We start from the raw sequence: 387,030 nt of genomic DNA on the forward strand, positions 1-387,030 counted from the left end.
GCGCGCCCGCGCGTGATTGCCCCCGGGCGCCGCCGCGCGCCCGGGGGGGGCGTGGGGGCCCCCCCCCCCGCGGCGGGGGGGGGGGGCGCGGTCTCCGGCCCCACCCCACCCCGTCAGGGGGCCCGGGGCACAGCCCCGGTTTCGGGAAGGGGCGGGACTGGGGACTGGCTCCGTGCAGCGGCCGTCCGTACCCGCACCCCGCCCACCCCCAAGAACCACCCCCGGAGCCCCACCCTGAGCACCGTCCCCGCCGAGATCCTCTCCGTGGCCCTCCTCCTGGCCACGCTCGCCTTCGCCGTCGTACGGCCCAAGGCGTGGCCCGAGGCCGCCGCAGCCGTCCCCGCCGCCGCGCTCGTCGTCGCGCTCGGCGCGGTGAGCCCCGCCGACGCCTGGGACCAGACCCGCACCCTGCTGCCCGTCATCGGCTTCCTCGCCGCCATCCTCGCGCTCTCCCAACTCTGCGCGGACGACGGCCTGTTCAAGGCGGCTGGAGACCTCGTCGCGCGGGCCTGCGGAGGCCGGCCCACCGCGCTCCTCGGCGGGGTCTTCGCCGTGGCCGCGGTCATCACCGCCGTACTGAGCCTGGATGCCACCGTCGTCCTGCTCACCCCCGTCGTCTTCGCGACAGCGGCTCGCGTAGGCGCCCGCCCCCGCCCGCACGTCTACGCCTGCGCGCATCTCGCCAACTCGGCCTCCCTCCTCCTCCCGGTCTCCAACCTGACCAACCTCCTGGCGCTGGCCGCCAGCGGGCTGTCCTTCACCCGGTTCGCCGCGCTCATGGCGCTGCCCTGGCTCGCCGCGATCGCCGTCGAGTACGCCGTCTTCCGCCGCTACTTCGCCCGCGATCTGGCCGCGGGCGCGTACCCGACGAAGGAGCGGGAGCGGACCGAGGTGCCGGTCTTCACCCTCGTGGTCCTCGCCCTGACCCTGGCCGGTTTCGTCGTCACCTCGTTCGCGGGCGCCGAGCCGCTCTGGGCCGCCCTCGCCGGGACGGCAGTCCTCGCCGTACGCGAACTGCGGCGCAAGCGCACCACCGTCCGCGCCGTCGTCCGCTCCGCTAACCCGCTCTTCTGTCTCTTCGTCCTGGCGCTCGGCGTGGTGGTGAAGGCAGTTGTCGACAATGGACTCGGCGACGGCATCGGCGCGCTTCTCCCCGACGGCGACTCGCTTCTCGCGCTGCTCGCGGTGACGGCCGTCGCCGCCGTACTGGCCAACGCCATCAACAACCTCCCGGCGATCCTCGCCCTCCTCCCGGTCGTCGCCCCCGCAGGTCCAGGACCCGTCCTCGCCGCGCTGATCGGCGTGAACATCGGCCCGAACCTGACCTACGTCGGCTCGCTCGCCACCCTCCTGTGGCGCCGCATCCTGCACCAGCACGGCACGGATGCCGAGCTCGGCGACTTCACCCGGCTCGGGCTGCTGACGGTCCCGGCGGCCCTCGCAGTGTCGACAGTTGCGCTGTGGGGCGCACTCAACTTCGTCTGATCCGTGTTCAGTTGGTGAACGCGAGGGATTGACGTAGCGCTGGTCTAGTCCTACTTTCTTCAATCACTCACAGGTTCATGTGAGGGGCCTCGATTCATCCATGTGAACTCGCAGGTCCGCCCCCACATTGCGCTTTGACGCGCGCACGACAGGAGAACCCCTGTGTTCCGATCCTGTACGAGAGCCCTGGCCGCGGTGTCGGCCGTACTCGCCCTGGCTGCCGGCGCCGTGGTCACCACCGCCACCACGGCGAGCGCCGCGGCCAACCCCGGCCCGGGATTCCCCGCCCAGTACGCCGCCCCCTACGCGGAGGTCTGGAACTCGCCCTCCGCGCTGGCCAATGCCCGCACGGCCACGGGGCTGAAGTACTTCACGCTCGCCTTCGTCATCGACGGCGGCGGCTGCAACGCCACCTTCAACGGTGACACCTCGGTCACCGACGCCGCCTGGACCTCCGCCATCAACTCCCTGCGGGGTGCGGGCGGCGATGTCATCGCCTCCTTCGGCGGCGCGTCCGGCACCGAACTCGGCCTCGCCTGCACCTCCGTATCGACGCTCAAGGCCCAGTACAAGCGGGTGATCGACGGGCTCAACCTCACCAGGATCGACCTCGACATCGAGGGCTCCACGCTCGACAACACCACGGCCAACACCCGCCGCAACCAGGCCCTCGCCCAGCTACAGCAGGAGTACGCGGCCGCCGGCCGCAAGCTGGACGTGCAGTACACCCTCCCGGTCAACCCCACCGGCCTGGAGCAGAATTCGATCAATCTGCTCAACAACGCCAAGAGCAACAACCTCACCGTCAACCTCGTCAACATCATGACGATGGACTATGGGCCCGCCATGGACATGGGCAAGGCGGCCACCGACGCGGCGACCGCGCTCCACACCCAGCTCGGCTCCATCTGGACCACCAAGACCTCCGCCCAGCTCTGGGCGATGGAGGGCAACACCCCGATGATCGGGGTCAACGACACCCAGGCGGAGGTCTTCTCCACCGCCAATGCCACCACCCTCGCCAACTTCGCCAAGTCCAAGGGCATCCAGGAGCTGGCCTTCTGGTCGCTCGGCCGGGACAAGGCCTGTGCCACCAACGGCCAGCTCTCCGACACCTGCAGCGGCACCCCGCAGAGCGCCTACCAGTTCTCCCGCACCTTCCACACGACGATGACCGGGGGCGGAACGTCACCCGGCGCCCCCACCGGCCAGATCACCGGCCTCGGCGGCAAGTGCGTCGACATAGCCTCCGCGAGCAGCGCCAACGGAGCGGCGGTTCAGCTCTACGACTGCAACGGCACCGGCGCCCAGCAGTGGACGGTGTCCGCCGACGGGTCCCTCCAGGCGCTCGGCAAGTGCCTGGACCTCGCCGCCGCCGGCACCGCCAACGGCACCAAGGCGCAGCTCTACGACTGCAACGGCACCGGCGCCCAGAAGTGGCAGAAGGGCACCGGGAACACCCTGGTCAACCCGGTCTCGGGCAAGTGCCTCGATGTCACGGACAAGTCCACGGCCAACGGCGCCCGGCTCCAGATCTGGACCTGCGCGGGCGGCACGAACCAGCAGTGGAACCTGCCCGCCTGACCGACAGGTTCCCCGCCCCCACAGCACGCGGCCCCGAGGCGAGTTCATCACCCTCGGGGCCGTGTCGTGGCGCCGGAACCATCCGCCCGGCCCGTCCGTCGTTCTGGTCATGGCCGATCTTGCTGAGATGTCCCCCGCCCGACTCATCGACCTCTGGTCCCGCATCACCGTGGACTCGGACACCGACCGTGCCGACCCCGTGGTCGAGGAGTGCGCGCGCCGGCTGGCCGCCGACCCCGGCGGCCGTCAGGCGTTCCTCTGGGTGTACGGGCTGATACGGATGGGGGCGTACGTCATCGGGCGCCAGGGAGCGCCCGTCGAGCGCGCGGTGCTCGACGCCCTGGTCGCCGCGGCCGGGGCGGCGGACGGGGACGGGGAGCGCTGCGGGCATGAATCGCACCCGTACGAAAAGGACTTGGCGGAGTGGGAAGGCGACGCGGAGTCCCTCTCGGCGCCCGACCCCGTCCCGCTGCTCACCCGCCCCGACGCACTGCTCTGCTGCCCGTGGACGGTCTCCGGCTACGCGCGGATCGCCGCGGACGTCATTGCTCCCGGCCGGGTGCGGGGCATTCCCGCGGTGGTGCCCGAGTACGACGCCGACCGGATCCACCAGTTGGACTGCACCCTCAACGACTACCCGAGCAACGACCCGCTGTGGGAGCTGGAGCTGTACACCAGCCCGGATACGCGCCGCACCCGGGCGAGCCGCGCCTCGTACGTGGTCCTCGCCAACGCCTGCTGCTGGTACATCGGTTCGGGCCGCATCAGGGTGCGCTCGCTCGCCGACCGGATGATCGAAGGCCTGGAGGAAGTACTCCCCGAGCTCGGTGACGGCACCTGTGCGCACGCCGATGGCGCCCATCCGGACTTCCGTTCCAGCGCGGACGTCCAGGGCGCGGCAGGTGTGCTGCTGAGGAGTCCGGGCGGCCGGGCGCAGCTGCGGGAGGACTACGAGGACGAGGACGGCGAGGATTCCTGGTACGAGGCCTACGGCTTCGAACTGAACGCCCTGATCTGCCCCGCTTATCTGCGGACGCTGGCCCACGAGACCATCGCCCATCTGCGGACGCAGCGCGACAGCCTCTTCGGTCACCGCGAGACGGGCTACCTCGACGCGGTGTACCTGGACGCGGAAGGGAACCTCGAACCTGCCGTGCTCGGCAAGGCGTTGGAGCCCTTCAAGGACGAGAACGCCTCCGCGGAGGCGGCCCTGTGGGCGGCCCGCCGGTACGCCGACCCGCGCAGCCAGGACCGCGACACGCTCCTGCGTCTCACCGCCGAGGCCGCAGGCAAGCTGGACCTGCCGTACTCCGTGGCCCGGGACGTCCTGGCGATCCTGCGCTCCGCCGCCGACACCTCACCGGCGACGGACCTCCTCGTCCTGCAGGGGATCGCCCAGCTGGAGGAGTGCTTCGAGGACCAGCTCCGGTACGAGGCCGAGGGCGGCGGCTCCTAGGTCACCGCCTGCGCAGCTGCTCCATCTCGCGCCGGTCGCGCTTGGTGGGGCGGCCCGCGCCCCGGTCCCGCACCGGGATCTCCACCGCGACCTCGCGCGGCGGGGGCGGCGGGCTGTTGTCCACGTAACACTCGGCGGCCACCGGAGGGCCGACCCGTTTCTTCACGACCTTCGAGACGACCACGATCCGCTCGCGGCCCGCATGGAACAGCCGCACCTCGTCGCCGGTCTTCACGGCTTGGGCAGGCTTCACCCGCTCCCCGTTGAGGCGCGCGTGGCCGGCCCGGCAGGCCGCTGCGGCCTGGGAGCGCGTCTTGGTCAGGCGCACGGACCAGATCCAGGTGTCGATCCGGGCGGTGCCGGTGCCAGTGCCCTCGTCGTCGGAAGCCATGGGACGACTCTACGGGCAGCCACGGACAGCCGGGCGGCCCCAGGGAGTTCCCGGTTTCAAGCACCCGGCTGTGCCCCGGCTGTGAACTCCCGCAGACCTCTGTGAGGAGAGACACGAAACGGTCAAAGGATCATCTTTCGGTGTCAGAGTGACCCGTCACAGGTCATGCGCTCTTTCCGGGCTATTCCCGATAAAGATCCACGAACCACCCAGGGAGTACGTCCGTGGCAGCAATCGCCCGGTGGTGCATCAACCACCGCCTCTTTGCCGTCCTCCTCTGGCTGCTCGCCCTCGGCGGCACGGCCGCGGCGGCCGGGATCGCCGGGTCCGCGTACTCCACCGACTACGAGGTCCCCGGCACCGAATCCGGTCAGGCGACCAAGCTCCTCGACGAGGCCTTCCACAGCGCGGGCGGCGACAGCGACACCATTGTCTGGCACACGGACAGCGGGACGGTCCGGGCCGCAGGCGTCGAGCAGCGCATCGACGCGGCGTTGGAGAAGGTCGCCGGCCTCGACGGGGTCGACGCCGTCTCCGGGCAGCAGATCAGTGCGGACGGGCACACCGGGTACGTCACCGTCACCTTCGACGAGCAGGCAGACTCCATACCGAAGGCGCAGGCCCGGGCCGTCGTCGACACGGCGAAGGCGGCCCGGACCGACGGGCTCCAGGTCGAGCTCGGCGGCAGCGCGATCGCCCTGACCGAGAAGTCCAGCGCCAACATCAGCGAGATCGTCGGCGTGAGCGTCGCCGCCGTCGTGCTCTTCCTGGCCTTCGGCTCCCTCGCCGCCAGCATGCTGCCGATCGCCACCGCCCTCGTCTCGGTCGGCACCGCCTACGCGGGCATCACCCTGCTCGGTCACGTCATGACCGTCGCCGATTTCGCACCCATGCTCGGCACCCTGATCGGGCTCGGCGTCGGCATCGACTACGCGCTGTTCATCGTGACCAGATACCGGAAGGGACTGCGGCGCGGGCTGCCGGTCGGCGAAGCGGTGGTCGCCGCCGTCACCACCACCGGGCGGGCCGTCGTCTTCGCGGGCGCCACCGTCTGCATCGCCCTCCTGGGCATGCTGATCCTGCGCCTCAGCTTCCTCAACGGGGTCGCGATCGCCGCCTCGCTCACCGTGGTGCTGACCGTCGCCGCCTCGGTGACCCTGCTGCCCGCCCTCCTCTCGTACATCGGGATGCGCGCGCTGAGCCGGCGCGAGCGGCGGGAACTGACCGAGAACGGCCCGCGGCCCGAGGTCCCCACCGGGCTCGCCGCCCGCTGGTCGGTCTTCGTCGAGCGGCACCCCAAGCTGCTCGGCGCACTCGCCGTCGTGGTGATGCTGGGGCTCGCTGTGCCCACCCTGGGGCTGCATCTGGGCACCTCGGACCAGGGCAACAACCCGGCGTCCTCGACCACCCGGCAGGCGTACGACCTGCTCGCCAAGGGGTTCGGGCCCGGGGTCAACGGGCCGCTCACCCTGGTCGCCGAGATGGACGGGGCCGCCGACCGGCTCGCGATGGACCAGCTGCCGGAGCAGCTGCGGGCCACGGAAGGCGTCGCCTCGGTCAGCTCCATCACGTACAACGGCAGCGGCGACACGGCCGTCCTCACCGTCGTACCCGACTCCTCGCCGCAGTCGCAGCAGACCAGCGACCTGGTGCAGCACCTGCGCACCGACGTGCTGCCGAAGGCCGGGAGTGGGACCTCGCTCGACGTCCACGTCGGGGGAGTGACCGCCTCCTACGACGACTTCGCCGATGTGATCGTCGGCAAGCTGCCGCTCTTCGTGGGATCCGTGATCGCCCTGGGCTGCGTGCTCCTCCTCCTCGCCTTCCGGTCGGTCGGGATCCCCCTCAAGGCCGCCGCGATGAACGTGGCCGCGGTCGCCTCCGCCTTCGGGATCGTCGTCGCGGTGTTCCAGTGGGGCTGGGGGAGCGAGCTGCTCGGCCTCGGGAGCGCGGGACCCATCGAGCCGTTCCTGCCCGTGATCATGGTGTCGGTGCTCTTCGGGCTCTCCATGGACTACCAGGTCTTCCTGGTCAGCCGGATGTACGAGGAGTGGCTGGAGACCGGCGACAACCGGCGGGCCGTGCGCGTGGGGCTCGCCGAGACCAGCCGGGTGATCAACTCGGCCGCGGTGATCATGATCTCGGTTTTCCTGGCCTTCGTGCTGAGCGGCGAGCGCGTGATCGCGATGTTCGGCATCGGTCTCGCGGCAGCCGTGGCACTGGACGCCTTCATCCTCCGTACGCTGCTGGTCCCCGCCCTGATGCACCTGCTGGGCGGCGCGAACTGGTGGCTGCCCGGCTGGCTGGACCGGCGGCTGCCGCGGATCAGCATCGAGCCGCCGGAGTGCCGCAACCGTGCGAAGATCCCCGCGCAGGGACACATCGCAGAGGTGGAGGAGCAGGATGTTCGCGATATCGCTGGGCGACGGCGCTGAGCTCAAGCCCTTGGAGCCCTGGCGGGCCGGGGAATTCGTGGAGCACATCGACCGGGGCCGGGACTTCATCGGTCAGTACATCGGCTTCGCCGACGTCAACAAGGACGAGGAATCGGCGCGCGCCTTCCTCCAGGCGTACGCGGAGAAGCAGGCCGCCGACGGCGGTCGGATCTACGGCATCTGGCTGGACGGCACCCTCGTCGGTGGCGTCCTCTTCCGGATCTTCGACGCCGCGATGGGCACCTGCGAGGTCGGCTGCTGGCTGGAGCCCTCGGCCACCGGGCGCGGACTGATCACCCGGGCGATCACCGTGCTCATCGACTGGGCCGTCGAGGAGCGCGGCATGCACCGGGTGGAGTGGATCGCGGCCGCAGGCAACACCGCCAGCATCAGCGTCGCCAAGCGGCTCGGCATGAAGCACGACGGGACGCTGCGCGAGGCATACCCGTACAGGGGCGTACGGCACGACGAGGAGATCTGGTCCGTCCTCGCGCCCGAGTGGAGAGCTCACAGGGAACGTTAAGGGAGCTCTCAGAAAAGCCCCCTAGCGTGCGGCACATGAACGCTTCCACCAAGACCGAAACGACCGCCGACGCTGCTGCCGAGGCGCAGGCCGCCAAGGCGCAGGCCGCCGCTGCCGAGGAGGCCGCGGCGGAGGCTGCAGCTGACGACGACGACGAGGACGACGACGCCGCCCTGGACGCGCTGATCGCTGCCGAGGAGGCGGCCTCCACCACCGGGGTCAAGTCCGGAGCCGCCGCCGTCGTGGCCGCCGCGCTCGGCTTCATCTCACTCAGCGGCAGCTGGCTCGGCACTGTCGCCGGCGCCTGGGAGACGCTCTCCGGCCAGGTCAAGATGAGCTCCTCGTCGCCTGTCGCCACGCAGATCAAGGAGGGGTACACCGACGGCTGGCACGCGACCGCGCTCATCGGTGGCCTCTTCGCCCTGCTGGCACTGATCGTCGGCGCCGCAGTGCTGGTCAAGCCCGCTTTCGGCACCCCCGGCAAGCCGCAGGCCGCGTGGATCAAGTCCGTGTCCTGGGCCGGAGTCGTCCTCGGTGTGATCGGGCTGCTGCTCGCCATCGCGAAGTACACCGACATCATCATGGGCACCCCCGGACTCCCGTCCGCCTAGGACCCCGGTCCCCCTCTAAGCACCCGTAAGGGGCCTTAGGCCGTACGCACCCCCTCCGCGTACGCCGCCTAAGGCCCCTTCGTCGTGGAGATGCGGCACTCTCCCGATGTGGGCGACCCCCCTGGGAAGCGAAAGTTGAGACATCGCAGAGAGCGACAACTCACCTCCAGCACAGGGGATCACACCATGTTCGAGTACGAGATCCAGAAGCTTCAGCAGGCCGACCTCATCGCGAAGGCCGACCACCAGCGCCTCGTCAACGAGTTCCGCAAGGCCCGTCGGGACGCCCGCCGCTCCGGGAAGCACGGAACGGAGGGGCGGGTGAGCACCCTGCGCTCGCGCTTCGCCCGGGCCGCGTGATGGAGCTTGTGCCGCCCGCGAAATCGGGTGCCACGGCGCCGGACGGCTGTGCGATGCTCGGCAGCGTGGAGAACACGTCCGTCAGCCCGGTGTTCGTCGGTCGTGCCGATGAACTGAACGTCCTGAACGATGCGCTCGCCCGCGCCAATGCGGGCGAGCCGCAGGCGTTGCTGCTCGGCGGCGAGGCCGGCGTCGGCAAGACGCGCCTCGTCGAGGAGTTCATCGCCGGAGCCTGCCGCCAGGAGGCGGTCGTCGCGCTCGGCGGCTGTGTCGAGATCGGCGCCGACGGGCTCCCTTACGCACCCTTCTCGACCGCGCTGCGCGCCCTGCACCGCCAGCTGCCCGACGAACTGGCCTCTGCCGCCGAAGGGCAGGAAGACGAACTGGCCCGGCTGCTGCCCGAAATGGGCGAGACCAGCAGCAACTCCCGTAACGAGGACGGCACGGCCCGCCTCTTCGAACTCACCGTCCGCCTCCTGGAGCGGATATCCGCCGACCGCACGGTGGTCCTCGTCCTGGAGGACATGCACTGGGCGGACGCCTCCACCCGGCACCTGCTCTCCTACATCTTCCGCACCCTGCGCCGGGGCCGGATCGTCGTCCTCGCCACCTACCGGGCCGACGACATCCACCGCCGCCACCCGCTGCGCCCGCTCCTGGCCGAACTCGACCGGCTGCGTACGGTACGGCGCATCGAGCTCTCCCGCTTCACCCGGTCCGAGGTCCAGCGCCAGCTGACCGGAATCCTCGCCGCCGAACCCGACGCGCGCTGGGTCGACGACATCTTCGCCCGCTCCGACGGCAACGCCTTCTTCGTCGAGGAGCTCGCCGTCTGCGGCGAGAACGACTGCGTCACCGGCATCAGCGACTCCCTGCGCGACCTGCTCATGGTCCGGGTCGAGACGCTGCCGGAGAACGCCCAGCGGGTCGTCCGCTTCGTCGCCGAAGGCGGCTCCACCGTCGAATACCCGCTGCTCGCGGCCGTCGCCCGGCTCTCCGAGGACGACCTCATCGAGGCGCTGCGGGCCGCTGTCGGCGCCAACATCCTCCTGGCCACCCCGGACGGCGACGGCTACCGCTTCCGGCACTCCCTGGTCCGCGAAGCCGTCAGCGACGACCTGCTGCCGGGCGAGCGCTCCCGGCTCAACCGGCGCTGCGCCGAGGCCCTGGAAGCCGACCCCTCGCTGGTACGGGCCGACGAGCGCACGACCAGGCTGGCCGCCTACTGGTATTACGCGCACGATGCTGCCAAGGCCCTGCCCGTCGTACTGAACGCCTCCGTCGAGGCGCGGCGCAGGCACGCCTACTCCGAGCAACTGCGCCTTTTGGAACGGGCGATGGAGGTCTGGGAGAGCGCCCCCGCCGAAGTGCGCCAGGCGCTGCGGCCCCTCGACTACGCGGACGCCTACCCGGCCTGCGACTGCGCGCCCGGCGCCACGGCGGTGCTGCGCTATCTGGACCTGATGGCCGAGGCCACCGTTGCCGCCCGGTTCTGCGGGGAGCGCGAACGCGCCCTGAAGATCTGCAAGAAGGCGCTGCGGATCCTCGACGACGGGGAGCCCGACCCCCTGCGCGCCGCCTGGTTCTGGACCCAGCGATCGCGGCTCATGCAGAACCTGGGCCGGGGCGACGGCTGGCAGGAACTCGCCACGGCCCAGGACCTGGTGCGCGGCCTCGCGCCGTCCGCCGTCCATGCCCAGGTGCTCGCCAGCGCGGCCGGCTGGGGCATGCTCCACGAGCCGGGCCCCGACAGTCTGGCCGCCGCCGAGCGCGCCGTGGAGTACGCCCGGCTGGTCGACGCGGAGGAGATCGAGCTGAACGCCCTGCTCACGCTCGGCGTGCTCCTGGCCGACTCCGGTGACATCGAGCGGGGCCTCACCGTCATGCGCGACACCCTGAAGCGCACCTCCGAGCTGGGGCTGATCGCCGAGACCGGTCGCGGGCATACGAACCTGGCGTCGAACCTGGAGTCCATCGGCCGCTCCCGTGAGGCCGTCGAGGTGGCAGCCGCCGGGGTCGAGCTGGCCCGCACCTACGGCCTGAGCGACAACGAGGCCTGGGCCCGTATGAACATGGCCGAATCGCTGTTCTCGTCCGGCCGCTGGGACGAGGTGGCGGGCTGCGCCCAGCGGGTACTGGACGCCTCGCACAGCATCGCGCCACGGGGCGGCGTCACGCTCCAGCTGGCCGGACTGGCCCTGGCCCGAGGCGAACTGGACGCGGCCGCAACGCACTTGGCCGCCGCCGTCCAGCACTTCGGCACCCACGACCCGATGCCCCAGCACTCCATCCCGGTGTCCTGCATCACCCTGGAGATCGCCGCCGGACAGGGCCGCCTCGACGACGCCAGGGCCGAACTGGTCCGCACGGTGGAGGCGGGCTTCGCCCCCGGCACCCAGCGCTTCGCCTGGCCGCTGCTGCTGGCCGCAGCCTCCGCCGAGGCGGACACCCGCGGCCTGCCCTCGGCAGAGGCGGGGCGCGCCGACACGCTGGTCCTCATCCGCACGGCCGCGCGCAAGCTCGCCACTCCGGCGCCGGTCTGGCTGGCGTACTCCCTCCTCGTCTCGGCCGAAGCTGACCGAGCCGATGGCACCGATCGCGCCGAGCGCTGGGCCGAGGCGGTCACCGCCCTGGAACAGGTGGAGCGCCCGTACGAACTCGCCCGGGCCCGCCACCACTGGGCCTCGGCCCTCCTCGCCGAGGGCGGCGACCGCGAGGCCGCCGCGGAACTGCTCAGGCTGGTCCACGCCATGGCCGACCGGCTCGGCGCCCGGCCCCTGCGCGAGGAGACCGAACTGCTCGCCCAGCGCGCCCGGATCCCGCTCACCGCGCCAGCCCAGGACGCCGCACCCGGACGCGCGACCGCCGCCGGGGACGACGGCTTCGGCCTGACCAGCCGTGAACAGGACGTCCTGCGTCTGGTCGCCGCCGGCCGTTCCAACCGTCAGATCGCCGAGGAGCTGTTCATCTCGCCCAAGACGGCGAGTGTGCACGTCTCCAACATCCTGGCGAAGCTGGCCGTCACCGGCCGCGGCGAGGCTGCCGCGCTCGCCCACCGCCTGCGGCTGTTCCCGCAGGAGCAGGCCGAGCCGGAGGTCACTCGGGCGGTCGGATGACCACCTTGCCCGAGGTGAGGTCTATCGGTCCCCGGCCCGGGTCGGTGTCACCCAGCTCGACCCGGGACAGCTCCAGGCGCTTCTGCTCGTCGTCGGTGTGCTTGCGCCCCGGCGCGAACAGCTGCTCGATCATGTTGAACATTCGGCCCCCTGTCGGGTGTCCCCTGTTTCAGCGTAACCCTCGCTACCGCACCTCCAGCTGAAGAATCCGGTCGTCCCCCGACGACGGCGTGCCCCGCGAGTCCGTGTTGCTGGTCACCAGCCAGAGCCGGTCCCCGCCCGCGGCGACCACGGTGCGCAGCCGTCCGTACTCACCCTCCAGGAAGGCCTGAGGGTCGGCCGCCGGCTTGCTGCCGTTCAACGGGATCCGCCAGAGCCGTTCCCCGCGCAGTCCCGCCATCCAGACCGACCCCTGGACGATGGCGATACCGCTCGGTGAGGCGTTGGAGGTGTGCCACTGCTCCACCGGGTCGACGTACCCCTCCTTGCCCTCCTGGCCCTCGACCACCGGCCAGCCGTAGTTCTTGCCCGGTTCGATCAGATTCAGCTCGTCCCAGGTGTCCTGGCCGAACTCCGCGGCCCAGAGCCGGTTCCCAGCGTCCCAGGCCAGCCCCTGCACATTGCGGTGTCCGTAGGTGTAGATCACGGAGTCGGACTCGGGGTTGCCGAGGGCGGGCTGCCCGTCCGGGGTCATCCGCAGGATCTTCCCCGACACCTTCTCCTTCTCCTGGGCCAGCCCGCGCTCTCCGGTCTCGCCCACTCCCGCGTAGAGCATCTTGTCCGGGCCGAAGGCGATCCGTCCGCCGTTGTGGATCATGCCTTTCGGGATGCCCTTGAAGATGGTGTCCGGGGCGCCCAGCCTGCGGCCGGCGGGCTGCTTCTCGTCGTACAGCATCCGTGCGATGCGGTTGTCGGACGCGGTGGTGAAGTACGCATAGACCAGATGGTCCGCGGCGTAAGAAGGGGAGAGCGCGATCCCGAGCAGCCCGCCCTCACCGCCGGGCGCGACCCCCGGCACCGTTCCGACGAGTGACTTCTTTCCGTTCTTCGCGTCGATCCGGGTGATCGTCCCCTCGTCCCTCGAGGAGACCAGCAGATCGCCGTCCGGCAGCGGAGCCAGCCCCCAGGGCGACTTGAGGCCGGTGGTGAGGGTGGACACCACCTTGACCGAGCCCTTCGCCGGTGCGGGCGAGTCCTCTGAGGACGGTCCGCCGGAGGAGGCGGCGGCACTGGAGGCAGGAGGGCTGCCGGAAGCCGTACCGTCCCCTCCGGTGCTCCCCGACGAGGAGCACCCTGCGGACAGCAGCACGGCAGCGGTCAACGCGGCTGCCACGGCTGGGCGTTGCACAGTTCGCACGGTTCCGTTCCCTTCGACGACGACGCAGCTACCTGTCATACACCGCCCGAACGTCCAAGGTTCCCGATCAGTCCCAGGAACCCTGCGCCGGCGGAAACCCCGCGATCTCCGCCAGGTCCGCCTCCGTCAGCACGACCCCCGCCGCCCCCGCGTTCTCCCGCACCCATTCCTCCCGCTTGGCCCCCGGCACCGGCACCACCTGCCGCCCCTGTGCCAGCACCCAGGCCAGCGCCACCTGCGCCGGAGTGATCTCCTCGCCGTGGAGCCGCGCGATCCGCCGCAGACCGGCCACCACCGGCTGGTTGGCCGCCATCATCTCGGCCGTGAAGCGCGGATGCCTGGCCCGTACGTCGTCCGGCTCGAAGCCCTGCCCCGGCGTCAGCGTCCCCGTCAGAAAGCCGTTGCCCAGCGGCATCGCGGCCAGGAACCCGACGCCCCGCGCCTCGCACCACGGCAGCAGCGCGTCGAGCGCCTCCGGGGACCACACCGACAGCTCGGCCTGGACGGTGCTCACCGGGAACACCTGCTGTACGCGCTCCAGTTGGCGCACGGTCTGGTCGTGCAGCCGCGCCCCGGAGCGCCGTGCCGCGCGCGCCCCGACCGCGCAGAAGCCCAGCGCCCGTACCTTCCCGGCGGCCACCAGCTCCGCCATCGCACCCCAGGTCTCCTCCACCGGCACCTCAGGGTCGGCCCTGTGCAGCTGATAGAGGTCGATGACATCGGTGCCGAGCCGGCGCAGCGAGGCGTCGCACGCCCGCCGTATGTACCCGGGCCGCCCGTTGGCCACCACATGCTGTTCGCCCACGAGCAGCCCGCACTTGGTGGAGACGAAGGCATCCGCCCGCCGCTCCTTGAGCACCCGCCCCAGGAGCAGTTCATTGGTGAAAGGCCCGTACATGTCGGCCGTGTCGAGGAGCGAACACCCGGCGTCGAGTGCGGCGTGCACGGCCCGCAGCGAACGGCTCCCGCGCTGCTCCGATCCGCTGTACGCCCAGCTCATCGGCATGCAGCCGAGCCCGATCGCGCCCACTTCGAGCGCCGCCGCCCCGATTGTCCTGCGCTCCACCTGGCCGCATCCTCCCTGTTCCCGGCCACCAAACTAACCTCCTGAGCATGACTGCTGATGTGTGGCTCCCTTTCCCGGCCGACGAGGTCCCCGGCCTCCCCGAGAACCTCACCTACCACTTCTGGGACGGTGCGCCCGAATACCCCACGGACCCGGCGGAGTGCGCCTTCTACGTCGTTCCGTACATGAAGGGCGCGAGCGTGGCCATGCGTCCGCTCCGTACGATGCAATCGGTGCGCGCCGTACAGACGCTCTCCGCCGGAACCGACCACGTCCAGCCGGGACTTCAGGGCCTGCACCCGGGCATCAGCCTCTGCAACGCACGCGGCGTCCACGAAGCCTCGACCGCCGAACTGGCGCTCGCCCTGACTCTCGCCTCGCTGCGCGGCATCCCCGGATTCGTCGAGGGGCAGCGGCAGGAACGGTGGAGGTCCGGTTTCTATCCGGCGCTCGCCGACAAGTCGGTGCTGATCATCGGTTACGGATCGATCGGCGCGGCCATCGAGGACCGGCTCGCGCCCTTCGAGTGCGCGCGGGTGGTGCGCGTCGCGCGCTCCGCGCGGGAGACCGCGCGCGGTCAGGTGCACCCGATCGACGCACTGCCCGAACTCCTGCCCGAGGCCGACGTCGTCATCCTCTCCACACCCCTCACCGAGGACACCAAGGGCCTGGCCGGCGCAGGGTTCCTGGCCCGGATGAAGGACGGTGCGCTCCTGGTGAACGTCTCGCGCGGCCCGGTCGTCGACACCAAGGCTCTCCTCGCCGAACTGGAGAGTGGTCGGATCACTGCCGCCCTGGACGTCACCGACCCCGAGCCGCTGCCCGCAGGTCACCCGCTCTGGCACGCCCCCGGTTGCCTCATCAGCCCCCACGTCGGAGGCTCCACATCGGCCTTCCTGCCGCGCGCCAAGCGGCTGTTGGCGGCTCAGCTCACCCGGTTCGCCGCCGCCGAGCCCCTCGAAAACGTCGTCCTGACGACCGAATAGACACGCTCCGCAGGCGCCCGGATGCACCGGGTGCCCGCAACGCCCCAGGTCGTCACGGAGAGTAGAGGAACTATGTCCCTGAGTGACGAGACTGGTGTATCGTCCCGAACGGGGGCTGCGCCGCGCAAGCCGCGGTGCGGGGGAGCGTACAGACACTGAGGGGGGCGACGGGCGATGTACGGCCAATGGACGAAACATCCGACGCGGCAGGTCCGCCGACGACGACCCTGGCACGCACCGACGCACAGACCTGGCTCATGCACCGAGACGACGCAGACGACCACACCGCCGGCCACACGGACCACCCCGGAAAAGGCGACGACCGGGACGGACCGGTGAGCGCCCAGGGGGCGCTGCTCTCCCGGACACCAGTCGCCGGAGGTTCCGGCGGTCCGGCCGGGCTGCTCTCCCAACTGCTCCTCGCCCTGGTGTGCGGAGGCTATGCCACCGGTGCGGCATTCGGCTGGGGCTCACCCGAAACGGCCCTGGTCATGGGCGACTTCGGGCTCGCCGTGGCCGCCGCACTCGCCTCCGTCTCCTGCTTCGTCTACGCACGTACGCACGAGACCCGTTTTCGGCCGGCCTGGCTGCTCTTCTCCTTCTCCTCCGCGATGGCCGCCTGCGGCAACACCGTCTGGGGCTGGTACGAGGTCGTCCTGCGCGAGCAGGTCCCCAGCCCGTCCCTCGCCGATCTCTTCTTCCTCTGCTTCGCCCCGCCGGCCATCGTCGGCCTGCTCGTCCTCGCCAAACGGCCCGTCACCCGGGCCGGCTGGGTCTGCCTGGCACTGGACTCCTGGCTGATCGGCGGCTCGCTGCTCACCCTGTCCTGGAGCCTGGCCCTCGCCCACACCGCGCATCTGGAGGGCAGGCACGAGAGCGTGGCGCACGCGGCGCTCTCGCTCGCCTACCCGCTCCTCGACATCGTGCTGGTCTCGATGGTGCTGGCCCTGCACTTCCGCCGGTCGAACGCGAACCGGTCGGCCATCAACACCGCCATCGCCGCCCTCGCCCTGACCGTCCTGTCCGACGCCCTGTTCACCTCGCCGCTGCTGCGCGACAACTACCGCTCGGGCCAGCTCCTGGACGCCGGGTGGTTCGCCGGTTCGCTGCTCCTCGCGTACGCACCGTGGGGTGCCCGCCGTGCATCGCGTCCGGTCCCGCGCGACACGGTCCGTGAGGAGCCGCCGCCCGCGGTGCCCGGACTGCGCAACGCCAGCCGTCCCATTGCCAGTTCACTGGCCGCCCTCACCCCGTACCTCGCGGCCGCCGTCTGCACGCTGGGGATCCTCTACAACGTGGTCGAGGGCCGCCGGGTGGACCGGTTCGTCGTCTTCACCGGCTGCACGGTGGTGCTCGCCCTCGTCGTACGGCAGGGCATCATGCTCGTCGACAACATCGCCCTCACCCATGAACTGGCGCAGAAGGAGAACCACTTCCGCTCCCTGGTGCAGGGCTCCAGCGACGTCATCATGATCGCCGCCCCCACCGGCATCCTGCGGTACGTCTCCCCGGCCGCATCCGGGGTCTACGGCCGGGAGGCCGAGGAGCTCATCGGTTCCGAACTCGCCTCGCTCATCCATCCAGAGGACCTGGGCCTGGTGGTGCACGAGGTACGCCGATTTCTGGCCACGTCCCCCGCGCAGGAGCCCACCACCCGTATCGAATGCCGCTTCCGCTCCGGTACGGGCGACTGGCTCAATGTCGAGTCCACGGTCAACCGCCACCAGGGCGGCCTGATCTTCAACAGCCGCGATGTCACCGAACGGGTCCGTCTGCAGGCCCAGTTGCAGCACAACGCCGAGCACGACCCGCTCACCGACCTGCCCAACCGCGCCCTGTTCACCCAGCGTGTGCGCAAGGCGCTCAGCGGCCGCCGGATCACCGACCACGGCACGGCGGTGCTCTTCATCGACCTCGACGGCTTCAAGGCGGTGAACGACACCATCGGCCACCAAGCCGGCGACGAGCTGCTGATCCAGGCCGCCCGCCGCCTCCAGGATTCGGTACGGGTGGCCGACACCGCCGCCCGCCTCGGCGGCGACGAGTTCGCCGCGCTCATCCTGGGCGACGGAGGCCGCGACCAGGCGGCCCGCGAGTACCAGGTCCATGAGATCGCCGACCGGCTGCGCCTGACCCTCTCCCAGCCGTACCGCATCGAGGGCAGCGAGGTGCGGGTCGCGGCCTCCATCGGCGTCGCCTTCGCCGAGCCTGGCATCACCCCGACCGACCTCATGCGCAACGCGGACCTCGCGATGTACCGGGCGAAGGCGGCGGGCAAGGACCGCGTCGAGCTGTACGCCCCGCAGATGCAGGCAGAGGTCGTACGCCGCACGGAGCTGGCGGCCAGGCTGCGGACGGCCCTGCACGACGGGGAGTTCGCCCTCCTGCACCAGCCGGTCGTCAACCTCACCACCGGGAAGATCACCGCTGTCGCCGCCCAGGCGCGCTGGCGCTCCGCCCAGGGGATCCTGTTCACCCCGGCCGAATTCCTGCGCGTCCAGGAGACGGGGGAGTCGGAGGCCGGCACCCGTACGGCCGAGCTCGGGCGGTGGCTGCTCGAAGAGGCCGTCGAGCAGGCTGCCGAGCGCACCAAGGCCGGGCACGAGGCGCCGGTCGCCGTGCGGATCTCCGCGCGCAGACTGCTCGACAAATCCATGCCGTTGGGCTCGATCGAAGCGCTCCTCACCCGCCACGGGCTGCCCTCGGGCGCCCTGGTCGTGGAGATCTCCGACAGTGACCCACGGGTCCCCTTCGAGGACCTGGAGCGCCGTCTGATGGCGCTGCGCAGGCTCGGTGTACGGATCGCGCTGGACGGATTCGGCAGCGGGTACGCCGCCATCAACGCACTGCGCCGCCTGCCCATCGACGTACTGAAACTGGACCGGGGTCTGGTCGAGGGCGTGGTGGAATCGGCCAGACTGCACAAGATCACCAGCGGTCTGCTGCGCATCGCCTGCGACCTGGGCATGCAGTCGGTGGCGGACGGAGTGGACGTCCCCGAACAGGTCCTCGCGCTGCGCGCGATGGGCTGTACGCACGGCCAGGGAATGGCCTTCTCGGGACCGCTGGACGAGTACCGCCTGCGACGCGCGCTCGCCCGCGGGGACTTCCCTGTTCCCGGTGTTCCGGGCGCCACCGCACTGCCCGTCCTGCTGGGCACCCACCCGTCCCTTCACCCGTTCGTGCGCTCACATGATGAGACGCCCGTCCCACCTACTTGACAGTCCATATGCGCCGGGGGGAGGGTCAATGCCATGCGCACCCGAATTCTCGTACTTGGAAAGCGCGTCGGCTGAAGCAGAGCTCCTCACCAGCTCTGCAGACCGCACCGGCGCGCTCCCCTCGCTTGCCTCACGGCACGGGGGGTTTTTTGTTGCACTGGCACTTCCCAAACCCTCGCAAATCCCTCAGCTTCGAGAAGAGAAACGCTGATGACCGAGCAGGCCACCGGGGCCCACCATCCGCAGCCGCGGGCCCGTAACGGCGGACAGCACGCCGCCTCCGCCGTCGAGCACGTCACGGGTGCGCAGTCCCTCATCCGCTCCCTCGAAGAGGTCGGCACCGACACGGTATTCGGCTACCCCGGCGGCACGATCCTCCCGGCGTACGACCCGATGATGGACTCCACGCGGGTCCGTCACATCCTGGTCCGTCACGAGCAGGGAGCGGGTCACGCGGCCACCGGTTACGCCCAGGCCACCGGCAAGGTCGGGGTCTGCATGGCGACTTCGGGGCCCGGCGCCACGAACCTGGTGACGCCGATCGCGGACGCGATGATGGACTCCGTGCCGATCGTCGCGATCACCGGCCAGGTCGTCACCAGCGCGATCGGCACCGACGCCTTCCAGGAGGCGGACATCGTCGGCATCACGATGCCGATCACCAAGCACAGCTTCCTGGTCACCAAGGCCGAGGACATCCCGAGGGCGATCGCCCAGGCGTTCCACATCGCTTCGACCGGCCGTCCGGGCCCCGTCCTCGTCGACATCCCCAAGGATGTGCTGCAGGCGAAGACGACGTTCTCCTGGCCGCCGCAGATGGATCTGCCGGGCTACCGCCCGGTGACCAAGCCGCACGCCAAGCAGATCCGCGAGGCCGCGAAGCTCATCACCCAGGCCAAGCGCCCGGTGCTGTACATCGGCGGCGGCGTGATGAAGGCCGGCGCGACCGCCGAACTGAAGGTCCTGGCCGAGCTCACCGGAGCGCCCGTCACCACCACACTGATGGCGCTCGGCTCCTTCCCCGACAGCCACCCGCTGCACGTGGGAATGCCCGGCATGCACGGTGCGGTCACCGCCGTCGCCGCGCTGCAGAAGGCCGACCTGCTGATCGCGCTCGGCACCCGCTTCGACGACCGCGTCACCGGCAATCTGGACAGCTTCGCGCCCTTCGCGAAGATCATCCACGCGGACATCGACCCGGCCGAGATCGGCAAGAACCGCGAGGTCGACGTGCCGATCGTGGGCGATGCCCGCGAGGTCATCGCCGACCTGGTCCAGGCGGTCCAGGCCGAGCACACCGAGGGCCACGTGGGCGACTACGCGGCCTGGTGGAAGGACCTCAACCGCTGGCGCGAGACCTACCCGGTGGGCTACGACCTGCCCGAGGACGGCTCGCTCTCCCCGCAGCAGGTCATCGAGCGCATCGGCCTGGCGGCCCCCGAGGGCACGATCTTCGCGGCGGGCGTCGGCCAGCACCAGATGTGGGCCTCGCACTTCATCAAGTACGAGCAGCCCTCGACCTGGCTCAACTCCGGCGGCGCCGGGACGATGGGGTACGCGGTCCCGGCCGCGATGGGCGCCAAGGCGGGCATGCCCGATCGCACCGTCTGGGCGGTCGACGGCGACGGCTGCTTCCAGATGACCAACCAGGAACTGACCACCTGCGCGCTCAACAACATCCCGATCAAGGTCGCCATCATCAACAACGGCGCGCTCGGGATGGTCCGCCAGTGGCAGACCCTCTTCTACAACAACCGCTACTCCAACACCGTGCTGCACAACGGCGAGGGCGAGGGCGGGGCCAACACCGGCACCCGTATCCCCGACTTCGTGAAGCTGTCGGAGGCCATGGGCTGCGTGGCGCTGCGCTGCGAGCGCCCCGAGGACCTGGACAAGGTCATCGCCGAGGCCAACGCCATCAACGACCGCCCCGTCGTGGTGGACTTCATCGTCCACGAGGACGCCATGGTCTGGCCGATGGTGGCCGCCGGAACGTCCAACGACGAGGTCATGGCCGCCCGTGGCGTCCGCCCCGACTTCGGCGACAACGAAGACGACTGAGCGAAGAGCCGAGAGAGAGACCAGCCACCATGTCCAGCAAGCACACGCTCTCCGTCCTCGTCGAGAACACGCCCGGCATCCTCGCCCGGATCGCCGCCCTGTTCTCCCGCCGAGGCTTCAATATCGACTCGCTCGCCGTGGGTGTCACCGAGCACCCCGACATCTCCAGGATCACCATCGTGGTCGGTGTCGAGGATCTGCCCCTCGAGCAGGTGACCAAGCAGCTCAACAAGCTGGTCAACGTCCTGAAGATCGTCGAACTCGAGCCCAGCGCTGCGATCCAGCGCGAGCTCGTCCTGGTGAAGGTCCGCGCCGACAACGAGACGCGCTCCCAGATCACCGAGATCGTCCAGCTGTTCCGCGCCAAGACGGTCGACGTCTCACCCGACGCCGTGACCATCGAGGCCACCGGCGGCGCCGACAAGCTGGAGGCGATGCTCAAGATGCTGGAGCAGTACGGCATCAAGGAGCTCGTCCAGTCCGGGACGATCGCCATAGGGCGCGGCGCCAGGTCCATCACGGACCGCTCCCTGCGGGCACTCGACCGCAGCGCCTGAGTCCGGATCCCGGACCCGTAAACCTTCCCTCCCCCCGCCCGCCGTACGGTGGGTGCACCACCTGCACACATAGGAGATATCCCAGTGGCCGAGCTGTTCTACGACGACGATGCCGACCTGTCCATCATCCAGGGCCGCAAGGTCGCGGTCATCGGCTACGGCAGCCAGGGCCACGCCCACGCGCTGTCGCTGCGTGACTCGGGTGTCGACGTCCGCGTCGGTCTGCACGAGGGCTCCAAGTCCAAGGCGAAGGCCGAGGAGCAGGGCCTGCGCGTGGTGACCGTGTCCGAGGCCGCCGCCGAGGCCGACGTCATCATGATCCTGGTGCCGGACCCGCTCCAGGCGCAGGTCTACGAGGAGTCCATCAAGGACAACCTCAAGGACGGCGACGCGCTGTTCTTCGGCCACGGTCTGAACATCCGCTTCGACTTCATCAAGCCGCCGGCCAACGTCGACGTCTGCATGGTCGCGCCCAAGGGCCCGGGCCACCTCGTCCGTCGTCAGTACGAAGAGGGCCGCGGCGTCCCGTGCATCGTGGCCGTCGAGCAGAACCCGACGGGCAAGGGCCTCGAGCTCGCCCTCTCCTACGCCAAGGGCATCGGCGGCACCCGCGCCGGCGTCATCAAGACGACCTTCACCGAGGAGACCGAGACCGACCTCTTCGGCGAGCAGGCCGTTCTCTGCGGTGGCACCGCGGCGCTCGTCAAGGCGGGCTTCGAGACGCTGACCGAGGCCGGTTACCAGCCGGAGATCGCGTACTTCGAGTGCCTCCACGAGCTGAAGCTCATCGTCGACCTCATGTACGAGGGCGGCCTGGAGAAGATGCGCTGGTCCATCTCCGAGACCGCCGAGTGGGGCGACTACGTCACCGGCCCGCGCATCATCACCGACGCCACCAAGGCCGAGATGAAGAAGGTCCTCGCCGAGATCCAGGACGGCACCTTCGCCAACCAGTGGATGGCCGAGTACCACGGCGGTCTGAAGAAGTACAACGAGTACAAGACCGCGGACTCCGAGCACCTCCTGGAGACCACCGGCAAGGAGCTCCGCAAGCTCATGAGCTGGGTCAACGAAGAGGCGTAAGCCTTTCGGCGCGGAAGCGGGAGCCGGGCAGAGCACCGGCCCCGTTTCCGCGCCACGGTGGCGGCCGTCCACAACGGGCTGCCGCCACCGGCGCCAGGGCGTGCGGCCCGGCGGATCGGAGCGCGTGCGCTCCGGCGGCGCACCCCGGCTCGCACGCCTGTACAGCACGTCCACCCTCGTGAGGGTGATCCTTCCGCAGGGGCGTATTTGCCGCCCCGGCACAGCACTAGACTGCACACCACATCTGCGTCAGGCCCACAGCGTCGTGCGTCTCCACGCCGGTAGCCCCTCCACCGCCTGCGGCCGTCGGGACGGCCGTCCGCACTGGACTTGTGAGGACTCACGTGAGCTCGAAACCTGTCGTACTCATCGCTGAAGAGCTGTCGCCCGCCACTGTCGACGCACTGGGCCCGGACTTCGAGATCCGGCACTGCAACGGCGCGGACCGCGCCGAACTGCTGCCCGCCATCGCCGACGTGGACGCGATTCTCGTACGTTCCGCCACCAAGGTCGACGCCGAGGCGATCGCAGCCGCCAAGAAGCTTCGCGTCGTCGCCCGTGCCGGTGTCGGCCTCGACAACGTCGACGTCTCCGCCGCCACCAAGGCCGGCGTCATGGTGGTCAACGCACCGACCTCCAACATCGTCACCGCCGCCGAGCTCGCCTGCGGTCTGCTCATCGCCACCGCCCGCAACATCCCCCAGGGCAGCCAGGCGCTGAAGGCCGGCGAGTGGAAGCGCTCGAAGTACACGGGCGTCGAGCTCGCCGAGAAGACCCTCGGTGTCGTCGGCCTCGGCCGCATCGGCGCGCTGGTCGCCCAGCGCATGTCGGCCTTCGGCATGAAGATCGTCGCGTACGACCCCTACGTACAGCCCGCGCGCGCCGCCCAGATGGGCGTCAAGGTCCTCACCCTCGACGAGCTGCTCGAGGTCTCGGACTTCATCACCGTGCACCTCCCCAAGACCCCCGAGACGCTCGGCCTGATCGGCGACGACGCGCTCCACAAGGTCAAGCCGACCGTGCGGATCGTCAACGCCGCGCGCGGCGGGATCGTCGACGAGGCCGCGCTGTTCACGGCTCTCAAGGAGGGCCGCGTCGCCGGCGCCGGTCTGGATGTGTACGCGAAGGAGCCCTGCACGGACTCCCCGCTCTTCCAGTTCGACCAGGTCGTCTGCACCCCGCACCTCGGTGCGTCGACCGACGAGGCCCAGGAGAAGGCCGGCATCGCCGTCGCCCGCTCCGTACGCCTCGCCCTCGCCGGTGAGCTCGTCCCGGACGCGGTCAACGTCCAGGGCGGCGTCATCGCCGAGGACGTGAAGCCGGGTCTGCCGCTCGCCGAGCGCCTCGGCCGTATCTTCACCGCGCTCGCGGGCGAGGTCGCGGCCCGCCTCGACGTCGAGGTGTACGGCGAGATCACCCAGCACGACGTCAAGGTGCTCGAACTCTCCGCGCTCAAGGGTGTGTTCGAGGATGTCGTCGACGAGACGGTCTCCTACGTCAACGCGCCGCTCTTCGCGCAGGAGCGCGGTGTCGAGGTCCGTCTGACGACCTCCTCCGAGTCGCCCGACCACCGCAACGTGGTCACCGTGCGCGGCACGCTCTCCAGCGGTGAGGAGGTCTCGGTCTCCGGTACGCTCGCCGGCCCCAAGCACCTCCAGAAGATCGTCGCGATCGGCGAGTACGACGTGGACCTGGCCCTCGCCGACCACATGGTCGTGCTGCGGTACGCGGACCGCCCCGGCGTGGTCGGCGCGGTCGGCAAGATCCTCGGCGAGGCCGGGCTGAACATCGCCGGCATGCAGGTCGCGCGCGCCGACGCGGGCGGCGAGGCCCTCGCCGTCCTGACCGTCGACGACACGGTGCCGCAGACGGTGCTCAACGAGCTGGCCGCCGAGATCGGCGCGGCTTCGGCCCGCTCGGTCAACCTGGCGGACTAGCAGGTACGTTGCCGGGCCCGGACCGCGTTCTCCACTGCGGTCCGGGCCCGGTTCTGTTTTCCCTCCGGCCGCCCGGCCTCCGTTTAAGACGGCGGTATAGGACGAGTGTATGGATCGGGGGTAGGGTGGACGCATGGGACACCGTGAAGATCTGCTCGAAGGCGCCAAGCGCTGCCTGCTGGAGAAGGGGTTCGTGCGCACCACCGCGCGCGACATCGTCAAGGAGTCGAAGACGAACCTCGCGTCCATCGGCTACCACTACGGATCGAAGGACGTGCTCCTCGCCCAGGCGTACGTAGCCCTGGTCGAGGGTGCGTCGGAGACCTTCGACGGGACCGAGCGCGCACAGTCGGGGACCGCGCCGGGCTCCCTCGACCGCTTCCACGAAGTTTTCTCGAACGTCATCGCCACCATGGGCGGACCGAAATCCATGTGGCGGCTCAGCATGGAGATCGTCGCGATGGGCGATCAAATGCCCGAGCTGCGCGACCACTTGAGGACAGCGCAGATCGAAGGCGCCCGCGGTTTCGTGCCGATGGTGCTCGGCGGCGAGGAGTCGGACGTCACCGACGAGGACCTGGAGACGATCGGCCGGTTCTATATGACGCTGATGACCGGCATCATCGCCCAGTGGGTCTTCGACCCCGAACACGCGCCCACCGCCGACCAGATGACCAAGGCGCTGCGGCGCATCATGGAGGCCGCGAAGGACGCAGGCTGACGAGCGGGGCCCCCTGGCCTACTGCGGCTCGGTCGCGATCTGGATCAGATTGCCGCAGGTGTCGTCGAAGACGGCGGTGGTGACGGGACCCATCTCGACGGGCTCCTGGGTGAAGTGGACGCCCAGGCCGCTCAGGCGCTCGTACTCCGCCTTCACGTCGTCGACGGCGAACTGCGCGAGCGGAATGCCGTCCGCGCGGAGCGCGTCGCGGTAGGGCTTGACGGCCGGGTGACCGGACGGCTCCAGGAGGAGCTCGGTCCCGCCGGACTCCTCGGGGGAGACGACGGTCAGCCAGCGGTCGACCTCGCCCACCGGGACGTCGTGCTTCGTCACGAAGCCGAGGATCTCGGTGTAGAAGCGGTGGGCCTCGGCCTGGTCGTCGACGCAGATGCTGGTCAGGTGGATCTTCACGCGATGCTCTCCTCCGGTGGCACGGATGCTCGTGTCTACCCCAGCCTGGCGGCTTTCAGCCCCATGTGCAGGAGCAGCCGGTCCTCTCCGTCGTCCAGGTCCAGGCCCGTGAGCTGCTCCACGCGCGAGAGCCGGTAGTAAAGGGTCTGGCGGTGGATGCCCAGTTCCGCCGCCGTCCGGCCCGCCTGCCCCGCGCAGTCCAGGAACGTCTCCGCCGTACGGGCGAGCTGCCGGTTCGTCTCCGTGAGCAGCGGCGTCACACCGCGGTCCTGCGCGGCTCCGGCCGGCAGCGCGGTGAGCAGCCGGTACGGACCGATGGCCGACCACTGCGCATCCGCCCCCAGCCGCGGCGCCGCCAGCGCCGCACGGGCCGCCGCCCCCGCCTCCCGCCAGGCCGCGGCCAGCTCCCCGAGCTCACGGCGCGGATCGGCGATGCCCGCCGAGGCCTGCCCCCGGCCCGCCGCCCGCAGTTTCGCCGCCGCCGCGAGGGCGGGGGCGAGCGCGTCTGCGGAACGCAGCCGTACGAGCGCGGCCAGCGCGTACTCCGCGGCCCCCCACGGCACGGTGCACAGCGCGTCCACCGCCGGGACCGTCGAGACGGAGGGGGCGTCGTCGGGATCGGCCGAGGGCCAGGGCGCGACGCAGACCACGACATGCAGCCCCTCCGCGCGCGGGCCGAGCGCCGTGCGCAGCGCCGCCACCGCCATGTCCTGCTGCCAGCCCCGCTCGGCGGTCAGCACCTCGCGGAACTCGCGCGTCAGGTCGGCGCCCGCCTGCGCCTCGTCGGCGAGCAGCGCCCCGATGCGCGCCGTCACCTCCATGGCGGCGTCGAGCTGCTCCGCCGTCGGGCCGTGCGCGTCCCCTTGATGTTCTTCATGGTCCAGGACCCACACATAGCCGAGGACGATGCCCCGATGGCGTACGGGCAGACAGGTGCGCCCCCGGAAGACACCGGCGTCGGGAGCCGCCGGGATCCGCACAGGCCCGGTGGCGCGCGTGATGCCGAACCCCTCGAACCAGGTGCGTACCGCCGCCGTGGAGCGCCGGGTGAGGATCGAGCGGGTGCGGACCGGGTCCATCGCCAGGTCGTCCTCGCTGTCGTGGGCGGCGAAGGCGATCAGCCGGAAATCCCGGTCCTCCAGCGTCGCGGGGGCGCCGAGCAGCGCCGAGATCTCGTCGGCCAGGTCCTGGTAATCGCCTTTCACTCCGGCATTCTCGCACCCCTTCAGACATATGTCTGAGAGGCGGGCCACGAATGCGTGACAGCTGTCGATGGCAGAGGATCGGAGAGATCCATAGGTTTCACGGTGGTTGTCCGTGCCGTACCCGAAGTGCCGGGTACGCGCCCCCTGCTACCCCTTTCCTTGGAGGTGCCCCGTGCTGGGACCCGTGATCCTTGCCGCGTCGCGAAGCGACAAGATGCGCCGTTTCATCTCGGCGGCCCCCGGCACCAAGCAGGTCGTGGCCCGCTTCATCCCCGGTGAGCTGGTCGACGAGGTCGTCAAGGTCGTCATCGACGCCACCGACAAGGGGCTCGAAGTCACCCTCGACGTGGTGGGCGAGGACATCACCACCCCCGAGCAGTCCCACGCGGCGCGCGACGCCTACCTGGAGCTCATCGACCGTCTGAAGGACCTCGGCCTGGGCACCAGGGCCGAGATGTCCATCAAGCTCTCGATGTTCGGCCAGGCACTGGAGGGCGGCCACGAGCTGGCACTCTCCAACGTCCGCCCGGTCGTCGAGGCCGCCGCCGCGATCGGCACCACCGTCACCCTGGACGCCGAGGACCACACCACCCTCGACTCGATGTTCGCCATCCACGAGGAGCTGCGGAAGCACTTCCCGCAGACCGGCTGTGTCATCCAGGCGTACCTCTTCCGTACGGAGGACGACGCGCGCCGCCTTGCCGCGGCCGGCAGCCGGGTCCGCATCGTGAAGGGCGCCTACAAGGAGCCCGCGTCGGTCGCGTACCAGGACAAGGCGGAGATCGACAAGGCGTACGTACGCATCGTCAAGATCCTCATGGCCGGCGACGGCTACCCGATGATCGGCTCCCACGACCCGCGGCTCATCGCCATCAGCCAGGAGCTCGCACGGCGCGCCGGGCGCAAGCTGGACGAGTACGAGTTCCAGATGCTGTACGGGATCCGCAGCGAAGAGCACATCCGGCTCGCGGCCGAGGGACACCGTATGCGCGTCTACACCGCCTACGGCACCGACTGGTACGGATACTTCATGCGGCGCCTCGCGGAGAAGCCGGCCAACCTGCTCTTCTTCGCACGCTCCATCCTCACCAAGGGCTGAGCCCTCCTCCCACCCCTTCCTCACAAAGGAGTTCAGGAACTCATGGACGCTGTAACCCAGGTCCCCGCCCCCGTCAACGAGCCGGTCCGCTCCTACGCCCCCGGCTCCGCGGAGCGTGCGCGTCTGGAGGCCAAGCTCAAGGAGCTGGCCGAGAACCCCATCGACCTGCCGATGACGATCAACGGTGAGAAGCGGATGGGCGGCGGCGAGCGCTTCACCGTCGTACAGCCGCACAACCACAAGGCCGTCCTCGGTACGTCCGCCCACGCCACGCAGGCCGACGCCCAGGACGCGATCGACGCGGCCCTCGCGGCCGCCCCCGCCTGGCGCGCGATGGCCTTCGACGACCGCGCCGCGATCATCCTGCGTGCGGCGGAGCTCCTGTCCGGCCCGTGGCGCGAGACCCTCGCGGCCTCCACGATGCTCGGCCAGTCCAAGACCGCCCAGCAGGCCGAGATCGACACCCCCTGCGAGCTCGTCGACTTCTGGCGCTTCAACGTGAAGTACGCCCGCGACCTGCTCGCCGAGCAGCCCCCGGCGAACTCCCCGGGCGTCTGGAACCGCCTGGACCACCGCCCGCTCGAAGGCTTCGTCTACGCGATCACCCCCTTCAACTTCACGGCCATCGCGGGCAACCTCCCCACCGCCCCCGCCCTCATGGGCAACGTGGTGGTCTGGAAGCCGTCCCCGACGCAGACGCACGCGGCCGTCCTGCTGATGCAGCTCCTGGAGGAGGCCGGCCTCCCCAAGGGCGTCATCAACCTGGTGACGGGCGACGGCATCGCGGTCTCCGAGATCGCGCTCAACCACCGCGACCTGGCCGGGATCCACTTCACCGGCTCGACCCCCACCTTCCAGTACCTGTGGAAGACGGTCGGCGAGAACATCACGAAGTACCGCACCTACCCGCGCCTGGTCGGCGAGACGGGCGGCAAGGACTTCGTGGTCGCGCACCCGAGCGCGGACCGCGCGATCCTCAAGACGGCGCTGACGCGCGGCTCGTTCGAGTACCAGGGCCAGAAGTGCTCGGCGTCCTCGCGCGCCTACGTCCCCGCCTCGATCTGGAACTCCGGTTTCAAGGAGGAGTTCGCGGCCGAGGTCGACGGCATCACGATGGGTGACGTCACCGACCTCTCCAACTTCATCGGCGCGGTCATCGACGAGCGCTCCTTCGCGAAGAACAAGGCGGCGATCGACCGCGCCGCAGCCGACCCGACGTGCACGATCGTCGCGGGCGGCACGTACGACGACTCGGTGGGCTACTTCGTGCGCCCGACGGTCATCGCCTGCACGGACCCCTCCAACGAGGTCTTCACGACGGAGTACTTCGGCCCGATCCTCGCGATCCACGTCTACGAGGACGCCGAGTACGACGCGATGCTGACCCAGATGGAGTCGGCCTCGGACTACGCCCTGACGGGTGCGGTCATCGCCTCGGACCGCGCGGCAGCGGCGTACACGATGGACAAGCTCCGCTACGCGGCGGGCAACTTCTACATCAACGACAAGTCGACGGGCGCGGTCGTCGGCCAGCAGCCCTTCGGCGGCGGCCGCGCGTCGGGCACGAACGACAAGGCGGGCGCCCCCCAGAACCTCCAGCGCTGGACCCTCACCCGGGCCATCAAGGAGACCCTGGTCCCGCCGACGAACTACACGTACCCCCACCAGGGCTGACCCTCCCGGGCCACCCTCCCCGAAACCCCGCCCCCGACCGGCACCCCAATGCCGGGAGGGGGCGGTTTCGTGTCCCGGGTCGGGCCGGGGGCGGCACTAGGGTTCGGGACACGCGCCGTGGCCCAAGGTCCAGAAGCCCGCTTTGGCGAGGGTCCACTCCTCGAACCGTGGACCGTCATGACTGTCGCGGTCCACGAAGGCGAAGCTCACCCGAACCTCCTCGGCAGGCGAGAGTTCGAGGTCGCGCTGCCCGAACTCGTAATCCCTGACTGTCCACTGGCAGCTCCTGCCGCCCATGGAGGTGGCCAGCGCCGGCTCGGTGACATGCGCGTCGAATCGACGCACTTGGCCGGGGCCAGGGCCGGGCAGCGTGACCGGGTCCTGCATCAAGGACAGGGTCAGCGACCGAAGCGTGCGGCACCGGCAGAAGAGCAACTCGACCGACCCGGCGCCGAAGCGACGTGGCCAGCGGTGCTTCCGGCTCACCTGCCCCAGGTCTGCGGGCTCGCCATATGCGGCGGCAACATCGGCCAGCCGGGCACCGGGCCGCAGCGCTCCCACAGCCCCTGTCGCGGCCAGCTGGGCCAGTTCCTCCACCAACGTCACTCGTTCAGTGCTCATCGGAGCCGCGCCTGTTCCTCCTCGACGATGCGCCGGGCCAGCGCGGTGTCCGACACGTCCACGGCGTCCGGTGCCGACTCGGCGACCGAGCTGCGGCGTGCGTAGGCGTCGAACAGACGGGACTTGTTCTTCAGTATCCGCACCATCCGCTCGTCCACCCCGCCCGTCGCGAGCAGCCGGTGGACGCTGACCGAGCGCACCTGTCCCATACGGTGGGCCCGCGCGACGGCCTGGTGCTCGATGGTCGGTTTGATCTGCGGCTCGCAGATGATCACGACGGACGCGGCCTGCATGTTGAGGCCCACCCCACCCGCCTCGATCTGCGCCAGGAGCACCGCGTGGCCGGGGGCGGCGGCGAACGAGTCGACGAGTTGCTGGCGTCGCGCGGGCGGCACGCTTCCCGAGAGGGGGCCGAAGAGCGGGCCGTCTTCGGCCAGTCCTTCCTCAACCGCTCCCAGTACGGCACGGAAGTTGGAGAACACCACCACCTTCAGCCCGTTCTCCGCGGCCTCCGTGACGATCTCCCGCAACCGGTTGAGTTTGGCGGACTTCTCCGGGTGCGCGTACGCAGCCCTGCGCATGGCCATGAAGTTGCCCGCCAGGACCGCTTCCCGGTAGGCGTCCTCATCCGAAGCGCTCAACTCCTCCCACTCGTCGGTGTGTTGGAGCGCGGGCAGTTCCGCCAGGACGTCCTGCTGATTGCGCCGCAGATAGACGGGCGCGACCGCCTGCCGGAAGGCCTTGGAGCCGGCCACTCCGGCGTGGTCGCCGATGTCCTCGGCGAGTGCGGGCCGCAGGACCCCGACCAGGCTCCGGAACTCCGAGACGCGGTTCTCCATCGGCGTACCGCTGAGGAAGAGCACGCGGTCGCAGTGCTCCGCCCATCCCGAAACGGCCTGGGAACGGCGGGCGTTGGGGTTCTTCACGAAGTGGGCCTCGTCGACGACGAGCATGCCCAGCTCCCCGCCCCCAGGAGCAGGAAATCCACGCAGCGCATCGAAGGTGGTGACCCCGACACCGCCCCTGCCCTTCCAGTCGGCGAACGCCTCCTGACGTTCGGGCCCGTGCAGCGGCATCGCGCGCAGAGTGCTCCGCTTCTCGATCTCGCGCGTCCAGTTGATCAGGACGCTGGCGGGGCACACGACCATGAAATGGCTCTGGCCGCCGGCTGCGAGATGCGCCAGAGCGGCGATCGCCTGGATGGTCTTGCCGAGCCCCATCTCGTCGCCGAGGAGCACGCGGCGCTGAGCCAGGGCGAACCGGGCGCCGAAGGCCTGATACCCGCGGAGCGACACCCGGCGGTGGCTGTCGTCGAGCGGCTGCGCCCGGACCCGCGCGGCCACCTCATCGGGCAGGAACCCCTCCGCCGCGGCGGGGTCGGGGCGGCGGCCGGAGATCTCGGCGATCAGGCTGTAGTACTCGGCGGAACGGAGCTCGAAATCGACCAGGGCCTCGACCTCGGTCGCAGGTCCCCGCAGCAGATCGACCGAAGCCTGAGCCATCAACTCGGGAACCCCGTCGCGCTCCGCCGCCTCGGTCAGCTCACGGATCTCCGCAACGGCAGCCAGCGCCCTCGCCTTCTTCTCCTTCCCGGCCACGAGAAGGCGCAGCCGCCCGGTCGCGGGCTTGGCGTCGGCGAGAAGCGGCAGGAGCCGCTCGGCCAGCGTGCGGGCCGCATCGACCGCGCGTTGCGCCTCGGAGCCCGCCTCCACGAGCAGATGCAGGGCGATGACCAGCTCGGTGGTCCGGGGGTCGGGCCGGTCCACGTCGATATGGACGGCGATGGTTTCCCGTACGGCATCGGAGATCTGGCCGGCGGCCGCAAAGGCCTGGTTCGCGGTGTGCTGGCCGACTCCGGGGATCTGCCGCAGACGGTACGGCCCGGCGTCGAGGACTTCCCGTACGGTCCGGAACCCGCCCCGCTCCACCTCGCCGAGCCGGAGCCTGCCCTCGGTCACGTCCTTCAGCCGGGCGATCGGGATCGCGTCCAGCTCACGCTCGGCGAGCCCGTCGCAGATCGGCTTCAGCGTGTTCCGTACGGCCTCGACAGCGCGCGCATGGTCATCGACCACCCCCTGCGCCGTCCGTCGCAGCTGCCCACCCAGGGCAACCGCCCCCCGCTCGCTCCGCCCCATGGTGCCCGGCCTCTTTCGCTCAGTGTCCCGGCATCCTGTCATCTGGCCGTTCCAAGGACACAGGCCTGATGCGATCAGGGCTGCGCGAACTCGGCCAAGGTCTTCTCGTAGTGGCCGCCGAAGTCGATTCGGGAGATGTCCTTGTAGCGGTACTTCACCGGCATCTCGATCCAGTGGGCTCGCGGATCGATTTCCCGTACGCGGAATGACTTGGGGCGGAACTCCACGGGGGTGCCCACCCAACACGCGTCGGGATTCTGACGCTCCAGATGGAGACAGAGGAGCGGATGGTGCGCCGCGGCGTCGCGCAGCAGCCCGGGGAGGTCGGTCAGGTCCAGGGGCGGGTGCGCCGGCGGCCAGTGTCCGCGCTGGCGCAGAACGCGGACGGTCAGGTCGTTGTCGCGGCGGCCGACGCGGGTGATGTCGGTCGTACGGATGGCGGAGAAGCCGTCGTTGCGCAGGTCGGATGCGGTCGACAGGAGCGTCCAGGCAGGCGAGGTGGCCAGTACGAAACCGTCGAGGGTGTCGGCGCCCTCGATCGAGCGGTGGACCCTCACGAAGCGCTGTTTGGCGGCGGCGCGCGCGAGTCGGCTGGTGATCTTCTTGGGCATGCCGGTGATTCTGCTCGGCCGGGTGTGGATCCGCACCCGGGATTGCGCCTGCCCGGCAAGGGAAAACGGGTGGAGATCGCAGGATGAGGGCGGCACCCTGTCCGTCATGAACGAACCGAACCGGGAGATCCGCGCGCTGCACACGGCGAGCACGATCACCGTCTACCAGGCGTACGGCCCGCACATCGGTCTTCCGGCGGCGCGCGACGGCCGGTTTCCCGAGGCCTGGAAGCGGGACCGGATGACATGGATCAAGCCCTCGTTCCTCTGGATGATGTATCGCTGCGGCTGGGGCGAGAAGGAGGGCCAGGAGACGGTGCTGGCCGTCGAGATCACCCGCGAGGGCTTCGACTGGGCGCTGCGGAACTCCTGCCTCTCGCATTACGAACGCGGGGTGCACGCCGACCGGACGTCCTGGCAAAGGGAGTTGAAGCGCGCCCCGGCCCGCGTCCAGTGGGATCCCGAACGCGACCTCCATCTCCAGCAGCTGCCCTACCGCTCGCTCCAGCTGGGTCTCGCGGGGGACGCGGCGCGACGGTACGCGGACGAGTGGACGGTGGCGATCACGGACGTGACCCCGCTCGCGCACCAGATCCGGGCGCTGGTCCGGTCCGGCGAGATCGCGAAGGCCGAACAACTGCTGCCGCAGGAGCTGGTCTATGCCGCTCAGGGGTGAGCCAGGCGCGGTTTCATGTCCCGCCGTGGGACCCGCACGTGAACCACACGGTTTTGCCGGTCCCGTCGGGGCTCGGGTTCACACCCCAGTCGTCCGCGACGGCTGCGATGATGAGCAACCCGCGCCCGCCTTCGGCGAGTTCGCCCCCGTCGGCAGGGGAGGGAAGTCTGGGGCACCGGTCCGCGACCTCGACGCGCACGCGGTCGCCCTCGCGCAGGATGAGAACGGAGCACCGCCGCCCTGGCACGTGCCGTACGACATTGGCGACGAGCTCGGTGAGCGCCAGCTCGGCGGCGTCGGCCAGCTCCGTGAGTTCCCACCCGGTGAGATACAGGCGCAGGATGCGGCGGAGATGACGTACGGAGTGCTCGCTCACGGCGAGTTCGGCGCGATAGGCGGGATCAACGTCTGTTTCCTGCACCCCAGTTGCATGATTCATGCCGCAACGGTGCAACGTACCGCTTACGCTCGGCTACGGAGCGAAGCGAACGCCGCAAGGTGTTGAAGCCCGGAGGTCCTCGGCATGGCGAACATCCACCACCTCGACCCGTGCGCGTCCCCGCTCGACTACTACGGTTCGGAACTGCGTCGCCGGCGTGAGGAAGCGGGTCTCAAGCAGGGTCAGCTGGGGGAGATCGTCTTCTGTACTGGCTCGCTGATCGGCCAGATCGAGACGACGAAGAGGGTCCCGACTCGCGAGTTCTCGGAGCGGGTCGATGCGGCGCTGGACGCGGACGGAACGTTCTCGCGTCTGATCGGGCTGGTGCTGCGGAGCCAACTCCCTTCGTGGTTCCAGCCGTATGCGGAGTTGGAGGCGAAGGCGGCGTACGTCTCCACGTACCAGGCGCAGTTGGTCAACGGTCTGCTCCAGACGGAGGCGTACGCACGGGCCGTGCTCGGTGTCGAGGCACCGGAGAAGCTGGACGCCCGACTGGCGGCGCGCATGGAACGCCAGCGCGTTCTCGCGCGCGAGGAGCCGCCGGTGTTGTGGGTGGTACTGGACGAGGCTGCGCTGTACCGGGAGATCGGCGGTCGGGAGGTGATGCGGAACCAACTCGCCCACCTGTTGGAGTTCCGCGACCGGCCGTGGGTGGACCTTCAGGTGCTTCCGTTCTCTGTGGGGCAACATGCCGCATTGATGGGCTCATTCACGCTGATGCGCTTCGAGAACGACCCGGACATCCACTACGCCGACAGCTACGACCAGGGCCATCTGACCGCCAACCCGCAAGTGATCAAAGAGCGTTCGGTCGGCTACTCTCGACTGCAGGCCGAGGCACTCTCACCAAAAAACTCGGCGGCGTTGATCGCTCGCGTGATGGAGGATCGCTATGGGGAACAGGACCACTCCTGACCTGACTGGCGCACAGTGGCGCAAGTCCACGTACAGCGGCTCCAACGGCGGCGAGTGCGTGGAGGTGGCCGACGGCTTCCCCGGCCTGGTCCCGGTCCGCGACAGCAAGCGGCCCGAAGCCCCCGCCCTGATCTTCGGGACGGACGCCTGGCACTCCTTCTTGGTATCGGTGGCGTAGACAGTCAGGCGCAATCACGTGGCATGCGTCAGCTTGTTCGGCTGAGTTCTGACGATCAGTTCAGAGATGGCGGCCGGGTCCTTAGATACCGCCGTACCGTGCCCCAAGCCCAGCGGGTGCGATGCGCATTTCAGTAGCGGAGGCGTGCGACATCCCCGTAGATGCGCACGATGCAGTCTTTGAAGCAGCGCATCGGAGTGCTTCCATCCATGGGGGCGAGTGTCAGATCCAGAGCCACCAGGGGGCGGACGGCCTCCGTGTGCCGGCTGCCATCGGGGTCGGCTCCCTGCACGGCTGCCCACGCCTCGAACAGGTCCCTGACGGTTTCCCAGCCCGGCCCAGGTGTGAAGTGGCAGAGAAACGTGGGCTGGTCGATCTCGTACTGGTGGAGATCACCGAGGTGTATGTCGCCTTGCATCAGGCGCCACGAACCGGACATCGCCGCACTCTCCCTTTGGCTTCAGGCCCAAGTGCGTTGGCTGAGGCCACTTCGCGGATCTAGTCGACCACGATGCCGTAGTCCTGCACGAGTTCCGCCAGGCCTCCGGTGTAGCCCTTGCCGCCGAGGACGAAGTCCCAGTCGCCGTTCGTCCTCCTGCGGAAGGAGCCGAGCACCAATGCGGTTTCGCCTGGGCGGCCGTCCGAGACCTCCAGCTGTCCCAGTTCGGCCATTCTGGGATCGAGTAGCCGGATGGAGGCCTCGGTGAAACCTGCGAGATCGGCGTCGGGGTTGACTTCCGGGTCGATGGCGGCGACGAGTACGAATCGGTCGGCCTCGTCCGGCAATCCGTCGAAGGCGACGCTGATTGCGGCCTTGTCGGGTGTGGTCGCGGTGAGGGCGCGAACTGAACCGTCCGGAGACTGCACGTTGTTGTAGAAGACGAAGTGGTCGTCACTGAGGACGCGGTTTCCCCGGCAGACTAGAGCGCAGACGTCCAAGGCAACGCTTCCGGACCACGACATGCCCAGGACGTTGTAGTCGTCGGGGAGATCTGGGCCGGGATCCGGCGAAACCGTCTGCGCTCCCGCCGGACGGCTGTCGCCGAGCCGTCCGCTCAACCCATGGCGGTGCAGCAGGTCGACGAGCTCGGCGCCCGAGATGAGTTCCAGCGGTTTGCCGTTGGCGAAGGTGTGTGAACCGGGGCCGAAGCCCGACGTCGTCACCAGTACGCCCTTGTTGGCACCAGCGTCCTGCGCGGTGCCGTACAGGTCACGCACGGCGGTGGGTGGCACCGTGTTGCGATAGCGCTTCACCTGCACCACGATCTTGCCGCCCCGGATCGGAGTCGGGTCGAGCGCGTCGACGTCCACTCCGCCGTCGTTCGAGCGCTGGGTCGTCACCGCCTGCATGCCCATGGCCCGGAAGAGTTCGGCCACCAGATGCTCGAACGCGATCGGATCCATCTCGTACAGGTCCGGTTCCTCGTCGCTGCCGTGAGCGACGACCCGGTGGCCGACGTCCTCCGGCCGCCGGCTCGGACGTACCGGGTTGAGCTGGTCCGGCCGGGCCGTCAGCTGCCCGTGCAATCCGTCGGCCAGGCAACTGACCGCGTCCACCTGTGCCAGATGCAGGCCGCGGAACGAGGAGCGGGGGGCCATGACCGTCGCGAGGACGATATGGCCCGGTCGGCCCGTCGTCGGGTCGTGCCCGTCCACGAAGCCGTTCAGGGCAACTGACTCGAGCGCACCCGGCTCATCCGCCGCGAACAGCTCGTGCAGGACGAGCAGCACGCACTGCGCCAGCACTTCCCGGTACAGCGACCGACGCTGACTCACCGGCCGGGGGGTCTCTTTGTCCTGATCCACTCCGAACATGTACCGGATGGTCTTGGCCTCCGGGACGATGCCGTACGCGGGCAACTCCCAGTCCAGCACCAGCTGTCGGGCTGCCGGGTCGTAGGCCGCCGCCACCTGACGGGGGAAATCGTCCGGCCAGGCCTTTGAGGCGTAGAGAGCGGCGGTGAAGTACTCCACCGCGGAATCCGGATCCCCGCGTCTGAGCCCCTCGGTCACCGCGGTGATTCCGGCATTGTGCCGACGTACCTCAGCGAGCTGCGTTTCGGCCCACCGTTGGTACTCCCGCTGATATGACGTCAACTGTTGCTGCCGCTGGACCTCTACGGCCTGCGCGGCCTGCAAGTCCCTCTCGAAACGACCCCGCGCTTCGGCCTGCGCCTGGGCGCGGCGGTTCGCGGTCCAACCGCTCTGCACCTGGTATTGGCTGAGATCCGGCATGACCACGGGCTGGGCCAGCGGTCCGGGAGCGAAAGGCTGAACCGCTTCGGACCGTACGAGCGAAGACGCCCGGAAAGCCGGACCCTGACATCCCACAGCGAGAAGGCCTTGAAGTGACGCCACTTGTGCGTCCAGTTCCTCCGTACGGCGCTGTGCTTCCGCCTGCCGGTACTCGCGGTGGCTCTGCTCGGCCCGTCGCTGATACGCCCGGGCCTGCTGTGCCTCCCGCCTTTGCTGTCGTGCCTCGGCCTCCAGTTGGCGCTGCTGCTGCCGCTGCGCCTCGGCCCAAGCGCCGACAAAACCAGTGGAGCGACTCATGTGCTGCAGGCCCCCCAGGACGTTGGCAGCGGTGTGGAACTGTGGTTGTCCCCACAACCAGGAGTAACAAGACGACTGTAGCCAGCAATTGCCTCTGCGCATATGCGCTTGCCAAAGGCAGTGGCGCCAGTTCGCGATCCGACCGGGCGCAGCGAGATCGTGGCCTCAACTCCCGTGTGAAAGGACTTAGTTGACTCATGCTTGGTTGGCGGTATCCGCCGAGGGGGGCGAGGAGGGGATGCCATGGTTATGATCTCGGACCATGCCTGATCTGCCCAACTTTCACAGCGCCACCATCAATGCGATAGTCGACCACGTCGGCCGTGCGACTCTGCCCTTTCACCGCGCTCACCAGGACGATCGCCACGCGACCGCCTTCTGGTTCAACGAGTTGGTGGAGACCGTTGGCGATGGCGAAGTCGTCCGCCAGTACCTTGTGACGGCCGGCGAGCCGGCGAGGGCCGAGATCGCCGAGTTCACGCTCCGGGCCGCGCTGTGCTCACCGCAGATGAGCGCGCAGAAGCTGATGATGGTCGACTTCGCCGAGGGGTGGACTCACCTCGACGGATTGGGCGTCGCGGTCATGTCCACCGTAGGGCTGCATGCGCACGGGGAGCGCAAGGGGTGGTCCTGGACGACCGACGAGGTCACCGACGGCATCACCGCGACAGAGGAGGATGTCGACGGCCTGGGCGAAGGGCCGGTTGCCGCCTACCTGCTCGGTCATGTCACTGATGAGGGAACGACCGACCGTGAGCAGGCCGTCGTCGTCGGCGAGGTCGTGCGCGACGGCAGCGGTGTCCGCTGGGCAGGCAAACTGCCGCAAGGGTGTGTCGGCGCACCGGTGTTCATCGGGGCCGGGCTGGGTGGGCAGAGTTTCAAACTGGTCTGCATCGGGGTTGCGTTGCCCGGAGGCGATCATCACCCGATCGCGACCTTCGACCGTATCCGCACTGCCCTGCGCGCCCTTGCCCCGGACGTCGCGGCAGCGCCACAGACGATCGGGCAGAAGCCTCCGTCGGGGGCACCGAAGCGTCGATGGTGGCGTCGGAGCCGCTGACGTTTCGACCCGCCGATGGTCGTGATCAGGCGGCCTTCGGTACGTGCCGGGCCAGGAAGTCCCGTATCAGCTCCGCGATTTCAGGAGCGTGCGTCTCCAGGGCGAAGTGGCCCGAGGGGAGCAGGTGGATCTCCGCCTGGGGGAGGTCCTTGCGGAAGGCCTCCGCTCCTGCGGGGATGAACACCTCGTCGTGCCTGCCCCAGGTGGCCAGCAGGGGGATCTGGCTCGTGCGGAAGTACTCCTGGAAGGCCGGGTAGAGCTCGAAGTTGCTGCCGTAGTCGGCTATAAGGTCCAGCTGGATTTCGCGCTGGCCCTCGCGGGACATCTGGGCCGCGTCGTGGTGCCAGGCGTCGGGGTCGAGGAGTGTGGCGTACTGGGGCGGGACTCCGTTCGTGTACTGCCACTTGATGCCTTCCAGCGTGCTGATCTGGCTCACCGCCTCCTCCGTCTCCGGTGTGCGGTTCGCGATCAGGGCGCGGACCGGGGCCCAGGCGTCCTGGCCGAGGCCCTCCGTGTAGGCGTTGCCGTTCTGGGTGATGATCGCCGTGATGCGCTCGGGGTGGGCGAGGGCCAGGCGCAGGCCTATGGGGGCGCCGTAGTCCTGGATGTAGAGGGCGAAGCGGGTCAGGTTCAGGTGGGTGGTGAAGTCCGCTGTCAGCTGGGCCAGTTCGGCGAAGGTGTACGGGAATTCCTTCGCCGACGGGGTCGCCGAGTGGCCGAAGCCGATGTGGTCGGGCGCGATGACGCGGTAGCGGTCGGCCAGGCGCGGGATGAGGTCGCGGAACATGTACGAGCTCGTCGGGAAGCCGTGCAGGAGGAGGAGCACCGGGGCGTCCGCCGGGCCGGCCTCGCGGTAGAAGATCTCGTGGCCGTCGACCGTCGCCGTGCGGTGGTGGATGCGCTGTTCCGTCGTCTTCATGGGGAGAGTTCACCATGGGGTGAACTAACCTGTCAATGTTGTTTTAGAGGTTAGGTGTTGGGTCTTGTAGGTTGGTCGTGATGGGGGACTCCTTGGCGCCTTGGGACGCGGCCGCTCCGCTGGTGCGCGCGGCGCAGCGCGGTGACGCCCTGGCCATGGACGATCTGCTGGAGCTCGTCACGCCCTACGTACGGCGGCTCTGCGCGCCCATTGCCCCGCGCGACACCGCCGATGCCGTACAGGAAGCGCTGATCGCCGTCTTCCGGGGGGTGCGGGGCGTGCGTGATCCGCAGGCTTTCTATGGGTGGGTCCGGGCCGTGAGCGTGCGGGAGGCCGTGCGGGTCGCCCGGCGGGGTGCGGGTGAGGTTGTGCTGGCGGATGGGGGCGACGTTGCTCGGCTGGTGGAGCTCGCGGGGAGCGGGTGGAGCGGGTGGGGTGATGAACTCGGCGTTGATGTGCGGGACTTGCTCGCGCGTTTGCCCGTGCGGCATCGCGCCGTGCTGGTGTTGAGGGAGGTCGAAGGGCTTGACGAGCGGGCCGTCGCCGCGATCCTCGGCGTACCCGAGGGGACCGTGAAGTCCCGTCTGCACCGGGCCCGTTCGGCCTTCAGGAAAGCGTGGGTGCGATGAGCGGTGGTGTGAGGGGTACGGATTCCGTCGGCCGGTTGCGGGTCGTGGCCGCCGGGTTGCGCGCGCCGTTGTATGCGGAGGCTCGCATCGAGCTTCCGTATGAGCAGGTGTGGGGCGTTGTGGCCGATCTGGAAGGGGAGCTGCCTCATCTCCTTTCGTTTGTACGGGAGTTCCGGGTGGCTCCCGGTGACAGCGAGCGCAAGGCCGCGGTCGCCGTCGATGCTGTCGGGCTGCGCGGGGACTTCGAGGTGCGGCTGGCTCCTGGGTGGTGCCTCATGCAGTCCCGGCTGGTGACCATGGGGATGGCGGCCGTGGAGGAGGACGGCGGGACGCGGTTCGCGGTGTGCGGGGCCTTGCGGCCCGCCGCCCTCGGGCCCCTGCAGCGCGCCTACCGGCGGGTGCTCGGGGCGCGCCGGGCCCGGCAGTTCTTCAGCGAAGTGGAGCGGCGGGCCGCCCTGCGGTGAGCCGGCGGAAGGCCTCCGCCACCCGGTCGGGGCACTCCTCGGGGAGGTGGCCGCCCGCGCCGGGGACTGTCTCCACGGCCAGGTCGTCCGCCAGGGGTGTGCCTTGGAGCAGGGCCGGCGGGATCACCGGGTCGAGCTCGCCGCCCAGGACCAGGGTCGGGACGGTGAGGCGGGTGCGGCGGTGCGTGCCCCGGAAGCCGGCGGGGATGTCGCGCAGTACGTACTGCCAGAACAGGGACTGGCCCGCGTGGGCCGAGCGTTGCGTGGACTCGGCGTACTCCGTCAGGTCGGACGGGCGCCAGACCGACGGTGCGTCCGGTGTCGCCCGGCGCAGCAAGTAGCGGGTGAGGGAGGGGACATGGCGCAGCACCAGGCGGCCCAGCACCGGGTACTCGATCAGCGCCGTGAACCACATCCGCCAGAGGTTGGGGAGTACGTGGCGGTGTTCCGTCCAGGGGTGGGTCATGTTCAGGGCCAGATATGCGGTGACGCGGGCGGGTGCCTGCTGGCACAGGCGGAAGCCCACCCCCGCACCCCAGCTATGGGCGATCAGCGCCGTGCGGTCCAGGGCCAGCGCGTCGAGCAGCGCCAGGATGTCGGAGGCCAGGCTGTCCGTGTCGTAACCCCTCTTCGGCTGTTCCGACCAGCCGAAACCGCGCAGGTCCACGCAGATCAGGCGGTGGTCGGGGGAGAGGAGCGGGGCCAGTCCGCGCCAGGCGTACCAGTGCTGGGGGAAGCCGTGGAGCAGGACTACCGGGGTGCCGCTGGGCGGGCCGAACTCAGCCGTGTGCAGACGGACTTCGCCCGCCTGGATCCAGTGGTGGCGTGCGCCTTCCACGTGCGGCATGGGGCGGTCGCTGACGGGTGGCATGGAGTGCATGGGGTTCCCTTCGTCTGACGGTGGCGTTCTCGGTCCGTCAGGAGTCGGGCCGGCCTGCGAAGGTTCCCTCGGGTTCTGGATTCCTCGGAATTAGGGTGGGCGCATGATCACCATTCATCTGAAGTACGAGATCGACCCCGACCGGATCGCGGATTTCGAGGAGTACGGCCGCCGATGGGTCGGTCTCGTCAACCGGTTCGGCGGCACGCACCTCGGTTACTTCCTGCCGAGCGAGGGCGACAGCGACATCGCCTACGCGCTGTTCACCTTCCCGAGCTTCGCGCTGTACGAGCAGTACCGCGCCGACAGCATGAACGACCCCGAGTGCCAGGAGGCCTTCGAGCTGGCGCAGCGGACCCGGTGCATCAAGCGGTACGAGCGGAGGTTCCTGCGGCCCCTCCAATGAGCGCCGCGCCTCAGTGCCGGCCTCGCGTGCGCGCCGTCACCGCGATCACTCCCAGGCCCGCCGCGACCGAACCCAGCGCGGCCAGCAGCAGCGCCCAGTAGCCGGTCCGCTGACCGGTGTCCGCCAGTGGGCCGTGTCCGTGTCCGTGCCCGTGCCCGGTCGCATCCGGGGACGGGGTGTGCGGGGGCTGGTCGGTGGGGGTGGGTGTGTGGGTGGGCGGCGCGGTCGGTGAAGGGGTCGGGGACGGTGAGGGGGTCGGCGGCGGCGTCGGGGTCGCGTCGATCTCCACCGTGACCAGTGCCGTCGCGCAGACGTCCGGGGCGTTCGTGCTGCAGCGGCGGTACGTGAACGAGTCCTCGCCGGTGAAGCCCGGCAGCGGCGTGTAAATCGCCTGCCCGGAACGGAATTCGACCGTTCCCCGGGTGGGCGGCTGGGCGAGCACCGCCTCATCCGCGTCGCCCACGTCGTTGGCGCCGACCGCGATCGTGACCGGCTTGCCCTCCGTGGTCCTGGCCCGGTCGACGGCGAGCTTCGGTACGACGGTGATCAGGACGGACGCACGGGCGGTGAGCGCCGCCTCGCGCGCTCCCAGCAGCCTGGGCTTTGCGGCCCGCAGCGAGGTGGTGGCGCCGCTGACCTCGTAGACCAGGCTGTCGGTGCCCGTCCAGGTGCCGGTCGGGGTGTACCGGATCCTGCCGTCCGCCAGGACGATCGCCGTGCCGTGCTCCGGCGCCGTGACGATCAGGGGGACCGAGTCCGGTGCGACGCCGATGTCGTTGGCGGTCGCGTCGACCGTCACCGGGTCGGTCGCCGTGGTCGTCACCGCGGCGCCGTTGGCGAGCGGGGCCACCCAGATCAGCACCTCCGCCTCGGCGCAGACCGCCGGGGCGGAGGTGCTGCACGCGCGGTACGTGAAGGAGTCGGTGCCCGCGAAACCGTCGGCGGGGACGTAGACGAAGTCCGACGACGTGAGCTGCACACTTCCGTGGGCGGGCTGAGCGATCGCGGTGACGGTGGGGTCCGTCCCGGTGATCACGTGGTCGAAGGAGAGATGCGCGCCCTGGCCGGCGGTGGTCGCGATGCGTCCCGGTGCGGCGAGCGGCCTTACGGCGACGGTGACTTGAGCCGTGTCGCAGATGGCGCCGTCACAGCTGGTGACGGCGAAGACGTCGCTGCCGATGAAGCCGGCGTTGGGTGTGTAGGTCACGGCGCCGGTGGTCGCGTCGATGCTTCCCGTACCGTTCGCGGCCTGTGCGGTGATGCTGTACGCGACCGGCCTGCCGCTGGTGCTCGCCGCGGTCACCATGCCGGTCAGGGGCTGGTCGACGGTGCCCTCCAGCGCGGTGCCGGAGGCCCGTACCCGAGTGGGCGCGCCGACGGCGATCGTCAGGGTGGCGGTGGTGCACAAATTAGTGCCGTCCGTGGTGCAGCGCCGGTAGACGAGGGAGTCCTCGCCGGTGCCGGTCGCGGTGTAGTGGACGGTGCCGTCGTCCGCGACGGTGGCGGTGCCCAGCGTCGGTGGATCGATGATCTCCGCAGGGCCCGCGTCGCCGATGTCGTTGGCGGCGATGTCGAAGACGGCCGCGGTTCCGGAGGTCGCCGTCCCTGCGTCGGCCACCGCGCTCGGGTGGATCAGCACGGTGACCTCCGCGACGGTGCACAGCACCGACGACGTGGCATCGCACACCGAGACGGCGAAGCGGTCCCGGCCCGTCGCTGCCGTATCTCTGGGGGTGTACGTGAAGCTCCCGTCGGCCCCCAGCACCACATCTCCCCGTGCCGGACCGCTCAGGACACTGAACGCGAGGCTCTGCCCGGAGTCCGCAGCGGTCGCGGGCACCTGTGCCGAAACCGGCTGTCCGGCAAGGGTGTCGACGGTCAGCGCGTCGGCCGCCGGGGGCGCCTTCGGCTTCGGCACCACCGTGACCGAGACCTGCGCGGAGACGCAGACGTCGGCGGCGTTCGCACTGCACACCTGGTAGCGGAAGGTGTCGGTGCCGAGGAAGCCCGCGGCGGGGGTGTAGCTGACGCCGCCCTTGCCGTCGAGTACCGCCGTGCCGTTGGCCGGGGGGTCGAGAAGTGTCGGTGCGGTGGCCTGGCCCACGTCGTTGACGGTCAGCGGAACGGTGATTGCCTCCCCCTGGTACGTGGTGGCGGAGACGTCCTGGGTGTACGGAGCGACCGTCAGGGCGGTGGTGGCGTCCGCGCACAGGACCGGGCTGCCGTTGTCGCAGACCCGCGCGGTGAAACGGTCGCGGCCGGTCCAGTCCTGGTCCGGCTGGTAGGTGAAGGTCCCGTCGGGGCGCACGTCCAGGGTTCCGTGCGCGGGCTGGGCGGTCACGGCCCAGCGCAGCTCCTGGCCGTCGTCCGGGTCGGCGGCCGAAAGCGCCCCGAACTGCGGGTTGTTGACGGCTCCCGTCCACTGCTGGTCGCCCGTGGTCGGGGTGCGGTTGACGGGCGGGGCGGGAACCACGGCGGTGGTGACATTGGCCGCTTCGCTGCTGCCGTCGCTGTCCACGGTGGCCGACTGGGTGGTGCTGGTGGTCGCGGAGACCGTATCGGTGAAGGTGCCCGAGGCGGGGGCCGCGGCGGTGACGGTACGGGTGAGCTTCGCGCCCGAGGCGAGCGAGCCGACGCGCCAGGTGGCGGTGGAGCCGCTGAGCGTGCCGCCGTCGGAGAGCTGCACTCCGGTCAGGGCCCCGGGCAGCCGGTCCGTCAGTACCGTGTCGGCCGCCGCGGCGGGCCCCAGATTGCTCAGGGTGAGGGTGTACGTCACGGTGCCGCCCGCGTCCACGGTGGCAGGCCCTGTCTTGGTGGCGACCAGGTCGGCGGTGGTCGGGGTGCGGTCGGTGCATCCGGCGGGCACCGCGTTCGGGTCGACGTCGACCGTGCCGCGCACGGTGTTGGCGACGGCCCCGTTGGCGAGGTCGAAGATCTTCCCCGCGGGCGCCGCCGAGTCCACCAGGACCGGCGAGGCGGGGTCGTCTCCGACGAAGCTGCCCTGGGTGGTGGCGTTGCCGGTGAAGCGGTAGTGGCCGAAACCGGTGACCGAGCGGTTGTTGACCAGGTCCTTGGACGCCAGGAGCCCGCCGACGTCCTGGCGGTAGAAGCCGTTGTTGGTGAAGCGTGACGAACTGAGAAGGATCATCCCGGAGTTGGTGGCTGTGCTGTTGTTGGACCAGTCGCCGCTCAGCTTGATCACGCACTGGTTGGTCAGCGGTGCACCGCTGTTGGTGGTCAGGCCCGCCGCGCTGACCGTGCCCATGTTGACGAAGGTGCCGTTGGATTCGAGAGATCCCGAGACGTCGAGGGTGCCGCCGTTGCGGACACGGCTGCCCTGGTTGAGTGTCAGGTTCTGGAGGGTCGCCGTGCCTTCGTTCTCCAGTACGGCGCCGGTGCCGAGGTTCATGTAGCCGGTACTGGTGAGCGTCCCGCCCGTCGCGTTGTGGAGGTAGCCCGCGCCGTTGACGTTGAAGGAGCCGGTGACGCTGGTGGTGCCTTCGTTGAGCAGCAGGAACGTGGTGCCGACCGAGAGGTACGAGAGGACCGCGCCGCCCCCGGCGGCGACGGCCAGCGTGCCGTTGGGGTTGCTCGCCCAGCTGGGCGCGAAGCGCCCGCCCGAGTCGACGCAGATCAGAGCCCCGGCGGGGTAGGAGCCGAGGCCCCCGGTGAAGTTCCCGGTGCCGGTGATCCGTACGACGCCGGTGGAGTTCAGGTTCAGCGTCGAGCTGTCCGGCCCGGAGATCACCCGGGCCGAGGAGCTCGCGCAGTCGCTCGGATAGTTCGTGATCGGCCGGGCGAGGCCCTCCTGAGGGGCCACGAACAGGCAGGCGGCGGAGGCGACCGTGGTGGCGGCGATCCAGGAGGCGGCCCTTCGGGCCCCGGGGGTGAGCATCACGCGACGGACATTACGGCTCAAAAGGCCGATAAAAGGCTCGCCCTATTTCGGGCGCAACCTGCTGTCACCCGGTTGGCCCGCCGGGGGTGGGGAAGCCGGGGATTGCGAGGAGTCGGGGGTCGCCGAACCGGTGGGACTCGTCGTCCATCGGTTCGGCGGCCCCCGTCCCATGAGCGCGGCTCAGCAGGCGCTGCGCCCCGCGTGCCAGCGGCACGCCACCGCCGCGAAGCCCCCGTCGGCCACCACGTCCACCGCCAGCGTCCCGCCGCCGCGCACCACGTGCGGCGTACGGACCAGGCCGGCCGGGGAGTCGGTCACCGTCTCCACCAGCCACTGGCCGCGGCCGATGGACAGGGGTACGGATGCGGTGCGGGCCGCCCCCGCGTACGTACCGCCGATGAACCAGCGGTCGCCCGCGCGGCGCGCCTCGACCGCGCTCTCGCCGGGGGCCCCGGCGAGCAGCCGGGACTCGTCCCAGACGTTCGGGAGCTGCTCCAGGAAGGTGCGGGCGACCGGGCGTGCGTCGTACGACTCGGGGGTGCCCGCGAGGTTCTGGATGCCCGACTCGAAGAGCACCGACAGGCCCAACTCGCCTGCGTCCGAGCCTGCGTTGGGGCGCTCCGCCCGCTGGAAGGCGCCCGGTGTGAAGTCCATCGAGCCCAGCACGTTGCGGGTGAAGGGGAGCGTCGCCAGGTGCTGCGGGGTGTTCGTCTTCTTCTCCTCGCCGTTGACCCCCTCGAAGCTCATCACCTGCGGCCAGGTGCGCTGCAGGCCCTTGGGGATCGTGGAGCCATGGAAGTTGACCATGAGGTGATGGGCGGCGGTGGCTGCGAGGATCTGGTCGTACCACTGGAACGTCGTCTGCGACTCCGAGTCCATGAAGTCGATCTTGACGCCCTTCACGCCCCACCGCTCCAGCGTCGGCAGCCACTGTTCGCGCTCCTCGGGGGTGTCGAGGTCGCGCTGGTGGATCCAGACGTGGATGCCGACGCCGCGCTCCCGGGCGTAGCGGACCAGCTCCGGGATCCAGCTGTTCTGCTGCCAGTCGGGGTCGGTGACGTCCCACTGTGCGGGGTCGAAGTACCAGCCCGCGTCGACGACCGTGTACGGCCAGTGGCGGGCTGCCGCGTAATCGACGTACGCCTTCTGCTTCTCCAGGCTCTGGCCTGCCGCCTTGCCGCCGGCCAGCCAGGTCCACAGCGCCTTGCCCGGCTTGATCCAGGAGGTGTCGCGGACGCGTGAGGCGGGGGCGAGGTCGTCGGTGAACGTGGACTGCGTGACCGTGGCGAGGTCGCCGGTGATCACCGCGCGCCAGGGGGTGGTGAGGGTGCCGGTGCCCGAGGTGCGGATCGGGGTGCCGTCCCAGAGCTGGATGCCGTACGTCGGGGAGCCGGTGGTGTGGGTGAGGTGGGCGGCGGCGTAGCGGCCGGAGAGGTCGGACTCGGCGATCAGGGCGTAGTCGTCGGCGGACGTCCTGAACAGGCCCTGCATCATGTACTCACCCGTGGGGGCGGTGGTCGCCGCGTACCCCTTGAAGAGGTTCTCGTTGTCCTTGCGGTACGCACCGAGCCAGCCGGCCGCGTCGCCGGGCAGAGTAAAGGCGGAGGTTTCGCGCAGGACGTCTCCGCTGGTCGCGGGGAGGGTGTAGCGGTAGGCGACGCCGTCGGCCGAGACCCGGACGGTGAGGTCGAGGCGGGCGCCGGAAGCGGCTGCGCGGAACCGGAAGCGGGCCTCGTGCATCCGGGTGGAGCGGGTGCGGTCCTTGCCCGCGGTGGTGGTGTACCGCTCGTCGACCTCGCGGTCGCTGCGGCCCAGCAGGGTCAGGCCGCTGGAGAGGTCGGCTCTCTCGGTGACGATGCCGAGCGGCGAGGGCTCCAGGACGGTGCGGCCCTGGCGGGTGACGGCGAGGGTGGGCGTGCCCGTAGCGGGGTCGAGGCCCACCTCGGCGCGGGGGGTGCCCGGGCCGCTGACCGTCCGGCCAGTCTCTCGCGGTGGTGATGCGGCCCGTGCGGTGAGGGAGGTGAGGAGGGTCGCGGCGAGTGCCGCGCAGACCATGAGGGTGAGCAGGCGGATCCGGTGCAGTGACGCCACAGGGGGCTCCCAGGCTCGTATGGATCGATACGTCCGATGACTGGGAGGATGGAGGGGAGTTGAGGGACCGTCAAGACCCTGTGCGGCAGATAGGTCGGATCAATGTGGGCTGAGGGGGCGGGTGTTGGGTTCAGCTCCAGCCGGTCACGATCAGGCCCAGGCCGGTGGCGAAACCGGCGCCGAGGAGGATGAGATAGCGGCCGTAGTAGCGGCGGAAGCGGCGCATCAGCAGGCCGAACGCGGCGAAGAGGAGGCCGACCGCGAGGGTCCTGGTGCCGCGCGCTTTTGCTGCCGCGGGCAGCCAGGCGGAGGGTGCGATGTCGGCGCGGCCGGCCTCGGCTGCGTACACCTTGAAGGGGATGCCGTTCCAGGGTTGGTGGCGGATCGCCGACGCGCCTTCGAGGGTGAGCTCGGCGCGGACCTCCGCGTGCATCCTGGGGGTCGTCAGCGGGGCGGGCAAGTGGACGCCCGATGCGGCCAGTTGGAGGGCCAGGAGGCTGCCCGCCAGGCTGCCTGCGACGGCCGTGAGGGAGAGTTTGAACGCTGCGCGGGGGACCGCCACGCACACTGCCGCGAGGAGGAGTTCGGGCATCAGGGGCCAGCTCAGGGCCTCCGCGAAGGCCCAGGCGAAGGCGAGCGGGAGCGCCCAGCGCGAGGTGACGACCGACGCGACGCGGCGGCGGGTGTGCGAGTCGGGGAGGGGTTCGGATTTCGTACGGGCCGTGAGCGCCGCCACCGCGTCGCGCGCCTCGTCCGGGGTGGCGGAGGAGGGCAGCGGGGCGCCGATCTCGACGCGTACGAACGAGTGGCGCAGCCTGCCGTGCTTGGGCAGCAGGCGGTCCGTGCCGCCGATGCCGACCGGGATCAGCGGGACCCCGGCCTGTTCGGCGAGGAGCAGCGCGCCCCGGTGGAAGGAGCCGACCTCGCCGTCTCGGCCGCGCGTGCCCTCCGGGAAGAGGACCACCGCACCGCCCGACCGCAGGTGCCCGGACATCGCCAGCAGGTCGTCCAGACCGCCGCCCGTACGGCGTACCGGGAACCCCGCCGCCAGGCGCGAGCAGACGCGGCTGCGCCACGGGGAGGCGAACCAGTAGTCGGCCGCCGCACCGATCCTGGGCGCGTGGCGGGCGTCGAGGGCGGCCAGGAGGGCGGCCGTGTCGGCGTGCGAGGAGTGGTTGGCCACCACCACGCAGCCGCCGCGCGGGAGATGGCCGCGCCGCTCGACCCCGCCCGTGAGGGTGAGCGCCAGCTTCCACAGGGCCCGGCGGAGAAAGGCCGGAAGCCGGGAGGAGCGGGTGGGCTTGGTCCGTACGAGAGCCGTTGTCACAGCGTCACCACCATCGCGAGGAGCAGGGCCACCAGGAGGGAGTCGATCCGGTCGAGCAGGCCGCCGAAGCCGGGCAGCCAGCTGCCCGCGTCCTTGACGCCCGCCTCGCGCTTGACCATCGATTCGATGAGATCCCCGCAGATGCAGCCGAGCAGCACCGCCGGCCAAAGCGCGAGGCTGAAGGCGCCAACTGCCCACAGGGCCAGGGCTGTTGCGGCTGCCGCGCCCAGGACGCCCGCCCAGGTCTTGTTGGGGGAGAGCGGGGAGAGGCGGCGGGCGAGCGGGCCGCTGCGGCCAAGTGCCGTACCCCCGCACCAGGCGCCCACGTCGCCCAGCGCCACCGCCAGGCCGACCGCGATCGCGGTGTGCTGCCCCAGTGCCACAAGTCCCGTCAGGGCGACGGGAATCCAGAGCAGTGCGAAGAGCGTACGGGCCGTACGCGTGAAGCCGCGCTCGCCGTCCCCGGAGAGGAGCGAGGGCAGGGCGGCCGCCAGGAGGAGCAGTGCTGCCGCCCGGAGGTCGAGGAGGTCAGGGGCCTGCCAGGCCAGTACGGGCAGCGCCACCGCCCCGGCCGCCAGGACCGCGAGGTCGGCGCGGGGCAGGTCCGTCATGCGTACGTACTCCGCCACCGCGATCACCCCGAGGCCCGCGGCGAGGGCCCAGCCCCCGCCCAGATACAGCGCCCCCAGATACACCGGCGCCGCCAGCGCCCAGGTCCGCCAGCGACGCCGCAGCTCGGCCCGCATCCGGACCTTCGCGGGCAGCGCCGCGACCGCGGCCCCGCTCACGCCGAGCGTGCCCGCGACCACCACGATGGCGCTCATCGCTCGTCCAACTCCCGCCACAGCCAGGCCAGTCGGAGCACGGCGGTGAGCGCGGAGCCGGCGGCGACGACGGCCAGCGCCGGCACCGCCCAGCCCGTGGCCGCCGCGATCACGACGAGGAGGCAGCGCTCCGTCTTGCCGACGGGGCCGCCGTTGCGGCGCGGGGCGCCCGCCGCCGCGCCCGCCAGGGAGACCCAGGAGGGGAGCGTCGCCGCGAGGGCGGCGACCGCGACCAGCCAGAGCGGTGCCAGCGCCAGGAAACCCGCGATGACCACCAAGTCGGCTGCCCGGTCGCCGAGTTCATTGAGCACGGAGCCGCGCCGGGTCGTGCGCCCGGTGTCGCGGGCGAGCGCTCCGTCGAGGTTGGCGAAGGCGAGCCGCGCCGCGAGGAGAACGGCGACCGGGAGGGCCGCGTACGGAACGGGCAGCCAGGCCAGCGAGGCTGCCGCGCCCGCCGCGCACACCACGCCGGCGGCGGTGAGCGTGTCCGGGGACACCTCGCGGCGGGCGAGTGCGCCGCGGATGCCGGAGAGGCGGGCGGCGTACCAGGGCTTGAGGGCGTATAGGCCGTTCATGGGTGTCACTCTGCTGCGGGCGGGCGCCGGGCGAATCGGCATGCGTACTCAGACCGGGTCTGAGTACCGTGGAACCCGTGATCGTCACCGTGCACACCGCTGATCTGGATTCCGCCGAACTCGCCGCGATCCGGGCGCTGTTGGACGCCGCATTCGGCGGGGACTTCAGCGATCACGACTGGGACCATGCGCTGGGCGGCAGCCACGCCCTCATCAGGGACGCGGACGGAATCGCCGCCCACGGCAGCGTGGTCCGGCGCAGGGTGCTGCACGCGGGCCACGCGTACCGCGTCGGGTACGTGGAGGCGGTGGCGGTACGTGCCGACCGCCGCCGGCAGGGCCTGGGCGGCCGGATCATGGCGGCGCTGGAACAGGTCGTCGACACCACGTACGACTTCGGCGCCCTCTCCGCGTCGGACGAGGGCGCCGCGCTGTACGCGGGCCGGGGCTGGCAGGTGTGGCCCGGGCGGCTCGGGGCGCTGGGGCCCGAGGGCGTCGTACCGCTCCCTGAGGAGGAGGGCTCGACGTACGTACGGCCGCTCACCTGCGACCCGGCCACCGCGCCGCTGCTCTTCGACTGGCGCGACGGCGACGTCCTCTGACGCGCACCGTCGTCCCGCGCCGGGGCTATCAGGGGACCGGCACTCCCTGGATAGACCTGGTGTTCCGGTCCATGCTGGAGGTGTGGACCGAGACGAACTCGCGCACTTCCTGCGCCGCTGCCGTGCCCGCCTGGAACCTTCCGACGTGGGCCTGGCCGCCGGTGCCCGCCGCCGTACGCAAGGGCTGCGGCGCGAGGAGGTCGCCCAGCTGACCGGCATGTCGGTGGACTACTACACCCGCCTGGAGCAGGCCCGCGGCTCCCGCCCCTCCCGCCAGATGCTCACCGCGCTGGCCCGCGCCCTGCGGCTGAGCGAGGACGAACGCGACCACCTCTTTCACCTCACGGGGGAGGAGCCGCCGCGCGAGACGGACTCCTCGCTCCATGTGCGCCCCGGCCTGATGATGATCCTCGACCGGCTGCACGACGCGCCCGCGCAGGTGATGAGCGACTGGGGCCAGGTGCTGGCCATGAACCGGATGGCGATGGCGCTCACCGGGGAGACCGAGCCCGGCCACAACATCATCCGGCGGTACTTCACCGATCCGGCGGGCCGTGTGCTCGCCCCGCCGGAGGACCGGGAGTGGCACGCCCGCAGCCATGTGGCCCAGCTCCGCGCGGTGCTCGCCGCCCGGCCGCAGGATCCGGGTCCTGTCGGCCTCGTCGCCGAACTGCGCGCCGCCAGCGCGGAGTTCGCGGCGCTCTGGGAGGAGCACGAGGTGGCGGTACGGCGCTCGGCGGTCAAGCGCTTCGTGCACCCGGTGGTGGGGGTCCTGGAGCTGGACTGCGAGGTGCTGGCCGTGGCCGAGCGCGGTCAGAATCTGATCGTGCACTCGGCGCGGCCGGGCACGGAGGCGTACGAGAGGCTGCAGCTGCTGCGGGTGGTGGGGCTGCAGGACTTCAGCCCGCAGCTGCCGTGATCCTCTGATCTCGTGATCTGCGGACTTGTGAATCCGCAGGTCAGGGCGGTCTCTTCATGATCTCCGTCTCAGATAGTAGGAAGTCCGAGTATTTGTAGAGACAGACCGGCCAGGCTCCCTTAGCTTTGTAGAAGCCGAACGTCTCGCTAGACCCAGCGAATGGCGGCCGCGAGCCGATGTCCTGATGCAGGCAACCCCTGCGGCATCCGCTCCCCGCCTCTTCCGGCGCCTCGAATCAATTCCGTGATCTTCGTGATCTCCCAGGATTCCAGGAGTCGATCAACATGGCCGAGACGACTGTCCGCCGCGTCCGTCACACCTCCCGCACGAGCGAGTCCGAGCGCAAGAACGCCGCTGCGGCACTCCAGCGGGCCCTCGACCGCCGTGACAACGGCGGCGCTACGGGGCACTAGCCCATAGCGGACATACGGTGCGCGTATGAGCACTGTGATGTCCGTTCCCGTCCCTGTCGACTTCGCCGGCAAGGCCGCCCTGGTCACCGGCGCCGCTTCGGGAATCGGCCTGGCCGTGGCCCGGCGGCTCGCCTCCGGGGGAGCCGCCGTCGTGCTGGCCGACCTCGATCTGGAGGGCGCCCGCAAGGCGGCCGCCGAGATGGAGGCCGGCGGGGCGCGTGCCGCTGCCGTACGGCTCGATGTCACCGACCCCGCCTCTGCCGAGGCCGCCGTGGCGTACGCCGTGGAGACCTACGGCGGGCTTCAGCTCGCCGTCAACAACGCCGGGATCGGCGGGCCCAGTGCGCATACCGCCGAGTACGGCGTCGAGGACTGGCGACGGGTGCTGGAGACCAACCTGTCCGGGGTCTTCTATGCGATGCGCGCCGAGCTGCCTGCGCTGGTTGCTGCGGGGGGCGGTGCGGTGGTCAACATGGCCTCCGTGCTCGGGGTCAGCGGTTTTGCCGGGTCGCCGGCTTATACCGCTGCCAAGCACGGTGTGATCGGGCTGACCAAGACCGCTGCGCTCGAGTACGCGGACCGGGGTGTGCGGCTCAATGCGGTCGGGCCCGGGTTCGTCGAGACGGCCCTGCTGGCGGATCTCGACGCCGGGGCCCGGGCGTTTCTTGCCGCGATGCATCCGGTGGGGCGGTTGGGCCGGCCTGAGGAGGTCGCGGAACTCACGGCGTTCCTGCTCTCCGAGCGGGCTTCGTTCGTGCAGGGGAGCTATCACCTGGTGGACGGGGGGTACGCCGCGAGGTGAGCCGGGGCGGGGGATCTCCCCCACCCCGCCCCTTCCCGCTGTGACATTTCGCGGCTCCGCCGCGGGCGGGGCGTGCAGCCCCGGCCCCCGCCTTCGCAGGGGCTTCGCCCCCGGCACCCCCGTACGCGACCTCCGGCCGCGTGTCCTCAATCGCCGGACAGGCTCAATTCTTCCCGCGTTTGATCTCGAAGTGGTCGATCCTCGCGCCGCTCTCCGCCAGTGCGCTCACCTTCAGGCGCGCGTCGTGGCCGGCCGTCACCTCGACCGCCAGGAACGAGTAGCCCGTGTACCGCACCCGCGACCACTCCACCGTCTCCACGGCCTTGCCGCCGCCCTTGACGGAGTGCCACGTGGGCACGGACTCCTGGTCCTTGACGTTGCCCTCGAAGCTGTCCGGTGCCGGGAAGTCGTAGAGCGACTTGCCCGCGCCGCCCGCCGTCACGTACACGATGCCGTCCCGCGTCGGGTCGGTCCGCTCGCCGATCGCGACCTTGCGGCCGACCGCGCCGCCCTTCACCGCGTCGGTGCGCTCGTAGACGTGGTTGTGGCCGTTGATGACCAGGTCCACCTCGTGCTTCTCGAAGACCGGGACCCACTGCTCGCGGACCCCGCCGTCCGAGGCGTGCGAGTTCGTCGTCGAGAAGGCGCAGTGGTGGAAGAAGATGACGATGAAGTCGACGTCGCGGTGGGCGCGCAGTTCGCCGAGGCGCTTGTCCAGCCACTGGGTCTGCTTGCCGCCGCTGATGCCGTAGTTGGCGGGGATCTCGTACGAGACGTCGTTCGCGTCCAGCGCCACCACGCCGACGTTTCCGTGCACGAAGGAGTACACGCCGGGCTGGTTCACCGGGTCGGGGCCGTTGTCCGGCAGGGTCCAGCGGGCGTTCTGGCCGCCGTAGCCGTTCGGGGAGTACCAGGCCTCCATGTCGTGGTTGCCGGTCGTCACCATCCACGGCACCGTCTTGGCGACCGACTCGGTCTGCGCCAGGAACTGGTCCCAGGTCCGCGCGTCGTACACGTCGCTCGACTGGCCCGAGCCCGACGGGTCGGCGTAGCAGATGTCGCCCGCGTGCAGGTGGAAGGCGGGGTTCTGGCCGAGTATCAAGGCGTCGTTGCCCAGTGCGTGGTAGCTCACGCCCTGGTCGCCGAAGGCGGTGAAGGTGAAGGAGGCGGCGCGGTCGGGGGCCGTGGTGAACGTGCCGAGCGTGCCCAGGTTCCTGCGGTCTGCCGGGTCGAAGCCCTCGTGGCCGACGCCGTAGTAGTACGTCGTGCCGGGCTTGAGGCGGTCGAGGCCCGCGTGCACGTAGAACTGCTCGGCGGCCGCGATTTTCCCGCCGTTCAGGCTCGGCGTCGTCAGGTGCCTGATCTCGGCGTCGATCTTCCGGCTGAGCTCCCAGGGGGTGCGGCCGATACGGATGTACGGGCGGCGGACCGCGAAGGGGACCTGCCAGGAGACCCGCATCTGGGTCTTGGGGTCGGCGCCGTACGCGAGGTGCCGGCCGAAGGGCGCGACCAGCGAACCGTCCACGTGGGACGTGGAGTCGGAGGGGTGGTACGCGGGGGCGGCGGACGCCGCCGGGGCGCCGAGCGTGACGCCCGCACCGGCAACCGCGGCCGTGGCGACGCCGGTTCGCAGCGCGCCGCGCCGCGAGATTCTGGTGCGCAGGAACTCGTGCTGCTCCGCCATGCTCATACGGTCGGCGAGCTTCTCGGGGATACCGAAGCGAGGGATGTCCATGGCCGGAAATCTCCTCGCTTCAACTGAAGTCCGCCCACCCGATAGATGAACGGGACACGTACAGCTCCCCATGTGTCCGTATGGCGGACGTGAGATGTCAGCCCATGGGACGGCCGAGTAGGGTGCCGACATGTCTCGCAGCATCAAACTCGCAGTGATCCCCGGTGACGGCATCGGCCAGGAAGTCGTGGCCCAGGGTCTCAAGGTCCTCTCCGCCGTCCTTCCGCAGGATGTGAAGCTGGAGACCACCGACTTCGACTTCGGCGCCAAGCGCTACCACGCGACCGGTGAGACCCTCACCGACGCCGACCTGGCAGCGCTCAAGCCGCACGACGCGATTCTCCTCGGTGCGATCGGCGACCCCTCGGTCCCCTCCGGCGTCCTGGAGCGCGGCTTCCTCCTGAAGCTCCGCTTCGCCTTCGACCACCACGTCAACCTCCGCCCCAGCAAGCTGCTCCCGGGTGTGGCGACGCCCCTCGCGGGCCAGCCGGAGATCGACTTCGTCGTCGTACGCGAAGGAACCGAAGGCCCGTACACGGGCAACGGCGGCACCATCCGCAAGGGCACCCCGCACGAGGTCGCCACCGAGGTCTCCGTCAACACGGCCTTCGGTGTCGAGCGCGTGGTCCGCGACGCCTTCGCCCGCGCCCAGGCGCGCCCCCGCAAGAAGCTCACGCTGGTCCACAAGAACAACGTGCTGACCTTCGCCGGTCACCTGTGGACGAACGTCTTCAACACGGTGGCCAAGGAGTTTCCCGAGGTCACCACGGACTACATCCACGTGGACGCCGCGACGATCTACCTCGTCACGGACCCCGCACGCTTCGACGTGATCGTCACCGACAACCTCTTCGGCGACATCATCACCGACCTCGCCGCGGCCGTCTCCGGCGGCATCGGCGTCGCGGCGTCCGGCAACATCAACCCCTCGGGCGACTTCCCGTCCATGTTCGAGCCGGTCCACGGCTCGGCCCCGGACATCGCAGGTCAGGGCAAGGCCGACCCGTCGGCCACGGTCCTGTCCGTCGCTCTGCTCCTGCGCCACCTCGGGTACGAGACCGAGGCGGTCCGTATCGAGACCGCCGTCTCCGCCGACCTCGCGGAGCGCGGCACCACCGCCCGTACGACGGACGAAATCGGCGACGCGCTCGTATCCCGAGTAGTAGCGAGCTGACCCGTACCGACTGATGGATTGATCACAGCCGCCGGGTCGCACAGACACCCGGCGGCTGTGTTTTGGGGTCCCCGGGTGCCACCATCGATCCTGGACCGCAATCACGCCGTTTCGTACACAGCCCTCTCCGAGCGATAATCGAACGTGGGCCGTGGTGCGTGCGGAAGCTCGGACGTCCTGGTAGCGACGTGAGCGCGGTCCGTCACAAACACACCGGTGAAGGACATACGACTCATGACGACGCCCACGATCGAGCTCAAGCCCACCTCCAGCCCGCTGTCCGATGCGGAGCGCGAGGCGATCCTGACCAGCCCCGGCTTCGGCCGCCACTTCACCGACCACATGGTGATCATCAAGTGGACGGACGGCCGCGGCTGGCACGACGGGCAGCTCGTCCCGTACGGACCGCTCTCCATGGACCCCGCGACGAACGTCCTGCACTACGCGCAGGAGATCTTCGAGGGTCTGAAGGCGTACCGCCAGCCCGACGGCACGGTCGCGACCTTCCGCCCGGAGATGAACGCCCAGCGCTTCCAGCGCTCGGCGCACCGCCTGGGCATGCCGGAGCTCCCCGTCGAGACGTTCATCGAGGCATGCGACCTGCTGGTCCAGCAGGACGCGGCATGGGTCCCGGCCCACGGCGGCGAGGAGTCCCTCTACCTGCGCCCCTTCATGATCGCCACGGAGGTCGGCCTCGGCGTCAAGCCGGCCAACGAGTACCTCTTCATCGTGATCGCGTCCCCCGCGGGCGCGTACTTCCCCGGCGGCGTGAAGCCGGTCTCGATCTGGCTCTCCGAGGACCGCGTGCGCGCCGTCCCCGGCGGCGTCGGCGACGCCAAGACCGGCGGCAACTACGCGGCCTCGCTCCTCGCCCAGGCGGAGGCGGCGGCCAAGGGCTGCGACCAGGTCGCCTACCTGGACGCGGTCGAGCATAAGTGGGTCGAAGAGCTCGGCGGCATGAACCTGTACTTCGTGTACGGAAACAAAATCGTCACCCCCACCCTGACGGGCTCCCTCCTCGCGGGCATCACCCGCGACTCCCTCCTCCAGGTCGCCCGCGACCTGGGCTACGAGTCGGAGGAGGCCCGCGTCTCGATCGACCAGTGGCAGACCGACACGGAGAACGGCACCCTCACCGAGGTCTTCGCCTGCGGTACGGCGGCCGTGATCACCCCCGTCGGCACGGTCAAGCGCACCGGCACGGAGTGGACCCAGAGCGAGGGCAAGCCCGGCGAGGTCACCCTCAAGCTCCGCGAGGCGCTGCTCGACATCCAGCGCGGCGTGAGCGAGGACAAGCACGGCTGGATGCACCGACTGGGCTGACCCGCCCGGCAGTTGTACGCACCTGGGGCCGCGCCCGGACAGTTTTCCGGGCGCGGCCTCCGCGTGCCGCGTACGCATTCCAGCTCCCGTCCTACGGCGTCATACGGTACGGTTTCGGTATGGCGAAGACACGTATCACCGTCACCTTTGAGCCTGCTGAGGAATCCGTGGTCCGGGACGCGGCAGCGGAGTACGGTCTGGACCTCTCCGGGTTCCTGCGCACTGCCGCACTGGCCGAGGCCGCCCGGCAGGCGCACATCAAGGCCAGGTTCGCCGAAGTCGATGCCATAAGCCGCTCTGCGGAGCAGGCGGAATCCGGCGTGGCCCCTGCTTCGACGCCCGAGGACGACGCAGCCATGGACACGTTTCTCGACGCCATCGATTCCGGCTCCGGTGCGCGAGGTGCTGTCGCGTGACCGTGTTCGTCTACGACACCGGCATGCTCATCGCGCTGGAGCGGCAGGCGACCGAGGCGCACCGGTTCCACAGTCGGGTGACGGCCCGAAGGGGATGGCACCCGCCAGTGATCCTCCTTCCGGTACTCGCCCAGGTGTGGCGCCCGCAACCTGGGCACTGGACACCGCTTTCGCGGGTCCTGCCGTCGTGTGCGGTGTTCGGAGTGGACCGTGGCAACCAGGCGTGCGGGGTGTGCCAGGCCGGACACCTCACGGAGGACGGCAAGCGCGGTGGAGTGGCGGCGGGACGCGCGGTGCTGCCGCCGAAGAAACGCCCCGACGCGGTGGACGCACTGGTGACCGTCGTGGCCGCACGCCATGACCGGGCGGTGATTCTGACGTCCGACCCGGACGATCTCTGCGCCTACCGAGATGCGCTGGGCGTCTCACCGAGCGAGGTGGCGATCCTCCCCGTGGACACCCTGACCGAGTTCCGGTCGGGCAAGCCCATGATGCGCTGACCGGTGGAGAGCGATGGAACCACTGACCAGGCCCGGCCCGGCAGTTACCGGGTGACGCCGACTCTGACAGAACGCCGATCGCCGTGGGTCGTGGTCACCTCGGCCGGTGATCCCCAGCTGGAAGCGGAGACCGCCGCGCTCCTGCGGAAGGGCGGGGTGGTCCTGCGGCTGGACGGTCGTGAACTGGGGGACGAGGCTTCGCTGTTCCGGGTTTTCGCGCGGGAGTTGTCCTTTCCCGGGTACTTCGGTCACAACTGGGACGCCCTGGTGGACTGCCTGCGCGACTGGCACGGCCCGGGACATGGGGCCGGGCGGGGCCAGGCGGTGCTGATCGAGCATGCGGACGGGCTGCGGGACGCGGATTTCCTGGGGCTCCTCGTCTCGGTGCTCGCCCAGGCGGCCTGGCACTCCAACCTGCGGCTCGACGCCGATGGCAATCCCGACGACGACTGGGCGCCGATGGTGCAGCACTTCGTCCTCGTCCTCGACGGCACCGCGCCCCTCGCCTTCGCCGAGCCCGCGGCTCGCGGTACCGATGTGGCCGTGGCATGGCTGGACGGGCGCCTGCTCGCCACCTTGACCGACATCGACTGGCCCGGCGGGGACGCCGCGGCTCCGCCGTGGGCAGCGGGCCCTCTCGACTTCGCCGACGATGACATCCTCAGGGGCGCGGTCATCCAGAGCCTTGTGCTGTTCCGGTCCCGCCTTGACTGTTCGATCCACGAGGCGATGGGTGTTTTCGTGGCCCGTTACGACTTTCTACGCCGTGAACGCGGGGCCGATTTCACGGTGAGCGCTGCCGAGTACGGCAGGGGCTTCTACTCCTGAGAGAGGATGCGGCCGGGATGCTGCGCGACATCTTTGACGAGGACGCCGAGCTGTACGACCGGGTTCGGCCCGGGTATCCGGAGGGGCTGGTCGCGGACCTGGTGGCGCGGGCGGGGCTCGGGGCGGGGAGGCGGGTGCTGGAAATCGCCCCCGGGACCGGGCAGTTGACCGTGCCGCTCGCGCGCACCGGGGCCGAGGTCACCGGGGTGGAGCTCGGGCCCGCGATGGCTGCGGTGGCGCGGCGGAAGCTGGCCGGGTATTCGCTGGCGCGCGTCGAGGTGGGGGAGTTCGAGAGCTGGGCGCTGCCCCCGGAACCGTACGACCTCGTCGTCATCGCGACCGCCTACCACTGGCTCGATCCTGCCGTACGGGTACGGAAGCCGATGGAGGCGCTGCGGCCGGGCGGGGTGTTCGCCGTCGTCACCACCGACCATGTGCGGGGCGGGACGCCCGAGTTCTTCGACGAGGTCCAGGCCGTCTACGAGCGCTGGGATCCTGCGACGCCGCCCGGGCTGCGCACACAGGACGAGCAACTGGTCCGCACCGAGGTGGATTTCGAGCCGGAGGAGGTGCGGCGGTATCTGCGCGACATCACGTACACGAGCGCCCAGTATCTCGATGTCCTGCGGAGCTACTCCGGGCATCGGGCCCTGTCCGCCGAGCGGCGCGACGGGCTGTTCGCGGGGATCGCGGAGTTGATCGACACGCGGTACGGGGGCCGGATCACCAAGCGCTATCTGCACGAGCTGATCATGGTGATCCGGCCCGGGTGACGGCCAGGGCGTGCATGGCGGACGGGGCTTTTAACCCACGCCCTGGACGAACGCCGCCTCGATCCATGCTGCCCAGTCGAGGAGCTGTTCGTCCTGGCCGGGCGGAGCCACGCACTGGAGGCCCAGAGGCAGGCCGTTCGCCGCCCGGCCTGCCGGGATCGTGAGCGAGGGCAGGCCGATGTGGCTCCACGGGAGACTCATGACGGAGCTGCCGGTGGTGGTCAGGCCCCTGGGCGCCGGGCCTGTCGCCGCCGGTGTGATCCAGAGGTCGATCGGCTCCATGGCGGCGGCCATCCCCGTACGGAACGATTCGCGGGCGCCCTGGGCCTCGACGTAGTCCGCGTGGGTGATCGCGTGACCCTCGCGGATGGCCTGGCGCGTCTCGCGACGGTAGAGCTTGCCGTACTCCGTGAACCAGGCGGCGTGCGTCCGGGCGAGTTCGTAGCGGTTCATCGTGAAGAGCTGGGACACCGTGCGGTCGAAGTCCGCCATGACGGGGATCCGGCGGACGGTGAAGCCCGCGCGTTCCAGCTCTTCCGCGCCGGCGGTGAAGGACTTGAGCGCCTCGGGCTCGGCCCGGTCGAGGTAGGGGCCCGTCGGGATGCCCAGGACCGGCAGGTCGCCGGCGCCCGATGGCGTCCAGTCGTCGCAGACCACCGAGGCCGCCGGCAGCAGGTCTGCCACGGACGGTGCGAACAGACCGAGGGTGTCGAAGCTCGGAGCGTTCGCGATCACCCCGTCGACCGGAATGCGGCCGTACGTCGGCTTGAAGGCGACGACCCCGCAGTACGCGCCCGGCCGGATCATCGAGCCGACCGTCTGGGTGCCGACGGAGAGCGGGAACAAACCTCCCGCCACTCCCGCCGCGGAGCCACTGCTCGAACCGCCGGGCGTGTGTGCCACGTTGCGCGGGTTACGGGTCGGGCCCGGGGCCAGTACCGCGAACTCCGCCGTGACCGTCTTGCCCGCGATCAGCGCCCCGGCTTCCCGGAGGCGCGTGACGATCGTCGCCTGGGGGCCCGCGAGGGCCTCGGGCGGGAGGGATGAACCGGCCCGCGTCGGGAGGCCGTCCACGTGGATGATGTCCTTGATGCCGACCGGGATTCCGTACAGGGGTGGCCTGTTGGCGGGGTCCGGCCAGCGTGCGGCGAGTGCCGCCGTCTCGGAGCGGAGGCGGGTTGCGCGGTCCGGCTCGGGGACGAATGCCTGTATGTCACTGTCCATGGAGCGGGACGTTACAGCTTGGCCAGTGCCTGGGTGGAGGTCTCGGCAGGGGCTTTTGCGGTACGGGGTGTGAGTGCCGCGTACGCTGCGCCGCCCACCAGCCCCGAGAAGATGAAGCTGCAGTCCACGCCGCTGGTGAGGGTGAGCAGCGGGCCCTCGTAGAAGGGCGTCGAGACCGCGAGCAGGCCCACCGCCGCGCCCAGCGCCCAGGCCGCCGTCGCCCGGAGGTTCCAGCCGGCGCGGAACCAGTAGATCCCGCCGTGCGCACGGCGGTTGAAGACCTGGAGGGCGTCCGCGTCGTAGACGCCCCGGCAGCGTACGTAACCGATGACCGTGATCACCGCCCACGGTGTGCCGATCGCCGTGAGCAGCAGGACGAAGGACGTCATGGCCGACTGGGCGTCCCAGGCGAAGTGGCCGAGGAAGACGAAGAGCGTGGAGACCGCCGCGACGACGAGCGTCGCCCTGGCGCGCGTCGCGCGCGGCAGGATCGCGTCCAGGTCCAGGCCCATGGAGTAGAGCATCAGGCCCGCGTTGCCGACCGATCCGGCGGAGGCCGCGAGGAGCAGCGGGATCAGGTACCAGGTGGGCGATGCGGCGACCAGCGGGCCCGCGTAGTCGAGGGAGGAGCGGGCGGCGAGCGCGGTGTACGTACCGAAGAGCTGCGGGACCAGCAGGCCCAGGCAGAGGCCGGCGCAGGTGGAGATCAGGACCGTGCGTGAGGTGTGGCGGCGCGGCGAGATGTAGCGGGTGTAGTCGCCGAGGAGGGTGATGAAGGCGATGGGGCCCGAGAGGCCCGCGGCCACGGCCGAGAGCAGCCAGGTCGGCCAGTAGGAGCCGAGGAGGTACGGGGTGTCGGGGGCCGCCGAGGTCGTGAAGTCGGGGGCGTACGCGATCAGGCCGAGGGCCAGCAGCGCGGTCATGCCGATGGCGAGGATCTTGCTCAGGCGGAGCAGGAGCCGGTAGCCGTACACCGCGCCGATGACCGTGAGGGCGGCGAGCAGGGCGTAGACGACGGCGTGGATCCAGCCGGTTGCGGGGAGGCCGATCAGGCGGGTGAGGGTCCCGATGATGGTGTCGCCGCCGATCCAGAGGGTCAGCGCGGTGTATCCGAGGGAGAGGAGCAGCCCAACGATCGAGCCGACCAGGCGGCCGCGGACGCCGAACTGGGCTCCGGAGGAGGTGGAGAGGTTGGTTCCCGTACGGAGGGAGACCAGGGCCAGCGGCGCGGTGAGCAGCGTGCCGACGAGGGTGCCGGTGACCACGGAGGAGACCGAGCCCCACAGGTCGAGGCCGAAGGAGACCGGCAGCCAGCCGAAGACGATGACGCCCAGGCAGAGGTTCGAGCCGAGCAGGATCGAGATGAGATCGCGCGGGCCGCTGGTGCGTTCCGCGTCCGGGATGGTGTCTACTCCGCGCTGTTCAATCGGCATGTGTGCTACCCCTGACCTTCGGAAGTTTGAGCAGCGTTCAATGTGGCGTAGCTCAAGGTGGCACGTCAATGTTTCCAGCTCATGAATCTCGTGGTTAGAGTGGTGCTCTAAGTGATTGACGGAGGTGTGACGGCGTGCGGCTGACCCCGACGGAACGCGACCGGCTGCTGCTCTTCGGAGCCGCCGAGTTGGCGCGGGCGCGCAGGGCGCGCGGGCTGAGGCTCAATGTCCCCGAGGCGACCGCCCTGATCGCGGACACGGTCTGCGAGGCGGCCCGTGACGGGCGGCGGCTCGCGGAGGCGATCGAGGCGGCGCGGAGTGTGCTGGGTCCTGACGATGTGCTGCCGGGGGTCGCGGACGTGGTCACCGAGGTGCATGTGGAGGCCGTCTTCGACGACGGGTCCCGGCTGGCCGTGGTGAGCGATCCGATCGGGGCCGGTGGCTCGCTCGGCGAAGGCGCTCCCGGGGCCGTGCTGGAGGGTCCCGGCTATCCCGAGCCGGCGGCGACCGTACGGCTGACCGTGCACAACACCGCGAGCGTCCCGGTCTCGGTGACCTCGCATTTCCACTTCTTCGAGACCAACCCCCGGCTGGACTTCGACCGTTCGGCCGCGTATGGCATGCGGCTGTGCGTGCCCGCAGGGTCGTCCGTGCGGTTCGGCCCCGGCGAGAGCGTCGAGGTCGGGCTGATGCCGATCGGCGGGGACCGGGTCGCGATCGGCTTCGCCGGTCTGGTGGACGGGCCGCTGGACGCGCCCGGCGCGAAGGAGAAGGCGCTGCGTGCTGCTGTGGCGTGCGGATATCTGGGAGCTGAGAGCGATGAGTGAGTACGCGGCCGTGCACGGCCCCCGCGCGGGCGACCGGGTCCGCCTCGGCGACTCCGGGCTCGTGGTCCGCGTCGAGTCGGATGCGCAGAAGCCGGGCGACGAGTTCCTCGCGGGCTTCGGCAAGACCGCCCGCGACGGGATCCACCTGAAGGCCGCGGCCGTCCGCGAGACCTGCGACGTCGTCATCAGCAATGTGCTGGTCATCGACGCGGCGCTCGGGATCCGCAAGGTCTCGATCGGCATCAGGGAGGGGCGGATCGCGTCCATCGGGCGGGCCGGGAACCCCGACACCCTGGACGGGGTGGACGTGGTGGTCGGCACCGGCACGACCATCGTGTCGGGGGAGGGGATGATCGCGACCGCGGGCGCCGTGGACGCGCATGTGCACCTGCTCTCGCCGCGGATCATGGAGGCCTCGCTCTCCTCCGGCGTGACGACGATCATCGGGCAGGAGTTCGGCCCGGTGTGGGGCGTCGGGGTCAACTCGCCCTGGGCGCTGCGCCACGCCTTCAACGCCTTCGACGCCTGGCCGGTCAACATCGGCTTCCTGGCGCGCGGTTCGTCGTCCGACGCGGCTCCACTGGTCGAGGCCCTCGCAGAGGGTGGCGCGTCCGGCTTCAAGGTCCACGAGGACATGGGCGCGCACACGCGGGCGCTGGACACGGCTCTGCGCGTGGCCGAGGAGCATGACGTCCAAGTCGCCCTGCACAGCGACGGGTTGAACGAATGCCTGTCGGTGGAGGACACCCTGGCGGTGCTTGAGGGGCGGACGATTCACGCCTTCCACATCGAGGGGTGCGGGGGCGGCCACGTCCCCAACGTCCTGAAGATGGCGGGCGTACGGAACGTCATCGGATCCTCGACCAATCCGACGCTCCCCTTCGGCCGGGACGCGGTCGCCGAGCACTACGGCATGATCGTCTCCGTCCACGACCTCAAGACCGACCTGCCGGGCGACGCCGCGATGGCCCGCGACCGTATCCGCGCCGGAACGATGGGCGCGGAGGACGTGCTCCACGACCTCGGCGCCATCGGGATCACGTCCTCGGACGCGCAGGGGATGGGGCGTGCGGGCGAGACCGTACGCCGCACCTTCGCGATGGCCGGGAAGATGAAGACCGAGCTCGGCCCCATGGAGGGCGACGGTCCCGGCGACGACAACGCGCGCGTCCTGCGCTACATGGCGAAGCTGACCATCAACCCCGCCATCGCGCACGGCCTTTCGCACGAGATCGGCTCCATCGAGGTCGGCAAGCTGGCCGACATCGTGCTGTGGAAGCCCGCCTACTTCGGGGCGAAGCCGCAGCTGGTGCTGAAGTCGGGCTTTCCCGCGTACGGGGTGACGGGCGACCCGAACGCGGCGACGGATACGTGTGAACCCCTCATCCTTGGACCCCAGTTCGGCTCGTACGGGGCCACGGCGGCGGACCTCTCCGTGGCCTTCGTGGCGCAGGCCGCCATCGATCAGGGCAACGACGGCATGCCGACGCGCCGCCGCAGGGTCGCGGTGCGCGGCACCCGCGGGATCGGCCCCGCCGACCTGCGCCTCAACTCCCGTATCGGCGAGGTCGGGGTGGACGCCCGCAACGGCCTGGTGACGCTCGACGGGGACCCGCTCAGCTCGGAGCCGGCCGACTCGGTCTCCCTCAACCGCCTCTATTTCCTGTAAAAACACAGCCTTTAGGACGAGCCATGTTCCGTATGCCTGCCGAGTGGTCCCCGCACGAGCGCACCTGGATGGCCTGGCCCAGCCCGAACCCCACCTTCGTCACGGAGGAGGAGCTGGCGGATGCCCGGTCGGCCTGGGCGGCGGTGGCGCGCGCGGTCCGTGCGTACGAGCCGGTCACGATGGTGGTCGGACCCGGCCAGTCGGAGGGCGCCCGCGCGCTGCTCGGCGAGGACATCGAGCTGGTCGAGCGCGAACTCGACGACGCGTGGATGCGGGACATCGGCCCGACGTTCGTGACGGACGGAGCCGAACTGGCCGCCGTGGACTGGACGTTCAACGGCTGGGGCGCGCAGTCCTGGGCCCGCTGGGAGCACGACGCGAAGATCGGCGCACAGGTGGCGGACCTCGCCGGGGTGACCGCCTACGCCTCACGCCTGGTCAACGAGGGCGGCGCGATCCACGTCGACGGCGAGGGCACGGTCCTGCTGACGGAGACGGTCCAGCTGGGCCCCGAGCGCAACCCCGGCTGGTCGCGCGAGGAGGCCGAGGCGGAGATCCACGCACGACTCGGCACGACGAAGGCGATCTGGTTGCCGCGCGGACTGACCGGCGACTACGGCGAGTTCGGTACGCGGGGCCATGTCGACATCGTGGCCGCCTTCGCCCGCCCGGGCGTGGTCGTGGCCCACGTACAGCCTGACCCGTCCCACCCGGACCACGAGCTGTGCAAGGGGATCGTGGCGCAGCTCAGGTCCGAGACGGACGCGCAGGGCCGCCCGCTGGAGGTGGTGGAGGTGCCGGCGCCGACGGTGCTTCAGGACGAGGAGGGGGAGTGGGTCGACTACTCCTACATCAACCACTACCTCTGCAACGGCGGAGTGGTGCTGTGCGCGTTCGGCGACCCGCGCGACGAGGAGGCGGCGGCGGTCTTCCGCGGCCTGTTCCCCGACCGTACGGTCACGCTGGTCGACGCCCGCACGATCTTCGCGGGCGGCGGCGGGATCCACTGCATCACGCAGCAGCAGCCGAGGGTGGGGCGGACGGCGGGAGACGGGGGAACGGTCACGATCGGCTGATCGTTGTGCCGGGCATGCCCTCCGCTCTCGTACTCGGCTTCGACCCCCACGCAGTGCCCGGCATGGACGGGGACGCCCTGCGCGCCGTCCTGGACAAGGAGCTGGCCCGGTTCGCCGACCACGGCATCGACGCGTCCATGACGCTGATCGCGCCGGACGCGTCGGCCGAACCCACCGTGGTCGCGGCGCTCGCCGGGACGGACTGGGACGTGGTCGTCATCGGAGGCGGGATCCGCAAGCCCGAGCCCGCGCTGGTGCTCTTCGAACGCGTCGTGAACCTGATCCGGCTGCACGCCCCCGGGGCCGCGATCGCGTTCAACACCAGCGGCGGCGACAGCGTCGAGGCGGTCCTGCGCCAGCTCTGACCTGGGCGCTTACGATCTACCCGTCGACGGTGTGAGCGAGGCTCGCGCCGCTTCCGTTTCCGTGGGGGGAACCAATGGCGCGTCGTGCGCTGACGTACGCAACTGTGGTGGCCGGACTGCTGCTGACCGGGGTGTCGGCGGGGCCGGCGAGTCCGGCGGGCTTTGCGTTGGAGTCGTCGTGCGGGTCTGTGGTCGACAAGTACGGGATGCGGGTCGGCGAGGAACTCTGGATCGGGCTGCCGGTGCTGGAGAACCATGCGGACGCCCCGATCACGGTGACCGGCGCGACCGCGGTCCATCCGCCCGCCGGATTGCGGGTCACCGGCTTCAGTGCGTACGACGGGAGCGAGGGGACAGCGCTCTCGGCGGATGCCGCGATGATGCGCCCGTACGAGAACCTGGCCCTGAAGCCGATCCGCATCCCGGCCAGGACCGCCACCACCGTCTACCTCATGGTGCATCTCCGGCTCACCCGCCCCGGCAGCTACACGGTCGACAGCTTCCAGGTCGCGTACGCCAAGGAAGGCCACCGCTACACCCAGACCGTGGGATGCGGCGCGGAGCTGAGCTCGCTGCCGTACGAGGACTGACCGGACCGGATGGCATCATGCCGACCATGGATTTCGTGCTCGATCCGCCGACCGGTGTCGGCCCCCTCCGTATCGGTTCCTCGCGCGAGGAGGCGACCGCCGCGCTCGAAGAGCTGCGGTTCCCGGGGCACGTGCACCGGAGCGACGAGCCGGGGCGGTGGCTGTTCCGGCCAAGTGGGCTGTCCTTCAACCTGGGGTGCGTCCGTGGGGTGCTGGAGTCCGTCGAGATGGGACGGCCTTCGGGCGGCGATCGCGTCCTGTACCGCGGCATCGATCTCTTCGGGCTGCCCGCCAAGGAGGTCGCCGCGCGGCTGGGCGAGGTCACGCGCCTCGTGGAAGACGAGGACGGCGAGGCCGGTTTCGTCGCTCCCGATCTCCTTCTCGCCCTCTGGCGCTCCTTCGAGAGCGACGACGACCCCGACGACCACCAGGGCTACTACTTCAGCAGCGTCCTGCTCGCCGCCCCCGGCTACTACGACACCCCCGCCGAGGCGGCCCTCCGCGCGCAGGGCGGTCAGGTATGAGCACCCCCCGCCGCAGCAACTCCGCCGCCCCGCCCCGCGAGACCGTTCTCGCCGCGGCCATGGCGGCCATCGCCGAGCACGGGCTCGCGAAGCTCACCATGGCCGGGCTCGGGCGGACCGTCGGGATGAGCAGCGGTCATCTCCTCTACTACTTCCGGTCCAAGGACGAGCTTCTGCTGCGGACCCTGGAGTGGAGCGAGGAGCAACTGGGCGTGGAGCGGCGGTCCGCGCTCGCCCGGCAGGTTCCCGTACGCGACCGCCTCGATGCCTTCGTCGAGCTGTACGTACCCTCAGGCCCCCGCGACCCCCACTGGTCCCTCTGGCTCGAACTCTGGAACCGGGCCCATGACCTCGGTGACGACGCCCGCGGTCGGCTCCTCGACATCGAGCTGTCCTGGCACCGCGATCTCGTCGCCCTGCTCGTCGAGGGCGCTTCCCGTGGGGAGCTGCGCGCCGTCGACGCCGACCGCTGTGCCGTGCGCGTCCGGGCGCTCCTCGACGGGTTCTCCACCCATGTCGCGATGGGGCTTCCGGGATCGGACCGGCCCCAAGTCCTCGCCCATATCGGGGAGTTCCTCGACGAGGCGCTGCTGCCGGGTACGCAACGCACGTAAGTACGCAAGATCGTTGCCGCACGCGCCCTTGTGGCCGCTCCCGTCCCTCCTTCACCGTGGGGCCCCATGGGACGAGAGCAGTGGAAGAAAATCTGGGTCGGTTCGGCCGGCAACATGGTCGAGTGGTTCGACTGGTTCGTGTACGCCACCTTCGCCGTCTACTTCGCGGATGCGTTCTTCCCCGGGGACAACGACACCGCCAAACTCATGAACACCATGGGCGTCTTCGCCGTGGGCTTCTTCATGCGGCCCGTCGGCGGCTGGCTGCTCGGCCGGATCGGCGACCGCAAGGGCCGTAAAGCCGCCCTGACCCTCACCGTCACCCTGATGTCGGCATCGGCGATCCTCATCGCCGTCGCGCCGACCTACGCGGTCGCGGGGTACGGAGGCGTCGCCGTCCTCCTCGTCGCCCGCCTCCTCCAGGGCCTGTCCGTCGGCGGGGAGTACGCCGCTTCGGCCACCTACCTCACCGAGGCGTCCGCCCCGGACAAACGCGGATTCGCCTCCAGCTTCCAGTACGTGTCGATGACCGCGGGCCAACTCGTGGGCCTGGGGCTGCTGATCATCCTGCAGCACACCCTGTCCGAGGACGCCCTGCACAGCTGGGGCTGGCGCATCCCCTTCGTCGTCGGCGCCCTCGGCGCGGCCATCGTCTTCTATCTGCGCCGCAGCATGCTGGAGACCGAGGTGTACGCCGAAACGGGCGCGGCCACCGACCCGGACCGCGGCACCCTCAAGCTGCTCTGGGCGCACAAGCGCGAGGCGTTCCTCGTGATGGCGCTCACCATGGGCGGCACGGTCGCGTACTACACGTACACGACCTACCTCACCAAGTTCCTCTCCAAGAGCGCCGGCATGGAGAAGCAGACGGCGACCCTCGTCTCCTTCTGCGCCCTCTTCGTCTTCATGTGCATCCAGCCGCTCGCCGGGATGCTCTCCGACCGGATCGGCCGGCGCCCGCTCCTCATCACCTTCGCGGTCGGCTCGACCTTCCTCACGGTCCCGATCATGACGATGCTCAAGCACGCGGGCACCTTCTGGCCGGCTTTCGGGCTCGCGCTGCTGGCCCTGGTCGTCGTCACCGGGTACACGTCGATCAACGCCTGCGTGAAAGCCGAGCTGTTCCCGACGGGGATCCGGGCGCTGGGTGTGGCACTTCCGTACGCCCTCGCCAACGCGCTCTTCGGAGGAACGGCGGAGTACGTCGCCCTGTGGTTCAAGAAGGGCGGCATCGAGTCCGGTTTCTACTGGTACGTGGCGGGATGTGCCGCCGTATCGCTCATCGTCTACCTCACGATGCGCGAGACCCGCGACATCGACCTCAACCGGGTCGTCGGGGCGGGCGAAAAGGAATCCGCACCGGTGCGATCCAGCTCACAGCTCGCATCCTGAGACGGGCCCGGCACGGAGGCAGTCCTGTGCCAGACTGCTTCCGTGTTCTCGTTCGCCATGATTATCGGCAGCAGGCGCGCCGGTCCGCAGTGACCGCCTCGTACCACCACGTACGGCGCGGACATCGTGCCCCAGACCCGCGCGCCAACCCTTCGCACCCGCGAGGGGTTTTTTCGTTTCCAGGCCCCACCACGGCCGAGGGGGCGAGGCGCACGCGAAGATGGGGGCAAGTGGAGCCAGCCATTTCGGAGCCACTCACCGACAGGAGTTCAGATCAGCATGAGCAGCAGCAACGACAGTTTCCATGTCTTCGACACGACGCTGCGCGACGGAGCGCAGCGCGAGGGCATCAACCTCACCGTCGCGGACAAGCTGACCATTGCCCGGCACCTGGACGACTTCGGCGTGGGCTTCATCGAGGGCGGCTGGCCGGGCGCCAATCCGCGCGACACCGAGTTCTTCGCCCGCGCGCAGCGGGAGATCGACTTCAAGCACGCGCAGCTGGTCGCCTTCGGCGCCACGCGCCGCGCGAACTCCAAGGCGGCCGATGACCCGCAGGTCAACGCGCTCCTCGACTCGGGCGCCCCGGTGATCACCCTCGTCGCCAAGTCCCACGACCGCCATGTCGAGCTGGCCCTGCGCACCACGCTGGACGAGAACCTGGAGATGGTCCGCGACACGGTCTCCTATCTCGTCTCCAAGAACCGCCGCGTCTTCGTCGACTGCGAGCACTTCTTCGACGGCTACAAGGCGAACCCGGAGTACGCGAAGTCGGTCGTACGGACCGCGTCGGAAGCCGGCGCCGACGTCGTCATCCTCTGCGACACCAACGGCGGGATGCTCCCCGCCCAGGTCACCGCGATCGTCTCCACGGTCCTCGCCGACACCGGCGCGCGGCTGGGCATGCACGCCCAGGACGACACGGGCTGCGCGGTCGCCAACACCCTTGCGGCGGTGGACGCGGGCGCCACGCACGTGCAGTGCACGGCGAACGGCTACGGCGAGCGCGTCGGCAACGCCAACCTCTTCCCGGTGGTGGCCGCCCTGGAGCTCAAGTACGGCAAGACGGTCATCCCGCCGGGCGCGCTCGCCGAGATGACCCGCATCTCCCACGCGATCGCCGAGGTCGTGAACCTCACGCCCTCCACGCACCAGCCGTACGTGGGCGTCTCCGCCTTCGCCCACAAGGCGGGCCTGCACGCCTCCGCGATCAAGGTCGACCCCGACCTCTACCAGCACACGGACCCCGCCCTGGTCGGCAACCACATGAGGATGCTGGTCTCCGACATGGCGGGCCGCGCCTCGATCGAACTCAAGGCCAAGGAGCTCGGCGTCGAGCTGGGCGGCGACCGCGAACTGGTCGGCCGGGTCGTGGCGGGCGTGAAGGAGCGAGAGCTGAAGGGCTACACCTACGAAGCCGCCGACGCCTCCTTCGAACTCCTCCTCCGCAAGGAGGTGGAGGGCCGCGCGCTGAGCTACTTCCGTATCGAGTCGTGGCGCGCGATCGTCGAGGACCGCCCCGACGGCACGCACGCCAACGAGGCGACGGTGAAGCTCTGGGCCAAGGGCGAGCGCATCGTCGCGACGGCGGAGGGCAACGGCCCGGTCAACGCCCTGGACCGGGCGCTGCGCGTGGGCCTGGAGCGGATCTACCCCGAACTCGCCCAGCTGGAGCTGACGGACTACAAGGTCCGCATCCTGGAGGGCAAGCACGGATCCGACTCCACCACCCGCGTCCTGATCACGACGAGCGACGGCCGCGGCGAGTGGTCGACGGTGGGCGTCGCGGAGAACGTGATCGCGGCGTCCTGGCAGTCGCTGGAGGACGCTTACACGTACGGGCTGCTTCGGGCGGGCGTGGAACCGGCCGAGTGACAGGAACAAGCGAGGAGGAGCCCGCCGAGCACCTGCGCTTCTGGGCCTACATGAGTTCACTGGAGCAGGTCGCCGAGGCTGATGAGGCGGCCCTGGTCGGCGATGTTCTCGCCGACCAGGACCAGGCGATGGCCCAGTCCGCAGTGCTGCTGCACCTGGACCGCCGAGCGGCTGAGCTCTGCGGCGGGTCCGGATACGAGCAGTGGGCCGCCGTGATGGGGCCGCTCGCGGCCGGCCGGCCGCTGCTGGCCCTGCGCCTGACGGAGTGGTCACTCCTGCGGGCCATCGCCATGCGGGAGCCCGTGCAGGCCGACGCCTTGATCGAGGCGTCCAACTGGCTCCAGCTCAGGGCGGCCGCCACACCGGACCCCGAAGTCCGCGCGATCCTGGCCGAGCACGGTCGCACTAGGCGGATCCGTCACACCGCCAGGGCCCACTCCAAGAAGCCGGGCTCGCGCTGACCTCAGGGAGTGCGGGTCACCGGCTCAGCCACACCGCCGTGTCCGCGGGGACGGCGTTCCCCGTCAGGGGGCCGCTCGCCAGGAGGACCGTGGCATCTGCCGGGAGCCCGACCGGGGTTGCGCCCAGGTTGATCAGGCAGCGGAAGCCGTCCGCACGGTCGAAGCAGAGCGTGTCCGGGCCCGCGTCCACCCAGGTCAGGGACTCCGGGAGGTCCTGGAGCCGTTCGCGGCGGAGGTTCAGCGCCGTGCGGTACAAGGTCAGGAACGAGTCCGGGTCCGTGAGTTGGGCCTGGGCCGTCAGCGTCCGCCAGTCCTGCGGCTGCGGGAGCCAGGGGGCCGCCGCATCCGCCGGGGAGAAGCCCAGCGAATCCGTGTCCGGGCTCCAGGGGAGCGGGATGCGGCAGCCGTCGCGGCCCGGGTCCTTGCCCTGGGAGCGTACGAAGGTCGGGTCCTGGCGCAGGGCGTCCGGGAGGTCCTGGACTTCGGGGAGGCCCAGTTCTTCGCCCTGGTAGATGTAGACCCCGCCGGGGAGGGACAGGGTGAGGAGCGCCGCCGCGCGGGCTCTTCGGCGGCCCAGGTCCAGGTCGGACGGGTCCGTAAGGCGCTTGTCGCCCATGTCGAAGGACGTGTCCTCGCGGCCGTAGCGCGTGACGTGGCGGATCGTGTCGTGGTTGGACAGGACCCAGGTCGGCGGGGCGCCCACGGGGGCGTGGGCCGCGAAAGTGGAGTCGACGACCTTGCGGAGTGCGCCCGCCTCCCACGGGCAGCACAGGAAGTCGAAGTTGAACGCCGAGTGCAGTTCGTCGGGGCGCAGATAGCGGGCGAACTGGGCCGCTTCCGGGAGCCAGACCTCGCCCACGAACGTGCGGTCGCCGTCGTAGGAGTCGAGGATCTTGCGCCACGAGCGGTAGATGTCGTGGACGTCGTCGCAGTCCTGGTACGGGAGGTCGGTGATGTCGGGGTCCGGGCCGACGTCCGGCAGACCCGGCTTCTTCGACAGGCCGTGCGCCACGTCGATACGGAATCCGTCCACGCCGCGCCGCAGCCAGAAGTGCAGGATGTCCTCGAACTCGGCCCGCACCTCCGGGTGTTCCCAGTTGAGGTCGGGCTGCTCGGGGGCGAAGAGGTGGAGGTACCAGTCGCCGTCGGGCAGGCGCGTCCAGGCGCTGCCGCCGAAGTACGACTGCCAGTCGTTGGGCGGTGTCTCCCCGCCCGAGACGAACCAGAAGCGCTCGCGCGCCGCCGAGCCGGGGCCGGCGGAAAGGGCCTCCTGGAACCAGATGTGCTGGTCGGAGCAGTGGTTGGGGACGAGGTCGGTGATGACGCGGAGGCCGTGTTCGTGCGCCTCCGCGATCAGCGACTCCGCCTCGGCGAGCGTGCCGAACCGCGGATCGATGTCGCGGTAGTCCGCGACGTCGTATCCGCCGTCGGCCAGCGGTGAGGTGTTCCAGGGGGTGAACCACAGGGCGTCCACGCCGAGTTCGCGCAGGTACGGCAGCCGGTCGCGGACTCCCGCGAGGTCGCCCGTGCCGTCGCCGTTGGCGTCGGCGAAGCTGCGTACGTAGATCTGGTAGATCGCGGCGTGCCGCCACCAGTGGGTCACGAGGACTCCTTGCTCAAGTGCGATGTGTGCGAGGTGTGCTGGGCGGGCGCGGCTACCAGCCGCTGTTGCCCGACCCGCGGGTGAGCGTGAAGCCGCCCGCGAGGCTGAGGCCGCCGGCGGAGGCGCCGGTGACCGTGGTGCCGGAGAAGGTGCCGGCCCCGGCGGAGTTGATCTCGATGCCGTACGAGCCGGCCGTCGCGATCCTGGTGTTCTTCACCGTCAGCGCGCTCACCGTCTTCTGCCACGTGACCAGGAGGCCGCTGTAGGTGGAGTCGAGGATGTCGTTGTCCTGGAGGAGGACCGGGGCGGTGATGTCGGAGGAGTCGGCGTAGACCCACAGGGCGCCGAGCTTGCTCGCCCAGTTGGGCTCGTAACCCCCGGTGCGCTGAAGGGTGTTGCGCTGGACGGACGTCGTGCCCGAGAAGGGGACGGGGGCGAAGCGGCTGCTGATCGCAATGCCGGCCGAGCCGGTGACGGTGTCCGCGACGACGTTGTCCTCGATGCGGTTGGAGTTGCCTCCGTAGATCGCGGCCGCGTTCGCGAGCAGCGGGGAGGTGACGGTGTTGAAGCGGAACGCGCTGTTGGTGACCGCCTGGCCTTCGGAGAACATCGCGAGACCGTCGTCACCGGTGTTGCGGACGCTGGTGTTCCACAGCTCGGTGTCGGTGGTGCCCTTGTGCAGGTTCACTCCGTCCGCGAAGGTGTCGCGGATCCGCAGGCCGGACACGTACAGGCCCTTGGTGGGAGCGTCGATCCACAGGCCGACCTTGGTGTGCTCGATCCAGACGTTCTGGACCGTGGAACCGCTGCCGAAGTCGCCCTCGATCGCGGTGTCGAAGTTCGCGTCGTCGCGGTACGAGACGTCACCCTCGATGGCCAGGTCCTGGACCGTGCTGGTGCCGCCCTGGCCGAAGAGGCCGCCCTTGCCGTTGCTGCCGCGCAGGATCGTGGACCACTCGCCGGCGCCTCGGAAGGCGATTCCGGTGAGGTTGACGTGTCCGGAGATGTTGTACGTACCGGCGGGCAGCCAGAGGCCCTTGCCCTGCGACTTCGCCGTGGAGACGGCGGAGTTGAGGGAGGACGTGTCGTCGCCGGAGTCGTTCGGGGTGACGCCGAGCGTCGTCGCGGAGACGAAGCCGGAAGCGGGCATCGTGCGGTCCGCCGCGACCGTCTCCGTCTCGACCAGGTCCAGGGTGTACGAGGCCGCGCTGTCGTCCGCGTCCTTCTGAAACTTCAGGACGGTCCCGGCGGGCAGCGTGGAGCCGAGCTTGATGTGCGTCTCGTCGAAGAAGTGGTGGGGCGAGCCCTGGGAGGGGGTGTTGGTGTAGGGGTAAGTGCCGTACACCCAGCTGTACTTGGAGCTCAGGTCGACATTGCGCAGCTGCGTGGAGCCGGAGTAGAGGCTGAGCGTCGCGGAGATGCCGGTGCCGGCCGCGTTGTCGGGGATCGAGTAGCGCAGGGTCAGGGCGTTGGCCGGCTTGGTGAGCGTGACCTGGACGTACTCACCGGTCGCGTCGAGGACGACCGCCTTGCGGCCGGATGCCTCGGAGGCGACGGAGAGGTAGGTGCGGTCGGGGCCGATGGCTGAGGCGTTGGTGGAGCCGGACTCCGCCTCGTAGGAGGTGTACGGGAGCGTCGCGCCGCGTGTGGCGTTCGCTGTCGATCCGGTGACGGTGATGCCGTCCAGCAGGAGGGCGCCGTTGTCGCCCGACTCGGTGCGCAGAGTCAGGGTGTTGAGGCCGGCGCGCAGCGGGGCGTCGGTGGAGACGGTCACCCAGGCGCCGGAGGAAGCGGGCAGGGTCAGCGTGCGGACCTTGTCGCCGTTGGCGGTCAGGGTGATCGTGGCGGCGGAGGAGCCGGTGGTGCGGTAGCGGACGATCACCGGGTACGTCGTGGCGGTGGCGCCGCTGACCGAGAAGACGGCGCGGGCCCCGGCGGCGGTGAAGCCGGTGAGGTAGCCGTTGCCCTCGTAGCCCGTCGTGGTGGTGGCCTTGGCCGCGCCGCCGGAGAAGTAGGCGTCCTCGGCCTGGTGGGTGAGGGTGGTCGGGCCGGGGGCCGAGGGGGTGGTGGGCGCGAGACTGTCGATGTTGACGTTGCCGCTGTCGGACGTGGTGAAGGTCAGCGCGATCGTGTTGGCGCCCTTCGCGAAGGTGGCCGCCTCGTCGTGCGTGGTCCAGGTGTCCCAGTTCGCGGTCGGCGGGAGGCTGATCTGGCGGACCTTCGAGCCGTTGACGTACAGGCTCAGCGTCATGGTCGCGGTGGTGCCGTTCGCGTACCTGATGCTGACCGAACCGTCGCCCGCGGCGGCTGAGGTGACGGCGAAGCTGGTCGAGGCGTTGCCCTTGTTGCCGTCGGTGTAGCCGCCGACGAAGCCCGTGCCGGTGTAGCCGGGGTGCTCGGTGGAGACGGCCGCGCCTCCCGAGAGCTGGGCCGATTCGGCTTCGAGCGCGGCTGCGGCGTGCGCCTGCTGCCCGTACACGAAGAAGGTGCAGAGGAGGGCGAGCAGCAGGGGGAGCGCGAGGAGTCTGCTGCCCTGGCGGGGTCTGCTGGATATCGGAGACACGACGGTGTGCCCTTTCGGGTGGTGGGGGGAGGTGCAGGGGTGGGAGGCGCGGATCAGCCCTTGAGGCTGCCCGCGGTGAGGCCCGCGATGATGTGCCGCTGGAAGACCAGGAAGAGGACGAGCAGCGGGATGCTCGCCATGACCATTCCTGCCAGGAGTTGGTTGGCCGGCATGTCCTCCGCCAGCGCGTTCAGGGCCACGGTGATGGGCCGCTTCGCGGGGTCGGGCAGGACGAGCATCGGCCAGAGGAAGTCCTTCCAGACCCCGACGACCGCGAAGATCGACACCACGGCGAGCACCGGGCGCGACAGCGGGAGCACCACCGAGACGAGGACCCTGAGGGTGCCCGCGCCGTCGATGCGGGCCGAGTCGAGGAGTTCGGCGGGGATCTGGTCGAAGAACCGCTTGAGAATGAAGATGTTGAATGCGTTGGCGGTGGCCGGAAGCCAGATCGCCCAGGGGGAGTTGATCAGGTTGGCGTGGATGATCGGCACGTCCACGACGGTCAGATACGTCGGCACGAGCAGCGCCGAGACCGGCAGCATCAGGGTCGCCAGCATCATCCCGAGCACCACGTTCCCCAGCACCGGGCGGAGCTTGGAGAGCGCGTACGCCGCCGAGACGTCCACGACCAGCTGGAAGAACAGGGCGCCGAAGGCCAGGATCAGGGTGTTCAGGAAGTAGTGACCGAGGCCGACGCTCGACCAGGCATCCGTGTAGGCCTCCGGGTGGAAGGACTTGGGGAGCGGGGTCGGGTTCGGGTCGGCGAGCTCGCCCGAGGACCTGAGTGCGCCGGTCGCCATCCAGTACAGCGGGAAGACGAAGGCGATCGTGAAGCCGACGAGGGTCGAGCCGAGGATGAAGCGGTAGAGGAGCCGGCCGGTGCGGCGGGTCATCTCGGTGGGTGCGATGAGCGTGCGCTCGGTGGAGGTGGGTGCGGCAGCCATGGTGGTCGGTTCCTCTCAGCCCTTGGTCCGGGTCAGGCGCAGATAGACGAGGGCGAAGAGGCCGAGCACCACGAAGAGCACGGTGCTCATGGCGCTGGCCAGGCCGAAGTCGTTGTAGACGAAGGCGTAGCGGTAGAGGAGGAGCATGACGGTGACGGTCGCCTCGTTCGGGCCGCCGCCGGTGAGCACGAACGGCTCGACGAAGACCTGCATGGTCCCGATGATCTGGAGCAGCAGCGTGATCATCAGGATGAAGCGCATCTGCGGCAGGGTGACGTGCCACAGCCGCTGCCGTACGGACGCGCCGTCGAGCTCCGCGGCCTCGTACAGCTCGCCGGGAATCCCGCCGAGGGCGGCCAGGTAGATCAGCGTGGTGGTGCCCATGTTGGCCCAGGTGGAGACCAGGACCAGCGAGACCATCGCCATGTTCTCCGACTCCAGCCACTGCTGGACGGGGAGGTGGAAGATCTCCAGCACGTTGTTGAAGAGGCCGGGGCCCGGATCGTAGAACCAGCGCCACAGCAGCATCGTCACGATCGGCGGGAGCATCACCGGGAGGTAGACGGTCATCCGCAGATACGCGCGCCCGTGGCGGAACTCGTTGAGGACCACGGCGGTCAGGAAGGGCGCAGCGAAGCCGAAGACCAGGGCGAGCAGGGTGAAGTAGCCGGTGTTGCGCCAGGCGGTGACGAAGAGCGGGTCGTCGAAGAGCCGCTGGTAGTTGTCCAGGCCCACCCACTGGGCCGGCTCGGCGAAGTTGACCTGCTGGAAGCCGAGCAGCGCACCGCGCACGATCGGGTACCAGGAGAACACCGCGAACAGGACGACGCCCGCGCCGAGGAAGAGATACGCGACGAGGTTCTCGCGGATGCGGCGTGCCAGACGCCCGGGTGCGGCGGGCGCGGAGGGCGTGCGGGCCTTCTTGGCCGTCCGCCGGGTGGCCGGCGCGGTCGCGGGCCGGAGGTCTTGAGCCGTCATGGGGGTGTGCTTCCTGCTGTGGGGTGGTGAACCGGGGGCGGCTGAGCGGGGCAGTGCTGTGCCGCCCCCGGCCGGTCTCTCTCAGGTCGGTGCGCCGCTCACTTGACCGTGGCGAGCACGCCGTTGACCTTCTTCTCGGCGTCCGCGAGGAGCTTGTCGATGTCCGCGTCCTTCTTGGTGAGCACGGACTGCATCACGCCGTCGAGGATCGTGTAGATCTGCTGGGCGTTGGGCGGCTCGACCTTCGTCTGCACCTGGGAGTTGCGGTCGATGAAGGGCTTGTAGTTGCCGACCGGGGTGTTGGCGTACTTGGCGCGGATCTCGTCGATCTTCGCCTGGGTCGCGCCGGCGAACAGGCGCGGCTGCGGCAGACCGATCGGGACGCCGTCGGTCTTGGCGCGCTTGCTGTCGACCTCGTCGCGCTCGGGGCTGCGCAGGTACTTCCACTGCACCCAGGTCAGACCGGCCTTGATCTTCTCGGGCGAGGCCTTGGGGTTGAACATGAAGCCGTCGCCGCCGCCGAGGGTCGCGGTGCCGGGCAGCGCGGTCAGGCCGTAGTCGTCGTACTTGCGCTCGAACTGCTTGACGATGGTCGGGATGTTGTCGGGCCCTGCCATGTACATCCCGAGCTTGCCCGCGCCCATCATCTTCTGGACGTCGGCTATCTCCAGGAGCTGTCGGGTGCCCATGGAGTTGTCGGTCCACCGCATGTCGTGGAGCATCTGGAGGGACTTGCGGCCGGCGTCGCTGTTGAACGCGGCCTTCCACGTGGAGCCGTCCTTGGTGGCGACGTCACCGCCCATGGAGTAGATCCATGAGGTGAGGTGCCAGCCGCCCTGGTTGTTCTTGCTGTAGTCGGCGTAGCCCACCGTGCCGTTGCCGAGGGCGCTGATCGCCTTGGCCGCCGTACGGGCCTCGTCCCATGTCGTCGGCGGCTTGTCGGGGTCGAGTCCCGCGCGCTTGAACAGGGCCCGGTTGTAGACGAGTCCGAGGGAGTAGTTGCCGGTCGGCAGGCCGTAGATCTTGCCGTCGGCGCCGGTGAAGACCTTCTGCAGCGAGGGATCGATGTCCTTGGCGTACGGGACGTCCGCGATGTACTTGCTGATGTCGGCGGCCTGGTGGCGCTGGATGAGACCCGCCGGGTCGGTGAAGTAGACGTAGTACACGTCCTCCAGCTGGCCGCCCGCCAGCTTGGCGGAGAACGTCTTGGGGTCCATCAGGCCCTCGCGGGCATCGATCTTGATCTTCGGGTGGCTCTTCTCGAAGGCGGCGACGTCCTCCTCGAAGTTCTTGCGGTCGACGGTCTGCGTCTTGGGCGGCAGCCCGTTCACGGAGATCGTCACCACGCCGTTCTTGTCCACGCCTGACGTGGTGGACGCACCGCCGCAGGCGGTGAGGCCGAGAGCCAGGGCTCCGGTGACGAGGGAGCCGAGAACCTGACGCCTGCTGAGGCCGTGCGTGCCATCCATGCGGATCGTGCCTTCCTGGGATCGACGGCGGGGCCGAGGACCCCGAGCGCTTGAACTGCGCTGAAGGTAGAAGCGCGTTACGCAAGAAGTCAATCAGTCTGCGCAAAAAATCAACGAGAGATATACCGGGAGGTCGAACTGCGGACGATGAGCTCGGTGTCGAACATCATCAGGTCGTTTGCAACCGCGTGGCCGTTGATCTGCTCGGCAAGTGAGGCGACGACCGCCGTCGCCATCGCCTGGATCGGCTGCCGCGCGGTCGTCAGCGGAGGGTCCGTGGCCACCATGAACGGGGAATCGTCGAAGCCGACGACGGAGAGATCCTCCGGTACCCGCAGCCCCTGCCGGCGCGCTCCGCGGACCACGCCGAGCGCCAGTGCGTCGCTGGCGCAAACGACGGCGGTGACCCCTTCGGCGAGCAGTCGGGGCAGTGCGGTCGCGCCGCCCTCCATCGTGAACAGCGCGTGCGCCACGAGCCGGCGCCAGTCGTCGGCGGCGATCCCGATGCGGCTGCAGAAGGCTGCGTAACCTGCGAGTTTACGAGCCGACGGCACATGTCCGAGGGGCCCGAGCACCATGCCGATCCGCTCGTGGCCCAGTGCGGAGAGGTGGTTGAGGGCCTGCTGGGCGGAGTGGGCGTCGTCCACCCGCACCTGGGACACCCCCGGGTTCTCGTCCGCGGCGTTCAGCAGGACCATCGGCACCTTGCGCTGCCGCAGGACGCGGCCGTGCTCGGGGCCCGCGTCCGCGTAGCTGGCGCCGATGAAGACGATGCCGCCGATGTTCTGCTCCAGGAGCATCTCGATGTAGTGCGCCTCGGAGACCCCGTCGGCGGTCCTGGTGCACAGGACGGGTATGAGCCCGCGCTTGTTGAGCAGTCCGCACAGGGCCTCCGCGAAGGCGGAGAAGATGGGATTCTGCAGGTCGGGGACCACCAGCCCGATGAGGGCCGCGCGCTCGCGGCGGAAGGAGCGGGGGCGCTCGATACCGCAGACGTCCAGGGCGCTCAGCACCGCGTCCCGGGTCGAACTCGCCACGTCGGGGCTCTCGTTGAGGACTCGGCTCACCGTCGCCTCGCTGACACCCGCGTACTCGGCCACTCGGAGCAATCGTCGATTCGTCACGGGCACACTCTACAAACGACTACGCAAAAATGAAGATCAGTTGCGCAAAAATCTGACGAACCCTGTTTCGGCACAGGCAAAAGCGGCCCGTGCGCCCCGTTGCAGGGAGGGGAGCGCACAGGCCGCGGACCGGGGGACCGGGGGACCGGGAGACCGGGGGGTTACGGAACTACTGGAGATGCCACTTCTGGTTGGCGGCGCCCGTGCAGCTCCAGATCTGGGCCCGGGCGCCGTTCGCGGACGAGTTGTCGGTGACGTCCAGGCACTTGTTCGCCGCCGTGTTCACCACGTCGCCGGTGCCCGGGTTGTACGTCCACTGCTGTGCGCCGCTGCCGTTGCAGTCGTACAGCTGGACCTTTGCTCCGTTCGCCGTCGAGGCCGAGGTGACGTCGAGGCACTTGCCCAGCGCGCGGACCGAGGAGTCCGTGCCCACCGTCCACTGCTGGGCGGTGGATCCGTTGCAGTCGTAGAGCTGGACCGCGGCCCCGTTGGCCGAGGAGCCGCCCGCCACGTCCAGGCACTTGCCGCCCAGGCCGGTGAGGGCGCCCGTCGTGCCCGAGCCGCCTCCCGTGCCCTGCGTGCCCGACCAGGTGAAGGTGGCCGATGTCTTGCCGGGGAGCGAGTAAGTGGCGTGCTGGCCGCCCCAGTTGATGGTCACCGTCTTGGCCGCGGAGGCGTCGTTGTACGCGATCAGGGCCTTCGAGCCGTCCGTGTTGCGCCAGGCCACATTGGGGACCGAGGTGCTGGCGCTGGAGGAGATGCGGCTCGCTCCCGGGCGTACGAACTTCGTGAGGTGGCCCATCGTGTAGTACTCGACGGTGTAGTCGACCGTGCCGCTCGCGCCGTCCCCGTTGTGGACCGTGACCAGGCCCGTGCAGGTGCCGCAGCCGCCGTTGTGCGGGCCCATGTTCTGGTCGACGGCCAGGGACCATTTCGTCACCGACTTCGCCCAGTTGCGGGTGTAATCGATGATGTTGTTCATGTCCTCGCGCTGCTGGTTGGCGATCCAGGTGCCGCCCGAGTGCTCGGTGCCGAAGGCGTCCATCGACGGGTACTGGTTGTGGACCGAGGTCTGCTTGGCGATGTCGCCGCCGTAGCCGTGCCAGGCGACCCCGCCGAAGTTCGGGTGGGAGCGTACCGCCGCGTCGTCGACCGTGGGGGCGGCGTAGGAGTCGTACTGGTCCCAGTTCCAGTCCAGGGCGAGGGCTTTGGTGGAGAGGCCGGCCGCCTGGAGCTTGGGGAGGAGCTCGGACTTGGTGAAGTACGCCAGGCCCGAGCCGTTCCAGCTCATCGAGGGGTAACCGCCGCAGCACGTCGGCTCGTTCTGGGCGGAGACGTAGTCGACGGGGATGCCCTGGTCGCGATAGGCCTGGAGGTATTTCACGAAGTAGTTTGCGTACGCCCCGTAGTTCTCCGCCTTCAGCCAGCCGCCGTTGAGCGTGCCGCTGTCCTTCATCCAGGCGGGCGCCGTCCACGGGGAGGCCATCGTGGTGAGCGCCGGGTTGATCTGCTTGGCCTGCTTGGTCAGCGGGAGAACGTCCGCCAGATCATGTGCGATCGAGAACTTGGCAAGCGTCGGGTCGCTCTGGCCGGCCGCCACGTCGTCGTACGTGTAGCCGGAGCGGGCCAGGTCGGACGCGCCCATCGGGTTGCGGATGAACGACAGGCCGATGCCGTTCGTGGGGGAGAAGAGCTTCTGCATGGTGGCGTCGCGGGTCGCCTGGGAGAGCGCCCCGCTGCTCTTCATCAGCCAGGCCGCCGTGTCCGTGAAGGACGCGCCGCCGCCGGTGAACGTCTGGTAGCGGGTGTTCTCGTCGACGGAGATGTTCTCGCCGCTGCCGCCGGTGCCCGACTGGAAGCTGACGGGGGTCTGCTGCTGCAGACCGCGGGTGACATGGCGGCCGCCGGAGTCGTCCGTGGTCGTCAGCCAGATGTTCACCGGTTCGTTCGCGGCCGACGCGCTGGATGTGGAGAGGGCCGTGAGGCCGGCGCCGGCCAGCGCTCCGGCCAGCAGGATCCGGGTCAGCCGCCCGGTTCGGCTTGGTCTGTTCATGACAGTCGCTCCTCTGGCAGAGGTGAGGGAGGTGCCAAGGACTGGGGCTGAGGCGTGAGTGAACTGGTCCTGCGGGCGGCCGTCAAGAGGCCTCGCACGTTCAAGAAGTGAACGAATAACCCCGCTGGCCTGCCCGGGAGTTGGGTCTGGACCAATTCCTGTGTGAAGTATTGACGGCACCTTGGGGGTGAGTTTTACTCCTGCCACTGCCGCCGGTACCGGTTCCGGAACCGGTACCGGGATGTCCCGTGCACCACCTGTGCACCACCCGTCCGACCTCAACGTGGAGGCCCGATGCGCGTCACCATCGCCGATGTCGCCCGAGCGGCGGGCGTCAGCAAGACGACCGTGTCCCGGGTCATCAACACCAAGGGCGAGGTGGACGGTTCGACCGCGGCGCGTGTTCGGGAGGTGATCGCTTCCCTGGGCTACGTACCGAGCTCGGGTGCCGTCGGTCTCGCCCGCGGCAACAGCCGCACCATCGGCATGCTGGTGCCCTCGCTCACCTGGCCCTGGATGGGCGAGGTGCTGCAGGGCGTCGTCGACACCGTCGAAGCCGCCGGATACGGGCTGCTGCTCTTCACCATCAACCGCGGTGAGGAGTCGGTCCTCCGCTTCACCAGCCAGGTCTCGGCCCGCGCCTTCGACGGACTGCTCGTCGTCGAACCCGAGAACACGCTCGACAAGATCACCGAACTGCACCGGAAGGGCCTCCCGGTCGTGCTGATCGACGACCGCGGCCACCACCCCGAATTTCCCTCCGTCGTGACCACCAACCGCGAAGGAGGCGCGTCCGCCGCCCGCCATCTGCAGGCAGCCGGACGCAGCAAGCCCCTGGTCATCACCGGTCCTTCCCACTTCGGCTGTACGCGGGAGCGGCTCGGCGGATTCCGTGACGTACTCCCGCAGGCGCTGGTCGCCCAAGGGGACTTCACCGAAGAGGCCGGCCGCCGCGCCATCGAGCAACTCGTGGCGGACGGCGTCGAGTTCGACGCGGTCTTCGCGCACAACGACGTCAGCGCGTCAGGTGCGCTGCGTGCGCTGCGCGCGGCCGGCCGCAGCGTCCCCGACGACGTCGCCGTGGTCGGCTTCGACGACATCCCGATGGCCCGGCACACCGAGCCCCCGCTCACCACCGTCCGCCAGCCCACCCGGGAGATGGGCGAGACGGCGGCGCGGATTCTGCTCGGACACCTCGGCGGTACGCCCGCGCCGGACGACCCGGTCGTACTGCCCACCGAGCTGGTCGTCCGCAGCTCGGCCCCGTAACCCGCGGCCGGACAGCGCGGCACCCGGCCGCGCGCCCGCCACCCCCGCCCCACGCACCGCACTTGACCGCACCCGCGCACCGCACCCGCGCACCGCACCTGTCACCGCAGGTCCGCTTCGCCCTGCCCGAGCACGTCACGCCCCAGCCCCTTCATGGAGTCGCCATGTCCGCATTCCCGCAGTCCCGGAGAGTCCGGGCGGTAGCCGCCGCCGCCATCATGGTGGCCCTCGCCGCCGGATGCTCCGACGCCAACAGCAAGAACAACTCCTCCAAGGGCGGGGCCGGCGCGAGCGGCGTACTGACCCTCGGCAAGCCCGACGGGCCGCAGACCAACAACAGCAACCCCTTCCTCGCCACCTCGGCCGCCGCCACCCTCGGCTACCGCGTCATGGTCTACGAGCCCCTCGCCATGACCAACCGCATCAAGCCGGCCGACAAGGCCAAGCCGTGGCTGGCGACCGACTGGAAGTGGGAGTCGAACTTCACCAAGGTCACCTTCACCCTCGACCCCAAGGCCAAGTGGGCCGACGGCAAGCCGCTGACCGCCGAGGACGTCGCCTTCACCTTCAACTTCCTCAAGGAGCACAAGGCGCTCAACGCCGACGGCGTGCCCTATGACGGAGTGGCCGTCCAGGGCAAGCAGGTCGTGCTGACCTTCAAGGACTCGCAGTTCGTCAACCAGAACAAGATCATTCAGCAGTACATCGTGCCCAAGCACATCTGGGCCTCCATCAAGAACCCGGAGACCTTCCCCAACCGCACACCGGTCGGCTCGGGCCCGTACCAGCTGAAGTCCTTCACCCCGCAGACCACGACCCTCACCGCCACCCCCAACTACTGGAAGGGTGCGACCAAGGTCAAGGAGCTGCGCTACACCGCGTACAACGACAACAGCGCGGCGACGACGGCGCTGGCCAGCGGCAAGGTCGAGTGGTCGTTCGTCTTCATGCCGAACTACAAGCAGCTCTACATCGCCAAGGACCCCAAGAACCACAAGCTCTGGTTCCCCTCCGGCCTCGGCATCCACGGCCTGTGGTTCAACACCGCCCGCAAGCCCTTCGACAATCCGGCGCTGCGCAAGGCCATGGCGATGGTCGTCGACCGCAACGCCATCTACGTCCAGGCCGAGTCGACCCTCTACCCGGAGATCACCAACCCGACCGGCATCCCGCTGCCCGCCGGTGACCCCTTCCTCGCGCCCGAATACAAGAGCGCCACCACCAAGCCCGATGTGGCCGGCGCCAAGAAGATCCTCGAAGAGGCAGGCTTCAAGCTCGACGGCGGAAAGCTGAAGGACCCGAGCGGCAAGGCGGTCAGCCTCACCTTCACCGACCCGGCCGGCTGGAACGACTACATCACCGGTCTGTCGATCATCAAGGACAACATCAAGCAGCTCGGCATCGACGCCAAGGTCAAGACGCAGACCGCTGACGCGTGGGGCGTGGACGTCGCCAACGGCAACTTCGACGCCACCCTGCACTGGACCAACAGCGGTGCGACGCCGTACGACATGTACCAGAACATCATGGACGGCGTGCTGCTCCAGCCCATCGGGAAGCCGTCCCAGACGGGCAACTTCGGCCGCTTCAACAGCCCCGAAGCCACCAAGGCGCTGAAGGACTACGCCAACGCGACGGAGGACGCGGCGCGCACCACCGCCATGAACACCCTCCAGAAGATCATGGTCGAGCAGGCGCCGATGATCCCGACGGCCGCGGCCCCCATCGGAGCCGAGTACTCCACCAAGAACTGGGTGGGCTGGCCGACCGAGGCCGACCCCTACGCCCCGCCGCAGCACACCCAGCCGACCGCGCTGGAGATCGTGCTGAACCTCAAGCCCGCCAAGTAAGCACAGAGCACGGAGTTACGGAGGGCGGGGCGACCGGCCATGACCGACCAACCACAGCAAGAGACGATCGTGCTCGAAGCACGCGGAGTCACCAAGCACTTCACCGTACGCAGGACGGGCCGCGACGTCGCGAAGCGCAGCCGCCGCAGCGTCCACGCCGTCGACGACGTCTCGCTGCAGCTGCGGCGCGGCACGGTGACGGCACTGGTGGGGGAGTCGGGCTCCGGAAAATCCACCGTCGCCCGGCTGCTCGCCCAGCTGTATCCGCTCACCAAGGGCGAGATACGGCTGGAGGGCACCGCGGTGAAGGCAGGCCGCGGCCGGTCCTTCCGTCGCTACGTACGCCAGGTCCAGCTCATCTTCCAGGACCCCTTCGCCTCCCTGAACCCGGTGCACACCGTGCGCTACCACCTCACCCGCGCCCTGAAGATCCACGGCAGGGCGGGCAGCGGCGAGGAGGAGCTGGAGCAGAACCTGGCAGCCCTGCTGGAACGGGTCCAACTCACGCCTCCCCAGCGGTTCCTGGACAAGTTCCCGCACGAGCTGTCCGGCGGTCAGCGCCAGCGCGTGGCCATCGCCCGCGCGCTCGGCGCCGACCCGAAGGTCCTCCTCGCCGACGAGCCCGTCTCGATGCTCGACGTCTCCATCCGTCTCGGGGTCCTCAACCTCCTCAAGGACCTCAAGGACCGCCTCCACCTCGCCATCCTCTACATCACCCACGACATCGCATCGGCCCGCTACTTCGCGGACACGACGCTGGTGATGTACGCGGGCCGGATCGTCGAGGGCGGCGACAGCGAGACGGTCACCCAGCACCCCGCCCACCCCTACACCCAGCTCCTCATCGCCTCGGCGCCCGACCCCGACCGGGTCGTCGCCGAGGAGGAACAGGAGGAGACCGGAAGCGGCGAGCCCCCGTCGCTGATCGCCCCGCCGGCGGGCTGCCGCTTCCACCCCCGCTGTCCCAAGGCCATGGAGCGCTGCACCACCGAACTCCCGCCGCGCTTCGACCTGGCGGACGGCCAGTGGGCGGCCTGCTGGCTGTACGAGAACTCCGGCTCGACCGCGACCGAGCAGGAGGAGGTGTCCGCGAAGTGAAGTACCTCCTGCAGCGCATCGCCTTCTACGCCGTCACCGCGTGGGCCGCGATCACCATCAACTTCTTCATCCCGCGCATCATGCCGGGCGACCCCATCCAGGCCCTCCTCGCCCGATTCCAGGGCCAGTTGGACACCAGCGCGATCGCCTCGCTCCAGGCACTCTTCGGCCTCGACAAGCACCAGTCGCTCTGGCAGCAGTACACCGACTACTGGTCGCATCTCCTCGACGGCGACCTCGGCCTGTCCTTCACCAACTTCCCCACCCCGGTCAGCGAGATCATCGCCCAGTCGCTGCCCTGGACCCTGGCGCTCGTCGGAGTCACGACGCTGATCAGCTTCCTGCTCGGCACCGGCATCGGCGTCTTCACCGGCTGGCGCCGCGGCTCGTGGATGGACAGCCTGCTGCCCGTCACCACGTTCATCTCCGCCATCCCCTACTTCTGGCTCGGCCTCATCGCCATCGCGCTCTTCGCGGTGAAGTGGCCGCTGTTCCCCGAGTCGGGCGGCTTCGACAACTCCCTCGTACCCGCCTTCGACTGGCCGTTCATCTCCAGCGCGCTCTACCACGGAGCGCTGCCTGGCCTGACGATCGTGCTCAGCGCGATGGCCGGCTGGATCCTCGGCATGCGCAACATGATGGTGACGGTGTCCTCCGAGGACTACGTCATGGTCGCCCAGGCCAAGGGCCTCTCCGAGCGCCGCGTGATGTTCAGCTACGCGGCCCGCAACGCGGTCCTGCCCAACATCTCCGGCTTCGCGCTCTCGCTGGGCTTCATCGTCGGCGGCACGCTGCTGGTCGAGATGGTCTTCTCGTACCCCGGCATCGGCTTCAAGCTCTTCGAGGCCGTCGGAGGCAAGGACTATCCGCTGATGCAGGGCATCTTCCTGATCATCACGCTCTCGGTCCTCGCCGCGAATCTCCTCGCCGACATCGTCTACATGCTCCTCGACCCCCGTACCCGAAGGGAGGCCTGAGGACATGGCCGTCACCGCTGCCGAGGTCGCCGTACTGGATGCGGTCGAGACCCCGCCGTCCGCCAAGCGCAGATTCCGTTTCCTGCGCGGCCGCAAGACCGTCGTCGGCTTCGCGATCCTCGGATTCTTCGTGCTCATCGCGATCGCCGGCCCGTGGCTGGCGCCGTACGACCCGGACAAGATGGGCCCCGAACTGCTCCAGGCGCCTTCCGCTTCCCACTGGTTCGGTACGACACAGACCGGCCAGGACGTCCTGTCGCAGATCCTCGTCGGGACGCGGGGTGTGCTGATCGTCGGCTTCGTCGCCGGGGCCTTCGCCACCGTGATGTCCGTGCTGGTCGGGGTGAGCGCGGGCTTCCTGGGCGGAGTCGCGGACGAAATCCTCTCCGCGCTCTCCAACATCTTCCTGGTCATCCCCGGACTGCCGCTGATCATCATCGTCGCGAGCTTCGTCGAGGACACGAGCAATCTGCTGATCGCGACGGTCATCGCGGTCACGTCCTGGGCGTGGGGGGCGCGGGTGCTGCGCGCCCAGACGCTGTCGCTGCGCAGACGGGACTACGTCGAGGCGGCGCGCGCCACCGGGGAGTCGACGTGGCGGATCATCCTCTTCGAGATCCTGCCGAACCTGACGGCGGTGATCGCGTCGGGATTCGTCGGCACGGTCATCTTCGCGATCCTCTCCGAGATCACCCTCGCCTTCATCGGGGTCGCCGACATCTCCGACTGGAACTGGGGGACGGTGCTCTTCTGGGCGCAGTCCAACCAGGCGCTGGCGCAGGGCGCCTGGTGGTGGTTCGTGCCGGCAGGGCTGTGCATCGCGCTGCTCGGGATGTCCCTCGCCCTCATCAACTTCGGGATCGACGAATTCGTCAATCCGCGGCTGCGTACGGAGACGGGCGCGTCGAAGAAGGTACGTATGCGAGTCGGCTTCACGCCGGTGAACCGCACCACGAAGGAGCCCAGGGCATGACCAGCGAGCCCATTCTCAGCATCCGTGGCCTCAACGTCGACTACGGCACCGGGCAGGACGCGGTGCACGCCCTGCGCGACATCGACCTCACACTGCACCGGGGCGAAGTCCTGGGCCTGGCAGGCGAGTCGGGCTCGGGGAAGTCGACCCTGGCGTACGCGGTCACCCGGCTGCTCTCCCCGCCGGGTGTCATCACGGGCGGCGAGGTCCGGTACCACCGTGTGACGGACCCCGACCCGGTGGACATCCTGGCGCTGTCGGCACGGGAGCTGCGGGCGTTCCGCTGGCAGGAGCTGTCGATCGTCTTCCAGGGCGCGATGAACTCCCTGAATCCGGTGCACACGGTGCACAGTCAGCTGACGGACGTCCTGAAGGCACACCGCCCGGAGACCAAGCGCGCCGAGCGCACGGCGCGGGCGACCGAGCTGCTCGCTCTGGTGGGGATCTCGGCGGACCGGCTGGGCGCGTATCCGCACCAGCTGTCCGGGGGGATGCGGCAGCGCGTGATGATCGCGATGGCGCTCGCGCTGGACCCGGAGATCGTCATCATGGACGAGCCGACGACGGCGCTGGACGTGGTGATGCAGCGGCAGATCCTGCGCCAACTGGTGAAGCTGAAGGCCGAGTTGTCCTTCTCGGTCATCTTCATCACGCATGACATCTCGCTGCTGATCGAGTTCTCGGACCGGATCGCGATCATGTACGGGGGCCGGATCGTGGAGGAGGCGGCGTCGGCGGAGATCTACCGCGATGCGCACCACCCGTACAGCGACGGCCTGTTGCACTCCTTCCCGGCGCTGCACGGGCCGCGGCGCGAGCTGTCGGGGATTCCGGGGTCGCCGCCGCATCTGGCCGCGATGCCGGCGGGCTGTGCGTTTCATCCGCGGTGCGGGAAGGCGTTCGAGCCGTGCGGGACACAGGTGCCGGTGCTGGCGGCTCCGCCGGGGGACGGGTCGCGGACGGTGGCGTGCTGGTTGCATCAGGATGCGGCGGTGGGGGCTGCGGCCGGCCCGTGACGCGGGGGCCGGCCGGCCCCCTGCACCTGTGAGCCCTGTTCAGCAAATCGAGCCCGTCCGGCGTTTGAGGACACGCGGCCGGAGGTCGCGTGCGGGGGCGCAGGGGGCGAAGCCCCGCACACCGGGGCGACCCCCGTCAACTGCCGCTTCCGTCAGGGGGTCTGGGGCGCAGCCCCCCCCACGCGGCGGAGCCGCAGAGTGTCACGTGGCAGGGCTGAGGGGCGGGGTGGGGGAAGGCCCGCGCAGCGGCGCCCCCGCCGGCCCCCGCCTCCACCGCCCTCACCCCCGCCTTCGCCCACCCCACCTCCCAGGAGAAACCAGAACCATGACCGACCAAGCCGTCACCCCCCGCCCCTACGCCCGCGCCATCACCCCCGCCCCCGTCCTCGGCCTCCCGGCCGACTTCCGCTGGGGCGTGGCCACCGCCGCGTACCAGATCGAGGGTGCGGCCGCCGAAGACGGCCGCACCCCCTCCATCTGGGACACCTACTGCCGCACCCCCGGCATGGTCGTCCGCGGCGAGAACGGCGACACGGCCTGCGACCACTACCACCGCATGCCCGACGACGTGCAGCTCATCTCCGACCTCTCCGTCGACACCTACCGCTTCTCGCTCGCCTGGCCCCGCATCCAGCCCGGCGGCCGCGGCCCCGCCAACCTCAAGGGCCTCGACTTCTACAAGCGCCTTCTCGACGAGCTCGAGTCCCGCTCGATCACCCCCTGGATCACCCTCTACCACTGGGACCTCCCCCAGGAACTGGAGGACGCGGGCGGCTGGCCGGCCCGCGACACGGCCTACCGTTTCGCCGAGTACGCCGCCCTCGCCTACGACGCCCTCGGCGACCGCGTAAAGCACTGGACCACCCTCAACGAGCCCTGGTGCTCGGCGATGCTGGGTTACGCGTACGGCGCCCAGGCCCCCGGCCGCAAGAACCTCGGCGACGCGATGGGCGCGGTCCACCACCTCCTCCTGGGCCACGGCCTCGCCGCCCAGCACCTCCGCGAGAGCGCCGCCACCAAGAACCAGGACCTCGAACTCGGCATCACCCTCAACCTCGGCACCGCCACCCCCGAGACCGACAGCCCCGAGGACGCCGAGGCCTGCCGCCGCGCCGACGGCATGGGCCGCCGCCTCTACCTGGACCCGGTCACGAAGGGCGCCTACCCCGCGGACGTCCTCGCCGACCTCGCTCTCCGCGATATCGAACTCCCCGTCCAGCAGGGCGACTTGGAGATCATCTCCACCCCCCTGGACGTCCTCGGCGTCAACTTCTACCGCGGCACGCTCTTCTCCGGCGTCACCGAAGACGGCTCACCCCTCGACGCCGAAGGCTTCCCCGTCACCCGAGGCATCGAGCGCGACCTCCCCCGTACCGCCATGGACTGGGAGATCACGCCCACCGCCCTCACCGACCTCCTCCTGCGCCTGCAGAAGGACTACGGCCTGCCCACCGTGATCACCGAGAACGGCGCCGCCTTCGACGACGAGGTCGCCCCCGACGGCTCGGTCCACGACGCGGACCGCACCACCTACCTCGCCGACCACATCGCCGCCGTCGCCGACGCCCGTACCCAAGGGGCCGACGTACGCGGCTACTTCGCCTGGTCGCTGCTCGACAACTTCGAGTGGTCCTACGGCTACGACAAGCGCTTCGGCATCGTCCGTGTCGACTACGAGACGCAGGAGCGCACTCTCAAGGACAGTGCCAAGTGGTACCGCGACACCATTCGTCTCACTCGTGACAACTGAGGAGCCGCACATGCCTCGCACACGTACGAGATCCAGATCCAGGACGGCGGCGCTCGCAACAGCCGCCCTCCTGGCGGCCTTTCTCCCCTTTACGGGAAGCAGTGCCGCCGCGGACGACCCGGCCCCCGTCCCGGTGGACCGTTTCGAGGGCGAGGTCCCCTTCGCGAGCCCGCCCGCCGAAGGCGTCTTCACCTGGGGAGGCAGCTCCACGGACAACCCCACCCTCGCCCTCAAGGACCGCGCGGACGCCCCCGAGGGCGCCAAGGCCCTCGAAGGCACGTACAACATCTCGGCCTACGGCGGCTTCTCGCACGACTTCGCCTTCGACCAGCCCGCCCACGACTGGACGGCCTCCAAGGGCATTCGCTTCTGGTGGTACGGCCAGAACACCGCACCTCTCCCGCCCGGATCCGGCAAGAAGATCAACTTCGAGATCAAGGACGGCGGCGCCAACGGCGAGGCCTCCGAGCTCTGGACCACGTCCTTCACGGACGACTGGGAGGGCTGGCACCAGGTCGAGATCCCGTTCGCGGACTTCGTCTACCGCACCGACTACCAGCCGGTCGGCGGCATCGACCACATCCTGAACCTCGACAAGATGTGGGGCTACGCGCTCACGCTGCCCACCGGCGCGCCCGGCCAATTCGCGCTGGACAACGTCGAGTTGTACGGAAAGGCCGACCCGTCCCTGAAGGTCGGCGTCGTCACGGACGCGGCGGTCTACCCGGTGAAGGAGGGTGCCTCCGCGCACATCAAGATCTCCCTGGCCACCACCGCATCGGCCCCCACCGAGGAGCCGGTCACGGTCGCGTACACGACCGAAGGCGGCACGGCGGACCCGGCCAAGGACTACACGCCGACCTCGGGCACGGTCACCTTCCCGGCCGGATCGCCCTCCGGCGCATCCCAGTCGATCACGGTGGCCACCACCAAGGACAGGACGGCCGAGGAAGCCGAGACGATCCCGCTGAAGCTCACGGTCACCGGCGCGAAGCCCCCGCTGGAGACCCCGCAGGCAGTGATCGACGCACACGACCTCCCGTACCTCAATCCGCGTCTCCCCATCAAGAAGCGCGTGGCGGACCTCCTCGCCCGCATGTCCCCGGCCGAAAAGGCCGGCCAGATGACGCAGGCCGAGCGCAACGCCCTCAAGTCCCAGGGGGACATAGCGAGTTACGACCTCGGCTCGCTGCTCTCCGGCGGCGGCTCGGTCCCGACCCCGAACACGCCCGAAGCCTGGGCGAAGATGGTCGACTCGTACCAGCTGCGCGCGCAGGCGACCCGCTTCCAGATCCCGCTGATCTACGGCGTGGACGCGGTGCACGGCCACAACAACGTCATCGGCTCGACGATCATGCCGCACAACATCGGTCTCGGAGCGACCCGCGACCCGGCGCTCGCCGAGAAGACCGGCGCGGTGACGGCGGGCGAGGTGCGCGCCACCGGCATCCCGTGGGACTTCGCCCCCTGCCTGTGCGTCGCGCGCGACGAGCGCTGGGGCCGCACGTACGAGTCGTACGGCGAGGACCCGGCGCTGGTCTCCTCCCTCGAAACGGTGATCCAGGGCATGCAGGGCCGCGCCGACGGCAAGGACCTCTCCCGCAACGACAAGGTCCTGGCGACGGCGAAGCACTTCGTGGGTGACGGCGGTACGGAGTACGGCTCGTCGACGACAGGCTCGTACCCGATCGACCAGGGCGTCACCAAGGTCACCCGCCAGGAACTGGAGGCGGTGCACCTCGCCCCCTTCGCCGACGCGGTCAAGCGCGGCATCGGTACGGTCATGCCGTCCTACTCCTCGCTCGACATCCTCGGCGACGACGAGGGCCCGGTGAAGATGCACGCCAACGCTGCAATGATCAATGGGGTGTTGAAGGACCGGATGGGCTTCAAGGGCTTCGTCATCAGCGACTGGCAGGCCATCGACCAGATCCCCGGCGACTACCCGAGCGACGTCCGAACGTCCATCAACGCGGGCCTCGACATGATCATGGTCCCGACGGACTACCCGACCTTCACCGCGACCCTCCAGAACGAGGTGAAGGAAGGCCGGATCGCCCAGTCCCGGATCGACGACGCGGTGACCCGCATCCTCACCCAGAAGTTCCAGCTGGGCCTCTTCGAGAAGCCGTACGCGGACACGACGAACCTCGCCGACGTGGGCTCGGCGGCCCACCGCGCGGTGGCCCGCACAGCAGCGGCCGAATCCCAGGTCCTCCTCAAGAACACCGGCAACATCCTCCCGCTGAAGCCTTCCCAGAAGGTCTACGTGGCCGGCAGCAATGCCGACGACCTGGGCAACCAGGCGGGCGGCTGGACGGTGACCTGGCAGGGCGGCTCGGGCAAGACGACAACCGGCACGACGATCCTGGACGGCATCAAGAAGGACACGACGACCGCGCCGACCTACTCCAAGGACGCATCGGCCCCCACCGAGGGTTACGACGTAGGTGTGGTGGTCGTGGGCGAGAAGCCCTACGCGGAAGGCATCGGCGACGTCGGCAACGGCCACACGCTCAGCCTCACCGCCGCCGACCAGGCGGCGATCGACAAGGTCTGCGCGGCGATGAAGTGCGCGGTCCTGATCGTCTCGGGCCGCCCGCAACTGATCGGCGACCAGCTCCCGAAGGCCGACGCACTGGTGGCCTCCTGGCTGCCGGGCACGGAGGGCGACGGAGTGGCGGACGTCCTCTACGGCAAGAAGGCCTTCACCGGCCAACTCCCGCTCACCTGGCCCAAGTCGGAGGCCCAGCTCCCGATCAACGTCGGCGACACCACGTACGACCCCCAGTTCCCGTACGGCTGGGGCCTGACCACCCTCAAGAAGACCCCGCCCGGCGGTGAGGTGACCCTGCGGGCCCTCGCACTCGCGGCGAACTTCGTGAAGGCGGACTCCCCGGCAGGCAAGGAGATCGCGACGGCGGCCCGCCAGATCGTCCAGCAAAAGATCGCGGACCACCTCACCCAGGCAACGTCCAAGCCCTTCGCGAACGCGGACCACCTGCTCCTGACGGGCGACCTGAAGGGAGCGATCACCCAACTCACGGCGGCCTACCGGGCGGCCTGACGCTCCACCGACGGGCGGCACTCCTCCTGGGGGTACCGCCCGTTCGTCATGCGCTCGGCCGCGGGCACAGGAAGAATCACCCAGCATGCGCCCGGACGACTGGCACCTCACCGAGGACCTCGACGACTTTCTCGCCCGCGCCGGAGACTTCCTCCGCTCGCGGCCCGCCCTGCACAACACACCGCTCACGGCGCTCGAGAAACTACGCACGAGCGGGACGGACGGACCAGGCGCCGGAGCCCCCCTCTTCGGACACCTGGAGTCTGAGGGCGAGGTCCGCGCCATTTTCTACCGCTGCCTTCCGGCGGCCTGAGCCTCACCCCCCTCACCCCGGAACACGCCGACACCCTCGCCGCCCGCCTGGCCGCACTCGGGTCCCAGCTCCCAGGCATCAGTGCGAGTCACAGCACAGCCGCTGCCTTCGCCGAGGCGTGGCAGCGTCACACCGGAGCAACCCCGACTCTCGGCACCCGGATTCGCCTCTACCGTCTCGGTACGCTCACCCCGCCAGAGCCGGTCCCGGAGGGCCGGGGCCGCGTCGTCGGTGAGCACGACCTCGGTCAACTCGTGGCCTGGTGCGGTGCGTTCTGTGAGACGGTCGGTGAACTCCCCACAGTGGACACGGCCTCCTGGCCCCGCTCACGCTTCGCCGACCGGCATTTCACCTTCTGGGAGACCCCGGACGGTGCCCCCGTTTCCATGGCGGCCGTGACGACAATGATCGCGGGCATGGTCCGGGTGGACCCCGTCTACACCCCGCCGCACCTCCGAGGTCACGGCTACGCGGGCGCGGTGACGGCCGAGGCGAGCCGGGCCGCACTGGCGGCGGGCGCCACGGACGTCGTGCTCTACGCCGACCCGGCCAATCCCACCAGCAACACTCTCTACCGCCGCATCGGGTACGTTCCGATCGCAGAGTGGGCCGTGTACGACTTCCCGGTCCCCGCAGTGGAAGGCAGCTGAGGTGGACATCGAACGGCCCCATGCCGCGATCGAGCTCCCCGAAGGGTCCTGGTGGGACTGGGATGTTCTCGCTTGGGACAGTGGTCGCTTCTTGCTTGCCGCCGGCAGTGATCTCACCTATCACCACGGGCTGGAGATGGCCTTTGCCGCACCGGTCTTCGTCAGCTGCCCGGCGGCCTTTCGCGATCCCGTCTTTCGCCCGCCCACGGCAGACGAGTTGTTGAAGGTCACGCGTCAGCTGGGTGAAAGACCGCCTGTGCTGGTCGCCTTCGAAGCGGACGCGGGCGGGTCGGAACCCGTCTCGTGCCTTGTCGCCGCCGAGCGGCTCGACATGGTGCAGGAGTCCGTCCTCAGGTATTCGCGAGAGGATGCTGCTCCTGGTCAACGGTTCGCTCCATGGGTTCAGCCGCCGGAGCGTTGACGATGCCGGGCGGGCGGCCGCCATCCGTGTGCGGAACCGGTCGTCTGCCTCGTATGCACAGAGCCACTGCCATGGGCAGCAGTTGCATTCCTGCGGCGGCCAGCAGTGCGCCCGGCAGCGACCAGGTGGCAAGGGGGCCCGCGACGCCCGCACCGATGGCGAACCCGGTGATCTTCAGGCTCGCACCCGTCGTGAAGATCTGCCCGCGCAGATGGTCCGGCGACTCCCGGTGGCGTACCGCGAACAGGGCCGTGAGCTGCGGGCCTTGGGCCGCGCCCGCGAGCGTCACCGCCGCGATGAGCAGCACCGGCTGGAGGGTGGCGGCCACGGTCAGGGCGGTGCCGAGCGCCAGTGCGCTCACTCGGATCACCTGGTCCGGGGATGCCATCACCCGGGGCGAGCGGGTGATGGCCGCATTCGCCGCCAGCGCGGCGACGGCGACGAGCGACAGGAGCAGCGCCCCGCGACCCGCACCACCCAGCACCTGCGCGCCCAGCAGTGGGCAGCACGCGACCAGCATGCCTTCGCTCAGGCAGGAGAGCACCGAGGTCACGGTCGCCCGCGCCAGCGGGCGCGAGTGCAGGACGGCGCGGAATCCGGCGGTGGGGGAGGCGCGCGGTGCGCGTGACTCGCGTGTACGGGTGCGGGGGAGGCCCCAAGCGGCGGGCAGTGCACAGCAGATGAGGGCGGCGGCGACGGCCACCCCGGCCGGTGCCCCGGCGAGGCTCGCTACGAGACCGGCGGCGGCCGGGCCCAGCAGCCCGGCCACGTTGAAGGTCATCGCGTCGACCGCGTTCGCGCGCGGCAGTCTCTCCGGGCTTACGGCGCCCGGGAGTTGGGCGGTCCAGCCTCCCGACAGTGCGGGCCCGAGCAGCCCCGCGCCCGCCGCGACGAGGACGGTGGCTGCGACGGGCGCACGGCCCAGCATGGCCAGGATGACGACGAGCGCCCCCGCGTACCCGCCCAGCGCTCCGGCCAGCAGCCGCCCGGGCCGCTCGGCGCGGTCGAGCAGCATCCCGAAGACCGGCCCGCCGACGGCCGCCGACACCATCAGCCCGGCCAGGAGCGTGGACGCCGCCGAGGCCGAGCCCGTGGCGGCGAGACCGGCGAGGAGCAGGGCGGGGCCCGACATCTCGTCGCCGGTGCGGGCGAGGGCGGCACCGGCGGCGTACGACCACATTCCGTAACGCTTACTCATTCCGCTGACGTTACGCAGGTAACTCAAACATCATCAAGATGCGTTACATTGACCGGGTGCTGACCTCGAACTCCACAGCCCGGCGTACTGCCGACCTGGTCAACGTCCTGAGTCAGGAGCCTGCCACCCCTGACACAGTCGCCGACGTCCTGCGCGAGCACGGCGAGAGCGGCCCCCTCGACCTCTCACCGGACGACATCACCGCGATGCGCAAGGCTGCCGAGGCCTTGCGTGAGGTCTTCGCGGCTCCCACCACGGACGCCGCAGCCGAGGCCCTCAACCGCCTCCTCCGCAAGAGCCCCGGCCGCCTCCGCCTCACCGCTCACCACGGCACGACCCCCTGGCATCCCCACCTGGACCGCGACGACGACGCCCCCTGGGGCGAGTGGCTCCTCGCCTCCTCCTGCCTGGCCCTCGCCGTCCTCATCTGGGACGGCCAGCGCCCACCCGGCGGCATCTGCGCCTCGCCGACCTGTGCGAACGTCTACCTCACCCTGGGCAGCGGCCCGCCCCGCCGCTTCTGCTCCCGCCGCTGCGCCACCCGCGAGCGGGTGGCCGCCCACCGCAGGAAGTCTCAGTAGGCCAGAAGATCAGAACGTCACGGCGGCCCACACCACGGCCCCCGCGACAGCCGCCGCGTAACACCCCACCGCAGCGCGCACGGCCCGCAGCCGCGCCGCCCCGCTCCACCGCGTACGGCTCAACACCCAGGCCAGCACCGGCAGTACGAGCACCGCATGCAGGCTCACCCCGTGCAATGGCTTGAAGGGGGCGGTCGAGTCGTACGCGGCGAGCTGATGCCCCGTCCGCGTCAGATACACCCCGTGCCCGATCATCACCGCACCCGAGGCGAGCGCCACCAGCAGGATGGCGAATCCGGCCCGTACGGCCACCGCCATCCCCACGGGCCCACCCGGCTCGCGGCGGAACGAGGCGACAGCGAAGGCGGTCAGCACCACCACGAGCACCCCGCCGCCCACCGCCAGCGCCATCGAGACCACCGAGTTGAACGAGGTCTCCATGTCCAGGTGCGAGGGCACATGCCGCCACGCCTGCAGGGTGATGCCCCCGACCTCCAGCACACAGTCGGCGGCGAAGACGACGAGCAGCACGGCCCGCACCCGCTCGCTCATCCTCACGTACGACGTGACCCAGGTGATCGCCGCCAGCGTCAGCCCGAAGGAGACCCCGAAGGTGAAGGGCTTGCGCCAGGAGACGGGCCCGTTCCACGGCCCGCCGTCGACGAAGAAGACGCCCAGATGAAAGAGGCCGGAGGCGACGAGGGCGGCGGCCACGGCGTAGCAGAGACGTTCGCTCGGACGATTCATACGGGCCAGCATGGCGAGGACCTGCCACCCCCGGCGTCGCCCCGCCGGAGGCGATTCCCGTACGCCCCCGGGAGTATCCGCGCGTATCCGCCTCAGCCCCCGGCGTTGCGCCCGCTCGGCCCGATCCGCTCGGTCGGCCCCCCGAAGGGCAGATACGTGGACCGCGACGCCAGCAGCCACACCCCGTCGACGCACCGGAACGTGTCCTCGTAGTGCCCGACGTTCGCGGGCAGCCGGGGCGGCAGCATGCCGCCGCTGTACCCGTCGACCCGGTACGTGGCGAAGTACGAGACCGCGCTCGCGACCGTCGCGGACTCCACCGTCACCAGCACATTGCTGCACATCCGCCGCGAGAGCCGGTCGTCGGGCCGGGACCCGAAGTAACTCCGCAGCTCCTCGCGCCCCTTGACGAACCGGTCGCCGTGCGGCCACTCCCAGACACCGTCGGAGGTGAAGAGCTCCGCCACGGTGCTCGGATTCCCCAGATCGAGCCGGTGCAGGAATTCGACGATCAGCCGCTCGCAGGCGCGCTCGGCGAGAAGACGCTCAACCGGATCCATCTCCGTTTTCTAGCAGCCCGGTTCAGCCACGAACAGCGCTTTTCAGCTGAGCCCGCAGATCCAGTGCGACCCGGTCGGCGGCCTCGTCCGTCAGAGCCTCCGCGCCGGACTTCCCCAGCAACTGGAAGATGCCTCCGCCCCGCAGCCCAGGTCCGAGATCGGCAGCGCGCGGCACGACATGAAAGTGCACGTGCGCGTACCCCTCCTGCTCGGCGAACTGCACCACATACGTCTTCGCGCACCCGGTCACCGCCCGCAGCGCCCGCGAGAGCCGCACCTGCCACAGCCCGAGCGAGCCGGCTTCCGCATCGGTCAGTTCGTGTACGGCCGTGACATGCCGTCGCGGTACGAGCACCAGCCACCCGGGCAGCGAGGTCCCCGTGGCGTGGGCGACCCGCCAGTGCGCATCGGACCCGATGAGCTCGCGGGGCGGCAACACCCCGAAAGCGGCCTCGTGTTCACAGCTGTAACACCCACCGTTCGGCACAGTCACACCGCCAACGTACGCCCTCTGGCCAACGCGCGTAGATCTCGGGCACCATCTCTCCTTGCACCACCTGCACAGCAGCCCCACAGGCAGCACGGTCAACAGCAGGAGGGTTCCCCCATGAAGCTCCGCTCGGTCCTCAGCACTCTCGCCCTCGTCCTCGGCGTGCTCTTCGCACCCGGTGTCGGCGTCCTCGGCGGCGCGTCCGACGCCTACGCCGCCACGAAGATCAGCCAGGCCACCGGCGAGTCCATGTTCCGCTCGGTCGGCATCACCTGGTCGTCGTCGGGCGGCTGCACCAACCGCAACAACTCCACCTGTACGTCGTTCGACCAGCTCAACCTCGCCACCGCCCAGGGCGCGCAGACCCTGAAGCGGGCGACCGGCTGCGCGATGAACATCACCGGCGGCACCGAGACGGGCCACGCCAGCGGCACGTACTCGCACTGGAACGGCTACAAGCTCGACATCGGCAAGAACACCTGCCTCAACAACTACATCCACAGCGCCTTCACCTACGCGGGCCTGCGCGGTGACGGTTACCCGATGTACAAGTCGGGCTCAGGGAACATCTACACCGACGAGGGCAACCACTGGGACGTCCTCTACTACAACTGCGGTGGCTGCTAGCGGACATGGACATGAGAAGGCCCCGGACTCCTCGCGGAGTCCGGGGCCTTCGTGCGTACGCCGGCGGGTCAGGCCTGCGGGGCCGCGGCCTTGATCGCCGAGATGTCGAAGGTCAGCTTGACCTTGTCGCTGACCATGACGCCACCGGTCTCCAGCGCCGCGTTCCAGGTCAGGCCCCAGTCGGAGCGCAGGATCGTCGCGCTGCCCTCGAAGCCGACGCGCTCGTTGCCGTACGGGTCGGTCGCGGTGCCGTTGAACTCGAGGTCGATCGCGAGCGGCTTGGTGACGTCCTTGATGGTGAGGTCGCCGGTGATCCGGTACGCGTCGCCGCCGAGCTGCTCGGCCTGCGTCGAGCGGAAGGTCATCTGCGGGAACTTCTCCGCGTCGAAGAAGTCCGCGCTGCGCAGGTGGCCGTCGCGGTCCGCGATGCCCGTATCGATGGTCTCGATCGAGACGTCGATGGAGGCGGTCGAGCGGGACGGGTCGGCGCCGTCGAGGTGCAGCGTGCCCTCGTGGCCGCCGAAGGAGCCACGGACGTTGGTGACCATCGCGTGGCGCACGGTGAAGCCGATGGAGCTGTGGGCCGGGTCGATCGTGTAGTCGCCGGTCAGGGCGGCCAGTGCGGGGTCCACGGGGAGGGCGGCGGTCGCGGCCTCGGCAGCGGGCTGGTTCTTGCGGTTGAACAGAGCCATGGCTCCTCCTCGGTGGGGACGGGGTTCAAGGTCGTTTAACCTTCAACGAGATCGACTATAGACCTCTTTGGTTCAAAGTTCAACAACGTCACCCGATCGGGTTGTGCGTGTTTCGCGAGTGGACGCGACGTGCAGCCTGGACTGTGCACCTGAAACTGGACAGTCCAGGCTGAAGGTTTTACGGTGGGAACCATGAACGAGAGCGTTGACAGTCGCAGCGCCGCCCCCGCCGTCACCCCTTCTGCGGCCCCCTCCGAACTGGCGGTCCGTGCGGCAGGCGATGTGTGGGTGGTGGTCGGCCGTCTGGTCCGCCGGCTCAGGGAGCTGTCGGGCGACGGGGCCCTCACCCCTTCACAGGCATCCGTCCTCATGCGACTGGGCAAGAAGGGCCCGGCCTCGGCCAGCGACCTGGCGGCGGCGGAGCGCATCCGCCCCCAGTCGGCGGCAAAGATCGTGGCGGCGCTGGAGGCCGCCGGTCTGGTGGAGCGCAGCCCGGACCCCGACGACGGTCGGCGCCAGCTCGTCGACCTCACCGACGCGGGCCGCGAACAGTTCCAGGGCGACCGCAAGGCCCGCCAGGAGTGGCTGGTGCGCGCGCTGGAGGAACACTGCAGCGAGGACCAGCTGCGTACGGTCGTCGAGGTGATGGCGCTGCTCGACGACGTCGCGCAGTCATGACGGCCATCACCGGCCGGATACGCGCCCTGCGCCGCACCGGCGCCCAGGAACCGGGCGGCTTCAACCGCAAGCTGCTCGCCCCGATGATGCTCGGCTCCGTGCTGAACCCCATCAACTCCTCCATGCTCGCAGTGGCGTTGATCCCCATCGGCCAGGCGTTCGGCGTCCCGCCGTCGCAGACGGCCTGGCTGGTCTCGGGGCTCTATCTCGCCACCGCCGTCGGCCAGCCGGTCATCGGCCGGCTCGTCGACACGTACGGGCCTCGCCTGCTCTACCTCGTGGGCACCTCACTGGTCGGCGTCGCGGGCCTGCTCGGGGTTCTCGCCCCCAGCCTCTGGGTGCTGGTGCTCTCCCGGGTGCTGCTCGGATTCGGCACCTCGGCCGCGTACCCGGCCTCGATGTTCCTGCTGCGCAGCGAATCCGACCGCACCGGAATGAAGAGCCCCGCCGGCATCCTGGCCGCCCTGTCGATCTCCAACCAGGTGGTCGCGGTGATCGGCCCGACGCTGGGCGGACTGCTCATCGGGGCGGGTGGCTGGCACCTGATCTTCGGCATCAACATCCCCTTGTCGGCGGCCTGTCTGGTCCTGGGCGTACGGCGACTGCCCCGGCGGACGGCCACGTCCGGTGCGCAGAAGGCCGAGAGCGTCGATGTGCCCGGCATGGCGCTGTTCGCGGGGATGCTCACCGCTTTCATGCTCTTCCTGATGGACCTGGAGCTCTCCCACTGGTATCTGGTGGCGCTCGGCGCCGTCCTGGGTGCGGGCTTCGCGATGCGTGAACTGCGCGTCCCGCGGCCCTTCATAGACCTGCGGGTGCTGAGCGGCAACGCCCCGCTGCTCGCCACCTACATCCGTCAGCTCCTGGCCTACGTCACCTCGTACGCCTTCCTCTACGGCTTCACCCAGTGGCTCGAGGAGGGCCGCTCGCTGAGCGCGTCGACCGCCGGGCTCCTCCTGCTGCCGATGTCGCTGGCCGCGATGGCCGTCACCGCGCTCACCGGCCGGCGCGCGGAGGTGCGCCACAAGCTCCTCATCGGCGGCATCGTGCAGATCGCCGCCTGTGCGGCCCTGCTGCTCGTCGGCTCCGGCAGCCCGCTGTGGCTGCTGATCGTGATCGGTGCGCTCGTCGGCGTCCCGCAGGGACTCAACGGGCTCGCCAACCAGAACGCCCTCTACGCCCAGGCCGACCCGGCCCGCATGGGCTCGTCCGCCGGCCTGCTGCGCACCTTCATGTACGTCGGCGCGCTGCTGGCCTCCGCCGCCAACGCCCTGTTCTTCAAGGGCGGCGCGGACACCGCAGGACTCCACGACCTCAGCGTGTTCCTGCTGGTCGTCGCCTGCCTCTTCCTCGCCGTGAGCGCGGCGGACCGCTCGCTGCGCCGCATCGGCCACGCCCAGTAGCACCCACCACGCCCCCGGAGAGAGCACAGCCATGTCACCCACCGCGCTCGACCCCACCACCGCGCTCGTCCTCATCGACCTGCAGAACGGTGTACTCGCCGCCACCGGAGCCCCGTACTCCACCACCGACGTCCTGGCCCGATCGGTCGAGCTGGCCGACGCCTTCCGCGCCCGTGACCTGCCGGTCGTTCTCGTACGGGCCTCCTTCGCGCCCGACCGGGCCGACCGCGTCCCCGGCCGCACCGCCACCCCCTCCCACCTGGCGGCCACCCTGCCCGAGGGCTGGGACGTCATCGTGGACGCCCTCGCCGGACACCCCGGCGACATCACCGTGACCAAGCGCAACTGGGGCGCGTTCTACGGCACCGACCTCGACCTGCAGCTGCGCCGCCGGGGCATCACCCAGATCGTCCTGGCCGGCATCGCCACCACCGCCGGCGTGGAGTCCACCGCCCGTGCCGCCCACGAACACGGCTACCACCTCACCCTGGTCACCGACGCCATGACCGACCGGGACGCCGACGCCCACCGCCACACCACCGAACGGATCTTCCCCCGGCTCGGCGAGACCGGCACCACCGCCGAGGTGCTCGACCTGCTGGCCAAGGCCACCGTATGAGCGCCCTGACGAAGGTCCTCACCCCGCTGGGCCGCCTCCTCAGGAACCACCGGGCCGACGAGGCGCACAGCATCCGCAACGCCCCCGCCCTCGCGAGCGGCACCCCGATCGACTTCTCCAGCCCCGCCTTCGCGCACGGACAGCCGATCCCCGTCCGGCACGCCGGCAAGGGACACGGCCCGAACCTCTCCCCGGCCCTGCGCTGGGGCCAGGTGCCCGCGTCGACCCGCCAACTCCTCATCGTGATGGAGGACGTCGACGTCCCGATGAGCCGGCCGATCATCCACTTCGCCGCACTGGTCCCGGTGGAGACGACGGAGATCGACGAGGGCGCGCTGACGCGCGACAGCACCCAGGTCAGATACGTCCCCGCGGCCTTCCGCCGCACCGGCTACCAAGGTCCGGGCGCCCTGCCGGGACACGGCGTGCACCGCTACGGCTTCCACCTGTACGCACTCGACAAGGCGATCCCCGCCGACGTCGAACTCCGCAGCGTGGAGGCACTGCTCCCGGCCATCGAGGGCCATGTCGTCGCCGCCGGATTCTTCGAAGGGACCCAGGAGAACTAGCCGGGACGGGCCGGAGGCCACTTGGACTTCCGTACGGCGGTTGTTGGACTGCCGCTGCCGGGAAGGCGGTTGGCCGTTGACCGGGGTGCGGCGGCGCGGCTAGATCAGTGCTCATGCCTCGAAGATTCCGTGCGGCGTGTGCCCTCGCCGCCGCCTCATCCGCCGTATTCGCCCTGGTCGGACCCGCCCTCCCGGCGGCGGCAGCGGCCCCCGTGTCCGCTGCCGCCGCCGGGGAGGCCGTCATCGGCTCGCCGCAGCTGTCGGTGGCCGTCGCCAAGGACTTCCCACGCGTCGTCTCGTACACCGACAGGGGAACAGGCGCGACCCTCCTCGGCAGTACGAAGCCGGTCACCGAGGTCACCCTCAACGGCAAGGCCTACCCGGTACAGCTCAAGGGCGACCCCGTCGTCACCGCCGCGAGCGCCCGCTACAGCCTCACTTTCACCGGCCTCGACGGAGTCGAGATCGACGCGACGCTCTCGGTCGCGGGGCGTGCCACCACCTTCAAGGTCACCGCCGTACGCGACACCGAGGCGTTCCGGGTCGGCACCATCGACATCCCCGGCCACGACCTGGTCTCCGTCTCCAGTACGGACACGGGCGCGGCCACCGCCTTCACCCGGCTCGACAACGACTCCACGCGGACCGCCGACGTGTTCGGCAAGGTCACGGGCGGGACGGCGCCCGACGCCGCTCCCGTCGGCGCGACGTACGCGATCGTCAACACGGGCGGGCTCGCCGCGGCCGTCGAGTCCAACTCCAGCTACGACAAGCCCAGCGGCGCGACCGGCGGCGACGAGGCCCGCTTCTGGCACCAGGCCCGCAAGGACGCGGACGGCTCCGTGCGCGTCGGCGTCTGGTCGGGGCAGTGGACGTACCGGGGGAGCGGCGCACCGGCCCCCGAGACCGGCAACAACCTCCCCTGGGCCAAGGTCGTCGTCACCCCTGACGCCAACGGCGACGGCGCGGTCGACTGGCAGGACGGCGCGGTGGCCTTCCGCACCATCGGCATCAAGCCCAAGGGCGGCGATCAGACGCCCGACCGGGTCATCACCCACATCCCGTTCAACTTCGCCAGCCAGGCCACGCACCCCTTCCTGCGCACTCTCGACGACGTCAAGCGGATCTCGCTCTCGACGGACGGGCTCGGGCAGATGGCGCTGCTCAAGGGGTACGCGTCCGAGGGCCACGACTCCGCCCACCCCGACTACTTCGACATCAACAAGCGGGCGGGCGGCCTCAAGGACCTCAACACCCTGCTCAAGGACGGCAAGAAGTGGGGCGCCACGTTCGGCGCGCACATCAACGCCACCGAGGCGTACCCGGTCGCGACGACCTTCGACGACGCTCTCGTCAACAAGAACTCGCCCGGCTGGAACTGGCTCGACCAGAGCTACTACATCGACCAGCGCCGCGACGTGAACAGCGGGAACCTCACCGCGCGCCTGAAGAAGCTGCGCGACGAGACGGACTCCAACCTCTCGATGCTGTACGTCGACGTGTACTACACGCACGGCTGGATCGCCGACAAGACGATGCAGTCCATCCAGGGCCAGGGCTGGAACGTCGCCTCCGAGTGGGCCGACAAGTTCGAGCGCGGCTCGCTCTGGTCGCACTGGGCCAATGACCTGGACTACGGCGGCCCCACCGACAAGGGCCTCAACTCCAAGATCATCCGGTTCATCCGCAACGACGAGAAGGACGTCTGGAACAACGACCCGGTCCTCGGCCAGACCGCCATCGACGAGTTCGAGGGCTGGACGGGCGAGACGGACTGGACGAAGTTCACGGACAACGTCTGGCAGCGCGACCTGCCCGCCAAGTACCTCCAGCACCAGAAGATCACCCGCTGGGACGGCAACGACATCACGTTCACGGGCGGTGTGACCGGCACGGTCGAGAACGGCAAGCGCACGTTCTACGACGACGGCCGCAAGGTCCTCGACGGTACGATCTACCTCCTCCCGTGGGACGGCGGCAAGAAGCTCTACCACTACAACAAGGCTGGTGGTACGAGCAGTTGGACCGTCCCGAACGGCTCGTACACCGTCTATAAGCTCACGGACAACGGCCGTCAGAAGGTTGCGACGGTCCGCCCCGTGGGCGGAAAGATCACGCTGACCGCGGCCGCGGGCCAGGCGTACGTCCTCTACCCGGACCACGCCCCGAAGGCCGCCGCCCCCCAGTGGGGCGAGGGCACCAAGGTCCAGGACCCGGGCTTCAACGACGCCCGGCTCGGTGACTGGGACGCGACAGGCACCGTCGTACGCGACACGGACAGCCAGGGCCGCAACAGCGCGAAGCTCTCCGGCGACGCCGCCGCCGCGGTCTCCCAGCGCATCGACGGCCTGACCCCCAGCAAGCGCTACACGGCCTCCGCGTGGGTGGAGGTCGAGCCGGGCAAGGCGCGCCGTACGACGCTCTCCGCCGGTGGGCAGCAGGTGACGGTCGAGCGCTCTACGGTCGAGAACAACCTGGCGGCATCGGACTGGCACGGGACGTACTTCCAGCGGGCCAAGGTGAACTTCACGGCGCCCAGGAACGGCCGCGCGACCCTCAAGATCGAGGCAACAAAGGGTAGTTCGGCCGCGTCGGTCCGCCTCGACGACATCCGCCTGATCGAGAACGCCCCGGCCACCAAGCCAGGAACCGTCTCCTACGAGGACTTCGAAGCCGTCGACCAGGGCTGGGGCCCGTTCATCAAGGGCGACTCGGGCGGCTCCAACGACCCGCGCACCCACATCGCCCAGCTCCACGCCCCCTACACGCAGGCCGGCTGGAACGGGAAGCTCATCGACGACGTCATCGGCGGCGGCGAGTCCCTCAAGTCCCATGAGGAGAACGCAGGCCTGGTCTACCGCACGGCGCCCTCGACGGTCCCGATGACGGACGGCCACACGTACAAGGTCGAATTCGACTACCAGTCGAGCCACGCCGCCGCCTATGAGTGGGTCACCGGCTACGACCGTACGAACGCGGCAGGCGGCTCCGTCGAGACCCGGCAGACCCCGCTCGGCCGGCAGCGCACCACGGCCCACTTCGCCGAGACCGTCACGGCGGGCTGCGGCGACACCTTCACCGGCCTGCGCAAGCGCGACGACGCCCCCGAGGGTGCGGACTTCGTCCTGGACGGCTTCACGGTGACGGACCTGGGTCCGGCCGCCGAGAAGGCGGCGTGCGGCACGCTCACCGTCGACCCGGCCGAGCAGACGCTGGAGCCCGGCGCGAAGAACAAGGTGACGGCGACGTTCAGCAACGACGAGGCGACGGCGGCGACGCACGTGTCCGTCTCCCTGACGCTCCCCGCAGGCTGGACGGCCGAGCCGTCGGGCCCGGTCGCCTTCGACTCGGTGGCACCGGGTGCACAGGTGACGGGGACGTGGCAGGTGACACCGCCGGTGGATGCCAAGTACCAGGCGTACGAGCTGAGTTCGGCGGCGGAGTACAAGGTCGAAGGTTCTCCGAGGGCCCTGTCGGCGACGACATCGGTACGCACCCTCCCGCCGCCGCCCACCGTCGACACCTGGGCCAGTGACATGGACTGGACGTCGATGGAGAACGGCTGGGGCCCGGCCGAGAAGGACATGGAGAACGGAGACCAGGCGGCGGGCGACGGGACACCGCTGAAGATCGGCGGCATCTCGTACGAGAAGGGCCTCGGCACGCACGCCCCCGCCAGGATCCGCTACTTCCTGGGCGGCAAGTGCACGAGCTTCACGGCGGAGGTGGGGGTCGACGACGCCCAGCCGACGCGGGGGAGCGTGCAGTACAGCGTCCTGTCGGACGGCACGCAGAAGGTGCAGTCACCGGTGCTGAAGGCGGTCGACCCGGCGTGGTCGCTGACGGCGGACGTCACGGGGGCCAAGTACGTGGACCTGGTGGTCGGCGACGGCGGCGACGGCAACGGAAACGACCACGCGGACTGGGGCAACGCGAAGTTCCACTGCGGGTCGTAGACGCGGTCGGCGGGGGTTCGGGGGCGCCGCTCCCGAACCCCCGCTCCATCGATTTCTCACGGCAACGCGTGCGAAACACACTGTCCCTACGGTCGCCCGTACACCGGTCATGGCTGCAACGGCCGGTGTGCGCACCGCGGCTCGGCGGCGGTGGCGCTAACCAGCCATCTTCCACCGAGTTTTCAGGGAGGAACGATGGCTGTGGTCACGCATGACCTCGCGCCCGTGCCGGTCCCGCACCCCGTCGACGTCCGGCCGCCCCTGCGCCGCCTGGTGCCGCTGAGTCTCCAGCATCTGCTCGTCGCGTACGCGGGCATGTCCACGATGCCGCTGCTCGTGGGCACCGCGCTCCACCTTCCCGAGGACCGCATACGGCTCCTCATCAGCGCCAATCTGCTGGTGAGCGGACTCGCCACGCTGCTGCAGTCGCTGGGGGTGAAGTGGTTCGGCGCGCGACTGCCGATCGTGATGGGGTCGACGTTCACCGCCATCACGCCCGCCGTCCTCATCGGCAAGGAGCACGGGCTCGCCGCCGTGTTCGGGGCCACGATCGTGTCCGGTCTGGTGACCGTGGCCGTCGCACCGTGGTTCGGGCGCTGGCTGCATCTCTTCCCGCCGCTGGTCACCGGCACCGTCATCGCCGTGATCGGCTTCTCGCTCGTGCCGTCCGCGGCAGGCCTCATCACCGGCGGGAACGGTGCGGGCGGCGGACGCGGGCTCGCCCTGGCGGCGGTGACCGTGCTGCTCGTCGTCCTCGTGGAGCGGCTCGCGCCGCCCGCGCTCGCCCGGTTCTCGGTGCTGGTCGCGATGTCCGTGGGGGCCCTGCTCGCCGTACCGCTCGGCCTGTTCGACGGCTCGGCCGTGAGGGACGCGGGCGTGGTGTCGGCGCCGGACCCGACCGCATTCGGAGCGCCCACCTTCATCGTTCCCGCGATCGCGGCGATGCTGGTCGTGCAGCTCGTGAACATGGTCGAGTCGGTCGGCGACACGCTCGCCGTCGGTCAGATCGTCGAACGCGGCGACGACGCGGCCACCGTGGTGAGGGCGTTGCGCGCGGACGGCGCCGCGACCGTGGTGTCCGGGGCGCTCGCATCCTTCCCCATCGTGACGTTCGGTCAGTCGGTGGGCCTGGTGAGCGTGACGCGCGTACGGAGCCGTCATGTCGTGGCGCTGTCAGGCCTGTTGATGGTGGTCCTGGCGTTCGTGCCCGTCCTGGGCGCGGCCGTCGCCGCCGTACCGGGACCCGTACTCGGCGGGGTCTCGCTCGTCATGTTCGGCATGGTCGGCGCGGTGGGTCTGCGCATCCTGGCACGGGCCGATCTCACCGACTCCCGGAATCTGCTGACCGCCGCGCTCGCCTTCGGGCTCGGCATGGTGCCGGTGGGCGCGCCGGACTTCTACGCCCCCCTCCCTTCGTACGCGCGCACGATCATGGAGAGCGGCATCGCCGTCACCGGGATCGTCGCCTTCGCGCTGAACCTGCTCTTCCATCACACCCCCCGCTCCCGTAAGGACCCCGTCGGATGACTCTCGACACGATCACCGACGTCACCGTCTACAGCGGGGGCAGCTGGCACACGGGCATGGACGTCCACTTGGCAGACGGAAGGATCCAGGCGCTCGTACCGGCAGGTGAACTCCCGTACGGACAGCGGGTCCTGGACGGATCCGGCGGCCACCTCGCACCCGGATTCGTCAATACGCACACGCATCTCTTCCAGGCGGGTCTGCGCGGCATCGGCGAGGGCCTGCCGCTGCTCGCCTGGCTCAGCGCCGTCGGAGAGGAAGCGGCGCTGCTGACTCCCGACCGGGCGTACGCGACCGCGACGGCCGCCGCCGCGGAGGCCCTGCGCAGCGGAACGACCACGCTCGTCGAGCACATGTGGCCGCACCCTTCCCCCGAGGTGCACGACGCCATCCTCCGGGCGCTGCGCGACAGCGGTATACGAGCCGTGCTGTGCCGGGGCGTCGCCGACCGCGCCGACCAGAGCCGGAAGTGGGGCTTCGACCCGCGCCTGATGCAGCCGGTCGACGAGGCGCTGGCGCACACGGACGAGCTGATCGCCGCAGCGCGCGGCAGCAGGGTCGACATCGGCATCGCGGTACCCAACCCGCGGTGCCTGACGCGGGAGGGGATGGCGGCCGTGCGCGCGTACGCCGATGAGCGCGCGCTCCCCGTCTCGCTGCACCTGCTGGAGACGGCGACGGACGACTCGATGTGCCGTGAGCACACCGGACTCGGCGCCGTCGCCTATCTGGAGCAGGCCGGTTTCCTGTGGGACCGGCTGCTCGCCGTGCACTGCGTGGAGCTGGACGCGGCCGGCCGCGCGACGCTCGCGCGGCACGGGGTCGGCGTCTCGTACAACCCGCTCAGCAACATGCGGCTCGGCAGCGGGATCGCCCCGGTGCCGGACATGCTGGCCGACGGCCTGCGGGTCGGGCTCGGGGTCGACGGCGCGGCCAGCAACGACACCCAGGACATGCTGGAGGCGCTGCGCATCGGGGCGTACCTTCAGCGCGCCGCGCAGCGCCGGGCCGATCTGCTCGGCTTCCCGGAGATGTTCGCGCTGGCCTCGAACGGCGCGAACCAGGTCCTCGGTCTGGAGGAGCGCCCGGACGGGGTGCGGGCCGGTATGCAGGCGGACCTCGTCCTGTACCGCTTCGACCGGGACTACGCCTGCCTTCCGGTACGTGACCCGGGGGCCACCCTGCTGACGTGCGCGAGCGGCAGGACCGTGGCGGCCGTCATGGTCGGGGGCGAGATTCTGGTACGTGACGGCGAGCATGTCCGCCTGCCTTCGGCGGAGTTGGGTGCCAGGCTCGCCTTTACGGCCGCGTAACACCGTGATCCCTGGCGGAAACACCCGCCGGGCAGGCTGAGCACATCGCGTACGGGTCCCGCCGCACCTGCGTTCCGGGGCCCGTGCCAGTCCACGGCGCCGGGCCCGCGAAGGGGCAACCGCCGCGACCGTGCCCGCGGACCTCTGAGTGCCGCGGTGGGGACAGCAGGGGCGGTGACTGCGTTCCGTACCCCACGATCGCTTCGAGGAGCGACAGACGCGATGAACGATACGACGTATCACCTTGCCGAACTGGCCAAGGAAACCCGCATGGGCGGGGCCGGAACCGAGACCTCCGCGCGGAAGATCCACCGGATCGACCTGAGTGACTTCGACGCCCGCAAGGCCGAGATCACCGAGGAGCTGTGGGCCGCCGCCACCGACATCGGCTTCTTCCAGCTGGTGAACCACGGCCTCGAACAGGACATGGTCGACGGGGCGTTCGCCGACGCCGAGCGCTTCTTCGCGCTCACGGAGGAGACCAAGGCGCGCCATGGCCTGAAGAAGGGGCTCAACTCGGGCTGGGAGTCCATGACTCAGGTCCGCCCGTCCACCGGGACGCCGGACCAGAAGGAGTCGTACCAGCTGACCCGCCCGCATATGGACGGGCTGTGGCCGGACGACGCGCTGCCCGGCTTCCGCGAGCGCGTGCTCGCCTTCGAGGCGAGCTGCCGAGAGCTGGCGATGCGGGTGCTGTCCTGCTTCGCCGACAAGCTCGGCCTGCCCGACGGATTCTTTGCCCGGGCCCACGACCCGGCGAGCCCCCAGTACCAGTCGACGCTGCGCATGCTGCACTACTTCGCCGTGCCCGAGGACACCGAGATCCCGGCCAATGTGTGGCGGGCGGGAGCGCACACGGACTTCGACTGCCTGACCCTGCTGTTCCAGCGGGCGGGGCAAGGCGGCCTGCAGGTGTGTCCGGGCAAGGAGGCCGAGGCACAGGAGTGGACGCCGGTCGAACCGGCCGACTCCGTGATCACCTGCAACATCGGCGACATGCTGATGCGCTGGAGCGACGACCGACTGCCGTCGAACTTCCACCGCGTGAAGTCCCCCGGCCCGGACGACGACCGGTCAGCGCGCTACAGCATCGCGTTCTTCGCACAGGCCGACCGGGATGTCGTGATCGAAAGCCCAGCCGGCCGCTATCCCCCGATCACGGCAGCGGACTACATCCAGCAGCGGATCAAGGCGAACTTCGCCGCCTGACGACACGGCCGGCACCACGCCGCTGGCCGCGAGCCCCCTGCCCGGCTGTCCGCTCGCGTACCCGATACCGGGGACGTAGCCCCGGCATCAGCAAAATCAAGCCCGTCCGGCGATTGAGGACACGCGGCCGAAGGTCGCGTACGGGGGTGCCGGGGGCGAAGCCCCTGCAAAGGCGGGGGCCGGGGCGCAGCCCGGCCACGCGGCGGAGCCGCAAAGTGTCACAGCGGGAAGGGGCGGGGTGGGGTGACCCCCTCCCCGCCCGACGCGGACCGCGCCTAGTGTTCGGGCCCACCCAGCACATCCAGAAGCATCGCCGCCCGATCCCGCCCCCACCCCACCGCATCGGGCCGCGTCTGCCAAGGCAGCGGCCCGCCCAGCGGCCGGTACTCCACCCCCAGCGCGTCCAACCGCTCCAGATGCCGCACCAACCGCCCCCCGAACTCCTTGAAGTCGCGCTCCCCGCCCGACCACACCGCCTCCGCGAAGGCGGACACCCGGGGAAACGCCAGGTAGTCGAGCCCCCGCGCCCCGTCCACCACCTCGGTCCACAACTGCGCCTGCCCGCCCAGCACATGCACCGCCTCCTCGGGCGTCAGCCCGGCCGGCACGGGCTCGAAGGCGTACGCGTCCTCGACCGTCGTCACGCACCCCACCCCGATCGGCTCGTCGGCCGACTCCGACTGCCGGAAGTCGAAGTACACATCGGTCAGCGGACACGCCACCACATCGTGCCCCGCCCGCGCCGCCGCGACCGCTCCCCGCGTCCCCCGCCACGACATCACCGTCGCGCCCTCCGCGAGCCCGCCCGCCAGGATCTCGTCCCAGCCCAGCAGCTTCCGGCCGCGCTCGGTCAGGAACGCGTCGAACTGCCGGATGTACCAGCTCTGCAGCGCGTCCTCGTCCGCGAGCCCCAGCTCCCGCATCCGCTCCTGGACCCGAGGGCTCTCCCGCCACTCCGCCTGTACGCATTCGTCCCCGCCCACGCACACATACGGCGAGGGGAAGAGATCGAGCACCTCCTCGTACACACCCTTGAAGAACTCCACGGTCGTGTCCTCGGCGTTCAGGACATGCCGCGCAGGCCCCCACGCCGTGCCGACCTCCACCCCACCCCCCGTGTTCCCCAGCTCGGGATAGGCCGCGATCGCCGCCTGCGTGTGCCCGGGAAGGTCGATTTCCGGTACGACGGTGATCGCCCGCTCCGCCGCGTACGCGACGATCTCGCGGATGTCCTCCTGGGTGTAGAACCCACCGTGCGGACGCCCGTCGAGCCGCCCGTGCTTCGACGAGCCGACCGTCGACTCGCGCCGCCACGACCCGGTCTCCGTCAGCCGCGGATAGCGCTTGATCTCGATGCGCCAGCCCTGGTCGTCCGTGAGATGCAGATGCAGCACGTTCAGCTTGTGCAGCGCCAACAGGTCGATGTACCTGAGCAGTTCGCGCTTGGGCAGGAACCGCCGCGCCACATCGATCAGCGTCCCCCGCCACCCGAACCGCGGTTCGTCGGCCACGCTCACGCACGGCACCTCCAGCGGCCCCGGCACGGCCAGGGCGGTCCGGAGCACCCGCGCGGGCAGCAGCTGGAGCAGCGTCTGCACGGCATAGAAGGCCCCGGCGTGCGCCGACGCCTCGATGAGCACACCGTCGCGTACGACCGCGAGACGGTATGCCTCCTCACCGAGTGTGGAGTCCGTACGGAACTGGACCGCGGCCCCCTCCCCGCCCTCCGGCGGCAGCGCCCCCAGCGACGGCGCGAGCGCGCCCCGCAGCTGCCGGGCGGCCCGTTCCAGCGGCGCGTCGGCGAGGACCGGAGTGGCGGAGGTGAGCGTGAACCCGCCCTCCCCAAGGGTGAATTGAGCAGGGCGGGGGATGATCATCGGGGGTACGTGACTCCAGTCAGGCCGAGTGGGCGAGCGCTTCGGCCCGTACCGGATCGGCGAAGGGAAGACCTGCGGCGTACTGCTCCAGCTCGTCCATCGCGTGGTGCGTCATACGGCCCAGCTCATTGCCGAGCGAGCCCGCGATGTGCGGCGTGAGCAGGCAGTTCTCCAGATCGAACAGCGGAGAGTCGGCGGGCAGGATCTCCGGGTCGGTCACGTCGAGAACGGCCTGCAACCGCCCCGAGACGAGCTCGTCGGTCAGCGCCTGCGTGTCCACGAGCGAGCCGCGCGCCGTGTTGACGAGCGTCGCTCCGTCCCGCAGCAAGGACAGCCGTGCCCGGTCGAACAGGTGGTGGGTCTCGGGGAGTTCGGGCGCGTGCACGGTGACTACATCGCTCGACAGGGCCAGCGTGTCGAGCGACACCGGCTCCGCGCCGAGCGCCCGCGCCTCCGCCGGGTCGAGGAACGGGTCGTGTACGAGGACCCGCAGATCGAAGGGGCGCAGCAGCTCGATCACGCGCCGCCCGATCCGGGAGGCGCCGACGACGCCGACCGTACGGCGGAAGTTGCCGCCCGTCCCGATGACGTCGATCGGGCTGATCCAGGTGCGCGCGGTGCGGTACGCGGCTGCGGCCGGCAGCACCCGCTTCCCGGCGAAGAGGATCGCGGCGACGGTGTACTCGGCAACGGGGAGCGCGTTGACCCCGGCGGCCGACGAGACCGTGATGCCGCGTTCCCAGCAGGCGTCGGTGATGTGGTGCTTGACCGAGCCCGCCGCGTGCACGACCGCGCGCAGCTTCGGCATCCGCTCCAGCACTTCGGCGGTCAGCGGCGGGCAGCCCCAGCCGCTGAACAGGACCTCGGCCTCGGCGAGGCGGGCGGTGTGCGCGGGGTCGGCGAAGTCGCGTACGACCACCGAGGGGTCGGTGTCCGCGACCTGGGCGAGCCGGGCGTACGCCTCCTCGTCGAAGAGCGCGTCCCGCACCGATTCCTCCATCGCCAGGACGGTGTGGGGGCGACGGGTCACTTGACGGCTCCGGCGGTGAGGCCGGAGCGCCAGTAGCGCTGCAGGCCGAGGAAGGCGATGGCGAGCGGGATCACCGAGATCAGCGAGCCCGTGATGACCAGTTGGTAGAACTCGGGGTACTGGGAGACCGTCTGGTTCCAGTTGTAGATGCCGAGGGTGACCGGGTATTTCGAGCTGTCGTTCAGCATCACCAGTGGCAGGAAGAAGTTGTTCCAGCTGCCGGTGAAGGAGAACAGGAAGATCGTCATGAAGGCCGGGGCCATCATCGGCAGCGAGACCGACCGGAAGAGCCGGATCTCGCTCGCGCCGTCCATGCGGGCGGCCTCCAGGGTCTCGCCGGGGACGTAGCCCTCGGAGAAGACCCGGGCGAGGTAGACGCCGAAGGGGTTGACGAGGCCGGGGATCAGGACGGCCCAGTAGGTGTTGACCAGGCCGACCTTGGACGCCATCAGGTACATCGGCAGCGAGACGACGGTCGAGGGCACGAGGATGCCGAGCAGGACGACCGCGTACATCTTGTTCTTGAGCGGGAAGCTGTATTTGTCGAAGGCATAGCCGGCGAGGAGGCTGATGAAGGCCGATGCCGCGGCGCCGACGACCGAGTACAGCATGCTGTTGCCGAGCCAGGTGGCGAAGATGCCGTCGTCGTAGGAGAAGAGACGGCTGAGGTTGGAGAAGAGGTTGAAGTCTCCGAGCTCGAAGCCGGGGTGGGCGAAGAGGTCGCTGTTGTCCTTGGTGGCGGCGAAGAGCAGCCAGGTCAGCGGCATCAGCGTGTAGAACGCCATGATGACGAGGACGGTGTTGACGGCGGCCTTCGACGAGAAGGACGACGCGGTCGCACCGCCGCGCGGGCGGGTGGTGCGGGAGCGGCTGGGCCGCACGGGACGGTCCGAAGTGGCGGCGGGGGACGCTGCGTTCGGGACCTTGGTGTCGACGCTCATGCTCTACGCCTCCTTCCAGCGGTTGCCGAACTTGGTGATCACAAAGGAGAGCAGCGCTCCGAGCACGGCGAGCATCAGGGAGGCCGCGGCGGCCGTTCCGTAGTCGTGCTTGGAGAAGGCGGCCTGGTAGATGTACATGGTCGGGGACCACTCGGGGGCCAGTGACGGCGCCTTGGCGCGCAGGATCTCGGGCTCGGTGAAGAGCTGGATGGCGCCGACGGCGGTGAAGAGCATGGTGAGGACGACCGAGGAGCGGATCATCGGGAGCTTCACGGCGACCGCTGTGCGGAAATGACCGGCGCCGTCCACCAGGGCGGCCTCCAGCGTCTCGCGCGGGACGGCCTGCAGGGCGGCGTAGAAGATCACCATGTTGTAGCCGATCCACTGCCAGGCGGCGGCGTTGGCCATGGAGAACAGGACGGCGTCGTTGCCGAGGAAGTCCCAGCTCGCGCCGAAGCTCTTCAGGAACTGGGTGATCGGGCTGAGGCTCGGGGTGTAGAGGTAGACCCAGATGATCGCGGCGATCATTCCCGGCACCGCGTGCGGCAGGAAGTACGCCAGCTGGAAGAACTTCTTCGCCCGGGCCATCGCGGAGTCCACGAGCAGGGCCAGCGCGAGGGCGCCGCCGACCATCAGCGGGATGTAGATCAGGCAGTAGAGGGCGACGTGCAGGAAGCTGTCGCGGAAGACCGAGTCGCCCAGGGCGCGCGTGTAGTTGCCGAGTCCGGCGAAGACCGTGTGGGAGCCGCCGAAGCCGAGACCGGAGGACTCCTCGCGGAAGAGGCTCATCCAGATCGCGTAACCGATCGGAACGATCATCACGGCGATGAAGAGCAGGAAGAAGGGGGCGATGAACAGAGCGGGGGTGCTGCGCTGACCGCGGCCGAGCCGTGATGACACCAAAGGCTCCTTTGGTCCGTACGTGAAGAGGGTGCGGGGGGTCGGGAGGATGCCGGACCACTCCGGCCGGGGCGGGATCAGGCCGCCCCGGCCGGAGAGCTGCAGCGGCGAAGGGCTACTTCGCGAGCTTCAGACCGCGGTCGGTGATGCCCTTCTCGGCGGCCTTCTGCCCGGCCTGGAAGGCGGACCAGAAGTCGCCGGAGGCCTTGACCTTGCCGAGGGCGGCGGTCAGCGACACCGAAGTGGAGTTGTGGGTCGGGCTCCAGACCCAGCCCGTCGGGATGGTCTTCACCTGGTCGCCCGCGAGGGCGTAGATGTCCTGGCCGCCGAAGAACTTGGCGTCGAAGGTGTCCTTCGCGGTGGAGCGCAGGTCCTCGTTGGCGGGCAGGCCGCTGGAGGTGCCGGCCGCGAGGCGGGCCTTGACGGCGGTCTTGTCGGTGGTCGCCCACTTGATGAACTCGGCGGCAGCGGCGGCCTTCTTGGAGTCCTTGGAGATGGCGAAGGACGAGCCGCCGACGGAGCCGGTGGCGGCGGTGCCCCAGTTGGGCAGCGGGGCCTCGGCCCAGTTGCCTGCCTGCTTGGGGTACGAGGTCTTCACGCCGCCCGCGCTCCAGGCCGCGCCCAGGTAGGCGATGGCCGAGCCGTCGGTGACCTTCTTGGTCGACTCCGGGCTCCAGGAGACGTCGTTGTAGACCAGGTCGCTCTTGACCAGGTCCTTCCAGTAGTCCGCGACCTTCTGGGTCTCGGGGCTGGCGATGTTCACCTTCCAGGAGTCGCCCTCGGAGGCGTACCACTTGCCGCCGGCCTGCTGGACGAGACCGGCCCAGGTGGCGGTGTCGTCGCCCCAGAAGGAGAGCATCCGGGACTTGCCCTTGGACGCCGTCTTGATCTTCTCGGCGGCGGTCTTGAACTCGGCCCAGGTCTTGGGGACCTCGACGCCGTACTTCTTGAAGAGGTCGGTGCGGTAGTAGAACGTCTGCGGGCCGACGTCGTAGGGGGCCGCCCAGGTCTTGCCGCCGAGCGTCACCAGGGACTGGACCGACTCGGGGGAGTAGCTCTTGACGGTGTCGCCGAGCTCTGCGGAGGAGTCCTTCAGGAGGCCCTGGGTGACGAGGTCGGGGAGCGCCTGGTACTCGGCGTTGACGACGTCGGGGGCGTTGCCCGCCTTGACGGCCTTGCCGAGCTTGTCGTAGCCGCCGGCCAGACCGGCCGGGATCTCGGAGTACGTGACCTGGATGTTCTTGTGGGTCTTGTTGAACTCCGCGGTCATGTCCTTCGTCCCGGGCATCCAGGACCAGTAGGAGATCTTGACCGGCTCGGCGGCGGTGCCGGTCCCGGCGCTCTTGCTGCTGGAGTCGTCGCCGCCACAGGCAGTGGCGAGAACGGCCAGAGAGGCCACAGCGGCCGCAAGGGCTATGGAGGACTTACGGGAGGTGGGCTTCATTGCTCTGACTCCTACGAGAAGACCTGCTGACGAGGCGAGTTGACGACATCTTTCGACCAAGAACGATCAGAGTCAATAGGAAAGAGACAATCGATCGTCTCGGAACGGTTTCGATCCGTCTGGTTGTGCGTTTCAAGCGAAACGCACAACCCCGCTCATCCGGTGGGCGGCCAACGCCCGCCGAATCAGCCCAAGTCGGGCAACTCGCGCACCTCGACGACCGTTTCCGCGTCGCATCCGTCGAGCTCCAGGACCACGATCTCGTTGCGTCCCGCGCGCAGCAGCGGCCACGGGACGTACAGCGTCCGCTGCGGGCCCTGCTCCCAGTAGCGGCCCAGGCAGAAGCCGTTGACCCAGACGTAGCCCTTGGTCCAGCCGGGCAGTGCGAGATACCCGTCAGCGGGCTCCGAGACGTCCAGGAAGCCCCGGTGGAAGACCGGTCCGGGACCCTCGGCGGCCGTTCCCCAGGGCAGGCCGTCGGGTGTCCCGTTGCCCAGCGGGACGGGCCGCGCCGTCCAGTTGTGCAGCAGCTGCTGGGTGTGCAGGACCCGGCTCACGCCCTTGTGCTCGCCGACCCCCGTGCCGTAGTTGACCCGGCCCATGGACTCGACCAGGAGCTCGACGCGGGTACTCGCACCCTCGACCGCGATCTCGGGCCAGGGGGCGTCGGAGTCGCGCTCCAGCACGCCCCTGGGCTCACCGTCCACGAAGACGTGCGCCCGGTCGGCCAGCCCCTGCACGGAGAGCGGGTAGGCCTTGCGCGGCCCGGGGATGTCCGTCCCGTAGAGGACCAGGCCGTGTTCGATCCCCAGCTCCTCGAAGGTGAGCGGGACGGCCGAGGCGACGGTGGGCGCCGCCAGCTCGTTCAGTACGTCGAAAAGCCGGACGGACTCGGACAGTTCGACCCTCCCCGCGGGCAGCAGGGCCGGCATCGGCGCCGGATCGGGCAGCGGTCCTTCGGCGAGCTTCCCCAGGACTTCGCGGAACGCCCAGAACTTCTCGGTCGTCCCGCCGCGTTCGTCGACGGGGGCGTCGTAGTCGTACGACGTCACATCGGGGAGATAGGTCTCGCCGGTGGCCGGGTCCTTGGTGTTGGCGCCTGCCCAGGTCCCGAAGTTGGTGCCGCCGTGCGCCATGTAGATGTTCACCGAGGCGCCGGCGTCCGTCATCTCGGCGAGGGTGGCGGCCGCGTCCTTCGGGTCGCGGACGGTGTGGCCGTCGCCCCAGTGGTCGAACCAGCCGCACCAGAACTCCATGCACATCGCCGGATCCTCCGGCCGGAAGCGCCTGAGTTCGGTGAAGGCCTCCGTGGCGCGGCTGCCGAAGTTGACGGTCGCCAGATGCCCGGGGACGGTGCCGCCGGTGAGGAAGAAGTCCTCGGGGCCGTCCGAGGTGAAGAGCGGGACGTCGATCCCGCGCGAGCGCATGGCCTCGGCGAGATGGCGCAGATAGCCGGTGTCGGTGCCGTACGACCCATATTCGTTCTCGATCTGGACCATCAGCACATTGCCGCCGCGGCTGACCTGATGCGGTGCGATCACCGGCATCAACCGGTCGTACCAGCGCTCCACATGGGCCAGATAGGCCGGGTCCTGGCAGCGCACCGCCCGCACGTCCCGGTCGGCGCCCAGCCACCAGGGCAGCCCGCCGTTCTCCCACTCGGCGCAGATGTACGGCGAGGGGCGGACGATCGCGTGCAGCCCGGCGTCCGCGGTGGCGTGCAGGAACGCGTCGAGGTCGGCGAGACCCTCGAAGTCGTAGCTCCCGGGCCGCGGCTCGTGGAGATTCCAGGGGACGTACGTCTCCACGGTGTTGAGCCCCATCGCCCGCAGCTGGTGCAGCCGGTGCGGCCACTGCTCGGGCAGGGTCCTGAAGTAGTGCATCGCCCCCGACAGCAGGTGCAGGGGGCGACCGTCGAGGGAGAAACCCTCGGGGGATATCTGGAACATGAGGGCTTCTCCGGAGCAGGAAGGTACGGGTCTGCGGTGTCAGCCGCTGGAGTCCCGAATGTGCAGTTCGGGCAGTATGGCGAGACGGTGCCTGGGGCGGCCCGGGTCGGTCACCCGCAGGTTCAGGAGGTCCACGGCCGCCGCGCCCACCGCGTGTTTGGGCGGGGCCACGGCTGTCAGCGGGATGTCCGCGAGTGCGGCCACCTCGTCGTCGTACGCGACGATCGCCAGATCCCCGGGGACCGTGAGACCGCGCGAGCGCAGCCGCTGCAGCAGCACGATCGCATCGTGATCGTTGTGGACGAGCGCGGCGTCGACCCGGCCCTCGGTGACCGCATCGATGAACTCGTCGATCGTCCGGTCGCGTTCGGCCATCGCCGAGGGGGAGGGGATGCGGAAGCTGATGGCGGTGGGCGCGGTGAGACCCGCCGCCCGGAGCCCGCCCGCGTACCCCTCGGCGACCAGCGGTCCGTGCGGGCTGTCGTCGCGCAGCAGCAGGGCGATCTTCGACCGCCCGGACTCCGCGAGATGGCGCACGGCGAGCCGGGCGCCGTAGACATGGTCGGTGACGGCCCGCTCCGCACCCGAGATGTCGTTCTCCGGGCGCCGCTCCACCAGGGCGAAGGGGATGGGGAGTTCGGCCAGCCAGTGCTGGTCGTCCGCGCTCCCGCACGGGGTGATCAGGAGTCCGTCGATGCCGTCGGCCAGCATCTGCCGGGCCTGCACCTGCTCCTCGGCGGGGGAGTACTGCGAGATGCCGAGCACCAGCCGGATACCGCGTGAACCGGCCGCCTCGCGGGCGCCCTTGATCACTTCCGGGTAGTAGTAGTCGGCGGCCGGCACGATCATGCCGAACACCCGCTCCGTGGCAGCGGTGCGCGGTGCGGGCACGAGACGGGCCGGCGCGGTGTCCGCACCCGGTCCCGCCGTCTCCGCACGGGTCTCGGGGCGCACGGCCCCACCGTGGACGCGGGCGACCAGACCGCGCTCGGCGAGGGTCTCGACGTCACGGCGGACCGTGACGGGCGAAACCCCCAACTCATCGGCGAAATCGGTCACTCGCAGCGAGCCCTGCTCGCGCAAGCGACGCAGTATCGCCTGGTGCCTCTCTTCGGCATGCACGTGATCCGGTCCCCTCTTCCGTCACCGGGCTGAGCTGGAGTGTAGTACTCCAGCGATCGTTAGTGAACGTTTCTGTCTGAACAATCATTTTCGGCAGGAAGTGTTCAGGCCATTGCTGGTGTCTGTTCGTACGTGTTAGAAACCGCTCACTCGCGCTGCGAGTGGCCCCGAGTGCGATGACGCACCCGTCTCCCCGGAGGTTTCGCCCCCCATGTCCTCCGCAGTTCCCCCCATGTTCCTCTCGCGCCGCGGCTTCCTGCGCGCGGTCGCCGCCACCGCCGTCGCCGTCCCCGTTCTCGGGGTCGCGGCAGGCCGCGCGACAGCCGCCGACGCGTACGACACCCTCCGCCTCAAGTGGCGCGACCTGATGCTCGGCACCGGATTCGACGCCACCGCGGAGCCGTACAAGAGCAAGCTCTCCGCCCTCGGCACCACGGCCGCCACCCTGCGCTCCACCATGGCGGTCGCGAGCGGCTCCCTCTGGCCGGACCTCGACTACGCGGATCCCGACCCGAACACCGACACCGCCTCCTACGGCTACTCCGCCGCACTCGGCACCAGCTTCTCCCGTCTGCGCACCCTCGCCGAGGCATACTCCCAGCCCGGCACCGGAGTCACCGGCAACGCCGCCCTGCTGACGGAGATCCTCGCAGGTCTCGACCACCTCCACACCGAGCGCTACAACAACACCCAGGCCACCTACGGCAATTGGTACAACTGGCAGATCGGCATACCCCAGGCGCTCCTGGACATCTGCGTCTTCCTGTACGACAGCCTGGGCGCCACCCGCATCGCCGACTACGCCGCCGCGATCGACCACTTCGTCCCCGACAGCGCGGTCGCCACCTACTCGGGCACCTCCACCGGCGCGAACCGCGTCGACCTCTGCCGCGTCATTGCCCTGCGCGGCGTGGTCGCCAAGACCCCCGCCAAGATCGCCACCGCCCGCAACGCGCTCTCGCCCGTCTTCCCGTACGTGACGGCCGGAGACGGCCTCTACGCCGACGGCTCCTTCGTCCAGCACACGGTCGTCCCCTACGCGGGTTCCTACGGTTCGGTGATGCTCGGCGGCCTCTCCCTCCTCTTCGCCCTGCTCAAGGGCTCCACCTGGGAGGTCACCGACTCCGGCCGCCAGGTGATCTTCGATTCGGTCGAGAAGGCGTACGCGCCCTTCCTCTTCAACGGCCTGGCCATGGACAGCGTTTCCGGCCGGGCGGTCAGCCGAGGCGTGCAGACGACGGACACCCGCAGGATCCTCCAGGACGACCACGGCCGCGGCCACGCGATCATCGCCTGCATCGCCCTGCTCGCCCAGAGCGCGTCCAGCGCCGAATCCGCCCGCTGGCAGTCGATGGTCAAGGGCTGGATCGCCCGCGCCTCCTACGCACCGATCCTCACCGACCCCACCCTCGGAGTCGCCGCGGCGGCCCGCCTCGCCGCGGTCCGGAACGGCACGGCGACCGCCGCCGCCGAACCGACCGGCCACCGCCTGTTCCCCGGCATGGACCGGGCCGTGCACCGCCGCACCGCCTGGGCCGCCAACGTCTCGATGGCCTCCGGCCGGATCACGTACTACGAGAACGGCAACGGCGAGAACGTCCGCGGCTGGCACAGCGGTTCGGGAATGCTCTATTGGTGGGGCAAGGACTTCGCCAACGGCCAGTACAGCGACAGCTTCTGGCCCACCGTGGACCCCTACCGCCTCCCCGGGACCACCGCGTCCAAGAAGGTCCTCGCGGACGGCGCAGGAGGCACCTGGGGTGCTTCACGCCCCGACGTGAAGTGGGTGGGCGGTGCGAGCGACGGTACGTACGCCACCGTCGGCCAGTACCTCAAGGGCCTGTCCTCCACCCTCGTCGCCAAGAAGTCCTGGTTCTTCCTCGACGACGCGATCGTCTGTCTGGGCGCCGGGATCCGAGGCCGGGACGCCACCGGCGTGGAGAGCGTGGTCGAGAACCGCAACCTCGGCGCGGCAGGCGTCCACGCCTTCACCGTCGACGGCACCGCCCAGTCCACGGCGCTCGGCTGGAACGCCACGCTCACCGGCGCCAAGTGGGCCCAGCTCGCGGGCCACGCCGGCTACGTCTTCCCCGGCGGAGCCACCGTAAAGGCCCTGCGCGCCACCCGCACCGGAGCCTGGTCGGACATCAACGCGGGCGGTACGACGGACCCGATCACCCGCCGCTACCTCACCCTCTGGTTCGACCACGGCACCGATCCGACGGACGCCACGTACTCCTACCTGCTGATGCCGGGCGCGACGACCACGGCCACCGCGGCCCGCGCGGCCGACACCACCTATCTGACGACCCTGGCCAACACCGACAACCAGCAGGGCGTCGCGGTCCCCTCGCTCGGCTTCACCGGCGTCAACTTCTGGTTCGCCGGTACGGTCGGCACCCTCACCACCACGGCCCCCGCAGCCGTCATGATCCGAGAATCCGCCGGTACGGCGACGATCTGCGTCTCGGACCCCATGCGCCAGTCGGCGACCATCGACGTCACCTGGAACCGCCCGGTCTCGGCGGTCACCTCCAAGGACTCCACGGTCCAGACGATCTCCACCGGAACCGCACTCACCCTGAGGATCACCCCGGGTACGCTCGGCGCCACACACAAGGCCGTGGTGACCCTCACCTGAGCCGGACACGCACTGTGACCGGTGTCTCACCGGCGGCCTTGTGGGGATCCCACAAGGCCGCACCTCCCTGAGCTGGTACTTCGGCTGCACTGCCGGGGGCTTCTGTTCAGGGCTACCAGGAAAACGGCCCGGAGACTGTACGAAGCCCACTGCGCGTTTTCTTGGCGGGCTTCGTAGGGTCGATACATGACCGTTGTCGACGAAACCCCTGGCGAGCCCACGGACGCCCGCGGGCGCGTGGCCGAGCTCCTTGCCCTCCGTGAGCAGGCCCGCCGCGGCCCGAGCGAGCGCGCCACCGAGGCCCAGCACGCCAAGGGCAAGCTGACCGCCCGCGAGCGCATCGAGCTGCTCCTGGACGCGGGTTCGTTCAAGGAGGTCGAGCAGCTGCGCCGCCACCGGGCGACCGGCTTCGGCCTGGAGGCGAAGAAGCCGTACACCGACGGTGTCATCACCGGCTGGGGCACGGTCGAGGGCCGCACGGTCTTCGTCTACGCACACGACTTCCGGATCTTCGGCGGCGCGCTGGGCGAGGCCCACGCCACGAAGATCCACAAGATCATGGACATGGCCATCTCGGCCGGTGCCCCGCTGGTCTCCCTGAACGACGGCGCCGGCGCCCGTATCCAGGAGGGCGTCTCCGCGCTCGCCGGCTACGGCGGCATCTTCCAGCGCAACACCCGCGCCTCCGGCGTCATCCCGCAGATCAGCGTGATGCTCGGCCCGTGCGCGGGCGGCGCGGCCTACAGCCCGGCCCTCACGGACTTCGTCTTCATGGTCCGCGAGACCTCGCAGATGTTCATCACCGGACCCGACGTGGTCCGCGCGGTGACCGGCGAGGAGATCACCCAGAACGGCCTCGGCGGCGCTGACGTGCACGCCGAGACCTCGGGCGTCGCGCACTTCGCGTACGACGACGAGGAGACCTGCATCGCCGAGGTCCGCTACCTCATCTCGATGCTGCCCTCCAACAACCGCGAGAACCCGCCCTCGCACCCCTCCGAGGACCCCGCCGACCGCCGCTCCGAGGTCCTCCTGGACCTGGTGCCGGCCGACGGCAACCGCCCCTACGACATGCACAAGGTCATCGAGGAGCTCGTCGACGACGGCGACTTCCTGGAGATCCACGAGCGCTGGGCGCGCAACATCATCTGCGCCCTGGCCCGCCTCGACGGACAGGTGGTCGGCATCGTCGCCAACCAGCCGCAGTCCCTCGCAGGTGTCCTGGACATCGAGGCCAGTGAAAAAGCTGCCCGCTTTGTCCAAATGTGCGATGCTTTCAATATCCCTATCGTGACGCTGCTCGACGTCCCGGGCTTCCTGCCCGGCGTCGACCAGGAGCACGGCGGGATCATCCGGCACGGCGCGAAGCTGCTCTACGCGTACTGCAACGCGACGGTGCCCCGGATCTCGCTGATTCTCCGCAAGGCCTACGGAGGCGCGTACATCGTCATGGACTCGCAGTCCATCGGTGCCGACCTGACCTACGCCTGGCCGACCAACGAGATCGCGGTGATGGGCGCCGAAGGTGCCGCCAACGTCATCTTCCGCAAGCAGATCGCCGAGGCCGCCGATCCCGAGGCCATGCGCGCCCGCATGGTCAAGGAGTACAAGGCCGAGCTGATGCACCCGTACTACGCGGCCGAGCGCGGCCTGGTCGACGACGTCATCGACCCCGCCGAGACCCGCGAAGTCCTGATCGCCTCGCTCGCCATGCTCCGCACCAAGCACGCCGACCTGCCGTCCCGCAAGCACGGCAACCCGCCTCAGTAAGAGGAGACTCCTGCCTTGAGTACCCCCGCCCCTTCCGATTCCTCCCTCCTCCGCGTGGAGAAGGGCAACGCCGGCCCCGAAGAGCTCGCGGCCATCACCGCGATCCTCCTGGCGCGCGCCGCGTCCCAGCCGGAGGCCCCGGCCCACAAGCCCACCACGACGGCCGGCTGGCGCCGCCTGGAGCGCACCCCCGGCTTCCGCGCCCCGCACTCCTGGCAGGGCTGACCACACCGCAGCGCACCACACCGCACAACGCAAAGGCCCCGTGCTCCGAAAGGAGCCGGGGCCTTTGGCGTGCGTACGAGCGCTACCGCAGCCGCGCCATGAGGGCGTGCTCGACGAGCGTGATGAGCGCGCTCTTGGCGTCCGCCCGGTGCCGGGCGTCCGTCGTCAGGATGGGGGTGTCGGGCCCGATCTGGAGCGCCTCGCGCACCTCGTCGGGGGTGTAGGCCTGGTGTCCGTCGAAGCCGTTGAGGGCGACGACGAACGGCAGACCCGAGTTCTCGAAGTAGTCCACCGCGGGGAAGCAGTCCGCGAGACGGCGGGTGTCGACCAGGACCACGGCCCCGATGGCGCCGCGTACCAGGTCGTCCCACATGAACCAGAAGCGGTCCTGTCCGGGCGTACCGAAGAGGTACAGGATCAGGTCCTGGTCCAGGGTGATGCGGCCGAAGTCCATGGCCACCGTCGTGGTGGTCTTGTCCCCGGTGTGGGTCAAGTCGTCGATGCCCGCGGACGCGGACGTCATGACGGCTTCCGTACGCAGCGGATTGATCTCCGAGACGGCGCCGACGAACGTGGTCTTGCCCACGCCGAAGCCCCCTGCCACCACGATCTTCGCGGAGGTAGTGGAGCGGGCTGCACCGCCGCTAGAGCTTGCGAAGTCCACTGAGCACCCTTTCGAGCAGTGTCACGTCCGGCGTGCCGCCTGCGTTCTCGTCGCCACCGGGCTGATGGATGGCGACAAGGCCGGCCTCCGCCAAGTCTGCTACGAGAATGCGGGCGACGCCGAGAGGAATGGAAAGAAGAGCCGAGATCTCGGCGACCGACTTGATCTCGACACAGAGCCGGCAAATCCGCTGGTGCTCGGGCAACTGCCCTTGCAGGCGCGCGGGTTCGGCCGTGGTGTGCACCAGCGCCTCGATGGCGAGCTGGTAGCGCGGCCGGGTACGGCCGCCGGTCATGGCATAGGGGCGTACGAGAGGGTTGTGCGCGACCGGAGCGGGCTCGGGGGCGCGACGCGGCTGCACAGGCTGGATGCGCGGCGGCTGCGGCGGCTGCGCGTACGGCGAGGGCTGCTGCGGCTGCTGCGGCTGATAGGGCTGCCCGTAAGGCGGCTGACCCTGTCTGCTGCTGGGCGTGGAGGGGAAGTTGAAGCGGTTACGGTCGTGATCACCCGGAGACTGTTGTCCACCGTTGTAAGGGTGACCGCCTGGGGGCGTTGCCACGTTTCCTCCTCCGACTGCCGGTCGCTGTTCCCTGTGGAGCCGCGCCACCGCACCCTATGGCGCGGTGGCGCGAAACGCACTGTGTGTCTGTTAGTTGAGAAGACTTCCCTGAAGTTCCGCACGCAGGTCCGGGGTGAGGACGCTGCCCGCGCGCTCTACCAGAAGTGCCATCTCGTAACCGACCAGACCGATGTCCGCCTCGGGGTGCGCGAGCACCGCGAGCGAGGATCCGTCCGATACGGACATGAGGAAGAGGAAGCCGCGCTCCATCTCCACGACGGTCTGGTTGACATGACCGCCCTCGAAGATGCGGGAGGCACCCGCGGTCAGCGACGTCAGGCCGGAGGCGACGGCCGCCAGCTGGTCGGCGCGGTCGCGCGGGAAACCTTCGGACATCGCCAGAAGGAGTCCGTCGGCGGAGACCACCACCGTGTGGGACACCCCAGGGGTGTTGTCCACGAAGTTGGTGATCAACCAGTTCAGGTTCTGCGCCGCCTGGCTCATCGGGCTCACACTAACGCTCCTGGTTGTAGGTGCTGTCAGGGCTGAAGCCCTGGCCGTTCGTGTCACTACCTGCACTGCGTCCCTGCTCGACACCGCGGCGCAGGTTGCTCAACCTGCCCCGGATGTCCTCGGGAGCGCGGGAGACCTGAGGGCCGCCCTGCGGGGTCTGCTCCGCCGTGCCCTCGACCAGGTTGGCCTTGGGCACCCGCCGGGGGAGACCGGACGGGGTGATCCCGCCGGCCTTCGGCTCACGGAGCTTCTCCGCACGCTGCCAGCGATCGTCGTTCGATGAACGCCAATCGTCATCACCCGCACCGTCACCGGTGCCGGTGCCGCTCTCATCCTGGGGACCAGGAGCCGCGGGCTGCTGCGACTGGCTGCCGCGGCGGGGGAGACCGGCTTCGGTCACTTCGTGGGAGGTGCTCGGAGACGGTCCCGGACGGTCGAAGCCTACGCGCTCGGAGGCGCTTGCGGGAGCGCTGGGAGCAGATTCCGTTTCCGTCTGGAAACCGGTGTCGTACGACCCTTCGAACGTGCCCTGAGCAGGCCACTCACCCTGGTGGGCATGGGGATCGAACGAGCCGTCGTACTGCGGCTGCTGCGCTGCGGGAGCCTCGTAGGCAGCCTCCGCATAGGCGTAGCCGTTCTGGTCGTACACGGGCGCCTGGCCCTGGTCGTACGGCTGCTCCTGGTACGCCTGCTGCTCGTACTGGGGCTGCTGGTACGGGTCCTGGGCGTAGCCCTGGTCGCCGTACTGCGGCTCCGCGTACTGCGCGGGCTCCTGCACCTCGTCGCGGTACAGCGGCCGGTCGCCGACCTGCGCCTGCGCCTCCAGCGCCGCCCGCCGCTCGCCGCGCATCAACGACCGGTTGACCGGGTCGAGTTCGCGCGGCTGCTCGCCGTTCGTCTCGTCGCCGTAACGCGAGTCGTCGAAGCCGAGTTCGGCGGCCGTACGCAGCGGAGCCGTCTGGATGGCGGGCTGCTGGGGCTGCTGCTGCTCGGGGATGATCGAGGAGACCGTGAAGTCGTCCACGGGCAGTGCCTCGCCGCCGCCACCGTGGGTGATGGCGTCGGGGAGCATGACCAGCGACGTGGTGCCCGCCTGCTCGCCCGAGGGGCGGAGCTGGACGCGTACGCCGTGCCGGTCGGCCAGGCGGCCGACCACGAACAGGCCCATGCGCTGGGAGATCGCGGCGTCCACGGTCGGCGGGTTGGCCAGCTTGTGGTTGATGTCCGCGAAGTCCTCGGCGGTGAGGCCGATTCCCTTGTCGTGGATCTCGACCATCACGCGGCCGTCCGGCAGCCGGGTCGCGGTGACGCGGACCTTGGTCTGCGGCGAGGAGAACGTGGTGGCGTTCTCCAGGAGCTCGGCGAGCAGGTGCACGAGGTCGGTCACGGCCTGGCCGTGGATCTCGGTCTCGGGTACGCCGGAGAGCTCGATGCGCTCGTAGGACTCCACCTCTGAGGAGGCGGCGCGGAGCACGTCGACGAGCGGGACCGGCTGGTTCCAGCGGCGGCCCGGCTCCTCGCCGGCGAGGACCAGGAGGTTCTCGCCGTTACGGCGCATACGGGTCGCCAGGTGGTCCAGCTTGAAGAGGCTCTCCAGCTGGTCCGGGTCGGCCTCGTTGTTCTCGAGGTCGGTGATCAGCGTCAACTGGCCCTCGATGAGCGACTGGTTGCGCCGCGAGAGGTTGGTGAAGATCGCGTTGACGTTGCCCCGCAGCATGGCCTGCTCGGCGGCGAGACGGACCGCTTCCTGGTGAACCTGGTCGAAGGCGCGGGCGACTTCGCCGATCTCGTCCTGCGTGTTGATCGGGATGGGCTCGACCCGGGTGTCGACCCGGCCCGGGTCCGTACGCGAGAGCTGGTCGACCAGCGAGGGCAGCCGCTGCTCGGCGATGCCGAAGGCGGCCGTACGCAGCTGGCGCATGGAGCGGCTCATCTGGCGCGCCATCATCCCGGCCAGGACGAACGCGGCGAGGAGTGCGACCACGACGATGGCGCCGTTGGTGATGGCGTCGGTCTTCGCGGAGTCGGAGATCGCGGCGGCCTCGTCGACGGCCTTGGTGACCAGGCCGTCCTCGATCTCGGAGTAGCCGTCGAACTTGGCGGTGGAAGCCGCCATCCAGGTCTCGGGCGTGATGCCCTTGGCCTTCAGCTGCTTCGGCGTCTGGCCCTTGCCGATCTCCGCTGCCATGCCGTCGAAGACCGAACCGGCCTTGGACGGCGGGGCGACGAAGGGGACACCGGCGGCGTCCGCCTGCTGCTTGGCCGCCGCGAGCTGCTTCGCCCCGTCGGCGGCCTTGCCCTTCATGATCTTGATGAGCTTGTCGGTGTCGGCCTGGGTGCCGCCCGAGGTGTACTCGCCGAGGGCGATCTGCTCCAGGTAGTTGTACGAGTTGAACGCGACGGCCTGGGCGCGGAACTTGTCCTGCTCCTGGCTGGGGCGGAGCAACAGGTGCAGACCGATGGAGCGCTGCAGCGACTCGGCGGCCTTGGCCAGCTGGATGGCGTACAGGGTGCGGCCGAAGCTGGTGACGTTGCTGGTGCCGAAGCCGAGTTCGTTGGAGAACTCCATCAGTGAGTGCTGGACCTTGAGGTAACCCTCTTCGGTCTTCACCGGATCGAGGGCCTCGGCGTACGCGGCCTTGCGCAGCGCGGCGAGCTTGGGCTCCTCGGCGCGGAAGAGGCTCAGACGGCGCTCCAGGCCCTGCTTGCCCGGCATGGACGCCACAGCGGTGTTGAAGTCCGACGCGGCGGCATCGGTGGCGGCGTACGCCTTGGTGACCACGGGGCTGGTGCGCTTCGAGGAGAGCAGCGGCCCCGCGGTCAGGTCACGCTCGTTGAGGAGCGCCTGGCCGTACTCCGCGGCGGCGCGCACGATGAGCGCCGTCTTCTCGGCTTCCTGCGCCTCGTTCCACGTGTCAACCGACGACTTGACCTGGAATCCGCCCATGACGAGGCCGACCAGCACCGGGATCAACAGGATGGCGTTCAGCTTGGTGGGCACCCGCCAGTTGCGCGGTGCCAGCCGGCTGGTGGAGCCGCCTGCCACGGGCGCGGGTATCTCCGCAGGCGACGCCGCTTCGCGCGGCGGCGGGGTGAAGTTCCCCCGCGCCTGCTGCGTAGCGGAGCCGTTCTTGCTTCGCCTCACTCGACCAACAACCTCTCGGCACCGTACTACTGCTCAGTTCGTGGCATTGCAGCACGTCAGAGGGTGTCGTTCCAAACAGCCGGAACCAGCCATTCCGAGTGGTGTACGCCTCAGATAAAACGGTCATAAAGAGCGAGGCACGGCAAAAAGCGGTTCAGTTGTGAGCACAGCGACACCGAGTGACCGCAACGGGTGTTCGGGAGGGGGGAATTCTCTCTCGAAACGTTATGAACACAGGGGCGGATCGTGTCAAAGGACACAGCCCGCCCCTGGTCGTCTACGACAACTGCCGTACTCGAAAAGCTACTTGAGTCGTGCCATCAGTGCGTGTTCCACCAGAGTGATGAGTCCGCTCTTTGCATCACCGCGGTGCCGCGCGTCGGTGGTGATGATCGGTGCGTCGGGCCCGATCTGGAGCGCCTCGCGCACCTCGTCGGGGGTGTAGGGCTGGTGCCCGTCGAAGCCGTTGAGGGCGATGACGAACGGGAGGCCCGAGTTCTCGAAGTAGTCCACCGCGGGGAAGCAGTCCGCGAGACGGCGGGTGTCGACCAGCACGATCGCACCGATGGCGCCGCGTACGAGGTCGTCCCACATGAACCAGAAGCGGTCCTGTCCGGGCGTACCGAAGAGGTACAGGATCAGGTCCTGGTCGAGGGTGATGCGGCCGAAGTCCATGGCCACCGTCGTGGTGGTCTTGTCCCCGGTGTGGGTCAAGTCGTCGATGCCCGCGGACGCGGACGTCATGACGGCTTCCGTACGCAGCGGATTGATCTCCGAGACGGCGCCGACGAAGGTCGTCTTGCCCACGCCGAAGCCGCCCGCCACCACGATCTTCGCGGAGGTGGTCGACCGGGCGGGAGCCGCGCTGCCGCTAGAGCTTGCGAAGTCCACTGAGCACCCTTTCGAGCAGTGTCACATCCGGCGTGCCGCCGGCCTCTCCGTTGCCCGGCTGGTGGATGGCCACCATGCCGGCCTCGGCCAGGTCGGCCACGAGGATCCGGGCCACACCGAGCGGCATCGACAGCAGCGCCGAGACCTCGGCCACCGACTTCACCTCACGGCACAGGTGACAGATCCGCTGGTGCTCGGGGAGCAGCCCCGCGAGGTGCACCGGGTCGGCCGTGGTGCTGACCAGCGCCTCGATGGCGAGCTGGTAGCGCGGCCGGGTCCGGCCGCCGGTCATCGCGTACGGACGTACCAGCGGCTGGTCGCCCTCACTTTCGTACGACGCGTGGTGCAACGCGCCGTACGGATCGTGTGAGGCGGGTGGCGGGGTCATTGATCCTCCGGGCGGGACAGCAGGGGGTCGGCTTGCCGTCTGACTTGGCCGGTGGGGGGAGCGGGTTGCGGCCGGACGGGTTGGTGCGAACGTACGGGCAAATCCTGTGGGTTCAGGGGAGCCTGGGCTCCTAGTGCAGGAGGCTGCCCTGGAGCTCGGCGCGCAGGTCCGGGGTGAGGACGCTGCCCGCACGGTCGACCAGCAGCGCCATCTCGTAACCGACCAGGCCGATGTCACAGTCCGGGTGGGAGAGCACGGCCAGCGAGGAGCCGTCCGACACGGACATGAGGAAGAGGAAGCCGCGCTCCATCTCCACGACGGTCTGGGCGACGGCGCCGCCCTCGAAGATGCGGGAGGCACCCGCGGTCAGCGACGTCAGACCGGAGGCGACGGCCGCCAGCTGGTCGGCGCGGTCGCGCGGGAAACCTTCGGACATGGCGAGGAGCAGTCCGTCGGCGGAGACCACCACCGTGTGGGACACCCCAGGGGTGTTGTCCACGAAGTTGGTGATCAACCAGTTCAGATTCTGCGCCGCCTGGCTCATCGGACTCAACTATCGCTCCTGCTGGTGAGAGGGGCCGTTCCCGGCGTTGCGACCCTGCTGGATGCCGCGCCGGAGATTGGTCAGCCGGCCGCGTACGTCATCAGGCGCACGCGAGACCTGCGGACCGGCCTGGTTGGCCTGCTGCTGTGCGGTGCCCGCGACCAGATTGGCCCGCGGGACGCGGCGGGGCAGACCGGAGGTGGTGACACCACCGGCCGCGGGCTTCTTCGCCCGCTCGGCCTGCCGTACGAGCTCGTCGTTGGGCGAGGGGCGCCACGTGGCGGCCCCATGGCCCTGGTTGACCGGAGCGCCGGCCGGGGCCGCATCGCGCCGGGGCATCGGGGGAGTGACCGGAGCGGTCTGCTGCGGTACGGACGGAGCCTGCGGCTCCGGTGCTGCCTGGCCGCTCTGGGGCTGGGAACGGAACCAGTTCGTCTCAAGGGTGTCGTACAGCGGCGTACGGCCGTCACCGGGCTGGGTGGCCGGCGGCAGCGCCTCGTGCTGGGGCTGGGCCGGCAGGGCGCCGGGGGCGGGCGGACGCGGTGCGCCGAAGTCGGCGTTGTCGCGGCCGCGCTGTACGGGGGCGCCGGGAGCCCTGGCTCCCCTGAATTCCTGGGGCTGGGGCTGGGGCTGGTGCTGGGGCTCCTGGGGAGCCTGGGGACGCGGCGCGTCGAAGTCCGGCCGCTGGAAGGCCGAGGTGGATGCCGGGTCCTGGTACTGCTGCTGCTGGTACTGGGGGGCCTGCGGCTGCTGGGGCAGCTGCGGCGCCTGGGGCTGCTGGCGCTGGGGCGGCTGCGGGCGCACAGGACCGCGTACGTCGGAGCGCTCGTACTGCCCGTTGGACCAGTTGCCGTCCTGCTGCGGCTGAGGCTGCGGCGGGGGCGCGTCGAAGTCGGGGCGGGCGAACTCGGCGGTGGAGCCGGGACCCTGACGGCCGTTGGCCGGACGGTTGTTGCCCATCGGCGGCCTGGCGAACTGACCGGAATCGGCTTCCTCGTGACCGCGCGGCATGTCCTGCGCCTGCGGCTGCTGCACCGGGCGGGGCGCCGGCGGCTGCTCGCTGCCCCAGCTGGTGGTCTGCGGACGCTGCGGAGCCTGCGGCCGCTGAGGTGCCTGGGACTGCGGGTTGCCACCGGGCAGCTCGGCACGCGGGCCGCCGGGAGGCGGCAACTGCGGGGAGCGCTGCGGCTGTTGGCCACGCTGCGGAGGCTGCTGGGGGTTCTGCTGGCCCTGACCGCCACGGCGGGGCATCGGGGCACCGGCGCCGAAGGCGTTGACCGCCGCGGCCGGCATGTCCTGCTGACCGCCCGGCTGCTGGCCTTCACCACGCGAGGGGAGCGCGGCACGCGGCCCCGCCCCGGTGACCTGTCCACGCGGCGCACCCGCACCGAGCCGCCCGCCGTTGCCGGCCGGGGGCTGCTGCTGACCGGCGACGCCGTTCGGGCCGGAGGGTATGGAAGGCGCGCCCGGCTTGCCGGGAACGGGCTTCTTGCCGCCCTGGGCGACATCGACGGGAAGCATGACCAGCGCGGTCGTACCACCGGAGTCGGAGGGCCGCAGCTGGATACGGATGCCGTGTCGCAGGGACAGGCGGCCGACCACGAACAGACCCATGCGGCGCGAGACCGAGACATCCACGGTGGGCGGTGCCGCGAGCCGCTCGTTGATCGCCGCGAGGTCCTCGGGCGACAGACCGATACCGGTGTCGTGGATCTCGACCAGCACACGCCCGTCGGGCAGCGCGTGACCGGTGACGCGGACCTTGGTCTGCGGGGAGGAGAACGAGGTGGCGTTCTCCAGCAGCTCCGCGAGCAGGTGCACGAGGTCGTTGACCACGCGTCCGGCGACCTCGGTCGCGGGCACGGCGGCCAGTTCGATGCGCTCGTACTGCTCCACCTCGGAGGCGGCGGCACGGAGCACGTCGACGAGCGGCACGGGCCGCGTCCACCGGCGTCCCGGCTCCTCACCTGCGAGGACGAGAAGGTTCTCACCGTTACGGCGCATACGCGTCGCGAGGTGGTCGAGCTTGAAGAGCGAGGAGAGCTGGTCCGGGTCCGCCTCGCGGGACTCCAGCTCGGAGATGAGCGAGAGCTGACGCTGGATGAGGCCCTGCGAGCGGCGCGAGAGGTTGGTGAACATCGCGTTGACGTTGCCTCGCAGCAGGGCCTGCTCGGCGGCGAGTCGTACCGCCTCGCGGTGCACGTCGTCGAAGGCCGCGGCCACCTTGCCGATCTCGTCGCGGGAGTGGACACCGACGGACTCGACCGAGGTGTCGACGTCCTGCGGGTCGGACTCGGAGAGCTGCTTGACGAGCTCGGGCAGACGGTCCTGGGCGACCTTGGTTGCGGTGTCCTGGAGCCGGCGCAGCGAGCGGATCATGGACCGGGCGACGACGAAGGCTCCGGCGAGCGAGACGCCGAGGACGAGCAGGATCAGCGCACCGCTGATGATCGCTTCGCGCTCGGATTCGGTACGCAGCTCACGGGCCTTCTGGTCCATCTCACCGAGCAGCGTCGCCTCGATGGTGTCCATGGCGCGGATCCTGTTGGTGTCCGCGTCGTACCAGTCGAGGTACGAGCTGTAGCGTCCGGCCTGCTCGGCGAGGCCGGTCTTGGTGCCCAGAACCCGGTCCGCGAAGGTCTCGGCGGCGGTGATCTCGGTGTTGCCGGAGTTGAGGGTCGTCAGCAGTTCCTCGGCATTGCCGATGGTGCCGTAGACCTTACTGAACGCCGTGGTCGCGTTTGTCTCGCTCAGACGCGCGGAGTTGGCGTACAGCCGGTCGCTGTCCTCGAGCTTGACAGGACCGCCCTTGGTTTTCGGCAGGGCGGTCGCGATGACGGCACGCTGGATCGAGGCGTACTCCTTGGCGGAGGAGAAGGCCGCCAGGGCGCGGGTGCGCTTGATCATGTCCGGGTTGGCGGTCGCCTGGGCCATGTCCTGCGAGAGGCTCAGCAGCGAGTTGATCAACTGGCTGTACTGGTTGACCGTCTGCAGGGTCGTCGTGCCGTTCTGGTACGCATCCTTCCGGATGTCCGCCAGGAGGTTGACCTGCTTGGCAATCGCGAGCGCACTGCTGCGGATCGACGCGATCGTGTCGTCGCGTTCCGTGTCCCCGAAGTCATTGGTGCCGTTCATGAACGACTTCACGGCAAGGTCGGTCACCTTGCGCGGCTGCTGGACCATCGTCAGGTTGCCGGCAGCCGAGTCACCGTGGCTGAGCGGACCCGCGGACTTGTCCCGCTCCTCCTGGAGCGCGGAGGCCAGCTTGGTCGCCTGCGCGGTCATCTCGGTCAGCAGCTGCATGTGATCGAGCTGCTGCATGTTGTTCAGCGACTCGTTGATCCGCATCCCGCCCAGGGTGGTCGCGGCGACCACAGGCAGGGTCAGCAGCGCGACCAGGCGGGTACTGATGCGCCAGTTGCGCAGGGCTACGCGTGAGCCGGTGTTGACCGGGCCTCTCGGCGTCACCGAAGCAACAGCCGGGGCCGGAGCCGAAGCTTTCGCCTCGCCGCCCTGGGGCATCTGGGCGTGCTGGGGCGAGGACCCGCGGTCGGTCCCGCCCTGCGGCTCCTGCTCCGCCGCAGCGCTGCCATCCCTCTTGAAACGTCCCTGCACTAGCGTCGCAACCTCTGGACCAGGCGTCCCCCCGCGTAGACGGCGGAACGGTGTCGAGTCGTGGGGCGCGGCGCGCCCCATGGTGGTCTTGAGTGACCTGCTGTCTTCCCCCTGCACCGCACCGGTGGCCTGAACTGTTCCGTGTCTCCGGAGAGGGCGCGGCGGTGCGTGGAATTCCAGCACAGTGGCGGATCTCCAACAAGGGCCGCGTACCGGCCTGTGACCTGCGTGACACGGTGTAATCGTCGTGTCACAAGTCGTAGAAAGTGTTCTCGGAGGAATCGGACTTTTGCTTACGAGTCGCTTACGGGCAGGGGGTGTCCCAGTCGCGGCGATCAGGAGCGGAATGACTCCTTCACGCACACAATGTCCGTTTCGCGTACGGGAGCTGACTGGTCGTTATGTCTGAAATGCCGGTCCTCCAGTGAGCAAACTCACATAGAGATCGTTACCTGAACCGGGCTTTGGCGGGGAATGCGATGTTTAGCCTGACGCTTTACAGGGATGGCGAATCCGACAACCGGCACCCCGGCGGGGTGCCCGTACCGACAAGGCCTGAGCAGCAGATGAAGACGACGATGATCCTCCGCTCCACCGCCAACCCCCGGCGCACGACCCTGATGCACCTGGAGGACGCGGACGGTCTCCACCGTCCCGACCAGCCGGAGCACGCGCTCGAGCTGCCCACCCAGACGGCCAATCCCCGCCGCACCATCCTGATGGTGGCCCCGGTCACGGCGGCCGCTTAACGCGCGGCCGCCCCTCCCCTCCGCGCGTTAGCCTGGAGCCATCAGACTCCGGCCGGTGACCAGCACCGGTAACAGGCAACAACAGTGAAGTGAGGGGCGACAGCACTCGTGCGCATCGCCAGGTTCTCCATCGACGGCAATGTCGCCTTCGGCGCGGTCGAGGGCGAGACCCCAGACGGTCTCGTCCTCGACATCATCAAGGGCATCCCGTACGCGGACTTCGAGCTCTCCGGTACGAAGGTGCCCCTGAACAAGGTCCGCCTCCTGCCGCCCGTGCTCCCCAACAAGGTCGTGGCCTTCGGCCGCAACTACGCGCAGCACGCGGCGGAGCTCGGCAACGAGGTCCCGGACGTGCCGTTCGCGTTCCTGAAGCCCACCACCTCGGTGATCGGCTCCGGCGACGAGATCGCCTACCCCTCCTTCTCCTCCGAACTGCACCACGAGGCCGAACTGGCCGTGGTCATCGGCCGTATGTGCCGCGAGGTCCCCCGAGAGCGCGTCAAGGACGTCATCTTCGGCTACACCTGCGCCAACGACGTCACCGCCCGCGACGTGCAGAAGCGCGAGAAGCAGTGGGCCCGGGCCAAGGGCTTCGACACCTCCTGCCCGCTCGGCCCCTGGGTGGAGACGGACCTCGACCCCTCGGACCTCACGATCCAGGCGACGGTCAACGGCGAACAGCGTCAGCTGGGCCGTACCAGCGAGATGATCCACTCCATCGAGGACCTGATCGTCAACATCTCCGAGGCCATGACACTGCTCCCGGGCGACGTCATCCTCACGGGCACCCCGGCCGGAGTCGGACCCCTGAACGTCGGCGACGAGGTCGCCGTCACCATCGAAGGCATCGGCACTCTCACCAACAAGGTGATCAAGCGTGGCTAACGCGACGAACGTCCGCGTACGTTTCTGTCCCTCGCCGACCGGCAACCCGCACGTGGGTCTGGTCCGCACCGCCCTGTTCAACTGGGCGTTCGCCCGGCACAACGAAGGCGCCCTGGTTTTCCGCATCGAGGACACCGATGCGGCCCGCGACTCCGAGGAGTCGTACGACCAGCTGCTCGACTCGCTGCGCTGGCTCGGCCTCAACTGGGACGAAGGGCCCGACGAGGTCGGCGGCCCGCACGCGCCCTACCGCCAGTCGCAGCGCATGGACATCTACAAGGATGTCGCCGAGAAGCTCCTCGCCGGCGGGTATGCGTACCACTGCTACTGCACCGCCCCCGAGCTGGACGAGCGCCGCGACGCCGCCCGCAAGGCCGGAAAGCCCTCGGGCTACGACGGCCACTGCCGCGACCTGAGCGCCGAGCAGATCGAGGCGTACAAGGCCGAGGGCCGCACCTCGATCGTCCGCTTCCGTATGCCCGACGAGACGATCACCTTCACGGACCTGGTCCGCGGCGAACTGACCTTCACCCCGGACAACGTCCCGGACTACGGCATCGTCCGCGCCAACGGCGCCCCGCTCTACACGCTCGTCAACCCGGTTGACGACGCCCTGATGGAGATCACCCACGTCCTGCGCGGCGAGGACCTGCTCTCCTCCACCCCTCGCCAGGTGGCGCTCTACAAGGCCCTGATCGAGCTCGGCATCGCCCAGCAGATCCCGGCCTTCGGGCACCTCCCGTACGTCATGGGCGAGGGCAACAAGAAGCTCTCCAAGCGCGACCCCGAGGCCTCCCTCAACCTCTACCGCGAGCGCGGCTTCCTCCCCGAGGGCCTGCTCAACTACCTCTCCCTGCTGGGCTGGTCCTTCTCCAAGGACCAGGACATCTTCACCGTCGAGCAGCTGGTGGAGAAGTTCGACATCGCGGACGTCAACGCCAACCCGGCCCGCTTCGACCTGAAGAAGGCCGAGGCGATCAACGCCGACCACATCCGCATGCTGGACGTGAAGGCCTTCACGGAGGCCTGCAGCCCCTGGCTCCAGGCGCCGCACGCGAACTGGGCGCCCGAGGCCTTCGACCAGGCGGCGTGGGAGGCGATCGCCCCGCACGCCCAGACCCGTCTGCAGGTCCTCTCGGACATCACGCAGAACGTCGACTTCCTCTTCCTGGACCAGCCGGTCGAGGACGAGGCGTCCTGGACCAAGGCGATGAAGGGCGACCCGGTCGCACTCCTCACCACGGCCCGCGCCCACCTGGAAGCCGCGGACTGGACCAGCCCGGACTCCCTCAAGGAGGCCGTACTGAAGGCCGGCGAGGAGCACGGCCTGAAGCTCGGCAAGGCCCAGGCCCCGGTCCGCGTGGCCGTCACCGGCCGCACGGTCGGCCTCCCGCTCTTCGAGTCCCTGGAGATCCTGGGCAAGGAGAAGACCCTGTCGCGCATCGACACCGCACTGCAGAAGCTCGCCGCCTAGCCTGACCCCATGGCGATCCGAGCGGTCCTCTGGGACGTAGACGACACGATCTTCGATTACACCAGCGCCGACCGCGCCGGAATGCGCGTCCACCTCGAGGCCGAGGGCCTGCTCCACCGTTACGGAACGGCGGAGCAGGCCCTCGGCCTCTGGCGTGAGATCACCGACCGGCAGTGGCTGCGCTTCGCCAACCGCGAGGCCACCTTCGAGGAGCAGCGCATCGAGCGCGTGCGCGAGTTCCTGGAGGAGCGGCTGAGCGATGCCGACGCCGAGGCCTGGTTCCTGCGGTACGTCGCCCACTACGAGGCCGCCTGGTCGCTCTTCCCGGACGTGGTCCCGGTCCTGGACGCGCTCTCGCCCGCGTACGACCACGCGGTGCTCTCCAACTCCTCGATCCACAACCAGGACCGGAAGCTGCGCATCCTCGGCGTCCACGACCGCTTCAGCAGCATCCTGTGCGCCGCCGAACTGGGCGTCTCCAAGCCCGAGCCCGGGGCTTTCCACGCCGCCTGTGAGGCCCTCTCCCTGGAGCCGCACGAGGTTCTGTACGTCGGCGACCACCCGGACATCGACGCCACGGGAGCGGCCGCGGCAGGGCTCGCAGCGGTCTGGCTCGACCGTCCGGACGTGGGCGGACGGCCCGAGCTGATCCGGATCACCGGACTCGACCAGCTTCCTGACCTGCTGCGGGGCAATACCCGTTTTGGAGCGCCGTCCACCTTCGGGTAATGTTCTTCCTGCGCCGCCCGAGCGGGCCGAAAGGCCGGAGCGGACAGCGCAAGCCAAACAGACCCCCATCAGGGGGTTGAGTTTTGGTGGGCTATGGTGTAATTGGCAACACGACGGTTTCTGGTTCCGTTATTCTAGGTTCGAGTCCTGGTAGCCCAGCGCGAAACAAGCAGTACAGAGCATGACAAGCCCCCGTTGTGTAGCGGCCTAGCACGCTGCCCTCTCACGGCAGTAGCGCCGGTTCGAATCCGGTCGGGGGTACAGATCCTTCCCGCGAGATCATCTGGGTCGCACCCGATGGACTCGAGACGCAGGATCGCTAGGGCCCCCGTTGTGTAGCGGCCTAGCACGCTGCCCTCTCACGGCAGTAGCGCCGGTTCGAATCCGGTCGGGGGTACTGGTCTGGTATAGACCATTTTGGGCTATGGTGTAATTGGCAACACGACGGTTTCTGGTTCCGTTGTTCTAGGTTCGAGTCCTGGTAGCCCAGCGCAGGACAAGCAGTACAAAGCAAGCCCCCGTTGTGTAGCGGCCTAGCACGCTGCCCTCTCACGGCAGTAGCGCCGGTTCGAATCCGGTCGGGGGTACGCACAGAACAAGCCCTTCCCCAGAGGTAGTCGGGGGAGGGCTTCTTCGTTGTGCCCGGCAGGTCCGGACACAACTACGGCCCAACCGCTGCGGCGTTGAAGCGGATGGGCCGTAACTGGACGTGGACAAAGGTGTGTTCAGCCGGTGCGGCGCAGCGCCTCGGAGAGGCGGCCCGCCGCGTCGATGACCGCCTGGGCGTGCATACGGCCCGGGTGGCGGGTCAGGCGCTCGATCGGTCCGGAGACCGAGACGGCGGCGACCACGCGGTTGGAGGGGCCGCGCACGGGCGCGGAGACGGAGGCGACGCCGGGCTCGCGCTCGCCGATCGACTGGGCCCAGCCCCGGCGGCGTACGCCCGAGAGCGCCGTCGCCGTGAAGCGGGCCCCCTGCAGGCCCCTGTGCAGCCGCTCGGGCTCTTCCCAGGCCATCAGGATCTGGGCCGACGAGCCGGCCTTCATCGTCAGCGTGGAGCCCACAGGGACGGTGTCCCGCAGACCCGACAGCCGCTCGGCGGCGGCCACGCAGATCCGCATGTCGCCCTGGCGGCGATAGAGCTGCGCGCTCTCGCCGGTCACATCGCGCAGATGTGTCAGTACGGGGCCTGCCGTGGCCAGCAGCCGGTCCTCGCCGGCCGCGGCCGAGAGCTCCGAGAGCCGGGGGCCGAGAATGAAGCGGCCCTGCATGTCCCGCGCCACCATCCGGTGGTGTTCCAGTGCCACGGCGAGCCGGTGTGCCGTGGGTCGTGCGAGTCCGGTGGCCGCGACCAACCCCGCGAGGGTGGCCGGACCGGACTCCAGGGCGCTCAAGACGAGAGCCGCCTTGTCGAGAACGCCGACGCCGCTAGAGTTGTCCATGCAACGATATTCGCGTCTCACTCTGTGAAACGCAAGTTCAATTTCCTGGGGAACTTGTCACCCTGTGAGGGCGGCCGCACAACGGCCTGACGCCACCGCCCGGTTCGGGGGAACGGACGGAGCGCACCGATCTCTAGTTGGGCCGGCGAAGACGCCGGCCGGAGGGAAAGCGATGGGTAGGACACTCGCGGAGAAGGTCTGGGACGACCATGTCGTCAGGCGCGCGGAGGGCGAGCCCGACCTTCTCTTCATCGATCTGCACCTGCTGCACGAGGTGACCAGCCCGCAGGCCTTCGACGGTCTGCGGCAGAACGGCCGTCAGGTCCGGCGCCTCGACCTCACCATCGCGACCGAGGACCACAACACCCCGACCCTCGACATCGACAAGCCGATCGCCGACCCGGTGTCGCGGATCCAGCTGGAGACGCTGCGCAAGAACGCCGCGGAGTTCGGCGTACGGCTGCACTCGCTGGGCGATGTCGAGCAGGGCGTCGTCCACGTCGTGGGACCGCAGCTGGGCCTGACCCAGCCCGGTACCACCGTGGTCTGCGGCGACTCGCACACCTCCACCCACGGCGCCTTCGGCGCGCTGGCGTTCGGCATCGGCACCTCGCAGGTCGAGCATGTGCTGGCCACCCAGACGCTGCCGCTGGCCCGCCCCAAGACCATGGCGATCACCGTCGACGGCGAACTGCCCGAGGACGTCACGGCCAAGGACCTGATCCTCGCCGTCATCACGAAGATCGGCACCGGCGGCGGCCAGGGTTACATCCTGGAGTACCGCGGCTCCGCCATCGAGAAGCTCTCGATGGAAGCCCGCATGACCATCTGCAACATGTCGATCGAGGCAGGCGCGCGGGCGGGCATGATCGCCCCCGACCAGACCACCTTCGACTACCTCGAGGGCCGCGACCACGCACCCAAGGGCGCGGAGTGGGACGAGGCGGTCGCGTACTGGAAGACCCTGAAGACGGACGAGGACGCGGTCTTCGACGCCGAGGTCTTCATCAAGGCGGCCGAACTGGCCCCGTTCGTCACCTGGGGCACCAACCCGGGCCAGGGCGCGCCGCTTTCGGCCAACGTCCCCGATCCGGCTTCGTACGAAGACGCTTCGGAGCGCCTGGCCGCCGAAAAGGCCCTGGAATACATGGGGTTGACGGCCGGACAGCCGCTGCGCGACATCAAGGTCGACACCGTCTTCGTAGGTTCGTGCACCAACGGCCGGATCGAGGACCTGCGCAACGCCGCAGATCTGCTCAAGGGCCGCAAAGTCGCCGACGGCGTACGCATGCTGGTCGTCCCGGGATCCGTCCGTGTCGCCCTGGAAGCCGTCGCGGAGGGCCTGGACAAGGTCTTCACCGCCGCGGGCGCCGAATGGCGGCACGCGGGCTGCTCGATGTGTCTGGGCATGAACCCCGACCAACTCGCGCCCGGTGAGCGCTCCGCGTCCACCTCCAACCGCAACTTCGAGGGCAGGCAGGGCAAGGGCGGCCGCACGCACCTGGTGTCCCCGCAGGTCGCCGCCGCCACCGCGGTGCTGGGCCATCTGGCCTCTCCGGCCGATCTGTCCGACGCTCCGACCCTCGTGGAGGCCTGAGAACCATGGAAGCTTTCACCAAGCACACCGGACGCGCCGTCCCGCTGCGCCGCTCCAACGTCGACACCGACCAGATCATCCCGGCCCACTGGCTGAAGAAGGTCACCCGCGACGGCTTCGAGGACGGGCTCTTCGAGGCCTGGCGCAAGGACTCCGAGTTCGTACTGAACAAGCCCGAGCGCAAGGGCGCCACGGTCCTGGTGGCCGGTCCCGACTTCGGCACCGGATCCTCCCGTGAGCACGCGGTTTGGGCTCTGCAGAACTACGGCTTCCAGACCGTCATCTCCGCGCGGTTCGCGGACATCTTCCGCGGAAACTCGCTGAAGAACGGTCTCCTGACGGTAGTTCTCGACCAGAAGGTCGTGGACGCGCTCTGGGACCTCACCGAGGCCGACCCGACGGCCGAGATCACCGTGGACTTGGAGACGCGCCAGGTCCTCGCGGAAGGCGTCACCGCTGACTTCGAACTCGACGAGAACGCCCGCTGGCGGCTGCTGAACGGCCTGGACGACATCAGCCTCACCCTTCAGAACGAAGCGGACATCGCGGCTTATGAGGCGTCACGACCCGCCCACAAGCCCCGTACAATTGAGGTCTGAGCAGCGCTTTTCCAGTACTGCGCCCCCTGCCGTCAGGTAGGGGGCGCAGTGGCTTGTTGAGTCCCCGTTGCGCGACAACTCGCCCCAGATGGCACAATCGGTGCATGGAAGGCGACAACCAACTCAAGCTCTACGCACAAGTCGCCGACCAATTGAAGGAAGCGCACATCAGGGTGCGCGAACTGCAAGTCCCGGAGGGCGTACGGATGGCGCTGTCCCGGAAGCTGCTGGTCGTCACGGCCGCGGCGAAGCACGATCTCACCGATGCAGCAACGCGCCTGGATCGGTTGATGAAGGACCTCGACGAGGGTCGATTCCCCGATGGCAACTCCCTTGAAGGAACTCCGTGACAGCTCAGAACGTTGCGGCACAAGGGTGATTAGACCGTTTCGTGTTTGATTTGCGGTATATATCTGCCTAACGTGCGAAAAAGCCGGAACACTTTCGTTCTGGCAATGTCTCCGAAGGGGAAGACGTGAACAAGGCGCAGCTCGTAGAAGCGATTGCCGACAAGGTCGGTGGCCGCCAGCAGGCCGCAGACGCTGTCGACGCGGTACTCGACGCGATCGTCCGTGCGGTGGTCAACGGCGACCGTGTCTCCGTGACGGGCTTCGGCTCGTTCGAGAAGGTCGACCGTCCGGCCCGCTACGCCCGCAACCCGCAGACGGGTGAGCGCGTCCGGGTCAAGAAGACCTCGGTGCCCCGCTTCCGCGCGGGTCAGGGCTTCAAGGACCTGGTCAGCGGCTCGAAGAAGCTCCCGAAGAACGACGTGGCCGTCAAGAAGGCCCCCAAGGGCAGCCTCTCGGGCGGTTCTTCCGCTCGTACGACCGTGAAGAAGGCTGCGGCCAAGAAGGTCGCCGCGAAGAAGACGGTCGCGAAGAAGGCCACGCCGGCGAAGAAGGCAGTAGCCGCCAAGAAGGCCACCCCGGCCAAGAAGGCGACCGCCGTCAAGAAGGCTGCTGCAGCCAAGAAGACGACGGCCAAGAAGGCTGCTCCGGCGAAGAAGGCCACTGCGAAGAAGGCCACCGCCAAGAAGACCGCTCCCGCCAAGAAGGCTGTGGCGAAGAAGGCTCCGGCGAAGAAGGCCACGGCGCGCAAGACCACCGCCAAGAAGGCCACCGCTCGCAAGAAGTAAGCGGCGCAGGCCGGTCACGCACCGGGCCGGGCTCCCCTCTGGGGGAGCCCGGCCCGCGGCGCGTTCAGGGGGAGTGTCAGAAGGTCTGCAGCGTGACCAGAGTGATCCGGCGGGCCCCGCCGTCCCCTTCGGTCTCGATCCGCACCCGCTGACCGGGCCTCAGCAGCCGCAGGCCGCCCGCGTCGAAGGCCGGGGCGCCGAAGTCCACCGGGGTGCCGTCGTCGAGCAGCACGCTGCCGCTGCGGGTCTCTGAGTCGTACGTGTACGCGGTCGCCTGCATGCAGCGCAGCTTACTTACCCGCGAGGGGGGCGTAGCGCAGAGCCGTGTACGGGCCGAGCCCCAGGGCCGCCGCCGCCCGCAGGTCGTCGCCGGTGTCCACGTCCCGGCGCACCGAATCCACCCCGTCCAGCAGGATTTCCGCGGCGCCCGTCGCCGAATGCCGCCGCCGGGACGGGCCGCCGAAAGCAGGGTTCAATTCCGTACCGGGGGCCGCCGTCAGCAATGTCGTACCGATTCCTGCCGCATCGGCCAGAAAAGCGCGCGGAAATGTGGCCGCCATATCGAGCACGCGTTGCAATTCCCTGGGCCGCAGCGCCGGCAGATCGGCGTTCAGGGCCGCGACGGCGGCCGAGGGGTTCAGATCCCTTACGGAGCGTGCTCCGTGCGCCAGAGCGGCGTTGAGACCCGCTGAAAGGGCATCCGGCACTATTCGGGCACCCAGTGCGGCGAGTTCCGCGGCGGCCAGCGGATCGTCCGTGACGACCGCCACATCGGTCACGGCCGAACACGCGAGCGCGGCGGCCACGGTGTCCTGCGCGAAGGCCAGCGCGAGCCCCGGGCGCAGGGCATCGCCCGCTGCCGCCGCGAGCCTGCTTTTCGCCAGCGCCAAGGGCTTCAGGGGTACGACCAGGGACCAGGCCGCGGTCCGATCCGAGTTCGGCATCGGCCCCATTGTCGCCCGAGCCCCCGCTGCCCGGCCGGGCGGCCCGGGCGTACGGTGTTCTCGACAGAGCAGGGGCCTGGGGCGAGACTTGACGGTCGGTAGCCAGGCAGAGGTCAGACAGTGGTCAGGCAGAGGTCATGGCCAAGGCCTGGTCCTACAGGAAGGTGTCCGAGTGTCCCGCCGCAGAATCGGCTTCTGGTACCGCCTGGCGGCGGCCATCTCCAAACCGCCGCTGATTGTTCTGTTCAAGCGGGACTGGACCGGAATGGAGAACATTCCGGCCGACGGCGGATTTATCACGGCCGTCAATCACAACTCGTATCTCGACATGTTCTCCTACGGCCACTTCCAGTACAACAGCGGCCGGGTTCCCCGATTCCTCGCCAAGGCCGGCCTCTTCAAGGCACCCGTCGTCGGCACCCTGCTCCGCGGCACCCGGCAGATTCCCGTCTACCGCGATTCCTCCAGCGCGTCCGGCGCCTTCCGCGCCGCCGTGGAGGCCATCGAGGGCGGGGAATGCGTCGCCTTCTACCCCGAAGGCACCCTCACCCGGGACCCCGACCAGTGGCCGATGACCGCCAAGTCCGGCGTCGCGCGCGCCGCGCTGCTCACCCGCGCCCCCGTCATCCCGGTGGCCCAGTGGGGTGCCAACTTGGCGATGCCGCCGTACGCCAAGGAGAACAAGGTCCGCTTCTTCCCGCGCAAGACCCTTGAGGTGAAGGCCGGTCCGCCGGTCGACCTCGCGCGCTTCTACGACAAGGAGCCGACGCCCGAGGTCCTCAAGGAGACGACGGAGGCCATCATGGCCGCGATCACCGTCCTGCTGGAGGAGTTGCGCGGCGAGAAGGCGCCCGCAGAGCCGTACGACCACCGCAAGGTCCGCGCAGAGGAGCGGCGCAAGGCCGCGGGGGAGGGCTCCAAGTGACCCGAGTAGCCGTATTCGGAACCGGATCGTGGGGTACGGCCTTCGGCACGGTGCTCGCCGACGCCGGCTGCGACGTGACCCTCGTGGGCCGCCGCCGCGAACTCGTCGACGCCATCAACACCACCCGCACCAACCCCGACTACTTCCCCGGGCTCGAACTGCCCGCAGCCCTGCGCGCCACCACGGATCCCGCCGAGGCCGCGGAAGGCGCCGAGTTCACGGTCCTCGCCGTGCCCTCGCAGACGCTGCGCGGCAACCTCGCCTCCTGGGCCGGACTGCTGCCCGCCGACACCGTCCTCGTCTCGCTGATGAAGGGCATCGAACTCGGCACCGCCAAGCGCATGAGCGAGGTGATCGAGGAGGTCGCCAAGGTCCCCTCCGAGCGCGTCGCCGTCGTCTCCGGGCCCAATCTGGCCAAGGAGATCGCCAGCCGGATGCCGGCCGCGGCCGTGGTCGCCTGCACCGACGAAGCGGTGGCCCAGCGGCTCCAGGCCGCCTGCCACACCCCGTACTTCCGCCCGTACACGATCACCGACGTCATCGGCTGCGAGCTCGGCGGCGCCGTGAAGAACGTGATCGGCCTCGCCGTCGGCATCGCGGACGGCATGGGTCTGGGCGACAACGCCAAGGGTTCGCTGATCACCCGCGGACTGGCCGAGACCACGCGCCTGGGCCTCGCGATGGGCGCGGACCCGCTGACCTTCTCCGGCCTCGCAGGCCTCGGCGACCTCGTCGCCACCTGCTCCTCGCCGCTCTCGCGCAACCACACCTTCGGCCTCAACCTCGGCCGTGGGATGACGCTCCAGGAGACCATCGCGGTCACCAAGCAGACCGCCGAGGGCGTCAAGTCCTGTGAGTCGGTGGCCGATCTGGCCCGGCGGCACGGCGTCGAGATGCCGATCGCCGACACCGTGGTCGACATCGTCCACAACGGCAAGCCGCCGCTCGTCGCGCTCAAGGAGCTGATGGGCCGCAGCGCCAAGGCGGAGCGCCGCTGAGGCAGGGGCTCCGATCTCCTGTGCCTGAACTTCCCTTTTTTGACGTGCCTCTCGCACCGCTGCGCGGGCTTCGAGACCATGCGGCGGCCTTCGACCGCCGACCCGTCACCAGCCGCGGTGCCGGGGCTGCCCGGCCCGGAGTGCGCACGGTACCCTCGACCCGATATGAGCAGCGAGAACCTCCCCCAGAGCCCTGAGCAGCAGCGTCGCAAGCCGCGTGTGGCGGTCGTCTTCGGCGGACGCAGCTCCGAACACGGCGTATCGATCGTCACAGCGGGCGCGATCCTGCGCGCCATCGACCGGACCAAGTACGACGTGCTGCCCATCGGCATCACGACGGACGGCCGCTGGGCGCTCACCGCCGATGAGCCGGAGCGGATGGCCGTCACCGACCGCAGGATGCCGACCATCGCGGAGATCGCGGAGTCCACGGAGGGTTCCGTGGTGCTCCCTGTGGACCCGGCCAACCGCGAAGTGGTCTACAGCGAGCAGGGTTCGGTCCCCAAGGCGCTGGGCGAGGTCGACGTCGTCTTCCCGATGCTGCACGGCCCGTACGGCGAGGACGGCACCCTCCAGGGGCTCCTTGAGCTCTCCGGGATCCCGTACGTCGGCGCGGGCGTTCTCGCCTCGGCCGTCGGCCAGGACAAGGAGTACATGAAGCGGGTCTTCATCTCGTACGGGCTGAAGGTCGGTCCGTACGAAGTGATCCGGCCCCGCGAGTGGAAGCTCGACCCCGCCGCCGCACGCAAGAAGATCGTGGACTTCGCCGGCGAGCACGGCTGGCCGCTCTTCATCAAGCCCGCCCGCGGCGGCTCCTCCATGGGCATCACCAAGGTCGACTCCCTCGAAGGCCTCGACGACGCGGTCGAGGAAGCCCAGCGCCACGACCCCAAGATCCTCGTCGAGTCGCTGCTGCGCGGCCGCGAGATCGAGTGCGGGGTGCTGGAGTTCGAGGACGGACCGCGCGCCAGCGTGCCCGCCGAGATCCCGCCGGTCACCGCGCACGACTTCTACGACTTCGAGGCGAAGTACATCGACTCGGCCACCGGGCTCGTGCCCGCCCCGCTGCCCCCCGAGCAGACGGCGGAAGTCCAGCGGCTCGCGGTCGAGGCCTTCGACGCGGTCTCCTGCGAGGGCCTGGTCCGCGCGGACTTCTTCCTCACCGAGGACGGCGAGTTCGTCATCAACGAGATCAACACGATGCCGGGCTTCACCCCGATCTCGATGTACCCGCGGATGTGGCAGGAGAGCGGGGTCGGCTACCAGGAACTGGTGGACCGGCTCATCCAGGCGGCACTGAACCGCTCGACAGGACTGCGCTGACGCGCAGCCTCACGCGTCGACGGTGAGCGGGACGGTCTTGCTGACCGCCGCCGCGAAGTCCGACAGAGGAGTCACGTCGTGGTCGTACTTCTTCTCCAGTGCGACCTCGATGTAGACCTTGCGATAGGTCGTGGTGAACCGCGGCCCGCTGTTCAGCTGCTCCAGCATCCACTTCACGCCGTCAGCCTCGACGCCCAGCGCGTTCGGGTCGTCCATCTTCTCGGGCCGGGGGACACCGCAGCGCAGTACGATCGCGGCGTTGTTCCCCCAGCCGGCGGTCAGTTCGGACTTCGGCTCGACATCGCTCCGCTTCAGTCCCGCGACGGTCTTCGGCAGCACCTTGGCGAGGGCCTTGCAGTACGCGGCCTCGTCGGCGGCCGGCCGGGGGACGGCAACCTGTGCGGAGTCGCCCGCCGACGAGCAGCCCGCCGCGGCAAGCAGCAGCGCTATGGCGGGAAGAGAGAGGAGCCGGCGGCGCGATGAAGTCACCGGCCCAGCGTAGACGGGGCTACAGGTGCACCACCGGGCAGGTCAGGGTGCGGGTGATGCCGTCCACCTGCTGGACTCTGGCGACCACCATGCGACCGAGTTCGTCGACGGTGTCGGCCTGGGCGCGCACGATCACGTCGTACGGTCCTGTCACGTCCTCGGCCTGTATGACACCGGGGATCTTCCCGATGAGATCGGCGACGGTCGACGCCTTGCCCACTTCGGTCTGGATGAGGATGTACGCCTGTACCACGGAACCTCCAGGGCGGCCACGAGGATCTTGTGGGGAGAGGGAAAGGGACGCCAAGGTATCGCGTCGTTCCGGGCCACGGGGAGACCCGCGCGCCCGGTTGTCGCACACATCGGGGCGTACGCAGAACAGAGTTGACGTCACGGTTGACGTCTTCTCCTCGACGGTACCGACAGCAGGCACCGCTCGCGACCGCAAGCGCACTGGGGCAGAAGGAGTACGTAGATGAAGGGCACCGTGGGGGAGCTCGGGGAGTTCGGGCTGATCAGAGAGCTCACCTCCCGGCTCACCACCACTCCGGCGGTCAAGCTGGGACCCGGCGACGACGCCGCGGTCGTGGCGGCACCGGACCGGAGGGTCGTGGCGAGCACGGACATCCTGCTGGAGGGGCGGCATTTCCGTCGTGACTGGTCGACGGCGTACGACGTCGGGCGCAAGGCGGCCGCGCAGAACCTCGCCGACATCGCGGCCATGGGCGCGGTGCCGACGGCCATCCTGCTCGGCCTCGTCGTACCCGCCGAACTGCCCGCCGCCTGGCCCGTCGAGCTGATGGACGGGATCCGCGACGAGTGCCAGGTCGCGGGTGCGGCCGTGGTCGGCGGCGACGTGGTGCGCGGGGAGACGATCACCGTCTCCATCACGGCACTTGGCGATCTGCGCAACCACGAGCCGGTGACCCGCTCCGGCGCGCAGCCGGGCGATGTCGTCGCCGTCACCGGGTGGTTGGGCTGGTCGGCGGCCGGATTCGCCGTCCTGTCACGGGGGTTCCGCTCGCCGCGCGCCTTCGTCGAGGCACACCGCAGGCCCGAACCGCCGTACCACGCGGGCCCCGCGGCGGCCGGGCTCGGTGCCACTGCGATGACCGACGTGAGCGACGGCCTGGTCGCCGACCTCGGCCACATCGCGGACGCCAGCAAGGTCCGTATCGACCTGCGGGCCGGCCTCATCGACATCCCCTCGCAGATGAACGACATCGGCCAGGCGGTCGGCGTCGACCCGCTGCAGTGGGTGCTCACCGGAGGAGAGGACCACGCCATCGTGGCGACCTTCCCGCCGGACGTGAAGCTGCCTGCCCGCTGGAAGGTCATCGGCGAGGTCCTCAACCCCTCCGCGCTGCCCCAGGTGACGGTCGACGGCGCCCCCTGGACGAGCAAGGGCGGCTGGGACCACTTCGGAGGAGACGCGTCATGAACCACCCCCCTCTCGTACTGACGGTCGCCGGATCCGACTCCGGCGGCGGCGCGGGCATCCAGGCCGACCTCAAGACGATGCTCGCGCTCGGCGTCCACGGGATGAGCGTGCTGACCGCGGTCACCGCACAGAACTCGCTGGGCGTGCAGGGAGCGTGGGAGCTGCCGGCCGATGCGGTACGCGCCCAGTACCGGGCGGTCGTCGACGACATCGGCGTCCACGCGGTGAAGACCGGGATGCTGGCGTCGGCGGAGCTGGTCGAGACCGTCGCCGAGCTGCTGGCCGCGACGGACGCCCCCATCGTGGTGGATCCCGTCGGGGTCTCCAAGCACGGGGATCCGCTGCTCGCCGCATCGGCGCTCGATTCCGTACGCAAGAAACTGCTGCCGACGGCGACCGTGGCCACCCCGAACCTGGACGAGGTGGCCCAGCTGACCGGGGTGCGCGTGGAGTCCGAGGCGGATCTGGTGCGGGCGGCCGGAGCCGTCCTTGAGCTGGGGCCGCGGTGGGCGCTCATCAAGGGCGGGCACCTGGCCGGAGAAGCGGTGGACCTGCTGACGGACGGCAGCGAGGAGCACTGGCTGCGGGCGCCGAGGCTCGACAACCGCCATACACACGGGACGGGCTGCACGCTGGCCTCGGCCATCGCCTCGTACCTGGCGCTCGGACTGTCCGTGCCCGAGGCGGCACAGGCCGCGAAGACCTACGTCACCGGCGCGATCGCGGCGGGCTTCCCGCTCGGCGAGGGAATTGGCCCGGTGGACCACGGCTGGCGGTTCAGGGGCGTATGAGCGCACGAAAAAGCCGGTCCACCGAGGTGGACCGGCTTTTCAAGGCAACCGCAAGGGGCTGCGCTACGACGGAACGTCGCGTTAGCGCGAGACCTTGCCGGCCTTGATGCACGAGGTGCAGACGTTGAGCCGCTTCGGCGTCCGACCGACCACTGCACGCACGCGCTGGATGTTGGGATTCCAGCGACGGGACGTACGGCGGTGCGAGTGGGAAATGCTGTTGCCGAAGCCGGGGCCCTTGCCACAGACGTCGCAGTTGGCAGCCACGGGTCACTCCAAAGACTTCAGAATTACGATGAATTCCGGCGCACCGGAATCAGAAGACTGAAGTGGCTTGCCGGGGGGATTGGCCCGACTCTCGCCGGGCAACCGAAGCAGCATACAACGGCCGCTTCGGAGATACGAAACTACCATGTCGGGGACGCCCCCTGCCCCGGCCCCTTGTCCTGCACGGGGTCTACCCTGCGGTGCAACCCCGCTGCTCAAGGACTCCAAGGAGGACGCCAGGTGCCGCAGATCCCCGACGATCTCGATGCCGTCGCGGTACGCACCTGGTGCTCGCTCGCACTGGACGCGCTGGGCAGTGACCGCGAGGAGATCGACGCGATCAACGTCTATCCGATCGCCGACGGGGACACCGGAACCAACCTCTACATGACGCTGGAGTCCGCTTCCCAGGCTGTGGAGGCGGTCTTCACCGGGTACGGCACCGAGACCCCCGACAGGGCGGACGTGATCCGCGCGATGGCCCACGGGGCGCTGATCGGGGCCCGCGGCAACTCCGGGACGATCCTGGCGCAGCTGCTGCGGGGGATGTCCGAAGTGCTGGCCGAGCCGGACGCCGGTCCGGAGGGTGAGCAGGATCACGCGGCTCTGCTGCGGCGGGCGCTGCGACGGGCGGCCTCCTCGGCGTACCAGGCCGTCGCGCACCCCGTCGAAGGCACGATGCTGACCGTGGCGACCGCGGCCGCCGACGCGGCGGAGGCGCAGGCACCGGGCGGCGGCTGCCCGGAGGTGGCGCGGGCGGCGTACGAGGGCGCCCGTACGGCGCTGCGGGAGACCCCGGGGCAACTGGCCGTCCTGGGGCGCGCGGGAGTGGTGGACGCGGGCGGGCGGGGCCTGGTGGACGTGCTGGCCGCGCTGCTCGGAGCGCTGTCGGGGGAGATGCCGGCGGCGCAGGAGCGCGGACACGGGACGCTCGCGGCGGCCGCGGACTGCGCGGTGGACCCGGACGACGCCGGTCCGGCCTTCGAGGTGATCTACCTCCTGGAGGCGGCCGACGAGGCGGTGGCCCGGCTCCGTACGCGGCTGGACGCGCTCGGCGACTCCCTGGTCGTGGTCGGCGGCGACGGGCTGTGGAACGTACACGTCCATGTGGACGATGCCGGGGCCGCGGTCGAGGCCGGGGTCGAGGCGGGCCGTCCGTACCGGATCCGCATCACGCACTTCGCCGCCGCGGCCGTCGAGGCGCGCGAGCAGATCCAGCGCGCGGTGGTGGCGGTCGTCCCCGGAGAGGGCCTGGCGGACCTGTGCGCGGGGGCCGGCGCGACGACGGTGCTCGGCCGCCCCGGGGAGCCGCCCGCCAGCGGGGAGCTGGTCGACGCGATCCGCAGGGCGCACGCCCGCGAGGTGATCCTCCTCCCCAACGACGCCGACCTGCGGCACACGGCCGCGGCAGCCGCCGAGCAGATGCGCACGGAGGGCGTACGGGTCGCCCTCATCCCGACCCGGGCCGCCGTCCAGGGCCTCGCGGCCCTCGCCGTGCACGAGCCGGAGCGCCGCTTCGACGAGGACGTGGTGGCGATGACGGCGGCGGCGCGCACGACGCGCTATGCCGAACTGGCGGTCGCGGAGCGGCAGTCGTGGACTTCGGCGGGCATCTGCCAGGCGGGCGACGTCCTCGGCCTGATCGACGGCGATGTGGCGGTGATCGGCGCGGATGTCGCCTCGACGGCGGAGACGGTGCTGCAGAGGATGCTGGCGGCGGGCGGGGAACTGGTCACGCTGGTGGTGGGGGAGGGCGTACCGGAAACGGTGGCACCGCGTCTGGAGGCGTACGTACGAGAGCGCCACCTGGCGGTGGACACGGTGGTCTACGAGGGCGGCCGCCAGGCAGCACCGCTGCTGATCGGCGTCGAATAGGCGGGCCCGCGGGCGCGGCCCCCGGATTCGGGAAGGGGCGGGGTGGGGGAAATCCACCCGCTGTCAGACCCATGGTGTGCAATAGATCGCGTGCCCGCGCTAGACGAACCCCTCAAGAAGACACTCGGCGCCCCCACCGCCAAGGTGATGGCCGAGCACCTCGACCTGCACACGGTCGGCGACCTGCTCCACCACTACCCCCGCCGTTACGCAGAACGCGGCGAGCTCACCCCCCTCGCCGAGCTCCCCCTGGACGAGCACGTCACCGTCTTCGCCCAGGTCGCGGACGCCCGCGTCCTGAGCTTCGGCGGCGGCAGCGGCAAGCGGCTGGAGGTGAACATCACCGACGGCAGCGGGCGCCTCCAGCTCGTCTTCTTCGGCAACGGCCTCCACAAGCCCCACAAGGAACTGCTCCCCGGCCGCCGCGCGATGTTCGCGGGCAAGGTGTCCAAGTTCCGCCAGACCTTTCAGCTCGCCCATCCTGCCTACGAGTTGCTCGACGCCGACACCGATGCCGGTTCCGTCGCCGCCTGGGCGAACCAGCTGATCCCGCTCTATCCGGCCTGCAAACAGCTGGAGTCCTGGAAGATCTCCAAAGCGGTCGACATGGTCCTCCCCAGCGCCCAGGAGGCCGTCGACCCGCTCACCCCCGCCCTGCGCGAGGGCCGCGGCCTGATCACGCTCCCCGAGGCGCTGCTGAAGATCCACCGCCCGCAGACGAAGGCCGACATCGCGACGGCCCGCGACCGCCTCAAGTGGGACGAGGCGTTCGTCCTGCAGGTCGCGCTCGCCCGCCGCCGGTACGCCGACGCCCAACTCCCCGCCGTGGCAAGGAAGCCCACCTCCGACGGCCTCCTCGACGCCTTCGACGCCAAACTCCCCTTCACGCTCACCGAAGGCCAGCAGAAGGTCACCAAGGAGATCTTCGACGACCTCGCCACCGAGCATCCGATGCACCGGCTGCTCCAGGGAGAAGTCGGCTCCGGCAAGACCATGGTCGCGCTGCGCGCGATGCTCACCGTCGTGGACGCGGGCGGCCAGGCCGCCATGCTCGCGCCCACCGAGGTCCTCGCCCAGCAGCACCACCGTTCCATCACCGAGATGATGGGCGAGCTCGCCGAGGGCGGCATGCTCGGCGGCTCGGACGCGGGCACCAAGGTCGTCCTGCTCACCGGTTCGATGGGGATGCCCGCCCGCCGCCAGGCGCTGCTCGACCTGGTCACCGGCGAGGCCGGGCTCGTCATCGGTACGCATGCGCTCATCGAGGACAAGGTGCAGTTCCACGACCTGGGCCTCGTCGTCGTGGACGAGCAGCACCGCTTCGGTGTGGAGCAGCGCGACGCCCTGCGCGGCAAGGGCAAGCAGCCGCCGCATCTGCTGGTCATGACCGCGACGCCCATTCCCCGTACGGTCGCGATGACGGTCTTCGGGGACCTGGAGACCTCGGTCCTCGACCAGCTCCCGGCGGGCCGCTCGCCGATCGCCACCCATGTCGTACCGGCCAAGGACAAGCCCCACTTCCTGGCGCGCGCCTGGGAGCGCGTCCGCGAAGAGGTGGAGAACGGGCACCAGGCGTACGTGGTGTGCCCGCGCATCGGCGACGGCGACGACGAGCCCAAGAAGAAGGCGAAGGCGGCAGAGGAGACTGCATTTTCTGAGGAGGGGTCGAAGCGGCCGCCGCTCGCCGTGGTCGAGATCGCCGAGCAGCTCGCCAAGGGGCCGTTGAACGGGCTGCGGGTCGAGATCCTGCACGGCCGGATGCAGCCCGACGACAAGGACGACGTGATGCGGCGCTTCGCCGCCGGTGACGTGGACGTGCTCGTGGCGACCACCGTGATCGAGGTCGGGGTGAACGTCCCGAACGCCACCGCGATGGTGATCATGGACGCGGACCGGTTCGGGGTCTCGCAGCTGCACCAGCTGCGCGGCCGGGTGGGCCGGGGATCGGCGCCCGGGCTCTGCCTGCTGGTCAGCGAGGCGCACGAGGCCAGCCCTGCCCGGGCCAGGCTGAGCGCCGTCGCCGCGACACTGGACGGCTTCGAGCTCTCCCGTATCGACCTCGAACAGCGCAGAGAGGGCGACGTCCTGGGCCAGGCCCAGTCCGGGGTCCGCTCCTCCCTGCGGATGCTCGCCGTCATCGAGGACGAGGAGGTCATCGCGGCCGCCCGTGAGGAGGCGGTGGCGGTCGTGGCCGCCGACCCCGACCTGGAGCGGCTGCCGGAGCTGCGGATCGCCCTGGACGCCCTGCTCGACCAGGAGCGCGAGCAGTACCTCGACAAGGGCTGAGAGACTGGAGCGGCAGCACCTCGCCAGCCCCAAGCAGCCCACCCGAAGGACTCAGATGACCCGCGTGATCGCCGGTACGGCCGGCGGGCGCCTGCTCGCCGTCCCGCCGGGCAACGGCACCCGCCCCACCTCCGACCGTGCGCGAGAAGGCCTCTTCTCCACCTGGGAGGCGCTCCTGGGCACGCTGCAGGGCGTCCGTATCGCCGATCTGTACGCCGGCTCCGGAGCCGTCGGCCTGGAGGCGCTCTCGCGCGGCGCTGCCCACGCCCTCCTCGTGGAGGCCGACACCCGCGCCGCGGCCACGGTCCGTGCCAATGTGCGCACGCTCGGGCTCCCGGGCGCCGAGGTGCGCACCGGCAAAGCGGAACAGATCGTGACGGGTCCGGCCCCCCAGGCCCCGTACGACCTGGTCTTCCTCGATCCTCCGTACGCCGTCGGCGACGACGATCTTCGGGAGATCCTCCTCACACTCCGCGCCCAGGGCTGGCTCACAGAGGATGCCGTGGCCACCGTGGAGCGCAGCACCAGAGGCGGGGAATTCAAGTGGCCCAAGGGTTTTGAGCCTTTGCGGGCCCGTCGCTACGGCGAGGGCACGCTTTGGTACGGTCGCGCCGCCGCTACGTGCGAAGACGCACGATGACCGGACCGGAGAGCGAGGGAATTCAGTTGCGCCGCGCCGTCTGTCCGGGGTCCTTCGACCCCATCACCAATGGACATCTCGACATCATTGCCCGCGCCTCCAAGCTGTACGACGTCGTACACGTGGCCGTGATGATCAATCAGTCGAAGCACGGTCTCTTCACCGTCGACGAGCGGATCGAGATGATCCGCCAGGTGACCGCCGACTTCGGGAACGTCGAGGTCGAGTCCTTCCACGGCCTGCTCGTCGACTTCTGCAAGCAGCGCGACATCCCGGCCATCGTGAAGGGCCTGCGCGCGGTCAGCGACTTCGACTACGAGCTGCAGATGGCCCAGATGAACAACGGTCTCTCGGGCGTCGAGACCCTATTCGTCCCGACCAACCCCACCTACAGCTTCCTCTCCTCCAGTCTGGTCAAGGAGGTCGCGACCTGGGGCGGAGACGTCGCGCACCTGCTGCCGCCGCTGGTCCACGAGGCCCTGACGACCCGGCTCGGCGAGAAGTGAAATCCTGACAGTCCGTCAGCAGGTGTCGGGCGGGCGCCGACTGGACGTACAGTCGTCCCCGTCCGTCTCCAACCCGGCGTAGAGAGTGGCGAGCACACGGTGGACGTGCAGAAGAAGCTCGACGACATCGTCGAATCGGTCATGGGCGCCCGGTCCATGCCCATGTCGGCTTCGTGCGTGGTCAACCGCGCCGAGCTGCTCGCCCTGCTCGAAGAGGTACGGGAGGCCCTGCCCGGCTCCCTGGCCCAGGCGCAGGAGCTGATCGGCGGCCGGGAGCAGATGGTCGAGCAGGCCCGTCAGGAGGCCGAGCGGATCATCGAGTCCGCCCACGCCCACCGCGGCTCGCTGATCTCCGACACCGAGGTGGCCCGCCAGTCCCAGGACGAGGCGGACCGCATCCTCGCCGAGGCCCGCCGCGAGGCCGAGGAGATCCGTGCGGAGGCCGACGACTACGTCGACTCCAAGCTGGCCAACTTCGAGGTCGTCCTCACCAAGACGATCGGCTCCGTCGATCGAGGCCGCGAGAAGCTGCTCGGCCGCGGCCCCGGCCTCGACGAGCAGGGTTACGCCGACGAGGACGCCCCGGAGTACAGCCCGGACCCCGCGACGCTCATCGAGCGCGCCGACGCGTATGTCGACACCAAGATGGGCGCCTTCGAGGCCGTGCTCGCCAAGACCCTCGTGGCGGTGGGACGGGGCCGGCAGAAGCTGCACGGCCGTATCGCCATCGACGATCTCGGTGAACACATGGCGGCGCAGGACGGCATGGACCCGCAGCAGCGCGGCAGCGACGCGGACTTCCTGGCGGACCTGGCGGAACCGCAGCAGGTCCAGCAGCCCGAGGCGCAGCAGGCGGTCCCCGTACCGGCGCAGCAGAGCTACGACCCGTACGCGTACCAGCAGCAGCCTCAGCAGCAGGATCCCTACGCGTACCAGCAGCCCCAGGAGCAGTACGCGTACCAGCAGGACCCCTACGCGTACCAGCCGCAGCAGCAGGGCTACGACCAGCACGGCTACCAGCAGCAGCCCCAGCAGCCCCAGCAGCAGTCGTACGAGCAGCAGCAGGGCGCCCTCGACGAGACCAGCCTCTTCGACACGAGCATGATCAATCTCGATCAGCTGCGGCAGTACGAACAGGGTCGCTAGGGGCCGATTGGGTCTATGGCGACCTGACCGGTATCCTGGCTCTTCGGTCGCGCGTATGTCCGCGATCCCAGCTGCCCGCTCGGCAGCCATCCCCAGAGATTTTCGAAAGCAGGAAAAGCCCTGAACACGCGCCTCGACCACCGCAACCCTCTTGTGTTCGACACACATGAGCTGGGTCGGCGTCCTGGTGCCCTCAAGCGGCTCTCCCGCACGGCCGAGGCTCCGAAGGACCTCGGCGTCGAAGGGGTCATCGGAGTGCCGGAAGGCGCACCGGTGGAGATCGACCTCCGCCTCGAGTCGGTCATGGACGGGGTGCTTGTCACAGGCACCGCCCGTGCATCGGCCAAGGGGGAGTGCGTAAGGTGTCTGGAGCCGCTCGAGCTTGAGCTCGAAGCGGACTACCAGGAGATGTTCTCGTACCCTGACGCCGATGACCGGGGCCGCGGCAAGACCGCGGAGCCGGCCGACGACGCCGAGGACGAGGAAATCACCCCCCTCGAGGACGGCTTGTTCGACCTCGAACCCGTGCTGCGTGACGCGGTGGTGCTCGCACTGCCGCTGCAGCCGGTCTGCCGGGAGGACTGTGCCGGCCTGTGTTCCGATTGCGGAATCAGGCTGGACGACGAACCCGGTCACCACCATGACGTCCCCGACATTCGTTGGGCGGCGTTGCAGGGACTCGTCGGGACCGGCCAGGTCGGCGAGAAGGACAACGTTAACGACGCTGAAGATGGCGTCGACGAGAAGCAGGAGAAGTAGCCGTGGCTGTTCCGAAGCGGAAGATGTCGCGCAGCAACACGCGCCACCGCCGGTCGCAGTGGAAGGCTGCGGTCCCCACTCTGGTTTCGTGCGAGCGCTGCCAGGAGCCGAAGCTGCAGCACATCGCGTGCCCCAGCTGTGGCACGTACAACAAGCGCCAGGTCCTCGAGGTCTGAGCGGCTGGTGAGAGGCACCATGTCTGAGTCACACAAGACGGACAATGCCTCGTCCCACACGCTTCTGGAAGGGCGGCTCGGGTATCAACTCGAGTCCGCCCTTCTGGTGCGTGCGCTGACGCACCGTTCGTACGCATACGAGAACGGCGGCCTGCCCACCAACGAGCGTCTGGAGTTCCTCGGGGACTCCGTGCTCGGCCTGGTGGTCACGGACACGCTGTACCGCACCCACCCCGATCTCCCGGAAGGCCAGCTGGCCAAACTCCGGGCCGCGGTGGTCAACTCGCGTGCGCTCGCATCGGTGAGCCGCGGGCTGGAACTCGGTCTCTTCATCCGGCTCGGCCGGGGCGAAGAAGGCACGGGTGGCCGGGACAAGGCTTCCATCCTCGCCGACACCCTTGAAGCGGTGATCGGCGCGGTCTATCTGGATCAGGGTCTCGACGCGGCCTCGGAGCTGGTGCACCGGCTCTTCGACCCGCTGATCGAGAAGTCCTCCAACCTCGGTGCGGGCCTGGACTGGAAGACCAGTCTCCAGGAACTCACCGCGAGCGAAGGTCTCGGCGTTCCGGAGTACCTGGTCAGCGAGACAGGTCCGGACCACGAGAAGACCTTCACCGCTGCTGCCCGCGTCGGTGGTGTCTCGTACGGCACCGGCACCGGCCGCAGCAAGAAGGAAGCGGAACAGCAGGCGGCGGAGTCCGCCTGGTGCGAGATCAGCGCCGACGCCGAGAAGCGTGCCGCGGAGGCCAAGGCCGCCGCGGAAGCGCCACCGGTGGAAGCGCCGGTCGAGCCCGCAGTGGCAGAAGAGGCCGCCGACACCTCTTCGGCCGCGGCTGCCGCGACCGACCAGGCCACCACGGCCTGACGCCGGTTCTTTTCCCGCCCGCCCCCTCTTCGGGGGCGGGCGGTTTTTCCGTACCCGAGGGGAACCGCGATGCCTGAGCTGCCCGAGGTCGAAGTCGTACGCCGCGGACTCGAGCGCTGGGTGGCCGGCCGCACCGTGGCCGGGGTGGAGGTCCTGCACCCTCGTGCGGTACGCCGCCATCTCGCCGGCGGCGAGGACTTCGCGGACGCGCTCAAGGGGCATCGCTTCGGGGTGGCGCGGCGCAGGGGCAAGTATCTGTGGATTCCGCTCGACGACACCGATGCGTCGGTGCTCGGGCATCTGGGGATGAGCGGACAGCTGCTCGTACAGCCCCAAGAGGCCCTGGACGAGAAGCACTTGCGGATCCGCGTCCGCTTCGACGATGCCCTCGACACGGAGCTGCGCTTCGTCGACCAGCGCACCTTCGGCGGGCTCTCGCTCCACCCGAACACCCCTGAGGGACTCCCGGACGTCATCGCGCATATCGCCCGCGACCCGCTGGACGAGGCCTTCGACGACGAGGCCTTTCACACGGCGCTGCGGCTGCGGCGTACGACGATCAAGCGGGCCCTGCTCGACCAGTCGCTCATCAGCGGGGTCGGCAACATCTACGCGGACGAGGCGCTGTGGCGCTCCCGCGTCCACTACGAACGCCCCACCGCGGGCTTCACCCGGCCCAGGACCGCGGAGCTCCTCGGCCATGTGCGGGACGTCATGAACGCCGCGCTCGCTGTCGGCGGCACCAGCTTCGACAGCCTCTACGTCAATGTGAACGGGGAGTCGGGGTACTTCGACCGGTCGCTGGACGCCTACGGCCGCGAGGGCGAGCCGTGCAAGCGCTGCGGCAACGCCATCAGCAGGCGCGCCTGGATGAACCGCTCCAGCTACTTCTGCCCGCGCTGTCAGAGGCCGCCGCGCGCCGTCTCGTAGCGCTCGCGCGAGGTGAGGACCTGGTCCATCCGGCCCTCCACGAGGTGGATCAGGCCGAGCAGCCGATCTGCGATCTCCCGTCCCAGCGGGGTGAGTTCATAGTCCACGCGAGGCGGATTGGTCGGCTGCGCCTCCCGGTGGACGAGGCCGTCCCGCTCCAGCGCCTGCAGCGTCTGGGAGAGCATCTTCTCGCTGACGCCGTCGACCCGCCGCCGCAGCTCGTTGAAGCGCAGCGACCCCTCGGCGAGGGCGCCCAGCGTCAGGCTGCCCCAGCGTCCCGTGACGTGCTCCAGCGTGGTGCGCGAGGGGCACGACTTCGCGAATACGTCGAAGGCGAGAGCGTCGTCCATGCCTCCACTGTACTGCGCACAGCGCTCACCTGGAGTTAGTGCTCGACGTGCTCAGAAGCCGAAGTCCTGGGTCCACCAGGGGCCGCCCGAGCCGAAGTGGACGCCGACGCCCAGCGTCTTGTAGTCGCAGTTGAGGATGTTCGCCCGGTGGCCGGGGCTGTTCATCCAGGCGTCCATCACCGCGTCGGCGTCCGCCTGGCCGCGGGCGATGTTCTCGCCGCCCAGGCCGTCCACGCCTGCCGCGTCGGCCCGGTCCCAGGGGGATTTGCCGTCCGGGTCGGTGTGGTCGAAGAAGTCGCGGGCGGCCATGTCCTCGCTGAAGGCCGTGGCCAGTGCGGCCAGCGGGCCGTTGGCCGTCACCGGCTTGCAGCCGGCCGTGGCCCGCTCCTTGTTGACCAGCGCGAGGACCGCCGCCTGAACCGCGGCTTCCTTGCTGACGGGGGCCGCGGTCCTGGCCACGGTCCGGGAGGGAGAAGGTGTGGCGGTCGCGCTCTTCGTGCCGGAGGCCGGTGCGCTCGATGCCTTGGAGGGCGGCGCGGAGGTCTTCGGCGCGACGGGGGAGGGGCTCGTCGACGGTGCGTGGGCGCGGGTGGCACCGGAGCTCGGCGAGGGCGAGGCGCTGACCGAGGGGGTCCCCGACTCGCCGCCCTGGGTCTGCAGGTCCGGCACGCCGTCCGCGCGGACGCGGTCGCCCGTCGAACCGCCGCCGCCCACCGTGTAGGCGTTGCCGCCGCCCGGCAGCAGGCCCGAGGCCATCGCCACCGCGCCCACGGCAGCCGCGGCGGAGACGCCGAGCAGTCCGGTGCGTACAGGGGCGATCCTGTTCTTGCGGCGCCCGCGGCCCCGGTGTCGGCCGGCCTCGCCATAGTCAACTGCGGCCGGTACGGCGGCGGAGCGTCGATGGCGTCCCATCTGCAGTGCCTTCCTCATGGTCGACGGCCTACGTCACGACGACTCACCCATACGGGTGAGGCTCATTGGGTCCGGACTGTAGTCCATGCCGCACGGGGCCGAAGTGTCCCGTGAGCAATTGGCCGGTTAGCGTGCAGACATGAACGAAGATGTACGGCTCACCGCCTGGGTGCGTGGAAAAGTCCAGGGCGTGGGCTTTCGCTGGTTCACCAGGGCCAATGCCCTGCAGATCGGCGGACTCAAAGGCTTCGCCCTCAATCTGGAGGACGGCAGGGTGCAAGTCGTGGCCGAAGGGCCGCGTGCGGGGTGCGATCTTCTCCTCGCCTGGCTCCGCTCCGACGACACACCCGGTCGCGTCGATGGTGTGACTGAGATCTGGGACACTCCTCGCGGCGGCTACGAGAGCTTCGCGATCCGCTGAGCCGACCCCGGAACGACCACGGATCGTGAACTGGCAAGGCGCCCCTGGCATGTGCGTTCGGCAGAAATGCCCTGGTGGTTGCCAAGTGGCGCCGACCGTGCCACGCTGCGGCGTAGAGGATGATCTCCTGCCCGCAGGGCCCCGAAGGAGAGTCGCGCCGCCGGTTGCGAGGCCGCGCGCCCCCGGGTTGCCCGTGAATACAGGGCGTGATCGTGTTGACCGTCAAACTTTTTGGTGAGACGCTTAAAACCCCGCGCACCTTAGCTGTTTGGCAGTAGGAACGCAGCGAGAACCAGCACTGCTGAGCACCGCGGGTGCGATTCCCCCTACGACCCACCACCGCTTCGGTCGGTCACTCAGTGTGGAGGACCATCCATCATGGCAAAGGCGCTTCTCGGTTACGTCGGCGGTTCCGACCCGCGACTTCTCTCCGAGATGCGACGGCTTCAGCAGCGCGTCCAGGACCTCGAGTCCGAGCTCACTCGGATCCAGTCCGAGAACGACGCGCTGAATGCCGCCGCCCAGCACGGAGAGTCGCTGCTTGACGGCATCGACATTGATGTACCCCAGGCGGAGCCTGCGCTCACCTGACAGCAGCCACCCCGCTAGGAACCACAGAATCACCGCACCACCGCACAAGATATGCAAGGGACGCTTCGGCGTCCCTTCTTTCTTTCGCCCCGAAAGGTAGAGTCCGGCGGCGTGCACCTCAAGTCCATGACCCTCCGCGGATTCAAATCCTTCGCCTCCGCCACGACGCTCCGCTTCGAGCCGGGCATCACCTGTGTCGTGGGCCCCAACGGCTCCGGCAAGTCCAATGTGGTGGACGCGCTCTCCTGGGTCATGGGCGAGCAGGGCGCGAAGTCACTGCGCGGCGGGAAGATGGAGGACGTCATCTTCGCCGGGACGACCGGCCGCCCACCGCTGGGCCGGGCCGAGGTCTCGCTGACCATCGACAACTCCGACGGCGCGCTGCCGATCGAGTACGCCGAAGTCACCATCACCCGGATCATGTTCCGCAACGGCGGCAGCGAGTACCAGATCAACGGGGACACCTGCCGGCTGCTCGACATCCAGGACCTGCTGTCCGACTCGGGCATCGGGCGCGAGATGCACGTGATCGTCGGGCAGGGGCAGCTCGATTCCGTACTGCATGCCGATCCGATGGGACGGCGCGCCTTCATCGAGGAGGCGGCAGGGGTACTCAAGCACCGCAAGCGCAAGGAGAAGGCGCTGCGGAAGCTGGACGCGATGCAGGCCAATCTGGCGCGCGTACAGGACCTGACCGACGAACTGCGCCGCCAGCTGAAGCCGTTGGGCCGGCAGGCGGCCGTAGCTCGGCGGGCCGCCGTCATCCAGGCCGATCTGCGCGACGCACGGCTGCGGCTGCTCGCGGACGACCTGGTGACCATGCGGAACGCGCTGCGCACCGAGGTCGAGGACGAGGCGGCGCTGAAGCAGCGCAAGGAGGCGGCGGAGGCGGCGCTGAAGGGGGCCCTCGCGCGCGAGGCGGAACTGGAGGACGAGGTACGGCGTCTCGCGCCGCGCCTCCAGCGGGCCCAGCAGACCTGGTACGACCTCTCCCAGCTCGCCGAGCGCGTACGCGGCACGGTGTCGCTGGCCGACGCACGCGTCAAGAGTGCGACCTCGGCCCCGGTCGATGAGCGGCGCGGGCGCGATCCGGAGGACATGGAGCGCGAGGCCGCCCGTATCCGCGAGCAGGAGGCGGAGCTGGAGGCCGCGCTGGAGGCGGCGGAGCACGCGCTGGAGGACACCGTCGCCCACCGGGCCGACCTGGAGCGGGAGTTGGTGGCCGAGGAGCGTCGGCTGAAGGATGTGGCACGGGCCATCGCCGACCGCCGTGAGGGGCTCGCCCGGCTGACCGGGCAGGTCAACGCGGCACGATCGCGGGCCGGTTCGGCGCAGGCGGAGATCGACCGGCTGGCGGAGGCGCGGGACGGAGCGCAGGAGCGCGCGGTGCTTGCCCAGGAGGAGTACGAACTGCTCAAGGCCGAGGTGGACGGCCTGGCAGCGGGCGACGCGGAGCTCTCAGCGGCACACGACGCCGCGAAGCAGGGCCTGGCGCAGGCCGAGGCGGCGCTGAGCGCGGCCCGGGAGGCCGCGACGGCCGCCGAGCGCAAGCGGGCCGCGACGGCGGCACGGCGCGAGGCCCTCGCTCTCGGCCTGCGGCGCAAGGACGGCACGGGAGCTCTGCTCGGCGCCAGGGACCGGCTGACCGGACTGCTCGGCCCGGCGGCGGAACTGCTCACGGTGGCCGGCGGTCACGAGGTCGCCGTGGCGGCGGCGCTGGGGGCGGCGGCGGACGCGATCGCGGTGAGCGACCCGGCGACCGCGGCGGACGCGATCCGCCTGCTGCGCAAGCAGGACGCGGGCCGTGCGGCACTGCTGCTTGCAGCGCCCGCCGCCGGCGGTGGCCGTGCGGCCGTACCCGACCAGGCCGGGGAGCGGCACGACGGTCTCCCCGCGTGGTCCGGCGGTACGGCTGTGCCCGCGAGCCGCACGGACGGCCAGGCCGATGGGACCGCTGCTTCGGGCCTGGTGCGTACCGCCGTCGACGGGGCGCCGGGACCGTCGTACGTGGCCGAACTGGTGAGCGGCCCGGCCGAGTTGATGCCCGGAGTACGCCAACTGCTGAGGGACATGGTGGTCGTCGGAACGCTGGAGGACGCCGAGGAACTGGTGGGAGCCAGCCCCGGACTGATCGCCGTCACCGCGGAGGGCGACGTCCTGGGCGCCCACTTCGCGCAGGGCGGGTCCGCAGGGGCGCCCAGCCTCCTGGAGGTACAGGCCTCCGTCGACGAGGCCGCGACCGAGCTGGCCGCGCTGGACCTGAAGTGCGAGGAACTGGCCGGCGCCCAGCAGGCGGCGGGCGAGCGGCGCGCGGAGTGCGCCGCTCTCGTCGAGGAGCTGGGGGAGCGGCGCAGGGCCGCCGAGCGCGAGAAGTCCGGTGTGGCCCAGCAGCTGGGCGCTCTCGCGGGCCAGGCGCGCGGGGCCGCAGGTGAGGCCGAGCGGTCGGCCGCCGCCGCGGCCAAGGCGCAGGACGCGCTGGAGCGGGCGACCGAGGAGGCCGAGGTGCTGGCCGAGCGGCTGCTGGTCGCCGAGGAGATGCCGGCCGAGGAGGAGCCGGACACTTCCGTACGGGACCGGCTTGCGGCCGATGGAGCCAATGCGCGACAGACCGAGATGGAGGCCCGCCTTCAGGCCCGTACGCACGAGGAGCGGGTGAAGGGGCTCGCCGGGCGGGCCGAGGCGCTGGACCGCGGGGCACGGGCCGAGCGCGAGGCGCGGTCGCGGGCCGAGCAGCGGCGGGCCCGGATGGTCCACGAGGCAGAGGTCGCGCGTGCCGTCGCGGACGGTGCGCGCCAGCTGCTCGCCCACGTAGAGGTGTCGCTGGTACGGGCCGAGGCCGAGCGGGCGGCGGCCGAGGCGGCCAAGGCGGAGCGCGAGCAGGACCTGGTGACGGAACGCGGCCATGGGCGCGACCTCAAGGGGGAGCTCGACAAACTCACTGATTCAGTTCACCGCGGCGAGGTACTCGGTGCCGAGAAGCGGCTGCGCATCGAGCAGCTGGAGACCAAGGCGCTGGAGGAACTGGGTGTGGAGCCCGCGGGACTCGTGGCCGACTACGGCCCCGACCAGCTGGTGCCGCCCTCCCTTCCGGCGGAGGGAGAGGAGCTGCCGGATGACCCGGAGCACCCGAGGAACCAGCCGGTGCCGTTCCTGCGAGGCGAGCAGGAGAAGCGGCTGAGGGCGGCCGAACGGGCGTATCAGCAGCTCGGGAAGGTGAATCCGCTGGCGCTCGAGGAGTTCTCGGCGCTGGAGGAACGGCACAAGTTCCTCTCCGAGCAGCTTGAAGACCTGAAGAAGACCCGGACCGACCTGCTTCAGGTTGTGAAGGAGGTCGACGAGCGTGTCGAGCAGGTTTTCACCGAGGCGTTCCGGGACACGGCGCGGGAGTTCGAAGGGGTCTTCTCACGGCTCTTCCCGGGCGGCGAGGGACGACTGATCCTCACCGATCCCGACAACATGCTCACCACGGGTGTGGACGTCGAGGCCCGGCCCCCGGGCAAGAAGGTGAAAAGGCTCTCGCTCCTGTCCGGAGGTGAGCGATCCCTTACGGCCGTTGGCATGCTGGTGGCGATCTTCAAGGCCAGGCCAAGCCCGTTCTATGTGATGGACGAGGTCGAGGCGGCGCTCGACGACACCAATCTGCAGCGGTTGATCCGGATCATGGAGGAGCTCCAGGAGAGCTCGCAGCTGATCGTGATCACGCATCAGAAGCGGACGATGGAGGTCGCGGACGCGCTCTACGGCGTCTCCATGCAGGGGGACGGCGTCTCCAAGGTGATCAGCCAGCGTCTCCGTTGACCAACTTCAAGAGTTGAACACACTAGGCCTCTCTGCGCCCTGAAACTCACAGTTACCCAACTCTTGACTTCGAAACATGAAGGCATAGTCTCTGCAACGTTGCTTTTACCTTCAAGTGGTGGCTGACGCTGAGTTATGCGCCACTGGAAGGGCTCGTCCCCCCATGCCCCTCACCGTTGTCGGGCCCCAGGAGTCAACGTGACCACCACAGCGCAGGCGTCGTCGCCCGGAAGCAGTCAGGGCCGTCCGGAGCATCTCGGACGCGTCATCTTCATTACGGCCGCCGCCGCGATGGGCGGATTCCTCTTCGGCTACGACAGTGCCGTGATCAACGGCGCCGTCGGTGCGATCGCGGACAGGTACGACATCGGTTCCGGTGCGCTCGGCCAGGTCATCGCCATCGGCCTGATCGGTGCGGCGATCGGTGCAGCCATCGCAGGCCGTATCGCCGACCGCATCGGCCGTATCCGCGTCATGCAGATCGCCGCCGTACTGTTCTTCATCAGCGCGATCGGCTCGGCGCTGCCCTTCGCCCTCTGGGATCTCGCCATGTGGCGCGTGTTCGGCGGCATCGGCATCGGCATGGCCTCGGTGATCGGCCCGGCGTACATCGCCGAGGTCGCACCGAAGGAGTACCGCGGACGCCTCGGATCCTTCCAGCAGGCCGGCATCGTCATCGGCATCGCCATCTCGCAGCTGGTCAACTGGGGCCTGCTCAACTGGGCGGGCGGCGACGACCGCGGCAAGCTCATGGGCCTGGAGGCCTGGCAGGTCATGCTCGGGATCATGATCATCCCGGCGGCGGTCTACGGACTGTTCTCCTTCGTGATCCCCGAGTCCCCGCGCTACCTGATCTCGGTCGGCAAGACCGCCGAGGCCAAGGAGATCCTCGTCCAGGTCGAGGGCAAGGACGCCGACCTGGACGCCCGCGTAGGCGAGATCGAGCACGCGATGCGCAGCGAGCACAAGTCCACCTTCAAGGACCTGCTCGGCGGCAGCTTCCTCTTCCTGCCGATCGTCTGGATCGGTATCGGCCTCTCGGTCTTCCAGCAGTTCGTGGGTATCAACGTCGCGTTCTACTACTCCTCGACGCTGTGGCAGTCCGTCGGTATCGACCCGTCCGACTCGTTCTTCTACTCGTTCACCACATCGATCGTGAACATCATCGGTACCGTGATCGCGATGTACCTGGTGGACCGGGTCGGCCGGAAGCCGCTCGCGCTCGTGGGTTCGGTCGGTATGGCCGTCGCCCTGGCCGTCACCGCCTGGGCCTTCAGCTACGACCTGGTGGACGGCAAGCTCCCGAACGCCCAGGGCGTCGTCGCGCTCATCGCGGCCCACACCTTCGTGCTCTTCTTCGCCCTGTCGTGGGGTGTCGTGGTCTGGGTCTTCCTCGGCGAGATGTTCCCGAACAAGATCCGCGCCGCAGCACTCGGTGTCGCCGCAGCCGCGCAGTGGATCGCCAACTGGGCCATCACCGCGAGCTTCCCGAGCCTCTCCGACTGGAGCCTGACCGGTTCCTACATCATCTACGCAGCCTTCGCCGCGCTCTCGATCCCCTTCGTGCTGAAGTTCGTGAAGGAGACCAAGGGCAAGGCGTTGGAGGAGATGGGCTAATCCCCGCTGCCCCTCTCCTCACCCACGGAACTGCCCCGGTTCGAGTACCTACTCGAGCCGGGGCAGTACGTTGTCGCAGAACAGCCGCAGGCTGCGCCATCCCTCGTCCAGGGGCATCCCCCCGGCCAGCGGGTGCAGCACATAGTTGTCCAGACCCAGCGCCACGCACGCGTCGGGCGTCAGGATCCGGTAGACGCCCTCGTCGCGCAGTTCCTCGACCGTCGTCGCCGACGACTTCACCGCCGAGTGGATGTCCTTGTTCTGCCAGGACGCGTAGGTCCGCGCCTCGTGCAGGAAGTGTTTTCCGTACGCCGCCCACGCGCTGTCCGGGTCCTCGGCGATGTGCAGCAGCGGGACCTCGGCCGTCGGCATCATGCAGAAGCCCTCGGTGCCGTGGGCCGCGAGCTGTTCGTTGTAGTACGCCTCGAGGTCGGGCAGGTGCGCGCTGGGGAAGAACGGCAGGCCGAGGCGGGCGGCGCGGCGGGCCGCGGCCTTGGAGGAGCCGCCGACGAGCAGGAGCGGGTGCGGCTGGGTGAACGGGCGCGGGGTGACCTGTACCGTACGGCCGCGGAACTCGAAGGGCTCGCCCGTCCAGGCCTGCAGGATCGTCTCCAGGAGCTCGTCCTGCAGCTTGCCGCGGCGGCCCCACTCGACGCCCAACTGCTCGTACTCGGCGGGCCGGTAGCCGATGCCGGCGACCGTGACCAGGCGGCCGGCGCTGAGCAGGTCGAGGACCGCGATCTCCTCGGCCAGCCGCAGCGGGTCGTAGAGCGGGCCGATGACGGCGGACACGGTGACGGCTATGCGCTTCGTCGCGCCGAAGATGGCGCCCGCGAAGGCGAGGGGCGACGGCAGCCAGTTGTTGGTGGCTCCGTGGTGCTCCTCGGTCTGCAGGGTGTCGACCGCGTGGGTGTCCGCGTACGAGGCCATGTCCAGGGCGGCGCGATATCGGGCGGAGAGGGTCTCGGGGGTTGCGTCCGGATCGACCAGGTTGAAGCGGACCACTGAGAAGGCCATGACGGGAAAGTCCCCCTTCGCCGGGTGGGAGTTGGCGAGGGGGGACAGTAGCTGACGCGGCGTCAGACAGCCAGGGTCTTGGGCTCCTCGGCCTCGGGAGCGCCCTTGGCGGGGACGGGCTTCGGCTTGGGGAGGGCCAGGTAGAGCAGGCCGGAGATGACGATGGTCGCCACCCAGCCCAGGCCGTACTCGCCGATGGGGTTGTTGGAGGCGAGCGGTCCGGTGAACCACTGGCTGGTGGTGAAGAGCAGACCGCCGACGAGGCCGACGGCCCAGGCGATGACCGCGGGCGGGTTGAAGCCGGCCTTGTACCAGTAGGCGCTGGTGCGCGTGGTGTCGAGCAGCGCCTCGCCGTCGTACTCCTTGCGGCTCAGCATGTCCGCGCCGAAGACACCCACCCAGGCGGAGAAGGCGACCGCGAGCAGCGAGAGGAAGGAGATGAACTGGCCCATGAAGCCGGTCGCGGCCAGCATCAGGATGCCGCCGAAGATCAGCGAGATCGCGGCATTGATGGAGACCGCCCAGTGGCGGGGGACCTTGAAGCCGAGGGTCTGCGCGGTGAAGCCGGCCGAGTACATCGACATCGCGTTGATCAGCAGCATGCCGACCAGGGCGATCAGCAGATACGGCACGGCGATCCACATCGGCAGCAGGTCACCGAGGAAGGCGACCGGGTCGGATGCCTTGGCCAGGTCCGGGGTGGAGACCGCCATGACCGCGCCCATCAGGACCATCGGCACGACGACGATGCCGGCGCCGCCGATGGAGTTGCCGACCATCGCCTTGGCCGAGGCGGTACGCGGGAGATAGCGGGTGAAGTCCGGGGCGGCGGGGATCCAGCTGACGCCGCCGGCGGCGATCGTGCCGATTCCGGCGACGACCAGGGCGGTCTTGCCCGCGGGCCGGTCGAAGACGGCGGACCAGTCGGTGTCGGCGATGAGGTAGCCGAGGACCAGGAGCGAGAAGGCGCCGAAGAAGTACGTCGCGATCTTGTTGCACTTGTGGACCGCGTTGATGCCCAGACCGGAGATGGCGAAGGTGACGACCACGAAGAGCAGCAGCGTGACGATGATCAGGAAGTCGTTGCTCTGGATGCCGAAGAGGATGTCCAGCACGCTGAGCAGGGCGTACGCACCGGTCACCGCGTTGATGGTCTCCCAGCCCCAGCGGGCGACCCAGATCAGCGAGCCGGGGAGCAGGTTGCCGCGCTGGCCGAAGACCGCGCGGGACAGTGCCATGCCGGGGGCGCCGCCGCGCTTGCCCGCGATGCTGACCAGCCCGACCAGGCCGTAACTGACGATCGGGGCTGCGATCGCCACGACGAGCGCCTGCCAGAAGTTCAGCCCGTTGAGCGCCACGAGGCTCGCGCCCATGGTGAGCAGCAGCACACTGATGTTCGCCGCGACCCAGGTGGGGAAGAGGTCACGGACGCGACCGGTGCGCTCGTTGTCCGGCACGGGCTCGAGACCGCGCGTCTCGAGTGCGCCTTCGGATTCGGCGGTGGTGGTGCTCATGGTGTGGGGGTCCATGCCTCTCGCTCGGCTCGGCGTTGAGCCGGTGGGGGGTGATCGCTTCGGACTCTACGCGCGTTGATAGGGCCAGCTCCATCGTAGTTTAATACGTCATATGGCCTAGATGCGGCTATGTCCTTTGGTGGAAGCTACAACGACCCGGTCCTGGCGGGGCATGGTCGATACTGGTCGGGTTATGGAAATCCTCATCCTTGTTGTAGTCATCGCCCTGGTCGCCGTCGGCGCGATCAGCGGGCTCGTGGTCACCAGCCGCAAGAAGAAGCAGCTGCCCCCGGCCCCGCCCTCCGCACCGACCATCACCGCTCCGCCCGCCGAACCTCAGGTCGGCGACGACGCGGCACCCCCGCGCGACGAGCCGCGCCGGACGATCGAGGAAGTCGAACTTCCCGGCTCGGCCGACGAGGCCGTCGCAGAACCCGCCGCCGTCGAGGACCCCGTCGTCGCGGCGCCGCCCACCCCCGAGATCGAGGTCCCCGAGCCGACGGCGGGCCGCCTGGTGCGGCTGCGCGCCCGGCTCGCCCGCTCGCAGAACTCGCTCGGCAAGGGGCTGCTCACGCTCCTGTCCCGCGACAACCTCGACGAGGACACCTGGGAGGAGATCGAGGAGACCCTGCTCACCGCGGACGTCGGCGTCGCCCCGACCCAGGAGCTGGTCGATGCGCTGCGCGAGCGGGTCCGGGTGCTCGGTACGCGTACGCCCGAGGATCTGCGCGCGCTGCTCCGCGAGGAGCTGCTGAAGCTGCTCGGCACGGACTTCGACCGCGCGGTCAAGACCGAGAGCGGCGTGGACACTCCCGGCGTCGTCATGGTCGTCGGCGTCAACGGCACCGGCAAGACCACCACCACCGGCAAGCTGGCGCGGGTGCTGGTCGCCGACGGCCGCAGCGTGGTGCTCGGCGCGGCCGACACCTTCCGCGCCGCCGCCGCCGATCAGCTGCAGACCTGGGGCGACCGGGTCGGCGCTCGTACGGTACGAGGCCCCGAGGGCGGCGACCCCGCGTCGATCGCCTTCGACGCGGTCAAGGAGGGCATCGCCGAGGGCGCGGACGTCGTACTGATCGACACCGCGGGCCGGCTGCACACCAAGACCGGGCTGATGGACGAGCTCGGCAAGGTGAAGCGGGTCGTGGAGAAGCACGGTCCGCTGGACGAGGTGCTGCTGGTGCTGGACGCCACGACGGGGCAGAACGGTCTGGTGCAGGCGCGGGTGTTCGCGGAGGTCGTGGACATCACCGGCATCGTGCTGACGAAGCTGGACGGCACGGCCAAGGGCGGCATCGTGATCGCGGTGCAGCGTGAACTGGGCGTGCCGGTGAAGCTGGTGGGCCTGGGCGAGGGCGCGGACGACCTGGCCCCGTTCGAGCCGGAGGCGTTCGTGGACGCGCTGATCGGGGACTGAGGTCCGGTAGGTGCACGAGGAAGGGTCCGCCACACGGTGCAGGTGTGGCGGGCCTTTCGTTTTGGGCGCGGGTTGCGGTGCGTGGGTCGCCGGTCGGAGGCCGGCGCAGCGGGGCGATGCCCGCGGAGCGGTGCGAGGTGCGCGGAGCGGTGCGAGGTGCGCGTCAAGAGGGAGGGAAGGGTCCGCTACACGGTGCAGGTGTGGCGGACCCTTCGTCTTGGGCGCGGGCTTGCTCTGCGCGGGTCAGGAAGCGGCCCGGTGGCTGGTGTACGCCAGGGTGCCCAGGAGCAGGCGGGCCTGCGGAGGGCCTGCCGCCGTCTCCAGGGTCGGGGGGCGCAGCCACTGGACCGGGCCGAGGCCCGCCAGGTCGGAGGGCGGGGCTGTGATGTGGGTGCCGGGGCCCAGGCCGCGCAGGTCGAGGCCCGCGTCGTCCCAGCCCATCCGGTAGAGCAGCTCGGGGAGTTCGGCCGCGGCGCCGGGGGCCACGAAGAACTGGGCGCGGCCCTTCGGGGTCACGGTCACCGGGCCGAGCGGGATCCCCATGCGCTCCAGGCGGACCAGGGCCAGCCGGCCCGCCGCCTCCGCGATGTCGATGACGTCGAAGCTGCGGCCGACCGCGAGGAGGACCGCCGCGCCGGGCGTCTGCGACCAGGCGGCCGTCACCTCGTCGAGGGTGGCGCCTGCGGGGACTCCAGGTGCGAAGCCCAGGGGGTGGGCGCCCGGCGACGTACACCGGGCGCTTCCGCAGGAGCAGTTGCCCGCCGCGGCCCTCGCTCCCGGTGCCACGTCCCAGCCCCACAGCCCGGTGTACTCCGCCACGGCGGTGCAGTCCGATGTGCTGCGGCCCCGGCGCCGTACGCCGGGCCTGGTCTCTTTGGTGCCCCGGATTCCGCCGATCGTGAAGCCCATGCCCCCTCCAACGGGTGAACGCGCCGGTGGTTACGACTTGGAGTGCCACGGTGACGCTCCGTCGCCAATTGCCCTGCCTCGGCGGCGTGGAGTGACGCGTGGGGTGGTGTGGATCGAGGTGCGCGCCCCGGCGCACATCGTTCCGCCTGCTCCTGATCGTCCTGTGTCAAGTGAATCGCGCCTGACGGCAGGCGAGTTCACTCGGAGGGGTGGCGAATGGTGGCGTTTCCGGGATCGCCCTCGCGGGAGGGGTGATCGTAGGATTACTTTCAGTACACGAACCCTGGGTTGTTGTGCACGCGTGGGTATGCCGGAGGCAACCCGGTTTCCTGTTCGAAGGGGCGCAAGCTCCAGACAGAGGCCCCAACTCACGGCATTCTGATAGGGGTTCAGGTTTGAAAGGCTCGGGCAGAGGGCCTGACACAAAGAGGCTTCAGCGGGATGGGGGCATTCGAGTGGGCGGCAGCGGCGAAGGCGGCGAGAGCGGCACACCGGCCGGCAAGCGCCCGAACGAGCAGTTGGGCTCGTGGTTCGTGCGCAGCGGCTGGTCGAAGGGCGAGCTGGCGCGGCAGGTGAACCGGCGGGCGCGGCAGATGGGCGCCCATCACATCTCCACCGACACCTCCCGGGTGCGGCGCTGGCTCGACGGCGAGCAGCCGCGCGAGCCGATTCCGCGCATCCTCTCCGAGCTCTTCTCCGAGCGTTTCGGATCCGTCGTCGCCATCGAGGACCTCGGGCTGCGCACCGCCCATCAGTCGCCGTCGGTGTCCGGCGTCGACATGCCCTGGGCGGGCCCGCAGACCGTGGCGCTGCTCAGCGAGTTCTCCCGCAGCGACCTGATGCTGGCGCGCCGGGGTTTCCTCGGCACCTCGCTCGCACTCGCCGCAGGCCCCGCCCTCATCGAGCCGATGCAGCGCTGGCTGGTGCCCTCGCCCGTCGCCGAGCCCGCCTCCCTGGACACCCAGGCACTCTCGCGCCGGCCCTCCCGGCTCTCCAGGCCCGAGCTCGACCTCCTGGAGTCCACCACCGCGATGTTCCGCCAGTGGGACGCGCAGTGCGGCGGCGGTCTGCGCCGTAAAGCCGTCGTCGGCCAACTCCACGAAGTGACCGACCTGTTGCAGGAGCCGCAGCCCGAGGCCACCGCCCAGCGGCTCTTCAAGTGCGCGGCCGAACTGGCCGAGCTGGCCGGCTGGATGAGTTACGACGTCGGGCTGCAGCCCACCGCGCAGAAGTACTTCGTGCTGGCCCTGCACGCCTCCAAGGAGGCCGGGGACAAGTCGCTCGGTTCGTACGTCCTGTCCTCCATGAGCCGCCAGATGATCCACCTCGGACGCCCCGAGGACGCCCTGGAGCTCATCCACCTCGCGCAGTACGGCAGCCGCGACTGCGCCACCCCGCGCACCCAGGCGATGCTGTATGCGATGGAGGCGCGGGCGTACGCGAACATGGGCCAGCCCAGCAAGTGCAAGCGGGCCGTGCGGATGGCCGAGGACACCTTCACCGACGCCGGGTTCGACGGCGAGCCCGAGCCCGACTGGATCCGCTTCTTCTCCGAGGCCGAGCTCAACGGCGAGAACTCCCACTCCTACAGGGACCTCGCCTACGTCGCCGGCCGCTCCCCGACGTACGCCTCGCTCGCCGAACCGGTGATGGAGCGCGCCGTCGAGCTCTTCGGCAAGGACGACGAGCACCAGCGTTCGTACGCGCTGAACCTGATCGGGATGGCCACGGTCCACCTGCTCAAGCGCGAACCGGAGCAGTCCACGGTGCTCGCCGGACAGGCCCTCCATATCGCCAGGCGGGTGCGGTCCGAGAGGGTCAACACCCGGCTGCGCAAGACGGTCGACACCGCTGTCCGAGACTTCGGTGACGTGCCTGAAGTGATCGATCTGACCGAGCTCATGGCCGAACAGCTGCCGGAGACCGCAGAAGCCGTCTGAGTACGGTTCTGACCCCACCAGGCCCCGTCCGGCCCCACAGTCCCCGGCCGCGGCACTCACCCCGTAAAGCCCGACTCGGCTCCCCCACGCCAGGTCAACGGGTGAGCGCCGCGGCCGGTTTCTGATGTGCGCAGGGTATCGGCGGGCCGCCGGGGCGATCCGGCAATTCACCGGGGCGTAACACGCTCCGCCCCTTCGTCACTGCGGCGAAACATCGTGCGGCATCGTCGGAAACCGCGCTGCGCCAACCTCATCGTCCATAACCGGCCACCCCTTTTCGCACCTGCTCGCCCGCACAGGCCGTACCTACGACGAGGAGACGCCGATGCCCCCAGGCATCACGACGCTTGCTGCAGACGCCCCGACGCTGTCTTCGGCCAACACCGGCTTCATGCTCATCTGCTCCGCCCTGGTGATGGTCATGACACCGGGCCTCGCCTTCTTCTACGGAGGCATGGTCCGGGTCAAGTCCACCCTCAACATGCTGATGATGAGCTTCATCAGCCTGGGGATCGTCACGATCCTCTGGGTGCTCTACGGATTCAGCCTCGCCTTCGGCGCCAGCAACGGCTTCTTCGGCTGGACCAAGGGCTACTTCGGCCTCAGCGGCATCGGCCTGACCGAGCTGTGGCCCGGATACACCATCCCGGTCTACGTCTTCGCCGTCTTCCAGCTGATGTTCGCGATCATCACGCCCGCACTCATAAGCGGCGCGCTCGCCGACCGCGTCAAGTTCAGCGCCTGGGCGCTGTTCATCGCGCTGTGGGTCTCGGTCGTCTACTTCCCCGTGGCCCACTGGGTCTGGGCCTCCGACGGCTGGCTCTTCAAGAAGGGTGTCATCGACTTCGCCGGTGGCACCGCGGTCCACATCAACGCCGGTGCCGCGGCCCTCGGCGTGATCCTGGTCATCGGAAAGCGCGTCGGCTTCAAGAAGGACCCGATGCGCCCGCACAGCCTCCCGCTGGTGATGCTGGGCGCAGCGCTCCTGTGGTTCGGCTGGTTCGGCTTCAACGCCGGTTCCTGGCTGGGCAACGACGACGGCGTCGGCGCGGTGATGTTCGTCAACACCCAGGTCGCCACCGCCGCCGCGATGCTCGCCTGGCTCGGTTACGAGAAGATCCGCCACGGCTCCTTCACCACGCTCGGTGCCGCATCCGGCGCGGTCGCAGGCCTCGTCGCCATCACGCCTTCCGGCGGCGCGGTCTCCCCGCTCGGCGCGATCGCGGTCGGCGCCATCGCCGGTGTCCTCTGCGCCATGGCTGTCGGCCTCAAGTACCGCTTCGGCTTCGACGACTCGCTCGACGTCGTCGGCGTCCACCTCGTCGGCGGTGTCGTCGGCTCCCTGCTGATCGGCTTCTTCGCCACCGGCGGAGTGCAGTCGGACGTGGCCGGTGTCTTCTACGGCGGTGGCTTCCACCAGCTCGGCATCCAGGCCATCGGGGTCTTCTCGGTCCTCGGCTACTCCCTGGTGGTCTCCGCGGTCCTCGCCTTCCTCCTCGACAAGACGATGGGGATGCGGGTCACCGAGGACGAAGAGGTCTCGGGCATCGACCAGACCGAACACGCCGAGACCGCATACGACTTCAGCGGGGCCGGCGGCGGCGCCGCACCCCGTACGGCAGCAGTGCCCGCGGCCGGTACCGCCGGGCAGACGAAGAAGGTGGACGCATGAAGCTCATCACCGCAGTGGTGAAGCCGCACCGGCTGGACGAGATCAAGGAGGCCCTGCAGGCCTTCGGCGTCCAGGGGCTCACCGTCACCGAGGCCAGCGGGTACGGGCGTCAGCGCGGACACACGGAGGTCTACCGTGGCGCCGAGTACACCGTCGACCTCGTACCGAAGATCCGCATCGAGGTCCTCGTCGAGGACGCGGACGCGGAAGAGCTCATCGATGTCGTGGTGAAGGCGGCCCGAACCGGCAAGATCGGTGACGGCAAGGTATGGAGCGTGCCGGTCGAGACGGCGGTCCGGGTACGGACCGGCGAGCGCGGCCCGGACGCCCTCTGAGCGCAGGACAAGAGACAGGAACTGCTGGGTGACGAGCGTCGATCCGATGACTGAAAAGCCCGAGGAATCCGAGTCGGCACCCAGCGGTTACGCGGCGGCCCGGCTGCGTCTTCTCAATGAGAAGACGCGGTCCGGGCCGCCGCGCCGTTCTGCCCTGAGCCGGCTGACTGACGACTGGGTGGGGGCGCTCTTCACGTCGGCCGCCGAGGCGGCGGGCGTACGGGGCGCGGCGCTGGTGGCCGTGGGCGGATACGGGCGCGGGGAGCTCTCACCGCGCAGCGACCTGGACCTGCTGCTCCTGCACGACGGGAGCGCGGACGCGGGCGCGATCGCCTCGCTCGCCGACCGGGTCTGGTACCCGGTGTGGGACCTGGGGCTCGCGCTGGATCATTCCGTACGGACTCCCGGGGAGGCCCGCAAGACCGCGGGCACCGACCTGAAGGTGCAGCTGGGGCTGCTCGACGCCCGTCATGTGGCGGGCGACCTGGGTCTGACCACCGGGCTGCGGACCGCCGTGCTCGCGGACTGGCGCAACGCGGCGCCCAAGCGGCTGCCGGAGCTGTACGAGCTGTGCACGGAGCGCGCCGAGCGCCAGGGCGAGCTCCAGTTCCTGCTGGAGCCCGACCTGAAGGAGGCGCGCGGCGGGCTGCGCGACGCGACGGCCCTGCGGGCGGTCGCCGCCTCCTGGCTGGCGGACGCGCCGAGGGAGGGGCTCGACGGGGCGCGGCGGCGGCTGATGGACGCGCGCGACGCGCTGCATCTGGTGACCGGCCGGGCGACGGACCGGCTGGCGCTGCAGGAGCAGGACCAAGTGGCCGCGGAACTGGGCCTGTTGGACGCCGATGTGCTGCTCCGCCAGGTCTACGAGGCCGCACGCACGGTGTCGTACGCCAGCGATGTCACCTGGCGCGAGGTCAATCGCGTACTGAAGGCGAGGTCGGCGCGGCCCAGGCTGCGCACGATGCTCGGCGGCAAACCCCCGGTGGCCGAGCGGACCCCGCTGGCCGAAGGCGTCGTGGAGCTGGAGGGCGAGGTGGTCCTCGCGCGGACCGCGAAGCCCGAGAAGGACCCGGTGCTGCCGCTGCGCGCGGCGGCGGCGGCGGCGCAGGCCGGGCTGCCGATCTCGCTGCACGCGGTACGCCGCCTGGCGGGAGCGGTGAAGCCGCTGCCCGTGCCGTGGCCGGCCGAGGCGCGCGAGCAGCTGGTGACGCTGCTGGGCGCGGGGGAGTCGACGATCCCGGTGTGGGAGGCCCTGGAGGCGGAGGGACTGATCACCCAGCTGCTGCCCGACTGGGAGCGGGTGCGGTGCAGGCCGCAGCGCAATCCCGTACACACATGGACAGTTGACCGCCATCTGGTGGAGGCGGCGGTGCGGGCCTCGTCGCTGACGCGGCGGGTGGGCCGTCCTGACCTGCTCCTGGTCGCGGCCCTGCTGCACGACATCGGCAAGGGCTGGCCCGGTGACCACTCGGTGGCCGGGGAGGTCATCGCACGCGACGTGGCGGCGCGGATCGGCTTCGACGCCGCCGAGGTCGCGGTCCTCGCGACGCTGGTCCGCCACCATCTGCTGCTGATCGAGACGGCGACGCGGCGGGACCTCGACGACCCGGCGACCGTACGGTCGGTGGCCGACGAGGTGGGTTCGGTCTCGACGCTGGAGCTGCTGCACGCCCTGACGGAGGCCGACGCGCTGGCGACCGGACCCGCGGCGTGGTCGGCCTGGCGCGGTTCGCTGGTGACGGACCTGGTGAAGCGGGTCGGGGCGGTGCTGGCGGGAGATGCCCCCGAGGAGCCGGAACCGGCCGCACCCAGCGCGGAGCAGGAGCGGCTCGCGATCGAGGCGCTGCGGACCGGGGAGCCGGTGCTGGCGCTGCACGCGCAGACGGAGGAGCCGCAGGAGGACGGGCGTCCCGAGCCGGTGGGCGTGGAACTGCTGATCGCGCTGCCCGACCAGCCCGGGGTGCTGCCGGCGGTGGCCGGGGTCCTCGCGCTGCACCGGCTGACCGTGCGTGCGGCGGACCTCCGGGCTCTGGAACTGCCGAAGGAGCTGGGCGTCCCGGGCGACGTACTGCTGCTGAGCTGGCGGGTGGCCGCGGAGTACGGATCGCTGCCGCAGGCGGCACGGCTGCGGGCGGATCTCGTACGGGCGCTGGACGGATCCCTGGACATCCGGGCGAAGCTGGCGGAGCGCGAGGCGGCGTACCCGCGCCGGAGGGGCGCGCAGGCGCCCCCGCCGAGGGTCAAGGTCGCGGCGGCGGGCTCGCGCCTGGCGACGGTGATCGAGGTCCGGGCCCAGGATGCGCCCGGACTGCTGCACCGGATCGGACGGGCGCTGGAGGGTGCGGGGGTGCGGGTGCGCAGTGCGCATGTGTCGACGCTGGGGGCGAACGCGGTGGACGCGTTCTATGTGACGACGGGGACGGAGGGGGCGCCGCTCTCGGGGGAGGCGGCGGTAGGGCTGGCGCGGAGCCTGGAGGCGGAGCTGCGGGGCTGACGGGGGCGGGGCGGGGGTGCCTGCGGCGCTGTCCCCTGCCCGCCCCTTCCCGAACCTGGGGCTTCGCCCCAGCCCCCTCGGGGGCTCCGCCCCCGGACCCCCGCTGCTCAAACGCCGCAGGGGCTGAATTTTCCCCGGTGTCGCATCCGAACGGACCGCGAGTGGCCATTGAGCAACCCCCACCGGCGCCAGCCACTTCCGCGAGAGCGGCGGCGGTTTAGCCGCACAGGGGGGATTGGCTCCGCGCGGCGGCCAGATACCCTGGACGGCAACACCCACCTGACCCCGAGCCCGAGGATCCGCGACCGCCGTGTTCGATACCCTCTCCGACCGCCTTGCCGCGACATTCAAGAACCTCCGGGGCAAGGGCCGCCTGTCCGAGGCGGACATCGACGCCACCGCGCGCGAGATCCGTATCGCGCTCCTCGAAGCCGACGTCGCGCTGCCCGTCGTCCGCGCCTTCATCAAGCAGATCAAGGAACGCGCCGCCGGAGTCGAGGTCTCCCAGGCGCTGAACCCCGCCCAGCAGGTCATCAAGATCGTCAACGAGGAGCTCATCGGCATCCTCGGCGGCGAGACCCGCCGCCTGCGGTTCGCCAAGAACCCGCCGACCGTGATCATGCTCGCGGGTCTGCAGGGTGCGGGTAAGACGACCCTCGCGGGAAAGCTCGGCCTCTGGCTGAAGAGCCAGGGCCACGCGCCCCTGCTCGTCGCGTGTGACCTCCAGCGCCCCAACGCCGTCAACCAGCTTTCGGTCGTCGCGGAGCGCGCGGGCGTCGCCGTCTACGCCCCCGAGGCGGGCAACGGCGTCGGCGACCCGGTCAAGGTCGCCAAGGACTCCATCGCGTACGCCAAGACCAAGCAGTACGACGTGGTCGTGGTCGACACCGCAGGACGCCTCGGCATCGACCAGGAGCTGATGCAGCAGGCCGCGGACATCCGCGACGCCGTCAGCCCCGACGAGATCCTCTTCGTCGTCGACGCGATGGTCGGCCAGGACGCGGTCAACACCGCGGAGGCCTTCCGTGACGGAGTCGGCTTCGACGGAGTCGTCCTCTCCAAGCTGGACGGCGACGCCCGTGGTGGTGCGGCCCTGTCCATCGCGCACGTCACCGGCCGCCAGATCATGTTCGCGTCCAATGGCGAGAAGCTGGACGAGTTCGACACGTTCCACCCGGACCGCATGGCGTCCCGCATCCTCGGCATGGGCGACATGCTCAGCCTCATCGAGAAGGCCGAACAGACCTTCAGCCAGGATGAGGCCGAGAAGATGGCCGCCAAGCTGCAGGGCAGCAAGGGCGGCAAGGACTTCACGCTCGACGACTTCCTGGCTCAGATGGAGCAGGTCAGGAAGATGGGCTCCATCTCCAAGCTGCTCGGCATGCTGCCCGGCATGGGGCAGATGAAGGAGCAGATCGCCAACATCGACGAGCGCGAGGTGGACCGTACCGCCGCGATCATCAAGTCGATGACCCCGGCCGAGCGCCATGACCCCACGATCATCAACGGCTCGCGCCGGGCGCGCGTCGCCCGTGGTTCGGGTGTCGAGGTCAGCGCGGTGAAGAACCTCGTCGAGCGGTTCTTCGAGGCGCGCAAGATGATGTCGCGCATGGCCCAGGGCGGCGGCATGCCGGGAATGCCCGGGATGCCGGGCATGGGCGGCGGGCCCGGCCGGCAGAAGAAGCAGGTCAAGCAGGCCAAGGGCAAGCGCAAGAGCGGCAACCCGATGAAGCGCAAGGCCGACGAGCAGGCCGCGGCCGAGCGGCGCGAGCAGGGTGGCATGGCCGGTCAGCCGGCCGCCGAGGCCCCGCAGAACTTCGAGCTCCCGGACGAGTTCAAGAAGTTCATGGGCTAGGCGTACGAGGAGAAACGGCGGCCCGTGTCCCGACCAGGGATACGGGCCGCTTTCATACCTAAATGACCCATTTCATGCCGGTGTGTCGGATCTCCGTTACGGTCGCGACGTGAGCACTCCGACCCCCGTACCGCCTCGCGACCGCCCGGACCAGCCCTGGCGATCGGAGGGCGCGCCGCCGCCCCCGCCGCCGAAGAAGAAGATGCCCGGAGGGTGGGGCGGGCTGATCCTGACGGCGCTCATCGTGTACCTGATCGCCAACCTCGTGCTGTCGCTTTTCGACTCGGGCAATGAGCCCACCGTCTCGTACACGGAGTTCAACAAGCAGGTCCAGGCGAACAACGTCGAGAAGATCTACTCCAAGGGCGATGCGATCCAGGGGCAGCTCAAGAAGGCGGCCGACAACCCCGACGGCGGCGACAGCTACACCAAGTTCACCACCCAGCGGCCGTCCTTCGCCGACGACGACCTCTGGGCAGCCCTGGCCAAGGACGGCGCAACGGTCACCGCAACGCCCGTCGTCCAGGAGCGCAGCTTCCTCTCCAACCTGCTGATCTCGCTCGCACCGATGCTGCTCCTCGTGGTGCTGTGGATCTTCATCGCCAGGCGGATGGGTGCGGCGATGGGAGGCGGCATGGGCGGCCTCGGCCGCAAGGCGCCGCCCAAGCCGGTCGAGCCGGAGTCGGGGAAGCGGACCACCTTCGAGGACGTCGCGGGCATCGACGAGGTGGAGGGCGAACTGTCGGAGGTCGTCGACTTCCTCAAGAACCCCGAGCAGTACCACGAGATGGGCGCCAGGATGCCGGGCGGCGTGCTCCTCGCCGGCCCTCCCGGCACCGGAAAGACCCTGCTGGCGCGGGCCGTCGCGGGCGAGGCGGATGTGCCGTTCTTCTCCGCCTCGGCCTCGGAGTTCATCGAGATGATCGTCGGCGTGGGTGCCTCGCGGGTACGTGAACTCTTCGCAGAGGCGCGGAAGGTGGCCCCGGCGATCATCTTCATCGACGAGATCGACACCATCGGGCGGGCGCGTGGCGGCGGCGCCGGCATGGGTGGCCACGACGAGCGCGAGCAGACCCTGAACCAGATCCTCACCGAGATGGACGGCTTCTCCGGCTCGGAAGGCGTGGTCGTCATCGCGGCCACCAACCGGGCCGACGTCCTGGACCCGGCCCTGACCAGGCCCGGCCGGTTCGACCGGGTCGTCCAGGTCAGCCCGCCGGACCGGGGAGGCCGTGAGTCGATCCTGAAGATCCACACCCGGCAGATCCCGCTCTCCGAGGACGTGGACCTGGCCCAAGTCGCCCGTACGACACCGGGGATGACCGGTGCGGACCTGGCCAACCTGGCCAACGAGGCGGCGCTGCTCGCGGTGAAGCGCAAGCACAAGACCGTCGGGCAGTCGGAGCTCTCCGACGCCCTGGAGAAGGTCCAGCTCGGCGCGGAGCGGCCGCTGGTGATGCCGGAGGAGGAGCGCCGCCGGACCGCGTACCACGAGAGCGGTCACGCCCTGCTCGGCATGCTGTACCCGGGCAGCGACCCGGTCCGCAAGATCACGATCGTGCCGCGCGGCCGGGCCCTGGGCGTCACGCTCTCCACGCCGGACTCCGACAAGTACGCGTACACAGAGGACTATCTGCGCGCCCGCATCGTCAGCGCGCTCGGCGGGATGGCGGCCGAGAAGGTCGTCTTCGACGTCATCACCACGGGCGCCGAGAACGACCTGGAGCAGGTCACCAACATGGCCCGCGGCATGGTCGCCCGCTGGGGCATGAGCGAGAAGGTCGGCCGGCTGACCGCCATCCCCAGCGATGCCCAGGGCGCCTACGGGCTCTCGGCCGCCCCGGCGACGCTGGACGCGGTGGACGCGGAGATGCGGCGCATCGTGGACGGCTGCTACGAGGACGCGTGCCGGCTGCTGCGCGAGCACCGGGGCCAGCTGGACGCACTGGCCCAGGCGCTCCTGGAGAACGAGACGCTGGAGGAGGCGGAGGCGTACCGGGCCGCGGGCATCACCAGGATGACCAAGGACGATGCCTGACCTCCCCGGAGCTAGGGGATGCGCGCGATCAGGTACCTGAAGACGTTCGGCATCCAGACCGTGCCGTCCCGGCGCAGATGCGGATGGAGCGACTCCGCCAGCTCCTTCTCCACCTGAGAGGGATCGGTGGCCCGGGCGGCCGCGTCGAAGAGCCCGGTCGAGAGCAGTCCGCGTACGGCGCTGTCCATGTCCGCGTAGCCGAAGGGGCAGGCCACCCGGCCCGATCCGTCGGGCCGCAGCCCGGTGCACGCCGCCATCTCCTCCAGGTCGTCCCGCACCGGCCGCCCTGCCGTGTCCGCCAGCCGGGCGGCCACCCGCAGCACCGTCGAGGTGGCGCAGCGCTCGGGAGGGCCCCAGCCGGTCAGGACCACGGCACTGCCCCGCTCGGCATGGCTGATCGCATCCTGGAGCGCGGGCGCGAGATCCTCCGCGTCGCCCGCCGCGCAGCCGATCGGTTCGAAGGCCGTGATCAGGTTGTACGGAGTGGACGCCGGCTCGTCTGCGGGCCTGCCGTCCACCGGGAGCAGCCGTTGGCGGGCCAGTGCGATGCGTTCCGCGTGGCTGTCCGTGCCCGTGACCGCCGCGCCCCGTGAAGCCGCGACGAGCAGCGCGAGGCCCGAACCGCAGCCGAGGCCGAGCAGCCGGGTGGCAGGGCCCACCTCCAGCCGCTCGTACACCGCTTCGTAGAGCGGCACCAGCATCCGTTCCTGTATCTCGGCCCAGTCGCGGGCGCGTGCGGCCGCTTCCGGAGAGGCAGTGTGGTGCCGGACGAGCGTAGGTGTCATCGAAAGCGCCCCAATCCGCCGACAGGTCGGCTGTGCCCTTTGCCCTGGTTGACAGCCCCCCGGATATGCGTGCGCGCACTCTCCCCGTATGCCAGACAACTCCGCATCCGTGCCCGCGTCCAGAGGGAGAAGGGCAATGCTTGTGTGCGCCCCGGATGCCCCCGTACGGCAAGGGCGGTGTGTGAGATGGACGCCGGTGCGGGTAGCGTCGCCGTCGTGCCGTTCGCATGCGGACCGCACCATTACGGCCGAAAGGCCTCTTGCGCCTCAGCGGGTGTCCCGCGACCCGGCGCCTGGAGGGTGTCTACGCGCCGGGGCGTACGCGCCCCTACGCACCACCTTGGTATGAGCTGTGAGGCTTCTCCGCAGATCAGCGCACCCGCCCTCGTCAGGACGCATCAATGGCAACTGACGGGTACGTGCAAATTATTTGGGATGCCCCGGAATAGGAACACAGGGGCACCCCGGCTCGTTGTCACGACGTGAGCACGACACCACCTGTACTTGCCGCAGAACTGGCGCAGGCGTGGGCCGACATTCAGCGGTACCACCCCGAGCTGCCAGATCTTGCCGCGCCCGAGTCCCTGATCGGAGAGTCCTCGTCCGCCTGCGGCGCTGAGCTCTCCTTCGAGCGACTGCTCCATGAGGCAGTCCACGGCATCGCCGCCGCCCGAGGTGTCCGCGACACCTCCCGCGCCGGCCGGTACCACAACCGACGATTCCTGGCGATTGCCGAGGAAATGGGTCTCGACCATCCCGAGGAGCCACATGCCAGCAGTGGCTTCTCCCTGGTCGCACTCAATCCCGAGGCCAAGCGCAGGTATCGGCCAACGATCGAGCGGTTGCAGCGTGCGCTGAAGGCGCACACCGTAGCGACTGCCGCAGACACCAAGCGTTCCTTCCGTGGACCTGCCGCCCGGCACGGTTCGTCGGGCGGAGGGGTGCGGGTGAAGGCGGTCTGCGACTGCGGCCGTAATGTCCGGGTCGTCCCGTCCGTACTGGCGCAGGCGCCGATCGTCTGCGGCGGATGCGGCAAACCTTTCCGCATCCCGGAAGTGGTGGCCGTGGCGAGTTGACCCCTTCCTGGTGGTAGGGGGACTGGTATATGCCCGCCGCGGGCGTGTGGCACAATGGACAGCTGTACTCGACAGCCGTGCAGGACCCTCTCGCCTCCGGCTGACGCGTCCTCCGGGCACCCGAGTACCGCAACCCCACGCGGCATCTCGTTGTGCCCAACCACGTACAAGACCAGGAGACACCACTCCAGTGGCAGTCAAGATCAAGCTGAAGCGTCTGGGCAAGATCCGTTCGCCTCACTACCGCATCGTCGTCGCCGACTCCCGTACCCGCCGTGATGGCCGGGCCATCGAGGAGATCGGTCTGTACCACCCGGTGCAGAACCCCTCGCGCATCGAGGTCAACTCGGAGCGTGCGCAGTACTGGCTCTCCGTCGGCGCTCAGCCGACCGAGCCGGTCATGGCGATCCTGAAGCTCACGGGCGACTGGCAGAAGCACAAGGGCCTCCCGGCCCCCGCGCCGCTGCTCGTCGCCGCGCCGAAGGAAGACAAGCGCGCCGCGTTCGAGGCGTTCGCCGCCTCGATCGAAGAGGGCGAGCCGAAGGGTGAGGCCATCACCCCGAAGGCGAAGAAGGCTGACAAGAAGTCGGACGAGGCTCCGGCCGAGTCCGCCTCTGAGTCGACCGAGGCCTGATCATGCTCGAGGAGGCTCTCGAGCACCTCGTCAAGGGCATCGTGGACAACCCCGATGATGTACAGGTCGCCTCGCGCACCTTGCGTCGCGGGCGCGTTCTCGAGGTCAGGGTTCACCCCGATGACCTCGGTAAGGTGATCGGCCGCAACGGCCGCACCGCACGCGCTCTGCGTACCGTCGTGGGCGCCATCGGCGGCCGCGGTATTCGCGTCGACCTCGTCGACGTGGACCAGGTTCGCTGAGACACACGTTGAACACCGGCTCGGGCCGGGGAGGGCTCCAGTAGCCGTCCCCGGCCCGTAGTCGTGAGACAGGAGTCAAATCAAGTGCAGCTGGTTGTTGCGCGCATCGGCCGCGCCCACGGCATCAAGGGCGACGTCACCGTAGAGGTGCGTACGGACGAGCCCGAGCTGCGGCTCGGTCCCGGCGCCGTGCTCACCACCGACCCCGCATCCGTGGGTCCGCTGACCATCGCGACGGGGCGGGTGCACAGCGGCAGGCTGCTGGTCCGCTTCGAGGGCGTCGACGACCGTACGGCTGCCGAAGCCCTGCGCAACACGCTGCTCATCGCGGACGTCGACCCCGAGGAGCTCCCCGAGGAGCCCGACGAGTACTACGACCACCAGCTGATGGACCTCGATGTCGTGCTGGCCGACGGCACCGAGATCGGGCGGATCACCGAGATCACCCACCTGCCCTCGCAGGACCTGTTCATCGTGGAGCGCCCCGACGGCAGCGAGCTGATGATCCCCTTCGTGGAGCAGATCGTCACCGAGATCGACCTGGAGGAGCAGCGGGCCGTCATCGACCCGCCGCCCGGCCTGATCGACGACAGCCAGGCCGAGGTCGCTTCCGAGAGGGACGACGGCTGATGCGGCTCGACGTCGTCACGATCTTTCCCGAGTACCTGGAACCCCTGAACGTCTCGCTCGTCGGCAAGGCGCGGGCCCGCGGGCAGCTCGACGTACACGTGCACGACCTGCGGGAGTGGACGTACGACCGGCACAACACGGTCGACGACACCCCCTACGGCGGCGGCCCCGGCATGGTCATGAAGACCGAGCCCTGGGGTGCCTGCCTGGACGACGCCCTGGCGGACGGATACGAGGCGGGTGTCGGCGGCCCGGTCCTGGTCGTCCCCACGCCCAGCGGCCGACCCTTCACCCAGGAGCTCGCCGTCGAGCTCTCGGAGCGGCCCTGGCTGGTCTTCGCGCCCGCGCGCTACGAGGGCATCGACCGCCGGGTCATCGACGAGTACGCGACCCGTATGCCGGTCTACGAGGTCTCCATCGGGGACTACGTCCTGGCCGGCGGCGAGGCTGCCGTACTGGTGATCACGGAGGCCGTCGCCCGGCTGCTGCCCGGTGTCCTCGGCAACGCCGAATCGCACCGCGACGACTCCTTCGCCCCCGGCGCGATGGCAGACCTCCTGGAGGGCCCGGTCTTCACCAAGCCGCCCGAGTGGCGCGGCCGGGGCATCCCCGACGTGCTGCTCAGCGGCCACCACGGAAAGATCGCGCGCTGGCGGCGGGACGAGGCCTTCCGACGTACGACGCTCAACAGGCCTGATCTGATCGAGGGTTGCGACCCCGCGACCCTGAACAAGAAGGACCGCGAGATGCTCTCCGTGCTGGGCTGGAAGCCCGGCCCTGACGGCCGATTTGGGCGCAACCCCGAGGCCGTGGAACAATAGGCCGCTGCTGTACGTCCAGCCGGCGCCCCTGCCACAGGGGGAACGACGTCAGGCCCGACGCGAACAGCTCCCGAAATCATCTCGATGATCCCGCTGATGACCTGTGGCATCGGCGAAGAAAGCAGATAATCATGGCCAGCCTGCTCGATGGCGTCAACGCCGCCTCCCTGCGCAGCGACCTCCCCGCGTTCCGCCCGGGTGACACGGTCAACGTTCACGTCCGCGTGATCGAGGGCAGCCGCTCGCGTATCCAGCAGTTCAAGGGCGTAGTCGTCCGCCGCCAGGGTGCCGGCGTCAGCGAGACCTTCACGGTCCGCAAGGTCTCCTTCTCCGTCGGCGTCGAGCGCACCTTCCCGGTGAACAGCCCGATCTTCGAGAAGATCGAGGTCGTCACCCGCGGTGACGTCCGCCGCGCGAAGCTGTACTACCTCCGTGAGCTGCGCGGCAAGGCCGCGAAGATCAAGGAGAAGCGCGACCGCTGAGTCCACAGTGCGGCCGGATAAGCTCTGGCCGCGATGGACACCGAAGCACTGCACGACACGGAGCGCGACCGCTCCTCCGCACCGGACACCGGTGAGGGGGAGAGGCCGCGCTTTGTGCGTAGGGGGTGGCTGCTGGTCGTCGCGTGCGCCGTCTTCCTGCTGTTGTTCAGTACGTATGTGATGCAGCCCTTCCTGATCCCCAGCGGCTCCATGGAGCCCACGCTCCGGGTCGGGGACCGGGTGCTCGTCAACAAGCTGGCGTACCGTTTCGGCGGTGAGCCGGCCCGGGGGGACGTCGTCGTTTTCGACGGAACGGGCTCCTTCGTGAGCGAGAAGCCCGCGGGGAACCCGGTGACCGGCCTGTTGCACGGCGCGGCCGCGGCGCTCGGCCTGGCGGAGCCCTCCGAGACCGACTACGTCAAGCGTGTGGTGGGAGTGGGCGGCGACCATGTGGTCTGCTGCGACAAGCGGGGACGGATCGAAGTGAACGGGAAGCCGGTGGACGAGCCGTATCTGTACCCGGGCGATGCCCCGTCGTCGGTCGACTTCGACATCGTGGTGCCCGCCGGAACCCTGTGGGTCATGGGCGACCACCGTGCCAAGTCCAGCGACTCCCGGGACCACCTCGGTGAGGCGGGCGGCGGGATGGTGCCCGTCGGCCAGGTGATCGGGCGGGCGCAGTGGATCGGCTGGCCGCTGGGGCGCTGGAGCTCGGTGGGGCGTACGAGTGCCTTCTCCGGCGTACCAGCTGCGGGCGGCGGTCATGGGTAACCGGGGGCGCGGCCGTGGTGGCCGCGGGGCCCCGGTGGCCGAGGACCCGCTGCCGACAGGGTCGCGGCCCGTGGGACCGGAGCCTGCGGCCCGGCCGCGGTCGCTGCCGACCCGCGCGGAGCGGCGCAGGCTCGCGCGCAAGGTGAAGCGGCGGCGGCGCAGGTCGGCGGTGAAGGAGATACCCCTCCTGATAACCGTGGCGCTGCTCATCGCCCTCGTACTGAAGACGTTCCTGGTGCAGGCCTTCGTCATCCCCTCGGGATCGATGGAGCAGACGATCCGGATCGGCGACCGGGTGCTGGTCGACAAACTGACTCCGTGGTTCGGCTCGAAGCCCCGGCGCGGTGATGTGGTGGTCTTCAAGGACCCCGGTCACTGGCTGCAGCAGGAGACACAGAGCACCGCCAAGGACTCCCCGGTGGTGATCAAGCAGATCAAGGAAGGCCTGACCTTCATCGGGCTGCTGCCGTCCAACGACGAGCAGGATCTGATCAAGCGCGTCATCGCGGTCGGCGGGGACACCGTCAAGTGCTGCGACAAGAACGGCCAGGTCACGGTGAACGGCAAAGCGCTGAGCGAGCCGTACCTTTTCCCCGGGAATCCGCCGTCGCAACTCAAATTCGAGGTAAAGGTCCCGGCCGGGCGAATCTTCGTCATGGGCGATCATCGGTCGAATTCGGCCGATTCGCGCTTCCATCTGACGGAGGCGTACCACGGGACGGTCTCGGAGGACGACGTTGTGGGACGGGCTGTCCTGATCGCCTGGCCCTTCAAACACTGGCGAAAACTGGAGGAACCGGCCACCTTCGCAACGGTGCCCGATGCGGCGGGCGTGTCGACGGCGGCACCGTTCGCGTCGAATAGTGTGTCTCCTCGGGGTCCGGATCCGGACCCTGACGGACCGATCCGACTCCCGACCCCTGCGGAACTCCCGCTCGTTATGGGAGTGGTGGGCCTGCGTCGACTTTGGGGCAGGCGGTCGCACGGAGTGAGGAGTGGATGTGGGGGACGTGGCGGTCGGCGCACGATCCGGACACGGCGAGCCGGAGGACCGACCCGGTTCGGCCGACGACGCTGAGGTCGTGGACTCCGGAGCACCGGCATCAGCACCGCCTGTGGGTGGAGCCGGCGACGACGGCGGGGACGGGGGCGAGGGCGAGGACGGGTCGCAGGACACCGATCCGGCGCCGAAGAAGCAGCGCTCCTTCTGGAAGGAGCTGCCGCTGCTCATCGGTATCGCGCTGATTCTCGCTCTGCTGATCAAGACGTTTCTGGTGCAGGCTTTCTCGATCCCCTCCGACTCGATGCAGGACACCCTGCAGCGCGGTGACAGGGTGCTGGTCGACAAGCTGACGCCGTGGTTCGGCTCCGAGCCCTCGCGCGGCGAGGTCGTGGTCTTCCACGACCCGGGCGGCTGGCTCGAGGGCGAGCCGACGCCCAATCCGAACGCGGTGCAGAAGTTCCTGAGCCTGGTCGGTCTGATGCCGTCCGCCGAGGAGAAGGACCTGATCAAGCGGGTCATCGCGGTGGGCGGGGACACGGTGTCGTGCAAGAAGGGCGGCCCGGTCGTCGTCAACGGCAAGCCGCTGGACGAGAAGTCGTACATCTACCCCGGTGACACTCCCTGCGACGACGAGCCGTTCGGGCCGATCCATGTGCCCAAGGGCAGTATCTGGGTCATGGGCGACCACCGGCAGAACTCTCTCGACTCCCGGTACCACCAGGAGCTGAAGGGCGGTGGCACGGTCGAGAACAAGCAGGTCGTCGGCCGCGCCTTCACGGTCGCCTGGCCGGTCAACCACTGGGACTGGCTCTCCGTCCCCTCCACCTTCGACCAGCCCGGCATCAACGCCGCGGCGGCCGTCGGGCCCGCGGGTCTCGGGCTCGCCGGTGCGCTGCCCATCGTGCTCTGGCGCAGGCGGAGGCTGACCGGCGGGCCTACCGCCGGGTAGGGTGCCGTCCCAGGTTGTCGATCTCCGATGTGCGGGAGCGCTGGGATGAGCGGGTCAGGCGGATCCATAGATACGGGTACGAGCGGCGGCCGCGGTCGCCTCGGCAGTGTGCTGTCGGGGCTGGCCGTGGCCGTCGGCTGTGTGCTCTTCCTCGGGGGGTTCGCGTGGGGGGCGGTGCAGTACAAGCCGTACACCGTGCCGACCGACTCGATGACGCCGACGATCAAGGCGGGCGAGCGGGTGCTGGCGCAGCGCATCGACGGCGGCGAGGTGCACCGCGGTGACGTGGTGGTCTTCAAGGACGCGCTGTGGGGCGATTCGCCCATGGTCAAGCGTGTGATCGGGATCGGCGGCGACAAGGTCGCCTGCTGCGATGCGCAGGGCAGGCTGACGGTCAACGGCAAGCCGGTCGAGGAACCGTATCTGCAGGACACCAAGCGTGCATCGCCGGTCGCCTTCAGCTCCACGGTGCCCCAGGGGCAGCTGTTCCTCCTGGGCGACGAGCGCACCAACTCGATGGACTCCCGGGTGCATCTGACCGACGCCGACCACGGTTCCGTACCGCGCTCGGCGGTGAGCGCGCGGGTGGACGCCATCGCCTGGCCGATGGGCGGGATGCTGGAGCGGCCGGCGGGCTTCGCCTCCATGTCGGGCGGGATCTCGCAGCCGGGGCCGCTGAGGCTGGTGGTGTGGGCGCTGGTGGCCGGTGTGGTGCTGATCGTCGGCGGATCGCTGTACGGGCCGCTCAGCCGGCTCTTCGGCCGCAAGAAGCCTGCGCCTCGTGCCGGCTGAGGGCGGCGGCGGACTGCGGAAGGTCGCACGGGTCGTTCTGCTCGACCCGCAGGACCGGATCCTGCTGATGCATGGGTACGAACCCGACGACCCGGAGCGCACCTGGTGGTTCACGCCGGGCGGCGGGGTCGAGGGCGCCGAGACGCGGGAACAGGCGGCGCTGCGCGAGCTGCAGGAGGAGACCGGGATCACGGAGGTCGAGATCGGCCCCGTGCTCTGGACGCGGATCTGTTCGTTCCCCTTCGACGGGCGCCGCTGGGACCAGGACGAATCGTATTTCCTGGTGCGTACGGCGCAGACCGAGACCGTGATGGACGGTTTCACGGCGCTGGAGCGGCGCAGTGTCGAGGGGTTGAGGTGGTGGACCTCCGCCGAACTGTCCGCGACGCGTGAGACGGTGTATCCGACCAGGCTCGCCGGGCTGCTGAAGACGCTGCTCGACGAGGGTCCTCCGGCGGCGCCGGTGGTTCTGGCCCCGGAAGTCGTCTAGGGGCTCAGGGGACCGGCGCACAATAGGGGGACGTACGGCTGAAGGGGAACATGCCATGAGCGCCGAGGACCTCGAGAAGTACGAGACCGAGATGGAGCTGAAGCTCTACCGGGAGTACAGGGATGTCGTCGGGCTGTTCAAGTACGTGATCGAGACCGAGCGGCGTTTCTACCTCACCAACGATTACGAGATGCAGGTGCACTCGGTCCAGGGTGAGGTCTTTTTCGAAGTCTCGATGGCGGATGCCTGGGTCTGGGACATGTACAGGCCGGCCAGGTTCGTGAAGCAGGTGAGGGTGCTCACCTTCAAGGACGTGAACATCGAGGAGCTCAACAAGAGCGATCTCGAACTTCCGGGTAGCTGATCCGGGTGACGGAGTTGTCCACAACCGGCGAGTAATCCACCAAGATCCACTCGTTGGGCGTGCTTGCCCCAGAGTCGGTGCCGGAGGTGGTGCCGACATGAACGCACGGGGGGCACTCGGGCGGTACGGCGAGGAGCTGGCGGTTCGGACGCTGGCCGGGGCCGGGATGACGGTCGTCGAGCGGAACTGGCGATGCAGGGCAGGGGAGATCGACATCGTCGCCGAGGACGGCGACGCGCTGGTCGTCTGCGAGGTCAAGACCCGTAGAGAAGGGTCCTTCGAACACCCCATGGCCGGTGTCACACCGGTCAAGGCGGACCGCCTGAGACGCCTGGCGGAGCACTGGCTCTCGCTCCACGGCGGCCCGCCCCCGGGCGGAGTGCGCATCGACCTCGTCGGGGTGCTGGTGCCCAGGCGTGGGGCGCCCGTGGTCGAGCACGCGCGGGGGGTGGCCTGAGATGGGCTTCGCGCGTGCGTGTGCGGTGGCGCTGGTGGGCGTCGAGGGTGTGGTGGTCGAGGTCCAGGCCGATCTCGAACCGGGCGTCGCGGCCTTCGCGCTGGTGGGTCTGCCGGACAAGAGCCTGGTGGAGAGCAAGGACCGGGTCAGGGCGGCGGTGGTGAACTCCGGCGCGGAGTGGCCCCAGAAGAAACTGACGGTGGGCCTGAGCCCGGCATCCGTACCCAAGGGCGGCAGCGGCTTCGATCTGGCCGTGGCCTGCGCGGTCCTGGGTGCGGCCGAGCGAATCGACCCCAAAGAGATCGCCGACCTGGTCCTGATCGGCGAGCTGGGCCTGGACGGCGGGGTCCGGCCGGTGAGGGGCATCCTGCCGGCGGTACTGGCCGCGGCGGAGGCGGGCTACCACCATGTGGTGGTCCCCGAACAGACAGCAGGCGAAGCCGCGTTGGTGCCGGGCATCTCGGTCCTCGGTGTGCGGAGCCTGCGCCAGCTCATCGCCGTACTGACCGGTGAGCAGGTGCCGGACGAGGCGCCCACGGAACCAGGCCGCCCGGACGCGGGCCTGGCAGGGCTTCTGGTGCCCGGCGCGGGGGTGGGCACGGGGCTGACGGCGGACCCCGGCGGGATCCGCCCGGACCTGGCCGATGTCGCGGGGCAGAGCGGAGCGCGCCAGGCGCTGGAGGTGGCGGCGGCCGGCGGCCATCACCTCCTGCTGCACGGTCCGCCCGGGGCCGGCAAGACGATGCTGGCCGAGCGGCTGCCCGCGATCCTGCCTCCGCTGACGAGAAGGGAGTCGCTGGAGGTGACCGCGGTGCACTCGGTGGCGGGTCTGCTGCCGCCGGGGGAGCCGCTGGTGAGCGTGGTCCCGTACTGCGCACCGCACCACTCGGCGACGATGCAGGCGCTGGTCGGCGGGGGGAACGGGCTGCCGCGACCGGGAGCCGTGTCCCTGGCGCACCGCGGAGTTCTGTTCCTGGACGAGGCGCCGGAATTCTCCGGACGGGCGCTGGATGCTCTGCGGCAGCCGCTCGAATCGGGGCATGTGGTGATCGCGCGCAGTGCCGGAGTGGTGCGGTTGCCGGCACGCTTCCTGATGGTTCTCGCGGCGAATCCGTGCCCTTGTGGGCGGCACGGCCAGCGCGACTCGGACTGTGAATGCCCGGCGTCTGTGATCCGCAGGTACCAGGCGCGGCTCTCCGGGCCGCTGCTGGACCGTGTGGATCTGAGGGTGCGGGTCGAGCCGGTCCAGCGGGCGGACCTGATGGGGCAGGGCGGCCGCGGAGAATCGACCGCGGTGGTCGCGGCTCGGGTGCGTGAGGCGCGGGAGCGGGCTGTGACGCGGCTGGAGGGGACTCCGTGGACCACCAACAGCGAAGTGCCCGGCCATGAACTGCGCACCCGCTGGGCTGTCTCGCCGGGAGCACTCGCAGCGGCAGAACGGGACATGGAGCGCGGGCTCCTGACGGCTCGTGGCCTGGACCGGGTGCTGCGGGTCGCCTGGACGGTGGCGGACCTGGCAGGCAACGACCGGCCAGGACCGGGGGACATCGATCTGGCGCTGCAGCTGCGGACAGGCATTGCGCGGGGCGTCGCGCAGGACGCCGTGAGTGCGTCATGAGCGGGGGAGCGGACGAACAGGAGCGGATGGCGCGGGCGGCTCTGACCCGCGTCCTGGAGCCGGGGGAGGAGATCGGCGGGCGATGGCTGCGGGAACTGGGGGCCGTGGAGGTCATACGCCGGCTCACCTGTGAGGAGGGGAAGGGCGAGCCGCTGGCCGGGGCGAGCGCGAACCGGCTCGGGGGGTACCGGCTGCGGGCCGCGGCCGCCGTGCCGGAGCGGGATCTGGCGGCGGTGGCGGCTGTCGGCGGACGGTTCGTCTGCCCCGGAGACCAGGAGTGGCCCCGGCAGCTCGATGATCTGGGGGATGCCAGGCCGGTGGGGCTCTGGGTGCGGGGGCGGCCCCATCTGCGGATCTGGGCACTGCGGTCCGTCGCGGTGGTCGGGGCCAGGGCGTGCACGTCGTACGGAGCGCACATGGCGGCCTCCCTCGGGTCGGGGCTCGCCGAGCGGGGGTGGGTCGTGGTCTCCGGGGCCGCCTTCGGGGTCGACGGGGCCGCACACCGAGGGGCGCTGGCAGCGAACGGGGCCACCGTCGCGGTCCTCGCCTGTGGGGTCGACCAGGTCTATCCACGCGGGCACGGCGAGTTGATCGGCCGGATCGCCGAACAAGGTCTGCTGGTCGGCGAGTTGCCACCGGGCGACCATCCGACGCCCAGCCGATTCATCATGAGGAACCGGGTGATCGCCGCGCTCACCCGCGGCACCGTGGTCGTCGAGGCCAAATACCGCAGTGGTTCGCTGGTCACCGCACGGAGCGCGCAGAAACTCGGCCGGTTCACCATGGGGGTACCAGGACCGGCGACGAGCGGACTCTCGGCCGGAGTGCACGAACTCCTCCGCGGCGAGGGCGTGCTGGTGACGGACGCCGATGAAGTGGCCGAGCTGGTCGGCGAGATCGGTGATCTCGCCCCGGAGCGGCGTGGCCCCGTACTGCCCAGGGACCTGCTCGATCCCGTCGCCGCGCGGGTGTTGGAGGCCCTGCCGGCCCATGGGGCTCTGCAGGGGCGGGACATCGCGCGGGAGTCGGGGACCTCGGGCGACGAGGTGCTCGGCAGGCTGTACGAACTCCACTCGTTGGGGTTCGTCGAACGCCACGGCGACAGCTGGAAGTTGGCGGCGCATGCCATGCGGACGGGCAACGCGCGGCGAGGCGGTGCTTGACCTGGGGCAATCGGGTGAAAAGGTGATGCCGATGACCTGCACGGTCCTCTCGGCATCGCCTCCCGGGTGTTGCCGACGGTACGGAAGTGAGCAGTCGCGATCCCCTATCCTTCGCGCACTGCGACTCCTCAGTCACGCTACGCTCACAAGGAATCCGGCTCAGACACAAGTCCCCACGCACGTCACAGCAGAACGGCTCAAGGCAACGCATGCCCCAGCACACGTCCGGGTCCGACCGCGCGGCAGCGCCCCCAGCTGCCCGGGGTCACGACCGACCCGCCGCGCCATCGACCCTCGATGAGCTGTGGCGGTCGTACAAGACCTCGGGCGACGGCCGGCTGCGGGATCAGCTGATCCTGCACTACTCGCCCCTGGTGAAGTACGTCGCGGGACGCGTCAGCGTGGGATTGCCGCCCAACGTCGAGCAGGCCGACTTCGTCTCGTCGGGGGTCTTCGGGCTCATCGACGCCATCGAGAAGTTCGACATCGAACGGTCCATCAAGTTCGAGACCTACGCGATCACCCGTATCCGGGGCGCGATGATCGACGAACTGCGGGCGCTGGACTGGATCCCGCGCTCGGTGCGGCAGAAGGCGCGGGCCGTCGAGCGTGCGTACGCCACGCTGGAGGCGCAGCTGCGGCGCACCCCGTCCGAGGGCGAAGTCGCCGCGGAGATGGGCATCAAGGTCGAGGAACTGCACGCTGTTTTCAGCCAGTTGTCGCTGGCGAACGTGGTGGCCCTCGACGAGCTGCTGCACGTCGGCGGCGAGGGCGGCGACCGGCTGAGCCTGATGGACACGCTGGAGGACCACCACGCGGACGACCCGGTGGAGGTGGCCGAGGACCGCGAACTGCGGCGGCTGCTCGCCCGGGCCATCAACACCCTCCCCGACCGGGAGAAGACCGTCGTCACGCTCTACTACTACGAAGGCCTGACGCTGGCCGAGATCGGCAACGTGCTCGGTGTGACGGAGAGCCGCGTGAGCCAGATCCACACGAAGTCGGTGCTCCAGCTGCGGGCCAAGCTGGCCGACGTCGGTCGTTGAGGCGGAGCTGAATCGTCCCTGCCCGTTCTCTGTCCGTAGAGTGGAAACGTGCCCAGGATTCGAGCGGCCTCCGTGGCCGAGCACCGGACCATGCAGCGCAGCGCCCTCCTCGACGCCGCACGCTCCCTGCTGTCCGAGGGCGGTACGGAGGCGCTGACCTTCCCCGCACTCGCGGAGCGCACGGGCCTCGCCCGGTCCTCCGTGTACGAGTACTTCCGCTCGCGCGCCGCTGTCGTCGAAGAGCTCTGTGCCGTGGACTTCCCGGTGTGGGCCTCGGAGATCGAGGCCGCGATGGAGGGGGCCGCTTCGGCCGAGGGCAAGGTCGAGGCCTACGTACGGCAGCAGCTGGCGCTGGTCGGGGACCAGCGGCACCGGGCCGTCGTCACCATCTCGGCCAGTGAACTCGACGCAGGGGCAAGGGAGAAGATCCGCGATGCGCACGGCGGGCTGATCGCCATGATCGTCGAGGCGCTGCAGGCTCTCGGGCAGGAACAGCCCCGGCTGGCGGCGATGCTGCTGCAGGGTGTGGTGGACGCGGCGGTACGAAGGATCGAGGCCGGCGCGGAGAATCCCGGCGCGATCGCCGACGCCGCGGTGTCGATGGCGCTGCGGGGCGTCCGGGGCTGAGCAGCACCGCGCGGGCAGCCGCTGCCGCCGTGGCCAGGAGCAGGGCGTGCATGGCGTCCGGGGCACCCGCGACCGCCGGACGTTCCGGGCCCATGGGGGCTGGGGCGCTCTCCGGTACGCCGAGGACCGGGAGCAGCCGGGACGGCGGTCTGCGCAGGAGCTCCGGGGGCAGCAGGGACAGCGGGTCCAGATAGGTGTCCCCGCGCAGCAGGCCCCAGTGCAGACAGGGCGCCGCGCAGTGGAAGGCGCCCGGCGAGAGCGTGGCGACCTCTGCGCCCGCCGCGACGTCGTCGCCCTTCTCCACCGTCGGCTCCACCGGTTCGTATGTCGTACGCAGCCCGGTGCCCGCCACCGTGATCGACACCACCCCGCGCCCCGCCACCCGGCCCGCGAAGAACACCGTCCCCGCCGCCGCGGCCCGCACCGGAACACCGGCCCGCGCCGCCAGGTCCACGCCCCGGTGGCCCGGGCCGTACGCGGAGGACGGCGGATCCCAGGCCCGGACGACGGCGGGGTGGTAGCCCACCGGCCAGCTCCGGTCTCCGGACAGGTCGGTGGCCCCGGCAGGAGCGGCGGCGGTCAGCAGGAACAACAGGCTCAGCAGGATCAGGCGCATACGGAAACCGTCCCGCGGAACGCCCCCGCGCGTGCGGCCCTGTGGACGGCCGGACGGTTGTGGACATCGCCGTCACCCGGCACCCGGCGGGTCCCGTACACTTCTTGTGGCGATCCGGGTCACCGGGTCGACTTCGCACGCCCCCCACCATCCCTTTCTGAGCGGTTGGTGGACGCGCCTCTCGGTCCCTTGTGGCAGGCGCGTAGGGGCGTCAGGCGCGACAGCAATCCTGCGGTCGCGACAACCGAGCACCTCAAGGAGTACGGCCATGGCCGTCGTCACGATGCGGGAGCTGCTGGAAAGCGGCGTCCACTTCGGTCACCAGACCCGTCGTTGGAACCCGAAGATGAAGCGCTTCATCTTCACGGAGCGCAACGGCATCTACATCATCGACCTTCTCCAGTCGCTGTCGTACATCGACCGCGCCTACGAGTTCGTCAAGGAGACCGTCGCCCACGGCGGCTCGGTCATGTTCGTCGGCACCAAGAAGCAGGCGCAGGAAGCGATCGCCGAGCAGGCGACGCGCGTGGGCATGCCCTACGTCAACCAGCGCTGGCTCGGCGGCATGCTGACCAACTTCTCCACCGTCTACAAGCGCCTTCAGCGTCTGAAGGAGCTCGAGGTCATCGACTTCGACGACGTCGCAGCCTCGGGTCTCACCAAGAAGGAGCTCCTGGTCCTCTCGCGCGAGAAGGCCAAGCTGGAGAAGACCCTCGGTGGTATCCGTGAGATGTCGAAGGTTCCCAGCGCCGTCTGGATCGTCGACACCAAGAAGGAGCACATCGCCGTCGGCGAGGCTCGCAAGCTGAAGATCCCGGTCGTCGCGATCCTCGACACCAACTGTGACCCCGACGAGGTCGACTACAAGATCCCGGGCAACGACGACGCGATCCGCTCCGTCACCCTGCTCACCCGCGTGATCGCCGACGCCGTCGCCGAGGGCCTCATCGCCCGCTCCGGCGCTGCGACCGGCGACCAGAAGCCGGGCGAGAAGGCCGCCGCCGAGCCGCTCGCCGAGTGGGAGCGCGACCTGCTCGAGGGCGAGAAGAAGGCCGACGACAAGGCTGAGGAGGCTCCGGCTGCTGCCGAGGCCCCCGCCGCCGAGGCTCCGGCCGCTGAGGCGCCTGCCGCCGACGCCGCCGCCGAGGTCGTCGAGGCCCCCGCCGCCGAGGCCGAGGCCCCGGTCGCCGAGGCCCCCGCCGCGGACGCCGCTGAGAAGGCCTGACCTTCACCGGTTCGGTAGTTGACGGCGGGGGCCCCACGGGCCCCCGCCGTTCACCCGTAGATCTTCCAGACTTCGAAAGAGAATTTCAGGATCATGGCGAACTACACCGCCGCTGACGTCAAGAAGCTCCGCGAGCTCACCGGCGCCGGCATGATGGACTGCAAGAAGGCGCTCGACGAGGCCGACGGCAGCGTCGACAAGGCCGTCGAGGCCCTCCGTATCAAGGGTCAGAAGGGCGTCGCCAAGCGCGAAGGCCGTTCTGCCGAGAACGGCGCCGTCGTCTCCCTCATCGCCGACGACCACACCACTGGTGTTCTCGTCGAGCTGAAGTGCGAGACGGACTTCGTCGCCAAGGGCGACAAGTTCCAGGCCGTCGCCAACACCCTGGCCGCGCACGTCGCCGCGACCAACCCGGCCGACATCGCCACGCTGCTCGCCTCCGAGATCGAGGCCGGCAAGACCGTTCAGGCGTTCGTCGACGAGGCCAACGCCAACCTCGGCGAGAAGATCGTCCTGGACCGCTTCGCGCAGTTCACCGGCGGTTACGTCTCCGCGTACATGCACCGCACCATGCCCGACCTGCCCCCGCAGATCGGTGTTCTGGTCGAGCTGGACAAGGAGAACGCCGAGGTCGCCAAGGGCATCGCGCAGCACATCGCCGCCTTCGCGCCGAAGTACCTCACCCGTGAGGACGTTCCGGCCGAGGTCGTCGAGACCGAGCGTCGCGTCGCCGAGGAGACCACCCGCGCCGAGGGCAAGCCCGAGGCCGCGCTCCCGAAGATCGTCGAGGGTCGCGTGAACGGCTTCTTCAAGGACGCCACGCTCCTCGGTCAGCCGTACGCCCTCGACAACAAGAAGTCCGTCGAGAAGGTACTGCAGGAGGCCGGTGTCACCCTGAAGCGCTTCTCGCGCATCAAGGTCGGCATCTGAGTCCGTCTCTCGACCGGCCCAGGACCCCGATAGGGTCTGAAGCAGTCGGCCGCGTACGCGCAGGGCGACCGCAGATCTGACGAGGAGGCCATTGCCGCACAGGGAACCGCAAGGACCCCGGGCAATGGCCTTCTTCGTATGTGTACGAGGAGATCCCCATGGAACAGGCCGATAAAGCCGACATCACGAGCGACGGCAAGAAGCGCGGCCGCTTCATGCTGAAGCTGTCCGGCGAGGCGTTCGCCGGCGGCGGCGGCCTCGGCGTCGACCCCGACGTCGTCCACGCCATCGCCCGCGAGATCGCCGCTGTCGTACGCGACGGCGCCGAAATCGCGGTCGTCATCGGCGGCGGCAACTTCTTCCGCGGTGCCGAGCTCCAGCAGCGCGGCATGGACCGGGCACGCTCCGACTACATGGGCATGCTCGGTACGGTCATGAACTGCCTCGCCCTCCAGGACTTCCTGGAGAAGGAAGGCATCGACTCCCGCGTCCAGACCGCCATCACCATGGGCCAGGTCGCGGAGCCGTACATCCCGCTGCGTGCCGTGCGCCACCTGGAGAAGGGCCGCGTCGTCATCTTCGGCGCGGGCATGGGCATGCCGTACTTCTCCACCGACACCACCGCCGCCCAGCGCGCGCTGGAGATCGACGCCGAAGTCATGCTCATGGGCAAGAACGGTGTCGACGGGGTCTACGACTCCGACCCCAGGACCAACCCGGACGCGGTGAAGTACGACGCGCTCGACTACAACGAGGTCATCACCCGGGACCTGAAGGTGGCCGACATGACCGCCATCACCCTGTGCCGGGACAACGACCTCCCCATCCTCGTCTTCGAGCTGCTCACCTCCGGCAATATCGCCCGCGCGGTCAAGGGTGAGAAGATCGGGACGCTTGTGAACGGCCGGGGAACCCGGGCCTGACCGGGGCATGGACAAAGCCTGTCCGGTCGGACACCGTGCAGGTAAGACGCGGATTTAGCCCTCTCAAGACATGCAGGAGCAAGTGGTGATCGAAGAGACCCTCCTCGAGGCAGAGGAGAAGATGGAGAAGGCCGTCCTGGTCGCCAAGGAGGACTTCGCCGCGATCCGCACCGGCCGTGCGCACCCGGCGATGTTCAACAAGATCGTGGCGGACTACTACGGTGCCCTCACCCCGATCAACCAGCTGGCCTCGTTCTCGGTTCCCGAGCCGCGGATGGCCGTGGTGACCCCGTTCGACAAGAGCGCGCTGCGCAACATCGAGCAGGCGATCCGGGACTCGGACCTCGGCGTCAACCCGAGCAACGACGGCAACATCATCCGTGTGACGTTCCCTGAGCTGACCCAGGACCGCCGCAAGGAGTACATCAAGGTCGCCAAGACCAAGGCCGAGGACTCCAAGATCTCGATGCGCTCCATCCGCCGCAAGGCGAAGGAGACCCTCGACAAGCTCGTCAAGGACAAGGAGTCCGGCGAGGACGAGGTCCGCCGTGCCGAGAAGGAGCTCGACGACACCACCGCGAAGTACGTCGCACAGGTGGACGAGCTGCTCAAGCACAAGGAAGCCGAGCTGCTCGAGGTCTGATGAACGACTCTTCCTGGGGCGCCCCGCCGAGAGCGGAATACTGGGGTCAGGCCCCCGACCAGGGGCCTTTCCCGGCGGGTCCCGCATACGGTGAGCATGAAGTTGAGCAGACTCGGCCCATGCCCATCGTGCCCGACGCAGGCAGAGACGGCGAATACGCCGGAGACTCAGCACAGAACGACGACCGCGATCACCGTGACCAGGGGGCCGCTCGGCTGAGCGGGCCCCTGTTCCGCGACGAGATTCCGCAGGAGCCCATGTCCGCCCCCGAACCGCCGCCTCCTGAGAAGAAGAAGGCGGGCCGCGATCTGCGGGCGGCCATAGGGGTCGGTGTCGGTCTCGGTGTGGTGATCATCGCCTCGCTGTTCATCGTGAAGGCGCTGTTCGTCGGCGTGATAGCGGTCGCCGTGGTCGTCGGCCTGTGGGAGCTCACCTCCCGCCTCGAGGAGCGCAAGGGCATCAAGGCGCCGCTCGTGCCGCTCGCTGTGGGCGGTGCGGCGATGGTCGTCGCCGGTTACGTACGCGGTGCCGAGGGCGCCTGGGTGGCGATGGCGCTCACCGCTCTCGCCGTCCTGGTGTGGCGGATGACCGAGCCGCCCGAGGGCTACCTCAAGGACGTCACCGCAGGGGTCTTCGCGGCCTTCTACGTACCGTTCCTGGCCACCTTCGTCGCGATGATGCTCACCTCGGACGACGGTCCGCAGCGGGTGCTCACCTTCCTGCTGCTCACCGTGGTCAGCGACACGGGTGCGTACGCGATCGGCTGGCGCTTCGGCAAGACCAAGCTGGCACCGCGCATCAGCCCCGGAAAGACCCGTGAGGGTCTGGTCGGGGCGGTGACCTTCGCGATGGCGGCGGGCGCGCTGTGCATGCAGTTCCTGATCGACGACGGTCAGTGGTGGCAGGGTCTGCTGCTCGGCCTCGCGGTCGCGGCCAGTGCGACCCTGGGCGACCTGGGCGAATCCATGATCAAGCGTGACCTTGGGATCAAGGACATGGGCACGCTGCTTCCGGGCCACGGCGGCATCATGGACCGACTGGACTCGCTGTTGCCGACCGCGCCGGTGGTCTGGCTGCTGCTCGTGCTGTTTGTCGGGTCCTGACCTGCGGTTTTGTTGAGGGAGGGCTCGTTGTCCACAGGGCGGCGGGCCCTCCTTCGTATGTCTGCGACACTTGAAGGACCATGCCTAAGCCCGGAGAACTCACTTTTGTCGCGCCCCGCGGGGCGAAGCTGCCGCCGACCCACCTCGCCGACCTGACGCCCGCCGAGCGCAAGGACGCCGTGGCCGCGATCGGTGAGAAGCCGTTCCGCGCCAAGCAGCTGTCGCAGCACTACTTCGCGCGGTACGCGCACGATCCCGAGCAGTGGACCGACATCCCTGCCGGCTCGCGGGAGAAGCTCCGGGAAGCGCTGCTGCCCGATCTGATGAGCGTGATCCGTCACATCAGCTGTGACGACGACACCACCCGCAAGACGCTGTGGAAGCTGCACGACGGGACGCTCGTCGAGTCCGTGCTGATGCGCTACCCGGACCGCGTGACGATGTGCATCTCCTCGCAGGCCGGATGCGGCATGAACTGCCCGTTCTGTGCCACGGGGCAGGCGGGTCTGGACCGTAATCTCTCCACCGCCGAGATCGTCCACCAGATCGTCGACGGCATGCGTGCCCTGCGCGACGGGGAGGTGCCGGGCGGTCCCGCGCGGCTCTCCAACATCGTCTTCATGGGCATGGGCGAGCCGCTCGCCAACTACAAGCGCGTCGTCGGGTCGATCCGGCGGCTGACGGACCCGGAGCCGGACGGGCTCGGGCTTTCGCAGCGTGGGATCACCGTCTCGACCGTCGGGCTCGTCCCGGCGATGCTGCGGTTCGCCGACGAGGGCTTCAAGTGCCGGCTGGCCGTTTCGCTGCACGCCCCCGACGACGAGCTCCGGGACACCCTCGTCCCCGTGAACACGCGGTGGAAGGTGCGCGAGGTGCTGGACGCGGCATGGGAGTACGCCGAGAAGTCCGGGCGCCGTGTCTCCATCGAGTACGCGCTGATCCGCGACATCAACGACCAGGCCTGGCGCGGTGACCGGCTCGGGCGGCTGCTGAAGGGGAAGCCGGTCCATGTGAACCTGATTCCGCTGAACCCGACGCCCGGGTCGAAGTGGACCGCATCGCGGCCGGAGGACGAGAAGGCCTTCGTCGCGGCGATCGCGGCCCATGGTGTGCCCGTGACCGTACGGGACACGCGTGGCCAGGAGATCGACGGGGCCTGCGGTCAGCTGGCCGCCTCCGAGCGGTAGGGGCTGACCAGGGGCGTGTAGCCTGGCGGCACATTTTCATATTCCGACAGGGGAGCGCCACAGCGCTGAGAGTGCGGTCCACACCGCAGACCCTCAGAACCTTGCCCAGGTCATTCTGGGTAGGAAGTTCGGTCATCACTCGAGCTGTTGCGCCCTGCCCGCTTTCCCACGGGCAGGGCCGCGTCTCTTCCTGGATCTCCCAGGAGGAAAATCAGTGAGCACCACCACCACCAGAATCACGGTCACCGCCGTCGCCGCCGCGCTGGGTGTCACCACCCTTGCCGCGTGCGGGAGTTCGGACGACACATCATCCAGTGGTACGCCGTCCAAGACCGTCACCCTCGTCAGTCACGACTCCTTCGCCGCCTCCCCGGCCGTGCTGAAGGAGTTCACGAAGCAGACCGGGTACACGGTCAAGGTCCTCAAGAGCGGGGACGCGGGCGCCGCCCTCAACCAGGAGATCCTCACCAAGGGGTCCCCGCGCGGTGACGTCTTCTTCGGCGTCGACAACACGCTCCTCTCGCGCGCCCTCGACAACGGGCTGTTCCAGTCGTACACGGCCAAGGGACTCGACCAGGTGTCGGCGGACGTGCAGCTGGACGCGGAGAAGCACCGGGTCACGCCGATCGACAGCGGTGACATCTGCGTCAACTACGACAAGAAGTACTTCGCGGACCACAAGATCGCGGTGCCGCAGTCCTTCGACGATCTGGTGAAGCCGGAGTACAAGAACCTGCTGGTCACCGAGAACGCGGCCACCTCGTCCCCCGGCCTCGGCTTCCTGCTCGGCACCACCGCCCAGTACGGCGACGGCGGCTGGGAGACGTACTGGAAGAAGCTCAAGGCCAACGGCGTGAAGGTCGTCGACGGCTGGGAGCAGGCCTACAACGAGGAGTTCTCCGGATCGGCCGGCGGCAAGAAGGCCAAGGGCGAGAGGCCGCTCGTCGTCTCGTACGCCTCCAGCCCGCCCGTCGAGGTGCTGTACGCCAAGCCGCAGCCCAAGACCGCGCCGACCGGTGTCGCCACCGGGACCTGCTTCCGGCAGATCGAGTTCGCGGGGCTGCTCGACGGGGCGAAGAACACGGCAGGGGGCAAGGCGCTGATCGACTTCCTGGTGAGCAAGGCGTTCCAGGAGGACATGCCGCTCAATATGTTCGTCGACCCGGTCGCGAAGGACGCGAAGGTGCCCGCGCTCTTCACCCAGTTCGGGGCCAAGGTCACCGATCCGAAGACCGTGGCACCCGACACCATCGCCAAGAACCGTGACCAGTGGGTCAAGTCGTGGTCCTCGCTCGTCCTGAAGTAAAGGCCGCTGTGCGCGGGAACGCGGTGCGGATCGGGCTCATGGCCGGTCCCGTCGCGTTCTTCGCGCTCTTCTTCGCCTATCCGGTCGTCGCGATCGTCGGGCGGGGGCTCGACGTGGGCGGCGACTGGCAGTTCGGGCGGATCGGGGAGGTGCTGAGCGAGCCGGACATTCTACGGGTGCTCTGGTTCACCCTGTGGCAGGCGCTCGCGTCGACCGCTCTGACGCTGCTGATCGCGCTGCCCGGTGCGTATGTCTTCGCGCGCTTCGACTTCCGGGGGAAGCAGCTGCTGCGGGCCATCGTGACCGTGCCGTTCGTGCTGCCGACCGTGGTCGTCGGGACCGCCTTTCTGGCGGTCCTCGGGCGCGGCGGGATGCTCGACCAGCTGTGGGGCGTACGGCTCGACACCACGGTCTGGGCCATCCTGCTCGCCCATGTCTTCTTCAACTACGCGGTCGTCGTACGGACCGTGGGCGGCCTCTGGTCCCAGCTCGACCCCCGGCAGGAGGAGGCCGCGCGGGTGCTGGGCGCTTCGCGGTTCGCCGCCTGGCGCAAGGTCACCCTGCCCGCTCTCGGGCCTGCTGTCGCCGCCGCCTCGCTCATGGTCTTTCTCTTCACATTCACGTCTTTCGGGGTCGTGCAGATCCTGGGCGGGCCCGCGTTCTCGACGCTGGAAGTCGAGATCTTCCGGCAGACCGCGCAGCTGCTCGATCTTCCGACGGCCGCCGTGCTGACCCTGGTGCAGTTCGCCGCCGTCGGGGCGATTCTCGCCCTGCACGCCTGGACCGTACGCAGACGGGAGAGCGCGCTGAAGCTCGTCGACCCCGCGCAGACGGCACGCCGTCCCCGTGGGGCGGGGCAGTGGGCGCTGCTCGGCGGGGTCCTCGTGTCGGTGGCCGCGCTCATCCTGGTGCCGCTCGGGGTGCTGGTGCAGCGCTCGCTGGACACCCCGGAAGGGTTCGGCTTCGGCTACTACCGGGCGTTGCAGTCCCAGGGCGCGGGCGGCGGCACCTTCCTCGTACCGCCCATCGACGCCATCTGGAACTCGGTGCAGTACGCGCTGGTGGCGACCGCGATCGCGCTGGCCGTCGGGGGTCTGGCGGCCGCCGCGCTCACCCGCAGGGCGGGCAGGCTGGTGCGCGGGTTCGACGCGCTGCTGATGCTGCCGCTCGGGGTCTCCGCCGTGACCGTGGGCTTCGGTTTCCTGATCACGCTGGACAAGCCGCCGCTGGACCTGCGGTCCTCCTGGATCCTGGTGCCGCTCGCCCAGGCGCTGGTCGGTGTGCCCTTTGTCGTACGGACCATGCTGCCTGTGCTGCGGGCCGTGGACGGGCGCCTGCGCGAGGCGGCGGGGGTCCTCGGGGCGTCCCCGCTGCGGGCCTGGCGGGAGGTGGACCTGCCGATGGTGCGCCGTGCGCTGCTGGTGGCCGCCGGGTTCGCCTTCGCCGTGTCACTGGGGGAGTTCGGGGCGACGGTCTTCATCGCACGGCCCGACAACCCGACCCTGCCGGTGGCCGTGGCGCGGCTCCTCGGACGAGCCGGCGACCTCAACTACGGCCAGGCGATGGCCCTTTCGACGATCCTGATGCTGGTGTGCGCGGTGTCGCTGCTGGTGCTGGAGCGTATCCGTACCGACCGCTCGGGAGAGTTCTGATGCTGAGGCTGGAGGGTGTGTCCGTACGCTTCGGGGCGCGCGCCGCCCTGGACGCGGTGGATCTGGAGGTCGCCGACCACGAGACGGTCTGTGTGCTCGGGCCCAGTGGCAGCGGCAAGTCGACGCTGCTGCGGGTGGTGGCGGGGCTGCAGGAGGCCTCGTCGGGGAAGGTGCTGCTTGACGGCGCCGACCAGAGCGCGGTGCCCGTGCACCGGCGCGGGGTCGGCCTGATGTTCCAGGACCATCAGCTCTTCCCGCAGCGGGATGTCGCCGGGAACGTCGCCTTCGGGCTGCGGATGCGGGGCGTCGGGCGGAGTGAACAGGCCCGCCGTGTCGAGGAGTTGCTGGAGCTGGTCGGCCTTCCGGGGGCGCAGCGGCGGGCGATCGCCGCGCTCTCCGGCGGCGAGCAGCAGCGCGTCGCGCTCGCGCGGGCGCTCGCCCCGCAGCCGAAGCTGCTGATGCTGGACGAGCCGCTGGGGCAGCTGGACCGAGGGCTGCGCGAGCGGCTCGTCGTCGAACTGCGGGAGCTCTTCGAGCAGTTGGGGACCACCGTGCTGGCCGTCACGCACGACCAGGGCGAGGCCTTCGCGCTCGCCGACCGGGTCGTGGTGATGCGGGACGGACGGATCGCACAGGTGGGTACGCCGCTCGATGTCTGGCAGCGGCCCGCCTCGGAGTTCGTGGCGCGCTTCCTCGGCTTCGACAACGTGGTGTCGGCGACCGTGAGCGGCGAGGCCGCCGACACGCCCTGGGGGAAGATCCCGGTGGCCGCCGGGTCCCCGCAGGGCGAGTGCCGGCTGCTGGTGAGGCCCGCGGGCGTACGCCTCGTACCGGCGGACGAGGGGCTGCGCTGCACGGTGCGGGCGCGCACCTTCCGTGGTCACCATGTCGCCGTCATCCTGCAGCCGGAGAGCGGTCCGCGGCTGGAGGCGGAGTGCCCGCCGGCCGCGGCCCCCGAGGCGGGGGCGACGGTCGGGGCGGCCTTCGCGGCCGACGACGTGGTCCTGCTGCCCGCGATGTAGTCAGCCCAGCATGCGGGCCAGTGCCTCGGGGGCCTCGGCCACCGTGTCGACGAGCGCGATACGGGACTCCATCGGGCGGCCCTTCGCCAGGGCCTGCAGCAGCGGCCAGGCGGGCAGCTTCTGTGTCCAGTGCGCACGGTCCACCAGGACCATGGGGGTCGGTTCGCCGCGCGAGCTGTAGTAGTTCGGCGTCGCGTTGTCGAAGATTTCCTGTACGGTCCCGGCCGCGCCCGGCAGGAAGACGACGCCCGCCGTGGAGCGGGCCAGCAGGCCGTCCTCGCGGGTCGCGTTGGCGAAGTACTTGGCGATGTGGCCGGCGAAGGCGTTCGGCGGCTCGTGGCCGTAGAACCAGGTCGGGATGCCGACCGAGTCGCCGCCGCGCGGCCAGCGGGTCCGTACGTCGAAGGCCGCGCCGGCCCAGTCGGAGATGGAGGGCGTGAACGACGGTGCCTTGGCGAGGAGTTCGAGCGCCTCGTCCAGCATCGCGTCGCGGAAGGGCGAGGCGTACGCGCCGAGGTTCGCCGCCTCCATCGCGCCGGGGCCACCGCCCGTGGCGACGGTCAGTCCCGTGCGGGCCAGGGTGCGGCCCAGGCGGGCGGCGCCCGCGTACTCGACGGTGCCGCGCGCCATCGCGTGGCCGCCCATGACGCCCACCACCTGGGCGCCGACGAGGTGTTCGTCGAGGGCGTCGGAGATCGCGTCGTCGTGGATCGAGCGGAGCATCGAGGCGAAGACGTCGCCGTCGGACTTGGTCCGCTGGAACCAGTCGTAGGCGCGGGCGTCGGGGGTCTTCTCGTACCCCTCGGCGAGCCCGCCGAAGAGCTCGTCCGCGGAGTAGAGCAGCCCGCGGTACGGGGCGAACGGCAGCCCGGGCACGGGCGGGAAGACCAGCGCGCCGTCGCCGCGGACCTTGGCCTCTGCCGCGGGGTTCATCGGGCAGCCCAGGAAGACGGCACCCGCCGAGTCGGCGGCGGCCAGGGCGTCGTCACGGCCCGTCAGGTCGACGGCCTGAATGCGGTGGCCGCCGAGCGGGCCGCGGGCGACGGCCCGGTCGAACTCGTCCAGGGTTTCGATCTCACGATCTTCGTTCTGATCCACGCGACTATCGTACGGGCGGCGGTGGGGGCCCGGGCGATAGCACCCGGGCCCCCACTCCCCTCCTGCTCTCTGCGCGTAGGGCGCGAGGCGCCCTGTCGTCAGAGCTTCATGCGGTGCACGCCCCCCTGCACCGTCCCGACGTACAGCCAGCCGCCGGCCGTGGCCAGGCTGGTGGCGTCGGTGTTCTGGAGTCCGGTGGACACGTTCTGCCAGCTCCGGCCGCCGTCGGTGGAGCGCAGCACGCCCCGGCCGCCGCGCGGCAGGGCCGTCTCCCAGACGCTGGTGGTGGACGCGTACAGCGTGCTGCCCACCTGGAGCAGGTCGCTGACCCGCACCGGGAGCTTTCCGGTGTCGCCGGTACGGAAGGTCCTGCCGCCGTCCGTCGAGACCTTGATCGTGTCGCCGCCGGTCAGCATGCGCGAGCCCGCGAACTCGATGGTGTCGACCCGGCCGTCGGTGACCTTGGTGATGTCGTCACCCCCGTTGTCCGAGCGGTAGAGCCCATACGGGGAGCCGAGCCACAGCCGCTCCGGGTTCTTCGGGTCACCCGCGACCGCGGTGAAGTACGTCTCGTCGTTGGTGAGGTTCTTCCAGTGCGCGCCGCCGTCCTCGGTGGAGAACAGGCCCATGCTCTGGAGGTTGCCGTACGAGACATAGACGCGGTCGGGGTCGGCAGGGTGCACGGCCATCGCGAAGACCTGGCCGTAGCTCTCGCCCTTCTCCTCCCAGGTGGCCCCTGAATCGCCGCTGCGGTCCAGGTGGAAGCCGCCGAAGGCGTCGCCGCGCACCCGCCAGACGATCCGCGGGTCACTGGGCGAGACCTGCATCAGCCGGGTCGAGAGGCCGATGGTGCCCTCGCCGCCCGTGGTGCCCCATTCGGGACCCGACACCGGCAGCTGCGCACGGTGGGTGCCCTGGTCGCCTGCCGCGAGCAGCTGATCGCCGCTCACCGCAAGGGCGTTGACGGTCCCGCCCTGGACGCCGAGACGCTGGTAGTCCTTGCCGTCCGTCGTGCCACGGTAGACACCGGCGGAGGATGCCGAGACGGTCAGCGAGCCGTCCGCCCAGCGGTCGAAGTCCGAGGCCACCGAGGAGTCGTTGACGCCCGGGATGGTGCTCCACTGGCGGCCGTGGTCGCGGCCGACGCGGGTCTGGCCGCCGTAACTGACGTACATGTCACCGCCGGTGAGGGTCATCCCCCCGCCGCCGTAGCCGAACTTGTCCAGCGTGGCCCAGGTCTTGCCGCCGTCGAAGGAGCCGACGACACCCGAACCGATCTCGTAGATCGCCACGACCTGGCTGTCCGCGATGACGTTGACGGAGACCCTGCCGCCGGTCGACTCGCGGACCTTGACGGGTGCGCCGAGTGTGCCGGAGGAGAGGCCGTCGCGCTTCCAGACGGCGTTGCCCGCCGAGAAGTAGAGGCTGTCGCCGCCGATCGCCACGTCGTAGATCTCGTCGGCGGGGATGCCGATGGGCTCCGACGTCCAGGTGTCGCCGCCGTCCCTGCTCATCAGCAGGTCGGTGGAGGTGAGGGCGATGAGCGTCTTCGCCGCGTCGTCGGCGAGGAACGCGGTGAGGTAGGTGTCGGGGGTGTTCAGGGTCTCCCAGGTGCGGCCGTTGTCCTCGGTGCGCAGGATCGACGACGCACGGGGAATGCCGGACGGGGAGTTGGCGGCGTACCACCAGCGCCTGGAGTTCTTCGGGTCGATGACCGTGTACGCCTGGCCGCCCACGATGCCCATGGGAACCCGGGTGTGCTGCTGCCAGGTGGCGCCGTTGTCCTCGGTCGACCAGGGGCCGAGCTTGTTGGGCTGGGTGAGGAGCGCGGCCTTGGGGTCGCTCGGCGCGGTGGTGATGTTGCCGCTCTCCGAGTTCGGGCCTACGGGCTGCCAGCGCGATCCGCGGCTGCTGACGGGGGTGACCTCGAAGCCGTCGCGGTTGCTGGTCAGGGTCTGGCCGCCGGTGGTCCGCGCGCTCGCGGCCACCAGGTGGGCGCCTTCGCCGCGGCCGGTGATCTCCGCGTCGTAGACGTTGCCGCCGCGCAGCCTGGTGGTGACCGTGTACGGCCTGCCGTGCGGCGGGGTGACGGTCAGGACCGGCGGCTTCGCCAGCGCTGCGGGGGCGAAGACGAGGGCGGTGGACTTGCCGTCGCTCGGGTCGGGACCGGCCTGCAGGAACAGCTGCCGTACGACCAGGAGGTACGGGACGCGCAGTGCCGTGCCGCCGTGCTCCGGGGTGACGGTGACCGTGCCGCTGATCTCCTCCTCGCCCGCCGGGCGGTCGGCCCGCAGGGTCACGGTGGCCGTGGCGCTGCCGCCCGCGGGGATCCGCAGGGTGCGCGGGCTGACGTTGGCTTCGCCGCTGACCTTCAGGGCGACCGTACGGGCCCTGGAGCCCGCGTTGCGGACGGTGAGGCGCTTGCTGCCGCCCACGGTGTGGTGGGCGAGATCGGCGAGGCCGTACGAGAGCGTGGCCGGGGTGGTGGTGATCCCGGCGTCGGCGGCGTCGGCTGCCGCGGGCAGGTCGAGGCGCCCCCCGCCGGCGCTCGTGGGCCCGTAGTCCGACAGCTTCTTGGAGCTGCCGACCAGTTCGGAGGTCACCTTCGCCGGGGCCTCGCCCGGGTGCAGCTGGCGCAGCAGGGCGGCGGCGCCCGCGACGTGCGGGGCTGCCATGGAGGTACCCGACATACGGTAATAGCCGGGTGCGTAAAGGGACTTGGGGACCGTGGAGCGGATGTCGTAACCCGGTGCGACCAGGTCCGGCTTCAGGTTCCAGTTCTGGTCGGGACCGCGGGACGAGAACGAGGCGATCTTGTCGGTGACGTCCGTGCCGCTGATCGTCACCTCGACCTTGCCGTCCGCGAGGCGTCGGCCGAGCTCGGCGTACTGCGTCGAGTCGATGCCCAGCATCACCATGGAGTCCATGCGCAGCGAGTCGCCGGACGCCTTCAGCGAGGTCTGCGGGGTGAGCGGTATGGTGCCGTCCGCCTTCGGGAGCGCGCCCGCCGCGCCCGCCGCGCCCGCCGTGTCCGGCTGTCCGGCGAGGACCGGCCCGCCGTCCGAGTTCGTACCGCCGAAGATTCCGAGCGCCCCCCGACGCTCGGCCTCACGGGCCGTCTCGATCTCGTTCATGTAGAGGTTTTCCGCGTTGGGCGCGATCAGCATGTCGATGCGGATCGCCTTGCCCTTGACGTCGCCCGCGCGCTCCCAGTCCTCCGGGGTGCCCTGGCCGACGTCGACGAGCTCGGTGGTGACGGGCTTCGCGGGCGGGTTCGCGGAGATCATCCCGCGGTACGTCTGGATCTTGCCGCCGCCCTTGTACGCGGCGGTCGGGATGCGCAGCCCGCTGACCGATGCGCCGACCGCGACAACACCGTCGGCGGCGGCGGGGGAGCCGACCGTACCGCTGCCGGGACCCTCGTTGCCCGCCGAGGCGACGACCACGACTCCCGCCTTGGTGGCGGCAGTTGCCGCGAGGCCGAGGGGGTCGCTGCCGTCGCCCGAGCCGCCCAGGCTCATGTTGATGACATCGGCGCGGTGCGGATTGGCCGGATCGATCGCGGCCTCGATGCCCGCGATGATGTCGGAGGTGTTGCCCTCGCCGTTCGCGTTCATGACCTTGTACGCGAGGAGTTGGGCGCCCGGCGCGACACCGGTGACGCCGCCCTGCTCGGCGGCCTGGCCCGCGATGATCCCCGACACGTGCGTGCCGTGGCCGTTGTCGTCCATCGGGTCGGCGTCGCCGTTGACGAAGTCGTACCCGCCGACGACCTTGTGGCCCTCGCCGAATCCGCCGCCCAGGTCGGGATGGCTGTAGTCGATGCCGCTGTCGAGGACCGCGACGGTGACGCCCTTGCCGTTGGCGTTCTGCCCCGCGGGGTCCTTGCGCTTCCAGACGTCGGGAGCGCCGATGAGCGGCACGCTCTCGTCGGTCTGCACCTTCATCTTCGTATCGGGGCTGACGCTCGCGACCCCCGGCAGCCCGCGCAGGCCGGCGACCTGCGAGGCCTTGACCGTGACCGCCACCGCGTTCAGCAGCAGACCGAGCCGGCGCGGCGAGGTGGTGCGCACCCCGGCGTCCTTTGCCCGGTCGAGGAACCGCGACTGCTGTACGGAAACGGCCTTGCGGTCCGTGGCGACCTCACCGGCGTCCGCCGTCTTCAGGGCGCCGCGCCCCGCGGCGGCGGCCGCGCCGTCGAGCGTGACGATCACCCGCTGCTCCGGATCGGGTTGCGATGCGGAGGAGGCGGATGGGGGAGCGGCGGCAAGGAGACCGCCGAGCACGGACGCGGTGACCGAGGCGGTCAGTGCGCGGCGTGCTCCGCGGCGGTGGAGTCTTCGAGAGGTAGCCATGCAGAGATGACTAATCGGGGGAGGTGGTTCCGGACAACGATTTGGCCTGGCCCATTGCTGCCGCTGGCACCGACGGGCCAAGATCCGTCCATGTCCCAGCTCACCGCCGCAGGTATCGACCCGTTCGACGAAACCGCCTACCGGGCGATACTCGTCCGCCACACCGCCGCCCCCGCGGAGATCGCCGACGACCTCGGCTGCTCGGTCGAGCGCGCGGCCCGCGCCCTGGACAGACTCAGGGAGAACGGCCTGGTGGGGAGGCTGTCTGGCTCCCGGCGGCGCTACGCGGCGATCGAGCCGGGCGCCGCGGTCGACGCCCTCGTGCGCTCCCGTACGGCCGAACTCGACTCGGTCCGCTCGGCCGCGGACGACCTGTCACGGCTCTTCACGGCGGCCCACACGGGAGGCTCCGAACAGATCGAAGTGGTGCACGGCAGCGAGGCGTTGGGCCGCTGGTTCGTCACGCTGCAACAGGAGGCGCGTGAGGAGGTCATCACCCTGGACCGGCCGCCGTACGCGCTCACGACCTCCAACCCGGTCGAGGCGACGGCGCTGTCCCGGGGGGTGCGCTACCGGGCGGTGTACGCGCCCGAGGCGCTGGAGTGGCCGGGCGTGCTGGGCGACATCAAGGAGCTCGTCGCGCACGGTGAGGTCGCGCGCGTCCTGCCGGGACTGCGGATCAAACTCGCCATCGCCGACCGCAGACTGGCCCTGATGCCGCTCTCCCTCGACTTCGGGGCGACGGACGAGGTGCGGGCCGCGGTCATCCGGCCCTCGGCCCTCCTGGACGGACTCATCGACTACTGGGAGATGTGCTGGCGCGAGGCCACGCCCCTGGACGCACCGGCCGACGACCCGCTCGACGCGGAGGACCGCCAGATGCTCACGCTGCTGGTGAGCGGGCTCAAGGACGAGGCGATAGCGCGTCAACTGGGCTGGTCCGTACGGACGATGCGCCGCCGTATCAGCCGGCTGACCGGCGAGCTGGGGGCCGCGAACCGCTTCCAGGCGGGCGTGATCGCGGCGCGCCGCGGCTGGATCGGCGACGCTTCCTGAGCGCGGGGCTCAGTGCTGCGGCCCGGGTCCGCCGTCGTTGCCGGCGATGACCGGCTTGAGGCTGCGCAGGGCGAGGCCCGCCGCTATCAGCGTGAGGGCGGCGACGATCATGCCGAGGATGGCGAGGGGGCTCATTCCCGTCATGGCGAGCGCGCCGGTGCCCGCGCCGCCGAGCAGCGTGGTGCTGGTGGGATTTCCGTACATGGTGGACAACTCCTGTGCAAGGTAAGCGGATCAGGCGGATCAGGCGGATCAGGTGGCGACCCAGCGGGCCTCGCGGCGCAGCACCAGGTCGATGAGGGAGCGGACGAACACGGCCTGCCGGAACACGTCGTAGAGCAGTTCCGGGAGCAGCGGCAGCGCCAGCAGGGTGGCGCGCCAGCCGAGCCGGCGGACGGTCAGGGTGCGCTCGACGACGAAGATGACGGTGATCGCCGTCCAGAAGAGGGAGAGGCCGCCCCAGCCGACGAGCACCAGGTTCAGGACCGCGAACAGGGCGAAGAGCGCGAGCGCGACGGTGCCGAGGCCGAGCATGATCTGCTGGCCGAAGTAGCTCCGGGTGACCGGGGTCCAGCCGTAGTCGCGCAGGTTCTCCAGGGCGCCGCGCTGCCAGCGCAGGCGCTGGTGCCACAGCTTGCCGACGGACGGCATGACCTCGGTGACCAGCCAGCAGCCGTCGGGCGAGACGGTGCGGTGACCGAGGGTCTTGATCGCCTTGGTCATCTCGTCGTCCTCGGTGAGCGACGCCAGCGAGTAGTGGCCGTCGCCGCCGCCTATGGTCCCTGCGCGGCGGGCCTCGCGGACCTCGCGCAGGACGGAGGCGCGGAAGAGGGTGCCGGTGCCGGTCAGGACCACGGCCTCGTTCTCCTTGCGGCGTATCTCCAGGGCGTAGCGCTGGTACTCCATGCGCTGGAGCATGCCGAGGAGGCCGCCGCCCTGTTCGCCGTAGAAGATGCCGCCCACCGCTCCGACGCTCTCGTCCTCCATGGCCACGAGCGCGCTGCGGACGAAGTCCGGGTTCAGGACGGTGTCGGCGTCCTGCACGAGGACGTGTGCGTCGTCGTCCAGGTCCGGGAGCAGCGTGACGAGCGCCTGGTTGAGCGCGCCGGCCTTCTTGTCCCTGTTGTCCGTCGGTACGAAGACCTCGGCGCCGCAGTAGGCGGCGATACGGGCGGTCCGGTCGGTGCAGTTGTCCGCGACCACCACGATGCGGTCGGGGCGGACCTTTTGCCGGTACAGGCCCGCCAACGTGGCGACGATGCGGTCCTGTTCGTTGTGAGCGGGGATGAGGGCGACGAGTGTCATTGGCAGGCTGTCCCTTCGACACCCTCAACTCTCCGCAGGTTGTGGTGCGCGCGGGTGGTGCGTCGGTTGCGCCCGGGTTGCGGGGCGCGGCCTGGCCGAGGAAGGGACCTTGGGCCCAGGCCGGAAGCCTGGGCCCTGCCGGTGACGTGTGGCGGTCAGCCCGTGAGGGGCAGCGCGGCCAGTTCCGCGACGGCCCAGGTCAGCGGGGCGAACACGGCGAGAAGTGCCGTGACGCGCAATGCGGTTGCCTTACGGAGCAGCTGCGCGGGGGCGCCGAGCTGGACCAGGGCCGCGGTGGTGGCGGCGCGGGACTGCTTGGACTCCAGCGCCGCGGTGAGGAGCGTGGCCACCGCGCAGGTCATCACGACGGCGGCCCCCAGACCCGTCAGCGGCCCGAAGGCGCCGGGCCCCGGGGTGTAGACACTGGCCGCCGCGATCACTCCGGAGGCCACCGCACAGACCACGCCGAGCGGGCGGCCGATGCGCCGGGCCTCGGCCTGGAGCGCCCGGCCGGCCAGCAGCCGTACCGCTCCCGGGTGCAGGGACTGCAGCACGCGCCCGGTGGTGTACGTCAGCCCGGGACCCGCCGCCGCCAGACCGAGCGCCGTGAGGCTCCAGCCCGTCAGGACGCCCAGGGGGCTGCCGTCGAAGTGTCCGGGGAGCGGAAAGGCCGCTGTGGCGGCGGCATGGCTGGTGTACGACTCGGTCGCCAGGCCGGCCGCGATCAGGGCGATGCCCCAGGGAAGCGCGGTGGGCGCGGTGAGTTCGGCGGGCCGCGCCGTGCGCGGGCGCATCGTCCAGGCGCTGCCCGCCGCCGCGAGGAGGGGGGTGAGTGCGAGCAGGGTGAGCGCCGCGCCGAGGGGCAACGGGGCTTGTGCGGAGAGGAGTTGGTGGGCGGCGCCGTCGAACGGCAGCCCGGTGATGTCGCCCCTGAGGTGCAGGAAGAAGAGCAGGGCGAGGACGCTGCCCAGGGTGCAGGACACGGCGGTGGAGACCGCGGCCAGCGCGGTCAGCGAGACCGGTCCCAGGCCCGCCGCCTCGAGGCCGGGGCTGGGGCGCGTGCTCGGGTCCGTACGGGCGACCGAGACCGCGAAGTACACCGCCGCCGCCAGCGGAAGCAGCGCCCAGAGCAGCCGGAGCAGGGCGTGCGAGGAGTGCCCGGGGTGCGCGGAGGCGTACGTGAGGGTGCCCAGGAGCAGGAATCCGACGCCCGCCGACGCGGCCGCCACCATCAGTCGGCGCAGCAGGACCAGGGGATGGGTGCCGCGGGCTAGACGGAGAGCGAGCACTCGGCGCTGCCCTCCGTCTCCGAGAGCTGGAGGGAGTTGACGCGGCGCCCGTCGAGGAGCGAGACGCTGCGGTCGGCGAGGGACGCGACCTCCGGGTCGTGGGTGGCGAGCACGACCGTGATCCGGTGCGAGCGCGCGGCCGCGGTGAGCGTGCGCAGGATCTGGGCGCGGTCCGTGCGGTGCAGCGATGCGGTGGGTTCGTCCGCGAAGAGCACGGTGGGCTGGGTGATCAACGCCCGTGCGATGGCGACGCGCTGGCGCTGCGACTGCAGCAGGTCGTGCGGGCGCTTGCGGGCGTACGTACCGATGTCCAGGCGCTCCAGCCACTCCATCGCCGCCTGCTTCGCGGCGCGGTGGGCGGTGCCGGTGAGCAGCAGCGGCAGCGCGGTGTTCTCCCAGGCGTTGAGCTCGGGGACCAGGTGGGGCTCGGGATCGATCCACCCGAAGCGGTCGATCCGCAGCCGCTCGCGGGCGATGGGGCTCATGGTGTGGAGGGGCGTGCTGTTGAACCACACCTCGCCCTGGGAGGGCGTGAGCCGCCCGGAGAGGCACTGGAGGAGAGTCGTCTTCCCGCTGCCGCGCGGTCCGGTGAGAGCGAGGATCTCGCCGTCGCGGACACCGAGGGAGACACCGGTGAGCGCGGGGGATCCGCTGTGGGAGTAGTGCACCGCGCGTGCCCAGAGCACGTCGTTGTCGGGCGGGGCCACCATGGCGAACACCTCGGTTCAGATCAGATTTGCGGTCCCCCGTACGGGGGAACGAAAGCGGAGCCGATCGGTCACTGGGCACCGTAAGGACTCTGACCTGGCCGGGTGGGGCAGCCGCGCGGGGCGGCCGCTCCTGTTCTCACTCGTACGGGCGTACGCGGCAGCCGCCCGGGGCGCTCAGAGCCCGAAGGCGGCGGGGTCGTCGGCGAGCTCGCGGAACTGCCGGCGCGGGTCGGGAATGAGTTTGCGGGCCCGCAGGTCCAACAGCCCGCCCACGCCGGTCACTTCGGCGCACACCGTGCCGTCGGTCCGGCGGATCGTCTGCTCGATGCGGAAGGTCTTCCCCTCGCCCCAGACGAAGCGGCAGTCGACCAGCGTCTCGTCGCCGGCGCGCAGTTCGCGCAGATAGCGGACGGTGACCTCCAGGGCGACGGGGCCGACGCCCTTGTCGAGGAGGTCGGCCTGGCGGATGCCGCCGTGCTGGAGGTAGGTCCAGCGGGCGTGCTCGGCGTACTGGAGGTAGACCGCCTGGTTGAGGTGGCCCTGCGAGTCGGTCTCGTAACCGCGGACCGTGATGGGGATCGTGTACGGCTCGGTGCTCATACGCACAGCATTCCGCCCCCGGCGCCGACTTCGGCGTCCGGGGGCGGAATGGGGGCTGAGACTTCGGTTACAGCTTCGGCTACAGCTTGGCCCAGGCGTCGGTGAGGACCGTGCGCAGGATCGACTCGATCTCGTCGAACGTCGACTGGTCGGAGATCAGCGGCGGCGCGAGCTGGACGACCGGGTCGCCGCGGTCGTCGGCGCGGCAGTACAGACCGGCCTCGTACAGGCCCTTGGAGACCGCGTTGTAGAGGATGCGCTCGGTCTCGTCCTCGTTGAAGGACTCCTTGGTGACCTTGTCCTTCACCAGCTCGATGCCGTAGAAGAAGCCGTTGCCGCGGACGTCGCCGACGATCGGCAGGTCGTGCAGCTTCTGCAGCGTGGAGTGGAACGCGCCCTCGTTGTCGAGGACGTGCTGGTTGAGGTTCTCGCGCTCGAAGATGTCGAGGTTGGCGAGGCCGACCGCCGCGGAGACCGGGTGGCCGCCGAAGGTGTAGCCGTGCAGGAAGGTGTTGCCGTCCTTGTAGAACGGCTCGGCGAGCTTGTCGGAGATGATGCAGGCGCCGATCGGGGAGTAGCCCGAGGTCATGCCCTTGGCGCAGGTGATCATGTCCGGGACGTAGTCGAACTTGTCGCAGGCGAACATCGTGCCCAGGCGGCCGAAGGCGCAGATGACCTCGTCCGAGACGAGCAGCACGCCGTACTTGTCGCAGATCTCGCGCACGCGCTGGAAGTAGCCGGGCGGGGGCGGGAAGCAGCCGCCCGCGTTCTGCACCGGCTCCAGGAAGACCGCGGCGACCGTCTCGGGGCCCTCGAAGAGGATCTCCTGCTCGATCTGGTCGGCGGCCCAGCGGCCGAAGGCGACCGGGTCGTCGGCGTGGATCGAGGCGCGGTAGATGTTGGTGTTCGGGACCTTGTGCGCGCCGGGGACGAGCGGCTCGAACGGGGCCTTGAGAGCAGGCAGTCCGGTGATGGACAGGGCGCCCTGCGGGGTGCCGTGGTAGGCGACCGCACGCGAGATGACCTTGTACTTCTGGTGGTTGCCGGTGAGCTTGTGGTACTGCTTCGCCAGCTTCCAGGCGGTCTCGACGGCCTCGCCGCCGCCCGTGGTGAAGAAGACCTTGTTCAGGTCACCCGGCGCGTAGTTGGCCAGGCGCTCGGCGAGCTCCACGGCCTTGGGGTGCGCGTAGGACCAGACCGGGAAGAAGGCCAGCTCCTGCGCCTGCTTGTACGCGGCCTCCGCCAGCTCGTGGCGGCCGTGGCCGGCGTTGACCACGAACAGGCCCGACAGGCCGTCGAGGTACTTCTTGCCCTTGTCGTCGTAGATGTAGGTGCCCTCGCCACGCACGATGGTGGGAACGGGCGCGTTCTCGTACGACGACATGTCCGTGAAGTGCATCCACAGGTGGTCGTACGCGGTCCGGCTCAGGTCCTTGCTCATGACTATCGGGTGCCCCACTGGTAGGTCTGCTTCTTGAGTTTCAGGTAGACGAAGCTCTCGGTGGCGCGCACTCCGGGGAGCGCGCGGATCTGCTTGTTGATCACGTCGAGCAGGTGGTCGTCGTCCTCGCAGACGACTTCCGCCATCAGGTCGAAGGAGCCCGCGGTCATCACCACGTAGTCGACCTCGTCCATGGCGGCCAGCGCGTCCGCGACCGGGTCGAGGTCGCCCTCGACCCTGATCCCGACCATCGCCTGGCGCCGGAAGCCGACGGTCAGCGGGTCGGTGACGGCGACGATCTGCATGACGCCCTGGTCCTGCAGCTTCTGCACGCGCTGTCGCACGGCCGCTTCGGAGAGGCCGACGGCCTTGCCGATCGTTGCGTACGGACGCCTGCCGTCCTGCTGGAGCTGCTCGATGATCGCCAGGGAGACGGCGTCGATCGGAGGGGTGCCGTTCCCGTTTCTGGATTCCGCGCTGCGACTGGCCACGCCCTCACTGTGCATGAGGTCTCGACCGTCCCGCAAGCCCAAAGCGATGAAATTCGTTGTCTTGATGTGTTTCAGGAACTGAATCCGAAGTTCCTGGGGGCCGGGTATGTCGAAAGCGTGGCCCCTCCTACTAGTGTGGGTGTCTCACCCATCGGACTTCTGACAGGAGGGGTGGCTGTGACCACCGAGCTGCGCCGGCTGCGCAACTACATCAATGGAGAGTTCCGGGACGCCGCCGACGGCCGGACCATCGAGGTCGTCAACCCGGCCACGGGCGACGTGTACGCCACCTCGCCGCTCTCCGGCGACGCGGACGTCGACGCCGCGATGGAGGCCGCCGCGGCCGCCTTCCCCGCCTGGCGCGACTCCACCCCCTCCGAGCGCCAGCGCGTCCTGCTGAAGATCGCGGACGCCTTCGAGGAGCGCGCCGAGGAGCTGATCGCCGCCGAGAGCGAGAACACCGGCAAGCCGATCGGGCTCACGCGGTCCGAGGAGATCCCGCCGATGGTCGACCAGATCCGCTTCTTCGCGGGTGCGGCGCGACTCCTGGAGGGGCGCTCCGCCGGCGAGTACATGGAGGGGATGACCTCCATCGTCCGGCGCGAGCCGGTCGGGGTCTGCGCCCAGGTCGCGCCCTGGAACTACCCGATGATGATGGCCGTGTGGAAGTTCGCACCGGCTCTGGCGGCGGGCAACACCGTCGTACTGAAGCCGTCCGACACGACCCCCGCGTCCACCGTGCTGATGGCGGAGATCATCGGGGCGATCGCGCCCAAGGGCGTCTTCAACGTCGTCTGCGGCGACCGGGACACCGGGCGCGCGATGGTCGAGCACAAGACGCCCGCCATGGCCTCCATCACCGGTTCGGTGCGGGCGGGCATGCAGGTCGCCGAGTCCGCGGCCAAGGACGTCAAGCGGGTCCACCTGGAGCTCGGCGGCAAGGCTCCGGTCGTCGTGTTCGAGGACGCCGACATCGCCAAGGCCGTCGAGGACATCTCGGTGGCGGGCTTCTTCAACGCGGGCCAGGACTGCACGGCCGCCACGCGCGTCCTGGTGCACGAGTCGATCCACGACGAGTTCGTGACGGCGCTCGCCAAGGCCGCCGCCGACACGAAGACCGGGCAGCCGGACGACGAGGACGTGCTCTACGGCCCCCTCAACAACGCCAACCAGCTCGCGCAGGTGTCCGGCTTCGTCGAGCGGCTCCCCGCGCACGCCAAGGTCGAGGCGGGCGGCCACCGGGTCGGCGAGAAGGGCTTCTTCTACGCCCCGACCGTCGTCTCCGGCCTCCACCAGGACGACGAGATCATCCAGAACGAGGTCTTCGGCCCCGTCATCACGGTCCAGTCCTTCACGGACGAGGCACAGGCGCTGTCGCACGCCAACGGCGTCGAGTTCGCGCTCGCCTCCTCGGTGTGGACCAAGGACCACGCGCGCGCCATGCGGATGTCGAAGAACCTCGACTTCGGCTGCGTATGGATCAACACCCACATCCCGCTGGTCGCGGAGATGCCGCACGGCGGCTTCAAGAAGTCGGGCTACGGCAAGGACCTGTCGGCGTACGGCTTCGAGGACTACACCCGCATCAAGCACGTCATGACGTCGCTCGACGGCTGACCTGCGGCTCGCGGTGAACGCGGCGGCCCCGGACGGGAGTTGATCCGTCCGGGGCCGCTGTGCGCGGAGCTGCTACTTGCGCTTCTCCTGGATCACGCAGATCTCCCTGTGCTTGCCTGACCCCTTCTCCGATCCGCCCTTGCCGGGGCCTGCGAAGTGCTTCACTACGGGGCCCTTGCCGCCGCCCTTCGACGGCTTGGGCAGCTGAGGCAGACCGGGCTCCCCCTTGCCGCCCTTGATCACCTTGCAGTGGGGGCCGCCGGCCGACGGCGTGGCGGGGAAGGGGACCCCGGCCTTCTCGAGGATCGGGCCGCACTTCTTGAAGGCACGCTTGTACGCCTTCGAGGTGGGATCGAACGGCCCCTTCTCGCCGTTGATCTTCACCGCCACCTGTGCTTTGGCGTGTGAATCCCGGAAGGATGTGTTGATTGCCACGTCCGGGAAGTTCTTCAGCCCGTGCTCGCGCATGCAGCTGCTGAACGCCTCGCCGACGCCCTTGCTGCTGCCTCCCCCGTGTGTGGGGGAAGCCGTGGCCTGTGCCGCGCCGACGCCGGTCAGAGTGATCGCCGAGAACAGTGCCGTCGCCGCGATCACGCGCTTCGGGCGGCTGGTCAACACCCGCATGGGTGCCTCCTTCTGTGGTGGTGGCTGGTACGCGACTCACCTAATGCCAGGGCTGGTTACGGCACGGGAACAGCGGCCCTTATGGCCGTGTAACCCCCGGCCCTGCATGCTCTTCCCCATGCGCGTGTTGGTGGTCGAGGATCACGAGGAGCTCGCGGAGACCGTGGCGGCAGGACTGCGCCGGGAGGGGATGGCTGTCGACCTCGCGTTCGACGGGCATACGGCGCTGGAGCGTGCCACGGTCAACGGGTACGACGTGGTCGTGCTCGACCGCGACCTGCCGGGGCTCCACGGCGACCGGGTCTGCCGTGCGCTGGCCGAGGGGGGCAGCCGGGCCCGTGTGCTGATGCTCACGGCGTCCGGCACGGTCGCCGACCGGGTGGCGGGCCTCGGCCTCGGCGCCGACGACTACCTCCCCAAGCCCTTCGCCTTCACCGAACTCGTCGCGCGGATACGGGCGCTGGCGCGCCGCGCGCAGCCCGCGCTGCCGCCCGTCCATGTGCATGGGGAGCTGCGGCTCGATCCGGCGCGCCGGATCGCGACCCGGGCCGGGGTCCAACTTCCGCTCAGCCCGAAGGAGTTCGCTGTGCTGGAGCTGCTGCTCGGCGCCCAAGGAGCGGTCGTCTCCGCCGAAGAGCTCCTGGAACGGGCCTGGGACGAGGCGGCCGACCCCTTCACCCAGACCGTGAAGGTCACCATCAGCCGGCTGCGGCGCAAACTCGGGGAACCACCCTTGATCGAGACCGTCTCCCAGGCCGGATACCGGATATGAGGCGCTTCCTGCGCGGCCCGCGGAGCGTGCGGTGGCGGTTCACTCTGCTGTACAGCGCATTGTTCGTGACGGCTGCCGCTGTGCTGCTGGCGATCACCTATGGGCTGATGGCGAAGTCCGACGCCGCGCCCTCGGGGGCGGTCATCTCCCAGGCGCGGAAGCAGTCGGAGGCGCCCCCGCAGACCGGCAAGCGGGCCGCCGTCGAGGGCGACCTGACCGTGATCAAGAGTACCGAGGAACTGGGTGTCTACGTCGAACGGCAGCTGAAGTACCAGCGGAGCGACCAGCTGAAGCTGCTGCTGATCGAATCGGGGATCGTGCTGGCCGTGATGGTGGCGCTTTCGCTGTCCCTCGGCTGGATGCTCGCAGGCAGGGCCCTGTCCCCGCTGCAGGCCATGGCCGCGACTGCCCGCCGGATCTCGGCCGACCACCTGCACCGGAGACTCGCGGTGCAGGGCTCGGCGGACGAACTCACCGATCTCTCCGACACCTTTGACGACATGCTGGCCCGGCTGGAGGTTTCCTTCGAGGCCCAGCGGCAGTTCGTCGCCAACGCCTCGCACGAACTGCGGACCCCGCTCACCCTGCAGCAGGCCCTGGTCGACGTCGCGCTCGCCGACCCCGGAGCCACCGTGGACACCCTGCGCGCCGCCTGCCTGCGCGTACGGGCCGCAGGGCAGGAACAGGAGCGGCTGATCGATGCCCTGCTGACCCTCGCGCGCAGCCAACGGGGGCTACAGGAAAGGGAGTACGTCGATCTGGCGGCGGTCACGGGGGAGCTGCTCCCGACAGGCGGCCACCGCATCGAGGCCGACCTCGGACCTGCCGGACTGTTCGGCGACCGCCAGCTCATCGAGCGGCTCGCGGGCAACCTCATCGACAACGCCGTACGCCACAACGTGCCCGACGGCGGCGCCGGCTGGATCACCGTACGCACCGGACTCCGTGAGGGCCGCCCCACACTCGAGGTCGCCAACAGTGGGCCCGAGATCCCGCCCGGGGAGACCGACGCCCTCTTCCAGCCCTTCCGCCGCCTCGGCGAGGTGCGCGCCAGGCGCCGCGACGGCCACGGTCTGGGCCTGTCCATCGTCGCCGCCATCACCGCCGCCCACGGCGGATCGGTGCAGGCGAGGCCCGGGGCGGGCGGCGGACTGTGCGTGGAGGTGGCCTTTCCGCCCGGCAGGCCCGACAAGGTGTCGGGGTCCGACGCCGTCGACCGTACGTAGCGTCGATTGCCCGGCGGCCCCGGGTGAGGAGAGGCTGTGCGGTATGGCAGATCTCCGTATGTCGCGTCGCTCCCTCCTCCGCGGTGTCACCGGGCTCGGCACGGTGGGGGCCCTGGCCGCGCTCACCGGGTGCGGGGTGCCGGCGGCGTACGTGAAGCCGGGGGACAGGTCCGGGGCCGACCGCTCGGCGCGGGACAAGAGCCTGGTCTTCGCCAACTGGCCGCTCTACATCGACACCGATGACGACGACGCCTCCAAGCGCCCGACGCTGGACGCCTTCGAGAAGCGGTCGGGGATCTCGGTGAAGTACACCGAGGAGATCAACGACAACGACGAGTTCTTCGGGAAGATAAGCCCCGCCCTGATGAACCACCAGGAAGCCGGCCGGGACCTGATCGTCATCAGCGACTGGATGGCGGCCCGGTTCGTACGGCTCGGCTGGGTCCAGGAGATGGACCGCGCCAAGCAGCCCAATGTCGCCAAGTACCTTGACCCGCAACTCGGTTCGCCCGCCTTCGACAAGGGTCGGATGCACAGTGTGCCGTGGCAGTCGGGGATCACCGGGATCGCGTACAACAAGAAGAAGCTCGGCCGCGAGATCCGGCACACCAGCGAGCTGTGGGCCCCGGAACTCAAGGGCAAGGTCACCCTGCTCTCCGGGCTCGACGAGTCCTTCGCGCTGCTCATGCAGGGCAACGGCGTCGATGTGACGCGCTGGACGGCGGACGACTTCCACCAGGTGTGCGACCAGGTGGAGAAGTACGTCAAGAACAAGCAGATACGCCGCTTCACGGGCAACGACTACATCAAGGACCTGTCGACGGGCGACGTGCTGGCCTGCCAGGCCTACTCGGGTGACGTCATCCAGCTCCAGGCGGACAACCCGGACATCGAGTTCGTGGTGCCGCAGGAGGGGGCCGAACTGTGGGCCGAGTCGATGATGATCCCCAACCTCGCACGCCACAAGTCCAATGCCGAGAAGCTGATCGACTACTACTACGAGCCCGAGGTCGCCGCCGAGCTGGCTGCCTGGGTCAACTACGTCTGCCCGGTGCCCGCGGCACGCGAGGTGCTGGCGTCCTCGAAGGACGAGGACACCGCCGCGCTCGCCGAGGACCCGCTGATCTTCCCGGACGACGCGATGCGCAAGCGGCTGGCGATCGCGCGGGACATCACATCCGATGAGCGGGTGGAGTTCGCGAAGCGCTGGGACTCCATCGTCGGGCTGTAGCGGCGGGCCCCGAAGAACACGTCAGCCGGCCAGGAAGTCCAGCGCGCCGAACCGTTCGCCGATGCGGCGGTGGGTGGCCGCGTCCGGGTGGAGTGCGTCGGGCAGCGGCAGTTCGGCGGCGTCGGCCTCGCCGTAGAGGGTGCGGCCGTCGAGGTAGTGCAGGTGGGGGTCCTCGGCCGAGCGCTGTTCCACGATGCTGGCCAGTTCCTCCCTGATGACCTGGAGCGTCAGCTTTCCGGCGGCCGTCTCCGCCGGATCGCCCATGGCCACGAACCGCAGCTGCCCTTCGCCCAGGCTGCTGAAGTCCGGGGCGCTGGGTCCCGGGGTGTCCTCGTGGATGGGGCAGAGCAGGGGCGAGACGACCAGCAGCGGCGTGGTCGGGTGGCCGTCGCGGATCGTGTCGAGGAAGCCGTGGACGGCGGGGCCGAAGGCGCGCAGCCGCATCAGGTCCATGTTGACCAGGTTGATGCCGAGCTTGACGCTGATCAGGTCGGCGGGGGTGTCGCGCATCGCGCGGGCGGTGAACGGGTCGAGCAGCGCGCTGCCGCCGAAGCCCAGATTGATCAGCTCCACACCGGCGCGGGAGGCGGCGAGCGCGGGCCAGATGGTGGTGGGGCTCGCGGCCTCGCTGCCGTGGCTGATCGAACTGCCGTGGTGCAGCCACACCTTGCGGCCCCGGTCGGGCGTCGGCTCGACGGGGGCGTCGGTGCGCAGGGCGAGCAGTTCGGTGGTCTCGTTGTACGGCAGCCAGATCTCGACGTCCTTCTCGCCGGCGGGCAGATCGGTGAACCGTACGGTGCCCGCCTGCCCCTGCTCGAACTCGGCGGTGCCGGCGGTCATGTCGATGGTGAGGAGGTTGCCGCCGCTCGCGGAGGACTGGCCGGCCAGGCGGCCGTCGACGAGCAGGTCGTACACGCCGTCCGGGCGCGGCGGTGCTCCCACGTAGAACCGCTTGGTGGGCAGTGCGTCCAACTCGACGGCGGTGGCCCGTGTACGGAAGGAGAGCCGGACGCCGGAGGGCTGGGCCTCCACCATCGCGAGCTGCCCGTCGGTGCACTGGGCGCGGGCCCGGGCGGGCAGCCGGTGCGGCAGGACGCCGTGCGCGGTGCGCTCCAGGTCCAGGGCGCCGCGCAGGATGTCCGAAGTGAGGGGTGTGGCGGTCCAGTTGGGCTCGGTGTTCATGGTGTCGTCTCCGTGAGGTGCGCGGTGGGGGTCAGGGCGCGGACAGGCTGCGCAGCATGGAGTCGAGGTGATCGACGATCCAGGTCCAGGTCTCCTGCGATGCGGGGGCGCTGTGGCTGAAGCCGCCGGCCGACTCCAGGCCGATGTAGCCGCTGAAGACGCTGCCGAGGAGCCGGACCGCATGGGTCTCGTCGGGTCCTGCCAGGTCGTAGCCGCGCAGGATCGCGCGTGTCATCTGCGCATGCCGGGCCCCGGCGCTCGCCGCCGCCGTCGACGGGTCGAGGCGGAGCTGCGCCGCGGCGTAGCGGCCCGGGTGCTCGCGGGCGTAGTCGCGGTAGGCGTTGGCGAAGGCGGCCAGGGCGTCCTTGCCGGCCCGTCCGGCCAGGGCTTCGGCCGCCCGGTCGGCGAGTTCCTCCAGTGCGAGCAGGGCGATCCGGGTCCTGAGGTCCCCTGAGCTCTTCACGTGGGAGTACAGGCTCGCGACTTTGACGTCGAACCGTCGGGCGAGCTCCGATGCGGTCACCTGGTCGAAGCCGATCTCGTCGGCCAGCTCCGCCCCGGCCCGGACCAGGCGCTCCGTGGTCAGTCCTGCGCGTGCCATGGATGCCCTCGCCTTCCTGTCGTGTTCCTTAAACGATTATGCATCTGCCTAAAGTGTTTAGGCAAATGAGCGGGGCCTGTCGCGCCGGTCTTCGTCGTTGTCCGCCGTGGTCTGCGTGAGGATGCGATGCGTGACCGCTCTGACCTATTCCGCCGCATTCATCGCCTTCTTCTCCGTCGTCGGCCCGCCCAAGGTGCTGCTCTCCTTCGCGGACCTCGCGCAGTACCACCCGCCGCGCCAGTTGCGGACGATCGCGCTGGTCTCCTCGGGCCTGGCCGTCGTGGTCGGCCTCGTCACCGGGCTCACCGCGCCGTGGCTGCTCCAGCTCTTCCACATCAGCACCCCGGCCCTGCAGATCGCGGGCGGCGTCATCTTCTTCATCTATGCCGTCGGGCTGGTCCTCGGGCTGCACTTCGGCCCTGCCGTCGAGGGCCAGGACGGGCCCGATCTCGTCAGCGGCGTACGGCAGTTGCTCATGCCGTACGTCGTGAGCCCGCTCGCCATGACCGCCGTGATCATCGAGGCGGCGGCGCGCGGCTCGTTCTCCTGGCGGTCCACCGTGGTGGGGGCGTACGTCACGGTGATCGCCCTCGACCTGGTCTGCGTACTGATCCTCGACCGAGTCCTGCGCAACACCCACCACACCACCATCGAACTCCTCAGCCGTCTCCTCGGGCTGCTGCTCGCCGCGGTCGGTGTCGACCTGGTCCTCGACGGGCTCTCGGACCTGGGAGTGGCCGGGATCGCGCGGTGAGGAGGCGGGGGCGGGGTGGCGTAAAGGACCGGTAAAGCCCGGCGTACGCTGCGGGGCATGAGCGAGGGGAACGCCCTGCTGAGGGGCATACGCGCGTGGTTGATCCTGTTCGTGGTCTGTCTGATCCTGAGCGGGGCGACGGCCTTCCCGCTGGTCCATGAACTCCACTGGACCGAAAGCGCGTTGAAGGCACTCTCCGTCCCCGAACACCTGCCCGGACTGTGGGAGTGGATCCACCGGGTGCGCCTGGGGCTCGACGAGACCGACGCGAAGTATCCGTTCGTCCTCTACGGCACCGACTGGCTGGCCTTCGCCCACCTGGTGATCGCGGTGGCCTTCCTCGGCCCCTTCCGCGACCCGGTCCGCAACATCTGGGTCATCGAGTTCGGGATGATCGCGTGCGCCGGCATCGTGCCGCTCGCCCTGATCTGCGGGCCGATCCGCGGAATTCCCTTCTGGTGGACCGTCATCGACATGTCCTTCGGGATCTTCGGAGTCCTGCCGCTGTATGTGGTGTGGCGGAAGATCAAGCGGCTCGAAGCGGTGGCCGGGGAGTGGCGGCCCGCGCGGGTCGAGGTCCCGGCCGCGTAGAACATGCTCGGCGGCCTCGGCCAGGGACTCCGGGCCGAGGCCGCCCTGAGCTGCTAGGTGACGGAGAAGCCGCCGTCGGCGAAGACGGTCTGACCGTTGACGAAGCGCGCCGCGTCGCTCGCCAGGAACACCGCGAGCCCGGTGAAGTCGGTGACCTCGCCGTTGCGGCCGATCATCGTGCGGTCCGCCAGCGCCTGCGGGCGGTCCGGCGTGGTGAAGACCGGCTCGGTGAGCGGGGTGCGTACGAAGCCGGGGCCGATCGCGTTGACGCTGACGCCGTGACGCGACCAGGCCTCCGCCTGCGAGCGGGTCAGGGCGCAGATGCCGGCCTTGGAGACCCCGTACGCCCCGCTGTTGCCGAAGGCGCGGATGGACTGCTGCGAGGCGAGGTGGATGATCCGTCCCCAGCCGCGCGCCGCCATTCCCGGGCCGAAGCGCTGGCCGAGGAGGAAGGGGGCGGTGAGGTTGACCGCGAGGGTGGTGTCCCAGTCGTCCTCGGTGAGCTCGTCCATCGGCGGGCGGGGGTTGACGCCCGCCGAGGTCACGAGGATGTCGGGGGCGCCGAAGCGCGACTCCACCTCGTCGGCCGCGGCGTGCAGTTCGGCGCGTGAGGCGAGGTCCGCGCTGATCCAGGACACATCTGCGGGCTTCAGCGCCGTCGCGGCCTCCTGGAGGCGGGCCTCGTTGCGGGCCAGCAGGATCACCCGGGCTCCGGCGCCTGCCAGGGCCCGGGCGATCTCCAGGCCGATGCCCGAATTGCCGCCGGTGATCAGTGCCGTACGGCCGGTGAGACCGAACTGGCTTTCCAGGAAAGCTGCGGGTGTGTCCATGAAAGCAGCATGTCAGGAGGCGGGCGGGGCCCCGAAGGCGGCCACCACGATCTTCATCGCGGTCGGGTTCATGCCGTCGCCCTTGGCGTCCGTCGAATTCACGCTGTACACCAGGGTCGTGGAGAGATCGCGGGTCGCCGCGATGGCCGCGTTGTAGCCGTAGCGGCCGCCCGTCTTGCCCCAGACCTGGCGCCCGCCGAGCGTCAGCGCGGAGAGCCCCGCGCTGTACTCGGACGTGCCCGACCGAAGCTTCGGCAGCGTGAACATCTCTTCGAGCAGCGGTCCGCGCACCACCCGGCCACGGAAGAGCGCCTGGGTGAAACGCTCCAGATCGGCGGTGGTGGAGATGAGGTCGCCCGCCGCCCAGGCCGAGGTCTGGCCCCAGGCCGTCACATCGCGCAGCTCGCTCGTGCCGTCCGGGCGCTCGTAGGCCTGGTAGCCGCGGTTGTGCGGGCCATGGATGTGGGTGTCGCCGTCGGGGAGCGAAGTGCCGTGCAGGCCAAGGGGGTTGATGATCCGGCGGGTGACCTGGTTCTCGTACGTGTCATGGGTGATCCGCTCGATGAGCAGGCCGGCCACCGTGTAGCCGATGTTGTCGTACTTCTGCTGGGTGCCGGGCGCGAAGAGCGGCTGCTTGGCGGTCGCCGAGGCCACGAGCTGCTGCGGGGTGTAGACGTCGAAGCGGTGCTGGTACCACTCCTCGGGGGTGTCGCCCGCGCCGTCGGAGGAGGGCAGACCGCTGGTGTGGTTGAGCAACTGCCGTACGGTGACGTGCTCGTACGCGGCCGGGATCAGGTCGGGGAGGTAGCCGCGGACGGGCCGGTCGAGGCTCAGTCTGTGCTCGGAGGCGAGCTGGAGGACCACCGCGGCCGTGAAGACCTTGGTGACGGAGCCGACCCGGCCGCGCCCGTCCGGGTCGGCGGCCCTCCCGGAGGCCAGGTCGTGCACCCCTGCACTCCCGCGCCAGCTCCCCTTGGTGCCTCCGACCCGTACCAGCGCGGCCGTCGCGTCCGAGGCGGGCAGCCCGGCGATCGCCGCGCGCAGGGCTGCCGCGTCGGGGCCGCCGTGCCGTGCGGACATCGCGGCGGGGGAGTCGGCGAAGGCGAGGGCGGGGGCGGCGGTGCCTGCTGCCAGGCCGAGGACGACGGTGGCGGCGATCAGGGCGGTACGGCTGCGGGTCTTCATCGGTGGCTTCACTCCGGAGGTGGACGGCTCTCGTACGGCTGTCGTACGGACATGAGTCATCCTGCTGAAGCCGGCGCATCCCGTGATCATCCTCATGGCCGGTGCCGCCCCGAAGGAATGTGGGGGAACCGCCCCTAGGGGCAGGTCAGTTGGCGGGGAGGATTCGGGCCAGTGCCTCTACGCGGTTGGTGGTGATCGAGTCGACGCCGCGGTCGATCAGCCGGCGCATGGTCCGCTTCGTGTCCGCGGTCCACGCGGAGACCAGCAGGCCGTCGTGGTGGACGCGGTCGCAGAGGTCCGAAGTGACCAGGCCGAAGCGGTAGTTGAGCCAGCGCGGCTTCACCGCGTCCACGAGCACGTGGCGCGGTGGGGCGACGGACGTCCAGGTCATGGCGATCTCGGCGCCGGGGTCGGCGGCGCGGACCATCAGCATGGTGGCGGCGCCCGCGCAGTAGTACGCGCGGTCCGCCGCCCCGTGCTCGTGGACGGCGCCGACCACGGTGCGTACCGCCTTCTCGTCCGCACCGGGAAGGTCGATCATCAGGCGGTGGCCGTCCGTGGCGGCCAGCGCCTCCGGGAGAGTGGGGACCCCGCCGCCCGTCAGCCCGCGGACCTCGGCGGCGGAGAGCTGGGAGAGGGGGCGGTCGTGCCCCCAGAGGCGCTCCAGGGTCCGGTCGTGGAGCAGGACGGGGACGCCGTCGCGGGTGAGCCGGACGTCGATCTCGACCGCGCCCGCTCCCCTCCCCAGCGCCGAACGCAGGGAGGGGAGGGTGTTCTCACGGACGCGGTACGGGTCGCCGCGGTGGCCTACGGCAGTGACGGTGCGCATGCGGCCCATTGTCGGGGCTGCCTGCCGCGGATGCCCTACTTCGCGAGCCAGTCGGCGGTGTACGTGTCGATCTCCGCGGCCAGCTTCGCCTTGCCCGCCTCGTCCAGGAAGGACGCCTCGACGGCGTTCTTGGCGAGGGCGGCGAGACCCTGCTCGTCGAGGTCCAGGAGCCGGGCGGCGACCAGGTACTCGTTGTTGAGGTCGGTGCCGAACATGGGCGGGTCGTCGCTGTTGATGGTGACCAGGACCCCGGCGTCCACCATCTGCTTGATGGGGTGTTCGTCGAGGGTGGCCACGGCGCGCGTCGCGATGTTGGAGGTCGGGCAGACCTCGAGCGCGATGCGGTTCTCGGCGAGGTGCGCGAGGAGCTTGGGGTCCTGGGCGGCACTGGTGCCATGGCCGATGCGCTCGGCGCCGAGGTGGGTGAGGGCGTCCCAGATCGTCTCGGGGCCCGTCGTCTCGCCCGCGTGCGGGGCGGAGTGCAGACCGGCGGCGATCGCGCGGTCGAAGTACGGCTTGAACTGCGGGCGCGGTACGCCGATCTCGGGCCCGCCGAGACCGAAGGAGACCAGGCCCTCAGGGTGCAGGTCGACGGCGAGACGGGCCGTCTCCTCGGCGGCTTCCAGGCCGGCCTCGCCGGGGATGTCGAAGCACCAGCGCAATATCACGCCCAGTTCGGCCTCGGCCGCCTTGCGGGCGTCCTCGATCGCGTCCATGAAGGCGTCCTCGGGGATGCCGCGGCGGGTCGAGGAGTACGGGGTGATGGTGAGCTCCGCGTACCTGATGTTCTGGCGGGCCATGTCACGGGCGACCTCGTAGGTCAACAGCCGGACGTCCTCGGGGGTGCGGATCAGGTCCACGACGGAGAGATAGACCTGGATGAAGTGCGCGAAGTCGGTGAAAGTGAAGTAGTCGGCGAGCGCCTCGGGGTCGGTGGGGACCTTGGAGTCGGGGTGGCGCGCGGCCAGCTCGGCGACGATGCGGGGGGAGGCCGAGCCGACGTGGTGCACATGCAGCTCTGCCTTGGGCAGGCCTGCGACGAAAGGGTGCAGGTCGAGGTCGGTCATCGGGTCCTCCGGGATGCGGTGGGGCAGGTAGGTCGGGGATCATCGTAGGCGGGGGCTCGGCCTGCGACCGCAGGACCTAGCATGACCAACCGAGGATGGGGGAGGCCCATGTCAGACAATGCACAGCAGCCACCGGGGGATCAGAATCCTCCAAGGGACCCCTGGGCCCCTCCGGAGCGGAAAGTTCCGCTGGAGAAGCCACAGGCGCCCGCGGGCAACCCGGTGCACAACCAGCCGACGGTCTCGTCGATGCCCGGCGCCGAGCCGGGTCCCGCGCAGCCCGGTCCCGGGTACCCCGGGCCCGGTCAGCCGCAGCCGGGTGCCGTACCGCCGCCGCCGATGGGTCCCAACGGGCCTGGACAGCCGCAGCCGCCCGCCTACGGATACCCGTCGTACCCGAGTGCCCCCCAGGCGCCGGGCGGCTACCCGGGCTCCGGCTACCCCGGATACCCGGGGTATGCGGGCCAGGGCGGCTGGAACACGATGCAGCAGCAGCCGCAGAACGGATACGGCATCGCCGCGATGGTGCTCGGCATCCTCTCCGTGGTGATCTTCTGTGCCTGGGGCATCGGGATCATCCTGGGCGTGCTCGCGCTGATCTTCGGGATCCTCGGCCGTAAGCGGGCCAACCGGGGCGAGGCGAACAACGGCGGGATGGCGCTGGCCGGGATCATCACCGGGAGCATCGGCATCGTGATCAGCGCGGTGGTCCTGGGCTTCATCATCTGGGCGGTCGCGAACGACGACTACGACTCGAACGACGATCCGTTCGACAACTCGTACCAGACGTCGATCTCGCTGACGGTGGCCAGGTAGCGAACGGCGTCCCGGGGGCTCCGCGCCCCTTTGCGGCTAATCCGCCGCCGCTCTCGCGGAGGTGGCTGGCGTGGGTGGGGGTTGCTCAATGGCCGCCTCCGGTGCGTCCGGATGCGACACCGGCAAGCCCAAACCCCGCGCCAGCCCCCTCCAGCCAGTCGAGGGGGCCCCAGCGGCCCACCCCAGGCTAGGAACCCCGCAGCCGCGCCCTCGCATCCATCAGCGCGAACCCCAGCAGATTCAGCCCCCGCCACCGCGCGGGGTCCTGCGCGCGGTCGTCCGTCGCCGCCAGGCCGATGCCCCATATCCGGTCCATCGGGCTCGCCTCCACCAGCACGCGCTCGCCCGTGGCCAGCAAATAGTCCCGCAGACCCGGGTCCGCGCCGAACTTGTGCACGCTGCCCTCGACCACGATCTCGTACCGCTCACGCACCCACACCGCGTCGTCGAAGCCCTTCACCAGCCGCCCGGCCTTCTTCGCCACCGCCGGGTTCGCCGCGTCCAGCGCCTTGCGCTCCGCGTCCGCGTCGCCGAAGAGCCGCGCCTTGGACGCCATCATCCAGTGCTCCGCCGTCGCGTACTCCACCCCGTCCACCGTGAACGGCGACGGCCACCACTGGCTAAGACAGCTCGCGCTCAGCGCCCCGTCCGCCCTCGGCGTGTGCCCCCAGAAGTGCAGATATTTGATCTTCTCGCCCGCGCTGACCTGCGCCGTCAGTTCCTCGATCTTCCCCATGCACGCGAGTCTGGCAGTCGCCACTGACACTTCGTCGTGGATTTCGAGGCTGACGCGACACATGGTCGACCGAATCCGTCGCGTAACCAAAAGGCAACAACGGAATCACTTGTTGGCGAAGTGTGCCTCTGTCAGGATCGGCACTCAAATCGAGCTGGAGCTACGGAGAGCACGATGGGCAACCGCTTCCAGGTGAAGGACCGCTTCGCGGCCGGCGCACAGTACATCGACGGACAGTTGAGGAGCGGCACTTCGGGCCGTACGCACGACGTCGTGAACCCGGCGACCGGCGAGAGCATCTACACCTACGAACTCGCCTCGCCCGCCGACGTGGACGCCGCCGTCGCCGCCGCCCGCGCCGCGTTCCCCGGCTGGTCGGGGGCCACCCCCGGCGAGCGGTCAGACGCCCTGCACCGGTTCGCCGCCGTACTCGCCGAGCGCGCAGAGGAGTTCGCGTACGCCGAGTCCCTGCAGTGCGGGAAGCCCGTCAAGCTCTCCACCGAGTTCGACGTGCCGGGCACCGTCGACAACGCCGCCTTCTTCGCGGGGGCCGCCCGCCACCTCCAGGGCCAGTCGGCCGGGGAGTACAGCGGCGACCACACCTCGTACGTACGGCGCGAGGCCATCGGTGTCGTCGGCTCCATCGCACCCTGGAACTACCCGCTCCAGATGGCCGCCTGGAAGATCCTCCCGGCGGTCGCCGCAGGCAACACCATCGTCCTGAAGCCGGCCGAGATCACCCCGCTGACCTCCCTCCTCTTCGCCGAGGCGGCCACCGCGGCGGGCATTCCGGACGGTGTGATCAACATCGTCACCGGCCTCGGCAAGGAGGCGGGCGAACACCTCGTCGCGCACCCCGACGTCGTCATGACCTCCTTCACCGGATCGACGGCCGTCGGCAAGCGCGTCGCCGAGATCGCCACCGCGACCGTCAAGCGCATCCACCTGGAGCTCGGCGGCAAGGCCCCGTTCGTCGTCTTCGACGACGCCGACCTGGAGGCCGCCGTCCACGGCGCCGTCGCCGGATCGCTCATCAACACCGGCCAGGACTGCACCGCCGCCACCCGCGCCTACGTCCAGCGCCCGCTCTACGAAGCCTTCGTCAGCGGCGTCGCCGAGCTGATGGAAGACGTCCGCGTCGGCGACCCCTTCGCCCCGGACACCGACCTCGGCCCGCTGATCTCCCACACCCACCGCGACCGCGTCGCCGCCATCGTGGACCGCGCACGTGCGTACGCGACGATCGTCACCGGCGGCGAGGCCCCCGAGAACAACGGCGCCTACTACCTCCCCACCCTCGTCACCGGCGCCTCCCAGGACAGCGAGATCGTCCAGTCCGAGATCTTCGGCCCCGTCCTCGTGGTCCTCCCCTTCGACACCGACGACGAAGGAATCGCCCTCGCCAACGACACCCCCTACGGCCTCGCCGCCTCCGCCTGGACCACCGGCGTCTACCGCGCCAACCGCGCCACCCGCGAGATCAAGGCGGGCTGCGTCTGGGTCAACGACCACATTCCGATCATCAGCGAGATGCCGCACGGCGGATACAAGGCCAGCGGCTTCGGCAAGGACATGTCGGCGTACTCCTTCGAGGAGTACACGCAGGTCAAGCACGTGATGTACGACAACACCGCGGTCGCCCGCAAGGACTGGCACCGCACGATCTTCGGGGACCGATAGAGGAAGGGCAGACAGCCCATGGAGCAGTACGAGACCGAGCGCCTCTCCCCGGCCCAACTGGCCGCCATGCAGCGCAGTCTGCGCAGCGGCCGGGGCGCACTCACCCGCCGTTCGCTGCTGCGCGCCTCGGGCGGGGGCGCCCTCGCCCTCGGCGGGCTGGCGACTCTCAGCGGCTGCGGCATCCCCGCGGCCCAGCGGGAGAACGACACCGCGAAGGCCTCCGACGACCACTCGGCCAAGGAGAAGGTGATCGCCTTCTCCAACTGGACCGAGTACATGGACGTGAGCGAGGACGAAAAGCACCGTCCGACCCTGGAGGCCTTCACCGCGCGCACCGGCATCAAGGTCAAATACACCGAGGACATCAACGACAACGTCGAGTTCTTCGGCAAGGTCAAACCGATGCTCGCGGCAGGCCAGGACACCGGCCGCGACCTGATGGTCCTCACCGACTGGCTGGCCGCCCGCATGATCCGGCTCGGCTGGGTCCAGAAGCTGGACGCCGCGAACCTCCCGCACGCGTACGCCAACCTCTCGGCCCAGTTCCGCAGCCCCGACTGGGACCCGGGCCGCACCTACTCCTACCCCTGGACCGGCATCCCCACGGTCATCGCGTACAACATCAAGGCGACCGGCGGGAAGAAGGTCGACTCCATCTCGCAGATGCTCGACGATCCGGCGCTCAAGGGCCGCGTCGGCTTCCTCACCGAGATGCGCGACTCGGTCGGCATGACCCTGCTCGACATGGGCAAGGACCCCCGCACCTTCACCGACGACGACTACAACGCAGCGATAGCCCGCCTGCAGAAGGGCGTCGACTCCAAGCAGATACGCCGCTTCACGGGCAACGACTACACCTCCGACCTCGACAAGGGCGACCTCGCCGCCTGCGTCGCCTGGGCCGGTGACCTCATCCAGCTGCAGGCCGACAACAAGGACATCAGGTTCACGATCCCGAAGGCCGGTTACCTCACCTCTTCGGACAACCTGCTCGTCCCCGCGAAGGCACGGCACAAGCGCAACGCCGAGCGGCTCATCGACTACTACTACGAGCCCAAGGTCGCAGCCCAGCTCGCCGCGTACATCAACTACGTCTGCCCCGTCGACGGAGTCCACGACGAGCTCGCCAAGATAGACCCGAGCCTCGCCTCCAACACCCTGATCCTCCCGGACAAGGCGATGGCCGCGAAGTCGCACTCCTTCCGCTCGCTGAGCAGCACGGAAGAGACGTCGTACGAAGAGAAGTTCGCCAAGCTCATCGGCGCCTGACCCGCCCTTCCTTCAACGAATCCGGGACCGCACCCATGCAAAAGAACCCGACCGAGGGCGGCGACGTCCGCCTCACCGGCATCAGCAAGACCTACGGCTCCTTCACCGCCGTGCACCCGCTCGAACTCACCGTCCCGCAGGGCTCCTTCTTCGCGCTCCTCGGCGCTTCGGGCTGCGGCAAGACCACCACGCTGCGGATGATCGCCGGCCTGGAGGACCCCACCACCGGCACGGTCTTCCTCGGCGACAAGGACGTCACCGACCTGCCGCCGTACAAGCGGCCCGTCAACACCGTCTTCCAGTCCTACGCGCTCTTCCCGCACCTGAACGTCACCGAGAACATCGCCTTCGGTCTGCGCCGGCGCGGCATCAAGTCGGTGAAGAAGCAGGTCGACGACATGCTGGAGCTCGTCCAGCTCGGTGACTTCGCCCACCGCAAGCCGAGCCAGCTCTCCGGCGGCCAGCAGCAGCGCGTCGCCGTCGCCCGCGCGCTCATCAATCACCCGCAGGTCCTGCTCCTCGACGAGCCGCTGGGCGCCCTCGACCTCAAACTGCGCCGCCAGATGCAGCTGGAGCTCAAGCGCATCCAGACCGAGGTCGGCATCACCTTCATCCATGTCACCCACGACCAGGAGGAGGCCATGACCATGGCCGACACGGTCGCGGTGATGAACGGCGGCCGGGTCGAGCAACTGGGCGCGCCCGCCGACCTCTACGAGAACCCGAACACCACCTTCGTCGCCAACTTTCTCGGCACCTCCAACCTCATCGAGGCCGAGGTCGTCGAGACCGGCTCCGACATCACGGTGGCGGCCTCCGGCGCCAAGCTGCGCCTGCCCGCGCAGCGATGTTCGTCCGTGCCGAGCAGCGGGGGCAAGCTCCTCGTCGGCGTACGCCCCGAGAAGATCTCCCTGGCCCACGCGGACGACGCGGACCAGATCCCCGAGGGCCGCAACCGCATCCCGGGGCGCATCGCCGACTCCAGCTTCATCGGCGTCTCCACGCAGTTCGTCATCGACAGCCCGGTCTGCCCCGAGCTGGAGGTGTACGTACAGAACGTCGAGCGCGACAGCCGCCTGGCCCCCGGTGCCGAGGTGATCCTGCACTGGAACCCCGAGCACACCTTCGGTCTCGACGCCGCCCAGGACATCGACGCGGGCACGGAGGAGGCGGCGTGAGCACGCTCACGGAGAAGTCTCCGGCCGCCGCCCCCACCCCTGAACTCCCCGTGCGCAAGCCCCTGTTGCGCCGCAAGCTCGTCCCGTACTGGCTGCTGCTGCCCGGTATCGTCTGGCTGCTGATCTTTTTCGCGCTGCCGATGGTCTACCAGGCGTCGACCTCCGTGCAGACCGGCTCGCTGGAGAAGGGCTTCCAGGTCACCTGGCACTTCCAGACGTACTGGGACGCCTTCCAGGAGTACTACCCGCAGTTCATCCGCTCCCTGCTGTACGCGGGGACGGCCACCGTCCTGTGCCTGATCCTGGGCTACCCGCTCGCGTATCTGATCGCCTTCAAGGCGGGCCGTTGGCGCAATGTGGTGCTGATCCTGGTGATCGCGCCGTTCTTCACGAGCTTCCTGATCCGCACCCTCGCCTGGAAGACGATCCTCGCCGACGGCGGGCCGGTCGTGCACGTACTGAACTCGCTGAACATTCTGGACGTCACCAGCGCGATCGGCTGGACGGACGGCAGCCGGGTCCTCGCCACCCCCATGGCGGTGGTCTGCGGGCTGACGTACAACTTCCTGCCCTTCATGATCCTGCCGCTCTACACCTCGCTGGAGCGCATCGACGGACGCCTCCACGAGGCGGCGGGCGACCTCTACGCCACCCCCGCGACGACCTTCCGCAAGGTGACCTTCCCGCTCTCCATGCCGGGTGTCGTCTCCGGAACGCTGCTGACCTTCATCCCGGCGAGCGGCGACTACGTGAATGCCGAACTGCTCGGCTCCACCGACACCAAGATGGTCGGCAACGTCATCCAGTCGCAGTTCCTGCGCGTCCTCGACTATCCGACGGCGGCCGCGCTCTCCTTCATCCTCATGGCGATCGTGCTGGCCATGGTCACCGTCTACATCCGCCGCGCCGGAACGGAGGACCTGGTCTGATGTCGATGCTTCTGCGCTGGCTCCGACGCAACCTGATCACCATCGCGGGCCTGATCACGCTCGCGTATCTGATCCTGCCGAACATCGTCGTGATGGTGTTCTCCTTCAACAAACCCAAAGGGCGCTTCAACTACGCCTGGCAGGAAGGCTCCCTGGACGCCTGGAAGGACCCCTGCGGTGTCGCCGACATGTGCGACTCGCTCTCCCTGTCGCTGCAGATCGCGGCCTGGGCGACGCTGGGTGCGACCGTGCTGGGCACGATGATCGCCTTCGCGCTGGTCCGCTACCGCTTCAAGGCGCGCGGCGCGATCAACTCGCTGATCTTCCTGCCGATGGCGATGCCCGAGGTCGTCATGGCGGCGTCCCTGCTGACGCTCTTCCTCAACATGGGCGCGAAGCTCGGCTTCTGGACGATCCTCATCGCGCACATCATGTTCTGCCTGAGCTTCGTGGTGACGGCGGTCAAGGCGCGCGTGATGTCGATGGACCCGCGCCTGGAGGAGGCGGCCCGTGACCTCTACGCGGGTCCGGTCCAGACGTTCCTACGGGTCACGCTCCCCATCGCCGCCCCCGGAATCGCCGCAGGCGCGCTGCTCTCCTTCGCGCTCTCCTTCGACGACTTCATCATCACCAACTTCAACGCCGGCTCGACGGTGACCTTCCCCATGTTCGTCTGGGGATCGTCACAGCGCGGCACGCCGGTGCAGATCAACGTCATCGGCACGGCGATGTTCATCATTGCCGTACTGGTGGTCCTCGCCGCGCAGCTGCTCAGCAACAGCCGGCAGAAGAACAGCGCGAAACCCTAAAGTTCCCTGAGGGAGTTGGAAGACATGGCCCCAGTTGCCATGCGCAGTACGTCCGCCGCACGATCCCTTTCCGAGGCCCGCCCGGTCTCCTTCTGGCTGGAGGATCCGGGAAAGCCCGACACCCTCCCGGCCCTCACGGGAGAGGAGAGCTGCGACCTTCTCGTCGTCGGCGGCGGCTACAGCGGTCTGTGGACCGCGCTCCTGGCCAAGGAACGCGACCCGCAGCGGGACGTCGTCCTGATCGAGGGCCACGAGGTGGGCTGGGCCGCCTCGGGCCGCAACGGCGGTTTCTGCGCCGCATCGCTCACCCACGGCCTGGCCAACGGCATCGCCCGCTGGCCGGACGAGATCCACAAGCTGGAAGCGCTGGGCGAAGAGAACCTGGACGCGATCGAGGAGGCGGTCAGGCGCTACGGCATCGACTGCGACTTCGAGCGCACCGGCGAGATCGACGTGGCCACGCAGCCCCACCAGGTCGAGGAGCTGCGGGAGTTCCACGCCGAGGTCTCCGCGCTGGGCTTCACCGGCCTCGAACTCCTCGACCGGGACGCGGTCCGCGCGGAGGTCGACTCCCCGACCTTCCTCGGCGGGCTCCACGACCGCAGGGGCGTCGCGATGCTCCACCCCGCCAAGCTGGCCTGGGGCCTGAAGCAGGCGTGCCTGTCCTTGGGCGTACGGATCTACGAGCGCACCCGCGCCCTGGATCTGGCCGGCGCGGGCGCGGGGATGGCGGTCCGTACCCCGTACGGCAGGATCCGTGCCCGCCAGGTCGCGCTGGGCACCAACATCTTCCCTTCGCTGGTCAAGCGGGTCCGTCCGTACACCGTGCCCGTCTACGACTACGCGCTGATGACCGAGCCGCTCACGGCGGACCAACTGGCCTCCATCGGCTGGAAGAACCGTCAGGGCCTGGGCGACAGCGCGAATCAGTTCCACTATTTCCGCATCACCGCCGACCACCGCATCCTGTGGGGCGGCTACGACGCGGTCTATCCGTACGGCGGCCGGATGAGCGCCGATCTCGACCACGGCCCTGCCACCTATCTGAAGCTGGCGGAGCACTTCTTCACCGCCTTCCCGCAGCTCGCGGAGGTCGACTTCAGCCATGCCTGGGGCGGTGCGATCGACACCTGCTCGCGCTTCTCCGCCTTCTTCGGTACGGCGCACGGCGGCAAGGTCTCCTACGCGGCCGGATACACCGGCCTGGGCGTGGGCGCGACGCGCTTCGGCGCGGACGTGATGCTGGACCTGCTCTCCGGCGTACCGACCGAGCGCACCGCGCTGGAGATGGTGCGTACGAAGCCGCTGCCGTTCCCGCCGGAGCCGTTCGCCTGGGCGGGCATCGGCCTCACGAAGTGGTCCCTGGCCAGGTCGGACGCGCAGGGCGGCCGGCGCAACCTCTGGCTGAAGGCCATGGACAAGGCCGGTCTGGGCTTCGACTCCTGAGCCGTGCCGCCCGGTTCACGCCCCGGCGCACAACCGCTGATCATGGTGTGACCCAGTTCACTACCAACAAGTAGCAGAACCCGCGTAATGATCCGCGCCCACCCTGCTCTCACCCAGTGCACGCACCGTATTCGCGTACCTGGACTGGATGGAGGGCCGAGCGATGAGCGGCTCGGAGGCAAAGACCGCGGTGGAGTGGCTGGCGTCGGTGGCACCGGATCCGGACGCCTGCCGGTGGGAATGGGAGCGCAACCCTCTGGGGGTCGCTCTCCTTCCCGCCGGCAGGCTCTGGGACGTGCTGATCCTCCCCGGCGAGCTCGGCTATCCGACACTGGACGTCCTCACCCGCCTGATCGACCGGCCGGGCCCGGTCCTGGCCGACTTCGGCGACGCCCGGATGGGCTTCTTCGTGCCGCCGGGAACGGCCGCGCGGTGGGTCGGCACGGGGGTGCGGGGAGCGGGCCGCGGCACCTGGATCGTGGTCCCGTATCCGGGACGCTCGACCGGCGGGGTGCGCTGGCTGGTCCTCCCCGACGGCAACGGCACGCTCACCGATCCCGCGCTCCTGGAGCTCGCGATGCACGAGGCGGCGTCCCAAATCGCCAGGAATGACGGGGGAGACGGGGTCGGTGGAAGGCGATGATCCGCCAGAGGTCTTGACAACCGGATTGGTCTGGACCATGTTGTGGCGCGTTTCACCACATCAATCCCCCCATGCCCGGAGGCAGTTGTGGATCGCCCCAGACTTCTGGCTTTGCTCGCCTCGGCCGCCCTGGCCGCAAGCGGAATCGTCGCCACGGCGCAGGCTTCGCAGGCCGCGGATGCGGACCAGCTACGTAACGGAGGGTTCGAATCGGGCCTGGACGGCTGGAGCTGTACGAACGGCTCCGCGGTCACCTCGCCCGTCCGCAGCGGCACCTCCGCCCTCAGGGCGACGCCCGCGGGCAGCGACTACGCGCAGTGCGCGCAGACCGTCGCGGTCCAGCCGAACTCCAAGTACACCCTCAGCGGCTGGGTGCAGGGCAGTTACGTCTACCTCGGCGCCACCGGCACCGGGACCACGGACGTCAACACCTGGACGCAGTCGGCGACCGGCTGGCAGCAGCTGACCACGAGCTTCACGACGGGCGCGTCCACGACCTCCGTGCAGATCTACACGCACGGCTGGTACGGAACCCCCGCCTACAGCGCCGACGACCTCACCCTGGTCGGCCCCGGCGGCACCCCGGCGCAGATACCCGCGGCCCCCACGGGCCTGAAGGCGGGCACGGTCACCTCCACGAGCGTGGACCTCTCCTGGGGCGCGGCGAGCGGTGCGACCTCGTACGCGATCTACCGCGGCGGCACCAAGGTCGCGACGGCGAGCGGCACTTCGGCCACGGTGACCGGCCTGACGGCCTCCACGGCGTACAGCTTCCAGGTCGCCGCGGCCAACTCCGCGGGCGAATCCCCGAAGTCCGCCGCGGTCACCGCGACGACGAGCGCGACGGGCGGCGGCGGTGGTGGAGGCAACGGGGCCCTCCCGGCCCACGCCCTGGTCGGCTACCTCCACTCCAGCTTCGCCAACGGCTCCGGCTACACGCGCATGGCGGACGTGCCCGACTCCTGGGACGTGATCGACCTGGCCTTCGGCGAGCCGACCTCCGTCACCTCCGGCGACATCCGCTTCTCCCTCTGCCCGGTCACGGAGTGCCCGACCGTCGAGTCCGCGGCCGAGTTCAAGGCGGCCATCAAGGCCAAGCAGGCCGCGGGCAAGAAGGTGCTGATCTCGATCGGCGGCCAGAACGGCCAGGTCCAGCTGACCACGACGGCGGCCCGGGACACCTTCGTGTCCTCGGTCTCGAAGATCATCGACGACTACGGCCTGGACGGCCTCGACATCGACTTCGAGGGCCACTCGCTCTCCCTGAACACCGGGGACACGGACTTCCGCAGCCCGACGACGCCGGTCGTGGTGAACCTGATCTCGGCGGTCAAGACCCTCAAGGCGAAGTACGGCTCGAAGTTCGTCCTGACGATGGCGCCCGAGACCTTCTTCGTCCAACTCGGCTACCAGTACTACGGATCGGGCCCCTGGGGCGGTCAGGACCCGCGCGCCGGCGCCTACCTCCCGGTGATCCACGCCCTGCGCGACGACCTCACCCTGCTGCACGTCCAGGACTACAACTCGGGTTCGATCATGGGTCTCGACAACCAGTACCACTCCATGGGCGGCGCGGACTTCCACATCGCCATGACCGACATGCTGCTCACGGGCTTCCCGGTGGCGGGCGACCAGACGAAGATCTTCCCGGCGCTGCGCCCCGACCAGGTGGCGATCGGCCTGCCGGCCTCGACGAACGCGGGCAACGGCTACACGGCACCCGCCGAGGTCACCAAGGCCCTGAACTGTCTCACCAAGAAGACGGACTGCGGTGCGTACGCGACCCATGGCAGCTGGCCCGCGCTGCGCGGCCTGATGACCTGGTCCGTCAACTGGGACCGCTTCAACAACCAGGAGTTCTCGAAGAACTTCGACGCGTACAACTGGAGCTGACGCTCAGCAGCGCCCCGCACAGACACCAGCTGCCCAGCACGTCGAGCGGCCAGTGATACCCGTGCAGCACCAGCCCGAGGCCCGTCGCCGCGGTCAGCACCCCGGCGGCGGGCATCGCCGCTCCGCGCCAACTTCCCGGCAGATACGGGGAGATCAGCAGCGCCGCCCCGAGGAAGGCCACCATCGCCGTCGCGGCGTGCCCCGAGGGGAAGTAGCCCGTCTCGGTCGTCAGCGGGCCGGGGCGGGCGATCCAGTCCTTCAGCGGGACGACCAGGGCGGGGGTCACGGCCATCGCCAGCCCGGCGGCAAGGACAGGGGCGCGCGCTCCGCGCCAGGCCGCGTACGCCATGGCGGCGAGAAGGACGGGAAGAGCGACCTGCACATTGCCGAGGTCGGCGAGGAGCTGGGTCAGCCAGGAGGGGCCGCGGCCGACGACCGAGGCGTCGACGCGCTCGTCGAGGCGGCGCAGCGGTCCGTGGGAGGCGACCTGCCAGCCGATCAGCGCGAAGAGCGCTACGCAGAGTGCGGGGAGGAGAACGAGAGGAGCCCTTCGCTCCGGATCAGGGGGGGTTGTTCCGGAGCGAAGGGCTGGATCGGTGTGCCGCGCGCCCCGGGGGGTGTGGGGCGGGCGGCCATCCGATCGGTGAGGATCCCCGGAGCGCGAGGCTCCGGTGGTGTGCGCGAAGGCACGACCAGGCTGGAACTGGGGAGGCCCCTGCCTGGAATCGCCCGCAGTCCCCTGCGGGCGGGGTGTTTCTCTCATCTGCAGAAACCGTACGCCAGAGAGCAGGGGGGCCGACAGCCGGATCTCGATCCCGCCATCGGCCCCCCACAGGGTCTTCACACGCTCTGACCGTTACTGAAGGTCACAGTGCGGTTTCGCTCGCGCCTCAGACGCCCGAGAAAGCCTGCTCGAGAATGTCCAGACCCTCGGTGAGAAGGTCCTCGCCGATCACCAGCGGGGGCAGGAAGCGGAGGACGTTTCCGTACGTGCCACAGGTCAGGACCAGCAGACCCTCGGCGTGGCAAGCCTTGGCCAGAGCCGCGGTCGCCGCCGGGTTGGGGTCCTTGGTGCCGGACTGGACCAGCTCGATGGCGATCATGGCGCCGCGCCCGCGGATGTCGCCGATGATGTCGAACTTCTCCTGCATGGCGGCGAGGCGCCCCTTCATGAGCTCCTCGATGCGCTTGGCCTTCGCGTTGAGGTCGAGCTCCTTCATCGTCTCGATCGCGCCCAGCGCGGCGGCGCAGGCCACCGGGTTCCCGCCGTACGTACCGCCGAGGCCGCCGGAGTGCGGGGCGTCCATGATCTCGGCGCGGCCCGTGACGGCGGCGAGCGGCAGGCCGCCCGCGATGCCCTTGGCGGTGGTGATGAGGTCGGGGACGATGCCCTCGTCCTCGGAGGCGAACCACTGGCCGGTGCGGCAGAAGCCGGACTGGATCTCGTCCGCGACGAAGACGATGCCGTTGTCCTTGGCGAACTGCGCGATGGCGGGCAGGAAGCCCTTGGCGGGCTCGATGAAGCCGCCCTCGCCGAGGACCGGCTCGATGATGATCGCGGCGACGTTCTCCGCGCCGACCTGCTTGTTGATCATGTCGATGGCCTGGGCGGACGCCTCGGCGCCTGCGTTGTCCGGGCCGGTCGGCCAGCGGTAGCCGTAGGCGACCGGGACGCGGTAGATCTCGGGGGCGAACGGGCCGAAGCCGTTCTTGTACGGCATGTTCTTCGCCGTCATGCCCATGGTGAGGTTGGTGCGGCCGTGGTAGCCGTGGTCGAAGACGACGACGGCCTGGCGCTTGGTGTACGCACGGGCGATCTTGACGGCGTTCTCGACGGCCTCGGCGCCCGAGTTGAAGAGGGCCGACTTCTTGGCGTGGTCGCCGGGGGTCAGCTCGGCGAGGAGCTCGCAGACCTCGACGTAGCCCTCGTACGGCGTGACCATGAAACAGGTGTGGGTGAAGTCCGCGAGCTGCGCGGACGCCCGGCGCACGACGGCCTCGGCGGAGGATCCGACCGAGGTCACGGCGATGCCGGACCCGAAGTCGATCAGCCGGTTGCCGTCGACGTCCTCGACGATGCCGCCGCCCGCGCGGGTCGTGAAGACCGGCAGCACGGACCCGACGCCACTGGCGACGGCGGCCGTACGACGGGCCTGCAGCTCCTGCGACTTCGGGCCGGGGATGGCGGTGACGACGCGTCGCTCCTGCGGGAGAGCGGTCATGGGGGACTCCTGGGGGACCTGGGGGTGTATCGGACGCTTTGCTGCTTCTGGCTTCTTCTTCGCAGGCTAGGGGCGGGAGCGGGGGTCGGGCATGCGCCGGTTGGTAGTGGTGGGGGCGTGTCGTTGTCCAAAGGGGCTGGTTTTGCGGCTAAACCGCCGCCGCTTTCGCGGAGGTGGCCGACGTTGTGGGGGTTGCTCAATGGCCGCTTCCGGTCCGTTCGGATGCGACACCGGCACATTCCAGCCTGTCTGGTCACGCCCGGACGTGCGAGCCGGGGCTTGCCCTCGCCACGCGGCGAAGCCGCGAAATGTCACAGCGGGAAGGGGCGGGTAGGGGAACGGCGCCGCAGGCACCCCGGCCGCAACCCGCCACACCTTCCCTCACGACGGCGAACTCGCCAGGCTGGGCACTAGATTGAGAGGTCGCGCACGCAGACGGAGGGGCGAGAAGCATGGACACCGAGGGCACCCACGACGCACGCGGGACCCGGGCCACCCCCGTCCCCCGCCCCGCCGGTCCCCCCGCAGTCCCACCGCCCCCCACTCACGCCCCGGCCTCCCCGCCCCACCCCGCCCTGACCGACTGGCTCAGGACCCCCCGGGCCGCGCCGGAGCCCGGACTCTGGCGGTACGGACACCGCCCGCGCCCCGACGCCGACCCCGACCGCGTCCCGGCCCGCGCCCTGATCGGCGGAGCGGTCGTGGCGTTCCTGGCCGCGGCCCTGGTCTGGTCCCTGTGGCGCAACGGCTACGTCCCCCACAGCCGTATCCTCCTGGAGCTCGTCACCCCCACCGACTGGTGGGGCCTGGAGCGCCCCACCGCCGCGATCACCGCGCTCGCCGTCTACAACAGCCTCGTGGCCGCCCTGGTGATCGTCGGCTTCGCCCGCCTCGGCAACTGGCGGGAGGTCTTCCGCCGGTACGCCGTCGACCACGCCCAGCCCGCCCGCGCCCTGCGCACCGCCCTGGTGGCCGCGATCCTGGTCTGGTTCTTCGTACGCGCCGACGACCTGCTCCCCTTCGACAACCTCGCACTCGGACTGACCCCCAAGTCCTGGCTGTTCACCGCCGACGCCGAGCAGACCAGGGACAACGTCGAAACGTTCGGAACCGTCTACCACCTCATCGGCTCGGCGCTGATCCTCTGGCCGATCGCCCGGGCAGGCGGCTGGCTGACGCTCGCAGCGGACCTCCGCCGAGGAACCAAAACCCCCGCCGCCCCCCAGCAGCAACCCGGCGAAGACCCCGCGGACTGGCCCCAGTTGCGCGCCGCAGGGCTTCCCGCGGCCGCCGACCGCCTCGTCGCCGACGGGAACTCCGGGCACATGAACGACGTTGACTGTGTACGGATCCGGCGGGCCTGGGACTCCGTTCAAGCCGACCCCTCCCGGCTTCCGGCCTTCACCGACGCGGTGCTGCGCCAGGGCGACCAGGCCTGCCCCCACCCCTCCGGCGACCGGGACCTGCCCGCCCGCGCCGCCACGCACGACCTGCTCACCTCCCAGGTGCGGCTCGGCCGGTACGCGGACCTCGACCGCAATCCGGCCGCCCGCCGCGGCGCGGGCTCCGCCGTGGACCCCGGCACGCTCGGCGCCTCGCTGCTCGCGGTCGGCCCCTCCGGCGCGGGCAAGACCCGCCTTCTCGTACGCCCCGTGGTCGAGTCGCTCGCCCTCCAGGCCCTCGCCGGACAGGCCGCCGTCGTCGCGGTCTGCGCGGCGGGTACCCCGCTGGGCCCCGACGAGGGGTACGACGTGGTGGTGAAGCCGGGCGACCCGGCCTCCACGTACGACCTCGACCTGTACGGCGGCACCACCGACCCCGACGAGGCCGCCGCCCTGCTCGCCGAGGCCCTCGTCGGCGACCTGCCCGACATCGACGCGCGCCGGGCCCAGAGCGCGCTGGCCCAGCTGCTCGGCCCCTACCGCGCCGCCCACGGCCACTTCCCGGCCGTCCCCGTCCTGCGCGAACTCCTCGACGCCACCCCCGCGGCCCTCGACGACCTGCGCAGGCACCTGCCCGCCGACAGCCCCCACCTCCGCGAACTCGACGCCCGTGCCCGGCAGTTCGCCAACCCCGGCGACCCCGCCCTCGCCCTGGCCGACCGCGTGGCCGTCCTCGACCGGCCCGCCTTCGCGGACTTCTTCGACACGAGCGGGGACACCCGCCCCTTCTCGCTGCGCACCCTGGAACACCCGCTGCGGGCCCGGATCGACCTGCCCGAGCGGGCCCACCCCGAGGCCGCCCATCTGCTGACCCGTCTGGTCCTGGCCCAGTTCACCGCCGGAGCGCCCGCCCGCCGCGACCGCTCGCTCTTCGCCTTCCTGGTGATCGACGACGCCACGCACGCGGTGACCGCCGAGTCGGTCCGGGCCCTGCAGCGCCTGCGGAACGCCAACGCCGGAGTGCTCCTGACACTGCGCGCGCTCGGCGACGTACCCGAGAACCTGCACACGCAGCTGCTCGGATCGGCCGGCTGCCACATGGCCTTCTCCGGGGTCACCACCTGGGACGGGCGGCTCTTCGCACAGTCCTGGGGCACCGAGTGGGTGGAGACGACGGAGGTCGCCAAGCACACCGTCTTCGCCGACCAGCCGCTCACCCGCGCCGTGCACGCGGTGCGCAAGCTGGTCACGGGCAAGGCCGTCACGACGGACGCGGTGACCGTACGGAAGGTCGAGCGCGAGCGCTGGTCGGCCTCCGACCTGGCCCGCGAGGTGCCGGCGGGGCACGCCGTGCTCTCGCTGACGACCGTACGGGGCGAGCACGCGCCGCCGCTGCTCGTGGATCTTCACAGCTGACCGGTTGGGGAGATTCTGCCTTCCTGGCAGAATCGAGGTGTGCAGTTCATACGGAACGGCGCACCCCCACCCGAAGGTTCCGCCCCGTGCCGCCCACCCTTGCCTCCCTCGTCCACCACTCCGCGCTCAAGCTGACCGTGCGCGCGGGGGAGGGGCGGCTGGAGACCCCGGTCCGCTGGGCGCACGTCAGCGAGCTCGCCGACCCCGTGCCGTACATGGAGGGCGGGGAGCTGCTCCTCGTCACGGCGATGACGCTCAACGCCGAGGATCCCGAGGCGATGCGGCGGTACGTGAAGAGGCTGGTCGGAGCCGGGGTCGTCGGACTCGGCTTCGCCGTCGGCGTCACGTACGAGGACATCCCCGAGGCCCTGGTCACCGCCGCGGAGGAGGAGGGGCTGCCGCTCCTGGAGGTGCCTCGGCGCACCCCGTTTCTGGCGATCAGCAAGGCGGTCTCGGCCGCGATCGCCGCCGACCAGTACCGCTCGGTGACCGCCGGCTTCGAGGCCCAGCGCGAACTGACCCGGGCCGCCCTGAGCGGCAACGGCCCCGGCGACCTGCTCGCCCGCCTCGCCGCGCACATCGACGGCTGGGCGGCGCTGTACGACGCGTCGGGCGCGGTCGTCGCGGCCGCCCCCGACTGGGCGGCGCGGCGGGCCGGCCGCCTGACCGCCGACGTGGAGCGACTGCGCGAGCGGCCCACGCCCGCGAGCGCGGTGGTCGGCGGCTCGGAGGACCGGGTGGAGCTCCAGTCGCTGGGCACCGGGCGCCGGGCGCGCGGCGCGCTGGCCGTGGGGACGGGGGCGCCGCTGGGCACCGCCGAGCGGTACGCCGTACATTCCGCGATCGCCCTGCTGACCCTCACCACCGAGCGCTCACGCTCCCTGCAGGACGCCGAGCAGCGGCTCGGCGCCGCGATCCTGCGGATGCTCCTCGCGGGCCAGCCCGACCATGCGCGCGGGGTGGCAGGTGACCTCTACAACGGGCTCCTCGACGCGCCTTTCCGCATCCTCATCGCCGAGTGCGCGGACCCGGCGGTCCTGGCGGAACTGACCGACGCCCTCGAATCGGGGGCCTCACGGGCCGGCGAGGCGGTCCTCGCGGTGCCCGACGGGAACCGTCTGGTCATCCTCGCGGCGGACGAGGGCGCGGTCGTCGAGGCCGTCGCCACGTATGCCGAGGTGCTCGAAGGGCGCCGGGGTTCCTCCGACGACGCCCCGGAAGCGGACGAGGTGGTCATAGGGCAGTCGGCCCCGGCGGGCCCGATCGCCACGGCGTCGGCGTTCAAGCAGGCCGAACAGGCGCTCTCCGTCGCCCGCCGCCGGCGCCGCGTCCTGGTCGAGCACGACGAGCTGGCGGCAGGATCGGTCCTCCCGCTCCTCGCCGACGACGCGGTACGGGCCTTCGCCGACGGGATGCTCAGGGCGCTCCACGAACACGACGCCAAGGGCCGGGGCGACCTGGTCGAATCGCTGCGCGCGTGGCTCTCGCACCACGGCCAGTGGGACGCGGCCGCCGCGGACCTGGGGGTGCACCGGCACACGCTGCGGTACCGGATGCGGCGGGTGGAGGAGATTCTGGGCCGCTCGCTGGACGATGCGGATGTCCGCATGGAGCTGTGGCTGGCGCTGAAGGCGACGTCGACGCCGACGAGCTGAACGTCCCCGGGGGCGCAGCCCCCGGCCCGCCCCACCCTGCGCGCCCCACGCCCCCTGCCGGATCGGCAAGTCCGCCACGGCCACCACTCCACCCCGGACAAACGCGCGCCACGCACCCCGCCCCTACGGTGGGAACCATGACTTCCACCCACGCCTCCTTCTGGCTCGCCGGCCGCCAGGCCACCGGCGAGGACACCTTCGACGTCACCTCCCCCTGGGACGGCCGGCTCGTCGGCACGGTCGCCGTGCCGACCGACGCCCAGGTCGAGGAGGCGGTGGCCGCCGCCCACGCCGTACAGGGCGAGTTCGCCGCGACCCCCGCGCACGTGCGCGCCGCCGCGCTCGACCACGTCTCGCGCCGCCTGGTCGAGCGCACCGAGGAGATCGCCCAGCTGATCTCCGCCGAGAACGGCAAGCCGGTCAAGTGGGCCCGCGGCGAGGTCGGCCGCGCGGTCTCCGTCTTCCGGTTCGCCGCCGAGGAGGCCCGCCGCTACAACGGCGGCGACGCCCAGCGCCTGGACACCGACGCCGGCGGCGTGGGCCGTCTCGCCCTGACCCGCCGCTTCCCGCGCGGCACGGTCCTGGGCATCGCGCCCTTCAACTTCCCGCTGAACCTCTGCGCCCACAAGATCGCCCCGGCGATCGCCGTCGGCGCCCCGATCATCCTCAAGCCGGCCCCGGCGACGCCCCTTTCGGGCCTCATCCTCGGTGACCTCCTCGCCGAGACGGACCTCCCGGCCGGCTCCTGGTCGATCCTCCCGGTCGCCAACGACAAGATGCCCGCCCTCGTCCAGGACGAGCGCCTGCCGGTCATCTCCTTCACCGGCTCCGAGACCGTCGGTTTCGCGATCATGGATTCGGTCCCGCGCAAGCACGTCACCCTCGAACTCGGCGGCAACGGCGCGGCCGTGGTCCTGGCCGACTGGGCCTCCGAGGAGGACCTCGACTGGGCCGCGACCCGTATCGCGACCTTCTCGAACTACCAGGGCGGCCAGTCCTGCATCTCCGTGCAGCGCGTGATCGCGGACGCCACCGTCTACGACCGCCTCGTCCCGAAGATCGTCGCGGCCGTCGAGGCCCAGGTCACGGGCGACCCGTCCGACGCGGCCACCGACGTCGGCCCCCTCGTCAGCGAGGCAGCGGCCGTGCGTGTCGAGTCCTGGGTCGACGAGGCGGTCAAGGCCGGCGCCCAGCTGCTCACGGGCGGCAAGCGCGACGGCGCCGCGTACGCGCCGACCGTTCTCGCGGACCTCCCTGAGGGCACCACGATCGCCACCGAGGAGGTCTTCGGACCGGTCCTCTCCGTACGGAAGGTCGACGGCGAGGCGGAGGCCTTCGCGGCCGTCAACGACTCCAAGTACGGCCTGCAGGCAGGGGTGTTCACCCACGACCTGCAGACGGCGTTCCGCGCCCACAGTGCGCTGGAGGTCGGCGGCGTGATCGTCGGCGACGTCCCGTCGTACCGCGCGGACCAGATGCCTTACGGCGGCGCCAAGCAGTCCGGCGTGGGCCGCGAGGGCGTCGCGTTCGCGATGGCGGACTACACGTACGAGCGCGTCATGGTCTTCACCGGCCTCGCGCTGTAGGACGTACGTACGCGAAGGACGGCCGGAGTCCACTGTGCGGGGGCTCCGGCCGTCCTTCGCGTACCCCAAAGGCGCGCGAGGGCTGGTCGGTTCGCCGGGAATCGGGTACTACGGACGAGTAGCACCGCTCGGTAACGGGTAGGTGCGTCCACCCGACACCCCGCGGTGAGGAGCACCCTCATGACCGCACCACACGACAGGCAGCCCAAGGTCACCGAGCGCGAGGCCCGCCAAGTCGCCGAGGCCGCCCGCGAACAGGACTGGCGCAAGCCGAGTTTCGCCAAGGAGCTCTTCCTGGGCCGCTTCCGGCTCGACCTCATCCACCCGCATCCGCTCCCGGCCGCCGACGACGCACAGCGCGGCGAGGACTTCCTCGCGAAGCTGCGCGTCTTCTGCGAGACGAAGGTCGACAGTGCGCTGATCGAGCGCGAGGCGCGCATCCCGGACGAGACGATCAACGGGCTCAAGGAGCTCGGCGCGCTCGGCATGAAGATCGACACCAAGTACGGCGGTCTCGGACTGACGCAGGTGTACTACAACAAGGCGCTCGCGCTTGCCGGTTCGGCCAGCCCCTCCATCGGCGCCCTGCTCTCCGCGCACCAGTCGATCGGCGTCCCCCAGCCGCTCAAGCTCTTCGGCACCCAGGCCCAGAAGGACGCCTTCCTGCCGCGCCTGGCCAGTACGGCCATCTCGGCCTTCCTCCTCACCGAACCGGACGTCGGCTCCGACCCCGCGCGTCTGGCGACGACGGCGGTCCCCGACGGGGATGCGTACATCCTCGACGGCGTAAAGCTCTGGACGACCAACGGCGTCGTCGCCGACCTGCTGGTCGTCATGGCCCGCGTCCCCAGGTCCGAGACGTCCAAGGGCGGCATCACCGCCTTCGTCGTCGAGGCGGACTCCCCGGGCGTCACCGTCGAGCACCGCAACGCCTTCATGGGCCTGCGCGGCCTGGAGAACGGCGTCACCCGCTTCCACCAGGTGCGCGTCCCCGCCGCCAACCGCATCGGCCCGGAGGGTGCGGGCCTCAAGATCGCCCTCACCACGCTCAACACCGGCCGCCTCTCGCTCCCCGCGATGTGCGTAGGAGCCGGCAAGTGGTGCCTGAAGATCGCCCGCGAATGGTCGTCGGTACGGGAACAGTGGGGCAAGCCGGTCGCCCACCACGAGGCCGTCGGCGCGAAGATCTCCTTCATCGCGGCGACCACCTTCGCGCTCGAAGCAGTCCTCGACCTCTCCTCGCAGATGGCGGACGAGGACCGCAACGACATCCGCATCGAAGCGGCCCTGGCCAAGCTGTACGGCTCGGAGATGGGCTGGCTGATGGCGGACGAACTGGTCCAGATCCGGGGCGGACGCGGCTTCGAGACAGCCGACTCCCTCGCGGCCCGCGGCGAACGCGCGGTTCCTGCCGAGCAGGTGCTGCGCGACATGCGCATCAACCGCATCTTCGAGGGCTCGACGGAGATCATGCACCTGCTGATCGCCCGCGAGGCGGTCGACGCCCACCTCAAGGTCGCGGGTGACCTGATCGACCCGGACAAGAACCTCTCCGAGAAGGCGAAAGCGGGCGCCCAGGCAGGCGCCTTCTACGCCCGCTGGCTTCCGAAACTGGTCGCGGGCGCGGGCCAACTCCCGCGCTCGTACGCCGAATTCAACCCACCGGGCCACCCCGACCTCTCCCCGCACCTGCGCTACGTGGAACGCTCGGCCCGCAAGCTCGCCCGCTCCACCTTCTACGCGATGTCCCGCTGGCAGGGCCGCATGGAGACCAAACAGGGCTTCCTCGGCCGCATCGTGGACATCGGCGCGGAGCTCTTCGCGATGAGCGCCGCCTGCGTACGCGCCGAACTCCTGCGCACCACCGAGGAGTACGGCCGCGAGGCGTACCAACTGGCCGACGCTTTCTGCCGCCAGTCCCGCATCCGCACCGACGAACTCTTCGCCCGCCTGTGGACGAACACCGACGACCTGGACCACAAGGTCGTCACGGGCGTCCTGTCGGGTACGTACACCTGGCTGGAACAGGGCATCGTCGACCCCTCGGGCGAAGGCCCCTGGATCGCGGACGCGACCCCGGGCCCGGCGAAGAAGGACAACGTCCACCGCCCGATCCGCTGATCTCCCGCCGGGGCGTTCCACGGTCCGGACCGCCCCGGCACACCGGCTTCCGGCACGGCACAATCCGGTCCGTGACCGTCATCGAGATCCCCGGCTCCAAGTCCGTGACCGCCCGCGCCCTCTTCCTCGCAGCGGCGGCCGAGGGCACCACCACCCTGCTGCGCCCCCTCGTCTCCGACGACACGGAGGGGTTCGCCGAGGGGCTGATCCGCCTTGGGTACGACGTCGAGCGCGCCCCCGGCGCCTGGCGCATCCAGGGCCGCCCCGCAGGCCCGGCGACCACCGAGGCGGACGTGTACTGCCGTGACGGTGCCACCACCGCCCGCTTCTTGCCGACCCTTGCCGCCGCCGGCCACGGTACGTACCGCTTCGACGCCTCCGCCCAGATGCGCCGCCGCCCGCTGGCCCCGCTCACCCGCGCGCTCCAGGAGCTCGGCGTCGACCTGACCCACGAGGGGGCCGAGGGGCACCACCCCCTGCGCATCGCCGCGCACGGCATCAAGGGCGGCGAACTCACCCTGGACGCGGGCCAGTCGTCCCAGTACCTGACCGCGCTGCTCCTCCTCGGCCCGCTCACCGCCGAGGGCCTGCGCATCACCGTCACTGACCTGGTCTCGGCCCCGTACATCGAGATCACGCTCGCGATGATGCGCACCTTCGGCGCACGGCCCACCCGCGAGGGGAACGTCTTCACGGTCCCGCCCACCGGCTACCGCGCGACCACGTACGCCATCGAGCCCGACGCCTCCACGGCGAGCTACTTCTTCGCGACGGCGGCCCTCACGCCCGGCCGTTCGGTCACCGTCCCGGGCCTCGGAGTCGACGCTCTTCAGGGCGACCTGGGCTTCGTCGAGGTCCTCGCCCGCATGGGTGCGGACGTCCGAACGACCGCCGACGGCACCACCGTCACGGGACCGGACCTCCTCTCCGGCCTCACGGTCAACATGCGCGACATCTCCGACACGATGCCGACGCTGGCGGCGATCGCTCCGTACGCGACGGGCCCCGTACGGATCGAGGACGTCGGCAACACCCGCGTCAAGGAGTGCGACCGTCTGGAGGCCTGCGCCGACAATCTGCGCGCGCTCGGCATCGAGGTCGCCACGGGACCGGACTGGATCGAGATCCGCCCCGGCACGCCCCGCCCGGCCCGGATCGCCACCCACGGGGACCACCGCATCGTGATGTCCTTCGCGGTGACGGGCCTGCGCACCCCGGGCATCACCTTCGACGACCCGGGCTGCGTGCGGAAGACGTTCCCCGGATTCCACGAGGCCTTCGCGGAGTTCACCGCTACCGCGTAGGCGGCGTCCACTCCGCGACCAGGTCGAGCAGCCCGGGGAAACGGGCGTTGAGGTCGTCGGTCCGCACCTGGCTGCGCCGTTCGAGCCCGTACTGCCGCTGCCTCGTCACCCCTGCCTCGCGCAGCGCCTTGAAGTGATGGGTCAGCGTGGACTTGGGCCGGTCGATCCCGAACCACCCGCAGCTGCGGTCCGACTCCGGTGATTCCAGCAGGAGTTTGCGGATGATGTCGAGCCGGAGCGGATCGCTGAGCGCGCCCATGACGGTCTCCAGGCGCAGTTCGGCGCGTGCCGGTTCGGGCAGCGGCTCGGGGAGGGCGGCGGATGTCACGGGGGGTCTCCCTCGTCGAGTGCATCAGTACGACTCGAATCGTACTGCATGCTAGGTTCGAGAAAACTCGTACTGAAGCTCGGTGAGGGAGACCCCCGTGACGTCTGTCCGGCATGCCCAGATACCGCCCAGGACCGCCAGCCTTGGCCCGCCACCCCCGGCTCCCCGCTGGTGGATCTGGCTCGCGGCCTGGCCGGTGTCCGCGGTCTTCGTCCTCTCCAACGCGGCCACCCCGCTCTACGGCATCTGGCAGGACCGGATCGGATTCTCCCGGGGCACGCTGACGGTCGTCTTCGCCTGCTATATCGCGGGCCTGATCGCCTCGCTCCTCGTCTCGGGCGTCCTCTCCGACCGCGTCGGCCGCAAGCCGGTCCTGCTGCCCGCCCTCGCGCTCGCCCTTCTGGCCTGCGGAATCTTCGCCACCGCGGACTCGGTCGCGGCGCTGATCGCGGCACGCCTGCTCACCGGCATCGCTGTGGGCGCTGCGGTCTCGGCGGGCATGGCGGCCGTGACGGACGTGGCGGGCCCCGACCGCAAGCGGCTTGCCGCCCTGCTCGCTTCCTGCGCGATGGTGTTGGGTGCGGGCCTCGGACCGCTGCTCGCGGGCGCCCTCTCCGAACTCGCCCCGGCCCCGACGGTGACGGTCTTCGCGGTGGAGGCGGTCCTGCTGGTCTCGGCGCTCCTGGTCGCCGTACGGATGCCGGTACGCCGGCCGGACCGCGCCCATGCCCCGGCCCCGGCCCCGGCCTCCTGGATCCGCCTCCCTTCGGTCCCGCGCCCCAGCCGCCGTCAACTCGCCCTCGCCATCGCGGTGTTCGCCCCCGGCATCACCGCGACCTCCTTCGTCCTCTCGCTCGGCCCCTCGCTCCTCTCCGCCCTGCTCGGTACGGAGAGTGGGATGGTGGCCGGGGCGACGGCCTTCGTGATGTTCCTCGCCGCGACCGCCGTGCAGTTCGCGGTGCGCGGGCTGCGGATCCACTCCATCCTGCTCGCCGGCGCGACGAGCACCGCCGTGGCCATGCTGACGCTGGCGGCGGCCGTACGCACCGACTCGCCCACCCTGCTGGTCGCCGCCGCGATCCTGGCCGGCGCGGGCCAGGGCGCGGGCCAACTGGGAGGCCTGACGCTGCTGAACGCCGAGGTCCCCGCCCACCGTCTCGCCGAGGCCAACTCGGCCATGAACATGGGCGGTTACCTGCCGGCGGGCGTGCTCCCGGTGGCGGCCGGCTACCTCAGTGACGCGGTGGGGCTGACCGTGGGGGCGACGGTCTTCGCCGTGCTGCTCGCCACCCTGGCCGCGCTGGGGGCGGTTGCCGCCCTCGGGGGGTTGCGGCGATCCATTCACACGAGTTAATCTAACCAAGTTAAATTCGTAACTCGGTTAAATTTGTAGTGACGGAGAGCCAAGGGGGCTGCGTGAAGGAACTGGACCAGGAGCGCGCGCACGTCGAGCGGTGCAGGGCAGGTCTGCAGCGGATGCTGGACGGGGCCCACGAGAACGTCATCGCGGGCGAGACCGTGTCGGCCGACCGCTTCGGCGCCGAGCGGCTCGGCCGGTATCTGAAGAGCCTGGCCAAGGAGATGAGCGAGGAGCCCGACGGACCGCCGTTCTTCGGGCGCCTGGACTTCGACTCCGGGGAGCACCAGGGCCGCAGCCACCACATCGGCCGGCGGCACATCTCGGGCGACAGCACAGGCGCACTGCCGGTGGTCATCGACTGGCGGGCGCCGGTCTCCAAGGTCTTCTACCAGGCGAGCGGGCGTGATCCGCAGGGAGTCGCGGTGCGCCGCCGCTTCGGCTGGTCGAGCGCGGGCACGGAGCTCACCGGCTTCGAGGACGAGCGCCTGGCGAGCGGCGCGGAGACCGGCAGCGCGTTCCTGGCGGCCGAGATCGAGCGGCCCAGGGTCGGACCGATGCGCGACATCGTCGCCACCATCCAGCCCGAGCAGGACGACCTGGTCCGCGCCCGCCTCGAGGAGTCGATCTGCGTACAGGGCGCACCAGGCACCGGAAAGACCGCGGTCGGACTGCATCGGGCGGCCTACCTCCTCTTCACCCACCGTCAACGGCTGCAGCGCGCAAGGGTGTTGGTGCTCGGGCCGAACCGCGCCTTCCTCGGGTACATCGCGGCCGTCCTGCCCGCGCTCGGCGAGGTCGACGTCGAGCAGACCACGGTGGAGGAACTGTTGGCGCGCGGCCCCGTCCTGGGCACCGACAGCGAAGAGGCCGCCGTCATCAAGCACGGGGCGGGCATGGCCAAGGTGCTGCGCACCGCGCTGTACGGCCGGATCGCCAGGCCGACCGAGCCCGTTGCCGTACGGGACGGCTCGTTCGTCTGGCGCGTGGACGAGGACGAGCTGCGCCGGATCGTCGACGACACCGCGCGGGCGGCGATCCCGTACAGCGTCGGCCGCGAGCGCGTCCGCTCCCGGATCGTGGCGCTGATGCAACTGCAGGCGGAGCGGCGCAGCCGACCGGTCAACGCCGCCTGGGTGCAGCGGACGGGCCGTGGCGTCACGGCCTTCCTCGATGCGGTCTGGCCGACCGTCTCACCGGAACAGGTGCTGTTCGAGCTGCTCGGCAATCCGCCGCAGGAGCTGGCCGCCCTCCGCTGGGCGAAGCGGCCGCGGTCCTGCAAGAGCGCGAAGTGGACGGCGGCCGACGCCGTGCTCCTCGACGAACTGTCGGGACTCATCGAGCGGCCCGCCGGATACGGACACGTGATCATCGACGAGGCGCAGGACCTGTCGCCCATGCAGTGCAGGGCGGTCGCCCGCCGCAGCGAGCACGGCTCGCTCACCGTCCTCGGCGACCTGGCGCAGGGCACCGCGCCCTGGTCGGCCCGCGACTGGACCGGCCAACTGGACCTCCTGGGCAAGCCGCAGGCGCAGGTGATCGCCCTGACCACCGGATTCCGGGTGCCGGCCGCGGTGGTGGAGCTGTCCAACAGGCTCCTGACCGAGCTGGACGTGGACGTACCCGCGACCCGCTCCTTCCGCACCGACGGCCGACTGCGCGCCGTCGACGTCACCGACCTGGAGAAGGCGGTGGTCGAGGCGGCGCGGGAGGCGCTCGGCCACGAAGGGTCGATCGGCGTACTGGTCCCCGACGCGCTGCAGGGGAGCGTGACGGCAGCGCTGCGGGACGCGGAACTGCCCCTGGAAGGCGATCGGTTGACCGTGATGCCGGTGTCGATGGTCAAGGGCCTGGAGTACGACCACGTGATCGTCGCCGAACCGGCCGACATCATCGCGGCGGAGACCCGGGGCCTCAACCGGCTCTACGTCGCCCTGACCCGGGCGGTGTCCAGGCTCGACATTCTCAGTAGCCTTGACTGGATGCCCCGCCGCTGAGCAGCGAGAACGCCAGCTCGGCGGCGGCGACGGCCTCGGCGTGCACCTCCTGCGCGCTGCGGCCGCCCGCGAGTTCGGCCCAGTTCTGCCGGGCGAGCGCCTGCCGTACGACGATGAACTGCGAGGCCACCAGCGCATGGGCCAGTCGACTGGAAGCGGCGGTGTCCGTCTCGCCCAGTGCCTCGCCCAGCGCCCCTGCCAGCGCCTCGGTGTCCGCCGCGGCGTACTCCGCGACCCGGGCGGCCAGGCTCGGGGTGTCGAAGACGAGCCGGTGGAAGGCCAGTACCTGAGGGTGGTCGCAGAGACCGGTCACCGGGTCGTGCGCATCGAGCCCCGCACGGAAATGCCGGTGCAGCGCCTGAAGCGGCGACAGTCCGGCCTCGCGGTCCCGTACGACGCCGGCGGACTCGCCCCGGTGATCGGCGAACCGGTGGAGGACGAGGTCCTCCTTGGAGGCGAAGTAGCGAAAGAGCGTCGGCTTGGAAACCTCCGCGGCGGCCGCGATCTCGGACACCCCGACCCGATCGAAGCTCTCCGCCAGGAACATCTCGATCGCGGTGTCGGAGAGGAGCTGTCGGGTGCGGTCCTTCTTGCGTTCGCGCAGACCGGCGGATTCACTCATGGACCCACGATATACGGGAACGTTTGTAACCGGGTCACGCCTGCGTCGGCACCACGGCCAGTGCGTCGATCTCCACGCGGAACGCCGGATGGACCAGCCCCACCACCTGCACCAGCGAGCACGCGGGCGGCCGTTCGACGTCGATGAACTCGTCCCGCACGGCGCGAAACGCACCCAGGTCGGCCAAGTCCGTCAGGAACACGGTCAGTTTGGCCACGTCGGCGAGCTCCGCGCCCGCCGCAGCCAGCACGGTCCGCAGATTCACGAACACCTGCCGTATCTGCCCCTCGGGATCGCCCTCGCCCACGATCCGCCCCTCCGTATCCACCGGCACCTGGCCGGAGACCGCGACCGTGGTCCCGCTGAACGCGACCGCATGGCTGTAGCCGTTGACCGGCGGCGTCCCCTCGGGGCGCAGATAGTGCTCCACCGGACCTCCTCGTGTCGATCTCTACAATCGGGCATTGACAGGCGCCAGTTGATCAGAGTCCAGGGGCGGGGAGCCAGACCATGCAGCACCAACGGAGAGGTCGCACGGCGGCCGCCGCACTCGTGACCGTCCTCGGAGCGGCAGCCCTGGCGGCCTGCGGCAGCGGCGACGACAAGGCCGACGCCAAGCCGTCCGCGACCAGAAGCGCCCCCGCCCCCGCCGCGCTCACCAAGGCCCGGCTCACCGCCGCATCGCTCACCGAGGGCGAGGCAGTCGGTCCGTACACCGCCTTGGACCCCGGCCTCGACGGGCCGTTCAGCGACGACTACACCGCCGAGCCGGACACCTGCCAGCCGCTCGTCAGCCTCAAAGAGGGCACCGACCGGTACCGCGCGCCCAGCGCCGAGGTCAACCGCACCCTGCTCAAACCCGCCGAGATCCTCGGCGCGACCATCGACGTGCAGCTGCGCACGTACGCCGACGGGAACGCGGCCCGCGTCATGCAGGCACTGACCAAGGCCGGCACGGCCTGCGCGGCCGGCTTCACCGAGGACCGGGCCGTCGCCAAGGGCAAGTACCTCAAGGTCGAGACCCTCAAGGCCCCGGCCGTCGGCGACGAGGCGAAGGCCTTCCGCTTCACGGTCCTCGACGTCAAGGGAAAGATCGAGCTCCACCGCTATCTGACCGTCGTCCGCTCGGGCTCCACCACCCTCTCCTTCCGCGCCTCGACCGTCCTCCCCAAGGACATCGGGGGAGTGCCCCAGGCCGTCATCGACACCCAGTGGAAGAAATTCCAGGCGGCCAAGAACTGACGCCCCTGTCATTCCGCACAGCCGATACGGCAAGAATGGGGGCCATGAGCGACAGCCCTGCCCCCCTCGCCGACCCGCACATCGCCTTCGACGCGTCCGAAGGGAGCCGGGACATCGTCGTCCTCGGCTCGACCGGGTCCATCGGCACCCAGGCCATCGACCTGGTCCTCCGCAACCCAGACCGCTTCCGCGTCACCGCACTCTCCGCCGCGGGCGGCAAGGTCGCTCTCCTCGCCGAGCAGGCGCGCCAGCTGCGCGTACGCACCGTCGCCGTCGCCCGCGAGGACGCCGTGCCCGCCCTGCGCGAGGCGTTGCGCGCGCAGTACGGAAACGATCCGCTTCCCGAGATCCTCGCGGGCCCCGAGGCCGCCACCCACCTCGCGGCCTCCGACTGCCACACCGTCCTCAACGGGATCACCGGATCGATCGGCCTCGCCCCCACGCTCGCCGCCCTCGAAGCGGGCCGCACCCTCGCCCTCGCCAACAAGGAGTCGCTGATCGTCGGCGGCCCCCTGGTGAAGGCCCTGGCCGCGCCCGGCCAGATCATCCCGGTCGACTCCGAACACGCCGCGCTCTTCCAGTCCCTGGCCGGAGGCAAGCGCTCCGACGTACGGAAGCTGATCGTCACCGCGTCCGGCGGACCCTTCCGCGGCCGTACGAAGGCCGAGCTGGCGGACGTCCGGGTCGAGGACGCACTCGCCCACCCGACCTGGGCGATGGGCCCGGTGATCACGGTGAATTCGGCCACGCTGGTCAACAAGGGCCTGGAGGTCATCGAGGCGCACCTCCTCTACGACATCCCCTTCGACCGCATCGAGGTCGTCGTCCACCCGCAGTCCTACGTGCACTCCATGGTCGAGTTCACCGACGGCTCGACCCTCGCCCAGGCCACCCCGCCCGACATGCGCGGCCCGATCGCGATCGGCATCGGCTGGCCCGAGCGCGTACGGGACGCGGCCCCCGCCTTCGACTGGACGAAGGCGTCGAGCTGGGAGTTCTTCCCCCTGGACACCGAGGCCTTCCCCTCGGTCGGGCTCGCCCGCCACGTCGGTGGCCTGGGCGGCACCGCGCCGGCGGTCTTCAATGCGGCGAACGAGGAGTGCGTGGAGGCGTTCCTGGCCGGACGGCTTCCCTTCACGGGCATCATGGACACGGTCACGGCCGTCGTGACGGAACACGGAAACCCCACCTCGGGAACTTCCCTGACGGTCGCGGACGTCTTGGAAGCGGAGACCTGGGCACGCGCCCGGGCTCGTGAACTCGCCCAGAAGGCCACAGCGGAGGCTCGCGCATGACCACCTTGATGATGATCCTCGGCGTTGTCGTCTTCGCGGTCGGCCTGCTCGTGTCGATCGCCTGGCACGAGCTGGGGCATCTGTCGACGGCGAAGCTGTTCGGCATCAGGGTGCCGCAGTACATGGTGGGCTTCGGCCCGACGATCTGGTCGCGCAAGAAGGGCGACACGGAGTACGGCATCAAGGCGATCCCCGCCGGCGGCTACATCCGCATGATCGGCATGTTCCCGCCGGGCCCGGACGGAAAGATCGAGTCGCGCTCGACGTCGCCGTTCCGCTCCATGGTCGAGGACGCCCGCTCGGCGGCCTTCGAGGAACTGCAGCCCGGCGACGAGACGCGCCTCTTCTACACCCGTAAGCCCTGGAAACGCGTCATCGTGATGTTCGCGGGCCCCTTCATGAACCTGATCCTCGCGATCGGGCTCTTCCTCACCGTCCTCATGGGCTTCGGCATCTCGCAGCAGACCACCGCGGTCAGCTCGGTCTCGAAGTGCGTCATCAAGGTCAGTGACGCCCGTACCGAGTGCAAGGCGTCCGACGCACCGTCCCCGGCCGCCGCCGCCGGACTGCGGGCGGGCGACAAGATCCTCTCGTTCAACGGTGTGAAGACCGCCGAGTGGAACGTCCTCTCCGACCAGATCCGCGCCAACCCCGGCAAGACCGTCGCGATCGTCGTCGACCGGGGCGGCGAGCAGAAGACCCTGCACGCGAAGATCGCCACGAACCAGGTGGCGAAGAAGGACTCCAGCGGCCAGGCCGTCGCCGGTGAGTACGTGGACGCGGGCTTCCTCGGCTTCAGTGCGGCCACCGGCATCGTCAGGCAGGACTTCGGGCAGTCCGTCGCATGGATGGGCGACCGCATGTCCGACGCGGTCGACTCCATCTACCACCTCCCGGCCAAGATTCCCGCCCTGTGGGACGCGGCCTTCGGAGACGGCCCGCGCGAGGCGGACTCCCCGGTGGGCGTGGTCGGCGCCGCCCGCGTCGGCGGCGAGATCTTCCAGCTGGACATCCCGGCCTCGCAGCAGATCTCCATGGCCCTGTTCCTGATCGCGGGCTTCAACCTCTCGCTGTTCCTCTTCAACATGCTGCCGCTCCTGCCGCTCGACGGCGGGCACATCGCGGGAGCCCTGTGGGAGGCGCTGCGCCGCAACCTCGCCCGCGTCTTCAAGCGCCCCGACCCGGGCCCCTTCGACGTGGCGAAGCTCATGCCGGTCGCCTATGTCGTCGCCGGGGTCTTCATCTGCTTCACCCTCCTGGTGCTCGTGGCGGACATCGTCAACCCCGTCAAAATCACCTAGGAAAGAACATTTGGGGACGGCCGGGCACACTTTGTGTCCGGCCGTTCACGTATGGGCGGATTACGCACCGCGGTGCGCTGATGTGGCCGCAGGTGACGTAATCTCGGAAGCCGAAGCCCGCTGATCTCGGGACCTCGATCCACACCTTGGGGATGCACACCGCATGACTGCGATTTCTCTCGGAATGCCGGCCGTTCCGACCAAGCTCGCCGAACGACGGGTCAGCCGCAAGATCCAGGTCGGCACGGTCGCCGTCGGCGGTGACGCTCCCGTCTCCGTGCAGTCCATGACCACGACGCGTACCTCCGACATCGGGGCGACGCTGCAGCAGATCGCCGAACTGACGGCCTCCGGCTGCCAGATCGTCCGGGTCGCCTGCCCGACCCAGGACGACGCGGACGCGCTCAAGACGATCGCCTCGAAGTCGAATATCCCGGTCATCGCGGACATCCACTTCCAGCCGAAGTACGTCTTCGCCGCGATCGACGCCGGCTGCGCCGCGGTCCGGGTCAACCCGGGCAACATCAAGCAGTTCGACGACAAGGTCAAGGAGATCGCGCACGCGGCGCGCGACTCCGGCACCCCGATCCGTATCGGCGTCAACGCCGGCTCCCTCGACGCCCGCCTGCTCAAGAAGTACGGCAAGGCCACGCCCGAGGCTCTCGTGGAGTCCGCCCTCTGGGAGGCGTCCCTCTTCGAGGAGCACGGCTTCGGCGACATCAAGATCTCGGTCAAGCACAACGACCCGGTCGTCATGGTCAACGCCTACCGCCAGCTGGCCGCCGCCTGCGACTACCCCCTGCACCTGGGCGTCACCGAGGCCGGCCCCGCCTTCCAGGGCACCATCAAGTCCGCGGTCGCCTTCGGCGCCCTGCTCTCCGAGGGCATCGGCGACACCATCCGCGTCTCGCTCTCCGCGCCGCCCGCCGAAGAGGTCAAGGTCGGTCTCCAGATCCTGGAGTCGCTCAACCTCAAGCAGCGCCGCCTGGAGATCGTCTCCTGCCCCTCCTGCGGCCGCGCCCAGGTCGACGTCTACAAGCTGGCCGACCAGGTCAGCGCCGGACTCGAAGGCATGGAGGTGCCGCTGCGCGTCGCCGTCATGGGCTGCGTCGTCAACGGCCCCGGCGAGGCCCGCGAGGCCGACCTCGGTGTCGCGTCCGGCAACGGCAAGGGCCAGATCTTCGTCAAGGGCGAGATCATCAAGACCGTCCCCGAGTCGAAGATCGTCGAGACCCTCATCGAAGAGGCGCTCAAGATCGCCGAGCAGATGGAGAAGGACGGCATCCCCAGCGGCGAGCCGGAAGTCTCGATCAGCTGACACGAAACGCAGCTGTCCGAGCCCCGTCCGGTACCCCGGGCGGGGCTCAGACGCGCCAGGTACAGTGCGGAGATCAGCAGACCGTATGGTGAGGCCCCTTGTGTTGACGCATACCGCCACCCGGGTCCTCGAACCCAGCGACCTCGACGCCGCGCTGGCCATTCTGTACAGCGACCCCGTCGCCAACGCCTTCGTGACCTCCCGCGTCCAGGTCGCGGGCCTCGACCCCTGGCGGCTCGGCGGTGAGATGTGGGGCTGGTACGAGGGCGGACGGCTCCGCTCCCTCTGCTACTCGGGCGCCAACCTCGTCCCCATCTGCGCCACCCCCGAGGCCGTCCGCGCCTTCGCCGACCGGGCCCGCCGCAGCGGCCGCCGCTGCTCCTCCATCGTCGGCCCCGCCGAGCCCACCGCACTCCTCTGGAAGCTCCTGGAGCCCAGCTGGGGCCCCGCCCGCGACGTCCGCCCCCATCAGCCGCTGATGGTCACCGAACAGCCGTCGCCCGACGTCAGGCCCGATCCGCTGGTCCGCCGCATCCGCAAGGACGAGATGGAGGTGATCATGCCGGCCTGCGTCGCCATGTTCACCGAGGAGGTCGGCGTCTCCCCGCTCGCCGGCGACGGAGGGCTGCTCTACCAGGCGAGGGTGGCCGAACTGGTCGGCGCGGGCCGCTCGTTCGCCCGTATCGAGGACGGCCGGGTCGTCTTCAAGGCGGAGATCGGCGCGGCCACCGTACGGGCCTGCCAGATCCAGGGCGTCTGGGTCGCCCCCGAGTTCCGCGGCCGCGGGCTCTCCGAGACCGGCATGGCGGCCGTGCTGAACTACGCGCTCGCCGATGTCGCCCCGATCGTCAGCCTGTACGTCAACGACTTCAACACCGCCGCCCGCGCCTCCTACCGCCGGGTCGGCTTCCGTGAGACCGGCGCGTTCATGAGTGTCCTGTTCTGAAGCACCACCGAGGTAAGCGAGTACGTCATGGCTGAAAAGTCCCCCGCCGATCCCGCCGATCCCGCCGATCCCGCCGACCCCGCCGTCGCGGCCTGGGAGAAGTGGCAGGCCGAGCGCCTCCGCTCGCTCACCGCACCCACGGGCAACCTCGCCCTCGTGGAGACCCGCTGGCTGCCCGCGGGCGAGCGCCCCGACCTTGCCGCAGCCCTCGAAGGGCAGCCGGAGAGTGTGACGGTCACCACCGTCGAGCGCACCGACATCACCACCGGCGAGCCCGAGTTCGCCCTGCGCTTCTGGGACGCGAAGTCCCCGGCCATCGAGCACTTCGAGCGCACCGACGTCTTCCCGTACGACCCGGAGTGGGTCATCGAGGCCGACTACACCCCCGTCGCCGACGCCCGCAGGGTCGCCTTCGAGCACATCCGCGACAACGGCGGCACCCGCGAACTCGCCGTCCCCGGCGACATCACCCTCACCGTGGACGGAGCCCCGTACACCCTCAGCGCCTTCGACGACGACGGGACCCTGCTCCTCGTCTTCGGCGACCCCACCAACGGCGTCTCCACGTACGGCGCCGGACGCTTCCTCTTCGTCCCGCACGAGGAGGGCAGCAGCCGGGTCGTCCTCGACTTCAACCGCGCCTTCGTGCCGCCGTGCGGCTTCTCGATCCAGTACAACTGCCCGATGCCACCCCGGCAGAACCGATTCCACCTGCCCGTCGAGGCCGGCGAAAAGCTCCCGGTCTTCCGCGACGGCTTCAAGGCGTACTGAGTCCAGCCTGTCGTAGGGTGCCGGGCATGGTGGATGACGTCGTGGTCGGTCCGGTCAACCTCTCCGAGCGTGTGGACGAGGCGCTCGCCGTGCAGGCCCTCGCCTTCGGGCTCAGCGCCGACGAGATCGGCGTACGCCGCCACATCGTGCTGCGGCACCTCCTCAACCCCGGTGCCCGCGCGCTCGGCGCGACCACCCTCGACGACCGACTCGTCGGTTTCGTCTACGGAATGCCCAACGACCGCACCCACTGGTGGTCCACCGTCGTCGAGCCCTACCTGAGCAACACCGGCTCCGAGGGCTGGCTCGACAACTCCTTCGTCATCACCGAACTGCACGTCCACCCCGGCTTCCAGGGCCGCGGCATCGGCCGCCGCCTGATCACCGCGATCACCGACGGCGCCGAGCAGCCGCGCTCGATCCTCTCCGCGATCGACACCGAGAGCCCGGCCCGCAAGCTGTACCGGACCCTGGGCTACGCGGACCTGGCCGAGCAGGTCCACTTCCCGTCGGCGGCGCTCCCGTACGCCGTCATGGGAGCCCCCCTCCCGCTCCGCCGCGCATAACCGATTTCCGCCGCCGCCCGGCCCCCGGCTAATCTCCTGGTGTCACCAGGACGCTGCCCTGCCAGGGCGGCCCCGGCCAGCGGCCCGGCCCGTTTGTCCGGCCGGGGGTCCGGGGGCTGTCCCCCGGGAAGACACAGCACCGATCCGCAAGCAGGAGTTGTCACCATGGCCCAGGTCCAGCGCATGTCCAAGTTGATGGTCAAGACACTGCGCGACGACCCGGCGGACGCCGAGACGCTCAGCCACAAGCTGCTGGTGCGCGCCGGGTACGTCCGCCGCAACGCGGCCGGCATCTGGACCTGGCTGCCGCTGGGCAAGAAGGTCCTGGACAACATCACCCGCGTCGTACGGGAAGAGATGGACGCCATCGGCGCCCAGGAGGTCCTCCTCCCCGCCCTCCTGCCCAAGGAGGCGTACGAGGCGTCGGGCCGCTGGGAGGAGTACGGCGACCTGCTCTTCCGCCTCAAGGACCGCAAGGGTGCGGACTACCTGCTCGGCCCGACGCACGAAGAGATCTTCACGCAGACGGTCAAGGACCAGTGCTCGTCCTACAAGGACCTGCCGGTGATGCTCTACCAGATCCAGACGAAGTACCGCGACGAGGCGCGTCCCCGTTCCGGCGTGCTGCGCGGCCGTGAGTTCCAGATGAAGGACTCGTACTCCTTCGACACCACGGACGAGGGCCTCGCCGAGTCGTACGCCCTGCACCGCGCCGCGTACATCAAGATCTTCAACCGTCTCGGCCTGGACCACCGCATCGTCTCCGCCGTCTCCGGCGCCATGGGCGGCTCGGCCTCCGAGGAGTTCCTGGCCCCCGCCGCGGCCGGCGAGGACACCTTCGCCGACTGCCCGAACTGCGACTACGCGGCCAACACCGAGGCCGTCGCCTACAAGGTCGCCGTCGCCCCGGCCGACGCCCCCGGCGCGGTCGAGGAGCTGGACACCCCCGACACCCCCACCATCGAGACCCTCGCGGCCCACCTCGGCGTCCCGGCCTCCGCGACGCTCAAGAACCTCCTGGTGAAGGTCGACGGCGAGATCGTCGCCGTCGGCGTCCCGGGCGACCGCGAGGTCGACCTCGGCAAGCTGGGCGAGCACCTGGCCCCGGCGGTCGTGGAGCTGGTGACGGCCGAGGACTTCGAAGGCCGTACCGATCTCGTACGCGGCTACGTCGGCCCCCAGGGCCTGGACAAGGTCCGCTACATCGCCGACCCGCGCGTCGCGGCCGGCACCGCCTGGATCACCGGCGCCAACAAGCCCGGCACGCACGCGAAGAACGTCGTCGCGGGCCGTGACTTCGAGGTCGACGACTACCTCGACGTCGTCGTGGTCGAGGCGGGCGACCCCTGCCCCAAGTGCGGCACGGGCCTCACGCTGGACCGCGCGATCGAGATCGGCCACATCTTCCAGCTGGGCCGCAAGTACGCGGACACCTTCCAGCTCGACGTGCTCGGCCAGCAGGGCAAGCCGGTCCGCGTGACCATGGGCTCGTACGGCATCGGCGTCTCGCGCGCCGTCGCCGCCCTCGCCGAGCAGACCGCCGACGACAAGGGCCTGTCCTGGCCCAAGGAGATCGCCCCGGCGGACGTGCACGTCGTCGCGGCGGGCAAGGCGCTCCAGACGGAGCTGGCCCTGGACGTCTCCGAGAAGCTGAATGCCGCGGGCGTACGGGTCCTGGTCGACGACCGCGCAGGAGTCTCCCCGGGCGTGAAGCTCAAGGATGCGGAGCTGATCGGCGTCCCGCAGATCCTGGTGACGGGCCGCCGCTCGTCCGAGGGCGTTGTCGAGCTCCAGGACCGCCGCACGGGCGAGCGCGAAGAGCTCACGGTCGAGGAAGCGATCGCCCGCCTCGTAGGCTGACGCGTCGATCTCCCGGGGTGGGCGGCGAGCTCACCCCGGGACAGCCGGCTCGCTCAGAGCCAGCCGGCGAACTCCAGCAGCAGTTCCGCGTCCTTGGGGCGCCCCACGCGCAGCGCCCGTACCCCGGACTCCACGGCCCGGAAGAGGGTCCAGCCGCGCAGCCGTTCCTGGTCCACTTCCAGTGACTCGGCCAGCTTCTTCACCCGGCGGCGGGTGGTCGATGCGCCGGTCGACGACGCGATCAGGTCCTCGACCCGGTCGCGTACGAGACGGGCCAGGTCGAAGGCGGTCTCGCCGACCACGGGGTCGGGGCCGATCGCCAGCCAGGGCATCCGCTCGGCGGACAGCACCTTGCTCTGGCGGAACGTGCCGTGCAGCAGCCTGGTCTCCGGGGGCAGCACCACGAGTTCGTCGCGGATCGCGACCGCCGCGTCGACCAGCGGCGCGGTCTCGGGGAACGCGGCCACCGATGCGCGCATGGCGGCGGACTGCCGGCCCGTGCGCTCCGTGACCGTCTCGCAGTTGCGGCCGGGCGGAGGCTCGATCCACAGGCGGCGCAGCGTCCCCGCCGCCTCCAGCAGAGCCCTCGACTCGGGCAGGGAACGCACCGAGACCTCGGGGCGCAGCCGCTCCAGGAGCAGCGCGCCGTCGCCCGTGTCGGGGCCGAGGAGCTGTACCGCCCCGAAGCCGTTCCAGTGGGTGAGAGCCGCGCGTTCCGGTTCGGGCCGTCCCCGCTGGGGTGCGAGCTTCAGCGTGGCCGGGGTGCCGTCGGGCTGCCGTACCAAGGCCACCAGACTGCTGCGTCCACCGGGCATCTGGATCCGCTCGACCGTCAACTCGCGCCGCAGCGCAGCCTGTTGGACGAGCTGCGGCAGGTCCTTGAGCCACTGGTCCGCTTGCTCGTCGTGCGCCTCGCCGAGCGCGTTCATCAGCCGCTGCGGCGGTTCGAAAGTCATACCTGCGGTGTTCCCTCATCGGCGGTCTTGGTCGTCACGGCGCGCTCCACGAGCCCAGGAAAGGCTACGCTCCCGCCGCCCCGCCACCGCACCGCCCGCACCGCGGACTCCCTCAGCGCGCCGGCGGCCTCCCGTCGCAGCGGCCCGTCCGCGGCCCGTACGAGGTCCGAGTAGACGTCCGCGACCCGGTCCTCCAGCACGGCGGCCAGACGCACCGCGGTGTCCGGGCCCGTCACCGGATACGGCAGCGCGTAGGCGGCATCGGCCGCCACCGGGATCCCGCCCAGGTCGCGCACGGTGCGCACCAGGCCGTCGCGCCGGGAGCGGTGCGCGGCGTACGCGTCCCTGGCCTCCTCGCGCCGTCCCTCGCGGACCCGGCCGCCGACGACCCCGTATCCGTACACGGCGGCATGTTCGGCGGCCAGCGCGGCCTGTGCCGCGTCCAGAGCGCTCATCAGCGGTTCCCCTCGGTCAGCAGGTAGGCGTGCACGGCGCCCGCGGCCGCCACCGAGGCCAGCAGCCGCGCCAGCTCGGGGGGCGCGCCCTCCAGCGAGGCGCTGTGGGCATCGGCGGTACGGCGTTCGGCGGCGACGAGGGCCTTCACGGCGGCCGCGCGGTCGGCGGGGACAGTGGGTGCGGAGGGCGCCGGGCTCGCAGAAGGGGCCGCAGACCGGGCGGCAGCGGGCGCCAGCGCCTTCACATGCGCCGCGACCGCATCGCGCAGCGGCCGCAGCAGCAGCGCCGTGGCCGGGTGCCGGGCGAGCACGGCGTCGTAGCTTCCGAGCAGCGTCCGGCTCGTGGCGGCGGAACGGTTCCTCAGTACGGTCTCGGGATCGGCGGCCGGAGCGGCCTTGGGCGCGGTCCTCGCCGGTTTCTCCGAGGAGCATCCGGCTGCCAGCAGCCCCGCCCCCGTGACGATCAGCGCACGCCTGCGTGTGGTCCCCGTGCGCGGCACGTGTGTCTCCCTCGGCCCCTCGAAGTGATCACCGCAGGCGAGCGTACCCGCGGGCCCGGGACCGAGGGACGGCAACACCCCCCGGGACCGGATACCCTTTGACCTGACACGCGACAAACCCACAACAGCAGACGCGGCCGAGGAGTCACCCGGATGAGCACCACCCAGAGCGAGAGGCTGCGCGGGCTGCTGGAACCGCTCGTCGCCGCCAAGGACCTGGATCTGGAAGAGATCGAGGTGTCCCGGGCCGGCCGCCGCGGCACGCTGCGCGTCATCGTGGATTCCGAAGAGGGCGTCGAGCTGGACACCTGCGCCGAGCTGAGTCGTGAGATCTCCGCGAAGCTCGACGAGAGCGATGTCATGGGTGAGGGCGAGTACGTCCTCGAAGTGAGCTCGCCGGGTGCAGACCGCCCGCTGACCGAGCACCGCCACTACGTACGCAACACCGGCCGCCTCGCCAAGCTGAAGCTGACCGACGGCGCCGAGATCGTCGCGCGCGTCCTGAAGGTGGACGACGAGGGCCTCGACCTCGAGGTGCCGGGCGTGAAGGGGCGCAAGCCCACCGCCCGCCGCGTCGCCTTCACGGAGATCGACAAGGCGCGCGTCGAGCTGGAATTCAACCGCAAAGACATGAACGACACGAACGACGAGAAGGAAGAGGAGGCGTAGCCATGGACATCGACGTAAAGCTTCTGAAGGGCTTGGCGAAGGAGAAGGAGATTTCCTTCGACCAGCTGGCCGAGGCGATCGAGTCGGCCCTCCTCATCGCGTACCACCGCACCGAGGGAGCCCGCCGTCACGCGCGCGTCAGCCTCGACCGTGAGAACGGTCATGTGACGGTCTGGGCGAAGGAGGACCCGTCGGACCTCGAAGAGGGCCAGGAGCCCAAGGAGTTCGACGACACCCCGGGCGACTTCGGCCGCATCGCCGCCTCCACCGCCAAGCAGGTCATCCTGCAGCGGCTGCGCGACGCCGAGGACGATCTGACGCTCGGCGAGTACGCGGGCCGCGAGGGCGATGTCGTCGCGGGCGTCGTGCAGCAGGGCAGGGACCCCAAGAACGTCCTGGTCGACATCGGCAAGCTGGAGGCCATCCTGCCGGTGCAGGAGCAGGTCCCCGGCGAGGAGTACACGCACGGGCTGCGGCTGCGTACGTACGTCGTCCGGGTCGCCAAGGGCGTCCGCGGTCCGTCCGTGACGCTCTCGCGCACCCACCCGAACCTGGTGCGCAAGCTCTTCGCGCTGGAGGTCCCGGAGATCGCCGACGGCTCGGTCGTCATCGAGGCGATCGCCCGCGAGGCCGGCCACCGCACGAAGATGGCGGTGCGCTCCACGCGCTCCGGCCTCAACCCCAAGGGCGCCTGCATCGGCCCGATGGGCAGCCGTGTGCGCAATGTCATGGCCGAGCTGCTCGGCGAGAAGATCGACATCGTGGACTGGTCGGACGACCCGGCCGAGATGGTCGCCAACGCCCTCTCGCCGGCCCGCGTCAGCAAGGTCGAGATCGTGGACCTCGGCATGCGCTCGGCCCGGGTCATCGTCCCCGATTACCAGCTGTCGCTCGCCATCGGCAAGGAAGGCCAGAACGCCAGGCTCGCCGCCCGGCTGACCGGCTGGCGGATCGACATCCGCTCGGACACCGAGCAGCCCGAGGCCGACGCAGACCGCGACTGATCACAACAGCCGTTCGATTCTTACCCCAAAGGGGTGAGGTCGTTACGGGGAGGTAGACTTAACCGTGTCTGGCCGTACGCATACTCCCGCGTGCCCTGAGCGAACCTGTGTGGGATGCCGGGAGCGAGCGGCCAAGAGCGATCTGCTGCGCATCGTCGCGGTCGAGGGCACATGTGTCCCTGATCCGCGCGGTACGCTGCCCGGCCGGGGTGCTTATCTGCACCCCGCCTCGGTCTGTCTCGACCTGGCGGTCCGCCGCCGGGCGTTCCTCCGGGCCTTCAAGGTCCAGGGGCCGCTCGACAGCGAGACATTGAGCCGGTCCATCGAGCTCAGTGCAGGCGCAGAGGCAACACCGTAAGAACAGAACGGCACGGGTCCCCGTGCGGTCAGGTACCACTCGCGAGTTGGAAGTAGGTCGAGATTGCGATGAGCACTCGATGAGTACGCGATGAGTACGCCCATGAAGTAGCGACGGTCCGGCGGTAACCCGGACCTAAAAGGAGCGAAGTGGCTAAGGTCCGGGTATACGAACTCGCCAAGGAGTTCGGGGTTGAGAGCAAGGTCGTCATGGCCAAGCTCACTGAACTCGGTGAATTCGTACGTTCGGCGTCCTCGACGATCGAGGCGCCGGTTGTACGCAAGTTGACTGACGCACTGCAAGGGCCCGGCGGCAACGCCGGCACGGCAGCTGCAAAGCCCGGCGCGCCCCGCAAGGCAGCGCCTTCCAAGCCCGCAGCGCCCTCCCCGGCGGCTGCGGCACGTCCCTCTGCTCCGAAGCCCGGCGCACCGGCTCCCAAGCCGGCCGCCGCCGAGGCCCCCGTGAGCAGCGAGCCCAGCACCCCTGCTGCGGCTCCGTCGACGCCGGCGGCTGCCGGTCCGCGTCCGGGCCCCAAGCCCGCACCGGCCAAGCCCGCCCCGGTGACCCCGGTTCCGGCCGCCGAGTTCTCGGCCCCGGCTCCGGCCCAGCCCGCTGCGGCAGCCCCGCAGCAGCAGGCCCCGCGCCCCGCGGGTGCCACTCCCGGCCCGCGTCCCGCCCGTCCGGCTCCGGCCGGCGGTCAGCGTGACGGCGGCCAGGGCGGCGCACCCCGCAGCGAGCGCGGCGGCGAGCGTCCCGCTCGTCCCGCAGGCCAGGGCGCCCCGCGTCCCGGCGCACGTCCGGCCGGTCCCCGTCCGGGCAACAACCCCTTCACCTCCGGTGGCTCCACGGGCATGGCCCGTCCGGGCGCTCCCCGTCCGGCAGGCGCCCCGCGTCCCGGCGGCGACCGTCCCGGTGGCGACCGTTCCGGCGCTCCGCGTCCGCAGGGCGGCCCCGGCGGCGCCCCGCGTCCGCAGGGTCAGGGCGGCCCCGGCCGTCCGAGCCCCGGTGGCATGCCCCGCCCGCAGGGCGGCGCTCCGCGACCGGGTGGTGCTCCGGGCGGTAACCGTCCGAACCCCGGCATGATGCCGCAGCGTCCCGCTGCAGCTCCCCGTCCCGGTGGCGGCCCCGGTGGCCGTGGTCCCGGTGGCGGTCCCGGCCGTCCCGGCGGCGGTGGCGGCGCAGGCCGTCCGGCCGGCGGTGGCTTCCAGGGTCGTCCGGCAGGTCCGGGTGGCGGCGGTCGTCCCGGTGGCGGCGGCGGCTTCGCCGGTCGTCCCGGTGGCGGTGGCGCTCCCGGCGGTGGCGGCGGCTTCGGCGGTCGTCCCGGTTTCCAGGGCCGCCCCGGCGGTCCCAACGCCCGTGGCGGTACGCAGGGTGCCTTCGGCCGTCCCGGCGGGCCCGCCCGTCGTGGTCGTAAGTCGAAGCGCCAGAGGCGCCAGGAATACGAATCGATGCAGGCTCCGTCGGTGGGCGGCGTCATGCTGCCCCGTGGCAACGGACAGTCCGTCCGTCTGTCCCGCGGTGCCTCGCTGACCGACTTCGCCGAGAAGATCAACGCCAACCCGGCGTCGCTCGTCGGCGTGATGATGAACCTCGGCGAGATGGTGACGGCCACACAGTCCGTCCCCGACGAGACGCTGAAGATGCTCGCGGACGAGATGAACTTCGTCCTCGAGATCGTCAGCCCCGAGGAGGAGGACCGCGAGCTGCTCGAGTCCTTCGACATCGAGTTCGGCGAGGACGAGGGCGGCGAAGAGGCTCTGGTCTCGCGTCCGCCGGTCGTGACCGTCATGGGTCACGTCGACCACGGTAAGACCCGACTTCTGGACGCGATCCGCAAGACGAATGTCGTTGCGGGCGAGGCCGGCGGTATTACGCAGCACATCGGTGCGTACCAGGTCGCCACCGAGGTCAACGGTGAAGACCGCAAGATCACCTTCATCGACACCCCGGGTCACGAGGCGTTCACCGCCATGCGTGCACGTGGTGCGAAGTCCACCGACATCGCGATCCTCGTGGTGGCGGCGAACGACGGTGTGATGCCCCAGACGATCGAGGCGCTGAACCACGCGAAGGCGGCCAACGTGCCGATCGTCGTCGCGGTCAACAAGATCGACGTCGAGGGTGCCGACCCGACCAAGGTGCGCGGTCAGCTCACCGAGTTCGGTCTGGTGGCCGAGGAGTACGGCGGCGACACGATGTTCGTCGACATCTCCGCCAAGCAGGGCCTCAACATCGAGTCCCTCCTTGAGGCCGTCGTCCTCACCGCCGACGCCTCGCTCGACCTGCGGGCCAACCCGGAGCAGGACGCACAGGGCATCGCGATCGAGTCCCACCTGGACAAGGGCCGCGGCGCCGTCGCGACCGTCCTGGTCCAGCGCGGAACGCTGCGGGTCGGTGACACGATGGTCGTGGGCGACGCCTACGGCCGAGTGCGCGCCATGCTCGACGACAAGGGCGAGAACGTGGAAGAGGCGGGTCCCTCGACTCCGGTCCTCGTCCTCGGTCTCACCAACGTCCCGGGTGCCGGCGACAACTTCCTGGTTGTCGACGAGGATCGCACCGCCCGTCAGATCGCCGAGAAGCGTGCAGCGCGTGAGCGCAACGTCCGCTTCGCCCGCAAGGGTGTCCGGTTCTCCCTGGAGAACCTGGACGAGGCGCTCAAGGCCGGTCTGGTGCAGGAACTCAACCTCATCATCAAGGGCGACGCGTCCGGTTCGGTGGAGGCCCTCGAGGCTTCGCTGCTCCAGCTCGACGTCGGCGAAGAGGTCGACATCCGCGTCCTGCACCGCGGTGTGGGTGCGGTCACCGAGTCGGACATCGACCTGGCGACCGGCTCCGACGCGATCGTCATCGGCTTCAACGTCCGGGCAGCCGGCCGTGCGGCTCAGATGGCCGACCGCGAAGGCGTGGACGTCCGGTACTACTCGGTCATCTACCAGGCGATCGAAGAGATCGAAGCGGCCCTCAAGGGCATGCTCAAGCCGGAGTACGAAGAGGTCGAGCTCGGTACGGCGGAGATCCGCGAGATCTTCCGCTCGTCCAAGCTGGGCAACATCGCCGGTGTGCTGGTCCGCTCCGGCGAGGTCAAGCGCAACACGAAGGCGCGCCTGCTCCGCGATGGCAAGGTCATCTCGGAGAACCTCAACATCACCGGTCTGCGCCGCTTCAAGGACGACGTCACCGAGATCCGCGAAGGGTTCGAGGGCGGTATCAACCTCGGCAACTTCAACGACATCAAGATCGACGACGTCATCGCGACGTACGAGATCCGCGAGAAGCCGCGCGGCTAGTCCGTGTAGCTGAACCGCACTGCATCGGTCGGGGCCGCCCGGCGGAAGTTATTTCCGTCGAGCGGCCCCGGCCGTTGCGTGTACGGTTCTTGTGTCCTTGCCAAGTGGTTGGCGGGGCACGACCCCGAACCGGCGGGACATCCGGACACACATGTATGTGGGGACTCTGTCCTTCGATCTGCTCCTCGGCGACGTACGGTCGCTGAAGGAGAAACGCTCCGTCGTCCGGCCGATCGTGGCCGAGCTCCACCGCAAGTTCGCGGTGAGCGTGGCCGAAGTCGGCGACCAGGATCTCCATCGCAGGGCCGAAATCGGTGTGGCGATGGTGTCCGGGGAAACGGGGCATCTTTCAGAGGTACTCGACCGGTGCGAGCGACTCGTCGCCGCCCGGCCGGAGGTGGAGCTGCTGTCCGTGAGGCGGCGGCTGCACGGCGACGAAGACGATTAGCAAGGCTTGAGAAGGAGACGGACCAGTGGCCGACAACGCGCGGGCGAAGAAGCTGGCGGACCTCATCCGCAAGGTGATCGCCGAGAAGCTGCAGCGCGGCATCAAGGACCCGCGTCTGGGTACGCACGTGACCATCACGGACACCCGGGTCACCGGCGATCTGCAGGAGGCCACGGTCTTCTACACGGTCTACGGCGACGACGAGGACCGGGCCAGTGCGGCAGCGGGTCTGGAGAGCGCCAAGGGCATCCTGCGCTCCGCGGTGGGTGCGGCGGCGGGGACGAAGTTCACGCCGACCCTCACCTTCATCGCGGACGCCCTGCCCGACAACGCCAAGGCGATCGAGGACCTCCTCGACAAGGCGCGGGCCTCGGACGCCAAGGTGCGCGAGGCGTCCTCGGGCGCCACGTACGCCGGTGACGCGGACCCGTACAAGGTTCCGGGCGAGGACGACGCCGCAGAATGAGCCAGCAGAGCACCAGGACGCCGGACGGTCTTGTCATCGTCGACAAGCCGTCCGGCTTCACTTCGCACGACGTCGTGGCCAAGATGCGCGGGATCGCCAAGACCCGCCGCGTGGGCCACGCGGGCACCCTCGACCCGATGGCCACGGGCGTCCTCGTCCTGGGCGTCGAGCGCGCCACCAAGCTGCTCGGGCACCTCGCCCTGACCGAGAAGGAGTACCTCGGTACGATCCGCCTCGGCCAGGACACGATCACCGACGACGCCGAGGGCGAGTTCATCTCCTCCAAGGACGCCTCCGGTGTGACCCGTGAGGGGATCGACGAGGGTGTCGCGAAGCTGACCGGCGCCATCATGCAGGTGCCGTCCAAGGTCAGCGCCATCAAGATCGACGGCAAGCGGTCGTACGCACGGGTGCGCGGCGGCGAGGAGTTCGAGATTCCGGCCCGCCCGGTGACCGTCTCCTCCTTCCAGGTCTACGACGTCCGGCCGGCCACCGCCGAGGACGGGACCCCCGTCGTCGACCTGGTCGTCTCCGTCGTCTGCTCCTCGGGTACGTACATCCGCGCGATCGCCCGCGACCTGGGCGCAGGTCTCGGCGTCGGCGGGCACCTGACTGCCCTGCGCAGGACGCGCGTCGGTCCGTACAAGATCGATTCCGCCCGGACCCTGGACCAGCTCCAGGAGGAGCTGACCGTCATGCCCGTCGCGGACGCGGCCACGGCCGCCTTCCCGCGCTGGGACGTCGACGAGAAGCGGGGCAGGCTGCTGCTGAACGGTGTGCGCCTGGAGATGCCGGAGTACCCGGCGGGTCCGGTCGCGGTCTTCGGGCCCGAGGGCGAGTTCCTCGCGCTCGTCGAGGAGCAGCACGGCAAGGCGAAGAGCCTGGCCGTCTTCGGCTGACCGGCCCATCGTCGGGCGCACTTCTCGAAGCCCGGTCCAGGGAAGCCACTTGAGGCTTTCAGGGGCCGGGCTTTGCCCGTTCGTCGTAATGGCGATCGAGCTGCCTGGTGAAGTGGTGTCGTTCCTTCAGTTCATCGGGGTGAACTGGCCGACGGTGAATGAGGACAAGGTCCGTGAATTCGCGTCGCATGTGCGGGAGTTCGGGACCAAGCTGGGGGAGAGCGAAGTGCTGATTCCCGATGCGATCAAGGTGGAACCATGGGCGGGCTGAACGTCACTCTCCGTCGGCGGGAGCTGCGCTACTTCCCCGCCGGGGAACTGGTCGAGGCGGATGAGCCGATCGCCGGCTTCGACGAGCCGGAGGACCGCCTGCTCGCCGATCACCCACGGCTTCGCCGCATCCTGGTCCGGGGGCGCCCCGGCTGGCCGCTGCACCGCTATTACCTGCACTGGAGCGACGGCGCCGACCTGGCGGCGCTCGACGCGCGCGTGGCCTCCGGGGCGGCCACGGAAGAGGACTTCGCGGGAGCTGTCGTCGGCGAGCCGCTGGGGATCGTCCACGCGGCGTGCGGAGCGGAGTTCCGTGTGGTCGCGCTGGATGTGGTGCTGCCGCTCTTCGCCGACTCCACCGACCGTTCGCGCCACCACGGCTTCCAGACGAAATGCCCTGTCTGCGGGGAGCAACTTCCCGGTGGTGTGCTGGAGTTCATCACTCCGCAGGGTGTGCGAGTCCGAGGTTCAGGAGACCGATGAGCACGATCGAGCTTCTCTGGTCACGCTATGAGCTGCCGACTCTGGACGCCCTGCACTTCGCGGACGGCCGCTCGTACGACGTGGACCTGGACGCCGGTGAGCCCGGCGGAATGAAGGTCGCGGAGCAGTTCGACCTCGACGGGTTCCTGGACGAAGAGCCGGAAGGTGTCACGCAGGTCGACGGCCAGAAGGCGGTCCCCCTGTCCGACGGAGGAGTTCTCTGGGGCGGTGAGGGGGCCCATGGGTCGAACGGCTTCTGCGCACGGCTGAACGCCGATCTCACGCTCGTCTGGGCCGTCTTCTTCCAGGACTCGAACCCCTTCACCGACATTCGGATCTCAGGGGACGTCGCCGTCTTCGCCTCCACGTCCGGGGTGTCGATCGCCGTGCACATCGACGACCCGCTGAGGGTGGTGGGGCAGGCTTGACGCCCGACCCACCATCCCCCTCGGAGAGGGTCTATCCATCGGGCCGCGCGGATTCACCCCTTCGGGCAGGCGCTCGGAGTGAATCGAGGGGCGTTCGGGGGCGCTTTCGTCCCGCGTTCTTCTCTTACTGATCACCGCGCGCCTACCGTCGGGGTATGGGACGCGGGGACCGGGAGACGCTGGTACGCATCTGTGATCTGGCGGGGCGCCCGCGCGGCACCGGCTTTCTCGCCGACGGTCGCGGCACGGTGGTGACCAGTCATGAGGCTGTCGACGGGCTGAGCAGGGTCGTGCTGCACGCGGAGGGGGAGCGTACCTTCCTCGCCGAGGCCCAGGACATCACCTCGCTGCCCTGGCTCGGACTCGCCCTCGTACGCACCGAAGGGCTCGGGGTGCGGCCGCTGCCGATCGCGGTACGGGCGGAGATCGCGGCCGGGACGTATGTGCGGATCGCCGCCCACGGGTGGCGGGAGGCGCGGATTCTGGGGGGCGCCGAGGTCACCTACACCGCCACCGACCGGTTCCATCTGCTGGACTCCGCACTGGAGTTGGCCGTCGGCACCGACGGGAGCAATGCGCTGCGGCTCGGCGGGGAGGCGGCCGGGGGGCCGGTGCTCGATGCGGTCACGGGGGCCGTGCTCGGGGTGCTCGGGACCGCGCTGGAGGCTGGGCGGGCGGCGGCCGGATTCGCGGTGCCGTTGCGCGGGGAGGGGCTCGAGGAGTTGCTGCTGCGGAATGCCGCGACCGTGCCGGCGTTCGGGCGCGACCTGAATCTGGCGGGCGTGCTGGAGCTGACGGCCACCTCGGTGGGGGCCGTCGACGTACGGCTCGATGTCGTGGAACGGGACTGTGTGGCTCGGGAGTTGGACCGCTTCGCGGGGCTCGTTCTCGGCGTGGTGGGGGATCCCGGCAGCGGCCGTACGACCGAGCTGGGCGCGCTCGCCGCCCGCCGCGCCAGGGGTGCCGAGCCCGCCCCCACCCTCTGGCTGCGCGGGGCCGATCTGCGCGCCGGGGACGTGTCGGTCGCCGACGCGGTGGCCCGGACCCTTCAGCAGGCCGGGCGGATCGTCGCCCCTGGCGGAGTGGATGCGGCCACGCCCGAGCAGGTCGCACGCCTTGCGGCGGATGCGGGCCAGCCGCTGCTCGTCCTTCTCGACGGCCCGGAGGAGATGGCGCCCGTGCTGGCGCACCAGCTCGCCGACTGGGCGTCCGGTACGGCGAGTTGGCTGCGGGCGCACGAGGTGCGGATGGTCGTCGCCTGCCGCCCCGAGCACTGGGAGCCGGCCTCGGCGCTCTACCCGGCGGGTGCGGTCGGCTGCGTACGCATCGGAGACCTGACGGCGGCCGAAGCGGATCGGGCGCGCGTACGGTACGCGATCCCCGACGGCGCCCTGACGGCCGCCGACGCCGCGCACCCCCTCGCCCTGCGGCTCCTCGCGGAGGTGCGCGACGCGCTCCCCGATGATGTCGGGGGCTGTCCGTCCCGGGAGGAGATCTTCGGAGCGCATCTGGACCTGATGTGCCTGCGGATCGCGGTCCGTATCGCCGCGGCGTGCAGGCCCGCGCTGCGCGGGAGCGCCGTGCGCAGGCTGGCGGCGCGGGTGTCGGGGCAGGTGCACGAGGCGGCGCGCCGGTGTCTGGGGCCGGGGCAGGGGGAGCTGGACCGTAGCGCCTTCGAGGAGCTCTTCCCCTGGCGTACGGGCTGGGCGTCGGCGGTCCTCACCGAGGGGCTGCTCACCCCGGCGGGCGCCGGATACCGCTTCGCCCACGAGGAGCTCGCCGACTGGCTCCAGGGCGAACACCTGGACGTGGCCGGGGCTTTGCGCGCGCTGGTGCACCGCTGGGGCGAGGGGGAGGGGGAGCCAGGGCCGACCGTACGGCTGCCCTCACGCCCCGGGGCCGGCGACGGGGTCCCGCCCGTTCCGGGCGCACGCCCCGCATCCCGTGCGCTGCCCGTGCCCCGGCACCGCATCGGACCCGTGATCCAGGCGCTGCTGCTGGTGGGGCGGGAGCGGGGCCCGGCCGAACTCGGCAGCAGGTTGGGCGAGTTGGTAGAGTCCCTCGACCGGCTGACGCCCGCCCCGCCGGGCCGCCGCGTGCCGCAGTCGCGCGCCGGAGGCGCGCCCGATGCGGGAGGCGCGCCCGACGCGGGAGCTCCGTCCGAGCCCTCCGGGGAGCTCCGGCTGCGGCTCGACGACGCCCGCTGGTGGGCCGCGCACCTGCTCGCCGAAGTGCTGCTGCGCGTGCCCGACGCGGAGGAGCTGCGCGGGGTGCTGCGCAGGCTCGCCGACCGGATCGCGCTGCGCTCCGTACGCGACGCAGTGCCCCGGCACCTCGGTGGATACGCGCTGTTCGGGCCGGCGTTCTGGGAACGGCTGGCCATCGGCGACGAGCTGCGGGCCGATCTGCTGCGGCGCCTCGTGCCCGCCGACGGGGCACCCGACGACGACCCGGGCCGCGACCGTTATCTCGACGCCGTCGGGCGGCGGCTGCTCGCGGCGCCGCGCACCGTACAAGTGCTGCTGTGCGGATGGTTCGCCGACGAGCGGCCGCTGCCCGCCCCGCCCGGCGCCGACGTACGGCCCACCGTCGCGCGCGCCGCGCAGGCCCTGCTCTACGCCCGCCGCCGGCTCGCCGTGGACGACCTCACCGAGGCGCTGGTGGCCGCCGCGCACCCCCGCGCCGACGAACTGCTCGCCGCGCTCGCCGAGGACGAGACCTCCGCGCTCTGCCGGGCCGTCGACCGCTGGGCCCACGACGACCGCCCCGCGCGGCGCGCGGCCGCAGCCGTCCACGGGCTGCTCGCCGCCCCGCACGTGACCACCGGCGCGGACCGCGAGCTGCTCCGGTACGCCGCCCTCGCCCTCCTCGGCCGCACCGCCGACACCACCGTGCACGGATCCGCGCTCGCCCTCCTCGTCAGCGACCCGGCGACCAGGTCCCGCTATCTGCCCCGCGCCCTGCTCCTGTTCTCCTCCGACCTGCTGCCCGCGTCCGCCGCCGCCGTCGCCCTCACCACCCACCCGGACCCGGTGCTCGCCGCCTTCCGGGCCCGGCTGAGGGAACCGGGCGCGGGCGCAGGCGAGGTGGTGCGGGCGCTCGCCGAGGTGGACACCCCCGCGCTGGCGCGCCGGGCCGCCGATCTCGTACGGGAGTACGTCGACCACCACCCGGAGGGCGCCGCCCACGCGGCCGCCTTCGTGGAGCGCCGCTTCGAGCACGGCCCCGCCGCCAGAACCGTCATCCACCCGCTGGTCACCGGCCTCCTGCGCGGGCAGCCGCCCAGGGTGCGGGCCGCCCTGGCGCCCGTCCTGGCCGCGCCGGGCACCCGTGTCTCGCGGGCGATGCGGGCCGAGCTCCTGGACGTACTCCTGGACCACGAGCGGTACGCGGGCTGCGATCCGACGGTCCTGGACGCGCTCCTGCGGGCCGCCGCGCACGGCTCCCCGCACCGCTCCGAGCCCCGGACCAGGGACCTCGTCCACCGCACCGGGCTGCTCCTGGTGCGTACGCCCGAAGGCGCCGCCTGCTTCGACCGGCGCCTGGTGGAGCTGGCCGGCGAGGTGCCCGGCTTCGCCGCGCAGATCGTCGACTGGCTGGCCGACGCCCCCGGCGAGTGGGCGGCCGTGATCGGGCCGAGCGCCCGCCGGACGGTCGAGTTGCTCGGCGGACCCATGCCGATGCGGGCCGGGGCGGCCGGGCATGGCAGTCTTAGACCTGCGTAAGAAGGCGTGATTTCACGTACACAGGTTCGGTTTCGAATTTTCGGGTTTCGGGTTTCGGGCGAGGAGCGGTCTCAGTGCAGCGCTGGCGTGGCTTGGAGGACATCCCCCAGGACTGGGGACGCAGCGTCGTCACCATCGGCTCCTACGACGGCGTGCACCGCGGGCACCAGCTGATCATCGGGCGTGCCGTGGAGCGCGCCCGTGAGCTGGGCATCCCCTCGGTCGTCGTCACCTTCGACCCGCACCCCAGCGAGGTCGTACGCCCCGGCACGCACCCCCCGCTGCTCGCCCCGCACCACCGGCGCGCGGAGCTGATGGAGGACCTGGGCGTCGACGCGCTGCTGATCCTCCCCTTCACGGCGGAGTTCTCGAAGCTGTCGCCCGCCGACTTCGTGGTGAAGGTCCTCGTCGACAAGCTGCACGCGCGGCTCGTCGTCGAAGGCCCCAACTTCCGCTTCGGACACAAGGCCGCGGGCAATGTCGCCTTCCTGGCCGAGACCGGCGAGACGTACGACTTCGGTGTCGAGGTCATCGACCTGTACGTGAGCGGCGACGCGGGCGGCGGCGAACCCTTCTCCTCGACCCTGACCCGGCGCCTCATCGCCGAGGGCGAGGTGACGGGCGCGGCCGAGATCCTGGGCCGCCCGCACCAGGTCGAGGGCGTGGTCGTGCACGGCGCGAAGCGCGGCCGCGAACTGGGCTATCCGACGGCCAACGTCGAGACGCTCCCGCACTCCGCGATCCCGGCCGACGGCGTGTACGCGGGCTGGCTGACGGCCGACGGCGAGCGGATGCCGGCGGCGGTCTCGGTGGGCACGAACCCGCAGTTCGACGGGGTCGCGCGCACGGTCGAGGCGTACGCCATCGACCGGTTGGGCCTGGACCTGTACGGGATGCACGTGGCGGTGGAGTTCCTCGCGTACGTGCGCGGCCAGGAGAAGTTCGACTCGATCGACTCGCTGCTGGTGGCCATCGCGGCGGACGTGAAGCGCTCGAAGGAACTGATCGAGGCGTACGAGGCGTAGTCCGGCGCCCTCCCGCACCGACGCACGTGGGCGGCTGACGGGTTCTTCAACTTGAGCCGGCCAGGAATCCCGGCCCTTGAGGGCTCGGGAGGAACAGCTTCTCCGGACTGCTTCGACGCCCGTGTCACAGAGGGACGGGTGGAGCGAGGATCAGGCCAGGACGTGGATCCGCTACGAGGCGCTGCTCCGCCGGGCCCTCGATGCGAGCGGGGCCCGACACCTCTGTCCGTACCACACCCCAACCTCCCCCGAACCACGACGAGTTCTCCTTTCATGGGGTACGGGAGTTCGCCAGGCCGCGGCGGGGTGGTGGCACTGATGCCACCATGGATTCGGGTGCCAGGCTCATGGCAGACCCCCGTCGAGGTGTCCTAGTGTCGGATCATGATGATTCCGCCCGTGCTGAGGCGCTCGGCGCTTCGGGTGCGGAGGGACACCGGCTTCCTGGCCGCCGGTGTCACGCCGCACCTGGGCCTGGTGCCCGTGTGGTCCTGGGGCGCGACGGCCGCCGCCGAGACGGGGAACTGGGCTTTGGTGCTCACCGTGTCGGTCGCCCTGATCCTGCTCGGTGTCCCGGTGCTGACGGCTGTTCAGCGGTACCGCCACCGGGCACTCCTCGGAGTGGACATCCCTCGGCCGACGCCTACGCCGGAGCGGTGGTCGTGGGCGGCAGTAGCCCGACTGCTTTCCTCGACGCGTATCTGGCGCCAGCTCGGATACCACCTTCTTCTGGGCCCGCTGATGGCCGCGTTGGAGCTGTCGGTGCTCGCGATGGCGGCCGCGGGCCTGGTGGGCGCCGTCACCTACGGCTGGGTGTGGGTGCTGCCGGCGGGGGTCCGCCAGGACTGGTTCGGTTACGTGACGCAGGCGCCGTGCTACACGGTGGCCGGCATCGCCCTCCTGTGTGCCGTGCCCTGGACGGCGGGGGCGGTGGCCCGGTCGGAGTCGCGATCCGCGTTGGCGCTGCTCGGGCCCAGCCGGGCCCAGCGGCTCCAGGAGCGGGTCGAGTACCTGGCCGGGAGTCGCACCGACCTGATCGAGGCAGTCGACGCCGAGCGCCACCGGATCGAGCGTGACCTGCACGACGGCACCCAGCAGCGACTGGTCTCCCTCGCGGTCAACCTGGGCCTGGCCATGGCCACGCGCCCCGACCTGCCGGGTGAGGCGGCCCGCGAGGTGATCGCGGAGGCACACCTCGAGGCGAAGGAGGCGATCGCCGAACTCAACGATCTGTTACGCGGGTTGCACCCAGCCGTCCTCGAAGACCGAGGGCTGGACGCGGCGTTGTCCGGGTTGGCCGCCCGGGCGCCATTGCCGGTGCGCCTGCGGGTCGATCTTGAGGGGCGGGTGGTGCGCGCTGTGGAGGCGGTCGCATACTTCGTGATCTCCGAGGCGCTGGCCAACGTGACCAAGCATGCTCGCGCGACACGTGCCGAGGTGACCGTCAGGAGGGTCGGGAAGGTGTTGCGGGTGAATGTCACCGACGACGGACTGGGTGGTGCCGACGCCTCCGCCGGTACGGGGCTGAGCGGGCTGGCCAAGCGGGTCGGCTCCGTCGACGGGACCTTCCGCGTCAGCAGCCCCGTCGGGGGGCCGACGACCATCGCGGCGGAGTTTCCGTGCGAGCAGTGATCGCCGAGGACTAGGTGCTGTTGCGGATCGGTCTGGTCAAGGTGCTGGAGACGGGTGGTTTCCAGGTCGCCGCGGAAGTGGGTGACGGGGAAGCGCTGCTGGCGGCAGTGGAGGAGCACCGGTGGTGCTCCGTCGGCGGTGGCCGCGGACGGCGGGGGTGCTGCTCTCGCAGTACGTGGAGGAGCGGTACGCGGCCGACCTGCTGGCGACCGACACCAGCGGCGTGGGCTACCTGCTCAAGCAACGCATCGCCGATGTGGGGGAGTTCGTGGAGGCGGTGCAGCGGGTCGCGGACGGGGGCACGGCGCTGGATCCGCGGGTCGTCGCCCAGCTGCTGCTGCAGCGACGGGACAACGACCCGCTGGACCGGCTGACCCCTCGTGAACGGGACGTACTGGGCCTCATGGCCGAGGGGCGCTCCAATGCCGGCATCGCCGAGGTGCTGGCGGTCGGCGAGAGTGCGGTGGCCAAGCACATCAACAACATCTTCGCCAAGCTCGACCTGCTGGTGATCGACACGGACCACCGCCGCGTGCTCGCCGTTCTGCGCTTCCTCGGAGCGTCCCAGGCCTGACCGGCCTCTGGCGTCGGCACGGGCGGACAGCCCGGTGCTTCTTCGGCATGCGCGCTTCGCGTCGGGGCTGTCCGGGACGGCCGATTCGATGAACTCCACCCCGCTGCTGAGTACGTCGCCGCCACCCGCGTGGACTGGCTGAGTGAGCGCGCGCCGGCCAACTTCCGGTGCGCGACCATCGGCTTCGTGTTCCAAGCCTTCCAGTTGATGGACGAGCTGACAGCGGTGGAGAACCCACGGCCCCTGCCCGTCCGGTGTCAGGCCCAGGCGGCCCGGGCACCGAGGTCGGGCGCTGCTAGGGCCTCTAGGTCCCGTACGCCGTGTCGAGGAGGCTGTTGACGAACCCGTCGAGGTCGTCGAGTCCGGCTGCCGTCTGCGCGGCGGGAGCCTGTGCGACCAGGTAGGGGAGTGAGGCATGCAGGGCCAGCGTGACCGCGGCGGCGCGCTGCGGGGTCACGGGCAGGCCGGCGCTGCGCTGGGCCTTCTCGAAGTAGGCGAAGTCGGCGGCCGAGAAGGCGTCGAGCGACTCTGCCAGCCACGCGGTCCGCGTCGCCTCGCGCTGCAGCTCCAGGAGGGCGAGCACCCGCGTGCGGCCGGGCCCCTGCGCGTGCTCCAGGAGCGTGCGCAGCAGCGCGGTCAGGCCTGTGCGGTCGGTGGGGATGGTTCTGGGGATCGCCGCGTACAGCTCGATAATGCGCTGCGTACCCGCCCACAACAGGGCGTCCCTGGTGGGGAAGTAGTTCTTCGTGGTGCCCAGGGGCACGTCCGCTGCGGCGTCCACGGCCCGGTGCGTCAGACCCCGGCTGCCGACCTGGGCCAGGACGTCGATGGCCGCGTCGCCCAGGCGATCCCGTCTTTCCTGATTCACGTATCCAAAGTACCCCATCCGTGGTACCACGGATGGGGTACTTTGGATTTCGGGTCGAACAGGAGTGATTTCGTTGGCAGTTGGATATCTGGTGACCGTGGTGCTGGCCACGCTGATCGTGGTGTTCTGCGTGACGTGCATCCACGGTCCGAAGCCGCTTTTCTACTTCAGTTACCGGCTCGGCCTGGTCTTCAACGAGGTGCCGCACCTCGCCCTCTACGGGCTCGTGCTGGCAACTGCCCTGGCCTTCGCGGAGGGTGACATCGCCACGACCGCCGACCGGGTGGTCGTCGGTCTGGCCGTGCTCCCGGCGGCCGGACTCGTGGTGGTCCTACGGCGCGGGATGCGGACGGCGTCCGTGGTCGTACCCGCCCTGGACGAGGCGCTCGGCGCGGGGGCGGGTACGCGCCGCCGGCCGCCGCTCGCGCGCATCCTGCTCAGGCCGGTCTTCCGCCGCCGCCGTGACGTCAGGCGGGTGCGCAACCTCGAATACGGGGATGCGGGCCGCCGCAATCTCCTCGACGTGTACCACCACCGCGCGCGGCCCGAGGGCGGTCCTGTACTGATCCACTTCCATGGAGGCCACTACGACCAGGGCCGCAAGGACACCCAGTCACTGCCGCTCCTCTACCGGCTCGCGAGCCAGGGCTGGGTCTGCATCAGCGCCAACTACCGTCTTCGGCCCGCCTTTTCGCACCCCGATCACCTGATCGACGCGAAGAAGGTGATCGCCTGGGCGCGCGAGCACGCCAAGGAGTACGGCGCCGACTCCGATGCGGCGGTGTTCGTGTCGGGGAGTTCCGCAGGCGGCCACATGGCGGCGCAGGCGGCCCTGACCCCCAACGACCCCGTCTACCAGCCCGGCTTCGAGGAGGCGGACACCTCCGTGGCGGGTGCCATCGCGCTGAACGGCTTTCTCGCCGAGTACTTCGACGGAGACCCGGCGACCAACCCGGTGAACCTGGTCAGGGCGGACGCACCCCCGTTCCTCATCGCGCACGGTGATCTGGACGAGCTGGTGGAGACGGCGAACCCCAAGGCCCTCGTCACCGCGCTGCGCGCGGTCTCCACTTCGCCTGTCGTGTACATCGAACTCCCGGGCGGACACCACGCCTTCGACCTCTTCCACTCCTTCCGCTTCGAGGCCCTCATCGACGGCATCGAGGATTTTGCGGCGTGGGTGACGGCAGGGGAGAGGAGGGTGAACTAGGGGTCTCCACGGTGGCGCTGGGTGGTGGGCTTCGGGTGGGTGGGGCGGTTGCGCGGCGTTTCGCGCCTTCGGCGCAAGGAGGCAGCTACGACGAACAGGTGGGGGGCTGGGGTTGGTGGGTGCGCTGCGCGCGGTGGCGGGTTTCGCGGATGTTGGTGTGAGTGATCTACGACGCTGCGCGTCGTAGGCCGAGCCCTTGGGGGCTCGTCCGGCTGGCTGCTGCCGCGATGGGGCGGGGGTTTCGTGGAGACCGCGCTGCTCCTGCGGACCGGTGGGACTGGGCGGTTCGGCTGCGGGGCACTTCGGCGGGGGGTGATCGTCACAGCATCCAAGGTGGAGCTCCGCTCCCCGCGCCGGGGGTGGAGGTCGCACGACTTGCGTGGGGCGGTGGCGCTCGGTTCGGCGTCAAGAGGCCGTCGCTGGGCGGGACTTCATGCCCCGCTGGTCGCTGTTTCGGGTGGGCGGAAGCGGTGGGAGTGCCCCTTAGGTGACCCACTTGAGCGTTCAACCATCTGGTCCCCGGGGTGCAGGGCTGTGACCTGCAACGATGCCTGTGTGTCTGGTGTTCGTCGGGCGTGGGGGTGGGTGTGTGTTCAGTTAGGGGCACGAATCGCTCCCCGGGAGTCCGGTCCGCCGTCCCGCACCCGCCGAGCAGACCCGCGCCACTCGTCCAGCGGGTGCCGTTCTGCCACGGGCTGACCGCACCGCAGGCCTGCCTTCTCCTTTATGCGGCCAGGACCCTCTGCCGACCGATAACCCGCCAAGTTTTTGCGGTGGAGGGGTGGTGTCAAGGGTGGAGCGCAGCGGAATCGGCGTAGCCGACGCGACGCAGTCGCGCCCTTTACTCCGCGCCGGAAACGCCACACTCCAGGTATCGGTCGGCAGGGGGGCCCACCTATCCGACCCCGACAAGAGCCACCTGGTAGGAGGTCAAGCCCCCCGTTCCCGCGCCACCGCGTCTCCGACCGGCGTGCGGAAGTACAGCACCGAGCGCCCCGCCCTGCGCCTCCCGACCAGTCCCGCGTCCAGCAGCACCTTCAGGTGGCGGCCCACCGAGCCCAGGCCCTGACCGGTGAGGGCCACCAGCTGGGTGGTGGACTGCGGGGTGGCGAGCAGGACGAGGACCGCCGCCCTGCCGGGGCCCAGAAGCCGGGAGAGGGCTCCGGGCAGGGGGGCGCGGTCCGGTTCGGACAGGGCGCCCGCGTACGGGTACACCACGGCGAAGCGGCGCTCCGTCTCGTCCCAGGCGACCCAGCCGGAATTGCCGGTCGTCGGTACGAAGAGCAGTTCCGCGCCCGCCACCTCGCGCGGAGGGTAGTCGTACCGGTTGATCTGCAGCCGCCCGTCGCCCAGCCACCGCATCCCCGGGCGCATGTCGTCCAGCGCCGCCGCCCATCCACCCGTGGTCAACTGCTGTGTGCGGGACAGGACATCGGCCTCCAGAAGGCGGCGGCGACGCGGCCAGTAGGGCAGGACCGTCTCCCTCCACACCCACTCCATGAGATCGGCGGCGCGGGCGGGCAGGTCGTCGCGTACGAGAGCCGGAGGCAGCCGGCCGTCCATCGAGACGCGCAGGCACTCCACCGCCGTCCGCGGCGGTGTCGCACGCACCTCGGCGACCTCGGTCTCGAAGGAAGGAGTGCCGGTCGACGGCGGCACGGGTGTGAAGAAGTCCGCCGTCCAGCGCGGGCGCAGTCCTGCCCGTACGAGCCGGGCCGTGACCGGATCGGCCGCGAGGAGCCGCTGGTAGTCGGGGCGGTGCGCCGCAAGCCAGGCCCGCGCACCCGGGTGTGCGGCATGCCCGTACTCCAGCGCGGTCAGACAGGCCACGGTCTCGGACAGCGCGGACAGCACGAACCGACTCCGGACCAGCGTGTCCGCGTCCAGCAGCCACAACCCCATGTTTCGCCTCCCCGCGAAACATTGTCCCCTCCGCGCCGGGGAGCCCAGGCTCCGACCCATGCGCAGTTACCAGGATCTGTTCCGCACACCGGAGTTCACCCCGCTCTTCGTCACCGTCTCCCTCACGGGTGCGGCGCAGACCGTCGGCGGCATCGCGCTGGGCGTGCTCGTGTACGAGCGCACCGGCTCGCCTCTGCTCTCCGCCCTGTCCATGTTCGGCGGCTCCTTCGCGCAGGTCGTCGGGGCGGCGGCGCTGCTCTCGGCGGCCGACCGGCTGCGGCCGCGCGCCGCCCTGGTCGCCCTCGCGCTCGTACTCGGCTGCGGATCCGCCCTCCTCGCCGTACCCGGAATGCCCCTCTGGGGCTCCTTCGCGGTGATCCTGCTGCTCGGGCTCGTCGGTTCCGTGGGCGGCGGGGTGAAGTACGGGCTGCTCGCCGAGATCGTGCCGAAGGAGGGCTACGTCCTCGGCCGGTCGGTGTTCAACATGTCGGGCGGGCTGATGCAGATCTGCGGCTTCGGGATGGGCGGGCTGCTGGTCGCCGCCACGTCACCGCGCTCAACTCTGCTGATCGCGGCGGGACTTGATGTGGCAGGGGCTCTCGTCGCGCGGTACGGACTGAGCCGCAGGCCCGCGCGCGCCACCGGCCGGCCCTCGGTCCGCGAGACCTGGCGGGTCAACAAGCTGCTCTTCGCGTCCGCGCCGAGGCGGGCCGTCCTGCTCGCGCTCTGGCTGCCCAACGGGCTGATCGTCGGCTGCGAGGCACTCTTCGTCCCGTACGCACCCGAGCGCGCGGGCCTGCTGCTGGCGGTCGCCGCCTTCGGGATGTTCGCGGGCGATGTGCTGGTCGGGCGGGTGGTCCCGGTGGTGTGGCGGGCCCGGCTCGCGACCCCGCTGCGGCTGCTGCTCGCGGTCCCGTACCTGCTCTTCGCGCTGCGGCCGGGGCTGCCCGTCGCGCTGGCCGCCATCGCCGTGGCCTCGGTGGGGTACGCGGCGAGCCTGGTCCTGATGGAGCAGCTGGTGGAGCTCACGCCCGGCGACGTACAGGGACAGGCGCTCGGGCTGCACACCTCGGGGATGCTCACGATGCAGGGCGTGGGGGCGGCGCTGGCGGGCGGCGTCGCCCAGTACATGTCCGCAGGCAGCGCGATGGCGGTGATGGCGGGGGCGTCGGTGCTGGTCTCGGTGGTGCAGACGCCGGGGCTGCGGAGGGCGCCGGGGGCGGTGGTCAACGTGCCTGCGTCTTAAGTGAGTTGTCCCTGTGCACGGGGGTGCGGAGAATGCGGGACATGCCTGAACTGAGCACCCCCGCGATAGCCGCCGGTTCTCTCTCCGGGAGCGAGCAGCCAGTTCTGCCGGTCGGGGGAGGCGCGGTTCTGCGGCCATGGCTGCCCGGTGACGCCGGGGCCGTCATGGCGGCGTACCAGGATCCGGCGATCCAGCGCTGGCATGTGCGCAGGGCGGACTCCCTGGCCGAGGCGGGGGAGTGGATCGCGGGCTGGCGGGCGGCCTGGGGGACGGAGCGGAACGCGCACTGGGCGATCGCCGATACCGATACCTATGCCGTGCTGGGGAAGATGTCGCTGCGGGAGTTGAACTTTGCCGACGGCGTGGCCTTTCTCTCCTACTGGGTGGCGCCCGCTGCGCGCGGCGGCGGGGTCTGCCCGCGCGCGGTCGGAGCGCTGAGCGATTGGGCGCTGGGTGAAGTGGGCTTCCAGCGGCTCGAATTGGAGCACTCGACCGCCAACCAGGCCTCCTGCCGTGTCGCGGTCAAGTCGGGCTTCGAGGCGGAAGGCGTACGGCGCGGGGCCGCGCTGCACGCCGACGGCTGGCACGACATGCACCTCCACGCCCGGGTCCGCGGCACTCGGGGTCAGTCCTGAGGTACGGATCGCCGCGCGGCGGCCCAGTGGCACGTGACCTGCTGGTCCGGGGCCCCGCCGCTCAGGACGGGCAGGTCCTCCGTACGGCAGCGGTCCGCGACTCCGGCGGCCTGCGCCTCGCCGCTCGCCAGGATCTGGCAGCGAGCGTGGAATCGGCAGCCGCCGGGGATGCGGGTGGGGTCCGGGGGCTCGCCGGAGAGGACCACCGGTTCGCCGTCCGCCTCGGGGAGCACGGAGAGGAGGGCCTGGGTGTAGGGGTGTTGGGGGTGGGTGAGGACCTCTTCGACCGGGCCCGACTCGACGATGCGGCCCAGGTACATGACGGCCACGCGGTCCGCGATGTTCCAGGCGAGCCCGAGGTCGTGGGTCACGACCAGGGCGGAGAGGCCGAGTTCGTCGCGGAGGGTGAGGAGGAGGGCGAGGATCTCACCGCGTACGGAGGCGTCGAGGGAGGCCACGGGTTCGTCGGCGACGATCAGTTCGGGGTCGAGGACGAGTGCGCCTGCGATGACGACGCGCTGGCGCTGGCCGCCGGAGAGCTCGTGGGGGTAGCGGAGGAAGAAGCGCTCGGGGGGCCGGAGGCCCGCGCGGGAGAGGGCTTGGGAGACCGCCTCGCGTTCGTCGCCCTCGTGGCCGTGGATGCGGAGGCCTTCGGCGACCGCCTCGTACACGGTGTGGCGGGGGTTGAGGGAGCCGCTCGGGTCCTGGAGGACGAGCTGGACGCGTTTGCGGTACGCCTTGAGTGCGCGGGAGGTGTGGGTGAGCGGCTCGCCGGCGAAGGTGACCTTGCCGGCGGTGGGCTCGACGAGGCCGAGGAGCGCGCGGGCGAGGGACGTCTTGCCGCAGCCGGACTCGCCGACGAGCGCGACGATCTCGCCGGGGGCGATGTCGAGGTCGACGCCGTCGACGGCTCGGGCCGAGGGGGCGCCTCGGCGGCCGGGGAAGGTGACGCGGAGGGCGTCGGCGGAGAGCAGGGGGGTGGTCGTCATGGGGGCTCCTGGGGTGGGTGGTCGGCGGTGACGGTGTGGGTGGGTGGGTGGGGTCGGGCGGAGGATTTCCCCAGTCCCGCCCCTTCCCGAAACCGGGGCTGCCGCCCCGGGCCCCGCTTGTGCGGGGGCTTCGCCCCCTGCGCCCCCGGCAAGCGACCTTCGGCCGCTCGTCCTCAATCGCCGGACGGGCTTGATTTTGCTGACCCCGCTCCGGCGATTCGGGAAGGGGCGGGTAGGGGAACAGGCTCCGCCCCCACCCGTACGCACGCCGCGCGCCGCCCCGCACCAGCCACCCTCAGCACCTGGTCCTCCTCCGCACAGACCGCCTCCGCCACCGGGCATCGCGGATGGAACGTACAACCGGTCGGCAGCGCAGCCGGATCCGGAGGATCCCCCGGCAGCCCCCGCGGCGCCCGCCGCGACGCCGCGTCCCCGATCCGGGGGAACGCCGACGACAGGGCGGCCGCATACGGATGCGACGCCGCCGCGAACACCTCCGCCGCCGGACCCTCCTCCACCACCCGGCCCGCGTACATCACCGCAAGCCGGTCGCACGTGTCAGAAAGCACCGCCAGGTCATGGCTGATCATCAGCAGGCTGATGGACTTCTCCGCCACCAACTCCTCGATCAGGCGCAGGATCTGGGCCTGGATCATCACATCCAGCGCCGTCGTCGGCTCGTCCGCGACGATCAGCTGCGGGTCGCACGCCAGCGCCATCGCGATCATGACGCGCTGCCGTTGCCCGCCCGACAGCTCGTGCGGATACGCGTCGGCCCGCGCCGCAGGCAGCCCCACCTGTTCCAGGAGCTCACCCACCCGCCGCCGTGCCGCACCCGGCGTCGCCTGCCCGTGTACGAGCAGCGGCTCGGCGATCTGGTCGCCGATGCGGTGCACCGCGTTGAGCGAGTGCATCGCGCCCTGGAAGACGATCGAAGCCCCCGCCCACCGCACCGACCGCAGCCGCCCCCATTTCATGGTGAGGACGTCCTCGCCGTCGAGCAGGATCTCGCCCGACAGCCGCGCGGACGCGGGGAGAAGTCGCAGCAGGGCCAGCGCCAGTGTCGACTTCCCGCAGCCCGACTCGCCCGCGATGCCCAGTTTCTGGCCCGCGGCCACCGTCAGGTCCACGCCTCGTACGGCAGGCACCGCGCCTGCGCCCGAGCCGTACGTCACCTCAAGGTTCTTGATCTCCAGAGTGCTCAACGCCCCGCCCCCAGCTTCGGGTTGAGTACGGACTCGATCGCCCGTCCGCACAGGGTGAAGGAGAGCGCGACCAGGGCGATCGCGATCCCGGGCGGCGCCAGGTACCACCAGTGTCCCGACGAGACCGCGCCCGCTTCCCGCGCGTCCTGGAGCATGCCGCCCCAGGAGATGAGGGTCGGGTCGCCGAGGCCGAGGAAGGCGAGCGTCGCCTCCGTCAGGATCGCGTTGGAGATGCCGAGCGTGGTCTGGGCGAGGACCAGCGGCATGACGTTCGGCAGGACGTGCCGTGACATGACGTGGCCGTGGCCGCCGCCGAGTGCTTTCGCGCGCTCGATGTACGGACGTGACTCGACGGCCAGCGTCTGGGCCCGCACCAGGCGGGCGGTCGTCGGCCAGCTCGTCACGCCGATCGCCAGGATCACCGTCCAGATCGAGTGGTCGAGGACGGTGGCCAGCACGATCGCGAGCACCAGGGTCGGCATCACCAGGAACCAGTCGGTGATCCGCATCAGCACGGTCGCGAACCAGCCGCCGAAGTGCCCGGCGATGATCCCGACCAGCGTGCCGATGGCCACGGACAGGAAGGCGGCCAGCAGGCCGACCATCAGAGAGATCCGGGCGCCCCAGATGAGCAGCCCGAACAGGGACCGGCCGAACTGGTCGGTGCCCAGAAGGAATTCATCGCTCGGGGCCTCCAGGGCGGAGCCCGGTGCGGTCGTGACGCTCTGGACGTCGCTGCCCACGAGCAGCGGCGCGAGGAGTGCCACCAGCGCGATCAGGGCAAGGCCGGCCAGGCCGAGGAGGCCGGCCCTGTGCGAGCGGTACGTCGCCCAGAAGCGGGACACCGAGGCACGGCGGCGGGTCCACGTCAGGGAACGAGCGGACTGCGGGGACTGCTGTGCGGTCGTCATCGGCCCACCCTCGGGTCGAGCAGCGGATAGAGCAGATCGGCGATGAGGTTCATCAGGATCATCGCCCCTGCGAAGACCACGAACAGGCCCTGGACGAGCGGGAGATCGGGCACGCTCAGCGCCTGGTAGAAGAGCCCGCCGAGCCCCGGCCAGGAGAAGACCGTCTCGACGAGGATCGAACCGGCCGCCACATGGCCGAGGTTGATGAAGACCATCGTGACGGTCGGCAGGAGTGCGTTGGGGACGGCATGGCGGCGCCGTACGAGATCGTCCCGCAGCCCCTTCGCCCGTGCCGTCGTCAGATAGTCGTTGCCCATCTCGTCCAGGAGGGAAGAGCGCATGACGAGGAGCGTCTGGGCATAACCGACCGCCACCAGCGTCACCACCGGCAGGACCATGTGGTGGGCCACGTCGAGTACGTACGCGAAACCGGTCGTGTCGCCCGACTCCATGCCGCCGGTCGGGAACATGCCGGGGATGGGGCCGATGCCCACCGAGAAGACGATGATGAGCAGCAGGCCCAGCCAGAAGGACGGCACCGACCAGAGGGTCAGCGCGACGCCCGTGGAGATCTTGTCGCCGAGACCGCCGTGGTTCCACGCCGAGCGCGTCCCCAGCCAGAGGCCGAGCGTCGAGTAGAGCAGCACGGCGACGCCCGTCAGGAGGAGTGTCGCGGGGAACTTCTGGGCGATCAGGTCGCCGACCGGCGCGTGGAACTGGTACGAGGTGCCCAGGTCGCCGGTGAGCGCCTTGCTGCAGTACTCGGTGAACTGCTGCCAGGTCGGGAGGTCGAGCCCCAACTGCTTGCGCAGCTGCAGCATTTGTTCGTGCGAGACCGGGCGGCCGTGCGTCATCGTGCGGATCGGGTCGCCGGGGACGATCCGGAACAGGAAGAAGCTGGTGACCAGTACGGCGAGCAGCGAGACGGCGGCGCCGCCGAGCTTTCCGGCGACGTAGAGGAGATAGGCGGTGGCGTTACGGGTGCGGGGGCCGGACGGCCCGGTCCTGATCTGGACCGGGCCGTCGGCCGCACCCTCCGCCAGCGGTGTGGTGGAGGCAGTGCTCATCAGTTACTCACGGTCTCCCGCGGTGGAACGGCGGCGCAGGGCGAAGAAGCCCCCGAGCCCGCCGAGGACGACGACCGCGGCGACGATGCCGACGACGACACCCGTGGACGAACCGGAGTCGGACTTGGCGGAGGACCCGGCCGGGACGGCCGACCACCAGGACCAGTAGCCGTCCTGGCCCCAGATGTTGCCCGCGGCCAGCGGCATGGTGTCGATGGACTTGATCTGGTCGGTGCGGTAGGCCTCGACGGCGTTCGGGTAGGCCATGACGTTCATGTACCCGGTGTCGTAGAGGCGTGACTCGGCCTGCTTGACCAGGTCGGCGCGCTTGGCCGTGTCGTACTCGACGGCCTGCTTGGAGTAGAGCTCGTCGAACTGCTTGTCGCAGATGTAGTTGTCGGTGGCGCCGGTGTCCTTGGACGTCGCGGGCAGGGCGGCGCAGGTGTGGATCGACAGGACGTAGTCCGGGTCGGGGTTGACCGAGTAGCCGTCGAAGGCCAGGTCGTAGTCGCCGGCGACCCACGGGTCGGAGACGTTGTCCAGGCAGTCGACCTTGAGGCCGATGCCGAGCTTGGACCACCACTCCTGCATGTACTTGCCGATGGCCTTGTCGTTCGGGTCGGTGGCGTGGCAGAGGATGCGGAAGTTCAGCGGCTTGCCGTCCTTGCCGATGCGCTTGCCGTCACCGTTCTTCTTGTAGCCCGCGTCATCGAGGAGCTGGGCCGCCTTCGCCGGGTCGTAGGCGATCTTCTGGCTCGCGTCCGGCTTCCAGTGGTAGTCGGTGAAGCGCGGCGGGATGTAGCCCTCGCCCTGGACGGCGTGCCCCTGGAAGACCTTGTCGATGATGGTCTTGGTGTCCGTGGCGGCGAACAGGGCCTGGCGGACCTTGGGGTCGAGCAGCGCCGGGTTGCCGTTGCCGATCTTGGTACCGTCCTTGGCCTTGGCGCCCGGGTTGGTGGCGAGTGCGTAGAAGCGCCGGCCCGGTGCGTCGTTGACCTTGATGTTGGGCGCCGACTTCAGGGCGGCGGCCTGGGCGGGGGTGAGGCCCTGGACGAAGGAGACCTCGCCCTTCTGGAGGGCCGCGACCGCCGCGTCGTTGTCCTTGTAGTACTTCAGGTCGAGCTCGTCGAACTTCGGCGCACCGCGCCAGAAGGTCTTGTTGGGCTTGAACTTGAGGTACTGGTCGACCTTGTAGTCGGTCAGGATGAACGGTCCGTTGCCGACGACCGGGAACTTCTGGTCGTTGTTGAACTTCGAGAAGTCCTTGACCGACTCCCAGACGTGCTTGGGGACGATCGGCACGTCGAGCGCCGTCATCGTCGCCTGCGGGTTCTTCAGCTCGACGACGAGGGTCTCGGGGTCGGGCGCCGTGACCTTCTTGAAGTTGGACGTGAAGCTGCCGTTGGCGGTGGCCGCGCCCGGGTCGGACATCATCTTGTTGAACGTCCAGGCGGCGTCGTCGGCGGTGGCCTGTTGGCCGTCCGACCACTTGGAGTTCTTACGGATCGTGTACGTCCAGGTCAGCTTGTCCGCCGAGGACTTCCAGGCGGTGGCCAGACCCGGGACCGTATGCCCGTCCTTGACGTCGTAATTGGTCAAGTAGTCGTACATCAGCCGGAGCGCGGTGGTGGACGTCAGCCGCGTGGCCAGGAACGGGCTCAGCGAGTCGACGCTCTGTGCGACCGCGACGGTGAGGACCTTCTTCCCGCCGTCCTCCGCTGCCGCGGCGTGCGCCTGCTGGGGCGCCGGATTCAGCGGGGTCGCGGCGGCTGCCGCGAGCGCGAACGCACTGGCTCCGGTGGCCAGAAGCAGCCGGAATCGTGGGCGGCTCCGGGGCTGCTGAGTGATGCCGGGCGTAATTCTTCTGTCCATGGGGCGGTGACCTCGCGTCAGGTGAATCATGGGGCGTCCAGCTGGTGAAGCGAAGGTTTATCAGCGGTGGTCTAGACGTGTCAACGGGTGTCCATACCCTGCCTGGGCTGCGGAAATGTCATACGGGAGAGTGAAGTTGGAGCAGTGTGGTCTTCCAGTGGTCTACACCAATATTGCTTAGCAGTTGAGGAAGTGACGCCGGTCGGCAGGGGGTTGAGCGCTACAGTCCTCACAGTGCGTCAAGGCAAGCGAAACGGAGTGAGCGCGGTGGCGACCGAGCAGGAGAAGACCGAGCTGTACGCCATGGACATCAGCGGTGCCGAGTGGGTCAGCGCACCCGGTGGTCCGGAGGACGAAAAGGTCGAGATCGCCTATCTGGAGGGCGGAGCGGTCGCGATGCGCAGCTCGGCGGACCCGGAGACGGTGCTGCGGTTCACGGAGGGCGAGTGGACGGCCTTCGTACTGGGCGCGCGCGACGGGGAGTTCGACCTCACGTAGGCGCCTCACGCAGGCGTACGCATCGATACGTGACAGGGGCCCGACGCCGGTGCGGCGTCGGGCCCTCTTGTATGCCTGTCGGCGTCCTACCAGGCGTCGGGATTCAGTGCGACTGTGAGGAATTGTCCCTCTTCGGTGACGACCAGGTCCGTATGCTCGATCCTGGCGGTGAGATCCGTGACGTCCGCCTCGTCGAGGAGAAAGATGAAGTGCTCCGCGATCGCCGGGCGATCGAGCGGGTCGCCGTCCAGATCGACATCGGAATTGGCGCGATCGGCCGCCTGGCAGAGAACCGACACGAACAGTCGCAGATGTTCCGCGGTGGCGAGCATGTCGGCGTCATGGATCACTCCCGCCATGCCGACGCCGCCCGTGACGGCCGCGCAGAGGTCATCGAGGCAATCGACCAGGGCATCCCAGTTCTGTCCGAAATACCCGGGGAATTCGAGCTTCTCGGCGAAGACCCGGAAGAGTTCCCGCTCGGTGAGAAGATCGCGTGCCTGGAAATGGTGCACCTGACCGCCTGCGGCCTGCAGGGCGTCCAGTTGTTCGCGGAACTCCTTCGCGTCCGACGGACCAAAAATGACCCAAGGTCCTCGTGTGCTGTTCGCATCGAAAGAAACCATGGTCGATCACCCCGTGAATTCGCCTACGTAATAGAAGGTGCCATAGTGGTCGGGAGTGTAATACGCGGGTCCCGGGCCGCCGTCCTTCGGCGTCAACAGGCGTTCCGGTCCTCTGATTTCCTTGCCGCAGCCTCCGACGGTGCAGACGGGGAGGTCTGATTTGGCGTTCACATCCCACTCCTTGTACTTCCCGCCCGGAAGCTGGTCCAGGTTGTTTCCCCAGTTCTGGTTTCCGTTGTAGCCGGGGACTTTCCCTATCCCGTCGGTGCGGCCGTTCACCCTGTCGAGCATATCCGCCGCGTGTTGCGGGGCGGGGCCCTGGACAATCCCCGGGCCGCCGGGGCTTCCCGTGTCGCCGCCGTGCAGATGGCATGCGGCCAGACCGAAGGGGTCGCTCCAGGTGTGCGGGTTGTGCACGTAGACGGCGGGGTTGGGTCCCGGGGCGAGACCCAGGGGGTCGGCGGTGAGGTAGCGGGCGGTTTCGGGGTCGTAGGTGCGGAAGTAGTTGTGGTGCAGCTGGGTTTCGGAGTCGAAGTACTGGCCGGGGAAACGCAGGGGGGTGTGCGTGGTGGCGTCCCGGTTCCAGACCGTGCTGCCCCAGAGGGTGTTGCGGGTGCGGGCGGCGATGGCGCCGGTCTCGTCGAGAAGCTCGGTGGGGGTCCCGACGAGGTCGGTGACGATGGTGAAGAAGCGCTCGTCGATCTCCTCCTGCGGGGCATGGGCCGCGGTGAGCCGTTCACGCTGCGTCAGCGGACTCAGCCCCTGGTGGTCCCAGGTGATGGACAGCCGGGTGTCGGGGCCGTGCGTGGTCTGTTCGCAGAGGGTGGTGCCGTCCCAGGTGAAGTCGGTCTGTTCCAGGACGGTGTGGCCGTCGTCGGCCAGACGCTGCTTGGCCATCCTGCGGCCGAGCGGGTCGTAGAGGTAGCGCCAGAGTGCGGAGCCGGGCGTGGTGCAGGTGGTGAGGCGGTCCTCGGTGTCCCAGGTGTAGTGCCAGGTGTCGGGTCTGCGGGACAGCCGGGTCTTCTGGCGCAGGGTGGTGCGGCCGGCATCGTCGTGTTCGTAGCGGACGGTTCCGGCGCGGGTGATGCGGGTGCCGGTGTACGTGCGGTCGCCGCGGGCCTCGGCGGCGGGTGTGTTGTCGGGCCAGTCGGCGTGCGTCTGGTTGCCTGCGGTGTCGTAGGCGTAGGTCTCGCTCCAGTTGAGGGCGCTGACGCTGGTGACACGGCCCGCCTGGTCGAGGGTGAAGCGGCGGGGGCCGTTGAGGCGGTCGTCGATGGCGGTCGGATTGCCGTCGGCCCGGTAGGTGTAGGCGCGGTGCTGGAGGGTCTCCGTGCGGGCGTTGGTGGTGTGGTGGGCGGTCAGACGGCCCAGGGGGTCCCACGTGCTGGTGAAGGTGAGGGTGTCGCCGAGGGTACGGGTGAGTTCCTGGCCGAGGCCGTCGTGGGTGAAGGCGAGGGTGCGGCCGGATGTGGTGAGGGTGGTGCGGTTGCCTGCGGCGTCGTAGCTCCACCGGCTGAGGGCTCCGGTGGGGGTGGTGCGTGAGGTGCGGCGGCCGAGCGCGTCGTAGGTGTAGGCGATCGTACGGCCGTTGACGGACTCCGCGGTGACCCGGCCCAACGCGTTGTGGACGTAGTGGAGTTGAGCGTCGACACCGGTGATGGTGTCCGGGCGGCCCGCGAGGTCGTACGTGTAGTGGGTGAGGTTGCCTGCCGCGTTCTTGGTGGTGATGTTCCCCAGCGCGTCGTGGGTGAGGGAGATGGTCTCGCCCAGGGGTGTGGTGCGCGTGGCGAGGCGGCCTGCCGCGTCGTGGGTGTAGTCCTGGGTTCGGGCGTCGAAGTCCGTTTCGGATATCAGGCGGCCCGCCGGGCTGTAGACGTAACTCCAGGTCAGGTTCTGTGGGTTGGTGACCTGGGTGAGGCGCAGCTCGGTGTCATGTTCGAAGGTGTAGCGGGCGCCGTCCGGGTCGGTGCGGGCGGCCGGCAGGTCGAAGTGCGTGTACTCGTACGTGGTGACCTGCCCGAGCGGGTCCGTGTGGTGGGTGCAGTTGCCTTCGCCGTCGTAGGCCCAGGTTTCGGTGGTGCCGTCCGGGGCGGTGCGCGAAGTGAGTCTGCCCTCGACGCTCCAGGTCAGCGTCGAGGTGTGACCGAGCGCGTCGGTGACGGCCCTGGTCCGGCCGAAGGCGTCGCGCGCGGAGAAGGAGGTCGCGCCGAGCGGGTCGGTGAGGGTCAGTGGCAGACCCGCCCGGTCGGTGGTCAGGGCGGTCGTCGCGCCCAGGGCGTCGGTGATCGAGGCCAGATGGCCCGAGGAGGAGTACGCGTAGGTGGTCCGCGCGCCGGTCGGATCGGTGAGGGAGGTGGGGTTGCCGCGCTCGTCGTACGTGTGGTGCCAGACCGAACCGTCCGCTTCCGCGACGATGATGCGGTGGCCGAGGTCGTTGTGGGCGGCGCTGGTGTAGTGGCCGTCCGGGCGGACCACCAGCGTCAGGTGGCCTGCTCCGTCGTAGGCGAACTGCGTGGTGTGGCCGAGCGGGTCGGTGACCGACTCGACCGCGCCGGAGTCGTTGTAGGTGGTGCGGGTCATCGCGCCGGCCGGGTCGATCTCGGCGGCGACCTGGCACGCGGCATTGATCAGATAACGGCTGGTGTGCCCCAGCGAGTTGGTGATCGCGGTGGTGGTCAGACCGGTGTCGGGGTCGCGGTCGCTGTAGGTGAAGGTGTTGGCCAGGTGGCCTTCGGGGCCGCCCTGGCTGATGCAGCGGTCCCGCTCGTCGTAGACGTAGCCGAAGGACGAGTCGTTCGTGTCGGTCCAGGACGTGACACGGCCGAGCGCGTCGGTCCCGTAACGGGTGGGCGTGCCCGAGGAGTTGGTGACCGAGGCCAGGTGGCCCGCCTCGTCGTAGCCGAAGCGCACGATCTCCGCGTCTTCACCGTTCTCCGCCGCACCCGCGAGGTGCAGGGCCGTGATCCGGCCGTCCTCGGTGGTGAGCTTCAGGCGGTAGCCGCCGCTGTGGGTGATGGTGCTCGGGGCGCCCTCGGCGTCGTACGAGAAGGTGATCCACTGGCCCGTGCGGTCGGATATTTGCGCGAGGAGTGCGATGCCGTTCCGGCCGTCCGCGGGCGCGTCGAAGTGCAGGACGCGGCCCGACGCGGGGTCGGTGAGTGTGTACTCGCCGTGCTCGTCGATCTCCAGGGGGCGGCGGGCTCCCTTCGCGGGCAGCGTTGGCTCGTCCGGCGCGGGGTGCGGGTAGCACAGCAGGGCGCCGTCGGGTGCGACGTGGATGACTCCCTCCGCGTCGATCTCCAGGCGCTGATCGGCGGTCGAGGTCCACGTCGGGCCGAACCAGCGGCCCGCACGGTAGGAGGACTCGAAGAATCGCTCGAAAGCGAGGGGGAGCAGTGCGGGCAGCACGACGTCCGTCTGGGGCAGCACCATGCGTCCCGTGGCCACGTCCACCGGGTCCGTCTTGCACGTACGGTCGGACGGCTCGCGGCTCTGGGACGTGATGTCGTCGTCGAGGTTTTCGCGTGCCGTGCCCTTGGAGTCGGTCTTCGTGCCCGAGTGGCCTTCTTTGCCCGCGTGCGGGCCGTGCGGGACGTCCTTCTCGCCGCTCTTGAGGATCTTGTCGAGTTCGCGGGCGTGCTTGGTGTCGGTCTCCGCGGTGTCCTTGGCGACCTTCTTCAGCTTGTGGCCCGCCGAGTGATAGAGGTCCTTGACGGCCTTTCCGGCGTCCTCTCCCAGCGTCTTGCCCAGCTTGGTCGCACCGTGCTCCAGCGCCTTGACGATCGGGTTGCTCATTCGAAGCTCACCCCCGAGATGTTCGTACGGAACATCTCCGCGTGGCCCGCCACCTTCTCGGCGTGCCCATGCATCAACTCGGCCCGCTGCGTGAGCACTTCGTGGTGGATCTCGAAGCCGGTACCGGCCGGAGGGCCGTCCGCGGACACCCCGAGCGCCGACTCCGCCGCCTGGAACATCAGGCCGCCGACCGCCCGGCTCACCACCTCCACCAGCGGGTCGATGGCGGCCTCGATCACCTGCCCGATGATGTACTGCTCCAACTGCTCGACCAGGTAGTCCACGAGCTCCTCCGCGGCCTTGATGATCAGCGCCACGGCCGCCTCGGCCAGTCCCAGTGTCGCCACCGCCGCCGCCTGGTCCGCCACGAACGTCGCGGCCAGAATGACCAGTTCGGCGATCACCTCGACCTTCATCGCCACGATGACGTCGGCGCCGATGTCCAGCGCGTCGGCCACCACATGGCAGGCCTGGATCATCTCGGTCATATGGCCGTCGGAGAGCTGCGCCCACTTGGCCAGGAGCGCCTCGTAGGACGCCCCCTGGTACACATCCGCCAGCTGCTTCACCGTCGCCGTGGAGTCCTGGTGCGTCTCCTCCAGCTTGGTGCCGAACTCCCGCACGTGCGTGGCGAATTCACGCACCTTGTCCTCGTTGACGGTCGGCCAGTTCACGCCGATGTGCTGGAGGAACCACACCACTTGACTCGGCAGTTCGATCGCCACAGCAATCCCCCGTGATAGCCCTCGCATCAGCGTGGCAGGGGAGGGTCAAGGCGGATTCAAGGACGGTTCAACGGCGGGCTCGGAATCGGTCATGTGCATTCCAAGTCCGGGCACACCGAAGGGGCCGGCACCGTGGTGCCGGCCCCTTCGAGGGTTCTGCTTTCTGCCGTGGCCTACTGCGTCCAGCCCGACGGCGGGCCTGCGGGCGGCTGTTGCTGCTGCCAGCCCTGACCCGGCTGGGGCTGCTGCTGAGGCTGCTGCGGGGGCTGGCCCTGCTGCGGGGGCGGTGCTCCCCAGCCCTGGCCCTGCTGCGGCTGGGCGTAGGGCTGCTGCCCCGGCTGGCCCTGCGGGGGCTGCTGCTGAGGTGCGTAACCCTGCTGCTGTTGCTGCTGGCCACCCCAGCCCTGGCCCTGCTGGACGCGGCTGATGTCCTCGGCCACGAGTGCCGAGAGGTTGAAGTACGCCTCGCGTGTCTTGGGACGCATCATGTTGAGGTCGACCTCGGCGCCGGCCGCGAGGTGTTCGTCGAAGGGGACCACGACGACCGCGCGGCAGCGGGTCTCGAAGTGGGCGACGATGTCGTCCACCTTGATCATCTTGCCGGTCTCGCGGACACCCGAGATGACCGTGATCGAGCGCTGGACGAGGTCCGCGAAGCCATGCGCGGACAGCCAGTCGAGAGTCGTCGAGGCCGAGCTCGCACCGTCGACCGACGGGGTCGAGATGATGATCAACTGGTCGGCGAGGTCGAGGACTCCGCGCATCGCGCTGTAGAGGAGACCGGTGCCCGAGTCGGTGAGGATGATCGGGTACTGGCGGCCGAGGACCTCCAGCGCGCTGCGGTAGTCCGCGTCGTTGAAGGTGGTGGAGACCGCCGGGTCCACGTCGTTGGCGATGATCTCCAGACCGGAGGGCGCCTGCGAGGTGAAGCGGCGGATGTCCATGTAGCTGTTGAGCTGCGGGATCGCCTGGACCAGATCACGGATGGTGGCACCGGTCTCGCGGCGTACGCGGCGGCCGAGCGTACCGGCGTCCGGGTTCGCGTCGATCGCCAGGATTTTGTCCTGGCGCTCGGAGGCGAGGGTCGCGCCGAGGGAGATGGTGGTGGTCGTCTTGCCCACGCCGCCCTTGAGGCTGATCACCGCGATCCGGTAGCAGGACATCACCGGGGTGCGGATGAGCTGCAGCTTGCGCTGGCGCTCCTCCTCTTCCTTCTTCGCGCCGAGCTTGAAGCGGGAAGGGCCGGAGTTGTTCTTGCGGGTCTTGGGCTGGTTGCGCAGGAGGCGGTCGGAGGAGAGCTCGACCGCCGCGTTGTAGCCGAGGGGCGCGCCGGCCGGCATGCCCGTGGCCTGCTGGCCGGGGCCGCCGGGCTGGGGGCCCGTGGGCGCGGACCAGCCCTGCTGGGGCTGGGGGGCCTGGGGCTGCTGGGGCTGGACGGGCTGCGGCGGCTGTTGCTGCTGCGGGGGTGCGGGCTGCTGCTGCACCGGAGGCTGTTGCTGCTGCGGTACGGGCTGCTGCTGCATCGGGGGCTGAGCCTGCGGCGGCATCGGCTGCTGCGGGTAGCCGTATCCGGGCTGGGGCTGCTGCGGGTAGCCGTAACCCGGCTGCTGCTGCTGCTGTTGCTGCTGGGGCTGTTGCGGCGGCTGCGCCTGGGGCTGCACCGGCTGCACCGGCTGCTGCAGGGGCTGCTGCGGGTAGCCGTACCCGGGCTCGGGCTGCTGGGGGAGCGGCTGGCCCTGCTGGGGGTAGCCGTACCCACCCTGCGGGGGCTGCTGCTGGGCCTGCGGCATCGGCTGGGCAGGGCCGAACCCGCTCTGGGGCGCGGCCTGTTCGGGCTGCTGCATCGGCTGCTGCTGATGTACGGGCGCGGGCTGGACAGGCTGGTAGCCCTCCGGCAGCGGCGGCAGCTGTGCGGCCTGGGGCTGAGCAGGGGCCTGGGCCTGGGCCTGGGCCTGCGGCGGGTAGGGGGCACCCTCCGGGGCGGGCTCGGGCAGCGTGACGGACCCGGTCTCGGGAGACGGCGCCGGCGACGGGACAGCAGCGGCCTCGGGCTCGGGCTCGGCGGCGGGCTCAGGCTCCGGCGCGCTCTCCGGGGCCTGGACCTGCTCGGGCTCTGGCGTGCTCTCCGGGGCCGGGGCGGGAGCCTCTTCGGATTCCTCGGGCTCCGGGCTGCCGAAGAGGGCGGCCGCCTCGGCATCCGCGGCGGCGTAGTTCACGACGACCTGCGGTGCGGGCTCGGGCGCCACGGCTTCGGGCTCGGGCTCGGGAGCGGCGGGCGCAGCGGGCTCGTTCTCCTCGTCGACCGCGCGCAGGATCGGGAACCCGGGAGGCGAGAGCTGCCCCGCGGCGGGTGCGCCCTGCGGGGGCTGGGCGGGCTGGAACTGCTGGACCGGCTCGGCCTGCTGCGGGGGCGGGGCGGGCTGGAACTGCTGGGGTTCCTGCGGAGGCACGGGCTGCTGCTGCATCTGCTGCGGAGGCATGGGCTGCTGCGGGACCTGCTGGCCCGCCTGCGGGTAGCCGTACCCGCCGGCCTGCTGTGGAGGCTGCTGGCCCTGCTGCGGGTAGCCGTACCCGCCCTGCGTGTGCTGCTGCGGGGGCATGGGCTGCTGGGGAGGCGCGGCCTGCTGGGGAGCGACGGGCGGCGCAGGCGCCACCGGCGGTCCCTGCGGAGCCGCTCCGGGAGGGCCGAGCGGAGCGCCGGTGGGCGGCGGCGGGCCCGAGGGCCCGCTCGGTGTGCCGGCGCCGTTCGTCTGTCCGTACCAGTCCATGTAGGCAGCCGGCGCGTAATCGATCTCGAACTCACCGGTGAGGTCGACATCGCGTTCTTCGCCGTCCGGGGACGGGCTTCCGCTGTACTCGGAACGGTCCCTGCTCACTGCACTGCCTCCTGGTCAACTGCTGCATGCGCCGTGATGCTGCGTCTTCCCGGGGAACGACCCCCGGACCCCGGCCGGACAAGCGCGCCGCCCCGGGTGATGAGGGCGGACACCGCGTGAAGTACCGGAGCGAATCGGGCAAATAGGGTTCGGCCTACGCTCCCACGACGTCACCGCATCACCAGAAGAGCCTAAGCTTTCTCAGGCCTCCGTGGACACGTGATGTAGTCCTCAATCCGGACTCACCGGACACGATCCGGACTCGGCCGGGTCCCGCTGAGTCCGGCCGAGTCCCCGGGGCCGCCGGCTCAGTCGAGCCGGCGAGCGGTCCCGAGCAGCCCGGTTTCCGCGTCGGTGGGCGTGGTCATGACGTATTTACGGTGCTTCCGGGTCGACCAGAGCGCCACATTGTCGGAGAGCGTCGGCAGTACTTCCAGATCGGACTGGGGAATGCCGAGGGTCTCCCGTACGAGAACGGTCTCCTGCGGGGAGATCCGCTGGATCCCGACCAGATTCGCCTGGGACAGCCATCTCGGTCCGTACTCACCGATAAACGGCAGAACGGTCACCACGGCCTGCCACGGCAGGGACGAGACGCGCCCGCGCGGCGGACGCACACCACAGTCGCGGATCAGGACAACAGGGCTGGAAACGGACGGCCCTTGGGCGGGCACCTGGCCCACCGGGTAGACGGTGACGCACTGCTGGCCGCCACCCGCCACCTGTGCGAGCTGCGCCCACGCCTGCGGGCGGCCGGTCTCCACGGCGACGCGTGCGCCGGTCGCGGCGGCGCGCAGCGCGAGGACCTGCGACATCCACAGACCGCCGACGAGTACGACGTCGAAGCGGGTCGGCCGCGCCAGGCCGAGTACGGCCGGCATGTTCTCGGTGTCCGTACCGATGACCACGCCGTCGTCGCCGATCGGCAGGGAGATCGCGGAGATCTCCTCGGCGGCGATCAGATGACGGTTGCGGCGCGGGCCGCGGAGTCCGAACCCCGGGGCGAAGATGCGCCGTTGCTGCGGGGCGGCCTCCGGCGGCTGGAAGACGGGGATCAGCCCGGTGTCGCCCGGGGCGGCCACGTGGGCGGGCCTGCGCTGCTCCGGAGGGGCGGGAGCGGGAGCGGAGAAAGACATCAGTACGTACCTCCCAGCGGCAGCGTGGCGAGCATTCCGGGCACCTGTTCCCGGTCGAGACGGACCAGGCCGACCTTGGCGGTGTTGGCCGAGCGCTCCAGCTCCTGGCGGATGTTGGTGAGTTCGTCCTCGCCGCGGCCGGTGATCCGGACGTGGCCGGTCAGCGACGTGCCGCGGTTGCCCGCCCGGCTGAGCGTCATCGAGAAGGTCGATGCGAGCACCGGCATCGAGGTGAACTGCGTGACCAGCTGCGGCAGGGCGATCCCGCCCTGGCCGAGCTGCGGCCACTTCGAGATCCAGTACGTGGAGTGCCAGCGGTCGTCCACGCGCCAGTTGCGTACGGACTCGGCGGTACGGCGCTGCGCCGGACCCCCGTTCTGTCCGCGCTGGGCATTGGCCCGCGGGTTGAGGCAGCTGGACGTCGCGATCGCCTGGACGAGTTCGGCCTCGTCGAGGATCGTCGCCTCGAAGCCCGCACCCGCGAGCCGGCTGACCAACTGGTCGGCGACGCGCAGCAGCGCGCGCTGGGCGCCGGGCACCCCGTCGCCACGGGCCTCGACGGCCTCCGGGCACAGCTCGGGGTCGAGCTTGAGCGCGACCCAGGTCAGCCGCAGCGCGGGAGAACCGGCCTGCGCCTGCACGGGAGCGTACGACCGCGCGGCAACCGACTGCGGAGGCAGATGCGGGGCCGGCGCGGGCTGGGTGTGCTGGACGACCTGCGCGGAGGCGAGCTTGATGCCGTCGACCTCAAGGGCCTCCTGCACCAGATCCAGCGGCAGTTGACGCCGGCCGACGGACGGCCGCAGCGGCTCGTCACCGGGCTGGACGAAAAGGACGGCCGTCAAAAAGGTGCCGTCCCCGATCATCCCGATCGAGCGGTCGTCGCGCGAGACGAAGCTGTAGGTGCGCAGGGCCGGATCGCATTCCACGGCGGGCGCCAGCCACGGCTCCGTACCCGGCGGAACAGGCAGTTTGGCCGCGCGCTGGCGGCGCTTGAGGGCGCGGGTCGTGTCGTACCACTCGACGAGCGGACGGTGGTGCAGCCGGAGCACCGCGAAGAGCAGCAGCACGGCGGCCACCACGACCGCGGGTGCGAGCAGCCACTTTTCGGTGACCCAGGCGCCGACCACGAGAGCGGCCGCAACCTCGAGCAGCACGAGCTGCTGAAGCCGGAGCGGGCCGATGCCGCCGGGCCTCGGCAAGGTGCGCGGAGACGCGGCCGAGGGGGCCGGAGGGGTCGGTGCCGGTGCCGGTTGTGGTGCGCGGCGATCACGTCGAGAGCGGGTAGCGCTGGTCATCCCCCGGGACATCCCTTTCCGAAGCGGTGCCTTCTCAGCGACCCTCTGCTGGGGCCTCGCTGGGTCCTCCGCGTCGCTCGCAGATGTGAAGCAAGAGACGCATGCGAATGGTCACCGTACAACCCCCGGCACCTCGCAGGGGCAAGCGGGCAGGGCATAGTAGGGGCCTGCTCGGCTTCACACAGGCCTTAAGTACGACGCGAAACGGGGAGAACCGGCACACATGGCAACGCGTAAGGATGAGCTCAGTGCGTACTCGTTCGCTCGCAAGCGCACAGTGGCGGCGTTCCTCGCGCCGTCGCCGGGCGGTTCCGAGGAAGGTGCGCCGCGTCCGCTGAAGACGGTCATGCCCAGCCTGATCGTGGGGGTGGTCCTGGTCGTGGGCTGCGTCGGCTGGGGCGTGATCAAGCCGTCCGCGCCCAAGGGCTGGGACGAGCCGGGGAAGTACATCATCGTGGACTCGGACTCCACGACCCGTTATGTCGTCCTTCCGGACAAGGGCCCCGGCGGCAAGGTGACGCCCACGCTCCACCCGGTCCTCAACTACGCCTCGGCCAAGCTGCTGCTCGACAAGGGCAAGGGCGAGGTCCTGGAGGTCAAGGGCTCGGAGATCGACAAGAGCGGTATCGCGCACGGTGCGACGCTCGGTGTTCCGTACGCTCCCGACCGGCTGCCCACCGCGGCCGACGCGGAGAAGGCGAAGGTCTGGGCGGTCTGCGAGCGTCCGGCGGTCGGCACGAGCATGAACATCGACCGTGCGGTCTTCGTGCTGAACGAGAAGGACGCCTCGGCCGTGACGGATCCGGCGAAGGGCGCGCTGGGTCCCGCCGACGTTCTGTACGTCGTCGACTCCACGACCGAGAAGCAGTACATCGTGGACAGCAAGGGCACGCGCTTCGAAGTGGGTCATGCGCCCGCGGTCGCCGGTACGCCGGCGGGCATCAGGCAGGACCAGCTGACCACGGCCGTCATGGGTGGCGCACCCAACCCGCAGCGGGTCAGTAAGGAGTGGCTGGACTCGCTGAACAAGGGCGTCGACATCGACTTCCCGGCGGTTCCGGGGCAGGGCGAGACGACCAGCGTGCCGAAGATGCCTCAGAACGCCCAGAAGGTGGGCCAGGTCCTCCAGTCGCAGGATGCGCAGGGCACACAGTTCTACGTGGTCCTTCAGGACCACGTCGCAGTGGTGTCCCCCTTCGTCGCACAGCTGCTCAGGGGTGTCCCGGGCGCGTCCCAGCTGTATGCGGACGGCTCGACGGACCCCGTCAAGGTGAATGCGGGGGACATGATCACGGCCAACGGCGGCCGGGCCACTTCCTTCTACGGCAACAAGGGCTGGCCGAAGGCGGCTCCGAAGTGGGCCAACACCTCGGAACCGGCGGCAGGCCTGAAGGCACGCAATACCGCGTGCAGCGTCTACAAGGGCACGATCGCGGGCGGCAAGGCCCCGGAGCTGACGGCGTGGGCCGGGTCCGCGTATCCGAAGAACGTGGTGGCCGACTCGCTCAACGCCTTTGTCTCCTCCGGTTCCGGGCTGCTCTTCCAGGAGGTCAGCGGCACGGTGGCCGGCGGCGGGGCGACGTATCTGCTGACGGACACCGGACTGCGCTATGCGCTGCCCGCGACCAATGACTCCACGGCGGACAAGAGCAAGTCCACGACCGCGAACTCGTCCTCGTCCTCGTCCTCGACCGGGGAGGACGCCTCGGAGACGGACAAGGCGCGGACGCGGCTGGGGTACGAAAAGGTCGCCCTGGTGGCGCCCGTGCCTGCGACCTGGGCCGAATTCATCCCCAAGGGGCCGACGCTCGACACGGGCGCGGCAAGCCAGCCGCAGAGCCAGTGAGACCAACAGGCCTACCGGCGTGGCGACTTGGGCATGTTCACTGCAAGCCGGTCACGTGTCTGTGTGAAATCTGTAACTGATCGCATCTGCCCATAGCTGTGTGACAGACGGACGATAGAGTGAGCACAGAGCTCATTGACGTGAAGCTTATTCCGGGGGCTGACAACGGCTACCCGGTCACCAACAAAGCATGGGGGAAGGTGCACCATGGCCGGCCAGTTTCAGGTAACTGAGGACGAACTCCACGTCCTCTCGGGGAAGATCGACACGGTTCGCGGTCAGATCCAGGGCGAGATCTCGCGGCTCAACGGCGTGATCGACCAGATCGCGTCCGGATGGAAGGGCGAGGCGGCGACCTCGTACCACCAGCTGCAGAACCGTTGGAACGAAGACGCTCGCAAGATGAACGGCATCCTGGGCGACATCAAGGACGCCGTGGACTCGACGCGTACGAACTACAACGCGTCCGAGGACCAGCAGAACTCGGAGATCAGCAAGATCATGTCCGACTTCGGCTGATCTGCCCGCTCTTCACTGCACTGCCATCGAACGTTCAGACTTCCTTCTTCTGTAAAGGAGCATTGACGATGCCCATTCTCGTCAATTTCGCCACCATCACCCAGGCGTCGCAGGACGTCCAGGCCACCGCTGGTCGCATCAAGCAGCAGCTCGATGACCTGGAGGCGTCCGTCAAGCGCGTCGCCAACACCTGGGAAGGCGAGGCCCAGCAGGGCTACCAGGCCAAGCAGCAGCAGTGGGACACCACCGCCGCCGACCTGCACACCACCCTGCTGAAGATCTCTTCCGCGCTGCAGAACTCGGCCGACAACTACCAGGCGACGGAGAAGAGCAACGCCGCCACCTGGGGCTGAGCAAGCCATGGACATGGGTCGACCCGGTCAGCACTGCTGCCGGGTCGACCCATGTCTGTCGACACACGCACTTCCCGCTCTTTCTGCTCCTTCCGTAATTCCCGATGACCCATCTCCGCATGCTCCGAAAGCCCTGGGAGTCCTGAACATGGGGGTCCTGATGCCCCGTACGAGTGGAACCCGCGCACTGCAGCGGGTCTTTGGCGTCCTCGCGGCCACAGGCGTCTGCCTGACAGCCGCCTCCGGCGCCACCGCCCATGCCGACGACAAGAAGAAGACGGACTTCGGCCTGACCTCCAGCTCCGAATGTGTCTTCGGCGGCGGAAACATCAAGTCCACACCGTGGTCGCTCCAGCGCATCCTCCTTGACCAGCTCCGCGAGGAGTCGACGGGTAAGGGCGTCACGGTTGCGGTCATCGACACGGGTGTCGACAAGTCGAACCCCCAGCTCACGAATGCGATCGCCCCCGGCGGCAAGGACTTCGTAGGAAGCACGGGCGGCATACGCGACAACGAGGGCCACGGCACCCGGGTCGCGGGCATCATCGCCGCGCGCCCGCAGCCGGGTACGGGCTTCGCGGGCATCGCTCCGGACGCCAAGATTCTCCCGATCCGCTACACGGGCGGCGAGGACGAGAAGAAAAAGGGCACGTCGAAGACGATGTACCAGGCGATCGACTACGCGGTCGCCAAGGGTGCCCGGATCATCAACATCAGCTCGGACACGGTGGGACGCCAGGACAACGCAGATCTGCGGGCGTCTGTCGGGCGAGCGGTCAACGCCGGCGCCCTGATCGTCGCGGCCGCGGGCAACGACGGCCAGAGCGGCGAGTCGGCGGACACCTACCCGGCGTCGTACGAGGGCGTACTGGCGGTCGCGGCCTCGGACCGCAACGACGAGCGGGCCTTCTTCTCGCAGCCGGGCAAGTTCGTGGACGTGGCGGCCCCCGGCGTAGGCATGGTCTCGACGGTCCCCAAGGGCGGCCAGTGCACGGCCGACGGCACGAGCTTCGCGGCTCCGTACGTGGCCGGGGTGGCAGCTCTGCTGAAGTCCAAGCACCCGGACTGGAACGCGAAGCAGATCACCACGCGCATCGAGGAATCCGCGAAGCGCACGGGCCGGGGTGCGAACCCGTTCCTCGGCTGGGGCGTAGTGGACCCGATCGCGGCACTCGGCGACGACTCCGAACCTGCCGAGAACGCGGTCGAGGACCCCAAGCGCGATCTGGTGGCGGGCCAGGTGGTCCCGATGGAGGTCACGATGGGCGAGAGCCAATCGGAACGCGACCAGCGGACCGCGATGTACGTGATGGGCGGATCGCTGATGCTGGTGCTGACGGTGGCCGGCAGCGGTGTGGTGGTCCGTGACTGGCGGCGGAAGCAGGGGCGTACGGCGGGCACGGGTTCGCTGTAGCAGCCGGCTGCTGGCCGAGTTGAGCAACAAAGACATATAGGTAACAGGGGAGAGGAAACGGGGATATGGCGGGCGACGGCAGCGGGATGCGGGTCGATCTGAGTGCGATGGATGAGGTCATCCGGAAGCTCTGGGGTCTGCTCGACGACATGGACACGGCGGGGACGGCGGCGAAGTACAACACGGAGATTCCTCCGACGGCGCTGGGCCATGAGTCCTTCAAGGAAGCTGCGAAGCTCCATGGGGCACATGGCGAGATGAAGACCAACATCGAAGCGATGATCAAAAAGCTGCACGGCCTGATCGACGAGTTCGGCACCAGCACCTCGAAGGTCAGGGACAAGTACAGCGAGCAGGAAAACGCCAACAAGACGCAAATGGGGGGCAGCTCCGGTGGCCCCAAGACGAAGCCCGGACTTGAGTAAGCGAATTCCCGGCAAGGGCCACTAACGGAGGGGAAGTTCCATGGCATACGGATACACGACACCTCAGCAGCAAGAGCAAATCCGCCAGGCTAATGAGGCACGGCTCCAGAAGGAGCACGACGAGAAGCTGGAAGAGCAGCCGAATGGCGGGAAGGGCCGCCACACCGGGCTGGAAACCAACTTCATGGAGTACTCGATCAAGGGCTTGAAGCGCATGGTCGAGGATGCGGACCCTGGCAAGCTCTACGAGATCAGCCAGCACTGGAAGTCGGTGCACAACACCCTTTCGGGTGGCGATGGCGGGAACACGGGCGGGGTGGACACCGTGTCTGCCGGCGGCAGTGTCGCCGGGATGTTGGATGCCGCAGTCAAGAACGTACTGGAGCACTGGGAAGGGCAGGCTGCGCAAGCTTTCCAGAGGAAGGCCCAGGAAGTCTCCACCGGTATTCGCAACGCTGCGGCGTACGCCAGCTTGACCTCCGGGCAGATGGAAGCAGTACAGAACGACCTGCGCCAGGCCAAGGAGACGATGCGGGACATCAAGGAGCCCGGCTTCTGGGACAAGGTCGGCGACAAGCTGTCCGACTATGATCGCGACGATTCGCAGATGCAGAAAGACCTTGCGAACGGCGTCGACCCGAAGGCTGCGGCCGCGGCGAACGCAGACAGGTTGTCTGCGACGAAGGAGCGGCAGCTGCAGGCCGTTTCCGTGATGGAGAGTCTGGGATCGAACTACCAGACGTATGCAAAGAACATCACCGAGAACGGTCAGATCGACCATACGAAGCCGATCACGCCCCCGGACAAGCCGATCGTGACGCCCCCGCCGGTCCACATCCCGTCCTCCAATGGCAAGGGGCCGGGCAAGGCAGGTACGACGGACAAGTGGAGTTCGGGCCAGGTCAAGCCCGTGCAAGTCGCTCCGACGGTTCCGCACGAATCGAACATTCCGGGAGCCCACACGCTCCCGTCGAACGGCACGCACAGCGGCAACACGTACAACCCGCCGTCAGTCGGAACCAACGTCGACGGCATCACCTCGCCGCCCAGCACGGGCATCGGCAGCGGTGGCATCGGTGGCGGAGTCGGTAGCGGTGGTGGCGGCGGTGGGATCGGCACAGGCGGCCTCGGTGGTGGCGGCCTTGGGGGATCCAGCGGTGCTGGATTCGGCGGTGCCGGCTCCACCGGACTTGTAGGCGGAGCGGGAGCTGCAGGCGCCGGGCGCGGTGCCGGCGGCGCTGGAGCAGCGGGTGCTGGTCGCGGTGCTGCCGGAGGTCGCGGCATGGGTGGCGGTGGCATGGGCGGCGGTGGCGGCGCACGTGGCGGCGCTTCCGGCGCAGGTGGCCGTGGGGCACTTGCCCGGGCTCGTGGAGGCGCAGTCGGCGCAGCCAAGGGAATCGCCAACAAGGGCACAGGCGCAGGCTCCGGTCTGCACGGCAGCCGAGGCGGTTCGCAGCGTGGCGCTACGGGCGCCGGTGGTATGGGCGGAGCGGCCGGCCGCGGCAAGGGCAAGAAGGGCCAGGGCGAGGGCAGCGACCGTCCCGATTACCTGGTCGAGGACGAGGAGACCTGGATCTCCGAAGAGCAGGGGCGGATCGTGCCGCCGACCATCCAGTAGATGAGTACGCAGCCCACCCGGCGAGTGCTGGGTGGGCTGCTTGCTGGGGGCTGGCGTTACCAGTTGCAGTTGAGTGAGGAGCAAGGAATGGGTATCAAGCGAGTCTGGTCCACGACAGGAGTTGTGGCCTTGACGGGAGCCTTGCTCCTCAGTTCGGCCAGTACTGCGTCGGCGGACTACATCCGAGACCGGCAGTGGATGCTGCCCGTGTTCAATGTCAACAAGGTCTGGACCGAGTCTCAGGGCGCGGGTGTGATCGTTGCAGTCGTCGACTCCGGAGTGGACAGCAAGCATCCTGACCTGACCGGGCAGGTGCTGCCGGGCAAGGACTTCACGACGGCAGGCAACCCGCACCAGGACCAATTGGGCCATGGCACCGCGATGGCGGGAATCATTGCCGGTCACGGGCACGGGGCCAACAACGCTGATGGCGTGATGGGGTTGGCGCCGAAGGCAAAGATCCTCCCGTTGCGTGTTGCCGCACCTGGCCAGAAATACCTGCAGGACGACTGGGCCCCCGCAGTCCGCTATGCGGTGGACCAAGGGGCCAAGGTAATCAACCTTTCCTTCACGGATACGGGGACTACCCCAGGATCTGCTGGAGCTGAGGCAATCGCATACGCCCAACAGCACGACGTCATCGTGGTGGGCGGGTCGGGCAATGACGGCGTGGACACCGTGAGCCTGCCGGCTGCAGCACCCGGCGTGGTTTCTGTCGGCGCGGTCGACAAGTCGCTGAAGGTCTGGGCGGATTCCAACTACGGCAAGGGCTTGACCCTGACGGCCCCTGGCGTCGCGAACACGACGGCCAATCCCACGGAATCCATTGGCTATGCGGAGACAGACGGCACGTCGGACTCGACTGCGTTCGTCTCGGCGGAAGCAGCGCTCATCCGCGCCAAGTTCCCCAACCTGACAGCCGGACAGGTCATCAACCGCATGATCAAGTCGGCAAAGCCCGCAGGCGCCGGCAACGGCAAGACCGCAGACAAGTTCTACGGATACGGCATCATCCGCCCGTACTCGTCGCTCACCATGGACATCCCCGCCGGACCAAAGGAAGGCCCGCTAGCCCAGGCTCCGGTGGCTTCCAAGTCCGCTGATTCGCCGGGCAAGAGCGAGGCGCCCGCGAAGACCGGGGATGACACTTCCGCTTCGAAGGACTCCTCTTCGGGCTCCATGATCGCCATCGTCGGGGGCATCGCGGCGGTCGTCGTCATCGGCATCGTCATTGCAATCATCGTGAACCGACGCAACCGTGGTGGCCGAAGCGGCCCCGGCGGCGGAACTCCTGCCCAGGGCCACGGCGGCTACCCGAACCAGCCTCAGTACCCGTCCAATGCGCCTGGTCAGGCTCCACAAAACCCGGATCTGTACTCGCAGCAACCCCCGCAGGGCTATTCCCAACAGCCTCCGTACCAGGGCCAGTAGGGTCGCAGGCGTTCCAATTTGAATGACAGAGTACTGCGGACGCTCACTTAGCATGGCGGCGTGCGGGCCTCTTGCGATGGTAAGGGGCGGACCGCGGCTCCGTGCTCCCTTGCCGATTGCATTCACTGGGCGGAGACAGGCGCCCCGGTGCGCTCCTATAAGGTGCGTATAAACCCGAAGAGGTCCGGTGTTCCGAGAAGTTCGGATCTGAGCCGATCATGCGTGCTGACGGGGGACCCTCCCTTGATCGACTTGCTCCCCGGGCCAAGCGGGTTGGACCGACCGTGAGTTGAGTCCCGCATTCGGGACATTGTGCAAGGAGGTGCTCATGTCCTACCCGACGCCACCCGGGAATTCGGGCCATGCGAATCCGTACGGGCAACAGCCCCAGTATGGAGCTTGGCAGTCACAGGGGCCTGTCCCGGGCGGCAATCAGCCGCCGATTCCGGGTCGCCCTCCTGGAATGCCGCCGACTCCTCCTCCGATCCATACGCCTCCCACGCGCGGCAGCGGCGTTCGGCGCGGATTCGGTGTCGCTATTGCCCTCGTCGGCGTACTTGTCCTTGCCTGCGGAGGCGCACTCGCCGACCATGCGTACAGCAATAGCCGACAGGACATCCCCAACTCCAGCTACGGGCTTTCGCTGTGGAAGAACGAGTCGGCCGATGACCTCTTCCCGGACACCCTCGGTGGCAGGGACGCGGGTTTCAAGGCGGATCCCGGACGTGTGCAGTGGCATCGGCTCGGGGTGTCCCAGGACACCTCGTGCGACAAAGGATTGAGCGCGCTGACGCTGAAGAAGGCGAAAGAGCTGGGATGTGAGGCCGCGCCCCGTGCCACGTATGTCGACCCCACGGGTAACACCGTTGTGACGGTGGCGCTCATGGTGATTCCCGGAGCGGAGTCCAAGCGGTCGGACATGAACGACTTCTTCGAAGGCAGGGAGGGTCTCGAAGCGGCTGTGCATGCGTTGCCCGTAAGCGGAACGCTTGCCGCCGGCTGGAGCGATGCGAGGCGCAGCGGTTCGGACCTGCTGCCCGTAGCGGGCGACAACATGCCCTACGTTGTCGCAGCCGTTGCTGGTGCGGCAGACGGCCGGGTTGCTGGAAATCTTCCTGGTACCTGGGGTGCGGGCGACCTCAACGGCCGTATGGACAGGACAGCTTGGCGCGGTGCGGCGCGTGATCTCGCCAGCAGGTTTCTCACACACATCGATGACCTTCAGTTGGGCGGCTCGAAGTGAGCATTCGGTATGTAAAGAATGCAGTAGCTGCTCTGTCGCTGAGTGGCCTTCTCTTCGCGGCGTCCGTGGAGTCGGCGGCTGCCGCCGCCCCCATTCCCGGCGGCTGGGAGGCGAGTGCGCTGGGTCTCCCGGCAACGCAGAAGATCAGTCAGGGGGCAGGAGTCACCGTCGCGGTACTGGACTCCGGCGTCCTTGCCAGCCACCCCGCGGTCAAGGGGAGGGTGACCACTGGACCTGATTTCTTCAAGGACGGCCTGGATGAGAGCAGCCCTAAGTGGGGCGTGCACGGTACGGCGATGGCGTCGGATGTTCTGAAGGTCGCGCCGCAGGCAAAAATCTTGTCGATCAGGGTCCTCGACGAAAGCCATGAGGTTCGGGACAAGATCAAGGAGGGCCCGAACCCGCTCACAGAGGGCATCGACTATGCGGTGGCCCATGGCGCCAAGGTGATCTCGATGTCGCTTGGGGACCAGTTCGGTCTATACAGCGACTCGGTGACGGAGTCCATCGGCTACGCGGTGAGCCATGGGGTAATCCTCGTGGCGTCTGCGGGCAACAGCGGAGACGAGGGCAATGACGGTGGCTTCCCTGCCGGTTACCCCAGCGTGATCTCAGTCGCTGCGACACAGCAGGGCGGAGGCCACGCGGACTTCTCGACCGTAAGAACTCACAATGCGGTCGCCGCTCCTGGCGTGGGCATCACCAACGCGAGGAAGGCGGGCGGTTTCACGAAGGGCGATGGAACCTCCCCGGCTGCGGCGCTGACGTCCGGCGTCGTAGCGCTGATGCTCTCCCACAACGCGAAACTCACGCCTGCTCAGACGCGTTCGATCCTGACCGGTACGGCTCACCATCCGGCGGGTGGCTTCAATGCGCTCGTCGGGTACGGCCAGATCAACGCCGCGGCTGCCGTGAAGGCGGCGGGCAATCCGCCTGCGGACAGGACGGCAGCGGTGCCGTACCGGGGCAAGGAGCATCTCGCGGCGACGGACGATGTCTCGAAGACCAGCCATCCGCCGATGGAGCAGGGGCTTTGGATCGGCGGTCTTGGTGTCGCTGGGGTTGGCGCCCTGATGCTGATCGTGGGTCTGCTCATGGCGCTGCTGCGCCGACGCAGCGGAGCTGTCGTGGCCGGCCCGGGTGCGCTGCCCAACGGTTTCCCGCCGCAGCCGAATTACCAGGCTCAGGGTCAGCAGCAGCCCGCGAATCCGTACGCGCAACAGCCTCCCTACCAGGGTCAGTAGGCGCGCACCACGCTGTCCGACACCCGCCCCCTCGCTCGTCCGGCCTCGGACAAGGCATGGGGGCGGTGGTGTGTGTCGCTGCGGTCAGGGTCCGCATGGTCATCGGCGGATCTTGCCAGTGGGCGGAGGACCGTAGGGTTCGTGCTTCGCAGAAGAGACTGACTCGGTTGGATCGGAGCATCCGGGCGACGCTGGTACGCAACCTCGATTCTCACCGTGACGAGTGCCGGTTCAGTGGCGGCGGATTCCCCGGTGGTTTCACCAGGGCACTTCGGTGAGCTGAGGCGGTGACGAAGCGTTCAGCGGCCGGTCCGGTACAGCACGCACCGGCGAAGCGGCCCGACCGGAGCGCTCGGGTCGTCGAAGTCGTCGTCCGGGTCCCGGGTCATGCCGAGTCGGCGCATGACCGCCTGGGAGCGGACGTTGTTGACGGTCGTCGACGCGACGATCTCCGTCAGCCCCAGCGTCTCGAAGCCGAACTCCAGGCAGGCGAAGGCGGCTTCGGTCGCGTAACCGTGGCCCCATGCCGAACGCGTCAGCCGCCAGCCCACGTCCACCCCTGTGTAGGGGAGGCCTTCGTCGACCTGGTCCAGGCCGGCCCGGCCGATGAACTCACCTGTGCGCCGCTCTTCCAGAGCCCACCATCCGAAACCCCGGGCGTCGAAATCGGCCTGCATGCGGGCCGCCACGGCATCGCTCTGCTGACGCGTCAGTAGCTCTCCCAGGTGCTCGCGCACCTCGGGATCCGCGTTCATCGCAGCCCACGGTTCCAGGTCGGATTCGCGCCACGGGCGAAGCAGGAGGCGATCGGTGTGCAGTTCTGGCATGCCGGCCAGCCAACGCCAACGTGGCCATGATGTCGATCGGTTTTGTCAGGCGCCGGCGCCGGCGCCGCGGCCCGGCCCGGGGCAACATCTCCGGCAGTGCTCCCATGACACTGGACGACAGCACCAGGTCCTCCAGCATGGTGGGTGACATCTCGCGGGCGACGATCTGAGAGATCGCGGGCGTGTGCCGGAAAATAATGCCGCCTCACCCTAATCTTGTCGTCCATGGCGGACACGACTTCCCTGGCCACGGTGCAGCGCTCGCTCGGCGACCCGCATCTCACCTATCCCCTTTGGCCGCCCCTCACCCGTGGCTGCCCGCAGACCAGTTCACCGGACATGGCCTATCCCGTCGAGGTGGACTACGACTACGCGCGCCTGGCGGCGCACGACTTCCTGCACCCGCGTGCCGTCCCCGTTTCCGCGGATGGCGCGGGCATCCGGGCCAGTGGTGGGCTCGACCGCTGGGCGCCGCTGCTTCCGCCGCTCGCTGCGCCTGGGCTCGGCGAGGGCGGTACCCCGTTGATCGCGCTCAGGGACGGGGTGTTCGTCAAGGACGAGTCCCGTAATCCCACGTGGAGCCATAAGGACCGGCTGAACCGCGTGGCCGTGTCCGCGGCCCACGCCGTCGGCGCACCCGGCATCGTCGTCGCCTCCTCCGGCAACCACGGCGCGTCCGCGGCGGCTTACGCGGCCCGCGCGGGGCTGCGCTGCGTGGTGCTGGGCTCGCCCGACATGTCGCCCGTCGTACACTCGTTCCTCACCGCGTACGGGGCGGTGGTGCTGCCCGTTCCCGTCGCGTCGCGCTGGCCGCTCAGCCGCCGTATCGCCGAACGCTTCGGCTTCCATACGGTCAGCAACCAGACCCCGTTCCACACCGGGCACCCCTTCGGTCCCGAGGGTTACAAGACGGTGGCGTACGAGATCGCGGCCGAACTCGGCGTGCCGGCAGCCGTGTTCATGCCCACGGGCTACGGCGAGTTGCTGTTCGGCGTGGGGAAAGGCTTCGCGGAGCTGCGACGGCTGGGGCTGACCGATCGGGTGCCGCGCCTCTTCAGCTGCGAGCCCACGGCGGGCGGCCCTCTTGCCGCGGCCGTACGCATGGGTGTCCCGGCGACCCGGGTCGAGCTCGGCCCGACCGAGGCGTACGGCATCGACTGCCCGGTCGGCGGCTACCGCGGGGTCCTCGCGCTCAAGGGCAGCGACGGCCGAGCTCTCCTGGTCGACGACCGGCAGATGCGCACCGCGCAGCGGGAACTCGGCGATCAGGGGATGTGGGTCGAACTGTCCGCGGCAGCCGGTCTCGCGGGGCTGCGCTCCCTGGGTGAGGCCGCGTCCGCGTTCGAGGGCCCCGTGGTGTGTATCGCCACGTCTTCCGGATTCAAGGACATCGGGGTGGGCTCCGGCATCGTCACACCGGCGGATCCTGAGTGGGAGGCGGTGGAGCGGGTGCTCCTGGAGGCGGGGTTCGAGGGCTGAGGGCTGGCTGTGCGGCCCTGACGCGCGCCCCTGGTCAGTCGGGAACGTCGCCGCGGCCTCCGGAATCCGGCCGGTGCTCGGCGACCGCCGACCCTGTACGGGCCGCCGCGTTCAGCCGGGCCGCCTGGCGGGTCAAGTGGTTGCGCTCCGCGAGGTTGGGGGCCTGGTGGGCCGCCTCCGCGTACAGCCGTGCCGCCCTCGTCAGGTCGCCGTCGCGCTCGTGGAGGTACGCCGCCACCGCCGCGTGGCGGGGCAGCGAGGCGTCCAGTGCCGCGAGTGCGGCCAGGCCGGCGCGCGGGCCGTCCGACTCGCCCAGCGCCACTGCGCGGTTGAGGCGGACGATGGGGTTGTCGGTGAGGCGTGTGAGCTCGTCGTACCACTCGACGATCTGCACCCAGTCCGTTTCCTCGGCCGTGGGTGCATCCGCGTGCAGCGCCGCGATGGCGGCCTGGGCCTGGAAATCGCCCAACCGGTCGCGGGCGAGCGCTGCTTGGAGGATCGCGACGCCCTCGGCGATCGCGTCCGTGTCCCACCGGCCGCGGTCCTGCTCGGAGAGCGGTACGAGGCTGCCGTCGGGGGCGGTGCGGGCGGCGCGCCGCGCGTGGTGGAGCAGCATCAGGGCGAGCAGGCCCGCCGCCTCGGGGTGATCGACCACGGCCGCGAGCTGGCGGGTGAGGCGGATGGCCTCGGCGGCCAGGTCGATGTCACCGGAGTAGCCCTCGTTGAAGACCAGGTAGAGGACGCGCAGCACCGTGGCCACGTCGCCGGGCTGGTCGAGGCGCACGTCGGAGACCGTGCGTTTGGCCCGGCTGATGCGCTGCGCCATCGTCGCCTCGGGCACCAGGTACGCCTGGGCGATCTGGCGCGTGGTCAGCCCGCCGACCGCGCGCAGCGTCAGCGCGACCGCGGACGACGGGGTCAACGACGGGTGCGCGCACAGGAAGTAGAGCTGCAGTGTGTCGTCCGCCGAGGGCGCGGGCCCCGGCACCGGTTCCTCGTCGACGGCTTCCTCGCGCCGGCGGCGGGCCGTGTCCGCCCGCGCCGCGTCGATGAACCGGCGCCAGGCCACGGTGATCAGCCAGGCCATCGGGTCCCGAGGAGCGTCGGAGGGCCAGACACGGACCGCCTCGATCAGGGCCTCCTGCACGGCGTCCTCGGCCGCCGCGAAGTCGGCTCCGCGGCGGACGAGGATCCCGAGCACTTTCGGGGTGAGGCTCCGGAGCTGGGCCTCGTTCACTGATGGAAGCACTCCGTGATGGTGGGGTGCGCGCCCAGGAACGGGCGCAGTTCCAGCCACTCGTGGATCGGCTTCCCGCCCGCCCCCGGGGCCGCCGACAGTTCCCCGGCCAGCTCGACGGCGCGCTCGTAGCTGTCGACGTCGATCACCATCCAGCCGGCGATGAGGTCCTTGGTCTCGGCGAACGGGCCGTCGGTGACCGGCGGGCGCCCCTCGCCGTCGTACCTGACCCACGTCCCCTCGGGGGCGAGGGCCTGACCGTCGACGTACTCGCCGGTCTTCTCGATCCGGGCCGCGAAGTCGTTCATGTACTGCAGGTGCGCCGAGATCTCCTCCGGCGTCCACTGGTCCATCGGTGCGTCGTTGACCGTGGGCGGCGCGCCCCGGTAGTGCTTGAGCATCAGGTACTTGGCCATTGTGAGCCTCCTCGCTGGTGCGCCCCATTGTGGCCGCGTTCACTGCGGGGACGGAGCCGGGCACGCGATCTCGACATCCCCGGCCGAGGAATTTTTGCCGGAGTTACGAGACGGTCCACCGCGCTCTAGTGGATACGACTGAATCTGTACCGTTGCGGCGCCCGGGGGCGCGTGTCTGCGGCGCACCTGGGCCCGGGCTCCCGAGGGTGGGGCCATGAGAAATGCGCGCGCGAACGTCCTTCGTGCCCTCCGTGTGCCCGCGGCGACCGCCATGGGCGCGATCGTGGTCGTCGGAGTCTGTGGTCCGGCCGTCGCCGACCCGCTGCCCGACGGCCTGGGTCCGTGTCTGGGGAGCAACTGCCCGGATCCGTACCCCGACAACAACAACGGCGGCCTCGCCGGGCGCGACAACAACATCAACATCTTCGTCGGCGGCGACTTTCTCGTCCGGCGGGCGGCTGCCGAGGCGGAGGGCAAGGTCGTGGTCGTCGGCGACTTCGACCAGGACAAGGACGCGAGCGCTTCGGCGCTCTACAACGTGGGCGTCGCGGGCGTCGGCTCGCGCGTGCCGCCCGACGACGGCACCGACTTCCTCACCGTCGGCGGGGACGTCACCATCGCATCGGGCGAGCGGGTCGCGGTCGAGGACGCCTCGGCGAGCGGCTATGTCCGCTACGCGGGATCGCTCTCCGGCACCGTCGAGACGAAGACCGCCGCCGACAAGGACGCGATCGCCCCGTACGCGTCGCTGCGTCAGCATCTCACCGACGCCAGCCACTGCTACGCCTACGACGGCGGCGCCCGCCGCACCCCGACCGGTACCGCGGTCAACGACGGCGGGACCACGGTCTTCACCGGCGACGGCAGTTCCGCCATCCAGGTCTTCAGCGTGGACTTCGACCTGGTCAGCACAAGTGGGGGCCAGAGCGGCTACCGCTTCGACAACATCCCGTCGGGTGCCACCGTCCTGGTCAACGTCTATGGCGACGTACGAAAGATCAAGACGTACGAGGCGATGCTGCCCGCGGCCTTGCGTGACCGCCTGCTCTGGAACTTCCCCGATGCCACGACGGTGGGTCTCGAAGGGACCGGCCAGTTCTCCGGGAGCGTCCTCGCCGGCAATCAGGCCGGCACCACGACGGTGACCCTGCCCGGCGTGAACGGCCGGTTCTTCACGGTCGGATCGCTGACGCACGCCTCGGATCCCTCGGGGGGCGGGGGCCAGGAGTTCCATGCGTACCCGTTCAACGGCGACCTGCCGACGTGCGATGACAACACGCAGCCGACTCCCACTCCCACGCCGACCCCCACGCCGACTCCTTCTCCCACGCCGACTCCTACTCCTACTCCCACCCCTACTCCGAGCCCCTCCGACAGCACGCCCCCGGCGACCAGCGGCGGCACGTCCGGTGGCAGCTCCGGTGGCGTGAGCGGAGGGTCGGGAGACTCGGGCGGTTCCGGGGGCAGTGAGCTCGCCGAGACCGGAGTCTCGGGCGGGGGCGTCGGAGTATTCGGCGGCATCGCGGCGGCCGCGATGGCCGTCGGGGCGGCAGCCGTCGTGGTGTCCCGCCGCAAGCGCGGGGGCGGATCGCAGCGCTGATGCCCATGAGGGGGCCGACTCCGCCCATCGCCCCCTCCCGCACGATTCGCGGCTCCCGGCCCGGCCCGGGGGCCGCGGCGTCGCCGGTCAGGACGGGCCGGGCGACCCAGTGGCCTCAGGGGACTTGGAGTTCGCACCCGCAGAATCGGAGCCGGAGGAGCCGGAGGAGCCGGAGGAGCCGGACCCGGTGAGCGTCGCCACCGCATCCTGGGCCGCGAGCAGGGCGCCCTCGCGGGCTTCCTTCTCCGTGGGGGCGCCCTTCGACTCGAAGTCGCTGCCGTTGAAGGTGACGGTCACCAGTGCATTGGCCGCCCTGACCGTCACCACGGCCTCACGGGTCTGCTGCTTGTCCTTCGTCGTCAGCTTCACCGTCATACGTGCCTGGTCGCCGACGCCTGCCGCCGCCTCGCCCGTGCCGTCCGCCGCGTACGCCTTCTTGGCCGCCGCCTCCGTGTCCTCGATCTCGTACGAGACGTCGAGCCAGCGGTAGTCGTACCCCTTGAGCGCACTCCAGGCGCAGCCCCGCCGCACGTCCCTGTGCGTGACCGACAACTCCTTGCCCGCGCTCTTCGCGCCCGGCACCAGCTTGGCGATCGTCGCCTTCGTCACGGCGGTGCAGGGTGCGGGCGGCTCGGCATACGTCTTCGGCGCGGCGGAAGCCGAGGCATGCGCCTTCGCCGCCGGATGCCCGGCGGCCAGCGGGCCGGACGAGTAGGCCCAGCCTGCGCAGGCGAGGACCACGACCGGTACCAGCCGGGCGGCGAGGGTGACCGGCAAGGGGAGAGAACGCACCGTGTACGTCCCTTGCGTCGAGGGTGGGAGGTGGAAGGTGGCCGTCAGTGTCACACGAGACGCAGGGGTTGCGCGCCCCGCCGAGGCTCTCGGTCAGGAACTGTGCTCCGGGAGTGCCCTGACCGTGATGCGCGCGTAGTCGTAGCCGCTCGGATCGGCCGACGGGTCGTAGGTGACGGTGAAGGTCCTTCGTACGTCGCCGAAGGTGTCGGTGTACGTGTCCTCGGATGCGCCCGTGTGCCGGGGCGCGGCCGTGATCTCGTACGTCCTGAGGAAGTCGTCGACGCTCGAATCCGGGCCGGAGCCGACCTCGTACCGGAGCACGGCGGTGCCGTCCGCCTCGGTCCTGGCATACGTCGGGTCGTAGTAGCGGCCGCCCTCGGGGTGGTGCTGATCGATGTGCATCCCGGCCTTGCGCAGGACCGAATCCTCCGCCCCCGCGCCGTCCGGCGTGAGCAGGGCGACGCCGGCCCATACGGCCACCGCGAGCGTCCACGCCACGCAGGCGGCGAGCGACCAGAGCAGGAGTTTGCGGTGGCGCGGGCGCGTACTCATGTGCGCATTCTGCTGTGCGCGCGGCCCGGGGCGCATGCACTCCCTCGGGTTCGACGCGTATGTACGGGACGCTCGTACGCCTCTGTGGCAGGCTGCGCCGCATGTCGGGAGATCCGTACGACGGCCACAACCCCATCCTCGTGCTCCTGCTGGCCATCGCCGGGCTCATCGCCACGCCATGGCTCGGCATCCGCGGGGTGCTGACGCTGACCCGGGCCGGTGCCGCGTGGACCACGCGCACCGCCCTCAAGGGCGCCGCGCTCCTCGCCTGTGCGGGGATGGTCGGCATGTACACCTGGGGCGTGCTGCACCTCGTCCTTCTCGACGAGAGCCGCCAAATGACCGCTTGCCAGGAGGCGTTGGGGCCTGTCGGGTCCAAGCTTCTCGACGGGTACGAGCCTTCCTTCGTCCCCTTGCAATTCGGGTGTCACACCAAGAGCGGTTGGACGTACGAAGCCGTCGTGCCCGGGTATGTGAATCCCGTGACGGGGATCTTCGGGCTCACCGCCGGGGCCCTGGCACTCGCCGTGCGGTATTCGGGAAGCGGTCCCAGAGGCGGACACCCTCTCGCCCGCGCGGCGGATGCGACCACGACCGGGGGCTGATGCGGGCGGCCCGTCGTGGCGATGAAGCTTGAATTCCTGCTGGTGGAAGGGGAGTTCGGGTGGACCGCTGGGATCGGATCGGGAGGCGTGCGGCCTACGGGGCCGCGTTCGCGCTGACCCCGTATCTCCTGATCAAGGTGTCGTGGGTGGTGGGCTCGCTCCTGGGCGTGGCCCCCGTCGGGGAGGGCTTCGACCTGGCCGGGTGGGTTGTCCTCAACACGGTGACCATCGGCATGGCGGGCATCGGGATCGCGCTCGCGCTCGCCCTGGTCCGGCCGTGGGGGATGCGCATTCCGGGGCGGCTTGTGGTGTTCTGCGCCTGGACCGGGTCCGGGTTCCTCGTGTCGGTGCTGCCCTTTGCCGTGCTCAGTACGCTGCTGGATTCCGCGTCCGGCGACTCGGGCGGGGATGCGGATGCTGCCATGCCGGGCTGGGAGGCGGCGTTGGTCCAGTTCGGTTTCGTGGGGATGGGGCTCGGGCTTGCCCTGGCCCTGCCCGCCTATCTGAGGCGCCGCTGGCCCGAGGCCTTCAGCGGGCGGGTCGGGGACGGCACCCGTGGCACCGTTCCATGGCCCTCCGTCGTCGCGGCCGGTGTCGGACTGGTCTGGATGTACTGGGCAGTTGGCGGCACCGTGGGAATCGCGCACCCTGCCGCACGCGACGCCGACGGGTATCTGCTGACCGGCCTGGGCGCGCTCTGGGCGCTCGCCGGGGCCGCCGCCGTCTGGGCGGTCGCCCGGACCCTCCCGGCCCGGGTTTCCCGTTGGTTTCCTCGTTGGCTTCCGCAGGCGCTCGGCTGGCTCGGGTCGGGCTCGCTGTTCGCGTGGAGCGGCTGGAAACTGCCCCTCACCCTGTACGTGGCCAGCGCCGCCCCGCCGGACATCCGCTTGCCGGAGCATCCCGCGCCGGCCGTCGTCCTGCACCTCGCGGCCGTGACGGCAGGCGCCGGGATGCTGCGGATACTCGTCGCCTCGACCCGGCGGCCGGATTCGGCCCCGGCGCGGGTGATCACACGGTAGACAGGTGTGCGATGACCGGTAGTGAAGAAGCACGACAGCGGGCCATTCTCCATCCGCGCACCGCGGCCGAGCGGTTCCGGCTCGAGTACGCACCCGTGCCCCCCGATCTGGCCCCCTTCCTCGCCGGGTACTGGATCCTCCACTGGGACCTGGACGCACCCCACCGCCAGCGGGTCCTCACATACCCGGTCGTCCACCTCACGTTCGCCACCGGCGGCGAGGCCCAGGTCACCGGCGTCGTCACCGACACCTTCGTCCGGGAGATCTCGGGGGCCGGACGGGTGCTCGGTCTGCGCTTCAGACCCGGCGGAATCCGCCCCTTTCTCGACGGCCCCGTCTCCGCCCTCACCGACCGGGTGCTGGACATCGAGGACGTCTTCGGTCCGGGCGCGCGCACCGTGGCCGACGCCGTGGTCGGCGAGAGCGACGTGCCCGCCGCACTCGAACGCGCGGCCGCGCTCCTCCGCGCCGTCGGACCGGCCCCCGACCCCGCCGTCGACACCGTGGCCGGGCTGGTCGAGGCGGTCGACGGCGATCCGGAACTCCTGCGCACATCCCAGCTCGCCGCCCTCGCCGGCATGAGTACGCGACAACTGCAGCGGCTCTTCGCCGAGTACGTCGGGATCGGGCCCAAGCGGGTCATCAGGCGGGCCCGTATGCAGGAGGCCGCCGCCCGCGCTGCCACCGAACCGCAGGACTGGGCCGCGCTCGCCGCCGATCTCGGCTATGCCGATCAGGCCCACTTCATCCGGGACTTCACCGCATCGGTGGGCATCTCGCCTGCCCAGTACGCGAGTTCGGTGCGTTCCGATCAGTCGTGAGTCCGCCGCAGGATCAGCGAGACGAACCCCCAGGTTTCCCGGTAGACGCGCAGCCACTCCGTGCGCCGCGTGGACGCCAGGGCGAGTGCCTCCTTGCTGTCCGGGTGCGACGGGTTGTCCAGGGCCCAGGTGGAGAGGGATCCCCAGCAGGACCATTCGTAGGCGTCCAGTTCGGCGCGCGAGCTGACGTGGCCGTGGACCGGGGTCCATCCGGCGGCCTCGACCTGCTCCATGGTGGTCGCCAGGTCGGCGAAGTCGCCCAGCATGTCGATGGCTTCGGGGGACGGGGTGCGGTCCCAGAAACCGTCGCCGATCAGGACGTGGCCGCCGGGGGCCAGGTGTCGGTGTGCCGCCTCCAGGGTGGGCAGCAGGCCGCCGAAGGCGTGGGCGGCGCCGACGCTGAGCACCAGGTCGTACGCGTGCGGGGACGTGAAGTCCGCAGCCGACTGCTGGTGGAGCCCGAGGCGGTCGCGTACGCCGAGCCGCTCTGCCGACTGCCCGGCCTGGGTCAGGGCGTCCTCGGAGATGTCGACACCCTCGGCGCGCACCTTCGGGAGCGTGGTCAGGGCGCGCAGGAGCCATTCCCCGCCGCCGCAACCGAGGTCGAGGATGCGTTCGTCACCACGCGGTGCGGCGCGTTCGAGGAGCCGGCGTACGGAATCGTCGTCGATCGGCGACTTGATCGGGTGGTGGGTGTGGGCGATGCGGGAACTCTCTTCACGGTTCACCGGGGCAGCGTGTCAGGGCGGTGGCTGTCGCGCATCCCGAATTCTGGTGGCGGCCTGGCTAATCTCCAACTGCCGCCGTCAGGACGAGAGTTGCCACCGCCACGACCAGCCCGACGAATGGCTGAGCGCGATCACCAACGGCTACGGCATCGCCCTCGCCCTGGAGTCGGCCGCCCGTTTCTACGCCCGCCCCGGCGTGGTCCACCGGCCGGTAGTCAGTACAGCCAGACGCCGAAGGCGGCGATCATCAGGCCCGGGACCAGAAGCAGGCCCGTACCCAGGAGCGCACCGCGCAGCGCCCGGCCGCGCGGGGGCTCGGGGCCGCGCCAGGCGGTGAACGCCGAGTGCAGCCCCAGCAGGGCGAGCGTCGCCCCGACGACCAGGACGAGCGCCACGAAGAAGTCGTCCCAGCCGGGGGAGTGGGAGAAGTGGTGCCCGACCGCGGCCAGAGTGTCCGCGGTGCCGGGGGTGCCTTTCACGTGGAGCCGGTCCTCTTCTTTTCTGCTGCTGCACTGCGCGGGCCGTCCGCTTGCGTCCTCGGATGCCAAACCTCTCCCGGGAAACCGGCCGCCGGGAAGGGAGTTGGGAGTATCCAGAGAGGCCTTGGCGTAGTGAAGGGAGAGCGGTGACGCAGATTTTTCCCGCCGCAGAGGCAAAGTTGAGGCGAGGGCCCGGGTTGACGGGGTTCCTCGCGTGCGGGCGGGGCGCGGCGCTACCCGTGGTCCGGCTTCGAGGCGAGAACGTACCCCTGCGGGCCCTTTTCCAGCGTGTCCGGCTTGCGGATCGCCCGCGTCCGCTCGACCAGCCCCGCATCGTCGAGCAGCCCGGCCACCTGGTCGGGGGACAGCCAGTAGACGTCGAGGTCGAGGTCGTGGCCGTACGCGTGCTCCAGATGAATGAGCCGGTCTCCGCTCTTGAAGGCGAGAAGGAGGTGGGCGCCGGGAGCCATGATGCGATGGAACTCCTCGAAGATCTGAGGGAGTTGTCCAGGCGGTGTGTGGATGATCGAGTACCAGGCGACGACGCCGGCGAGAGATCCGTCCGGGAGGTCCAGGGACGGCAGCGCCCCCTCGTCGAAGCGCAGATGCGGGTACGTCTCGCGCGCCACCGCGACCATCCCCGGCGACAGGTCGATGCCCGAGACGTCGAGGCCGAGGGAGTCCAGAAAGGTCGTGATCCGGCCGGGACCGCAGCCGATGTCGGCGACGGGGCCGTTGCCTCCGGACCGTACGAGCTCGGCGAAAACGGTGAGCATGGCGCGGTCCATCGGGCTCTGCGCCAGCGAGTCGCCGAGGAGCTTCGCGTAGTCGGCCGCGACCGTGTCGTACGAGGCGCGGGTGGTGTGCAGATGGTCCGGCTGATCGGTCATGGGCGGCGAGCGTAGTGCGCGGGCGGTACTCCATGAAGGGGGCACGCACCCCCTTTGCCTGCCCTATGCTCATCGCCGAGAGTGCTGCCGGCGATCACTTGAAGCGGGGGCTTCGCGCAATGTCCCATTGGTTCAATATGCCTTTCTGGTACGGGAATTCGGCAATATCCGGTGGAGCCTGCCATGGCTTCTGACTTCGCGCGGCTGATGAAACAGGATTTCTCGGACGCGGAGGCCTCCTCGAAGGCATGGCGCACACTGTCCACCACCATGGATTCCCTGACGAGCCGTCACAGGGCAAAAGTGACCGGGCCGTTGCATCACTCCTGGAAGGGGGACGACGCCGACAGTGCGCTCTTCTTCCTGGAGGATGTCGAGTCACGGCTGAGTGTGGTCGAGACCGAGGCGATGGCGATCGCGCGCGTCGTGGACACCACGCGGTTCTGGATGGAAGAGGCCCAGACTTCGTTGCGCAACGCCGTACAGCGCGCGGAGGACGACCACTTCAAGGTCGACGGTGACGGCTGGATCTCCGATCCGACCACGGCGGACATCCCGCACAACGACCCCGACGGCCAGCAGGCGATCGCCGACCGCAGCGGGCTGCTCGGTGAGTACCGTCAGCGCATGGAGCAGGCGCTCACCGATGCGCGCAAGGCGAGCGACGACGGGGCGAAGGCGCTCGGCGAACTGAACGGCGACATCCTCACCGACCCGGGCAACAGCGACGCGGCAGCCGAGTCCGCACTCGACACCAAGCGCGCCATGAAGGACCTGGGGATCCAGGACCCGCAGATCCCCAAGGACGACCCGAAGGCGGCAGCGCAGTGGTGGAAAGCGCTCAGCCCGGAGGAGCGGCAGGAGTACACCACGCTGTACCCGAAGGAGATCGGCGCGACGGACGGACTGCCGACGGACGTACGCGACGACGCCAACCGCACCGTCCTCGGACAGGAACTCAATGCCCTCCAGGAGGGCAACTACGACGAGAACTTCCCCGGTGAGAGCGACGAGACCATCAACAAGCGCCTGAACAACGCCGAGTTGCTCAGCGCACGGCTCGACGCGGGCGACGGTGCGCCCAAGGGCAAGGAGCTCTACGTCCTCGGGTACGACTCCAAGGACGACGGGCGGGCCATCGTCGCGATGGGGAACCCGGACACGGCCGCGCACACGGGAGTTCTCGTACCGGGGACGAACGCGAGCATGGAAGGCGTACCGGGGCAGCTCGACCGGATCGACAAGCTGCAGAGCGCCGCCGAGAGGCAGTCCGACGGCAAGCAGGTGGCGATGATCACCTGGCTCGGCTACGACGCCCCGGAGGGGTCCCTGACCGATTTCAACAGCGTCGGGGGGACAGGCAGGGCCGACGATGCCGCTCCGGATCTCCGCCGGTTCATAGCGGGAACGCATGCCTCCCACGACGGATCGCCGAGCCACACCACGGTCATGGGGCACAGCTACGGCTCCACCGTGGTCGGAGCTGCTGCGGCCGGTGGCCACGGACTGGGCGCCGACGACGTGGTGGTGGTCGGAAGCCCCGGGATGACCGTGGAGAAGGCCTCCGATCTGCACATGGACCCGGAGCATGTCTGGGCCGGCGGCGCGCAGGACGACCCCGTCGTGAACAACTTGTCCGACTGGACGCTGGGTCGTGACCCGCTGCTTGGAGCATTCGGTGGAAACAACTTCGAGGTCGACACGCACGGCCACAGCGGCTACTGGGACAGGGACAGCCAGTCGCTCCGCAACCAGGGGGCCATCATCGCCGGAAAGCCGCCCACGGAAGCTCCCAAACAGGGCTACGAGAATCCGGAGACACCCCTTGTCGCGGGCTAGGGCCGGCTTCTTCGGCACCGCCCTCGTTGTCCTCGCCACCCTGCTGACGACCGGAGGATGCATGTCCCAGAACGACGACGGCCGGAACGACCCGCTGCCGCGCATGGAGCGGGAGGCGGCTCTGAAGTGGGCGAAGGACTACACCGGTTATCTGGCCGGGGTGGCCGGGGTCGAGACGATCGCATCGACGGCCACGACGCATTTCGAGGCGTGCGTGGGGGCGAACGACGAGGTGGCCGAAGACGGCCGGTACAGCCTCTTCTATTACATCAACTCGCCCGCTCCGGCGACGGATCACACACGTATCGTGCGCACGCTGCGGACCGAACTCACCAAGGGCGGCTACGAGATCACCTCGTACCGGGAATTCAAGAGCGCCTACGAGTCGTCGGCGCTGAGCGCCCGGAACAAGAAGAACGACTACGTGGTGGAGGCGGACACCGTGGGCGACGGAAAGGACAAGCCCCAGCGCTTCTCCTTTGCCGTGCGCACTCCGTGCATGCTCCCGCCCGGCGCGGAGCAGCAGAAGTTCTGAGATCCGGACGAGGAGCCGAGAATGTCCGAAGAGACCCATGTCGACCCCGCCGAGCTCCGCGCCTCCGCCGGAGCCGCGGACGCGATAGCCGACGATATGCGGGGCCCGGCCGACGGTGCGGTCAAGGAGGCGGGCGCCGCGGGGAGTTCACTTGCAGGCTGGTCGTTCGGGCCTGCCCTGACCAACGTGTCCACCAGCTGGAAGCCCGCGCTGGACGGCCTTCACGCACGTACGAAAGCCGGAGCGGCCAACCTCCGCTCCTCGGCCGACGGGCACGAGTGGAACGACCAGCGCACCGGCCAGGACTTCGAGAACATCGACACCAGCGCGGGATCCGCCACCACGCAGGCGACTTTGGGCGAGATGCCGAGCGTGCTGCGCCGCGACAGCGACCAGGACGACAACTCCGCCTCGCACTCCTTCGGGCCCCCGCCCCAGGGCGGTCCGCCGCTCGATCCGCGTACGCCGTACGGCACCGACATGCCCTCGTACGACGACGGTTCGGTCAGCACGCGGCCCACGCCGGGGGAGAACCCCTTCGGCTGAGACGTCAGGCCGTACGTCCGCCGGTGCGCCGCGCGTGGCCCTTGCGGTCCGGGGTGCCCAGGTGGCCCGGCGCGCGCTGGGTCTCGCCGAGCCAGAGCTGTGGGGCGTACTCGCGTACCGCCGCGGTCAGTTCCTCGCGGGCGTCCGGGGCGAACGGGAAGCGGTAGCGCAGCCGCGGCAGGTCGGGGGAGAGGGGTTCCTCGTCGCGTACCAGGTGCCACAGCGCCGGGTCGTCGGGGTCGATGGGACCGGCGGGGAAGAATTCGAGCGAGTAGATCTTGGCGGTGCGGCCGAGCTCGCTCCAGTGGATACCGACTCCGGCGAGGGAATCCCAGCGGATGACGCCACGGTCCTTGCCGTTGTCCAGCCAGAAGCCGGTGGCGTCGAGGCTGACGCGAAGGGTGCGGCTCTTCCCTGCGGTGACCAGGGGGAGGACGCCGAAGAAGAGGACGACCAGTCCCATCACCACCCCGACGATCCCCTTCGCGCCGCCCCCGCCCGCCCCGGCGAGCATGGCGACTCCGCCCGCCAGGATCAGCAGGCCGAGCGCGGTGAGCACGATCCCGAGCGCGACCAGCTTGGTGGCGTGGGTCGTCGTCCGCAGAACCGTGGCCGTGGGGGAGGGGGAGGGGAGCGGGGTGTCGTGGGGTGTGGGCATGCTTGCGAGTCTAAGGAAGGCGCCGGGGGCGTGGCGATAGGGTCGGTTCCCATGAGCAAGGACCGCGGCCGCGAGGCGCACCAGGGGCCGGGCGAAGAGGCCGGCGGCACACCGGAGACGGTCGAGCTGCGGGCGCGCTTCCAGGCGGCGGGCAGGGCAGGTCTCGTACGGGACCGGGCCGCGGAGGCCCGGCGGACCCGGCTGCTGTACGCGGTGCTGCAGGCCGTGTTCGCCGTGGTCTTCCTGGTCGCGATCGGGACGCGGCTGTCCAAGGGCACGGATCCGGGCCTCTGGCTCGCCGCATACGCGATCGGGGCGGCCGGCTGCGGGCTGGCCGTGCTGGTGTCCCTGCGGGGACGTACCCGCCCGGCCCTCGTGATCTTCTTCGTCACTGCCGTGATCGGCGGCCTCGGCGACAGCCTCGTCAGCGTGTCGTAGCCGCGCCGCGGTCGCGTCGCGTTCGGGCGGCGCCTCAGAGCACGAGGCCCACGAGGAACGCGACCGCGGCCCCGACCACGCCCGCGACGGAGACGGCGATCACGGCCGTACGCACCCGACCGCGGCCCGCCGCGTCCCAAGTGGTCGAGAAAGAGACCTTGTTGCGCCCCGCGGGCAGATGCCCGGTGGACACGTAGAGCAGCCCGAGCGCGAAGATCAGCCACGATCCGAAGAAGCCGGCGAACCAGCCGCCCGCGCGGTACGGCGCGGTGATCACATAGCTCGTGTCGGTGTCCGTGGAGAGCGTCGGTGCACCCGTGCGCTGGACCGAGAGCTCGGTGCCGCCCAGGTAGCGCCGCTTGCCGTCCTCGATCTCGGCGTTGATGTCGCGGGTCTTGCCGTCGTCGGAGACGAACGTGCCGTAGCAGGTGACATGCCGGCTGCTGTGGCGGCGAGTCCGTGACGTGGTGGCGTGGCTCGTGTCGCAGGACTGCACGGTCAGCTTCCCGTGGGTGCCGATCCAGCCTGCCGTGTTCGCTCCCTGGTACGCGCTGAAGCCGGCGGCCAGGATCGCGAGAAGCAGGAATCCGGCACCCGCGGCACGCCCCGGGAAGCTGGCATCGGTGGGTGTGGAAGGGGCGGTGGATGGTGCGAACGGAGCCTGGGACACGGGGTGTTGGTCCTTTGCTGTGCAGGGTGTGGGGGGCCTGTGTGACGACGGTGGCATACCGGGCCGAATGTCACATCGGTGCGCTAGGGTACCGGCCAGATCGCGTTTCAATTGCAAAGTGAAAGTAAACCGGGGGAACAACCATGCCAGGCAGTGGGTTTGACGTCGATCCAGCCGTCCTGAAGAGCCAGGGTGGCGAATTCGAGAGGATCGGCGGCGATTTCGCGGTCGCCGCCGCCACGCTCAAGGACGCGCTCGCCGCTCTCGAAGGCGGCGAGCCGCCATGGGGTGCGGACACCATCGGCGGCCCGTTCGATGTCGTCTATCAGCCGGTCAAGGACGGGATGAACGATTCCATGGAGTCGCTCGGCGAGCGGCTCAAGGGAATCGGCACCAAGCTCCAGCAGACCGGCGCGAATTACGAGAAGACCGAAGAGATCGTCACCATGACCTACACGCCGGGGAGCTGATCAGCCATGTCACTGACTCTCCCCGACGAGGTCGCATGGGTCCTGGGGCTGCTGGGTTACGAATGGCCCGAGGCCGACGAGGACAAGATCGTCCAGACGGCCGACGCCTGGCGGGCATTCGGCGCCGAGGTCGCGCGGCTCGAAGAGGCCGGAATGACGGCCGCCGGTGCGATCCGTGCCGCCAACTCCGGAGACGCCTCCGAGGCGTTCGAGAAGGAATGGCAGAAGTACGCGGGCGACGGATATCTCGGCGATGCCAAGTTCATGGCGGAGACCATCGCCATCGCGCTCGATGTCGTCGCCGTGAACGTGGTGATCAGCAAAGTTTCGGTCATTGCCCAGCTGATTGCACTGGCTTTCGAAATCGCCGCGGCACAGGCCGCCGCACCCTTCACCTTCGGGCTCTCCGAGGCGGGCGCGGTCGGGGCCACGCAGGTCACGCGCGTCATCGTGCGCAGGCTGCTGAAGGAGCTGGAGGAGGTGATCGTCGACACGATCACCAAGACCATCAAGGAAGCCTCCCTGAAGGCGCTGAAGGACATGGCCAGGCAGGCCATCACCGACGCGGCCAAGGAGGCGGCGACCGGTGTCGCGCAGAACCTGGTCGAGCAGGGCGTCAAGGTCAACTTCGGGGCGCAGAGCGGCTTCGACCTCAAGGGTGCGGCCAGTGAGGGCCTGGACACCTTCAAGGAATCGGCGACGAGCGGGATCAAGGACGGTCTGACCGGCGTCAAGGACAACATCGAGGGTCTGGCCGACCCTCGTACATACTTGCAAGCGGCGACGGACCGGGCGGGCGAGCATGCGGGCAACGGGCTGAACCACCTCTCGGGCGGCGGTTCCGGCACCGGAGAGCAGGGGTCCGGCAACGAGGCGGCGGCGAACCCGGACTCCGGGTCGGGCTCCGGCTCGGACCAGACCTCAAGCCCGAGCCAGACCCCGAGCCAGACCCCGAGCCAGAGCTCCGGTTCAGGTTCCGGCTCGCACCGCAGGACCCCGCACGCGGACCGCGTCCGTTCCGACTTCGGCTGAACGAGAGAAGAGGCCAGGCCACATGGCTGCACAGACCCCCGACCAGGGCGGCGTCTGGGACGAGGCGCTGGAGCCCACACAGCTCCGCTCGCTCAACTCCGCGCTGCGCAAGCTCGCCGACAGCGACGGCGGCAACCGCGAACTGCAGGAAGCCGCCAAGAAGTTGATGTCGGGCCGCGTCACCCTGCGCGACGCACTCGACGACCCCTCGGTCTCCCGAGGGCTGATGTCCGGCACCGCCTCCCTGCGCGAGAAGTGGGAGGCGGCCTCGGAGGAGGAGCGCGAGGCCGTACGCGAAGGAGAGCCCGCCCCGGACGACGGCCCGACCCGCCCGTCGGACGGCACGAAGAAGCCCCCCGGCCGCCACAGCGGAGGCTTCTCGCTCTACTAGTACGAGAACGACGAGTGCGCCCCCGCAAGCCGATCGGCGCGGGGGCGCACTCCGTCGTTCACCGCTGTGTCAGAACAGCCCGTGCCACATCTGCTCGACCACCACGGACCACCAGGTCTCCGGATCGCCCAGCGCCGGCGCGTCGATCGCGGCCAGCTGCTCCTGGAACGCGGCGACCGCCGCACCCGCCGTGACCGGGTCAAGTCCCTGCATCCGGGCCCGCGTTGAAGCCAGCAGCGCCAGCGAACGGTCGAAAGCGGCGACCGAGGAGTTGATCCACCGGGTGCGCACCGTCGCCAGATCGATCGCCCAGACCGAGCCGACCCCGTCGGGCGTCCGGCGCGAAGGATCGACCTGCACCATCACCGTGTACAGCCCGTCCGTCCCGATCCGCACGAAGTGCGCGAGCTTGCGTACGTCGGACTCGTCGGCCTGCGTCCCGGCCGCGAGCGCCGCCGCCGCACCGTCCGCGAACAGGCCCCCCGCGGGCGGCGCGTCATCGCGGTCCGCGGTGAAGAAGAACGGCAGGTCCGCCGGGAGCCCCGCCCACGTCAGCGTCTTCTTCGCGTCCTCCGGAAGGCGGCTGGCGGCGATGTCGTCGGCGTCGGGGCGCCGTACGCCGTCCGCCCCGAAGACCTCCGTCAGATGCCGCCCCACGGCCACGTCCCGCAGCGGCTCCGCGGGTGCGACCTGGGCCGGAACCGGTACGGACTGCGGCCGGGGCGGCGCCTGCTGCCCGGCCATCTGCGCCATCAGCTCCGCGTGCTGGACCAGCCCTGAGATGCCCTGGGCGCGCTCCTCCGGGCGTGCGCCGTACTCGTGCGTGCACGAGAACTGGGCGTTCGGGAAGGAGTTGAGGACCTGCGCGGTGTACCCGCCGGGCAGCAGCGCGGGCCGCAGATCGGTGTGGATCGCGACGACGTTGCCCTCGGGGACGTTCATCCGGCGCAGCTCGGCCCAGGCCTGGTACTCCACGGGCGGCAGGCCCGGAGCCGCGGTCTTGAAGAGGCTGGTCTCCTCGCCGTTCGCCGGGTCGACGTACGTGAAGACGGCCGTGTTCCCCGGCCCGGTGACGGGGCGCACCGCCGCCGTCCCCCCGCCGTGCTTCTGCTGGTACATCCGTACGACCTCCTCGACCGGCACCGAGGGCCACACCGTCAGCTCGCCGGACCGCCGGTCCACGACCCCGCAGGCGTTCCCGATCTCCGCCGGAGGCCGCCGCTCGCCGGTCTCCGGGTCGCGCTCCATGGGCGCGGGCGCGGCCCACACGACCCAGCCGAGGTCGAACTCATGCATCTTCACCTCACGGCGCGGGGCGATCGGGCCCTGCAGGCCATAAGGGTTGAGCCATTGGTCGGCGGTGGCGAGCGCCTGATCCTGGCTGATCACGAGGGGACTCCTTCGAGTGACGTACGGGCGATTGCGAGGCTAGTAGGTCAGGCGCGGGGCCGTAGACGCAGGGCCTTGACCCCGCGCCCGGTGGCGACCAGCAGCACCCCGTCCGGGGAGAGATCGGCGGCGGTGAAGGGGACGTCGGAGACGAGAGCGGCGACGACCTCCTCGCTCGCCCGGTCCCATACGCGCACATAGTCGGCGCCGCGGCTCAGGAAGAGGGGAGCCTCGGCGCGCTCGTCCTCGGAGGGGCGCAGAATCGTCGCGGGGTCGAGGTCGGGGGCGAGCTGCACAGGCTGCACGAGCCCGTAGATGCTGACTGCCGTGTCCGCGTCCTCGCCGAGGGAGTACGCGCCGGGCGTCCCGGCCGGCACGACGAGTACGGCGACCGAATCCCCGCCCTCCGGCAGGCGCCCCACGGTGACGGCGCTGACGCCCGGCACCCCCACGTTCCACACCGTCTGCCAGGGCAGCTCGAAGCCGAGCCGGTGCACGGCGGCCGCGTACTCGAAGAGCCCGTCCTCGACGAACGCGGTCTCCAGCAGCGCGGCCCGCAGCTCGGCGGGCGCCTGGGTGCGGGTGAGGAGAGGTGCGGTGCGCAGATACGTCAGCGCGGGCGGCCCCAGCTCCGCGGGCGGGCAGGCCTCGATGGCAGCCCGTAGCACCACGGGGTCAGCATGCACGAACAGCCCCGGATCGGTGAGGAGTTGGGGCAGCTGACCGGCCTCCAGGGCGTGCCCTGCGATGTGATCGCGTACGTAGGGATCGGCCTGACCCCAGTCCTGCCCCGGCACGGCGGAGAGCAGCGCGACGGCGATGCGTGACTGCGCGGTCCGCAGATCGGGCAGCCCGGCCCTGACCGCCGCGCCGAGCGCGGGGTGCAGCAGACGCAGCCGGTCTTCTTCGGGCTGTACGAACGGACCGGCGAGCAGCATCCCGCCCGCGATGTCCGCGCTCATGTCGCGCCCGGCGACCGCGGCGGCGAGCTGCCCCCACAGGGCGACGGGCAGCCCTTCGCTCTCCGCGAGGGCGATCGGCGCGAGCATCAGCCGCAGCGTCTGCGGATCGGCGCCGAGCCGTCGTGCGTGCAGGTCGAGGGCCTCGTCGACGCTGGACGGAAGCAGCGACGCGTCGCCCGGATCGAAGCCCTCGGGCGCCATCAGTACGCAGTGGGTGGCGAGTTGCACGACCAGCGGGCTGTTGCCCGCACGCTGTGCGATGGCCATCGCGAGCTCCAGGCGGGCACCCGGATCGGAGGTGAACGGCAGCTCGGGCGCGCCCAGTTGAGGATCGAGCGCGGCTGCGGCATGCAGCACGAGCCCTTCCGGGTCGGCCCACTGTGGGTCGTCCAGGTCGAGGACCTGGACCTCGCCGGGCGGCAGGGACCCGGCCAGCTCGGCTGCGTACGCGCGGGGGAGGTCGACCAGCAGCCGTACGGTCGGGGTGGCGGCGAGGGGCTTCAGCACCTCCCGTACGAGCCGGGCGGGCTCACCCGCACCGCGTACCGGACCGGCCAGGTCCACGTCGGGTACGACGACGGTCACGGGCTCGGCCAGCGCGGCCAACTGCTCGTACACCTCCGAGTCCCGCGAGGCGTTCAGCCCGTGATGATCGGCGAGCAGCCACAGCACCTGGGCCGCCGTGCGCCCCTCGGTGCCCGGCACGGCGGGCGGGGGCAGGTCGGGCGGCACGGTGGACGGGTCCATGTCGTCGAGCGGCAGCCGCTTGCGGAACTCCGGGTCGCAGAGCATCAGGAACCCGGTGATCAGCCGTGAACTCCCGCTCCCGGCCCCGCCGGTGAGCAGCAGAACCCTCGGCGCACCGGGCCATTCCATGCGCCACGCGGCGAGCGCGCGCAGGGCGGCGGTGCGGCCGCCGATGTGGGGGTGCGGTGCATAGCCTTCGGGCGGCGCGGTCATGAGTCCCGGTCCTCCGTCGTCCGTCGTCCGTACGGGCAGGTGCGCGTAAGCCACTGATCCTATGTTCGGTCTCCGGGTGCCAGGGCCAGAGCCCATGGGCTCACCGCCAGTACGCGACCGGGCGGCCGGCCCGCGCCCGTCCCGGCGGCGCCCGCCGCACTGCTTCGGTGATCGCATGAACCTCACCCACCTCACCACCCGCACCGCGGCTGCCCTCTTCTGCGCGGCGGCACTGACGACGCTGAGCGCATGCAACGCCGACAATCCGGCGTCCGACCACAAGAGCACCGGCAAGCCGACGTCCAAGGCCGGATCCCGCCCCGGAGCCAAGACGAACGGCATCGCGAAGCTGTCGACCGACGCGATCTACAACACGGCGACCAGGGCGAACGCGGAGGCGGGTTCGCTGCGCGAGCAGATGACACGCAAGGGCACCGATGCCGACCTGCGGCTCTCCGCGACGGAGTGCGCGGGCACGGTGAACAAGGCGGACGAGGGCTCGTACGAGATCATCCGCAAGGGCCCCGATGTGTGGATCAAGCCGAGCGCGAAGTTCGCGGCGTGGATGACGCAGGCCACGGGCACGCCCTTCTCCGACAGCGTCTGGCTGCACGGTGCGCCGACCAACCCGGTGACGCGGGCACTGGCCAGCTACTGCCACCCGGAACTTTTCAACGCACCGGACACGAGCGGGGGCGGCCTGAAGAAGGGCAGGGCCACCCAGCTGGACGGCATGCCGGTCACGTCGCTCGTGCGGACCGGCAAGGCGGGCAAGTCCGTGACGTACTACATCGCGTCGACCGGCAGCCCGAACCTGGTCATGCAGGACGTCACGGGCAGCACCACATCTCCCGACCTCACCTACTCGGACTTCGGGAAGCCGGTGGGCGCTCAGAAGCCGACGGGCAGGATCGTCGAGGCGCCGAAGGACTGAGGCCGGCTGCCAGGACCGTTGCCAGGACCGTGGATCACCGCGGAAGCAGCGGCGGCGAGGGCAGCTGGAAGTGCTCCACGATGATCCGCAAGGTGACCTCGCCGTCGCTGTTGAAGTCGGGATCGGTGTCATAGCCCGTTTCGCGCCCCACGATCCCGGCCGCCAGGAGCTCGCCCACGAGCAGATCGCCCGTGCGGCGCGATTCGCGGCGCTGTCCGAGGTTGAAGTAGAGCAGCCCGAACCCGCCTTCGCAGTAGGCGAACTGGAACGGGTGGTCGTCGCAGTGCGGGACAAAGTAGTTCTGCCCGTGCGGACAGGTGCAGGCGGGCGTGGACGCCAGAAACACCGACTCCACGTGATCCGGGCGACTGGCACGGTCCGTGTACCGGAAGCCCGTGATCTTCTGGGCGAGGTCCTGGGCGCTCCGTCCCGTGTGGTCGGCGCGGGCATCGAGAGTCACCCATGCCCAGCCGGCCGATTCGCCGGTCGAGAGGGTGGGCTGACCGGCTTCGGCGTAGATGTCGGTCAGGGTGGCCAGTTCCATGCCCTTGAAGAAGGCGATGAAGGTGTTCGGGGGAAGAGTGCTCACTTGGCCGTCACCTCTGCGGTCAGAGGCGGTGACGGCAGGGCGAAGTAACCGGCGATCGCCCGCACGATACGGGCGTGATCGTCGTAGTGGTGGTCGAAGCAGTCATGTCCGTCGTCGTCCTGTTGTGAACACTCCTCGCCGGGACCGATGAGATGTGCGGCGAGGAACTCGGCCGACAGGTAGTCGGGGTTGTCACCCACCCGCTCACCGATGCTCTCGAAGTTGAAGCGGAGGACGAGCCGACCGCTCCGGTGATACTCGAACGCGGGCGGGAAGCCCTTGGCACTGCAGGGCTCCAGGACGAACACGACGATCTCCGCGCCGTCCGGACAGATGCTGCTGTAGTCGACCTCCTCATAGTCCGTGTTCTCATAACCCTCCGGGTCGAGTTCGAACATCTCGTGCACCGCCCACGCCCACGCGCCGGACTCTCCGCCGGTGAGGGGCGTTCGCTGCACGTGGTGCAGGCCCTTGTTGAGCGCGTCGAGAGAGATACCCCGGGCGAACACGAGGTTCACTTCGAAGCCGGGGACCGGTCCCTGTATCCAACTGATCATGCTGAGAAGCCTAGATGCGACCACTGACAGTCGCCGCGCGGCTTCCTCACGGTCGAGGAAAATTGAATGGCGTGGAGCCCAGCGGGTGGGGAAACTGCGCCGGTGACCCATTCCGCACCGCCTCGACTCCTGCGGCCCCGTGCCCTCGAGCCCGGCGATCTCATCGTCATCGCGGCGCTGTCCGGGCCGCTCCATGCCGTCTACGCATCCGACCTCGCGCAGGCGGTGGTCGTGCTGGAACGGATGGGATTCCGTGTACGTCTCGCACCCCTCCTCGAAGCCGGGCGGCACCACTGGTGGAGCGCGGCGCGACCGGCGGAGATCGCCGAGGAGTTCAACGCTCTTCTGCGCGATCCCGAAGTGCGCGCGATCCTCGCTCATGACGGTGGGCAGACGGCGTTCGGCTACCTCGACCTGATCGACTTCGAGGCGATCAGGTCCGACCCCAAGCCGATCCTCGGCTACAGCGACATCTCCCTGCTGCATCTGGTGATCCATGAGCGCACGGGCCTGGTCGGATTCCACACCGACCTGGCCACACCCGGCCTCGGCGGGTCCTGGAAATCAGCGCCTGCCGCCCGCAGGGCAGAGCTGGAGAAGCTCTACTCGACCCTGCTGACCAGCACGGACGCGATCGGCGCACTGCCCGCCACCCGGGCGTGGGAGTGCTGGCGTCCCGGCCGCACCGAAGGCCCCCTCGTCGGCGGGGTGATCAACCGCATCGCGCTGGTGCAGGCGACCCCGTACGCGCTGCCGCCGGAGCGGTTCGACGGTGCGGTGCTGTTCTGGGAGGAGCGGGGAGGCCTGGCAGCATACGTATGGAGCTATCTGCAGGTGCTCCGGCACAGCGGCATCCTCGACCGGATCGCCGGCATGGTCGTAGGCGTCCCATGCGAGATCGACGGACTCGGGCAGGGCGGCCCCGACGGGAACCCGACCCTCCGCGAGATAGTCCTCGACGTCCTCGGCGACCGCGACATCCCGGTCCTGGGCAACGTCGAGTTCGGACACGCCGTCCCGAACCTGCCCATGCCGATCGGCATTCGCGCCGGTCTCGATGCGCACCGACGCACGTTGTCGCTGCTCGAACCGGCGGTACGGCCGCGTCGTGCGGCGCTGCCTCCGTGGGGCCCTGCTCTGACCGCGTGATCAATGGTGGGCACGTCATCGTCTACAGCCGCGATGCGGAAGCGGACCGAGTCTTCTTCAGGGACGTGCTGCGCTATCCGCACGTCGACGCGACCGTGGCAGAACTGACAGCGCAGGGCGTGGAGTTCACGCAGCCCTCCTCCGGATTCAGCCCTCGGCCCTCAACGGGCAGCCTGTGCCCGCCCGTTGGGCGAGGTCGGCGCGGAGGGCGGCCAGTTCCGCCATGCGTACGTCGATGAGCTGGATCTTCTCCTCGAACAGCGCCGACAGAGCCTCGGCCGCGTCGGGCACCTTGCGCAGCTCCTCGCCGGTGCGTGCGATCTCCGCCAGCGAGAAGCCGAGCGTCTGCGCGGTGCGGATGTAGTGCAGCCAGGGCACGGTCTCGGGGGTGAAGTCCCGGTAACCGTTGGGCAGTCGGTCGCCGGTGACCAGGCCGACCTTCTCGTAGAACCGGATGGTGTCCCTGCTGACGTCCGCCTGTGCGGCGAGCTCTCCGATGCGCATGGTCCTCCGTCGCTCGCGGGCTTGACCTTGGACCGTACTCCACTGTTTAGCGTGAGGCTCCGTTGGTCCGTTGATCCGAAACCGGCAGGAGCCCCCGACATGACCTCCCCCTACCTTCGCGTCGTACGCGCAAGCGCCTGGTACGACCTCGTCGTCACGGCGGGCTTTGCCACGCCGTGGACGTACGCGATGGTGCACGACGTGCTGTCGCTGCCCGAACGCGACGTGATGCAGACCCTGTTGGCGAACCTGATGGGTTCGGTCGTGGTGGTGTGGGCGCTGCTGCGCATCGTCAGGCCGCAGCCGGAACACGGCCTCTTCGACGGCATCGCGCGCACGCTGTTCTCGGCGTGGATCGCATACGCGCTCGCCCATGGCGGCCCGCACCTCCTGTGGGGGTTCCTGGTGGTCGAAGTGGCCTTCGGGGTCGCCCAGCTCGCGCCGCTGCTGCTGAGGTCGGGGGCCGACGACCCCGGACGCGATGACGCATCCGGGGTCGTCGAAGACCGGCCGGGCATGCCCGGCTCAGCGGCGGATGCCCGCGTATGCCGCCGGGGAGACGCCGCCTTCCGCACCTGACGCGCCGCCCACAGTCCAGACCCGGCCCGCCGCGTCGGTCGCGGCCCCGTACAGGAAACCGGCTCCGGGCGGGTCCTCAGTGCGGGTGAGGAGACCCTGGGGGCCAGTGGTCAGGACATAGTTCCCTGCCGGGTTGACGGCCGGGTCCTGGGTCTCGCCCACGATCACCGGCCGGCCGGAGCCGTCGAAGGTGATGTCGTACAGCTGGCCCGTCTCGGCGGGGGTACGCACCGTGCGCCACGCCCGACCGTCGTAACGCACGACAACGGGTCGCCGCCACAGGTTCTCGTCCCTGATGTGGCCAACGGCCCATACGTCGTTGGTAGTCCGCATCTCGATGCCGTCGAACAGTGCCCCGTCGAGCGCGGGCGGCAGGCTCTGCTTGGTCCACGACGTGCCGTCGAAGCGGGATATGCCGTCGCCGATGGCGTGGACGACGCCACCGGGTCCGGCCTCCAGCTGGGACACCCAATTGAGCCCGGTGTTCGCGGGCAGCCGGGTCCATGCACCGCCCCCGTGCGCGTCCCCGCGGAACAGGGCCGGGACGTACTGCCCGGCAGCATCGGCGTAACCGCCGAACGCCCAGACCGAGCCGCGCGCGTCCACGTCGACGGCGGACAGCGACGTGTCGTCCGCGCCCTCCGGGAAGGGCAGGGCGACCTCGCTCCATGCGGTGCCGTTCCAGTGCTGCAGCAGTGCGCGTGCTTGCTCACCGTCCGATTCGCCCGCGGTCTCGAAGCGGGTGCCGACGGCCCACACCTCGTCGGGTGCGCCGATGGCGAGGTCGTCCAGGTGGCCCTCATCGGCCGGCTGCGGTGGTGCCTGCCAGCCCGTGCCGGTCCAGCGCATGGCCACCGGCGTGAAGGTGCGGGTGGTCGTATCGCTGTGCCGGCCGACCGCCCAGGTCGCACCTCCCGCGGACTCGACGTCGAACAGCACGGTGCCGTTGCTCTCCGCGGGGCTGATGTCCCGCCAGCTCCGGGTGTGGGCGGCTGCGGGTGAAACGGCGGTGGCGACGACTGTCGCCAGCCCGACGGCAAGGGCAGTTGCTGCCCGGGGTAAAGAGAGGAACATGAAGAGGCATCCTTGGATCGGTGTGACGTGCTTGCTCTCGATCCTTCTGATGCGCCGGGGCCCCACAAATGTTGCACTCTGTCGACGACGAGAACCGCACAGGGGCGGCGGAGACGAGCTGATCCGTCACCGGTCGGCGGCGAGGCGCAGCAGCTCCTCCTCGGCCGCTCCGGTCCAGCAGCCGTCGCGCAGCAGCGGGCCGACGGTCGGGTGGCGGGCGACCAGTTCGCCGAGGGTGAGCAGCGGCAGGCCGTCGAGTGCCGGGTAGACGACGACCTTGCCGGGGACGGTGCGGTCGCGCACCGCGTCCAGCCCGTCGAGCGCACCGGCCATCCCGCTGACCGCGCCCACCGACAGGTTCGTGTCGAGCCGGCCGTCGGCGACCTTCGCGAGCACGGCGCGCATGTCCGCCACCGCACTGCCCGACGTACCGACGAAGTACAGGCGCTTCGCCGCGTACGTGTCCAAGTCGATGGGGCAGGGAACGTCGGTGGCGATGCCCGCGAAGATGTTGATGATCCCGCGCGGGGCCGCGTCGTCGATCGCGGTACGGATCAGGTCGGGGACCGGCGCCATGACGAAGCAGTGGTCGACGGGGCCGCGCGGGCGCTCGGTCCGCGGGTCGAAGAGGCGTACCTCGACGTCGTGTTGGGCAGCGAGGCGCGTGATGCGGCGGCGCAGCGCTTCGGCGCGCAGCGGGTTGCGTACGGCGCCCTCGACCAGGGCTTTGGGCTCGGACGTGACGATGGCGCGGACCATCGCCATGACGCCCGTGGGGCCGCCTGCTCCCACGACGTTGACGTGGGCGCCCGCGCGGAGTTCGCCGGTTGCGGGGATGGTGTCCAGGCAGTCGGCGAAGGCGTCCGTGGTCGTCGCCGCGATGCGGAGGTTCTGGTAGTGGACGCGGCCCACGGGAACGTCGACCGGCCGCCCGAACAGGCCGCCGCCGGTCGCGATCAGCACCAGGCCGCCGGGGGCCACGAGGGGCAGGAGGCGCTCCAGTTCGGTGGCGTCGGCGCCGTGGTAGAGGAGGTCGTCGACCGACTGGGGGGCGAGTCCGGCCGGCTCGACGACCGTACTCCCGGACAGGTCGAGCCCGGACAGATCTCCCGCGCCGACCACCAATACCCTTCCGTCCGGCTTGATTTGACGCCGCTCACGGACTGCGTACGCGTTCTCCACGCACGCCCACGGCTCGACGAGTGCCAGCCGGCTCGCGGAGGGCTCGTCGGGGGCCGGCAGCAGGTAGCTCTCGCCGTCCGCCGCGATGGTGACCCGCTCGTCGAGCAGTACGTACTGCTGCAGACCGCCCTCGAAGTTGTAGCCGAAGGCGCCCGTGGAGTCGGCCGTGGCGAGATCCCGGAAGTTGGCCTGCACGACGTACCGGCCACCGACGACCGCGCTGGTCACGCCGGAGCCGACCGCGACGACCCGCAGTACGACCTCGTGGCCCGGCACGGTCGGCAGGTTTCCGGGTGCGTAGGACGGGACGGACCGGAGCGCGTCGTCAGGGAGGACCGGCCCCTTGCGTACATGCCGGTCGAACTGGTGGCGCAGCTTCACATCGGAGAAGCACAGCCCGACGCACTCCACCCGGCCGAGTATCTGGCGGTCGCCCGGGGCCGTAACCGGCTTGTCCCGTACGAGAGTTACGAGATCGGGGCCGGTGAACCGGACGGCGGTCTGCACGCGGGGAATCATGCCGCCCAGTACACCTCACCCGAGCCCACCAGGTGATCAGTCGAGCGCGGCGAACATGCCGGGCTCGTACGAACCACCCTGGTTGTCGAGGATCACGCCGACCCGGTTGGCCGCGTTGATCATGGACACGAGCCAGACGAGCGCACCGACCTGGTCGTCGTCGTAGTGCTTGCGCACCGCGGCCCACGTCTCGTCGGAGACTCCTTCGTTCGCGTCGGCGAGCCGGGTGCCCTCCTCGGTGAGCGCGAGGACGGCGCGCTCGGCCTCGGTGAACACGGTGGTGTGGCGCCAGGCGGCGACCAGGTTGAGCCGGAGCGCGGTCTCGCCGGCGGCCGCGCCCTCCTTGGTGTGGACGTCGACGCAGAACCCGCAGCCGTTGATCTGGCTGGCGCGGAGCTGGACGAGTTCCCGCAGGGACCGGGGGAGGGTGGACTGTTCGAGGGCGAGGCTCGCGGCGTAGAAGCGCTTGGCGATCTTCGCTGCGGTGGGGCTGTCGAGCAGGTTGAAACGGGGTTCCATGACGTGGTCCTCACTCGTGTGAATGCCGTGCGGCTGCACTGGACGAACACAAGATGCCGACGACAAGATCCTTGTGACGGCGGGGAGTTGTGACGTACGCCACCTGCCACGAGTGTCACAGGGCGGCGCCGAGAGGTGTCCTCTGTGCGACACGACCGAGAGCGGAGTGGACAGGAGCGGGACATGGACGAGCCGACGAGGGACAACACGGAGGCGTTCGTCGCCCACCGCAACCTGCTCTTCACCGTCGCCTACGAGATGCTCGGCTCAGCCGCCGACGCCGAGGACGTCCTGCAGGAGACCTGGCTCCGCTGGGTGGGCGTCGACCCCGCCGTCGTACGCGACCAGCGCGCGTACCTCGTCAGGATCACCACCCGCCAGGCGCTGAACCACCTTCGCAAGCTCAGCCGCCGCAAGGAGTCCTACGTCGGCCCCTGGCTCCCCGAGCCGCTGCTGACGGCGCCCGACGTGGCCGATGACGTCGAGCTGGCCGACAGCGTCTCGATGGCGATGCTGCTGGTCCTGGAGACGCTCGCGCCGACCGAGCGGGCCGTGTTCGTGCTGCGCGAGGTCTTCGGCGTGGAGTACGACGAGATCGCCGAGGCCGTCGACAAGAGCCAGGCAGCGGTCCGCCAGATCGCCCACAGGGCGAGGGCGCACGTGGCGGCACGCCGGCCGCGCGGGTCGGTGACGGCTGCGGAGACGAAGGACGCCCTGCAAGCCTTCCAACGGGCAGTGGAGACAGGCAACATGCAGGGCCTGCTGGACATCCTCGCCCCGGACATCGTCTTCCTGGGCGACGGCGGCGGTGCCGTACAGGCCGCGCTGGTACCCATCGTCGGCGCCGTCACGGTCGCAGCCCTGCTGGTGGCCGGGAACCTGCGCGGGAGCGCGGCGGCGCTGCGCCCGGCCCAGGTCAACGGCTACCCGGCACTGATCCTGCGGCGCGACGGCGAGATCGACACGGTACTGGCGGTACGCATCGACGACGGCCTGATCACCGGGCTCTACGCGGTCCGCAACCCGGAGAAGCTGTCGCGGGTGGAGACGGAGACGGTGGTGAGCCGCTGACCAGCCCCGCAACCGAAGCGGGGGCGCACGCGTCCGTCATGGTCATGAGCACGAACGACAGCGGCACGCCGCCCCCGAACCGCCTCACCGGCACCGGATGCCTTCTCGCCGCTCTCGGCGCGGCTGTGGCGCCTCTCGCGTGGGGGCCGCAGGCCGCGCAGAGCATCGACGGCGGTTTCGAGGGCGAAGCCCGGGACCTGAGTGTGCTCTACATCGATCTGCCGTTGATCGTGCTCGGCGGCGCACTGCTCCCGCTGTTCGTCCGGGCGGTGGCCGCGAGATTCCTGCACCGCCCCTGGGCGGCGACGCTCCTCGCGACGGTGGCGCTCGCGCTCGGGGTGTGGGGTCTCACGGAGTGGTGGACTCCACGCCACCAGCCGAACCCCGGCTACGGTCCCGGTATTTGACGCCCGACGGACGACCGACGAACGACCCACGAGGAGAGCACATGTCGACGCTGCGATTCCGCGCTGCGGGCCCCGACGACGCCGAGGGAATAGCCCGCTTGCACGCGGACAGCTGGCGGAGGCACTACAGGGGCGCGTACTCCGACGCCTTCCTGGACGGAGACGTCCTCGGCAACCGGCTGTCGGTATGGGCATCGCGCCTGGCCGAGACGGCAGCCTCGGCGACGATCCTCGCCGAGGACGAGAACACCCCCGGCCTGACGGGTTTCGTACATGTCGTCTTCGACGAAGACCCCCGGTGGGGCAGCCTCGTCGACAACCTGCACGTCGCCAACGCCAGGCGCCGTACGGGGGTGGGTGGCGCGCTGCTGACCCGGGCCGCGGAGGCGGCGGTGTCCGAGGCGACCACAAAGCCCTTGTACCTCTGGGTACTTGAGCAGAACACGACCGCCCAGAACTTCTACCGCGCCCACAGCGGCACCTGCCCCGAAGAGCCGGTGCTCGTCGGAGCCCCGGGCGGCGACCCCACCCGCCTCGACGGCACACCGAAGAAGCTCCGCATGGCGTGGGCGGACGCCGCGGAGGTGGGACTCAGGCCAGCCGCAGGTCGATGAAGGCGACGTCGTCGCCCGGCAGTACGTACCGCTCGATCTCGACGAAGCCGTGGGAGCGTGCGAACCGCAGACCCTCCCGGTTGGCCTCCAGGACGACCGTCTCGATCACCCTGGCACCGAGCTTCCGCGCCGCCGCCAGGCCATGCGCGTAAAGCTGCCCTCCCAGCCCCTGTTCGCGCAGCTCGGGGAGGATGCGGGCGATGACGGTGGCGGTGGAGCCGTTCTCGTCGGTGGGCGGCCGCACGGTCGAGCAGCCGACGAGCACGTCGCCGCGGTACGCGACGGCCAGCTGATTCCGCCCGGCGCGCTCGCGGACCTCGTCCAGGGAGAGGACGGAGGAAGCGGTAGGGATGATCACGTTGTGGACATGACGCCAGTCCTGAAGCCTGGCCTCGGTGTCGGCCTGCTGAATACGAAGATCGGTCACGCTGCAGAGAACCGCACGCGCCCGGGCGCGTCAACCGCGACGCGGGGAACTGCGGCGGATCTTGCGCGCGTTGTGAGGGACATGAACGCCGATACGCACGGACCGCGGGCGACTGCTCGCCGGCGAAGCAGCGAGATGATCGCGATCCCGCCGGGACAGGTGACTCTGTCGGACCGGCGCACACAGCGCAGTTGGTCGGTCGAGCTCCCGCCTTACCAGCTGGCGGCTTTCCCGGTCACGCAGGAGTTGTACGCGCAGACCACAAACCGTCGGCCGAGTGCGTCCAAGGGCGACCGGTCGCCTGTCGAGGGCGTCTCGTGGTGGGACGCGGTGCGATTCTGCAACGCCTTGTCGCACAGCGAAGGCTTCACGCCTGCGTACGACCTGGGCCCCGAGGACGAGGACATCGAGTGGGACGTCGCCGCCGACGGGTACCGACTGCCGACCGAAGCCGAGTGGGAACACGCCTGCCGGGCCGGCACGACGGGACCGCGTTACGGGGAGCTCGACGAGATCGCCTGGTATCGCGAGAACTCCGCCGAGCGCCCCCACTCCGTGGGCGGCAAGCTCCCCAACCCGTGGGGTCTTCACGACATGCTCGGCAATGTCTGGGAATGGTGCTGGGACGTCTACGACGCCGAGGTCTACGGCTCCTACCGGGTGCTCCGAGGCGGCGGCTGGTTCGACGAGCACTGGAGCTGCAGGGCCTCCGTGCGGCGCCGGAGCCATCCGACCTTCCGGGTCGACGATGTGGGCTTCCGCGTGGCGCGGTGCCTCGCTTGACCCTCGGCCTGTCGGACTCACCTTCCCGGACGGGGGATTCGGCTGCCGCCCGGGTGTCCGGGCGAGCACCGCGGTGGACCAGGACCCCTGTTATGCGTCGCCCCAGGTGTCCAGATCGCCGTCGAGTACCTGCTCCCAGTGATCGCCGTCAGCTGTGGTGGCGTCGACGGTTTCCGCCCACTCCCGCAGACTGTTCCGGGCGTCCGTGCGTTCATGTTCCGTGGCGAAGTCGCTGATCAGGAACTCATGGTACAAGCGGATCAGCGTGCAGAACCGCCCCAGGCTGTCGGCCAGTTGGATGGACGAGTAACCGGTGCTGTGGTCCTGGAGAACTGCACCCGTACCGCCGTCGAGCAGAATGGCGCCACCGGTCCACTCACCCAGCAGAAAGTACGGGCCTTCACTCCCGGGTTCATCCACGTCCGCCGGCCATTCGACCTCCCGAAGCCCGTCCTTGTGCAGGTCGACTGTGTGCATGAAGGGCAGATGCCGCGACAGCGCGGGCAGCCCGACGGAGGTGAGAAAGCGGCGTGCACCGGGATCGGTGACCCCCGGGGGCATCTGATCCGGTGGCAGTACGCGGCAGGTGCCATCCCCGAAACCATCCTCCAGCCACTCCGGCGCGGGGCCGCCCGTGGCAAGCGCCGGCGCGGGACATTCCCAGACAGCGACACGCGTATAGGGACCCGCGTACGGCTCCGGGAGCGCAGGCAAGTTGGGCTGGACGCCCGGCACCGCGCTGACGTGGACGCCGAACAGCCCCGTGGGCCCTGCGATCTGCCAATCCCCTTCTCTCACCAGGGGCTCCAGGGGCTCCAGGGGCTCCAGGGGCTCCAGGGGTGAGGACCGGAAGGGGCGATGCGGCCCGAGCATGTGCCGCACCGGAGGGCCGACTTCGCGTACAGGCCAGGGGGCCGCTCCGGCGGACGGCTCCTGGAAGCGGCCGAAGGTTCCGTACGGACGGCACCGTGACCAGACCGTCTGCCACGGCATCCCCACATCCGCCGCGACCATGGCGTCCGCCAGTACGTCATCGCCTCTGCCGACCGCGGCGTGGTGGAGCCAGGCGATCCACTCCCCGTGGGGGGCTCCGGCCAGCCCCAACTGCCCGAGGTAGTGGGCATCCGTGACCAGACCGCCCTGCGGCACCCCGCCGGGCCAGAATGCCGCGATCCCCTGCAGCAATCCGTAGGCGTCCAGGCGCGCCACCACAGAGCCGTCGCTCAACACACCCTGCAACCCGCCCGCATGTGCCGCATGGACGGCCAAGGTCCGTGCCGCATAACGCGTGAGCGGAACGTCCGGGAGCCCCGGCCCGCGCACCTGGCGTGAGAGGTACGCGGTCAGCTGCTCCTGGTCCACCGGCCGCAGTTGCCGGATGCGATGGCGCAGCGACTCGGTACGGAAGCCGACCTCACGGCCGTCGCCCTCACGAAGTACTTCCGGCAGGGCTTCGACCAGCTCCCGCAGCTCCTCCACCGGAACGTCGTGCCCCAGCGCTGTGCAGAGTCCGGACCAGACCTCCACCGCCACGCCCCGGAGTTCGGCCGCGGCCAGGACGGACAGTGGCGGGCAGGCATCCAGCACCTCGGCTGACAGATCGTCGCGAGGGGTGGGGTCCGCCAGGACAACCTCGTTCTTGGCAGGCGCAAGCACCCACGGCTTCTCAGCGGACCGCTCGACGACGAACCGGACATCGCCAGGCGCCGACACCTTGAGGGTCCGGACTGCCCGTGTGACGCGGTCCGCTTCGTTCGATGTGACGAGGGGTCCCGCCCACTGGACATTGGCGAGCAGAGCGACGCCGCGCCCCCGGATGCCCCGCGCATCGCGGGCAAGTGAATCCGACCGGGCCGGCACGCCCCATGCACCCAGCAGGCGGCGTGCAACGTCATCTGCTGTCAGGCCCTGGCAATCCAGCGCTACGGCTTGCGGCAAACGCTGCGCCACCCGATGCAGCAGGCGGGTCTTCCCTGCCCCGGCGGCACCACGGACCGCGAAGGTCTCGTAGAGACGATGAGGCTCGCTGAGCCATGTGTCGATACGGGCAAGGGCTGCGTCGGGTGTAGCACTCACCAGGTCCTCAACTCGTCCGTGCTTCGGCGGTCGGGCAACCCGTTTCACTCGTCAAGGCCGAAGACGAACGACCAGATGCCCGCCTCGGAGCCGGACTCATCGACGGCGCGCAGCGCGACTGCCACATGATCGCGCAAGAGGAACTTCTCCTCATCTTCCGTGACGGAGCTGTGGGTTCGCACTCCGGTGATCCATAGGCCGATCATGCCGTAGAAAGCCGATGGCGCCGATGCCAGCAGAACCCCGTCCAGATCGCTTTCCGCAGGATCGAACGGCATACGCAGAATGTGTCCGGTGACTCCGTCGATGACAAGCACCCCGCCCGTCCACCTGCCGAGGCAGAAGAACGGCCCATCCGTAGCCGGACGCTCAACGCCCTCCGTCCAGGAGAGACTACGAAGGAACCAGTCCCAGTTCGGCTCGAGGGACAGACCGCTCTCGGCGAACTCCGGCACTCCGAGCTCCACGAGGAGCCTGCGGGTCTCTCCGTGGGTGAGCCCGTCGGGCAGTTCCTTCGGATCGACTGTATGGAACACCTCGGCGCCGAACAGAGTCCGCAGATCCTCCGGCCCTGGCTGTGTTGACGCGCCGACAGGCGTCGTGGGGCCGGCCGAGGCGTACGGGATCGAGGGACGACCGCGCGGCGGCTCGAGTGATGTGGTGCCTTCGGCACAGGACACGGCGAGCACTCCTCCGGGTCCGCCGATCAGCAAGAGATCCCCGATGGGCAGCATCGACCCGTCCAAGAGCCGAAACGCGGCGTCCTCGGCGCCCTCGGTGTCCGGAAGACGATCCCAGATCTCCCGGGCGCTTGCCGGGCCCCCGTCGACCGAATCAGGCCAACTCAGCTTGTGGCGATGCTCGTCAGGAATCCCTTTTCCGCCCCGCCACGGGCCTGCGATCAGGTCACCCGTCGCCGGGTCCCACACCGTCACATCGGCATGGTGCGGCCCGCCCAGCGAGGCGACCGCCATCCGATCCTGCCAGCGGACCTCCACGAGAGCGTCGACCGTGCCCGCCTTGAGGAAGCCGATGTGGTGACCGCCCGGCGGCCGCCAATTGGTCCACCGGGCGGTCCACGGCAGCCGGACCCCGGACTGTTCCACCGCGGCGGCAAATGCGTGGTTTCCGCGGGCGAACGCCATCAGATGCAGCCAGGACGCCCACTCGCCCTGCGTGGAGGGCGCCACGTCGTACAGCCACAGGTACATCGCGTCGGCGGCTGCCGTATTGCCGCCAACCGAGCCTTGGTGGGCGCAGTAGGCGGCATCCATCAGCTGGGTCTGGGGAATGTTGGCCGCGAGACCCCCGTCCGCGACGACACCGTCGAACAGGGTGGACGCGTCGGAATTCTCATGGGCGCCCTGCACGGCGTGCATGGCCAGTCCTTTCGCGGCGTACGCCCCCAGAGGACCGGCCGCCTGCCACCCCTCGGGGTGACGCAACTGGGGTGCGTGAGCGCGCAGCCAGGTGGCCATGTGCCGGTTGGCCTGCGCCAGGGCGCTCGGAGGCATCTCCTGCCGGATCGCTTCCGCCAGCGCTTCGTCGACGAAGGCGACGCCGTCCTCGCTGATGTCGAACCACTCGGGGGCCTCCTCGGTGAAGGCTGCAAGGGACCACTCGTCCCAGCCCTCAGCGCCCAGGGCCACGGTCAACTCTGCCCAGACAGGCAGGGGTACGACGTGCGGTTCGGCGAGGGCGAGAGCGCGCACAGGCTCCGGCCACGGTCGGTGGTCCGGCACAGGGCCGGCGTTCAGGGCGAAACCCTTGTCCGTCCCTTTCAGCAGACCGGGGGCCGCGACATGCGCTACGACGCGCATCCCCTTCGCTGAGCACACGAACCGCAGCATGCTGCTCAGCAGACGCTCCGCTTCGCACGAGCGCCTGGTCCGTCCCATCCGGTGAACATGGGCGAGGAGGACCAGTCGGCGCGCGGACAGCCACCGGACTCTCTGCTCCCATCCGCCATTTTCACGGTCCTCGGAATCGACGCCCAGCAACTCCGTGACACGCCAGACGACTTCCTCGGCCGTCAGCCCGCTCACATCGAGCAGAACACTGCCCTCCACCTGCGCATGCAGGTTCTGCAGTACGGGCAGGGCGTCTGCGCCCGAAGGCCCGTCGAGGAGGTGGACCCATGTCCCCGCCGGGCGCTCCGTACGCCACCACTCAAGGAGTCCGCCCGTCGCATCGTCCGGAACCACGGCCGTGAGATTCGGGTGGATGCCGGCCAAGGTCGTACCTCCAGGAGCCCTCTGCGGTGGACCGGGATTCACTTGGCGTTCGGGCAAGAAGGCCCGTCGTTGCCGTCTCGAACTTCGTCAAGCTCGGACAGTACGAGTTCGTAATCGTCGAGCAAGGCTTCGAAGTTGTCGGACTCTCCCTCCCAGACGGGGGATTCGGCTGCGGCTGGGTCCACGGCGCGAAACCATTCCGGGAGGCTTTCGCCAAGGTCGTACATCTCTGCGTCGCCGGCGGTGAGGGGAGTGCAGAGGGCTGTGTGGTGGAGGGCGAGCAGGATCAGGAACTGGCTGATGCTGCTGCCCGCGAGGTGGCGTTCGGGACCCGATGCGGAGTGGCAGGTCATCAGCACATGCCCTTGGGATCCGTCGAGCCACAGTTGCCGCGAGCCCACCTGACCGAGCCCCGACAGCAGGGTGCTGCCCTCGACGGGAGTCAGACCGCTGACTGACAGATCAGGTGAGTACAGACCACTGATACCCCGCGCCACGGGCCAGCCGGTCTCGGTCAGGAACCGTCGTGTCTCCTCGTGCCGCAGCTCGACAGGTAGTTGTGCCACGGGGATCGGCCGACAGGCATCGGCCCTGAAACGGTCCTTGTTCTCCAGCCAGGTGCGGGACAGGTTCTGGGCGCTGGGGATCGGCCAGGGAAGTGCCCAGGGCGCGCTGTGGGAAATGGGTCCAGGGATGAAGAGTGTGGGCCAGGGCTCTGCGGGGTGAGCTGCCACGGCGGCCTCGTCCACCACCGCGGCGAAGAGCCCGCCCGTGCCGGCGAAAGCCCACAGCGCCCCTTCCTTGCCGGCGTCTCCCAGCCGAACGGCCTCGGATACCGCGTTGGGCATCCGGGGCACGCCGGCGCTCTGCTCGTGGTCGAAGCGCCAGGCGTCCCCGGGCTTCTTCGCGTACTCGACACCGGGAAACGGCTCTCCGCGCGGCCGGTCGGGCCAGTTCTGTTCGATCCGGGTCGGACCGGTCAAGAGCTCGCCCGTCCAGGCGTCCCACATGCGCCGCTCGTACACGGTGAGGTTGTTGGGGCCACGCATTTCGAGTTCGCGCCAGTCGCTGAGCGCCCAGGCGTCGTCGTACGAGGCAGCGCGCAATTTCTCCACCCGCCCCGGGTCCTGCGCCGACGCTCCGCTGCGTCCTGGGAGCCGCCAGCGCGACCACACCGTTCGCCATGGAAGAGGAACAGCGAATTCGACGAGGGCGTCGGCAAGCGTCGTGTCGCCGCGGCTGACCGCCGCATGATGCAGCCACGCCACCCACTCGCCCTGCGAGCCGGGTTCAACTCCCTGAGCATGCAGGTAGTGAATGTCCGCGGCGATACCGTCAGGCGGAACACCATCGGGGTATGCGAGGGCCAACGCCTGCCACATGGCGTACCAGTGGACTCGTGCCAGGAAGCGGGCATCACCGAGCAGGGCCGTCAACTCACCGGCGAGGGCGGCGTGGAGGGGGAGAGCCCAGGCGATGTACGCGTCCGTCGCGTCGTCGCGCTCAGGCCCGGCCTCCAGCAGACCGAGCAGCGCCCGGGCCACAGCACCCTGCCCGGAACGCGAGAGAGGGAAGACACGGCGAGCCGCGTGGTGCATGGCGTCATCCGTGAAGCTGACGTACTGCGCGCGAGCATCGTCGGGTTGCAGAACCAGAGCTCCGGGCCACGCCCGTGCCACTGCACGAAGATCCGCGATCGGAAGGTCGGTCCCGCTCAACGCGTGGGTGAGCGCCCTCCACACCGTCATGGGCAGCCGGCGTGGTTCCATACCGGCGACGGCAGTACGTGCGGCTGCCACCACGTGCTCGGGGAGTGCGCCCACATCAAGTCCTGGGGGCAGCGATGCGACGGCCTCCTCGGCGGTCGCCTTCACAGAGATGCCCAGGTCCCACGTCAGTTGGTGGCACACGGACGCCGCGATGCGCTGAGGCTCGGACGAGGTCAGCACAAGTCCCGCCCACTGGACCTGTTCCAGATGGATCTCAGTCGGCCGTTCGCCGGCTTCCGATACGCGCCGGAGCACCTCGTCCATGAGGCTTCGGGCTGTCTGCCCACGGCAGTCGATGTACATGTGCCCTGCTCCTCAAGGTGTGGAAGGTGTGGCGACCTCTGGCCGTTTGCGGCATACATGTCCGAGGCAATCGTTCCTCAAGGCAAGGAGTGCGCCCGTCGCGTCGTCCGGAACCACGGCCGTGCGAATCGGGTGGGCGCCGGCCAAGGTCGTACCTCCAGGAGCCCTCTGCGGAGGACCGCGGGTCACGTGTAGTCGTAGCCGGTGCTCGAACCGTACAGATCGTGTGTCCAGCCGTCGTATTGTGCGCCCTTCTGGTCGACGGCGGCGAGGAGGTCGTCAGTGCGCACACGCAGGAGGTGGGCGTCCTGGTCGCTCGAGTGTGTCGCCAGGAGACGGACTCCGCGGTGGAGACAGAGGAGCATGGTGACGAAGTGCGCCAGGCTGGAAGCGACCGGTTCGCCGTCCTCGTCGTCGGGTGCGAGGGCGAGAACTCTGCCGTCCTGGCCGTCGATGATGAGCTGTGCGCTCTTGTAGGAGCCGATGGCGTAGTCGGGGAGTTCGGGGTCCTCCGGCCACCGGATCTCTTCGATTCCTTCGTGCAGTGCGGCCAGCCTGAAGCCGAAGCGGTCAATGTGGGGCAGCCCGGTCGCGGTCAAAGTCGTGCGGGTCGCCTGGTGGGTCAGTCCGTCGGGGAGCGCGCTGTCGGGCAGCCGCTGAAGTACGTTGTCGCCGAAATGGTCGCGCAGTTCGCTGTACTCGGCGAGAGCCACGGGGCCGGTCGTACGGGATCGCACACGGCCGAAGGGGCCGATCAGACTGTGTCCGTCGAGGGTCGCCGGGCCGGTGCGTGCGATGCGGTCGACGGCGACGAGGCCTCCCGGCCCGGCCAGAGCCGTGAAGTCGTCCGCTGCGAGCGCGGCGGGAAACAGAGCGGTTCCTTCCGCGGGCGGGCGGGACGACTCCACGCGATCTCGCGAAAGCCGGTTGCCTTCCGCGTCGACCGGCCATGCAAGGTGGGGCGAGACGTCGTCGGGGATGGCTCCCTGCCAAGGACCGGCCAACAGCTCGCCTGTTCCGCTGTGCCAGATGTGTGCCGTGCGGCGGTCCCCTCTGCCGGTGCTCAGCAGGGCGGGCCGGTCCTGGTGTCGTACAGCGAAGAGTGTGTCCGTATTTCCTGGTTCGGCCAGGCGGGAGAAGACTGTTCCCGGCGGTCGCCAACGCGCCCACCGTGTGCGCCAGGGCAGGTCGATACCGGAATTCTCGATGCCGTGCACTGCGCCGGTGTTGCCGCGGGCGGTGTGCGTCAGATGGAGCCAGGCTGCCCATTGCGGCTGGTCGCCGGGTTCGAGGCCGCAGTCCCAGAGGAAGTACGCGTCGGCGGCGGCGGTGTCCGTGCCCACAGAGCCTTGTTGGGCGAGGCAGGCGGCATCCAGCAGTTCGCGCTGACCGATGTTCGCCAGACTCGCGCCGTCGCCGAGGAGATCGCCGAAGGTCCCGCCTTGTGCACAGTGCATGGCGAGAGAGTGCGCCGCGTAGCGCCCCAACGGGCCGCTCGCCGCCCACCCTTGAGCGTGGCGGAACGCGTCGGCCCGGGCCCGCAGTCCGGCCGCCACATGTCGATTGACCCGCGTCATGGTTTCGGGGTCGGTGGCGGAACGCAGCGCCTCGGCGAAGCTCTCCTCACGAAAGGCGATCCCGCTCGGGCCGCTGACGAGTCGGTCGCCGTACGCGTCGACAAGGCGCATCAGCGTCGCTTCGCTCGTGTCCGCCGCACCCGTGCCCTCTGCGAGCATCGCCCAGGCCTGTACGGGAACCTCACGGAACTCGGCGAGGGCGAGTGCCCGTATCGCGGCCGGTACGTCCCGATCCGTCGGTGCCGGGACGGGGGCAGGCGCGGGGAGCCGGAAGGTCGTACGCCCGAAGACGGACCGCCCGCTTGGCGGCATCGATTCGACGAGCACGCACAGACCTGCTCGGGAGAGGCCCCCCACGACGTGATCGACCACATGTCCGCCCTGGACGGAACTCCGGGTCGAGCCGGCCCGGTGGCAGTTGTGGACGAGCGCGAGAGTTCGGCGTCGGTCGGATGGAACTGCGGTCAGGAGATGGCCGATCCATCCCTTGGGGTGTCGGACGTCGGGGTCGAGACCGAAGTGTTCGTAGGTCTCCTCGATGAGCTGCTCGGCCGACTTGCCCGTCGCGTCGAGGGCGAGATGACCAGGGACGTGCTCACCGACCTCGGACAGAACGCTCGTCCTGCCGGACCGACCGGGCCCGGTGACCTCGATCATCCACCCCTTGCCCGGTTCTCGTTCCTGCCAGCGGCTGAGTACGTGCTCCACCACGCGCGCACGCGGAGTCTCTTCCAATGAAGCGCTCACTTCCGTCACCGGCTACACCCGGTCTTCGAAGTTGTAGTCGTCGAAGACGCGTTGCCAGCAGTGCCCTTCGTATGCGGTGAGGTCAATCTCTGCGAGCCATGACCGGAGGTCGCTCATCACGTCCACATACCAGTCCGATGCGTACCACCAGTAGTAGAGCCGGGCCATGACGACGAACTGCTGCAGGGAGCTCGCGGCCAACCCGTCGCCGAGTTCGGAGGAGTTGTCATGCACGACAAAGCCTGTACTGCCGTCGAGGAGAAGCTCTGCCCACTGCCACTTCCCGAGAGAGAAGTAGGGGCCTGAACCCGGAAGCGGATCAGTACGCTCCGCAGGCCAGTCGACAGGGTGCCAGTCGGCTCCTGTCCACGTGCTCGTGTCGAGCTCCAGGAAGCCTCTCACGCAGGGGAATCCGATTTCGGAGAGGAATCGGCGAGTCTCCGGATCCGAGATTCCTGCCGGCAGCGCATGCGGAGCGATGCGCCTGATGACGTCCTGCCCCCACACGGCTTCGAGCCATCGCGTTGTGGGGCGGGCAGCTTCGGCCGGCACGGCCGCCCGGCCCATCCGGGTGTTCGTACGCAGCAGCCTCTTCAAGACACCTGATGGCAGGGAGTGCGACAGCTGGGGATTGATTTCGACAGCGGACACCCCGTCTTCGGATGCCAGTACCGCGAGCTCTCCCGCGCGCGCACTGCGCGTGACGTGCCGAGGCATACGGGGCATGTCGACGTATCCCTCGGCAACGCCTGGAGGCCGCCAGCCCTTGAGGCCCTGATCCGCGACGATGGCGTCCGGCACGAGTTCGGCGTCGGCAGGAGGGAGGAGCGGTGTCCCAGAGGCCATGACCCAGGCGTGGGCCGGGCCCTCCTCCCGGTGGGCGACCGCCACATTGCCGGCGTCCGTTCGAACGATGGTGAGTTCGCGGACAGGGGGTCGTACGACCAGACGGTCGGTGCTGAGGAGGTCGGGCCCGGTACCGACACTCCACAAGGTGCGCCAAGGCATGGAAGCGGCCTCCGGCGTGCCAGCCAGGCGTGCCGCCAAGTCTTGGCCCGATGCGCTGCGGTACATCAGACTCTGGTGAAGCAGTGACAGCCACTCGCCGTGCGAGGACGGCCAGACCCCGCGTTCGGCGAGGTGGTGAAGGTTGGCGGCAAGGGTCCCCTGAGGGACCTTCTTCTGGGCGTATTCGACTTCGAGGGCTTCGAAGAGAGAAGGCGCGGTGATGCGGGCCACCGTCTTCATATCGCCGAGCAAGGCCTCGAACCGGCCAGCTGCCACCGCGTGGCCGGCCGTGGCGTGCTGTGCGTACCAGGACAAGGCGGCGTCGAGTTCATCGGCGCACAAGAGAGCAAGCGCCCGCGTGTGGAACCTGTCGGCCTGACTTCGCGACACCGATGCACGCCAGAAGGCAGCCGCCGCGTCGCTGCCAAAGGTGGCGCACGGCCCGATCGGATCGGTATCGACACGGAGGGTGACGTCGCTCGCATTGTCCGAGGCCAGCGCTTCCAGATGCGACTCGGAGACGTCAAGACCCATGGCGGAACAGAGATATGGCCATGCGTGAAGGGGTACGGACCGGGTTGGCGCCAGCGCCAGGGCTTGGAGAGTGGCCACGTCCGGTGAACTCCGAACGTCGTTCGTATCCGCAGGTGCAGTGGAATCTCCACGGAGTGTGAGGTCACGTCCGCGGAGCTCGGCAACCATTCCTGCTGAATTCTCCACCTCGATGATGAGGCGCATCTTCACGCGCCGCTTCAAGCGTGTGGTGAGTTGTCTTACGAGCTGATGCAGGACCCGCTGCGGTTCGAACGAATTGCGTAGAGTCCCGGACCACTGGGTATTCGCCAGGAGGACGACAGGGTCACCTGTGATCTTAGCGGCGGCCTGAGCAAAATTTCGATCGTACGACTCGGGGGACTCGACACCCAGATCATTTGCCAGCTTCCGGGCAATTTCCTCGCTGTTGATGCCTGCGCAGTCCAGAATGATTGCATCAGGCTTATGAGTGGCGACCTCTCGCAGTAGTTCAGATTTTCCGGACCGGGCTTTGCCGCCGATCCATAGCCACGCGCTGTCTTCCCGCGGCCGGTCGATCCACCGCAGAGTACGGTTCAGAGCAAGGTCGGAGGAGATCTCCTCCGGGGGAGAGGACAGGGGCATCAACATCTCACATCACTAAGTTGGCTGTGCAGCTCGCACGCGGAAGGCCTCGTGAGTTCGCCGTCGAGTACCTGCTCCGGGCATCTGTGCGTTCGTGTTCCGTGGCGAAGTCGCTGATCAGGAACTCATGGTACAAGCGGATCAGCGTGCAGAACTGCCCCAAGCTGCCGGCCAGTTCGATGGAGGAGTACCCGGTGCTGTAGTCGTGGAGAACTGCGTCCGTGCCGCCGTCGATCATAAATGCGCCACAGGTCCACTCGCCCAGCAGAAAGAACGGACCTTCGCTCCCGGGTTCACCCCCCGTCCGCCGGCCATTCGACCTCCCGAAGCCCGTCCTTGTGAAGGTCGACCGTGTTCTCCTCCAGCCGCGACGGCGCGGGACATTCCCAGACAGCGGCGCGCGTATATGGATTCGTGTACGGCTCCGGGAGCGTAGCCAGGTTGGACTGGATGCCCGGCAGTGCGCGGACGCGGAACCGGCCCGTGAGGCCGGTGATCAGCCAATCCCCTTCGCTACCGATTGCCCTCCCGATGGCGGCGCCAAGCTGTTCCTCGAGGCCCCTATGATCTCCGGACTTTGGGCAGCCTGTTCATTCATCGAGGCCGAAGACAAACGACCATGCGCCGGCCCCGGCCCCGTGGTCGTCGACGGTGCGCAGTGCGGCTGCGACATGGTCGCGCAGGAGGAACTTCTCCTCATCCTCCGCGATGGTGCTGTGCGTGCGCACTCCGGTGAACCAGAGACCGGCCATGGTGAAGAAGGCAGACAGCCCCGACGCCACCAGCACCCCGTCCAGATCGCTTTCCTCCGGATTGAACGGCATGCGCAGGACATGCCCGGTGATTCCATCGACGACGAGCACTCCCCCCGTCCACCTGCCGAGGCAGAAGAACGGACCTTCCGTGTCCGGCCGTTCGACTTCCTCGGTCCAGGAGAGGCTGGAGAGAAACCACTCCCAGTCCGGCTCGATGGACAGACCGCTCTCGGACAACTCGGGCACCCCGAGTTCCAGGAGGAGCCTGCGGGTCTCGTGATGGGTCACCCCGTCGGGCAGGTCGTCCGCATCGATGGCGTGGAACACATCGGGGCCGAACAGGGCGCGCAGGTCCTGCGGGCCCGGCACTGAGGCGCCGACGGGCGTGATGGCGCCGGCCGTGGCGTATGGAATCGATGGACGGTTGCGCGGCGGCTCAAGGGCCGTGATCCCTTCGGTGAAGGAGATGGCAAGCACTCCTCCGGAGCCACCCAGCAGAGAGAGGTCACCGAGCGGCAGCATCGACCCGTCCAGGAAACGGAATTCGGGGTCATCAGTCTCCGGAAGGCGGTCCCAGACGTCGCGGGCGTTCTCCGGACCACCGGTGCCGGGTTCGGGCCAGGTGAGGTCGGAACGGTGTTCTTCGGGAATTCTCTTCCCGCCCGGCCAGGGGCCCGCGACCGATGCGCCCGTCATTGCGTCCCAGACTTTTACGTCGGAGTGTCGGTCCCCGCCGACTGAGGCGACCGCTTTCCGTCCCTGCCAGCGGACCTCCACCAGCGCTTCCACCGTGCCCGCCTGGAGGAAGTCGAGGTGATAGCCGCCGGGCGGACGCCAATTCGTCCACCTGGCCGTCCAGGGGAGTCGGACGCCGGAGTGTTCCACAGCGGCTGCGAATGTTCTGTCGCCGCGGGCGAATGCCATCAGATGCAGCCAGGACGCCCATTCGGCCTGGGCGGAGGGTGCCACATCGTACAGCCAAAGGTACATCGCGTCGGCGGCTGCGGAATTGCCGCCCACCGAACCCTGGGACGCGCAGTGAGCAGCATCCATCATCGGTACCTGCGAGATGTTCGCGGCGAGGGCGCCGTCCGCGATGACGTCTTCGAACAGGCCTGTAGAGCCGGGGGCTTCATGGTCGGCCTGGGCGGCGTGCATGGCCAGCGCGGCCGCCGCATACGCGCCCAACGGCCCGCCGGCCTGCCAGCCGGCGGGATGATGAAGCCGGGGTCCGAGAGTGCGCAGCCAGGTGGTCATGTGTCGGTTGACGTACGCCAGAGTGCCGGGATCCGTCTCCCGGCGGATCGCTTCCGCCAGCCCTTCGTCGGCGAAGGCGACGCCCTCCTCCTGTACGTCGAACCACCCCGGAGTCTCCCCGACGAAGCCGGACAGAGAGTCCTCGTCCCACCCCTCCGTTCCGAGTGCCGCCATCAGCTCCGCCCAGACCTGGAGTGGCACAACGCGAGGTTCGGCGAGAGCGAGCGCACGCAACGGCTCCGGCCGGACGGGCGGTTCCGGTGCGGCGGCGCCCCCCAGAGCGAAACCCGCGTCGGATGCCCCGAGCAGGACAGGGGCGGCGAGATGGGCCACAATGCGCAGCCCTTTCGCGGAGCACGTGAACCGCAGCATGCTGTTCCGCAGGCGTTCCGCTTCGCACGATCGTCTGGTCCGGCCCATCCGGTGCACGTGGGCGAGGAGGACCAATCGGCGCTCGGACAGCCACCGGACCTTCTGCTCCCAGCCGCCGTTCTCCCGGTCCGCCGGGTCGACCCCCAGCAACTCCGTGACGCGCCAGATGACTTCCTCGGCCGTCAGCCCGGTCACGTCGAGAAGGACGCTGCCCTCGACCCGCGCCTGCAGGTCCTGCAGGACGGGCAGCGCCGTGCCCGACGGACCGTCGAGCACGTGCATCCATTTCTTCGCCGGGCGTGCGGTTTCCCACCACTCCAGGAGAGCGTCCGCCGCTTCGTCCGGCGAGACCGTCGTGAGGGCCGGGTCGGCATCAGTCATCTTCGTACCTCCAGGAGCAAACTACGGCGAAGGTATCAAGGACCTACGTGTGCGTGCCCATATCTCACCGATCGCAGAAAGGTGATCGTTGATTTCCTTGTCCATTTGCTGTTCGTTGGGTGTGCGTAGGTCTTTTACTTTCTTGTCGATCTGACTCTTGGAGTGTTTCCCTGCTTCTTGCAGTTCCGCGCGGAGTTCATCGCGATCAGGTTGGCCATCCGGGTCCGTGCGGTAGGTGGTCCCGTAGTGGACAGGGAATCCCTCAGTGCGTTTATTTATCCGGTCGGAGCAGTGAGAATGCCCGTGACCTTCGCCGCAGGGCTCGCGCTCTGTGTAGAGTCCAGCGATCGTGTAGGGTTTTTCGCCCGACTCCTCCTTGTTCGCGTTGAGCCGGTCCATCCAGTCGAGCAGGTGCCTTTCGGAGTGGCGCGGAGAGTATCCCTCTGCGTTAGCAGGAATCGATGAGTCGACCACGAAGGTACTGTTCCCATCCGCGTCCTGCACTTCGATAACGGCATAGTTCTTCCCTGAGAAATCTGGGGTATGACCGTCCGCTGCTTCGAGCAGACTCTTCACGTTCTTCGGTTGGAGCCCCGCGTTGGGATTGCCGGTATGCGCACGATGGAGATCTGTCAGCGAACTGTGCGCATCGCTTCCCTTTTGTCGATGTGCTGGGGGCCAACTGTCTCCCGAGTTCGCGCGGCTTTCTGCCGCCGCGGAGCCTTGGACATCAGCGATGGGGTCCGGACGGCTATCTGTTTCACCGGGCCGCGGTTTGAGGTCCGGAGCGTCCCGGTAGGCGCCTTCGCCGTCGGGCGCGGGCTCGGGACTCTGTCCGACGCCGTTGTTCTCGTGGAACACCTGGCTCATTCTGGCCACCGTCGCCACGACGGCCATGCGCTCACCGTCGTTCATCCGGGCGAAGTCGGGGCCCAGTACCTCGCGTAGCTCGCGAGCGGTGAATGCCGTCGGAGGGAGAGGGCTGCCCGCTTCTCGCGCGGCCTCGGCGGCGGCCTGTCGCTCCCCTGCCCTTTCGAGGAGTGTTCCCAAGCTTCCGTCATCGGCCCAGCCCCGGAGACGAGCGTCCACGCGAGGCAGATCAATCCTGTGGACCGGATGGTCGGGATCGCTGCGCAGGTGATCCTGTTCCGCATCTGGTGGAAGGTTGGCTTGTACGTCGCCCGGCTGTTCGGCAGGGGGCAGGGAGCTGTTGCGCTCTTCCCGAGTGGGATCTTCGGCCTCGTTGTCCGACGTGTCCGCTCCTGCGGGGTCCGCTGCGGGTCGGCGGTCGCTGTGGCCAGGAGTGGTTGGGGACTCGCGAGTGGAGGCGTCGCTCGTCGCGGTCGGAGTTGCCGTGGGCGTGATCGGCCGCCGGTTCGCGTCGAGCGGGACCGCGAAGACGCCGTTCTTGCCGTCGTGCAGGGGGGTTTGGCTCGTGCGGCCCGTCTGGGCGTCGACGTATGTGATGCGGCCGTTGTGGTTGACCGCGTTCCAGGCGTGCGCGCGGCCGTTGGCGTCCTGGGTGATGATCACCGCTTGGGAGCCGTGGCCCGAGTCGCGGAGGGTGTTCTCCAGGCGGTTGAAGGCGTTGCGGCCGTCGCCCATGTCGCTGAAACGGGCGCCCAGGGCGTTCTCGATGCGGTTGCGGCCGTTCGTTTCGCCGCGGTCCGAGGGGAGGCCGTCGGGGCCTGTGTCGGGGGTGCGGGCCGCTGCCGCCGTCGGGTTGCCCGCGTAGGTGTCGACCGTGGAGAGCGCCACGTCCACGCAGTTGTTGTTACGGCCGGGGGCATCCGGGCCCTCGCCGTTGATGTGCTGGACCCAGGGGCCGTCCGCCGGGTCCGGCGGGCGGGTCGGATTGCCGTCGGCGTCGCGCGGGACCGAGTCGTTCAGCGCGCTCTGTTCGGCGTGCGTGGGGTGGGTTACGCCGCCGGGCGGAGTGGTGTTGCGTGTAGAGGACGTCGGGGTGTGCTGGGCGGGAGAGTCGGACTGCTGGTGCGGGATGTGGGCGGACGACGGGGTGGCCGGGGCCGTGTGGGCGATGGTGTGCACCGGGGCCGGGACCGTGGTGTTGTGCTGGCCCTGGGGCGTGGTCGTCGGGGTCGCGGGGGTCGACGCCGGGTTCTGGGCGGCCGGTTGTTGCGGGCTGCCCGGGGTGTTGGGTGTGTTCGGGTTGCCCGGGGTGTTGCCGGGCGGCGTTCCGGGGGTGCCCGGCGTACTCGGCGTCGCTCGTGGTGAGTTGGAGTCCGGTGTGCCCGTCGCTCCTGGTGTCGGCGTACTCGTACGCGACGGGGCGGTCGTCGGCGTGGACGACGTGGGGGAGGACGACGAGTTCGACGGGTTCGTGGTGGGCGAGCTCGACGACGGGGCGGTGCTGGTCGCCGTCAGCGCGGACCCGCGCGGCGTCGACGACGCCGGGTTGCCGGGGGACGAGGGCGATGACGGTGTCACTCTCGGGCCCGAGTTCGTCGACGGTGTGGAGGGCGTCGAAGGCGTCGCGTGCGAAGGCGTCGACGGGGAAGGCGAAGACGGCGTACGTCCTGACGGTGACGGTGCCGAACCCGTGTTGCCCGGCCGGGAGCTCGGTGTACTCGCGGTGTTCCCGGGGGAGTTAGGGCTCGTCGGCATCGAGCTGTTGCCGTCGGGGCGCGAGTTCGACGGCCCGTCCGACGTGCTCGGCGCCGGGCTCGCATGGTGCTGCGGCGCAGGGGCCGTGGCGGCCAGGCTGTCCACCGACGTGCTGATTCCGCGCCCGTTGCCCGAGTGATTGCCGTTGTCGGACGAAGCCGACGGCGTCGAGACGGTGTGGGGCGTGGGGGAGGAGGGGCGGCCGCCGTCCGCGGAGGAGCCGTTGGACGGGGACTGGGAACTCGAATCCGGTCCGCCTGAAGGGGAGTTGGCAGAGTCAGGGACTGCGGACGACGGCGAAGGCTGCTCGTCGAAGTCAGGGATGGTCGGCGTCGTGGAGTCGCCCGGCTGCGGCCCGCTCTGCGGGGATACGGAGTCCGGGGTGGAGCCGGGGTCCGGTGCCGTACGCGATCCGACGTCCGGTGTGTCCGCGCTGGAGCCGGTGTCGGCGGAGATGCCGCCGCCGATGTTCGTGCCGTCGGGGCCCGTGTTCACATGGGCGTCGGCCGACACGGTGGCACCGGGGTCGTTGGAGTTCCTGGAGCTGGAGTCCCCGGTATCCGAGGAGGAGTTCCCGTCCGCGCCGTCACCCGAGTTGGTACGGCTCCCGGAGTCACCGGAGTTGCCCGAGTCACCGGAGTCACCCGAGTCACCGGAGTCACCCGAGTCGCCGGAGGTACCCGAGTCGCCCGAACCGGACCCCGGCTCGGCCCCCGAATCCCCGCCCGCCCCATGCGTCCCGTCCACCCGGCTGTCCACCGCATGCCGCGCCCGGTGCCCGGCCTTCTCGCCCAGGCTGTCCCGTACGCCCTCCGCCAGCGTCTGCGGCGTCTGCTTGATCGCGTCCCAGCCGGCGTCCTTGCCCGCGCCCGCCGTACGACCCAGGTCGAAACCCTGCTGTGCCCCGAAGCTGACGTTGAGGCTCTGCGCGATCAGGTCGCTGATCATCGCCTCGACCGCCGAGGTCGCCGGCTCCTTGATCGCCTCGACGATCGCGTCGATCAGCGCGTCCTTGAGCTCCTTCAGGATCCGCCGGACGATCATCCTGGTGACCTGCGTGGCGCCGAGAGCACCCACCTCCGACAGCCCGAAGGTGAAGGGGGCCGCGGCCTGCGCCGCGATGACCTCGATGGCCAGCGCGATGAGCTGGACGATCACGGCGATCTTGCAGGCGATGACGATGTACGCGGCCGCATCCATCGCCGCCGCGATGATCTCGGCCGCCATCGCCGCGTTCTCGAGGTGGCCGTCCCCGCCCGCGCCCCCGCCGAACTTCTCGTACGTCGTACGGAACTTGTCGACCGCGTCACCGGAGTTGGCCTTGAGGACCGTCGAGGCCGCCGTGTTGGACGCCTCGTGGAGCGTCCGCACGTCCTCCGCGAACTTCCGCCACACCGTGGCGGACTCCATCATCTTGTCCTCGTCCGCCGTCGGCCAGTCGTAGCCGAGCATCTCGAGGACCCACTCGAGCTCGCCCGGCAGCATCATCGACACAGCAGATTTCCCCCGTCACACACGTACGAACACGTCAGATGGCCGACCGGCCCGAGGCCTAGATGGCGGTGAACTTCGTTTCCACGCCGTGGAGTCCGTCTTCGTTCGTCTTGATCATCTCGAAGGTGGCGTCCTCGTTGGCCTCGTGCTTGACGCCCATCTCCGTCAGGGCCATGCCGATGCCCGCCAGGCGCTGCGCCAGGCTCCCCATCGACTCGTACATCCCGTCGCGGAAGCCCTCGTACACGACCCCGAACTTCTCCCCGAGATCGTCGTCGCCCCAGGGCGGAGTCCCGGTCCCCTCCAGCGCGGTGAGCCCGTTCTGGAGGCCCGTGACCGCTTCGCTGAACTTCTGCCCCACCTCGAAGAAGTGGTAGCCCTCGGTCTTCAGGACCGGTGCGTCGACCTCGATCTGTCCGCTGCCCGACACGGCGTCCCCTCCCGGCTCGACTGCCCCTCAGATCCCGTCACCCTAACGGGAATTGCACAAAGGTCCGATGCCCGGCCCCCGATTGGGGACGGACACCGGACCTTTGTGACGAGACCGTGTCAATCAAGCTGCCCTCAAGAGAGGGTCATGTTCAGTGCCGCGCCGGCAGCCAGCCCGTCTGGATCATCTGCCCGCCGCGTCGCCGCGTGTGGAACGTACCGCGGCCCGGAGGCAGTTGCTGCGGCGCCACATTGCCGAGCAGCTGGCCCTCGGACTTGTCGCCGGAGAGCACGATGCCCTGGGCGCCCAGCTCCCGCATGCGCTGCATGATCGGCTCGTACAGCGAACGGCTCGCACCGCCCGAAGCACGCGCGATGATCAGGCGCAGACCGACGTCCCGCGCGAACGGCAGGTACTCCAGCAGCGGGGACAGCGGATTCTGCCCGCTCGCCACCAGGTCGTAGTCGTCGACGATCACGAAGGCGTCCGGGCTGTTGTACCAACTGCGGTTCCGCAGCTGCTCCGGCGTGACGTCGGGACCCGGCATACGCCGCTGCAGCGATCCGGCAAGACCCTGGATGGTCTCCGCCAGCGCAGGCGCCGAGGCGCAGTAGCGCGACAGGTGCGAGTCCGGGATGCCCTCCAGGTGCGCACGCCGGTAGTCGCCCATGACGATCTTCGCCTGGTCGGGCGAGTACCGCTCGACGATCTGCTTGACCAGCAGCCGCAGGACCGCCGACTTCCCGGACTCGCTCTCACCGAAGACGATGAAGTGCGGGTCCGCCTCGAAGTCGATGAAGACGGGCGAGAGCGACTGCTCGTCGATACCGAAGGCGACACCCAGCTCCGGGTGCTCGAAGCCCTTGGGCAGCCGGTCCGCTTCGAGGAGCGTGGGCAGCAGTCGTACGACAGGAGCCGGAGCGCCCTGCCAGCTCTCGTTGACCGCCCTGATCAGCGCAGAGGTCGCATCCGACAGGTCGTCGGTCTCCGAGGAGCCGTCGATCCGCGGCAGCGCCGTCATGAAGTGCAGCTTGTCGGGGCTCAGACCGCGGCCGGACGCGCCCGCCGGAACGTTCTGCGCGACCTTGCGGTCGACCTCGGACTCGGTCGGGTCACCGAGCCGCAGCTCCACGCGGTTCTGCAGCATGTCCTTGAGCGCGGGACGCACTTCGGTGTACCGGCTCGCGGTGATGATCACGTGGACACCGAAGCCGAGACCGCGCATCGCGATGTCCGTGATCGACGGTTCCAGCTGCTCGTAGTCCGTCTTGAAGGTGCCCCAGCCGTCGACGACAAGGAAGACGTCACCCCACGGCTGGTCGGGCAGCTGACCCGAGGCACGCCGCTGGCGGTAGGTCGTGATCGAGTCAACGTTGTTGGCGCGGAAGTACTCCTCCCGCGCGTTCAGGATCCCGGTGACCTCGCTGACCGTACGGCGGACCTTCTCGCCGTCCAGACGGTTGGCGACCCCGCCCACATGGGCGATGTCCTCCATCGAGATCAGCGAGCCACCACCGAAGTCCAGGCAGTAGAACTGCACTTCGCTCGGTGTGTGGGTCAGCGCGAACGACGAGATGAGAGTACGCAGCAGCGTCGACTTCCCGGACTGCGGACCACCCACGAACATGCCGTGGCCCTGGCCGCCGGAGAAGTCCCGGTACAGCACGTCACGCCGCTGCTCGAAGGGCTTGTCAACCAGGCCGACCGGCACATTGAGCCGTCCCAGCGCCGTGTACTCCGGCGCGGTCAGACCCCGCTCCGGAGTCACCGAGAGCGCCGGCAGCAGCTGTTCGAGCGAGGGCGCCTCGTCCAGCGGAGGCAGCCACACCTGGTGGGCCGGCGGGCCCTGGTTGGCCATCTTGCCGACCAGTACGTCGAGCACGGTCTCGGCCAGCGCGTCGTCGACCCGCGTCGAGACCTCCGGCTCCTCGACCACCGGCTGCGGAGGCAGCTCCACGTGCTCGGCGGTGAAGAGCGCGGGCCGCAGCCGCGTGGAGCGCTGCGCCCTCGCCGGACCCTCGCCGTGGTACGCACCCGATACGTACGCCGCCTTGAAGCGGACCATGGTGTCGGTGTCGTACCGCAGATAACCCGAACCCGGGATCGACGGCAGGTGATAGGCGTCCGGCACACCGATCGCGGTGCGCGACTCGGCCGCCGAGAAGGTCCTCAGACCGATGCGGTACGAGAGATACGTGTCGAGCCCGCGCAGCTTGCCCTCCTCCAGACGCTGCGAGGCGAGCAGCAGGTGCACACCCAGCGAACGGCCGATACGGCCGATCTGGATGAACATGTCGATGAAGTCCGGCTTGGCGGTGAGCAGTTCGGAGAACTCGTCGAGCACCATGACCAGCGAGGGCAGCGGCTCCAGCGGAGCACCGGCCGCACGCGCCTTCTCGTAGTCGTGGATGTTGGCGTAGTTGCCGGCCGAACGCAGCAGCTCCTGCCGGCGCTGCGTCTCACCCGTGATCGAGTCGCGCATACGGTCGATCAGCGTGAGGTCGTCGGCGAGGTTGGTGATGACGGCCGCGGTGTGCGGCATGTCCGCCATACCGGCGAAGGTCGCACCACCCTTGAAGTCCGCGAGGATGAAGTTCAGCGTCTCCGAGGAGTGGGTGACCGCCAGCCCCAGCACGAGAGTTCGCAGCACCTCGGACTTACCGGAACCGGTCGCCCCGACACACAGCCCGTGCGGGCCCATGCCCTCCTGCGAGGCCTCCTTGAGGTCCAGCATGACCGGCTCGCCGCTCTCGCCGACACCGATCGGCACGCGCAGCCGCTCGTGCAGGGTGCGGGGCCGCCACGTACGCGAAACATCCACAGAACCCGCGTCACCGATCCCCATGAGGTCGGTGAAGTCGAGGTTGGAGAGCAGCGGTTCGCCCTCTTCGGCGCTTCCCACGCGGTACGGCGCGAGCTGGCGGGCCAGCGACTCGGCCTGCTCGATGCTCAGCAGGTCGGGCCGCCCGCTGTACGCCGACTGCCGCCCCACGTACAGCTGCAGCGCGTTCGGCTCCAGATACGCGGTCAGGTTCCCCCGCAGCTCGTCCTCCAGCTCGCCGGGCGCGACCTCCAGGAAGGTGACGCCCTGGAGCCCGTCGGAGCTGGCCAGTTCGGAGTCGGGCGGAACCGTCCCGCCGTCGAGCACCACCAGCAGATGCGGCTGGTCGTAGACCGGCGTCGCCTCGCGGTTCCAGCGCGGCCGGTCGGCCAGCTGGTCGGCGAGGGCGTCCTCGAGCTCACCGAGGTCGTCGAAGAGCAGCCGGGACGAGCCCGCGCCGTCCTTCTCCTTCGGGTGCTGGGTGTGCGGCAGCCACTTGATCCAGTCCCAGTCCGCCGCGGCGGCGGGGTGCGCGACCACCGCGACCACGAGGTCCTCGGGGGAGTGGAGCGTGGCCAACTGGCCGATCACGGACCGTGCGTTGCCGTACACCGTGTCCGAGTCGCCGCAGATCGCCACATGGTAAAAGGCGCGAAGCGAGACAGAAACCGGCAAATCGGAAACCCGCCCATGGGCGTCGAGGAAGGCCTTCATCGCCGCTGCCGTCAGCGGCTCCAGCTCCTCCTTGGGCGCGGTCTCCGGCGCGACCAGCGGAGTGGACAGCTGCTGGCTGCCGATTCCCATGCGTACGGATGCGAAGTCGGCGTCGGTCGGACGCCGCTCCCACAACCGCCTGCCGTCGGCGGCGAGCGCCCACAGCTGGTCGGGGTCCGGGTGCTGGTAGACCTGCGCGCGGAACTGCAGGTCGGCGGTCTTGTGCACGTCCTTGCGGACCTGCTCCAGATACCGGAAGTAGTCACGCCGGTCCTGGCCCATGGTCGCGCCGCCGCCGGCCCTGGACTTGACCAGCTGGGCGACGGCCATGGCGACCGTGGAAGCGGCCATGACGGACCCGACGACCTTCATGTAGGGCGGTGCGCCCGGCATGAAGAAGAAGGCGACAGAACCGAACATGCCGAGCAGCGGCAGCAGGTTCATCCAGATGCTGTCGTCACCCTCCCGCGGAATCTCGGGCGGCGATTCGAGCCTGACCTCGCCGTCCGGGACGGCCGGCGGCTGGACCCGCGGCTGTCGTTTGATGATGACGACGCTCACCGATGCACTCATCCTTCGCGATTGTTACGTCTCTGCACCGACGCCCCCGTTGCGGCACCGGCATCCCGTCAGCGTCCGCCGATCCTACTGATACTCCGGGGAAGAAGGGGAAGCAGGAGGGCAGTTGAGGAGGGAGGCGGGGGATGCAATCCCTGGGGCGAACGATAAGGTGGCGCACCGCGCCACATAAGAGGCGCGTGAGCAACGTTGTCGAACGCGTATGAATCCATACGAAACAGGCCGTACGCAGCACCTTCTATAAAACATGGGGGATGTACCAGGTGAGCACGGGCACATCGACCGGCTTCTGCCGGGTCACCGTCGCAGCGCCGGACAGCCGGATCGATGTGGCGCTGCCGGAAGACCTGCCGATCCAGGACATCTATCCGGAGATCATCCGGCTCTCGGGCATGGCCCAGAGTGACGGCTCGCTCGCCGGATACCACCTGGTGCGCCGCGACGGCGGCGTCCTCGACGCCAGCCGCTCGCTGGTCGAGCACCGCGTCCGCGACGGCGAGGTCCTTCTCCTCCGCCCCTTCGCGGACTCGCTCCCGCCGGCCGTGCACGACGACGTCGTCGACGCGATCGCCTCCGCGGTCAAGCAGGACAACCGCAGCTGGAACGACAACCTCATGCGGGTCGCGGGCCTGGTCTCCGGCGTCCTGCTCCTGACGATGCTCGGCTTCGTGCTCTGGTTCGCCGACCCGGTCCGCCACGACATGCACGGCTTCCAGGGCATCCTGGCCGGCGTCTTCGCGGTCGCCCTGGCCGCGCTCGCCGGCGTACGGGCGCGGGTGTACGACGACCGGGCGGCCGCCGTCGCCCTAGGTATCGCAGCCCTCCCGCAGGCCCTCATCGCGGGCTCAGGCATCCTGCCCCAGGACGCCGCGGACGGCCCCGGCCGCCTCCAGTTCCTGGTCGGCTGCGTCTGCGTCCTGCTCGTCTCGGTCGTCCTGATCATGCTGCTCCCGCAGGGCGACGCCCCCTTCGTCGCGGCGGCCCTGGCCTCCGTGATCGGCACCCTGGCCGCCTTCACGGCCGTACTGACCGAAGCCGCGCCCCGGGAGATCGCCGCGGGCACCGCGATCGTCGCCCTGGCCGTCATCGGCTTCCTGCCGGGCTGGTCCGCCCGCTTCGCCAAGCTCCCGATCGGCTTCCGCTCGCCGGAGGACCTGGCCCGCGCCCGCCGCGAAGGCACCACCGAGGGCAACCTCGAAGCGGTCGACATCAACCGCATCGTCGCCCAGACCAGCCGCGGCCACGAGCTCCTCCTGGGCCTCGTCGGCGGCTGCGCCATGGTGATCGTCGGCTCCGGCGGCGCCGTACTCGGCTTCAGCTCCAACAGCTGGGCCCAGTTCCTCGCCCTGGCCGTGGGCGTCGCGGCGATGTTCCGCGCCCGCCTCTTCCGCTACACCGCGCAGGTCACCTGCCTGATGGTGGCCGGCGTGGCCACGCTCAGCCTCCTGGTCCTCGGCCTGGCGATCTCGCCTCCGACGGACATCATCAGGGAACTGCTGATGGGCAACCACGCCCCCGTGGACGTGCGCACCCTCTGGCTCGGCGCCGCGGTGGCAGCAGGCTCCCTGCTCCTCATCGCGATCGGCCTGATCGTCCCGAGCAAGGGCCTCTCCCCCTTCTGGGGCCGCATGCTCGACATCGCGGACTCGATCGTCCTGCTCTCCCTGATCCCGCTCTGCCTGGCCGTACTGGACGTGTACAGCAAGGTCCGCGGCGGAATCTGACCCACCCCGCCCCGGTCATCCCCGGAAGCCCGCGGTCCTCAGGACCGCGGGCTTCCGCGCTCCCGGCCCCTGGTACGCTGTGTAACGGCCGTTTGTGTACGCGCCCCCGGATTCATCCTCTGGGAGCTGCGCCCATCGGTCTTCGCCTCCGAGTCACGGAAGCCCCCCTGAGAACCAGACCAGGGGCACTCGTGGGCGCATAGAACCCCAAAGAGGAGTACGCGTGCCGCTCGACGCCGCTACAAAGAAGCAGATCTTCGCCGACTTCGGTCAGAAGGAGGGCGACACCGGTTCCCCCGAGGTTCAGGTCGCCATGCTCTCCCGTCGGATCTCCGACCTGACGGAGCACCTCAAGACCCACAAGCACGACCACCACTCCCGCCGGGGTCTGCTGATCCTGGTCGGTCAGCGTCGCCGCCTTCTCCAGTACCTGGCGAAGAAGGACATCCAGCGCTTCCGTGCGCTGGTCGACCGCCTCGGCATCCGCCGTGGTGCGGCCGGCGGCGCCAAGTAGTTCGCCGTGAAGGGAGCGGTTCCCACACTTCGGGGGCCGCTCCCTTTGCTGTACGTGCACGACTGCGGCCGGCGTCGGGCTGCATGGTCTCGGGGGATAACCCCCGAACCCCCAGCCGGACAAGCAGCTCCGCCCAGCTCGGAGCCAGGGACGCCGTCAGGCGAACCTGGGTAATCTGGTAGCAGAGCACAACCGAAGAGGAGAGGCGCACCCTCGCAGGCGCCGGTCCTCGGTAGTGGCCCCCGGAAAATACGACCCGGGTGCTTCGATCGAAGACCGGCCAGCACCCCAGGGGCGCTTCTCCGGCACCGTTCCCCGCCACACGGGCAGGGGGACGAAGACGACGAGTATGGAGAAAACGCTAGTGGAGAACGAGACCCACTACGCCGAGGCCGTTATCGACAACGGAACCTTCGGCACCCGCACCATCCGCTTCGAGACGGGCCGCCTCGCCAAGCAGGCCGCCGGCTCCGCCGTTGCGTACCTGGACGACGACACCATGGTGCTGTCGGCCACCACCGCTTCGAAGAAGCCCAAGGAAAACCTGGACTTCTTCCCCCTCACGGTAGACGTCGAGGAGCGCCAGTACGCGGCCGGAAAGATCCCCGGATCCTTCTTCCGCCGCGAGGGCCGCCCCTCCGAGGACGCGATCCTCACCTGCCGTCTGATCGACCGGCCGCTGCGCCCCTCCTTCAAGAAGGGCCTGCGCAACGAGATCCAGATCGTCGAGACGATCATGGCGCTCAACCCCGACCACCTGTACGACGTGGTCGCGATCAACGCCGCATCCTGCTCCACGATCCTGGCGGGCCTGCCCTTCTCCGGTCCGATCGGCGCCACCCGCGTCGCCCTGATCAAGGGCCAGTGGGTCGCGTTCCCGACGCACACCGAGCTCGAGGACGCCGTCTTCGACATGGTCGTCGCCGGTCGCGTCCTCGAGGACGGCGACGTCGCGATCATGATGGTCGAGGCCGAGGCCACCGAGAAGACCATCCAGCTCGTCAAGGACGGCGCCGAGGCTCCCACCGAGGAGATCGTCGCCGCCGGTCTGGAAGCCGCGAAGCCCTTCATCAAGGGTCTCTGCAAGGCCCAGTCGGACCTCGCCTCCAAGGCTGCCAAGCCCACCGGCGAGTTCCCGGTCTTCCTCGACTACCAGGACGACGTCTTCGCCGCCCTCGAGTCGGCCGTGACCTCCGAGCTCGCCCAGGCGCTGACCATCGCCGGCAAGCAGGACCGCGAGACCGAGCTGGACCGCATCAAGGAGATCGCCGCCGACAAGCTGCTCCCGAAGTTCGAGGGCCGCGAGAAGGAGATCTCCGCCGCGTACCGCTCGCTGACGAAGAAGCTCGTCCGCGAGCGCGTCATCAAGGACAAGGTCCGCATCGACGGCCGTGGCGTCACGGACATCCGTACGCTCGCCGCCGAGGTCGAGGCCATCCCGCGCGTGCACGGCTCGGCGCTGTTCGAGCGTGGCGAGACCCAGATCCTGGGCGTCACCACCCTCAACATGCTCCGCATGGAGCAGCAGCTGGACACCCTCTCCCCGGTGACCCGCAAGCGCTACATGCACAACTACAACTTCCCGCCGTACTCCGTCGGCGAGACGGGCCGCGTCGGCTCCCCGAAGCGTCGCGAGATCGGTCACGGTGCCCTCGCTGAGCGCGCCATCGTCCCGGTCCTCCCGACCCGCGAGGAGTTCCCCTACGCGATCCGCCAGGTGTCCGAGGCTCTCGGCTCCAACGGCTCGACGTCCATGGGCTCCGTCTGCGCCTCCACCATGTCGCTGCTGAACGCCGGTGTGCCCCTCAAGGCCGCCGTCGCCGGTATCGCCATGGGCCTCATCTCCCAGGAGATCGACGGCAAGACGCACTACGTCGCCCTCACCGACATCCTCGGTGCCGAGGACGCGTTCGGTGACATGGACTTCAAGGTCGCCGGTACGAAGCAGTTCGTGACCGCGCTCCAGCTCGACACCAAGCTCGACGGCATCCCCGCCTCGGTCCTGGCCGCCGCGCTGAAGCAGGCCCGCGATGCCCGCCTCCACATCCTCGACGTGATGAACGAGGCGATCGACGTTCCGGACGAGATGTCCCCGAACGCGCCGCGCATCATCACGGTCAAGATCCCCGTGGACAAGATCGGTGAGGTCATCGGCCCCAAGGGCAAGATGATCAACCAGATCCAGGAGGACACCGGCGCCGACATCACGATCGAGGACGACGGCACCATCTACATCGGTGCCCAGCAGGGTTCGCAGGCCGAGGCGGCCCGCACGACGATCAACCAGATCGCCAACCCGACCATGCCGGAGGTCGGCGAGCGTTACCTGGGTACGGTCGTCAAGACCACCACCTTCGGTGCCTTCGTCTCCCTGATGCCCGGCAAGGACGGCCTGCTGCACATCTCGCAGATCCGCAAGCTCGCCGGTGGCAAGCGCGTGGAGAACGTCGAGGACGTGCTCGCGGTCGGCTCCAAGGTCCAGGTCGAGATCGCCGAGATCGACTCGCGCGGCAAGCTCTCCCTCATCCCCGTGATCGAGGGCGAGGACGCGGACGACGCGAAGGACGACACCGACAAGTGACGTCCCGTAGCTCACGGTTGACGGCCCGCACCTCTTCGGAGGGGCGGGCCGTCGCCCGTACCCAAACACTTCTCAAGGGCGAGAACGGCATCGGCACGGTCCGCAGGACCACCCTCCCCGGTGGTCTGCGCATCGTCACCGAGACGCTGCCCTCCGTCCGCTCAGCGACCTTCGGGATCTGGGTCAACGTCGGTTCCCGCGACGAGACCCCGGCCCTCGGCGGCGCCACCCACTACCTCGAGCACCTCCTTTTCAAGGGCACCGAAAAGCGCAGCGCCCTCGACATCTCGTCCGCGATCGACGCGGTCGGCGGCGAGATGAACGCCTTCACGGCGAAGGAGTACACCTGCTACTACGCCCGTGTGCTCGACACCGATCTGCCCCTGGCGATCGACGTCGTCTGCGACATGCTCACGGGCTCCCTGATCCGGGCCGAGGACGTCGACGCCGAGCGCGGCGTCATCCTCGAAGAGATCGCGATGACCGAGGACGACCCGGGCGACTGCGTGCACGACCTGTTCGCGCACACCATGCTCGGCGACACCCCCCTCGGCCGCCCGGTCCTGGGCACGGTCGACACGGTCAACGCGCTCGACGCGAGCCGGATCTCCCGCTTCTACAAGAAGCACTACGACCCCACGCACCTGGTCGTCGCCGCCGCGGGCAACGTCGACCACGCCACGGTCGTACGTCAGGTCCGCAAGGCCTTCGACAAGGCCGGAGCCCTGTCCCGTACGGACGCGGTCCCGACGCCCCCGCGCGCCGGCAGCCGCACCCTGCGCACGGCAGGCCGCGTCGAGCTCCTGAACCGCAAGACGGAACAGGCGCACGTCGTGCTCGGCATGCCGGGACTCGCGCGCACGGACGAACGCCGCTGGGCGCTCGGTGTCCTGTCGACGGCGCTCGGCGGAGGCATGTCGTCGCGCCTCTTCCAGGAGGTCCGGGAGAAGCGCGGCCTGGCCTACAGCGTGTACTCGTACACCTCGGGCTTCGCCGACTGCGGCCTCTTCGGCGTCTACGCGGGCTGCCGCCCGAGCCAGGTCCACGACGTCCTCAAGATCTGCCGCGACGAGCTCGACCAGGTCGCGTCGCACGGTCTCACGGACGAGGAGATCGGCCGGGCGATCGGCCAGCTCTCCGGTTCCACGGTCCTGGGCCTGGAGGACACCGGCGCGCTGATGAACCGTATCGGCAAGAGCGAGCTGTGCTGGGGCGAGCAGATGTCGGTCGACGACATGCTCGCGTCCATCGCGGCGGTCACCCCGGACGAGGTGCGCGAAGTGGCGCGCGACGTCCTGGGCCGGCGCCCCTCCCTGTCGGTGATAGGCCCCCTGAAGGACAAGCAGGCCGACCGCCTCCACGATGCGGTCTCCTAGATCCCCTTAAGGAACATGAAGCATGAGTAGCAAGCTGCGCGTGGCCGTTCTCGGTGCCAAGGGCCGTATCGGTTCCGCGGCGGTCCTGGCCGTGGAAGAAGCCCCGGACATGGAACTGGTCGCGGCCCTCGGCCGCGACGACACCCTGGAAACCCTCACCGCCGCCAAGGCCGAGGTCGTCGTCGACCTCACGCACCCCGACGCGGTGATGGGCAATCTGGAGTTCTGCGTACGCAACGGAATCCACGGCGTGGTCGGCACCACGGGCTGGACCGACGAACGCCTCGCGCAGCTGCACTCATGGCTCGAAGCCTCCCCGGAGACGGGCGTGCTCATCGCCCCGAACTTCTCCATCGGCGCCATGCTCACCATGCAGTTCGCCCAGCAGGCGGCCCGCTTCTTCGAGTCCGTCGAGGTCGTGGAACTGCACCACCCGAACAAGGCGGACGCCCCCTCGGGCACCGCACGGCGCACCGCCCAGCTGATCGCGGAGGCCCGTGACAAGGCCGGCTGCGCCCCCCAGCCCGACGCGACGAGCACCTCGCTCGACGGTGCGCGCGGCGCGGACGTCGACGGCATCCCCGTCCACTCGATCCGGCTGCGCGGGCTCCTCGCCCACCAGGAAGTCCTTCTCGGCGGCGAGGGCGAGACGCTCACCATCCGCCACGACTCGCTCCACCACGCCAGCTTCATGCCGGGCATCCTGCTCGGCGCCCGCCGGGTGGTGACCACTCCGGGCCTCACCTTCGGCCTGGAAAACTTCCTCGACCTGGCCTGAAGAGAACGCTCATGCGCGCAAAGATCACTTATCTCGTCACGGCTGCCGTCCTGGTCTTCTACTTCGCCCTGGTCGGCACCCGCGGCATCATGCTCATCGAGCACGGGACACTGCTCACGGTCACTTTCGGCGTGGCCGTGCTGATCCTGCCGGGGATCGGCATCTGGTTCCTCTGGAAGAACACCCAGTTCGTCCAGCGGGCCAACCGCCTCGCCGCGGAACTGGACGCCGAAGGCGGCCTGCCCGCCGACGAGTTGGCCCGCACACCCAGTGGCCGTATCGACCGCAACTCCGCCGACGCCGTCTTCCAGCGGCGCAAGGAGGAGACCGAGGACACCCCGGACGACTGGCGCTGCTGGTTCCGCCTCGCGGTCGCCTACCAGGACGCCAGGGACACCCCGCGCGCCCGGAAGGCGATGCAGCGCGCCATAGCGCTGCACGCGGGGAAGCCCGTCATCGCGTAGCGGACGACATCCCGTACTCGTCGCTCCAGGCCTCGACCGTGTCCGTGGCACGCTCGAAGGCCTCGGCGCGCGCCAGGAAGTCCGCGCTGTGATCGGTGAGCAGCGGCGCGAGAGTCTCGCCGCCCTGTCGTACGAGAACGAGCGCCTGCCCCTGCACCGTCCGCGGCAGCCCGAGCCACTTGACCGGCTGCTGAACGGTGCGCAGCGCCTGGGCCTTGCCCCACGGGACGGTCGTCGTGGAGAAGAAGCTGACGCGCCGCACCCCGTGCCTGCTCACCCAGGTGCCGACCCGCAGCAGCCGCAGCGTGGAGGCGATCACCGCGGCCCCGAAGCCGGCGCAGACCGCCGCACCGGGGAGCGCACCGGCAGCGGCGATGATCGTCGCCGCCAGCAGCACGAACGAGGCGAGCAGCAGCAGCATCGCTGCCGCCGCCACCCGCCACGGTCCTGGCCGGTAGGGACGCCGCCACTGGTCGTGGTCGTCGAACGGCAGCGCGACGTCCTCGGCGGCTGCGTCAAACGCACGGTCGGCCGTCAGGAAAGGCAGGGGCACGACTGATCCTCACTCACAAGCACGCTCGATTGGCTGTGCCCGGTGAGGCTACCGACGGGGTGATCGCTCGACCACCCCAGGGGGGCCGGAAGAGTCAGCGACCGTCCGATGCCTCGGACTGCTGCGTGTGGGCCGGGGACTGATCGGCGGCAAGTGCCGGGACTCCGAAGAGCAGCGAGCCCACGAGCCCCGCGACGACGGTCAGTCCGACCAGCGTCCTGCCTGCCAGCTGGGACACGCTGGGACGTTCTCGTGGGGGAGGGGTGACGTTACTGCGGAAGCGGTCGGCCTCGGCGACGAATGCGAATGGGACGGCTTCACGCCGGCGGAACATGGGGTACTTCTCCTTGGAGATCGAAGGTGGCTGGTTCCACAACTGGTTCCACAGTTACAGACGTTCAACACCACCGATTGGTGCCTGATTTCGACGAATTGGCCGAACTTTTCTCCTGACGGCCCGTCCGTCCCTGGTTGTCGGTGCCGATCGGCAGGAGAGGTGCTGGGCGAAGCTCATTTCCCTCACCCACGCGGCCTTCGACACCAATGGCCGCGTCGCGCCGTAAGACACACGGCCCTTGAGGGGCCCATGGAGCACAGATGTACGGATCGATCATGCGAAGTGTCCGTATTGCACCGTTTCGAGAAGTTCATCTAGGCTGATCAAACGGACCCGGCACTGCTTGAACCCCCGAGCAGGCAGTGCCGGGCTCCTTCCTCTCCAGCCCCCGAGGGCACACCGCGCGGTGAGCAGCGAGTAGCGTGTTACCCATGGCTCCGATCTCCACTCCGCAGACCCCCTTCGGGCGGGTCCTCACCGCTATGGTCACGCCCTTCACGGCGGACGGCGCGCTCGACCTCGACGGTGCGCAGCGGCTCGCAACCCATCTGGTGGATGCAGGCAATGACGGCCTCGTCGTCAACGGCACCACCGGCGAGTCCCCGACCACCAGCGACGCGGAGAAAAACGACCTCGTACGGGCGGTACGGGAAGCAGTCGGAGACCAGGCCCATGTCATCGCCGGCGTCGGCACCAACGACACCCGCCACACCCTGGAGCTCGCCCGCGCCGCCGAACAGGCGGGCGCCCACGGCCTCCTCGCGGTCACGCCGTACTACAACAAGCCGCCGCAGGAAGGCCTGCTCAGGCACTTCACGGCGATCGCGGACTCCACCGAGCTTCCGGTGATGCTCTACGACATCCCCGGCCGCAGCGGCGTACCGATCAACACCGAGACGATCGTCCGCCTCGCGGAGCACCCCAGGATCGTCGCCAACAAGGACGCCAAGGGCGACCTCGGCCGCGCCAGCTGGGCCATCGCCCGCTCGGGCCTTGCCTGGTACTCGGGCGACGACATGCTGAACCTCCCCCTCCTCTCGGTGGGGGCGTGCGGCTTCGTCTCGGTCGTCGGTCATGTCGTCACCCCGGAGCTGCGTGCACTTCTGCAGGCCCACCTGTCGGGTGAGTTCCAGAAGGCCACGGAGATCCACCAGCGTCTGCTCCCCGTCTTCACCGGCATGTTCCGCACCCAGGGCGTCATCACCACGAAGGCGGCCCTCGCACTGCAGGGCCTGCCCGCAGGCCCGCTGCGTCTCCCGCTCGTCGAGCTCACCGCCGACGAAACGGCCCAGCTCAAGATCGATCTGGCCGCTGGTGGGGTAGACCTCTAGCAACCCAAGACTTCACAACTGAATACGCAAGACCACACAGGCAACCAACTGCAAGTGCACGAATGTCACGCCGCGCCACGTGCCGATGGGTACGTGGCGTGCGTGGTGAGGAGAGTCTTTTGAGTCATCCGCATCCCGAACTCGGCGCCCCGCCGAAGCTTCCCAAGAACGGCCTTCGCGTCACCCCGCTCGGCGGGCTCGGCGAGATCGGCCGCAACATGACGGTCTTCGAGTACGGAGGCCGCCTGCTGATCGTCGACTGCGGTGTGCTCTTCCCCGAGGAAGAACAGCCCGGAATCGACCTGATCCTTCCTGACTTCACGACCATCAGGGACCGCCTCGACGACATCGAGGGGATCGTGCTCACGCACGGTCACGAGGACCACATCGGCGGGGTCCCGTATCTGCTCCGCCTGAAGGCGGACATCCCGCTGATCGGCTCCAAGCTGACCCTCGCGCTGATCGAGGCGAAGCTCCAGGAGCACCGCATCCGCCCGTACACCCTCGAAGTCACCGAGGGACAGCGCGAGCGCATCGGCGTCTTCGACTGCGAGTTCATCGCGGTCAACCACTCCATCCCCGACGCCCTCGCGGTGGCCATCCGCACCCCTGCGGGCATGGCCGTCGCCACCGGCGACTTCAAGATGGACCAGCTCCCGCTGGACGGCCGCCTCACCGACCTGCACGCTTTCGCGCGTCTGAGCGAAGAGGGCATCGACCTTCTCCTCTCGGACTCGACGAACGCCGAGGTCCCCGGCTTCGTACCGCCCGAGAAGGACATCTCCAACGTCCTGCGCACGGTCTTCGCCAACGCGGACAAGCGCATCATCGTGGCCAGCTTCGCCAGCCATGTGCACCGCATCCAGCAGATCCTGGACGCGGCACACGAGTACGGCCGCAGGGTCGCCTTCGTGGGCCGCTCCATGGTCCGCAACATGGGCATCGCCCGTGACCTGGGCTACCTCAAGGTCCCCGCGGGCCTGGTCGTGGACGTCAAGACCCTCGACGACCTGCCCGACCACGAGGTCGTCCTGGTCTGTACGGGATCCCAGGGCGAGCCGATGGCCGCGCTCTCCCGGATGGCCAACCGCGACCACCAGATCCGCATCGTCCAGGGCGACACGGTGATCCTGGCCTCGTCGCTCATCCCGGGCAACGAGAACGCGGTCTACCGGGTCATCAACGGCCTGACCCGCTGGGGTGCCAACGTCGTCCACAAGGGCAACGCCAAGGTCCACGTCTCGGGTCACGCCTCGGCCGGCGAGCTGTTGTACTTCTACAACATCTGCAAGCCGAAGAACCTGATGCCGGTCCACGGCGAATGGCGCCACCTGAGGGCCAACGCCGAACTCGGCGCACTGACGGGGGTCCCCAAGGACCACATCGTCATCGCAGAAGACGGCGTGGTCGTCGACCTGGTCGACGGCAAGGCGCGGATCGTGGGCAAGGTCCAGGCGGGCTACGTGTACGTCGACGGCCTCTCGGTCGGCGATGTCACGGAGACCTCTCTCAAGGACCGCCGTATCCTCGGCGACGAAGGCATCATCTCGGTCTTCATCGTGGTCGACAGCTCCACCGGCAAGATCGTCGGAGGCCCGCACATCCAGGCCAGGGGCTCGGGCATCGACGACGCGACGTTCAACGCCGTGATCCCGAAGATCGAAGAGGCCATCAACAAGTCGGCGCAGGACGGCGTCGTGGAGCCCCACCAGCTCCAGCAGCTCGTCCGCCGCTCGGTCGGCAAGTGGGTCTCCGACACCTACCGCCGCCGCCCGATGATCCTCCCGGTCGTCGTCGAGGTCTGACGCACGTAGCACGCACAGCTGGAGCGGGGCACCTCGATTTGCTTCGGGGCACCCCGCTCCAGTACGTTTACGTCTCCGCCTGAACGGGAAACCGGCGCGCTTGCGCGCCTGGAGCACCCAAGTAGGAGCGGGAATTCCGACTCAGAATCTCTGATAAAGTCGGAATCGCCGGAAAGGGAAACGCGAAAGCGAAAACCTGAAAGGCGCCGAGGAAATCGGACAGAACAAAGTCTGATAGAGTCGGAAACGCAAGACCGAAGGGAAGCGCCCGGAGGGCCCAGTGAAATGGGACCAAAGGAAGCGTCCGTTCCTTGAGAACTCAACAGCGTGCCAAAAGTCAACGCCAGATATGTT

338 protein-coding genes, 5 tRNA genes, 4 pseudogenes and 1 riboswitch are annotated in these 387,030 nt (G+C 69.8%); of the genes and pseudogenes, 217 read left to right on the plus strand and 130 right to left on the minus strand.

The genetic code is table 11. The features are described 5' to 3' along the window. Nucleotides 1–255: 255 nt before the first annotated feature. From AB0H78_RS21275 to AB0H78_RS21285, 3 genes are all read left to right on the plus strand, one after another. Nucleotides 256–1,485: an SLC13 family permease gene (locus AB0H78_RS21275; RefSeq protein WP_363236377.1), complete on the plus strand. Its 1,230-nt coding sequence runs from the start codon at nt 256–258 to the stop codon at nt 1,483–1,485. A gap of 162 nt (nt 1,486–1,647) precedes the next feature. Beyond that, nucleotides 1,648–3,069, plus strand: coding sequence for a ricin-type beta-trefoil lectin domain protein (locus AB0H78_RS21280; protein WP_363236073.1), 1,422 nt, complete (start codon nt 1,648–1,650; stop codon nt 3,067–3,069). A 109-nt stretch (nt 3,070–3,178) separates the two neighbouring features. Next, nucleotides 3,179–4,525, plus strand: coding sequence for a hypothetical protein (locus AB0H78_RS21285; protein ID WP_363236074.1), 1,347 nt, complete (start codon nt 3,179–3,181; stop codon nt 4,523–4,525). Nucleotide 4,526: 1 nt separating this feature from the next. Here the strand turns inward: AB0H78_RS21285 and AB0H78_RS21290 are convergent, their stop codons facing one another. After that, a complete protein-coding gene (locus tag AB0H78_RS21290; RefSeq protein WP_363236075.1) occupies nt 4,527–4,916 on the minus strand; it encodes a S4 domain-containing protein in 390 nt (129 codons plus the stop codon). Nucleotides 4,917–5,140: 224 nt separating this feature from the next. On the opposite strand from AB0H78_RS21290, the gene AB0H78_RS21295 reads away from it, so the two are divergent. The 5 genes from AB0H78_RS21295 to AB0H78_RS21315 all read left to right on the plus strand — a co-directional run bounded on the left by AB0H78_RS21295 (nt 5,141) and on the right by AB0H78_RS21315 (nt 11,961). Beyond that, nucleotides 5,141–7,351 carry an MMPL family transporter gene (locus AB0H78_RS21295; protein WP_363236076.1) on the plus strand — a complete coding sequence of 737 codons (2,211 nt, stop codon included), beginning with the start codon at nt 5,141–5,143 and terminating at the stop codon, nt 7,349–7,351. After that, nucleotides 7,320–7,874: a GNAT family protein gene (locus AB0H78_RS21300; protein ID WP_363236077.1), complete on the plus strand. Its 555-nt coding sequence runs from the start codon at nt 7,320–7,322 to the stop codon at nt 7,872–7,874. The genes AB0H78_RS21295 and AB0H78_RS21300 overlap by 32 nt, the downstream gene beginning before the upstream one ends. 35 nt (nt 7,875–7,909) lie before the next feature. Further along, complete coding sequence (locus tag AB0H78_RS21305) at nt 7,910–8,485, plus strand: hypothetical protein (RefSeq protein ID WP_363236078.1); 576 nt, start codon at nt 7,910–7,912, stop codon at nt 8,483–8,485. Nucleotides 8,486–8,671: 186 nt separating this feature from the next. Continuing rightward, entirely contained in the window at nt 8,672–8,845 is a 174-nt protein-coding gene (locus AB0H78_RS21310; protein WP_363236079.1) for a hypothetical protein, read from the plus strand. Continuing rightward, entirely contained in the window at nt 8,845–11,961 is a 3,117-nt protein-coding gene (locus AB0H78_RS21315) for an AAA family ATPase (RefSeq protein ID WP_363236080.1), read from the plus strand. Before AB0H78_RS21310 ends, AB0H78_RS21315 begins: the two co-directional genes overlap by 1 nt. Here AB0H78_RS21315 and AB0H78_RS21320 read toward each other — a convergent pair. Genes AB0H78_RS21320 through AB0H78_RS21330 form a run of 3 tightly spaced genes read right to left on the minus strand, consistent with a single transcriptional unit; the run spans nt 11,942 to nt 14,384 of the window. Then, nucleotides 11,942–12,103, minus strand: coding sequence for a DUF6191 domain-containing protein (locus AB0H78_RS21320; protein ID WP_363236081.1), 162 nt, complete (start codon nt 12,101–12,103; stop codon nt 11,942–11,944). The genes AB0H78_RS21315 and AB0H78_RS21320 overlap by 20 nt on opposite strands. Before the next feature lie 42 nt (nt 12,104–12,145). Beyond that, nucleotides 12,146–13,357 (minus strand): PQQ-dependent sugar dehydrogenase, encoded by a 1,212-nt coding sequence (locus AB0H78_RS21325; protein WP_363236082.1) that lies wholly within the window; start codon nt 13,355–13,357, stop codon nt 12,146–12,148. A gap of 28 nt (nt 13,358–13,385) precedes the next feature. Beyond that, entirely contained in the window at nt 13,386–14,384 is a 999-nt protein-coding gene (locus AB0H78_RS21330; protein WP_363236083.1) for an aldo/keto reductase, read from the minus strand. 47 nt (nt 14,385–14,431) lie between these two features. On the opposite strand from AB0H78_RS21330, the gene AB0H78_RS21335 reads away from it, so the two are divergent. From AB0H78_RS21335 to AB0H78_RS21365, 7 genes are all read left to right on the plus strand, one after another. Then, nucleotides 14,432–15,370: a 2-hydroxyacid dehydrogenase gene (locus AB0H78_RS21335; protein ID WP_363236084.1), complete on the plus strand. Its 939-nt coding sequence runs from the start codon at nt 14,432–14,434 to the stop codon at nt 15,368–15,370. Nucleotides 15,371–15,555: 185 nt separating this feature from the next. Continuing rightward, the gene (locus AB0H78_RS21340) at nt 15,556–18,591 is read left to right on the plus strand and encodes an EAL domain-containing protein (protein WP_363236085.1); all 3,036 of its coding nucleotides are present in this window, start codon (nt 15,556–15,558) and stop codon (nt 18,589–18,591) included. A gap of 210 nt (nt 18,592–18,801) precedes the next feature. Further along, nucleotides 18,802–20,652 (plus strand): acetolactate synthase large subunit, encoded by a 1,851-nt coding sequence (locus tag AB0H78_RS21345; protein WP_363236086.1) that lies wholly within the window; start codon nt 18,802–18,804, stop codon nt 20,650–20,652. A 29-nt stretch (nt 20,653–20,681) separates the two neighbouring features. Next, complete coding sequence (gene ilvN, locus AB0H78_RS21350) at nt 20,682–21,209, plus strand: acetolactate synthase small subunit (RefSeq protein ID WP_363236087.1); 528 nt, start codon at nt 20,682–20,684, stop codon at nt 21,207–21,209. A gap of 84 nt (nt 21,210–21,293) precedes the next feature. Next, on the plus strand, nt 21,294–22,292 hold the full coding sequence (gene ilvC, locus AB0H78_RS21355) for a ketol-acid reductoisomerase (protein ID WP_363236088.1): 999 nt from the start codon (nt 21,294–21,296) through the stop codon (nt 22,290–22,292). A 344-nt stretch (nt 22,293–22,636) separates the two neighbouring features. Then, nucleotides 22,637–24,229: a phosphoglycerate dehydrogenase gene (gene serA / locus AB0H78_RS21360; RefSeq protein ID WP_363236089.1), complete on the plus strand. Its 1,593-nt coding sequence runs from the start codon at nt 22,637–22,639 to the stop codon at nt 24,227–24,229. A 133-nt stretch (nt 24,230–24,362) separates the two neighbouring features. After that, nucleotides 24,363–24,950 (plus strand): TetR/AcrR family transcriptional regulator, encoded by a 588-nt coding sequence (locus AB0H78_RS21365; protein WP_363236090.1) that lies wholly within the window; start codon nt 24,363–24,365, stop codon nt 24,948–24,950. 18 nt (nt 24,951–24,968) lie between these two features. Here AB0H78_RS21365 and AB0H78_RS21370 read toward each other — a convergent pair whose 3' ends face one another. Together AB0H78_RS21370 and AB0H78_RS21375 are read right to left on the minus strand one after the other, a co-directional pair. After that, complete coding sequence (locus tag AB0H78_RS21370) at nt 24,969–25,361, minus strand: VOC family protein (RefSeq protein ID WP_363236091.1); 393 nt, start codon at nt 25,359–25,361, stop codon at nt 24,969–24,971. A 35-nt stretch (nt 25,362–25,396) separates the two neighbouring features. Next, nucleotides 25,397–26,566 carry a helix-turn-helix domain-containing protein gene (locus tag AB0H78_RS21375; protein WP_363236092.1) on the minus strand — a complete coding sequence of 390 codons (1,170 nt, stop codon included), beginning with the start codon at nt 26,564–26,566 and terminating at the stop codon, nt 25,397–25,399. A gap of 172 nt (nt 26,567–26,738) precedes the next feature. Between AB0H78_RS21375 and AB0H78_RS21380 the strand changes: the two genes are divergently transcribed. Both AB0H78_RS21380 and pruA read left to right on the plus strand, forming a co-directional pair. After that, nucleotides 26,739–27,665, plus strand: a complete 927-nt coding sequence (locus AB0H78_RS21380; protein ID WP_363236093.1) for a proline dehydrogenase family protein — start codon at nt 26,739–26,741, stop codon at nt 27,663–27,665. A 42-nt stretch (nt 27,666–27,707) separates the two neighbouring features. Next, complete coding sequence (gene pruA / locus AB0H78_RS21385) at nt 27,708–29,339, plus strand: L-glutamate gamma-semialdehyde dehydrogenase (RefSeq protein ID WP_363236094.1); 1,632 nt, start codon at nt 27,708–27,710, stop codon at nt 29,337–29,339. Nucleotides 29,340–29,435: 96 nt separating this feature from the next. Here the strand turns inward: pruA and AB0H78_RS21390 are convergent, their stop codons facing one another. The 3 genes from AB0H78_RS21390 to AB0H78_RS21400 form a co-directional block, all read right to left on the minus strand. Beyond that, a complete protein-coding gene (locus AB0H78_RS21390; protein ID WP_363236095.1) occupies nt 29,436–29,960 on the minus strand; it encodes a hypothetical protein in 525 nt (174 codons plus the stop codon). Then, nucleotides 29,957–32,095 (minus strand): DEAD/DEAH box helicase, encoded by a 2,139-nt coding sequence (locus AB0H78_RS21395; protein ID WP_363236096.1) that lies wholly within the window; start codon nt 32,093–32,095, stop codon nt 29,957–29,959. Before AB0H78_RS21395 ends, AB0H78_RS21390 begins: the two co-directional genes overlap by 4 nt. 74 nt (nt 32,096–32,169) lie before the next feature. Continuing rightward, complete coding sequence (locus AB0H78_RS21400) at nt 32,170–32,706, minus strand: hypothetical protein (protein ID WP_363236097.1); 537 nt, start codon at nt 32,704–32,706, stop codon at nt 32,170–32,172. Nucleotides 32,707–32,812: 106 nt separating this feature from the next. Between AB0H78_RS21400 and AB0H78_RS21405 the strand changes: the two genes are divergently transcribed. Next, nucleotides 32,813–33,382, plus strand: coding sequence for a DUF4291 domain-containing protein (locus AB0H78_RS21405; protein ID WP_363236098.1), 570 nt, complete (start codon nt 32,813–32,815; stop codon nt 33,380–33,382). A gap of 13 nt (nt 33,383–33,395) precedes the next feature. Here the strand turns inward: AB0H78_RS21405 and AB0H78_RS21410 are convergent, their stop codons facing one another. Then, nucleotides 33,396–33,821, minus strand: coding sequence for an ATP-binding protein (locus AB0H78_RS21410; RefSeq protein ID WP_363236099.1), 426 nt, complete (start codon nt 33,819–33,821; stop codon nt 33,396–33,398). 84 nt (nt 33,822–33,905) lie between these two features. Here AB0H78_RS21410 and AB0H78_RS21415 point away from each other — a divergent pair, with 84 nt between their 5' ends. Continuing rightward, on the plus strand, nt 33,906–34,736 hold the full coding sequence (locus AB0H78_RS21415) for a helix-turn-helix transcriptional regulator (RefSeq protein WP_363236100.1): 831 nt from the start codon (nt 33,906–33,908) through the stop codon (nt 34,734–34,736). After that, the gene (locus AB0H78_RS21420; protein ID WP_363236101.1) at nt 34,714–34,914 is read left to right on the plus strand and encodes a DUF397 domain-containing protein; all 201 of its coding nucleotides are present in this window, start codon (nt 34,714–34,716) and stop codon (nt 34,912–34,914) included. Before AB0H78_RS21415 ends, AB0H78_RS21420 begins: the two co-directional genes overlap by 23 nt. 130 nt (nt 34,915–35,044) lie before the next feature. On the opposite strand, the gene AB0H78_RS21425 is transcribed toward AB0H78_RS21420, so the two are convergent. Then, on the minus strand, nt 35,045–35,353 hold the full coding sequence (locus AB0H78_RS21425) for a hypothetical protein (protein WP_363236102.1): 309 nt from the start codon (nt 35,351–35,353) through the stop codon (nt 35,045–35,047). 59 nt (nt 35,354–35,412) lie between these two features. Further along, the gene (locus AB0H78_RS21430; RefSeq protein WP_363236378.1) at nt 35,413–37,467 is read right to left on the minus strand and encodes a restriction endonuclease; all 2,055 of its coding nucleotides are present in this window, start codon (nt 37,465–37,467) and stop codon (nt 35,413–35,415) included. 262 nt (nt 37,468–37,729) lie between these two features. Between AB0H78_RS21430 and AB0H78_RS21435 the strand changes: the two genes are divergently transcribed. Beyond that, complete coding sequence (locus AB0H78_RS21435; RefSeq protein WP_363236103.1) at nt 37,730–38,527, plus strand: hypothetical protein; 798 nt, start codon at nt 37,730–37,732, stop codon at nt 38,525–38,527. Between the two features lie 25 nt (nt 38,528–38,552). Here AB0H78_RS21435 and AB0H78_RS21440 read toward each other — a convergent pair whose 3' ends face one another. Beyond that, a complete protein-coding gene (locus AB0H78_RS21440; protein ID WP_363236104.1) occupies nt 38,553–39,446 on the minus strand; it encodes an alpha/beta fold hydrolase in 894 nt (297 codons plus the stop codon). A gap of 80 nt (nt 39,447–39,526) precedes the next feature. On the opposite strand from AB0H78_RS21440, the gene AB0H78_RS21445 reads away from it, so the two are divergent. After that, on the plus strand, nt 39,527–40,075 hold the full coding sequence (locus tag AB0H78_RS21445) for an RNA polymerase sigma factor (protein ID WP_363236105.1): 549 nt from the start codon (nt 39,527–39,529) through the stop codon (nt 40,073–40,075). Further along, a complete protein-coding gene (locus AB0H78_RS21450) occupies nt 40,072–40,539 on the plus strand; it encodes a hypothetical protein (protein WP_363236106.1) in 468 nt (155 codons plus the stop codon). Before AB0H78_RS21445 ends, AB0H78_RS21450 begins: the two co-directional genes overlap by 4 nt. On the opposite strand, the gene AB0H78_RS21455 is transcribed toward AB0H78_RS21450, so the two are convergent. Beyond that, the gene (locus AB0H78_RS21455) at nt 40,505–41,419 is read right to left on the minus strand and encodes an alpha/beta hydrolase (protein ID WP_363236107.1); all 915 of its coding nucleotides are present in this window, start codon (nt 41,417–41,419) and stop codon (nt 40,505–40,507) included. The two genes, AB0H78_RS21450 and AB0H78_RS21455, sit on opposite strands and share 35 nt — an antisense overlap. Nucleotides 41,420–41,522: 103 nt before the next feature. Here AB0H78_RS21455 and AB0H78_RS21460 point away from each other — a divergent pair, with 103 nt between their 5' ends. Then, nucleotides 41,523–41,825 carry an NIPSNAP family protein gene (locus AB0H78_RS21460; RefSeq protein WP_363236108.1) on the plus strand — a complete coding sequence of 101 codons (303 nt, stop codon included), beginning with the start codon at nt 41,523–41,525 and terminating at the stop codon, nt 41,823–41,825. A gap of 10 nt (nt 41,826–41,835) precedes the next feature. On the opposite strand, the gene AB0H78_RS21465 is transcribed toward AB0H78_RS21460, so the two are convergent. The 5 genes from AB0H78_RS21465 to AB0H78_RS21485 form a co-directional block, all read right to left on the minus strand. Next, nucleotides 41,836–45,720, minus strand: a complete 3,885-nt coding sequence (locus AB0H78_RS21465; protein WP_363236379.1) for an Ig-like domain-containing protein — start codon at nt 45,718–45,720, stop codon at nt 41,836–41,838. A gap of 183 nt (nt 45,721–45,903) precedes the next feature. Next, on the minus strand, nt 45,904–47,778 hold the full coding sequence (locus tag AB0H78_RS21470) for a glycoside hydrolase family 97 catalytic domain-containing protein (protein ID WP_363236380.1): 1,875 nt from the start codon (nt 47,776–47,778) through the stop codon (nt 45,904–45,906). A gap of 166 nt (nt 47,779–47,944) precedes the next feature. Next, nucleotides 47,945–49,141: a lysophospholipid acyltransferase family protein gene (locus AB0H78_RS21475; protein WP_363236109.1), complete on the minus strand. Its 1,197-nt coding sequence runs from the start codon at nt 49,139–49,141 to the stop codon at nt 47,945–47,947. Continuing rightward, nucleotides 49,138–49,965, minus strand: a complete 828-nt coding sequence (locus AB0H78_RS21480; protein WP_363236110.1) for a phosphatidate cytidylyltransferase — start codon at nt 49,963–49,965, stop codon at nt 49,138–49,140. The genes AB0H78_RS21475 and AB0H78_RS21480 overlap by 4 nt, the downstream gene beginning before the upstream one ends. Continuing rightward, on the minus strand, nt 49,962–50,540 hold the full coding sequence (locus AB0H78_RS21485) for a CDP-alcohol phosphatidyltransferase family protein (protein ID WP_363236111.1): 579 nt from the start codon (nt 50,538–50,540) through the stop codon (nt 49,962–49,964). Before AB0H78_RS21485 ends, AB0H78_RS21480 begins: the two co-directional genes overlap by 4 nt. A 68-nt stretch (nt 50,541–50,608) precedes the next feature. Here AB0H78_RS21485 and AB0H78_RS21490 point away from each other — a divergent pair, with 68 nt between their 5' ends. The 4 genes from AB0H78_RS21490 to AB0H78_RS21505 all read left to right on the plus strand — a co-directional run bounded on the left by AB0H78_RS21490 (nt 50,609) and on the right by AB0H78_RS21505 (nt 53,276). Continuing rightward, the gene (locus AB0H78_RS21490) at nt 50,609–51,142 is read left to right on the plus strand and encodes a GNAT family N-acetyltransferase (RefSeq protein ID WP_363236112.1); all 534 of its coding nucleotides are present in this window, start codon (nt 50,609–50,611) and stop codon (nt 51,140–51,142) included. A gap of 82 nt (nt 51,143–51,224) precedes the next feature. Then, entirely contained in the window at nt 51,225–52,061 is an 837-nt protein-coding gene (locus tag AB0H78_RS21495; protein ID WP_363236113.1) for a helix-turn-helix transcriptional regulator, read from the plus strand. 284 nt (nt 52,062–52,345) lie between these two features. Next, nucleotides 52,346–52,474, plus strand: coding sequence for a hypothetical protein (locus AB0H78_RS21500; protein ID WP_363236114.1), 129 nt, complete (start codon nt 52,346–52,348; stop codon nt 52,472–52,474). Between the two features lie 25 nt (nt 52,475–52,499). After that, nucleotides 52,500–53,276 carry an SDR family NAD(P)-dependent oxidoreductase gene (locus AB0H78_RS21505; RefSeq protein ID WP_363236115.1) on the plus strand — a complete coding sequence of 259 codons (777 nt, stop codon included), beginning with the start codon at nt 52,500–52,502 and terminating at the stop codon, nt 53,274–53,276. A gap of 163 nt (nt 53,277–53,439) precedes the next feature. Here AB0H78_RS21505 and AB0H78_RS21510 read toward each other — a convergent pair whose 3' ends face one another. Next, complete coding sequence (locus AB0H78_RS21510; RefSeq protein WP_363236116.1) at nt 53,440–55,011, minus strand: metallophosphoesterase family protein; 1,572 nt, start codon at nt 55,009–55,011, stop codon at nt 53,440–53,442. A 130-nt stretch (nt 55,012–55,141) separates the two neighbouring features. On the opposite strand from AB0H78_RS21510, the gene AB0H78_RS21515 reads away from it, so the two are divergent. The 6 genes from AB0H78_RS21515 to AB0H78_RS21540 all read left to right on the plus strand — a co-directional run bounded on the left by AB0H78_RS21515 (nt 55,142) and on the right by AB0H78_RS21540 (nt 60,025). Next, nucleotides 55,142–56,185 carry a 3-isopropylmalate dehydrogenase gene (locus AB0H78_RS21515; protein WP_206968636.1) on the plus strand — a complete coding sequence of 348 codons (1,044 nt, stop codon included), beginning with the start codon at nt 55,142–55,144 and terminating at the stop codon, nt 56,183–56,185. 234 nt (nt 56,186–56,419) lie between these two features. Further along, nucleotides 56,420–57,508: a branched-chain amino acid aminotransferase gene (locus AB0H78_RS21520; protein WP_363236117.1), complete on the plus strand. Its 1,089-nt coding sequence runs from the start codon at nt 56,420–56,422 to the stop codon at nt 57,506–57,508. Nucleotides 57,509–57,627: 119 nt separating this feature from the next. Further along, nucleotides 57,628–57,924, plus strand: a complete 297-nt coding sequence (locus AB0H78_RS21525; protein WP_363236118.1) for a hypothetical protein — start codon at nt 57,628–57,630, stop codon at nt 57,922–57,924. Then, on the plus strand, nt 57,921–58,424 hold the full coding sequence (locus AB0H78_RS21530) for a hypothetical protein (protein WP_363236119.1): 504 nt from the start codon (nt 57,921–57,923) through the stop codon (nt 58,422–58,424). The genes AB0H78_RS21525 and AB0H78_RS21530 overlap by 4 nt, the downstream gene beginning before the upstream one ends. Before the next feature lie 51 nt (nt 58,425–58,475). Then, complete coding sequence (locus AB0H78_RS21535) at nt 58,476–59,252, plus strand: barstar family protein (protein ID WP_363236120.1); 777 nt, start codon at nt 58,476–58,478, stop codon at nt 59,250–59,252. A gap of 17 nt (nt 59,253–59,269) precedes the next feature. Next, nucleotides 59,270–60,025: a class I SAM-dependent methyltransferase gene (locus tag AB0H78_RS21540; protein WP_363236121.1), complete on the plus strand. Its 756-nt coding sequence runs from the start codon at nt 59,270–59,272 to the stop codon at nt 60,023–60,025. Nucleotides 60,026–60,055: 30 nt separating this feature from the next. Here the strand turns inward: AB0H78_RS21540 and AB0H78_RS21545 are convergent, their stop codons facing one another. Both AB0H78_RS21545 and AB0H78_RS21550 read right to left on the minus strand, forming a co-directional pair. After that, nucleotides 60,056–61,249: an amidase gene (locus AB0H78_RS21545; protein ID WP_363236122.1), complete on the minus strand. Its 1,194-nt coding sequence runs from the start codon at nt 61,247–61,249 to the stop codon at nt 60,056–60,058. A gap of 11 nt (nt 61,250–61,260) precedes the next feature. Further along, nucleotides 61,261–62,682, minus strand: coding sequence for a cytosine permease (locus tag AB0H78_RS21550; protein ID WP_363236123.1), 1,422 nt, complete (start codon nt 62,680–62,682; stop codon nt 61,261–61,263). Nucleotides 62,683–62,816: 134 nt separating this feature from the next. Between AB0H78_RS21550 and ureA the strand changes: the two genes are divergently transcribed. The 10 genes from ureA (at nt 62,817) to AB0H78_RS21600 (ending at nt 72,075) form a co-directional block, all read left to right on the plus strand. Continuing rightward, nucleotides 62,817–63,509: an urease subunit gamma gene (gene ureA, locus AB0H78_RS21555; RefSeq protein ID WP_363236124.1), complete on the plus strand. Its 693-nt coding sequence runs from the start codon at nt 62,817–62,819 to the stop codon at nt 63,507–63,509. Next, on the plus strand, nt 63,502–65,178 hold the full coding sequence (locus AB0H78_RS21560; RefSeq protein WP_363236125.1) for an urease subunit alpha: 1,677 nt from the start codon (nt 63,502–63,504) through the stop codon (nt 65,176–65,178). The genes ureA and AB0H78_RS21560 overlap by 8 nt, the downstream gene beginning before the upstream one ends. A 23-nt stretch (nt 65,179–65,201) precedes the next feature. Continuing rightward, a complete protein-coding gene (locus AB0H78_RS21565; RefSeq protein ID WP_363236126.1) occupies nt 65,202–66,254 on the plus strand; it encodes an agmatine deiminase family protein in 1,053 nt (350 codons plus the stop codon). A 14-nt stretch (nt 66,255–66,268) separates the two neighbouring features. Beyond that, entirely contained in the window at nt 66,269–66,619 is a 351-nt protein-coding gene (locus AB0H78_RS21570; RefSeq protein ID WP_363236127.1) for a hypothetical protein, read from the plus strand. A 74-nt stretch (nt 66,620–66,693) separates the two neighbouring features. Then, on the plus strand, nt 66,694–67,209 hold the full coding sequence (locus AB0H78_RS21575; RefSeq protein WP_363236128.1) for a hypothetical protein: 516 nt from the start codon (nt 66,694–66,696) through the stop codon (nt 67,207–67,209). Between the two features lie 17 nt (nt 67,210–67,226). Continuing rightward, nucleotides 67,227–67,733 (plus strand): hypothetical protein, encoded by a 507-nt coding sequence (locus AB0H78_RS21580; protein WP_363236129.1) that lies wholly within the window; start codon nt 67,227–67,229, stop codon nt 67,731–67,733. Beyond that, complete coding sequence (locus AB0H78_RS21585) at nt 67,730–68,347, plus strand: TetR/AcrR family transcriptional regulator (RefSeq protein WP_363236130.1); 618 nt, start codon at nt 67,730–67,732, stop codon at nt 68,345–68,347. The genes AB0H78_RS21580 and AB0H78_RS21585 overlap by 4 nt, the downstream gene beginning before the upstream one ends. A 66-nt stretch (nt 68,348–68,413) precedes the next feature. Continuing rightward, nucleotides 68,414–69,739 (plus strand): MFS transporter, encoded by a 1,326-nt coding sequence (locus tag AB0H78_RS21590; RefSeq protein ID WP_363236131.1) that lies wholly within the window; start codon nt 68,414–68,416, stop codon nt 69,737–69,739. A gap of 279 nt (nt 69,740–70,018) precedes the next feature. Then, a complete protein-coding gene (gene cimA, locus AB0H78_RS21595) occupies nt 70,019–71,614 on the plus strand; it encodes a citramalate synthase (RefSeq protein WP_363236132.1) in 1,596 nt (531 codons plus the stop codon). Further along, nucleotides 71,611–72,075 (plus strand): hypothetical protein, encoded by a 465-nt coding sequence (locus AB0H78_RS21600; protein WP_363236133.1) that lies wholly within the window; start codon nt 71,611–71,613, stop codon nt 72,073–72,075. Before cimA ends, AB0H78_RS21600 begins: the two co-directional genes overlap by 4 nt. A gap of 16 nt (nt 72,076–72,091) precedes the next feature. Here AB0H78_RS21600 and AB0H78_RS21605 read toward each other — a convergent pair whose 3' ends face one another. From AB0H78_RS21605 to AB0H78_RS21635, 7 genes are all read right to left on the minus strand, one after another. Next, nucleotides 72,092–73,678: a glycoside hydrolase family 13 protein gene (locus tag AB0H78_RS21605; RefSeq protein ID WP_363236134.1), complete on the minus strand. Its 1,587-nt coding sequence runs from the start codon at nt 73,676–73,678 to the stop codon at nt 72,092–72,094. 52 nt (nt 73,679–73,730) lie between these two features. Continuing rightward, complete coding sequence (locus AB0H78_RS21610; protein ID WP_363236135.1) at nt 73,731–76,241, minus strand: CBM35 domain-containing protein; 2,511 nt, start codon at nt 76,239–76,241, stop codon at nt 73,731–73,733. Between the two features lie 53 nt (nt 76,242–76,294). Further along, nucleotides 76,295–77,188: a carbohydrate ABC transporter permease gene (locus AB0H78_RS21615; protein ID WP_363236136.1), complete on the minus strand. Its 894-nt coding sequence runs from the start codon at nt 77,186–77,188 to the stop codon at nt 76,295–76,297. 15 nt (nt 77,189–77,203) lie between these two features. Beyond that, nucleotides 77,204–78,166 (minus strand): sugar ABC transporter permease, encoded by a 963-nt coding sequence (locus tag AB0H78_RS21620; RefSeq protein ID WP_363236137.1) that lies wholly within the window; start codon nt 78,164–78,166, stop codon nt 77,204–77,206. A gap of 98 nt (nt 78,167–78,264) precedes the next feature. Then, entirely contained in the window at nt 78,265–79,635 is a 1,371-nt protein-coding gene (locus AB0H78_RS21625) for an extracellular solute-binding protein (protein ID WP_363236138.1), read from the minus strand. Between the two features lie 110 nt (nt 79,636–79,745). Beyond that, nucleotides 79,746–80,759: a LacI family DNA-binding transcriptional regulator gene (locus AB0H78_RS21630; RefSeq protein WP_363236139.1), complete on the minus strand. Its 1,014-nt coding sequence runs from the start codon at nt 80,757–80,759 to the stop codon at nt 79,746–79,748. 169 nt (nt 80,760–80,928) lie between these two features. After that, the gene (locus AB0H78_RS21635) at nt 80,929–82,812 is read right to left on the minus strand and encodes a ricin-type beta-trefoil lectin domain protein (protein ID WP_363236140.1); all 1,884 of its coding nucleotides are present in this window, start codon (nt 82,810–82,812) and stop codon (nt 80,929–80,931) included. A 294-nt stretch (nt 82,813–83,106) separates the two neighbouring features. On the opposite strand from AB0H78_RS21635, the gene AB0H78_RS21640 reads away from it, so the two are divergent. The 10 genes and pseudogenes from AB0H78_RS21640 (at nt 83,107) to AB0H78_RS21685 (ending at nt 96,196) form a co-directional block, all read left to right on the plus strand. Next, on the plus strand, nt 83,107–84,081 hold the full coding sequence (locus AB0H78_RS21640; protein WP_363236141.1) for a LacI family DNA-binding transcriptional regulator: 975 nt from the start codon (nt 83,107–83,109) through the stop codon (nt 84,079–84,081). A gap of 164 nt (nt 84,082–84,245) precedes the next feature. Further along, entirely contained in the window at nt 84,246–85,931 is a 1,686-nt protein-coding gene (locus tag AB0H78_RS21645; RefSeq protein WP_363236142.1) for an ABC transporter substrate-binding protein, read from the plus strand. A gap of 39 nt (nt 85,932–85,970) precedes the next feature. After that, a complete protein-coding gene (locus AB0H78_RS21650) occupies nt 85,971–87,029 on the plus strand; it encodes an ABC transporter ATP-binding protein (RefSeq protein ID WP_363236143.1) in 1,059 nt (352 codons plus the stop codon). Further along, nucleotides 87,026–88,006, plus strand: coding sequence for an ABC transporter permease (locus AB0H78_RS21655; protein WP_363236144.1), 981 nt, complete (start codon nt 87,026–87,028; stop codon nt 88,004–88,006). The genes AB0H78_RS21650 and AB0H78_RS21655 overlap by 4 nt, the downstream gene beginning before the upstream one ends. 4 nt (nt 88,007–88,010) lie before the next feature. Next, nucleotides 88,011–88,979, plus strand: a complete 969-nt coding sequence (locus AB0H78_RS21660) for an ABC transporter permease (protein WP_363236145.1) — start codon at nt 88,011–88,013, stop codon at nt 88,977–88,979. Then, nucleotides 88,976–89,995 (plus strand): ABC transporter ATP-binding protein, encoded by a 1,020-nt coding sequence (locus AB0H78_RS21665; protein WP_363236146.1) that lies wholly within the window; start codon nt 88,976–88,978, stop codon nt 89,993–89,995. The genes AB0H78_RS21660 and AB0H78_RS21665 overlap by 4 nt, the downstream gene beginning before the upstream one ends. Before the next feature lie 325 nt (nt 89,996–90,320). Continuing rightward, nucleotides 90,321–91,745, plus strand: a complete 1,425-nt coding sequence (locus tag AB0H78_RS21670; protein ID WP_363236147.1) for a GH1 family beta-glucosidase — start codon at nt 90,321–90,323, stop codon at nt 91,743–91,745. 10 nt (nt 91,746–91,755) lie between these two features. After that, nucleotides 91,756–94,812 carry a glycoside hydrolase family 3 N-terminal domain-containing protein gene (locus tag AB0H78_RS21675; protein WP_363236148.1) on the plus strand — a complete coding sequence of 1,019 codons (3,057 nt, stop codon included), beginning with the start codon at nt 91,756–91,758 and terminating at the stop codon, nt 94,810–94,812. 85 nt (nt 94,813–94,897) lie between these two features. Further along, nucleotides 94,898–95,775: pseudogene (locus AB0H78_RS21680) on the plus strand (GNAT family N-acetyltransferase). Between the two features lies 1 nt (nt 95,776). Beyond that, nucleotides 95,777–96,196: a hypothetical protein gene (locus AB0H78_RS21685; protein ID WP_363236149.1), complete on the plus strand. Its 420-nt coding sequence runs from the start codon at nt 95,777–95,779 to the stop codon at nt 96,194–96,196. On the opposite strand, the gene AB0H78_RS21690 is transcribed toward AB0H78_RS21685, so the two are convergent. Then, nucleotides 96,126–97,394 carry an MFS transporter gene (locus tag AB0H78_RS21690; RefSeq protein ID WP_363236150.1) on the minus strand — a complete coding sequence of 423 codons (1,269 nt, stop codon included), beginning with the start codon at nt 97,392–97,394 and terminating at the stop codon, nt 96,126–96,128. The genes AB0H78_RS21685 and AB0H78_RS21690 overlap by 71 nt on opposite strands. 38 nt (nt 97,395–97,432) lie before the next feature. Between AB0H78_RS21690 and AB0H78_RS21695 the strand changes: the two genes are divergently transcribed. Next, entirely contained in the window at nt 97,433–97,975 is a 543-nt protein-coding gene (locus AB0H78_RS21695) for a CGNR zinc finger domain-containing protein (RefSeq protein ID WP_363236151.1), read from the plus strand. 9 nt (nt 97,976–97,984) lie between these two features. Here the strand turns inward: AB0H78_RS21695 and AB0H78_RS21700 are convergent, their stop codons facing one another. The 3 genes from AB0H78_RS21700 to AB0H78_RS21710 all read right to left on the minus strand — a co-directional run bounded on the left by AB0H78_RS21700 (nt 97,985) and on the right by AB0H78_RS21710 (nt 99,775). Continuing rightward, on the minus strand, nt 97,985–98,722 hold the full coding sequence (locus AB0H78_RS21700; protein ID WP_363236152.1) for a hypothetical protein: 738 nt from the start codon (nt 98,720–98,722) through the stop codon (nt 97,985–97,987). Between the two features lie 92 nt (nt 98,723–98,814). Further along, complete coding sequence (locus AB0H78_RS21705; protein WP_363236153.1) at nt 98,815–99,282, minus strand: nuclear transport factor 2 family protein; 468 nt, start codon at nt 99,280–99,282, stop codon at nt 98,815–98,817. 22 nt (nt 99,283–99,304) lie between these two features. Then, the gene (locus AB0H78_RS21710) at nt 99,305–99,775 is read right to left on the minus strand and encodes an HIT family protein (RefSeq protein ID WP_363236154.1); all 471 of its coding nucleotides are present in this window, start codon (nt 99,773–99,775) and stop codon (nt 99,305–99,307) included. Between the two features lie 114 nt (nt 99,776–99,889). Here AB0H78_RS21710 and AB0H78_RS21715 point away from each other — a divergent pair, with 114 nt between their 5' ends. Then, complete coding sequence (locus tag AB0H78_RS21715) at nt 99,890–100,399, plus strand: hypothetical protein (RefSeq protein WP_363236155.1); 510 nt, start codon at nt 99,890–99,892, stop codon at nt 100,397–100,399. A 68-nt stretch (nt 100,400–100,467) separates the two neighbouring features. Here the strand turns inward: AB0H78_RS21715 and AB0H78_RS21720 are convergent, their stop codons facing one another. Further along, a complete protein-coding gene (locus AB0H78_RS21720; protein WP_363236156.1) occupies nt 100,468–101,091 on the minus strand; it encodes a YceI family protein in 624 nt (207 codons plus the stop codon). Between the two features lie 192 nt (nt 101,092–101,283). On the opposite strand from AB0H78_RS21720, the gene AB0H78_RS21725 reads away from it, so the two are divergent. The 8 genes from AB0H78_RS21725 to AB0H78_RS21760 all read left to right on the plus strand — a co-directional run bounded on the left by AB0H78_RS21725 (nt 101,284) and on the right by AB0H78_RS21760 (nt 112,365). Next, the gene (locus tag AB0H78_RS21725) at nt 101,284–101,769 is read left to right on the plus strand and encodes a MarR family transcriptional regulator (RefSeq protein ID WP_363236157.1); all 486 of its coding nucleotides are present in this window, start codon (nt 101,284–101,286) and stop codon (nt 101,767–101,769) included. Next, complete coding sequence (locus tag AB0H78_RS21730) at nt 101,766–103,172, plus strand: MFS transporter (protein WP_363236158.1); 1,407 nt, start codon at nt 101,766–101,768, stop codon at nt 103,170–103,172. The genes AB0H78_RS21725 and AB0H78_RS21730 overlap by 4 nt, the downstream gene beginning before the upstream one ends. A gap of 31 nt (nt 103,173–103,203) precedes the next feature. Continuing rightward, nucleotides 103,204–103,791 (plus strand): hydrolase, encoded by a 588-nt coding sequence (locus AB0H78_RS21735; protein WP_363236159.1) that lies wholly within the window; start codon nt 103,204–103,206, stop codon nt 103,789–103,791. Next, nucleotides 103,788–104,360: a YbhB/YbcL family Raf kinase inhibitor-like protein gene (locus AB0H78_RS21740; RefSeq protein WP_363236160.1), complete on the plus strand. Its 573-nt coding sequence runs from the start codon at nt 103,788–103,790 to the stop codon at nt 104,358–104,360. Before AB0H78_RS21735 ends, AB0H78_RS21740 begins: the two co-directional genes overlap by 4 nt. Nucleotides 104,361–104,473: 113 nt before the next feature. Next, the gene (locus AB0H78_RS21745) at nt 104,474–108,316 is read left to right on the plus strand and encodes an endo-alpha-N-acetylgalactosaminidase family protein (protein WP_363236161.1); all 3,843 of its coding nucleotides are present in this window, start codon (nt 104,474–104,476) and stop codon (nt 108,314–108,316) included. 195 nt (nt 108,317–108,511) lie between these two features. Next, on the plus strand, nt 108,512–109,843 hold the full coding sequence (locus AB0H78_RS21750; protein WP_363236162.1) for a nucleobase:cation symporter-2 family protein: 1,332 nt from the start codon (nt 108,512–108,514) through the stop codon (nt 109,841–109,843). Beyond that, entirely contained in the window at nt 109,840–111,156 is a 1,317-nt protein-coding gene (locus AB0H78_RS21755; protein ID WP_363236163.1) for an amidohydrolase family protein, read from the plus strand. Before AB0H78_RS21750 ends, AB0H78_RS21755 begins: the two co-directional genes overlap by 4 nt. Nucleotides 111,157–111,378: 222 nt before the next feature. Then, complete coding sequence (locus AB0H78_RS21760) at nt 111,379–112,365, plus strand: 2-oxoglutarate and iron-dependent oxygenase domain-containing protein (protein WP_363236164.1); 987 nt, start codon at nt 111,379–111,381, stop codon at nt 112,363–112,365. A 275-nt stretch (nt 112,366–112,640) separates the two neighbouring features. On the opposite strand, the gene AB0H78_RS21765 is transcribed toward AB0H78_RS21760, so the two are convergent. The 7 genes from AB0H78_RS21765 to AB0H78_RS21795 form a co-directional block, all read right to left on the minus strand. Further along, nucleotides 112,641–114,242, minus strand: coding sequence for a beta-N-acetylhexosaminidase (locus AB0H78_RS21765; RefSeq protein WP_363236165.1), 1,602 nt, complete (start codon nt 114,240–114,242; stop codon nt 112,641–112,643). A gap of 19 nt (nt 114,243–114,261) precedes the next feature. Beyond that, entirely contained in the window at nt 114,262–115,242 is a 981-nt protein-coding gene (locus tag AB0H78_RS21770) for a hydroxyacid dehydrogenase (protein WP_363236381.1), read from the minus strand. 26 nt (nt 115,243–115,268) lie between these two features. Beyond that, nucleotides 115,269–116,057 (minus strand): carbohydrate ABC transporter permease, encoded by a 789-nt coding sequence (locus AB0H78_RS21775; protein WP_363236382.1) that lies wholly within the window; start codon nt 116,055–116,057, stop codon nt 115,269–115,271. Nucleotides 116,058–116,216: 159 nt separating this feature from the next. Further along, on the minus strand, nt 116,217–117,113 hold the full coding sequence (locus AB0H78_RS21780) for a sugar ABC transporter permease (protein WP_363236166.1): 897 nt from the start codon (nt 117,111–117,113) through the stop codon (nt 116,217–116,219). Between the two features lie 115 nt (nt 117,114–117,228). Continuing rightward, a complete protein-coding gene (locus AB0H78_RS21785) occupies nt 117,229–118,557 on the minus strand; it encodes an extracellular solute-binding protein (protein ID WP_363236167.1) in 1,329 nt (442 codons plus the stop codon). A gap of 185 nt (nt 118,558–118,742) precedes the next feature. Continuing rightward, nucleotides 118,743–120,506 carry a beta-galactosidase family protein gene (locus AB0H78_RS21790; RefSeq protein WP_363236168.1) on the minus strand — a complete coding sequence of 588 codons (1,764 nt, stop codon included), beginning with the start codon at nt 120,504–120,506 and terminating at the stop codon, nt 118,743–118,745. Nucleotides 120,507–120,545: 39 nt separating this feature from the next. After that, on the minus strand, nt 120,546–121,628 hold the full coding sequence (locus tag AB0H78_RS21795; protein WP_363236169.1) for a substrate-binding domain-containing protein: 1,083 nt from the start codon (nt 121,626–121,628) through the stop codon (nt 120,546–120,548). 211 nt (nt 121,629–121,839) lie between these two features. Between AB0H78_RS21795 and AB0H78_RS21800 the strand changes: the two genes are divergently transcribed. From AB0H78_RS21800 to AB0H78_RS21810, 3 genes are all read left to right on the plus strand, one after another. Continuing rightward, nucleotides 121,840–124,269: a polysaccharide lyase 8 family protein gene (locus tag AB0H78_RS21800; RefSeq protein ID WP_363236170.1), complete on the plus strand. Its 2,430-nt coding sequence runs from the start codon at nt 121,840–121,842 to the stop codon at nt 124,267–124,269. A gap of 186 nt (nt 124,270–124,455) precedes the next feature. Next, nucleotides 124,456–126,039, plus strand: a complete 1,584-nt coding sequence (locus AB0H78_RS21805; protein WP_363236171.1) for an acyl-CoA carboxylase subunit beta — start codon at nt 124,456–124,458, stop codon at nt 126,037–126,039. 15 nt (nt 126,040–126,054) lie between these two features. Beyond that, nucleotides 126,055–126,264, plus strand: coding sequence for an acyl-CoA carboxylase subunit epsilon (locus AB0H78_RS21810; RefSeq protein WP_363236172.1), 210 nt, complete (start codon nt 126,055–126,057; stop codon nt 126,262–126,264). 82 nt (nt 126,265–126,346) lie between these two features. Here AB0H78_RS21810 and AB0H78_RS21815 read toward each other — a convergent pair whose 3' ends face one another. The 8 genes from AB0H78_RS21815 to AB0H78_RS21850 form a co-directional block, all read right to left on the minus strand. After that, nucleotides 126,347–126,928, minus strand: a complete 582-nt coding sequence (locus AB0H78_RS21815) for an ATP/GTP-binding protein (protein ID WP_206962033.1) — start codon at nt 126,926–126,928, stop codon at nt 126,347–126,349. Further along, nucleotides 126,909–127,487, minus strand: a complete 579-nt coding sequence (locus AB0H78_RS21820) for a DUF742 domain-containing protein (protein WP_363236173.1) — start codon at nt 127,485–127,487, stop codon at nt 126,909–126,911. Before AB0H78_RS21820 ends, AB0H78_RS21815 begins: the two co-directional genes overlap by 20 nt. Before the next feature lie 90 nt (nt 127,488–127,577). Further along, nucleotides 127,578–127,991, minus strand: coding sequence for a roadblock/LC7 domain-containing protein (locus AB0H78_RS21825; protein ID WP_363236383.1), 414 nt, complete (start codon nt 127,989–127,991; stop codon nt 127,578–127,580). Nucleotides 127,992–128,001: 10 nt separating this feature from the next. Further along, nucleotides 128,002–131,145: a nitrate- and nitrite sensing domain-containing protein gene (locus AB0H78_RS21830; protein ID WP_363236174.1), complete on the minus strand. Its 3,144-nt coding sequence runs from the start codon at nt 131,143–131,145 to the stop codon at nt 128,002–128,004. A gap of 303 nt (nt 131,146–131,448) precedes the next feature. Continuing rightward, nucleotides 131,449–132,036 carry an ATP/GTP-binding protein gene (locus tag AB0H78_RS21835; protein ID WP_363236175.1) on the minus strand — a complete coding sequence of 196 codons (588 nt, stop codon included), beginning with the start codon at nt 132,034–132,036 and terminating at the stop codon, nt 131,449–131,451. Next, nucleotides 132,017–132,424: a DUF742 domain-containing protein gene (locus AB0H78_RS21840; RefSeq protein ID WP_363236176.1), complete on the minus strand. Its 408-nt coding sequence runs from the start codon at nt 132,422–132,424 to the stop codon at nt 132,017–132,019. The genes AB0H78_RS21835 and AB0H78_RS21840 overlap by 20 nt, the downstream gene beginning before the upstream one ends. A 130-nt stretch (nt 132,425–132,554) precedes the next feature. Next, on the minus strand, nt 132,555–132,968 hold the full coding sequence (locus AB0H78_RS21845; RefSeq protein ID WP_363236384.1) for a roadblock/LC7 domain-containing protein: 414 nt from the start codon (nt 132,966–132,968) through the stop codon (nt 132,555–132,557). Nucleotides 132,969–132,977: 9 nt separating this feature from the next. Beyond that, a complete protein-coding gene (locus AB0H78_RS21850; protein WP_363236177.1) occupies nt 132,978–136,583 on the minus strand; it encodes a nitrate- and nitrite sensing domain-containing protein in 3,606 nt (1,201 codons plus the stop codon). Between the two features lie 566 nt (nt 136,584–137,149). Between AB0H78_RS21850 and AB0H78_RS21855 the strand changes: the two genes are divergently transcribed. The 9 genes from AB0H78_RS21855 to AB0H78_RS21895 all read left to right on the plus strand — a co-directional run bounded on the left by AB0H78_RS21855 (nt 137,150) and on the right by AB0H78_RS21895 (nt 141,007). Continuing rightward, the gene (locus AB0H78_RS21855) at nt 137,150–137,332 is read left to right on the plus strand and encodes a hypothetical protein (protein WP_363236178.1); all 183 of its coding nucleotides are present in this window, start codon (nt 137,150–137,152) and stop codon (nt 137,330–137,332) included. Between the two features lie 108 nt (nt 137,333–137,440). Continuing rightward, on the plus strand, nt 137,441–138,217 hold the full coding sequence (locus AB0H78_RS21860) for a fumarylacetoacetate hydrolase family protein (protein WP_363236179.1): 777 nt from the start codon (nt 137,441–137,443) through the stop codon (nt 138,215–138,217). Then, entirely contained in the window at nt 138,210–139,691 is a 1,482-nt protein-coding gene (gltX, locus tag AB0H78_RS21865; RefSeq protein ID WP_363236180.1) for a glutamate--tRNA ligase, read from the plus strand. The genes AB0H78_RS21860 and gltX overlap by 8 nt, the downstream gene beginning before the upstream one ends. A gap of 9 nt (nt 139,692–139,700) precedes the next feature. Then, nucleotides 139,701–140,420: an HAD family hydrolase gene (locus tag AB0H78_RS21870; RefSeq protein WP_363236181.1), complete on the plus strand. Its 720-nt coding sequence runs from the start codon at nt 139,701–139,703 to the stop codon at nt 140,418–140,420. An 87-nt stretch (nt 140,421–140,507) separates the two neighbouring features. Further along, nucleotides 140,508–140,579: transfer RNA gene (locus AB0H78_RS21875), tRNA-Gln, on the plus strand. Between the two features lie 29 nt (nt 140,580–140,608). Continuing rightward, a tRNA-Glu gene (locus tag AB0H78_RS21880) sits at nt 140,609–140,681 on the plus strand. A gap of 63 nt (nt 140,682–140,744) precedes the next feature. Beyond that, nucleotides 140,745–140,817 (plus strand) — tRNA-Glu (locus AB0H78_RS21885). 21 nt (nt 140,818–140,838) lie between these two features. Next, nucleotides 140,839–140,910, plus strand: a tRNA-Gln gene (locus AB0H78_RS21890). 24 nt (nt 140,911–140,934) lie between these two features. Then, nucleotides 140,935–141,007 (plus strand) — tRNA-Glu (locus AB0H78_RS21895). 138 nt (nt 141,008–141,145) lie between these two features. Here the strand turns inward: AB0H78_RS21895 and ndgR are convergent. After that, on the minus strand, nt 141,146–141,862 hold the full coding sequence (gene ndgR / locus AB0H78_RS21900; protein ID WP_338700923.1) for an IclR family transcriptional regulator NdgR: 717 nt from the start codon (nt 141,860–141,862) through the stop codon (nt 141,146–141,148). A 172-nt stretch (nt 141,863–142,034) separates the two neighbouring features. Here ndgR and leuC point away from each other — a divergent pair, with 172 nt between their 5' ends. The 4 genes from leuC to AB0H78_RS21920 all read left to right on the plus strand — a co-directional run bounded on the left by leuC (nt 142,035) and on the right by AB0H78_RS21920 (nt 145,193). Then, nucleotides 142,035–143,459, plus strand: coding sequence for a 3-isopropylmalate dehydratase large subunit (gene leuC / locus AB0H78_RS21905; RefSeq protein WP_363236182.1), 1,425 nt, complete (start codon nt 142,035–142,037; stop codon nt 143,457–143,459). 5 nt (nt 143,460–143,464) lie between these two features. After that, nucleotides 143,465–144,058 (plus strand): 3-isopropylmalate dehydratase small subunit, encoded by a 594-nt coding sequence (leuD, locus tag AB0H78_RS21910; protein WP_363236183.1) that lies wholly within the window; start codon nt 143,465–143,467, stop codon nt 144,056–144,058. A 104-nt stretch (nt 144,059–144,162) separates the two neighbouring features. Further along, on the plus strand, nt 144,163–144,408 hold the full coding sequence (locus tag AB0H78_RS21915) for a hypothetical protein (protein ID WP_363236184.1): 246 nt from the start codon (nt 144,163–144,165) through the stop codon (nt 144,406–144,408). 125 nt (nt 144,409–144,533) lie between these two features. Then, nucleotides 144,534–145,193: an HU family DNA-binding protein gene (locus AB0H78_RS21920; protein WP_363236185.1), complete on the plus strand. Its 660-nt coding sequence runs from the start codon at nt 144,534–144,536 to the stop codon at nt 145,191–145,193. A 76-nt stretch (nt 145,194–145,269) separates the two neighbouring features. Here the strand turns inward: AB0H78_RS21920 and AB0H78_RS21925 are convergent, their stop codons facing one another. Further along, nucleotides 145,270–145,473 (minus strand): hypothetical protein, encoded by a 204-nt coding sequence (locus tag AB0H78_RS21925; protein WP_363236186.1) that lies wholly within the window; start codon nt 145,471–145,473, stop codon nt 145,270–145,272. 10 nt (nt 145,474–145,483) lie between these two features. After that, nucleotides 145,484–146,137, minus strand: coding sequence for a 2-phospho-L-lactate guanylyltransferase (gene cofC / locus AB0H78_RS21930; protein ID WP_363236187.1), 654 nt, complete (start codon nt 146,135–146,137; stop codon nt 145,484–145,486). Between the two features lie 172 nt (nt 146,138–146,309). On the opposite strand from cofC, the gene AB0H78_RS21935 reads away from it, so the two are divergent. From AB0H78_RS21935 to AB0H78_RS21945, 3 genes are all read left to right on the plus strand, one after another. After that, nucleotides 146,310–147,062, plus strand: a complete 753-nt coding sequence (locus AB0H78_RS21935) for a lysophospholipid acyltransferase family protein (RefSeq protein WP_363236188.1) — start codon at nt 146,310–146,312, stop codon at nt 147,060–147,062. Further along, the gene (locus tag AB0H78_RS21940) at nt 147,059–148,060 is read left to right on the plus strand and encodes an NAD(P)H-dependent glycerol-3-phosphate dehydrogenase (RefSeq protein ID WP_363236189.1); all 1,002 of its coding nucleotides are present in this window, start codon (nt 147,059–147,061) and stop codon (nt 148,058–148,060) included. The genes AB0H78_RS21935 and AB0H78_RS21940 overlap by 4 nt, the downstream gene beginning before the upstream one ends. A 165-nt stretch (nt 148,061–148,225) precedes the next feature. Then, the gene (locus AB0H78_RS21945; RefSeq protein WP_363236190.1) at nt 148,226–149,383 is read left to right on the plus strand and encodes a D-alanine--D-alanine ligase family protein; all 1,158 of its coding nucleotides are present in this window, start codon (nt 148,226–148,228) and stop codon (nt 149,381–149,383) included. Nucleotides 149,384–149,392: 9 nt separating this feature from the next. On the opposite strand, the gene AB0H78_RS21950 is transcribed toward AB0H78_RS21945, so the two are convergent. Both AB0H78_RS21950 and AB0H78_RS21955 read right to left on the minus strand, forming a co-directional pair. Further along, nucleotides 149,393–149,872: a DUF3515 domain-containing protein gene (locus AB0H78_RS21950; RefSeq protein ID WP_363236191.1), complete on the minus strand. Its 480-nt coding sequence runs from the start codon at nt 149,870–149,872 to the stop codon at nt 149,393–149,395. Between the two features lie 19 nt (nt 149,873–149,891). Beyond that, on the minus strand, nt 149,892–150,125 hold the full coding sequence (locus tag AB0H78_RS21955) for an Lrp/AsnC ligand binding domain-containing protein (RefSeq protein ID WP_030216582.1): 234 nt from the start codon (nt 150,123–150,125) through the stop codon (nt 149,892–149,894). 222 nt (nt 150,126–150,347) lie between these two features. Between AB0H78_RS21955 and AB0H78_RS21960 the strand changes: the two genes are divergently transcribed. Together AB0H78_RS21960 and thiD are read left to right on the plus strand one after the other, a co-directional pair. Further along, a complete protein-coding gene (locus tag AB0H78_RS21960; RefSeq protein WP_363236192.1) occupies nt 150,348–151,313 on the plus strand; it encodes a thiamine-phosphate kinase in 966 nt (321 codons plus the stop codon). Next, nucleotides 151,310–152,104, plus strand: coding sequence for a bifunctional hydroxymethylpyrimidine kinase/phosphomethylpyrimidine kinase (gene thiD / locus AB0H78_RS21965; protein ID WP_363236193.1), 795 nt, complete (start codon nt 151,310–151,312; stop codon nt 152,102–152,104). Before AB0H78_RS21960 ends, thiD begins: the two co-directional genes overlap by 4 nt. A gap of 81 nt (nt 152,105–152,185) precedes the next feature. On the opposite strand, the gene rpmB is transcribed toward thiD, so the two are convergent. After that, a complete protein-coding gene (rpmB, locus tag AB0H78_RS21970; RefSeq protein ID WP_078877327.1) occupies nt 152,186–152,371 on the minus strand; it encodes a 50S ribosomal protein L28 in 186 nt (61 codons plus the stop codon). A gap of 240 nt (nt 152,372–152,611) precedes the next feature. On the opposite strand from rpmB, the gene AB0H78_RS21975 reads away from it, so the two are divergent. The 9 genes from AB0H78_RS21975 to mutM all read left to right on the plus strand — a co-directional run bounded on the left by AB0H78_RS21975 (nt 152,612) and on the right by mutM (nt 161,554). Then, nucleotides 152,612–154,246 carry a DAK2 domain-containing protein gene (locus AB0H78_RS21975; RefSeq protein ID WP_363236194.1) on the plus strand — a complete coding sequence of 545 codons (1,635 nt, stop codon included), beginning with the start codon at nt 152,612–152,614 and terminating at the stop codon, nt 154,244–154,246. A 90-nt stretch (nt 154,247–154,336) separates the two neighbouring features. After that, the gene (recG, locus tag AB0H78_RS21980; protein ID WP_363236195.1) at nt 154,337–156,532 is read left to right on the plus strand and encodes an ATP-dependent DNA helicase RecG; all 2,196 of its coding nucleotides are present in this window, start codon (nt 154,337–154,339) and stop codon (nt 156,530–156,532) included. 55 nt (nt 156,533–156,587) lie between these two features. Next, the gene (gene rsmD / locus AB0H78_RS21985; protein ID WP_363236196.1) at nt 156,588–157,172 is read left to right on the plus strand and encodes a 16S rRNA (guanine(966)-N(2))-methyltransferase RsmD; all 585 of its coding nucleotides are present in this window, start codon (nt 156,588–156,590) and stop codon (nt 157,170–157,172) included. 26 nt (nt 157,173–157,198) lie between these two features. Beyond that, a complete protein-coding gene (coaD, locus tag AB0H78_RS21990; RefSeq protein WP_363236385.1) occupies nt 157,199–157,678 on the plus strand; it encodes a pantetheine-phosphate adenylyltransferase in 480 nt (159 codons plus the stop codon). 99 nt (nt 157,679–157,777) lie between these two features. Then, on the plus strand, nt 157,778–158,824 hold the full coding sequence (locus AB0H78_RS21995; protein ID WP_363236197.1) for a cell division initiation protein: 1,047 nt from the start codon (nt 157,778–157,780) through the stop codon (nt 158,822–158,824). 120 nt (nt 158,825–158,944) lie between these two features. Then, a complete protein-coding gene (locus AB0H78_RS22000) occupies nt 158,945–159,583 on the plus strand; it encodes a DUF177 domain-containing protein (RefSeq protein WP_363236386.1) in 639 nt (212 codons plus the stop codon). A 2-nt stretch (nt 159,584–159,585) separates the two neighbouring features. Beyond that, nucleotides 159,586–159,759 carry a 50S ribosomal protein L32 gene (gene rpmF / locus AB0H78_RS22005; protein WP_003965982.1) on the plus strand — a complete coding sequence of 58 codons (174 nt, stop codon included), beginning with the start codon at nt 159,586–159,588 and terminating at the stop codon, nt 159,757–159,759. A 19-nt stretch (nt 159,760–159,778) separates the two neighbouring features. Continuing rightward, nucleotides 159,779–160,624 (plus strand): ribonuclease III, encoded by an 846-nt coding sequence (gene rnc, locus AB0H78_RS22010; protein ID WP_363236198.1) that lies wholly within the window; start codon nt 159,779–159,781, stop codon nt 160,622–160,624. Nucleotides 160,625–160,693: 69 nt separating this feature from the next. Then, nucleotides 160,694–161,554: a bifunctional DNA-formamidopyrimidine glycosylase/DNA-(apurinic or apyrimidinic site) lyase gene (gene mutM / locus AB0H78_RS22015; protein WP_363236199.1), complete on the plus strand. Its 861-nt coding sequence runs from the start codon at nt 160,694–160,696 to the stop codon at nt 161,552–161,554. Here mutM and AB0H78_RS22020 read toward each other — a convergent pair. Next, nucleotides 161,527–161,904, minus strand: a complete 378-nt coding sequence (locus AB0H78_RS22020; RefSeq protein WP_363236200.1) for a helix-turn-helix domain-containing protein — start codon at nt 161,902–161,904, stop codon at nt 161,527–161,529. The genes mutM and AB0H78_RS22020 overlap by 28 nt on opposite strands. 51 nt (nt 161,905–161,955) lie before the next feature. Further along, the gene (locus AB0H78_RS22025) at nt 161,956–162,816 is read right to left on the minus strand and encodes a CAP domain-containing protein (RefSeq protein WP_363236201.1); all 861 of its coding nucleotides are present in this window, start codon (nt 162,814–162,816) and stop codon (nt 161,956–161,958) included. A 139-nt stretch (nt 162,817–162,955) separates the two neighbouring features. Between AB0H78_RS22025 and AB0H78_RS22030 the strand changes: the two genes are divergently transcribed. The 4 genes from AB0H78_RS22030 (at nt 162,956) to AB0H78_RS22045 (ending at nt 169,243) form a co-directional block, all read left to right on the plus strand. Next, nucleotides 162,956–163,237 carry an acylphosphatase gene (locus AB0H78_RS22030; protein WP_363236202.1) on the plus strand — a complete coding sequence of 94 codons (282 nt, stop codon included), beginning with the start codon at nt 162,956–162,958 and terminating at the stop codon, nt 163,235–163,237. Nucleotides 163,238–163,615: 378 nt separating this feature from the next. Next, nucleotides 163,616–163,828, plus strand: coding sequence for a hypothetical protein (locus AB0H78_RS22035; protein WP_329123460.1), 213 nt, complete (start codon nt 163,616–163,618; stop codon nt 163,826–163,828). Between the two features lie 111 nt (nt 163,829–163,939). Continuing rightward, nucleotides 163,940–167,626 (plus strand): AAA family ATPase, encoded by a 3,687-nt coding sequence (locus tag AB0H78_RS22040; RefSeq protein WP_363236203.1) that lies wholly within the window; start codon nt 163,940–163,942, stop codon nt 167,624–167,626. A gap of 198 nt (nt 167,627–167,824) precedes the next feature. Then, nucleotides 167,825–169,243, plus strand: a complete 1,419-nt coding sequence (locus tag AB0H78_RS22045; protein ID WP_363236204.1) for a sugar porter family MFS transporter — start codon at nt 167,825–167,827, stop codon at nt 169,241–169,243. Nucleotides 169,244–169,291: 48 nt separating this feature from the next. On the opposite strand, the gene AB0H78_RS22050 is transcribed toward AB0H78_RS22045, so the two are convergent. Both AB0H78_RS22050 and AB0H78_RS22055 read right to left on the minus strand, forming a co-directional pair. Then, nucleotides 169,292–170,260, minus strand: coding sequence for an LLM class flavin-dependent oxidoreductase (locus AB0H78_RS22050; RefSeq protein ID WP_363236205.1), 969 nt, complete (start codon nt 170,258–170,260; stop codon nt 169,292–169,294). Between the two features lie 62 nt (nt 170,261–170,322). Further along, on the minus strand, nt 170,323–171,774 hold the full coding sequence (locus AB0H78_RS22055; protein WP_363236206.1) for a cytosine permease: 1,452 nt from the start codon (nt 171,772–171,774) through the stop codon (nt 170,323–170,325). A 193-nt stretch (nt 171,775–171,967) separates the two neighbouring features. Here AB0H78_RS22055 and ftsY point away from each other — a divergent pair, with 193 nt between their 5' ends. Continuing rightward, entirely contained in the window at nt 171,968–173,191 is a 1,224-nt protein-coding gene (gene ftsY, locus AB0H78_RS22060) for a signal recognition particle-docking protein FtsY (RefSeq protein ID WP_363236207.1), read from the plus strand. 243 nt (nt 173,192–173,434) lie between these two features. Here the strand turns inward: ftsY and AB0H78_RS22065 are convergent, their stop codons facing one another. Beyond that, nucleotides 173,435–174,100 (minus strand): bifunctional DNA primase/polymerase, encoded by a 666-nt coding sequence (locus tag AB0H78_RS22065; RefSeq protein ID WP_363236208.1) that lies wholly within the window; start codon nt 174,098–174,100, stop codon nt 173,435–173,437. 518 nt (nt 174,101–174,618) lie between these two features. On the opposite strand from AB0H78_RS22065, the gene AB0H78_RS22070 reads away from it, so the two are divergent. From AB0H78_RS22070 to ftsH, 6 genes are all read left to right on the plus strand, one after another. After that, a complete protein-coding gene (locus tag AB0H78_RS22070) occupies nt 174,619–176,040 on the plus strand; it encodes a hypothetical protein (RefSeq protein ID WP_363236387.1) in 1,422 nt (473 codons plus the stop codon). Nucleotides 176,041–176,365: 325 nt separating this feature from the next. Further along, on the plus strand, nt 176,366–177,712 hold the full coding sequence (locus AB0H78_RS22075) for an ammonium transporter (RefSeq protein ID WP_363236209.1): 1,347 nt from the start codon (nt 176,366–176,368) through the stop codon (nt 177,710–177,712). After that, entirely contained in the window at nt 177,709–178,047 is a 339-nt protein-coding gene (locus tag AB0H78_RS22080) for a P-II family nitrogen regulator (RefSeq protein WP_206961063.1), read from the plus strand. The genes AB0H78_RS22075 and AB0H78_RS22080 overlap by 4 nt, the downstream gene beginning before the upstream one ends. 46 nt (nt 178,048–178,093) lie before the next feature. Beyond that, a complete protein-coding gene (locus tag AB0H78_RS22085) occupies nt 178,094–180,541 on the plus strand; it encodes a [protein-PII] uridylyltransferase (RefSeq protein WP_363236210.1) in 2,448 nt (815 codons plus the stop codon). A 310-nt stretch (nt 180,542–180,851) separates the two neighbouring features. Next, on the plus strand, nt 180,852–182,396 hold the full coding sequence (ffh, locus tag AB0H78_RS22090; RefSeq protein ID WP_363236211.1) for a signal recognition particle protein: 1,545 nt from the start codon (nt 180,852–180,854) through the stop codon (nt 182,394–182,396). 109 nt (nt 182,397–182,505) lie between these two features. Continuing rightward, entirely contained in the window at nt 182,506–184,434 is a 1,929-nt protein-coding gene (ftsH, locus tag AB0H78_RS22095) for an ATP-dependent zinc metalloprotease FtsH (RefSeq protein ID WP_363236212.1), read from the plus strand. Between the two features lie 11 nt (nt 184,435–184,445). On the opposite strand, the gene AB0H78_RS22100 is transcribed toward ftsH, so the two are convergent. Beyond that, nucleotides 184,446–185,219, minus strand: coding sequence for an SAM-dependent methyltransferase (locus AB0H78_RS22100; protein WP_363236213.1), 774 nt, complete (start codon nt 185,217–185,219; stop codon nt 184,446–184,448). Between the two features lie 482 nt (nt 185,220–185,701). Here AB0H78_RS22100 and AB0H78_RS22105 point away from each other — a divergent pair, with 482 nt between their 5' ends. From AB0H78_RS22105 to AB0H78_RS22185, 17 genes are all read left to right on the plus strand, one after another. Then, nucleotides 185,702–186,295, plus strand: a complete 594-nt coding sequence (locus tag AB0H78_RS22105) for a hypothetical protein (protein ID WP_363236214.1) — start codon at nt 185,702–185,704, stop codon at nt 186,293–186,295. Between the two features lie 190 nt (nt 186,296–186,485). Continuing rightward, nucleotides 186,486–186,929: a 30S ribosomal protein S16 gene (gene rpsP / locus AB0H78_RS22110; RefSeq protein WP_363236215.1), complete on the plus strand. Its 444-nt coding sequence runs from the start codon at nt 186,486–186,488 to the stop codon at nt 186,927–186,929. 2 nt (nt 186,930–186,931) lie between these two features. Continuing rightward, the gene (locus AB0H78_RS22115) at nt 186,932–187,171 is read left to right on the plus strand and encodes an RNA-binding protein (RefSeq protein WP_003980229.1); all 240 of its coding nucleotides are present in this window, start codon (nt 186,932–186,934) and stop codon (nt 187,169–187,171) included. An 84-nt stretch (nt 187,172–187,255) separates the two neighbouring features. Beyond that, on the plus strand, nt 187,256–187,801 hold the full coding sequence (gene rimM, locus AB0H78_RS22120) for a ribosome maturation factor RimM (RefSeq protein WP_363236216.1): 546 nt from the start codon (nt 187,256–187,258) through the stop codon (nt 187,799–187,801). After that, nucleotides 187,801–188,622 (plus strand): tRNA (guanosine(37)-N1)-methyltransferase TrmD, encoded by an 822-nt coding sequence (gene trmD / locus AB0H78_RS22125; protein ID WP_363236217.1) that lies wholly within the window; start codon nt 187,801–187,803, stop codon nt 188,620–188,622. Before rimM ends, trmD begins: the two co-directional genes overlap by 1 nt. Nucleotides 188,623–188,753: 131 nt before the next feature. Next, nucleotides 188,754–189,104 carry a 50S ribosomal protein L19 gene (rplS, locus tag AB0H78_RS22130; RefSeq protein ID WP_363236218.1) on the plus strand — a complete coding sequence of 117 codons (351 nt, stop codon included), beginning with the start codon at nt 188,754–188,756 and terminating at the stop codon, nt 189,102–189,104. A gap of 33 nt (nt 189,105–189,137) precedes the next feature. Beyond that, nucleotides 189,138–189,875: a signal peptidase I gene (gene lepB / locus AB0H78_RS22135; protein WP_363236219.1), complete on the plus strand. Its 738-nt coding sequence runs from the start codon at nt 189,138–189,140 to the stop codon at nt 189,873–189,875. Continuing rightward, nucleotides 189,868–190,953, plus strand: coding sequence for a signal peptidase I (gene lepB, locus AB0H78_RS22140; RefSeq protein WP_363236388.1), 1,086 nt, complete (start codon nt 189,868–189,870; stop codon nt 190,951–190,953). Before lepB (AB0H78_RS22135) ends, lepB (AB0H78_RS22140) begins: the two co-directional genes overlap by 8 nt. Next, nucleotides 190,886–191,827 carry a signal peptidase I gene (gene lepB, locus AB0H78_RS22145; RefSeq protein WP_363236389.1) on the plus strand — a complete coding sequence of 314 codons (942 nt, stop codon included), beginning with the start codon at nt 190,886–190,888 and terminating at the stop codon, nt 191,825–191,827. The genes lepB (AB0H78_RS22140) and lepB (AB0H78_RS22145) overlap by 68 nt, the downstream gene beginning before the upstream one ends. 45 nt (nt 191,828–191,872) lie before the next feature. Further along, a complete protein-coding gene (gene lepB, locus AB0H78_RS22150; RefSeq protein ID WP_363236220.1) occupies nt 191,873–192,619 on the plus strand; it encodes a signal peptidase I in 747 nt (248 codons plus the stop codon). Further along, complete coding sequence (locus tag AB0H78_RS22155; RefSeq protein WP_363236221.1) at nt 192,609–193,109, plus strand: NUDIX hydrolase; 501 nt, start codon at nt 192,609–192,611, stop codon at nt 193,107–193,109. The genes lepB (AB0H78_RS22150) and AB0H78_RS22155 overlap by 11 nt, the downstream gene beginning before the upstream one ends. A 55-nt stretch (nt 193,110–193,164) precedes the next feature. Then, nucleotides 193,165–193,473, plus strand: a complete 309-nt coding sequence (locus AB0H78_RS22160; RefSeq protein ID WP_005311352.1) for a DUF2469 domain-containing protein — start codon at nt 193,165–193,167, stop codon at nt 193,471–193,473. A gap of 97 nt (nt 193,474–193,570) precedes the next feature. Then, the gene (locus AB0H78_RS22165) at nt 193,571–193,930 is read left to right on the plus strand and encodes a YraN family protein (protein ID WP_363236222.1); all 360 of its coding nucleotides are present in this window, start codon (nt 193,571–193,573) and stop codon (nt 193,928–193,930) included. A gap of 1 nt (nt 193,931) precedes the next feature. Next, the gene (locus AB0H78_RS22170; RefSeq protein WP_363236223.1) at nt 193,932–195,548 is read left to right on the plus strand and encodes a YifB family Mg chelatase-like AAA ATPase; all 1,617 of its coding nucleotides are present in this window, start codon (nt 193,932–193,934) and stop codon (nt 195,546–195,548) included. Next, entirely contained in the window at nt 195,545–196,711 is a 1,167-nt protein-coding gene (gene dprA, locus AB0H78_RS22175) for a DNA-processing protein DprA (protein ID WP_363236224.1), read from the plus strand. Before AB0H78_RS22170 ends, dprA begins: the two co-directional genes overlap by 4 nt. 209 nt (nt 196,712–196,920) lie before the next feature. Further along, a complete protein-coding gene (whiG, locus tag AB0H78_RS22180; protein ID WP_363236225.1) occupies nt 196,921–197,757 on the plus strand; it encodes an RNA polymerase sigma factor WhiG in 837 nt (278 codons plus the stop codon). A 72-nt stretch (nt 197,758–197,829) separates the two neighbouring features. Further along, on the plus strand, nt 197,830–198,384 hold the full coding sequence (locus tag AB0H78_RS22185) for a helix-turn-helix domain-containing protein (RefSeq protein ID WP_363236390.1): 555 nt from the start codon (nt 197,830–197,832) through the stop codon (nt 198,382–198,384). A gap of 241 nt (nt 198,385–198,625) precedes the next feature. Here AB0H78_RS22185 and AB0H78_RS22190 read toward each other — a convergent pair. Further along, a pseudogene (locus AB0H78_RS22190) lies at nt 198,626–199,000 on the minus strand (M23 family metallopeptidase); the annotation flags it as partial. A 268-nt stretch (nt 199,001–199,268) separates the two neighbouring features. On the opposite strand from AB0H78_RS22190, the gene rpsB reads away from it, so the two are divergent. From rpsB to AB0H78_RS22235, 9 genes are all read left to right on the plus strand, one after another. Continuing rightward, a complete protein-coding gene (gene rpsB / locus AB0H78_RS22195) occupies nt 199,269–200,225 on the plus strand; it encodes a 30S ribosomal protein S2 (protein WP_363236226.1) in 957 nt (318 codons plus the stop codon). A 93-nt stretch (nt 200,226–200,318) separates the two neighbouring features. Beyond that, nucleotides 200,319–201,155, plus strand: a complete 837-nt coding sequence (gene tsf / locus AB0H78_RS22200) for a translation elongation factor Ts (RefSeq protein WP_363236227.1) — start codon at nt 200,319–200,321, stop codon at nt 201,153–201,155. Nucleotides 201,156–201,313: 158 nt separating this feature from the next. Next, a complete protein-coding gene (pyrH, locus tag AB0H78_RS22205) occupies nt 201,314–202,078 on the plus strand; it encodes a UMP kinase (protein ID WP_363236228.1) in 765 nt (254 codons plus the stop codon). A gap of 85 nt (nt 202,079–202,163) precedes the next feature. Continuing rightward, complete coding sequence (frr, locus tag AB0H78_RS22210) at nt 202,164–202,721, plus strand: ribosome recycling factor (protein WP_363236229.1); 558 nt, start codon at nt 202,164–202,166, stop codon at nt 202,719–202,721. After that, on the plus strand, nt 202,721–203,824 hold the full coding sequence (locus AB0H78_RS22215; protein WP_363236230.1) for a phosphatidate cytidylyltransferase: 1,104 nt from the start codon (nt 202,721–202,723) through the stop codon (nt 203,822–203,824). Before frr ends, AB0H78_RS22215 begins: the two co-directional genes overlap by 1 nt. An 80-nt stretch (nt 203,825–203,904) precedes the next feature. Continuing rightward, a complete protein-coding gene (gene rlmN / locus AB0H78_RS22220) occupies nt 203,905–205,011 on the plus strand; it encodes a 23S rRNA (adenine(2503)-C(2))-methyltransferase RlmN (RefSeq protein ID WP_363236231.1) in 1,107 nt (368 codons plus the stop codon). A 38-nt stretch (nt 205,012–205,049) separates the two neighbouring features. Next, nucleotides 205,050–205,155: riboswitch (TPP riboswitch) on the plus strand. Between the two features lie 70 nt (nt 205,156–205,225). Then, entirely contained in the window at nt 205,226–206,317 is a 1,092-nt protein-coding gene (locus AB0H78_RS22225; RefSeq protein WP_363236232.1) for a thiamine ABC transporter substrate-binding protein, read from the plus strand. 38 nt (nt 206,318–206,355) lie between these two features. Next, nucleotides 206,356–207,969: an iron ABC transporter permease gene (locus tag AB0H78_RS22230; RefSeq protein ID WP_363236233.1), complete on the plus strand. Its 1,614-nt coding sequence runs from the start codon at nt 206,356–206,358 to the stop codon at nt 207,967–207,969. Then, nucleotides 207,969–208,991, plus strand: coding sequence for an ABC transporter ATP-binding protein (locus AB0H78_RS22235; RefSeq protein ID WP_363236234.1), 1,023 nt, complete (start codon nt 207,969–207,971; stop codon nt 208,989–208,991). Before AB0H78_RS22230 ends, AB0H78_RS22235 begins: the two co-directional genes overlap by 1 nt. Here the strand turns inward: AB0H78_RS22235 and AB0H78_RS22240 are convergent, their stop codons facing one another. Both AB0H78_RS22240 and AB0H78_RS22245 read right to left on the minus strand, forming a co-directional pair. Next, on the minus strand, nt 208,992–210,089 hold the full coding sequence (locus AB0H78_RS22240; protein WP_363236235.1) for a Rossmann fold nucleotide-binding protein: 1,098 nt from the start codon (nt 210,087–210,089) through the stop codon (nt 208,992–208,994). A 98-nt stretch (nt 210,090–210,187) separates the two neighbouring features. Continuing rightward, nucleotides 210,188–214,444, minus strand: coding sequence for a S8 family serine peptidase (locus AB0H78_RS22245; RefSeq protein ID WP_363236236.1), 4,257 nt, complete (start codon nt 214,442–214,444; stop codon nt 210,188–210,190). Nucleotides 214,445–214,534: 90 nt separating this feature from the next. On the opposite strand from AB0H78_RS22245, the gene AB0H78_RS22250 reads away from it, so the two are divergent. Further along, complete coding sequence (locus AB0H78_RS22250; RefSeq protein WP_363236237.1) at nt 214,535–215,500, plus strand: helix-turn-helix domain-containing protein; 966 nt, start codon at nt 214,535–214,537, stop codon at nt 215,498–215,500. A gap of 9 nt (nt 215,501–215,509) precedes the next feature. On the opposite strand, the gene AB0H78_RS22255 is transcribed toward AB0H78_RS22250, so the two are convergent. The 7 genes from AB0H78_RS22255 to AB0H78_RS22285 form a co-directional block, all read right to left on the minus strand. After that, nucleotides 215,510–215,704 (minus strand): hypothetical protein, encoded by a 195-nt coding sequence (locus tag AB0H78_RS22255; RefSeq protein WP_363236238.1) that lies wholly within the window; start codon nt 215,702–215,704, stop codon nt 215,510–215,512. Between the two features lie 48 nt (nt 215,705–215,752). Beyond that, complete coding sequence (locus tag AB0H78_RS22260; protein WP_363236239.1) at nt 215,753–216,805, minus strand: glycosyltransferase family 2 protein; 1,053 nt, start codon at nt 216,803–216,805, stop codon at nt 215,753–215,755. A 155-nt stretch (nt 216,806–216,960) separates the two neighbouring features. Further along, nucleotides 216,961–218,094 carry a hypothetical protein gene (locus AB0H78_RS22265; RefSeq protein ID WP_363236240.1) on the minus strand — a complete coding sequence of 378 codons (1,134 nt, stop codon included), beginning with the start codon at nt 218,092–218,094 and terminating at the stop codon, nt 216,961–216,963. After that, nucleotides 218,076–218,804 (minus strand): ABC transporter ATP-binding protein, encoded by a 729-nt coding sequence (locus tag AB0H78_RS22270; protein ID WP_363236241.1) that lies wholly within the window; start codon nt 218,802–218,804, stop codon nt 218,076–218,078. The genes AB0H78_RS22265 and AB0H78_RS22270 overlap by 19 nt, the downstream gene beginning before the upstream one ends. A 174-nt stretch (nt 218,805–218,978) precedes the next feature. Then, entirely contained in the window at nt 218,979–219,404 is a 426-nt protein-coding gene (locus AB0H78_RS22275) for a thioesterase family protein (protein ID WP_363236242.1), read from the minus strand. 79 nt (nt 219,405–219,483) lie between these two features. Further along, on the minus strand, nt 219,484–220,845 hold the full coding sequence (locus tag AB0H78_RS22280; RefSeq protein ID WP_363236243.1) for an aspartate aminotransferase family protein: 1,362 nt from the start codon (nt 220,843–220,845) through the stop codon (nt 219,484–219,486). Between the two features lie 2 nt (nt 220,846–220,847). Beyond that, nucleotides 220,848–221,351: an Lrp/AsnC family transcriptional regulator gene (locus AB0H78_RS22285; RefSeq protein ID WP_363236244.1), complete on the minus strand. Its 504-nt coding sequence runs from the start codon at nt 221,349–221,351 to the stop codon at nt 220,848–220,850. 162 nt (nt 221,352–221,513) lie between these two features. On the opposite strand from AB0H78_RS22285, the gene AB0H78_RS22290 reads away from it, so the two are divergent. Further along, nucleotides 221,514–222,953, plus strand: coding sequence for a gamma-aminobutyraldehyde dehydrogenase (locus AB0H78_RS22290; protein WP_363236245.1), 1,440 nt, complete (start codon nt 221,514–221,516; stop codon nt 222,951–222,953). A 72-nt stretch (nt 222,954–223,025) separates the two neighbouring features. Here the strand turns inward: AB0H78_RS22290 and AB0H78_RS22295 are convergent, their stop codons facing one another. Next, on the minus strand, nt 223,026–223,577 hold the full coding sequence (locus AB0H78_RS22295) for a hypothetical protein (RefSeq protein ID WP_363236246.1): 552 nt from the start codon (nt 223,575–223,577) through the stop codon (nt 223,026–223,028). 118 nt (nt 223,578–223,695) lie between these two features. Here AB0H78_RS22295 and AB0H78_RS22300 point away from each other — a divergent pair, with 118 nt between their 5' ends. The 3 genes from AB0H78_RS22300 (at nt 223,696) to AB0H78_RS22310 (ending at nt 226,806) form a co-directional block, all read left to right on the plus strand. Then, nucleotides 223,696–224,349: a response regulator transcription factor gene (locus tag AB0H78_RS22300; protein WP_363236247.1), complete on the plus strand. Its 654-nt coding sequence runs from the start codon at nt 223,696–223,698 to the stop codon at nt 224,347–224,349. A gap of 65 nt (nt 224,350–224,414) precedes the next feature. Next, nucleotides 224,415–225,575 carry an ATP-binding protein gene (locus AB0H78_RS22305; RefSeq protein WP_363236248.1) on the plus strand — a complete coding sequence of 387 codons (1,161 nt, stop codon included), beginning with the start codon at nt 224,415–224,417 and terminating at the stop codon, nt 225,573–225,575. Between the two features lie 58 nt (nt 225,576–225,633). Next, nucleotides 225,634–226,806, plus strand: a complete 1,173-nt coding sequence (locus tag AB0H78_RS22310) for a spermidine/putrescine ABC transporter substrate-binding protein (RefSeq protein ID WP_363236391.1) — start codon at nt 225,634–225,636, stop codon at nt 226,804–226,806. A 21-nt stretch (nt 226,807–226,827) separates the two neighbouring features. On the opposite strand, the gene AB0H78_RS22315 is transcribed toward AB0H78_RS22310, so the two are convergent. Together AB0H78_RS22315 and AB0H78_RS22320 are read right to left on the minus strand one after the other, a co-directional pair. Next, a complete protein-coding gene (locus AB0H78_RS22315; protein WP_363236249.1) occupies nt 226,828–227,988 on the minus strand; it encodes an SGNH/GDSL hydrolase family protein in 1,161 nt (386 codons plus the stop codon). A 31-nt stretch (nt 227,989–228,019) separates the two neighbouring features. Next, nucleotides 228,020–228,589: a TetR/AcrR family transcriptional regulator gene (locus AB0H78_RS22320; protein WP_363236250.1), complete on the minus strand. Its 570-nt coding sequence runs from the start codon at nt 228,587–228,589 to the stop codon at nt 228,020–228,022. A gap of 130 nt (nt 228,590–228,719) precedes the next feature. Here AB0H78_RS22320 and AB0H78_RS22325 point away from each other — a divergent pair, with 130 nt between their 5' ends. Further along, a complete protein-coding gene (locus AB0H78_RS22325; RefSeq protein WP_363236251.1) occupies nt 228,720–229,343 on the plus strand; it encodes a MarC family protein in 624 nt (207 codons plus the stop codon). A gap of 57 nt (nt 229,344–229,400) precedes the next feature. Next, nucleotides 229,401–229,934 (plus strand): hypothetical protein, encoded by a 534-nt coding sequence (locus AB0H78_RS22330; protein ID WP_363236252.1) that lies wholly within the window; start codon nt 229,401–229,403, stop codon nt 229,932–229,934. 53 nt (nt 229,935–229,987) lie between these two features. Here AB0H78_RS22330 and AB0H78_RS22335 read toward each other — a convergent pair whose 3' ends face one another. From AB0H78_RS22335 to AB0H78_RS22350, 4 genes are all read right to left on the minus strand, one after another. Next, a complete protein-coding gene (locus AB0H78_RS22335) occupies nt 229,988–230,764 on the minus strand; it encodes an SDR family oxidoreductase (RefSeq protein ID WP_363236253.1) in 777 nt (258 codons plus the stop codon). Nucleotides 230,765–230,776: 12 nt separating this feature from the next. After that, nucleotides 230,777–231,949: a serine hydrolase domain-containing protein gene (locus tag AB0H78_RS22340; protein ID WP_363236254.1), complete on the minus strand. Its 1,173-nt coding sequence runs from the start codon at nt 231,947–231,949 to the stop codon at nt 230,777–230,779. 145 nt (nt 231,950–232,094) lie between these two features. Next, nucleotides 232,095–232,778, minus strand: coding sequence for a glycerophosphodiester phosphodiesterase family protein (locus AB0H78_RS22345; RefSeq protein WP_363236255.1), 684 nt, complete (start codon nt 232,776–232,778; stop codon nt 232,095–232,097). A 35-nt stretch (nt 232,779–232,813) separates the two neighbouring features. Continuing rightward, entirely contained in the window at nt 232,814–233,845 is a 1,032-nt protein-coding gene (locus tag AB0H78_RS22350; RefSeq protein ID WP_363236256.1) for an adenosine deaminase, read from the minus strand. A gap of 108 nt (nt 233,846–233,953) precedes the next feature. On the opposite strand from AB0H78_RS22350, the gene AB0H78_RS22355 reads away from it, so the two are divergent. Beyond that, nucleotides 233,954–234,661 carry a DUF4190 domain-containing protein gene (locus tag AB0H78_RS22355; protein WP_363236257.1) on the plus strand — a complete coding sequence of 236 codons (708 nt, stop codon included), beginning with the start codon at nt 233,954–233,956 and terminating at the stop codon, nt 234,659–234,661. Nucleotides 234,662–234,848: 187 nt separating this feature from the next. On the opposite strand, the gene AB0H78_RS22360 is transcribed toward AB0H78_RS22355, so the two are convergent. Beyond that, nucleotides 234,849–235,397: an NADAR family protein gene (locus AB0H78_RS22360; RefSeq protein WP_363236258.1), complete on the minus strand. Its 549-nt coding sequence runs from the start codon at nt 235,395–235,397 to the stop codon at nt 234,849–234,851. A 174-nt stretch (nt 235,398–235,571) separates the two neighbouring features. On the opposite strand from AB0H78_RS22360, the gene AB0H78_RS22365 reads away from it, so the two are divergent. The 8 genes from AB0H78_RS22365 (at nt 235,572) to AB0H78_RS22400 (ending at nt 245,244) form a co-directional block, all read left to right on the plus strand. Further along, on the plus strand, nt 235,572–237,077 hold the full coding sequence (locus AB0H78_RS22365; protein ID WP_363236259.1) for a gamma-aminobutyraldehyde dehydrogenase: 1,506 nt from the start codon (nt 235,572–235,574) through the stop codon (nt 237,075–237,077). 18 nt (nt 237,078–237,095) lie between these two features. Beyond that, nucleotides 237,096–238,346, plus strand: a complete 1,251-nt coding sequence (locus tag AB0H78_RS22370; protein WP_363236260.1) for a spermidine/putrescine ABC transporter substrate-binding protein — start codon at nt 237,096–237,098, stop codon at nt 238,344–238,346. Between the two features lie 35 nt (nt 238,347–238,381). Next, complete coding sequence (locus AB0H78_RS22375) at nt 238,382–239,524, plus strand: ABC transporter ATP-binding protein (RefSeq protein ID WP_363236261.1); 1,143 nt, start codon at nt 238,382–238,384, stop codon at nt 239,522–239,524. Then, the gene (locus AB0H78_RS22380) at nt 239,521–240,453 is read left to right on the plus strand and encodes an ABC transporter permease (protein WP_363236262.1); all 933 of its coding nucleotides are present in this window, start codon (nt 239,521–239,523) and stop codon (nt 240,451–240,453) included. Before AB0H78_RS22375 ends, AB0H78_RS22380 begins: the two co-directional genes overlap by 4 nt. Nucleotides 240,454–240,458: 5 nt before the next feature. Beyond that, nucleotides 240,459–241,262 carry an ABC transporter permease gene (locus AB0H78_RS22385; RefSeq protein ID WP_363236392.1) on the plus strand — a complete coding sequence of 268 codons (804 nt, stop codon included), beginning with the start codon at nt 240,459–240,461 and terminating at the stop codon, nt 241,260–241,262. Nucleotides 241,263–241,286: 24 nt separating this feature from the next. Further along, nucleotides 241,287–242,708 (plus strand): FAD-dependent oxidoreductase, encoded by a 1,422-nt coding sequence (locus AB0H78_RS22390; protein WP_363236263.1) that lies wholly within the window; start codon nt 241,287–241,289, stop codon nt 242,706–242,708. Nucleotides 242,709–242,871: 163 nt separating this feature from the next. Then, complete coding sequence (locus AB0H78_RS22395; RefSeq protein ID WP_363236264.1) at nt 242,872–243,351, plus strand: hypothetical protein; 480 nt, start codon at nt 242,872–242,874, stop codon at nt 243,349–243,351. Between the two features lie 87 nt (nt 243,352–243,438). Continuing rightward, the gene (locus tag AB0H78_RS22400) at nt 243,439–245,244 is read left to right on the plus strand and encodes a glycoside hydrolase family 18 protein (protein ID WP_363236265.1); all 1,806 of its coding nucleotides are present in this window, start codon (nt 243,439–243,441) and stop codon (nt 245,242–245,244) included. Here the strand turns inward: AB0H78_RS22400 and AB0H78_RS22405 are convergent. Beyond that, nucleotides 245,195–246,007: a phosphatase PAP2 family protein gene (locus AB0H78_RS22405; RefSeq protein ID WP_363236266.1), complete on the minus strand. Its 813-nt coding sequence runs from the start codon at nt 246,005–246,007 to the stop codon at nt 245,195–245,197. The genes AB0H78_RS22400 and AB0H78_RS22405 overlap by 50 nt on opposite strands. Nucleotides 246,008–246,134: 127 nt before the next feature. Next, on the minus strand, nt 246,135–247,466 hold the full coding sequence (gene gabT, locus AB0H78_RS22410; RefSeq protein WP_363236267.1) for a 4-aminobutyrate--2-oxoglutarate transaminase: 1,332 nt from the start codon (nt 247,464–247,466) through the stop codon (nt 246,135–246,137). A 452-nt stretch (nt 247,467–247,918) separates the two neighbouring features. On the opposite strand from gabT, the gene AB0H78_RS22415 reads away from it, so the two are divergent. The 5 genes from AB0H78_RS22415 (at nt 247,919) to aroA (ending at nt 256,930) form a co-directional block, all read left to right on the plus strand. Beyond that, complete coding sequence (locus AB0H78_RS22415; protein ID WP_363236268.1) at nt 247,919–250,264, plus strand: ATP/GTP-binding protein; 2,346 nt, start codon at nt 247,919–247,921, stop codon at nt 250,262–250,264. An 86-nt stretch (nt 250,265–250,350) separates the two neighbouring features. Then, nucleotides 250,351–251,919, plus strand: coding sequence for a PucR family transcriptional regulator (locus AB0H78_RS22420; RefSeq protein ID WP_363236269.1), 1,569 nt, complete (start codon nt 250,351–250,353; stop codon nt 251,917–251,919). Between the two features lie 137 nt (nt 251,920–252,056). Continuing rightward, nucleotides 252,057–253,505 carry an aldehyde dehydrogenase family protein gene (locus AB0H78_RS22425; protein WP_363236270.1) on the plus strand — a complete coding sequence of 483 codons (1,449 nt, stop codon included), beginning with the start codon at nt 252,057–252,059 and terminating at the stop codon, nt 253,503–253,505. A 180-nt stretch (nt 253,506–253,685) separates the two neighbouring features. Then, nucleotides 253,686–255,626 (plus strand): acyl-CoA dehydrogenase family protein, encoded by a 1,941-nt coding sequence (locus tag AB0H78_RS22430; protein WP_363236271.1) that lies wholly within the window; start codon nt 253,686–253,688, stop codon nt 255,624–255,626. 71 nt (nt 255,627–255,697) lie between these two features. Continuing rightward, entirely contained in the window at nt 255,698–256,930 is a 1,233-nt protein-coding gene (gene aroA, locus AB0H78_RS22435; protein WP_363236272.1) for a 3-phosphoshikimate 1-carboxyvinyltransferase, read from the plus strand. Here aroA and AB0H78_RS22440 read toward each other — a convergent pair. Further along, nucleotides 256,920–257,258: an ArsR family transcriptional regulator gene (locus AB0H78_RS22440; RefSeq protein ID WP_363236273.1), complete on the minus strand. Its 339-nt coding sequence runs from the start codon at nt 257,256–257,258 to the stop codon at nt 256,920–256,922. The two genes, aroA and AB0H78_RS22440, sit on opposite strands and share 11 nt — an antisense overlap. A 121-nt stretch (nt 257,259–257,379) precedes the next feature. Between AB0H78_RS22440 and AB0H78_RS22445 the strand changes: the two genes are divergently transcribed. Beyond that, nucleotides 257,380–258,612, plus strand: coding sequence for an MFS transporter (locus tag AB0H78_RS22445; protein ID WP_363236393.1), 1,233 nt, complete (start codon nt 257,380–257,382; stop codon nt 258,610–258,612). Between the two features lie 122 nt (nt 258,613–258,734). Next, nucleotides 258,735–260,612, plus strand: a complete 1,878-nt coding sequence (locus AB0H78_RS22450) for an AAA family ATPase (protein ID WP_363236394.1) — start codon at nt 258,735–258,737, stop codon at nt 260,610–260,612. Here the strand turns inward: AB0H78_RS22450 and AB0H78_RS22455 are convergent. Together AB0H78_RS22455 and AB0H78_RS22460 are read right to left on the minus strand one after the other, a co-directional pair. Continuing rightward, nucleotides 260,581–261,234 carry a helix-turn-helix domain-containing protein gene (locus AB0H78_RS22455; protein ID WP_363236274.1) on the minus strand — a complete coding sequence of 218 codons (654 nt, stop codon included), beginning with the start codon at nt 261,232–261,234 and terminating at the stop codon, nt 260,581–260,583. The two genes, AB0H78_RS22450 and AB0H78_RS22455, sit on opposite strands and share 32 nt — an antisense overlap. Before the next feature lie 34 nt (nt 261,235–261,268). Further along, nucleotides 261,269–261,664: a RidA family protein gene (locus tag AB0H78_RS22460; RefSeq protein ID WP_363236275.1), complete on the minus strand. Its 396-nt coding sequence runs from the start codon at nt 261,662–261,664 to the stop codon at nt 261,269–261,271. A gap of 80 nt (nt 261,665–261,744) precedes the next feature. On the opposite strand from AB0H78_RS22460, the gene AB0H78_RS22465 reads away from it, so the two are divergent. From AB0H78_RS22465 to AB0H78_RS22500, 8 genes are all read left to right on the plus strand, one after another. Further along, nucleotides 261,745–262,476, plus strand: a complete 732-nt coding sequence (locus tag AB0H78_RS22465) for a hypothetical protein (protein WP_363236276.1) — start codon at nt 261,745–261,747, stop codon at nt 262,474–262,476. 35 nt (nt 262,477–262,511) lie between these two features. After that, on the plus strand, nt 262,512–263,771 hold the full coding sequence (gene dxr, locus AB0H78_RS22470; RefSeq protein ID WP_363236277.1) for a 1-deoxy-D-xylulose-5-phosphate reductoisomerase: 1,260 nt from the start codon (nt 262,512–262,514) through the stop codon (nt 263,769–263,771). 8 nt (nt 263,772–263,779) lie between these two features. Then, nucleotides 263,780–265,072, plus strand: a complete 1,293-nt coding sequence (locus AB0H78_RS22475; RefSeq protein WP_363236395.1) for a site-2 protease family protein — start codon at nt 263,780–263,782, stop codon at nt 265,070–265,072. Nucleotides 265,073–265,235: 163 nt separating this feature from the next. Then, entirely contained in the window at nt 265,236–266,390 is a 1,155-nt protein-coding gene (gene ispG / locus AB0H78_RS22480) for a flavodoxin-dependent (E)-4-hydroxy-3-methylbut-2-enyl-diphosphate synthase (protein WP_363236278.1), read from the plus strand. Between the two features lie 85 nt (nt 266,391–266,475). Next, nucleotides 266,476–267,336, plus strand: a complete 861-nt coding sequence (locus AB0H78_RS22485; RefSeq protein WP_363236279.1) for a GNAT family N-acetyltransferase — start codon at nt 266,476–266,478, stop codon at nt 267,334–267,336. Nucleotides 267,337–267,363: 27 nt separating this feature from the next. Further along, nucleotides 267,364–268,107 (plus strand): DUF1684 domain-containing protein, encoded by a 744-nt coding sequence (locus AB0H78_RS22490; protein ID WP_363236280.1) that lies wholly within the window; start codon nt 267,364–267,366, stop codon nt 268,105–268,107. Between the two features lie 26 nt (nt 268,108–268,133). Then, complete coding sequence (locus tag AB0H78_RS22495) at nt 268,134–268,673, plus strand: GNAT family N-acetyltransferase (protein WP_363236281.1); 540 nt, start codon at nt 268,134–268,136, stop codon at nt 268,671–268,673. Between the two features lie 165 nt (nt 268,674–268,838). Beyond that, nucleotides 268,839–270,533, plus strand: coding sequence for a proline--tRNA ligase (locus AB0H78_RS22500; RefSeq protein WP_363236282.1), 1,695 nt, complete (start codon nt 268,839–268,841; stop codon nt 270,531–270,533). Between the two features lie 53 nt (nt 270,534–270,586). Here the strand turns inward: AB0H78_RS22500 and AB0H78_RS22505 are convergent, their stop codons facing one another. Genes AB0H78_RS22505 through AB0H78_RS22515 form a run of 3 tightly spaced genes read right to left on the minus strand, consistent with a single transcriptional unit; the run spans nt 270,587 to nt 272,444 of the window. Then, the gene (locus AB0H78_RS22505; protein WP_363236283.1) at nt 270,587–271,489 is read right to left on the minus strand and encodes an aminoglycoside phosphotransferase family protein; all 903 of its coding nucleotides are present in this window, start codon (nt 271,487–271,489) and stop codon (nt 270,587–270,589) included. Further along, nucleotides 271,486–271,944, minus strand: a complete 459-nt coding sequence (locus AB0H78_RS22510; RefSeq protein ID WP_363236284.1) for a ferritin-like domain-containing protein — start codon at nt 271,942–271,944, stop codon at nt 271,486–271,488. The genes AB0H78_RS22505 and AB0H78_RS22510 overlap by 4 nt, the downstream gene beginning before the upstream one ends. After that, nucleotides 271,944–272,444 (minus strand): hypothetical protein, encoded by a 501-nt coding sequence (locus AB0H78_RS22515; RefSeq protein ID WP_363236285.1) that lies wholly within the window; start codon nt 272,442–272,444, stop codon nt 271,944–271,946. The genes AB0H78_RS22510 and AB0H78_RS22515 overlap by 1 nt, the downstream gene beginning before the upstream one ends. A gap of 153 nt (nt 272,445–272,597) precedes the next feature. On the opposite strand from AB0H78_RS22515, the gene rimP reads away from it, so the two are divergent. The 14 genes and pseudogenes from rimP (at nt 272,598) to AB0H78_RS22585 (ending at nt 287,715) form a co-directional block, all read left to right on the plus strand. Beyond that, the gene (gene rimP, locus AB0H78_RS22520) at nt 272,598–273,113 is read left to right on the plus strand and encodes a ribosome maturation factor RimP (RefSeq protein ID WP_363236286.1); all 516 of its coding nucleotides are present in this window, start codon (nt 272,598–272,600) and stop codon (nt 273,111–273,113) included. Nucleotides 273,114–273,115: 2 nt separating this feature from the next. Next, nucleotides 273,116–274,117, plus strand: coding sequence for a transcription termination factor NusA (nusA, locus tag AB0H78_RS22525; protein WP_363236287.1), 1,002 nt, complete (start codon nt 273,116–273,118; stop codon nt 274,115–274,117). Between the two features lie 64 nt (nt 274,118–274,181). Beyond that, nucleotides 274,182–274,475: a YlxR family protein gene (locus AB0H78_RS22530; protein WP_363236288.1), complete on the plus strand. Its 294-nt coding sequence runs from the start codon at nt 274,182–274,184 to the stop codon at nt 274,473–274,475. 149 nt (nt 274,476–274,624) lie between these two features. Continuing rightward, entirely contained in the window at nt 274,625–277,765 is a 3,141-nt protein-coding gene (gene infB / locus AB0H78_RS22535; RefSeq protein ID WP_363236289.1) for a translation initiation factor IF-2, read from the plus strand. Nucleotides 277,766–277,916: 151 nt separating this feature from the next. Then, nucleotides 277,917–278,213: a DUF503 domain-containing protein gene (locus AB0H78_RS22540; protein ID WP_363236290.1), complete on the plus strand. Its 297-nt coding sequence runs from the start codon at nt 277,917–277,919 to the stop codon at nt 278,211–278,213. Nucleotides 278,214–278,238: 25 nt separating this feature from the next. Further along, nucleotides 278,239–278,679: a 30S ribosome-binding factor RbfA gene (rbfA, locus tag AB0H78_RS22545; RefSeq protein WP_363236291.1), complete on the plus strand. Its 441-nt coding sequence runs from the start codon at nt 278,239–278,241 to the stop codon at nt 278,677–278,679. Further along, a complete protein-coding gene (truB, locus tag AB0H78_RS22550) occupies nt 278,676–279,578 on the plus strand; it encodes a tRNA pseudouridine(55) synthase TruB (protein WP_363236292.1) in 903 nt (300 codons plus the stop codon). Before rbfA ends, truB begins: the two co-directional genes overlap by 4 nt. Before the next feature lie 88 nt (nt 279,579–279,666). Next, complete coding sequence (locus AB0H78_RS22555) at nt 279,667–279,849, plus strand: hypothetical protein (protein ID WP_363236293.1); 183 nt, start codon at nt 279,667–279,669, stop codon at nt 279,847–279,849. Next, the gene (locus tag AB0H78_RS22560; protein ID WP_363236294.1) at nt 279,837–280,331 is read left to right on the plus strand and encodes a hypothetical protein; all 495 of its coding nucleotides are present in this window, start codon (nt 279,837–279,839) and stop codon (nt 280,329–280,331) included. Before AB0H78_RS22555 ends, AB0H78_RS22560 begins: the two co-directional genes overlap by 13 nt. Further along, on the plus strand, nt 280,328–280,759 hold the full coding sequence (locus tag AB0H78_RS22565) for a hypothetical protein (RefSeq protein ID WP_363236295.1): 432 nt from the start codon (nt 280,328–280,330) through the stop codon (nt 280,757–280,759). Before AB0H78_RS22560 ends, AB0H78_RS22565 begins: the two co-directional genes overlap by 4 nt. Nucleotides 280,760–280,914: 155 nt before the next feature. Then, nucleotides 280,915–284,484, plus strand: a complete 3,570-nt coding sequence (locus AB0H78_RS22570; protein WP_363236296.1) for a serine protease — start codon at nt 280,915–280,917, stop codon at nt 284,482–284,484. 74 nt (nt 284,485–284,558) lie between these two features. Next, nucleotides 284,559–285,509, plus strand: coding sequence for a bifunctional riboflavin kinase/FAD synthetase (locus tag AB0H78_RS22575; protein ID WP_363236297.1), 951 nt, complete (start codon nt 284,559–284,561; stop codon nt 285,507–285,509). A 384-nt stretch (nt 285,510–285,893) separates the two neighbouring features. After that, nucleotides 285,894–287,141 carry a histidine kinase gene (locus AB0H78_RS22580; RefSeq protein WP_363236298.1) on the plus strand — a complete coding sequence of 416 codons (1,248 nt, stop codon included), beginning with the start codon at nt 285,894–285,896 and terminating at the stop codon, nt 287,139–287,141. A 14-nt stretch (nt 287,142–287,155) separates the two neighbouring features. Next, a pseudogene (locus AB0H78_RS22585) lies at nt 287,156–287,715 on the plus strand (response regulator transcription factor). Nucleotides 287,716–288,019: 304 nt separating this feature from the next. Here AB0H78_RS22585 and AB0H78_RS22590 read toward each other — a convergent pair. Further along, nucleotides 288,020–288,583, minus strand: a complete 564-nt coding sequence (locus AB0H78_RS22590; protein WP_363236299.1) for a TetR/AcrR family transcriptional regulator — start codon at nt 288,581–288,583, stop codon at nt 288,020–288,022. Nucleotides 288,584–288,656: 73 nt separating this feature from the next. Between AB0H78_RS22590 and AB0H78_RS22595 the strand changes: the two genes are divergently transcribed. Continuing rightward, a complete protein-coding gene (locus AB0H78_RS22595; RefSeq protein WP_363236300.1) occupies nt 288,657–289,793 on the plus strand; it encodes an alpha/beta hydrolase in 1,137 nt (378 codons plus the stop codon). Nucleotides 289,794–290,723: 930 nt separating this feature from the next. Here the strand turns inward: AB0H78_RS22595 and AB0H78_RS22600 are convergent. Next, on the minus strand, nt 290,724–291,695 hold the full coding sequence (locus tag AB0H78_RS22600; RefSeq protein WP_363236301.1) for a winged helix-turn-helix domain-containing protein: 972 nt from the start codon (nt 291,693–291,695) through the stop codon (nt 290,724–290,726). A gap of 58 nt (nt 291,696–291,753) precedes the next feature. Here AB0H78_RS22600 and AB0H78_RS22605 point away from each other — a divergent pair, with 58 nt between their 5' ends. Both AB0H78_RS22605 and AB0H78_RS22610 read left to right on the plus strand, forming a co-directional pair. Then, complete coding sequence (locus AB0H78_RS22605) at nt 291,754–292,941, plus strand: MFS transporter (protein ID WP_363236302.1); 1,188 nt, start codon at nt 291,754–291,756, stop codon at nt 292,939–292,941. A gap of 41 nt (nt 292,942–292,982) precedes the next feature. Beyond that, a complete protein-coding gene (locus tag AB0H78_RS22610) occupies nt 292,983–293,576 on the plus strand; it encodes a GNAT family N-acetyltransferase (protein WP_363236303.1) in 594 nt (197 codons plus the stop codon). Here AB0H78_RS22610 and AB0H78_RS22615 read toward each other — a convergent pair. The 5 genes from AB0H78_RS22615 to AB0H78_RS22635 form a co-directional block, all read right to left on the minus strand. After that, nucleotides 293,567–294,565, minus strand: coding sequence for an ABC transporter ATP-binding protein (locus AB0H78_RS22615; protein ID WP_363236304.1), 999 nt, complete (start codon nt 294,563–294,565; stop codon nt 293,567–293,569). The two genes, AB0H78_RS22610 and AB0H78_RS22615, sit on opposite strands and share 10 nt — an antisense overlap. A gap of 173 nt (nt 294,566–294,738) precedes the next feature. Then, the gene (locus AB0H78_RS22620; protein WP_363236305.1) at nt 294,739–295,770 is read right to left on the minus strand and encodes an ABC transporter ATP-binding protein; all 1,032 of its coding nucleotides are present in this window, start codon (nt 295,768–295,770) and stop codon (nt 294,739–294,741) included. Then, nucleotides 295,767–296,681 carry an ABC transporter permease gene (locus AB0H78_RS22625; protein WP_363236306.1) on the minus strand — a complete coding sequence of 305 codons (915 nt, stop codon included), beginning with the start codon at nt 296,679–296,681 and terminating at the stop codon, nt 295,767–295,769. The genes AB0H78_RS22620 and AB0H78_RS22625 overlap by 4 nt, the downstream gene beginning before the upstream one ends. Beyond that, entirely contained in the window at nt 296,678–297,748 is a 1,071-nt protein-coding gene (locus AB0H78_RS22630) for an ABC transporter permease (RefSeq protein WP_363236307.1), read from the minus strand. The genes AB0H78_RS22625 and AB0H78_RS22630 overlap by 4 nt, the downstream gene beginning before the upstream one ends. Nucleotides 297,749–297,751: 3 nt before the next feature. Then, complete coding sequence (locus AB0H78_RS22635) at nt 297,752–299,620, minus strand: ABC transporter substrate-binding protein (protein ID WP_363236308.1); 1,869 nt, start codon at nt 299,618–299,620, stop codon at nt 297,752–297,754. Between the two features lie 267 nt (nt 299,621–299,887). Here AB0H78_RS22635 and AB0H78_RS22640 point away from each other — a divergent pair, with 267 nt between their 5' ends. Next, complete coding sequence (locus tag AB0H78_RS22640) at nt 299,888–300,118, plus strand: DUF397 domain-containing protein (protein ID WP_363236309.1); 231 nt, start codon at nt 299,888–299,890, stop codon at nt 300,116–300,118. Between the two features lie 86 nt (nt 300,119–300,204). Here AB0H78_RS22640 and AB0H78_RS22645 read toward each other — a convergent pair whose 3' ends face one another. From AB0H78_RS22645 to eccE, 6 genes are all read right to left on the minus strand, one after another. Beyond that, the gene (locus AB0H78_RS22645) at nt 300,205–300,744 is read right to left on the minus strand and encodes a barstar family protein (RefSeq protein WP_363236310.1); all 540 of its coding nucleotides are present in this window, start codon (nt 300,742–300,744) and stop codon (nt 300,205–300,207) included. A gap of 6 nt (nt 300,745–300,750) precedes the next feature. Continuing rightward, entirely contained in the window at nt 300,751–304,539 is a 3,789-nt protein-coding gene (locus AB0H78_RS22650; protein WP_363236311.1) for a DUF6531 domain-containing protein, read from the minus strand. Next, a complete protein-coding gene (locus AB0H78_RS22655; RefSeq protein WP_363236312.1) occupies nt 304,536–305,264 on the minus strand; it encodes a WXG100 family type VII secretion target in 729 nt (242 codons plus the stop codon). Before AB0H78_RS22655 ends, AB0H78_RS22650 begins: the two co-directional genes overlap by 4 nt. A 173-nt stretch (nt 305,265–305,437) precedes the next feature. After that, nucleotides 305,438–308,140: an SCO5717 family growth-regulating ATPase gene (locus AB0H78_RS22660; RefSeq protein WP_363236313.1), complete on the minus strand. Its 2,703-nt coding sequence runs from the start codon at nt 308,138–308,140 to the stop codon at nt 305,438–305,440. A 308-nt stretch (nt 308,141–308,448) separates the two neighbouring features. Further along, nucleotides 308,449–309,276 (minus strand): hypothetical protein, encoded by an 828-nt coding sequence (locus AB0H78_RS22665; RefSeq protein ID WP_363236314.1) that lies wholly within the window; start codon nt 309,274–309,276, stop codon nt 308,449–308,451. Further along, nucleotides 309,276–310,574: a type VII secretion protein EccE gene (gene eccE / locus AB0H78_RS22670; protein WP_363236315.1), complete on the minus strand. Its 1,299-nt coding sequence runs from the start codon at nt 310,572–310,574 to the stop codon at nt 309,276–309,278. The genes AB0H78_RS22665 and eccE overlap by 1 nt, the downstream gene beginning before the upstream one ends. A gap of 223 nt (nt 310,575–310,797) precedes the next feature. On the opposite strand from eccE, the gene eccB reads away from it, so the two are divergent. The 9 genes from eccB to AB0H78_RS22715 all read left to right on the plus strand — a co-directional run bounded on the left by eccB (nt 310,798) and on the right by AB0H78_RS22715 (nt 320,667). After that, nucleotides 310,798–312,420: a type VII secretion protein EccB gene (eccB, locus tag AB0H78_RS22675; protein ID WP_363236316.1), complete on the plus strand. Its 1,623-nt coding sequence runs from the start codon at nt 310,798–310,800 to the stop codon at nt 312,418–312,420. Between the two features lie 207 nt (nt 312,421–312,627). Further along, nucleotides 312,628–312,939 carry a WXG100 family type VII secretion target gene (locus AB0H78_RS22680; RefSeq protein WP_363236317.1) on the plus strand — a complete coding sequence of 104 codons (312 nt, stop codon included), beginning with the start codon at nt 312,628–312,630 and terminating at the stop codon, nt 312,937–312,939. Between the two features lie 62 nt (nt 312,940–313,001). Further along, entirely contained in the window at nt 313,002–313,292 is a 291-nt protein-coding gene (locus AB0H78_RS22685) for a WXG100 family type VII secretion target (RefSeq protein WP_363236318.1), read from the plus strand. Nucleotides 313,293–313,452: 160 nt separating this feature from the next. Next, complete coding sequence (gene mycP, locus AB0H78_RS22690; protein WP_363236319.1) at nt 313,453–314,706, plus strand: type VII secretion-associated serine protease mycosin; 1,254 nt, start codon at nt 313,453–313,455, stop codon at nt 314,704–314,706. Between the two features lie 65 nt (nt 314,707–314,771). Then, nucleotides 314,772–315,131: a hypothetical protein gene (locus tag AB0H78_RS22695; protein WP_363236320.1), complete on the plus strand. Its 360-nt coding sequence runs from the start codon at nt 314,772–314,774 to the stop codon at nt 315,129–315,131. Nucleotides 315,132–315,171: 40 nt separating this feature from the next. Then, nucleotides 315,172–316,749 carry a hypothetical protein gene (locus AB0H78_RS22700; RefSeq protein ID WP_363236321.1) on the plus strand — a complete coding sequence of 526 codons (1,578 nt, stop codon included), beginning with the start codon at nt 315,172–315,174 and terminating at the stop codon, nt 316,747–316,749. Further along, nucleotides 316,750–318,180, plus strand: a complete 1,431-nt coding sequence (locus tag AB0H78_RS22705) for a S8 family serine peptidase (protein ID WP_363236322.1) — start codon at nt 316,750–316,752, stop codon at nt 318,178–318,180. A gap of 328 nt (nt 318,181–318,508) precedes the next feature. Then, a complete protein-coding gene (locus AB0H78_RS22710) occupies nt 318,509–319,423 on the plus strand; it encodes a hypothetical protein (RefSeq protein WP_363236323.1) in 915 nt (304 codons plus the stop codon). Further along, nucleotides 319,420–320,667 carry a S8 family serine peptidase gene (locus AB0H78_RS22715; protein ID WP_363236324.1) on the plus strand — a complete coding sequence of 416 codons (1,248 nt, stop codon included), beginning with the start codon at nt 319,420–319,422 and terminating at the stop codon, nt 320,665–320,667. Before AB0H78_RS22710 ends, AB0H78_RS22715 begins: the two co-directional genes overlap by 4 nt. Nucleotides 320,668–320,966: 299 nt before the next feature. Here the strand turns inward: AB0H78_RS22715 and AB0H78_RS22720 are convergent, their stop codons facing one another. Further along, entirely contained in the window at nt 320,967–321,494 is a 528-nt protein-coding gene (locus AB0H78_RS22720; RefSeq protein ID WP_363236325.1) for a GNAT family N-acetyltransferase, read from the minus strand. Nucleotides 321,495–321,719: 225 nt separating this feature from the next. Here AB0H78_RS22720 and AB0H78_RS22725 point away from each other — a divergent pair, with 225 nt between their 5' ends. Continuing rightward, nucleotides 321,720–322,973, plus strand: coding sequence for a pyridoxal-phosphate dependent enzyme (locus AB0H78_RS22725; protein WP_363236326.1), 1,254 nt, complete (start codon nt 321,720–321,722; stop codon nt 322,971–322,973). Between the two features lie 34 nt (nt 322,974–323,007). Here AB0H78_RS22725 and AB0H78_RS22730 read toward each other — a convergent pair whose 3' ends face one another. Further along, the gene (locus tag AB0H78_RS22730) at nt 323,008–324,210 is read right to left on the minus strand and encodes a DUF6596 domain-containing protein (protein WP_363236396.1); all 1,203 of its coding nucleotides are present in this window, start codon (nt 324,208–324,210) and stop codon (nt 323,008–323,010) included. After that, entirely contained in the window at nt 324,207–324,626 is a 420-nt protein-coding gene (locus tag AB0H78_RS22735; RefSeq protein ID WP_363236327.1) for a YciI family protein, read from the minus strand. Before AB0H78_RS22735 ends, AB0H78_RS22730 begins: the two co-directional genes overlap by 4 nt. 214 nt (nt 324,627–324,840) lie before the next feature. Between AB0H78_RS22735 and AB0H78_RS22740 the strand changes: the two genes are divergently transcribed. Beyond that, entirely contained in the window at nt 324,841–326,226 is a 1,386-nt protein-coding gene (locus AB0H78_RS22740) for a choice-of-anchor A family protein (RefSeq protein WP_363236328.1), read from the plus strand. Nucleotides 326,227–326,313: 87 nt separating this feature from the next. Here AB0H78_RS22740 and AB0H78_RS22745 read toward each other — a convergent pair whose 3' ends face one another. Then, on the minus strand, nt 326,314–327,018 hold the full coding sequence (locus AB0H78_RS22745; RefSeq protein WP_363236329.1) for a hypothetical protein: 705 nt from the start codon (nt 327,016–327,018) through the stop codon (nt 326,314–326,316). A gap of 93 nt (nt 327,019–327,111) precedes the next feature. After that, entirely contained in the window at nt 327,112–327,573 is a 462-nt protein-coding gene (locus AB0H78_RS22750; protein WP_363236330.1) for a hypothetical protein, read from the minus strand. Between the two features lie 101 nt (nt 327,574–327,674). Here AB0H78_RS22750 and AB0H78_RS22755 point away from each other — a divergent pair, with 101 nt between their 5' ends. Genes AB0H78_RS22755 through AB0H78_RS22765 form a run of 3 tightly spaced genes read left to right on the plus strand, consistent with a single transcriptional unit; the run spans nt 327,675 to nt 330,018 of the window. Then, nucleotides 327,675–328,178 (plus strand): hypothetical protein, encoded by a 504-nt coding sequence (locus AB0H78_RS22755; protein WP_363236331.1) that lies wholly within the window; start codon nt 327,675–327,677, stop codon nt 328,176–328,178. 59 nt (nt 328,179–328,237) lie between these two features. After that, nucleotides 328,238–329,197: a hypothetical protein gene (locus AB0H78_RS22760; protein WP_363236332.1), complete on the plus strand. Its 960-nt coding sequence runs from the start codon at nt 328,238–328,240 to the stop codon at nt 329,195–329,197. Nucleotides 329,198–329,208: 11 nt separating this feature from the next. Further along, entirely contained in the window at nt 329,209–330,018 is an 810-nt protein-coding gene (locus tag AB0H78_RS22765) for a helix-turn-helix transcriptional regulator (protein ID WP_363236333.1), read from the plus strand. Here the strand turns inward: AB0H78_RS22765 and AB0H78_RS22770 are convergent. Further along, nucleotides 330,009–330,746, minus strand: a complete 738-nt coding sequence (locus tag AB0H78_RS22770; protein ID WP_363236334.1) for a class I SAM-dependent methyltransferase — start codon at nt 330,744–330,746, stop codon at nt 330,009–330,011. The genes AB0H78_RS22765 and AB0H78_RS22770 overlap by 10 nt on opposite strands. A gap of 103 nt (nt 330,747–330,849) precedes the next feature. Here AB0H78_RS22770 and AB0H78_RS22775 point away from each other — a divergent pair. After that, a pseudogene (locus tag AB0H78_RS22775) lies at nt 330,850–330,960 on the plus strand (LysR family transcriptional regulator); the annotation flags it as partial. A gap of 1 nt (nt 330,961) precedes the next feature. Here the strand turns inward: AB0H78_RS22775 and AB0H78_RS22780 are convergent. Both AB0H78_RS22780 and AB0H78_RS22785 read right to left on the minus strand, forming a co-directional pair. After that, on the minus strand, nt 330,962–331,225 hold the full coding sequence (locus AB0H78_RS22780; protein WP_363236400.1) for a hypothetical protein: 264 nt from the start codon (nt 331,223–331,225) through the stop codon (nt 330,962–330,964). A gap of 233 nt (nt 331,226–331,458) precedes the next feature. Beyond that, nucleotides 331,459–332,115 carry a methyltransferase domain-containing protein gene (locus AB0H78_RS22785; RefSeq protein ID WP_363236335.1) on the minus strand — a complete coding sequence of 219 codons (657 nt, stop codon included), beginning with the start codon at nt 332,113–332,115 and terminating at the stop codon, nt 331,459–331,461. A gap of 183 nt (nt 332,116–332,298) precedes the next feature. Here AB0H78_RS22785 and AB0H78_RS22790 point away from each other — a divergent pair, with 183 nt between their 5' ends. From AB0H78_RS22790 to AB0H78_RS22800, 3 genes are all read left to right on the plus strand, one after another. Next, nucleotides 332,299–333,954, plus strand: coding sequence for an alpha/beta hydrolase (locus AB0H78_RS22790; protein ID WP_363236336.1), 1,656 nt, complete (start codon nt 332,299–332,301; stop codon nt 333,952–333,954). 61 nt (nt 333,955–334,015) lie between these two features. Further along, nucleotides 334,016–334,489, plus strand: coding sequence for a hypothetical protein (locus tag AB0H78_RS22795; protein WP_363236337.1), 474 nt, complete (start codon nt 334,016–334,018; stop codon nt 334,487–334,489). Between the two features lie 21 nt (nt 334,490–334,510). Next, nucleotides 334,511–335,035: a type VII secretion target gene (locus AB0H78_RS22800; protein ID WP_363236338.1), complete on the plus strand. Its 525-nt coding sequence runs from the start codon at nt 334,511–334,513 to the stop codon at nt 335,033–335,035. Nucleotides 335,036–335,039: 4 nt separating this feature from the next. Here AB0H78_RS22800 and AB0H78_RS22805 read toward each other — a convergent pair whose 3' ends face one another. Next, nucleotides 335,040–335,693: a hypothetical protein gene (locus AB0H78_RS22805; RefSeq protein WP_363236339.1), complete on the minus strand. Its 654-nt coding sequence runs from the start codon at nt 335,691–335,693 to the stop codon at nt 335,040–335,042. 51 nt (nt 335,694–335,744) lie between these two features. Between AB0H78_RS22805 and AB0H78_RS22810 the strand changes: the two genes are divergently transcribed. Beyond that, complete coding sequence (locus AB0H78_RS22810) at nt 335,745–336,131, plus strand: hypothetical protein (protein WP_363236340.1); 387 nt, start codon at nt 335,745–335,747, stop codon at nt 336,129–336,131. A gap of 34 nt (nt 336,132–336,165) precedes the next feature. On the opposite strand, the gene AB0H78_RS22815 is transcribed toward AB0H78_RS22810, so the two are convergent. Continuing rightward, on the minus strand, nt 336,166–336,801 hold the full coding sequence (locus AB0H78_RS22815) for a hypothetical protein (RefSeq protein WP_363236341.1): 636 nt from the start codon (nt 336,799–336,801) through the stop codon (nt 336,166–336,168). 143 nt (nt 336,802–336,944) lie between these two features. Here AB0H78_RS22815 and AB0H78_RS22820 point away from each other — a divergent pair, with 143 nt between their 5' ends. From AB0H78_RS22820 to AB0H78_RS22830, 3 genes are read left to right on the plus strand one after another with little or no spacing between them, the layout of a single operon-like run. Beyond that, entirely contained in the window at nt 336,945–337,271 is a 327-nt protein-coding gene (locus AB0H78_RS22820; RefSeq protein ID WP_363236342.1) for a hypothetical protein, read from the plus strand. Between the two features lie 6 nt (nt 337,272–337,277). Beyond that, a complete protein-coding gene (locus tag AB0H78_RS22825) occupies nt 337,278–338,303 on the plus strand; it encodes a PE-PGRS family protein (RefSeq protein ID WP_363236343.1) in 1,026 nt (341 codons plus the stop codon). A 22-nt stretch (nt 338,304–338,325) separates the two neighbouring features. Then, entirely contained in the window at nt 338,326–338,694 is a 369-nt protein-coding gene (locus AB0H78_RS22830; protein WP_363236344.1) for a hypothetical protein, read from the plus strand. 69 nt (nt 338,695–338,763) lie between these two features. Here the strand turns inward: AB0H78_RS22830 and AB0H78_RS22835 are convergent, their stop codons facing one another. Together AB0H78_RS22835 and AB0H78_RS22840 are read right to left on the minus strand one after the other, a co-directional pair. Next, on the minus strand, nt 338,764–340,083 hold the full coding sequence (locus tag AB0H78_RS22835) for an SUKH-4 family immunity protein (protein ID WP_363236345.1): 1,320 nt from the start codon (nt 340,081–340,083) through the stop codon (nt 338,764–338,766). Between the two features lie 47 nt (nt 340,084–340,130). After that, nucleotides 340,131–342,059, minus strand: coding sequence for an ATP-binding protein (locus tag AB0H78_RS22840; protein WP_363236346.1), 1,929 nt, complete (start codon nt 342,057–342,059; stop codon nt 340,131–340,133). Between the two features lie 121 nt (nt 342,060–342,180). Between AB0H78_RS22840 and AB0H78_RS22845 the strand changes: the two genes are divergently transcribed. Continuing rightward, nucleotides 342,181–342,939: a hypothetical protein gene (locus tag AB0H78_RS22845; RefSeq protein ID WP_363236347.1), complete on the plus strand. Its 759-nt coding sequence runs from the start codon at nt 342,181–342,183 to the stop codon at nt 342,937–342,939. A 34-nt stretch (nt 342,940–342,973) separates the two neighbouring features. Here the strand turns inward: AB0H78_RS22845 and AB0H78_RS22850 are convergent, their stop codons facing one another. Further along, nucleotides 342,974–343,528, minus strand: a complete 555-nt coding sequence (locus AB0H78_RS22850) for a hypothetical protein (RefSeq protein WP_363236348.1) — start codon at nt 343,526–343,528, stop codon at nt 342,974–342,976. Next, on the minus strand, nt 343,525–344,085 hold the full coding sequence (locus tag AB0H78_RS22855; RefSeq protein ID WP_363236349.1) for a hypothetical protein: 561 nt from the start codon (nt 344,083–344,085) through the stop codon (nt 343,525–343,527). Before AB0H78_RS22855 ends, AB0H78_RS22850 begins: the two co-directional genes overlap by 4 nt. Nucleotides 344,086–344,187: 102 nt before the next feature. Between AB0H78_RS22855 and AB0H78_RS22860 the strand changes: the two genes are divergently transcribed. Next, nucleotides 344,188–345,234 carry a S66 peptidase family protein gene (locus AB0H78_RS22860; RefSeq protein WP_363236350.1) on the plus strand — a complete coding sequence of 349 codons (1,047 nt, stop codon included), beginning with the start codon at nt 344,188–344,190 and terminating at the stop codon, nt 345,232–345,234. A gap of 147 nt (nt 345,235–345,381) precedes the next feature. Here AB0H78_RS22860 and AB0H78_RS22865 read toward each other — a convergent pair whose 3' ends face one another. Beyond that, on the minus strand, nt 345,382–345,738 hold the full coding sequence (locus tag AB0H78_RS22865; RefSeq protein ID WP_363236351.1) for a MerR family transcriptional regulator: 357 nt from the start codon (nt 345,736–345,738) through the stop codon (nt 345,382–345,384). A gap of 99 nt (nt 345,739–345,837) precedes the next feature. Between AB0H78_RS22865 and AB0H78_RS22870 the strand changes: the two genes are divergently transcribed. Then, nucleotides 345,838–346,317 (plus strand): hypothetical protein, encoded by a 480-nt coding sequence (locus AB0H78_RS22870; protein WP_363236352.1) that lies wholly within the window; start codon nt 345,838–345,840, stop codon nt 346,315–346,317. On the opposite strand, the gene AB0H78_RS22875 is transcribed toward AB0H78_RS22870, so the two are convergent. From AB0H78_RS22875 to AB0H78_RS22885, 3 genes are all read right to left on the minus strand, one after another. Then, on the minus strand, nt 346,264–347,391 hold the full coding sequence (locus AB0H78_RS22875; protein ID WP_363236353.1) for a hypothetical protein: 1,128 nt from the start codon (nt 347,389–347,391) through the stop codon (nt 346,264–346,266). The two genes, AB0H78_RS22870 and AB0H78_RS22875, sit on opposite strands and share 54 nt — an antisense overlap. 126 nt (nt 347,392–347,517) lie before the next feature. Next, nucleotides 347,518–349,080 (minus strand): alcohol dehydrogenase catalytic domain-containing protein, encoded by a 1,563-nt coding sequence (locus tag AB0H78_RS22880; RefSeq protein ID WP_363236354.1) that lies wholly within the window; start codon nt 349,078–349,080, stop codon nt 347,518–347,520. 48 nt (nt 349,081–349,128) lie between these two features. Then, nucleotides 349,129–349,611, minus strand: a complete 483-nt coding sequence (locus AB0H78_RS22885; RefSeq protein WP_363236355.1) for a carboxymuconolactone decarboxylase family protein — start codon at nt 349,609–349,611, stop codon at nt 349,129–349,131. 183 nt (nt 349,612–349,794) lie between these two features. Between AB0H78_RS22885 and AB0H78_RS22890 the strand changes: the two genes are divergently transcribed. From AB0H78_RS22890 to AB0H78_RS22900, 3 genes are read left to right on the plus strand one after another with little or no spacing between them, the layout of a single operon-like run. After that, nucleotides 349,795–350,682: an RNA polymerase sigma-70 factor gene (locus AB0H78_RS22890; protein WP_363236356.1), complete on the plus strand. Its 888-nt coding sequence runs from the start codon at nt 349,795–349,797 to the stop codon at nt 350,680–350,682. A gap of 44 nt (nt 350,683–350,726) precedes the next feature. Then, the gene (locus AB0H78_RS22895; protein ID WP_363236357.1) at nt 350,727–351,089 is read left to right on the plus strand and encodes a hypothetical protein; all 363 of its coding nucleotides are present in this window, start codon (nt 350,727–350,729) and stop codon (nt 351,087–351,089) included. A gap of 41 nt (nt 351,090–351,130) precedes the next feature. Continuing rightward, nucleotides 351,131–351,703, plus strand: coding sequence for a GNAT family N-acetyltransferase (locus AB0H78_RS22900; protein WP_363236358.1), 573 nt, complete (start codon nt 351,131–351,133; stop codon nt 351,701–351,703). Here the strand turns inward: AB0H78_RS22900 and AB0H78_RS22905 are convergent. Then, nucleotides 351,681–352,130 (minus strand): GNAT family N-acetyltransferase, encoded by a 450-nt coding sequence (locus AB0H78_RS22905; RefSeq protein ID WP_363236359.1) that lies wholly within the window; start codon nt 352,128–352,130, stop codon nt 351,681–351,683. The genes AB0H78_RS22900 and AB0H78_RS22905 overlap by 23 nt on opposite strands. 135 nt (nt 352,131–352,265) lie before the next feature. Here AB0H78_RS22905 and AB0H78_RS22910 point away from each other — a divergent pair, with 135 nt between their 5' ends. Next, nucleotides 352,266–352,913, plus strand: coding sequence for an SUMF1/EgtB/PvdO family nonheme iron enzyme (locus tag AB0H78_RS22910; RefSeq protein WP_363236360.1), 648 nt, complete (start codon nt 352,266–352,268; stop codon nt 352,911–352,913). Between the two features lie 90 nt (nt 352,914–353,003). Here AB0H78_RS22910 and AB0H78_RS22915 read toward each other — a convergent pair whose 3' ends face one another. From AB0H78_RS22915 to eccCa, 9 genes are all read right to left on the minus strand, one after another. Then, the gene (locus AB0H78_RS22915; RefSeq protein WP_363236361.1) at nt 353,004–354,569 is read right to left on the minus strand and encodes an SUKH-4 family immunity protein; all 1,566 of its coding nucleotides are present in this window, start codon (nt 354,567–354,569) and stop codon (nt 353,004–353,006) included. Between the two features lie 464 nt (nt 354,570–355,033). Beyond that, the gene (locus tag AB0H78_RS22920) at nt 355,034–357,034 is read right to left on the minus strand and encodes an SUKH-4 family immunity protein (RefSeq protein WP_363236362.1); all 2,001 of its coding nucleotides are present in this window, start codon (nt 357,032–357,034) and stop codon (nt 355,034–355,036) included. A gap of 227 nt (nt 357,035–357,261) precedes the next feature. After that, on the minus strand, nt 357,262–358,767 hold the full coding sequence (locus AB0H78_RS22925; RefSeq protein WP_363236363.1) for an SUKH-4 family immunity protein: 1,506 nt from the start codon (nt 358,765–358,767) through the stop codon (nt 357,262–357,264). Nucleotides 358,768–359,480: 713 nt separating this feature from the next. After that, nucleotides 359,481–361,583 carry an SUKH-4 family immunity protein gene (locus AB0H78_RS22930; protein ID WP_363236364.1) on the minus strand — a complete coding sequence of 701 codons (2,103 nt, stop codon included), beginning with the start codon at nt 361,581–361,583 and terminating at the stop codon, nt 359,481–359,483. Between the two features lie 48 nt (nt 361,584–361,631). Next, a complete protein-coding gene (locus AB0H78_RS22935; RefSeq protein ID WP_363236365.1) occupies nt 361,632–363,791 on the minus strand; it encodes an SUKH-4 family immunity protein in 2,160 nt (719 codons plus the stop codon). Between the two features lie 584 nt (nt 363,792–364,375). Beyond that, a complete protein-coding gene (locus tag AB0H78_RS22940; RefSeq protein WP_363236366.1) occupies nt 364,376–366,550 on the minus strand; it encodes an SUKH-4 family immunity protein in 2,175 nt (724 codons plus the stop codon). A 21-nt stretch (nt 366,551–366,571) separates the two neighbouring features. Further along, nucleotides 366,572–370,663, minus strand: a complete 4,092-nt coding sequence (locus AB0H78_RS22945) for a toxin glutamine deamidase domain-containing protein (RefSeq protein WP_363236397.1) — start codon at nt 370,661–370,663, stop codon at nt 366,572–366,574. 64 nt (nt 370,664–370,727) lie between these two features. Continuing rightward, nucleotides 370,728–371,099, minus strand: coding sequence for a hypothetical protein (locus AB0H78_RS22950; protein ID WP_363236367.1), 372 nt, complete (start codon nt 371,097–371,099; stop codon nt 370,728–370,730). A 151-nt stretch (nt 371,100–371,250) separates the two neighbouring features. Next, nucleotides 371,251–375,195, minus strand: coding sequence for a type VII secretion protein EccCa (eccCa, locus tag AB0H78_RS22955; protein WP_363236398.1), 3,945 nt, complete (start codon nt 375,193–375,195; stop codon nt 371,251–371,253). A 281-nt stretch (nt 375,196–375,476) separates the two neighbouring features. On the opposite strand from eccCa, the gene eccD reads away from it, so the two are divergent. The 6 genes from eccD (at nt 375,477) to AB0H78_RS22985 (ending at nt 382,650) form a co-directional block, all read left to right on the plus strand. Further along, nucleotides 375,477–376,937 carry a type VII secretion integral membrane protein EccD gene (gene eccD, locus AB0H78_RS22960; protein WP_363236368.1) on the plus strand — a complete coding sequence of 487 codons (1,461 nt, stop codon included), beginning with the start codon at nt 375,477–375,479 and terminating at the stop codon, nt 376,935–376,937. A gap of 223 nt (nt 376,938–377,160) precedes the next feature. Then, nucleotides 377,161–377,451 carry a 30S ribosomal protein S15 gene (rpsO, locus tag AB0H78_RS22965; RefSeq protein WP_363236369.1) on the plus strand — a complete coding sequence of 97 codons (291 nt, stop codon included), beginning with the start codon at nt 377,161–377,163 and terminating at the stop codon, nt 377,449–377,451. A 364-nt stretch (nt 377,452–377,815) separates the two neighbouring features. Next, nucleotides 377,816–380,032 (plus strand): polyribonucleotide nucleotidyltransferase, encoded by a 2,217-nt coding sequence (locus tag AB0H78_RS22970; RefSeq protein ID WP_363236399.1) that lies wholly within the window; start codon nt 377,816–377,818, stop codon nt 380,030–380,032. Then, nucleotides 380,029–381,408, plus strand: a complete 1,380-nt coding sequence (locus AB0H78_RS22975) for a pitrilysin family protein (RefSeq protein ID WP_363236370.1) — start codon at nt 380,029–380,031, stop codon at nt 381,406–381,408. The genes AB0H78_RS22970 and AB0H78_RS22975 overlap by 4 nt, the downstream gene beginning before the upstream one ends. A 22-nt stretch (nt 381,409–381,430) precedes the next feature. After that, nucleotides 381,431–382,186, plus strand: coding sequence for a 4-hydroxy-tetrahydrodipicolinate reductase (gene dapB / locus AB0H78_RS22980; RefSeq protein ID WP_363236371.1), 756 nt, complete (start codon nt 381,431–381,433; stop codon nt 382,184–382,186). Between the two features lie 11 nt (nt 382,187–382,197). Then, nucleotides 382,198–382,650 (plus strand): hypothetical protein, encoded by a 453-nt coding sequence (locus AB0H78_RS22985; protein ID WP_363236372.1) that lies wholly within the window; start codon nt 382,198–382,200, stop codon nt 382,648–382,650. Here the strand turns inward: AB0H78_RS22985 and AB0H78_RS22990 are convergent. Beyond that, nucleotides 382,640–383,203, minus strand: coding sequence for a hypothetical protein (locus tag AB0H78_RS22990; RefSeq protein ID WP_363236373.1), 564 nt, complete (start codon nt 383,201–383,203; stop codon nt 382,640–382,642). The genes AB0H78_RS22985 and AB0H78_RS22990 overlap by 11 nt on opposite strands. A gap of 94 nt (nt 383,204–383,297) precedes the next feature. Continuing rightward, nucleotides 383,298–383,537: a hypothetical protein gene (locus AB0H78_RS22995; RefSeq protein ID WP_363236374.1), complete on the minus strand. Its 240-nt coding sequence runs from the start codon at nt 383,535–383,537 to the stop codon at nt 383,298–383,300. 434 nt (nt 383,538–383,971) lie between these two features. On the opposite strand from AB0H78_RS22995, the gene dapA reads away from it, so the two are divergent. Both dapA and AB0H78_RS23005 read left to right on the plus strand, forming a co-directional pair. Further along, entirely contained in the window at nt 383,972–384,871 is a 900-nt protein-coding gene (dapA, locus tag AB0H78_RS23000; RefSeq protein ID WP_363236375.1) for a 4-hydroxy-tetrahydrodipicolinate synthase, read from the plus strand. A gap of 119 nt (nt 384,872–384,990) precedes the next feature. Further along, the gene (locus tag AB0H78_RS23005; protein WP_363236376.1) at nt 384,991–386,676 is read left to right on the plus strand and encodes a ribonuclease J; all 1,686 of its coding nucleotides are present in this window, start codon (nt 384,991–384,993) and stop codon (nt 386,674–386,676) included. Nucleotides 386,677–387,030 lie beyond the last annotated feature (354 nt).

It is taken from the genome of Streptomyces sp. NPDC050738 (assembly GCF_040654175.1).
GTDB lineage: Bacteria > Actinomycetota > Actinomycetes > Streptomycetales > Streptomycetaceae > Streptomyces.

What these genes read in the sequence shown, in the direction of transcription:
- AB0H78_RS21785 (WP_363236167.1), bottom strand. Translation starts at nt 118,557, where the DNA reads ATGAAGCCCACCTCCCGTAAGTCCTCCATAGCCCTTGCGGCCGCTGTG.
- whiG (WP_363236225.1), top strand. Translation starts at nt 196,921, where the DNA reads ATGCCCCAGCACACGTCCGGGTCCGACCGCGCGGCAGCGCCCCCAGCT.
- AB0H78_RS21760 (WP_363236164.1), top strand. Translation starts at nt 111,379, where the DNA reads ATGAACGATACGACGTATCACCTTGCCGAACTGGCCAAGGAAACCCGC.
- AB0H78_RS22065 (WP_363236208.1), bottom strand. Translation starts at nt 174,100, where the DNA reads ATGGGCTTCACGATCGGCGGAATCCGGGGCACCAAAGAGACCAGGCCC.
- AB0H78_RS21455 (WP_363236107.1), bottom strand. Translation starts at nt 41,419, where the DNA reads ATGCACTCCATGCCACCCGTCAGCGACCGCCCCATGCCGCACGTGGAA.
- AB0H78_RS21365 (WP_363236090.1), top strand. Translation starts at nt 24,363, where the DNA reads ATGGGACACCGTGAAGATCTGCTCGAAGGCGCCAAGCGCTGCCTGCTG.
- lepB (WP_363236220.1), top strand. Translation starts at nt 191,873, where the DNA reads ATGAGCGGGTCAGGCGGATCCATAGATACGGGTACGAGCGGCGGCCGC.
- AB0H78_RS22875 (WP_363236353.1), bottom strand. Translation starts at nt 347,391, where the DNA reads ATGTTCCTCTCTTTACCCCGGGCAGCAACTGCCCTTGCCGTCGGGCTG.
- AB0H78_RS22615 (WP_363236304.1), bottom strand. Translation starts at nt 294,565, where the DNA reads ATGACGACCACCCCCCTGCTCTCCGCCGACGCCCTCCGCGTCACCTTC.
- AB0H78_RS21620 (WP_363236137.1), bottom strand. Translation starts at nt 78,166, where the DNA reads ATGACGGCTCAAGACCTCCGGCCCGCGACCGCGCCGGCCACCCGGCGG.
- AB0H78_RS22910 (WP_363236360.1), top strand. Translation starts at nt 352,266, where the DNA reads ATGATCGCGATCCCGCCGGGACAGGTGACTCTGTCGGACCGGCGCACA.
- AB0H78_RS21585 (WP_363236130.1), top strand. Translation starts at nt 67,730, where the DNA reads ATGAGCACCCCCCGCCGCAGCAACTCCGCCGCCCCGCCCCGCGAGACC.
- AB0H78_RS21675 (WP_363236148.1), top strand. Translation starts at nt 91,756, where the DNA reads ATGCCTCGCACACGTACGAGATCCAGATCCAGGACGGCGGCGCTCGCA.
- AB0H78_RS22940 (WP_363236366.1), bottom strand. Translation starts at nt 366,550, where the DNA reads ATGACTGATGCCGACCCGGCCCTCACGACGGTCTCGCCGGACGAAGCG.
- nusA (WP_363236287.1), top strand. Translation starts at nt 273,116, where the DNA reads ATGGACATCGACGTAAAGCTTCTGAAGGGCTTGGCGAAGGAGAAGGAG.
- eccE (WP_363236315.1), bottom strand. Translation starts at nt 310,574, where the DNA reads ATGACCAGCGCTACCCGCTCTCGACGTGATCGCCGCGCACCACAACCG.
- AB0H78_RS21340 (WP_363236085.1), top strand. Translation starts at nt 15,556, where the DNA reads ATGGACGAAACATCCGACGCGGCAGGTCCGCCGACGACGACCCTGGCA.
- ispG (WP_363236278.1), top strand. Translation starts at nt 265,236, where the DNA reads ATGACTGCGATTTCTCTCGGAATGCCGGCCGTTCCGACCAAGCTCGCC.
- AB0H78_RS21560 (WP_363236125.1), top strand. Translation starts at nt 63,502, where the DNA reads ATGAGTGAGTACGCGGCCGTGCACGGCCCCCGCGCGGGCGACCGGGTC.
- AB0H78_RS22025 (WP_363236201.1), bottom strand. Translation starts at nt 162,816, where the DNA reads ATGGGACGCCATCGACGCTCCGCCGCCGTACCGGCCGCAGTTGACTAT.
- AB0H78_RS22250 (WP_363236237.1), top strand. Translation starts at nt 214,535, where the DNA reads ATGTCCCAGCTCACCGCCGCAGGTATCGACCCGTTCGACGAAACCGCC.
- AB0H78_RS22300 (WP_363236247.1), top strand. Translation starts at nt 223,696, where the DNA reads ATGCGCGTGTTGGTGGTCGAGGATCACGAGGAGCTCGCGGAGACCGTG.
- AB0H78_RS22160 (WP_005311352.1), top strand. Translation starts at nt 193,165, where the DNA reads ATGAGCGCCGAGGACCTCGAGAAGTACGAGACCGAGATGGAGCTGAAG.
- AB0H78_RS21440 (WP_363236104.1), bottom strand. Translation starts at nt 39,446, where the DNA reads ATGAAGACGACGGAACAGCGCATCCACCACCGCACGGCGACGGTCGAC.
- AB0H78_RS21485 (WP_363236111.1), bottom strand. Translation starts at nt 50,540, where the DNA reads ATGAACGGCCTATACGCCCTCAAGCCCTGGTACGCCGCCCGCCTCTCC.
- AB0H78_RS22405 (WP_363236266.1), bottom strand. Translation starts at nt 246,007, where the DNA reads ATGAGAGAAACACCCCGCCCGCAGGGGACTGCGGGCGATTCCAGGCAG.
- AB0H78_RS22795 (WP_363236337.1), top strand. Translation starts at nt 334,016, where the DNA reads ATGTCCCAGAACGACGACGGCCGGAACGACCCGCTGCCGCGCATGGAG.
- AB0H78_RS21570 (WP_363236127.1), top strand. Translation starts at nt 66,269, where the DNA reads ATGCCCTCCGCTCTCGTACTCGGCTTCGACCCCCACGCAGTGCCCGGC.
- AB0H78_RS21590 (WP_363236131.1), top strand. Translation starts at nt 68,414, where the DNA reads ATGGGACGAGAGCAGTGGAAGAAAATCTGGGTCGGTTCGGCCGGCAAC.
- AB0H78_RS21305 (WP_363236078.1), top strand. Translation starts at nt 7,910, where the DNA reads ATGAACGCTTCCACCAAGACCGAAACGACCGCCGACGCTGCTGCCGAG.
- AB0H78_RS22870 (WP_363236352.1), top strand. Translation starts at nt 345,838, where the DNA reads ATGACCTCCCCCTACCTTCGCGTCGTACGCGCAAGCGCCTGGTACGAC.
- AB0H78_RS22645 (WP_363236310.1), bottom strand. Translation starts at nt 300,744, where the DNA reads ATGGTTTCTTTCGATGCGAACAGCACACGAGGACCTTGGGTCATTTTT.
- AB0H78_RS21420 (WP_363236101.1), top strand. Translation starts at nt 34,714, where the DNA reads ATGGGGAACAGGACCACTCCTGACCTGACTGGCGCACAGTGGCGCAAG.
- AB0H78_RS21670 (WP_363236147.1), top strand. Translation starts at nt 90,321, where the DNA reads ATGACCGACCAAGCCGTCACCCCCCGCCCCTACGCCCGCGCCATCACC.
- AB0H78_RS22490 (WP_363236280.1), top strand. Translation starts at nt 267,364, where the DNA reads ATGGCTGAAAAGTCCCCCGCCGATCCCGCCGATCCCGCCGATCCCGCC.
- AB0H78_RS21285 (WP_363236074.1), top strand. Translation starts at nt 3,179, where the DNA reads ATGGCCGATCTTGCTGAGATGTCCCCCGCCCGACTCATCGACCTCTGG.
- AB0H78_RS21740 (WP_363236160.1), top strand. Translation starts at nt 103,788, where the DNA reads ATGAGCGCCCTGACGAAGGTCCTCACCCCGCTGGGCCGCCTCCTCAGG.
- AB0H78_RS21580 (WP_363236129.1), top strand. Translation starts at nt 67,227, where the DNA reads ATGCCGACCATGGATTTCGTGCTCGATCCGCCGACCGGTGTCGGCCCC.
- AB0H78_RS22900 (WP_363236358.1), top strand. Translation starts at nt 351,131, where the DNA reads ATGTCGACGCTGCGATTCCGCGCTGCGGGCCCCGACGACGCCGAGGGA.
- AB0H78_RS21325 (WP_363236082.1), bottom strand. Translation starts at nt 13,357, where the DNA reads ATGACAGGTAGCTGCGTCGTCGTCGAAGGGAACGGAACCGTGCGAACT.
- AB0H78_RS21745 (WP_363236161.1), top strand. Translation starts at nt 104,474, where the DNA reads ATGCCTCGAAGATTCCGTGCGGCGTGTGCCCTCGCCGCCGCCTCATCC.
- AB0H78_RS21730 (WP_363236158.1), top strand. Translation starts at nt 101,766, where the DNA reads ATGACGGCCATCACCGGCCGGATACGCGCCCTGCGCCGCACCGGCGCC.
- AB0H78_RS21735 (WP_363236159.1), top strand. Translation starts at nt 103,204, where the DNA reads ATGTCACCCACCGCGCTCGACCCCACCACCGCGCTCGTCCTCATCGAC.
- AB0H78_RS22050 (WP_363236205.1), bottom strand. Translation starts at nt 170,260, where the DNA reads ATGGCCTTCTCAGTGGTCCGCTTCAACCTGGTCGATCCGGACGCAACC.
- AB0H78_RS22540 (WP_363236290.1), top strand. Translation starts at nt 277,917, where the DNA reads ATGTATGTGGGGACTCTGTCCTTCGATCTGCTCCTCGGCGACGTACGG.
- AB0H78_RS22895 (WP_363236357.1), top strand. Translation starts at nt 350,727, where the DNA reads ATGAGCACGAACGACAGCGGCACGCCGCCCCCGAACCGCCTCACCGGC.
- AB0H78_RS21520 (WP_363236117.1), top strand. Translation starts at nt 56,420, where the DNA reads ATGACGACGCCCACGATCGAGCTCAAGCCCACCTCCAGCCCGCTGTCC.
- cimA (WP_363236132.1), top strand. Translation starts at nt 70,019, where the DNA reads ATGAGCAGCAGCAACGACAGTTTCCATGTCTTCGACACGACGCTGCGC.
- AB0H78_RS22215 (WP_363236230.1), top strand. Translation starts at nt 202,721, where the DNA reads ATGAACGACTCTTCCTGGGGCGCCCCGCCGAGAGCGGAATACTGGGGT.
- AB0H78_RS21515 (WP_206968636.1), top strand. Translation starts at nt 55,142, where the DNA reads ATGTCTCGCAGCATCAAACTCGCAGTGATCCCCGGTGACGGCATCGGC.
- AB0H78_RS22935 (WP_363236365.1), bottom strand. Translation starts at nt 363,791, where the DNA reads ATGTTGATGCCCCTGTCCTCTCCCCCGGAGGAGATCTCCTCCGACCTT.
- AB0H78_RS22100 (WP_363236213.1), bottom strand. Translation starts at nt 185,219, where the DNA reads ATGACACCTACGCTCGTCCGGCACCACACTGCCTCTCCGGAAGCGGCC.
- AB0H78_RS22605 (WP_363236302.1), top strand. Translation starts at nt 291,754, where the DNA reads ATGCGCAGTTACCAGGATCTGTTCCGCACACCGGAGTTCACCCCGCTC.
- AB0H78_RS21405 (WP_363236098.1), top strand. Translation starts at nt 32,813, where the DNA reads ATGAACGAACCGAACCGGGAGATCCGCGCGCTGCACACGGCGAGCACG.
- AB0H78_RS21540 (WP_363236121.1), top strand. Translation starts at nt 59,270, where the DNA reads ATGCTGCGCGACATCTTTGACGAGGACGCCGAGCTGTACGACCGGGTT.
- dxr (WP_363236277.1), top strand. Translation starts at nt 262,512, where the DNA reads ATGGGGGCCATGAGCGACAGCCCTGCCCCCCTCGCCGACCCGCACATC.
- AB0H78_RS22995 (WP_363236374.1), bottom strand. Translation starts at nt 383,537, where the DNA reads ATGTTCCGCCGGCGTGAAGCCGTCCCATTCGCATTCGTCGCCGAGGCC.
- AB0H78_RS21550 (WP_363236123.1), bottom strand. Translation starts at nt 62,682, where the DNA reads ATGCCGATTGAACAGCGCGGAGTAGACACCATCCCGGACGCGGAACGC.
- AB0H78_RS22635 (WP_363236308.1), bottom strand. Translation starts at nt 299,620, where the DNA reads ATGGACAGAAGAATTACGCCCGGCATCACTCAGCAGCCCCGGAGCCGC.
- AB0H78_RS22790 (WP_363236336.1), top strand. Translation starts at nt 332,299, where the DNA reads ATGGCTTCTGACTTCGCGCGGCTGATGAAACAGGATTTCTCGGACGCG.
- AB0H78_RS22810 (WP_363236340.1), top strand. Translation starts at nt 335,745, where the DNA reads ATGAGCAAGGACCGCGGCCGCGAGGCGCACCAGGGGCCGGGCGAAGAG.
- AB0H78_RS22235 (WP_363236234.1), top strand. Translation starts at nt 207,969, where the DNA reads ATGCTGAGGCTGGAGGGTGTGTCCGTACGCTTCGGGGCGCGCGCCGCC.
- eccB (WP_363236316.1), top strand. Translation starts at nt 310,798, where the DNA reads ATGGCAACGCGTAAGGATGAGCTCAGTGCGTACTCGTTCGCTCGCAAG.
- AB0H78_RS22560 (WP_363236294.1), top strand. Translation starts at nt 279,837, where the DNA reads ATGGGCGGGCTGAACGTCACTCTCCGTCGGCGGGAGCTGCGCTACTTC.
- AB0H78_RS21545 (WP_363236122.1), bottom strand. Translation starts at nt 61,249, where the DNA reads ATGGACAGTGACATACAGGCATTCGTCCCCGAGCCGGACCGCGCAACC.
- AB0H78_RS21705 (WP_363236153.1), bottom strand. Translation starts at nt 99,282, where the DNA reads ATGGATCCGGTTGAGCGTCTTCTCGCCGAGCGCGCCTGCGAGCGGCTG.
- AB0H78_RS21790 (WP_363236168.1), bottom strand. Translation starts at nt 120,506, where the DNA reads ATGTTCCAGATATCCCCCGAGGGTTTCTCCCTCGACGGTCGCCCCCTG.
- AB0H78_RS21300 (WP_363236077.1), top strand. Translation starts at nt 7,320, where the DNA reads ATGTTCGCGATATCGCTGGGCGACGGCGCTGAGCTCAAGCCCTTGGAG.
- AB0H78_RS22750 (WP_363236330.1), bottom strand. Translation starts at nt 327,573, where the DNA reads ATGAGTACGCGCCCGCGCCACCGCAAACTCCTGCTCTGGTCGCTCGCC.
- AB0H78_RS22385 (WP_363236392.1), top strand. Translation starts at nt 240,459, where the DNA reads ATGCTTCTGCGCTGGCTCCGACGCAACCTGATCACCATCGCGGGCCTG.
- thiD (WP_363236193.1), top strand. Translation starts at nt 151,310, where the DNA reads ATGAACCACCCCCCTCTCGTACTGACGGTCGCCGGATCCGACTCCGGC.
- AB0H78_RS22085 (WP_363236210.1), top strand. Translation starts at nt 178,094, where the DNA reads ATGACTGAAAAGCCCGAGGAATCCGAGTCGGCACCCAGCGGTTACGCG.
- AB0H78_RS21445 (WP_363236105.1), top strand. Translation starts at nt 39,527, where the DNA reads ATGGGGGACTCCTTGGCGCCTTGGGACGCGGCCGCTCCGCTGGTGCGC.
- leuC (WP_363236182.1), top strand. Translation starts at nt 142,035, where the DNA reads ATGGGTAGGACACTCGCGGAGAAGGTCTGGGACGACCATGTCGTCAGG.
- AB0H78_RS22335 (WP_363236253.1), bottom strand. Translation starts at nt 230,764, where the DNA reads ATGGACACACCCGCAGCTTTCCTGGAAAGCCAGTTCGGTCTCACCGGC.
- mycP (WP_363236319.1), top strand. Translation starts at nt 313,453, where the DNA reads ATGCCCCGTACGAGTGGAACCCGCGCACTGCAGCGGGTCTTTGGCGTC.
- AB0H78_RS22600 (WP_363236301.1), bottom strand. Translation starts at nt 291,695, where the DNA reads ATGGGGTTGTGGCTGCTGGACGCGGACACGCTGGTCCGGAGTCGGTTC.
- AB0H78_RS21415 (WP_363236100.1), top strand. Translation starts at nt 33,906, where the DNA reads ATGGCGAACATCCACCACCTCGACCCGTGCGCGTCCCCGCTCGACTAC.
- AB0H78_RS21855 (WP_363236178.1), top strand. Translation starts at nt 137,150, where the DNA reads ATGAAGACGACGATGATCCTCCGCTCCACCGCCAACCCCCGGCGCACG.
- AB0H78_RS22425 (WP_363236270.1), top strand. Translation starts at nt 252,057, where the DNA reads ATGACTTCCACCCACGCCTCCTTCTGGCTCGCCGGCCGCCAGGCCACC.
- rsmD (WP_363236196.1), top strand. Translation starts at nt 156,588, where the DNA reads ATGACCCGCGTGATCGCCGGTACGGCCGGCGGGCGCCTGCTCGCCGTC.
- AB0H78_RS22985 (WP_363236372.1), top strand. Translation starts at nt 382,198, where the DNA reads ATGCGCGCAAAGATCACTTATCTCGTCACGGCTGCCGTCCTGGTCTTC.
- AB0H78_RS22230 (WP_363236233.1), top strand. Translation starts at nt 206,356, where the DNA reads ATGGCCGGTCCCGTCGCGTTCTTCGCGCTCTTCTTCGCCTATCCGGTC.
- AB0H78_RS22505 (WP_363236283.1), bottom strand. Translation starts at nt 271,489, where the DNA reads ATGACTTTCGAACCGCCGCAGCGGCTGATGAACGCGCTCGGCGAGGCG.
- AB0H78_RS21625 (WP_363236138.1), bottom strand. Translation starts at nt 79,635, where the DNA reads ATGGATGGCACGCACGGCCTCAGCAGGCGTCAGGTTCTCGGCTCCCTC.
- AB0H78_RS22020 (WP_363236200.1), bottom strand. Translation starts at nt 161,904, where the DNA reads ATGGACGACGCTCTCGCCTTCGACGTATTCGCGAAGTCGTGCCCCTCG.
- AB0H78_RS22295 (WP_363236246.1), bottom strand. Translation starts at nt 223,577, where the DNA reads ATGCGGGTGTTGACCAGCCGCCCGAAGCGCGTGATCGCGGCGACGGCA.
- AB0H78_RS21845 (WP_363236384.1), bottom strand. Translation starts at nt 132,968, where the DNA reads ATGAGCCAGGCGGCGCAGAATCTGAACTGGTTGATCACCAACTTCGTG.
- AB0H78_RS22255 (WP_363236238.1), bottom strand. Translation starts at nt 215,704, where the DNA reads ATGTACGGAAATCCCACCAGCACCACGCTGCTCGGCGGCGCGGGCACC.
- AB0H78_RS22565 (WP_363236295.1), top strand. Translation starts at nt 280,328, where the DNA reads ATGAGCACGATCGAGCTTCTCTGGTCACGCTATGAGCTGCCGACTCTG.
- AB0H78_RS22310 (WP_363236391.1), top strand. Translation starts at nt 225,634, where the DNA reads ATGTCGCGTCGCTCCCTCCTCCGCGGTGTCACCGGGCTCGGCACGGTG.
- AB0H78_RS21425 (WP_363236102.1), bottom strand. Translation starts at nt 35,353, where the DNA reads ATGTCCGGTTCGTGGCGCCTGATGCAAGGCGACATACACCTCGGTGAT.
- AB0H78_RS22330 (WP_363236252.1), top strand. Translation starts at nt 229,401, where the DNA reads ATGAGCGAGGGGAACGCCCTGCTGAGGGGCATACGCGCGTGGTTGATC.
- AB0H78_RS22345 (WP_363236255.1), bottom strand. Translation starts at nt 232,778, where the DNA reads ATGCGCACCGTCACTGCCGTAGGCCACCGCGGCGACCCGTACCGCGTC.
- AB0H78_RS21800 (WP_363236170.1), top strand. Translation starts at nt 121,840, where the DNA reads ATGTCCTCCGCAGTTCCCCCCATGTTCCTCTCGCGCCGCGGCTTCCTG.
- AB0H78_RS21470 (WP_363236380.1), bottom strand. Translation starts at nt 47,778, where the DNA reads ATGGTCTGCGCGGCACTCGCCGCGACCCTCCTCACCTCCCTCACCGCA.
- mutM (WP_363236199.1), top strand. Translation starts at nt 160,694, where the DNA reads ATGCCTGAGCTGCCCGAGGTCGAAGTCGTACGCCGCGGACTCGAGCGC.
- trmD (WP_363236217.1), top strand. Translation starts at nt 187,801, where the DNA reads ATGCGGCTCGACGTCGTCACGATCTTTCCCGAGTACCTGGAACCCCTG.
- rlmN (WP_363236231.1), top strand. Translation starts at nt 203,905, where the DNA reads ATGCCTAAGCCCGGAGAACTCACTTTTGTCGCGCCCCGCGGGGCGAAG.
- truB (WP_363236292.1), top strand. Translation starts at nt 278,676, where the DNA reads ATGAGCCAGCAGAGCACCAGGACGCCGGACGGTCTTGTCATCGTCGAC.
- AB0H78_RS22270 (WP_363236241.1), bottom strand. Translation starts at nt 218,804, where the DNA reads ATGGTGGCCCCGCCCGACAACGACGTGCTCTGGGCACGCGCGGTGCAC.
- lepB (WP_363236388.1), top strand. Translation starts at nt 189,868, where the DNA reads ATGGGTAACCGGGGGCGCGGCCGTGGTGGCCGCGGGGCCCCGGTGGCC.
- AB0H78_RS21925 (WP_363236186.1), bottom strand. Translation starts at nt 145,473, where the DNA reads ATGCAGGCGACCGCGTACACGTACGACTCAGAGACCCGCAGCGGCAGC.
- AB0H78_RS22945 (WP_363236397.1), bottom strand. Translation starts at nt 370,663, where the DNA reads ATGATGCTGCCGGGCGAGCTCGAGTGGGTCCTCGAGATGCTCGGCTAC.
- AB0H78_RS22625 (WP_363236306.1), bottom strand. Translation starts at nt 296,681, where the DNA reads ATGACGACCGCACAGCAGTCCCCGCAGTCCGCTCGTTCCCTGACGTGG.
- AB0H78_RS22055 (WP_363236206.1), bottom strand. Translation starts at nt 171,774, where the DNA reads ATGAGCACCACCACCGCCGAATCCGAAGGCGCACTCGAGACGCGCGGT.
- AB0H78_RS21565 (WP_363236126.1), top strand. Translation starts at nt 65,202, where the DNA reads ATGTTCCGTATGCCTGCCGAGTGGTCCCCGCACGAGCGCACCTGGATG.
- pyrH (WP_363236228.1), top strand. Translation starts at nt 201,314, where the DNA reads ATGGAACAGGCCGATAAAGCCGACATCACGAGCGACGGCAAGAAGCGC.
- AB0H78_RS22700 (WP_363236321.1), top strand. Translation starts at nt 315,172, where the DNA reads ATGGCATACGGATACACGACACCTCAGCAGCAAGAGCAAATCCGCCAG.
- AB0H78_RS21430 (WP_363236378.1), bottom strand. Translation starts at nt 37,467, where the DNA reads ATGAGTCGCTCCACTGGTTTTGTCGGCGCTTGGGCCGAGGCGCAGCGG.
- AB0H78_RS22340 (WP_363236254.1), bottom strand. Translation starts at nt 231,949, where the DNA reads ATGAAGACCCGCAGCCGTACCGCCCTGATCGCCGCCACCGTCGTCCTC.
- leuD (WP_363236183.1), top strand. Translation starts at nt 143,465, where the DNA reads ATGGAAGCTTTCACCAAGCACACCGGACGCGCCGTCCCGCTGCGCCGC.
- AB0H78_RS22170 (WP_363236223.1), top strand. Translation starts at nt 193,932, where the DNA reads ATGGGCTTCGCGCGTGCGTGTGCGGTGGCGCTGGTGGGCGTCGAGGGT.
- AB0H78_RS21945 (WP_363236190.1), top strand. Translation starts at nt 148,226, where the DNA reads ATGAGCAGCGAGAACCTCCCCCAGAGCCCTGAGCAGCAGCGTCGCAAG.
- AB0H78_RS22865 (WP_363236351.1), bottom strand. Translation starts at nt 345,738, where the DNA reads ATGCGCATCGGAGAGCTCGCCGCACAGGCGGACGTCAGCAGGGACACC.
- AB0H78_RS21665 (WP_363236146.1), top strand. Translation starts at nt 88,976, where the DNA reads ATGACCAGCGAGCCCATTCTCAGCATCCGTGGCCTCAACGTCGACTAC.
- rplS (WP_363236218.1), top strand. Translation starts at nt 188,754, where the DNA reads ATGGCCAGCCTGCTCGATGGCGTCAACGCCGCCTCCCTGCGCAGCGAC.
- AB0H78_RS22365 (WP_363236259.1), top strand. Translation starts at nt 235,572, where the DNA reads ATGGGCAACCGCTTCCAGGTGAAGGACCGCTTCGCGGCCGGCGCACAG.
- lepB (WP_363236219.1), top strand. Translation starts at nt 189,138, where the DNA reads ATGGACACCGAAGCACTGCACGACACGGAGCGCGACCGCTCCTCCGCA.
- AB0H78_RS22370 (WP_363236260.1), top strand. Translation starts at nt 237,096, where the DNA reads ATGGAGCAGTACGAGACCGAGCGCCTCTCCCCGGCCCAACTGGCCGCC.
- AB0H78_RS22350 (WP_363236256.1), bottom strand. Translation starts at nt 233,845, where the DNA reads ATGACCGACCTCGACCTGCACCCTTTCGTCGCAGGCCTGCCCAAGGCA.
- AB0H78_RS22465 (WP_363236276.1), top strand. Translation starts at nt 261,745, where the DNA reads ATGCAGCACCAACGGAGAGGTCGCACGGCGGCCGCCGCACTCGTGACC.
- AB0H78_RS21725 (WP_363236157.1), top strand. Translation starts at nt 101,284, where the DNA reads ATGAACGAGAGCGTTGACAGTCGCAGCGCCGCCCCCGCCGTCACCCCT.
- AB0H78_RS21690 (WP_363236150.1), bottom strand. Translation starts at nt 97,394, where the DNA reads ATGAGTAAGCGTTACGGAATGTGGTCGTACGCCGCCGGTGCCGCCCTC.
- AB0H78_RS21765 (WP_363236165.1), bottom strand. Translation starts at nt 114,242, where the DNA reads ATGATCATCCCCCGCCCTGCTCAATTCACCCTTGGGGAGGGCGGGTTC.
- AB0H78_RS22390 (WP_363236263.1), top strand. Translation starts at nt 241,287, where the DNA reads ATGGCCCCAGTTGCCATGCGCAGTACGTCCGCCGCACGATCCCTTTCC.
- AB0H78_RS22260 (WP_363236239.1), bottom strand. Translation starts at nt 216,805, where the DNA reads ATGACACTCGTCGCCCTCATCCCCGCTCACAACGAACAGGACCGCATC.
- AB0H78_RS22805 (WP_363236339.1), bottom strand. Translation starts at nt 335,693, where the DNA reads ATGCCCACACCCCACGACACCCCGCTCCCCTCCCCCTCCCCCACGGCC.
- AB0H78_RS21645 (WP_363236142.1), top strand. Translation starts at nt 84,246, where the DNA reads ATGTCCGCATTCCCGCAGTCCCGGAGAGTCCGGGCGGTAGCCGCCGCC.
- AB0H78_RS21320 (WP_363236081.1), bottom strand. Translation starts at nt 12,103, where the DNA reads ATGTTCAACATGATCGAGCAGCTGTTCGCGCCGGGGCGCAAGCACACC.
- AB0H78_RS21805 (WP_363236171.1), top strand. Translation starts at nt 124,456, where the DNA reads ATGACCGTTGTCGACGAAACCCCTGGCGAGCCCACGGACGCCCGCGGG.
- AB0H78_RS22355 (WP_363236257.1), top strand. Translation starts at nt 233,954, where the DNA reads ATGTCAGACAATGCACAGCAGCCACCGGGGGATCAGAATCCTCCAAGG.
- AB0H78_RS22830 (WP_363236344.1), top strand. Translation starts at nt 338,326, where the DNA reads ATGGCTGCACAGACCCCCGACCAGGGCGGCGTCTGGGACGAGGCGCTG.
- AB0H78_RS22800 (WP_363236338.1), top strand. Translation starts at nt 334,511, where the DNA reads ATGTCCGAAGAGACCCATGTCGACCCCGCCGAGCTCCGCGCCTCCGCC.
- AB0H78_RS22455 (WP_363236274.1), bottom strand. Translation starts at nt 261,234, where the DNA reads ATGAGTGAATCCGCCGGTCTGCGCGAACGCAAGAAGGACCGCACCCGA.
- AB0H78_RS22360 (WP_363236258.1), bottom strand. Translation starts at nt 235,397, where the DNA reads ATGGGGAAGATCGAGGAACTGACGGCGCAGGTCAGCGCGGGCGAGAAG.
- AB0H78_RS21750 (WP_363236162.1), top strand. Translation starts at nt 108,512, where the DNA reads ATGGCTGTGGTCACGCATGACCTCGCGCCCGTGCCGGTCCCGCACCCC.
- AB0H78_RS22695 (WP_363236320.1), top strand. Translation starts at nt 314,772, where the DNA reads ATGGCGGGCGACGGCAGCGGGATGCGGGTCGATCTGAGTGCGATGGAT.
- AB0H78_RS22165 (WP_363236222.1), top strand. Translation starts at nt 193,571, where the DNA reads ATGAACGCACGGGGGGCACTCGGGCGGTACGGCGAGGAGCTGGCGGTT.
- AB0H78_RS22485 (WP_363236279.1), top strand. Translation starts at nt 266,476, where the DNA reads ATGGTGAGGCCCCTTGTGTTGACGCATACCGCCACCCGGGTCCTCGAA.
- AB0H78_RS22630 (WP_363236307.1), bottom strand. Translation starts at nt 297,748, where the DNA reads ATGAGCACTGCCTCCACCACACCGCTGGCGGAGGGTGCGGCCGACGGC.
- AB0H78_RS21480 (WP_363236110.1), bottom strand. Translation starts at nt 49,965, where the DNA reads ATGAGCGCCATCGTGGTGGTCGCGGGCACGCTCGGCGTGAGCGGGGCC.
- AB0H78_RS21290 (WP_363236075.1), bottom strand. Translation starts at nt 4,916, where the DNA reads ATGGCTTCCGACGACGAGGGCACTGGCACCGGCACCGCCCGGATCGAC.
- ndgR (WP_338700923.1), bottom strand. Translation starts at nt 141,862, where the DNA reads ATGGACAACTCTAGCGGCGTCGGCGTTCTCGACAAGGCGGCTCTCGTC.
- AB0H78_RS21435 (WP_363236103.1), top strand. Translation starts at nt 37,730, where the DNA reads ATGCCTGATCTGCCCAACTTTCACAGCGCCACCATCAATGCGATAGTC.
- rimP (WP_363236286.1), top strand. Translation starts at nt 272,598, where the DNA reads ATGAGCACCACCCAGAGCGAGAGGCTGCGCGGGCTGCTGGAACCGCTC.
- AB0H78_RS22320 (WP_363236250.1), bottom strand. Translation starts at nt 228,589, where the DNA reads ATGGCACGCGCAGGACTGACCACGGAGCGCCTGGTCCGGGCCGGGGCG.
- AB0H78_RS21410 (WP_363236099.1), bottom strand. Translation starts at nt 33,821, where the DNA reads ATGAATCATGCAACTGGGGTGCAGGAAACAGACGTTGATCCCGCCTAT.
- AB0H78_RS22115 (WP_003980229.1), top strand. Translation starts at nt 186,932, where the DNA reads ATGCTCGAGGAGGCTCTCGAGCACCTCGTCAAGGGCATCGTGGACAAC.
- AB0H78_RS22375 (WP_363236261.1), top strand. Translation starts at nt 238,382, where the DNA reads ATGCAAAAGAACCCGACCGAGGGCGGCGACGTCCGCCTCACCGGCATC.
- AB0H78_RS22080 (WP_206961063.1), top strand. Translation starts at nt 177,709, where the DNA reads ATGAAGCTCATCACCGCAGTGGTGAAGCCGCACCGGCTGGACGAGATC.
- AB0H78_RS22765 (WP_363236333.1), top strand. Translation starts at nt 329,209, where the DNA reads ATGACCGGTAGTGAAGAAGCACGACAGCGGGCCATTCTCCATCCGCGC.
- AB0H78_RS21635 (WP_363236140.1), bottom strand. Translation starts at nt 82,812, where the DNA reads ATGAACAGACCAAGCCGAACCGGGCGGCTGACCCGGATCCTGCTGGCC.
- AB0H78_RS21465 (WP_363236379.1), bottom strand. Translation starts at nt 45,720, where the DNA reads ATGCTCACCCCCGGGGCCCGAAGGGCCGCCTCCTGGATCGCCGCCACC.
- AB0H78_RS22855 (WP_363236349.1), bottom strand. Translation starts at nt 344,085, where the DNA reads ATGATCAGTTGGATACAGGGACCGGTCCCCGGCTTCGAAGTGAACCTC.
- AB0H78_RS22580 (WP_363236298.1), top strand. Translation starts at nt 285,894, where the DNA reads ATGATGATTCCGCCCGTGCTGAGGCGCTCGGCGCTTCGGGTGCGGAGG.
- AB0H78_RS22845 (WP_363236347.1), top strand. Translation starts at nt 342,181, where the DNA reads ATGAACCTCACCCACCTCACCACCCGCACCGCGGCTGCCCTCTTCTGC.
- tsf (WP_363236227.1), top strand. Translation starts at nt 200,319, where the DNA reads ATGGCGAACTACACCGCCGCTGACGTCAAGAAGCTCCGCGAGCTCACC.
- AB0H78_RS22710 (WP_363236323.1), top strand. Translation starts at nt 318,509, where the DNA reads ATGTCCTACCCGACGCCACCCGGGAATTCGGGCCATGCGAATCCGTAC.
- AB0H78_RS22720 (WP_363236325.1), bottom strand. Translation starts at nt 321,494, where the DNA reads ATGCCAGAACTGCACACCGATCGCCTCCTGCTTCGCCCGTGGCGCGAA.
- AB0H78_RS22500 (WP_363236282.1), top strand. Translation starts at nt 268,839, where the DNA reads ATGGCCCAGGTCCAGCGCATGTCCAAGTTGATGGTCAAGACACTGCGC.
- AB0H78_RS21525 (WP_363236118.1), top strand. Translation starts at nt 57,628, where the DNA reads ATGGCGAAGACACGTATCACCGTCACCTTTGAGCCTGCTGAGGAATCC.
- AB0H78_RS21460 (WP_363236108.1), top strand. Translation starts at nt 41,523, where the DNA reads ATGATCACCATTCATCTGAAGTACGAGATCGACCCCGACCGGATCGCG.
- AB0H78_RS22610 (WP_363236303.1), top strand. Translation starts at nt 292,983, where the DNA reads ATGCCTGAACTGAGCACCCCCGCGATAGCCGCCGGTTCTCTCTCCGGG.
- AB0H78_RS21615 (WP_363236136.1), bottom strand. Translation starts at nt 77,188, where the DNA reads ATGGCTGCCGCACCCACCTCCACCGAGCGCACGCTCATCGCACCCACC.
- AB0H78_RS21720 (WP_363236156.1), bottom strand. Translation starts at nt 101,091, where the DNA reads ATGGCTCTGTTCAACCGCAAGAACCAGCCCGCTGCCGAGGCCGCGACC.
- AB0H78_RS21345 (WP_363236086.1), top strand. Translation starts at nt 18,802, where the DNA reads ATGACCGAGCAGGCCACCGGGGCCCACCATCCGCAGCCGCGGGCCCGT.
- AB0H78_RS21660 (WP_363236145.1), top strand. Translation starts at nt 88,011, where the DNA reads ATGGCCGTCACCGCTGCCGAGGTCGCCGTACTGGATGCGGTCGAGACC.
- AB0H78_RS21315 (WP_363236080.1), top strand. Translation starts at nt 8,845, where the DNA reads ATGGAGCTTGTGCCGCCCGCGAAATCGGGTGCCACGGCGCCGGACGGC.
- AB0H78_RS21840 (WP_363236176.1), bottom strand. Translation starts at nt 132,424, where the DNA reads ATGACCCCGCCACCCGCCTCACACGATCCGTACGGCGCGTTGCACCAC.
- AB0H78_RS22450 (WP_363236394.1), top strand. Translation starts at nt 258,735, where the DNA reads ATGCTGGACGGGGCCCACGAGAACGTCATCGCGGGCGAGACCGTGTCG.
- AB0H78_RS22735 (WP_363236327.1), bottom strand. Translation starts at nt 324,626, where the DNA reads ATGGCCAAGTACCTGATGCTCAAGCACTACCGGGGCGCGCCGCCCACG.
- AB0H78_RS22885 (WP_363236355.1), bottom strand. Translation starts at nt 349,611, where the DNA reads ATGGAACCCCGTTTCAACCTGCTCGACAGCCCCACCGCAGCGAAGATC.
- AB0H78_RS21870 (WP_363236181.1), top strand. Translation starts at nt 139,701, where the DNA reads ATGGCGATCCGAGCGGTCCTCTGGGACGTAGACGACACGATCTTCGAT.
- AB0H78_RS22280 (WP_363236243.1), bottom strand. Translation starts at nt 220,845, where the DNA reads ATGAGCAAGGACCTGAGCCGGACCGCGTACGACCACCTGTGGATGCAC.
- AB0H78_RS22665 (WP_363236314.1), bottom strand. Translation starts at nt 309,276, where the DNA reads ATGTCTTTCTCCGCTCCCGCTCCCGCCCCTCCGGAGCAGCGCAGGCCC.
- AB0H78_RS22510 (WP_363236284.1), bottom strand. Translation starts at nt 271,944, where the DNA reads ATGAGCGCTCTGGACGCGGCACAGGCCGCGCTGGCCGCCGAACATGCC.
- gabT (WP_363236267.1), bottom strand. Translation starts at nt 247,466, where the DNA reads ATGACCGCTCTCCCGCAGGAGCGACGCGTCGTCACCGCCATCCCCGGC.
- dapB (WP_363236371.1), top strand. Translation starts at nt 381,431, where the DNA reads ATGAGTAGCAAGCTGCGCGTGGCCGTTCTCGGTGCCAAGGGCCGTATC.
- AB0H78_RS22275 (WP_363236242.1), bottom strand. Translation starts at nt 219,404, where the DNA reads ATGAGCACCGAGCCGTACACGATCCCCATCACGGTCCGCGGTTACGAG.
- AB0H78_RS21915 (WP_363236184.1), top strand. Translation starts at nt 144,163, where the DNA reads ATGGAAGGCGACAACCAACTCAAGCTCTACGCACAAGTCGCCGACCAA.
- AB0H78_RS22285 (WP_363236244.1), bottom strand. Translation starts at nt 221,351, where the DNA reads ATGCACAGTGAGGGCGTGGCCAGTCGCAGCGCGGAATCCAGAAACGGG.
- AB0H78_RS21310 (WP_363236079.1), top strand. Translation starts at nt 8,672, where the DNA reads ATGTTCGAGTACGAGATCCAGAAGCTTCAGCAGGCCGACCTCATCGCG.
- dprA (WP_363236224.1), top strand. Translation starts at nt 195,545, where the DNA reads ATGAGCGGGGGAGCGGACGAACAGGAGCGGATGGCGCGGGCGGCTCTG.
- ilvN (WP_363236087.1), top strand. Translation starts at nt 20,682, where the DNA reads ATGTCCAGCAAGCACACGCTCTCCGTCCTCGTCGAGAACACGCCCGGC.
- AB0H78_RS21335 (WP_363236084.1), top strand. Translation starts at nt 14,432, where the DNA reads ATGACTGCTGATGTGTGGCTCCCTTTCCCGGCCGACGAGGTCCCCGGC.
- AB0H78_RS22725 (WP_363236326.1), top strand. Translation starts at nt 321,720, where the DNA reads ATGGCGGACACGACTTCCCTGGCCACGGTGCAGCGCTCGCTCGGCGAC.
- AB0H78_RS21500 (WP_363236114.1), top strand. Translation starts at nt 52,346, where the DNA reads ATGGCCGAGACGACTGTCCGCCGCGTCCGTCACACCTCCCGCACGAGC.
- rpsB (WP_363236226.1), top strand. Translation starts at nt 199,269, where the DNA reads ATGGCCGTCGTCACGATGCGGGAGCTGCTGGAAAGCGGCGTCCACTTC.
- AB0H78_RS21450 (WP_363236106.1), top strand. Translation starts at nt 40,072, where the DNA reads ATGAGCGGTGGTGTGAGGGGTACGGATTCCGTCGGCCGGTTGCGGGTC.
- AB0H78_RS22785 (WP_363236335.1), bottom strand. Translation starts at nt 332,115, where the DNA reads ATGACCGATCAGCCGGACCATCTGCACACCACCCGCGCCTCGTACGAC.
- AB0H78_RS21640 (WP_363236141.1), top strand. Translation starts at nt 83,107, where the DNA reads ATGCGCGTCACCATCGCCGATGTCGCCCGAGCGGCGGGCGTCAGCAAG.
- AB0H78_RS21755 (WP_363236163.1), top strand. Translation starts at nt 109,840, where the DNA reads ATGACTCTCGACACGATCACCGACGTCACCGTCTACAGCGGGGGCAGC.
- AB0H78_RS21700 (WP_363236152.1), bottom strand. Translation starts at nt 98,722, where the DNA reads ATGAATCGTCCGAGCGAACGTCTCTGCTACGCCGTGGCCGCCGCCCTC.
- AB0H78_RS22820 (WP_363236342.1), top strand. Translation starts at nt 336,945, where the DNA reads ATGCCAGGCAGTGGGTTTGACGTCGATCCAGCCGTCCTGAAGAGCCAG.
- AB0H78_RS22705 (WP_363236322.1), top strand. Translation starts at nt 316,750, where the DNA reads ATGAGTACGCAGCCCACCCGGCGAGTGCTGGGTGGGCTGCTTGCTGGG.
- AB0H78_RS22890 (WP_363236356.1), top strand. Translation starts at nt 349,795, where the DNA reads ATGGACGAGCCGACGAGGGACAACACGGAGGCGTTCGTCGCCCACCGC.
- AB0H78_RS21400 (WP_363236097.1), bottom strand. Translation starts at nt 32,706, where the DNA reads ATGCCCAAGAAGATCACCAGCCGACTCGCGCGCGCCGCCGCCAAACAG.
- AB0H78_RS21695 (WP_363236151.1), top strand. Translation starts at nt 97,433, where the DNA reads ATGCGTTACATTGACCGGGTGCTGACCTCGAACTCCACAGCCCGGCGT.
- AB0H78_RS21960 (WP_363236192.1), top strand. Translation starts at nt 150,348, where the DNA reads ATGAAGGGCACCGTGGGGGAGCTCGGGGAGTTCGGGCTGATCAGAGAG.
- AB0H78_RS22395 (WP_363236264.1), top strand. Translation starts at nt 242,872, where the DNA reads ATGAGCGGCTCGGAGGCAAAGACCGCGGTGGAGTGGCTGGCGTCGGTG.
- AB0H78_RS21395 (WP_363236096.1), bottom strand. Translation starts at nt 32,095, where the DNA reads ATGGGGCGGAGCGAGCGGGGGGCGGTTGCCCTGGGTGGGCAGCTGCGA.
- AB0H78_RS21775 (WP_363236382.1), bottom strand. Translation starts at nt 116,057, where the DNA reads ATGGCGTTCTACACGCTGATGCCGCTGACCTGGCTGCTCTTCGCCGCC.
- AB0H78_RS22680 (WP_363236317.1), top strand. Translation starts at nt 312,628, where the DNA reads ATGGCCGGCCAGTTTCAGGTAACTGAGGACGAACTCCACGTCCTCTCG.
- AB0H78_RS22570 (WP_363236296.1), top strand. Translation starts at nt 280,915, where the DNA reads ATGGGACGCGGGGACCGGGAGACGCTGGTACGCATCTGTGATCTGGCG.
- AB0H78_RS21390 (WP_363236095.1), bottom strand. Translation starts at nt 29,960, where the DNA reads ATGAGCACTGAACGAGTGACGTTGGTGGAGGAACTGGCCCAGCTGGCC.
- ftsY (WP_363236207.1), top strand. Translation starts at nt 171,968, where the DNA reads ATGGAAATCCTCATCCTTGTTGTAGTCATCGCCCTGGTCGCCGTCGGC.
- AB0H78_RS21505 (WP_363236115.1), top strand. Translation starts at nt 52,500, where the DNA reads ATGAGCACTGTGATGTCCGTTCCCGTCCCTGTCGACTTCGCCGGCAAG.
- AB0H78_RS22030 (WP_363236202.1), top strand. Translation starts at nt 162,956, where the DNA reads ATGAACGAAGATGTACGGCTCACCGCCTGGGTGCGTGGAAAAGTCCAG.
- AB0H78_RS22415 (WP_363236268.1), top strand. Translation starts at nt 247,919, where the DNA reads ATGGACACCGAGGGCACCCACGACGCACGCGGGACCCGGGCCACCCCC.
- AB0H78_RS22475 (WP_363236395.1), top strand. Translation starts at nt 263,780, where the DNA reads ATGATGATCCTCGGCGTTGTCGTCTTCGCGGTCGGCCTGCTCGTGTCG.
- rnc (WP_363236198.1), top strand. Translation starts at nt 159,779, where the DNA reads ATGTCTGAGTCACACAAGACGGACAATGCCTCGTCCCACACGCTTCTG.
- AB0H78_RS22650 (WP_363236311.1), bottom strand. Translation starts at nt 304,539, where the DNA reads ATGAGCAACCCGATCGTCAAGGCGCTGGAGCACGGTGCGACCAAGCTG.
- AB0H78_RS22555 (WP_363236293.1), top strand. Translation starts at nt 279,667, where the DNA reads ATGGCGATCGAGCTGCCTGGTGAAGTGGTGTCGTTCCTTCAGTTCATC.
- AB0H78_RS21825 (WP_363236383.1), bottom strand. Translation starts at nt 127,991, where the DNA reads ATGAGCCAGGCGGCGCAGAACCTGAACTGGTTGATCACCAACTTCGTG.
- AB0H78_RS22495 (WP_363236281.1), top strand. Translation starts at nt 268,134, where the DNA reads ATGGTGGATGACGTCGTGGTCGGTCCGGTCAACCTCTCCGAGCGTGTG.
- AB0H78_RS22755 (WP_363236331.1), top strand. Translation starts at nt 327,675, where the DNA reads ATGTCGGGAGATCCGTACGACGGCCACAACCCCATCCTCGTGCTCCTG.
- AB0H78_RS21510 (WP_363236116.1), bottom strand. Translation starts at nt 55,011, where the DNA reads ATGGACATCCCTCGCTTCGGTATCCCCGAGAAGCTCGCCGACCGTATG.
- AB0H78_RS22075 (WP_363236209.1), top strand. Translation starts at nt 176,366, where the DNA reads ATGCCCCCAGGCATCACGACGCTTGCTGCAGACGCCCCGACGCTGTCT.
- cofC (WP_363236187.1), bottom strand. Translation starts at nt 146,137, where the DNA reads ATGCCGAACTCGGATCGGACCGCGGCCTGGTCCCTGGTCGTACCCCTG.
- AB0H78_RS22825 (WP_363236343.1), top strand. Translation starts at nt 337,278, where the DNA reads ATGTCACTGACTCTCCCCGACGAGGTCGCATGGGTCCTGGGGCTGCTG.
- dapA (WP_363236375.1), top strand. Translation starts at nt 383,972, where the DNA reads ATGGCTCCGATCTCCACTCCGCAGACCCCCTTCGGGCGGGTCCTCACC.
- AB0H78_RS21650 (WP_363236143.1), top strand. Translation starts at nt 85,971, where the DNA reads ATGACCGACCAACCACAGCAAGAGACGATCGTGCTCGAAGCACGCGGA.
- AB0H78_RS21770 (WP_363236381.1), bottom strand. Translation starts at nt 115,242, where the DNA reads ATGGAGGAATCGGTGCGGGACGCGCTCTTCGACGAGGAGGCGTACGCC.
- AB0H78_RS22035 (WP_329123460.1), top strand. Translation starts at nt 163,616, where the DNA reads ATGGCAAAGGCGCTTCTCGGTTACGTCGGCGGTTCCGACCCGCGACTT.
- AB0H78_RS22315 (WP_363236249.1), bottom strand. Translation starts at nt 227,988, where the DNA reads ATGAACACCGAGCCCAACTGGACCGCCACACCCCTCACTTCGGACATC.
- AB0H78_RS22740 (WP_363236328.1), top strand. Translation starts at nt 324,841, where the DNA reads ATGAGAAATGCGCGCGCGAACGTCCTTCGTGCCCTCCGTGTGCCCGCG.
- AB0H78_RS22430 (WP_363236271.1), top strand. Translation starts at nt 253,686, where the DNA reads ATGACCGCACCACACGACAGGCAGCCCAAGGTCACCGAGCGCGAGGCC.
- AB0H78_RS22245 (WP_363236236.1), bottom strand. Translation starts at nt 214,444, where the DNA reads ATGGCTACCTCTCGAAGACTCCACCGCCGCGGAGCACGCCGCGCACTG.
- AB0H78_RS21715 (WP_363236155.1), top strand. Translation starts at nt 99,890, where the DNA reads ATGAAGCTCCGCTCGGTCCTCAGCACTCTCGCCCTCGTCCTCGGCGTG.
- pruA (WP_363236094.1), top strand. Translation starts at nt 27,708, where the DNA reads ATGGACGCTGTAACCCAGGTCCCCGCCCCCGTCAACGAGCCGGTCCGC.
- AB0H78_RS21575 (WP_363236128.1), top strand. Translation starts at nt 66,694, where the DNA reads ATGGCGCGTCGTGCGCTGACGTACGCAACTGTGGTGGCCGGACTGCTG.